This window comes from Acinetobacter guillouiae CIP 63.46, from assembly GCF_000368145.1.
GTDB lineage: Bacteria > Pseudomonadota > Gammaproteobacteria > Pseudomonadales > Moraxellaceae > Acinetobacter > Acinetobacter guillouiae.
In genome coordinates, this window is the sequence record NZ_KB849283.1 from 1,611,197 (window position 1) to 2,072,569 (window position 461,373).

Here is a 461,373-nt window from a genome sequence, read left to right on the forward strand (position 1 = left end):
GCCTTAAGTGTAGTGGATACATGACGATAGCCAGGATAATAAAGGCTAAGACCACGATACACTGGGCTAAAGTTTTCCAAAACAATACTTAATTGCTGATTTTCCACAGCATTTTCCACCAAATGATCAGGTACAAATGCGATACCAATACCATCTATTGCAGCGTCAACCATTAATGTTTGATCTGTAAGTGTTAATGGCCCTTTGACATCTATCTTTTCAATAATGCCATTCATATCAAATTCCCAGCGAAAAATTAAGCCACTATCAAAACGGAAACGAATGCAATCATGTTCATAAAGATCATGCGGAACAAGTGGTGTAGAATTTTTTAATAAATAGTCTGGGGATGCAACAGCAACAAAGCGTGCGGTTTCAGTCAAACGGATTGCTACCATTTCTTTAGGTATATCGTCTGCAAGGCGTATGCCTGCATCAAAATTTTCCTCAACGATATTGGTTAATTTACCATCACAAACAATATCTAAATGAACCAATGGATAGTGTTGTAAGAACTTTTTAAGAATGGGTTTTAAAACCAGTCTAACCGCCCCTTCACTGGCATTGATTCTAAGTACACCACTCGGCTGATCTCTAAAATCATCTAAATGATTTAGCGCATTTGAAATATTTTCCATGGATGGTCGAAGTGAATGAACCAATTGGATTCCGGCATCAGTCAAAGAAACACTGCGTGTGGTTCGATTAAAAAGCCGAACATTTAAGCGGCTTTCCAAACCTTTTATGGCATGACTAATTGCTGAAGGTGTGACGTTTAACTCAACCGAAGCTGCACGGAAGTTTCGATGAGAGGCCACAGATAAAAAAATTGTTAAAGCAAAGAGTTCACCGCTTTTCAATTGATGAGCCATTTTCACTATTCTATAAAGTTTTATGAGATTGTTCTCAATAATATATTTATATAGGCTGAATGGGTACTCAAAATTAATGACGATAAGGAAAATTACAATGCCCAAACATGGTAACTATGCTGTAGAAAAAATAGCATTTGATTCACATGGTGATGCAGTGGTTGGCGATTTATATAAGCCAAATACCGATGGAAAACTCCCCGCTGTTATTATTCTTGGGCCATATTCTTTTCAAAAAGAACAGGCACCCACTCAGTATGCGACACGTTTAGCAGATGAAGGCTTTATCACCCTCGCATTTGATCCAAGAACTGTTGGTGAGAGCCAAGGCATGCCACGTCGCCTTGAAAATCCCAAAATGAAAAACGAAGATGTCATTGCTGCAATTGATTACATCTTTACCCGTAACGATGTCGATACCGATAAAATATTTCTATTAGGGGTTTGCCAAGGTGGACCTGAAATGCTGGATATCGCGTCTTATGAAGCACGTGTCAAAGCCGTTGTTTCTGTTACTGGATATTATCGAGATAGAGAAACTGATTTATTTATGCTTGCAGCAGGTGTTACAGAAAATCCATTTGATATTGAATCAGCACCAACGATCGAAGAATTAGAAGCCTTATTAGCGATCCGTTTAAAGAAAGCACAGGATGCCAAAGTTCTTTACGAAACAACGGGGGAAGTTATCTACCAGCCACTCGTATCGCCAGACCTCGGTGATCGCGTCAAAGGCTCGAATGCTGGTTTACCTGGTCCAATTATATGGAGCTGGTATGGAGCATGGACGCTAAAAAACTGGGAGAATCGCTACGCAATTATGAGTGATCTTGATCATTTTTCTTATTCAACTGTAGCTGGCGTTGCAAAACTAAAGAAACCCGCGCTTATCATTCATTCGGATACCTGTATGAATCCAGCAGCGGCTCGACGTCATTTTGATTCAATTCCAACATCAGATAAAAAGCTTATCTGGGAAAATGGAACCAATCATTTCCAGTATTACGAGCAACCCGATATTGTAGATAGAACAGTTGCACATGCGGCAGATTGGTTTTATCAACATCAAAATTAAGATCAAATAGCTTTAGTCGGATATGAAAGATAATCCTTTTAATGCTGCATCGACAATCAACTAAGCGTGATTAAGTTTTGTATGGACAACTCCCTCCTTTCACAAAGGTGAGAAGTCGTCACTTTGCAAAGGGCAAGGATTTAAAAATTCTTTATCATTTCCTTGCCGGCCTAGACAGCATCTTTTCAGTGTCCGTTTCTACCTTAAGTTTTACGATTGCCGTATCCATATTAAAAAACCACCGAATCGGTGGTTTTTCATTAAAATTAATGTACTGCTTCTGCTGAAGACTCTTTATGATCATCATCTTTGGTTTTGGCTAAACTTTTACCCTTGGTTTTTTGAGGATTATTTTTATGTGACTGATAGTAGCAAGCAATTGCAATTCCAGTCCCTAATAATGCTACGGTCTTTAACATGATATACCTCATACTGAATTGAATAACGTCTATTAGGAATAACATTAAATTTCTAATAAAGTATTTCGATATGTGAGTTATGCAAGTTTATGTGAAGCTTTATTACATTTGATTTCAAAGATTCAGATAAATCATCTAAATTTCAGTGTTATGGCTGATTTAAAGTATTTCGGTATTTAACCAAACAGTCACATGGTAAGTTTTTATTATGAGATTTTAATTCCAGCTTAATCATTCTAAAACCATCTAATATTCATCAATCAACACTGATCAAAAATCCTTCCTTAATTTTCAATATCTTTTATATTCGTTCAGCCATATAAAAAGCCCATCTTACGATGAGCTTTTCTAAAACATTGATTACGATTTATATCGCAATACGATAAAGTTGATTTTGATTAAGATAGAAAGATGAACCATCAATATTAAATTGACGATCGTCACCAGATTCTAATTCAATCTTTTTCCCTACTTCGACCCAACTCATACCAGTACGGTTGCTTTGTTGTCTTTTTAAAGGAACGATCTTTACGCGAATTTCATCGCCATTTACTGCAGAGGCTATTGTCCAGCCATTTAAAATATTCATTTTTTCACTCAATTGTTTTGAGCTTTTGCAAACAGAGAAGTATTTAACTATTAAGACCAACAGATATATTTTTGGAACTAACGATAAGAAGGCATCTAACCTTAATTTAAACTTTTGATATTTACATCAGCTTGATATTGCAGAAGTCAGAGTTGAAGCCAACCTTCAAGTCTTGCTTATATATTAAGCACATCTGCTTTAGTATTTTTCATAGTACGCTAATTTAACAGATTATGCAACTTAAATAACATTTGATTATTTTAAATTAAAAGTTCCTATTTATAAAATCGATTTGTGATGTTTATGTACAGGCCTATATTTAGAGATTATTTATATCACCATTTAAAACAAGACAATACAAATATTTGATATTTTTATAAATATATTTTGTCGATATAAACTCAGTTTAGCCAACATATCTCCACATATGGCTTTCACAACTACCTTAGTGTAAGTGGATTAAAAGACTATTATCCAGACTCACTTAACAATTTGAGAAGATTATAATGTCATTTAAAAGTTTTTCACAAAATTCAGCTCAAGCAAATTCAGATACTAAAAACGTTGAGCAAACTCCGCCTAAAGATGCGCCACAAGCAACTCCTGGTGCTACACCGCCTAATCCAAATCAGGACAATAAAGAGGTTAAGCAACCTGATACAAATAAGCCTAAATAACACAAGGGTCTTTTGAAATTTCATAAATGGCTTACGTTGTAGGCTAAGAATGAACAGACCTTAAAGCTTAATCTATAAAAACTTACCGATGTTTGGTAAGTTTTTTCGTTGTTGGTTATATAAATTCAGACTGTATCAACTCAAAATATTCAGCTTTCTCCATGATGTAAAAAAAGCCCACAATAGTGCGGGCTTTTCAGATCGGCATGCTGCGATCTCATGCTCAGCGTTAACTGCTTAGGTTTTAAATCTATTTAGAGGGAATACGCAATTCCTGTAACAACCTAAACACTTCCGTTTCGCTTACGGATTCGATCAAAGCTAAGTTAACACAGATCAGCAGATGAAAGCGGATAAAATATATTTGATTACGCTTTATTTAATAAAGTTTCGCCACACTCAATTCAAATCGTGAGTTTGTATAAATATAAAGCCAAAGTTCTCAGTAAAACTTATAATACCATCACTCTTTCAAATCCAATAAATTATTTAATTAATTGATTTTAAATAACAATAAATTAATATTACCAACATTTACCCCCCTACTCTGCACTTTACAAAGAATCGTTTATTTTAATTTTAACCATCTACTGTAAAACCATCAAAAAACCAATGATCTCAAAGAAGATCAGCCATGCTTAGCCTACAAAGCGTAAGCCCACACCAGGTTCAGTCACAATATATTTGGGTTGTACCGCATTATCATTCAGTTTTCCACGCAATTTGGCCACCAGAATTCTTAGGTAGTGAGTATCTTCCTGATGAGTTGGTCCCCATAAATCACTGAGAATTTGTGGTTGAGTAATCAACTGCCCCTTATGTTGCGCCAATAAAGTCAGCAATTGATATTCCTTACGTGTCAGTGAAATCAGTTGTTGGTTAAGAAATACCTGTCTTTGGGCAAAATCAATTTTTAAAAAACCATCATCAAAAAAAGCGGATTCCACAGCAACGTTTTGAAATTGTCTGAGTAATACGCGGATCCGCGCCATAAGCTCCTGAACACTAAAAGGTTTCGTCACATAATCATTGGCGCCAGCATCCAGTAATTTGACCTTTTCCTCTTCATTGGAACGTACAGACAAAACAATCACAGGGACATGCGACCAAGCTCTCAACTCAGATAAAACTTCTAAACCATCTAAATCAGGCAGTCCTAAATCTAAAATAATTAAATCAGCGCCTTGCAAAGCCAAAAGCTCTAAGCCCTTTTGACCATTTTCAGCCAGTAGCGTTTTATAGCCCTGTGCTCTAAGTGCAATATCGAGAAACTTACGAATTTGAGTTTCATCATCAATAATCAATACATTGGTCATGGAACTTGTCGATACATTGTGTTCTGGCATGCTATTTCCTAAAATCAATATGTGCACTTATCCAATCTGCTGAATCGGCAATTGCATACGAATGCATGTGCCTTGATTATTCTTGGCTGAAGATGCCGAAATTTTACCCATATGTGCACCAATAATGGCTTTAACAATGGTTAAGCCCAACCCCGTACCATACTGTCCGCGATCGCCACGTTCCATAGTATAGAACATATCAAAAATTCGCTCTCGTTCATCTTCTGGGATACCCAAACCTTGATCGCTAATCGAAATTTCAATTTCGTTTTCATTGAGTTGTAAGACTTTAATCGTTACCGCTTTATTCTCTGGGGAAAACTTGGCTGCATTTTCCAATACATTAAAAATCGCTTGTTCGATCAAAGCAGCATGAACAAATAGGCTCAATGTTTGCTCTGGTAAATCAACCTCAACAAGACTATGCGGCATATAGCGTTTTAAACGGCGTACCGCTGAACCAATCAACTCATCGACACCAATCCAATCTCGTTTAAGACTTAAACCTTCATGCCCTAGCCGTGTCATATCCAATAAATTCTGAATATAACGATCCAGTCGTTCGCCTTCCAAATGAATGGCTTCCAATAAGCTGTCTTGATCTTGTTCATCCATCGAATGCCGATAATTACTCAAAGTATCAGCTGCACCAATCATAGAGGCTAAAGGTGAACGTAAATCATGAGAGACGGAGGATAACAAGGCCGAACGTAATCTCTCGGTTTCTGAACTGACATTGGCGATTTCCAATGCTTTAGTGAGTTGGGTTCGAGAAATTGCTTGAGCAATATATTCAACCATGGTTTCAGTCAGTTGCTTCTGTTCAGTATTTAAAACCGATACATTTTTAAGAAACTTAACCCCGACCACACCAAAACACTGTTTGGAAGCCAATAATGGTAAAAACCACCAATCATTTTCAGTTAATGTTTGGGTAAACCGTCCCGATGGTTGATGGTTCTTAAATGTCCAATCTGCTGAAATTTTTTCTTTATTGTTAATGACCTCAAGTGATGATATTGATGATTCTGGGAAATAAAACCAGATTTCGGCATTTAAATTTTTACTTAAACTGTTTTCTGCAATCTCCTGCACTTGCTTTAAATCGATCGCGGTAGACAGCTTTTGACCTAAATCCTGCATAATGCTGTTATAACTATTTGCAGTCTTTAAAGCCGTTACCTGTTCTCTCAGTCTCGATGCCAAACGGCTTGAAATCAGTGCAGCGCCAAGGAAAGCAACCACGGTAATAACACCCTGATGTGCAGAAATTTGTAAGGTAAATTTGGGTGAAATAAAGAAAAAGTTATAAGCAAAAAAGAACAACAGCGCTGAAAGCACAGCGGCCAGCATTCGTGTTTTAGATGCCACAAAAACCACAGCGGTGATAAAAATCACCGAAAGCTCTTCAATCCCTAAATACTTTTCACCTAAACTGGCAATCACAATACTGATCATAGTGGTGGATAACACATAAAACATTTCTCTTAAACTTAGAAATGAATGCGTATCTTGAAAAAATGATTGCTGACGATGTTCTGCAAGAATTGGGACGATACTCAATTCAAAACTTGGCTGGTATTTAAGTAATTGATCAACAAAATTTACAACACCGAATGTAAAGGCTTTACGATGTGATTGTGCCAATACCAAAGTTGAAATCCCTCGATCCATCACATAATCAAACAGCGTTTTTGCATGTTGCTGACCATATAGGATTTCAGTCATCCCACCCAATTGACGGGTGAGGTTTAAAGCACGTTCAATTTCTCGACTGGATAAATTGTCTTGTTTTTCGCTTATTTTTGAATCTTTAGAAAAGACCACCACCGTCCAATTTGCCTGACGATTTTCTGCAATACGACAACCTGCCCGAACCAAAGCCTCTGCCTGCCCATTGCCCTCAATCATAATTAAAATATGATTTTTTAGAGGAATTGGCACAAGCCCTTGTATAGCAAAATTTTCTCGAACATCGGTATCGACATGACTAGCAACCGTCTGCATTGCCAATTCACGCAATGCGGTCAGATTTGAACTGTTGAAGAATCTTTGCAAAGCTTGTTCAGCTTGCTCAGGTACATAGACTTTGCCCTGATTTAAACGCTCAAGTAATTCATTAACTGGTAAATCAATTAATCGAATATCACGGATCCGTTCAAAGACCCGATCAGGTACGGTTTCAGTCACCCGAATACCCGTAATTTGATAGACCACATCATTTAAACTTTCGAGATGCTGAATATTCATTGTGGTAAATACATCAATACCCGCATCCAGTAATTCATTAATATCTTGCCAACGTTTTTCATGACGACTATTTGGCATATTGCTATGCGCAAATTCATCTACTAAAACAATACTGGGTTTGCTTGCCAGCACAGCATCAAGGTCCATTTCTTCAAGAGAATGCCCTTGATACTCAATCGTCTTTCTTGGAATGATCACCAAACCTGAGATGAGGTTTTCAGTTTCAATGCGACCATGGGTTTCAACATAGCCAATCACAATATCGATCCCTTGCAAAGCCAGTTCGTGCGCACGCACTAACATTGCAAAAGTCTTCCCCACACCGGGTGCAGCACCTAAAAATATAGTGAGGCGCCCAGACTGATAACGCTGAGTGTGTTGCAGTAAAACATCTGCTTTATTATTTCTATAATCGCTCATCGCCGTCTGCTTGTTTAAAAATTACATCACTGTGCTGTTTCTTTGCGACCCTTCAATACAGCAAAAAACACAGGCCAACAAAGAAACACAGTCGTTTGATTCAAAATGAAATATCTACGATCTAAAGCAAAAGAGAGAATATTGTAAATTTATACGAAAATAAAATCCCAATAATGCCCGCTTTTCAACAATCATAGAGAATCAATTACATCAACACTGATTCATTTCGCGTTGATGATTGCAACCCATTTATTGAGTTCCAATTTGATCCAAAGCCAAATTTAATTCAAGTACATTGACTCTGGCTTGCCCTAAAATTCCAAATGTCGGTTGTATACTATTTTCTTGCAGCAACCTTAGCACATCCTGTTCTGGCAAATGTCTTGCTTTGGCAATCCGTTTTACTTGAATCATTGCAGATTGAACAGTGATTTCAGGATCAATTCCGCTGCCTGAAGCCGTGACCAAATCCGCAGGAATAGCATTTTTTTCAACGTGATCCTGTATCTCAATTTTACTTAAACGTTCCTCTACTGCTTTGTGTAAATCAGGATTGGTTCGTGCCATATTACTTCCTGCCATGGCCATTGGATCATAATTGGCAGCAGAAGGTCGTGGGTGGAAATATTGCGCTTGCACAAAAGGCTGTGCAACCAGTTTAGAACCGACAACGCGGTCATTTTCAACAATCAAACTGCCATTGGCTTGTTGATCAAAAAGAACTTGTCCCAGCCCTGTTGCCGCAGCACTGTAGACAAAACCACATAAACCCAACGCAACAATGGTTAATCCAAACGATGCTCGTGTTAATCCAGCGAATGATGACTCAAGCAATCGATTATTTTCAGTATTCATTTTTATCATCCTCAAAACTCTAAAGTGCCAATAAGGGACTGATCATCAGATCAATCAGCTTGATCGCAATAAATGGCAACAACACACCACCTACACCGTAGATCAGCATATTTCGACGTAATAATTGAGTTGATGTTGAAGGCTTAAACTTCACTCCACGTAAAGCAATTGGAATCAATAATGGAATAATGATGGCATTGAAAATCAGTGCAGAGAGAATTGCACTTTCTGAACTTCCCAAGCGCATCACATTTAAGGTTTGCATTTGAGGAATGGCTGCGACAAATAAAGCCGGTAAAATTGCAAAGTATTTGGAAACGTCATTGGCCAATGAAAAGGTGGTCAATGCACCACGCGTAATCAACTGCTGTTTACCAATCTCAACAACCGACAATAATTTGGTTGGATCTGAATCCAAGTCCACCATATTGCCCGCTTCTTTTGCAGCCTGTGTCCCTAAGTTCATCGCCAAACCAATATCCGCTTGTGCCAAAGCAGGTGCATCATTGGTACCATCGCCAACCATGGCAACCAAATGACCTTTATTCTGTTCATGACGAATACAATTTAACTTATCTTCAGGTTTCGCTTCCGCGATGTAATCATCGACACCTGCTTCAGCTGCAATAGCAGCAGCTGTTAAAGGGTTATCCCCTGTGACCATGACTGTTTTAATGCCCATTTCACGCAAACGAGCAAATTTTTCCTTGATGCCTTGTTTGATTACATCTGAAAGTTCAATCACCCCCAGAATATTTTGATCTTTTGCCACCACTAACGGCGTCGCGCCTTTTGAAGCAACCTGTTCTACCCGCGTTTTAAGCTCACTATGATGTTCAATATTCTGTGAAGCAAATTTAAGGATCGCATCTACTGCCCCTTTACGGATTTGCTGTCCATTTGATAAATTTATACCAGAGATCCGAGTTGCGGCATTAAAGGCAATAAACTCTACCTGTTCAGGTTCAACAATATGCTCCCCTTGCTCTTTTGCCAAAACCACAATGGATTTACCCTCTGGTGTTGGGTCAGCAAGTGAGGTCAATATCGCAGCTTGACGCAGTTCTGACTCAGTCACCCCAGTCAGTGGGAAAAATGCTGTTGCCTGACGGTCACCATAGGTGATGGTTCCTGTTTTATCGAGTAACAATACATCCACATCACCCGCCACTTCGACAGCTTTACCTGATTTGGCAATCACATTGGCTTTTAACGCCCGATTCATCCCAGCAATACCGATTGCAGGCAACAAGCCACCAATGGTGGTTGGAATTAAACACACCAATAAAGCCACCAAGAGAATCGGGTTAATTTCAATTTTTAAGAAATGCCCTATAAAAGGTAAACTCAGCACCACTGCGATAAAGGTCACAGTCATCACAGTCAGTAAAATACCCAGAGCGATTTCATTTGGTGTTTTTTGACGATTGGAACCCTCAACCAAAGCAATCATTCGGTCAAGAAAGCTATTACCCGCTTCAGCCGTCACTTGCACCACGATACGATCGGTTAAAACTTTAGTTCCCCCAATCACACCCGACTTATCGGTACCTGCCTCACGTAAAACTGGCGCTGACTCACCTGTTACCGCAGCTTCATTAATGGTCGCAAAACCATGAACAATTTCACCATCCGCAGGAACCAGTTCCCCAGCACGGACTTCAATCAGATCATTCATTTTTAATAAGGTTGCAGCGACTTGCACACCCTCTAGATCATCCTTAGAACTGAGTCGACGTGCGGTTAAATTTTGACGTGCTTGTCTTAAGGAAGAGGCTTGACCTCGACCTTTGGCTTCGGCAATGGCTTCGGCATAATTGGCAAATAATACGGTGATAAATAAAATCAACGTCACCGCTAAACCAAATACGGTATCTGCTTGACCCGTTAAAGTACTAACCAGTGTTATGATCGTGCCTAGCCATACAATCGCCATCACTGGATTTTTAATTGCATGTTGTGGCAACAATTTAATCAAGGCATTTTTCCAAGCTTCACCTTGGAATAAAGTTGATGATTTATTTTGAGTAGATTGTTTTGAATGATTCATGTTATTCACCCTAGCCTTGTACCAATAACAGCTGATCAGCGATCGGTCCTAAAACAAGGACTGGCATAAATTGTAATAAGGTCAACATCACCACAATAGCAATCAGAGTAAAAGCAAAGGTTGGCGTTTCCACTTTTAAACTACCACTGCTTTCAGGGGCTTGACGCTTTGCAGCTAAACGAGCAGCAATCATTAAAGGAATAATCAATGTTGGAAAACGTCCAAGCAGTAAAGCGATGACACAGCTCACGTTCCACCACACGGTATTGTCCGCTAAACCTTCAAAACCAGAACCATTATTGGCAAAGGCCGAAACATACTCATACAACACTTGTGAAATGGCATGATATTGCGGATTGCTATTGCCTGTAAGTTCAGGGAAAAACAAAGCGATTGAACTTAAACCGAGAATCGTAATGGGCTGAATCAGAATCACCACAGCAAGTAATTTGATTTCCCCTGCTTCAATTTTGCGGCCAAATAATTCAGGTGTACGACCTGTCATCAAACCTGCAATAAATACAGCCAAAAACAAATAGATCATAAATTGCTGTAAGCCACAGCCGATCCCGCCCCAAATCGCATTAATCAGCATATTCGCCAGCGCCACTAAACCTGTTAATGGTGATGCAGAGTCATGCATCATATTGACGGAACCATTGTTGACCTGTGTGGTTATGGCGGCCCACAATGCGGAAGATGCTTCACCAAAACGCACTTCCTTTCCTTCCATGGCATAAATTTGCATCGCGGAAGATGATAGGCTTTCAGACCAAATCGCCGCTGTAGCTGAAACAACCGACATCAGCAACATTGAGCCAAAAACAAAGCCAGCAAATTTTGCGCGTTTGGTTAAAAAACCCAACATAAAAATCACTGCGACAGGGATAAGTAGAATCGCGATCATTTCTAAGAAATTTGAAAATGGCGTTGGATTTTCCAATGGCACACTACTGTTAGGTCCATACCAACCCCCACCATTACTACCCAACTGCTTAATCGCAACCATGGGTGCAATAGGACCCAGTGGAATTTTTTGAGTTTTTAATTCAGTCGATTGGTCAATCACTTGAACTTCTGGGCCACCTTGAAAGGTTGATGGCACACCTTGGCTATTGAGTAATAATGACCAAATCATGCATAACGGAATTAAAAACCGAAAGGTTGGACGAATCACATCGGCCCAATAATTACCGACATTGATTTTTTCAACTTTATTTTGAAAGCTTAGGTTTTGATCTGCTTCAGACAAAGCATTGGATTGCGGATAAAATAAGGCACGGACGGTTGCGACCACCATTGCCAATCCCATCATTGGCGTAATGATTTGCAATCCAACAATACCAACCATCTGTGATAAATATGACAGTTGCGCTTGACCTGAATAGTGTTGTTGGTTGGTATTGGTCAGAAATGAAATCATGGTGTGTAATGCTAAATCCCATGACATATTCGGTGCATTGTTTGGATTGAGTGGCAAACTTGCTTGGCACATAAACAACAGCCAAGTTACCAATCCGATGACGATACAACTCGCGACAAAGCTGAGTGAATAGGTTTTTGCATTCATCCCTTGATCAGGATGTGTACCCAAAACACGATAAATCGGTTTTTCAATCCAGTTAAAAATTGGATCAATTTTCATCTCTCGGTTTTGCATAATACAGGCAAGATATTTCCCTAAAGGAAAAGCCAAAAGCACCACAATCACCAAGACTAAGATAAACTCTAACATGACATTCCCCCCCAACTTGATTGGCTCAAATTAAAAATGTCGATATTGCAATGATTTATATGTTTTTGAAGTACGCATAATTTTGGATGCTGTACTTGTTGATGCGCTATATATTTAGCACTCATCTTTTTCATCCTAAACGCTGGGATATTCCACAACTCAGTATCCGAAAATACTCCGTAAACTCTCTATTTACAGTCAGATCAGCCGCGTAAAAATTTCGTAAAATTTTGTCTTTTTTGATTTATAAACAGCGTTAAATACATTACAAAGGTTCAAATTTTAGAACGCTTGTTTATTTTATTTATGGAAAATTTTGAACTGCTTAAAGCATTGTTTTTGGGGTTAATCGAAGGTTTAACTGAGTTTTTACCGATTTCAAGCACAGGACATCTGATCTTATTTGGTCATCTCATTGATTTTCACTCAGATTCGGGACGTGTATTTGAAGTGGTGATCCAATTGGGTGCTATCTTGGCCGTATGTTGGCTGTATCGACAAAAAATCATCGAATTAATTCGCGGCTTTTTCTCAGGCGATGTTGCAGCCAGACGTTTTGCGATTAATGTTTTAGTTGCATTTATTCCTGCGGTGGTGATTGGGGTCTTAGCAGTAGATTTTATTAAACAAGTGCTGTTTAGTCCTTTGGTTGTGTCTTTTGCTTTAATTATCGGGGGCTTTATTATTTTTGCTGTAGAAGCCAGAAAGTTTGAACCTAAAACCATTGAAGCCACAGACATTACCTTAAAACAAGCAATTCTGGTTGGATTTGCCCAATGTCTTGCCATGATTCCGGGAACATCACGTTCAGGCGCCACCATTATTGGTGGGATGTTGTCTGGTTTATCACGTAAAGCGGCAACCGAATTTTCTTTTTTCCTTGCAATGCCAACCATGTTAGGTGCTGCAACCTATGATTTAATTCGAAATGCAGATGTTTTAACCTCAGATAACCTGATTAATATTTCAGTGGGGTTTGTTGCTGCATTTATTGCTGCGCTTTTGGTGGTAAAAGCTTTGGTCAAATTTGTTGAAAAACATACATTGAGAGTGTTTGCTTGGTACCGTGTGGTATTGGGTATTATTTTATTGTTTGTGTTTTTATAATCATGTGAATTGATGGCAGATAAATTTTAAGTTTGCTCTTTGTTATTTTTATCGTACTGACCCACTTATCTTGTGGGTCTTTTTTTATCTCTTAAATGTTTATATTTAGCTGTGATGGTTATTTAACAGACTTCTTTTATAAATCACTTTTAAAAGCATAAATCAACATAAAAGCGCCCTCATCCTAGCCTTCTCCCAACGGGCATAGGTATCTACACAATTAAATCTATTTAAGTTAAATTGGAGAGCATGCTCTCCAATTTAACATTCCACACTTAGATAACCGATTAGTTAAACGCTACGGACGTCTTGTAAAACTTAATATGAATCCACTTGCTTCATTAGCCCCAGCGCTTAAAGATATTGCCTCTACCCAAAAGACTAGCTTTGCTACCACCCAAGCAGTCTGGCGTTTCTTAAATAACGAAAACGTTTCATTTCAGCAACTCAATCAGCCTATTCAAAAACTTGAGCTTGAACAAATCGCTCTATCGAATCACCACTATGCCTTAGTTGCTCATGATTGGTCTCAACTACAATATTTAAAACATAACAACAAGTTAAGTAGATTCAAAAGAACACATGCAAGTGACAAAGGCTATGAATTACAAAGCAGTTTATTAATTGATGCTGAAACCGGTTTACCCATTGCACCATTAGATCAAACTTTATGTGATGCTACTGGACGTTATTCAACATTTACTGATGGGCATAAAATAAAAGAAACCCATTTAAACGCACTATGTGAACAAATCGAACATATTGAGTCTTTACCAATAGAAAAGAAACTCGTACATATTATTGATCGTGAAGGAGATTCAATTGCTCATCTTAGGTTATTGAATCAACAAGAACATTTATTTCTTATTCGAGGTAAAGAAGGAAATCGTGTTGAATATCAAGGAGAAGATGTTAAGTTAAGAGACGTATCAGACCAAATACCAACTACACAAACCCATACAATTCAATATAAAGGGAATTGCGAACAACTTTATATTGGTGAAACTCAAATCAGTATTACGCGTAATGCAAGACCAATGCAAAAAGACGAAACGGGAAAAAGAATTCCACCACAAAAGGGAAAGTCATTAACCGTTCGACTGATTGTAGTTGAAGTTAAAAATAAGCAAGGAAAATCACTTTCTCGTTGGAGCTTATTAAGTAATGTATCATCAGAAATACCAAGTATAGAATTGGCAACTTGGTATTACTGGCGTTGGAAAATAGAAAACTATTTTAAGTTGTTAAAACAGGCGGGCCATGACATTGAGTCATGGCTACAAACAACTCCGCAAGCGATATTAAGACGACTCTTAATTGCAAGTATGGCATGTGTATTAACTTGGCGAATACAGCGAGAAAATGATGAGAAAAATTCAAGAGTTAGAGTCTTTCTAACACGTTTATCAGGAAGGCAACAAAAAAGAGGAACAAGGGAAAGTGCTCCTGCAATTTTGGCTGGACTGTCAATATTACTGAATACACTACAATTATTATCTGAACATTCGGTTGATGACCTTAAGCTGATTGCTGAAATTGCATTAGAGTCTCTACAAAAAGATGTGTAGATACCAATGCCCAGAGGGAGAAGGAACTTTCAATACCGATATGATTCACTCCACATGATCATTTTTTGATTTATGAAAGATCTTTAATAGTAAATATTAAAAGGCTGAAAAACCAGACTAGAACCCTTAGACTATCTGTATAGGCAAATTATCAATTTAGATAAACAATAACGTAGGTCAAATTAAGAATCAGCTAAAACCATTAAATTCTTTAAATATTTCATCAAGCCTCTGATGAACTAATTTTTAGGTATTTTCATCTTCAGAAATATCTTCAAAGTGTTTATCATCATTAAAACCATTTTCATAACCAAAGTCATTTTGGCTATTAAATGAATATTCACGATCATTTTCAAAGGTATTGTAACTGTGTTGATGATCAAATTTTGCAAGAGAGGCTTTGATATTTGAACGTGGATGGCGTGTAGGCAGAACCGTAGAAATTGAATGTTTATAGATAATTTGCATTTGCCCTACACTGTTTCTCAATAACACAACGTATGAATCAAAAGATTCAATATGCCCCTGTAATTTAATCCCATTGGTCAGAAAAATAAAAACTGGAATATGTTTTTTTCGGAGAGAATTTAACAGTGGATCTTGTAAAGTTTGAATTTTAGACATATTACGCTCCCAAAACTTTTAAATACTTAAAAAATATCGTTTTTAAATAAAATTTATAATTAGACGCATCCTGCGAATTTTACTTTTCTTCCAAAATAGATGAATCAACGCTACCATCTATCCCCTAAGCTTTGAATTTCAACGTGAATATTTATATAGATTACTTACTCGGTGTAGCAGGCATCAGCATTTTTGAATGATCCATCTTCATCATCACATGTGCCATATCAACCCCACTCGATTGTGCGTTTTGCGCCATATCTGATGAATGTACATGCTGTTGTTCTGCATGATCATTATTGGGCTTTTGGGCTTCATTCTGTGCATTACAAGGCTTTAGAGAACATTGCATTTTTACTGCTGCTTGAGGATCAGTTTCATTTGGTGTTTTAGAAGCATCTGCCCAAGATTGAGTTGCAATCATTAGTGTACCCATACAGAACACTTTTATTAAACTTCGACGTAAAATCACTCGCATTTGTACCTCTCCAAGCTTGAGATTCTTACTCGTACAATAAAGCGCGCTATTGAACATTCAGATGACTTGAAAGTGACATTTATGTAATCTATATCTTTCTTAAGTTTTATCACGCTATTATATTTTAAAGAGTATTCTAGGAATCGAACATGAGAATATTATTAGTCGAAGATGAGCAAAAAACGGGTGACTACCTTAAACAAGGTTTATCTGAAGCAGGTTATATTACTGACTGGGTTACAGATGGACTCACAGGTAAACAATACGCACTTTCTGAAGATTATGATGTGATCATATTAGACGTCATGTTACCGGGGGTAGATGGCTGGCATATCATAGAAGCCGTTCGTAAGAACGGAAAAACCATGCCTATTTTATTCTTAACAGCGCGAGATCAAATTGAAGACCGCGTAAAAGGCTTAGAGTTGGGTGCAGATGATTATCTGGTAAAGCCTTTCGCTTTTGCTGAACTTCTCGCAAGAATAAAAAGTTTACTGCGTCGAGGACAGCAAAGAGAAGACAGTAACTTAATTAGTATTGCCAATCTTGAACTTGATATCAGAAAACGACGTGTAACGCGTGAAGGACAACGTATCGACCTGACTGCAAAAGAGTTTGCATTGATGGAACTATTTATGCGGAGACGTGGAGAAATTTTGCCTAGAGCACTGATTGCCTCTCAAGTCTGGGATATGAACTTTGACAGTGACACCAATGTTGTCGAAGTTGCGATTAAACGCTTAAGAAATAAAATTGACAGTAACTTTACGCCTAAACTGATTCAGAATATTCGAGGAATGGGGTATGTGCTAGAGGTAGAAGATGAGGCGTAAGCTGTTCAATGCGATCAGTTTTCGAATCGCGATTCTTTTTTCCCTCTCCACAGTAACGATTTTAATCCTCATGGGCTTTGTGATACAGCTAGGGGTTTCGCAGCACTTTGAAGATGAAGATCGGGTATTACTTGAGGGAAAAATTCAGCTGATACAAAATCTCTTACAACAAAATCCAACCAATACGCCTGAGCTTAATGTGGCATTAAAAGATTCACTGATTGGACATGATAATTTGATTGTGCAAGTTGAACGTCCGCTGAATCAAATGGTATTTAATTCCGCACAAATAGCCATCGCGCCACAAGTCATTGCGAATCCAGATCTGAATCAATGGATTAAATGGAAATTACAAGATAAAAGTTATCGTGGACTGGTCTATCAAAATATTTTTGAAGAAGATGAAGAAGCACAATCTACCCAAATTGTTGTTGCGATTGATACTTCAGAACACATGCTCTTTTTAAATGAATTTAAACATCAGCTATTTTATATTTGTTTAATTGGTGCACTATGTTTAATGTTTTTAGGATGGTTTGCTGTTTGGCGAGGATTGCGTCCGATCAAAAAAATAGCCGAAGTTGTAGAAGGTATTTCAGCGCAAAATTTGTCTGAGCGTTTAGAAATTGAGCATACTCCAACAGAATTAAAATCATTGACGATCGCCTTTAATGAAATGCTTGATCGTTTAGAGTCAGCTTTAGAAAAACTTTCAGACTTTTCATCGGATCTTGCACATGAAATTCGCACACCGATCAACAATTTAATGACGCAAACGCAAGTGTGTTTATCCCGCAGTCGAGATATAGATGCCTATAAAGAAGTCTTATTTTCGAACTTAGAAGAGTTTGAACATCTAGCAAGAATCGTTTCAGATATGTTGTTTTTGGCCAAAGCAGAAAATGGTCTTAACCTTAAAAACGTACAAACCATTCATTTATACGAAGAATTCAACACTTTGTTTGAGTTTTATGATGCTTTAGCAGCAGAAAAACATATGACATTTCATCTGGTCGGTACTGGAAAAGTCAATGCAAATATTGCGATGCTACGCCGTGCGCTGAGTAATTTAATCTCCAATGCAATTAAATATGGCAAGTCGAACTCTGTCATTCAAATTAAATGTCAACAAACAGCAGAGCACACCAGTTTTTCAGTTGAAAATGAAGGCCCTACCTTATCCCCTGAACAATTATCTCGACTGTTTGACCGTTTCTATCGAACAGATGCCTCTCGCCAACGTGTTGAAGATGGTACAGGTTTAGGACTTGCGATCACCAAGTCTATATTGGCCTTACATGGTGCAAGCATCCAAGCAGAATCACGAGATGGTTTAGTGATCTTCACGGTGATTTTTAAAAATGAATATCTTCCAACATGATATACAGAGCAAAAGTATCTTAAATAAAATCACATCGTCAAGCAGCTGTTGAAAATGCAGCTGTAAAAAGTTGAACTATAGCTCAATTATTAATAATAAATAAACCTTTTCGACTAATACGTGTTTAATTTGCCTTAAAAATCTTTTAAAATTCACTATTGTTTAGTTTTACTAAATAACAAAAGTGTAATTTTAAAGTCATTCTGATGTATATCGCCCTCTTTAATAATCAAGGTCTAAACACAACAGTAAAAGGAACATTCAATGAAATTCTCACAAAATAACATGACCAAACTGCGTAATGCCTTGTTTGGTGTAGTGATACTCATTAGCGCGACCAATGCTATGGCTCATGTTGATTTAACCAGCAGTACACCAGCAATGAATGCATCCATTACGACTGCACCTAAAAGTTTAGTGCTTAATTTTAGTGGAGAAGTCATGTTAATGAATATTAAGGTACTGGATGCACAAAGAACCAATATTCCACTTAACTATAAAGTGAATCATGATCTAAAAAAAATATTTAATGTTCCTGTTCCCGCACTTAAAAAAGGCAAATATTTTGTTGTTTGGACAACAATGGGCAAAGATGGGCATAACATGAACAATGAATATAGCTTCACAATTAAATAAAACCAAAGAAATTGAAGATTGACGAACAACATTTCAGCAAGCGACTGAACTGTTGTTCGGGTGTGTTGGCATTTTATCAATGATCTGAGTTGTCGCAAACTGAGACAAATTGTCAACAGACTCGAATAAAGGAAAAAAATAATGTTCGAATTCTGGATCTGGTCAACTTGGCTAACAAAAATTACCTTATATCTCAGTACTGCTTTTATGATTGGTGGTGCTTTTTGTTATTTTTTACTTTGGCGTTATACCAGCATAAAAGTGACACTACTCAAGTATATGCATTTAGGTGCGACATTAGGTCTGGTTGGAAGCACTTTAGGCTTTTTTATTTTGGTAGGTAGCTTTGCCAACGCGGGGCTTTCTGGCATTTTTGATCAAACCTATCTCAATATCCTTTTAAATACAGACACTGGGCAAATACACATTGTCAGAATCATCAGTTTTGCCTTAATTTTTCTGCTTTTAACGATCAAGTTGAGCAAAAAAACCACCCATATTGCCACTTTTGAAAAAATACTATTTGCGGTATTGCTTATCCCTATTCTTTATAGCTATTCCCAAATCGGGCATGTCACCAACTTAGCATTTTTTGCTCAAATTCTACTCAGCATTCATGTGTTTTTCATGTCGTTATGGATGGGCTCACTCTATCCGTTATGGAAAATGAGCCATAAAATCAGTGGCCGATCATTAAGAAAACTCATGGAGGCATTTGGGCGAATTGCAGCTTATGTTGTCGGAATATTAATTCTCTGTGGTATCACAATTGCATTATTTTTATTTAAAGATTTGAATACCTTAATCTATACCTCCTATGGTCATGGTTTTGTTCTTAAACTGGCATTTGTGGGGAGTATTTTATTACTTGCTGCTTTCAATAAATGGTTCCTTACTCCACGACTTGAAGAACCTTTATTTGCACAATATTTAAGTTGTGCCATTTTATTTGAAATGTATCTGGGTTTATTGATTCTACTCACCACCAGTTACATTACCACAGTGGTAGGGATTGATTAAAAAATACGGATATGAATCATTGAATTGAGAGCATTATCTTGCGCTATAAACAAAACAATGTATTGTTCTTTCCCAGATAAAAAATGATCATTTTGAATAAATTATCTGGGTATTGAAAGTCCCTTCTCCCTCTGGGAGAAGGCTAGGATGAGGGCGCTTTTATGTTGATTGATGCTTTAAAATTATTGATAAAAGAAGCCTTATATAAGCAATAATGAACTATGATTAAAACAAAGAGTATCAGCAAAACATCGTTCAAGAAAATATATTTTAGGGGCTGTTCATAAACTAAATTTATATTGACAACAAGGTGTTATAAAAACTTGAATTGTTTTACTTGACCTTACCATTATGTCAAAGTTTAGGATTTAGATCATGGAATAAGACTTATAGGTATGACTTATGGAAAATAGATCACATGATCGTGTTTCTGATTTGAAAAGCAGTTTACAAATCAAAGGTATGAGCTGTGCAAGTTGTGTTAGTCGAATAGAAACAGCGCTTAAAAAAGTCGATGGTGTAACTCAAGCATCTGTGAATTTAGCCACTGAACGTGCAGAAATTACATCTAACACTCCCATTGACCGAGAGGCATTGATCAAAGCTGTTGAACATGCGGGATATGAAGTTGCTGATGCAGCCACTGAATTATCAATTGATGGAATGACCTGTGCCTCATGTGTCAGTCGTGTTGAAAAAGCGCTAAAAGCCGTTCCCGGTGTTAAAGAGGCAAATGTAAATCTCGCAACTGAACGTGCAACAATCACTGGTACTGCCAATGTTGCGGCTTTAATCGCAGCGATTGATAAGGCGGGTTATGATGCCAAAGAAATTCAAACCGCTATCCCAGATCAAACAGAACACCTAGAGAAAAAAGATCAAGAACGCGCTGAACTAAAACGAGACCTTATACTTGCCACTATTTTTGCGTTACCTGTTTTTATTCTAGAAATGGGTTCGCATCTTATTCCAGGCATGCACCACCTGATTGCTCAGACCATCGGGATACAAAATAGCTGGTATTTACAGTTTATTCTGACCACACTAGTTTTGGTGATTCCGGGTCGAAGATTCTATATCCACGGCTTACCCGCTTTATTGCGTTTAGCGCCAGATATGAACTCGCTAGTTGCTGTAGGTACCTTGGCAGCTTATCTATTTTCCATCGTCGCGACATTTATACCCAGCATCCTACCTGCTGGAACAGTCAATGTTTACTATGAGGCAGCTGCGGTTATCGTTGCCTTAATTCTACTCGGTCGTTTTCTTGAGGCAAAAGCCAAAGGAAGAACCTCAGAGGCAATTCAGCGCTTAGTCAGTCTACAAGCCAAAGTGGCACATGTTTCTCGTAATAATCAAATCGTAGATATTCCAATCGATCAAGTTGTCGTAGGTGACTTTATCATTGTCAAACCGGGTGAACGTGTTCCTGTTGATGGAAAAGTCATTGAAGGCAAAAGCTTTGTAGATGAGTCAATGATTACCGGTGAACCGATCCCTGTCGAGAAAAAAATAGACAGTGAAGTGGTCGGTGGCACTATCAATCAAAATGGCACATTAAGCTTTAAAGCTGTCGCTGTAGGCGGCGAAACCATGCTTGCACAAATCATTCGTTTGGTTGAGCAGGCACAAGGCTCGAAAATGCCGATTCAAGCTGTAGTTGATAAAATCACCTTATGGTTTGTACCAGCTGTAATGGCTGCCGCTGTACTGACGTTCTTGATTTGGTTGATTTTCGGCCCTTCCCCTGCTTTAACATTCGCATTAGTCAATGCTGTTGCTGTACTGATTATTGCCTGCCCTTGTGCGATGGGTTTAGCAACGCCAACCTCAATTATGGTCGGAACAGGTCGTGGTGCTGAACTCGGTGTACTGTTCCGTAAAGGCGAAGCATTACAACTACTGAAAGATGCCAAAGTTGTTGCTGTAGATAAAACAGGTACATTAACCGAAGGCCATCCTGTACTAACAGATTTTGAAGTCACTGAATTTTTTCAACGTGATCATGTCTTAAGTATGGTGGCAGCCGTTGAATCACGTTCTGAGCATCCGATTGCTAAAGCCATCGTAGATGCTGCAATCAAAGAAAATCTGACCTTACCCAAAGTGAATCAATTTGATTCTGTGACCGGTATGGGGGTCTATGCAGCTATAGATGAAAATGGAGACATTCATATTGGTGCTGATCGTTATATGCTGCAACTTAATATTGATATTTCACCTTTTACAAGTGCAGCGCAACGTTTAGGTGACGAAGGTAAATCACCGCTTTATGTAGCAATTAATGGCAAGTTGGCAGGGATAATTGCAGTTGCAGATCCAATTAAATCAACCACGCCAAGTGCCATTAAAGCCTTACATCAACTCGATCTTAAAGTTGCGATGGTGACAGGTGATAACGCCCGTACAGCACAAGCCATTGCTCGCCAGCTCGGTATTGACGAAGTGATTGCGGAAGTTCTACCTGAAGGAAAAGTCAAAGCGGTACAAAGCCTAAAAGCAAAATATGGCAATATTGCATTTGTTGGTGATGGGATCAATGATGCGCCCGCTTTGGCTGAAGCCGATGTCGGTCTTGCGATTGGTACAGGTACGGATGTTGCGATAGAGTCGGCAGATGTTGTATTAATGTCAGGTAACTTGCAAGGTGTTGCCAATGCCATTGCACTATCAAAAGCCACCATCGGCAATATTCATCAGAATTTATTCTGGGCATTTGCTTACAATACCATGCTGATTCCAGTTGCGGCTGGGCTACTCTATCCTGCTTATGGCATCCTGCTTTCACCAATATTTGCAGCAGGTGCAATGGCTTTATCCAGTGTATTCGTGTTGGCCAATGCCTTACGTTTACGTCGTTTTCAACCCGCTTCTACTTTCGAGTAGAAGCTTGTAGAGAGAATCACCATGAATATTGGAAAACTGTCTCAAACTGTTGGAATATCTGCCAAAATGATTCGTTATTATGAACAGATTGGTCTGATTCCAGCCGTGGGTCGAAGTAATGCAGGCTATCGCTCCTATTCTGACCAAGATGCTGAACGGCTCAAGTTTATTCGAAGTTCAAGATCACTTGGATTTTCAGTTGCAGAGATCGCTGATCTTTTAGATTTGTGGAACAATAAAAATCGACACAGTGCAGATGTAAAGCAACTCGCACTCTCGCATATCGAAAAATTGGAAATCCGTATTACTGAACTACAGAAGATGACCAATACCTTGCAAAATTTAATCAATTGTTGTGCTGGTGATCATCGGCCGAATTGTCCAATTCTTGAGGGTTTGCAAAAGCAAGATATTGAACTTCAAGAAAGCTATCATCAAAATGATTCTCTCTCTGTTTCACCACTTGCACAGCAAAAAGCTAAATAGGATTTAAAAAATTTTAAATCCTCTGCTGATCGGTTTAGGATTATTTAATATTCTTTCTTGCAAAAATAATCCTCCCCCTTGCGAAGTAATACTTCTCACCTTTGTCAAAGGAGGGGGCTTTCCATTACTCAAATTAATTAAGTTTCACTTAACTCCTTCGCCCCAACGTCAACATCCATGTCGCCATGCGGTAGCTACGCCCTGTGTGATTCAATGATGTAAAAAGCAAAGCGACTTAATTTATACTCCTCTATTTAAATTTTAAACCCATAAAAAAACTGCAATCGATTAACGATTGCAGTTCCATTTTTTAAACAGTTCTAGCTTATTTCAGACTATAGGCAATCACATAGTCACCATGATCAGGAGATTGTCGAGCACCGCCCGCAGTCACCATCACATATTGCTTACCTGTTTTAGGTGAAACATAGCTGATAGGTGTTCCTTGGCTACCGACAGGTAAGCGTGATTTCCACAACTCTTTACCTGAGGAAGAATCCAAGGCTCGTAAGTAGTAATCTTGCGTTGCTGCAAAGAATACTAAGCCACCTTGTGTTGCCATTGGCCCACCAATGGTTGGCATACCAATCGGTGCTTTTAATCCCATTTTTATGCCCATAGGTCCAGTGTCTTCCACTGTTCCCATCGGCACTTGCCAAGCGATCTGACGTGTTTTCATATCAATCGCAGTCATGGTGCCATAAGGCGGTTTTTGACATGGGATATTCAACTTCGACCAGAAGCGATCTTTATTGACTTTATAGGGTGTACCTTTCATCGGTACAGCACCCATACCTGTATTGACCTTTTCACCACCATTTGCCTGAATTGCCAAATCTTCAGGTGTTTGTTCAATCAACTGAATCCATAAACCTAAACGCATGTCGTTGACAAACATATATTGATGGCTTGGATCAAAGGCAATACTGCCCCAGTTCATGCCACCCAAAGAGCCAGGGAAACTTAAAGATTTATCTTTACCCGGTGCAGTATATAAGCCTTCATAACGCATAGATTTAAAGCCGATACGACACATAAGCTGGTCAAACGGTGTTGCACCCCACATATCCGATTCAGTCAAAGTTTGATTACCAATTTGTGGCATTTCAACAGAACGTGGTTGAGTTGGGCTATATTGTTCACCCGGAATATCCGCAGCTTTCACTGGTTGTTCAATCACTTGGGTTAATGGTTTGCCTGTTAAGCGATCCAATACAAAGAATTGTCCCGATTTGGTTCCAATCACCACAGCAGGTTGATTCTTACCACCTTTCATTGGGAAATCAACCAAGCTTGGTTGCATCGGTAAATCAAAATCCCATAGGTCATTATGAACAGTTTGATAGACCCATTTTTCTTCGCCTGTTGTTGCATCTAATGCCAAGACAGATGAATTATATTTATGATCCAAGGGTTGACGGTTGCCTCCCCACACATCTACAGATGAGCTACCCATTGGTAAAAATACTGTGTTCATTTTTGGGTCATACGACATTGCTGCCCAAGAGTTTGCTGAACTGCGTTTATAGGTTTCACCTTCTTTTAACACATAGTTTGGATCAGGATTACGTGGATCAAATGCCCAACGCAATTGACCTGTGATCACATCATAAGCACGAATCACCCCACCCGGCATATCTGCGGCAAGGTTATCTGCAATACGACTACCAACCACAATCACTGTGCCCGCAATGGTCGGTGCAGAGGTCACTTCAAAACGTGGCGCGGTGGTTCCTTCACCCAAACCTTTGAGTAAATCAACCGTTCCATCAACACCAAAATCTTTACAACGCTCACCAGTATCAGCATTGACCGCAATTAAACGTCCATCAGGCGTGTTGGTATAAACACGGCGTAGACAAGCGGTATTATTAGCGACAGCTTGAACAGGGGTTGCACCAGCCAAAGTCGGTTGGGTTAGTGCTTGGGTTGAATCGAAGTAAGCCACACCACGACAACGTTCCCATGCATCCGATTTAGAGTTTACTTCGGCTTTCCAAAGCTGTTTACCTGAGTCAGCCTCTAAAGCAAAAATATTGTTATGTGGTGTACATAAGAAAATCTTGTTGCCCACCTGTAAAGGGGTCATTTGATCTTCTGCACCATTGCCTGAACCCGTGGTGAAATCACCTGTACGAAAACGCCATGCTTCTTTGAGTTGATGGACATTATCACGAGTAATTTGATCAAGTGCAGCAAAGCGACTGCCGCCTGCATCCTGACCATAATTCTGCCAGTTACTTTGTTTCAGGTCCGCTTGAACAGGGACCAATGGCAATTCCTGACCTGAAGCTGCAACCGTTGGATGTGGTTGGAACATTTGATAAAGCCCAATCAACATGCCTAAAACTGTGAGTGCACCTAAGCCAAAAGCTGGCAAGCTCGCACTCGGTTGAAACTGGTAACGACGAATCGCGGGTAAAGTAAACATCAATGCAGCAAATAAACCTGCTGGAAACATCAGTCTTGAAAATAAAGGCCAAAATTCCCAACCTGCATCTAGCAATGACCAAATAATTGTGCCCACAAAAACCAAACTAAATAACCAGACACCGAGCGTTTTTTTCTTAAATATAAATATCGCTGATGCCAGTGTGAATACACCAGAAATCACGAAATACCATGATCCTCCAAGTGTTACCAGCTTAGCACCACCAACGGTAAAGAATAGCCCTGTCACAAGTAAAGCCAAAGCTAATATAAAACACCATATTTTTAATACGGTATGTGTCCTTGTAGACTCAGTCATAGGTCATACTCCTAGATTAGAAATTCACACGCATACTCAAACCAGCAACCCATGCATCATCCACTTCTTTTACACCCGCAGGCTGATGGATATATTGTAGGTTGGGTCGTAGCATGACCGCAGGTGACCATTGGTAGGTATAGTTCAATTCAACATTGAGCTCATCACGTTGCACAGGCACATAATCTGTTGCAAACCTATCGTACTGGTCATAGCCACGGCTGTTGTTCGTTGCAATTTGGCGATCTTTATAACGATCATTGACCATATAATTTGCAATACCAAATCCGATTGAATCATTTGGGCGACTGTCAAAAGGTCCTTTGTACCAGAGTGCAAGTTGTTGGGTACTTTGTACTGCCGTGGTGGCTTTATCATTGACCACAGCATTAAAGCTTATGAACAAACCACGTTTAGGATCTTGGCCTTTTTGGCTCAATTGTTGTTGTGCATTGAGCCAAAAACTATGTTTGCTATCATGCACTTTGCCTGCGATCGCAATATCATTGGCTTCTGCTGTCGAGTACAGCGCGCCGACTTTATACTCGCCTGCTAAACCATCAAATGCTGCTAGTTTTGGACGCCATGCCAGTTCTACTGGAATAGTGGCGCCTTTAACATTTCGCATATCCAAGTTAAAACCATCGTTTTTGCCGGTTTTAATGTTGTCAGGATTGACTTCATAAACACCGACACCCAATGTCCACTCAGGTGCAAATTGGTACTTCACATTGGTTCCCCATAAACCTACGGGTAAGTTGTACCAAATTGAACCAATGGATTTACCCAGTTGTCCGCCACAAAGTAATAAGTTTTGGAATTCACATTGTGAACCATTAAAGTCATCCGACATGCCCATACGACCAATCTTGAATTGAACGGTATTGTCAGCAAAGCCTTTTTTGACCCATGCTTGGGTCAGGCGCCAGATTTTGCCTCGCCCATAGATTTCTTGTGAATTGCCCAAAGCACTGGAACGTGGGTCTTTAATGCTTTCTAAAGTTAAAGCATTACCATCACGCTTGGTGATTAAGATATTGGCTGTGGTATCTTTCCAGCCCGCGATTTTATTTAAATCAAAGTTTGCACCCAACGCCAATTGCGCTGCATTTTCAAAGCTGTTGTTGTCGTGATAACCACCGTCTAAATTGGTTGCAGCTTGGCTCATAATAGACGCAGTAAATTTATAGCCGTCTTTTTCCAGTTGTTGGCGTTGCCCATTCCAATCGCCCAATAACCATTGACGATCTTGTGACCAAGCTTGCTCAGCAAAACTACTCTGAGCCATACACACTGCAACTGCCAAACAACTCAGTTTGATCGATAATCCATTTGAACTCATATTAAGCATCCTTACTTTTATTTAAGTTTTACCGCTGAGCTAAGTTCAGATGTTGCACCTAGACGATCTGTGATATTTGCTGTAACAGATGCAACTTTCATTGTCGGTTTCCAAGTCACGCTTGCTGTGCCTTGGGCATTGGTTGCAACAGTGCTTGAGCCTAAATAAAACTCGGCTTCATTTGCGCTTGCTTGTGAGTTTCCAAAAAATTCAACTTGATAACGTTGATTTGGTTGTCCTTTTACTTCTACCGCAATTTGACCTTTTGCTAGGGTCAATTTAGGTGCTTGAATATTTTGATTTGGTTGTGGATTACAGCCTTGTTCATTGGGTTGCTGGCAGGTCTTTTGTAAGTTTGCTGGATCAATTTTTACGCCATGACCACGTGAACCGACAAAGTGTGCATGTTCTAATCCCGGAATATCAAAAATGATCGCACCTAAACGTTGATTGGGCACACAGCTTCCACCCGCTTCACAGCGTTTGATGTCTTTGCCATTATTCCAAATTTGATTTTTGGTTAATGTGATACGCGCATTAGCATCTTTTTCTGAACGAATCGCAACACCGACTCGATTGCCATGGACTTTATTGCTGTCAAAAATATTGCCATCACCTGTAAGGTTAAAGCCATTGGAGTTATTGGTGAGTTCGTTATAGGCAATATAATTGCGTTTGCCCCAGTTGATCTGTAAACCATCTGAATAGTTTTCAAACTTGTTGCCAATCACGGCATTGTCATTGCCCCATAAAATTTCAATGCCTTGTGATGGCTCTGGGTTTGCAGCAGTTGAAATAAAGTGATTATTGGCAACCAAGTTAAATGCAGCACCACGGGTTAGCTCAAGTCCATCACCATTGTCTTGGAAATAGTTATTCAGCACTTTGTTGTTATTGGTGGTGGTCGCAGTCGGATTACCTTTACCATCATCCCCTGTCAACATCACCCCTGCACCGCCATAGTTGTACATAATACGGTTATTTTGGATCAGGTTATTGCTGGCACGGTTCATCAATATCCCAATACAAAAACGACGAATCTCTAGTCCTTGAATGCTGACCCCGTTGATGTCACGTAACACAATCCCCGGTAAAGTTGTGGTACGAACATTGGTTCCGAACTGCCCTTCAACAGCTCCCGGACAAGCTTTAACCCCTGTGCCTTTAATATAATTTGAGCCATCAATCGCGATAAACTCACCTGTTTTTGCCCACTGTGTACCAATGATTTTTACGGGTGCTTTAATTTCTGGCAGTGGACTGTTGACCTTAATGGCATAGGGTGCTTGTCCAACCGCTTGAATCAAAATCTCACTGGCTTCACTCGGCTTGCTGTTGACTTGCTCAATCGCCCAACGTAGTGAACCTTTTTCACTATCATCCTGATAGCGATCCACCACATAGCTTTCCGCCATTGCCAAACCAGAAACCGCTAAGCCAAGTGCCAACGTTGTTAAACGTAATGAAATCATTTTCATGTCTAAAAATTCCTTTTAATTTATGGTGTAGGTTGAACGGTTTTTAATAACTGTTTCAGTTGGGTCACATCAATTTGACCGGGCGCAGAAGCTTCACCGATCATGCCAAAACTAAAGCTGCCGCCCATATTGGCTGTGGCAATTCGAGAAATGGTCCCGAGTTTGCCCATCGACATGGTGAGCAATGGTTTTTTAGATTGCTGACTGACTTTTAAGGTTGCATTCATCAAAGTAAATACATCTTGTTTGCTTTGTGGCATCACTGCAATTTTAAGAATATCTGCGCCAAGCTGATCTTGTTTAAGCAAGCGTTGAACGATTTCTGCTTCATCAGGGGTCTTTTTAAAATCGTGTTTGGACATCACAATCAATACTCTTTTCTCATGTGCCAATTTAACTGTGCTTTTCACCACTTGCGGATCTCGGAACATTTCAACATCCAACATGTCCATAAAGGGTTGGCGTAAATAAGCTTGATAGGTTTTGCCATAATCCGCATCACTGATGGTCAGTTGCCCGCCTTCGTTATGGGTACGAATGGTGGCAATCACGGGTTTAGCCCCTAAAATCTGTTTAAGCTCATGTCCTAAAGCGATGACTTGCTTAGTGTCACTGGCAAAATTGAGCAGATCTATGCGGAACTCGGCTAAATCTGCATCTGGATTGCTGGCAATGATTTTTGCTTGTGCTAAGGCTTGTTCTTTGGTTTTTGCTGTAATTGGGACGATGGTCTTTACTGGGAGTTTTGCCAGTTCTGCAAGTTCAACTGGGCTTGGTGAAACTGGTTGCGCCTGTGTCATTTGAAGGGGCAATATGGGGCTAAGTGCAAGCATCAATGCTGCAAGTTTTTGTAGTTTCATTTTTCATCTTCCTGAATAAATTATCCGTTTGTATATTGCGTTTTCATTTAAGTGCTTTCCGTCTATCTAAATCCCTCCTAATCCCTCCCTTGCGGAACTTCAATCGTTCCTCACCCTTTTTAAAAGGGAGGGGTATCGCGAATCTCAAGACTTCAATAACTTCATATCATGTCCACCTTTTAAAAAAGGAGGCGTGTCACAAATCTCAAGGCTTCAATAAGTTCGTGACAAGCCCCCTTTAAAAAGAGATTTAGGCGATTCCTAGATATCAAAAAATACGGTTTCGTCTTCACCTTGAATGCGAATATCAAAGCGATACACGATTTCACCGTCTACTTCACTGCGTTTTGCAATCAGGGTTTGGCGGCGGACTGCCCACTCAATACTGTTGAGTACCGGATCATTGGCGTTTGCTTCAACTTCATCGTCAAAATAAATACGGGTATGCAAACCAATGTTGATTCCACGAGCAAATAGCGCGACGGCAATATGTGGTGCTTGGGTTGAGCCTTTACGCCCTGCTACAGCCCCCGGTTTAATGGTGTCAAAACTCCAAAAACCTGTTTCAAAATTTGCGCCCGTACGCCCCCAGCCCTGAAAATGAGCATCGGCTGTTTTGTCTTGGGTATCGGCCTGACTTGGATAAACCCCATTGGCATCGGCTTGCCAGATTTCCAATAAGACATCTCGTAATGGCAAACCCAGCCCATCAAACACTTGACCTTCAATACGGATGCGTTGGCCTTGAGTATGCTGCTTCACCAATTGGTTATCGAAGCTATGTTCAAATACTTCAATATTGGCTTGTTGTGGCAATAAACCGATATGTACATAAGGACCACCTGTTTGTGATGGGGTTTCCTTAATTTCCTGAAAATTCCATGCATTCATTGTGTGAGTTCCTTAAGTCAAATCATTTTCAAAATAAGTCGCACGACGACCACGCAGGTGAATATCAAAGCGGTAACAACGACTATCTGATTCTATGAAATTGTTTTTATCTTCTAATGCGATCAAGGCACGACGCTGATCTTCAGATGGAATGGTTTTTAAAATCGGGCAAGTATCTATCAGGGTATCGCCCTCAAAATAGAACTGCGAAATCAAACGTTGTGCCCAACCATCGGCAATCAATGAAAAATGGATATGCGCTGGACGCCATTCATTGATTCGGTTACGCCACGGATATGGTCCCGGTTTAATGGTACGGAAAATATAAAAACCATTTTCATCGGTTAAGGTACGACCACAGCCACCAAAGTTAGGATCCATTGCGCCAATAAATTTGTCATTTGGATGGCGATAACGACCCGATGCGTTGGCTTGCCAAACTTCCAATAAGGCGTTTTTCACAGGGCGACCAAACTGGTCACGCACATAACCGTGCACAATAATTCGCTCACCGACTGGGAGCCCTTCTTTGGCATAGTTCAAAATCAAATCATTGTCTTTTGCACCAAAAATTTCAGGTGAAAAATGCGGTGAAGTGACTTCAGTTAATGTTTCATTAATCGAGATCAATGCATTTTTGGGCGAGCGTAATACACTGGTTTTATAGCCTGGTGTATATGCTGGCGGGTGATCTTCTGTATTCCGTTGCGGATATGCACCCAATGTATGACTTAACATGCCTATCTCCTTAATCCTGTTGTTGTGCAGCGACAGGTTGCACTTCTATTCCGAGTTCTTTAAAAACATCTTCAGCCATGTGCATTGCAGCATTTGCGGCTGGCAGTCCCGCATACAATGAGCTGTGTAAAATCAGTTCTTTGAGTTCGTCCTTGGTAACGCCATTGTTAAAGCAAGCACGTAGATGCATTCTGAGTTCATCTTCTCGTCCCAATGCCAACAAGATAGCAATGGTGACTAAACTGCGGGTGTGCCGTGGTAAACCTTCACGTGACCACACCTCACCCCAAGCGAAACGACTAATAAAGTTTTGAAAATCTTGGTTAAAGTCATTCAAGTTTTCTAAAGAACGACCGACATGTTTTTCACCCAATACTTCGGTGCGGACCTGTAGTCCTTGTTGGTAACGTTGTTCATCATTCATTGAAATTGTCCCTCTTTATGATCTTATGTCTGATCTTGAGAAAGTTAGCTTGCATCGGTATGCGCCACTAAGGATTTAACAAAAATTGCCACAGCCGCAGCGGTTGCAGGAATCATCAATAAGCTTAAAATTGCGGTAAAAGACCAATCATTGCCGAGTAAAACAGCACCAATCCAAGCCCCAAACACTGCACCAAAACGACCGATCCCTGTCATCCATGCCACACCAGTTGCACGACATTGAGTTGGGTAAAAACGGGCACTTAACGCTGGCATTGCAGATTGCGCACCATTGATTGCAACCCCTGCACATAACACCAAAATGGCCAATAATGTTGGGTTGCTGAGGCTTTGACCTACGGCAACAGCAAACAAGCCTGCGATAAAATAGAATGCTGAAATAATGCGGTTTGGGTTAAAACGATCCATTGCCCAACCAATAAATAACGCACTCAACACACCACCAAACTGGAATAGACCGCCAATAAATGCCGCGCGTTCCATGGTTGCGCCGGTTTCACGCATCAAGGTTGGTAACCAACTGGTCAGTAGATAAATCACCACCAAGCCCATAAAGTAGGTTGACCATAACAACACTGTGCCTTTGGCAAATTTTTGGGAAAACAACATGCCAAATACATTTTTCTTTTGTGCCACAGCAGACTGTTCTTCTGGGATATAAAAGCTGTCAGCAAGCTGTACTTTTTCAGGCGCAATATGGCTCAGGATTTTGCGAACTTTTGCAGCATCTCGACCTTTAACAATCAAGAAGCGATATGACTCAGGTAACAGCACAATCACCAATACCATCAGGATCAACGGTGAAATACCACCGAGCAAAAATAAGCTGTGCCAACCAAAGGCAGGAATCAGCCAACTACTGACAAAACCACCTGTGGCCATACCCAAGTTATAACCACAAAACATACAGGTCACGAGCAGTGAACGAACACGGTTCGGGCAGTATTCTGAAAACAATGTTGTGGCATTTGGCATTGCTGCGCCTAGACCAATACCGGTTAAAAAGCGCAGTACAACCAAACTGTCTAAGTTTGGCGCATATGCGGATGCCAAGGTAAAGCCGCCAAAAATCAACATTGAAATGGTTAATACAATCTTGCGTCCAAAACCATCCGCAGTAGGTCCTGAAACCAATGCACCAATGATCATTCCACCCAGTGCTGCACTCATTACAGGTCCAAGTTGAGAGCGATCAATCCCCCAATCTTGTGCCAAAGCAGGTGCAATAAAGCCCATCGCAGCCGTATCAATTCCATCAACAAATACAATGAGAAAACAAATAATTGCAATCATCCATTGATACTTGCTGATCGGTGCATCATTAATGAGTGCCTGAGCATCCATACTATTTTTTGGGGCAGCAAATTCCTGTGCCATAGTTGCCTCCTTGTAGGCGAATTCCTTTCTAACCCTAGACGGTTATATGTTCTGAATAAACTTGGACAATGCCTGATTGAACACTTGTGGTTGTTCAATATTGGACAAATGAGAAGCTGCCAAGATTTCAAGTTGACTGGTTGGAATGGATTGATGCATAAACTCTGCATCCTGAACCGTCGTTACAGGGTCATATTGACCTGCGATAATTAAAGTCGGGATTTGAATTTGATTGAGCTGATCTCGAACATCGGCATCCGCCAACGCTCGACACGCATTGGCATAGCCTTGTGCAGGCGTCACAGCTAAACTTTGAATGGTTTTTTGAGCAAGCACATCATGTGCATAATCAAAATGCTCACTAAACCAACGTGTATGTGTGGTTTTGACAATTTCAGCCAGTCCGTGTTGCTCAACGCTATCGGCACGGGTATTCCACGCTTCAGCTGTACCAATTTTCGCGGCTGAGTTTGCAACGGTGATGCTATAAAAACGCTCAGGGTATTCAATTGCCAATGTGAGTGCAGTGATGCCACCCATTGAAATTCCACAAAAATGTGCTTTTTCAATATGCCATGTATCTAAGATATCAATCACATCGTCTGCAAAGTTTTGCAGTGTACTGTTGGCAATCACATCACTCGCACCATGCCCGCGGGTATCATAAGTGATGATCTGATAGTGTTGCGCCAAAGCATCTACTTGCGCTTGCCACATACCATGATCCGTTCCGAGTGAGTTAGAAAATATAATCACTGGTGCATCTTTTACGCCTTGGATTTGAACCGCAAGTTGCTGTCCTTGACGATTGTTAATTTTCATACTGATTTTCATCATTTAGACACTCCTTGTGCTGCTTGTAGTACGGCATCAATTTGTGCCTGAATATTGCCCAAGTAAGCGGCTGGTTTGAAAATCTCATCTAATGCCTGTGCACTTAGATGGACATTCACCTCAGTCATTGCTGACAATACCGTTTTTAAATGTTGCTGTTGCGCGATGGCTTGCTGACAAGCTTGCTCAACCAAATGATGCGCATTTAAACGCCCAATTTTGGGTGCCAGTGCCATCATTGCCGCTTCTGCCATGATCAAGCCCTGAGTACACTCAAGGTTGCGCTGCATGGCTTGTGCATCGACTTGCATATGTTCAAGCACATCCGTAGTGCGTTCTAAAGCACCTGCACATAACTGGAAAATTTCAGGAATCACTAACCATTCTGCATGCCAAGTGCCTAAAGCACGTTCATGTTCTTGCAGCATATTTTGGTAGACACTTGCCATTAATGCAGGAACACGGTTGGCTGCTGCAAGTACGCAAGCGGCTGCAACTGGATTACGTTTATGTGGCATGGTGGATGAGCCACCACGACCTTTTGCAGTGGGTTCAAAGACTTCAGCAATTTCAGTTTGCATCAGCAAAGACCAGTCTTTTGCCATCTTGCCAACATTACCGACGATCAGGGCAAGTACACTGGCAATTTCAACGATGCGGTCACGCTCACCATGCCATGTACACTCAGGTGAGGTTAAATTCAACGCCGCAGCATAGGCTTTAACCACAGCTGAACCTTGATCTTGTAATGATGCCAATGAACCTACAGCCCCACCGAGTTGAGCAGTAAGAACGCGGCTTTTCATCTCGCTTAGACGATCAAGATCACGTTTAAATGCTGCAGCCCAACGTGCAAACTTATGTCCTAAGGTGATCGGTAAAGCTTGCTGTAACCAAGTGCGACCAATCATGACTTGGGCACGATACTGTTGTGCTTGGTCTAATGAAACTTGATAAGCCTGTTGTAATTGTTTTTCGATCAGCCCTAATGCATCACGGCATTGCAGAATCGTCGCTGTATCAATAATGTCTTGGCTGGTTGCGCCCCAATGTACATAACGCGCTGTGTCTTCATCATATTGTTTTACAATCGCAGTAAATTGCTTTACCAAAGGAATCGCAATATTTCCCGCAAGAGCCGTCGCGGTTGCCAATGCTTCAAAATCAATTTTTGCTAGGGCCTGTTGTCCAACTTGTTCAATGATGCTGGCAGCGGATGGTGGAATCACACCCACTTGTGCCTGTGCTTTTGCCAAAGCCACTTCGGCTTGGATCATATAACCCAATAAGGCATGATCGCTAAAGATTGCTGTGACATCAGGCTGATAAAATAAGCTGGCGTATAACTGGCTCATCAGGTACCTCACTCAACACGTTGAATAATTAATGCAATACCTTGACCTACCCCAATACACATTGAACATAAGGCATATTCACCTTTGATCTGTTCAAGTTGATTTAAGGCTGTGGTCACCAGTCTGGCACCTGATGCACCCAAAGGATGACCTAAAGCAATTGCACCACCATTGGGATTGACGCGTGCATCATCATCTGCCAAACCTAAATCACGGGTTACCGCCAAAGCTTGGGCAGCAAAGGCTTCATTCAGTTCAATCACATCCATTTGCGCTAAACTAAGATCAGCTTGTTTAAGCAGTTTCTTGATTGCAGGCGCGGGTGCAAAGCCCATAATTCTTGGTTCTACACCCACCGTGGTTGCTGCAATAATTTTGCCACGTGGTTTTAATTGGTATTTTTCTACAGCTTCATCTGAAGCAATCAATAACGCCGCTGCACCATCATTAATCCCAGAGGCATTGCCCGCCGTGACCGTACCATCAGCTTTGACCACACCTTTGAGTTTTGTCAGTGCGGCTAAAGTGGTTGATGCACGTGGATGTTCATCGGTATCCACAAGCACAGCATCGCCTTTACGCTGTGGAATAGTGACAGGCACAATCTCATTTTTGAAAAAGCCTTGAGCTTGTGCTGCCGCAGTACGTTGTTGGCTGTTTAGCGCAAACTGATCTTGATCCGCACGGTTAATATTGAATTGTTCTGCCACGTTTTCAGCGGTTTGTGGCATGCTGTCCACACCATACAATTCTTTAAGTTTTGGATTGATAAAACGCCAGCCCATGGTGGTGTCTTCAATCTTTTGACTGCGTCCAAAAGCACTGTCCGACTTACCCATCACATAGGGCGCACGGCTCATGCTTTCTACACCACCGGCAATGATTAAATCTGCTTCATTGGCTTTAATGGCACGAGCTGCCATGGCAATCGCATCCAGTGATGATCCACATAAACGGTTGACAGTGGTTGCTGGCACTTGGTATGGCACACCTGCTAATAATGCTGACATACGCCCGACATTACGGTTATCTTCCCCAGCCTGATTGGCACAGCCATAAATCACATCATCGACTTGCTGCCAATCTACTGTTGGATTACGTTGTATCAATGCTTGAATTGGAATTGCACCAAGATCATCTGCACGTATTGGCGCAAGACCACCGGCATAACGACCAAATGGAGTACGGATGGCATCTATGATGTAAGCGTTTTTCATGTTGTTTATATCCTTAAATAATCTCCCTTGCGCTGCTACAGCAGCAGCTCACCTCTTTTACAAAGAGGGGAACTCACTCCATTATTTATTTAGGTGAAGTCCCCCTTAACAAAGGGTGAGGAACGATTAAAGTTCCGCAAGGGGAGATTTAATCATTCCGCAAGGGAGGGATTTATTATCCCTGTGTCGCATCAATCAATTGAGCGCCCGTCAAAGCCTGTAATTCTTCAAAGCTCAGACCTGCAACTTTTTCAAGCACTTTTAAGCCATCTGTGGTCACATCAATCACGCATAAGTCAGTATAGATACGATCAACACAATGCTTACCTGTTACTGGATAGCTCAGCTCTTCTACAATCTTGGGTTCACCTTGCTTAGTCACATGGTCGGTGGTGATAAACACTTTCTTGGCCCCTACAGCCAAATCCATTGCACCACCCACCGCAGGAATTGCATCAGGCGCACCGGTATGCCAATTGGCAAGGTCGCCATTAGCCGCCACTTGGAATGCGCCCAATACAGCAATATCCAGATGTCCGCCACGCATCATGGCAAAAGAATCACCGTGATGGAAAAACGAGCCACCCGTTAGCATGGTGACATATTCTTTGCCTGCATTAATCAGCTCAGGATCTTCTTCACCTTTGGCAGGTGGAGGACCAAAAGCCAATAAACCATTTTCAGAATGCAGGAATACATCTTTGTCTGTTGGCAGATATTTTGAAATCTTGGTTGGTAAACCAATACCTAAATTGACATAAGCCCCATCGGGAATATCTTGGGCAACACGTTCAGCAATTTGGTCACGGCTTAGTTTTTGGTAGCTCATTGTTATTCTCCATTACCATTGGCTGTATCAACTGCAACCACATGCTGAACAAAAATCCCTGGGGTAATAATATGCTCAGGATCGAGTTGACCCAATTCAACCAGCTCTGAAACCTGCGCAATGGTGACATCTGCAGCCATCGCCATGATTGGACCAAAGTTACGTGCTGATTTGTTATAAACCAAGTTGCCCCAACGGTCGCCTTGATGTGCTTTAATCAGTGCGAAGTCTGCTTTAATCGGATATTCAAGCACGTAGTCTTTTCCATCGATATGACGGGTTTCTTTACCATCTGCCAATAAGGTGCCAAAACCTGTTGGGGTAAACACTGCACCTAAACCCATCCCAGCAGCTTGAATACGACACGCGAGATTACCTTGAGGAACCAGTTCCAGTTCGATCTTGCCCGCATGATAGAGTTCATCAAATACCCAAGAGTCAGACTGACGTGGGAAAGAACAAATGATTTTACGGACTGCACCCGATTTAAGCAGTTTAGCCAGACCGTAATCGCCATTACCTGCATTATTATTGACAATCACCAGATCTTTAACGCCAAGTTCAATCAGCCCATCGATCAGCTCTGCGGGTTGTCCTGCTGTTCCAAAGCCACCAATCATAATGGTTGCACCATCTTTGATTTGTGACAGAACCTCGGTCAATGAGGTGGCGTTTTTATCAATCATCTGACTACTTCCTGTACTATGAATCACTCATTTGTTTCATCCTAGAAACCGATGAAACATAAGTTGAGTGTTTTGTTCGGATTTCTTATCTTTATTCTTGATAAATTTTATATTTACTTCTAGGCTTAAAGACAGAATTTGTTCGATCATCATTTTTTATGTTCGATGATCGAACATTATCCCACTAAAACAGTCTGATTTTGATTGAGTATAATTTTAATGCAATTGGCTTTAAAATAAGGATCTGCGTTATGGATGATGAACACAACAAAACCACCCGATTAATCCATCATGCTGAAAATAAAAAGATCATTCGCCATGAAGATTTTATTGCAGGGATTGCAAAAGGCTTGGCAATTTTGGAATGTTTTGGGCCTGAACGACACCGCTTGAATATCAGCACTGCGGCTGAAAAAACCGGAATGACCCGTGCAGCAGCGCGTCGCCAGTTACTCACATTAGAATACTTAGGCTATTTAGACTTTGACGGACATTACTATTATTTAACCCCGAAAATCCTTAAATTCTCTGGTGCTTATTTAGATGGTTCCCCTTTACCTAAAATTTGCCAACCCTTATTAAATTTATTGACCAATCAAACCTCGCTGATTTATTCCGTCATGGTGCTAGATGGTTATGAAGCGATTACCATTGCACGTAGTGCTGCACACCAACAAACAGACCGTGTTAACCCGTATGGCTTACATTTAGGTAATCGCCTGCCAGCACATGCAACCTCTGCGGGGAAAATTTTATTGGCGCATTTAAATATCGAAGAACAAAAACAGTGGCTGACCCAGTATCCATTAAAGCGTCTTACTAAATATACCTATACTGACAGTGAAGCCTTTATAGAATTACTGCATGAGATTAAAGAACAAGACTGGTGTTATTCCTGTGAAGAACATGAATTGGGGGTGCATGCTGTGGCAGTGCCAATTTATGATTCGAATGCGGTTGTTGTTGCCGCACTCAATATTGTCTCTCCTACCATACGTACAACCAAAGATTATTTAATTACGCATATTTTACCGTTACTGCAAGAAACAGCGCGGGATTTACGTCAAGTGATTTAATGGCTATTGAGATAACAAATTTAGCAAATTAAGGATTTACGCCTCCTCAATCATGAGCCACAACAACCTGATTTATTGGTAGCCTCTTTATTGGTAGCCGCCAACATGTGGGATATTTTTTTGCACATCAAACAGATGGACCAAGGCTGGTAGAATCGCAATCAATGACTCTTTAGCGCCTTGGCGACTACCTGGCAAAGTAATCACCAAACTCGTGTCAATATAGCCTGCAATGCCTCGACTAAGTGCCGCATAAGGAGTACGTCTCTGACCAAAACTACGCGAAGCTTCCATTAAGCCGGGGATTTCGCGTTGGAGTAAAGGTTGAATGGTCTCCACCGTTAAGTCTTTTGGGCCTAGTCCTGTTCCACCAACCGTCAAAATCAGCGGATAATGATTTTTTTGTTGTTCAATTAACGCCAACAACTGTTCTGGAGAGTCAGCAATCACTTGATAGTTCACTTGACTAAAATTGGCTTGTTCAAGAATTTCTAAAACATTTTGCCCTGCTGTATCAGGTTTTTTCCCTGAAGCAACGGTATCTGATAAAACAATCACTGATGCAGATAAAGTCTGTTTGAGCGTTCGGGTAAAATGCGATTTACCACCTATTTTCAGTTGTAATTTACATTGGTCAAGGCATAAGTCTTCAGGTTCGCAATGTGGTTTAAGCATATCGTATAGAGTTAAACCTGCCAAACTGACTGCGGTAAGCGCTTCCATTTCTACGCCCGTAGGGCCAATGGTTTCAACCGTTGCAATAATTTCAACATGTTGTTCATGTAACTCATATTCAACATCTGCACGATATATCGGTAAAGGGTGACATAAAGGAATCAGTTCATCTGTGCGTTTTGCTGCCAAAATTCCAGCAATACGTGCCGTTTTTAGTGCATCACCCTTTTCGGTATTTCCTGTGCGTAACAGTTCTATGCAATGTGCAGACGCATATAAAATTCCTGTTGCTACTGCTGTCCGATAGCTATCTGCTTTCATCCCTACATTTTTCATTGCCTGTTCCTGATATGGCGGTATTTTTTACATGACAAAACATACTTTGTGAAGAACACACTTTGTGAAGTTTGCTCGATATGTTTTTACATATGCCATTGATAAATTGTCTGTTCATACTGTTTGCTTAACAACACTTGCTGTTCAGCTTCATGATCCTTTTGTTGACTACTGTATTCTGAATGCGTGTGCCCTAAATGTGTAGATTTGGAATGATGTGCAAAAGAATGATTGTGCTCAGAATGTCGATGCGCTGATTGCTGCGCTTGAGAATGATGATGCTGAGGTTGATTGTGCTGAGATAAATGGTCATCAGAAGCGACATGATCATGCTCACAGTCATGGTGGTGAAATGAATCCTTTTGTACTGAATGATCTTGTTCCACATCATCATTTCGAATACAACAACCCGCAACATATTGGCTCGTGCCATCCAGATAAAATTCTTCTTTCCATACGGGAACCTCATGTTTTACCCGTTCTACTGCTTCTTCACAGGCTGCAAATGCTTCACGGCGATGCGCTGCATAAGCAATCGCAATAATGGCTTTTTCACCGATGTTTAAAGCACCAATACGATGAATAACCCGTACATAAGCCACTGCAAATTTTTGTTGAATCTCTTGCTCAATTTGGCGAATCATTTTTTCTGAAACAGGCGCATAGGCGGTATATTTCAGTGCTTTGACCGCTTTGCCTTCATGATGATTACGTACTGTTCCAATAAAGATGCCAATGCCACCGCATTCAGGAAAGTCTTGAATCGGGTCAAAACTGTCTTGAGTTAAGGCTGTATCCTGAATTCTGTTGAATTGTTTAAGCGTTTGTTCAAATGTATGCATATCAACCTCCCGCAACAGGTGACAGTAAAACCACAGTACTATCCGATGTTAATAAGGTCTGACGTGGGATAATCTCTTCGCCTATTGCACATGCACAACGCTCAAGCATGTTTCCTGCATGGGGATAAGCGCGTACCACATAATTCAAAATATCCGAAATCCTCATTTCAGACTCACATTGCAGAGTTAAATCAGTCGGCAGTAAACGTTCAATTGCACCAAAGCATTCAATTTTTACGGTCATGTGCTGCTGGATATCTTTGAATTGATTGGCAATGTTTGCCGAGTCTGGTGTATTTGGAATAGTAAATTGATCTGACATATTAACCTCCAATCATATACATACTGATTTTTCGAGATGATGAATGTTTTGATTTTGGCTGTTGATAAATCTCATCAAAGCCTTGTTTTTTCTGCCAAATATAATCAGACAAAGTATCTTGTAATTGCCTATGCTGTGGCGAATCTAATGTTATTGGCGAATATACAGCTGCATTTGGTGAACTGGTTTGCGCTAATCGGAGAGGCTCTAAAACAGGTGAATCTTGATTCAGTGCCTTAATTTGTGCTTTTAGGCTGATCCCCTTTGGCGCAAATAGACAATTATAAAAATCACCTTGTGCGGTTAAACGCACACGGTCACATGTGCCACAAAATGAATTGGTAATGGTCGAAATGATGCCAATCGGATAACCATCAATAAAATACTGCCGTGCAGGCTCGGAAGACTGTCCTTGCTGTAAAGTGACAACAAAGTCATGCTGTAATTGAGCTAAAATTTCTTGCTCACTGACAATATTAGTTTGCGACCAAAGACCAGCACCATCCAAAGGCATAAATTCAATAAATCGCACGGTAAAATGGTGTTGAATCGACCAGTGTGCTAAGGGCAAAATCTGATCATCATTGATGCCTTTGATCAATACAGCATTGATCTTGATCTTAAAGCCTGCTTGTTGTGCTGCGACAATGCCCTCTAACACGGGATGTAGTTCTTTTTGAGTCAGTGCCTTAAATTGTGCTGGATCTAGACTATCCAGACTGATATTCAAGTCATCTAAACCCGCTTGTTTTAACTGGCTTGCGTATTGTTTAAGATAGTGTGCATTGCTGGTCATTGAAATACGTTTGAGCCCCAGCTTTCTTAATTTTTGTAGCTCATCAATAAAGTGCACCACACCTTGACGCATTAACGGCTCACCACCAGTGATCCGAATCTGTTCAATGCCATGTCGCACCATAAACTCACAAAACACATAAAGTTCTTCAAAACTGAGTAAATCGTGTTTTTTCATCCATTCAGGATGTTCGGGCATACAATAGACACACTTAAAATTACAGCGATCTGTCACTGAAATTCGGAGTTTACGCTTGCTACGACCATATTGATCGACAAAAGCCGTTCCCACTTCGTATTGTGTCATTGCATTCATTTACACATCCCAAGCACGATTTAAATTCAAGATTGTTTAAAACTTAAAATCTGCGCTATTTTATTGATCTTGAAATTGCAAAAAGTGTTCCAACTTTGATCATTCACCAATGTGTTTAAGCTAAAACCTGCTCGAATTCTCTCAAAAATAGAGATTTGCAAAAAACGAGTCCAAACCAAGCCAATCAATGTAAAAACTTGAGCTGTTGATATTGCTGTAATTCATCCAAAGAATTGATGCTGTGAAAAAACAGTGCATGATTTTCAAATAACGCTTCCTGAGCGTGCAAATCAGAAAAACATGCCTTTAAACTGCGTTGTCCTTGTTCAAGATGAGTGCAGATTTGATTTAAAGCACTGCGCTTTAACAAGCAAAATGGATATAAGGCTTTGCCATTGATATTGACATAAGCCACTTGTGCCAAAGGATGACCCACTAAAGCCATATGTAAGCTTTCAATAACATCAGGTGGAATAAATGTCACATCACAGGGCACAAAAAGTACATAGTCAGATGTCACATAAGACCAGGCACTTTTTATTCCCATCAACGGGCCATAAAAGCCTTTTTCATCATCCTGATAGCAATACAAACTGGGAATAAGTTTTTGATAAATTGAATAATCACGGTGGCTATTGACCCACACCTGCGCGACTCGATTTTTTAGTTGTTGATGAATCTTAATCAATTGGATTTGATCATCAAATTTCTGTAACAGTTTATTGATTCCATTCATACGCCTTGCCTGACCGCCCGCAAGAATGACTAGATCAGTTTGTGGATATTGCTTGGCTTTCTTGGGTTTTATAATTCTTTTCATTGTGTAAGCTCCGCTTGACAGGCTTTAATCAATCCGCGAATTTCAGGTAGACATGAACCACAATTACCGCCTGCTTTTAGACATGCAGTCACTTGTTTTTCATGATTAATATTGTTTTCTTTAATAGTTTGAATAATTCGATTTTTGCCCACCTTAAAGCAACTACATACCAATGGCCCTTCACTATTGCCCATCGACATGGCTTGTCCAGCAAGTAACGCTTTACGATGTATCGCACTTAAACGATCACGTTTAAATAAACTGGCAACCCAATCACGATCAGGCAACAAGGCTTTGGGTGCGATATATAAACTTGCAATAAGGCGACCTTCTTTTAACACCACACTATGGCTGATGTGTGCAGTTTGATCTTCCAAGTTCAACCACTCAAAACTTTCATCCTCAAAGGGTAAAAGTTGTTTGAGATGTTGGGTAGTTTGGGTAAAACGACGACGATCCGCCAACTCATAGCGTACTGCTTTGGCGGTCTGAATTTTTGTACACCACACCGTATTTTTGATGCTATTTTTAACAATGTGCTCATACCCTTCACGGACATAAAATACCCCTTGCCACTGGGTATAAAATGGCTGAATCATCACAGGGGTATGTTTGAATTCTGGCTCGCCTGAAATTGCATCTACCACTGGATTGACTACTTTGCCAATACGGGCATCCGAAGCAAATTGATCATTCCAATGAATCGGGGCGAAAATTTGTCCACGGCGGATATTGTCACTGAGCACAGTACGCAAGACACAATTGCCCCAAGCCGATTTGATTTCGACCAATTCGCCTTCTTTCAAGCCATATTTCAATGCATCATTGGGATGAATTTCACAAAAGGGTTCTGCTTTATGGGTGCTTAAATTGGCAGATAAACCTGTGCGGGTCATGGTGTGCCACTGATCTCGAATCCGTCCTGTATTGAGAATTAAAGGATATTCAGTATTGCTTTGATGGACTGGATTTATCGCCATCGTGGCAATAAATTTAGCTTTGCCATCTGCATGGCTAAACTGCCCCTGTGAAAACAATTGTGCGTATGCATGCTCAGCCTGATTGCGCATGATCACAGGCCATTGAATGGGCGCCAATTGATCATATTCATCCAATGTAAGATCAGTTAAACCTTGTAAATTGAAGTAACGAAAGCTTTGTGTATTTGATCGCGCATTAATCTCTGCGTTTTGATAGGCAGATAACTGTGCATGTTCTTTAAAAATCTCGTGACTATTTGCAAAATCAAAGCCAGTAAATCCAAGCTTTTTAGCCACTTGTGCCACAGCCCACCAATCTGCTTTGGCCTGCTCAGGCGGGTCTAAAAAAGCACGTTGTCGTGAAATACGGCGTTCTGAATTGGTGACCGTGCCATCCTTTTCCCCCCAGCCCAATGCAGGTAAGAGCACATCAGCAAACTGAGTGGTGTCGGTATCTTTGCAAATATCAGAGACCACAACAAACTCACAACTGTTTAAAGCACGTTTGACCTGATCGGCATTGGGTAGGCTGACCACCGGATTGGTCGCCATAATCCAAATGGCTTTAATCTTGCCACTTTCCACTGCTTCAAAAAGATCAACGGCTTTTAATCCAACCTGTTTGGCAATGCTTGGACTGTTCCAAAAACTTTGCACAAGCTGTTGATGTTGTTGATTGTCTAAGTCCATGTGTGCTGCCAGCATATTGGCAAGTCCACCCACTTCACGCCCGCCCATTGCATTGGGTTGTCCTGTCATTGAGAACGGTGCTGCGCCCAACTTTCCAATTTTACCCGTCAACAAATGACAATTAATGATGCTATTGGCTTTGTCCACACCACGTGAAGACTGGTTTACCCCCATTGAAAATAGGGTCATGACTTTTTCAGTTTGGGCAAACTTTTCAAAAAAGAGCTGGAGTTTTTCTAGCGAAATTCCTGTTTTCACTGCAACATCTTGGATATCTGTTTCAGCTTGCGAACTTTTTAGTGCCGTATCTAGCCCTTGGGTATGTGCCTCAACAAATGCGCTATCCGCGTAACCCTGTTGATATAAATATTGTAATAGCCCATTAAACAAGCAAACATCTTGACCAATCAGAATAGGCAAATGTAAATCAGCTGCTTCACATGTGGCAGTAAAGCGTGGATCTATCACCACCACAAATAAATCACTTTGCTTTTGTTGTCTTAATTCTTTGGCTTTCATGATGCGTTGATACATCACGGGATGACACCATGCTGTATTTGAACCGACCAAAATCACCATGTCAGTATGTTCAAAATCATCATAACTTGCAGGTACTAGATCCTCACCAAAAGCACGCTTATGTGCGGCAACCGCCGAAGACATACACAATCTTGAATTGGTATCGATATTGGCTGTGCCCAAATAGCCTTTAACGAATTTATTTACCACATAATAGTCTTCCGTCAACAACTGACCCGAAACATAAAATGCGACACTGTCAGGACCATATTGCTCGATATAGTGTTGGAATTTATTGGCAATTAAATCTGTTGCGCTATCCCAATCTGTGACTTGCTGATGGGGATGACGCCCAAGCATCGGATGTAAAACACGTGTGCCCAACCCCAGCGTATCGGCTAAATTACTGCCTTTAATACACAGTTTCCCGTAATTCGAGGGATGATTGACATCGCCAACCACAGACACTTTTTGTCCTAGCGTGGTGTCTTGCACTGTTGCTGTGACACCACAGCCTACGCCACAGTAAGGACAAGTGGTTTGTGTGCTTATGATCTTATGTTCTGTGGAGCTCGGCAGTTCCATTACAGGGATACTATTCATTGCTGCTGTGCTCCTCAATGCTATACATTCACTTGAATATGGCTTTCATTTTTAATCGCCCCCTCCTGTTAAGATGAAGGGGGTTAAGCGATATAAATCAGCCTGCTTTTTTTAATGCAAAATCCCGACCAAATAACAATTTATTGCGAATCGAAGAAATTGGGGTTTGATCAGCAATCAATTCAGCGTACCAAGTGCCATCCTCTGTATCACCAAACAGTACCGCACCAACGACTTTATCCTTTTGAATAATAATGCGTTTGTAGATTTGACGTTTTTCATCATTCAGAATAATGTCTTCGAAATCTTCTAGAGGTTGACTGTTTTCTAAATCAATGCGGCCTGCTGAAAAAACATCACAACCACTGACTTTTAACTGGGTTGGAACAGTCGGTGCTTTAAAGGTCAAACTGCCGTGTTCGGCCAAATGTGATGCACAAATAAAGGCTTGACCCCATAAAGGTTCGACCAAACCAAAAGTTTGGTTACGATGCTCAATACATTCACCCACTGCATAAATACTTGGATCATAGGTTTGCATGGTGTCATTGACCAACACACCGCGATTACAGCGTAAACCCGCACTTTGTGCCAAAGCCATATTTGGGCGAATACCCACGGCAAAAACCACCAGATCTGCATCTAAAAGGGTGCCATCTTTTAACCGAACCTGGGTAACATGACCATTTTCACCGAGTAATTCTTCTGTATTGGCTTCTGTGATGATCGGAATGCCCTTTTGCTCAATTGCTGTTTTCAACATTTGACTGGCTTTAGCATCAAGTTGGCGATCCATAATGCGATCCATCAAATGCAAAACCGTCACATTCATACCACGTTGCTTTAAACCATATGCGGCTTCTAGCCCCAATAGACCACCACCAATCACCACGGCATTGTTTTTAGATTTGCAGTAGTCGAGCATATTATTGACATCATAAATATCACGAAAGCTCAACACGCCATCCAAATCTGAGCCTTTGACTGGTGGAATAAATGGTTTTGAACCCGTTGCTAAAATCAAACGGTCATAGCTCACCACTAGACCTTTTTCGGTATAGACTTGCTTACGGGGACGGTCAATACGTACCGCAGCATCACCCGCAATAAAACGAATATTTTTATCGGCATACCATGAATGGGGATGTAGCATAATGTCGTCAATGGTTTTATCCCCTGATAAGACAGGCGACAGCATAATCCGGTTATAGTTACCCCAAGGCTCCTCACCAATCACCGTCACCTCATAACGATCAGGTGCCATATCAAGCAAATCTTCCAAGCAACGCATCCCTGCCAATCCGTTCCCCACCAGAACTAAATTGATTTTTTCCTGAGCCGTACCATTATTGGTGATATAAGTTTTTTGTGGCGTTGGACTGACCCAGACACGGCCATTTTCAATTTTGCTTGGAAAAACCAATAGTTTTTGATCTTTGTCTTCTAAACAACGGCCTGTTGCTAAACTAAAATGTTGCTTATAAATCGGTGATGCAACTACACGTTCACCTTGTAAATCACCAATAATTCCACGTGACATGACAAAGGCTTTGCTAAATGGGTCTTGGTTGCTCAGCGCATATACACGCTTTTCACTGCCTACCCGAAAAATAGCCACTTGTTGTTGTCCCAGTAATGCGCCTACACCTGTATTGGGCGTAATGTCTTGCAATGCACAAATATCCAGCCAATCGAGTTCATTCATATCTTTTAAAATGGTCATTGTATTTATCCTTTTAACAACGTTGATCAGATCTTCCACGAGACTTGTTTTTAAACTGTGGAATAAGGCCAATAAAGCAAGTGTTCATATGCTTATGCTTCAACTACAGGAATACGGCTCTGATCACGTTCTGATTCAGTTTTTGGGCGAATTTGCCCACGGACTTTGGCAAACTGAATATGTGGATCTTGCTGTTGCTCAGCTTTGGCATTAATAAAGGTCACAAAACGTTTACGTACTTCAGGATCTTCCACCGCAGTGCGCCATTCGTCTTGATAAGTGCCTACCACATGGCTCATTCGACGTTCAAGTTCAGCAGCAACCCCTAAGGAATCATGCACAACAACATCTTTAAGATAATCCAAACCACCTTCCATATTGTCACGCCATACTGAAGTCCGTTGTAAACGATCCGCTGTTTGGATATAGAACATAAAAAAGCGGTCGATATATTGAATTAAAGTTTGCGTATCTAGGTCAGAAGCTAAAAGTTCTGCATGGCGAGGTTTCATTCCCCCATTGCCACAAACATATAAGTTCCAGCCTTTTTCAGTGGCTATCACCCCAACATCTTTGCTTTGTGCTTCGGCACACTCACGGGTACAGCCCGAAACTGCCATTTTTAATTTATGTGGGGAACGCAAACCTTTGTAGCGATTTTCAAGGAAGATGGCTAAACCGACCGAATCATCGACACCATAACGACACCATGTGCTCCCAACACAAGATTTAACGGTACGTAATGACTTGCCATAGGCATGACCAGACTCAAAACCAGCATTGATCAGCTTTTCCCAAATTTCTGGCAATTGATGGACTTGTGCTCCAAATAAGTCTACCCGTTGCCCACCGGTTAGCTTGGTATATAAACCATATTCTTTGGCAATTTGACCGACTGCAATCAAACCATCTGGCGTCACTTCACCGCCTGCCATACGTGGTACAACAGAATAAGAACCATCTTTTTGAATATTGCCTAGATAGTAGTCATTACTGTCTTGTAACCCAGCATGATTTGAGGTGAGAACAAAGTCATTCCAGCAAGATGCCAAGATATTGGCCACTGTAGGTTTGCAAATATCACAACCTAAACCATGCCCATGTTGTTGAATCAAATCATCAAAGCTTTTAATTTCATTGACCCGTACCAAGTGATACAACTCTTGGCGTGAGTAAGCAAAGTGTTCACAAAGATGATTATTGACCGTTACCCCTTGGCGTTGTAATTCAGATTTTAAAACTTGGGTCACTAAGGGTGCACATCCACCACATGCGGTTGCGGCTTTGGTACATTTTTTTAAAGCACCTAATGAAGTCGAACCCTCTGCAATTGCACTACAAATATCTGCTTTAGAAACGTTATTACATGAACAAATCGTGGCACTGTCTGGCAATAAATCTACACCACTACCTCCCGCTTTTGCTGAAGATTGTGCATAGCCCGGCATGATTAAACTTTCTGGATTTTCAGGTACAGCCAATCCATTGAGCATCATTTGCAATAAGTCGTTATATTCTTTGGCGCAACCGACCAGTACCGCACCTAGTAATTGGGTTTTCTCTGCATTGACCACGATCTTTTTATAGACCATTGCATCCTCATCGGCATAGAAATAGCTCAATGCATTTGCAGTCATGGCATGAGCATCGCCTACCGATGCCACATCGACACCCATCAGTTTTAGCTTGGTGCTCATGTCTGCGCCAGCAAATGTAGGGCAACTTTGTTGCATCACATGTTTTGCCGCAATCCGTGCCATGTCATAACCGGGCGCCACTAAACCATAAATTTTATTGTTCCATAATGCACATTCACCAATTGCATAAATGTCTGCATCTGAGGTTTGGCAGTAATCGTTGATCACGATACCACCACGCTCACCTAAAGCTAAACCACTTTGGCGCGCCAATTCATCACGTGGGCGAATCCCTGCTGAAAATAGAATAATATCTGTTTCAAGTTCTGAACCATCTGCAAACTTCATCACATGGGTGCTATTCACACCCTCTTCTATAGATGAAGTGGCCTTTTGGGTATGGACTTTCACGCCTAAATTTTCAATCTTGGCGCGTAAAACTTTTCCGCCCAAATCATCAATTTGTACTGCCATTAAACGGGGTGCAAATTCAACAACATGGGTTTCCAAGTCTAAATCACGAAGCGCTTTGGCAGCTTCCAAACCCAACAAACCACCGCCAATGACCACACCAGATTTTGCCGATAAACTCGCTGCCCGAATCGCATCCAAGTCATCAATGGTACGGTAAACAAAACAGTTGTTACGGTCGTGACCTGAAATTGGTGGAACAAAAGCATAGGAACCCGTCGCAAGCACCAATTTGTCATAGCTAATCACATCGCCATGATTGGTGGTAATGCATTTATTGCAGGTATCTATATCAGTGGCTTTGGTGTTTAAGCGCAGGTCGATACCATAAGCATCGGCAAAGTCAGCACGACAGAGGGTTAAATCTTTTGCAGACTTCCCTGTAAAATATTCAGTCAAATGTACACGGTCATAAGCTAAACGGGGTTCTTCTGCCAAAATCGTGATTTCAACTTCATCACCTGCATGTTCCAGCACAGATTCAATAAATTTGTGCCCAACCATTCCATGACCAATCATCACTAATTTCATATCGATTCTCCTCGATTGTTTTTGCTCTTGTTATTCAATTAAGTCGCACTGTTTTGTTTAAGACTTACAGCATTTTGTTCCATGCTATTTCGCTCAAGTACCGCAGCTTCAAATAACTTTTGCTCTTTCTCTTTATGTTCAACCGAAAAACGGATCATCAATACACAACTTGCAGCAATCACCACCAAACCACCTAAAACCATCAGCGTCGTTTGAATATCCAACATGCCTTTTAATAAGAAACCAGCAGCAACAGCACCGACATTACCGCCTGCACCGATAATGCCAGCCACACCACCCAAAGCATCGCGATCAATAAATGGAACCAATGCATAGGTCGCACCGCAAGCCATATGGGTAAATAAAGCAAATACTGTCATGACCAAAATCGCCAGAATTGCGGTATTCATTTGAGAAAAGACAATCAGAAATACGCCTTCTAACAGGATCATGGCAAACAATACTTTAGTACGACCATCGAGACCTTTTTTAGTCGCCACCTTGTCTGAAACAATACCGCCAAGTGCACGGGCAAACAGTGCCAGTAAACCAAAAATCCCTGCGGCCATACCCGCTTCTTTTAAACCAAATTTGAAATGATCCACGTAGTACATTGCGACAATGTTGTGAATAAAAATTTCGATACCAAAACAAGCAGCATAAGCACCAAATAGAATCCAGACACGGTAGTTTTTTGCAGCATGTATTAAAATCGCCATACCACCTTTTTTATCACTGCCTACATGCAGACCTTGCGCACGAAGTTCTTTAAAATCACCTTGTGGGCAATCTTGAGTAAACTTCCAATACATTGCACCGACGATTAACATCATCACACCAGGTACAATCAGCGCAATTCTCCACCCCATGGCTTGTTCAACACCAAACATCACCAGTGCAGCAAGCATCAATGGCATCAAGGCTTGAGTTGCTCCACCACCCGCATTGCCCCAACCTGCGGTGGTTGCATTTGCAGTTCCCACCACATTTGGCGCAAACATAATACTGGTGTGATATTGCGTGATGACAAAGCTGGCACCAATTGCACCAATCAATAGACGGAAAAATAGAAAGGATTCATAACTATTGGCAGATGCCACACCAAATACAGGGATACTGCCGATAATCAGTAATGCGGTATAGGTTTTACGAGGACCGTATTTATCGCATAAGGGACCGACAATCAGACGTACTAAAATCGTGATGGCAACCGCGGCAATATTGATATTGGCAATTTGATCTTTAGTCAGATGGAATTCACCTGCAATAACAGGCATTAACGGCGCACAGGCAAACCATGCAAAGAAACAGACAAAAAAGGCGAGCCAACTCATATGGAAGGCCCGCATTGCTGCGCTGCTAAAATTGAAAAGATGAATTTTTGTCGCTTTTTTCGCATCTAAATTTGAAGACATAGCTTCGATCTCCTGAACTGAACGCATATAAGTTGCTGTTATGCACGAGGCATATCAGTAACGATCAGAACGGACGTCGTTGGCCGTCTTACAAATTTTGAAAGTCTTCTTTGACTTGGATTAAATCAATGCATAGTTCATGCCAGTTTTATATTTTGGCTATATATTTTTTTATTTTGCTTGAATACTCAGTACTTATGATTTAATGGTCGTGCATAAATAGCGCAATCAACCATCATGTTTTCTGTCTGTGCGGATAAAATGTAAATCATAAAACTGCATGTTTAGGAGGCAAATTGCGTCAATAAAGTGCATCACTTTTCTTTAACATCCTGCGACTATGATTTTAAACAGCAAATTTAATCCGAGATATTGGCATCTAAATTGCTTATATGCTGAAAGTTCATGTCAGGACAGATCTGAGTAGCGACATGCCAAAATTAAGAATTGCCCTGATCGATGATGATATAGAGCGGGCATCTTTTATCAAATCATCTTTGATCGAACATGGTTTCGAGGTGGTCGCATGCCTGATGATTGACCATTTAAACAGTACAGATCTTCAACACTTACATGCCGATGTGATTTTGCTGGATATGGACCATCCACATCGAGATATTATTGAAAGCTGCGTAAGTCAGTTTGATTTGCCCACTGTGCTTTTCACTAAAAACTCGCAAAAAGACACCATCAAAAGTGCCATTGAAGCAGGTGTAACTGCCTATATTGTCGATGGTATTGATCCTGAAAAACTGGAAAGTATTTTAGAAATTTCGATTGAGCAATTTAAAAAACATAAAAAACTGTTAAAAGATCTCAATGAAACCAAATGCAAACTAGCAGACCGAAAAGATATTGAAAAAGCCAAAGTGATGCTGATGCAGATGCATCAAATTGAAGAAGAACAAGCCTTCAGTTTGTTACGAAAAAATGCCATGAGTCACCGTATCACCATGGGGGAAATGGCAAGAAAGTTAATCGATGCTCAAGCCTTGCTACAAGCTAATTTCAAGGAATAAACAATGAACACACTTGAAACCACGGACATTCAATTAGGCTATATTCCTTTGCTGGATTGCACTGCAATACTTTGGGCACAACATCAAGGCTATTTTACCGAGCAAGGCCTCAATGTTACGTTGGTGAAAGAGCCTTCTTGGGCCAGTTTACGTGACCGTTTAGCTTTTGGTATTTTAGATGCCGCACATTGTCTTTCTGCCATGCTTCCCGCTGCTGCGACAGGCAATGATCAACTGGGTATTCCCTTACAAACCTCATTGGTGTTGAGTACCAATCGTGCATTTATCAGCTTGAGCCAAAAATTGTGTTATGAATTAAAAATTCACATGCAAGATACTGCGCAAGAGTCAGCAGCAAAAGTGGTTCAAGCCTTAAAACAAGGCGATAAAATACAACTGGCCCATGTGTTTAAACAGTCCATCCACCATTATTGTTTAAGAGAATGGTTGGCTTTGGCAGACCCAGATTTGGCCAAAAAATATCAACCCTCCACACTGCCCCCTTCCTATATGGTGGATGCGATTTCATCACAACTCATTGATGGATTCTGCGTCGGTGAACCGTGGAATATCCAAGCGCAGATCGAAGGTTATAGTTATGTGATTGCCGAGAGTAAACAGATTATTCCTGAAGTCGCGGATAAAGTTTTGGCGACCACCCATGAATGGGCAAACAAACATCCGAATACCTTAAATGCATTGCAGACGGCGATTCAGCAAGCACAGCATGATTTAAGCACCTTGCAATCACTACAACCCATATGGCACATGTTGGAAGACAGCGAGATTATCCGCTTCAACTGTTCACATTTGGTGCATACCTATGCGTTTCATAAAATACAAAATATTATTCGCTCTTTTGGTACACAGGACCGACCTAAATCAGATGATTTTGAATGGATTATTCAACAAATGTGTAAATGGGATAACTTAGAACTGGATACGGCACAAATCAAAAATATTTCGACACAATGCACTGGACATTTAATTGAATAGGCTAATGAAATTTTTAATCGTTAAATATTATTTTTTTAATAGATTCAAAAGTATGAGCCAATATCCATATCTTATTCTAAAAGATTACTAGACATTGGCACATGTTTACAGCTTAGAATTTAACGATATCGCCTTTTAAAGCCACACTCGCAAGTGCTGTACCTTTATAACATTGATATGTGGTGGTGTTTTTTGATTCATTTGCTTTGAAATAGCTCACAATATTGGTCACTGCATTAGCACCTTTATCTTTTGCTGCGCTTTGCAATTGGATTAATGCTGAACGTAATACATGATCACAAGCCTTTTCCGCAGACTTTCCAAAACCATTGGTTTTTTTATTGCTAACAACCGCTTTTTCTAAAACTTGACCGCCAGATTTAGTTCCAGCAAGATAAAATTTTACGGATCCATCTAAAAATCCATCAGCCACAGCTTGATCTACAGCTGCTTTAAAATTGAGATTATGAACAGTGTCCGCAGCCTGTGCAGAGACGATTCCACCAAAGCATAAAGTTGAAGCAACAACCAAGTGTTTAAATGACATCGTTTTTTTCCTCTTTTAAGTATGTTTTAAAATAATGGAGGTATTGATCCCTCCAAATGCAAAATTATTGGTCATGATGGTTTTTGCATTCATCTCTCGTGGCTCTCGCACGATATAATCCAAATCACCACATAATGGGTCAATTTCATCCAAATTTAAAGTATGGATAAACTGTTGGCGTTGCAGCATTTCTATACTCAGCCAAGCTTCGATTGCACCACATGCACCAAGAGTATGTCCAAAATAACTTTTTAATGAGCTGATCGGTTTTTTACCAAATATACGTGCAGTGGCTTGAGTTTCTGCAACATCGCCTTGATCTGTCGAAGTCCCATGTGCGTTAATATAATCAATCTCTTGCGCAGAAATTGCGGCATCTTTAAGTGCCATGCGCATACATCTTTCCATCATTTCTGAATTTGGACGAGTGACATGCTCACCATCCGTATTGCTGGCATAACCGATGACTTCTGCATAGATCGTTGCACCACGTGCCAGTGCATGTTCATATTCTTCTAGCACTAAACAGCCAGCACCTTCACCAATCACCAAACCATCACGATTTTTATCAAATGGACGTGGTGTTTTTTCAGGTGTATCGTTCATCCCACTGGTGGCTAACAACACATCAAATACTGCTGAACCTGTCGCGCTGAGTTCCTCAGCACCACCCGCAAGCATCAGCTTTTGTTTACCTAATTTAATCGCTTCAAATGCCTGTCCGATGGCCATTGAACCTGAAGTACAGGCACTTGATGTGGGTAAGGTTAAACCTTTTAAACCAAAATAAACCGTCATATTCACAGCGCTAGTATGTGACATCATTCGGATATACGTGGTCGCATTTAACTGACTCATGTCGTTGTCTATGAGCATTTTCCCAAACTCTTTGACTGCATCGACACTCCCCGCAGAGGAGCCAAAAGCAACCCCAGCATCGCCACTTTTCAAAATAGGATGATCGATTAAGCCTGCATCTGCCAATGCTTTTTCAGCACAAATCACCGACATCAATGCAACTCGTCCCATACCTCGTGTCACTTTACGATTAAAATGTTTAGGGATCTCAAAGTGCGCTACTGGGCCTGCAATTTTGCAACGTAGATCGGTATAAATATCCCAATCAGGCATCACACGAATGCCATTTTTTGACGCTTGGAATTGGGCAAAAACTTCATCTGCCGTTTCACCCAGTGAAGTGATTCCCGACATTCCCGTCACAACAACACGTTTCATTAAATCAGTCCCCCATTCACCGAAATCACTTGCCGAGTAATATAGCTTGCGTGATCAGAGCAAAGGAAGTTGACCGTATGCGCCACTTCATCGACCTGTCCCATACGTTGTAATGGAATCATTTTTAAAGCATGTTCTTTTACTTCTTCTGTGACCATTTCCGTTTCAATCAATCCCGGTGCAACGCAATTCACCGTAATTTTTCTTTTTGCCAGTTCTAAAGCCAAAGCTTTGGTCGCACCAATCAATCCCGCTTTTGCCGCACTATAATTGACTTGACCACGATTCCCCATAATGCCAGAAACAGAAGAAAGCGTCACAATACGCCCGCCTTGTTTTAGGCGAATCATCGGCATCACTAAAGGTTTTAATACATTATAAAAACCATCCAATGAGGTTGAAATTACTTCATCCCAGTCATTGTCGGTTAAAGCTGGAAATGCGCCATCATGGGTTAAACCTGCATTTAGCACCACACCATAAAATGCACCATAAAGCTCGATATCTTGTTCCAGTATCTGTCGGGTGTTTTCACGTTGTGTGACATCAAAAAGTAGCGCATAACTGTTTTGCCCCAAAGCTTGGATTTCAGCGACCACTTGCTCAGCATCAGCACGTCTAGAACGTGCATGCACAACCACATCAAAACCAGATTTTGCTAAAGCTAAAGCAATTGCTTTGCCAATCCCTCGACTAGATCCCGTCACTAATATTCTTCTCGACACACTTAATTCCTACTTATTGCTCAGCTTTCACAGGTGGTTCATAAACACTTAAAACTGCGCTAATTTTATGTTCTTCATAGCTTATTTCACAAGAGAATTGTGCCAAGCCTTCATGTAAATATTGTTGTTCAGCTCGAATGGTCAATGTTTTACCAAATTCAAAATAAGCCAAAGGTAAGTTTAATTTACGTGTTCCTAGCAAATAGCCGATTTGTGGCGCTTGCCCCGTTTTTTGTCCTTTTGCACCAGCAAAGGCACTAATCGTTTGTGCCATGAGTTCAATACTACTCCAAGTCGGCAAACCATGTTCATCACTAAACATCAATTCAGGTGTAATGGTTAGGTTGGCAAGTGCAAAATTCTCGCCTAACTCAAGCAGTTGATCAACAAAAACCATCGGTTTTTCATGCGGAATAAATTGAATAGCATCTAAACTCATCTGATTTCAGTTCCAAAAATAAGGCTGACATTACTACCGCCAAAGGCAAATGAATTACTCATCACAAAACGCACAGAATCAGATTGAGCAGTTTGAGTTGAATCATCCTGTTCAACGTAATGCTGATCATCCAATTCAGGATCAATCACGCCATTTTGATGAAGGGGTAACCAGTTTTGGTCTTTAAGCACTTGCGTACAAATATAGGCTTCCAACGCACCCGCAGCACCTAGACAGTGTCCAGTTTTATGCTTAGTGCTACTTAATGGAACAGCATAGTCCTGAAAGACCTGTCGGACTGCTTTAATTTCCATATCATCATTGTGCGTGGTTGCGGTGCCATGCAAATTAAGGTATTGAATATCTGAAGCTTTTAACTGTGCCTGATCCAGTGCTTTTTGCATTGCAGTTGCAGCACCTTTGCCTTCTGGATGCGGTGCAGAAATATGCCATGCGTCCATAGACTCCCCCGCAGAAATCAACATGACCGGTGCTCGTTCTTTACTGAGTAAAAACAAGCTTGCGGCCTCACCAATATTGATCCCATCACGCTGATATCCACATGGGCTACAGATACCTGCACTCAAATTTTCCAAGCTATTAAAACCATTTAAGGTCAGTTTAGCGAGGGTATCTACGCCACCCACCAATACAGCATCGGCAAGGTCTGCATTAAGCAAACGTTGCCCACTGGCAAAAGCTTTGGCACTTGAAGAACAGGCCGTAGAAATCGTATACGCAAGACCATCCCAGCCCAAATAAATTTGCAAAGCTTTGGCGAGATTACCCATTTCCTGTTTTTGCTGTTGAATCACGGTCTCAGTTTGGCCTTGAAAGTAGGCTTTTAATAAGGGTTCATTGTCCGAAATACCTGACGTTGAGGTCCCAACAATGATTGCAAGGCGCTTTTTATCAAACTTAGCCACATAGTCACGTAACTGAGATTCACATTGTGCAAGCGCAGTTAATGCAAAACGTAAATTACGCGAGTCATAGTTTTGCAGCGCAACTGGAATATCGCTACATAACGGATGTGCATAAGCACCCACCCATACAGGCTGATCAAAAATCAAAGATTTATTCAGGGTTAAACTGTTTTCCAATGAGGTCAATTGTGCCTTGACCTGTTCAGGATGATCACCTAAAGCAGATAAACTGGCTGAACAATGAATGCCTACAGCGGGATGGTTTAAATCAATATTTTTTGTCATTTTTTTTCTGATCTTCCACTTCATTTTGCTCTAATGAATTGTCTTTCAAAGTATTTTCCACAGGGCTAAAGATCATTTGATAAGGAACTTGCAGGTTATCCAGCTCAATATGATCAGCACGCGTTTTTATCGTTAAAACATTTTTTTGATCGATCTCAATTTCAGTCTGATCAACGCCCTGTTTCACTTTAACATTTTCTAAATGATTTTTTGCAAAATCAGGATAAGTTGCAAACAGAATATCTCGAACCACAAAATCAAAGGGTAACAAACGCATCGGTTTTATCCTTTCATGCACCTGCACTTTTTGACCATCGAAATCCAGTCTAAACAGTTGCTGTCCAGTTAAGCTTAATGCAAGCATTTGCAAGTTTTTTGCCTGTTGTTCTTGGTAGAGTAAAAAGCTAAAACTTTGATTTTTCCAGACGACTTCAACTTGATCTTGACGCTGATAATGCGCCAAGGCTGGATCAGCAGACCAAACCACAGGAACCAGACCTTGTGGCTGTGGATACATATTTTGACAGGCACCCAGCGCTAACAACAGACTGATGCTCATTGCTTTTAACCAAATTTGCATTATTCGCTCTCAAGTATTTTGCTCTGTTCCAGATCCTGACGACAATACTCAGCCAAGGTATTTAAGCGTTGTCGTGCATTGCGATAGATTGGATTAGTTTCATCCCAAGCATAACCCGCCAATAATGATGCAATCATACGACGGATTTTTTCATTTTGATTTTTTGAAAATACCACATCTTGAAACTCACCGTCGTACCATGCTTCTACATAAGCGCGAAATACTTTGATTCCTTTACGCAAAGGTTTTTCATATTCTTGCATCCAGTCTACTTGCCCACCTTGTAAGACTTGATCGACTAAAGGTACCGCCAAACTTGAAGACTTGAGTGCAATGGTCACCCCAGATGAAAATACAGGATCTAAAAATTCACCCGCATTGCCCAGCAAAGCAAAATTGCGCTGTGCTAAGGTTTTAACATTTGCTGAATAGCCCACCAAAGTACGGATTGGCGTATCAAACTTCATATTACGCAGAACATGCGACAAACTCGGTTCATCTGCAAGAATATCTTTAAATAAAGCCAATAAGGCTTCAGGCTCATCAGAGATATAACCATAATGATCAAAGAAATCCTGTTCAGCAACAATCCCAAATGAACAGCGACCATCCGCAAACGGAATTAACCAATACCATCCACGATGATCTTTTTCATGTACCGTAATCAGGATTTTATTTCGGTCGAATTCAGGATCATCCAAGATCCCATCTTCAATATGACTAAACACCGCACGGCGTACTGGGAAATTTGAAGGGCTTTCCAGATCTAGAAGTTTCGGTAAAATACGACCAAAGCCACTGGCATCCAGTAAAAATTTAGCCTGAATTTGATATATATTTTCCTGCTCATCTTTAACGGTTAATACAGGATGATCAAGCTCTACATCAACTGCAACAACCTCATGTCCAAAACGAATTTCAGCCCCATATTGTTCAGCTTGCTGTGCTAAAAGATGGTCGAAATTGGCACGTCTAATCTGCCATGTCGTTCCAGGACCTTCACTAAATTTTTGAGTAAAATCGTAGTAGCTGCGTTGATGACCACGTAAAAATGCTGCCCCATTTTTAAATTGAAATGCATATTCTTCAACATGTTCACGAACTGTGTCTAATAAGCCCGCCTCTTCTAAAAACACCATACATTGTGGCAAAAGTGATTCACCGATCGAAAAGCGAGGAAAATGCTGCTTTTCAATGATCACCACTTGATAACCTTTGTGTCGAAGCAGTGCTGCTGCGGAACTTCCCGATGGTCCTGCCCCGATGATCACCACATCTGTTTGTTGTAAATCTAAACCCTTCATGTATTCACCTTAATGTTCAGTTCTTTGACTGATTAATTGATTTTGATTTAATTTTGAGTCTGCCGGCGTAAACAGCGTGGCATAGATAAACGAAAAAATTACCCCAAAAAGGACCGTTAACCCAAAACAATGTATTGCATAGGTATGGCTTAACGCCAATAAACCGAATCCCAACAAAGTCGACATCATACAGAGAAATAATGCCATCCCGACCACATGCGGATGATCGTGCCCTTGACGGTAGAAAATGGCGTAATCCACACCAATCCCCAAGATGAGAAAAACCCCCATTACACTAAATAGATTAATCTCAACGCCCATCCATGCCTGTAATGCAAAAGTGCTCATCAACGCCAAAGTCACAGGCACCATCAAAGCGAACACCGATTTAATCCCATAGATCAGCATTAAACCGATCGCTAAGGCAATTAATGCATAGACAAAAAGATATTCAGCTTGGATACGATGGTCTTGGAATAAGCTCGATAAATTATGTACAGGGCGAACCAGCTTATTCTTCTGATCTTGCAAAGCCTCTACGGCTGTTACATCTTTTATGCCTTGAATCAAAATCAATCTTTGCTGCGGATTAACCTGTAAAAATGCCAAAGGGTGGGCAGCAAACTGATCTAAATTTAGCAATGTTTGTTGAGACAATCTTGCTTGCCAACTCAGGACATCTTTCGGATCAAGTTGCATCGCGCTTGCATATTCCACCAGTACTGATTTTGGAATTTTCTGTAGCGCTTCAACATTCTGCTGTTGCTGTTCCAGCGAAGGAATCGTTTGCCCGATTGCTTGAAACCCGTCAATTTCGCCCTGTTGTTTTAACTGAGAAAGCGCATGGATTAAGTGTTGTTCTTGCCTTGCAAGATCCTTTGCTGAATTTGCATAAATTGCAAAATAATCACTGCCCTGCGCTTGCCCAAAACGCGAACGAATATATTGATCTTCCTGCTTTAAATGTTGATCCATGCTTTGTAAATTACGTACATCATCATTACTTTTGATCAGCAGCAAACTTGATCCTGAAACCACAAAGATCACAAAAATCAACAGATAACGCTTTGTTGCGTGCGCTAAAAAATAATTACGCCATGTGCCAATAAAGCTTAATCTGCGTATTGCGGGTTCAGCATTTAAGGCAGGTAAACGCGGTAGTAATAATAGACTGGTGATCCCTGCAGCAGTTAAGCCCACCATTGAAAATACTGCAATCTGCTTAAAGCCCGGAAAAGGGGTAAAACTTAAAAATAAATAAGCCAGCAATGTGGTTGAAAGCCCGATCAACAAACTGGGTAAAATCGGCTTTAATACGGCAAATCCATTGAGATGTCGTTGCTGTGATTGCATCGCCATAAAGTAAAAGGAAAAATCGACACATACCCCAATCAGACTTGCACCAAAAACCAAAGTCATCAGATGTATTTCGGAAAATATCCAGTGGGTTACCGCAAAAGCCACCATTGAACCTGTGGCAACCGCAATAAACTCGGTCAACATCGGGCGAATAGAGCGGAAACCAAACCAGACCAAAAGCAAGACACCGATACTCGAACCCACGCCGATTGTAGAAATTTCATTCTTTGCAGATTGGGTACCAAAATGCGAAAAAACAATTGTTCCAGTCCAGTGCGGTTTCACCCCGATCTTGCTCAATTGCTGATTAACATTAGTCATCCATTGGGCAGTTTGTTCTTGATACTCAATATCATAAGGACTTTTTAAAAGTTCTAAATTAAATAGTCGAGAATAGCCTTGCTCATCAGAAATTGTGGCAAAACCATCTTGTATTTCGATATTTGAATGCTGTTGCAGGCTTGCAAGCCCCATGGCATAACGTGGAAATAATAACAATGGATCTTGTTGAAGCAAGCTTTCAGTGATTGGCATGCCCGGACTCATGATTTGCATCAAACTTTGTTCAGTCAGTGCCGCATAATCCTGTTGTTTTAAGATTGCTTGATCTTGCGAACTAATTAAGCCTGCATGATGTGCATATAAAGTCTTGGCAAAATCTTCAGTATCAACTTGCGCTTTTAATGGCTTAAACAAATTCGACTGTTGGACACCAGCCCTTAATATCTGTGTTGCTTGCTCAATTTGTTCAGATGATTTTGCATCAATCACCAAGAACACTTTATTGTTCAATTGCTCACTGACATAGTGTTCGGTTTGCTCAAGCTGTTTATCCTGCTTTACTTTTGGCAGTAAAGCAAAAATATTGGTCTGGATGTGAATGCCTTTTTGCATCCATGTAAATCCCAGCCCGATCGCAATGATGACTAAAAATATCAACCAAATTGCAGTGAGTTTATTTTGCCAATTGGAAAAGTGCATTCTCAGACGCCGATAAAGTTTGAGGTTGAGCCGTCTGCTGACTAAAATTAATAATCGTCATATTATTGGCTTGTTCAGTAATCACAATACGATTGACATAACGTCCACCTTGCGCATTCACTTTGACAAACATTTTTTTAAACAACGCGCTTTTCGGGGTCAATGTGACATCCCAAGCTGATGTTGTGTAATTGGCTGCAACCACATTAAAATTTTTGGCTAAGGCAGTTTCATTACCTGCCATTAACTGTAAAAACATAGTCGCCACTGAACCATATTGACTATTATCAATCTCAAGTTGACTCATTGTTCGCTGGGTTTTTTGTAGCAACTTCTTTGGGGTAACAATCAAATCTGCTTGAACAGGTTTTTGAATCTGCCAGATCACCCCTTGGCTTTTGGAAAATAAAACCTGCCCATTTGAGCTAAAAGTTTTATTTAACGAGGTAAGCTTTTTTTGCTGCTCAAAATGGGCGCGAACTACAGGTGTTTGGGAAAGCTGTTGAAAAATTTGCCCAACTTTAGAACTTTCTGCATAACTTGCCAATGGAAGTGCCGTCACAACCATAAACATCATACTGGTGATGATCAGTTTGATTTTATTTTTAAAATTCAACATTTTTTATGCCCCCCTATTGGGTCTTAAATTCAGACCATGCATACAGGCGGTCCAAAAATATTTGTGGTGACTGAAAGCACATTTCTCGAGTTTCTATCTCAACTGCCACCTGACTGGTAAAACCTTTGGTGAGGCGTTTACCTGATTCTGCATCAAAAATCTGGTACTCGATTTTCAAACGGTTTTCCCATTCTTTTAAAGTCGCACGTACTCGGATATGCTGCCCAAAAATAATACCTTGCGCATAACGGACATAACTTTCAATCACTGGCCACGCATAACCTGAATCTTTCATTTGATTATAGTTATAGTCAAATTGATCCAGCAATTTGCAACGTGCAATTTCAAAATATTTGAGATAATGCCCATGCCAAACGACATTCATGATATCGACATCATGAAATGGAACATCAATAATGACATCAGCATACATCAGCGTTCTCCTGCTTGTGCTGCAACAGATTGCAGTTTAACAGACTGAGATTTTCAAGATGATCGACTATCGCTTGCAGTTCTTTTTGCAATGGACGATCTTCTTCAACAAAATGAAATTCTTTCAGTACCCATTGTCTAAATAGACCCAACACTGGGCTTAATTGCTGTGCCAAACCTCTCAGTTCAATTGCTTGAACCGCAGCACAGCTCAATGCAGCAATCACTTGTTCAGTCAATAAAATCACCCGACTAGCATCACGTGCGGCAATCGTGCCCATACTGACTTTATCTTGATTATGGCATTCGGTTGAACGTGAAAAAATTGAAGCCGCAAGCGTCTGTTTAAGCGCTTCGGCAGTCCAAGCTGACACCCCTATCTGTACGGCTTTAAAGCCATGATTGAGTGGTAAGCGATCGGTTTTAGCACCAGTCAAATTACGTGGTAAGCCATGATTCATTTTATGATCGACCAACTGTGCAAGCTGACGATCCATCAAATCAGCAATATTGGCAATCATAATTTTTAAGCTATCCATAGCCTGTGCAATATGTCCACCATAGAAATGTCCACCATGTAACACGCGTAAATTGATCGGATCAATTAAGGGATTATCATTACTTGAGTTCAATTCATTTTCAATAAATTGTCTAAGCCAAGTTTTAGAATCTTCAAATATTCCAATAATATGTGGTGCACAACGCAGCGAATAACGATCTTGCAAACGTGGACTTTGATGCTCTGTTTGTACTTTATCGTTTAACCATTCCCGCAGTTGCTTGGCAATCTCCTGCTGACCTGCATGTGGTTTCTGAACAAATAACACCTCATCAAAATGGCTTGGATTGCCCTCTAATGCCAACACATTTAATGCTGTAATTAAAGTACTTGCCAAACTAATCTGCTCAGCTTTTTTATAATTTAAACAGGCCATTGCGGTCATTACCGCAGTACCATTCATAATGGCAAGTCCCTCTTTGGGTCTGAGTGCCAAAGGCTGTATCGCATATTCAGCATAAACATCCGCGACTGCCACGATATTACCTTGATAGTAAACATCCCGTTCACCGACCAATGCTCCTGCAATATAGGACAATGGGGTTAAATCACCACTGGCGCCGACTGAACCTTCTGAAGGAATCACTGGAATAATATTTTCATTGAGCATCCAAACCAAACGCTCAAGTAAAGCATGTGATACCCCTGAATAGCCACGTGCCAAAGAGCATAATCGAGTTACCATCACAGCACGAGCAGTGATCAAGTCCAGATTTTGCCCTAAACCACAACCGTGAAAACGAGATAAATGCAAAGGCAATTCATTGACCTGATGTGCAGGCACTTCAACCAAACAAGAATCACCATAACCTGTGGTTACCCCATAGATGACGCCTTCTTCTTGTAATAATTGATCGAGAAAATCAGCACCTCGTTGAATCAATGCCTGCCAACTTTCAGACTTAGGCAGCGCCACTTTGAGCTGTTGATTTGCGACAGCAACAACCTCTTCAATTGAAAGTGGTTTTTCTCCGATGACAAGTGTCTGCATTTTTATTTGTTCCAAAAATTATAAAAATTAAACCATTGATAAGGTGCATCTACGCAATGCTGTTCGACCAGTTGAACATAGCGTTGTATGACTTCAGCTATGGCTTGGTTGCGGGTTTGTCGCGGAAAATTAAGTTTTTGAGCGATTGAATGGATATGCACATGAAAGTTGTCTTGCTTGCGATAACAGAAAACCGCCAATATCGGCACTTTCAGCAAACTCGCTAAAATCCAAGGTCCTTGCGGCCAAGCGGACTCATCAGCTAAAAATTTAAGATTTTCGACACGTTGCGATTGAACTGGAACGCGATCTGCTGCCACGATGATCCACTCACCCTGATCCAGTTTCTCCTGCAAAAGAATCGCAGTATCAACGCCAAGTTCATCAACCGAAATCAGATGCACATCGGCTTTTTGATTGAGCTTTTTAAGAAATTCATTAAATTTACTGGCATGTTTTTGATAAACCAATACATTGATTTTTTGCTGATGATCAGATTTGATCGCACGTAGCAGTTCGATATTGCCAAAATGCGATACCACAATGATCGCACCTTTTTTATAATTTTCCCGAAAATGCGCATGCCCATGCAAGATCAGCTTTTCTTCTGCGACTTTTCCCAGCCAGCCTTCAATTTTATCCAAAATACACTCACCAAATGTCATCAAATGAATATACGAATGACTCATATTCGGTTGATGTGAAAATGGTGACTTTTCTTGAGCAAAATGATGCAACTTTTGTAAATAAAGTAATGAAGCCTGACGCGCTGTACGAGAAAAGATCCAGTACCACATGATGATGAAATACAACACCAGCTTACACAAAAAACGCCCACCAAAACGATAAAAGCAAAGCATTAACATCAAAGGTAACATTCCCCCCTTTTCTTTAAGCTCACTCCATCGTTTTGTATGTGATTCAGTCATGTGCTGAACCTTTGGTTTTTTGTGCCAACAGTTTAGGTAAGCGAATCAACATGCCTGCAAAAAGTCGCGCATGTGCTTTACTCAGTCCTAAATTATCTTTCCACAAATTAAAATGTGAAATACCTTGTTCTGGATAAATCACAGCAGTAGGCACATTGATAAACTGAACTTGTTCCCACTTTAGACGCACTAAAATTTCACTGTCAAAACCCATGCGTGGTTGAAATTTTGCTCGATTGAGGACTTGAATGGTTTGATCAAGTGGATAAATACGAAAACCGCACATACTATCTTTGATTTCAAGTGACAAGCTATTAATCCAAACCCAGACATGGGTGACATAACGACCATACAAACGCTTTTTCGGCACCGTTTCATCAAAGATCGGCTGTCCCAAAATCATTGCTTGAGGATGTTGTGCTGAGATGGTGATAAATTTTTCAATATCCTGCCAATCGTGCTGCCCATCTGCATCAATTTGTAAAACATGTGTCCAGCCGAGATCTTGTGCTTGATATAAACCTGTCATCACGGCCTGACCTTTGCCCTGATTGGTCGCATGCTCAACCAGATATACATTTTTATGCTGCTGCGCCAATTCTTGCAACAAGGTCGAACATTCAATATCACTACCATCATTGACCAAAACCACTGGCAAACCATAAGGGTGAATATAGTCCAGTAATGCTTTGATATAATGCGGATGGTTATACACAGGAATCACAAAACCCAATCGATATTGCTGCATCATCTGTCTCCTAAGCGTTAACCGTAGTAGCAAAAACCAAACGTCCTGATGCTAAAGACTGTTCAGCCTGCTGCAATTGAAAACTGATTTTATCTGCTTTACGCTCAAGTTTAAGCAAAACCACGGCATGCGGTTGGATCAATTCCTGAAACTTAATTTGTTCTAATGCTGTACACCAATCTAGATCAGCCCAGATCTCTTTAGCGAACTTTTGAATAAAAGCAATTTGCCCAACACCAGGATAAATCGGTTGACCAGGAAAATGCCCATTAAAAGCAGCCAGTTCAGGAATAAACTCTAATTTAAATTCTGCGCTATTGGCATCAATATGCGATGCTAAAACCACGGGTAAATTTAAGTTTTCAAATAATGATTTCATATAATTTTTATTGAGCTTTGATTGGGCGTTTTTCGGTAATTGGCTTAAAAAACGCCACTGCCTCGGTATCGCAATATATTCCAATTTATCTGCAAGTTGTTGTTTTATTTTTGCGACAAATGCACGCTTATGACTGTGTCTAAGTTCTAATTGAGCTTGTTCAGACAATACCGCCACACATGCCAAAATTTGTCGATGATCCTTTTCAAAGATCAATGTATGACATTCACTGACTTCTGGCAATTCAACAATACCACTTTCAATAGAATCAAGACTTAAACGCTTTTCTTCAAGCTTAACAATACGGTCTAAGCGACCTTGAAGCTGAAACTGACTTTTTCGATCATCAGGCACAGACACTTCGACTTTATCTGCGGTATAGATCCAATCATTGATATACGCATGTTGAGTCAAGACACCCAGTTCACCTGCATCTGTAACGCTAATTTCGACATCTGCAAACGGCGTCCAAAGCGCCTCATCTTGTGTGCGATAAGCAATGCCACCCGTTTCGGAACTACCAAAAATTTCGGTGATACTGGCATTGAGCAGTGGACGCACTCCAGCATCTAATTTACCACCTGAAGAATAAACCACTGAATGCTGTTCAAGTAATGCATCAGAGGTCCAACGTTTTAAAAGTGCTGGGCTGGAAACCACATAATGATTTGAACCAAAATGATCGTGACTTAAATGCTGTAACTTTTTTTGTGCTTCAACCACATCTTCAGGAAATGCCAATTGCGGATTATAAAAAGCTCTGCCACTGGCAAGTGGCCAAAGTAATTTAAACAATAGACCATAAATATGTTGATGACTGACTGTAGCAAGCGCCAGTGCATTTTCTGCTAGATCAAAACTTTGATCTAAACCTTGTACTTCATTAAGCAGCTGTTTTAGGGTGCGCGGAATCTTTTTAGGTTGCCCTGTAGAACCCGAAGTATAAAAAAACACTGCTGCACGATTTAAAAATGCATCATTTAGATCAATGTGTTGAGTATCTTCAACCACAGGATTAATCTGTTTATATTGTCGTTCAATAAAATAAATATTCTGAGCTGCTAAGCTTTTTTCCAAATCACGCACACGATTTGGCGGGAGAATAACCTGTTTATCCGCAAGCAAAACTGCAAAAAATAACACTAAAAAATCATAACTGTCATTTTGCCACAAGGCCCATGCACTTTCAGTGGATTGTTCAATGTGTGTTTTTTCACTCAACACTTCCTGCCAAAATTGGGAAAATGTTTTGACACTAAAATCAGAGGTGATACACAGACATTTTTCAGCATGAATGTGGCTTTGAAAATGACACAACATAAGCGTTTATTTTAACTCGTATGATTTTTAGCTTGATGAATTTTTCGCAGTACAAATTCACCTGCAAATAACAAACCCATCAAAAGATAAGAAATAAAACCATTATAAAGTACCCACATTTGGGTACTGCTAAATAACACTGTATAAAGCGCAATACAGGCATTTAAAATAAAAAAGCCACACCAAACAATCGTAACTTTTTTGGTCCAGATCACCCCAGACTCGGGTAAATCAGGTTCAACCAAACGTGCAAAACGCTCAATCATTGAGGGTGGTTTGATTAAAGTGGTCGCAAAAATTATCAACGCGCCCACACTCATCAATACTGGATACAGCTTTAACCAAGCATGATCTTTTAAAATCAAACTCAGCCCACCACAAATAATGGCAAACCAAGTCAATGGCCACATAAGATCACTTTTTTTAAAAAATAAGCGTGATCCACCGAGCAGAACCAACAAAGCACTCACCCAAATAAAATGACCATGCGCTAGGCTGTAGCCCACGATAAATGGGTAAAGTAGAAATAAGACGGTGACTCCACTGCGGATCAAATGCTTCATTCTGCAGACATATTTTGAATCACAACCACAACATCTTGCACTGTTCTGACATTTTTAAAATCTTCAGGTTTAACTTGCTTACCGGTTAATTCTTTAATTTTAACAACTAAATCAATAGCGTCGATGCTATCAACATCCAGATCAGAATACAGGTTTGACTCAAGCTGAATATCAGCAGGTTCAATTTCAAATAGTTCTTCCATCCACTCACGTAGATTTGTTAAGACGATTTCTTCAGATATCATAACGACCTCTTAAGCAGCGCGTTGCGCTTCAACCAAGTCCACTAAACTTTGCACAGAGGCGAAATGTTGCTTGGTTTCCTGTGATTCAGCATTTAAATAAATGTTATAGCGTTTTTTCAAAGCTAAACCTAATTCTAGGGCATCAATAGAATCCAGCCCTAATCCATCACCAAAGAGTGGTGCATTGGTATCAATATCTTCAATTGAAATATCTTCCAATGCCAGCACATCAATGATCATTTCTTTTAACTCATCAGCAAGATTGCTCATTTGTAGATAACTCTTGTTTAATTAACGCTTGATTAAATAAGTTGTGCAAAAAATGATTGAGCTGTTTCACCTGTTTTGAGTTAACAGCAGCATCATCCAATATATCGTGTACATGTACCGCATCTAACACTTTAATCTGAATGTGAAATGGTTCATTTGGAATGTGATACCACTTTTCATTTTTGGTCAGTGTCGAGGGCGTGCATTCTATCAAAATCGGACGAATTGGAACATTCGCTCGAATCGCAATATTTGATGCACCGCGTTGGAACTCATTCAGTGAGGCACCTCTTTCTGTTCGTGTCCCTTCTGGAAATATCAATAATGAGGCTGCATCTTTTTCTTGGAGTTTTTTAACGCAGTCCAAAATAAATTGCTCAGATCCCTCATTTAAAATATAACCTGCACTACGTACTGGCCCCAATGTAAATGGATTGCGCCAAAGTGCTTTTTTTACAATACAGTTGGCCTTTTCCATTAAGCCAATCAAAATCACCACATCAATCAAGGTTGGATGATTTGCAATGACTAACTCTTGACGGCTATGGGCCAGCTTTTCCAAGCCTTCGACCTCATAGGTCATGATGCCCAATTTAACCATCATTTCAGTAAAGCCTTTAAAGCTATATTTAATGGCTTTTTGCGCACGATCTTGTCTTTTTCTTGTATCAAATGTGCTCACTTTCACCAATGGTGCAACCACACCACCAATCACAATTCCGCCCAAGCCAAAACTTGCAAAACTAAAACCTGTAGCACCAACACGCCAAGCGTAATTTAACTTTTTCTTTACTTTATTGATATTTAGCATTTGACCCAAGCACCCTTTTCCTTCAGGTTTTGATTTTGCCAAAACGCATTAAAATCTTGAGCTTCTAAATATTTGCTTTGTTGCGGTTGCAGATTTTCTACAGCGATTTTTAAATTGGCATTTTCTAAACTGACCACTCCAGCCAATGAAAAAGCTTTAAAATTCTGATACTCATCGTATATTTCAGGCAATGCTTGGTCATAATAAATCACCAAGGCATTTTTAGCATTGTGGTGTGTTTTTAAATAAGCATAAGCTTCTATTAAAGCTTCAGACCATGATGCTGCCAAACTGGTCGCGAGCGTATCATCTTGACAAAATATAGAATACAAACCTGAAACTGCATTATGTACGGAAGTTGAAAAAAGTGTCGGAGATGGGGTCTGGTCTGAAAGGACATCTTTTAAAATTTTAAGTGTTTTTTCTTCATCGCCATATTGTGAGCTCCAAACAATATAGTCGACCTGAATCCCCTGCAAACTTTGAATTGCACTATTCAGTGCAATTTTAGCAATACTTGATAACCGTCTACGTTGCATCGCAGGAATTTTTTCAAGTGCTAAAAATGTATCACCATCTTCGCTCAAGGTGAGCCTAGAAATATTTAATTGAAGCATGTTTTATTCATCAACATCAGCTAATTTAATTGGCTTAAAAAGCCTTCTTTAGACAAATTATAACATTTGAATAACAATAAATACAAAAAATACAATTGAACTTTGTCTAATAATTAGTTCCTTAATTAAAAGATCCTCTTGCAACACTATTTTTTACTGCAACAGTTTATTCAATCCCATTTCATCAAGTGGCGTATTATACTTATAAAACTTATTTTAAAAGCTTGTTTACTGTTAATTATCGCTAAGTAATGCTATTTTTTTTAAATGTCTATGTTGATGGCATACTCAGGGTTTTATACAGAATATTAACTCGAAATAATACAGTATTTTGAACAGTCGATTGCTCTCTAAACAACATATCTTTGCTACAACAAACCTAAGCTTTGAACACAGCTATTTATACAACACTAGATTGTAATTTTACTGTAATTGCTGATTTTAAATCACAATCAATATTTTAAGCTGAACATTAAAGATCTTTCATAAATCAAAAAAATGATCATGTGGAGTAAAGCATTTTGGTATTGAAAATTCCTTCTCCCTCGGGAGAAGGCTAGGATGAGGGGGATTTTATGTTGATCTATGGTTTTAAAAAGGACTCATGGAACAAATTTATTGTTGGCATCCCTTTGCCATGGCTGATTGATTGCTACACGTCATGATCAGCCAAACATACATCTAACAAATCAGCCTGCTGCACTTTCCGCAACCCATTGTGAAAATTTACTTGGAACACCTTTGGTATTTTCATCAAAGCCAAAGAATTTAACACCATCTTCTGTATCTGAATAAGCCGCCATGACTTTACCTGTTTTGGTATTGATCGCAATGACGGCCTTACTCGAACCCGCCCCACGTGGGTCATAACCACTGCCTACCAGCCAATCACCCTGACGCTGCATTGCACTGGATACCACTAAAGCTGAAGTGAGATTTGCATATGATTTGCCAACTAATTGCTGAAAACGAGCTTTCCAAGGTGCTGCCTGTATAACGTCATGTGGGTGTTTACCATCTGGTTTCGCCATACCCGTTGTTGGAACAGGACGTGTACCGCACTTGCTTTTGATTTCTGACTCATAGCCGATATTACCAACTTCTTGCACATCGATAGTACGCCCAACCTTATCGGCACAGTCAGCCCATTGTTGTGGTGTTTTTGCCTGTGCAACAATTGGCGTAATCAGCATGCCCGCCAGTAAAAAACTAACAATTTTCATGATTTATTTCCTTTAAACTTTAAATATGTATTTAATTTAACATCGCGATAACAATGCGCTTTAATAACCTGAGCTTTTAACCAGTTTAGGGGTATCTGCTTTTTGGACTGATACCAATTTTGCCAAATCAGTACCATCACTTTCGCCCTTATAAACCGCATATTCTCCAACCGTTACAGTTGCATGTCCCGTATAGCCAATATAGCCTTCCTTGGGTCTTTTGTTGAGTTTTAATGCCTGAGCTGCCTGTTGAGTATCATTGAAACAAAACCAGCGTGAACGGCGATCATCCGGCTTACGCGGTATCAACTGATCTGAAGGCGCACTGGGATGAAAACAGATAACATCACCTGCCACTTCATCATCAAAATAATATGAATATTCTCCATTTACTGTAATTTGACCACGATATTGATCAAATTCCTGTGTGCTTTTTTGCAGTTTCAAGGCATCTGCATGTGCAAACAAGGGCAAAGCTAAAATACTGCCCAGTAAAAAATTAACCGCTTTCATCATTTTTATCCTTTAAAAAGATCCGATCTTTTATTTAAATATATTTTACTTCAAATACTTATCTCGGGTTTATCACAATAGGCGATGTGACTTAAAGCAGAACCCTATGTATTACCACCAATAAAATATACTGGCGCCCGGCTCGTAATAAGTACTACATGCTGAGTAAACCACTTTACACTCTTGCTTGTTTTTACTTTGACATTCATAAGCAGCTAATGCTTTGGCGCCTGCGGGCGTACGATCAATTCTAATCACAGACTCTTGACCACCTTGAGTCGGATCAGCCAAGGCAACACATTTATTGTTATAGGTAAAGATGACTTCACAATTTTTACCTCCCTTTTTTTGGCAATTTTCCAAGGCTATTTTTTTAGCCCCACGTTCGGTTCGTGTCGCTTGGGCATAACCTGTAGGTCGAGAAGGTGCTGCCTTATCTTCAGCAATCGCGCCCCAACGTTTTTCCCAAAGTGAGGGTTCCCATTTATATGTGCCACCACCGCCACCACCATTACTACCGCCACTTGGAATCGGTGCACACCCTTGCAGGCCTTGCCCACCAATTGGATAATAACCAGGAGGACAATTGCCCTCTGCGGCCACATGGCCTGACCACATCAAAACAACAAACGCCAACACAAGCGTGTTTGCAATCCCCATGAATTGTTTAAAATAGTGTTGCTCTGTGATCGTGAATGTTTTAAACATAATAAAAGCCCTCATGGCCAATAATCATTAACAAATTGAATGATTACTATCCAAAACAACAAACAATATATGATCAATTTTCTGATTGATGGAATGTTAATATTTTATCTAACGTTCAAACTTAGATTAAAACTTCTACAACTTTTTTCTGCAAGTCATTTTTATTCATTAAATTTTCTCTAAGCATTCCCATTAAGATTAAATGCAGAGCAGCTAAACACAAACAATTAAATCATGTGAAAAATCAATACAAAAACATGTTTTAAAACAGCAAAATACAGATAAACTTAACCACATCATCCTTAATTAAATCACCAGTAAACATGCAACACGATATGATGACCCGCCGAAGTTGTGAAAACAATTCAACTGAAGCATTCCATGTATTGGCTAAAAGCAGACTGACCGATTTGAATAAAGCGATAAAACAAAAATCGTAATGTATTTACATAGCAAGGAATAAAATGAAACTGACAAGGATATGTACTTTACTGATATTGTCCATCGTATTAACAGCATGCCAATCCAGCACGGTAAATAAGCTGATAAGAGATCTGCCCTCTCCTGATGGACGTTTTCATGTGGAAGTTCTTCAGTGCCGAGCCAATGATGTAATGTTTGGTGGCGCAACCCAAGTTCAGATTTCAGTTCTGAAAAAAGGTGAAACTGAAAAATGTCGTTCATTTATTCATGCTTTGGCGCAATTCGATGTAAGAACCATCGACTTTGGCGCAAATGATAATGCTTTGCATATAGCGTGGCTGTCAGACACTGAACTTAGTGCGTGGCATCGTAGTTTTGCAACATCTCAAGGCAAGAATTATATAGGGCCTGATGTACAGCAAAGTCAGGCTAACTCTCCAATTAAAGTGATTTTCTCGCCTTTGGCTGCGCAAATTGGAATACCATCTCAAATAAAAAAATAAAGCGCTATACACAATCAACCGTTGTATAAATCGTCTAGTTTTAATTGCTGTTGTGATAGCGCAAGGTTTGGCATCCCCTATACGAAAAGTGAAGCATTGCCTACGCAAAGGTATTTAAACTTTGAATGTAAGCTATGGCATCACAACCTCTTGATAATCAAACAATCTATTTCCCCTTGCGATTAATATTAAATAGAAAAATAATTCTAACTCAAAAGTGTATCTACAAATGCAATGAGCGTTTTTGATAAAAAAACCGTACCAATGTATATCAATAATAAGCAACAACACGCTACACAGCACAGCTAAAAACAAGTCCTCAGATTAATCACATTAATTCATATACTTTTCATAAAAAATGATAAGGGCGTCAAATACAAATTAATTATGCACAAAATACAAAGTTATCTATTGTGATGTACGTCACTATAACCCTGCATTTATTTAAGTACATTACTATTTTATTAAACAGTGCGACTAAGTGTAATTTATTGAAATCATAAAAAATGATTTTAAATAAATATTAAAAATCAACCTTCTAAAATGAATGGGTTTTACTATGAAATTAGCTCTATTAAGTACTGCAACTTTATCTGCTTTAACGCTTTCTGTTTCAGCTTTCGCTGCTGATCCTGTAACTGTTAACGGTGGAACAGTACATTTTACTGGTGAAATCGTAAATGCAGCATGTGCTGTAAGTACAGAATCTTCAAATCAAACTGTTGATTTAGGTCAATACCGTACTGCACGTTTAGCTGTTGCTGGCGATAAAACAACTCCAGTACCGTTCCAAATCAAACTTGTTGACTGTGATCCAACAGTTCAAGCAACTGCTGCTGTTGCATTTTATGGTCAGTCTGTAACGTCTAATGCAAACTTACTTTCAGTTGCTGCTGGTGGTACAAACTCTACTGCTGCAACAAATGTAGGGATTGAGATTGCTGATGACACTTCAAAAATCTTAGGTGTTACTGGTGCTAGTTTCTCTACACCTAAAACATTGATCACTGGTGATAACACACTTCAATTCAGCGCTCGTTATGTAGCGACTGGTGCATCTACACCAGGTCAAGCAAATGCTGATGCAACTTTTGTAGTGAAATATGAATAATTTATCTACTTAAGATAATTATTAAATATTTGATTACATGAGCTTATTTACCATGAAAAAGTATATAACCCTGATTGTTGGAATATTAGTAAGTACTCATATTTACGCAGAAAGTTATGTATTTGGTGGAAGAGCTCATTTTCAGGGAGTTTTGATAAATCAAGGCTGCTCAATCTTGATTGAGAATAATGCTGCTGTATCTATTAAAACTCCCAATTCTCCAATTCAAATCAATTTTTCATTATGCCCTGTAAGCATCTACGACAATCTCGCCATTGGTCTATCTGAACAAAATAAGCCAACCCATGAGATGTTTTATACAGATCCAAAAGCAAGAAATGATTTTGATATTAATAAAGAATTAAACATTCAAGATTTTGAACAGACCCGTCTGGATCAGAAATTTATTCGACAAATTGATCGACCTGAACGTTATGACAGTTTCGCTAAAAATAGGATTGGTATTCTCCTCAACCAAACCTCAGAAAAGCCATCCGCTCAAGCATCGAATATTTTAATTTCTGTTTTTTATCCATAAATGAATTCTAAGGACTTATATGAAACTGAACTTATTTAAAAATGGTGTTCTTAGTATAACCTTAGCCTGCTTAGCATCCACCAGCTTAGCCAATAACAATATTATTGGGGGTATATCACTTGGGGCAACTCGTGTTATTTACCCAACCGATGCCAAGCAAGTTTCATTAGCGATTGTCAACAGCAACAATAAAGAACGCTTTTTAATTAACTCGTGGATTGAAAATAATCTAGATGAAAAATCAAAAGATTTTCTGATTACTCCTCCCTTATTTGTCGCAGAAGCAAATAGCGAAAATACATTAAGAATTGTCAATGTTGCTACCAACTTACCCCAAGATAGAGAGTCGGTATTTTGGGTCAATGTCAAAGCAATTCCTTCGATTGATAAATCGACTTTGATTGACAAGAATATTTTACAACTTGCTGTTTTATCTCGAATCAAACTGTTTGTAAGACCGATAAATCTAAAAACTAAACCTGAAGCCGCATTAGAAACACTTAAGTTTTCAAAATCAGCAGAAGGAATCATGGTGAATAATCCATCTCCATATCATGTTTCTTTTGTGAACGTTTTTGTTGATAACCAAAAAGTGCCAAATGTGATGGCAAGTCCATTTGCCCAAACAAAAATTTCAGCGACTTCAGGCAATAAGCTGAGTTATCAAACGGTCAATGATTACGGTGGTTTAACGGCTAAAGTTGATTTAGAACTGAAGTAATAATTATGAATAGTCTATTTTCAATGCCATACAGTGTTGTATGCGTAAGGAGAAATATCAAGCGATATCCAGTGGGTATCGCAGTGACTATGCTGATTTCAATCGTAGTCCCAAGAACCAGTCATGCAGAACAGGTGTTTAACCCTGCATTTTTAACAGATAACTTATCCAATTCACAAATTTCTGATTTGAGCAGATTTGAGAAATCGACCCATCAATTGCCGGGCGTGTACCGGGTTGATGTGTATGTCAACGATCAATATGCGTTTACCCGCGACATCAATTTTATTGAAAAATCAGGCATTCAAGATACGACTGGTTTATTTCCGTGTTTAGACAGCAAAACATTGCAGGGATTTGGAGTCAATATTGCCCAATACGAGCAATTGTCTAGCTCCAACCCACAATGTGTAGATTTTATTTCAATTATTGACGGTGCAAACAGCCACTTTCAATTTGATAAACAAAAATTATTGATCAGCTTGCCGCAAGCGTCTTTACGCAACCAAATTCGCGGCTATATTCCACCCGATCAATGGGATGAAGGGATCAACGGCTTTTATACCAACTATAATATTTCGGGTTATGACAACTCTAAAACAGATACCAACAGTTTATTTTTACGTCTGGATAATGGACTCAATATTGGCTCATGGCAGTTCCGACATTCAGGCAGTTTTAACGCCAATTCACACAACGGTAAAACCACAAATCAATGGAATAATTTAAATACCTATGTACAAAAAACCATTATTCCTTTAAAAAGCCAGCTGGTAATTGGTGACGGTTCAACAAGTAGCGAAATTTTTGACAGCTTTGGTTTCCGTGGCGCACATTTGTCGACTTCTGAGGCAATGTATCCTGACAGTCAGCAAGGCTATGCACCTACTGTTCGTGGGGTTGCAAAAACCAATGCAAAAGTGGTGATCAAACAAAATGGTTTTGTGATTCATCAGGTAAATGTCGCACCCGGACCATTCCTTATCCAAGATTTAAATCCAACCTCAATCAGTGGTGACCTTTTGGTTACGATTGAAGAAAATGACGGTTCGATTCAAAGCTTTCAAGTGCCCTATTCAAGCCTTCCTGTTTTACAACGTGAAGGACGCACAAAATACAGTCTGGTGATTGGTGAGTACCGTAGTGGATTGGATTCTCAAGATAATCCATCATTGTTACAGGCAACTGCAATTCACGGTTTAAAAAATGGTATTTCCGTTTATGCTGGGACGCAATTGTCAGATAAATATAAGAGTGCATTGGTGGGTCTAGGCGCCAACCTAGGAGATTATGGGGCTTTGTCTTTTGACCTTACCCATGCGGACAGTGAGTTGGCAGATCAATCCTCGAGCAGTGGACAGTCTTTGCGCTTTTTATATTCAAAATCATTATTAAGCTCTGGAACAACTTTCCAGTTATTGGGCTATCGATATTCGACCAAAGGTTTCTATACCTTAAATGATGTTGCTTATAATCGTATGAGTGGTTATCACGTTTCCGAAACTCAAGACGGAAATCAAGCCAATACACCAATCATTACGGATTACTACAACTTATATAATTCTAAAAAAGGTCGCTTTGAAGTCAATATCTCGCATTCACTTGGAAACTATGGTTCTTTATTTGTCTCAGGCAATCAGCAAACCTATTGGGATACCAACAAAAAAAATGAATGGGTTCAAGCGGGTTATGCAAACTCATGGAAAGCACTGAATTATTCATTCTCAGTCAGTCGTAACAAATATTCTGAGATTAATCAAAGTGACACCATGTATGCCATGAATCTGTCCTTCCCATTGGACAAGCTATGGCCGAAAGCGAATTTCCGCAATCATCCAATCCAAAATGCATATAGCACTTTTTCGACCACACAAAATTCAAACGGTAATGAGTCCTATATGGCAGGTTTAAGTGGCACTTTACTGAAAGATCGTAATTTAAGTTATAGCATCAATCAGGGACAAGTCAGTAAGCAAGGTGATATTGGTTCAGTCAGCCTAAATTACAATGGTAGTTACGGTACGGTAGGTGCAGGTTATAGCTACGAAAAGAACTCAAATCAATTTACCTATAACGCATCTGGCGGTATTTTAGCGCACCGTGATGGTATTACCTTTGGTCAGCCTTTAGGTAGCACCTCAATTTTGGTTAAAGCACCCGGTGCCAAAGGTGTAAATATCGAAAACTATACCGGCGTTAAAACCGATTGGCGTGGATATGCCATCGTTCCTTATGCCACTGAGTATCGTGCCAATCGTGTTGCACTCAATTCAAATACTTTCAGTAATAATCTCGAAATCAGCAATAACGTTGAAAATGTCGTCCCAATCAAAGGGGCAATTGCCAGAGCAACGTTTAACACCAGTTTAGGTGTACGAGCACTCATCACCTTATCCCATAACGGCAAGTTTATACCGTATGCAAGTAGTGTGATCGAAAAGGAAAGTTCAGCCACCAGCATCGTTGCAGACGATGGCCGGGTTTATTTAACTGGGCTTCCGCTCAAAGGTACTCTGGAAGTGAATTGGGGCGAATCTGCTGAAGGAAAATGTTTGGCAAACTACGATATTTCAGACATGGACCTCAGCAAACCCGTTATTCAATTTGATCTTGAATGTCAATAAGGAGAGATCATATGAAATTTAAGCTTTTAATTTCCAGTATGTTGCTGCTTGCTTCAGCCCAATCTTTTGCAGTTGTCTGTTGGAACAGTAAAGGGAATGGTGTGGTGGATGACGTTTTTTATGATCTATCCAATAGTTTCAGCAGCTCGAATAATGCTGTAGGTAAAATTGTAGAGCTTAAAAAGAATTTTTCTTCGCAAGTTTATGGAACTTGCCCGGCTCATAATTCCAATATTAGTCGAAATAGAACCATGCGTAGTTATGTTTCCGACCTCTCTGTGATAGAAACGATTGATCGATATAAATACTTACCGATCAACGACTATCTGGTCGGTGCCATGAAAATTACCGATAGCTTTGCGGGGGATTTTTATCCTCCTGCAAATTATGTACAGATGGGTACAGATCCCAATGTAAGTAAAGGCCAACCCTTTGGTATTTGGGATTCAAACTTTACCTTCCGCCTCAAGGTGATTAAACCCTTTATTGATTTTGTGCCTATCCCGAAAAAAACCATGTTTACCGTTTATGTGACAACGGGTTCAGCAGATCCATTAAGTATCCCTGTTTATAAGATCAGTTACAGCGGTTCTATTTCGGTTCCACAAAGCTGCAAAATTGGCACAGGTGACTTTTTAGAAATTAAGTTTGGGGAAATCCCAGCCTATGCCTTTAGTCAGGCGGGTCCTGGCAATAAACCCAACAATGTCAATAAACAGAGTCATACCTTAGCGATTCAATGTACCAATATTGATGCCCAAGCAATGCTGACACTTCGGCTTGAGGCTGAAAAAGCCACTGGAGATATGATGATCTCAGATAATCCAGATATTGGCTTTAAGATGTCAGATCAAAATGACAATGTGTTGTTGCCCAATAATATCAATAGTGTGATTCCATTTAATCTTAAACAACAGCCAGCAAATGTGACCATCAAAGCTTGGCCCGTCAGTATCACTGGAAATAAACCAGAAATTGGTCCGTTTAAGTCTAGAGGATATCTCAGAGTGGATTTTGATTAGGAGACAACAATGAAAAATAGAGCAAGATATATGGCTGCTGCCACAATAATATGTTGTTTAAATATTCATCAGCTCTCTCATGCTCAAAATACCAATGTAGAGCTAGGTCGGGTGAATATTGAGCTTTCAGGAATCGTGACGACAGCAACCTGTGGCGTATTAAGTTCTGAACAAGATAAATATATTCAGCTTGGAAGCGTTGCAAGCAAAGACTTACCCAATATTGGTAGTCAATCAAAACCAACCCCGATTCATTTTGAGATGAGTAACTGTCCGCCGAATGGATCTGTGACCATCACTTTTGAAGGGCCTCGAAATAACGAAAATGCTGAACTTTTAGCGCTCGATGCCTTAGCCAATAAAGCTGAAAATATTGCCATAGAAATCCGAGATCAAGATAAAAAAAGATTGCCTTTAGGCAAGAAAAGCGAAGCCTTTAGCACAGACATCAATGGCAATGTTTCGGCACTCTTTTATGCAAATTATATCGTGACCAAAGCACAAGCCCTCGCAGGGATTGCAAATGCAAATGCTCAGTTTTCTATTCAATATGATTGAGCATATATCACGATTTATTATTAACGGTTAATACGATTGAGTATTCAAACTTTTTAAAGCACAGGGTTAGGAACTCATCCTTTTCATTTGAATGGCATAAAAAATAGCGGAGGACTTTATCTATTTTCATCATTCAAATTCCCACATTGCTTTAAAGAAAAATGAAGACCTCACACATAACGACAAATCTTTGATTACTTTAAATAAAAAATAAATACACAGAAACATCAAATGAATATTGGGAGAATTCATGAAAACTTTTTTTAAAATAAAAAGTGTTAATAAAGGAATGGCACTTTTATTAGACGATTTCTGTAAAAAAAAAGGCTTAGATGTTTCAAGCGATGCTGAATATCCACTCAATGATCACCTACCGTTTGGCGAATGGCTCAAAAGAATAAAACAAATCAACAAACAATATCCCCAAGTGGGTATTGGATTAGACATCGGTGCTTTGGTTCAGCCCAAACATATCGGCATCGTGGCTTATATGGCTCAGTCGAGTGATACATTATTTGATTATATTGAAATACTGTCTCAATACGAAAAGCTTTGGTTTAATTATATTCCCAAAAAAGTGCTTATTGAGGAAAACCACTTTTCAATCTCATGGGATAAACCTGCATATTTACAAGTGGGTTTATATCTAGAAGAAACCACCATCGTTGAAGAAATACAAGTGTCTAGCCTTTTTCACCACTTACAACAACTGACCGATTCAGATGCAAGTGTTTTTCATTGTCTAGAACTTGCCATACCCAAACCCAATGACACAAAAAAATACCAACAACTGTTCAATTGCCCGATTAAATTTAATACAAAGCAAACTCGGATTGTCATACCGAATTCTTTATTGGAAACTAAATTAAAATATTATGACCCTATTCTTTTAGAAATATTGTTGAATCATGCCAACATATTACTCAGTAAAATGCCTCAGGAGGATTCTTTCTTAGAATTGGTTAATCTGAGTATGCTACAAGCACTTGAAAATAATAATGTGCAAATTCACTCTATTGCCAAATCATTAAATATTTCTGCGAGAGCACTGCAAAAATATTTAAAAAATAAAGACCTTTCATTTAAAGAAATACTCAGTAATATTCGTCAAAATCTAGCCAAGAAATATCTGCAAAATCAAAACTTATCCATCACAAAAGTTGCCTTTTTACTTGCCTATAAGGACCAAACCTCATTTAATCGTGCTTTTAAAGCTTGGAATGGCGTTTCTCCTTCTACGTGGAGAAAGCAAAATATCAATAAAAAATTAGATGTAAATGAAAAGCATACTGTAAATGAAAGCTTTGAAACGGAGCTCAGTACACCTGATGTTCAACTCAGCTAAAATAAGCCAAATCTCGCTCAAATAACCTAGAACATCCAACTTAAGTTATTGTTTTCTTTTTATAGACTGGCATGATGAAAGCAAAAGTCCATACATAAAAAACAAACTTTGTAGTGTTGGTTTTCCCCTTAACCTACAAAGTTTGCTGCTTGTTCTGCGCTGTTTAATGATGATTTAATCCAAATGGACGGCCATACGCTTCGCGGTTTTATTCTTGCGTGTCACCATCAGACCACAAATCACCACAATGGAGGTTACCCCTAAAGACAAAGTCGTTTCATAACTATATTGAGGCGATAAAAACATATAGCCCAATACACTCATAATCACCACGATGACAAACCACGTCAGCCAAGGAAATAACCACATTTTAAAGGTCACTTGAGCGCCTATTTTTTCCAGTTTAGCTCTTGAGCGTAGTTGTGACACAGCAATGACTAAATAAACCACCAAGGCAATTGAACCCGTTGTTGAAAGTAAAAATCCAAAAACTTGCCCTGGGAACATATAATTCACGGCGCAACAAATCAGTCCAACAAAGGTTGAAGCAAACACTGCGATCGTTGGTACACCTGCATCATTAATTTTAGTCACAACTTTCGGTGCTTCTTGACGTGCACCCAATGCAAACAGCATCCGTGAAGAGGTATATACAGCCGCATTCATACAACTTGCCACCGCGATAAACACCACCATGTCCATAATCAATTTGGTTTGCGGCACATTGAGGCTGACCAAGACATACTGAAATGTCCCTAATTTTTGTAAATCAGGCGAATGCCAATCGACTAAAGCCACTGCTAGAAAAATCGAAACAACAAAGAATAAAATAATACGATACAGCACTAAATTGGTAGCACGTTTAATTTTCTCTTGTGGATTTTTAGACTCTGCCGCTGCAATCGACAGAATTTCAACACCAAAAAATGAAAACGCCGAAATTAAAATAGCCGAAAGAACGCCACCCATGCCATGCGGCATAAAACCGCCATTTGAAAATAAATGCCCCACACCACTAACATCACGAGCCAAAGGCCAAAGCCCAAATACAGCCGATGCACCAATCACAATAAACAGCAGTATCGCAACCACTTTAATTAAAGCAAACCAAAACTCAAACTCACCAAAACTTTTAGTACTAAAGAAATTGGCTAAACTGAGTAAAATAATAAAAGCAAAAGCATAAATAGCACTAGAAACTTGAGGAAACCACGCATGTAAAATTTCCGCACCAGCAATTGCTTCGATGGGAATCACTAAAACCCAAAACCACCAATACAACCAGCCCACAGTAAAGCCTGCCCAAGGCCCAATTGCTTTACGCGCATAAGTGGAAAATGAACCTGTATCTGGTTGTGCAACGGCCATTTCACCGAGCATACGCATCACCAGAAAAACGATAATACTGGTAATAATATAAGCCAGTACAGCCGCAGGACCTGCTTTGGCAATTGCAGCTGAAGAGCCGACAAATAAACCTGCACCAATAACGCCACCGATACTAATCATCGTGATATGTCGGTTGGAAAGTCCTTCACCTAATTTTGTTGTTTTAACACCATTCATATTTTATTCCTTAAAAATACTTTTAAAATCGTGATTTACATTATTAAATCCTTATTCAAAAGAGAGAAAATCGATGATCTTCCCTCTATACACAAAAAATTAATTTAAAGTAGGCATTGAAAACTGCTTGGCTTCACGAACGTGTGTAGATGGCCAACGTTGGGTAATGGTTTTACGGCGCGTATAAAAACGTACTCCATCTGGCCCATAAGCATACAAGTCACCAAATAACGAACGCTTCCAGCCACCAAAACTATGATATGCAACAGGTACGGGCAATGGCACATTTACACCGACCATTCCCACTTGGATATGATGGGTAAAATAGCGTGCGGCTTCCCCATCACGGGTATAAATACAGGTACCATTTCCATACTCATGATCATTGATTAACTGCATCGCTTGTTGCATGGTTTCTACACGAATCACCTGTAAAACAGGACCAAAAATTTCTTGCTGATAACTGGTCATGTCTGATGAAACCTGATCAATTAGCGTCGGGCCAACAAAAAATCCAGTTTCATAGCCGATAGGTTTGGCATCACGACCATCGACAACAATTTTAGCACCTTGCTGTTCAGCACTTTGGATAAAAGCTTGAACTTTATCTTTATGTGCTTGAGAAATGAGCGGTCCAAAGTCATTTTGTTGATTTGCATAATGACCAAACTTGAGTTGTTGCATTTCTTGGCTAAGTTTTTCAATCACCAGATCAGCAATTTCATCGCCAATTGCCACTGCAACAGACAAAGCCATACAGCGTTCACCAGATGAACCAAAAGCTGCACCTAATAATGAGTTCACCACATTATCGATATCTGCATCAGGCATAATAATGGCATGATTTTTTGCGCCACCTAAGGCCTGACAGCGTTTGCCTGCCGAGGTTGCTGTGCGATAAATATATTCAGCAATCGGGGTTGAACCAACAAAGCTAATCGCTTGAATATTTGGATGATGTAATAAGGCATCCACTGCTTGTTTATCACCATTGATGACGTTAAACACACCATCGGGTAAACCTGCCTGTTGAAGTAATTCTGCCAAATATAATGCTGCTGATGGGGTTTTTTCAGAGGGTTTTAAAATAAAGCAGTTCCCGCAAACAATCGCCATTGGAAACATCCACAATGGAACCATCGCTGGAAAATTAAATGGTGTAATCCCAGCAACCACGCCTAAAGGTTGAAATTCGCTCCATGAATCAATATCTGGGCCAACATTTTTTGAGTATTCACCTTTTAAAAACTCAGGTGCACCACATGCATACTCAACATTTTCAATTCCGCGTTGTAACTCGCCCTGTGCATCATGACAAATTTTTCCATGTTCTTGTCCAATCAACTCACAAAGTTTTTCAGCATTCTCTTCTAGCAGTTGTTTAAACTTAAACATCACTCGTGCACGTTTAATCACAGGGGTATCACGCCATGCTGGAAAAGCCTGTTGTGCAATATGAACCACCTGATTGACCAATGCAGTATCGGCAAGCGCAACTTCTTTGCTGATCTTGCCTGTTGCTGGATGGTATACAGCTAGTGTTCTTGAGGTCTTGGTTACAAGTCCCCCTTGAATAAAATGCCCAACCAGCGTGATCGCTTGTACTGCTTCAGCTGTCTCAGTATTAGACAACTCGCCACCACTAAAATTTTCTAAATTGTTCATTACCTTTCCTTGTCTATTTGTTCCGTGTTTATTTGATTAGGGACTCATCCTATTTATTTCACTTGATAAAGTGCCTCGCCTACAGCATTCATTAAACGGGTTAATTGTGCTTCTGTGGTGTTAAACATTGGGCCAAACTGAAGGGTATCGCCGCCAAAACGCACATAGAAACCTGCTTTCCACAGTTTCATTCCAATTTCAAAACCTCGAATCGTGGCATCACCATCACGCGGTGCCAATTGCAAGGCACCAATCAATCCGCAGTTACGAATGTCGACAATATGAGGTGAACCTTTTAATTCATGGACAAGCTTTTCAAAACTTGGTGCTAAGTCAGCAGATTGAGAAATTAAATTTTCTTGTTCAAGTACATTCAGCGTTGCTAGAGCAGCGGCACAGGCAACAGGATGGGCCGAATAGGTATAGCCATGGGTGAATTCAATCGCATGTTCAGGTAGATCTTGCTGCATAAATGCATTGTAAATTTCACGGCTTGCCACCACCCCACCTAACGGAATTGCGCCATTGCTAATCTGTTTAGCAAAGGTCAAAAGGTCTGGTGTAACCCCAAAATATTCTGCCGCAGTCCATTTACCGATACGCCCAAAGCCAGTAATCACCTCATCAAAAATCAGTAAAATATCGTGTTGGTCACAAATTTCTCTCAAGCGTTGTAAATAACCAACTGGTGGCACGATACAGCCTGCTGAACCTGAAATAGGCTCTACAATCACTGCTGCAATATTAGAAGCATCATGTAATTCAATCAGCTTGAGCATTTCATCTGCCAGCTCAACCCCACCCGTCTCTGCACAGCCTTTGCTAAAACTTAAATGCGCTTGCAAAGTATGAGGCAAATGATCCACATCCATCAATTGACCAAACATTTTACGATTTCCGCCAATACCGCCTAGACTGGTCCCTGCGACGTTTACACCATGATAGCCACGCGCTCGTCCAATCAATTTGGTTTTGCTTGGTTTACCTTGAATGCGCCAATATGCGCGTGCCATCTTGATCGCAGTGTCCGCAGATTCAGAACCTGAATCGGTAAAAAAGACATGTTGCAGTTTTTCCGGCATCAGCTGAACAATTTTTTCAGCCAATTGAAAAGATAAAGGATGTCCAAATTGGAATGCGGGTGAATAGTCCAGTTTTGCCAATTGCTTACTCACAGCCTGTTGGATTTCAGGTCGTGTATGCCCTGCACCACACGTCCATAGCCCTGACAATGAGTCATAAATCTCACGTCCAGTACTGTCAATTAAATACGATCCTTTTGCACCCACGATCATGCGTGGATCTTTATGGAAATTACGATTTGCAGAAAATGGCATCCAATGGGCTTGATAATTTAAATTCATCTGCTCATTTGACTGACTGGCTTCCAATGCGTCATCGCGGTCATTTGATGTATCGATATCAAACATAAGTACTCTTCTTGTTTTGTGGTTATCTCTTGAGTGTACAAAGCACAATAGTTTTGATAAATTCAAAATATCTTGAGTTTAGATATAAAAAAGCAAAACTAAATGAAACCTAAAAAATTAAACCAAGTCACTGATTTTGATATAAAATTACTTAAAATATTTAAAACAGTCTGTGATTGTCACAGCTTCACTGCTGCCGAAAGTATCCTAGGGATTAGTCGTTCTGCGATTAGTTTGCATATGAGTGATCTGGAAAATCGCTTAGGGATTCGGCTCTGTCAGCGCGGTCGAGCAGGCTTTTCCATCACCGATGAAGGTCGGGAAGTTTTAGAATATATTGAGGTACTGACTGCATCGATTGAGGACTTTCGTGCCAAAATCAATCAAATGCATAATCAGCTCAAAGGTGAATTTAATATTGGTATTATTAATAACTTAGTCACAATGCCCAGTGCTTATATCACCAACACATTGGCACAGCTTGCGGAAGAAAATACTGAGGTGGTTATTAATATTAGTATGAGCACACTGTCAGATATTGAGTGTCGTGTTTTGGACAATCGATTACACGCTGGCGCGATTCCTTTGGTGAGCCCATTATCAGGTCTAGATTATTTTCATTTATATAACGAAGAATCTTCACTCTATTGTGGGCAAAACCACCCACTCTTTCAGCATTTAGGTAAAATAAGTTTAGATGACTTAAAACAATGCAATACGGTTCTTCCGAATTATGCCATTACCCCCGATGCAATGAAGTTGCATCAACGATTGAACTGTTCAGCGACTGCAAGTGACAGAGAAGGTATCGCATTTCTGATTCTTTCAGGAAAATTTATGGGGTTTTTACCCGATCATTATGCGAAAAAATGGGTCCAAGATGGTTTGATGCAACCGATTTTACAAGAGAGAATGCATTATAGTACACCGATATGTCTGATTACACATAAAGGAAAAAACTATAATATTATCTTAAAAACCTTTATGGATATATTAAAGAAAACCGTTCAACCGATAAAATAATATACAAAAATTTAAAAACAGTTTAAAAATTCGATTATTTTTAATACGAATTAAAATATAATCCAACCAAAATAATCAGATTATATTTTAACTTATCACACAACATAACTTTTAATTTATGTTATTTATTTCACAAATTAATTGGCTTAATAATAATCTACCACCAATATTTTATGCTGATCACTTTCCAAATCTTGAATTTTTAAATGGGCCATGCTATTGGCTTTTTTATCAACTAAGCTATTGAAATTAAAGCTATCTATTGTGGTGGTTTTTCTCAACACATCAATCGTATTATCAATCGCTTTGCAATTAGAATTATTAGAATTCTTTTCACATGTAAATTCTACAATCTGCCCTTGAAAATGAATCTCCTCTGCATAAGTGGCTAAACTTAAACTCGATATCGTTGTAAATGTTATTAATAAAAAGGATAGTTTTTTATTTAACTCCATCTCATTCCCCTCTAAAGAAATGGTGTAGTTAATTAATTACATAACCTTATTATTAATACAAGATTTTCCAAGCAATAAATAAAAAAATAATTTTAAAAAATATGATTTACGTCAATTAATCATATTCAATTGTGACGGTTGCCATAGCTCGTACTTTTCCGGGCATCACTTTGGTTGCAGTCTGATAGTAACGCGCAGTCATTGGCACATTGTATTGAATATTATCATTTGACTTTAACGTGCCTAATTCAAGCTTGTCATTTTTAGCAATCACTTTATTCGAATTTTTATATTGTGAAAGCAATTGTACGCCAACACCTGATGCATTACTTCCCGCAGCAGCATTGTTGGTAATGACATTTGTAGTATTGGTCACAGCATCATAATCAAAGCTTAGGCTAATTTTATTGCTGTCTTCATAACCCGTTGGGTTTTTTCCACCATTACATAAGATGTTCAAATCAAATGCTTGCTCACCTTGAGTTGAGCCGACACCTTTAAAATCAACCTTGTTTACAGTTGGCAGTGTCACTGTTTTATTAATATTGCCTTGGATTTCACATGATGAAGACGCAATAGTAATCGCATTACCATATACTGTACTGGTTAAAAAAGGCTGATTTGGATAACCAATCACATTATAGCGACTATACTGTCCAGGAACCAATGCCCCTGATCCTGTGGAAGGCGCAGTTTTAACAATCTCTACAACAAAATATCCAGGCGATAAACGATAAGTCGTATTTCGAGATAAACTTCTGGTATAAGGGTAATAACCTGAAAAGTTAGAGTTATCTGCCGCTTCGCGGTATAAACGAATACCAATCCCTTCAATATTGGTACTATAGATAGAATTACCTGATGGGCTTATAGGGTATCTCTGCTGCAATACTGCCTCAATTGTGCCCGCTGAATAATCACAAGAATAAGTAGATCCATTCGATGAAATTGGAAATGTCGCTTTACGTAAAATAGTTCCAACAGCATCACTCGGTCTCACCACAACACGACCAACAGACATGCTTACATCTTGCGGGGTAAATCCACGCTGAGGTACACAAGCTGCGTATGCGCCCGAACTCACAGTCCCAGCAATGAGCAAGAGAATACGATTTAAAACTTTAACGTTCATTGACATACACCTTCCGCCATAATCATATTTTGCTTTTTGTCTGCTGCTTGTGCAGAAACATCATATTGAATTCGACATTGTTCGTTGGCATTTTCGCCCCATTTCACTGTAACCGAGTCTGCTGTAGTATTGGTTCTTAAATAAACCATACTACCTTGCGCAACCATTCCAATATTTTCACCTTTTGTATCAAATACTTCTGCTGCAAAAGGTAAAGTTTCACCATTTTGTTTTTTACTACGAATATAAATTGCTTTACCAATTTTCGTTGCAAAACTCACTTGTGAAATTGAACCTGCATAGGGTGCGATACGCTGACTTGTACCATCTAACTCTACATCTGTCGACATGCCTTGAGGGTCAAGGGTAATGTCATTTAAACGATATGGTGTTACATATGGAATCACCGCATAACCAGATTTATTAATACTTAAACCTGTCGCATTATTCACTTTAGCACCAGCAGCTTCAGGTGCATACACCAAGACCATGGTTTGCCCCTGATCTGGTCCAAACAAGACACCTTCAGGATGAGCAACAATATTACCACGTGCAGTCAACATTGCTTGCTGATAACCGTCAGCCGCACTGAATGATCCACCAACAGTCGCGTAGTTGGTGCGATACTGAGCATTTAAATTGGCACTCGGATTATCACCATAGCGCGTCGATACAGATGTACCATAGTTAAAACGATCACCAACCACACCGCTCACACCGACAGTCGCATTATCTTGCGTCATAATCGAGTTAAGGTTTGCTGAGCTTTTCTTAAATGAAAGTGGTAAAGACATGGTCAGCATATACTCAGTATCACTATTGCTGATACTTGTGGCATTGTTTTCAACAATACGTTTAATTGCCGACAAACCATAAGTCAAACCACGATAGCTGTTGCTATAACCGACTTGATATTGACGGGTTGTTTCCTGACGATTCCAGTAATCTACCCACGAACCTGTTGCATAAATGTTGCCAAAATCACGTGGTAAACCCTGATTCAGGGTGATCTGAAATTCACTGCGCTGTTTACCTACATGAACTGAACTAATACCTTTATTGTCGAGGTCTTGTACCAATATCGCATCACGTAACTTGTAAAAGTTTTCTGTAGAATAGCGATATGCAGCCAAAGTCAAATTGGTATCTGTTGGGGTAATTAATTTACTATAGCTAATTCGGAAACTTTGCCCACTTTCACTTTTACGACGTTCAAAATCTGCTTGTGAATGCGTCACATCGAGAGCAATTGCACCAATCGGTGTTGCAAAAGCACTGCCCAATGTCACTGCTGAATAGTCTTCTGAGAACTGCACACCACCATAAGCCGTGATCGAGTTATTAATACCGCGTTGATACTTCCCTTGTACAATAAAAGGATCTAGATCTATATCTTTATCGCGGAATTGACCCATTGACACAGAATAACGGCTCATTCCTGGACGTAGCATTTGTACAACAGAGGCGTAAGGAATTGAATAGCGTTGAATCTCACCATTGGCTTCTAAAATAGAAACTTCCAGTTCACCACCAAACCCTGTCGGATAAAGGTCATTGATTTCAAAACTCCCCGGTGCAACGGTTGTTTGATAAATCAATTGACCTTGCTGACGTACTTCAACCTTAGCATTGGTTTTTGCATTTCCGCGAATACGGGGTGCATAACCAATCATACTGTTGGGTAACATGCGGTCATCACTAGAAAAATCGAAACCACGATAGCCAAATGAATCAAAGATTTCACCATCGGTAAAGCTTTCACCTAAAGTCAACACGCCACGGTATTGCGGGAAAGCGCGTTGTACATAGGTGCTAATCGCATCATAACTCGATTTAGATTGATTATCTGTAGTCGTGCGGTCTTGCCATTGCCATTGACCATTATGGCGCAATTGCCAACCTGCCAAATTTGCACCAGCGGTTACCGAAGTAAACGCATTTGTGGTTTCTTCCCCACCTTGGATTTTATTAAATGTTTTATATGCACTGGCATTATAAGAAAGAAATGCAGCATTGATCCCACGATCCCAAACACTTGGGTCGACATAGCCTTGCGCATTTTTTTGCATCGCAACTTGCGGAATCGAAATATCGACACGTAAGCGTGAAGTATCAAATTCATAAAAAGAATCTTCAACCCACTGTTCGATTTTCTGACAACCTGTCAAAGCAAAGCTTTCGCCTTTTTTTAACACCTCTGCTTTAACGCCATATTCTAATAATTGGTTTGAGCTAAAGCAGGTAAAAGCATTTTGATTATTTTCAGTTGCTTTAAACACCATACGGTGTTTACCAAACCAGTTACCATTGACATAAATATCCACATTATAGTCACCTGGTAACACAGGATTGCCATATTTAAAGCGATTTACATCTATCTTTTTGGCATCGCCAATTAAAAAAGCCGAATCAAATTCTGCTTCTGCAGCAGTCGGAGACTTTTCAGCCTCTTTTAAGTCAGTTTCAGATGCATTAACTAAAGCAGGAATGCTGAGCGTAATAACCCCACAAGCCACATAGTAACTGATATGTCGCTTGATCCACTTGTAGCTTTGTTCATTTTTTTGCATAAAGAAGTCTGCCTATCAACAAATGAATAGGTTTTTTTACTCGCTTACTCTCAGATAAATGAAATGATTAAATCATCATTACGAAGGTGCTTTAAATTTCTTGTATTGAAGAAATTTAAAGACTTAATCAATCTATTAAAATTTAATATTTCGCTCTACACGACCACCATAATCATTGATTGTGGTAAAGGTCATCTTAGCGACATTGGAATTTTTTAAACTCACCGTTCCATCAGAAAATGGTTTCAACATTAAACCTTGTGAAATCAAATCAACGCGTTTGCCTGATTGATCTTGCATAATAGAAGTCAAGGTAATATGAAATGGTGTTGGGTTTTTTACGGTTAACTGAGTACCGTTATTGCTCCACTGTAATTTTTCAGGTGCCAAAGCGACATCTTCTTTAAGTCCAGCTGGGCGATAAAAAAACTTTATACGCGATCGAATCGCAAGTTGTAAAAAGTTATCTGGTACAACATTCTGATCTTTCGCAGAAGGCTTTGGTGGGATATCGAGAATATTTAACCAAAATAGCGTTTCTTGAGTTTTACTTAACTCATTTGCATTCGGCAAACTGGTAATACGTAAAGACTGCCCTTTTTTTGCTTCCACACGCGATATAGGCGGTGTAATCATAAAAGGCGCTTTAGATTGATCTGGAGTAGATTTTGCATCTCCCTCATCAATCCATGCTTGAACCAATGCAGGATTATTTCCGTTATTACTTACCTGTAAAGTAATTTCACGTGCATCAGATGGATAGATGACACGAGTACCATGAATGATGATTTCAGCATTCGCTGCACCAAACGGAATTAAAAATGCGAGTAAACCTTTTTTAAGAAAGGAATGATTCAAGAACATAACGATTATCTCTATATCTAAAATAAAGTAAAAGAGCTAGGTTGCTAGACAACCTAGCTCCGTACCATTCAATAAAAAATTATTGATAGATAATAGTATATTGAACAGACGTTGTTACTTTACCAGCAGCAGATGCATCAGTTGCATAATATTCAGCATAGTAATTAAGATCAGCTGCACCTTTGTCCGCAACATCTACCCATTGAGAGTTAGTTTGCGCGCCAGAAGCACCAGCAGCAAGTACAGGAATGAATTGGTTATTTGAACCTAACAATTGAACTTGAACGTTTTTCGCGCCAGTTGCATCTGTGTTGTTTAAACGACCAGTACCAAAATCAACTGTTGAACCTGGTTCAAAATAAGTTGCAACTTTGCCTTCAGAGCAGTTAGCCAAGTTGATTGTGAATGGCGTACGACCCGCGATATCACCAGTTTTAGCAAGAGTTTGCTTAGAAACTGTTGGAAGCGTTACTGTGAAATCTTTACCTTGTGGAGTCACGATATCACAAGTTTTGTCAGTTACTAAACCGTTGATTGTGATTGTACCATCTGCTGCGAAAGCGCTAGACATTGCTAAAATTGAAACTGATGTTGCTAAAAAAATATTTTTCATACCAAGTATCCTATACAGACAAAAAAAATGATTCGTTTTGGTCGATGGGTATTATGCACACTGAGACAAAAATGTAAACAAAGTCACACTTTCTATAATGAATAGATACAAGCGTATATAAATTCGTATTTTTTGAGAAAAATATTTTTATTATATATTTCAATATATTAAATATTTATTACATTCATATTTCAGTTTTATTTAAAGTATTTTTTTTTGTAAATTTTTTACATAAAAACAAAATTCACATTATTTCACCTTAAATTTTGAATTAGTCACGTGCAGATAAACCATCACTCTATGTCATTTGATCAGGAAATTTGCTGTGTGTTTTTGGAAATTTAGGCAAGAAAACGGCGATATCACAACTCACCTCCATCCCATTACAAAGTCCAAAGATCAAGGATTAGCCATGCTTTAGCTACTATTTTACTAACGGATATTTGGCTTAAATTTAGAATTTCCACTAACCAACATTTGCCAAAAGATACTCTCAAGACAATTAATAATTATATTTACATATGAGTTTAAGGAATAAATATTTTATTTTTCTTTACAATATTCAATTTTTTTAATGTTAAAAATCATATAAATATTTTTTCCAATTAAAATGTGAAATAGTTAACATATTAATATGTGTTGTGTTTGAACCTATTTCTGAACAATCTATTCAGGACTACACCTCTTCACCTGTATTGTCTTTCTCACTTTATCTAGATAATCACCTACATCTACCACTGCCCAGATCAAGCCTTTAAACTTTTCCTCATTCAGAAATGTACTTGCTTCTGATGCCAAAGGAATATTTTTGCCATCTTCTGCAAGAATCTCCAAATGATCTGCAATTGCTTCTTTCGCATTGCTTAATGCTTCTTCAAAAGTATCTCCCGCAGAGAAACATCCCTGAATATCAGGAACAATCACGCCATAGGCTTCATCGTTTGAACCTTTTTCTACTGCAACTGTATATAACATACTCACCTCTTTTGGAGAAAATAAAGTCTAACTGTAATACCGCATTCTAGACCGCATACTTCAACATGCTTTTTAAAATGATAATTGGTCAATTTTTTATAGATAAGATACTGTAACTCAGCTCCATGCTAGTCAGATTTCTAAAAAAATAAATATTACCCCCTGTTTAAATAATAACGAATTTTTCTTTCCCAAATAAACTCCATTTTATTTACTTACACTCCCGACCCAACCAATTTAAACAAATCATGCGTTATTTTAATACTTTACCAATGGCTCAACACCAACATCTTTAAAATGATTTTTATCACTTTTCAATAAAACACAGAATAAAAAAATCACTATAATTTAAAGTTAAGCACCTTTAGCGTTCTGATGTTTAAAATATCATTTAGATATAAATCCAATCTATTTTAACAATAATTTTTCCAATTGATTCTATTTACATTAAATTAAACCAATTTAAAATTTAAAAAAAACAACCATTTTATACAAAAAAATAAAAGATTTACATCTTAAATAACACTACAACTTAATTTTAAAAAGTTTTTATCAAAAACACAAATATCCTAAATTTAATTTAAAAATCCAAAATATTTATTAGCAAGTATTTTAAATATTATTGTCTTACTGTTATAAAAAATCAGAATAAATTTTAAAACAATTAACCACAACATCAAACTTAAAAGTGCTTAACTTTTCATATCTAAAAGATTAATTAAAAAATTAATTTTTTAAATCTATAACATATGGACTAGAACCATATAAAAAAATGATTTTCTTTTCCTCATGTTCGATTTTGTAAATTTCATAATCAATCAATCCGTTTACAGAGCTAATCTCAATTTCATTCGCGTCATCAATAACTCTCGACTTATTATTTAGATAATATTTGAGTTGAACAACGAATATCTTATCCAGATTGCTCATTTGTTTTGCAACAACCAATCTACTTGTTTTAGCTTTGTTATTCATTTTAACGTTCATATTCATTTAATCCTCACCAATAGCATGGTCTGATGATTTTGAAAGTAGTCTTTGAATGACTGTTCTTGTAACCGAATACTGCTTAGCTAAAGAATAGACACTTTGCCCGTTTTTAAACTTTTCTAAAACTTCATCTTTCTGGGCCTTATTCAAAATTTCTGGTCGACCTACTTTGTTTATATTTTTATTACCAATCTTTCTATTCGATTGAAGTTTTCCATCGAAATCAGAACAGATTTTTAGAAAATGAAAAAAAATCTTTTTTATGTCTCCTTTAATTTCTTTCTTTGAAAATTCCAAACAGACTAAGCGAATTCCTTTTTTAAAAATAAAATTGACACTCGAATATATTTCTTTGAAATCACTTCCCAAAGAATCTATTCCATCTATTAATAAAAGATCTCCGCTTTCCAATGTATAGTTAATTAAGTTAATAAGTTTATGCCTAAATTCTAGGGGTATACCTATTTTCACCTGTTCAAATACAAGCCTATTTTTCGGTATTTCATAACCATACCCAAGAATATAGTCAGCATAATTAAATTCATCCATTGAGAATCCATCAATCCTGAAGTATGCATAAGTCCGCACAATAAGCCCTCTTCAAATAATAACATTTATATTCAGTATTCTTTAGAAAAACAAATATGTATAAAACATATAAATGATTTAAAACATAGAGAAACAATTACCCACCCTTATAATAAATAATTATTAAAATCCATATTTTAATTGAAAATTAAAACACGAATTAAGACCATAAAAGAATAGTCAAAAAACAAAAAAAAACAAATATTATGCCAATGCCAACATCTTTAAACATCCATACAAACTATTTTAATCTTGAGATATTTCACATAAAAAATGTATAATAAATAATAAAATACACTTGTATATGTATAATAATGAATTTTAAGAATGGGTTTTAATAAGGCAAAAGGTTCGCATATTTTTATAAAAAAACATAATTAAAGAGAGTTTTTATTTAATATCGATAAAAAAATAAACTATAAAATTATCATTTAATAAAGCCATGATAAAATCATTATCATGGCTTTATATCGTTAAAACTCAACATTTACCGTTATTGTGTCTGAATAATTACCAGCAGGCAGACTTGGTGAATTCGTATCCAGAACTTTTGCAGTAAAGGCAAAACCCTGTTGATTGGTATTATGCTGACCCGGGTTCGTTGTTGCTTGGAGACTTGACCAACGTTCATTGCCGATACTGCCCCAACGTTCCGTCGTTGCATTTTTATAAATCTCATAACTCAAATAATTGTTACCCGTTTCAGATTTCATTGCACGTTGATTACCAGTTTGTGGATATAGACCATTATCTAAACTGACATGATAAGGTGTTAATGCTGAGCAACGTACGCCTAGAGATGTTTGAACTGGCGTAAAGACATCTGCAAAAGGCGATGTTCCAAAATTAACCGCATTGGTAGAAATACGGCAATCTGCTGAAACGTCAATATATAAGTTTAATGTTGCATCACTCCCTGTACCCCAATTTTGATCTGTAAATAAACCTGGACGTCTAAAACCTGGGCTTTCAAAAAAGCTCCCTATCCCCACAAATGCAAGCTCAGGTACAGAATAATACCATTTGACTTTAAAAGATTTGTCCGCTGTATATCTCCCTGGAGAAACATTTTGCCCTGGATTAATTTTGGCATAAAATGGTAATGCACCATTAGGCCCAGTAAAGAAGTTAAGAAGTGAAAAAGTACTCATATCAATTTCTTTACCAACACCAATTGCTTTATTATTGGTGTCTAGATAACTCACTGTGAGACTTTCATCAGTGACACTATTTGTATAGTTTACTGGTATCTGATCGACCCGATACATTAAATAAGTGGTATTTAAAGCAGCCAAACTAAACCCTTCACACCTTAAACCAGCACTAAACTGATTAGATTGCGTCCCTTGCTCCGCCAATGTCATAGACGAAATCGTACCCATCGTCACATTACCACTTGAGGTAATAACACAAGCAGCTTGACTTTGAGCTATAATCAATATTAATCCAGAGAATAATAGACCTGCGGGTATTATTTTTTTTAAAGTAATCATGGTTGAGCCACCTCGCGACAAACAACCGATTTAATCATAACAATCTGTTGTTGCGCTTGTTTTAAATCCAACGAAAAGTTTGCTTCACATATGCGCTGATCTGACAGTTGCACTCGAATGCTATTCTCTGCACCGAGATCTTCAAGATAAGTAATCCCGTCCATCCCCACATAACTCGATTCTTGATCCGCACGATGTACCACTGCACCCACTGGAATCGCTTGCCCATTGCTTTGCACTAAATACACATTCGCCGCATAAGACTGTTTGATTGGGAAGCCAATCACCACACCTGAACCTCGTTTTGCCGCAATCCGATTTTCAACTTGGGTTGCATTAAAGTTTGAAGGTAAATCGATCGGGTTAATACTGTATTTAGCCGCGTAATAAGGCGTCACTGACGGTACAAATACATAGCCCTTGGCGTTACTACGACCGACCAAGCTGTTTTCATAATGCACTGGAACATCTGCAATTTTGTTGGTATCAATCAAAGCAAATGACTCGCCCAATCGATTGGCAACGAAAACATTGCCTGACATCAACACCACCGAACCTGACAGTCCAAACCAATAGTTGTAGTCATTGGCACCCGACATGCCGACATCGGTATTAAAATATTGGTTACGGTAGCTGACACGTGCCTGATTGTAGTCATCGCTGTTTTCATTAAAACGTCGACTTAAATCAACACCAACACCACCTGCCAACGGTGCACTACGGTTATAGTTGATATAAGCATAATCACCACTGGATTGTTGGCTATAACCTAGACTAGCAGTGGATCTGCTTTTGGAAAATGGAACCGATAACTGAAATGCTGCATTCCACTCTTTTTCTACAAAATCCCGATTGGCACTTAATGACACCGTTGCACCACGCATATAAGACGGGAGTATCGGTGCCCACGACAGGTTCATCAGTTTATTTTTAATGTCGCGGTTCTTGGTCTGGATATATGCCACCCCAAAAGTCCCTGATTTATCTGTGGCAAAATACGTGTTGGCAACCGAACTTTTATGATTGTTGGCTGAGGCCAAATTGCTATATTGCAAGCGTGAAAGATCATAATAATCCTGATCACGTTGGGTATGATTGAGACTAAATCCAAAGCGTTGCTGGTTATAGCTATAGCCTAAAGTATATTGATTTCCCTTGAGATTTTGGCTATTGATCCGATTAAATTCACGGTCTGCCCAACTTTGAGTTGCCGAACCACTTAACACCCCAAACTGATTCAACTTAAGCACTGAACCTAGTCCAGCCAACTGAATTGAATCTGAGAGCTCAACCCGCCCTTCAGCCGTAAGCCAATCGTTAATCCCATAACGTGCATCCGCCGAACCAGCAAACGTACCATATGCAAAGTTCTTAATCCCATAGTCTTCGCGGATCTGCCCCATAGACACCGAATAATCCAATAATCCCGGTTTAAGCAAAGTATTCGAAATATAAAATGGTATAGAGGTTGCCACCTGACGGCCAACACTATCTGTGGTGACAATCACCGCCTCGCCTTTACCATTAACAAACGGAACATTATTCAAAATAAAAGGACCAGATTGCACATCGGTTGAATTGGCTTTCTGTCCATTAATCAACAAATCTACGGTGCTCGGTAAAGCCGCTTGTCCTTTAAACTGAGGTAAAGGATAAGTAATCAAATCTGGACGGGTACCAAAATTACGTTGCAACTGTAATCCACCTAAACGCACTGAGCTTCCCCAAGCGTTTTTACTTCCTGTAATCACATCGCCTGCTAAAAATGAAATCACACTGACCGGATCATCATATTGCCAAGTCGTATCATAGCGACGATAACCATCACTGTTCCGATTGGATGACTCAAAATTAGTTTTGCTATAAACCCCTGAATTTCTCAGTACCCCATAAGGGGAGAAAAAGCGTTGTTCTGTAAAGAGTGTACTGCTATAGCCACCATTCTCTGGGCGGTAGGTATAAAAGTCATAGTTATTTAATAAACCAATACCCGACTGCGCTGTTTCAGGTTGATACCAAGAATCCAAACCGCGTATCTGCACCGGCATCCAGCTGGCAGGAAGATCTAGACTAAAATACTGTTGCGCTGAATTGTACTCATACTTCAATTCGGGAATCTGATTGAGGCTGACCCAATCCAAGGCCTTGCCCAAAAAGCCTAAAGTAAATACATCCAGATCGGTCAGGTTTTTTTCTGACTGTTGCTGCAGTGCATCCGCAGGCAGCTTAATCTGTAACTCATCCAGTTTCGATTGCTGGATAAAGTAATGATCACCTTTGACAATGACCGGTATCACTTGTCGCGTCGAATATTGATTGATCACCAAGTCCAGATAGAGCTTAAATAAGCTATTCACTTCTGAAACATCTCGTGGTGGCGGTGGCAAACCATTTGCATAGACATTGCAGCTCAGCAATGGAATATTCGCAACCAATATCAATGTCAGGCTTTTGCATAAAAAAGAAGGGGTGTGTAACCCTGATAAATAACCCATTTACCCCCCTCCTTCTTTTTTAATCTCAACCAATTCTTGCTTCACCCCTGAACTGTCAACGCCATACAAACTGGTTTGACCACTCAGGCTGTTGAGTAGTTTGTTGTCTAAATCAAACTTCATGGTGCTGTTTGCCAACACATAACCAAAGGCAGTTTTGCCAAAAGCCATTTGCTCTGAAGTCGGGGTTAATTTAATTCCTGAAAGCCGTGAAAATTTTGAACCAGTATTTTTAATATAAAGTTCAGGTTTGCCCTGTTCATTATTCTTGACCCACCAACTTAATATCGGTTTAGCCAAAGGATTTTTCGCATTGGTTTTTTGTGAAACTTCAGTTAAACCACTACCAAGTCCTTTGCCATAGCTAAACAAGGGAATGGAATAACGCATCTGAAAGCTGACTGTCGATGCATCTTTTTCATCTTCTGGATTGAGCTTGATCGGCAGTTCATCAACAATAATTCGATAGGCAAGTTCTTTTGCATCAGGTACAGCAGCTGAGCGAGTCAAACGCAACATATGCTTTTCACCCGCCTTGATCTTCGCTACGGGCGGACTTGGAATAACCTCAGTTTGCTCCGCATAAGCATCTTGCTGATGATTCTGATCCCATTTAAATACCCGAATCTGTACCATGGCATCAGAGTTACCGGTATTTTGTAGCCATACCGCAGAGGCTTTTTCATTTTCTTCAATTTTTGGATAAATTGGCCAGATTAAAAATGTAGCCTGTGCGAATACCGGTGAAGTGATCATCAATATCGCGGCCGCAGAGAAAGTCCTGCCCGACCATATTTTCATTTTATTTAAGCTCATAGAATCACCATGTAATCGTAATTGCGACCGTATCTTTATACAGGCCAGCTGATCGTGGTTGATTGTTATTATTCAAGTCTGCAACAGCATAAACTGCAAAACCCAGTACGGTGTTCAAAGTAGTGGTTGGTGTCAGTGAGTAACTACTCCCACTGGCATATTCACCTTGCAAACTACTGTCCTGATAAAGCTGATAAGGTACAAATTCATTCTGCTGGGCATGTTTCATCCGTCGAAAGTTATTTGAAAAGTGATCACCACCATTCAACATCACCTTTACCGGTAGCCGTGCAGTACATTGGATATTCCAGCTTTGCGCAGTATTGATGACGGATCCTTTTAACTGCCCCTGCGCCACAACAGGATGACGACCAAAATCAAGTAACTGTTCGACATTGCTGAGTTTGCACCCATTTTCAATGGTCGCCTGAACTTTAAAACTTGCCGAAGTTACAGGATCAACAGCAAACCCACTTTGAACAATCGAAATCAGCAGAACACTTAAACCTATTTTTTTCATGATTTTGTTCTTTAAAATTCAATGGTAATTGGAATAGTGTCGGTATATTGTCCAAGTGAGACTGACCGACCATTATTAACAGTTTGCCCCATGAGATTAAGCGTTTGCGGCTGACCATTATTGGTCAAAGTAATGATTTGATTAGGCCTTAACGCTTCGCGAGCAGTTCCATATAAGATGTTGTAGGCAAGGAAATCTGTGCCATTACTGATCGCACGAAAATAATTTGCGCCAAAAGGTGCTGGTACCTTACTGTCATGTTGCCCCGCACCAAAGGTAACTTTTATTGGAGCATTGCCAGGGCATTGAATGGTCAAACCTGATGTAGAACCCTGACTTAAACTGGTCTCTATCACCTGATTAAATGCAGCTGTGGTTTCTCCAAAGTCTAGCTGCCCGAAATTCAAGCCATTGGTTCCGTTATTCACGGTCTCATTGTTGATCTTGCAGGATGGCTCTAATTCAAGTTGAACATTTAACTTAGCGGCCAATTGCCCAGCACTGGTGAGCGATGAAACAATGCTACAAAGTAGCAATCCGACGCATTGTTTAAGTAACAGGTGCATACGTTCCTCCCTAAAACAGGCTTGTTCAACAACAAACCTGTTTACTGTTACGTATACTGATTAGAAATTAACAGTCACCAATAAAGTGTCTGTATAATCACCCTGTGCTTTTGCAGTGCCAGTGTTCGCAGCAATTGCACCAAAAATTGGAACTTCTTGAGCTACACCTGCTGCAGCAGTGAAAGGCTGAGCTGTATTAATCACATATGGATTGGTACGTGCTGCATCACGGTAAACGTTATAGTTTACTAGGTCGGCAGCAGTTGTATGTTTAAGACTACGATCAGCGCGTTGACCGCCATCAATTGCAACCGTAAAGTCAACAGGGTTTGCACCATCACATTCTACAGCGAGATGACCACCTGTCGCTGTAGAAGCAACTTGTCCAGTCAAAACGTTGGTCCAAGTACCAGAAGTTTTACCGAAATCTAATGTACCAAATTGGTTCATATTTCCAGTAACAGTAGAACCTTCAACAGTACAACCTGTCGAAACATTCAGCTTGACATCAACCTGACCCGTCACTGCTGCTTGTGTAGTCGCGATATACCCTGTACCCAATAAAATAGTAAGGGTTAGTTTTGTAAAAATATTCATATTAAATCCCATGATATGTATTATTTATTAACTTTTACACAAGAAGTGTGAAAGCATCTACATAATTGCATGTGATAAATATGCGTTCAATAAATACACTAAAAAACACCATCAATTAAATATAAGTTTTTATATTTTAAAATAAATTTTCAAATCAATATGAATTAAATTACACCAAAGATTTAAACATATAAAAACACTAAAATAATTAAGATTATTATAGATATATGCTTGTATCTAATTAACTACAAAACCAAGATTTACAAAAATAATGAGCAAAAAAAACCCATTCAATTTTTAGGGGGAGAATGGGCGACGATATGGCATTATAAAATGCTGATCGAAAACTTTTAATTGACAAAAAAGATAAAATTCGTCAATTTAAATTTCAATAATTCAACTTAAATATAATTTTATAAAAAATCATCTCCTTCTTGTACTTCCAATACATTTTGTTCTTCCACTCTCAGCGAAATATGCAAACCTAATACAGCAACAGCATTATAAATAAAATCACTTTCCATAATATCTAAGTAAAAATGACTTTCCCTGCTCACTTCCTCATAAAGCCATGTGAGGTCATTTCGATTATCTTGCATACAACTCTGTTTAAAATCACCCAATTCACAATCAATCTCTTTCCTCAGCATTCGAATAAAATGCTGACGAGATGCCTGATTATTTACTGCATAAAAAAAATGAGAGTTTTCACCCATTCCTTTATGAAAAATCATTTCATAGATCTTTATCATACACACCCACTATTTATGAGTAGAGTTGTTTATCGCTCAATAGGTTGATGAAAAATTTTCCATTTCAAATTCGTGGGTATTATTTATCACCAAATTTATAATATTTCAAAGTTAAGCATTTAATTTCACTGAATTAAATACACAACAAACATAAATCAAGTGTATAATTATTATGAAATTATTTACTAGCAACAATCTATTGATCGTCGGTGTTTTGAGTCAATATCTATCCTATTCCATCAAAATAAAAATATGTTATTCCATGAAAAAAATTAAGACCAATTGTAAATTAAATAAAAGAAACCTTTGTTTATCTATATTCCAGATAAACCAAAATAAAAATACAAAACAATAGGTTAAATTTATATTTTTCGAGAACCCAATCATATAAAATAAAACACCATCATCCCATAAATAAAAAATCACTATAAATAATAAAAAATAATAATTATTATGTGATCTTTATTTTTCAATATGCTTAACAATAAAAACAAAAATATAAAACTCTTCAAAAATTATCATAAAAAATTCAAACAAACATTCACTAGATCAATCTTGTTTTTTAAAATAATAAATACTCACATAGAATAATTAACAAAAGCATAAAAAAATTCTTAATTTCATCTTTAAAAATCAAAAAATCAATATCGATTAGAATTCTATTTCCCTAAAAAAATTGATAAAATCAGGTTTTAAACCACCCACTTAAATATTTAACAATGAAATATAAGATTTAAAAATGGAACAATCGTACTGTTTTTATATCTAAAAACCACATAAAAACATTTTAATAATTCACCAAAATTATTGACAATTAAATACAACCAGATCATAAATCTGAAGTTGAGATAACAAATTGGACAGAAGATTTTATTTTAAAAAAAGATGAAATCGGAATTTATTTTCAAAATTTTTATGGCGATGATTCTTGGTTTTCATTTGAATTATATCCATTTGAGAAGCAAAATAAATCTGATTTAAAGAGATTAAAAAACTTAATGGATCAGTTAAGCGCATATTCTTTTTAAATCAAATCATGAGTCTGAAATATGTTTAAACGTAATCTCAGAGATATAAAAGATCAAATCATTTTACTAAGATTGTTAATCAGTCATCTGTAAGCTGCGTGTACATTATCCATCAATTTGATTTACAAATGTTCTCATGATGAAGTAGATCAAGCATTAAAATTGATAAGAATAAAATTTTTACCCATTCGTTCACGTCCATAGATGAAAAAATGAGCATGGAGAGTGAGTCAGATTGGTATTGGACGTTCCTCTCGCGTTGGGAAAAGACGAGGATGAGGGCGCTTTTGTGTTGATCTATACTTTTAAAAAGAACTCATAAAAGAAGCCTATTCAAAATATCACGTTAAAAATCTTATCTTAATTGTCTTTTCGATATTGGCGTAGCGTATAGCCTGTATGCTTTTTAAAATAACGACACATATAGGAAGCGTCATTAAAATGCATCTGGTCAGCAATCACTTGAATTGAGAGTGTATTCATTTTAAGTCGTTGTTTAAGATTAACAATCACCAGCCGATCTATCAGCGTTTTAGGGCTATCATTAAAAATTTGCTTACACAATTGCGATAAATAGTAGGGACTAATGTTTAAGGCTTGTGCATAAAACAAAACCTCCCGTTCAGCGTGACAGTGTATTGCGATCATTTCCCAAAACTTCCAACATAATCTTTCTTTTCTTGTGTACTCATTCTTGGCTAAGGTCTTTTTGTGATTGACGATTTCAGACAGTACCAGAAAAAAATTTTGCAAGTGATTGCATAATAATGTGCGCTGATACTGTTCTGTGGATTTAATAATAAAATCGGTTTGAGATTGCCATATCTTGATTAAACCTGCCTGTTCGGTATTGGGGGAAAAATGTGGCATTTGATTGAGATAAGCAAATAAAGCGTTTGGTAAAACAGCGGCAACTTCAGCAGCAAAATGACGATTGAATATACAATAATTACAAGAAAAATCAGCCGATTGATTTTTTATAATAGTCAATGAATCTTCTGCAAGAACCAAAAAATCACCTGCTTGCAAATGGTAACTTTTAAACTGAATGCTTAAATCAGCATGGCCTTGTGTAATAAAAATAAGTGAACAATATGCTAATAGCAAAGGCTGGTTTAACGAATCACTTAGATGACTTGTTCCCCATAAATAATCTTTTGCATTTTGACGAAGATAATTTAGATCACTTTGCATTTTGAATAAAATTTATTAAATATCTGCCTAATTATAATGATTTTGTTTTGAAAAGTACCGAAATTGCCAAAATATGCGCATAGGAAGCAGTCCCTAAAATACCTATAGTTCATTTTGAAATGAGATGAATTTTATAAGTGGCTTTAAAAATATGATTTTGACAACTGAACGCTTAGTTTTACGACCTTGGCAGGAAAATGATGCAGAGAGTTTATACGAATACGCAAAAGATGAACGCGTTGGGCCAATTGCGGGCTGGCCCGTACATGAAAGTCAGGCACAAAGTTTAGAATATATTCAGACAGTTTTTGCACATGATGAAGTCTATGCGCTTGCGAAAAAGCAAGACAATCGAGCCATTGGCATGGTCGGTCTACTGATTGGGCAAGACAGTAATTTTGATATCGCTGATAATGAAGCAGAAGTTGCTTATTGGATTGGTGTACCCTTTTGGGGAAATGGTTTTATACCTGAAGCGGTTAAAGCAGTCATGCAACATGCCTATGAAGATTTGCAATTACACGCTTTATGGTGTGGTTACTTTGCAGATAATGAACAGTCACATAAAGCACAAGCAAAGTGTGGCTTTAAGCATCATCACACTGAAACAGATAAATATAATCAGTTTCTAGCGGATTACCGTACAGAGCATATCAGCTATTTATCACGTGAAGAGTGGGTCAAATTGCCTGCACATTACAAAGTAAGCAAATACATGGATTAGAATCAATTAAAGTTAACAAACATCAGAGATATTAATAAATAAATTAAGATCATCTTCTGAACGATTCATATGAAGCGAGAAAGCTTATTGATCTCTCTGATACTGCTATGCAATTGATTTTTTACAAATTTAAAGAATGGGCGAATCTCGCCCTTACTTTAGTAATTCAAATTCACGACAAGTAACGCCAACGCTGCTGGAATCACTTGTATGTAAATAATTTTCTTACTTGCCGTTAAGCCGCCATAAATCCCAGCAATCAATACACAGCCTAAAAAGAAATTTGCCAGTGGTAAGGCATAAATTACAGGTGCACATAAAGCCCAAAATAAGCCTGCTGCTAAAAAGCCATTATATAAGCCTTGATTTTGTGCCATGACTTTAGTGAGCTGTGCTTTTTCAGGCGTATTCCCAAATGCTTTTAAACCGTATGGTTTATCCCATAAGAACATCTCTAAAACTAAAATATACACATGTAGCAGTGCAATTAAGGCAATTAAAATTTGTCCAATCATCGTTTTCTTCCTTATTTTAAAAACGCTGATAGATCAGTCTCGCAACTGATCTATGCCAAGTACATTTATGGTTTTAATAACACTTTGCCTTGGCGTGCACCTTCAGTTGCTCTGGCTGCTGCTTGTTGAATTTGATCGAAACTAAATACACCTTCAACAGGCAATACTAATTTTTTCTGAGCCGCTAAAGTCACCAATTCTACAATTAACTCTTTTTTTCGTTCTGCAGACAATTGTTTGTTGACCACACTTGCCCAGAAACCTTTGACTGTCGCTTGTTTGAAAATAAGATCACCTGATGAAATTTGCATCAGTTCACCCGTCATACTACCAAATGAAACCAATACACTATTTTCACTGAGTAAAGCCAACATTTCACCACTGGCTTTCCCACCAATCGAATCTACTCCAGCAATTAAAGGTTGATCTGCATGTATCGCTTTTACTTGATCTTTCCAATCCGCTTGATCAGTCGCCACTACATTTTGAATACCTAAACCATTCATTTCTGCAATCGCATCACTACGACGAACCAAATGAATGACTTTTTGACCGCGAGCGTGCGCAATCATCGCAACAGTTTTACCCACAGCGCCATTGGCTGTGTTTTGGATAAGCCACTGATCTTGTTTTAAATCAATAAAATCTAACAACATCAGTGCACTAATCGGCATACCAATCAATTGTGCAGCGGTTTCATCATCTATTGCATCAATTAAAGGTACAACACCATGCGCAGGCGCAATAAAGTATTCCGCCCAACTGCCGTGAACTGCGGCAACTGCAATACGTTGCCCGACAGACACTGCATCGACACCTTCACCGACGGCATCAATCACACCAACCGCTTCGCTTCCCCCAATTGCAGGAAGTGTCGGCTTATAGCCATAACTTCCTCTCACCGTCCAGACGTCATGGTTATGCATCGGAGATAAAATCATTTTAATACGAACTTCGCCCGCTTTAGGCTCTGGCTTTGGCATTTCTGCTGCTGCTAATACGTCGACAGGTTCGCCAAAAACTTGATGAATAATACTTTTCATTTGTTATTCCTATATAGGTTTTAGTAATTGCTGTGTGGTTTCTAAAGCCAAATAAAGTGGCTGTTTGTTCTGTGCTAGTTTCGCCAATAAAGCTGCGCCTAACCAGAGTTGATACATGGTTTGTGCCATTTTCTCAGGCTCAATATGTTGTGGAATTGAACCATCCTGTTGCCCCTCACTAAGTAAATTTGCAATGCGTTCAGTCAGCTTGCTTACACCAAAATTTAAAATCTGACGCATATCTTCGGATAAGTCAGAGACCTCTGCGGCAAGTTTTACAATCAGACAATTCTCAGCCCAGCCACCATCGTTATGACATGGATCATCAATCCATGCTTGCCAAAGCGCAACTAAACGCGCATAAGCACTCCGCTCTTCTTGTAGAATCAATTGATCAATTTTCACTTTATAATCAGCAAGATATTGCTGTAAAAGTGCACAACCAAATGCTTCTTTGGAAGAAAAGTAATAATAGAACGACCCTTTGGGTACACCACAAGTCGTTAAAATTTCCTGTAAGCCGACTCCAACAAAACCTTTATGTAATACCAGCTTAAAACTGGTATTTAAGATATGCTGGCGAGTCGCTTCACTTTTATCTGATCGTTTCATGTACACACTATAAATCAATAATAGACCAGTCGTCTATAAATTTATTGAAAATTACTCAAGAAATTTAGTTGAGGGTTTTGAGTGTATTTTAGGGTTGAATTAGGATTGTTCCCTTCACTTTCTAAAACACTTGAATATGTTGATTAGCTTTGTATGCACTAAAATTATTGGCAAGCGATATCAAAATTATCAATGAAAAGGATATGTTTTCAATTGCTAGTCGTGGCTCTTAGAATTAAATAAAGTTGTTCTTTTATTGAAGTCAACCCAGTTAAAATTTTCTGTTTCAATCGCAGTACTTATTATTCTAATGATCAGTGTTCAAGCATTTTATCATCAACAATCCTTCCATTATTCAAGATAATAATACGATCAACTGATGCAATTGTTTCTGGACGATGCGCAATAATGATTCGAGTAATATCTAATGATTTGATCATCTCATTAATTTCTTTTTCTTTTATGATATCCAAATGGCTCGTCGCTTCATCCAGAAATAAAATTTTAGGTTTCAGATACAGCGCTCTTGCTAAAAGGACTCGTTGTTTCTGTCCGCCAGAAAGTATATTTCCCATATCACCAACTAATGTTTGATATCCCATTGGCATTGCCATAATTTCATCATGTATAGCCGCCATCTTGGCACATTCTTCAACCCAACATTGCTTAACACTATGATCGAAGAAACTAATATTTTCTGATATCGAACCAGCAAATAAAACATCATCTTGAGCAACAGATGCAATTAAATGTCTTAACTTATTTTGACCAAGTTTTTTTATACTTTGACTACCAAATTTAATATTTCCGTATTCTAATTTTAAATTACCTAACAACAAATTCATCAGTGTAGTTTTTCCACACCCTGTAGCACCAACTATTGCTAAAGATTGCCCAGCTGAAACATTAAATGTGATTCCATTTACGATCCAAGGTTCATCCTCTGAATATCTAAACTTTAAAGACTTAACATCAATTTCTGTGTTTTCTATCTGTTCAGAAGAATCTAGATCTAATATATTGTTATCCACTCGCTCTTGGTCTGTTAAGACAATATCAGCTAAGCGTTCGCCATGTAGACTGAGCATTTTTACTTCAACAAATTTATCAATAAGAGAACTCACACGCCCACCAAATTGATTTTTATAGGCAATAAATGCCATTAAAATACCAACGGTGAATTCACCATCAATGACTAAACTCGCGCCCAACCAAACAATTACAATATTTTGTATGCCAAATAATAAGGTATTTACAAAGCCAAACATTAGGCCTAGTTTCTGTGTGGTTAATCCAGCATTGATCTGATCTACAAATAATGTAAGCCATGTGGCTTGCCGATGATCCTGTTTTTCAAACTGCTTAATCGTTTTTATTCCACGCATTGTTTCCATAAAATGCGTATTTTGCTTTGCAGCATGTACAATTTGATCTTCAGTCGCCCGTCTTAATGGTGCATACCAAATCCATCGAATGATGACGTATATCAGCATAGTAATGATGGCAATCCATGCCAACTTAGCACTATAGATAAACATGAGCGTTAATGTAAATACAGTCATTAAACCATCAAGAATGGCAGTGATGAATGATGTCGTTAGCGTCCTTTGAATTGCATCAATAGAGCCGAATCGAGAGATAATGTCACCAAGATGGCGTTTCTGAAAAAAGTTTGTAGGTAAATTCACCAAATGATGAAAAATATTAGCTTTCCATTGCACATTTAATGTTGTTGTCATGTGCATTACAACCCATGACTGCAGTAGACTGATCAAGCTACTTAATAGCATGAGCATACCAAAGCCAATCGCTAAGGTAGTCAAAAGGTTGAGATCCGCTGAAACAATCGCATGATCAATTACCCATTGCATAAAGAATGGACTGACGAGTGAGAATACTTCTAAAACTAGGGCCAAAATCAGAATCTGGCCCAGTGATTTCCATAACCCTCGAATCTCACCAAATAACTTAAAAATTCGAATACTGGTTTTTTCTTTTTTTTCTTCAAAATCAGAGTCTGGCCATAGCTCTAAAGCAATTCCAGTAAAATGTGATGATGCTTGATCATAATTAAGCTGCTTTTCGCCAAAAGCTGGATCAATAATCGTAATTTTTGTTGTTGAAACACTTTTTAATACGACAAAATGATTCAGATCCCAATGGAGGATACATGGCAGCCTGAGTTTATTTAATTCATCCAGTTCAAGCTTTAATGGTCGAGTGATTAAATGTAATTTATTTGCAATTTTGACTAAGGTAGTAAGTGTTACTCCTTTTTGTGATATCGGATACTTTTGCCTTAAGGTAAATAAATCTGAATCATAACCATAATAACCAGCGATCATTGCCAAACAGGCTAATCCACATTCAGATGATTCTGTCTGTAATATTACAGGTGTGTTTCTACCGAGTCCTAAAGACAAGCGATCAAGATAGCGCATAAATTATAACTTTCCTGTAATACTAAACAGTGGTTCAAGTACCCATTCATACAATTTGCGCGTTTCATGCATAATATCCCCTTCAAGTGTCATACCCACTTGTAATGGCATATCATGGCCATAAGCTTTCACTGTTTGCTGCTGTAGTTGAGCTCTAACTAGATATACAGGCTCATTATTTAGCTGTTCTTGTGGGGAAATAGTACCTATCGTTTTTAAATCTTGGCTGGCCAGTGCTGTTTTTGCAACGGAAAGAATTTTTGCCTTTGCATGTCCAAATTTTTGATATGGATATGCTTGATAACGTAATAAAACTTGATCCCCTTGTTTAACAAAACCGATTGCTCGACTAGGAACATAAAGCTGCGCGATGAGTGCTGTATTTTCAGGAAGAATCGTCATTAAAGGCTTAGATAAATCAACAAACTGTCCCACTTCTGCATTCACTGTACTGACTACCCCAGAAGTATGCGCTTGTATTGCGATTTGCTGTCTGGACTGCATTTCAATGAATTCTTGAGTATTGCTAGACAATAAACGTTCTAACTGTTCAATTTCATTACTTTGTTTATTCTGTAATCCATCTACATTAATTTTCTGCTCATTGAGCTGTTTCTCAAAAGTTATTCTTTCACGTTGTAATGATTCATATTGATCAAGTTGATTCAAAAAATCTGCTTTTTTTGCCTCAAACTCTTCATTTGATGTCGCGTTCTGTTTAAATGCTTGTTCATAACGTTCTTGATTTATTTTAGCCAAATTGACACGATGTTTTTGATTGAGAATTAAATTATCCATTTTTATTAAGTTTTCTTTTAATAAATTGATTTGGTTGAGCGTTGTCTCCCTTTCATTTTGATGAAGTAGGCGCAATCGTACAATTTCATTGCGAATAGACTGTTGTTTTAATTGAGTTTGTTTAGACAAGGCTGCTGCAATATCACCTTGTTCTCCATAGCTTGTTGTTGAAATGACAAAAAGAACGTCTCCCTGTTTAACCATTTGCCCTTCATATACATTCTTTTTAACGATGGTGCCTTGTTGAGTAGCGTAGACCTGAATCAGTCCTGATTGCGGAATCAATTGTCCCTGTACCGTACTGCGTTTGGTATAATTTCCCCATATTGCAAAAGCAACAATGACTAAAGCAATACACAGTGCACAAACTGTTAAAAAAGTAAAACTAAACGGACGAGAGAGGATAATACTTCCCGTCCATCGAGTTTGGTTTGCGTCGAGAACTTCTTTACGAAATAAGTTTGAACTCATCTGGAATTTACGTCACAAGCCCAATAATATTTTCCAAAGCCAATTGGAAAAGAAGTTTTTTTATTTTATCTGCTGGATAGCTATTGAATTTAAAAACGATATCCGCAACTGAAGAATATGGATGTTCAAACAAATGCTGAATCAGCTGTAAACTTATAGCATCAACATTAAGTTTATTTCCGTTAATGATGACGAAACCATCATCAAATAAATAAACTAAATTTGCGTTTAGGCAAAGCTTCTGGTCTTCATTTAACTGATCAATCTTACCATTACCGAGAACATTTAAAGACAACAGAGATGGTACCTGATAATTCCCCATATGATGCATCATAAAGTTTTCATAATATTTTTTATCTTTAATTATTTCGGCAACTTGGTAGCTGATATTCTGAATCATCGTTTCATCATGCTCAAAATCAGTAAAATTTTTACGGCAATCTAAAATACCTGGAATGATATTTTGTAACCATTGCATATATTCAAAACCTGTAGGTGCAAAAGTAGCAACAGCTAAGTGAAAAGTTTCTTCATCCAAAGGCAAGGGATCATGCCACCAACCACGGGGAATATATAAAATATCTCCAGCTTCCAGAGTGACATCCATATAAATTTCTTCTGGCTCTTTTATATCAGGGAAATCTTTAGTTTGCTGCATATATAAAGGAAATTCAAAGTTAGGTTTCCTTAGAATCCAACGTTTTCGGCCTAATAATTGTACTGCATAAACATCACGTGTATCCCAATGGCTCTTATAAGAAGACTTGGAACTAAATGCGGCATATCCACCAGTTATTGTATGAGCTTCAGCAAAATTCGCAATTTGTTTACTAATATGGTCTACAAAAGATTCATTTTTAATTCTATTGTAAACTAAAGTTGCACCATTTCGAAGATATTCATATAAAACAGCCGTTATAGGTCTGTATTCAATCACTCCTAAATTATCGTATGGTTCAATATATTCTTTTTTAGGAACTTCATAACCATTCATTAACTTAAAGTTAATATGAGAAATATCAGCACGGCTATAAAATTCATTTACATCATTCCATTTAAAACAAATTGGATCTAGTGATTTTTTAAATAAATATGGTTTTTGGTAAAGAAATTTTGTTTTAAATGTATCTTTATCTAGAGAAAAATTTAGCAGCATAACAACCTAGCTATAAAATAAATTTGGCTGAACTAAATCAGCCAAACAGAAATGAAAGGATTTTAATTTTTAGTAGTTACCACCATCTCTACAATAGTCGTTACCATCTCGAGTCAGACGATCTATACCACTTGAAATCCAACTTTGGATAGGCGTATTTTCATTAATCCACCCACCAATTTGCCAGCCCAACCAACCAGCAGTAGCAAGCCCACCACCAGCTACAGCACCTATGCCAGCTCTTGCTACAGTAACAGCAATAGCTTCACCCGTAGCTATGCCTGGTCCAGTGGCAGCACCAACAGCTCCGCCAAGTTTTGAACCAATATCAACAACTTCTCCATAACTTGCAGCACCAGAAACTAAAGCCATCTCATGAATCGTAATTTCACGCATAATATATTCTCCTTATTGAAATTAAGACTTATTATTAATAAAAACAATATCTTATAAAAATAAAAACTATAACCATCCTTTATTTCTCAAATAATTTTCTAAATCAAAAAAATAACGACATACTAAAATTACAAATACATTACCCAAAATTATGAGCCATTTAAAATCCTTATCATTAAAGTAATTATAAATTTGCATGCATAAATTTATAATAAGGAGTAAACTAAAAAAAAATATTCCTATTTTTTTTGACTTTTGTTTACCTATGGATATAGATGACATATTTTCTCTTCACCCACCATAAATAACATCTAACTCGTCTAGAGATAGTTCACTCATTGTTAATTTTTCCATATTAAATCATCCTATTTTTTTGATATTAAAAAATGAATATTCAAAATAATTGATATTAAAATCATACAACTCAATAAATTTTGAATAAAATCTAAATTATCGACATATGAATAAATAAAAACTTTAAAAATAAATATAATCACAATCAATAAATAAAAAAGTTATTAGAAACTAAATAGTGAATTTTTCATTTATATTTCTAAAATTAACTTTTAATTAAGAATAATTTATACCACATTAATTTAAATTAATCAAAATTACTTTAAAATTCAATATAATAATTTTAATTAAATTTACCACAATTCAATTTTTATATTTCTAAATAAATCTATTATTTATTGAACACTTACTATCAAAAAAACTTTATATTTAAATCATAATCTTATAATTCCAAACATATAATCCATATGTTTTTAATTTATTATAAATTATAATATTGTGGCACTGATTGATGTTTCTTTCTCTATATCAGTGTAGATAAAAAAAGAGAGGTGCTTAGCTAATGGCAAATAACATCAGTGACTCACAATCACACACAACGACTCTGCCAAGAAAAAATACGAAGCTTAGGAAAAATACAAAAAATAACTCGCTACTGTGAAATGAGTTGATTTGAACAGTTAAGTATTTGGACAAAACCATATGAAAACTAGGCAGGCTACTATCGTCAAAGTTCAGCCTTTTGAATTACCCGAAACCTAGCACCACCAATTAATCCACCATTAATATTTTAGCAATTTTCCATGGATGGCTGAAAATATCAGCCATCCTTCGATTAATTTAAAACTTTGCACGTAAGGTGAGCGTTGCATTTCGAGGATTACCGAAACGAATGTCGCCATAAGTATCAATTTGTGAATAATATTCTTTGTCAAAAATATTATTGATATTTAATGCAATATTCACTTTATCACTTAGTGGATAGCTCGCCACCAAGTTAGCAATCGTATATCCAGGCTGACGATAAGGATGTTCGCTATAACGACCCACTTTCCAAGTACTTTGATAATTTGCACCGCCGCCTAGGATTAAATTATTTGCAAACTTATAAGTCGCAAATAAACGTGCAATATGTTCAGGCGTATCCTCATTAAAAACCAAACCTTGATTTGTAGGATCGTTCGCATATTCCGTAGTATTGTATGTGTAGCCAAAACTTAGATTAAGATTGGGTATAATTTCACCACGAATCTCAGTTTCAATTCCTTTACTGATCACCTCACCCGATGCAACATTACAATAAGCCTCGCCACCATTAAATGGACATTGCCCTTTGGTGCTTTCATCTCGTATTGAGCGATTAATTTGGTTGGTTTTAAATCCTGCAACTGATGCAATTAAACGATCATCCCAAAGCCCTGCTTTTAACCCAATTTCATAAACATTCCCCTGTACTGGATCAAGTAATGTCTCATTACGATCTTTGACATTTTGCACAACAAAAGTATCGGTATAACTCGCATATGCAGTCAATGCATCATTGATAGCGTAAGTAAGCCCAAAGTATGGTGTTAAAATATTTGATTTCTTATATTCATTGACACTTTCATAATTGCTTTGACGCACACCTGCAATAACTTTGAGCGGATCAATAATATTTAAACGAGTGGTGAGGTAGTATCCTGTCTGACGTACCTGATCAACGCTGGTGTTTTGATAACGTGGTGCGATGTAAGGTAACTGATAAGGACTGTAATTTTTAATATTGACGTATAAATAGTCACGTGTCGGTGTTTCCCCTCCACCAACCAAACTATAATCTTCTAGCACTTGGTCCCAACTTGTCCATGCCCCTGTAATATTACTTTTACTGTGATTTGCACCAAATACCAAGTCATGCTCACGACCGAATAATTGATATGTCCCTTTTGCAAAAAAATCATAAATATCTAATTTTTGCTCATAGTTATATCCGTACTTATAAACAGTTGCTAAAGCATCATCAGCACTTGTGGTTTTTGGAGCCACGCTCAATGAAGTAAATGCCATATCCATGGCATAGTTTGCCTTCATATAGCTGGCTTTTACTTCCCATCCATTATTAAATTTATGGCTTATATCTAAGAAAGCTTGTCTATTGGTTTTATCCCAAAAATCTCTGTAATCACAACCACAGTTGGAATTATCGATACCTATTTTTTGACCATTGAAATAGTTAGGAATTGTATTTACGGGAACTGCATGTTCACCTTGACGTGAATATCCAATATTCAATAGCGTATTTTCAGTTAAATCACTGCTCACGATTCCATACAAAACATTAGAATCACGAGTAACAGATTTCATAAATGAATCACCATCTTGACCTGCCACCACTAAACGACCACGCACGCTTCCAGATTGATTCAATGGACCAGAAACATCCATTTCTCCACGTACTGTGTTCCATGAACCATAACTGACAGCACCACTCGCCTGAAAAACTTCTGTTGGTTTTTTACGAATAAGATTAATTGCACCAGACGGGTCTCCTGAACCTTGCATTAACCCAGCTGCCCCTCGTAATACTTCAATACTTTCAATGGTTGCCATATCTGGTTTAGATGAGGTGACATTACTTGCATTTACAGCAACACCATCATATTGCAATATATTTGAATTCCAACCATCTCCAACATTAAAGCCTCGGATAGAAAAGTTGGTCCTCTCCGTATTATCCCCTGTTAGTAAAATCCCTGTTGTATTTAATAGTGCATCACCCAAATTTGTCGCACCCATATCTTCGATTTGTTTGCGTGTAATCACTGAAACAGATTGAGGGGTTTCTTTTACACTCAAATCGAGTTTAGTCGATGTACTGGCATTCTTTTTAGTGTAGCTATTTTCTGTATTGTTTTCTGCTGTGACAACGATCATGGGTAAAGCATTTGTTTGTTCTGTTGTTGCTTCCGTCGCAGCATAAGCTGTCCCAATCCAACAACTATAAAGTGCAAGATAAATTGCACTTTTAGCAAAGATTCGATTTTGAGAAATCCATTTATTCACGAAATAAAACTCTTAATCTAAATAAAAATCATTATCGTTATATTTCACATAAAAACAACATATATCTCTATATTTCTCCATTATTTTACACTTCAAATTCGTTTTGTTAGACAAAGCTATAAAAGGAGCAGCCTCTCAATCTGAAAGGCTAAGACGAAGATTTTTCGATAACATTACTGAATAAACTTTGACATAGCCTGATGTGTATCCCTCACCTTAGCGTAAATCATGTCATTGTATTTATTTGATAATTACCTTAAAAAAATATAAAAAATAATTAATACTTTTCAAGCAAACCAATGATTCCAGTTGCGATCATATCAATCGCAATTGTGCCAATTAACAAGGCAGATAAACGTCCAACAATATCAAAATAGCGATCAATATATTTTGCATGGCTATAACGTAAGTGGTCATGCCCATACTTCATGATCATTAAAATGCCACAGCTAATAAATAAGGTAAAAGCGATCAACACAGCGGATTCGAGTAAAGACATACTCGCTCCTGTTACGACAGCTGCACTGATTGTGCCAGGACCAATCATAAATGGCATCGCCATGGTACTGGCCAAGTGTGCAGGTGTTCCTCTCATTTCTCCGATGGTATCCGCACCTTGAAATACAAACCGATAGCCAATCACTAAGAAAATTAATCCACCAAAAATCTGAAATGATTCAAAACGAACATTTAAATAAGTACTAAAAATGGCTTCACCACCCCATGCAAAAAGCATAAAAACCACATAAGCAATCAAGGCACCTTGGGCTAAACCTTTATTGAATACATGGGTTTCAGTATGCCGAATCATCCCGATCATATAGATACTCATTAAAAACGGATTGAGTAATGAGAAAAACAAAACAAATGGATGGATATAATTTGAAAACATAATGGCTTTCCATAAAACAAAATCAGGAAACAAAATCAAAAAAAGAGCTTACTTTGCTAAAATTGTACTTCTCCACAAGGGGATACTTTGTCTAACTAATCATTAAAATTGTAAATTTTATTAAGATTCAGCAACTTATTTTTACAAAAAATATTACATTTACTCAAAAAATGCATAACCTTATAAAATTGACTCATTTTTATCTATAAAAAATATTTATACAGTTTTTTAGCGCCCATTTAAGCTAGGCACTGGTTATAACTCATATTGCACCCATTAGCATTTGGATTGTTGATAAAATTATACTTAACGGCTGTTTATTGCTTTAGTCATCATCCAAATACCTATTTCTAGTCTCAACATTTTTTAGCATCAGTTTGGCGTTGCGCCCTGCTAAAATAATTCTAGCTAAGCTGACACAACTATTATTCACAGCCCTTTTGATTATTTTATATACGTTAAATTTATTACATAATTGCATCAGATCTCATACATTTTGTTCATGATTACCCAACACATAAAATTCACAAAAAAACTAAAATTATAATCAATTGATATTTATTAAAATTCTATGACATTGAAATCTTAAATGTAACCTAGCGTTATATTTTTTAATCATTTCTGCTCATGATGAATTTTATTTTTGATTGTGTTTTAACGCGTTTTTTAACACTGTCATTCATTAGGATTAAGCCATTTATGTATAAAAGAAAAATCAAACCACTTGAAATCGATGATGTCGAAATTATTGATTATGATAAGACTAAAAAAGCCATTAAAGCTGCAGCTTTAGGGAATGCCATAGAATGGTTTGATTTTGGTGTGTATGGCTATGTCGCTTATGTATTGGGTAAAGTCTTTTTCCCCAATTCATCACCCAGTATACAAATGATTGCGGCCCTTGCCACCTTTTCTATACCCTTTATATTTCGACCTTTGGGTGGATTATTTTTCGGGCATTTAGGTGATAAATACGGTCGTCAAAAAATTCTGGCAATCACCATTATTATCATGTCAGTCAGTACCTTTGGTATTGGCTTGATTCCATCTTATGAAAGTATCGGGATTTGGGCCCCTATTTTGCTGCTCATTGTAAAAATTGCTCAAGGCTTTTCAGTCGGAGGTGAATATGCTGGAGCAGCAATATTTGTAGCGGAATATTCTCCAGATCGAAAACGTGGTTTCATGGGAAGCTGGCTGGATTTTGGTTCTATTTTAGGTTTTGTTGTTGGAGCGGGCGTCGTTTCAATGATCAGCTTTTCCATGGGCGAAGCCGCCTTTGTCGATTGGGGCTGGCGTATTCCTTTTTATTTAGCGCTACCGCTGGGACTGATTGGCTTATATTTACGTCACTCTTTAGATGAGACACCAACCTTTCAGGCACATGCCGAAGAACAGTCACAATCGAAAAAACCGCAAAAAGTCGGTTTTAAACAAATTTTCCGAGAACATAAACGCAGTCTACTAGTCTGTGTTGGACTCGTACTGTGTACCAATGTCACCTACTACATGCTACTCACCTATTTACCAAGTTATTTCTCACATAACTTAGGCTATTCAGAAAATCACGGCGTTCTGATTATTATTGCAGTAATGGTTGGAATGCTCTTTGTACAGCCGTTTGTAGGCATGCTTAGCGACAAGATTGGTCGTCGCCCATTTGTCTTTGCAGGCAGCATTGCCCTAATTGTCTTGTCATACCCTGCCTTTATATTGCTTGCCACCAATAATGTTTACTTAATTTTCTTGGGTCTGTTGATGTTAGCACTTTCACTGAATATGTTGATTGGAATAATGGCTTCAACCCTACCCGCATTGTTTCCAACTGAAATTCGTTATAGTGCACTTGCAATCGCGTTTAATATTTCTGTGGTGATTGCTGGTTTAACCCCGACCATCACAGCAGCATTGGTTGAAACCACTCAAAATATTATGGTGCCTGCCTATTATTTGGTAATTTGTGGTTGCTTTGGGGTGATTACTGCGATTTATCTTAAAGAAACAGCCAACTTGCCGCTCAAAGGTGCAAAACCAATGGCCGTTGATACTGAAGAAGCTGAAGAACTTCTCGAACAATATCATGGAAATATTGAGCAAAAAATCGAAAAAATTGATCAAAAAATTGAAGAGTTGCAAGAAAAACGTGATCATCTCGCCAAGCAACATCCTGATATTGATTAATGGTCTTAAATGGGCTTATTCAATAGAATTGTGTTGGATAAGCCTCTAGCTTAGATTGATTATTCTTTGTAGCAAGTAAAACATAAGGATGCTGGAGTGGATGATATAAATGCCACGAAAATATTAAAGTGCCCAATGAAATTGATTGAGCGTTTTATGACATAAGTGTCGTTCTATTACAGGATAAGACAATATGGCAGAATTAAAGAAATCATCTTTTTTTCTTACGCTTTTTTATTTTGCTGTTTCTTTTTGAAGAAATAATTTTTCCAGTCCCCAATCCACGGAAAAAGTAATTGCCAAGATAAATGAATAAAAGAAAGAAATAAAAAATAGGAGAGATACTGAACAAGCTCATGATCAATTCCCAGAACAATACGCCTATTCGATAGTTGTAACTCCATTCTATGAGTGCACCTTTACGACTACCACTTTGGAATGAAATTTCATCATGAACAAAATGCCAAATACTACCAAGAAAACATAAAATAAAAATGCTCGAAACTAATGTTTTTTTGATTATTGGTTTTTCTAACCAAGGATATTTATATGAAGAAGAGAATTCGAATTGTACGAATAAACTGTAAATCTTTTTTTGGAAGTTTTCCTGAATGCCATACTTTTTTAAGAATAACCAGCAGACATAACAACTTAAGAAAAACATAATCACTGTAATGTATATACTAGAAAGAATAGTAAAAAATGGTAGTGGTCCTTTTGTACCCACTGTAATCAACAAATTCTGTGTGATGTACTTATAAATGGAATATTGCCAATCATTTCTTGGATATGCGGGAAATAACAATAAAGGCGGGATAAATAGAAGAATTGAAAGTTGCAAAAGTAATTTATTTTGTCTTTTTTGCTTTGCTTGATATTCTTGCATTTCTGGTGATAGATAAGGCTTTTTAGACATTTTTAACTTTAAAATTTAAAATCATTTTACATTTACTAAGATCTAACTCTACCCTAATCATTCAAGCAATCAATTGTTAATCAAAATACTTTAAACTTCTTGAGAAGCATTATTAACTTAAAAAAAGAGCTAATGAAACATTGTCGTTGACCTTCAATGCTCCAAAGCCTCTAATAAAACATTTATTTTTTATCCAAGGAGTATCGGCCTGGTCCTGTTAAACTTAACAAAAAGAATCCAGCAGCAATACTTATGTTTTTATAAAAATTGATCATATTCGACTGGACAAGTTCCGAGGGAACTTGCCAATAGGCATGACCTAATATTGCAGACCCAATCGTATAAAATGCAAAAATAATCGCAATAGGTCTAGTATAGTAGCCGATCAATATAAATATAGGAGCTACAACCTCCATTACAACTGCGATAAATGCAGCTAGAGTTGAAAATGGAATATTTAAAGATTGCATATACTGGATTGTTTGTTCAAAGTTAATAAGCTTGGGAATCCCTAGCTTTATAAACAATACTACAAGTAATACACGTGCTATCAATAAAATATAAAATTTTGAATTCACAAAATTGTAATATCGCAGCGTATTTAATTTCATGATATGTAAACCTTTTTTAAAAACTATTTCTCATATAGTTTCAAGAGTGACAGGGAGAATCTAAGCCTTAAATACATCATTTTGCTATTTAAAAATAATTAAATACTCCTTAGATACTGGGTAAATCATCAGTTATCGATATTTTGCTTGAATCACGAGTGTCATAATCACAAGCATTGATGGAACTGCAGCAGCAATAAAGAGATGCGTAATATCCATGTGTTTAGATAAATATCCGCCAAACAATGGTCCAATTACTGAACCTAAACGTGCTATTCCAATACTCCATCCCACCCCAGTAGTACGTAGTGAAATAGGATAATAACTAGCAGAAAACGCATTGATCGCTGGCTGACCACCAACAATTGCAAACCCTGCAATAAAAACAACCACATATAAAAGTAAAGGATTACTAATTGAATAACCAATCACGGCTACGCTCAATACGCCAGTAATAAATACTGGAATAAGTACCTTATAAAATCCGACTTTATCTATTTTCAAACCCATCAAAATACTGCCAAAGGCTCCTCCCAACTGTAGAATGGAACCAATCAGTAAGGCCTGGTTTAAATTTAAGCCTGATTCTTTGGCAAGCATCGGTAACCAGTTCGCTAAAAAATACAAACTAATCATATTCAAAATGCTTATTATCCAAATGGTGTAAGTAAAGAATGCACGGTTTTCTTTAAATAGTTCTAAAGGTGATTGTTTTGTTTTCAGGATCAGGGGATTTAAAATTTTAAGTTCTGAACTAAAATTTAGCTTTGGATAGAATTTTTTTAGCCATAATAGTGCTTTGTGATCATTATTCTTGCTTACCATAAATTGTAAGGATTCTGGCAACGTGAACAGCATAATAAAAAAAATGATCAGCGGAATAATTCCACCAAAATAAAAGATCGCATGCCATCCACCAATTGGCGTCAATAAAGCAGAAATTCCACCGCCTAGCATTGCTCCAACTGTATAACCGCATGAAATAACCATCATGGTCAAAATACGATACTTGCTTGGCACAATCTCGGAACTATATGCCATAACATTAGGCATAATTCCTCCTAAGAAAATCCCAGTCACAAAACGTATGATGGTCAATTGTTCTACACTACTAACACTTGGTGTGAGTAACATCAGCACAGAAAAAGCTAGAGTTGAAATAAGTAAAATGGGACGGCGACCAAAGCGGTCTGCTAAAGAACTTAAAAATAGTGAGCCTATAAATAAACCAAAAAGGCTGGCACTAAATACGACCCCCAACATGGTTTTATCAATTTTCCAATGTTCCATGATCAAAGGTGCAGCATATGCGATTGCTTGAATATCATAGCCATCCATAACCATCAGTAGCAAACAGGTCAATAAGATAAACTTCTGATACCTTCCTATTTTTTGTTGATCAATAAAATCATTTAATGCAACTTCTTTCATGGTAATTCCTTATACATCGCTGCAACAATAATTACTTATTTCATAATTCAATTATACTATTCGTAAATTAAAGAAAGTACAAGAATCAGATACAATCTATATCATTTTAAATTTCAAATAAAAAACAATAACTTAAATCAATAAATATTTATTTTTTTAAAATGGAGTTTTTTTACAAGATGTATTCATTATTTTTTTCCTTAGCTAATTCTCAAGTTAAAAATAGAAAAGCCACATCAAAAATGTGGCTAAAGGGAGTAAATTAGAGAGGATTTTGCTTAAGCTATATTGATCCAAAACAAAATCGGATGAAAACTACGCATGGTTTTCGATCTATAACTCTACATTCCGTGATAGGTTGGTAAATCAAATTGATTATTATTGTGGATTCTATGAACATGATCTAAAACATAAACTTTCATATAAAGTTGAAACTGCATATCTACATGAAAAAGATCTTAAAAACATAAAGCATTAACGAGAGCCTTAACCAAGTATATTCAGCTATAAAATTGAAGCAATAATTTACTTAAATTCTAAATTTATGCTTATGACTATAACCAACCTCAAATATGGCAACTTTTAAAATTTATATATTCATAATTTATCAATTACTTTTTATAAAATTTTCAGCTAAATAGTTATAGAGCAATTTAATTCGTTTTGGTGTTGGCCCCAATTGTGGGCGATATAAATACAATCCCCATGGAGATGACTTAACATTTTTCATGACTTCTATAGCAGTACCTTGCTGAATCATCGGTAATGCCAAAAATTCTGGAATATGAGCAAAACCAATACCATCAACTATTGCCTGACAATAAGCATCAAGGTCATTGGTTGAAAAAAATGGCGAGCTAGGTAAAAAAGTTTGATCATATTCAAACCCCCAAAACCAATATTGATTTAAAGATAAATTTTCAAAGGCAATAATAGGAAAATTATCTAAATCGCCAATCTGATAAGGCTGTCCAACTCTTTTTATGAGATCTGGTGAACCCACTACACGAAAACCGATATTCATAACTTTTCGAGACACAAAGCGATTGTCATTTAAAAAGCCAACACGAAGTCCAATATCTATTTGATTTTCAATTACATCACTGTGTTCATCAGTCAAAATACAACTGACCTTTATATTTGGATATTCAGTCTGAAACTTTGTAATTAAAGGTATAACTAAGTGTCGACCAAACGCAGTTGGCATCGTTAAACGAATATGACCAGAGATATTCTGATTAGATTCCTGAGTATTGTTTTTCACCAATTCATTAATTTGTTTCAGTAAAGGCTGAGCTTGTCTTAACAACTCTTCCCCTGCACGGGTAATTTTATGACCACGTGTGCTCCGATAAAAAAGAATTTCTCCTTTCTGATCCTCAAGTTCCTGTATGGCACGTGTAATTGACTGAGGTGATTTCCCCAACTTTACAGCAGCTTTTTTGAAATTTTCAGTATTCGCCACTGTACAGAAAATTTTAATCAGTTCGAAATAATTACTCATAACTTATTCCAAAATATGGAATTAAGAAATCCATATTGTATCATTTTTTTTGATTTATTATTTAAGTATATTTAATTTTTAACTTTGTTATTACAGGTATAGCAATGAAAGCACAAATCTTGAAAAGCTATGATATTAAGGAATTTAGTCTGGTTGAAATTCCAATTCCTGAGATTGATTCGCATGAAGTTTTGGTCAAAATTCATAGTAGTGGTGTTAACCCTATCGATTATAAAATCCGTGAAGGGGCAGCACCTTATGCAGATCCTATTCTCCCCGCCATACTCGGAACAGATCTTGCTGGTGAGGTTATAAAGGTAGGTGAAAATGTTAAAAACTTTATCGTTGGAGATGAAGTATATGGTTTGGCTGGTGGTGTCCGAGGATTACAAGGCACCTTAGCTGAATATATTGCTGTAGATGCAGATTTACTTGCAATTAAACCTAAAAATTTATCTATGCGTGAAGCTGCTGCTTTACCTTTGGTTTTTTTAACAGCGTGGGAAGGTCTAGTGGATAGAGCTCAAGTTAAAAAGGGGGATTCCGTCTTAGTTCAAGGTGGTGCTGGAGGTGTTGGTCATATGGTTGTGCAGCTTGCAAAAGCTAAAGGTGCGGAGGTATATGCAACAGGTAAAGCACACAGTCGTAAAGTGATTGAAGATCTCGGAGCAATAGCTATTGATTATGAGACACATAGTGTTGATGATTATGTTCAAAAACATACTGCGGGTCAGGGGTTTGATATTATTTATGACACTGTTGGTGGTAATACTCTTGCTACGTCCTTATCAGCAATTAAATCATATGGGCACATTTCGAGTTGCTACGCCTTTAGTGAAATAAACTTAGCCCCTTCATCTTTACGAGCTGCAACGCTTTCAGGTGTTTTCGTCCTCTTACCGCTACTCACTGTTCAAGGTCGAGCACACCATGGTGCTATTTTGCGACAACTGACTGAATATGTTGAGTCAGGGAAAATTCGCCCTATTGTTGATCATCATACTTTTAGTTTGGAAAATGCTCTTGAAGCGCATGATTTTTTAGAAAGTGGGGCAGCGTCAATCAAAGTAGTCATTGATATTATTTAACTAGCTCGGTTTAGGACTGAACATAGTCAAAAAAAGACCCTTGAAAATTTAAGGGTCTTTTTAAATATTTGGCGGAAGCAGCGACTGTCAAATTAAAACAATAATACAGTGATATAAAATATTTTTAATTTAATTTTCTATTAGCGGCTGTGGCATTTCATAAATAGCTTCCGTTGTAGGCTAAAATTGAGCATAAGACGTATACGTCGAAATGCATGAATAAGAATAGCGAGACTGTATACTCAACCTCCCTTTTCAAAAAGGGAGGTTGAGTTGTCTAGTTGAGTATAGGTTTCAGATGAGCAGTTTCCTCCCCACCTTCATTTACGACTTAATACTTATATTTCACACTAAGCATAAAATTACGTGGCTCACCATAGACCCCAGAGTTATAGAAGCCGATGTTGGTAAAGTAGTGTTGATCAAAAATATTATTTAAATTAATCGCAGTACTTAACTGTTCATTAAACTGGTAGTTGGCCATTAGATCGACCAATACAAAGGCTTTCTGATCAATCACTTCACTACGCTTTTTGACATTGTTATACACCGTTTGCCATCCGTGGTTCTGCCAACGAACATTCCCACCCACACTTAAACCATCGAGTTGCTGATCAAATTTATACTGGGTTGAGACATTAAATTGATGTTCTGGTTCCCATGTTGAAATCTTCTCACCATCATTGTCCTTAATTTGCTTGTAGGTATAACCACTTTGCACTTGGACATTGGGGAAGACCTCACCAGAAGCTTCAATCTCTACCCCCTTAGTTTTGGCTTTCGCACCAATCCATGCAAAATCAACAGCGGGATTACTTGGCGCACCATTATAAACAATGTCCTCAATGGCACGATTGGATTCATGGATTTCAAAATAAGCGATACTGGCATTTAACTTAGCATCATCAGATTGAAACTTAAAACCGCCTTCGTAGTTTTTACCTTCGTCTGGATCTAGGATTTTATTGGCTGAAGATTTATACCAGATATCATAAGGCATAAAGATATCGCTGAGACTGGCATAAGCACTTACTCGATCAGTGATGTCATAGACGACCCCAACATAGGGAATGAAGCGATTCTTTTCCTCGACTACACCTTGTAAACCTTTCATTTTATAGTTGATCATACGGGTACCTAAAAGCACCTTTAAATCATCTGCCAGATTTAAACGAGTACTGGCGTAGGCACCATATTGAGTAGTACGGTCATGGGTATAGGCATTTGGCTCACCCCAATTTGGCTGTGCAATATTGCCATCCCATTGGCTAAAATCGGGAATATGTGAATCATAACCCTGCATGCCACCATACCAATCTTTCCCCTTCCAACGTGAATAAGCCCCACTTGCGCCTAAGACCAAATCATGTTGCCGACCAAGCAGCGCAAACTTACCTGTGCTATACAACTCCAATGAATCACTGACGGTACGACCGATATATTGAGAAGGCCAAAGATTAGCAGAACCATCTAATTTAGGATAATAGCCTTGGATAGTGCCTAGTGTTGCATCATAGCCATTAATTTTATGGTCATATTGCAGAGTCAGTGCCCAATCATCATTAAATTTATGATGTACATTGGCAAAAATGGTACGGGTATATTGTTTCCATTCACTCCAATTGGCACCATTATTAAAGGAGCGATCTGGATCTGGATTACGTTCCCCAGCACCATTAAATAAAGGGAAAGAGCCTGACCATGTCGATGCTTTAGGGTCATTGTTCTGGTAATCTGCACCCAGTGTAACTAAAGTTTTATCGCCTAAATCTGCTTCGACAATGCCATAAAATACAGCACTTTTACGTTCATAACGATCCATAAAAGATTCTTTGTCTTGACCCGCAGCCACAAAACGTCCACGAATACTTTGCTCATCATTCAGTGAACCACTGACATCTGCCATAGCACGGTAATTATTCCAAGAACCAGCGCTTAAACTCAGCGATGCTTGAGTCTCTGCGGTTGGTTTTTTTCGTACTAAATTGATGGTTGCTCCCAAAGAACCTACCCCTGTAAGTAAGCCCGTTGCCCCTTTAAGGACTTCGATACGGTCATAAATAGCAGAGTCACTGAGCGTATTACCCGCGGCATAACCGACATTTCGAGTCGTTGAAGGAATGCCATCATATTGGAAATTATTAATGGCAAAACCGCGTGAGTAATAACTGGTCCGTTCACTGTCGTAAGCTGATACGGTAATCCCGGGTGTATGCGACATGACTTGATCAATATTATTTAACTGAAAATCATCCATCAACTGTCGCGTAATCACACTAATGGTTTGTGGTGTTTCTTTCGGTGTAAGCACTAAACGCGTGGCAGTGGCAATTTTACCTGGCGTATAAGAACCACTATTTTCAGTAATTTCCCCCAACTGATTGGCAGTCACGACAATGGTCTCAAGTTTCGCTGCTGGATTGTCCGCGTGAGAATTTGTTGCCACGGCTGAATCCGTTGCCGTGTTTGCAACTGTTGTGGTTTTCGACATCTGACGTCGTTCAATTCGCCACACCCGTGGACTTTGTTGAACAAGCTGTAGATCTGTGTCTTTTAATAACTGTTGAAAACCCTGAGCAATATCAAAACTGCCGCTTAAACCGTTGGTTTTATACCCCTGCGTCAGTTTCGGATCAAAAGACAATGCAATATTAGACTGTAGAGCAAAATTAGAAAGTGCTTGTCCCAAATCCCCTGAAGCCACTTGATAATGCTTTTGAGTTGCTGTTGTTTCAGCATGGCTAAATGCACTAACACCCAACATACTGCTCAGTACCAATAAATGCATGACCGAATAACGCATTTTTTTCTCGCGGCTTATTTTATATGGCTTCGGTTTTTTCAATTTTTTTGCGTGTTGCAATGCTAGAGACACCATAACCCCCTATTGAATACCAATGAGTTCTCTTATTAGCCTTGCCAGTTGAGTTTAAAAAAAGTGTCAACCTTAAATTATTTTTTTTCACCAATACTGACCCAATAGCCTTGTGCATAGCGATTGATGTCTAACTTATAGGTGACAGCCAACATGCTATATAGCGTTGGTAAATCATTGATTGGATAAGTCCCTGATATTTTAATCTGAGCAATATCATCATCTAAAGCAATATAACCCTTTTGATATTTTCCTATACGCTGTACGAATTCAGACAATGGCAGATCATTCACGATCATCCAGCCCTGCGTCCAACTGTTGCGTGTAAGATCAGCACTTATAACCTCCGCCACCTGCTCGCGATTCAAATGACTTAGCTGACCCGCCGCAACAATGACTGTCTGAGTTGGATGACGTTGTGGTTGTAATTTCACCGCACCTTGCTCGACGAACACCCAAGACTGCTTTGGATCAAGCTCTACTGAAAATTCAGTGCCCAAAGCCTGCATTTGCCCATGTTGAGTTTGCACAAAGAATGGGCGTTGTTGTTGATCTTTCGCAGTTTTAATCCATATCTGACCTTTTCTTAGCACGACATTACGTTGCTTAGCGCTATAGTCCAGATCAATTGCCGATGCACTGTCTAGATACAGCTCACCGCCATCGGGGAGTTTAATTTTTTCAATTTCACCTACTTTTGTTCGATAGTCTGCCGTCCATTGCTGCTGCTGATTTAAGCTATAGCCTAAATACAGTAACGATAGACACGCCAAAACCCACATGTAATGACGGTGTTTTTTCCATGAAAATGATGTACTTTGTTTTAAAATAGGTCGTGCCACTTCCGTTGGCAGTTGATCAAAAGTATGATGCAGTTGCTGCATTTTTTGCCAAACTTTGGCATGCACTGAACTTTGCTGCTGCCAGATCTGCAATTGCTGTAATTCTTGCGGACTCAACTCGCCTTGGCTTAAACGCATACACCAATCAGCCGCTTCATTTAAAATTTGTTGCGTCTGTTGTTGATCTTGTTTTGAGTCTGATTTTTGATTGTGTTGTTGTTCAGATTCATTCTGCTTTGACATTCGCTTAGTCGTCCAGCATGGCAGACAGACAATGTACATACGCTTTTTTCATATAGCGTTTGACTGAACTTAGGGAAATATCCAATTTGACTGCAATCTCATCGTATTTCAGCCCTTCAAGCTGTGCATAGAGAAAAGTATCGCGTACCACCGCAGGCAGTTGCTCTAGCAATTGTGTCACTTCAAGCAAACTTTCGATAATCAAACAGTGCTGTTCTGGAGAGATTTCTTCGAGTTCAGGTTGTAGCGCCAGCACGTCTAAATATGCTCGCTCAATATGCTTCCGTTGAATCCAATTGATCATCAAGCCTTTGGCTACAGTGGTCAAATAAGCACGTGGTTGCAATAATTCAATTTGCTGTCGTCGTGCCATCACTCTTAAGAAAGTATCTTGTGCCAAATCTGCTGCATCAGTGCTATTGCCTAACTTTTTATATAGCCATGCATATACCCAAGAATGATGTTCTTGATAAAGTTGAGCAATATCATGGTTGGGAAGCGACGCAGACATGGAAAAAGTTTATTTAAGCGAATGATAATTATTATCAGTAATTTAATCGCTAAATTCAATCATTATTTTCATCTAACCCACGTCCTCGCCCAACTCACTTTTTTTGCACAAACCAATCTGTAGCAGCTTATTTAGCTTTGCGGTTTAAATTGGACAGCCCTGAATGTCAATATATGCATACACTATTATTTGCTGACGGCAAAATCCTCAATCACCACGTGAAGTAGGCGAAGAAGTGATAAAAAAATTGGTGACTATACATTAAATGAAATTAGCTAGATTGGACATATTTTGTAAGTGAAAGCTTGCAAAATATCACTTCATCTTAAAGTACTTGTGTGACACCAATAAAAATTTTCAACGCTTAAAAAACAGACATAATCCTAATCAAATTAAAAGACATTTCATTAATTCACAATAAATATCAATATGCTAAACAGAAATATTATGTTGACTCAGTTTTTGTATTAGATTAGTATTTTTAATGTAAATAATTATCATTATCATATAGCCAACAAAGCATTGTCCTTTCTAGCCACGATGATTGTCCATTTTTTTATCAAGCAAAGGATAAAGCAATGTTGTTATCTAAAATGAAAATAGGTCATAAAACCCTGATTGCCAGTTCAATCTGTACCATTCTTACAGGTTGTGGTGGGGGTGGTAGTGGAGACAGCAAACCGAGCAATACTGCCCCAACAATTGATGCGATCAGCCCAGTGACCGTACAAACCCTAGACAGTAAAAAAATTAGCGTAACGGCAAAAGATGCTGAGAACAACGCGCTCACCTATAGCATCAAAACTGCGCCAAAATTAGGCACTGCCAGCATTGACAGTAAAACAGGTGTGATTACTTATATTGCAGGCAATGTGGTTGGCGCAGATACACTTGTGGTGAGTGTCAGTGATGGTTCACTGAGCACAGATCTGAGCATTACGATTAATACCCAAGTTGAGTCGGTGTTTGATTATCAATTCTACAAAGTCGCCAACCCTGAAACAGGTAATTCTCAAATTGTCCGTTATGACCCTAACAACGGCAAACAGGAGTATTACAGCAGTATCAGCAATGTGATTTTAGGCAATCGTGTCTTTGTGATGAGTGCGGCAAAAGATGGCGATAAAACAGTTTATAAAAAACGAGAATATGCGATTTTCCTTGACCCAAATGCATCTAAAGAAACGCGTAATTACACACCAGCTGGTGCAACAACAGCAACTGAATATACATTCTATACCGACAATATTCTAAAACGATTTGATGCAAGTAATCCAAACAGTCAAGCCACCATTTTTAGTAGTGCAGCATTACCAGCAGCATTAAAAACCGCAGAAATGAAAGTGATTGGCGATACACAAACCATGTATCTCAATGAAACAGATATTGATAATTCTTATGTGCAATTGCGTACTTTTGCCAAACTACCCGATATTTTTAGAGGCGAACTGTCTGACAATATTAAAAATGCCTATATCACTGTGCGTTTATCAGATGGCAAAGTGACACAAGGTCGAACCATTAAGCCAGTTGTCAATAACAGCACAGGTAAAACTGATTCGGTATTGGTCAACTATAGTGCTGCCTATGTCAAAGGAAGCTACCCAACCGCAAGTAATGAAGCTGCGCGTTTACAAAGCTGTACCGTTGATTTAATCACCTGTACTGATATTAGTGGCGGGACAGGTCAATACTACTTCTTAGCACAAAACGATACCCATATTTATTTGGCAAAAGAAGGTGTAAAAACACTTTATGCTTATGATAAAACTGCAAAAACCTTAACGAATGTAACAGGTGCAGAATATCCTGCGAATTATAACCCTGAACATCATCAAATTAAATTTGGTGGTGGGCATGGTGGTTCTGGTATCTTTAGTAATTTCTTTAACATGCCAAATGTAGTCGATAATTTGGCAGAAGGTAATACCGGTTATTTATTGATTAATTATAACCTTGATACACAAAATGCAGCGATCACCCATAGAATATTTGGCAAAGCCTATGTCTTTAAAAATGCCGAAATTCTGAAATTGACAGGCACCAGTGCAAGCAAAATTTATGATAATGGCACTGGTACTGATTTAGCCAATAATTCAAGCAATGTGGCTCTGTCATATAATCTCAACCTGACTGCGGTCAAAAATGGTTATTTATTTGTCGAAGCGGCCAAGTTATCTAAAGACAAGATGAATCTCAATTATCAACAAGGCTGGTTAAATACTGCAACCACAACCACAAAAACAGCGTTGGATAATGCTGTTATTGATCAGGATATTCCATACTTTACTTCAATGCGGGTACCTGCTGTGGCAGTAGGTGATTATGTCTATGTCAATGAGACCAATCCAACTGCCTCAGAAACCCGTGTTTATAACGTTTATAAATTACCACTCGATGCGCCAACAACCAGCAAAACCAGCGTCTCCCCAACGTTTGGCCGTATGTACTTTGAACGCACTGCATTCCGTGCCAATGGTGTTTATGAAGGTAATGTATTGTTATGGAACAAACGTGCCAATCAAGCAACAGATCCAACTGACACAGTCGGTAGTATTGTCAATGCCACCACGGGCAAACTCATGGGTAAAATCAAGGATTTAGAGGGTGGAGGTGGAATTACCAATGTCACTGCTGACGCTTCAGGTAATGTCACGTTGGCTGGGATTGGTGGTCTATTTGGCTTGCATATGACGGGTAGTCATGCTGGTGTTCCTATACTGACTAGTGGCTTCTCAGAAAAAGAAAAGTCATTGAAAAAAGTTAATCATATTAATGGTTCTTGGATCACTGACTAATCCATACATAGCTTATTCAATCGGGTTGCTGTTGCTATTCTTAAGATGGGGGCAGCAACCCTGCGTTTATTTTGACTGGATTTCTGTCATGAACACACCTCCCTTTCTCCCACGATATCTATTATTGACCCTGTGTATTGCTGGTGGATACTCTCCCTTCTATCATCTCTATGCAGCAGATAATAAGAAAGATACAGACATAAATGATGAACAACCTACTAAACTGCCTGTCATTGAAGTTACAGCAGAAAAAGTCCTCAAGGCAGAGCGACAAAATCAACAAGAAATGTTTAACAAACCCTATTCCAAACAGATCATCAGTCAGGAAAAAATTCAGCAGGAAGGCTTAACCGATGTCAAAGAAGCGATTCGGGATATTCCTGGTGTTTCCATTACCGAAACTGGGGCTTTCGGTAAAAATGTAAAAATTCGTGGTCTGACTGGGCAACGCGTGGTCAGTGTTGTTGATGGCATCAAAATCGCCAATCAAGGTTTAGACCATTCAGGTTCTGGTGAAATCAATCAGGTGGATATTAACAACGTTGAAATGATTGAAGTGGTAAAAGGTAGTCCTGCGGTGATTTACGACCCGGGTGCATCAGGTGGCGTCATTATCGTCAAGACCAAACCTGTACAAATGAGTCAAGGCATCGGGGTCAGTCAAAAATTCGCTTATGATGAGGGTTATGACAAAACCAGTTCCACCACCAGTCTAAATGCAGGCATGGATAATTTTGGTGCAAAGGTCACTTATACCAAAGAATCGTCCAATGACTATCGGGTCCGTGGTAATGCTGATAAAAAATATGCGATTAGTAAAACCAATGCATTAAATGCAGTGAATAGCACAGTAACCGTCAAAGATTTGGGTTATGACGCCGAATCACTGAGTGCCAAATTATCAGGAAAATTTGCTACAGATAGCCAAATTGATCTCGATTATGACCAATGGATCGGTAAAGATATTGCATCAGCACATGGGAGTACCATGCAAGATGCAATGGTGATGCTGTTGGCACGTAAAGAGCGTGAATCTAAATCCATCACTTATCGTAAAGACAATCTGGGTATTTTTAATAACTTCTCATTTAAATATAACAAACAGTCCTTATTAGAACGCCAACAAGAAGGCGGTTATACTGAAACCTTAGATAGTGATAATTTTAACGCCAATCTATTTTTAAACTGGCATCAATTACAAGCCAGTTTTGGTCTGGAAGCTGTTTTAGATAAAGCCGTCACTGCGGTGTATTCTGAACAAGATTATTATGCAGGTTTTACCAATTTAGAATATGACTTCGGCACATGGACAGGTTTTGCAGGAGTACGTGCCAATTATTGGGCAACCCGACAAAAATTACTGCCAGGTGCAAATGCTGAACTTGCCTCACAACTCATCGGTATTTCGGGAATTACCCCTGAAAAAACCATATTCGAACCAACATGGGCACTTGGAGCACAATATCACCTCACCGATACCCAGAATATTTCCGCCAATATCAGCCGCACTTTCCGAGCGCCTGATTTGTATGAACGCTATACCTTTGGTGGCTTTTTGGGTGGGGGGTTAGCTTTACAACCTGAAGAAGGCTACCATGCCGAAGTGGCTTGGAAATACCTCAATGATCATTGGGCCTTAAATACCAGTGTGTTTTATAGCGACTTTGACCAATATATTTGGACGAAAACCAATCGTAGAGTTATTGATCGGGCTGGTTTGGAAACCTGTATTCGCATTGGTAAATGCAATATAGCGACAGGCGATTTTAATGATCGTGAATCTGACTTTTTCCAAGACACCACCCGATATTATAATGCCGACCAAGTCAATAATTGGGGTATGGAATTCAGTGCCAATTATATGAATGAAGTCCATGACTTTGGTATTTCAGGCAGTTTTAATAAAATTGATTCTGAAGATGTTTTTGTGCAAGCTGCGGCACATCCAATTGATATTAACAGCCATTATAAATATACCTTTAGCCAATTGCCGTTACAGCCATGGGTGAAAGGCAAAATTCAGACTGTATTTGATGAACCTCAAGTCATACAAAAAGGCGGCTTTGATTCTTATACCATTGGTAGCCTATATGCAGGTTTTAATCATAAATATGTCAATTTAAGTGCAGGGATTCGTAACCTCGGCAATACTACCTATAGAGCTGCGTATAGTGGTTTAAATGGTCTGGAACGTACTTATTTTATCAATGCTGAATTTAAATGGAATAATTATAAATGAATGTAAATTTTTGGGTTGTTGCCCTCGCCTGTGAAAAGAGATTCAACATAATGATCATCTAAATCAATCTGATCTGTTCTATTTCAATCCAAAGTTTATACAAGGTCCGTTAAACAAAATCAAAGCAAAAAAAAGACCCTTAAAAATTTAAGGGTCTTTTAAATATTTGGCGGAAGCGGTGACAGTCAAATTTAAAATATAAAATATTGATTAATAACAATAAAAATATTTAAATTTAGTTTTTTACTGCTATTTTTACTACAAAAAAATCAACCAATAATTTTTGCGCTTAGTTATAAAAGATTCTTTAATTCATTGACTTGATGATTGTACCTCAACAATCATCACTTGCCGTAAAATACTTTTATATGTCTTTGACTACCCTGATCAAACGTATGTATGAATAGAAGTTTAAAGAAAATGGCTTAGGCTATATTGATCCTAAACAGAATCTAGTGATCACGACACATGGTTTTCGTTCTACATTCCGCGACTGGTCAGCCGATAAAACAGATTATCCACGGGAAGTTTGTGAGCATGTACTTGCCCATAAACTACCAGATGAAATTGAAGCTTATTACTTACGTGGAAGGTATCTTGAAAAACTAATGGCCGACTGGGCCATTTATATCATGCACAAACGGCCTGAAGCCATAAATTACAGCTAAAAAAAACTACGATACCAAATACAAAAGCAACTAATATAAAAATAAGAGATAAAGGAATTTTATCTCTTATAAATCTGAATTTTAATTGCTCATCTATCCAACTAATTTGATGTTCCCAGAAGAATTTGTAATGAGCATACCAATTACTAAAAAGTATCTGCTTACTGATACAAAGAGAAAAATATCTAGTTTCAATATCTTGTATCCTAACTTGATAGGCAGATACATCCGAATTTTCAGATAAACATTTGACATCAAAATATAACGATTTCAATTCATTAAAAAGTTTCGTTAATTCTTTGCCTGCATTCTCATATCTATTTTTGTCTTTATCATAAAAACTAATATACAGTCCACATATACCAATGATTACAAAAATAGCTGAGACTAATTTTGTTGACAGCGCATCAATTATTAGCCCAAGAATACCAACTGCCGTAGATATAAATCCAATCCATCCCGGCATCTTCTCAATGAGATCATATGTTGCAAAATTCTTTTTTGCTCCAAATCCGACGTTATATCCTGTTTCAGCAATGTATCTCAAAAGTTCCGCTTTATTCATCTTTAATCCTCAATGGGCACATGAATACGGTCACGAGCAACGACTACACCATTCTGAATGACATAACATTCAACTAAATGCTCACCATTGAAGCTTGAATATTCTTCAATCTGTTTATTTCCACTGTCCCAAATAATTTGCCCACGAATACAATTACGTCGTTTAGCCTCTTCACCTCTATTGAGAATTTTCCATTTAACTGAGTAATTTTGTAAATTTGTTGGCGTCGTATTTTCCTCAATATAGAAACTTAAGCTACGACCATGATTTAACTTTTTCCTTCTTCGTTTAAAGCCTCTTAAGAAGTCAATAAACTCCCCATCTTTGGTTACTCTAGACTCAATTTTGAGTTTGTAGCGAATATCTACAGGATATTGATCCTCAATAAATTGTTCCGTATGTTCATAGCGCATATCTTCGATACGAATAGACATACTCGCTTTTTGACTTGGTGCTTTAGGAAAATTACGACCATAAATCATTCTCCATTTAGAATAAGCTTTGTCATCCGTTCCTAATGAAATCGCTTCTAAACAAAGATCATAAGCATCTTGTGCAGCATTTTGGAATTTAGCCTTAACTTTTACATCTTGATTACTACCTAAAGCCTGATAATGATCACGGTCAGGTTGATCTACTAAAAATTTAAAAAAATCACGACTTAACCAATCGTAATATAGATAACTCTTATCATCATATTCAGTGGTAGATTTCATAAAATTATAAGCTAGTGTATCAATGAGCAATCCTCCCATTGATATACCATGCTTATTTTTCCATGCACGTACCATTTTGCATAAACGACGTAAATTTCGATTTTTAGCATCATTCATGACTTTCATTTCATCAATTTCAGCTTGTGGTTTTGTTATCTTCCAGCTTCCTCCATTATAAGTATCAGGATACTTATAAGACCCATCTTCCTGTTTAAAAACAGGTTGAACTTCAACATGAAAATTAGTGTATTGAACACATACGACTAAACGATCTACAAAAACTGTAGTACGAGGATAACGCTTTAAAATTGCATCTTTCGTATCTTTTAGGAGTCTAGACTGCCCACCATCCTCATACTCCTTCCATTTTGAAGAAGGCAGGATATACAGCATATCAAGATCAGAAATACCCTTAATTGCCGTCCAACGCCCATAAGACCCTACTTGTAGACAGTTATCTGTTTTAGATTCTGTGTTACGAAACTCTTGATTTAAAGCCTTTGTAATCTCTTGATATCTATTTGTAATTTGATCTTCATTATCAATTTTGAGATTACTCAAAAAATCTTGGAACATTTGTGAAACGGACATAATTTATCCTTTTAATTCAAGATAATTATTAATATAGTTTCACTTTAGCATAACCAAATAGGTTTAAAATATAACATACTAATTCATACGACAAATTATGACGCATAACTTAAATGTAAGACTTTAACTTTTATCACTTTAAAAACAACATTCACTATTTTGGTTTATCAAATGCTTGAAACCCAATTCTCTCTCAGCGATTACCTATCAACCGTACAGGAAGTCATTCGTCTGTCTTTTGATGAGCCTGTTTGGGTAAAAGCTGAGATACGTAACCTGAGTATCAAGGGTGGACACTACTATCTTGAATTAGCTGAAAAGGAAGAGGATACAGATAAAGTCATTGCAAGCTGCAAAGCAACAATTTGGAAATTCACCGCCGTAAAAATTGTGCTCAAGTTTGAGCGTGAAAGTGGCATTGAACTTTCAAAAGACTTAAATGTTCTCATTAAAATAAAAGCCCGTTTTGATCCTCAGTACGGGTTTTCCGTCAACATTGAAGACATCGACTCTAGCTTTACATTGGGTGACATTGCCAAACGCTACCAACAGATTATTGCCCGCCTAAGTACTGAGGGCTTGGTGAATCTGAATAAGTCACTTCCTGCTCCTTTTGATATTGAAAATGTTCTGGTGATTGCACCAGAAAATGCTGCTGGTCTGGGTGACTTCAGGAAAGATGCTAATGCTCTAAATAAAGCTGGTGTTTGCCATTTTGTTTACCATACGGCCACTTTTCAGGGTAATACTGCTGCAAATAGTATTATGGACTCCTTAAGCTTAGGGCTACGCCAGTGGGCCAAGGATTATGTTGTTCCACCTGACCTTATTGTAATTATTCGGGGTGGTGGTGCCGTAAATGATTTAGCCTATTTAAATGACTATTATCTTGCTGCCCTACTCTGCAAACGAAAAGTGCCAATTTGGGTGGGCATTGGTCATGAAAAGGATCGAACCATTCTGGATGAAATCGCCCATCGTTCTTTCGATACGCCAAGTAAAGTAATTGCGGGTATTCGGAATATCATTTTAGAACGGTCACAAGACGTGATGGATTATCTGCAAACTATCAAGCTACTGTCTCAACATCAAATAACAGCATATCAAGGCCAGAATGACCAGTTGATGAATACCATCAAGACTCATGCCCAGAATCAGATCAATACAGCTAATAGAAATCTTGATTTGGTTAAGTCAACAACACAATATTTTGCCCAGCAGCAAATTAAAATTGCCTCCACACAGATTGAATCCTTAATGCGTGAGACCCTATTACAGAATCCTAGGAATGTGCTTGCCAAGGGCTATGCTATTGTACGGAATCAAAACAAGGCTATCCGATCTGTACAACAGGTCAGTTCAACTGTTTCAATTGAGATGCAAGATGGCTATATTCATGCCAGTGTAAGTGAGGTGACAAATCATGAGTAAAAATGAATTAAGCTTTAAAAATGGCTATGAACTGCTGAAGAAGAATGCTGCCCTACTGGAATCACAGGAAGAGCCAGACATCGACAACCTGATGAAGATTGTTGAAGAATCCATGACAGCTTACAAAGCATGTAAATCTAGAGTTGATGCAGTACAACAAGCATTGAATGAAACTTTTAAAGAAAACTAACCTTCATTGTTATGATTCAAATATCCCAACTTACTACAGAACAATTACCTCATGCACTCATGCTAGCCATGCGGCATAAAACTACTCCCACTATTGATTGGGAGCTATGTGGCAATATTCTCGAACATGAAAAGATTAGTTTAGTATTCTTTGGAACACATTGGGTTGCAATGGAAATTAATCCGTTTGGTAACCATACTAAAGCAACTCAGAAATCTGTTTCTGCATTAGATGCAGTTATCAAATGTTATATACAGATTAAACTTGGTGACGTTATAGATCTAAAAATTAATAAATAGGTTACTTGTCAACCAAACCGCTCTTTTAAAATCTTTTCACAAAAAAATAAATCATTATTTTGCAATTAAAAATAGTAAAAAACCAACACCATTCCTAATGAACGATGTTGGTTTTTTACTTACAGACTAATCTATTAAATATATGAGGATAGTTAGCCTATTTCTTTGGCTTAATATTAGTAATGACTTGATTTCCACCTTCTGCTTTTAATTCAAAATCAACTTTTTGTCCTACTGCAAGCCCATTTAACAACTGAGGATCAGCAACCTTAAAACCCATTGTCATTGCCGGCCAATTAATCGCTGCAATTGCTTCATGGCTTATTGTCAATATGCTTCCTTTAGTATCAATTGCAGTAATCACGCCAACAGCTTGGACCATTTCTGCTTTCTCATGAGACATATGTTCCATTGGTGCAGCAGAAGTCTTTTGCTCTGCCGCTTCATTTTTACTGCATGCAGTCAATGTTGTCATAGTAGCAACTAGGATCATAACTATTCTTAATTTAAACATGATAAATAACCTCTTTAGACTAAATAAGAAAGCTATCAATTCTTTGATAGCTTTCTTCGGATTAACAGCTGATATGCAGCTGGAATAACAAACATTGATAAAAGTGGAGCTGAAATCATGCCCCCAACCATCGGTAAAGCAATACGGCTCATCAATTCAGAACCTGTCCCTGTTCCCCAAAGAATAGGAAGTAGCCCGACTAAAATTACAGCTACAGTCATCGCTTTTGGGCGAACACGTAGAACAGCCCCTGTACGAAGTGCGTCATTGAGCTGTTGTTCAGTTAAGGATTTTTCAGAAGACTGCGTTTGTTGTATGGCTTGCTTTAAATAAAACAACATGACCACACCAAACTCTGCGGCAACACCCGCAAGTGCAATAAAGCCTACTGCTATGGCAATTGAAAAGTTATAGCCACTGAAATACATTGCCCAAATACCACCGATTAAAGCGAATGGTAGAGTCAGCATAATCAGAGCGGCATCTTGTACTTGTCTAAAAATCAAATAGAGCAATAGAAAAATGATCATCAAAGTGATTGGTATCACCACCTTTAGACGAGCATTTGCTCTTTCCATAAACTCAAATTGACCTGAATAACTAATACTCATACCCGCAGAGCGTTTCACTTGTTCATCAATAGATCGTTTCAAATCCTGAACTACAGAAGCTAAATCACGCTCTTGTACATCAACATAGACCCAACCACTTGGGCGAGCATTCTCACTTTTTAGCATTGGGGGGCCATCAGTGATTTGAATATTGGCAATGCTACTCAAAACAATTTGCTGACCTGATTCAGTCAGAATTGGTAGATTCCTTAAGGCTTCAAGTGAATCTCGGATTTCTCGTGGATAACGTACATTAATAGGATACCTAGCTAATCCCTCAACAGTTTCCCCAATATTCTCCCCACCAATTGCTGATGACACAATTTGCTGTACATCATTGATATTAAGACCATAACGTGCAGCTTGCTTTCGATTAATATCGATATCAACATATCGCCCACCTGTGAGTCGTTCAGCTAAAGCTGAGCTAACACCGGGTATCTTTTTGGCAACCTGTTCAATTTGTTGTGCGACCCGATCAATATCTTGCAAATCATTTGCTGAAATCTTAATCCCGATTGGGCTTTTAACCCCAGTTGCCAACATATCAATTCGGTTACGAATAGGTGGCACCCAGATATTTGTTAAACCCGGTACTTGAACCGCTTTATCCAGTTCTTTTACTAACTTGTCGGGTGTCATACCTGAACGCCATTCAGATCGCGGTTTAAACTGAATCGTGGTTTCAAACATTTCTAAAGGTGCTGGATCTGTAGCTGACTCTGCTCGCCCAGCTTTACCAAATGCCGTGGCAACCTCTGGAACAGTTTTAATCATTCGATCAGTCTGTTGAAGTAACTCAGAAGCTTTTGCTGCGGACAATCCCGGTAAAGCCGAAGGCATATACAGTAAATCACCTTCATCCATATTGGGCAGGAACTCTCCACCTAAGCGAGTTAAAGGGAAAAGACTGAGAAGAAAAATGAATGATGCACCAAATAAAGTTGTCTTTGGATAAGCTAAGACCTTATCCAACATCGGACGGTATATTTTGATTAGAAAACGGTTTAATGGATTGCATTGTTCAGAGGGTAACTTCCCTCGAATCCAGTACCCCATCAAAATTGGAATCAGTGTAATTGATAACCCTGCGGCAGCGGCCATGGCATAAGTTTTAGTAAATGCCAATGGAGAAAACAGTCGTCCTTCTTGTGCTTGTAAAGTAAAAATAGGAATAAAGGATAAAGTAATGATGAGTAAACAGAAAAATAAAGCAGGTCCAACCTCACTAGCAGAATGCGTAATGATGTCCCAACGCTCTTGTGTTTTTAAAACTTGATCAGGATGTTCATGTTGCCAAGCTTCGATATGCTTATGTGCGTTTTCGACCATAACCACAGCGGCATCGACCATAGCGCCAATTGCAATGGCAATACCACCCAATGACATGATATTGGCATTTAGTCCCTGATAATACATCAATAAAAAAGCTGACAAGATTCCCAAGGGCAAAGAAACAATCGCAACCATTGCTGAACGTAAATGCCAGAGGAATAATCCACAAACCAAAGCCACCACAATAAATTCTTCAATCAATTTATGGCTTAAATTTTCTACAGCCCGATCAATCAATTGACTGCGATCATATACTGGAACAACTTGCACGCCTTTCGGTAGACTCTGTTGTAATTCGGCAAGTTTTTCTTTTACAGCAGTAATGGTTTCACGTGCATTTTTACCAGCACGTAAAATCACAACACCTCCAACGGTTTCTCCTTGTCCATTAAGTTCAGTAATTCCACGACGCATTTCAGGTCCGAGTTGAATCGTTGCAACCTCTCCAAGAGTGATTGGGATGCCTAAACCGTTCGTACGTAATGGGATCTGCCGAAAATCTTCTAATGTTTTTAAATAACCAGAAGCTCTTACCATATATTCAGTTTCAGCCATTTCTAGGACTGAACCGCCAGTTTCCTGATTTGCCTTTTGAATTGCCTCAATGATACTTCGTTGAGTTATACCGAATGCTGCCATCTTGGTAGGGTCTAAAACAATTTGATACTGCTTAACCATTCCCCCAATTGTGGCAACCTCAGCCACATTCGGTACTGTCTTTAGTTCATACTTCAAAAACCAGTCTTGTATGCTTCGCAGTTGTGAGAGATCATGTTGCCCTGTTGGATCAACCAAAGCATATTCGTAAATCCAACCAACACCTGTAGCATCTGGTCCTAATGAAGATTTTGCATTTGTAGGCATTCGCCCTTGTATTTGATTCAGATATTCCAACACGCGAGAACGTGCCCAGTAAAGATCAGTATGTTCATCAAAAATGATATAAACAAACGAATCACCAAAAAAAGAATAGCCCCGAACAGCTTTAACACCGGGCACTGATAACATGGTCGTTGTTAAAGGATACGTCACCTGATTTTCAACAATTTGTGGTGCTTGACCGGGAAAATTAGTTCGCACAATAACTTGTACATCAGACAGATCTGGCAAAGCATCAACCGGAGTATTTTTGACAGCCCAAGTTCCCCAAACGGCAAGAACTACAGCAGCTAATAAGACAAATACTCGATTTGCAATTGAAAAACGAATAATACGGGTGATCATGATGGTTCTCCCGTTTAGTTCTTCATAGATGTCATAGACATCTTGGAAATGTCAGAAATCACATAAGCATCCCCAACATGTGTAAAGCGGAAACTGACCTGATCTCCTTGCTGAATTTGGGTAAATGGTTGTACTGGTTGTTTAAAGCCCATGGTCATAGCCCCCCAACCCAACTCAGCAATTGCCTGATGTGAAATGGTAATGTCTTGAGCTGTAACTTTTTCCACTTTACCAATGCCTTGGTATATTGATGCCTTAGTTACTTGAGATGAAGTAATCGATTGTCCAGTGTTTAACTTATCCAGTACACCCTGTAAATTGGCCTCAGAATCAATTATGAATTGTCCCGAAACCACTACTTTCTGACCAGCGTTCAAACCCTGTAGAATTGCTATTTTATTTCCATCACTCTGCCCTAACTGTACAACAACAGGTTCAAAACGCCCTTGTTCATGTGCCACAATGACGATATTACGAGTACCGGTACGTATAACAGCTTGCTCTGGCACAACTAAACTGCTTTGAGGATTGTTGGAGAATTTGACAGAAGCAAACATTCCTGGCTTGAGTTGTCCCTCTCTATTGGGTAACTCAATACGAACTTTTATGGTTCTGCTTGTGGTATCTAGTGTTGGTAAAATATCAATGACTTTACCAGACACTTTTTGAGGATATGCAGCAAAAGTTGCTTCGACTTTAGCACCTCGTTTTATTCCAGCAATTTGCGTTTCAGGCACTGCTGCTTCTAACCAAATTGGATTAATTCCTTTAATTGAAGCAAGTGTTTGCCCCATAGTTAAAGTCATTCCACTATGAACTTCTAATGAGTCAATGAATCCACTTATAGGAGCACTCAAAGTCATATTAGATTGTACTTGATGTGTTTGTTCGACTTGATGGATCACATTTGGTGGGATTCCCAGAAGCCGTAGGCGTTGTCGACTTGCTTGAATAAGAGAACGGTCTCCTATTTTAAGTACTGCCAAAAACTCGGTCTGCTCCCCAGTCCATTCTGGTATTGAAATATCAGCAATCGGGCTCCCTTGAGTCACTATATCTCCGACTGCATGACCATAGACACGCTGAACAAAACCACTTGCCCGTGTTTGCAGAATCGCTATCTGTCGTTCATTCGCTTGTAATATGCCATTGGTTAACAAAGTATTACCCATTACAACTTGTTCGACTGTGGCATAACGAATGGCTAGATTTTGTTGAAGAGATGGATCAATCTTTACTCCTGCACTTTCAGTCATTCCAGAAGTACTTTCATCCGCATATTTAGGGACTAACTGCATATCCATAAAAGGAGATTTCCCCGGCTTATCAAAATGCTGTTCTGGTTTCATTGGATCGTACCAGTACAATACTTTAGCGGTTGCTTGATCACTTACAGTTTGCTTTTTATCATTTTGATGAGCGTACCAATATCCAGCACCACTACCAATTCCTAAGCTACCCACAATCAAGCCAGTCATTACGAATGCTAATTTATTTTTTAACATTATCGTGACTCCTCAGCATGGTTTAAGGTCGGTTCTACAAAAGAAAAATAGAGCTGGGCTTTGATAATTGCTTGCTGTTGTTGTAAATCGATGAGGCGTAATCGCTGATTTAGTAATGCTTGTCGTGTCTCAATGACATCTGACAAATTGGCTTTACCAGCCTGATAACTTGCTAGCTGTAAATTTACTTTTTGTTTAGTCAAAGGAAGTGTACTTTGAACTGTACGTTGGATTTGTTGATCAAGGGCTTTTAAGTCCGATAGCCCCTCATCTAACATGGTGAGATGCTCGCGGTATTTTATCTCCTGATCTACTGTAATCCTGTTTTGTTCCGCTAAAATGGCTTGAACCAATGAACTACTACGTTTTTTTGAAAATACTGGTAGTTCTGTTGTCAGTTGCACACCAATCATATCTCCAAATTCAGGAGCACGGTGCTGATAGGCAAACTCGATACTCCAATCTGATTTTTGTAGGGCTTGAGCTTGCTTAAGTTTGGCTTCAGCAGTTTGCCTTTCTGCTTGAAATGCTTTCAATTCAGGATGTTGATGCAGATGATGATATAAACGTGATGTATCAAAATTAATTACAGGTTCTTGGCTAGGCAAACTTTCTATTTCAGTTGTACGACTAGAATCCTCACTGATTAATCGGTGTAATTCTAGCTTTGCTTTATTTAAATCTCGAAGTAAATCATCTTTTTGATCAAGTAAAACCGTTTTATCCAGCTTAGGGGAAATCGCATTAGTAACCATAGTCCGACCAGATGTAACCTGTGTCTGCGTAATCTGGGATAACAATCCATTTTCTGAAAGAAGGTCATCATATAAGGCCAGTTTACGCTCAAGATAAAAACGCTTAAGCCATACCGATGCTACTTTTTGACGTAACTCAATACGAAGAATTTCTGTCTGAGCATTAGCTGAACCCAATTCAGCTTTTGCTAATTCTATTTCGGCCAATCTTTTGGCACGATTTGGAAAATCTTGCATGATGCCAATCTTTTGCATCGTCATGCCTTCTTGTGTGACTGACCATGCGGCATCGCCAGACACGGGGTAATTATCTAAGCCAACAAACAGTTTAGGATTGGGTAAGATACCGGAAGCTGAAACCATATTCTCAGCGCCTTCAATCTGAGCACTATTGGCCCTTAGAGTAGGTGCATATTGCTCAGCAAGCTTCAACGCTGTATCCAAAGTCAATGGCTGGGCATAAGCATGACCATAACTCAAGAAAAAACAGATCGTTGCAATTGAGCATCCACCCCATTTTAGGGACAGCTTTTCTTTATTAAAGTTCATATTTTTAGCTCTAAAATGATGTACACGCGCACGTGCAGAACATCCATAGAAAACTCTATGAATGATGATTAGTCATCAAATTAATTAGAGCGTGGGGGTTTCCATAAATTGGAAGGATCAGATGAGGTGAAATTTTGATTTAATGGAGAAAAAGTAGACTGTTCCACAGGGGAAGAAACCATAGATTGCAAAACACCTAGTGCTGTAGATGTATATGCAATTTTAGAAAATGACATAATACAATCTTGCTTAGACATACATGATGGATCATGTAATTGCTTCTTAATCTTTACTTCAGCTTTCATACAATCCATGTGCATAGTACTTGCTTTTTCATGATCTTCAGAATTCATCATTTGCATCGATTGCATATCTTGAGATGACATTAAACATGGACTATGTACAGATGCAGCTGCTGCTGCCGATCCTACGATAAGGATAGCAAATGATAAAAACAGCGAAAGGCATGTTTTTAACCAGTGCATAATGTCATGACCAAAATTTAAGCTTTTTTAGTTTTACAGATTCTTAGTAAAATAACAATCCTATAATTAATTTAAATAATTACTTAAACAAGAGCATGGTTGTTGATATGAATCAACAACCATGCTCTAGATTAAAAACGACTCACAACTTGATAAGTTATGAAAGAGAATAAGTAGGCCAACGAGAAAAGATAGATGGCCATTATGGTTGGCTGTTTCCAACTCCCTGTTTCTCTTCTGATAGTTGCCAATGTTGCTAAACAATGTGGAGCAAAGATAAACCAAACCAATAGTGACATCCCTGTCGCTAGTCCCCATCCATCAGGACCCGATATTTGAGATAATAAGGTTTGGGTAACTGCATTCTCATCACCAGACATTGCATAGATTACCCCTAATGCAGCAATAATCACTTCACGAGCTGCCATGGCAGGAATCAAAGCAATACAAATTTCCCACGTAAATCCAATCGGAGCAAATATTGGATGGATTAGATGTCCTAACTGTCCAGCAATACTATAATTGATTGGTGGCATTGTTGGGTTATCAGGTGGTAATGGGAACGTTACCAAGAACCATAATAAAATAGAAAGTGCGACAATAATTCCACCAACTCTTTTTAAGAATATAGTCGCTCTATCATAAAGCCCCAAAGCTACATTTCGAACATCTGGAATACGGTATGTAGGTAATTCAAAAATGAAAATACTTTCAGTTTTATCTTTTCTTACTAATTTCAGGAATAAAGAAACCAATAAAGCGGATACGATTCCTGACATGTAAAGCCCGAACAGAACTAGACCTTGTAAACTGAGCCAACCATAAACCAACTTGTTTGGAATGAATGCAGCGATCAGCAAAGCATATACAGGTAATCGTGCAGAACACGTCATCAAAGGTGCAATCATAATCGTTGCCAAACGATCTCTTTCAGAACTGATACTCCGTGTTGCCATAATTCCTGGGATGGCACAGGCAAAGCTTGAAAGCAACGGAATAAATGAACGCCCACTTAAGCCTGCTTTAGACATCAGTTTATCCAACAAAAAGGCAGCTCTAGGTAAGTAACCCGATTCCTCTAAAACTAAAATAAAGAAAAATAAAATAAGAATTTGAGGCATATAGGCAAGCACACTACCTGCACCCGCAATCACACCGTCAACAATCAAACTTCTTAGAAGTTGGTGCGAAATTAAAGGCCCAACAGCCCCACTAAACCATGTAATCGAATTTTCAATAAATGCAATGAAGGGTTGTGCCCAAATGAAAACCGCCTGAAACATTACAAACATGGTAAAGGTCAATATTAATAATCCAAAAAATGGATGTAAGAATATTTTGTCTAAGAAAGCCGTTCGTTTATCACCATTATCATTCTTCAATATGACCTGTTTTGTAATATCTTTGATTTGGTCGAAATGATTTAGATCAGAATGATAAGGGGAAATAAACAAATTTTTTTGGTCTAACTGCGTTAATAAACCCTGAATCCCTTTTGTCTTTACAGCTATCGATTCAACAACAGGAATACCTAAGAGCTGAGATAATTTTGATGTGTCAATCGAGATACCACGTTTTCTAACCTCATCCATCATGTTAAGAACAAGTAACATTGGTCTGTTTAAAGCTCTGACTTCAAGTACAAGACTTAAATGAAGATGAAGATTCGTAGCATCCACAACACATACAAAAATATCAGGTATAACTTCACCTTTTAACTCGCCAAAACAGACTGCTCTAGTTACTTCTTCATCTAAACTACTTGGCTTTAAACTGTAAGTCCCAGGTAAATCCAGTACTCGTACAGTATCGCCAGAAGGTAATTTAAAAAAACCCTCTTTCCGTTCTACCGTTACCCCAGCATAATTAGCAACTTTTTGACGAGTCCCTGTGAGGGTGTTAAAAAGTGATGTTTTACCGCAATTGGGATTACCAACGAGTGCAATATTTTTAGTGTTCATTGGTAATCTCTACAAAAATTCGTTCTGCTTCATTTTTTCTTAATGCGAAACGTGAGGTTTCAATTTGAACCAATACGGGGTCACCACCAAAAAGCCCTTTTGCAAGTACTTGTAAGGATTCACCTACTCTAAAGCCCAGCAGTTCTAAACGCTCTAGAACAGGATCATTTTTATCTTGATACTGATCACCCTTTTTAAGATCAATGATTTTTACAATTTGGTCTTGCTTTACTTGAAATAAATTCATTGTCTGCACCTTATTTCAACGCCAAAATTTTTCTAGCGCCGTTAAGCACGAACAATGAAACGAGGATACCAATAATCAAATCAGGGTAAGCTGAGCTAGTCCATGTCACAAGTACACCGGCAAAAATGACTCCCATATTAACGATTACATCATTTGCGGTGAATATCCAACTTGCTTTCATATGGGCACCTCCATTTTTGTGGCCTGTCAGTAAATAGAGACAGGCAACATTTGCAATAAGTGCACAGAAAGCAATAATAATCATTATGCTAGATTCAGGCTCACTACCTAGAATAAAGCGCCTAATCACATCAACAATAACAACAAGAGCTAATGACAATTGAATCCAACCAGCGAAATGAGCTGCTTTTACTTGATACTTAGCTGCTTTTCCTACTACATAAAGTGCTATACCATAAACAGCAGCATCAGCAAACATATCAAGAGAGTCGGCAATAAGACCTGTAGATTCGGCAATAATGCCACTTATGAATTCAATAAAAAAAAGAACACCATTAATCGCTAATAATAATTTTAGTACTTTCGCCTGCTTAGTTGGATCAGGTGCTTCAGGCAATTCCCCCGTAGCTTTTACCGTTTCCACAAGCTTTGCACCAAAGCCAAGGGCTTCAAGTTTTGTGGTAATTTCATTAATCCCATTGGTATGGAAAACAACTAACTGTCTTTGCGCCAAATCAAAAGATAAACCTTTAACTTCATGCAAGGGAGAAAGTGCCATTCTTACCATTTGCTCTTCTGCCGAACAATCCATCTTCGGAATCAGAAAAGTACTAGCTTCTTGTGCTTGTTCTTTATTTTCATAAGCTTCAGTTTTATTTAATTTTGCCCCAAATCCAAGAGCTTCAAGTTTTGCAGTGATTTCATTACTTTCACCATTATGCAGAACTTTTAGGTTTCGGTTCGGCAAATCAAAAACCAAGCTCTTAACATCTACCAATGAAGATAAAGTCATCCGAACCATTTGTTCCTCTGCGGAACAATCCATTTTCGGGATGCTATAGTCACTGATGAAAGTCGCTGTATCTTCACTCCCCCTAATCTTTTCAGGTGAAGTTATCGAATCCGAACCACAGCATGAATTCGACTGCTTACTACAGCAGGAATCTTTTTCATCAGGGGTAGGTTCTTGCTGTACCTCATTATCGCAACAAGAACTTTTACTTTCTTCTGTAGCTAAATCTTTAATTTTACAAGAATCTGTTTTTGATTCATTTTGTTTTTGCTTAGTGTCTTCACAAGAACTTTCTTGATTACAACCGCAACCACTCATTGATGTGCCTATAGTCATATCTTCACGTATTGCATATTAAAATCCCTATAGCTACTATAGAGTCAATAGATCAGGTGACTTGAAATGAACTTAAAAATTGGTGAATTATCTCAGCTATCCGGTTGCCCTGTTGTTACAATACGGTTTTATGAAAAAGAAGCTTTATTACTAGCCCCTAATCGTTCGGAAGCTAATTATCGACTTTATAACAAAGACCACTTAGAGCGACTTCTATTTATTCTTAATTGCCGAACTTTGAATATGAGCTTGGACGAAATAAAAATTTTATTAGCATACAAAGACAAACCTTGTGGAAACTGTAGTTCTATTAACATCTTAGTTGATAAACATATTCATCAATTAGAGCAGAATATCCAAAAACAGATTCAGCTTAAGCAACAACTTTCTGATTTAAGAAGTAAATGCTCTGGTTTTTTGGAAATTAACTCTTGTAAAGTACTTGAAGGGTTATCCGTAAGTTTAAAATAATTAAGAATGAATAATGGAATATCACCATTATTCATTCTTAATAAAATATTTAGAAAACTAATTCAATACCTGCCCCGTATAACCACCCCTTTTCAGAATTTGTAGCTTCTTGAAAAGTTGTTAATTTCTGTCCTTTTTCATATTGATAAGCGACATCAACAAATGGTCTTATACGCTTATTAATCTCGTAACGAGTTTTTAGACCTGTCTTTAACTCAGACAAACCTGACTTTGTAGCAAAATCAGAATTATCATTAAACACAATATCTGCTGCAATATATGGCTGAGTAATTAGCTTTTGAGTGAGTAATAGATCTCGATCAAACTCAAAACTGGCTCCCCAAAAATTATTTTCACCACCATAAAGGTAAGCTTTTGTCTCAAAGAAATAAGGAGCAAGACCTAATAATCCAATAACGCCATCAATGCGATTACTATTACGGTTATTTTTGTCCTCACTATACCTTACCCCAGCTTGTACATCCCAAAATGCTGCAACATTTCTACTGTAAAGAGCTGATACATCATATTTAGGGTCATTACTCTCCGCTTTATTCATATTAGCTTCAACAAACATTCGATTTTCATCTGTTCCAATCAATGCCTCGAAACTCGAACCTAAGCTGCCCTTTCCATCTTTATCAACTATCCACTCATTGGAAAATTTAGTTGTTTGATAGATTTGCCCACCATGCTCGTTCAAATGTTTTTTATGATTTTGGCTAAAAGCTAAAGTTTCAAGTTCTTTGCTGTTTGAAGACTTTTGATCAGTATTACGTTCAACATAGCCTAATCCGCCTGATTCTCTTAAAAGCACATTCATACTTGACGTACTCTTATTTAAATTTTCAGTCGAATTATCATTCGCAAATGCCATACCTGCTAAACTAAATAAAGCAACAGATAAAATTGTTTTTGAATATAACTGTTTAGTGATGTGCATGTTGATTCACTCCCTCATGGCTAGTTTGAGGTTGGGCAACGATACTTTTCGTATCATCATTGCTATCTACACTTGCCACAATGAGTTTGTTCATCATTCCAGCGGCCATGTGATATAACAAATGGCAGTGGATAGCCCATTCACCTAATTCATCAGCAGTAAGTAAAGTTGTAACTGTTTTCCCCGGTGGCACAATGATGGTATGTTTATTCGGCATATTACTTGGATCTTGACCATTTTCAAGCTGCATAAACATACCGTGCAAGTGCATTGGGTGAGCCATCATACTGTCATTCACAAATTTCAAGCGTATACGTTCCCCGTATTTCACTTTGAATGGTTCTGTTTCATTAAACTTCTTACCATTAATTGTCCAAATATAGCGCTCCATGTTCCCACCAAGACGGATTTCCATTTCACGTTCAGGGGCACGAGTATCTGGTTGAGGCTTTAAAGATTGTAAGTCACTATATTGAAGTGCTTTTTGACCAACAGGTGTTGAAGCATTTGCCCAGCCATATACAACATCACCATTCTTTTCTTGTGTAGGTGCATTAGATGTAGTCATTTGCATGCCATGGTTCATACCTGACATAGATTGATCTTTTGAGCTGTCTGTCATAGACGACATATCGTGATCCATGCCTTTCATTGAAGACATATCTTGATCCATGCCTTTCATTGAAGACATGTCATGATCCATACCTTTCATCGAAGACATGTCATGATCCATACCTTTCATCGAAGACATGTCGTGATTCATGCCCTTCATTGAAGACATATCGTGATCCATGCCCGCCATAGACGACATATCATGCCCCATCCCCATATCTTCCATAGTTAATAAAGAACGAGGACGTGACTTCGGCATTTTGATTTGATTTATTGGAGGAGTATTTTCATCATGTAATGAACCAACTGAAAAGCCACTCCTATCAATTGATTCTGCTTCAATTTGATAATTTGATTGTTTGGGTTCTACAATAACATCATACGTTTCAGCCGTTCCTATTCTGAATTCATCAACAGGAACAGGTTTCACTGGCTGCCCATCTGCACTGACTACCGTCATTTTCAAGTTAGGGATTCTGACGTCAAAGAATGACATTGCTGAGGCATTAATGAACCGAAGACGTACTTTTTCACCCGTCTTAAAATTACCAATCCAATTTTGTTCTGGAGTCTTACCATTCATCAAAAAAGTATATTTTGTCACATCAGACATATCAGTCTTGAGCATTCGCATCTGGTTCCACATCGAACGGTCTTGCCATGTTGCTTTTAAACCATCTTTTTTAATTTTTTTAAAAACATCAAAAACAGTTTCACGACGGTTCTGATAATAGTCAGCTTCTTTCTTTAGATTATTCATGATTTTATCACTAGTTGAATCATGAAAATCTGAGAGCAATACAACATAATCCTTATCTGTTTTCTCAGCTACAGTTAAAGGTGTCCTATTTTTTGGGTAAATGACTAACGGACCATACAAGCCCTCTTGCTCTTGACCTTTACTATGCGAATGATACCAATAGGTACCATTTTGGCGTACCTTAAACTTATATTCATAGGTCTTACTAGGGGCAATACCATCAAACTGATTAAATCCGGGTACGCCATCCATGATGCCCGGTAAAATTAAACCATGCCAATGAATAGAAGAATCTTGTTTTTTTAGCTTGTTATGGACACGAATAATAGCATCATCACCTTCCTCAAATTCAAGAAGAGGTGCAACAAATTTCCCGTTGACCGTAATTCGTTTTAAAGGCTTACCTGTGATATTCACCGTTTGCTCAGCGATTGTTAAATCATATTCTTTAACCGCTGCCACAACCCAAGTTGATGAAAATAAACCTACTCCTATTAAAAGGACATGACTTAATTTTTTAGACATTTATTTCACCTATCTAATATAAAGATGGGGAGCTCAAGCAAACCAATTATTCGCTTTAATCTCCCCAATCTTTCATTTATCGTATTTGTTATTTATTTGATGTATTTGACATGTTCATCTTTGAGTGGTCCATGTTCATCATATTTGAATGATCCATATTACCCATTTTAGACTGATCCATATTCATCATCTTAGAGTGATCCATCTGAGACATATCAGCCATATTGCCATGCTCATGCTGACTATGATCCTGTTGGGTTTTCTCATCATTCTTCATATTACAAGGTTTTTGGCATTTCTCTGACATTTTTGAGTCCGCTTTAGTTTCAGTGACTACAGTGGTTCCCTGTTTAGCATCGGCTGCCCAAGACTGAGTTCCTGCAATTAAAGTTCCAATACACATAAGTGTAGTTAAGCTACGACGGAATAGAGTTTTCATGTTTTGCTCCAAAAATTAACTTTATGTAAATACCTTAAAGGCCTTCACTAAACATCTATGTGACATGAAAATGACATTTTTGTAATCTACAACGAATCACGTATTTATAACGTTATTATGTTCTTAATGAGTGATATGGGATTTTTATCAATGAGAATCTTACTAGTTGAAGATGAACAAAAAACCGGTGACTACCTTAAACAAGGTCTATCTGAAGCTGGGTATATAACGGATTGGGTAACGGATGGATTATCTGGTAAACATCAAGCGCTTTCCGAAGAATATGACCTCATCATTTTAGATGTGATGCTTCCAAAGCTAGATGGTTGGGATATCATTTATGATATCCGAAAAAGTGGCAAAACTATGCCTATTCTTTTTCTTTCAGCACGTGATCAAATTGAAGATCGTGTGAAAGGCTTGGATTTAGGTGCTGATGATTATCTAGTCAAGCCTTTTGCTTTTGCTGAGTTATTAGCACGAATTAAAAGCTTACTCCGACGGGGACAACAAAAAGAAGATAGTAACCTTATTACAATTGCTGATCTTGAACTTGATCTTCGTAAACGCCGCGTCACTCGCGCTGGGCAACGTATTGACTTAACAGCTAAAGAATTCGCGCTGATGGAATTATTTATGCGTAGACGTGGTGAGATATTACCTCGTACGCTCATTGCCTCTCAAATATGGGACATGAATTTTGATAGTGATACCAACGTTGTAGAAGTCGCTATCAAACGTTTGCGCAGTAAAATTGACAGTAATTTTAGCCCAAAGCTGATACAGAACATACGTGGAATGGGGTATGTTTTAGAGGTAGAAGATGACTCGTAAATTGTTTAATGCAATCAGCTTTCGTATAGCAATCATCTTTTCTCTTTCTACTGTTATCATCTTAATGATTATGGGGTTGGTTATTCACAAGCTCGTAATGCATCATTTTGAAGCTCAAGACCGAACTCAATTAGAAGGCAAAATTCAACTTATAGAGAATCTACTTGAACAGAACCCATCTAACTCTCAAGAACTAAATTTATATTTAAAAGATGCCTTAATTGGACATCACGATCTGATTGTTCAGATTGAACGTCCAACAGGTCAAGTTATTTTTAGCTCAGCACCATCAGTAATTCATCCCCAAGCACTCAACAAATCAAAACAAGATCCATGGCTTGAATGGAAAATTAAAAATAAGACTTATCGTGGCTTAATTTATAAAAAGACTTTTGATCATAATGACTCGTTTATATCAGCTCAGATTATTGTTGGAATCGATACCTCTGAGCATCTACATTTCTTAAATGACTTTAGACGTCAACTTTTATACATTGGATTTGTGGGTACAATTTGTTTAATGTTCTTAGGGTGGTTCGCAGCATGGCGAGGGCTACGTCCAGTACAACAAATGGCAAAAGTAGCAGAGGGTATCTCAGTCCAACATCTTTCTGAACGTTTAGAAGTCGAAAATACTCCAACCGAACTTAAATCACTGGCTGTCGCTTTTAATGATATGTTAGATCGGCTAGAAGCCGCAGTAGAAAAACTTTCAGATTTTTCATCTGATCTTGCTCATGAAATAAGAACACCTATTAACAATTTGATGACTCAAACTCAAGTATGTTTATCTCGTAGTCGAAATATTAATACTTATCAGGAAGTTCTATTTTCAAATTTAGAAGAGTTTGAGCATTTAGCTCGCATGGTCTCTGATATGCTATTTTTGGCAAAAGCAGAACATGGTCTACATTTACCTAACCTACAACAGGTTAATTTAGTTAAAGAAGTTTCAGCATTATTTGATTTTTATGATGCTATCGCTGCTGAAAAGGGAATGTCACTCGAACAGAGTGGTTCAGGTAGTATAAAAGGTGATCCTTTAATGCTACGCCGCGCTTTAAGTAATTTGTTATCGAATGCAATTAAATATGGCAAATCAGATTCGGTCATCAAAATCACATGCCAACAAAACTTTGATACAACAACATTCATCATTGAAAATGAAAGCTCCCCACTATCATCAGAACAACTTAATCGGTTATTCGATCGTTTTTATCGAACAGATGTATCTAGACAGAGAGTTGAAGAAGGTACTGGCCTTGGTTTAGCAATTACCAAATCTATTCTTGATGTGCATGGAGCTTCCATTCAAGCGACTTATAACGAGGGACATATTTCTTTTAAAATTATCTTTAAAAATTAGTGATATCTCGGTTATTAAGCACTCATTCTAATGATGCTTACCACTCATTAACTTACGCTAATGAGTGGTAAGTCGTGATTATTTTTGATGACGTAATCGTAAGGCATTACCAATTACCGATGCTGAGCTTAGGCTCATTGCTAATGCAGCAATCATAGGCGAGAGTAACCAGCCAGTAAATGGATACAGTACACCAGCAGCCAAAGGGATACCTAATCCATTATAGAGGAAAGCAAACATCAAGTTTTGTTTCATATTTTTAACAGTTGCCTCTGATAAAGAACGAGCAATTTCAATACCACGTAAGTCACCTTTTACTAATGTAACTTGGGCACTATTCATTGCTACATCAGTACCCGTGCCCATTGCGATTCCAATATCAGCTTGAGCCAAGGCTGGTGCATCATTAATTCCATCACCAGCCATAGCAACAATTCTCCCTTCTTTTTGCAATTTTGTGACCAAATCTAATTTATCAGCAGGTTTAACCTCACCATAAACCTCACTAATTCCTAACTTAGCCCCAACTGATTTTGCTGTAGTTAGCCCATCACCTGTTGCCATGATGATTCTTAAACCTGAGTCTTCCAACGATAAAAGGGCCTCTGGAGTGCTTGCTTTGATTGGATCTGAAACTGCCAGAAGACCTAGCAGTTTTCCATCGGCTGCCAAATACATAACACTGGCACCTTCAGCTCTTAATACCTCTGCTTGTGGAATAAGAGTGTTAACAGATATCCCTAATTGCTTCATCAGTGCCGTATTACCTAGAGCTAATTTTTGTCCGTTTATCTCTCCATTAACACCAATACCTGAACCTGATTCAAATGAAGTAGGTTTACTTAAAGTAAGATTTCGCTCACGGGCGGCACGTACAATTGCATTTGCTAAAGGATGCTCACTGCCCTGATCTAAACTCGCAGCTAAACGGAGGACTTCATTCTTTTCATATCCTGAAGTGGCTACTACTTTATTGAATGATGGTTGTCCTTCTGTCAAAGTTCCTGTTTTATCAATAATCAATGTATCAATTTTACGTAGATTCTCTATTGCGGCAGCGTCTCGAAAAAGTACTCCATTTGATGCACCTCGCCCTGTTGCTACCATAATTGACATTGGCGTAGCTAATCCCAAAGCACATGGGCATGCGATGATTAAAACAGCTACTGCATTGATTAATCCATAAACCCAACTAGGTTCAGGTCCGAATAGCCCCCACCCCAAAAAAGTTAGAACAGCAATACCTATAACCCCCATAACAAATCGTCCTGCAACATGATCCGCCATCCGCTGCATAGGTGCTTTTGAACGTTGAGCCTGAGCAACCATTTGCACGATTTGAGAAAGTACGGTTGATGATCCAACTTTTTCTGATCGCATCACCAATGAACCATTCATGTTCATTGTTGCACCAATGACTTGATCACCCACACGTTTTGTAACTGGCACAGGTTCACCAGTTAACATCGATTCATCTACAGAGCTTGAACCTTCTGTAATGACTCCATCAACAGGAACTTTTTCACCGGGGCGTATCCGTAATAAATCGCCTACGTGTACATGAGATAGTGGAATATCTTCTTCTATACCATCAACACTGATTTTTCTTGCTGTTTTAGGTGCTAGCCCAAGTAGGGATTTAATTGCCGCTGAAGTTTGGGAACGTGCTTTTAACTCTAGCACTTGACCTAACAATGTGAGAGAAATAATCGCTGCGGTCGCCTCAAAATACACAGCAACACGCCCCATAGATACAAATGAGTCTGGAAATACTTGAGGTACTATTGTTCCAACAAGGCTGTATATAAAAGCAGCTCCTGTACCAATTCCAATCAAGGTCCACATATTTGGACTCCGATTAAGGATTGACTGCCAACATCTCACAAAAAATGGCATTCCTGCCCACAAAACAATTGGTAAAGTCAGTACCAGTTCAATCCAGCTTTGCACCTGCATTTCGAACCAGTTCAATTGATGACCAAACATTGCTAAGAAAACTACAATAATGGTTAGCGGTAAGGTCCACCAAAATCTATGCTTAAAATTCTTGAGTTCTGGGTTTTTATCAGCGTCATCTAAGTCAGGAAGTAAAGGCTCTAACGACATACCACAGATCGGACAATTTCCCGCATGGTTCTGTCTAATTTCAGGATGCATTGGACAAGTGTATATCGTGAAGGTATTAACATGAGCAGGCTGATTAACTTCATTTGAATCCTCACCATCCCTCTTTTGTGGTTCTTTTAACGTAACTACATTCTCAACTTTAGTAATATAAAAATGAGGATCACTTTTAAACTTTATGTGGCATTTCTCACTACAAAAGTAAAAAGTTCTATTTTTAACTTCTTCATAAAACTTGGATGCTTCTGTAACTGTCATACCACAGACAGGGTCAGTAAGTCTGTTATTGAGTACTTTGTTTTCATGATGATGGTCCATAAAAGCCTCCTTCATATTTAATTTTTAAATTAATAATTTCATTAAGATGGAAATAGACTCCCTCTTATTAGTTTGTTTAGTGATCATTGTTTTCTTTAAAGCCAGTGTACCACTTGTGGTTTTTTAATTTTTAAAATGACAAAAATGTAATTTTGAAGTCATCGGGATGTTTCTCTCATCCTTTAATAATAAGCATGAGAAAGGTGATGACCAAGCAACCAATTGATGCATTTCATTCGGTCATTACTGAGCCCAAGATTAGTTTAAAGAGGATGAAGAAATGAAAATTTTCAAAAATAAAATGTCAGCTCTACGTAACACTCTCGTAGGTGCAACACTGATTGTTACTGCTTCAAGTGCATTTGCACACGTGAAACTTGAAAGTGCAATTCCTGCGATCAATGCTTCTGTAGCAAGTCAACCAAAAAACATAACACTCAATTTTGGTGAAGAAGTCATGCTAATGAACGTTAAGTTACTTGATGCCCAACGTAAGGATATCCCTTTGAACTACCAAATAACTCATGATATGAAAAAATCATTTGACGTAGCGGTTCCAAAACTAAAAAAAGGAAAATATACGGTGGTTTGGACCACAATGGGTACCGATGGTCATAACATGAATGGTGAATATAATTTCACTATTAAATCGGCAAAATAACAATGAGTGAAAATAGTCAACATGCCAGCAGCTTGCTGGCATGTTGCTATAATAAAGGGAGAGAAATATGATTCCTGAGACTTGGATATACGCAACATGGTTGGTTAAAGTCATTCTATATTTAGGGATTGCATTTATTATAGGTGGTGCTTTCTGCTATTTCTTACTTGGACGTTATGTTGAAATAAAGGGAACTATTCTCAAATACATAACTATTGGTACAGGATTAGGTCTTTTTTCAAGTGTTCTCGGCTTCTTCATTCTTATAGGAAGTTTTGCCAACACTGGCCTTTCAGGTATGTGGGATAGCAACTATATAAATATACTAGTCAATACTCCTACTGGACATGTCTATATCATTCGATCAATCAGTTTTGCACTTTTACTCATATTTATGATAGTCAAACTTAGTAAAGGGACGATTGATATTTCCAAAACTGAAGGAGCAATCTTTACCATACTGCTCACACCAATCGTTTTAAGTTTTTCACAACTCGGACACGTCACGAATTTACCCTTATTCGCTCAAGCTTTGTTATCAATACATGTACTTGTAATGTCCTTATGGATGGGGTCGCTTTATCCATTATGGAAAACAAGCAAAAAAATTAATGGCTTACCACTTAAAGAACGTATGCATCTATTTGGGCAAATAGCAGCCTTTATTGTAGGAATACTCATCGCTTGTGGTCTTAGTATTGCTTTATTACTCTTTAAAGATTTTAATACTCTAATCAATACACCTTATGGGCATGGATTTATTATTAAAATATTATTTGTCCTAAGTATTTTATTGTTAGCAGCCTTTAACAAATGGTATTTCACACCTCGCTTACAAGACCCGAAATTTGCGAAACAATTGGGCTATGCCATTTTATTTGAGATGTCATTAGGTCTATCAATTCTTTTAGCCACTGGTTATATCACCACTGTAGTCGGTATTGAGTAAAAAAGGATCACGCTATGACTTCATGGATGAAGTACAATTTATTATTTTTCATTTTTTTGAATACGACATCATGGGCTGAACCTAGCACTTCAAAAACGATTCGCTCCTTAGATGATACCGAATTACGTAATATCACTGATCATAATCATGGCGACACCAAAGTCGAAGAGAATAAAGACCATCATTCTAAAGATAAACAACTACGTAATGAAGATAGTAGACAACAAAAAGTTATAAATGGATTAATGTTACAAAAGCCTAACGTACTACCGCCCTCCAAATAAACGATACTTAAGTAATGTTTATTGATTCAATAAGTAGCTCAAATTTTTTAATAAAAAATAGTAGCAATATTACTGTTGGGGGCTTCTTAGCCCCCAACAGTATTTAATTCAGAGCTTGAACCGACTGTTGCAACCCTTTCTGAATATTCTGCAAATGAGTTAAATCATGTATTTGCTGATGCTGTTCTGATTTAGGCTCATCCGTGTAAAACTCTTCAACAATATCTAGTCCCTCTTCTCCTCCCACCTCAAAACTGGCATTGCCGTAACCCTGCCGTGCCACATGATCTAACGCCTCCTGATAAAACCCTGCTGCCTTGCTCTGCTCATCCATCTGTTTGGCTGACGCAATCGCATCTTTTAGGCTTGTGCCATCACGTAAAGTTAAGTCCACGTAATAGATTGGAGTGCGGTAACTTTGCGTGGTGCTTTTACCTCTTAAAGTCAGTTGCAAAGGCAAACATGAAAGTAGATCACCTGATGCAGCATGGTAGTAACGCAGTCGTGCTGCCAAAGTGCGAATACTGTTAAAGCCCGTAGTTCTAAAGATGAATGTGCCAAACTCATCCGATTCATCTAGGTTGACGTAGAGTCTGCCATAGGGTTTACACAAACCACTTTGTGCCAATGGGCATAAATCAGGTGATGGGCATGGATGTTGCTCAATGCCATTTTGCCCCAGTCGCTGACAGGTTTCCCCATTGCCTGAGCAGATTAAACGTCCTGTTTGTCGGTCAAATAAGCTGTACTCTGCCCGTAAGTTCAATTCAGGATCATTGAAGATCATACGGACGGGAATGCTTCTGAGTTTTTGATTCGGTGCTTTGGCACGTAGTTGCTCATCCAATGGATGTTTCACCCAACCATCCTTATTCTGAATTTGACTGGTAATGGTAAATTGGTCGTCCTTTTCAGGGAGTCGTTTGCCATTCTTTTCGACAATTTTGCCAATACTGATACGACCTAAAACGGGTGGTGTGATTGCTAAACCTTTAATCATGTTGATGTCCTCTATAGTGATGTTTAAATTTGGGTAAATAAATTTTAGGCATAAAAAATCCCATACCTGTGGGGCATGGGATCGGTTGGTTTGGGTAGTGGATTTCGGTATCTCCGTCTTATCCACCATTGGGGTAAATCTGAAAGCGTCGTGTGCCTGCTTTGGTTTGTGGAAATTGCTGTAAGTATTCAGGATGCTGCTTAAGAAGTGCTTTACTGTCTAGGCTGATAGAGTCTTGCGCCTTTTTCCACGTCACCGCCCCACCTGTAAAGACCGCTCGCTCTGCATCTTTCATCAACATTTGTAATCGATGTTTGAGTTCATCAAAATACTGTTGGTGTTGTTCAACTTTATGTCGCTCCTCTAACATTTGATTAAATAGGTAGTTGGCTTGTTCATTTTGGGTCAGGTCTTCTACTGTTAGTGGGATCTGCTCTGGGTAAAGTTGCTGCAAGGCTTTGGCTGCTGAATCCGAAGCATCTACACTTGGCGGAATACCTGTTTCAACACATTGCCAGAAGTGACGTTCTGCATTAATGATGTGTTGAATGACAGTCTCGTTACGAGTCACCTTATAGATTTTGGTTTCATGTCCACAGATCAAGGCACAGATATGCGCTGCCTGTTTACCTGTCACAGCTAATTGATGCTGTACCTGACAGAGCACATATAAAGGCACACCATCTCGCCATAACTTAGAACCATATTCCCCTACAGTTTTACATTCCAAGATTTGAACCTCTTCACTACCCACCACGGTATAGTCCAAATTGGCGAGCATAAAGTGTTTGTCTTCATCAGGGTGTTGTAACACTGCATTGACCCGACGCACCTTATTGTTGGTGTGCATGCTGTAGTATTCAGCCACCAAAGGTTCAAGTTGCTTGCCCCAATACAAGGGTGCATAGCCTGCACTTTCATCTTCAATGTTTTGTTGCATCCGTCCTGTTTTGATCATCCATAATTCCAACATCGACATATAGGGATTGAGTCCACAAGCGGTAGCGGCATCACTGCTGCCAATGCCCTGTTTTCTGACTTCGAGCCATTGCTGGTAATTGAGCTGTTTAGTATTGGCAAGGCGTTTGGCTGTAGGTGCTTTGGTTTTTCGTGGCTGTTTATTTTGAGCGTCGGTTGTGTGACTCTGTGGATGACGTTTACTTCGAGTTCCCACTTCCACTTGCTGAGTGGGTTGATCTAAGTGTGGTGAATAAGGCTGTAGTGGTGGATGGTTTAAACTGTTTTGAATTTGGGTATGGCTATTCATATTGAATATTCCTGTATGAGTAAAATCGTAAAAGCTAAATTTCGGGCATAAAAAAAGCCACATTTGGGGAAATGTGGCAAAAAAGTGAATCTTGATTTTGAGGATGTCTTTATCCTAAATACATCCGCTCTCGGTTGAACATCTAACTTTTGGCGATGTTATTGAGCAACTCAGGTTCTAACATAAAAAAGTCTTTGCCAAAGTGCTCTAAAGCCAAATCGGATACATTGATCTGATATTCAATATCTCCATTTAAAAAGCTTTGTGACTTTTGGATGGAGCGTTCCCAACCAAAGGTCTTACCACACTGGGTGAGCAAGTATTGATAGACTTTTGCATCATTAATCCTTAATACGAATGCATCATCGGCTAACTGTTGAATTGAGACATTTTTAGAATATTGCACGTCAATCATGATCTACTCCCTAGAATAAATGACCAAGTGAATAACAGTTATCATTATAGAAAATTGATCCGATTTCAATCACAAATCTATATTTTTCTATAACTATGAAGAGCTTAGTACATATTTATGGCATAAAAAAACCACATCAGGGGAGATGTGGCGAAAAGTGTCACTGTGCTTCTACAGTGTTACCGTATGCTTAGGCTAAAGGAGCTGGCTTAACTGAAACTGAATGAATGGTATGCTTTTCTTAACTAACCATTCTCAATGCCTGTTCGAGACCACGTTGCTTGATCGCAGCTCCCGCTCCAAACCAAGCTGAATCGAGTCGGTGATCAGTACTCATCGCTCGACGTTCGTGGTCACAAAATTCGGTGATGCTGCACAGCAATCCATAAGCGGTATCCTTGGCTGAACTGAGTTCTGCCCCTCGTCCATGTCCGTTAAACATGGTCATAACTTTCGACATCGCTCGTCCATTCGGTTCAGTTTTATTGTCGGCTTTACTTACTGGGGTGACGCCTTGATTTGGCATGGCTGCATTACGATAGAACTGAATAATGCTTTCATCCTGTTCTGCTGTACTGAGACTGGTGTTATTAAACACCGCATCAAAGTAGGCTGCCGCTTCCTGCTGGGTCACTTTACGCTGACTCAATTGTTTCATCTCATACATGTGTTCATCCCATGCACGGACTGAAATCCCCAATTGCTGTTTGACTTTCTCCGCATCGAACTTGGTACTGTGCGGAACTTTAACCACACCTGAACTATTATTCTGTCCTTTGAGGGCAATCGCCAAAGTGTTATTACACACCACGCGGATCGAAGTGAATTGTGCTGTCGTTGCCAGTGTGCCATCACAAGCTGTCGCTAAAAGAATATAACCATTGCTGACATCTTTACCTTTTAAAGCTGAACTTTGTCCTGTTTTCGCCAGTGCCCAGAATTTCTTGCCACCTTTGAGTACGCCTGCGGTTTCCAATTCAAAACCTGATTGTTCGGTCAGGTCTTTATAGAAGTGTAGGATTTCCATCGGTTGCACTTCCTGAAAGCGTTGACTGACCACTGATAAAGGTGCATGAGTATCCGAGCGATATAAAACCCGTTGTTCTTCAAACGGCATAATGATGCTCTGCCCACGTTGGTTCTGTGCCATGTAACTAACATCGGAGGATTCGATGCGCCAGTCCATGCCTGCCTGCTGTGCCCAAACTTCAATCGGTTGGTTTTGGGTGAGTTGATTGCCTAGTCCATGCCAAGGGGTTTGACCGACATACGCCATTTGTTCAATTTGATGTGCCATAGTAAATCTTCCTAAAATAAGTGTGTGATATAAAGTTTTAAAGCATGTGTAAATTCAACGATGTAACCGTGCAAAGGCTCAGATGTGATTACTTCGCCCATGCAAAGGTGCGTTGACAATCCAAGCAGAGATAGTGCTCGGCATTGCTGTAATACTTTTCAAAGCAGTATTGACTGACCACAACGAGGACACCGCCGATGACCACGCCGATCGCCGCACCAATAAAAGGTGAAACGCCTGCTTTTTTAGCGACCTGCATACCGAACAACGCCATTTGTGTGGGGGAAATACAACGTTGTAGTTGTTCAAAATAATTAAAGTTGGGATTGCCTGTATCAGTCTGTTGAACATGGACAGACTGACAAAAGGGACAGCGAATAAGAGACATTGAATATTCCAAATAACGTGAGGGCATAAAAAAACCGCATCCCTTAAGGACGCGGTTTGGTGTACAGCTTAAATTGAGTGTTTTGGCTTAACGTTGAACGGGGTTATTGAAAGCTATAGCTTGCAGTGCCTTGGTCGGTTTCAACATCGACACGTACCACATTGTCATAGCCACAACCTGTTAATTTCAGGTTTAAACGCAGCCCCATTTTAAAATGTTGTGGGTATTCCAACGATCGACGATAGCCTTCATAACCGCATTCACCATTGTTGATCAGCACATTGGTCACATCGATCGGATCTGCACTGTTAGAACGGATCGTCAATACTGTAGCGGACTGATTTTGCGCATACCAATTACTGGTGTCTTTCACATCCAGTTCAACCGTAAAGGTATTCGGATCAAGGCCTGAGCTGCATCCAACGAACATCATGCTGATTGTCGCCGTCACTGCCACGAGGATGGGTTTTAAATATTGCTTCATCACATTCATCCTGAGCAGTAATTATAGCTGACCTTATAGTCGCCTTGATCCATGTCAGTGCTGACCATGTGAATTTCACAGTCTTTGCCGACCTTGAATTTGTAAACATAATAGCGATTACCGACTTGTTCCGACTCAAGCGCACCACGTGACAAGACTTGTATTTGTTGACTGGATTTCCCCGTATCTTTCGCAATTTTATCGACAACATATTGCTGATATCGACGAATATTTTTTTGTTCAAAATCAGGAAGCTCAGCATAAGCCATCATGTACTCGAGTGTTTCTGCTGCTTTTAAGTTCTGATCAAACTCAAAGCTGAGTAACTCAGGTTCATGTTTGGATGTACTTGGGTTCTGGGTTGCCTTAGTCAATTCTTTAACATCAATCCCATCCACTTCCGCTGCGGGGATCTCAGGTGATCCTGTCTCTGCTGAAGCTGCAACAGATGCAGCAACAGATGCAGCAACATCTGACGCTTGTATCGCACTGGCATTGTTATCGGCAATATTTGTTTGAACAGGTTTTTCTACAGCATGTTTAGGACTAAAGAAATAAAAGCCCGCGATACTGATCAGAGTCAATGCCAATATCGCAGCCAAGCCCAATATGGTTTTCTGGTTCATCTCACTGCTCCCCGTGTTTAGTTAGGCACTGAAACTTGACCATTCTTGGCATTGAAATAGACAAAGCGTGGACAACCACCTTGGAAGTTCACCGTGAAATTACGCCAGCCCCGATTACCCGGATTGGTTTTATACATACATTGATATGCCCCACCACCCAAGTTACGCGCTTGGACAAAATACGCTTCACTTTGTGTGGCAAACCAGCCTGCATGTGTCCATGAGGCTGTGGCAAATAGAGTTGAAATCAGAGTGGTTTTTAGGAATGTGTTGATCATCATCATTTTCTCTTTTTATAGGCATCACCTGTCTTGGTCTTGATCAGACGCGATGTTCCCCATGTCAGTTATGTTTGAATGAATTTCTCTGTTTTTTTGGAGTGTTATAGACGATAAAGCACACGAATCTACGACCCTCAAAACAGCATGAGAGATTCATCTTCATCTCGGTAATATGTACTTGAAAAAGTTTTATTCTTAGAAAGTCATCGACACAGCGATGCATGTACTACAAGCACAGCACGAGGTCTAATCACCGCTATGTTGTAGATAGGGTGCAAACATGAAAAAAGAGAAATGTAAAAGACGGTCTTGATGTAAGCGCATGGCGTACTCCTTGTGTGAAAGAGTTCTACCAAATTACTGCTAAATAATGGTGGCAGAACGAGAGAGGGTTAGCAGACTGACACACAAGAATCAGCACGCACAAGGCGTCCCTCCCTCGCCCTACCGCAACGGAGGAGGAACGAACGAGTTCGCCACCAAAAAATTACTTTTTTGATGTGCTTGTGTGTAAATGGGTCTGCTAAAACCCACTGACGATGTAGGTCAGCAGGCTAAGGATAATCTGCACGGGGTAGAGCGTCAAGCAAGTACAGGAATGTAATATGAATTTTTAGCGTCGTACGGGTGCACCGTGAAACCATTTAAAACCTTTAGGATAAACACATATCCTATTGGCTAAACCTTCGCTACTGGTTTCTCGATCAGGCATCTCGTCTAAAGCACTTAAAGGGTCTAAAGCTTGATCCAGAGCATTCCTTTGAATAATCAGTTGATATTCGTCTTCATGTTGATATTGCTGGAAATCTACCAGTGGACAAAACGAAATCCCCCTATATTGAGTTACCCTTTTCCAGCAAATATCTATTTCTCGACTATACACTGAAGGTTCGCCATACAATAAGGGATCGAGGGTCAGAAAGAATTTCACAACATAGCGTTGATCAACCCGAATAACCTGATAAAACGTAAATACGACTTGGGCGTTATACCAAGAGAGTTGTTTGAGCTGCTTTTGAAAATGATAAAACAGCTTATTCCAATCAGAGATATTAACGTATTGATTGTGGAGTCCTTCTAGATTTAATTCAAATTTCAAATCAACAGCATTGGGATATATTTTACTCACCGTACAATAGGATTCACGAATTTTGTCGATCTGCTTCGTGTAATACTGATTATACTGTTGGAGTTGTTCTAAAAAGCTTGCACTTTTAAACAGCTTATTTAGTCGCTTCAAAATTTTATCAATATGTGCCGATGCTTGATCATTATAATGAGCAGCTGTGGTAGCACTCTCCATTGTAAAATAGGGAACACCTGCTTCCAGTAATACACTGCTATAAGCACGATAAAAAGCATCCACCCAAAATGAAAACTTGTGCTGCCCTCCACAAGCCACCATCAGGATACGCCAATCATCAAAGTAGCTCATCAGTGCTTGTTTTAACTCCTGATTTAAAGCATTTTGATAATCGTTGAACTCCATACCTTCTGGAACCCGCTCAAACTTGAGTCGTTTGTAATGCTCAATCATGTTCTGTTCTAAGCGTACAGCTGTAAATTCTAATGCTAAATTACTCATGTGTTGTCCTATGAATGAATTGATTTCATAGAACTGGCACATTCATAATTTTTTAAACCAAACCTCCTCTTCCAGCTTTGCTAAAGCGGTCTGCGTATTCCATTCTTTGATTCTTCTATTTTCCTCAGTATCAGGTATAGGGCGACCGTGATGCTGATAATCTCCTTTATAAAAAGTTCTACGTCCTTGTGGTTTAACCAATAACGTCTGCCTGTATTTTTCAGGATCACTGAGATATGCAACGGTTCTTAAAGCATTATTGCCTTGATCAGGCTCTGTACGACGTATAATACCAATCCCCAAAGTACCTTGATCGAGATACTTCTTTTTGTTTTCTGTCGTGTTGTTATTCCATCCATAGCCTTTTCCAAGCGTGATCTCCTGCCACTTTTCAATCACCCATTTAGCAATGTTATAATCGTTGCGATATTTGGACTCATTAATAACCAATGCCAGATGCACATGAAAGCCTTTGGTTATTCCATGCTCTAGCGCAATCGCATAAGTCAAAAGTGCATCAAAATATCCATTCTTATCCGTAATCAAATCACGTAGTTTTTCGATATGCTGATAGAAGTCGTGTATCGTAATGTCTTTCAAACGATCTCTGGAATAGTATAAATCCACCCTGATCACCAATACTTCATGATAGGCTTTAATTGCACCTTCGAACTCCTCAAGTAACGCCACTCGATTCAATTCTTTCCGTCTTGTAAAGCTTTTGATCTCCTCATGTATCAGCCCTCGATGCGCATGCAGGATTCGTCTTAATGCCTTAATTTCGCCTATAGACAACCCTGATAGATATTCACCAAAGCTAAGTATTCCACGCTGACTATTGACGTACTCAGTGACTGCAATAAACGCCCTAATCGATGCTGCGTACCCAATCCCTTCTTGTTTAAACGCTTCAAATGCACACCATAAGTATTCTAGGTTGAAAATGAACGCTTCATTCGACATATCAAAATTAAGACATACATCCACAAAGGTATGAATGGCATACATCACCCCTGCCTGATCATCTAAATCGGATTGCAACACGTTGAACTTCCTTAACTATGATTAACGTCATAGTTAAGCAATCGACTTATTTTTTTAAATGGAGTCCTTATCTAGAGTAAGCTCGAGTCATCCAATATGCACATGTATCGAATAGTGATCTCATCCTGCATTGATTATTGATCAATCGCATCATGCATATTCGGATATCTGTTTAGGTATGTAAGACATATCTCATGGTTCTTGTTATGTGTATGAGTAATCATTATTGTATTGATATATCTCGTATTTATAGTTCTATTATCTATCTTAGTATCTATATTAATTATTAATTATCTATATTAATTATTAATAGTATATATTACCGTCTTAGTCCAAGAGCAATAACAATAGCCCAGCCGATCAGCGCGATTTCTAAATCTTCGACCAAGCTAGGCCTTTTATATATTTTAGCGTTACGATAGTTAAGTCAGAAAAATGGTTTTCGACTGAAATTTCATATCAGCTCAACGACTGTATTTTAAAAAGTTAAAGCTGTACAAGATTGATCCAACAAACCAAATAACTTTTGATTTTCTATGGTCATCTCAACCTCTTCTTGGACTTTCCTATACACCTTTCCATCAGATTCAAAGGTAACAATAAATAGCTGGTCTTGCTTTATAGAAGCCGAAATATAACCACTCATTTGCATCTTGTCAGTTAATGGAATAGGACTGATGTCACCAAATTGTTGCTGAACAGGGTCTATCAAATGAAGCGCTTCGTTTTTAAGTAAATATTGCGTGATAAAGCTGTAAATCTGTAATTGGTTGGTTTCTAAAATTTGTATAAGTTCATTCTTTGGAATTTGGTAAGTTGAGTTAGCATAAGAGTCAAAATCATTAAAACAAAGATATTTCTTGAATTCTGGAATCTTTTCATACAATGCTAAATCATCAAATAGATCTATTTTACTCGACCAATATAATTGACCAGCTGGCAAGTATTTAGTGACATACTTAAAAATAAATTCTAAGCGTTTTAAATTATCTATTTGGTTGTCAGCTTTTTTCAGTCTGATGCTTGACCTGAATTTAGAAATATTCATCTTTATAGCAAAGTTGTCACTAAGCCCTGAAGTAAAATCAAACATTTCAAAATACTTTACTAAAGCAGAAATATCATTTTCAAATTGGAAAGCATTTAAATCTTGAATATATTGTAACATCTGAATCTGTGATGATAAAAATAGCTCTGGCTTATCCAATTTATTCAAAACATCTAAGGCTTGTACTAACAAATTCTGAGTTGCTGGATTCTTTATCAAAAAATATTTTTTGTATCGGCAATATTCACCCCATATTGGATGTGATAAATTAATTAAATAAATCGCTGAAGTAAAATTGAGAAGCGCATTGTCTAATGTACCATTTATTTTAGACCTTAATATTCCAAACGAGAAAATTTTATCTAAAGAGCGTAAAATAGAATGCCTATTCATGCCTGTATAAAGACCTAACTCATGCATACCCACTCTAAGAACTACCCCATTCTCATCACTATTGACAACTAATGTAAATAATACAAGCCATGCCTTATAGTCAATTTTCAATAGTTTATCTATTTGGCTTTGCAGATGGCTAATTCTTACATCATAAATAATGGTCAAAAGTTTATAAATAAATCTGAATAAATGACTATTATGCTTCTGTACCTCTATCTGGCGTTTAATTAAATTTCTATATCTTAAGTCATTATCACCATTTAAAATATAACTTATCTTCACTCTATCATTTGAAATGGATTCGAACATCCCTGTATTAATAAGCGATTGAATTGAGCTTCTAAGCTTAACTGGATGGATGCCTATCTCTTTTGCAAGTGTAAGTGGCACACTCATATCTATTGCTTGATCAAAATACTTCAACCATAGTCTAAAAAAGACAAACCTATCTAAAGGTCCCAAGCTATAGTCTAACGCCCTAAAGAGGACAACAGCTACAGCCGTAGTTTGCGAAATATTCATAAAACGCACTATTATTTATAAGTTAACGTTAAGTTAACATATTTGTTAACGTTGTAGATAACACCGCATTATCATTTATGTTAACATTAGATATAACGTTTAATTTGTAAAAAAATATATGGTGATTTTATGACCCGACCTAAAATTAGGCTTCAAGAATGGCTAAACACAGAACAAAAAATAAAATTACAATTTATTCAGTATGAATCAAATCTATTAAACCCTTTTGGTTTATTGACAAGCCAAACAGGACATAATGGAGAAACTCATATTATTGATAGAATCCAAAGCAACCACCTTACTGAAAGATCAATGCTAAATGGTATGTCTATAGCAATATCAGAAGTTTGTTTTGAAAAATTAAAACAAAAATATCGTACTTTTAAAAACAAACAGAAAGATTCATTTTTAATTAAAAAGCAATATAAACTTTCTAAAGAAACAGTAAATTCAATTAAAAAAATTAAAGAAGAATTTAGCTTTCCTCGTGAAGAACATGTTATCGAGAATATTATAACCGGCCATATTAACGACAAAAATATAAAGCAAAAGATTGAAAAATTAAGACCAAAGGAAATAGACTTAGAAGCATTTAAATCTATAATTGATAATAATAAGAAAGAAATTTATAATTTGGATCTGAAAAACAAAAACCTTGAATACAAGATCAAACATATAACTCATTTGTTAGCAACATCTTATTTAAAGAATGAATATTTAGAAAGCATTCTTTTAAAAAATGAATTAACTTCAGAATATTCTATTCCACCTGAAGATGAAATTAAAAACAAAATTTTTGAAATTAATTGCTCACTAAATGAAAGTTTATAGCCTTGTTTTAATCTTAGATGACGTAAGAAAGTCACCAATTAATACAGCATAAAACAATGATGATATTGAGATAATGTCTCTAATGAAGCAGAAATACTGCATTTCAGACTGTTGCTGACTAAGAGCCAAAATCTCATTATATTCATGATGGTTCTCGAATGATTTTTCTCAATAAATCAGGACGACGTCTTAAGTGACTTACTAGCACTTCATCACAGTAAGCCGTATTAAATGGAAATTGCTTTTGCTGTGGAAAATGCCGCTCAGGATGCTGTAGAAATTGTTCCCATTTTTTATTTGCGTTTTGTAATTCTTTAATTTGATTTAAATAGGTGCGATCCTGAATTTTAAATGGTATGTCAAAATCATCGTCTTCACAGATTTCTTTCTTTTCATTGTTTTTTATGGCATCAGTTAAATCTAAAATTTTCTGTTTATTCACCTCTAATCTGCTTTGAACCCATTGCACATCAAACTCTCTAAACTTGATTTGCAGTGTGGGTAAAATCAGGTGTACCGCCTGCGAAGCATTTTTGAATCTTCCATTCTTCTGTGCGTATACAGTTAATTCTGAATAGAATATCTCAAGCTTTTTATTTAACAATGGTGTGTATCGTTTACGTACATTTAAAATCCCATTAATTCTACGCTTTAAACTCGGATTGTAGGCATATACCTTCCCTGTATCACTGGCAACCAAATCTATATATTTGTTTAATATTTCTGAGTATTTTTCATTAATGTGCTGCTGTCTATAGTCACTAATTTCGGTTGTCACAATACTAATTTGATCAATCAAATTCAATAAATCATGTACCGTATACATTGCCCCGTAAGACTGCATTTGGCTAAGTTCGACCATCAGTCCAATGAATGTCTGCTGTTCCGATTCTTCAAATTCATCTTTTATTTCAAGATCCACCAATAAATTATTTTCCCTTAAATAACGTCCAGCATGATCCAAAAAGCAATTCAGAATTTCATCCATAAGTTGCTTAAAATCAAGAAGTGTGCAATTTTTCATTATTTCAATCTAAATTCTATTTTTCAATACCTTATAATACTACTCTAGTAGTTTTTTAAAAGAAATTATTACTATTCTGTTTATTCATTTAGAGAAAAAATATGATTGTGGCATAGCGAGTCGGAACCGATTTTTAAATTCAATTAATGGCTCAAATAAAAATTTATTACTGGAGCATATGCCATGTTAGAACATCGTTATCGTGTTAAAGATTTAGTCAATTATCCTGAACGTCTAGCCAAGGATTATGTTGATCGTGGTGGCCGCCATCGTCGGTTATCACATAAACCAGCAACCAAAGGTTTGTTGAATATTGCGGAATCCACTTTTTGGAAAATGATCCGTCGCGGTGATTTTCCTGAACCAACCTATTTGACTGCTAGTATGCCAACTTGGGCGGAGAGTCAGATCGTTGAATGGCTAGAACTAAAAGAGCTAAAAGAGCTAAAAGAGCTAAAAGCTGCATAAACTAAAGCAGCCTGTCGATGACAGGCTGCTTTTTACATTATTCTTTATTTACATTTAATTCTTGATCAGCAAGTAATGATTCCAAATAATCAGCCCACTCCTGCATCATTTCACGACGGTTGTTTAAAAACTTAGTTCGATTATAAGCAGTGCCATTGTTGTCTTTTACCTTATGGGCTAACTGGTGTTCAATAAAGTCTACACGCTGTTCCAGAATTTCATCCAGCATGGTACGTGCAGTTGCCCTAAAGCCATGTGCTGTCTGTTCACCACCATAGCCCAAGCGTTTTAAAGCGGAGTTAATGGTATTGTCAGAAATAAAGGTTTTACCATCCCGCCCAACAAAAATGTATTCGCTGTATGGGTGCAGATCAATAATTGACTCAATCAAGTCAAAAGCTTGATCTGATAATGGCACAATATGCAGTTGCTTAGTTTTACTGGCTGTAAACTTAAAGCAACGCTCTTCACGATAGAAATACTCCTTTTTCAGCTTGCGGATCTCCCCAGGTCGCTGAAATGTCAGCACAGAGATTTTTAATGCTACCTGCGTGGTCAGTAGGCAACGTGTATAAAGTTTGGAGTAGTTCCAGATTTTATTCAGCATCGGAGCCAAGTCCTGCTCTTCTGTCACGGCTGCAAAGTTTCCACCCTGTGGTTTTGGTAATTCAATATCTTCAATGGGATTGTACTGGATCAGCTTTTTTTTACGCGCTGATTTAAAGATCTGGTTGAGGTCTGATTTAAGCCGTTTGGCAACAGACAGAGCCCCACGCTCGATAATGCGCTTAAAAACCTTAACCTCAAGGATTTCTAAGGTAAGCTGTGGAAAGGTTAAATCACCAACGTAGGGATAGACATCGTGCTTTAAACGACGGACTGTTTCCTCATCTTGCTTTTGCTCTAGCTCACGTTTATACAACCATGCTTCCGCAACGATACGAAAAGTATTTTCAGCTTCTTTCTGTTTCTGAGACTTGGTTTCAATCCGCTCCATTGCTGGATCAATGCCCTGCTTGATGAGTTTCTTATATTCATCACGAATCGTACGGGCATCATCCAGTGAAACTTCAGGGTAAGTCCCTAAAGATAAATCGTTACGCTTACCTAAGAATGGACGTGTGTAATTGAAGATCCAGTACTTGCTACCGCTTTGGTCTATACGCAGATACAGATTTCCCCCATCTGACAGCTTATACATCTTGTCAGGATCAGGTTTAGTTTTTTTAACTTGTAAAGCACTAAGCTTATTGATTCCACGAGTCGTCATAATTCAGACATAAAAAAATGCAGTAAGAAATTATCTTACTGCATTTTTTACTACTTTATAACCACCGATTGGCGTAGTGCGTCACGGCTTGTTATATCGTATATTTCCGACTTTAACCTTATAAATCATAAACTTATATAGTGTTAAACAGTGTCAGAAACTTGAATTTGGCGGAAGCGGTGAGATTCGAACTCACGGAGGACTCACACCCTCGTCGGTTTTCAAGACCGGTGCATTAAACCGCTCTGCCACGCTTCCAATGGCGGCTATCATATAAATAAAATTGCAACTTGGCAAATCTTTTTCAGTATTTCTTCAATCAAATGTACAAAATAAAGTCAAATCTCGCCAATTTGATGAATATTCAAGCTATTCATAACGAATTGAATTGATATACCAACGTTTTTTCCCTGATGGTGTATCCACTTCTGCCTCATCATCAACTTGTTTAGACAGTAAAGCTCTTGCCATCGGTGAATCAATTGAGACATGTTGCGGATGATGATCATAAATTTCATCTACCCCGACCAGACGTATGGTTTTTTGTTCACCTTCATCATTTTCTATTTCAACCCAAGCACCAAAATACACCTTGCCTGCTTGTTCTGGAGAAAAATCGATAATTCTTAATTCTTCTAAACGCTTCCCCAAATAACGTACACGACGATCGATTTTTCGAAGTAGCTGCTTATTATACTGGTAATCAGCATTTTCAGAACGGTCACCCAGACTGGCAGCCCATGTCACTTTTTTGGTAATTTCAGGTCGTTCTTCGCGCCAGAGATGTTGTAACTCTGCAACCAACAGATCATGCCCTGAACGGGTAATTAAATTAGATTTCATGATTTAAAACCATTTAAAATACATATGCACTTGATACTTATTTTTTAAAAAATGTTACTACAGTCTACAGCCAATAGCGTAAAAATGTCAGCTCAAAAATAGCGCATTTTAAGTTTTAAAAAGCAATAAAATCGTTTTTTTCCTATTTAAATTCAGACAGAAAATTCAATCAGAAAACCTTTTAAAAGTGGTAATTCTTAACTTACATTTGGAACATTTGCTTACAGTTTTTGGCAGCGTATTTCAGTTTTAAAATTTCTGCATTTTTTAAAAAAATATTCTGTTAAAAATCATTATCTTAAATATTTTAAATTGATCATTTTTCATACAAAGTTTGACAGATCTAAAAACCGCCTATATTATGCGCACATGTTTTATGAGTTTATTTTTTTAATTTTGTAGTTTTTCTGCAAAATCTTTCTATCCCACATGTCATTTTTTGAATGACGTTCATGACTGCCCACCCTTATTGAATTTACCAACTATAAGAAGTTTTTAAGCGTTTTTGTGCTTATTACTTTTTAGGGCAATAAATTACTTGTAGCGGAGACAACATGCACAGTAGTTCAACCTCTGGGTCGAGGCTTAGCCTTAACTCATTTTTTCGTGCGCTGCCAATCAAAACTTTAGTTTTATCCACTGCATTAATTCCTTTTAGTATTAATGCGAGTAAGAACAATCAATACAATGCTGTAGTTAATTCGAGTAAATTGACTGTAGTTGCGGTTTCCAATCCAAGCATCGTGTTTAAGGATGGAGACTACAAGCATGGCTTCGGCTATGACTTAGCCCATAACTATGCTGAAAGTTTAAACGTTAAACTTGAGCTTAAAACTGTTTCTGACAATGCAACAGCATTGAAAATGGTTGCTCAAGGTAAAGCGAATTTTGCGATTACCACCGCAAATATGCAAAGCATCGAAGCAGAACGCTTAACCTCATTTTCAGCAAGCTGTGGCGATTTCAACAGTTTAAAAAGTAATGGTTTAAACCCAGAATTAAATTGGGTATTTAAACAAGCTGAAGATCCATTAACAGCAACTGCAAGTGGTTTCATTTGCCAAAGCAAACAAAATGGTTCAACGCAGCAACTTGCCTCATTTTATAATCGTAATGTCGTCAAGAAAGACGATTGGAACGTGATTCAACGTGACTTAAGTTCTCGTCTACCGATTTATAAAGCCAGCTTTAAGCGCTCTGCACAGCAATATGGCTTAGATTGGCACCTACTTGCTGCAATTGGTTATCAAGAATCATATTTAAAACCAGACTCTGTTTCTCCCACAGGTGTCCGTGGTTTGATGATGTTGACCAATACCACAGCCAAAGAAATGGGTGTCAGTAATCGAAGTGACCCCGCTCAGAGTATCCAAGGCGGCGCAAAATATTTTGATATGATGTTGAGTCGTTATTCTTATATTCGTAATCCAGATCGTCATTGGTATGCTTTGGTTGCATACAATATGGGGCCTGGTGCAGTTGAAGGTATTCAAAAGCGCATCAAAGCACAAGGTAAAGATCCCAATGACTGGATGAATCTTTATAATTATTTGACACGTAATCAAGCAAGTAATGGTCGTTATAAACAAGCGGTACAGTATGTCACACGTATTCGGGCTTATTTAGAACACATTAAGACCACACCTCGATTACTAGAAATTTAATCTGTATTTTAAATCGATTGGATTTGTAAAAATCAGGCAATAAAAAAGCTTACTCTCGGGTAAGCTTTTTTATTGTAAAAAGATTAAGCAGTTTGCTCTAATACTTTCTTAAATAAATCTTTTTGCTCTTGGCTTGGCTTGGCTGTTTGTAAAGCCATCAATTGAGACATATCACCTTGAACTTTGATTTTGCCTGTCATAAATGCTTGCATAGCAGCAGCCATATCAAATTCTAAGAATACTTTACGAAGTGTTTCAGCATCCATGTTCAATGTTGTTTTCGCATTTGCAGAACTACCTTTGACGATTTTTCCGCCGTCTAAAGCAAGCTCTGTGTTGCCATCTGCATCTGCAACAACCAAATTAATTGCTAAACCTGAAAGTGCTGGTGGTAAGTTTAAATCACCTGCTTCAGCAGTTAATTTTTCAACATTTGCAAACCAATCATCAGTTAAAAATGCAGGCATGTTCATTCCTCAAATTATTTATTCAATTTATTGTGTTATCTATCCAGACAACATCAGGTTGAAGCAGTTTTGCTTGCCCAATGTTATAGCATGATAATTTCAATTTGGGCTAAAGTTTTTTGTACGGACTGTTCATGTTTTATCGGTTTTATCGTTTTATTTTTTTAAATCAGGCACTCATCTCAATATGAATGCCCGATTCGTTCATTTAATTGGCAAAAAAGATCAATCTGCTGCAAAACTAAGATTTACAACATCTAAACGTTTTTTCATTTCTTCCGTATCACATTTCATATCGAATTCACGTTCTTCATCCAATTTTTCAAAATCAAATAAATCACGGTCAGCCAATTGAGATGGTGAAACATTCTGCAATGCACCAAAAATGCTATGCAAACGTTTTGGATATTGTTTATCCCAACCACGTAGCATGTCATTTAACATGGCACGTTGTAAGTTTTCCTGAGAACCACATAAGTTACATGGAATAATCGGGAATTTACGAATTTCAGCATATTTGATGATGTCTTTTTCTTCGACATAAGCCAAAGGACGGATCAAAATGTTCTTTTTATCCGAAGACAATAATTTTGGCGGCATCGCTTTTAAGCTACCACCATGGAATAAATTCAAGAAGAACGTTGCAATGATATCATCGCGATGATGGCCCAATGCCACTTTGGTCGCACCAATCTCTTGCGCAAAACCGTAGAGTGAACCACGGCGTAAACGTGAACACACTGCACAGTAAGTTTTCCCTTCAGGTGTCAAACGCTTGGTGATGCTATAAGTATCTTTTTCCAAAATATAATAAGGAATATTGTTTTCTTCCAAATATTTCGGTAACACATCTTCAGGAAAACCAGGTTGCTTTTGATCCAAGTTCACTGCGACAACATCAAAGTTGATCGGTGCAATACGTTTAAATTGCAACAAAATATCAAGCAAGGTGTAACTGTCTTTCCCACCAGAAACACAGACCATTACCTTATCGCCTTCCTCAATCATTTTAAAGTCACGAATTGCATGGCCGACTTGACGACGAAGTTTTTTCAAAAGACGATAATAAGCTGAACTTGTTGGAAGCTCTGGTTTAAAATTAAATCCTTGTTCGGACTCAACTGGCGAGTACATAGACGAGATAAACCCATAAAAAAATACTGGGCAATTTTATCTGATTTGAACGTTAACCGCATCTAAAGATTTTTTTATTTTGCATCAATTTTTATCTGGTCATCTTCCTGTCGTATTTCCACATTTAAAATAGACGGCTCAGTTCATTTTTTAGCCGAAGTGCTTATCTTTTGGACTTTTCCACAGTTTTCCACAAAACCTGTGGATAAAATTGTGGATTGTTTGGGGCTTGACAAAGTTTTCTCACGCAATGATGGGCATTCTCTTTAGATTGATCATTTTTTAACCATTATATTTTATATATATTTTTCAATTGTTTAACATAGTCAATAAATATATTTTAAAAAAAATATAAAATTTTTTTTGATTAATATGCCAACAAATAGCACTTGCTTTTTCGCGATTGTATTGTTAAAACTCAATTCATAGTTTTTCTTGTTCAATAACTTTGTTAAACTCCCAAAAATTGGGGAAATATTTTAATTACTACAAAATGAAAAAATTAATTACGGGTTCGCTAGTGTCTATTTTAGGGTGTATGAGCTTTGCCTCATTTACATCGCAAACGTTTGCAGGTCAAATTTATTTCTACAAAGACCAAAATGGGACAACCTTACTGACCAATCGCAAAAATTCGGATCGTTCACTGCAAAAAGTCAAAGTGACTTATTATAAAGACAGTAATATTCATAGTTATAGCAATTGGGGCAGCTCAGAATCTGCAGTACTGCCGAGTTATAGTAAAAGTAAAAATTCCTTTGATAGTATTATCCGTCAAGCTGCGCAGACGCATGGTGTGTCTGAAGGCTTAATCAAAGCAGTGATGCATACCGAGTCTGGCTTTAATACCAATGCCCGTTCTCCTGTTGGTGCGCAAGGTTTAATGCAACTGATGCCTGCAACGGCTCGTCGCTTCAATGTGTCCAACTCTTATGATCCACAGCAGAATATTTTTGGTGGTGCCAAATATCTCAGTTGGTTAATGAAACGCTTTAATGGCAATACCAATTTAGCTTTAGCGGCTTATAATGCTGGTGAAGGGAATGTAGATAAATACGGCGGTATTCCCCCCTTCCGTGAAACCCAAGACTATGTCAAACGTGTCACCAGTCGTTTAAACAACCTCTATGCTGGTGGTTTAAATTTATCTGCAAATAATATTGGCACTTCAACCAGTACTGGACAGATCATTGCCCAATCAAATCAAAATGATTTCTCCAATCAAGTCGAGCCGACACCACAAATCAGCAACAGTTCAAATATTCAACCAGTAAAATATAGTTCTCGACCAATTATTATTGCTTCTGATGGGACTTACACAGATGCACCTGCGGGTTCTTATTCAACAGCACATGCCAGTGCGACAGCACAAATCACCATTGGCAACTAATGCTTATCTGCACTTAGAATCCAATAAAGAGCCCTATTGAAATAGAAAATAAAGCACGTAATTTGTGCAATTACATATTTTCAACAAATTGCTGAAAAAAATAATGTTTTCTCTAATACAGAGAATCTTTTTTTAACTTGCCTATTTTTTTAAATAAATTCTTTATCCACTATCCCTTTCAATTGAATTTATCATTTTTGCCAGCTAGATTTTTCCCTCTTATTCTTGAATTTTAATCATCTAAACCTCATATTGAATTTCATGATTTATTTTAATACATCATATTATTTATTATTTATAAGAGGATTCTCTCCATGATGCGGATTGGTTTGTTTTTGCTAACCAACCTCGCGGTACTGGTTGTAGCTGGCATTATCCTATCATTATTAGGTGTTGGTAGTTACTACGGCGCTGGCGGTCTTAAATTAGGCAACCTGATGGTCATCTGTTTAGTGTTTGGTATGGTAGGTTCTTTAATCTCCCTATTTATGTCCAAATGGATGGCGCTAAAAACCACAGGTACTGAATTAATTGACCCGAATGCTCCTCGTAACCAAGCCGAAGTTTGGTTATTACAAGAGGTTGCTCAACTTTCACAACGTGCTGGTATTCAAATGCCAGATGTTGGTATTTTCCCATCTTATCAGTCGAATGCGTTTGCCACAGGTTGGAATAAAAACGATGCACTTGTATCGGTTTCAACAGGTTTGCTTGAACGCATGAACAAAGATGAATTGCGTGCCGTGCTTGCGCATGAGATTGGTCACGTTGCCAATGGTGACATGGTCACATTATCCCTTATTCAAGGTGTAGTGAACGCCTTTGTAATGTTCTTTGCCCGTGTGGTTGGTGATTTTATTGACCGTAATATCTTTGGCCGTCAAGATGGTGAAGCGCCTGGACTTGCTTATTTTGCAATTACCATCGTGCTTGATATCGTCTTCGGTATATTGGCTTCGGCAATCGTAATGTGGTTCTCTCGCTATCGTGAATACCGTGCAGATGAAGCTGGAGCTCAACTTGCAGGTAAAGAAGCCATGATTTCCGCTTTATTGCGTCTACAGGCTGAATCTGAAATGCCAGATCAAATGCCGAAAGAAATGAAAGCTTTTGCGATCGCAGAAGGTAAAGAGCAAGGTTTTAGTTTGGCTGCTTTATTCCAAACTCACCCAAGCATCGAGCAACGTGTTGCCGCTTTACGCCAACTCAATTTACCTTAATCTATACACGCTCGCTCAATCGTAGTGATCTCATAGAAAAACAAAGCCTCCAATATGGAGGCTTTGTTTATGGGTACATCATATTTTAGTTTTTGCTTTATCCAATATTTACCGCGCAATTTCTATCTATCTTACTTTCTTACTTTCTTTCAATACCAATACCAATACCAATACCAATACCAATACCAATTTGAGGGATTAATCTAACTGGATACAACGAATTAAACTCCCATTTGGATCAATCACACAAAACATATCAATTTCTTCGAGATACTGAATTTCAGTTATTCGTGCTTCTGGGAATTGTGCCCAATCTAAACCTTGCCAAAAATGAAACAGATCTTTCAAGACATGTGTTCTTAAGCAAGCACTAAACCATGATTCTTTTGGATTTAAATTGGGGTGATGGAAAAACTCAACCAGCAAACTGTCTTTACTTAAGATCATCCATTCTGTGGACTGATAATCACACTGAAAACCTAAGAATGCATAAAATTTACGAGTATGATCAAAATCAATAGCAGGAAGGTTTGCCGAAATATAATCTTGCATGATCACCTCTGTATTTTAATATCTACATTTTCAAATCAATTCAATGTTGGAATTTAAGCACGATAGCTTTGATACCAATCCCACAACATATTTACGCCAAACCACATCGCAAGTCCAATCAGGATTAAAACAATCAAGCCTAAAATATCGGGAATATGAATCCAAATCCAAGCAATGACAGGATTACGCCAAAATGCGGAATGCTGTTGCTTTTGTTCTAGCTTCTCATGTAAAAATGGGTGAACCACATGATCATCGCTATAAATCTGATATTCTTCTTGAATATGGTCATGTACAACGTCTAAAGCTCTACGACTGGGCCGAATAAAAATATCAAATAAAGTTCCAGCGATCGGTATACACCCCACAACGCCGTCAATCACAGCCAGTTTTAATACCCCATTGAGTTTAGCTTGAGGCACGCCAATCTGTTTGGCTTTATAAACTGCATAGCAAGTCAGCACAAAACCCGCGACATCACCAGCAATCGGTATGGTACTGAGTGCAGCATCAGCCCCAACCCCTTGCTTGGTAAATGGAATACGTACCACCGAATCCATCATATTGGCAAATTTAGCCAAATCTCGTTCAAGTTTAATGACTTCTTGAGTAGATAATTTTTTTTCTGTACCCATAAAGATTTCAATTTTTTTGACATGGTTAAGTTAAATTGATCATACCCAATAAATTCAGTATGTTGTGTATAAGTTTAATATTTACAGTAGCAAAATTTTATCTACGCAATAAAAAAAGCTGAGCCCTCTTTTAAAGTACTCAGCCTTTTCGGATATACAACGGGATTAATCTAAGAACTTAACCACGGTCCCCGGTTGAACCTTGCGACCTAAATCATTGGCATCCCAATTGGTCAAACGAATACAACCATGAGAAGCGGTCTTTGAAATTAATGAAGGATTCGGTGTACCATGAATACCAAATGTCGGTTTACTTAAAGCAATCCACATATTACCAACAGGACCATTTGGGCCAGGCGGTAATGCCAGCTTTTGACGGTTGCTCCCTTGAACAAAGTTTTTCGGGTTATAACCATAGACAGGGTTTGGTGCAACTTTAATGACCTTATGCGTCCCTTTCGGGGATGGTGTACCAGAACCCCCAATTGTGGCAGGAAAAGATGCAATCATTTGATTTGTACTATTATATAAATAAAGTTGTCGAGCAGGCTTATGCGCAATAATTAAGGCCACACCTTCAGGCAAATCATTACGTACGATCGGTACATTGATAGTTTCGCCTACTTTTTTAAAGTTAGCTTTTGGATTGAGTTGTTTAAGAAAGTCTTCATCAATATGAAACTTTTCACCTAACATTTCACTCACACGGGTGTAATACAAACCCGGCATTTTTGCTTGTTGGGCATAATTTCGCGGAATTGCTTTGGCATAAGGTCCTTTAATATCCGCGGCAGTAATTTGATAAGTTCCAAACGCTGCAGTTTTTTGATTTTTTAACAAACTGTCCCAAGTCTGTTTATCCAGTTCACCACTAATTGGTAAACTTTTAATCTGTTGATACGCGGCAAGTGCTTTTAAAAAGTTCTTGCCACTTTTACCGTCGATTGGCCCAGGCGAAGCATGTAAATTATTGAGCATCACTTGTGCACGGGCATAAACGGGGAATTGTCCTCTGCCAATATTTTCTGACCAATTGGCTGTATTGATACTATTGACTGACCAATCTTGTTTTAAGTCCGCTTTTATCGCTTCTTGACTTTTATCAGCTTTAACATTTTGTTTGGCAAAAATTTGACTTTGAATATTTAAACCCACAAGACACATGATGCAAATCAGGTTTGGCAGAAACTTGCCCATATAAAGCTCTCTATTAACTCAATATTATAATTGATGTACTTATCTAATAAACTATTGTATTACAGATACATAGTATACTGATCTCGAACAATAAAAGCGACGTCACACACACCTTGAGCCGATTATTTATATTCTCAAGGCTTTAAACACAATTGTATAAGGTCAATAGCGTGTTTATTCATAAAATGAAAGTTATGTATGTTCGAAGTTTATCTTTGTATGACTTTATTATCATTTTTTAAGAAAAATATGCAATAGTACATTTTGACTATTTAATCATTTAAAAACGGTAATTTTAAAATAAATTCAAAATAAGCAATTGAAAATCATTACCATGTTATACAGTTGTAGATTTTCTACTCAGCATTAGCACCCAATCATGACACATACATGACCAATCCGAACAAAATATAAGCTTTAGATTTGTTTTTAATCATTTAATTTGAATTATTGATTAGAAATAGCTGTTATCATTTTAAAGTGTTATAGATTATCATCTCATTTATTTTGTCAGTAAGAATTGCCTTGAATACGATCACTTTGCTTCAGCCAGATGACTGGCATGCCCACCTGCGTGATGGTCTTGCCTTAAAACGTACAGTTCCAGATCTAGCCAAACAATTTGCCCGTGCGATTTGTATGCCGAACCTCGTTCCACCTGTGAAAACTGTAGATGAAGCGAATGCTTATCGTGACCGTATTATGGCACATGTCCCTGAAGGGGTTGATTTTGACCCACGTATGGTACTGTATTTTACCGACCATACTTCTCCAGATGAAGTTCGCAAAATCAAAGAGTCTCAATTCGTCAATGCAATTAAACTCTATCCTGCTGGTGCAACAACCAACTCGGATAATGGTGTCAGTGACATTCGTAAAGTCTATGCAGTGATTGAACAGCTTGAAGAACATCAAGTGCCATTACTATTACATGGTGAAGTTACCCATCAGCATGTGGATATTTTTGACCGTGAAAAACGCTTTTTAGACGAAGTACTTTCACCGTTACTGAAACAATTTCCGCAATTAAAATTGGTGTTAGAACATATTACCACCAGTGAAGCCGCGCATTTTGTGCTTGAACAAGATCGTAATGTTGCTGCGACGATCACACCACAACATTTAATGTTTAACCGTAATGATATGTTGGTCGGTGGTATAAAACCGCACTTTTATTGTTTACCGATTTTAAAGCGTCAAACTCATCAACAAACTTTACTTGAAGTTGCCACTAGCGGAAGTCCTAAGTTTTTCTTAGGTACTGATAGTGCGCCACATTCTAAAAATGCCAAAGAAAATGCATGTGGTTGTGCAGGTTGCTATAGTGCACCTACAGCAATTGAGCTTTATGCTCAGGCTTTTGATCAAGTCAACAAAATCGAACGCCTAGAAGGTTTTGCCAGTATGTTTGGTGCAGACTTCTATGGTTTGCCTCGCAACACAAATAAGATTACCCTTGTCAAAGAAGATCAGGTAATCCCTGAAAGTTTAGATTATTTGGATGGTGAACACATTATTCCACTTTATGCTGGAAAAACCATCCAATGGAGAAAGGTGTGACAACTGAAACATTACCTGTGATTGGACAACGCTTTCGTGGTTTTTTACCCGTTGTGGTTGACGTTGAAACAGCAGGTTTTAATGCAGATACCGATGCATTGCTTGAAATCGCATGCATCCCGATTGTGTATGATGCTGAAGGAAAATTTGTTCCAGGTGAAGCACATCATGCGCACATCAATCCTTTTGAAGGTGCAAATTTAGATCGTCGCTCTTTGGACTTTATTGGTGTAGATCCATTTAATCCAATGCGTATGGCAATGGCTGAAGACGAGAAAACCGCATTAAAGCGTATTTTTAAGGCGGTTAATGAAGTACGTCGTCAACAACATTGTACCCATGCGGTCTTGGTCGGACACAATGCCCATTTTGATTTAGGCTTTCTAAGAGCTGCAATTGCGCGAACTGGCAGTAAAAATCAAAACCCTTTTCATAGTTTTTCTGTATTTGATACTGTGACTTTAAGTGCGGTCATGTTTGGTCAAACTGTTTTGGCTAAATCATGTATTCAAGCTGGAATTGAGTTCGATGGTAAAGAGGCTCACTCGGCCTTGTACGATACTCAAAAGACGGCTGAACTGTTTTGCTATATTTTGAACAAACTCGCACCTCACTTACTTGACAATTTGGTGGCGGATCAATAAGATATCGCCATCTTCTAAACGACCCTATCGTCTAGAGGCCTAGGACATCGCCCTTTCACGGCGGTAACCGGGGTTCGAATCCCCGTAGGGTCGCCATCTAATTATTCTTATAATTCCTTTCTCTTTTTTTGATCTTCTTGATTCAATTATTTTATTTCATCCCTTTTCTTTAGACTTTAGAAGCTGATGGTTTATTTTATTTTGTCTATTTTGGCATTTTAATCTAAAATATCTCTTTAAAGTTCAATGACATCAAATATGCAATCACCTGATCAATCGAATCAGCACACTGTCGCTGATGGGCAAACTATTGTCTTAAAAAGATCCATGACCAAACGCCACCTGATCATGTTGTCATTAGGCGGTGCGATTGGTACAGGCTTATTTTTAAGTTCAGGTGAAGTGATTGCACAAGCTGGGCCGATTGGCGCTGTGATTGCCTATATTATCGGTGGTTTAATTGCCTATATGGTAATGCTGTGCTTAGGCGAACTTGCCGTCAATCAGCCTGTGACCGGATCTTTTGGTGCTTTTGCAGCTAAAAATATTGGACCGGGTACAGGCTACATGGTGTCATGGATGTACTGGCTTGGCTGGTCTGCCACCTTGGGGACTGAATTTACCGCAGCAGCCATGCTGATGCAGGAATGGTTTCCAACAACCTCCATCTGGTTATGGACCCTAGTCTTTATTGTTGCCGTCTTGATTTCCAATCTAACCTCAACACGCTTTTTTGCAGAGTCCGAGTTTTGGTTGTCTTTTGTTAAAGTTGCAACGGTACTAGTATTTATCTTACTCGGCCTAACCGCAATATTTGGATTAATTCCCTTCCATGGGCATGAAACTGCACCTTTATTCAGTAATTTAACCGCACATGGCTGGTTACCCAATGGTTTATTTCCTATTTTTGCCACCATGCTGATTGTAAATTTTGCCTTTAATGGTACTGAGATGATTGGGATTGCTGCTGGTGAAACTGAAAATCCTGAAAAAAATGTCCCGAAAGCAATTCATGCTGCGGTTTGGCGGTTAATGATTTTCTTTGTTGGTACCATTATTGTCATCAGTTCATTATTACCCTATCAAGATGCTGGCCTAGCCGCGCATGGTGAAGGGATCAGTAATAGTCCCTTTGTTTCTGTATTTAACTTGATTGGAATTCCTTACGCAGAAGACATCATGCGTTTTGTGATCATTACAGCGCTTTTGTCCACTGCTAATTCAGGACTATATGCGGCATCTCGTATGATGTGGGCGCTTTCAATTCAAAAACAATTACCTCGAGTTTTTTCCAAACTGACCAAATCAGGTACCCCTGTTGTTGCAATTTTTGTGACCATGATTGGGGGTTTACCCGGTTTACTGTCGGAGCAATTTGGCGCAGATGTGATCTTTAAAAACTTACTCGGTGTGGCAGCATTTACCATGGTTATCGTGTGGATGAGTATTTGCTGGAGTCAGTTTAATTTCCGTCGTAAATGGCTAGCCAGCGGTAAAACACTGGCTGATTTAAAATTTAAAACGCCGTGGTATCCCATTGTACCAATTCTTGGCTTTATCACTTGTACCGCAACCGGTTTAAGTATGGCAGCAGATCCGGAAATGCTTTCTGGCTTTATTGGTTGTTTAGTGTTTATGGCAGGATGTTATGCAACTTATTACTGGCTTTATCATCAGAAAAATTAAGTCGCATTGTAAATCACTGATCAGCCCGTATTCATACGGGCTTTTCTATTTTAGGCTTTTAATCCGCAGCATAATTTTTAAGTGATTCATATATAAATCAAGCCGTTTTTATTTGATTTGGATTCTTCTAAAAACAAAAAATAGCTTTCTGGCTAAATTAAAAACAAATACATGATGATTCGCTTATAGATTCATCAGTTAAACGCTTTTTCGATAAATCCATTTTGACAAAAATGTCTTTTATCCTTAATATACGCATCACCTCATTACGACCCTATCGTCTAGAGGCCTAGGACATCGCCCTTTCACGGCGGTAACCGGGGTTCGAATCCCCGTAGGGTCGCCATATTTGAGAAGGTTGTTAAAATAAAACTTTCTCGTAAAAAAGCCTGAGCAATACGACTCAGGCTTTTTTATATCTATCGTATTTTAAAGCAGTTAAAAACCACCATCCCTTCATATTTAAAAGGTTGTTTTTTCATCAATAATCTGGATTTTTAATTTAAAATAATCAGTGCAGAGTTAAATATAAATAATTGATTTAAATATTTATTTATAAAAACCATAAAATCGCGGTGATTTATAGTATTGCTTATTGAGCATTAGCAACACTCAATCATTGCACTATTTATGAATTGGGCTAAAATAGCGCGCTTCTTGTTTTATTTCCATCTGAAGCTTATGCAGTCATCACCAAATCAAAATGATGCTCAGGTATCATCTAATTCTTCACCACTCAAACGAGCAATGAGTACTCGTCACTTGGTGATGATTTCGCTTGGTGGTGCAATCGGTACAGGGCTTTTTTTAGGTTCTGGTGAGGTGATCTCACAAACCGGTCCGATTGGTGCCATTATCTCTTACATCCTCGGCGGTGTAATTGCCTATATGGTGATGCTGTGCTTAGGTGAACTTGCTGTTCATATGCCTGAGTCTGGTTCGTTTGGTACTTATGCGCAACGATACATTGGTCCAGGTACCGGATACACCGTTACTTGGCTGTATTGGCTAACATGGTCAGCAACACTAGGCACTGAATTTACTGCTGCGGCTTTGTTAATGCAAGAATGGTTTCCGCATATCTCGATGTGGTTATGGACGCTGATTTTTGCAGCAATCGTGTTTGGCTTAAATATGAGTTCAACCAAATGGTTTGCCGAATCTGAGTTCTGGCTCTCTTTGGTCAAAGTCATCACGGTAATCGCTTTTATTCTTTTTGGCCTTTTGGCAATTTTTGGTATTTTAAATTATCAGGGACATACTTCAGCACCGTTATTTAGTAATTTGACCGATGAAGGCTGGTTCCCACAAGGTCTATTCCCAATCTTCACCACCATGTTAATCGTGAACTTTGCCTTCTCTGGCACTGAGTTGATTGGCGTTGCTGCGGGTGAAACTGAAGATCCCGCGAAAAATGTGCCTAAAGCCATCAATACTGCTATTTGGCGTTTATTGATTTTCTTTGTTGGTACTATCATCGTAATTAGTGCATTGCTGCCTCACCAAATGGCAGGATTACATGCTGAAGGGGTCAGTAGCAGCCCATTTGTTACCGTATTTGATCATATTGGTATTCCATACGCAGAAGACATTATCCGTTTTGTGATCATCACTGCGTTGTTGTCTGCGGCCAACTCAGGGCTATTTGCGGCATCACGTATGATGTGGTCGCTCTCAGCCAAGAAACAGCTTCCAGCAATGTTTTCTAGAGTCAATGCACGCGGTATTCCATATATTGCTGTGATTGTCACCATGTTCGGTGCGTTACCTGGTCTGCTTTCAGAACAATTTGCACCTGAGACTATTTTTAAAAACTTGTTGGGTGTGGCTGCGTTTACCATGGTTGTGGTGTGGATGAGTATTTGTCTGAGCCAATTTAATTTTAGACGTCAATGGTACAAACAAGGTCATACCAAAGCTGAATTAGGCTTTGCTGCACCATTGTTTCCAATTGTGCCGATCTTAGGTTTTATCTTCTGTTTAATTACCTGTATCAGTATGGTATTTGACCCTGAGATGGTAGTTGGCTTTATTTGTTGTTTAATCTTTATTGCGATTTGCTATATCAGCTACGCATTCTTATATAAAGATCAATCACAATCCTAAACAAAATCTTACTGATCATGCCTAAGCAAAAAGTGTAGCCATTGGCTACACTTTTTGTACATTCATAGATAGTCAAAATCAGTTTAAGCTCGTAATTTAATAGTTAAACATAACAATCTATAAAAAACCCCAATGAAGATTATTTTTATTCATGGTATGAACCAGCAGAATTATAATGCTGAGAGTTTAAAGCAACATTGGATTGATATTCTTCAACAGGGAATCGATGAACTTAAACTGCCTATTTCAACAGCACAATTAGATATTCGCTTGGCTTTTTATGGCGATTTAATCAGTAAACACCAATTAAGCAATCGCTTTGACTTAGAAAGCTTTCTGCCTAAATCATGGGTAAACTTTCACTTTCATAAACATACAACAACGTCACCAACGACAACTTCAAATATCCCTCCCGCAATTCCAATACTGCCCTACTTCATGCCTGAACATGACTTAAAACTGTCCAACCGCTTGTATTTGGCTTCGCAATTGTTAAAAGATAAAGCGCTCAAAGAGTTCTCTTTAATTTTAAATAATTTTCCAAAACTTCATGAAAGTCTGATTCATAAATTCCTGATCGAAACTTATTTATACCTCGCCAATCCTCAGTTTATGGATGAAGTCCATCAACGGATACTCGCTAGCTTAGAACCCGATCAACCGCATATTATCGTTGCGCATTCATTAGGAACCGTGATTGCCTATAATCTTTTACAACAGCTGCAAACAAACTACCAGATACAACGCTTTATTACCTTAGGCTCACCACTCGCCTTTAAAGTGATTCAGTCTAAACTGGCACCACCAATCAAAAGACCAAATTGTCTAAATGGTGATTGGCATAATTTCTATTCACCAGATGATTTTTTAACTGCTTTTCCTTTGATCAACGCGCCCTTTGACTTTCAACCCGCGATTTTAAATACCGCGATTTCAACGTTTATTCATACTTCTCATCAAATCGCAGGCTACTTACAACATCCTGCGGTGATTAAAAATATTTTAGATCCCATTGTGTACCCCAAGCCGTAATAATGGTCTTAATTTTAACCACTTTGCTCATATTGCTTTGTTTTTATCCATATAAACGCAATTTCAGTTTTTATTGTGGAAAAAAGTTTGACACCTGCCAGTATTCACCCTAATATACGCCCACCTCTGAAACGACCCTATCGTCTAGAGGCCTAGGACATCGCCCTTTCACGGCGGTAACCGGGGTTCGAATCCCCGTAGGGTCGCCACATTCAAGAATGTATGTATATACCGCTTCTTATAAAAAGCCTGAGCATAATGACTCAGGTTTTTTTATGCCTGCTATATTTCCAATCAATTCAAGCCAGCAACCGAGTCAACCATTTTCAGTTTCTTTGAATTAAAAATTGCACTTGGCGCAATCACAGTTTCTTGCAATGGAATATGCTGTCCATAGCGTTGTCGCATAAGTGCTTTAACACTTCGATCTGTGAGATCAAAACTTTGTAATTTTTCCAAGGGCGCCAATTCTATTCCTAAAGCGTATTGATAAGCTTTCCATACAATTTCAGAGCAATAAATTGCGTCATCATTCCATTCAAAATAAACATCATAGGGTTTATTTAAATAAGTCTCGGCCTGTTTGACTAACTTGTGCTGTTGCTCTGCAGTTAATTGAGGTTGATAACGCTTTACGACATAGGCTTTATTTACACCGCGATTGATCCATTGTTGAAGCGGTGTATATTTCACAGGCTGAATCGCCTCCAAAACCAAAGCTTGACCTTGTTTCATCACGATCATTCCCATGTGGCTATATGGCGAATGGGTGGCTTTTTGAATCACAAGACTTTGTGCAGATTTAGAGCTATGAAAAATAATATCTCCTGTCTGATACTCTGCGGCATATACCGAATTAACGCAAAACAACACTTTCAGAAACAAGAGTTTGAATGGTTTTTTTAACATCGTTTAAATCTTAATTTTAATCTTCTTTAACTTGGATTTAATCTAACAGAGTAGTAAAGCATTGCCTAAACTTTGCGATAAAAAAGGAGCAAAATAAACTTTCATTTTGCTCCTTTAGCTTTTAATTCAAATCAAAAACATCAGCTGTTTGTGATTTTGCTTTTGACTTATATACCTCATCAAGACAAGAGCAAAACCCAATCATTCATCATTTAAAGCACATTCAAAACTACTTGGGGTTTGACCACATCGAACCTTTTTCAAAATTTTCATCATTGTTGGGTCATAGAAGCCTTCTTTGGTCATCTGAATACGTGCTTCACGCATAATCTTAATATAGCCCGGTTTATCCGCTTCACGAATATCAAACCAATATTTATCTGGAACTTCTCGCTCTAGTTTATCGACAAACTGAAATGCTGGGCTGAGTTGTTTAGAAATCATTTCCCGTGCGATTGGTCCCATACCTGCAGGGAACTTATTCCGATGCATGATTAATGTGCCTGTGACCTGTATCAAAGGAAAGCGAATAATACCACCGACCACATTACCATTTTTATCAGTCATACCCTTTTTCAATTCTAAAGGCTTAAATAACAAAGCAGGCCCCGCCATAATATCGACTTCTTTGTTATTAAACTTTCCACCCACAGTTAATAGATCAACTGAAACAGGTTGTGCACCAACATTTTGCACCAACTTCTTTTGAGTACCGTCAAAGTTCATGACTGCCACTTTTTTCCCTGCTGCTTTTGATAAGGTATCAATACGGCGATCATTGACCATGATATACGCAGCACCTAAAGGAACAATCCCCACCACTTCATAATCACGATTGACCATTTTTGCATCGTACTCAGGCCGTGCAAGTAACTGGATCACGGTGGTTAATTGCTTATAGTTTTGTACTGCCCCAATAGCATCAATACTGCCGACAAACGGATTAAACTGACGTGCACGAATGTTACTGATTCCAGCACCATCACAGCGTTTACTGCGGAAATCCTCAGTCAATACACGTTCATCGGTATAAACTCTTAAATTAATATCCGTAGAAGCGGTTTTCTTTAATTTTGGATAATTTAAATCAATATGCATCGACAATTTGGTTGGACGGGTAATTTTCATATCCACCCCAAATTCCTTAGCAATCTGTGTAATTCGTGGCAGTTCACTGATATAACTGGTCGCTTGTTCAAAAGCTTCACTATTGGCGCCATCAGGAGAATACACACACAGCGTGACTGTTTTGGGAATCTGTTGCCAAACTTTTGGATCATTCATTAAGGTTTTAATTTTATTCTTTGAATGTGCAGATAACTCAAGATCCAGTTTTGGCGCTGCTGGAGCGGCATAGCTCATCAGCGGTAAACTGCTTGCCAATGCAAGCATTGAGATAACAAACCGTCGTGACAAGGTATGAGATTGTTGTTTTAGCTGACTTTGCATGGTGTTTTCCTGTTTATTTTCGTGCTTATCCATAATTATCACTCACGTGAATTTCTTCTCAGCCTAATTGAAGTACTTTCATTTGCAATTGACTGAGCAAAATCCTACATTTGTCAGAATAGATACTCCGGACTTAAAATGTAGAACATCAATATTTAATCTTGTTTTATCAAACGATTAGCATAATAGCTTAAAACCGCCCATTTATCGCAAACTCTAGTGAATAAAAGATAATCAAAATAACATCTTGATCATTTCGTTATAAATGCTGTTTATCATTTCATTGTATACTGGCAACAGTTTAGTTTTAGCATTCAAAACATGGATCAAAATTCACAACTGCGTAGATCTTTAAGACAACAACGACAAAAGCTGACCCGCAATCAACAAATGGTCATTGAATTGCAATGCTTTAAACAGATGCTACGCCATCACCATTTTTTCAATGCGCAGAAAATCGGATTATATTTAGATGCTTTTGGTGAAATTCAAACCAAATTGCTTATCGAATATTGCTGTGCGATTGGAAAAACCGTGTATTTGCCCATGATCTGTAATATGAACAAAAAACTGGTTTGGGTCAAAATATCAAATCGGCAGTTTCGCAATCGACGCTTTTCTTTACATCGTCTTGGGATGTTAGAGCCCATGGCAAGTCGTGCTAAACATATTTCAATACTCGATCTGGTGGTTATGCCTTTATTGGCTTGTGATTTAAAAGGTAGCCGTATGGGCATGGGAGGCGGTTTCTATGATCGAACGCTTGCATCAGCTGCACACCGCCCACATCGACTCGGTTTAGCGCATAATTTTCAGTTACTCACCCACGAGTTAAAAAGAAACCCATGGGATCAGCCCTTAGATAGCTTAATTACCCCAGCAAAAACCTATTATTTTCGCCGTTAAATTGACCAATAAATGCAAATAGGTTTATTTGTTAATCAGATACTTGCGATTTTTTAAACTTTTTATTTGGCAAAGCCCTTGTAATTTTTGAAATACACATCACTATAAAAAACATGGCAACACCGTTGTCACTCATTAGGAGTGCCCATGTCTGAGATTATTATGAATCAAGAAAACTTAGAGCCACAGGTTCCAAGTGTATTACCGCTTTTAGCGTTGCGTGACGTGGTTGTGTACCCACATATGCAAATTGCGCTATTTGTGGGTCGTGAAAAATCGATCAATGCAGTTGATGTGGCTCGTAACAGTGACAATTTAGTATTTGTAGTTGCGCAAAAAGATTCGCTTACAGAAGAAATTGATCACGACAACTTATATCAATATGGTACCGTCGCGAAGATTGTACAAGTTGTGAATCATGAAAATGATGAAAACTGTATCAAGGTACTGATTGAAGGCTTACATCGTTCTAAGCTGGTTGAAATCATCGACAATGATGAATACTTATCGGCTGAACATGCATTAAGCCCAATGACGATATCTGTAGATAAAGATACTCAAGCAACACGTGTAGAAGAATTACGTGCACTGTTTTCACAGTATGCAGAAGCCAAATTACGTAATGCACGTGAATTGATTGCAGCAGCAAATAAAATCGACGATTTATTACAATTGTTGTTCTTTGTTGCAACCCGTGTACCTTTAAATATCGATGTAAAACAAAAATTCCTAGAGCACGATGAGTTTGAAGCACACTTACAAGAGCTAATGACTTATTTATTGCAACAATCTGAAGAACAACAGATTGAGCAAACATTGCATGACTCTGTAAAACGCCAAATGGAAAAGAACCAACGCGAATACTTCCTCAATGAAAAGATGAAAGTCATTCAGCGTGAACTTTCCGATATGAATGGTGGTGCGGAAGATGATGTTGCTGAAATTGAAAAACGTTTAGCGGAAGCTGATTTACCTGAACATGTGCGTAAAAAAGCTGAAAATGAATTCCGTAAACTCAAAGCAATGCAACCTGCGTCAAGTGAAGCTGCTGTTGTACGCAACTATATCGAGGCTATTTTAGATACGCCTTGGAATAAAGCCAGCAAAGTCAGCATTAACTTAGCAAAAGCTCAGGAAATTTTAGATACAGACCACTATGGTTTGGATGAAGTCAAAGAACGTATTGTTGAATACTTAGCAGTTCAATCACGCGTGAAAAAACTTCGAGGTCCAATCCTTTGTTTAGTTGGTCCTCCTGGTGTTGGTAAAACCTCACTCGGGGAATCAATTGCCAAAGCAACTGGTCGTGAATTCGTTCGTATGGCACTCGGTGGTGTCCGTGACGAAGCAGAAATTCGTGGTCATCGTCGTACCTATATTGGTGCGATGCCGGGTAAAATTGTGCAGTCATTGACCAAAGTTGGTGTTAAGAACCCTCTGTTCTTGCTCGACGAAGTTGACAAAATGGCACAGGATTATCGTGGTGATCCAGCTTCTGCCCTGCTTGAAGTACTTGATCCATCACAGAACAACAAGTTTAACGATCACTACTTAGATCTTGATCTTGATTTGTCTGAAGTAATGTTTATCTGTACTGCAAATAGCATGAATATTCCTGAGGCTTTATTAGACCGTATGGAAGTAATTCGTTTACCGGGTTATACCGAAGACGAAAAAGTCAATATTGCTGATCGTTACCTTGTTCCAAAAGCAATCAAGAACAATGGTTTGCGTGGCAAAGAATTGACTGTTCATGAAGAAGCGATTCGTGACATTGTGCGTCGTTATACCCGTGAAGCTGGTGTACGTAGCCTTGAACGTGAAGTATCGAAGATTGCACGTAAAGTGGTGAAAGAATCAGTCAGTAAGAAAGCGAAAAACTTACATATTGATGTCACTGCTGAAAACTTACCTGAATATTTAGGTGTGCATAAATTTGATTACGGTATGGCGGAAGAAGAAGCTCAAGTGGGTCGTGTAAATGGCTTGGCATGGACTTCTGTCGGTGGTGAGTTATTGACTATCGAAGTTGCAGCAGTAAAAGGTAAAGGTAAATTTATTACCACGGGTTCACTCGGCGATGTAATGAAAGAGTCGATTACTGCGGCAATGACTGTGGTTCGTACACGTGCTGATGAATTGGGTATTGAAGCTTCTCGTTTTGAAGAAACTGACGTACACGTTCACTTACCTGAAGGTGCGACACCGAAAGATGGACCATCTGCAGGTTTGGCATTAACCACTGCTCTGGTTTCGGCATTCACTGGGATTGCAATTCGTCCTGATATTGCAATGACAGGTGAAACCAGCTTAGGTGGCCGAGCAATGCGTATTGGTGGCTTAAAAGAGAAACTTTTAGCAGCACATCGTGGTGGCGTTAAACTGGTGTTTATCCCACAAGAAAACGTTCGTGACTTAGCTGAAATTCCTCAGAACGTGAAAGATGGTTTGGAAATTAAAGCTGTGAAAAGTATCGATGAGATTCTTCCACTTGCTTTGGTTGAGCAACCTACGCCATTGGTCAAAGCACCAATCGTTAAAGCGGTTGATGAAGGCAAAAAAGCTGCACGTCATTGATCCAATGATCGAAAAAGAGAACGCTTCGGCGTTCTTTTTTTATGTTTATAATCTATTGTTTCTTTAAGTTTACCTTAGAATATTGATTAAAAAATAAACTTATTTACAAAATACAGCTACGCTTGAGTTAAGTTTGTCATAAGCTAATCACAATAAAGTCTAAAAATAGAGTTTAAAGGCTCAACTGCCCTTAAGCTTATAAATACAGCCATGTATGGTTATAAAACCGATAACAGCAAAATAAAAGGACACGTTTATGTCAAATCCAGTGTGTTGGTTCGAAATCTATGTCAATGATATGGCACGGGCAAAATTATTTTATCAAACGGTGATTGGTTCTGAGCTGAGTTTACTTAGTGATCCAAACGATTCATCGGTGGAAATGTGGACATTTCCATCGGATATGAGCCAATACGGCGCAACAGGCTCATTGGTTAAAATGGAAGGCATTTCTGCTGGTGGAAACAGTACAATTGTCTATTTCAGTAGTGAAGATTGTGCCATTGAAGAAGCCCGAGTAGCAGCCGCTGGTGGTCAAGTTCATCAAACAAAAATGTCGATTGGGCCTCATGGGCATATTGTTTTAGCCATTGATACTGAAGGCAATATGTTTGGTATTCATTCAATGAATTAATGGTGAGTGAACATAACGACTGTTGCTAATTTAAAATTGGCAACTAGACTGGTTGAAAAATACACAAGTATCCTCATATATAAATTATACAAGTATGCGCGCTGTAAGTGTGGTTACTTAACGTTGATTTGGTCTCCAGACAGATCTACGTTAAAACACAGTCCTACCCATTTTGGACTGTGTTTTTTTATGGGTAAATTCGAGACTGATACAAAAGCTTATCTTAGAGAAAGTATTTATTGGCTTAAAGCGCATAGAGTTATGACCGGTTCTGCTGCCATTGTGCATATTTTTGACTAATCACGACTGCCATCAAATCATAATTGTCCCATGTATCATCCACAGCATAAGTATCTGTCAAACCTCTAGCATCAACTAAGATTTCATCATAATCTTTAAAATATTGATTGCTCTCATAATAGGCTTGGGTAAACTCAAAGCCTTGTTCATTTAAATCTTCTTCCCAAAATTTTTCATCACACATATTGATCAAAAACTGTCGTCCAGTCATTTGACGTGTGCGTACTTGTTCTAATTCATCGGCACTTTCTTCTTGGTGAAACTCACCTTCCAATTGGTTATTGATAATCCAGGCCAAATAAATTCAAATATGTGTTCCACCATTTTCATATGGAAAGCCTGCTTGCTCTGCGGATTCGCCATGCCAATCAATACGATCTATTGCCATTGTTTATTTTTCCTTGTGATTATTTATTTAGATCTCTAAACAGTATAAACATTTATCTGGTCTTTTTTAATCCAAAAACTAAGCAGTTAGGATAAAAAAGCCCTGAAATTAATTCAGGGCTTTGCTCTAAGCTGTAAAAAGAAAAGCAGATCAACCTTGGAAATAACGTAAATCTAAACGACCTTCATAAACGGTTGCCGTCGGCCCTGTCATCCAAACCACATCGCCTTCTTTCCATTCGATTTGTAATTTACCACCAGCCAACTCAATTTCGACATTATTGGCCAGTAAGCCACGACGCATTCCAGAGACTGCGGCTGCACAAGCGCCTGTACCACATGCCATCGTTTCGCCCACACCACGTTCAAACACACGTAAGCGCGCATGCTTTTCATCAACAATTTGCATAAAGCCTGCATTTACTCGTTGCGGAAAACGTGCATGTGCTTCCACTTGAGGACCAATTTTGGCAACATCTGCAGTTAAAACATCGGGAACGATTGTCACTGCATGTGGATTGCCCATATTGACCACATCAATAGTCAGCAATTCATTATCTTGCAATGCGATGTCATACAATGCATCTGGCTCTTCTGCAAGAAATGGAATCTCATTGGGTAAAAATTTTGGATAGCCCATGTTGACGCGCACCCAACCATTTTCACCCAACTCAGGTTCGACAATACCAGCGCTGGTTTGAACTTTAAAACGCTTTTTATTGGTCAACTGACGTTCATAAACAAACCGTGCAAAACAACGTACGCCATTGCCGCATTGCTCTACTTCTGAACCATCAGCATTGAAAATACGATATTTGAAATCAACATTGGGAAAATCTGGTGGTTCAACAATTAACAGTTGATCAAAACCAATCCCGAAATGGCGATCAGCCAAACGGCGAATGGTCATTGCATCAAAAAATGCACGCTGGCTGATTAAATCAACCACCATAAAGTCATTGCCCAGACCATGCATTTTGGTAAATTCTAATAACATTTAAAATGGCTCCTTAAGGCAATAAGCTTTCATTTTCCCAAAGTGATTCAATCGTTTCTCGCTTACGAATCACATACGATTGGTCAGCATCGACCATGACTTCAGCAGCACGACCACGGCTGTTATAATTTGAACTCATGACAAAACCATACGCACCTGCACCTAAAACAGCAAGATTGTCATTTTCCTGAATGGCAAGTTCACGTTCTTTCCCAAGGAAATCGCCCGTTTCACAAATGGCGCCCACGATATCCCAAGTCTTTGCTTCAACATCTATACGCGATACCACAGCTTGAATGTCCATCCACGCTTGGTAAAGCGATGGACGAATCAAGTCATTCATTGCAGCATCAATAATCGCGAAATTACGATAGTTGGTTGGTTTTAACAAATCAACTTTCGTCACCAATACCCCAGCATTTGCTGAAATACTCCGCCCCGGTTCCATATAGACTTTTAAGCCTAATTTCTCTAAAGCTGGACGCATTGCATTGGCATATTCAGCAACACTTGGCGGTGTTTCATCTTTATAGGTCACCCCTAAACCACCACCAATATCGATGTGTTTAAGCTGGATGCCCAATTCTTTCAATTTTGCAATCATCATAATGACGCGGTCAAGCGCATCTACGAAAGGTTGTGTTTCAGTTAATTGCGAACCAATGTGACAATCGATCCCAATCACATCAAGGTTGGGTAAAGACGCTGCATATTGATAGGTTTCAAAAACTGAATCTGATGGAATACCAAATTTATTTTCTTTTAAACCTGTCGAAATATAAGGATGTGTTTTTGCATCTACATCTGGGTTTACCCGTAACGAAATCGGAGCTTTTTTGCCTAAACTTGCCGCAACTTTCTGAATACGATCAAGCTCAGCATGGGATTCCACATTAAAGCACGCAATCCCGACTTCTAGGGCTTTTTGAATATCTGCTTCTTGTTTGCCTAAACCTGAGAATACGATTTTTGTAGCATCTCCACCTGCGGCAAGGACTCGCGCAAGCTCACCACCTGTGACAATATCAAAGCCTGAGCCTAATTTTGCCAATACATTCAATACCGCAAGATTTGAGTTTGACTTCACCGCAAAACAAATTTGATGATCGATAAAGCTAAATGCCTGATCCATATCCAAATAATGCTTTTCAAAAGTTGCTTTTGAATAAACATAAAGCGGTGTGCCATATTGCTGCGCGAGTTGATCTAAAGAACATTGCTCTGCATGCAATACCCCATGAATGCGGGAGAAACTCATGAATCTATCCTTTCAATGAAAGTGTAATTAGGTTTAGTTTGAAGTGGCTTGAGACGCTGGCACAGACTGATCTGCAACGGCTGTCTGATCTTGCACTTTTGCCTTGCTTTGGGCAGCTTTATTGGCATCTTTTGAATAAAGCAAATATTTGGCACGTTTGTCATAGTCTTGACTGTTTGCCAACTGCAAATTGCCTGATTGACCACAACCCACCAACACTGTACTTGCTAAAACTAAACCGATGCCACAAATTGCAAAACGCATTTGTTCACCTATTTCCAAAATTTTCGTCAGTATACCTTATACCTTGAATCTAAAATATAGACCAAAGCGGAAGCCTTAAAGCTTAAAATGAGAATAAAAAAAACGCCAGTAAATTACTGACGTTTTCTTATCAATATCATTGAAATCGTTAATGACTATTTTTTCTTATAAAAACAGAAATAACCAATTGCAAGGATAATGAGCCAGATCGGACTGACCATCAATGATTTCATTGTATCTGGTTCTAATGCAAGAATACCAATCGTACCAACAAAGAAAATGATCACGATATAACAAGTAATCGGTCCACCGGGTAATTTAAACACTGATTTTGCATGAAGTTCTGGGCGTGTTTTGTAGTACACCAAGTAACTCCACAAAATAATGATCCATACCAAGATAAACAAGATCGTGGATAGTGTGGTTGCTAAAGTAAATGCTTCGACTGTGTTTGGAACGAAATATTGTAATGCCGCACCACCCAATAGACATACACCAGAGAAATATAAAGCATTCGCTGGAACTGCGCGTTTATTTAACAGACCAAATGCTTTAGGACCTTGATCTTCACGCGAAAGACCAAACAGCATACGACTTGTTGAGAATACACCACTGTTCATTGAAGACATTACAGAAGAAAGGACCACCAAGTTCATAATGATTGCAGCCGCAGCAATTCCCGCTTGACTAAACAAGTTCACAAATGGGCTAACTTTAGGATCAATCATATTCCATGGTGTGACTGACATAACAATCACCAATGCCAATACATAGAAGAAAATAATACGGATTGGAATTGAGTTAACGGCTTTAGGTAAGTTCTTCTCTGGATCTTTGGTTTCTGCTGCTGTGGTACCAACAAGTTCAACACCGACAAAAGCAAAGATGGCAATTTGGAAGCCTGCTAAGAAGCCTTCAAAGCCTTTCGGGAACATTCCCCCATGATCCCAAAGATGAGTAAATGACGCCACTTGACCTGTTGCTGCTGAAGTAAAGCCGGTAAAAATCATCCAGAAACCCACCAAAATTAACACCACAATGGCAATAATTTTGATCAGCGCAAACCAGAATTCCAATTCACCAAACAGTTTTACTGTGACTAGGTTCAACCCTAAAATAAAGAAGATTGCGGCAACACTTATCATTGCCCCTTCACTTGGAGTAAATGGCAACCCATTATTAAAGAACTGTAAGTAATAGATAATTGCAGATAGATCTGCAATACCAATTGTGATCCAGCACAGCCAATAGGTCCATCCGACAAAATAGCCTGCCCATGGTCCGATCAAATCTGTAGAAAAATCAATAAATGACTTGTATTGCAAGTTCGAAAGTAACAGTTCACCAAGCGCACGCATGACGAAAAAAACCATCAAACCAATGATCATGTAAATAAATAATATGGATGGTCCCGCAAGACTGATCGTCTTCCCTGAACCCATAAATAAGCCTGTACCAATCGCACCACCAATTGCAATCAATTGTAGATGACGATTCGATAAACTTCTTGCTAGTTCACCTGTTTCCGCAGAAGAACTGAGGTTTTCATTTGACATTGTTATATTCTTCTCTCAGATTTCGTTGTACAAAAGTAGCTTAAAACAAAAAAAATAAAAAAGCCTTTTTCAATGAATACTTAAAATATCTAAGTTTTTTCATCTTTTAGCTTATTTAATAGTCAAACGACTATCCCTTACCTTTCTTATTTTTACCGTTCCTTCGATTTGCAGTTTACGTGCCAAAATAGTTTTTGGCGAGATGTTAAGCAAAAAATTGTATTTCAATGGCGCTATTGGTACATTCAGCACATCATTCAAAAGGTGAACGCACTCAAAATGGGCAAAGTCAAAACTGTTTATCGTTGTGAACAATGTGGTACAGACCATCCAAAATGGGCAGGTCAATGTTCAGACTGTGGTGAATGGAATTCTCTTACTGAAGTGCGAATTGAACCTGTCGTATCACATCGTGCCAAACCTATGGGCGGTGGGTATGCAGGACAAGCAGCCAATGTCACCTTGCTTAACCAGATTACCGTGTCCAATGAAACACGTTTAGCTACGGGTATTGGTGAATTTGACCGAGTACTTGGCGGTGGCTTAGTCACAGGTTCTGTCGTCCTGATCGGGGGTGACCCCGGTATTGGTAAATCAACGATTCTGTTGCAAACCGCAACACATATGGCTGCTGCGAAGAATTCAGCGCTCTATGTCACAGGGGAAGAATCACTTTCACAAGTGGCTTTACGTGCTAATCGCCTCGACTTAGCTACTGATAAATTACAAGTCATGGCAGAAACATGTGTAGAACGAATTTGTGATACCCTCGCACAATTACGCCCTGCCGTTGCCATCCTTGACTCAATCCAAACCTTATATACCGAAACCTTACAATCTGCTCCCGGCGGTGTTTCGCAAATTCGTGAGTCAGCGGCACTATTGACTCGATTTGCAAAAAATAGTGGTACAGCGTTATTTCTTGTTGGTCACGTCACCAAAGAAGGTGCCTTGGCAGGTCCGCGTGTGCTTGAGCATATGGTCGATTGCGTACTGTATTTTGAAGGGCAATCTGACTCCCGTTACCGTATGATTCGTGCTGTCAAAAACCGTTTTGGTGCAGTCAATGAACTTGGTGTATTTGGCATGACAGATAAAGGCTTAAAAGAAGTCGCCAATCCATCTGCTATCTTTTTAAGTCGTTATGATGAAGCGATTCCCGGTTCAGTGGTGATGATCAGTCGTGAAGGTACACGTCCGTTATTGGTTGAAGTTCAAGCGCTGGTTGATGACGCACATGGACAACCACGTCGGGTCGCACTCGGTTTAGAACAAAACCGCTTAAATATGTTGCTTGCAGTCATGCATCGTCATGGTGGTGTGCAGACCTCTGGACAAGACGTTTATGTCAATGTCGTGGGTGGCTTGAAAATTACCGAAACAGGTTCTGATCTTGCGGTACTTTTGGCCTGTGCTTCAAGTTTACGCTCTAAAGCTTTACCACAACAATTGGCTGTGTTTGGTGAAGTGGGTCTATCAGGTGAAATACGCCCTGTTCCCAATGGACAAGAACGCTTAAAAGAAGCCATAAAACATGGTTTTAAATACATCATCGTACCTAGAGGCAATGCCCCCCAAAAGCCTATTGCAGGTGTACAAATCATTGCAGTGGCTCGACTGCATGAGGCATTAACAGAAGCCATGCAATTGAGTGATGAAGTCTAAGCATCCCATTTATAAAATAGGACCAAGCCTTACAAGGAAGTAAGCTTGCTTTGATAGATAGCTTAAATAAAATTTGCTTCTTCTCCCTCATTAAATGAACCATCATAGATCCAATAAAAATTAAATCTCTGACTAAAGTTGAAACAACAGTTTTGCTTTAATCATTTTTATAACGGATTGATCGATCGATATTTATTCAAATAATTTAAAGGTAAAGGCTGGATACTACACGCTATAAATTATCCATTAAATCATGAGAATTTTTATCATAAATTGCTGCACTAAATTTGTATATCACAGCACAATTCCACCGATATGATAAAAGCCTTTTTAAATTGATAGTTTTAATTATTTCAATAGATTAGAAAATCCGTATTGGGCTTTAAAAGCCCAGCAATATATTCGTTATGTTTATGTGAATATATGTGCAAATAAATCTTAAAAACATTGAAATTCTCTTAAAAAGACTGCATAAAGAGAACTATGAAAAGCAATTACAGTAATGTGCTTGCACTCATATTCATCAACATATTTTTAATATAGGTAGATTCAATGGAAGTTCGACAGCGCGGCTTGGTCGCAGGTATTTTAATGGCAACTTTGGCTGTAGCACCTTTAGCTGAAGCAAAACGTGCAGGTGGTGGTAAAAGCCATGGCATGAGCCGTTCTTCGAGTTCAAGTCAGTCTTATTCTCAACCTCGACAAGTTACGCCTGCTCAACAACCAACGCCTGCTCAACCTGGTCAACAAAAATCAGGTTCTGGTGTAGGTAAAATGGTTGCTGCTGGTGTTGCAGGTGCAGCAGTAGGTGCGATTGCGGCAAATGCAATGGCTGATGATCATAATGGTAATGCCCAAGCACAGACCAATGATGCTGAATTAGCGAAACAACAAGCAGCTGCTCAACAAGAAGAGAAAAAAGGTGGAATTCCAAGCTGGATCTGGTTAATCCTGATCGCAGGTGCTGCATTCTTCTTGTTCCGTAAATTCGGCGCAAAAAAAAAATTAGCCAGCAATAATCCATATGCACCAAATAGCACAGGTCCAACATCTGCGCCATTTGGTCAAAACAATACGGCACGTAGTTCAAACGACACGACCAATATTTTTGGTCAGTCTGTCAATGGTGGTACTGCAACACAAGCACCGTTTGGCGCAGCCTCTATGCAAAGCGGCAATCAACTTCCGGATGGAACTGAACCTGCTGCTTTCTTACGTGTTGCTCGTCAACGCTTTAACCATATTCAGTCAATGAACTCAGTGAGCAATATTGCTGAAATTCAACGCTATTTAACAGCTGATCTTTATCAGTCAATGTACAGCGATATCATGGCAAACCAAGATCAAGATGTGGCTGAGTTTTCAAACTTAAATGCATTGGTATTGGATAGTGCAACAGAAAATGGACAATACGTGGTGAGTGTTCGTTTTACAGGAACTGTCAGCGAAGACTTAAATAGTCAACCTGTACCGTTCTCAGAAGTATGGCACTTTGTTAAACCAGCAGGGTCTACTCAAGATTGGTTAGTTGCTGGAATTCAACAAGAAAGTTAATTGAATAGCATTTTATTGCAATAAAAACAGTGCTTCGGCACTGTTTTTTTTTAAATACAGTAGATATTGATGATTTTCTATCGAATAGATTAAATCAAGACGGAAATAGTTTTGTTGAGATGCAGCCATTCGTTTAAAATCACTTTGTCTTTATAATCAAAGCTAATTAAAAAAATGGGATAAAACAAATGAATAAAATAATCTATAGTCTCATTCTCAGTTGTAGCGCACTTTCAAGCTTTAGCTTTGCCTGTGATCCGGCTTCTTTAGACTGGGAGAAGTTTCATAAGACCTATGATTTAAATAAGAATGATACCTTTGAACTCAATGAGTTCTTAAAAGTCAAAGACTTTGATCCACTACCGTGGCCAGATGACAGACAGTTTCAAGGCAAAGATAAAAAAATTAAATTATTTAAATTCTTAGATAAAAATAAAGATGCAAAGCTCTCAGATGAAGAAGTTGGTGCAATCCATAGCCTATTACCTAATCCCTGTGCCAATTGGCCTCACTAAATAGTCTTATGAGCTAAGGAAAATCTGCATCTCAGAAATAAAAAAGCCCTGATGAATCAGGGCTAAAATTTTTGCGATACTTAACGTCGTGGTAAAGGGATAAATTGTGAGTCAGCACTTTGAACTTTACGCTCACCCACTTTAACCGTGAGATTGACGGTTTGTTCGCCACGGATGACTTCAACTTGAATATCGGTATTCGGTGCTTGGAGTGCAACATAATTAATTAAATGTGAGGTTGAAGTAATATCTTCATTATTCACTTTAACAATACGATCGCCCACTTTAATACCCGCTTCCGCCGCAGGACCTTTTTTCAATACATCAGCAACCACAACACCTGGCTGACGCGGTTGTAAAACATCTGCTTGCGTTGGAGGAACTAAACTAATGCCCATCCATCCACGAATCACACGACCATCTTTTAAAATCGAATTTAAAATTTGCTGACAGATTTTGGCAGGAATGGCAAAGCCTATCCCCAACGAACCACCTGACTGTGAGAAGATTGCAGTATTGACCCCAATCAAATTCCCAGCCACATCAATCAATGCACCACCAGAATTACCTGGGTTAATGGCTGCATCGGTCTGAATAAAGTCTTCGTAAGTATTGATACCGAGATCAGAACGACCCGTCGCAGAGATAATCCCCTGCGTTACCGTTTGCCCGACACCAAATGGATTTCCTATTGCCAATACAACATCACCGACTTCATTGCCACTCAATTTAAATGGCAAGACAGGTAATTCTTTCAACTCTATTTTAATCACAGCCAAATCTGTATCAGGGTCTGTCCCGATTACAGTCGCTTCTGCACGGCGACCATCTTGCAAGGCAACAACGATTTGATCTGCTTGAGCAATCACATGATTATTTGTCAAAATATAACCATCTGGACGCACAATCACCCCTGAACCCAGACTATTTTCATTCTGGTTTTGATTTTGTTCAGGAATCTGATTTCCAAAGAACTCTCTAAACGCAGGATCATTGAGCAATGGATGATTTTGTTTTACTTTTTGAGTGGTAAAAATATTCACCACTGCTGGTGCGGCAACCTTAACGGCAGCACTATAGGACACCACACCACCCGTTCGAGATGTATTGACCAAAGGCTCAACTTTCTCAGCAGGCATCTTCACACCATCAGCAGCAATCGGTGCTTTGGGCTGTTGAAGTTTTTGCCAAACCACAAAACAAATAATAACCAGTATCAGTAAAACCCAAGGGAGCCAAGTAAATGAACGCCGCACGTTTTTATTCCTCTAAGAATTTTTTAATTCGTTGATGCAAAAGCAATTTGTATATTGTAAAGCAATTCAATCAAGAAACATAAAAAACACAAAGAGTTTTGTTCAGCTTTAGTTACAATTTAAAATATGTTTTGATGGTCTTAACACACTTCATTTAAATAAAGGTTATTCATGGCTTTACTCAAAGATATCATCCAGTGGTGTGATCAAACCTTAAAATCACATGAATTTAAAGATTACGCACCCAATGGATTACAAATCGAAGGACGATCTGAAGTAAAGAAAATCCTGTGTGCAGTCACGGCGTCACAGGATGCGATTGATGCAGCGATTGCACAACAAGCAGACCTGCTCTTGGTTCATCATGGCTATTTCTGGAAAGGCGAACCCTATCCAATCACAGGTATGCGTGGCAAACGAATCAAAGCATTAATCCAAAATGATATTTCACTTGTTGGATACCACCTCCCCTTAGATTCGCATCCAACACTGGGGAATAATGCAATGATTGCCAAAATCCTTGGACTGGAAAACATTGAAGCTTTAGACCCAAGCGAACGCAATCCGATTGGTAATATCGGTTATTTAAAAAACCCGATCTCACCAGAAGATTTTAAACACCTTCTCACTGAAAAATTAGGTTTCAACACCATCCATCTCAATGCAGAAAAATCATTGATTCAAAAAGTCGGCTTCTGTACAGGTGGAGCACAGGATTTTATTGGCAAAGCGGCAGCAATGAATTGTGATGCCTATATTTCAGGTGAAGTCAGCGAGCGTACTTTTTATGAAGCCAAAGAGTTAGATGTGCATTACTATGCATGTGGTCACCATGCAACAGAGCGCTATGGTGTTCAACAACTTGCTCAAGCGATCGCGGAACAGTTCAATATTGACGCTAGTTATTTCGAACTCAACAACCCGATTTAAGCGCTATCCTAAAAAATGTAGCGTATTTTTTGGCAAATAATGCTCTGCCGATTAGACACTTTTCCATAAAAATGCGATGTACTTTTTAGATTTTCTATATACGTATTAAATCGAAATAAATTGTGTATTGTTATTTAACATCTTGCACAATTGTTGAAAGAATCCATTACAATAAAGCCACTTAATGTTAAAACCCAGCTAAATGCAAGGAATTTAAAACATGACAACCATTACTTTACCTGCTTTACCATACGGCTATGAAGATCTTGCGCCGCACATCAGCAAAGAAACTTTAGAATTCCATCATGACAAGCACCACAATACTTATGTTGTAAATTTAAACAACTTAATCAAGGGTACTGATCTTGAAGGTAAAACTTTAGAAGAGATCATTGTTGCTGTTGCTGGCGATGCATCTAAAGCAGGTGTATTCAACAACGCTGCACAAGTTTGGAACCACACATTCTACTGGAACTGTATGGCTAAAAACGGTGGCGGTAAAGCAACTGGCGCTTTAGCTGCTAAAATTGATGAAGCTTTCGGTTCTTACGAAAAATTCGCTGAAGAATTCGCTGCTGCGGCAACAACTCAATTCGGTTCAGGTTGGGCTTGGTTAGTTGCTGATAAAGTGAATGGCGAACTTTCTATTCTTAAAACTTCAAATGCAGATACTCCACTTGCACATGGCAAAGTAGCGGTACTTACAATTGACGTTTGGGAGCATGCTTATTACATCGACTTCCGTAATGCTCGTCCTAAATACATTTCAACTTTCTTAGAAAGCCTTGTAAACTGGGACTATGCAAACGCGAAATATGCGGGCCAAGAAGCTGGTGTTGAAAAATAAGATCTCAGCATTTTATTTTTATATAAAGGCCATTCTGATTAGAATGGCCTTTTTATGCGATTCAATTTTTTCAATTCAAATATGATCAATCCTAATTACACGGTAAAAGCAGATCCAATAAAAATCTTTTATAGTTATGCAATGCTTAGCGCTATTCAGATCCCCTGTTATCTCTATATTACCGACACGGACGATATCAGCTTCACTTTTATTTTTGTGGTTCTATTTTGGCTGTTTATTGTGTTGTTTGAACTTATTTCATTGTCTTTGCTGATCAAACATGGACGACCACAGATATGTTTTCATTCCGAGTTTTGCCAAATTCAAATGTATGCAATAAAAATCACCATTAATTATGCACAAATTTCTGCTTTCAGTATGCGTAAAATACAGCAAGAACATCGAGGCTTTTCTTTTGGTATGTGTTACGAACTTGACTTAATGTTTATTGATCAAATTATGCAACAACATTTTTTGTGGAAAAAAGCCTATAGGGTTAAAAATATAGTGATTTCATCAAACTTGCTTTTTAAAAATATTCAAATCTTAGAAATCACGATTATTTTTAGTGCTTTAGTCCGAATGAAACCATCACAACGAATACCAACCCTTCTTCAGCTGCAACAAAATTTAATCACTTATGATCATTTAATCTCGAATAAAGAACTGGAAAACTTTAAAAATAATCAATATATATACAAACTCTTTAAATTCGGACAATAAAAAAACATTTAAGCCTTTTTTCTTATCATTTCACTTGACCACTTTGGCTTTCATCCATAAAATGCGCATCAGATTCTCCAATAGCTCAGTCGGTAGAGCGACGGACTGTTAATCCGCAGGTCCCTGGTTCGAGCCCAGGTTGGAGAGCCATCTATTCTTCCATAGCTCAGTCGGTAGAGCGACGGACTGTTAATCCGCAGGTCCCTGGTTCGAGCCCAGGTGGAAGAGCCAAATTCTAAAAAGCCCACTCATAATGAAGTGGGCTTTTTTATATCTTTATTTTCTATAGACAAAAGATTTAAACGTTTTTCGGCTTACGCCTAAATTTTAGAACGTTTAAAACAACTTTGCTTTTATTCAGATTTACTTTTATTCAGAATGATCAAATATTTAGCAAATAATGCTTTTTTATGATGAATTTAACAATTTTTCCTTGACCCATTCCCATTTCATCCCTAAAATGCGTTCCAGATTCTCCAATAGCTCAGTCGGTAGAGCGACGGACTGTTAATCCGCAGGTCCCTGGTTCGAGCCCAGGTTGGAGAGCCAGATTTTAAAAACCCACTCATGATTGAGTGGGTTTTTTCTTGTCTATACGATACCGATCCCTTATGTCTCTCTATTTACATCAAATTTTATTTTTATTGATTGGCAGTATCGCAACCTTTGCTTTATTGCTTGCCTGCTTTGGTCAGTATTTATTTCGAAATAAACATTATTATGCAAAACGTGTGATCACCCCTTTTGAACAGAAAATGTTTTTCCGTTTAAATGAAGCCTTTCCTCAATATCATGTACTTGCGCAAGTCGCGTTTAGCGCGTTAATTGATTGCAATCAATTTAAATTGCGTTCCAAATTCAATCGTAAAGTGACCGACTTTGTGCTACTCGACAAACAGCTTGAAGTGATTGCTATTATTGAACTTGATGATCCCAGTCACCTTGGCAAAGAACATATCGATGCACAACGTGACGAGATGTTAGAACAAGCAGGTTATCAGGTATATCGCTATACCGATATTCCCAGTTGTCGAGATTTAAGAAAAGACATTGCTGATTAAACATGATCAGTCAAGCATTTTTAAAGCTTACCATTCAGCCATGTCTTATAAAATAATCGATGCAATACATAAGTAAACAATGACACCTGTTGCATCACAAATCGAGGTGACCAAAGGTGCCGAAGCACTTGCTGGATCCAGCTTTAAACGATTCAATATAAATGGCAGACTCATCCCTATTAAGCAACCCATCAATACAATACCCATCATACTTAAAGCTAACACCAAAGCGACCATTGCATCGCCTCTAAAGTAACCAAGAATGGACACTGCAATTGCCATTGTTCCGCCCAAACATAGACCAACCAAGCTTTCACGCCCAATCAGATACATCCAATCTTTTAAATGTACATCACCCGTTGCCAATGCCCGTACCATTAACGTGGCCGATTGTGAGCCAGCATTCCCGCCACTCCCGACCAAAAGCGGCAAAAAGAATACCAGCACAATATTTTTTGCAATAATATCTTCAAAATGAGCAATCCCAAATCCAGACAATAAGCTGCCAAAAACCAAAATCACCAGCCAAAATACCCGTTTTTTATACAGGTAATGAATCGGCGCTGTCTTAATACTCATTTTAGGAGACGATGAGACTGCACTGGATTTTAAAAAATCTTCTGTAGCCTCTTCAGTGACGACATCCATGGCATCATCATAAGTAACAATACCTAAAAGACGTTGTTGCTCATCAACAATTGGCAGTGCAATAAAGTCATAATAATGCAGCTTCTCTGCAATGCTCTCTTGGTCTTCATTAACGTCCCCAACAATCAAATCAGTACTCATGACTTCGGCAATGGTTTGCTCAGGCTCAGCAAGAATAATTTCACGTAAGGACACAACCCCGAGTAACTTGCCTAGTGCATTGACCACATAAATCAAATAGACCGTTTCACGATCTGTGGCAATTGCCCTGATCTGCTTGATGGCTTGTGTCATGTTCAAATCAGGTGACAATGTCACATAATCCGAACTCATGATTGCACCAGCAGACTCTTCTGGATATCTGGCTAAATGTTGGATCTGCTGTTGTATTTCAGGGCTTAAATCAGCATAAACAGCTTGCTGTAATGCATAAGGCAAGTACTTAAATAAATCAGTACGATCGTCCGAGTGCATCTCAGAAATGATATTGACCAGTATCTGTTTTGGTAAATGTTCAGAAATTTTAAGTTGTTGTTCGAGTGATAAAAACTCAAGAATATAGGCAGCATTGGGCAAATACTCCACCAATGTCAGCTGTTCATTTAAAGATAAGTCTGCCAAAATTTTTGCGATATCGGCATCATTGATTTGTTCAAATTGTTTTTCAATGAGATCAAATTGATGGTTTTGAATGGCTTTTTCTATTTCTGAAACGAGTGCCAAAGAAAATTGCATAGGATGATCCAAATTCCATCAAACTTTTGCCACATGTTGGACTGCAATCCCACGAAAATAAAGATGTTTTTTGTTGTGAAACATATTTTAAAAATTCTGGATGATTTTAAGCTTGATCAATGATCATCAAAGAGCATTGATCAAGCTAAGGTCAATCAACACCCTTACTCAGAGGGTGCTTTTGATTTAAAAATTGAACGAACCAGCACATACATAAATGGGATAAACAGCAAAACTAAAACTGTTCCGAAGATCACCCCACCCAATACGCTTACCCCTATTTCTTGACGGCTGGCAGCACCCGCACCAAATGCAACAACCAAGGGGATAATCCCCGCACCAAAGGCCAAGGATGTCATCAGAATTGGACGTAACCGCAACCCTGCGCCTTCTAATGCAGCAGCAATCGCTGTTTTACCTTTTTCCTGTGATAGTGCCGCAAACTCAACAATCAAAATCGCATTTTTACACGACAAACCAATCGTGGTCAGCAATGCAATTTGAAAATAAATATCGTTTGGAAAACCTGCCAATTTACTAAAAATAATATTGCCCCCAATCCCCAAAGGAATTGCCGCAATCACAGCAGTTGGAATCGACCAGCTTTCATATAAGGCTGCGAGACAAAGGAAAATAAAGCCGATCGAAATCAAATACAGTAACCATGCTTGGCTACTTGATTTTTGTTCTTCAAATGACAAGCCACTCCACGCAACATCTATTCCATCTTGTTGACTAATCAAGGTCTGAATATCTTTCATGGCTTGACCCGAACTGGTATGCGCCGCTGCATTGGCTTCCATTTGTAAGGCGGTATAACCTTGGAAACGATTCACAACGTCGGGACCACCTTCCCAGCGCGTTGTTGCGAAATTGCTAAATGGCACCATTTGGTTTTGTGCATTACGCACTGTCCATACCTGTAGATCTTCAGGCTTAGAACGAAACTCTGCATCGCCCTGCATCATCACCCGTTTAATTCGTCCACGATCAATAAAGTCATTTACATAAGAGCCACCCCATGCTGCTGACAAAGTATTGTTAATCGCGGTTTGACTCAGCCCATTTGCCAATGCCAATTTTTGATTAACATCAACTTTTAACTTAGATTTATCTGGATTGGATTTTTTATCCAGATTCTCAAAGGATTGGAACTGTTTGGCTTGCGCCTGCAATATACTGAATTGTTGGTCTAAATATTTCCGTCCTTGACCGTTAATATCCTGAATCCAAAATTCTAAGCTATCACTATCCCCCAAGCCATTTACAGAAGCAGGCAAACTGACAGTAATCCGAGCATTGCGATCTTGACTAAAATACTTTGTCGCACGTTCACGAATCGCTTGCGCAGAATTTTGTGTACCTGAGCGATCATCCCAATGCTTTAAAGCCACAAAGCCGGTTCCTAAATTTTGTCCTGTACCTGAAAAATTACGCCCATAACGAATCAAGACAATATCAACATTCTGTTTTTCATGTTCAAGGAAATATTTTCGGATATTTTCCCCAACCACCTGACTACTCGACATCGGTGCACCATCAGCTAAGCGGAACTGCACACTCAACATGCCCTGATCTTCACTTGGAATAAAACTGGTGGGTAAAGTCCGATAAATCAGTGAAAAAACAGCAATCAAAGCCACAAAAATCGTCAAAATCACCCATTTCAAATTTAGGGTCTTTTGAATCAGGCGAATATAACCTTGTCTTAGATTTTCAAGTTTGCGATTAAACCATGTGGCCCAACGCATGGGTTTAGGATTGGGTTTTAAAATAATGGCACAGAGTGCTGGAGTTAGGATCAATGCAACCAACAATGACAAGGCCATTGCCGCCACTAAGGTGATGGAGAATTGACGATAAATTACACCTGTCGAACCTGTAAAGAACGCCATCGGAATAAATACCGCCGTCAAAACTACGGTAATCCCGATCAAAGCTCCTGTCATTTCCTGCATAGACTCGATAGATGCCTGTTTTGCAGTTAAGCCCTGCTCATGCATCAAACGTTCAACATTTTCCACCACCACAATGGCGTCATCGACCAACAGACCAATTGCCAACACTAAGGCAAATAAAGTCAATGTGTTAATACTCATGCCCAGCACATTAAGTACCGCAAAAGTACCTAAAATCACAATCGGTACAGTAATGGTTGGAACCAGCGTTGCACGCCAACTTTGTAGGAAAATAAACATGACCAGAACCACCAATACGATGGCTTCTAATAAGGTTTTGACCACTTCTTTAATTGATTCTTGCACAAACGGCGTGTTATCACGTGGATAAACAATCTTATAACCTTGAGGTAATTTTTCAGAAATCTTCGCCAATTCAGCTTTGATGAGTGCAGATGTTGCTAAAGCATTTGCACCAGAGGATAAAGAAATCCCCATGCCCGATGAAGGGTAACCATTAATGGTATTAAAAGACTGATAATTTTCTGCACCCAACTCAATACGCGCCACATCTTTTAAATAGATATAGCTACCATCTGTATTGGATTTAACAATAATATTTTTAAATTCGTCGACTGTTCTTAAACGTGAACCAGCCGTGACTTTTGCATTTAAATATTGGTCAGCAGTTACTGGTAAATCACCGACGCCACCAGCTGCAACCTGTGTATTCTGTGCTTCTATTGCTGTGCGAATATCACTCGGCATCAATTGATATTGACGCAGTAAATTCGGATTCAGCCAAATTCGCATGGCGTATTGAGAGCCGAAAACATCAACTTCACCAATCCCTTCAATCCGTGATAATTCTTGTTCTATATGATCAGATAAGTAGTCACCTAATTCGATATTGTTACTTTTACCTGTTTCATCATACAAGCCCACCACCATAAATGTATCGCCAAGTGATTTATTCACCGTTACACCTTGACGCTGTACATCATCTGGCAAGCGGTTCAGTACACCATTAATACTATTTTGTACTTGGACTTGTGCGGTATCTGGATCCGTTCCGTTTTCAAAACTGATACTAATTCTGGCACGACCAGATGAGTCACTACTCGAACTAAAATACAGCAGATTATCGATCCCTTTAATTTGCTGCTCTAAAACCTGAGTAACACTCTCTTCAACAGTTTCAGCATCTGCACCTGTATAGGTTGTAGAAACACTAATCCTTGGCGGAGCAATATCTGGATATCGCTCTATCGGTAAATTCAAGACTGAAAATACGCCTAAAGCCATGACAATAATTGCAAGTACACAGGCAAAAATAGGACGTTGAATAAAAAATTTTGAGAGCATCAGAGTAGGTTCTGCGTCAAAGGATTGAGGTAAAGTTGTTGTAGCAATTAAATCGACTTTATATGGATATTCTGTGACTTAAACTAAAAACTCAAGGAAAAATAACAGAAAAGCGAATGATAAGTTTAAATATGAAGAAACTATGAAGAATTTTTTTCTTCTAGACATAAATCAACCAAAAGCATTTCATCAATTTTTCATCTTGATGTCATCACAGTGTCAATTTAACCACTTAGACTACAGCCAGTTTCCATATAAGAATTTGAGAAAAATATGATTAAAAATACTGGGTTAATGATCAGTATTATGGCGTTATTAACCGCTTGTAATGATGACGATAAAAAATCAGAAAACGTCACACCAGAATACAAAGAACCTAAGATCATTATTGTTGGTCACCGAGGGGCCAGTGCTTTACGCCCTGAACATACCCTTGAAAGTTATCAAAAAGCCATTGATGATGGTGCTGATTTTATTGAGCCAGATTTGGTATCGACCAAAGATGGCGTATTGGTTGCACGCCATGAAAATGAAATTGGTGGTACAACCAATGTCAGCACATTCAGCCAATTTGCAGATCGTAAGAAAACAAAAATCATCGATGGGACATCATTAACGGGATGGTTTACAGAAGACTTTACTTTAAGTGAGTTAAATCAACTTAAAGCACGCGAGCGTATTCCAGCTTTACGCCCGAACAATACCCAATACAATGATCAGTTGAATATCCCTACCCTTGAGCAAATTATTGAACTGGCGGAAAAAAATTATAAAAAAACCGGTAAAGTGGTTGGGCTCTATATTGAAACCAAGCACCCAACATATTTTCAAAAATTAAATTTAGCCATGGAAGATCCATTGCTTAAAACTTTGGCAAAGTACCAATATAGCCGTGAAATTGCGCCAATTTATCTACAATCATTTGAAGTCAATAATTTAAAGTACTTTAAAGACCAATTGACAGCACATAAAAGCTTAAAGCATGCCAAAATTATTCAGCTTTATGATGATAAGAAAATCAGCCCAGCAGATTATGCCGCACAAGGGATTAAAACCACCTATGGCGATATGGCAACAGCACAAGGTTTAAAAGACGTCGCCAAATATGCTGATGGTGTAGGTCCATGGAAACCATATATTTTTAATGATAGCTATACTGCACCCTCTTCTTTCGTTACAGATGCACATGCTGTGAACTTAAAAGTCCATCCGTATACTTTCCGTCCTGAAAATAACTTCCTTGCCAACAATTTAAAATGTAGTACAGCTGAAGCAGATGCAGCCAAGCGTTGTGAAGCTGGAGCGAACAAAGAATATGAGATGTATTTTAAAGCTGGTGTGGATGGTGTATTTACCGATGATCCTGGTTTAGGTCGTAAAGCTTTAGATGCGTACTTAAAAGCCAATCCAAATATCAAGTAACAGCTGATTTATTCAAAAAAATTAAGCAAACGATTCAACTGTTTGCTTAATTTTTTCTAAACTTGGTGTTTTTTGTTTAAAATTAATCCCAATTTAAGTTTAGAATAATACACTTCTTAAAAACTTTAGCTGCTTTGATTTATGAGTGATTATTCTCCATTTAAGGGTACGACGGGTTTCAAACGCATTCTCAATGCAACAGGCTATTCTTTAGCAGGATTTAAAGCTGCATACCAAAATGAAGCGGCTTTCCGTCAAATTGTTTGGATTAATATCGTTTTAATTCCGATTACATTCTTTGTTGATGTCTCTTCTGTTGAACAAGCAGTGATGATAGGTGTCTGCTTATTGGCAATCATTGTAGAATTGTTTAATTCAGCATTAGAAGCTGTAGTTGATCGTGTTTCTTTAGAACGTCATCCACTCTCTAAAAATGCCAAAGATATGGGAAGTGCCGCACAGTTCGTAGCTCAGGCGATTATTTTCTTTACCTGGATCATTATTCTTTTTAGGTAAGTATTCTTTCTAGATCAAATAACCTTTTTATCTAAGTTATTCTTTTAAAAAAAATTAGAGAGCATAGTGACATTCCACCACAGGTAAAATGTCAATCCATAAAAATTTATAACAGCCTAATTTTGCTTTACTGCGCTACTCCAGTCTAAGCACCACGACATTTTAACTCGAACAGCGACTTTCAGTTTAAAGTTATCTCTATAAATAATTGATTAAAGTGATGGTTTTGGAATTGGGATATTCTTGTCAATTTTGCCAGGTCGATTGAGATGCATAGAACAATCGCTATATCCCCATTTGGTGACCTTGCCTTGTTCAAACATAAATTTCCTTGTACAAGCATTCCAGCCATCGTTATATGAAATAATTTTTGCATCATTTGGGAGTGCATAGCTTCTATACGGTGGGCCCCATTTACTGATCAGTTCTTCTTCTGTACTCCCCACCCAAGACTGCATCAAATCATTTCTTGTTTCGGGTCTTTGCCCCATGATACTTAAACATCCCGTTAGCATCTGGGTGATTGCAATAATGAAGATTAATCTTTTCATTTTAGTTCTCCTCAGTTTTCGTGTTGTATTTATATTTACCGAACAGTACAAAAGCATAATAAAAAATATACAAAAAGACAAGGATGAAACAACTTGCATAAAAAATCCCCGCATAAAGCGAGGATTTTTTTGATCTGGTTCGAAACGATATTACATCATTCCGCCCATACCACCCATGCCGCCCATATCAGGCATAGCAGGTTTGTCTTCTGGGATATCAGTAATCATACATTCCGTTGTTAACATTAAACCAGCAACAGATGCAGCGTGCTCAAGTGCAGAACGCGTTACTTTAGCAGGGTCAAGAATACCCATTTCTAACATATCGCCATATTGTGAAGTTGCAGCATTGTAACCAAAGTTACCTTCACCGCTCTTCACTGCATTGATCACAACTGATGGCTCATCACCAGCGTTAGATACGATTTGACGAAGTGGCGCTTCGATCGCACGACGAAGGATGTTCACACCTACAGTTTGGTCATCATTTGCACCAACAAGACCGTCAAGTACTTTAGCTGCACGTACCAACGCAACACCACCACCTGCAACAACACCTTCTTCAACCGCAGCACGCGTTGCATGAAGCGCATCGTCTACGCGGTCTTTCTTCTCTTTCATTTCAACTTCAGTTGCAGCACCAATTTTGATTACAGCAACACCGCCAGCGAGTTTAGCTACGCGCTCTTGAAGTTTTTCTTTATCGTATTCAGATGTTGATTCTTCGATTTGAGCACGAATTTGAGTTACACGTTCAGCAATTTGATTTGCATCACCAGCACCATCAACAATCACAGTATTTTCTTTAGAAATCGTGATTTTATGTGCAGTACCTAAATCTTGAAGCGTTGCTTGTTCTAAAGACATGCCCACTTCTTCAGAAATCACATTAGCACCTGTCAAGATCGCGATATCTTGAAGCATTGCTTTACGACGATCACCAAAACCAGGTGCTTTAACCGCACATACTTTGATAATACCGCGCATATTGTTTACAACCAGTGTTGCAAGTGCTTCACCCTCAACATCTTCAGCGATGATGAGTAATGGTTTACCTGTTTTTGCAACAGCTTCTAAAACAGTAATCAATTCACGGATATTACCAATTTTCTTATCAACAAGAAGAATGAATGGATTTTCAAGTTCAGCAGTCAAAGTATCTTGTTTGTTTGCAAAGTACGGGCTGATATAACCACGATCAAACTGCATACCTTCTACAACATCAAGCGCATCTTCAAAGCCTGAACCTTCTTCAACAGTAATCACGCCTTCTTTACCAACGCGTTCCATTGCTTGCGCAATCAACTTACCTACAGTTTCATCAGAGTTTGCAGAAATCGAACCGACTTGTTCAATTGCTTTAGTATCAGAAGCTGGTTTAGCAGTTGCTTTGATATTTTCAACAACAGCTCTAACCGCAAGGTCGATACCACGTTTCAAATCCATTGGGTTCATACCCGCAGTGACAGATTTGATCCCTTCATTTAAAATCGCTTGAGCAAGTACAGTTGCAGTTGTTGTACCGTCACCTGCGATATCATTGGTTTTTGAAGAAACTTCACGAACCAATTGCGCACCCATGTTTTCGAACTTGTCTTTTAAAGAAATTTCTTTAGCAACAGTTACACCATCTTTAGTGATGTGCGGTGCACCGAAAGAACGATCAATAACAACGTTACGACCTTTAGGGCCTAAAGTTACTTTTACTGCATCTGCAAGTACGTTTACACCCGCGATCATTTTTGAACGCGCTGAATCACCAAATTTTACGTCTTTAGCTGACATACTAAACTCCCGATATCTTTATAAATTTTAAATTTTGACCAATATTTTTGGATGAAAACCCATCTCGACAGCAGAAGATTAACCTTCCAATACCGCTAAAATGTCAGATTCTTTCATCACAAGAAGTTCTTCACCATCAACTTTAACTTTAGTACCTGCATAAGCACCAAACAGTACGTTATCGCCAACTTTAACGTCTAAAGCGCGTACACCGTTATCAGTGATTTTGCCATTACCTACAGCAAGAATTTCACCTTGAGCAGGCTGTTCAGCTGCAGAAGTACTTAAAATCAAACCACCTGCTGTTTTAGTTTCTTTTTCAACACGGCGGATCACAACGTTGTCATGTAAAGGACGAATCTTGCTCATTTCTAACTCCATAGACATTTTAAAATGTCATTGATTACTCAGCGAAGATGACTTCTTATTCCTAGGTCATCGACAAAATATTTGTATGTCACATTTGTGGGGATGGAAATAAACGCTTCAAGGGGAAAACGAAAAAAAATTTATTTAATTTGTATGTTTTTTCTTCTTTTGTATCAAATCATGTCTAATTCAGAATTTTTTACCGCAGTTTTGGCAATAAATTCCTGTAATTGTTCATCAAAAAAATAATGTTCAAAGCGCCCATCTTGATGAATCACATTAAAGCTATTGGGTATATTTTTATGCAAACGTCGAGAAACTGCTGTACCCGCATGAACCTCATAAACTGGTTGTTTTAAATTTAGCGCAAAGGCTTGATTCAGATCATAGACCGCAACTAAATGTAAATGACCATGCAATAAAGCATACAGTTGATGTTGTCCCCATTCTTTAATGGCAAACTGCCCTAAAGCTGGACAATCCTTTAAGTGATGGTCTTCATTAGAGGTATAAAAAGGTTGATGACTAACGATTATTTTTAATTTATTTTTCGGTGCATTAGCCAACAACTGATTTACATTTTGAATTTGCTCAAATGAAATATGTCCGCGTGTATGATAACGGCGACGAATACTGTTCATGCCAATTAAATAAAAATGCTCTGTAAATAAGGTGCGTTCTAAACTGCCAAAGAACAGTTGATATAAGCCAAATGGTCTAAAGGCACGATTCCAAACATGATACAAAGGAATATCATGGTTGCCAGGCACCACAAAATAAGGGATGTTTAGTGATTCTAAAAACTGCTTACATGCATAGAATTCTTTAAATTTAGCACGTTGAGTTAAATCACCGCTCACCACAACCACTTCTGGTTTATGCACAGCACAAAACTTTTGAATCGCCCGTATACACTCTGGACGCTCAGTACCAAAATGTAGATCAGACAGATGCAATAACATGCGGCACCATAATTTTTAAAGCATTTTTTTCTACGTGTAAGGTTAATGGGGTCGTCATTGAAACAATTTCTCCATCGACAGCAACGGTCAGTTTAGGCTTTTTTGAATAGACAATGACTTTTTGTGCACCAAAACTATACACATCGGAAGCGTTTTCCAATTTTCCACGAATGGTTTGAAACAAGGTTTTAAATAAAGTGGCTTTATCCCCTTTGGCGATCACTACACCGGCAATTTCCCCCACCTCTGCACATTTCGAAATTTTTAAATTCAATTCTTTTAATTGCAGTTGATTATTACCAAAAAAAATCAGTGGTGTTTTTACAGGATACTTTTGCCCATCTACTTCGATCTCTAATTTGAGTTCTTTACGATCACGAATCAGTACATCCAAACCAGACGTATACGCATTTAAAGGAAAGCGTCCAAACCGACGATTATATTCTTCGCGTTTTTTAATAAACAAAGGATATAAACCTAAACTGGCATTATTTAAATAAATTTGATCGTTGATACAGGCCACATGTGATGCACGCGGCTCCCCTGTGGCAATCACATTGGCTGCTTCTAAAATATTCAAGGGGATATGTAGAACACGCGCCACATAATTAAAAGTACCCAAAGGTAGTATTCCCATAGGAATTTTTTGCTTTAACATTTGCGAGGCGACTGCATTCAACGTACCATCACCACCAGCAGCGACAATGACACCACAATCTAAGTATTGTGCATGACGTTGAAAGATTTTTTGCATCAGGGTTTTTATATCAGGCTCTGAACCAATATCAAAAACTTGAATTTCAAAACCATGTGAGGTCCAGATGGTCATGAGTTTTTCATAAATATCATCTTTCTGATTGGCATGAAAACCTGACTTTTCATTGTAAATCATTGAAAGAGGCTTGAGTTCTGTGTCCATAAGCTTGATTATTTTGAAGTATTTGCACTAATTTCGTCGATTTTCTAAACAAATAAAAGCACCTTTATGTAAAATTCGAATTATGCCCATTTATTAAATCAATAATTAATTTAGTAAATCTTATAATTTCAACTTATTGTAAACTATTATTATTTACAATTAAAATACCCTACATTCTATTTAAAAATACCAATAAAAATCAAACAATAATCCATGTTAGACAATACAAATCAAGCACTTAGTGAAAATTCGAGCATTGCTATCTTTTAAGCCTTTAGTCTTATTTTTTTTATGAATATATGTTTTAATACCACCACTTTTTTTCATACTTAAATTTGAATGTAGTATCCCTTCATTCAGATTATTATTTGTACACAAAATTGTACATATTTTAGATAGGCCTCACCATGACCCAAGTGAACGCACCAGAATTCGTTCGTCATCCCAAGCTCATTGCATGGGTTGAAGAAATTGCTAAATTAACTAAACCTGCAAAAATTGAATGGTGTGACGGAAGCGAAGAAGAGAATCAACGTTATATCGACTTGATGATCGCTAACGGCACTATGCAAGCGTTGAACCAAGAAAAACATCCTGGTTCTTATTTAGCGAATTCTGATCCGTCTGACGTAGCGCGTGTTGAAGGTCGTACATACATCTGCTCTGAAAAACAAGAAGATGCTGGTGCGACAAACAACTGGGAAGCTCCTGCTGAGATGCGTACTCGCCTTAACGGTTTGTTTGATGGTGCAATGCAAGGACGTACCATGTACGTGGTTCCATTCTCTATGGGTCCATTAGGTTCTCACATTGCTCACATCGGTATCGAAATTACAGATTCTCCTTATGTTGCTGTAAGTATGCGTAAAATGGCTCGTATGGGTAAAGCTGTTTATGACGTACTGGGTACAGATGGCGACTATGTTCCTTGCGTACATACTGTTGGCGCTCCGCTGGCTGAAGGTCAAAAAGATGTTGCATGGCCTTGTAACCCAGAAAAATATATCGTGCATTATCCAGAAACGCGTGAGATCTGGTCTTACGGTTCAGGATACGGCGGTAACGCATTATTGGGTAAAAAATGCCTTGCTTTACGTATTGCATCATCTATGGGTCGTCAACAAGGCTGGTTAGCTGAACACATGTTGATCCTTGGTGTGACTAATCCACAAGGTGAGAAACACTATATTGCAGCAGCATTCCCATCTGCATGTGGTAAAACCAACTTTGCGATGTTGATTCCACCTGCAGGTTATGAAGGTTGGAAAATTGAAACTGTAGGTGACGATATTGCTTGGATCAAACCAGGTGAAGATGGTCGCTTATATGCAATCAACCCTGAAGCTGGTTTCTTTGGTGTCGCACCTGGTACAAACATCAAAACAAATCCAAACTGTATGGCGACACTTCACAAAGATGTCATCTATACAAACGTTGCTGTAACAGAAGATGGCGACGTATGGTGGGAAGGTTTAACCAAAGAAGCGCCTGCTAACTTGACCAACTGGAAAGGCCAACCGCATGTTGCTGGTGAAAAAGCAGCACATCCAAATGCGCGTTTCACCGTTGCAGCGGGTCAATGCCCTTCTATTGATGCTGACTGGGAAAATCCAGCTGGCGTACCAATTTCTGCGTTCATCTTCGGTGGTCGCCGTGCAGATACAGTACCTTTAATCTCAGAAGCTTTTGACTGGGTTGATGGTGTTTATAAAGCAGCAACGATGGGTTCTGAAACAACTGCAGCTGCAGTAGGTCAACAAGGTGTTGTACGCCGTGACCCATTTGCAATGCTTCCATTTGCTGGCTATAACATGGCTGACTATTTCTCTCATTGGTTAGAAATGGGTGAAGAAGTTGGTGCTAAAGCGAAAGCTGCAGGCAATAAACTTCCTGGCATTTATAACGTAAACTGGTTCCGTCGCGATGCTGAAGGCAACTTTGTATGGCCTGGTTTTGGTCAAAACATGCGTGTGCTTGAGTGGATCATTGACCGTTGTGAAGGTCGTGCTGAAGCAGTGGAAACACCAATTGGTTTTGTTCCAACCTATGAGCAATTGAACTGGACAGGTTCTGACTTCACTAAAGATCAATTTAATCTTGTGACTTCTCAAAACAAAGATCAATGGATCAAAGAGATTGAGAGCCACACTGAGTTATTTGATAAACTTGGTGAGCGCTTACCAGCTGCACTTAAAACTCGTCAAAATGAGCTTTTAGAGGCTGTTAAAAAATCTGCTTAATCGCTAAAAATTAAGTCATACAAAAAGACCGCTACATAGCGGTCTTTTTTGCTTAATGTGAACCAGTTCACTTTATCATTTAAGTATTTATTACAATTATGTAATAAAAATACAAATGATTACTGTTTCCATGTACAAAATTCATATTTTCTCTATAATTCAAACATTACTTTATTTTATTGATTTTTTTTAATCATGTTAGAAAATATTATTTATTCGGCAAAAGTTATTAGAGCCAAATTTGTCTCAGATAGACGTTATCTCACCAAAAGATTTATTGCTAAATTGGGTTATACTCCGAACTTTGATCAGCCTAAAAGTTTCAATGAAAAAGTCACCGCCAGAATGATCTATGAAAGAGCGCCCTTACATACGAAATTGGCGGATAAATTTGCTGTCCGCGAAATGCTTGCAGATAAAATTTGTTGTTCCCATTTTGTTCCATTAATTGGTGTATATAAGTGCTTTGAGGAAATTGACTTTAATCAACTTCCCAACAAGTTTGTTTTAAAATGCAATCATGACAGTGGCAGTGCGATTGTCTGTAATGATAAAGCGCAATTTGATATCAAAAAAGCGCAGCATAAACTCAATCACCACCTTAAACAAAATATGTATTTTAGAAAACGAGAATGGCATTACAAAGATATTGTTCCTCTAATTTTGGCCGAACAACATATTGATTTGTTTGTTGATCAAGACAATAAGCTGACCATTACAACATGCCGTGTTCATTGTTTTGAAGGTCAGCCTCGATATATTGAAGTCGATGTACAAGACAGCCAAGGCGTGGATTATTCAAATATGTATGACACATCTTGGGTGCTGCAACCCTTTACCGTTGATCTAAAAAGCAATACACCAAGCTGTTTAGCACGACCGCAAAAATTAAATAAAATGCTTCAGCTGTCAGAAGATCTTTGTTTTAAATATGGTTATAGCCGAATCGATTTCTTATTATCTCAAGACGATGTTTTCTTTAGTGAGATTACCTTAACCCCCAATGCAGGTCGTATGGTCATCACCCCAAGTGAGTGGGATGAAAAGTTAGGCGCTTTATGGCTGACTGACTAACTAAGCCAAGCAAAAAGATCGACGCGTTCGGTCTTTTTTGTGATTTAATGCAAACCATTCAATATCTAAAAATAAGTGCAATGACAGCAATTAAAAACATTACCACAGTTCAACCTTATCTAACCCTGTTACCTGACCACGAAGTCGTCTTCGCCCCTTCAAGTCTATTTCTAGCTCAGCATTTACTTCCACTTATTTCAATTGATTTATCTGCAATCAATCCAGCATGGCAAGGAAAAATTCATTTGCTCAATCCGATTGAACCTTATGAATGCTATATCGGAAGTGATACCACAGAATTTTCTGATGCATTTGCCAATGAAAATTGGTTTATTATGCAATTAAATCAACAAAATCAATATGAATGGTTAGCAAACAAAAGATATTTTGCTTTAGAGAATCCTGATTGCGAGGCCGATCTAAAAACCCATCATAAAGAAATGCATGAAGATTACTTGCAGCTTAAACAGCGCTTTGCTGAAACTGGAAAAGTCATTTCAACATCACGCATTGAATATCAAAATGATTCTGCAACAACCCTGCTTGACCAATTAGGGGGTGAATGTGGCGGTGGAAACTGGACTTATCCAATTGATGAACATTTTGATTTACGCTACATCAACGCAGACCGCGATGATCAAGAAGTTCATATTTATGACCGTGATGGCAAGCGTTATTATTTTATTGCAGCTGTTGCTGGCTGGGAATATTGTTCACATGGGGCAGATTGGATTTTAATGTACTACCAACCTGAAACCCGACGCGTTTTATATACCTTTGATTGGTCATAACGTACCTTGTGCAAAGCTATATATTTTCCACTTTTGCTTAGGCAACATCTTTCTGTAAGCGGCGTTCATGCAATTCAAGCAAATATTCATCCAATGCTTGAATTTCAGCTTCGGTAAATTTTAAATATAACTTGCTACGGCGCTTTAAAATATCCTGACTGGTGATCGCCCACTCTTGGTCAACCAAATAATCGACCTCTTGGGCATATAAACCATGGCCAAAATCTTGACCAAGTTCATGAACAGATGTCGAATGATTTAAAAATTTCCATGTATAAGTTCCATAGGCATGTGTCCAACGGCTTGCAGTTTCATGATCAAGCCCTTTGATTTTATTTTGAATTTCTAAAACCAATCCATCAACAGAAACCAAATTCTCAGCACCCGGCAGTAAGGATTTTTCAGTCCAAGCTTTCCCAGCGTTAGGGAAAAATTTCTGCAAATGCTCCATGGCAGACTCAGCCAAGCGTCGATAGGTGGTTAACTTCCCACCAAACACAGAAAGTAAGGGCGCATCATTCTCATGGTCTTGTGATAAAGCCAAAGTATAGTCACGGGTGATTGCGGCTGGATTATCAGACTCATCATCACACAATGGGCGCACCCCTGAGAATGTCTGAATAATATCAGCTTGAGTCAGTTGCACTTTAAAATGATCATTGGATACATCAAGCAGATAATCAATCTCTTGCTGACTAATTTCAACATTATTCGGATCTGCTAAATATTCACGGTCTGTTGTACCAATCATGGTGTATTGATTGAGATAAGGAATTGCAAACACGATACGTTGATCATCATTTTGCATAATAAAGGCTTTATCACCGTCATATATTTTCGGCACAATAATATGACTGCCCTGAATTAGACGAATCCCATATTGCGATTTTAACTGAAGCTCTTGTTTAATGAATTGTGCAACCCAAGGCCCCGCAGCATTGACCAAAGCCTTCGCTTGTATCTGATAAATACTCTGCTCATTTTCAAACTGGATATTCCATAAACCATGTTCACGCTGTGCTGAAATACAGCGTGTTTGCGTAACCACGGTGGCATTTTTTTCACGTGCTTGCATCGCATTTAGAATCACTAAGCGTGAATCATCTACAGCACAATCTGAGTATTCAAATCCGCGTGTGATCTCTGTTTTTAGTGGGCTAGTATAAGGATCAAATTCAACCAAATGTGAACCTGCAAGCTTCTCTCTTTTGCCCAAATGGTCATATAAAAACAGCCCCGTACGAATCAGCCAAGCAGGACGCAAATGAGGTTGATGTGGCATGATAAAACGCATAGGACGAATGATATGTGGTGCTTTTGCAAGTAATACTTCTCGCTCAGCTAAGGCTTCTCGCACTAAACGAAATTCTTTATGTTCCAAATAACGCAGACCACCATGGATCAACTTACTGCTTGCAGATGAGGTATGGCTGGCTAAATCATCTTTTTCACACAAGAACACTGATAAACCACGCCCAGCAGCATCATTGGCAATACCAACACCATTTATTCCACCACCAATTACAGCAATATCATAGTAAGTTTGTTGCTCATTGATTTGTGTCATAAACGCCACCACCTTTGATCATTTGCATATATTCACAATCATTTTTGAAAATATATTTTCGTTTGTTTTCATTTAAGAAAATAATAGATAGTTTTTTAATCAATGTCTATCAAAAAATGATCAATTTCACGTTTATCATATTTTCACTATGGGTTTTAAAATTAGCTTAAACCACAGTTAAAGCCACTTCTGCTGCATGAATTTGTTTTAAATAATTTTCAGTGGGCACTTTATTGGTAAAAAGCCGATCTATTTCAGAAAGATGGCCTAAGCGCATCATTGCATGACGACCAAACTTGCTCTCATCTGCTGCTAAAAATACCTGCCGAGCACCTAAAATAATTTCTTGTGAGACAGACACTTCTTGAAAATCGAAATCAAGCATCGTTCCATCTTCATCAATGCCACTGATACCAATCAGGGCATAATCAACTTTAAACTGTTTAAAAAATTCAGAAGTGGCTTGCCCAATCACACCACCATCAGGGCGCACTTTCCCGCTGGCAATCAATACTTCAAAATCATCATTCATACTTAAAATTTTCGCCACATTTAAGTTATTGGTGATCACTTTTAAACCGCGATGTTGTAATAAAGCATGGGCAATAGCTTCGGTTGTTGTACCAATATTGATAAACAAAGATGCATGGTCTGGAACTGCGTTTGCAACAGCTGTTGCAATGCGCTGTTTTGCCGCTAAATTATGGCTGATCCGTTGGCTATACGCGGTATTGGTGACGCTTGAGTCTGCCGCAGCGCCGCCATGATAACGACGTAATAGTCCGGCATCTGCCAATTGATTGATATCCCGCCGTACAGTTTGTGGGGTAACTGCAAAATGCTGTGCAATCTCATCAATACTGACATAGCCCCGAGCCTTAACCAATGCTAATGTTTGCTGTTGTCGAATCATCAAGTCCATAGATGTGAAACCTTATTGTTTTATTTTCAAAAATGAACATTTAGCGACTATAAATAGCATGACTGCTTACTGTACGACTAGATTAAATTTTTAAATTCATCCAATTCAGCTTATTAAATTGTGTACATTTCATACATTTAGATGCAAGAAAACATGCTTTAACTTTAAGCTAAATTCTTATAATTTATAAAATATTTCAAATTAAACGCCTGTTTTAAAAAAATTATTCATTTATTTCTAGCATTTCTCATTCTAGATCAACAATAAACCCTCAACACAGCTAAGACCAAAGTCTAATAAGGTCTGCTTTCATTCAAGCGTATAACGAGCATTGTAATTATTTGTATCTCCCTCGTCATACTGACTGAAATTCTCTCTGTTTGATTTTTCTGCTTTGATTTTCATCCAAAATGAAAGTTAAACAGGCTGTATTTTGCATATTCTTTTGGAGAATTGCCTTGTCCAATTCATCTCCTCAAGTTGCCACTTCGCAACTTGATAGAAAAACTCGTTTCAAATCTATACTTGGTGGTTCAGCTGGTAATTTAGTCGAATGGTATGATTGGTATGTCTATGCTGCATTTACCCTCTATTTTGCACCTGTGTTCTTTCCTGAAGGTAATGAAACGGTCAAACTTCTCCAAGCTGCTGCAGTTTTTGCTTTAGGCTTTTTAATGCGTCCAATCGGCGCATGGATCATGGGCGTTTATGCTGACCGTAAAGGCCGTAAAGCGGGTTTAACACTTTCTGTTTCATTGATGTGTGTTGGCTCATTAATCATTGCTTGTGCGCCATCTTATGATTCAGTCGGAATGTTTGCTCCTGCACTACTTTTATTTGCACGCTTATTACAAGGTTTAAGTGTTGGTGGTGAGTATGGCTCAAGTGCCACCTATTTAACTGAAATGGCGGGTAAAAATCACCGCGGCTTTTTCTCAAGTTTCCAATATGTCACCCTGATTTCAGGTCAATTACTTGCACTCTGTGTGCTGATTATCCTGCAACATAATCTTTCTGAAGAAGCCTTACATGCATGGGGATGGCGTGTTCCCTTCTTTATCGGTGCGTTGCTTGCAATTGTTGTGTTCTGGATTCGTCGTGGTCTCGTTGAAACAGAATCATCTAAACAAGCGCAACAACAAGCTAAAAATGGTGGTGAAACATCTGGTGCTTTGGCCTTATTCACCAAGTATCCTAAACAAGCATTTACAGTCATTATGCTGACTGCCGGCGGTACCTTAGCCTTCAATACATTTACGACTTATTTACAAAAATATTTAGTCAACACTTCGGGCTTTGAAAAAACCACCGCAACTGAAATTACCACAGCCGCAATCTTTATTTTTATGTTGATTCAACCTGCAGTCGGTGCACTTTCAGACAAAATTGGTCGTAAACCGATTATGATCACTTTTGGTGTACTCGGTGTGCTATTTACCATTCCTATTTTCAATGGTTTAGGCTCGACAACGGATCCTAAAACAGCTTTCTTCTTATGTATGAGTGGTATGGTCATTGTGACTGGATATACAGCCATTAACGCGGTTGTAAAAGCTGAATTATTTCCACCGCATATTCGCGCTTTAGGTGTTGCCTTACCTTATGCACTTGCCAACACTGTATTTGGTGGTACGGCTGAATTAGTTGCACTAAGCTTTAAAAATGCTGGGCATGAAAACTATTTCTTCTATTACATTACCTTCATGATCGGTTTATCTCTAATCACCTATGTATTTATGAAAGATACCAAAAAACATAGCCTGATTACAGATGATTAATTCACAATAAACTTTGCAATCTAATTCATTTAAAACAGCTTTTTTATTCACATGAAAAAGCTGTTTTATTTAAGCAATTCACTTATCGTGAAAATTGCAAAGCTATGGCATACTAAAAATAATTCAAAAAGCTAGGACTTTAAAAGATGAAAAAAATCACTTATGCAGGTTTAGGATTAATCGTTTTAGCTTTATCTGCATGTCAAACAACCCCTCGTCAATACAATGGCGTAACAGGTTATCAAATTGAAAATCAAACAGCAGATAGTGCAACCCTTGCGTATACCCTTTCAGGTCGTGCAGATCGCGATTTGGATGCGGATAAATTACAGCGCGCATGTCAAAAAGTGTTGGGTGCAAACAAAAACTATAAAATTTCTGTATTAAGTACCAATGAAATTATCAATCCGCAAACAGCAAAAGATCAGGCTGGCGTTCAACTTGGGCATAGCCGTACATCTTTTGGGCTTTCCAACACACCAAGTCTAAATAATAGTGAAGATTATGCAACACGCCAAGCCTTAGATACCCGTCCAAGCACTTTACATGTGGTACGTTATACCTGTTCTTGATTTAGCTATGTGTATCGCAGAATAAAATAAGACGCTGTCATAGCGTCTTATAAAAACTCACATTTCTAAACTCTTTAGCTTCATCTAAATCAGGCCAAGTGGTTGCACTTCGTTCATCCAATTTTTGGTAATTCGGATGACTAAAGTTTTTCACTCGGCTATCTGCCACCCATACTTCTGGTGCAAATTTTAAAAACTCATCCAAGAAGAACCGGTTAGATTGATCATATAAAACATCTGCAGCCAATAAGACATCAACCTGTTCTGCTTTATATAAATCATCAAGATATTCAAGCTCTACATCATTAAGCAAAGCATTTTCACGACAAGCATCCAAACTTATTGGGTCGATATCACAACAGATGACACGTTTTGCACCTGCCATTTTGGCTGCAATTGCAACGACGCCTGATCCCGCACCAAAATCCAGCACCACTTTATCTTTTACATGCTGTGGCTCTGCAATCAGCCATTGTGCCATTGCTAAACCTGAAGCCCAGCAAAAAATCCAATACGGTGTATCATTCCAAATACGGCGAATCACCTCATCATCCAAACGATCTGTTGGAAAAACAGGTGGAATCAACCATAACGAAATTGGGCTTTCAGGCAACTGCTGTGCCAATAATTCACATTGAGGAATCACTTCATGCAAAGCCTCAATTAAATGTTGTGGGGCTTTAGGAAATTGATAAGTACAGCTCATGCAAAATATGACCCAAATTATTATTTTGATATTGAGGAAATACAGCTTCTTCCTCATATTCGATAGACAGTAACATCATGTGCTAAGGTTCAAGACGATACTTCTTGTTAAGTCTCAGATACTGCTACTTAAAAGTAGATCTTAAACACGTTAAGCCAATGACCATTAAACTAATGACAATATTGCCTACTTTTACTGAAAAATAAACATTGCTGTGTAAATGTAGGCTGAATTTAAGCACAGTGAATGCATGGCTTTCACTGTGCCCAGAATAAAACAGGACTTAAACTAACGCTTTTTCAGCAGCTTCCACAGTTTGACGAATCAACGTTGTGATCGTCATCGGACCTACACCACCTGGAACTGGTGTATAAGCTGAAGCGACATCTTCAATACCGACCAATTGGATATCACCCACACCACCACCGTCACGAGGATGGAATCCAGCATCAACCACAACAGCACCTTGCTTAATCCAGTCTTTTTGGATTAATTCAGCTTTACCGACTGCACCAACAACAATATCAGCCTGTTTTACCAATTCAGCAAGATTTTGTGTACGAGAATGACAGATTGTCACTGTTGCATTGGCTTGAAGTAGCATCATTGCCATCGGCTTACCTAAAATAGCCGAACGCCCCACCACAACTGCATGCTTGCCAGCGATTTCAATCTTGTTTTCTTGAAGAATCGTCATGATACCTGCAGGTGTTGCCGAACCATAAGCAGCCTCACCCATTGCCATACGACCAAAACCCAAGCAAGTTACCCCATCTACATCTTTTTCAAGTGAAATGGCATCAAAGCAAGCACGTTCATCAATTTGTTCAGGCACAGGATGTTGGAGCAAAATACCGTGAACATCAGGATTGGCATTTAATTTTTCAATTTCAGCCAATAATTGTTCAGTTGTGGTTTCCTTACCTAACTCTACTTTTAAAGAATCCATACCAACACGACGGCAAGCATTTCCTTTCATGCGTACATACGTCGCAGATGCACCATCATCACCCACTAAAATAGTCGCTAAAATTGGGGTACGACCTGTTTTTGCTTTTATAGCTTCAACACGAGTCAACAAGTCTGCTTCAATTTGTTTCGCTAATGCGCGACCATCCAATACCAATGCCACGGCACATCTCCAAAGTAGATATGAATCAATTTTGCAAATAATACATGATTATTTAGACAATTTTCTTTCATATGCTGAATTTATGTGCATATGCATGAATTATAGTATTGTTTTTTTTTCAAAGATTGCTAATATGTGCATCACCAAGACATGGCGGGGTGGCAGAGTGGTCATGCAGCGGACTGCAACTCCGTGTACGCCGGTTCGATTCCGACCTCCGCCTCCAATCTTGTAAAGCCCGAGTGGTGAAATCGGTAGACACAGGGGATTTAAAATCCCCCGCCCACAAAGCGTGCCAGTTCGAGTCTGGCCTCGGGCACCATTTTAATTCTTGTTAAAATGGTGCAATAAAGAACCCAGCGATAAGCTGGTTTTTTTATGCCTAAAATTTTATATTGTTTTTTATGTTAATATCCAAAGTGAAATTTAGATAAGCGAAGCCTATATGATTCAAAACAAGCAAGTTTCCCTCTATTTAAATCAATTACAACAACAATACCCACAAGCATTTAAGCGCAACTTTCTATTTTATAGTCAAATTAAAACCAAAGGGCTTTTAGATGAAGCAAAGGAATTTATTCCTTGGATTTTGTCGATTATGATTTTTTGCAGCATCTATTTTAGTTTAGGTCAGTATATTGCAAATCATTTTCCTCAATTCGATAGCTTTCAAGCCAATGGCATTGCCGCTTTAGCGATTATGTTATTTTTTATGATTATTGTTCCGATCATTATCAAACAAATAAAACACAGTTCGACACATTTATACCAACAACTCAATAATATTCCGCTTAAGCTTGCGGTACTGATCGTCCTGCAAGCCCTCAATCTTTATTTTATAGAAAGCACCCTACTGCAAGGTCTGTTATTTTTCTTTGCAATGAGCTTTGGTTTTGTTAAATTTTATAAAGAAAATTTATTTAGAGATAGCACCAAAGACACTGAATATTACCAATTACAACAGATTCGAAAAAGCTGTTTATGGGCTTATAAACAAGCCAAGAAAGCCAAATTCAAAATGCGATTCTTAGCCAAAGATTCTGAGAAATATCAATTTTATCAAAAGCGCTTAGTCACCTTTTTAGAATTACATTTAGAACTATTAAAATATGAAAATGAAATGTGTAAAACCTATAAATATGAAGATTTAGATGCCTATATGGACAGTATGATGTAATCCATCTATAGCATTAAAAAAGCCGAGTGATCTAAACTCGGCTTTTTAGGCTTGAAAATTTATGCACTTTTCTGAACAGTCTTTACATCAACCAAATTGTTATTTAAAACCACTTGATGGGCACGAGCCGTATCCACCGTATAGGTTTTTTCCTTGATGCTATTTACGAAGACCCAATCCGCTTGTACCTGTTGTGCTGTAAAGCTCACTTTTAAGTACCCTCGCTGATTTAAATTGGTGTAATTCAATTCATCAATGAGTGTGGTGAAGGCCATTTCAAATTGTTGTAACTGTGCCAAAGGAATACTTAAATACTTTTCCATCCCTGGTGACGAGACCGAACTGGTTGCCAATTCCACCCCAACAAAATCACCCGCTTGAGTATGCAAGTCAGCAGACCATGCATTATGGGTATCCCCCGCCAACACCACAACTTTCTTATTTAATGTTTTAAGTGTGCCATATAAAATTTCACGTTCTGCATAGTAGCCATCCCAAGCATCTAAATTATAGGGTGCAACTGTGGTTACACGGGCTTTTTCTGCAGCGGTTAATGTTGGATCACCACTTTTCAAACGAACTTTTAAAGTAACTAACTCAATGATCTGCTGATTCATTTTTGCCAAAGTTTCGGCGGTAACATTTCCACTGGTAATTGCAGATAAAGACAATAGCAATTCAGCAGGGATTAACATTTTTGCCATCAACACTTGCTGTCCCAACACATTCCAAGTCGCTGTAGATTGTGCCAGCTTCTTTTGTAGCCACTCACGCTGGGTATAACCCATCAGTGTACGGGTAGTACTGGTTAAATCTGTCTGGAACTTAGCGATATCTAAACCAGAAGCCGTCATATAATTGGCATAATCAAGTTGCTTGTCACGTGCCAAAATACGGGTATCTAACATGGTCAATTGTACCAATGAACCAAAGTCAAATTGACGATAAATATTTAAGTGATCTGTTGCAGATACAGGACGAATCGGCATCCATTCAAAATAGGCCTGTAAAGCCGCCAATTTACGGTCTAAGAAATTGCCCTCATTGGCTTGATGGTTCTCTGCACCGTCTTTCCATGCGTCATTTGCCAGTTCATGGTCGTCCCAAATCACGATAAAAGGATGACGTGCATGTGCGGCCTGTAAATCGCTGTCAGTATGGTAAAGCGCATAACGCTTACGGTAATCATCCAACTTGATAATTTCTTTATCATTGTCAGCAGCGAGTGTACGACCCAGCTTTACCGCCTCTTCTGTGGCATATCCATCTTTACCATATTCATAGATGTAATCTCCCAAATGGATGATCGCATCGACCTCTTGTTTTGCCATTTCCTTATATACATAAAAATAGCCAGCAGGATAGTTTGAACATGAACACACCGCAAACTGCACCGAACTGGTGGTTTCAGGTAATGTTTTGGTACGCCCTACTGGCGAAATCACCGAACCAAATTTAAAACGATAATAATAAGTTTGCCCAGACTTAAGCTTGTCTGCATCAACTTTAACGGTAAAATCCTGAGCTGATGCTGTTTGTACTTTTCCAGTATTGATCACTTGAGTAAATTTATCGTCTGTGGCAATTTCCCAAACCACTTCTAAACGCAAAGACGTATCCTGCGGCGTAATACGTGTCCACAAAATCACACGGTCTTTTAATGGGTCGCCACTGGCAACACCATGTAAAAATTCAACTTTTGTAGTAGGAGATGTTGAGTCGTTGTTATCACTCCCACAAGCAGTCAACGACACTGGTATAGATAATGCCCCAAAACTGGCTAATGACTTTTGAATAAGTTCACGGCGTGAAATTGAGTTTGGCATTGAAGTTGGTTTCCTCTAAGTTTTTTTATCCAATCAATTTAAAGGCTTAATATTTCGCTTTAATCTCAAATTGATGAAAAAATCATGACAAAATACCCATTCAACAGCTTAAAATGCTTTATTTTCAAACATAAGCACATGAATTGATTGAAAAGAAAGCAAATCGACATAAATACGCTTGCCAAGAGAAAAACTGTCCTTTATTATTGCGCACATGCCCGAGTGGTGAAATCGGTAGACACAGGGGATTTAAAATCCCCCGCCCACAAAGCGTGCCAGTTCGAGTCTGGCCTCGGGCACCATTTTAAGCCTTATTAAAATGGTGCAATAAAGAACCCAGCGATAAGCTGGTTTTTTTATGCCTAAAATTTATAAATCATCCATAAATCGCCAATTTATAAATAACGCAAAGTTCAATACATCTTGCTAAAAAGCGTGATAGCTCAACTATATTTTTCTGGTCATTTTTCATTAAAAAACTTATAATATATTAAATTTACATTAATTATTAATATTTTCATAAACTTAATTAAACCAACACCATGTCTGAAATTACTACTGAAACTCAAAAAGCCGCCCCTATATTTCCCCGAATATTCGCATTTATCATCGACTGTATTACCGTCGGCGTAGCCTGTTTAGTGACGGGCAAAATACTCTACCCATATTTTGAAAGTTCTCCTTTTATTTTCCAATGTATAGGCACGCTCCTCTGTCTATTTTATTTTGCTGCTTTTAACAGCCAGATAGGTAATGGTAAAACCATTGGGAAAATCCTGGGTAAAATTAGAGTAAAAGACTTAAATGGTGCTTCAATTCCATTTATGCATTCTCTGGTTAGATCAAGTATCTTTATTATTCCATTTTGCTTTGCAGGTTATTTACAAACATATTCAACTCAGCATTTTTTACTCAGTCTGCTTGTGGCATTTTTTCAAAGTATCGTCTTTGCCTGTTTCTACTTGGCTATTTTTAATGGAAATAGCCAACAATCTCTGCACGATCTACTCAGTGAAACTCAAATCCTCAGAAACGCTCAATCCAATATTCCACGCCAATCTGTATGGAACATTCATTACTACATCATTGCGCTGTTAACCATTGTGATTTTTTCTGTCAATTTATGGAATTATTCCCAAAGCAAAACAATGTCAGCCAATAATTTTAGTTTGATCTCTGATGACATTAAAAATGCTCAAGTTGAAAGTCGCCATACCTTCATTGGAGAGGCTGAATCCACAAATCAGGTTTTAATTTTAAATGTGAATCAGCCAGATTATCTCGATGACCTTGATCGTGCTGAAACATTGCTAGAAAAGATTAATCAACAACACGCTGAGGTGTTAACGCAATACAACATCAATCAGGTGCAATTTAACTTTTCTTATCAATTTGGCTTGGCTAAATTATCAAAAACAACGCTTTATGATTATAAAAAGACGCCTAAAATTAGTTTAAGTTATATTGGGGATAGTACAGGGATGAACCTTGGTTTTTAAACAAGACCAAGTCTCGCTGTTAAAGTTTAAATCTTGTAGATAAAAAAAGACCACGTTTTTGGAAACGTGGTCTATAAAAATGGTGGCTATGACGGGACTTGAACCTGTGACCCCCGCATTATGAGTGCGGTGCTCTAACCAACTGAGCTACATAGCCTAAAACTGTGCGCGCATTATCTGCTGTAAACAATGTTACGTCAAGCACTAATTAAAATAAAATTCATCGAAGTGAGCCGATAAGCCGGGTTCTGTCTAGAACGATCATTCCTCTAGGCGCATGATCACTCATACGCTCAAGCGACCTACCCGGATCCAGCATGGGCCATGCCTATAGGATCCCTATTTGGTCTTGCTTCCGGTGGGGTTTACCATGCCATGAACTGTTACCAGCCATGCGGTGCGCTCTTACCGTACCCTTTCACCCTTACCTTCCATTTCTCCGAAAAGAAACGATATTGAAGGCGGTCTACTCTCTGCTGCACTTTCCGTCGGTTCACACCGCCCAGGCGTTACCTGGCACCTTGCCCTATGAAGCCCGGACTTTCCTCCCCTGCTTCAATCACGGAGATCTCCACAGCAGCGATCGTCTGGCTCTCTTCGGGGCGTATCCTAACAAATTTCTCGGCTAATTGCTTGCGCTTTTTTGAGCAATTAGTTTTTTATACTTTTCCATCAAGTCGTCTTGGCTCTCTACATGGTTCGGATCGAGCGGAATACAGTCGACAGGACAGAAAAGCGCACACTGTGGCTGATCAAAATGCCCGACGCATTCTGTACATAGGTTAGGATGGATTTCATAAATCTCCTCCCCCATAAAAATGGCATCATTTGGACATACAGGCTCGCATACATCACAATTGATACATTCATCAGTGATAATTAAAGACACGCTACCAACCTTGTTGATGTTTACGATGGAAGGCTTCGACAACGCATTGAGGAACAAACTTTGCCACATCGCCTTTCAATCGTGCTATTTCTCGAACCATCGTCGAAGAAATAAATGAAAATTGCTCTGATGGTGTTAAAAATACTGTTTCAAAATCATGATCAAGCTGACGATTCATATTCGCAAGCTGAAATTCATATTCAAAATCTGAAACAGCTCTTAAGCCACGTAACACTGCTGTAGCATGTTGTTCACGTGCAAAATTTACCAATAACCCATCAAAACCGACAAACTCAACATTGGGTAAATGTTTGAGTGATATCTTTGCTAACTCTACACGCTCTTCCAAACTAAAGACTGGATTTTTATGATGCCCAATTGCAATTGCGACCACAACTTCATCAAACATTCGTGAAGCACGTGCGACTAAATCAACATGGCCATTGGTAATTGGATCAAAAGTTCCTGGATAGATGACACGAGTTTTAGACATCCATTTGTACTCTAGTTTGTTATGTAGGGTTATAGTTTAACAAAAACTTAAATATTAGCGAATAACCTCTTTTGATTTAGCTTTGGCTTTAATTGTGAAATGACTTCACCTGAAGCCAAGTTTGAGGCAAAATAAGGCTATTCTTGGAATATTTGTATTATGTCGAAAAACATTGTCGTTAAAAAAAATAATAGTGGGACGATTGCACAAAATAAACGTGCACGCCACGATTATTTTATTGAAGAAAAATTTGAAGCTGGGCTTTCGTTACAAGGTTGGGAAGTCAAGTCATTACGTGCTGGGCGAATGACCATTACTGAAAGCTATATCACCTTTAAAAATAATGAAGCATTTCTCTTCGGTGCTCAAATTCAACCTTTACTTTCAGCATCTACTCACGTAGTCCCTGAAGCGACACGTACCCGTAAACTGTTGCTATCGCGCCGTGAGCTTGAAAAGTTACTTGGTGCTGTCAATCAAAAAGGCTATACCTGCGTACCTTTGGCGTGTTACTGGAAAGGTCATTTGGCTAAACTTGAGATTGCTTTGGTAAAAGGTAAACAGTTACATGACAAACGTGCCACTGAAAAAGATCGCGATTGGCAGCGTGATAAATCACGAATCATGCATAAATAATTTATTTGATATACGAAAAACCTCCGAAATGGAGGTTTTTTCTTTTAGACATCTTTTTAACAGAATTTTAACGATCCATAGCAGTTTGGAGCAAAGTCTTGATTTTTAAGTTGTAGATCTTTTAATGGGAAGTTTACTGATGTATTAGGTAAATTAATATTTCCAATTTCTAATGAACTACCAAATAGACAATCCAAAGCTTGACAAGATGGTACTGCGGTCGTTGACAAAGCCGTACTTAATGGACCGATCACTTGTCTTAATACATCATTAGTAATATCAATACGTTTTGATGGTGTAACATTCCCAATGTCGACAGGATCTTCAAATGCCATCCACCAGCCTCTTTGAGCAGTTACTTCTGCATTTGGCCACCATACATTTTGACTTTGTAGAGATAATGAAAAAGGATTATTTAATGGAATTTTATGGATATAACCTAGATTTTGACTAATAGACAAATTGGCCATCAGCCCAGTAATATTACCGTTTACTTGTTTTTCTAAGTTTAAAGTCCCGAGTAGAGGAACCCTCACCCCAGCCTTTAGACGTCCTCCAAAATTCAACCGATCAATATTAGCTTTACCTGTTAAATTGACATTCGTTTGTCGTTTACCATTTATAGTCGTAGCATCAATTTGAATTGGCGCTGTTGTACTCTCCAAATTTAAATTGTAATCATTTGAAGAAAGCGGTAATCGCCCACAAAATAGAAAAACACATATATCCACATTTCCAGTCACAGGCATTTGGGTATCTGCATAACTCATTCCACGACTATTTGTATATCCCATTCCTGTAGTTGCTTTCGTCTTTAAAAAGCCACTGAGAGAGTTAATACCGTTCGGTGTGTCTGAGTTTTCAGTACCTGCTGTCAACATTCCCAAAACTTTTTCAGCACTTAAACGTAGGCCAACAACCTCTCTTGTCGATGCAGAATTGGGATCCTTTATCGCAAACTCTACAAATGGATTGGTTAATTTTGCACTTGAACCCACACGCCCTTCACGCGTATCAGCCAAACCTGAAAGACTCAGATTATCAATATCAATGTCGCAACCGCCAGCCCCGTTTACCCCACCACAACCGAGCTGTAACTTTTTAATGTTGGCATTCAATTCAAGCTCGGCCTCTAGTCCAAGTTTATAAAAACCAACACCTTGCCCCTGCATCTTATTGACTGAGTCATTTGGCGCAATATAACCCAAGCTCATCAGTGCCTGACCATGAACATCGGAAAGCTCAGAGTCATTCAATTGAGTTAAACTCTCCAAGTATAGAGAATTTGCAAAACATTGCATTGAAGAAAACAATCCAGCATAAATTACGACATTTTTTATGACTTTAATGATTTTCTTATCAATCATCCTATTATAGTTGATATCCATATCAGCTTATCTCATTTTATTATGAATAAAAAATATACTAAAATACAAATAAAGCAAATAGAAAAGTGAATTAAATATCTCAATACTATAACAATTATGCAAACTAAGATTACTTTCTCAATGATTATAAAGACTTTTTATTTATATTTTCTTATGTAACTAATTTTAATTATTATATATTTATACTTAATAGTCATACAATCTACTTTTCAGTACCTCGTGTGCTTTTCAAGTCACTTGAGTGAGTTATTGCAAGTCGTGATGATTGGCACAGTGATAAAGCTCAATCCTATATAAGAAAAAAACCTCCATCAGGAGGCTTTCTTTTATCTCAAAGATCTAACAGAATTTTAGATTACCATAGCAGTTAGGCGCAAAATTTTGAGTTGCTAATGGTAAATCCTTAATTGGGAAATACAGTGGTTTTGCCGATGATAAATTAATTTCACCAATATTCAAACCAAGAGCTAGACATCCAATAACTAACTGACAAGTCGGTGGATTGTTTGTCAAATAATTGCTAATACTAGGTACAACTTGTTTAAGAATATCATTGGTTACATCAATCTGATTTTTTGGTACAACTTTACCAATATCAATTTCATCTTCTATAGCTAACCACCATCCGCGATCCGCAGTATATTCAGCTCCAGGCCAGTGAACCTGAGTCGACTGTAGTGATAAAGAGAAAGGGTTGTTTAAAGGGAATTTATGAATATACCCCAGATTTTCATCGATATCCAAATCAGCCCGTAAGCCTGAGATATATCCGTTTGAATTAATACTCAAAGGAATCAATGAAACAAATGGTAGATTTACCCTTGCATTAATATTTCCGCCAAAGTTTAAATTATCGATCAACGCAGTGCCTGTTAGTTTTGCAGAAGTTAAACGCGTTCCTGTTAAGGTTGTTGCATTAATCAATAAATTCGCCCTGGTTGATTGCAACTGTAAATTATAGTCATTTGTAGTAAAAGTTGGTGCAATAATAGCTATTCTAATTCGACCATTAATAGCCATTCCGGTATCGTTAATCCTCATCGCCCTTGGAGCAGTGAATCCCGTTCCTGTGGTCGCCTTAATTTTAATTGCACCACTTAAACTATTTATTCCATTGGGTAAATCAGAGTTCTCTATTCCTGTGGTTAATAAGCCTAAAACTTTTTCAGCACTTAAACGCAAACCAACCACTTCTCGTGTTGACGCAGAATTGGGGTTTTTTATCGCAAATTCTACAAAGGGATTGGTTAGTTTTGCACTTGAACCTACACGTCCTTCGCGGGTATCTGCTATACCTGAAAGACTCAGATTATCAATATCAATGTCGCAGCCGCCTGCCCCATTTACCCCACCACAACCCAGTTGTAATTTTTTAATATTGGCATTTAGGTCAAGCTCAGCTTCAAGTCCAAGTTTATAGAATCCAACATCTTGCCCTTGCATGTTATTGATTGAGTCATTTGGGGCAATATAACTCAAGCTCATCAGTGCCTGACCACTCACATCCGAAAGTTTAGAATCATTTAATTGAATTAAACTCTCAGAATGTAAAGTGCTTGCAAAACCATGGGTTGAAGAAAACAATCCAGTACAAATGAAAGCTAGTTTTGCAATTTTAATGATTTTCTTATTAATCTCTCGATTTTTTTTGATATCCATACCATCTTCTCAGATCTTATTATGAATAAAAAATATACTAAGTGTTAAGTAAAGAAAATAACACTTCGTCGTAAATATTTATATTTTATAATTTTTATAAAATTAATATCGTTCTTACAATGATTCTAAAGGATTTTTTTGCTTATATTACTTTATGTAACTAATTTTAACAATTGTATATTTTTACTTAACAATACCACAATAATCCGTCCAAAGCAGATCATAAGCCACCAGTGCATAATACCTTTTCATAAATGCAAAAAATGATCATATTGATTGAATCATATTGGTATTTAAAATTGCTTCTCCCGCTGGGAGAAGGCTAGGATAAGGGGCTTTTATATTGATCTATAGTTTAAAAATGGCTTATCAAAGAAGCCTATTATAAAAGTTTTTATTTATTCTATTTTCCATTCTTTTATAGAATACCACTGAACAACTACGGGGTAATTTTATTTAATAGTAACGCAATATACTCTCCAAACCATGTTGCGGTTTGCAAGTCACCAGAGGGTGGTGTAATTTCAACAGGTGCATTATCTGATTGTGTCATTAATCCCAAATAACCCGCCATACGGTTTAAATCTGTGGGTTTAACACCTGTAGGCATTAAAGGGAGTCCAGACCATAACATGCCATGCTGCATTGCAAAGATATTAATCTGTTGCAGTACAGATAACTTATCGCCACTTAAACCACCTGAGTTGGTAAATGCGGCAGCTAGTTTGCCCTGCCAATCACGATTTTTCCAACGTTTAGATGTAGAGTCCATAAACATTTTAAATGGACCTGTAACACTTCCCATATAGGTCGGTGAGCCAAAAATTATGGCATTCGCTTGATCTAAAATATCCCAATCAATATGCTCAATATCCATTTGATGAACAGTTACACCGATCTTCTCTGCACCTTGTGCAATATAATTCGCAACTTTTGCAGTATGACCAAATGGACTGTGGTAAACGATCGCGATAGATTTAGCAGATAAAGACATATCAATTGAAAACAAACAAATTTGGTCAAGTTTAACACCAATTCATTTTTAAACAATTCTTGTAATGTTTAGAAAACCTATGACATAACACTTAAAACAACGATAAATCTATTTAAAAATAAAGATTTAATTCCGAATAAATACAAAAGTAGCCATACGCCCTGTTTTTGCATGACGACGATAAGAATAGAAATCCTGATCTTGACGATAAGAACACTGATCTCCTCCTGTAATCGTATTCACTCCATGTTGTTTAAGAATATAACGTGCAATCGCATACAAATCCGCATAATGCTTACCTGCTTGCTCACTCTCTATAAATGCAGTGTCTAGTTCAGCATATTTAGAACAAAAAGCAGCTTTCACTTCCGTGCCAATTTCAAAACAAGGCTGGCTAATTGCTGCACCCAACCAAGCCCAAGTAGGTGGGGATTTCATATTGGCAATGGTACTTTCAATTATTCCCCCTGCTAAACCGCGCCAACCTGCATGTAGGTTGGCAACCTCAGTACCTGCGGCATTACCTAAAACAACGGGTAGGCAATCAGCGGTCATCATCATCAAGGCATGCCCCTGAGTCTGTGTGACCAAACCATCACCCTCCAATGCGCTAAAAGTCATTTCTTCATTGATGGTATGACATATTGTGCTGTGGGTTTGCGTCATCCATGTAATTTTACTGACACCCAATTCGGCAAATTCATCCAATAAAATCATACGGTGTTGTTGTACCCGTTGAGGATCGTCATTTACATGCAAAGCCAAATTAAAACCTTCAAGCTCAGGCTGTACAGATGGCAAAGCCTTTGGATGATATATATGAGTCTGACCTGCATATACACCTTGAGGTAATCCTTGAACAAATAGCATATGACTCATTTCCTCTTCAAATCATTTTCACGACTCAATAACTATAACAAATTTACTCAATCCAAAACCAATCTTCTCGTCCATTTTGTTGATTAACAAAACTAAACATTTCAACTTAATATAGTGTTGTTTTTTTAATCAAATTCATTAATATTAATTAAAACTTAAAAATAAGGATAAACCATGAAAAAATTAAAGCTTGCTGTTTTATTGAGTTTGAGTGTTATCAGCACGCAAGGATTTGCACTCTGTCGTTATGATTTGGAAGGATTCTTATCTGATCAATACAATCCTGTAGCACAAAAATTTCCTACGGTATCAGGTCAAAAAGTTTCATATAAAATTCTAAATACAACAAGTCCAATCACGTATTCTGCGAATCATAGTACATTGGAAATGACGAATAATACGATTACTGAAGGAGGATTAACATTACCTCAATCAGGCGTTATTGGCCTTGAATTCAATACAGAAATTATTCCAACTGAATTAACAAACGATAGAAAAGAAACTAAAAATTATGGAATATTTGTCCAAGACAAAGATAAGAATATGCATTCAATATTCATCACCTATGCCAATAACACAGCATTAAGCTCTCAAGAGAATAAAAAGAATGTAGTATTTATACTAATAGCTTCAACTCATCCAGACACTAAACAAACAGAAACTCTTTATGGTTATGGAATACCGATTGAGGGCATGCCACAACAAAATATTGGTGTTTACTTTAATCAAAATACCAATCAAATTGGACTGATTGTAAATAAAAACAACTTAGGTTATGTCGCAACTTTACTGTCGAAACCTAAAGATTTCACAGTAGCCCCACAAGTCAATTTTGAGGGTTTTGAAGCCAACTCTCCATACCTAAATAAAACCATGTCATTAGAATTAGTCACGGATAAATCAAAATTTACCAATACTTTCCCTACAGGAACAAAAGATGCTTGTGGTAACTAAATCATTGTATAAAACTGCTCTCATTGAGCAGTTTTATCATGTAAATCAATTAATAGGCTTTGTTTTCAGAGCGTAAAACTTCAACCAACTCAACGAAATCATCTGACCATGGTGCTTCAAACATCATTTCTTCTTGTGTACGTGGGTGAACTAGGCCTAATTTAGAGGCATGTAAAGCTTGGCGTTTAAAGTTACGCAATGCACTGCTCAACTTTTCAGAAGCACCTGCTGGCACTTTAACTCGGCTAACATAGACTGGATCACCCACCAATGGATAACCTATATAGGTGAAATGAATCCGGATTTGATGAGTACGCCCTGTTTCAAGTTGTGCCTGTACACGAGTGAAATGCTGAAAACGTTCTTTAACATTGTAATGCGTCACAGCATCACGACCACCCGGTAAAATAGCCATTTTTACACGATCTACAGGATGACGTTTAATCGGTTCATCAATCGTTCCACCCGCAATAATATGACCATAACAAATCAAGTCATATACACGGTAAACTGTTTTTTTAGCCAATTGTTTACTTAAAGAAAATTGCGCTTCTAAATTTTTAGCAACAACCAATAAACCGCTGGTATCTTTATCAATACGATGTACTAAACCTGCACGGGTTAATTCGGCAGATTTTGGATAATGATAAAGCAAGGCGTTCACCAAAGTACCATTTGGATTACCCGCACCAGGATGAACAACCATACCGACAGGTTTATTGATGACCATAATATCGTCATCTTCATAAACAATGTTTAAAGGGATATTTTCAGGTTGTGCAGACGTTTGTGCTTCCAATTCAACATCTAAACATAGAAGTTCATTGCCTTCGCATTTATACTTAGGCTTGACAATGTTACCATTTACCAACAAATGACCTTCTTTCATCCACTGCTTGAGTTTTTCACGAGAAAACTCGTTCCAAACCAGTGCTGCGACTTGGTCAATACGTTGCCCTAAATAGCTTTCATCCAGTTGAAATTGCAACGATAAACGTGTTGCAGTCGGCGCAGAATTATGATTATCTGCATCCTCAGAATCTTCAAGTAAATTGAAATCATTTTCTGGGAAATTAGAATTAGAAGAGTGTGCTGAAGTCATTTGCTCATTCGGACAAAAGTGGTTTAATAGCGCAATTGTAGCCTATTGCCCGTATAAACAGAGGAATTTTTATGTCGCTACCACGTTATAAAGTCACAATGCTTGCTTTAACTGTAGGCTTAGCAACTGCATTTGTCGGCTGTAGCAGCAATCCGAAGAAGGATGTTGTTGATACAGGCCCGAAATCAAATGAGCAGACTTATTACAATAATGCGATAAAATCATTAGACCGTGGGCAATATGGCGATGCTGCAAAAGCTTTAGAAGCAATGGATACTTATTTCCCGACTGGGCAATATGCACAACAAGCTCAGCTTGAATTGCTTTACACAAAATTTAAGCAAAAAGATTATGAAGGCACAATTGCACTGGCAGATCGTTTTATTCGTTTAAATCCTCAACATCCGAATTTAGATTATGCCTACTATGTCCGTGGTGTAGCCAATATGGAGCAAAATTATGACAGCTTGCTTCGCTATACCTCATTAAAACAAGCACATCGTGATGTAGGTTATTTAAAAATTGCCTATCAAAATTTTGTCGACTTAATTCGTCGCTATCCTTCAAGCCAATATTCAGTTGATGCTGCACAACGAATGAAATACATTGGCCAAGAATTGGCTGAAAGTGAAATGAATACTGCACGTTTCAATATTAAACGTAAAGCGTATTTGGCTGCGATTGAACGTTCACAATGGGTGATTGAACACTATCCTCAAACACCTCAAGTTCCTGAAGCCTTAGCAACAATGGCGTATGGTTATGACAAGTTGGGCGATAAAGAAACCTCACAACAGTACATTGGCGTGCTTAAGCAAAACTACCCGAACCTCGTTAAATCCAATGGCGAAGTGAATATACGCGCAGCACGTAAAGAAGCGAGCTGGTGGAACCGTGCAACATTAGGTATTTTAGGTCGTGGTGATAAAGCAGAAGTATCAAAAGATGCGGGTTCTGAAACGTCTGATCAAGCAGAACAAAAATCAAGCTTGTTAAATAAAGTGAGTTTTGGCTTACTTGATCGTCCAAATCGTGAAGTGTCTAAAGAGCCAGCACGTGCAGATGAAAGTTTGTATGATGGACAACGTAAATAAATATTGATTGCGACAAATCAAGACGGGTTTTTACCCGTCTTTTTTATTCATAGATATTTTTAGACTCAAAACTACGTTAAACTTTAAATTGGTTTAAACGATACATGACATTAAATTTATGGCTATTCCTCAACACACGATAGATCAAATTTTGGATCGCACAGATATTGTCGATCTGATTGGTCAACGTGTGAAATTGAAAAAAACTGGTCGCACCTATTCAGGTTGTTGCCCTTTTCATCAGGAAAAGTCACCCTCTTTTCATGTCTACCGTGATAAACAGTATTATCACTGCTTTGGCTGTCAGGCAAATGGCAATGCCATTCGCTTCTTAATGGATATTGACAATCGAAATTTTGTCGATGTCATGAAAGAACTCTCCAGCCATGCAGGTGTCGAACTTCCCAAAGACAATCATGACAATAAAAAACTGTCGTATAAACGCGAAGTATCTAAACCAAAACCAGCAGTGAAGGCTGTAGACGATAAAGTAGTAGATTCTAAACCTGCTGAGCAAAAAACAGATTCTGTTCAGCCACTTGAAATTGATCCTTTTGAAGCCTTTAGCCAATATCCAGATCCTGAGCATTTCGATCCAACCCAGTTTGACTCAGTGGGTTTTGATCAGATTCCACAAGATGGAAATCTTTATGATCTGTTAGAAAATATTGCGCAGTTTTATGAACGCCAATTACCAAACAGTAAAGTGGCACAGAATTATTTTAAACATCGTGGTTTAAGTACTGAAACAATCCAATATTGGCGCTTAGGCTATGCACCAGAAGATTGGCAACATTTAGAAAAAGCCTTCCCCCAAGATATTGAAGGTTTAAAACTGCTAGGTCTGATTCGTACCAGTGATAGTGGACGTGACTTCGATTTGTTGCGTGATCGGGTGATTTTCCCGATTCGAGACAACAAAGGTCGTGTCGTCGGTTTCGGTGGTCGCGCATTGAATGACGAAATCAAACCGAAATATATTAACTCACCTGATTCTGAAGTCTTTCATAAAAACCAGTTGCTTTACGGCTTGTATGAAGGTCGGAAAGACCGAGCGCAAAATTGGCTCATGGTTGAAGGTTATATGGATGTGATCGCCTTACAACAAAACGGGATTTCTGGTGCGACAGCAACATTAGGTACTGCCAGTAATGCAGATCATTTAAATATTTTATTTAAGCAGAACAATCAAATCACGATTGCGTTTGATGGTGATGCCGCTGGACAAAAAGCAGCACGTCGAACCTTAGAAATTGCCCTACCTTTATTGAACGATGGTCGTGAACTTAAATTCTTTGTTCTACCCAAAGAACATGACCCAGATTCGTTGATTCGTAAGGAAGGTTTTGAAACGTTTCAACGGATATGGCAACAATCCCCTTTATTATCGGATTTTGTCTTTGCTTTATTGAGTCAAAACTATGATGTTGCTACACCTGAAGGTAAAAGTCAGGTGATGGCTGAACTCAATCAACTGACTGAATTATTACCTAAACAAGGTTCTTACCGCTATTTATTAAGACAGTTTTTTAAAGAAAAGTTAGGTTTTAATCGAAAATGGCAACCTCAAGTCAGCTTAGATGCCTCGTTGTCATTTAATATTCGCACCAAAGATGAAGACTTTGCTGTGGCGATTTTGATGCAACATCCGTTTTTATATATTCACTTTGAAGTATTACGTGCATTGATTCATCCAGATGAATTATTGGCGCAAATCTTAGCTGTATTTGATCGTGTCTTTGACGATCTACCAGATGATCAGGAACTTGCAACCTATTATATTTTAGGTGCATGTGGTGCTTATCATTTGGAACTCTCTGAAATCATACAACGCACCAATATTCAGGCTTTGGCTGAGGCACCTGAAATGGCAGATAAATTGGCTTCAGATTACTCTTTGGCCTTACAAGAGAAATATTTAAAATTAAAGCTTAAAGCACCAACCTCATTGAGTGAATCACGTAATTTACGTAAACAACTCAATGAGCTGACTAAACAAATTAGTTTAAAGTTGGTACATCATTAATTTTCTATAACCGCTTCATTGAGCTTATCAAGTATTTTGTAATACAAAAAATTCATATGGCTATTGGCCTCTTCCATTGAGGAGCCATAAGGCTTATATAGGTTTATAAATATACGTTTTTGAAAGTTTTCATCACTAAAAAACGCGTTGGTAGGGTAATTAGAATCTGAGTGTGCATTTATACTCTCGACCATAAGTGCATCAAATATCCGCCCTGAGTAATCTAGATAAAAGCAATATAGTTTAGGTTTTTTGGGATTCTTATAGCATCGATCAACTGAATCAATTACCCCCATAATTCCACCCTGAGTAGAGAGGCTATGTAGATCCTTGATTGCTTGGTTCAATAATACATCACTGTCTTTTACAGGCTTTGCAAAGCATTCTACTGACAAACACAATGATATGAATATATATAAAGTTTTAAGCATTTTAATTGCCTTAATTTCATTATTCTAATTTGATCGCACTAGTATATACATCAATAATAGCTGGTGAAGCAAAAACATTAAATCACATTCGTTTTAAAAAATAATCACTTCGCTTTTGGTTTTCTTTCTTGTTCAAAAATATCCTGAATATTTTCTTTCATCCATTCAAAATGTGAAGGATCTTCATTCTGTGCTGCTTGGCGTAGCAAAATTGAAGATGGGTGCAATAACTTTTGCGTCAAACGATGTGCAAAATCCTCAAGTACATGTTGCGTATCCTCACCTGCCTGAATACGCTCTAAAGCATGCGACAACTCCATCTGACGTTGTTCTTCACCGTGCTCACGAAACTGTTGAATCGTCCCACCTGCTTCTTTTACTTTTTGCTGTGTCACCAACTGAGTCACCAGTTGATTGACCATAACCTCTGCTTCGACCGCAGCTTGACGTCGTTGTGCTAAATTTTCATCAATTACACTTTGTAGATCATCCACACCGTATAAATACACACCATCCAAACTTTCAACTTTTGGATCTATATCACGAGGTACAGCTAAATCGACCATAAGCATTTGTTGATAACGACGTTTTTTTAAAGCGAATTTCACATCTGCATAAGCAATCACTTGATGCAAACTGCCTGTACAACTGGAAATTACATCCGCACGATAAAGCTGAGTAGTGAGTTCATCAAATGGAATAATCTCCACTTCAACACGATGCGCTATTTCTTGTGCTAATTTCTCTGCCCGTTCACGGCTTCGATTACAAATCAGGATTTTTGCAACGCCCATTTCAGCCAAGTGTTTTGCAACCAAGCTGTTCATTTCACCTGCAGCAACCACCATGACTGTAAGCTGTTCAGGCTTACTAAACACTTGCAATGCGAGTTGGGCAACAGCATATCCCATCGAGACAGCATGACTGCCGACTGCTGTTTCAGAACGTACACGTTTGGCTGCATAAAAAGCATATTCAAATATTTGATTCAGATTTTGCGAAACGATTTCAGCATCTTTTGCGATTGATAGTGCTGTTTTAACCTGCCCAAGAATTTGCGGTTCACCCAACATCAACGAGTCTAAACCACTGGCAACCCGCATTAAGTGCGAAACTGCATCAGTATTTTCATAACGATATACATGATTTGACAATTGCTTTACATCAATACCATTGGTTTGGGCGAGCCAATTTAATACCATATCGGCATTTTCAGCCATGGCATAGACTTCAGTGCGGTTACATGTTGACACCACCACCATATCATTCAAATTTTGGCGAAGGCTTTCTACGGCAAATAAATCTTTTAATCGTTCTGGATTAAAAGCGATTTGCTCACGTAGCTCAACAGAAGCAGTTTGATGGTTGACACCCAATGCAAAGAAAGACATATCAGATCATCATTTCGCTAAATTTGTGCTATTGTGCAATAACGGTGTCATAAAAAGCATACTTGGATTCGGAAAAATTGCGTCAAATAAACAACCGCTTAAGCGGCATGACAATTAAGCAATATTCTACCACATTCTTACTGGTTGGTAGCATGGCTTCTAGTGCTCATATTAGAGCATCTGGAGAATTTTATCATGCTAAATATAATACTAATGCATTAAAACAAAGTATTATTGCTGAATTTTCATTAGCTTATAATGATACTGCAACTGCTTTACACAATTATACTGTGCTCGCAATTCGTAGTAATTCAACCACCATTAAGCAACGTGCCTTGAATGTTGCAATTGAACAAAACGATTTAAAAGCAGCTTTAGACATTGCCACCCATTGGGTTGTACAAGAACCTGAAGACGTTCCTGCAAAATTTTATTTGGCACATATCGCGCTCAAATCACATGAATATGAACTTGCAGCGGAGACTCTGGACAGTATTCTCAATATTGACCCCAACGCTGATTTAGAAAAGATTTTAGAAGGAATTGCACCAGAATCAGAAGTAGATCGTCAAAATCTGCTCAGTACACTGAGAGCAAGTAAAGAAAAAAATAATCCTTCTGTTTTAATTCTAATTGCGGGTTTGGAAGCACAAAACGATGAGATCGAACAAGCCTTAAAAACCGTCAATAAGGCGTTAAAAAAACGTTCAAAAGTGACTGGCTTTATTCTGATGAAAGCCAATTTATTAGAGGCTTTGGGTGACCAAGAAGCGACTTTAAATTGGTATGATCGAAGCAGTCGTAAAAACAAGTACAACTATGATATCCGTCTGGCAGAAGTCAAATATCTGATCAAGATTCATCAATCTGAATTGGCCTTAAGCAAATTAGAATCGATTATTCAAGCTTGGCCAGATGCTGAAGAAGCCCTATTTATTGCAGGTTTAACTGCGATTGATTTAAAAAAGCTGGATCAAGCTGAACAGTATTTAGTGGAGTTACGCTACTCGTCACGTTATCAAAACGAAGCATATTTTTATTTGGCAGTAAATGCTGAACGAAAGCAAAATGATGAAACAGCAAAAGCCTATTATCGTTTGGTTGATGGGAACTTATATACGGTTTCACGCCGTAATCTGGTCTCGATTTTTGAAAGACAAGACAAGATGAATGATGCTTTGCGGTTTTTAACCCAAGAACGTGTCAATTATCCACAACATGCAAGTTTCTTATATCAGGCTCAAGCCGAAATTTTAAAACGCATGGGCAATAAAAAAGCAGCGCTTAGATTACTCACTGAAGCAGTGAAGAACTTGCCTGATGATCCTGAAATTCTCTATTCAGAAATACTGCTTCTTGATCCATTTGAAGATCGTGATTTACTTGATAAAGCATTGAAACAACTCTTAACTTTAGAGCCAAATAATCCTGCTTATTTAAATGCTTATGCCTATACGCTTGCACTACAAAATAGACGTTTAGATGAAGCGCGAAAGTATGCTGAACATGCCTTAGATTCTGCACCAGATCAGGCCTCGATTTTAGATACGCTGGGATATATCACATTCTTGCAAAATGATTTTGATGCCGCCTCAAACATTTTATCGAAAGCTTATAATTTGAGTCATAGTGTAAACATTGGTATTCGGTATGCAAAATCTTTGTATATGCAAGGTGCCTTAGCTCAATTTAATGAAGTGTTACAACAACTCAAACAAAATCATCCAAATGATCCTCAATTAAATCAATTAGATTCATTAATATTACCGCAACATATTAAAAAGAGTTAATGACTTGTATGCGTCACATTCCACAGATCTTTTGCACCCTAACTGCTGTAACCGCTTTTACACTCACAGGTTGTCAACAAGTCGTCAAGCCAGCACAAACCACACCAACGCTTACAGCACCGACAGATGCCACAACGCCCCTGCAAAAACCGTCAAATCAATTTAATCTTGAAGGGAAAATTGGGGTGAAAACACCAAAACAGTCTGGCAGTGCGTTCTACACATGGACACAAGACCAACAAGATTTTAACATCCAGTTGAATGGGATCTTAGGTATTGGCAAAACTATTATTGAAGGAAAATCTGGAGAAGTTACCCTAAACAGCGCTAAAACAGGTTCGATTTCGGCTGAAACACCAGAAGAGCTGCTTGAAAAAGCCACAGGCTGGACTGCACCTATTACGCATATTGTCGATTGGGTTCAAGCTTACCCTGCCACTGAAAATGCACAAATCACCCGAGATAATACTCAACGTATTGCTCAAATCATTGAAGATGGCTGGACTGTAGATTTTAGTTATAACAATCAAGCGAGCTTGCCCAATAAGCTGATTTTAAAACAACAACTTGAATCTGGTCAGGAAAATCGTATTACAATGGTGATTCAAAACCGCTAAATCTAGACCTTAGACAATGAAATCTATGATTCGTGTTCCCTCTCCAGCAAAATTAAATTTGTTTTTGCATATCACAGGTCGTCGTGAAAATGGCTATCACGAGTTGCAAAGTATTTTTCAGCTGATTGATTTGTATGACTGGTTAGAATTCATCCAAACAGAACATTCTCAAGCAGAAATCAGTCTTGAAGGTTTGAGTAACGTCGATTTGGAACATAATCTGATCTATAAAGCGATTCAAATTTTAAAACCTTATGCTACACAGCCGACTGGTTTAAAAATTCGTATCGAAAAGAATATTCCAATGGGTGCAGGTCTAGGTGGTGGTTCTTCCAATGCTGCCACCACATTGATTGTGGTCAATCAACTTTGGCAGTGCGGTTTAAATACTGAACAACTGGCTGAGCTTGGGGTTAAATTGGGTGCAGATGTTCCAATCTTTGTTCATGGTCGTAATGCTTGGGCAGAAGGTATAGGTGAACACTTAACATTCATAGACTTAGATCAAAAACAATACATTGTGTTAAAACCTGATTGTTTTATCAGCACTCAACGACTTTTTTCGCAAAAAACATTGACAAGAGATACGAAGCCTACTAAATTTTGCGCCTATCAGCTAAAGCCATCCAATTTTAGAAATGATTTTGAGCCACTGGCAAGAAATTTATATCCTGAAGTTGATGAAGCAATGCAGTATTTAGATCAGTTCGGTACAGCAAAGCTTACAGGTACAGGTGCTTGTGTTTTTGTTGAAGTCACTGAACAAATGAAGATTGATGATGTTTTAAATCATTCACCCTGCAAAGCCTATTTGGTCAACAGTTTGAATGAATCACCACTCACTCATTTTACAGTGTAATGATAGGGGCGTCGCCAAGTGGTAAGGCACCGGGTTTTGATCTCGGCATCCGTTGGTTCGAATCCAGCCGCCCCTGCCATCATTTTTCATCTGTAGATCGTTGTATTTTAGGGGCGTCGCCAAGTGGTAAGGCACCGGGTTTTGATCTCGGCATCCGTTGGTTCGAATCCAGCCGCCCCTGCCATTTTCTCAAAAAAGACAGAACGTAGTAATTTGTATTTAATGTTGATTTACCTTGACAGAGACATGCAAAAACACTAAAATTCTGCCGCATTAGGGGCGTCGCCAAGTGGTAAGGCACCGGGTTTTGATCTCGGCATCCGTTGGTTCGAATCCAGCCGCCCCTGCCATCTAATTCAAATCTGCCAACCGCCAAGGGTGCTTCATGCCCAATCTTGTCGTTTTTAGTGGAACTGCGCATCCACAATTCGCCCAAAAAGTCGTTAGCCATTTGCACATCCCTCTGGGAGCTGCTGCTGTAGGTAAATTTTCTGATGGTGAAATCACTGTCGAAATTACTGAAAATGTGCGTGGTAAAGACGTGTTTATCGTACAGCCCACTTGTGCCCCTACGAATGATAACCTTATGGAAATCTTAGTAATGGCAGATGCTTTGCGTCGTGCAAGTGCTGGTCGTATTACTGCTGTAATTCCATACTTCGGTTATGCACGCCAAGACCGTCGTCCTCGTTCAACTCGTGTTCCAATTACTGCAAAAGTTGTAGCAGACATGCTCACCACTGTGGGTATTGACCGTGTTGTAATGATCGACTTGCATGCTGACCAAATCCAAGGTTTCTTTGATATTCCTGTAGATAACATCTACGGTACACCTGCTTTGCTTGCTGACTTACGTCAACAACAACATCATAACTTGATGGTGGTTTCACCTGACGTTGGTGGTGTAGTTCGTGCACGTGCTGTTGCAAAACAAATGGGTGATATCGACCTTGCAATCATTGATAAACGTCGTCAAAAAGCCAATGAATCACAAGTGATGCATTTGATTGGTGATGTACGTGATCGTGACTGTGTGATTGTTGATGACATGGTTGATACAGCTGGTACTTTGTGTAAAGCTGCCGATGCACTAAAAACTTTTGGTGCTCGTAAAGTGGTTGCTTATGCAACGCACCCTGTACTTTCAGGTAAAGCACTCGAAAATTTAAGTAAATCTGTAATTGATGAATTGGTTGTTACTGACACAATTCCACTTTCAGATGAAGCATTAAAACTTGGTAAGATTCGCCAAGTTTCAGTAGCAAGTATGGTTGCTGAAACAATTCGTCGTATTAACAACGAAGAATCTATTAGCGCAATGTTCGATTCTTATCTATAATAGCGCCAAATTTTCAAAGCCCTACTCTTTGGTAGGGCTTTATATCACTGGGCTGGTCGAAAGTTCAGTCAATTACACTCAATGAGGAAATGTCATCATGGCAAACTTCGTATTAAATGCAGTAGCACGTGAAGAAGCAGTTCAAGGGAAAGGTTCGAGCCGCCGCCTTCGTCTTCAAAATAAAGTTCCAGCAATCATCTATGGTGGTTCTGCTGAACCTGTAGCGGTTACTTTAGAACTTCGCGAGCTTGTTAAAGCTTTAGAAAATAACTCTTTCTTTGAAGAAGTTATTGATCTTAACATCGAAGGTAAAGTTGAAAGCGTTAAAATCCAAGCTTTACAACGTCACCCAGCTAAAAACACTCCAATGCACGCTGACTTTAAACGCGCATAAGTGTTAAATGGTGTAAATGAGTGAGTAAACTTTCACTGATTATTGGTTTGGGTAATCCAGGTTCTGAATATGCCCAAACCCGCCATAATGCAGGCTTTTGGTTCGTCGAACGCCTTGCAGAACAATATGGTATTACATTAAAAACTGATTCAAAATATAAAGGAATCAGTGGTCGTGGTAATATTGAAGGACAAGATGTTCGTCTACTATTGCCCACAACATTTATGAACCTTTCTGGTCAAAGTGTTGTTCCCTTTGCAAAATTCTACCAAATTAAACCAGAAGAAATTCTCATCGCTCATGATGAACTGGATATGAATCCGGGCGTCATTCGTTTAAAAACTGGCGGTGGACATGGTGGTCACAATGGTCTACGTGACATTGTTCCTCATATTGGTTCTAATTTTCATCGCTTACGTATTGGCATTGGTCATCCCGGCGCTAAAGAAAAAGTTTCAGGACATGTACTTGGTAAAGCACCAAGCAGTGAACAGACTTTAATGGATGATGCAATACACCATGCTTTAGGCAAAACAAAATTATTGGTTAATGGTGAGATTCAGCAAGCAATGAATCAAATCAATGCTTATAAAGCATAATTTAAACCTAAATTTTATGTTCTTTGTTCAACAATTTTTCTTGCCATGATTCATTTTTAAGAGCAAAATGCGCTTTCAAATGCATCCCCCCATTGAAAATTGTTGATTCAACACAAGATAACAATTGTAAGGGCTACTCTGGAGACGCAAATCATGCTATCTCGTTTATTAAAAGCAAAAATCCATCGTTGTGTTGTTACACAAGCAGAATTACATTATGAAGGTTCTTGTGCAATCGACGGTATTCTTTTGGATTTAGCTGGTATCCGTGAATATGAAGAAATTCATATGTGGAACGTGACTAATGGTAAGCGCTTTACAACCTATGCGATTCGTGGTGAAGAAGGTTCAGGCATCATTTCAGTCAATGGTGGCGCTGCACTTCAAGCTGATGTTGGTGATTTAATGATTATTGCCACATTTGGCGATTTTACCAATGCTGAAGCTGATGCGCATAAACCACGTCTTGTATATGCAAATCCAGACAATACAGTAAATCACACAGCAAACTGTATCCCTGTTCAAGTTGCATAATTGCACGCAGATGATTCAAGACCCGCAATGATGCGGGTTTTTTATGTCTATTTCACTTAATTCTTTTCAATAACAGCTATTTACACCATTATCATTATAATACAGACTAATAATCCATGAGTTAACCTTATCATTCTGAATAATTTCACCACTTCTCTTTTTCAAAGTGACAGGAGATCCAATATTTAATATTTGTGTCTTATTTAAACAATATTGAAAATACCTACCTTCATCCTTTATTCTTCTCCAGCCATCAGAAACAAGTTGTTGTTGTATCCGTGTCATTTCTTCACTAGACAAATTATCTCGATGTATCCGTATTGAAGCAGATGCGTTGCCAGGCCTAATCAGTGATGGAATAAATTCTGGAGAATATTGGATAAAATACTTATTTTTAATTCCTCTAAAATTGATTATTTCTGGACTATTTGAATATGACTTATTCAAGCGACCTGAATAAAATGTAGATAAAACAAAAATAAATAATATTAGAAAAATAATCATATGGGAAAATTTGATCTGGTTATCTTTCACAACGACTATCCATACATATTATGGCTATGAAAACCAATAAGACTAAATTCAAACTGACTTAATCCACCATTTATTCAAAACACTTATTTCATGCATATTATTCGATGTTGCCTTAGCAAGTATCCGTTATAGTGAATAATTTAGACTTCAATTATTCAGTTCTTTCAGAACTAAAACCGTCCAACCAACTCCGCTTTGCTTCACAGCCCAAATCTTGTAAATGCTCTCCTCGTAAAGATGCAAGAATCGCATTGCCCTGCTGATCCACCTTAAACTCAGCATACGTTGCTTGCTGATAACATTCAGCTAAGCCTTCTGCAAATAAAAAGCTATTGGATGCAGGATAAAGTGATCTATGCCGATTATCAGGGTTTTTCAAAATCAATTTAACAGTTTGCGCATCTTTAGGCTTTTCAAAATAAGTATGTGCCACCTTTTTATGTTGATCCAATTCAACATAAGCCGTAACCGAAGGCTTATTTTCAATCACTTGATCAAAATAATGCCCTGAAAAGATATGATTTTCATCATTATCACTTGGATCTACATTGTTCTGATCACCCTGATTTAGCTTTTGCGGTGCAAAGTAAAGTTGATAACTCAGCACCATATAATCACCTTGTATTAACGAACGTGGATCAACAGGTTGTAAGTGGACATATATACTCTGACTATTCTTCAGATGCTGTTCATTCTTAAAAATGATGCCTAGAAAAAGAACAATACAGCTTAAAGCAAGACAAAGAGGAATGATTTTTTTCATGTATTTACTCCCTCTTTTGATTGGAATTTATGCAGCACCCAAGTCAGTACCAATAAAATTAATCCTGAGCTAAAAATACTTAGACTTTTAACAAGGAAGCTGACATTCAACGCGTAGTAAATAAACCATAAGGTTAACGCCAAAGTCACTAAAGCAAAACCATAGACAATCTTATCGTGCTGTGGCAATGCCCATGAAAGTATGGCGATACAAATAAAAATTTCAAAATAGCCATAAAATATCAGGACTGCTGCAAAAGCCAATAAAATCAATTGAGCAATCAAGCTAAATTGATTGTGAATCCTCAACACCATAAACAAAGCCAACCATAAAATAGGCAGCCCCAAGCTGAGAATAGGAAGGTATCTAATTTTCTCTAATTCATATTGTCCAAATAGTGTATAGAAACCCAAGGATGAAAGAATAATCAATAAATTCGCCAATGCTAAACTGCGTTGATATTGACTGGGTTGAATACGATGCACCCAAATCATTACCAGATAAAATCCATAACTCAGCAAGAGCAGAAATGAAAAGTTTTCAACAAAACGATGTAATCCAAGCAGAACACTTAAATCCCAAATCAACGCAATACCTGATAAATACAAGGCAAATAGTTGAATTAAAATAAAGAACCAATGGCTGCGAATAAAATAACTAAGACACAGCATGGCAAATTGAATAAAGAAAATTGGAAAGAATTGATCTGTTAATTCAAACGTGTGGAAAATCACAGCATTTTGCCCTGCGACCCATATACAATAAGCAAACTGTCTTAAAAATAAAGCTTGTTTGCTTCTTAAAATAAAGGCAGCCAATACCACAAAAATAGCCCCCATGATCAAGGAAAAATTGCCCCAAAATGTCAGCATCAATGATGCCAATAAAACACCTGCAATCCATGCCCCCACTGCGATAGGAATATTATTAAATTTGTTTTGTGGGATAAACTTAATCAATAAAAAAGTAATCAATGCAAACCAAGCGAAAACCACCAGTGCAATTGAAAATAATCCGAGCACTTCGGATTCACGAAACAGACTATTCATCCATTTGAAAATCACCAGCGTAAATGTAATCCCTAAACCTACTGCTGAAAGCACACTGCATAATTGATCTCTTTTTCGATAAAAATAAAGTAGCGCAATCGAAAGTAGAAAAAATGAAGAAATTAAATAAGCGATCTTAAGGTTTATCCATGTAAAAACCATGGCTGTGGCTAATGCTAAATTACTGTCACCATATAAAAATAGCCCCATATGCCAAATTGAAAGAATGCCAAACCATAAGACAAAGAGATAACGCAGCTTTTGATAACAACGAAGACAAAAATAAAACTGAAATAGTGAAAGGAGATTTAAGCTAAATAAAAATGTGACAGGATATTCATCAGCCCAAAATGTTTGTTTAAAAAACAAAAATAAGGTGAGTTGGCTGACAATACAGAGCAATGTAAAAACACCAATATTTGGACGATACAACCACGGCAGTAATAAAATAGACCAGATTAAAAATAGTAAATAACTATCTGCCCCTGTTTGATAAATTTGACCAATGACAGCCAAACTTAAACCAATCATCAAGCCACTTATTGTATGCAAACACTGTACTAAATAATCATGCTGAACTAAAAAAATACTTGTTACAGCACTGAGTAACAAGAAGAGTTGTGGAATTGCTAATTGAAAAAACTGAGGCAACATAAACCAATTTGCAGCGGTCAGATATAAAATACTGACTGCAATTAGAGCAAATCCCAAAACCTGTAAGTGTTTAACAAAGTCATCATTACGCCATGAATAGACATCTTGCTGAATCGTGATCAAGCTGAGTCTCCTTATTTTATGCTTTGCTATTTGTTGATCACTATGACCACAAATATTCTTTTAAATGTATAAGTTTAATTATTTTCTATAGCAACTATTGTTCTATCTATAGTACTGATCATTCTAAAAAAAAGCATCCATTTAGTAAAAAAGTGTCTATAATAAATGCACATCGCTTCAGGGCGGGGTGTAATTCCCCACCGGTGGTAAATTGGACGGATTTTCAATCCTGAGCCAACAGCCCACGAGCTTATCACGCTTAATCGTGATTCGCAGATTTGGTGAAATGCCAAAGCCGACGGTATAGTCCGGATGAAAGAAGACGACGTCACAGCTTAAAAATTTCAATATTCGCTATTGGAAAAGGTTTTGTAACGCCACTATTTCAAATGTCCTGAAATGTTCAACCGTATTTTAACTTTACGAGAGCGTTTCAATGTCTAGTTTAATTCAACCCGAAATTTTCTTTTCTGCACTATCCCCTGCAGACCAACGTATCGAACAAGCAATCGAAGATATGCGCCAAGGCAAACCTGTTTTGGTCATGGACGATTTTGATCGTGAAAATGAAGCAGATTTAATTGTTGCAGCAGAAACCCTCAATATTGAAACCATGGCACGTATGATTCGTGATGGTTCTGGTATAGTCTGCTTAACCATTACCGATGATTTAGCAGATCACCTTGAACTCCCACCGATAGTTCAGGACAATTCAAGTCAATTTAAAACGGCTTTTACCATCACCATTGAAGCAGCACAAGGTGTAACAACAGGCGTTTCTGCAAAAGACCGTACCACTACTATTCATGCTGCAATTAAAACAGGTGCTGTCGCAAGCGATCTGAATCGCCCCGGTCATGTCTTTCCATTGCGTGGTCGTAATGGTGGTGTATTAACCCGTCGTGGACATACAGAAGGTTCTATTGATTTGGCACGTTTAGCTGGTTTAAAACCCGCTGGTGTATTATGCGAAGTGACCAATCCTGATGGAACAATGGCTTCAGGCATTCAAGTTTTAGCATATGCACAAACGCATCATTTAACGCTTATTACTATTGAAGAATTGGTTCAGTATCGTTTAAAACACAATGTCTAAGAAAATATTTTAAGTCATCACATTTAGACAGAGTAAAAAAGCCAGTTCAAATCTTTGGACTGGCTTTTTAATATTGATTAGGTATTCTTGGTTAAAGTGCGATGAAATAACAGCGCCAGTTTTTGTTTTAATTTTTTATAAGTGGCACTGATTAAAATTAAATAGCCAAAATATCAAGCTGATGAATAATAAATCATTGAAGAAATAAGTTTAAACATCTTCCAAATGTAAAATACTTTGACGAATACCGTCTGCACGTAACCATGCAAAATCATAACTTGCATTGGCCAATGCCAATACACGACGTTCAAACTCATCCCAAAGCGGTTTTACCTGTTTCGCTTGAATTCCCAAACCACTCTCTTCTGCGAGATGTTTATTTTTTTCACAAATTTTTAATGCATGATACAACTTGCGCCCTTTAGAAGCAGAATCCATCACTCGTATACGTTTACCCAAAATAAAACCTTCAATATGTCTTAAATCGGCAAAAGGTAGCATCGGAATTAAAATTTGATCGAGCTGTGCATCCAGCCTCTTCCAAACGGCTAAACGTTGCGCTGAATCATATGTATTCCATTGGATCACTTCATGATTAAAACGACGGCAACCACGACAAACAGAATCACCAAATACCGTTGAACAACGACCAGCGCATGGCGTTAAGGTGGGTATCCGACGTTCGTTACTCAAAATTTACTCCTTACATCAACGATGTGACACACTTTTTTGGCACGAAATAATCATTTCGCAATACTATATATGGTATATAAAATATTTTAAAGCACTATATTTAGTATAAAAACCCATATTTTTTTCAGGGAATAAAAAAACACTACAAAGACTAGGGTTTTCTCGCATATTCATGTAAATCACGCTAAAATATGCGCCTTAAATTTTATTCTATCTTAAATATTTGGAGTACTCCATGAACGCTACTGTAGAACAGCTTGCACCTGTAGAACAGCAAGCGACCTCTGGTTGGGTTGTTGCAGCACTTTATCAATTCAAAGAAGTTCAAGATCCTGCTGATCTTCAACAACGTCTTTTAGACTTGGTAAAAACCATCAACCTTTGCGGTACTCTTATTATTGCAGGTGAAGGAATTAACGGAACTGTTGCTGGCGATCGTCAAGCGATTGATGTCATTCATCAATTCTTATTGAATCAAGGCTTTAATAGCATGGAATATAAAGAATCACATAGTGATGAAAAGCCATTCCGTAAAATGAAGATTAAGCTAAAGAACGAAATCGTAACTTTAGGTGTAGAGGTAAAACCTCGTGATCTTGTTGGACATTATCTTGATCCAAAACAATGGAACGAACTGATTGCGCGTGATGACGTGATTTTGATTGATACACGTAATGATTATGAATATAAAGCGGGTACTTTTAAAGGCGCGATTGATCCTAAAACAGAAACCTTTCGTGAATTTCCAGAATACGTAAAAAAAGAACTTGAACAGCATAAAGATAAGAAAATTGCGATGTTCTGTACAGGCGGTATTCGTTGTGAAAAATCAACATCGCTACTGCTTCAAGAAGGTTTTAACGAGGTGTATCACCTTAAAGGCGGTATTTTAAAATACCTTGAAGAAACCCCTCCTGATGAAAGTATGTGGGAAGGTGAATGTTTCGTATTTGATGGTCGTACTGCGGTGACGCATGGTATGGAAGAAGGCGAAAATATTAAATGTCATGCATGTGGTTGGCCACTTGTTCCCGAAGAAGCTGATTTACCAAGTTATGAACATGGTGTTTCTTGCAAATATTGTATTGATAAAACATCTGAGAAACAAAAAGAAGGTTTCCGTATGCGTCAATCACAAATTACTGCTGCAAAACGCAAACGTCTTTAGGGGCTGTTAGCATTTCATAAATGGCTTACGTTGTAGGTTAAAATTGAGCATGAGACGTATACGTCGTAAAGCATGAATGGAGAATAGCGAGACTATTTTCGAGTTTCATAACGAATGCTGAGATAATTTTAACCACAACCCTGAGCAAGAACAAAGCACTGCGATGTTTGCAGCGCAAGGCGCAGCGGGGGACTAGCGTGTTTTTTGTCGCTTCGTCGTTACGAACTACTCATTTAGAATGACTAAATTTCATATTTCGTGCCTAGTATCGCCTAAAAAACACGTGTAGTCGCAAACATAGACGAATTGTCAACAGACCCTAACCTTTATCAATTTTAAAATGCTTCACTCAACCGCAGCTTATTGACTGCGGTTTTTATTTAGATATTTTAACAACACAACAAATTCTCACTATATTTTGATAAATGAAAACCATACCATGTTCATAACGCCCTATTTTTATATATAAAATGACTGATTGGATTATTTCGATCATGGAGCAACTTGGTTACTTCGGTATTGCTCTTTTGATGTTTTTAGACAATGTTTTCCCGCCGATTCCCTCAGAAGTGATTATGCCATCAGCTGGGTTTGCTGCATCTAAAGGTCAATTATTATTATCGGGTGTAATTATCGCAGGAAGCTTCGGTTCACTGCTTGCTGCCGCGTTGTTGTATTGGGTGGGTCGAAAAATCCCAAATCAAAGCATTTTTAATTGGGTTGACCGCTACGGTAAATACCTTTTTATCAAATCTGAAGATGTCAAAAAAGCTTTAGATTGGTTTGAAAAATATGGACATCGCGTGGTTTTCTTTGGGCGAATGGTTCCCGCAGTTCGTTCTTTGATTAGTATCCCTGCAGGCATGAGTCATATGCCCTTTTGGAAATTTATGCTCTATAGCAGCGTAGGGACAATCATCTGGACCACTTTTCTTGCATGTGTCGGTTATTATTTTGGAAACAATATAGAACTCATGCAACAAATTTTTAGTCGTGTGGGCTATGTGATCATTGTCATTGTATTAATTTTAGTTGCTTATTTTTTCTATAAAAAATCAAAAGCACGCTAAAAATTATTGTGCACCCAGTATTCAGTTAAAACACACTATTTGTGTGCATTGAGTCGAGCAGACAAATTTGTGTTTGCTTGGCCGAGCTCTGTGTTCTTAACATTAGCCCTTAAGATTAGCTGTCTGACAAATAATCAACGAATTCCAAGAATAACTACAAAGACATTAGAGCTTTCATAAATCAAAATAATCATGCGGAATGAATCATATTGCTATTAAAAGTTCCTTCTCCCTTTGGAAAAGACTAAGACGAGAGCGGCTATATGTTGATTTATGGGTTTTAATAGGATTTATAAAAAAGCCTATTGTTTATATTTTCTTATACTCCCCGTTTCACCAATGCCGACCAATTGAAACACGATCACCATATATAAATAGCATCACTGTATAAAAAACAGTCAATCGTAATCAATACACCACAGCGATCGTAAAAATTCACCACACATTCGATGTGACCAAAACTTCCGAGCGATTGAGAAATTTGAGTGAATTCAACGGCAAGCACCATACATTCCAAAAAATCATGCATTTCATCAAAATATTATCGCTTTAAACCAATACAAATATATGAAAAATATAAAAATAATTAAAACGGTGTAAAAAAGGATACATGAGTGAATGAAATGATTGCTGTGATTTTAATCACCTGCTTGGCAGTAATAAGTCCTGGCGCTGATTTTGCTATCGTGACACGAAACAGTTATTTATATGGTCGAAATATTGGATTAAGCACTGCTTTAGGTATTGCCTGTGGTGTTTGGGTACATGTGGGTTATAGCCTACTTGGCCTGGGTTTTTTAAAAAATCATATGCCCTATCTTTTACAAACAATTCAATATATTGGCGCTGCTTATTTAATTTATCTTGGCTATAAAACATTCACGCAGGCAAAAATAAAACTGGATGAAATTGGTGTTGGTATCAGTAGTTGGCAAGCGTTTAAACATGGTTTTTTAACCAATAGCCTAAATCCCAAAACAACTTTATTTGTAATCAGTTTATTCGCTCAGTTGATGACTTCTACAGGAAATTCGACCATTCAGCTTTTTGCTTATGGTGCGTTTATTTCGTTGAGTCATTTGGTTTGGTTTGGCTTGATTGCCTTATTTTGTGCACATCCCCGCATACGAAATAAAATTTTAGATCGCCAAGTGGTGATCAATCGTGTGATTGGCCTTTTACTGTTTATTTTAGGTTGTAGCCTATTATTTGCACGGTTTTAACTATTGGCGTAAATCACCAACAAAAAAAAGCATGCCACTTTTCAGTGAGCATGCTTTTTTTATACGCGCAAATTAATTTGGTGTGTGGTACATCAAATAAATTTCATTTAGATTTTCAGGAATTTCTTCAGCAATCTCGTCCATTAACTGGCCGTTGCGGCGGAAAGATTCCATTTGAGGATCTTCATCATCAATACCACTGAACACCATCATTGGTAGTGTGAGATCAACAACTTGATCTTCATATTCTGGTGCAAACCAAGCTTCTTCATTCAGGAACATTGCATCGACAAAGCCAACACTCCAGTCGCCTAAGCTTGATTCAACATCAGCTTCTTCAATTTCAAAAGGAAATGTAATTCCTTCTTCATTGGCTAAGTTTTGACGAATCGCTTCAAGCCATGCTTTGATTTGTACAATGATTTCTGCTGGAACTTTCTTTTGATTATTATCAAATAGCTCATCAAGCCATTTATCAAAAGTAGGACCAACCGCAATTGCGCATAAGAAACCATGAGTCGCTGCGAAATCTAGACCAAATTCATTTTGGTCACCATCTAGATAATCACTCAGTAGGTCTAAATCTAAAGCACTCATTTTGTTTCCAGTAAATTTGTATCAGATTTAAGCATAGCATTTTCCCACGCCATGCCCAATGAATTTTTAATCTTCGTCATCAAAATCATCGTCATCATCAATGTCATAATCAAAATCTTTTAAATCTTTTTCTAAACGACGTTGAGCAAGTAAATCATCGATCAAACGTCGCTTTTCTAAAGATTCTTTGGCGCTAATTTTGCTTGATGACTCATCGAAACTAACATCATCATCACCGTAGTTATCATCTAGTTCAAAATCTGTAGAAGACACTAAAACTACCTCATAATGAAAAAAAGTGAATGGGTCTAGGCGCTATTTATCTGTCTTCAGAAAACTTGTCAAGTTTTTTCCGTTTTTTTTACATTTAAATGCGAATTTGGGCTTTTTTCGAGCCCTATTTTATGTAATGATATAATCCACCCTGCGTCTTACTATTTTATGACATTTTCTGAATAGAAATCGCACGGGATGATCTTGAAAATAACAATTTCACCCCCACCTATTTGATTGAATTTAAATTCTGAATATTTTATCGGACAGTTTTATGCTGATTTCTTCCGATGGAATATGCGAGCTATTCAAAGATATATTTTATCAGATTGTGCGATTACGCACGGTTTTTCATTGCCACAGATTCAACGAGAAGAGAGTAAAGATGAGCGAAATGCATTCCCCTACTTCCCAAGTAGCGGCTCTTATTAGCCGAGGCAAAGAACAAGGTTACTTAACCTACGCTGAGGTTAACGATCATCTCCCAGACTCGATCACCGAAAGCGAACAGATTGAAGACATTATCCAAATGCTTCAAGACGTTGGTATTCCAGTTCATGAACGTGCACCTGAAACTGACGATGCAATGTTCGAAGGGAATAGCGAAGCTGGCGATGAAGTTGCAGAAGAAGAAGCTGCTGCAGTACTTGCCTCTGTAGAAAATGAGCCAGGTCGTACCACTGACCCAGTACGTATGTATATGCGTGAAATGGGTACCGTTGAACTTTTAACACGTGAAGGCGAAATTAGTATTGCCAAACGTATTGAAGAAGGTATTCGTGACGTTTTACATTCAATTGCTTACTGGCCAAATGCTGTAGAAGTTGTTTTACAAGAATATAAAGATTATGAAACTGGCGAACGTCGCCTTGCCGATATTTTATCAGGCTATTTAGATCCTGAATCTGACGAAGTGATTCCAGAAGTTTTAGAAGACGAAGCTGAAGTTATCGTTGAAGAAGAAGATACTTCTGCAAAACCGACTAAAGAAGTGAAGTTGGATGATGAAGACGAAGAAGAAGAGTCTGAAAGTGATGACGATTCTGAAGGTGAATCTGGTCCAGATCCTGAAATTGCGAAAGCGCGTTTTGAAGAGCTAGAAGCAGTTTGGAACAGTGCAAAAGTCGCAATTGCGCAACATGGCCGTAACAGTACTCAAGGTACTGAGGCAATGGAAGCACTGGCAACTGTGTTTATGATGTTTAAATTTACACCGCGTTTATTTGACATCATTTCAGAAATGATTCGTGGCACGCACGAACAAATTCGTACCTCTGAACGTGAAGTGATGCGTTATGCAGTTCGTCGTGGTCGTATGGATCGTACACAATTCCGTACATCATTCCCAGGTCAAGAATCAAATCCTGCTTGGTTAGATGAACAAATTGCAAAAGCACCTGCTGAACTAAAAGGCTATTTAGAAAAAGTTCGTCCAGATGTATTGGCATTCCAACAAAAGATTGCTGATATTGAAAAAGACCTAGATCTAAACGTAAAAGAAATTAAAGACATTTCTAAACGTATGGCGATTGGTGAAGCCAAAGCTCGTCGTGCCAAGAAAGAAATGGTTGAAGCCAACTTACGTTTGGTAATTTCAATTGCGAAAAAATACACAAACCGTGGTTTACAATTCTTGGATTTAATTCAAGAAGGTAACATTGGTTTGATGAAAGCGGTAGACAAGTTTGAATACCGTCGTGGTTATAAGTTCTCGACCTATGCAACATGGTGGATTCGTCAGGCGATTACGCGTTCAATCGCGGACCAAGCACGTACGATTCGTATCCCTGTACATATGATCGAAACGATTAACAAGATCAACCGTGTATCTCGCCAATTACTTCAAGAAATGGGTCGTGAACCGACTCCTGAAGAATTAGGTGAACGTCTAGAAATGGACGAAGTTAAAGTGCGTAAGGTGCTTAAGATTGCTAAAGAGCCAATTTCTATGGAAACGCCAATCGGTGATGATGAAGATTCTCATCTTGGTGATTTCATTGAAGATAGCAACATCACTTCTCCAGTAGATGCTGCGACTTCAGAAGGCTTAAAAGAAGCAACACGTGAAGTACTTGAAAACTTAACTGAACGTGAAGCGAAAGTCTTAAAAATGCGTTTTGGTATCGACATGCCGACTGACCACACTTTGGAAGAAGTAGGTAAACAGTTTGATGTAACCCGTGAACGTATTCGTCAGATTGAAGCCAAAGCTTTACGTAAACTTCGTCATCCTTCTCGTTCAGAACATTTACGTTCGTTCCTTGAAAATGACTAAGTTGAATTTGTTCAATCTATGAATACTTTCGGGACTTGAAAATCAATCGAGTAACCCCATTAAGTATTTAAGAGAAATACAATGCCTGCACTTATGCAGGCATTGTTGATAAATTAGAGGTGAAAAAATGTTAGACCGCACTCCATCTCGCGAATTACAAGAAGATCTTTGGGTTTTTCCAATGGATTACCCAATTAAATTGATTGGTAATGCGGGTGAAGAATTACGTGGTGCTGTAGTTGAAATTTTGGTAAAACATTTCCCTGAATTTAATGAAGCGACACTTGTTGTACAACCATCACGTACTGGTAAATATCATTCGATTACGGCTCAATTACGTTTTGAAGAGCTTGAGCAAGTGCATGCCTTGTATGCTGACCTTGCTGCTTGCGAACATATTCGTACTGCCTTGTAATGCTGAAATGAATTAAAAACACGCCACAATGGCGTGTTTTTTTGCACCCTGATTTTATCGGGGAATATGCCCTGCTGGCTTATTTGCAAATGATCAGCAATTGCTTTCACTTTTCCAAACTAAATTTCTTTATAATTAAAGCGATTTCTATATTTTAAGGGCACTTGTCTGTGAACGATGCTGTTCTAAAACCACATCTGATTATTCGTCAATATCAAGACTTAACGCCTTATGCCGAGCGTTTTCAGGAAATGAAATCTTTTACTGAACAACGTGATGAAAATTCTCCAGATCAACTTTGGATCTTGCAACATCCTGACGTACTAACTCAGGGGCAAGCCGGCAAACCTGAACATATTTTAATGCACAGTGATATCCCTGTTGTTCAATCAGATCGTGGTGGACAAGTTACCTGGCATGGTCCTGGTCAAATGGTGATTTATTTCATGTTTGATTTAAATCGCTTGAAATGGAATGTGCGTACATTGGTCACTTATGCAGAGAACTTAATGATCAATCTGCTCAAGAAATATGATGTCGATGCCTATGCCAAAGCTGATGCACCAGGTGTTTATGTCAACGAACGTAAAATTGGTTCACTGGGCTTTAAAATTCGCAGAGGTCGTAGTTATCACGGTTTAGCATTAAATGTTGATTGTAACTTAGATGGCTTCCATACCATTAACCCATGTGGTTATGCAGGTTTAGAAATGGTCCGTGTCTGTGATTTGATTAAAAATTATCCTGATTACAAGCAACTATCAAAAGATGTGATTGAGTATTTTCAACAGAGTGGTTACTTTAGTGATATTGAAGTCATCGACAAAAAATCAAATGACCATGAAGTCATTCACAAATAAATCGCTTTATTTTTATCTGAAAACAAATTAGAGTAATTACTCTAAAACAAAAGTACAATTTTATATAAGGGACTAACGAGTGATTTCAAGTAAATCTATCAAACCCGCTTTAGAACAAGCCTATGTCAAACTCATGATGGATGTGATTGGCAGAGGTTTGGTCATGGCGAGTCAAGTTGATGATGAAATTAAACATGAAGTATCTGTACTCCCTGTTGGTTTTACATTATCGATGAAAGTTTTTCCAAACGGCGCTTCATTTATTGCCAGAGTCAATCAGAACAAGCAGCTTGAACTGGTTAAATCTTTAGACGCTAAGCCTGATCTATCGATTATTTTCAAACATGTTCATCATGCTTTTTTAGTCTTTTCATTTCAGGAAAGTACAGCTCAAGCTTTTGCAAATGACCGTATGATCGCAGATGGAGATGTGGCACACGCCATCCGTTTAGTGCGTTGTCTGAATAAAATGGAAGCATTAATTTTACCTAAACTGGTTGCTGAACTCGCGGTAAAAGAATATCCATCAGAATTAAGCTTAAAAGAAAAATTAGCGGGCGCTGCAAATATCTACCTTAAAGTTGCCCAATCATATTTAAAAGGGAGTGCTTAACACATGGCTAAACCATATTACGAATTTTTCTGTCCTGTAAAAGTGATCGCTGGTCATGCTGCACTCGAACATATTCCTTTCGAACTTGCATCATTAGGCGCTAAACGCCCAATGATCATCACCGATAAAGGTGTGCGTGCCAATCACCTTTTAGCACCTATTGAAGCTGCATTTGAATCTACTGATATTGAAATTGGCATTATTTTCGATGATGTTCCACCTGATTCAAGCCTTGAAACAGTTCGTGCTGCAGCACAAGCGTATCGTGAAAATAACTGTGATGCGATTATTGCTGTGGGTGGTGGCTCAGTTATTGATACCTCTAAAACAGCCAATATTTTAGTCTCTGAGGGTGGCGATGATTTACTTAAGTATTCAGGTGCACACAACCTCCCTCGCCCACTTAAACCTTTTTTTGTGATTCCTACCACGTCTGGTACAGGCTCAGAAGTGACCTTGGCTGCGGTCGTATCTGACAATCAAAAAAATGTAAAAATGGCATTTGCCTCAAATTACTTAATGCCGCATGCGGCGATTCTCGATCCGCGTATGACCCAAACATTGCCACCACATCTGACAGCAATGACAGCGATGGATGCCATGACACATGCTGTAGAAGCCTATACCTGTATCGCAGCAAATCCAATTTCCGATGCTTATGCAACTGCTGCCATCAAAAAGATCAGTACAAGTTTATTTGATGTACTTGACCATCCTAGTGATGCAACAGGTCGCTTAGAACTTGCTCAAGCCTCAACAATGGCTGGTATTGCATTTTCTAACTCGATGGTTGGTATTGTACATTCTCTTGGTCATGCTTTAGGTGCAGTAGCGCATTTGCCTCATGGCTTATGTATGAATCTCTTTCTTCCTTATGTTTTGGAATACAACAAGGAAGTGAATGGTGACAAGATTGCCGATCTATTATTGCCACTTGCTGGTGCTGATATTTACGCACAGACCCCTGCAAACCAGCGTGCGGATAAGGCCATAGAGACGTTAAATACCATGCGTGATCGTGTCTATCATTTGACTAAGCTTCCACGTACCTTGAGTGAAACAGGTAAAGTTACTCAAGCACAGCTGGATGAAGTTGCCGAAAAAGCGCTCAATGACGGCTCAATCATTTTCAATCCGAAAGAAGCAACCTTTAAAGATTTAAAGTCAATCTTAGAAAAAGCTTGGTAATTGTCTAAAATTGCGACAATATAGAGGGAGCTATTGGCACTAAGTCTATGTTTGCAGTGATGTAGTCTACAGATGAAATGTTGACAGCCCCCGATAGTAAATAGCCTGATGTTTATCTAAACATCGGGCTTTTATCTTGCAGAATGGGCAGTCACTTATTTTTTGATCAAGATGGCACGTTTTCTGCTAAAAAAGCCAACAAAGTTACTGACAAATGTGACCTTTTAGAGTAGATTGGCGCACTTTTGTTTTATTCTTAGGGGGGATCGTTCGTCTCAAACGATCCTTATAAATATGACTGATCCTTGATCAACGATTAAGAGGATAACGCCGTTGACAGATATCTCTGGGACTCAATCCACAGCAAAACTGAAAAAAAATCTTGTGCTGTGGCATATTATCATTATTGGTCTAGCGTATATTCAGCCACTTACCTTATTTGATACCTTTGGTTTAGTGTCAGACGGAAGCCATGGACATGTTCCAACTTCTTATATTTTTGCGCTTGTTGCCATTCTCCTGACCTCTATCAGTTATGGTCATATGATCAAGCGCTACCCTTCGTCAGGGTCTGCTTATACCTATGCGCAAAAATCGATTCACCCGAATGTCGGCTTTATGGTTGGCTGGTCTTCTTGGTTAGATTATTTATTATCTCCACTCGTCAACATCATTTTGGCTGATATTTACTTAAGAGCCTTATTCCCAGATGTGAATAACTGGATCTGGGTCATTGCACTGACGGCAATTATGACTGTGATCAACTTGTTTGGTTCACGTTTTGTTGCTCGATTTAACAGTACCATTGTAGTGGTGCAACTTGCGATCATCTTCTACTTTGTTTATGAAGTTTACTTACTGTTAACTCAGGGTATTTACGCAGATGGCACCTTAAACCCAGATAAAGCTGAATTATGGTCACTTGCTCCATTCTGGAGTGAAATGACGGCAATTGGTGCGTTAATCGGTGGTGCAACGATTCTTTGTTTCTCTTTCACAGGTTTTGATGCGTTATCATCCCTTGCAGAAGAAACCAAAGATGCTGAAAAAACCTTACCAAAAGCAATTTTCTCTACAGCGTTGATCGCGGGTATTATCTTTATTTTTAGTACCTATTTTATTCAGCTATTTTTCCCAAGTAATGCCAATCTTTACTTTAATCCGCTGGATGAATCTCAACCTGTGATGCTTGAAGCACTTGGCAATGCAACCATTCTAACGGCAATTACAGGCATCGCATTTAAAAAGTTAGTATTGTATTTTGCGGTCATTGCTGTACTGGCTTCTGGTATTTCTGCACACGCTGGGGTATCCCGTTTGATGTATGTAATGGGTCGTGATGGCGTCATTAACAAAAAGATTTTTGGTCATATTAGTCCAAAATTACATACCCCGACTTATAATATTTTGATTGTCGGTGTTGTTGCGTTATCAGCAGGTTTTCTTGACCTTGAACATATTGTCAACTTAATTAGCTTTGGTGCTTTAACTGCCTTTAGTTTTGTGAATTTCTCCGTGATTTCACGTTACGCCTTACGCGATGGCAGAACAAAATCACTGAAAGAAATCATCAATTATGTGGTGATTCCATCTCTTGGTTTTGCCAGCGTGTTCTTGATGTGGTTAGAAATTGATGAAATGGCATTAAAACTCGGGCTTGCATGGGCTGTATTAGGTGTTGCCTATTTAGCCTATAAAACTCGTGGTTTCCGCTACCCTGCACCACAACATAATGAACATGAATAATTGATTATTGCATGTGTGATTAAATAAGAAAGGCGCTTTATGCGCCTTTCTTATTTTAGTCATATCAACTGCAATTATGCTGCAATAAATTTTTCCGTAATCACTTTGATTCGTTTTGCATATTGTTTTGCAGTCTCTAAATCACCGCTTGGAATCTCATCTGTACTGGCATCAGCAGGTGATTGAACCAATAAGCCGACAGAACCACCTAAGCTGTTCACATCCTGACGTGTGGCGCTTTTGGTGTTTGATGGTGCCAAACCAAGACTGACCCAAATACCACCATGTTGTGAAGCCAAGGTATGTAAAGAAATTAATGTGACTTGCTTATCACCATTTAAACTTGCACTGTTGGTAAAACCACCGAAAACCTTGTCTGCCCATGCACGAGTAAACCAACGCTTAGAAGATGCATCTGCAAATTTTTTAAATTGCCAAGGCACACCGCCCATGTAAGTTGGCGCACCAAATACGATTGCATCTGCGGCATCTAAAGTGTCCCAATCCTGATCTTGAATATTGCCCTCTTGATCCACTTCGATGAGCGTTGCCTGAATTTCATTGGCAAAAGTTTCTGCAATGACTTTGGTATGGCCATAACCTGAATGATAAACAACAGCGATTTTTGACATGATAAGTCCTCTGATCTAGATGATAGGTATATTAATGTTTGATATAACTTGGAGGGGTTGCAGTTAGACCTTGTTTGAGTTGTTGGGTAGATTCCCCAACCAACACTTCAAAGGCATTTTGTTGAATTCCATCAAATACGTGTTGCGCCACTGTATGTGGTGAAATTTTGGCAATATGGAGTGACTGGGTTAAATCTGTGTCGATAAAACCGACATGTACCCCCATCACATGAACATTGGCTTTAGCTAACCATTGCCGAGTTGAATTGGTAAATGACCATGCTGCCGCTTTAGAAATCGCATAACTGGCTAGCATCGTACTGGGTTCCCAAGACACATCCGATAAAATATTGACGATATAACTTTCAGCATGGCTTGCTAAAATTGGAGAGAATTGCTGAGTCGTATTGATCACACCATAAAGATTGGTGTCTAAAACCGTCCGTGTCACTGCTGCAATATTTGCGTCTACAGGACTTGCATTTAAGCGTGCAATACCTGCATTGTTGATTAATATATTGACATCACCACATTCTGCAACAGCTTTTTGAATAGATACGGGATCTGTAACATCTACAACAATCGGAATAATACCCTGTTGATTAAAATCTTGAAGATTACGCATTCCTGCATAAACTTTCTTGGCGCCACGTTGTATCGCTTGCTGGGCAAGTGCTAAACCTAGACCACGATTTGCACCCGTAATAAAAACGACCGCATCTGTTATTTTCATTAAAACCACGCTCATAAATATAAAAGGGTCGATCAATGCTATCAATCAGCATAAGTTGTGTTGACCTGATTAATTTATGATATACTTTTGAAATCTAGTATCAATTAGTTACTACATGGTAACTGGTCATTTCTTGGTTATAACTTTCCAAATTGAGGTATAGATTGATGACTAATGCATTCAATTTTAATATTTTTCATCCAAACTGCCCGGCAAGATCTTTTTTTGAAAAATTTGCAGATAAGTGGGTTTTGATGATTATTTATCGACTTCATCAGCACTCTCAACACTTCAATGAACTGAAAAAAAACTTAACAGGCATCTCACCTAAAGTGCTTTCTCAGAAATTAAAAATTCTGGAAAGAGATGGATTTATCACCCGTACAATTCATGAGAACAATGTGATTCGTGTTGAATATGCATTAACCTCTCTAGGCTTTGAGTTTGCTCAAACTGCTTTATCATTTAAGCTCTGGGCTGAAGGCAATGTGCAACATGTCATTCGTGCTCAAAAACAATTTGATGCCATTCAAGCAAAAAATGAGCCAGCACTGTTGCAGGAAGCCTAAACCTTAACACTCTAAATATGTCTTATACTCAGCTCGCTATGTTGTAAGCATGATATAAACTCAGCATCATTTGAATAAAACATTGCAAAGGGAAAAAATAATGAAAATTCCACTGCTCTTTATCCTAGCAATCCTCAGCCATAGTGCGTTTGCGTCCTATGAAAACTCTTGTGATTTAGAGGTTAAACTTTTAGAAAACACGTCTACACGTACGCTATATATCAATAAAGATGGCTTAGGTGAAATTGAGGAAACAACACTCAACATAAAAGGTGTTGTAAAAAAAGCGCAAGCCGCTGGCCGAGCAGATAGTGGTTGTCAACACTATATCGGCAAAGTCTTAGAAGAAAATTTAAGAGATTTCCCAAATCGCTCTGAATTTAAAAAAGGACAAAAAATTAAACTGAATATCTTAATCACAGATTATAAAGGTATACCAAAATCTGAAACGGTGACCTATTTAGGACCAGATAAATAATTAATCAGCTCTGCTATGAAATCAATCCAATACATGCTGTGATCCTTTGCACAAAGACACTTTGATACAATTTAAGCAGCAAAGAGTCATTACCTTTGCATGAATCATCAATTCCAATGCTATAAATACAATGTACACTCAACTAAAAATTTTACCTGATGCAATACACATAACATCTTATAAATAAAACATGTTAAATGGGAAAAAATAATGAAAATACCATTCCTCTTTATCCTAACCCTATACAGCCATCAAGCGTTTGCTTCTTATGAAAACTCTTGTGATTTGGTGGTGAAGCTTTTAGAGAATATGACTATAGAGACCTTAGCTGTTGCTAGAAGTGATGGACTCTCACACAAGGGTCATATCCATCTTATCTCTTTTAAAGGCCTTGTAAAAAAAGCACAGGTTTCTCATCGAGCTGATACAGGCTGTCAACACTATTTAGGAACAGTGTTAGAAGATAAGATCATCTCAGACATTCGCTACACAGCGAAGAAAGGACAAAAAATTAAAATAAATATTCGGATTAGGGATTTTAAAGGCAAATCCCAATCGGATGAAATCGTTTATTCAAGTCAAATTTCCTTGATCCGTCCAAAAAGGCAATCATAAATGAATATGAATAAAAACCCATCTATTACGATGGGTCATGATTTTTATTTTAATTCTTTAAACCCTTGCTGACGCCATGCTTCATATAGAATCACTGCAGTGGCATTCGATAAATTCAGACTACGTGAATTCGGTGCCATAGGTAAACGAATCCAATGCGCCTGAGGGAACATGATACGAACATCTTCTGGTAAACCACGTGTTTCTGGCCCCATCAATAAAACCACAGGTCGGTTTAAATCTGAGGTATGTGGTGTTTCAGTACCTTTGGTGGTTAAAGGATAAATCGCATCAAGATCAATTCCCTGACCTTTTAAATGAGCCAAACACTCAGCAAAGTTTTCCCAAACTTTCATATGTGCCCATTCATGATAATCCAATCCTGCACGACGCAACTTCTTATCATCCAGTTCAAAACCTAAAGGCTTGACTAAATGTAATTGTGCACCTGTATTGGCACATAAACGAATGATATTCCCTGTATTTGCAGGAATTTCAGGCTCGTATAAAACAACATGAATCACGGGAGATCTCTACTTATCAGAATACAACCTAAGTCCTTTAAAAAAGACCATGTCTGTTTTTTAAAGAAAAATTTAGGCAGATATTATTGCCACTGTAACTGTTCGCGTAAACTCACTACTTCACCAATAATAGTTAAAGTAGGCGCTTGAATATGGTTTTCTTCCACTTTTGATGCAATGTCTGCCAAAGTTCCAACCACCACCTTCTGATCCGGGGTTGTCCCTTTGGAAATCAAAGCCACTGGCATATTTGGACGTTGACCATGTGATATTAGATTTTCACAAATTTTTTCTAGCCCTACCAAGCCCATATATAAAACCAATGTCTGATTTTCATAAACCAGCTCATTCCAAGGTAGCTCTGGTGAACCTTCTTTTAAATGTCCCGTCAAAAAACGGACGCTTTGTGCATAATCACGATGTGTAAGCGGAATCCCAGCATAAGCTGAGCACCCTGATGCGGCGGTAATGCCCGGAACAACTTGGAACATAATATTGGCTGCAAAAAGCTCTTGAATTTCTTCACCACCGCGACCAAATATAAACGGATCACCACCTTTTAGACGGCAGACACGTTTGCCTTCGGTGGCATATTTGACCAGTAATGCATTAATCCCATCTTGTGGCACAGAATGATTTGAACGAGCTTTACCCACATAGATTTTTTCAGCATCACGACGACACAATTCTAAAATCGAGGGGGACACTAAGCGATCATAAATCACCACATCCGCTTGCTGCATCAATCTAAGTGCTTTTAAGGTTAACAGCTCTGGATCACCAGGCCCTGCACCAACCAAATAAACTTCACCTTTTGGTTTTTGCCATTTTGTCAAAGCTTGTTCAATTAGACGATCTGCCTCTATGAGATTGTCATTAAACACCTGCTCTTTTAAAGGGCTGGCATATAAATCTTCCCAAAAGATTCGACGTTCATCAGGATTAGTAATCTGTTCTTTAACTGCTTTACGCCATTTCCCAGAAAAATCAGCAAGTTTACCCATTCCATGTGGAATAGACGCTTCAAGCTGAGTACGAATCTGGCGAGATAAAACAGGAGAAGCACCATTGGTGGCAATTGAAACCACCAGTGGTGAACGATCAATGATCGCAGGCACCATAAAGCGACAATGTGGAGGATCATCAACACTGTTGACCAACACATTTAAATCTTCACAAGCTTCAAAAACAGCTTGATTGACCGCTTTATCATTGGTTGCAGCAATCACCAAACGATAGCTACTTAGGCTCATTTGAGGATCGAATTTATCTGCATGATATTGCCCATGAGTTGAATGGACAATATCTAAAAGGTTTTGCTCTATATCTGGTGCAACCACATGAATTACAGCACCTGCTTTTGCAAGTAATACTGCTTTGCGATAAGCAATATGCCCACCCCCCACAATCAGACAAGGTTGCCCTTGTAGTTTTAATGAAATTGGGAAAATTTCCACAGTGTTCCTCAAAAGTTCAAATCTGATTGTACTAAGCAATATTTATGCACAAAACTGAACCAAATATCGAGTTTTCGACATTTAATCGATAAATGTTGCACCAGCCATGTACGGGCGTAACACTTCTGGCACTTCAATAGAGCCATCGGCACGTTGGTAGTTTTCCATCACAGCCAATAAAGTACGACCTACAGCCAAGCCAGAACCATTCAAGGTATGTACCAGCTCAGTTTTCTTTTGGTCTGCACGATAACGCGCCATCATACGGCGTGCTTGGAAATCGCCCATATTTGAACAAGAAGAAATCTCACGATATGTATCTTGGCTTGGTACCCAAACTTCTAAATCATAAGTTTTACACGCACCAAAGCCCATATCGCCACCACATAAAACGATTTTACGATATGGTAAACCCAAAGCTTGTAAGATCCCTTCCGCATGACCTGTCAATGCTTCCAAAGCATCCATTGAATCTTCAGGCTTTACGATTTGAACCATTTCAACTTTGTCGAATTGGTGTTGACGGATTAAACCACGAGTGTCGCGACCATAAGAACCTGCCTCACTACGGAAACATGGCGTATGCGCAGCATATTTCAACGGTAAACGGTCAGCATCGATGATTTCATTACGGACAAAGTTCGTCACTGGAACTTCTGCAGTTGGAATCAAATAGTATTCTTTTTCGCCTTGTAATTTAAACAAATCTTCTTCAAATTTAGGCAGTTGACCTGTACCACGCAATGAGTCTGCATTGACAAGATAAGGTACATAAGCTTCGGTATAACCATTTTTCAAGGTATGGGTATCCAGCATAAATTGGGTCAATGCACGTTGTAAACGCGCCAATGGACCTTTCAATACACTGAAACGTGTACCCGTTAACTTGGTTGCCGTTTCAAACTCCAACCCACCCATCATTTCGCCAAGGTCAGTATGGTCTTTGATTTCGAAATCAAATTGGCGCGGTGTGCCCCATTTTAATACTTCAACATTATCACTTTCATCTTTCCCTTCTGGCACAGACTCATGTGGCATGTTTGGGATCGAGAGTAGTTTTGCTTCTAATTCAGCTTGAAGTTCATTCAATTCAACTTCAGCAGCTTTAATTTCATCACCAATCGCACCCATACGTGCCATGATTTCTGAAGCATCGCCACCAGATTTTTTGATTTGACCAACTTGTTTCGCACCCGAATTACGCTCTGCCTGTAAGTTTTCAGTTCTAGACTGAATTTCTTTACGGCGAGCTTCTAGTGATGCCCATTCTTCAACGTTGAGTTGTACACCACGTTTGGCTAAGGCTAAGTTTACAGCCTCGATATTATTTCTGATTAATTTCGGGTCGATCATAGTCAATCTAAAGGGTAAGAAAAAAACTGACTATAGTGTAAGCTCTTCACTGTAAAAAATACAGTGACAGAGCATTAGACATACATGAATTGTATGATTTGAAGACAATTAAGGTGTAACAGGTTTTTCTACAGTCGCTTCGACTTGAGGTAGACTTGGTAAATACTCAGCTTTAATCAAATCTTTTGCCACTTGATACGGCAGCTTTAACTCAGGCATACCTTCTGCATAAGAGGTAAGTTCATATAATGGATAAACAAAAACCAGACCATTTACACCATAATAGTAGTTATCACTTAACTGCAATTTATCACGCGTAATATCTTTTTGAATCAACCAATTCGCATTGGCATCATAAAGCTGTTCAGCAACTTTTGCTTCCACGTTTGGTTTAAGAATATCGGTCAAGGCTAAGCGCTTTTGCGTGCTTAAATCGAATGTCACATATTCATTGTGATACATCCCATGAGCTGCACCTGCTGCATAGGTATAAGTCTGGATCACAAAAGTGGCTAAATTATTTTGTTGTGAAATAAAACGAACATAAATTGAATTTTGATTTAAACCTTTAGGTGAAGATTGTGCTTCACTTTCAGTTTGGGCATGATTTTGATCTTTCTCAAATGCGCCAGGTACATCTTTTTTAATACGATTTAGAAAATACTCATCTAGCCAAGGCACATTACTTTTAACAGTTTGCAAATCATATTGCGTACAACCATCTTCATCACAAAACTGTTTTTTTACCACATTGACGCGTTCAACCTTGGCTTGAATCAGCGGTATTTGCGCGTGTTGAGTCGTACTTGCAGCTTGTTCTGCTTGAGGTGCTGGCTTTTCTTGGCATGCGCTAACCATGAGCATACTGGATAAAAGAGATAAAAAAATCAGACCACTTTTAAAATTTACTTTCATTTCTATATCTTTAAAGCATATTTAGTAATAGCCCTATCATAAAACCAGAACCTTTAAATTAATATTCATAATTGTTAATTATTGAAATTTTGTTGTTTATGCCGATGTGCTAACTCTTTTATTCAAATTAGCGCCAACTTTGTCATTTTGATTGAAATCTACATTTATATGGGTCTCAACCCAATTACAATGAAACCCCAGTGGTATATGTATGCCTAAATCAATTTCAGCTTGTGGCTGAATTTCCAATCCATTTACTTTTAAAATAACAGCTTTGGCTGCTGCTCCCTCCACATGATGCAAATAGGCCATCAAATAACCATGCCCTTCTGCACTGTGTTCATGCTCAGCCACAAAAGTGACTTCACCAATTGCCCACTGTATACCAAAATCATAACTCACAGATGTTTGCATTTCTAAATCATGAATATATAAACAATTGAACAATGCAGTTTCAGCAAAACCCAAAGTATATAAATAGCGATATGGGACCCCAGTAAAACGCGCATCAATTTTCGGAAACTCTTGAATCCGAGAGTCGAGTACAGCTCTATGTAGCGTTTGTGAGCTTAAATCAATACGCCAACGTTCTAGCTGTGCATGTTGCAATTCATAAGCTGCGTGTTGGGAATGTTCAAAATCATCCTGATGTACCAAAACATCTAAAATAATTCTATTTTCATGATCACGAAAAGCATTTGCTGCATGAAAAACAAAACATGGTTCAAGCTCAATCCACTGAATCTGTTCAGCATTTGCATATTTAGGCAATATCCCAATGCGTGCTGGATGTTGTTTATTCCATTGATAGGGAACACTTGCGCCACGCAATAATCGAGTCATTGAAAAAGTAAGTGGAAAGTCAAAAACCAAAACTTCTTGTTGTGTAATGAGACAATCATGAATCATGGGACCATGTTGTAATAAAATTTGCGTTACATGAATTAAATCGCCATGTTGATCAATCACTTGGTAATAGGCATTTTTACGATCCAAGGCATCATAACTAATCGCATGTAAATGCCCTGTTTTAATATCTTTACGAGGATGTGCGGTAAACGGTAAATCAGCATCACTATTAAACAACTGATAACGTTCTGCATTTAACTCATCATCTAGGCAGATCGGAAACGCGCCAGCTTCAATCACCGCCCAAAGCTTTCCCGCATGCTTAAAAATATTGGTATTTACAACATCATGTGCACCACGGCGAAAGCCGCCTATTGCTGGTTGTTGTTTATATTGCTGCACCGTATCTGTGGCCAGCATACTGCTTTTAAAGCAGATTGCTTTACCCGCTTGTAATTTAAGCGCGTGAATCATTCCATGACCAAGATACCACTCAAATAATGTAGGCTTTTCTACTCCAATCGGATTTGAGCCAATTCTTAACAATAAGCCATTTAAATGATATGGGATAATTCCTGATATTTTTAAAGTGGTTGTGATGATTTCTTCAACTGGCTGGTAAAGCTTTTTGTGATAAAGATTGACTTCTTTATCACGACGATGCTGTCTTAAAAATCGCCCAATCATGCAGATTAACTTTTGTCTCAAAACATTCAAAAATGACTTTTGCGCAGTCATCTTTGGGTAATGTTTGAGTTTCAATTGTGTTTTGCGATACATATAGCATCTCAGTTTTTATATTCAAACCCTTGTTTGAGCATAGAATAATCTTGTATTGAAAGCTACCGTATTCCTTGAAAGACATCCATCCTTCGCCTGATCAACATGACTGAGTCTATTGCTGTGTTCTGTTTAATCGGCATAAAAAAGCAACCTTAGGGTTGCTCTTCTATTCAATCAAAGTCGTTTATTGATCAATAATGTCTGTGCCTTTAGGCGGCACAAAATTAAAGGTAGACGCAGGGATAGCGGCATTGACCTGTACATTGTTAAAACGCACAGTGGTTGTTTGACCTAAAGAATCTTGCAAGATCATTAAAGTCGGTGCATTTTTCGCCCCAAAACTGATCGTCAAACTTTGGAAAGCACCATCTTTTTGTTTTGGATACAAGGTATAGTAAGTTTTACCTGCATTTGGCTGAGTAATACGATAAGCCTTTTGAATTTGTTCTGTATTACCACTGAGTAGTAATGCTGGTGTATTGGCAACCTGCTCATCTAAACTTTGGCGTACAGCCTGCTGTAAGTCAGGATCGTAAATCCACACTGTACGACCTGCGGTCACAATAGTCTGTTTTGCGGGTGTAGTGGTTTCCCAATAGAATTTACCAGGACGTTCAACCTTCATTGTACCTTTAAAGGTTTGATTCATATGCTGAGCGGTCAAACCCTTTTTCTGTGCAACTTTACCTGTTTGAGTCGCTTTTGTGGTTTGCTCAAAATTTGCAGTGAAGCTTTTTACACCACTGAGTTGTTTAACCAGATTGGCAGTTGCTTGTTGCTCCGAAGCAGCAGTTGCTGCAAAAACTGTTGTGCTCATTACAGGTGCAAACAGCGCTGCACTTATAGCCACTGCACCCATCGTTTTACGAAGCATATTCATATGTTCACCTTTTCTATGTCTGTACCTCAATTAAAATATTCAAATAATATTTGGCACAGAATGTAATTTATTAGATTGCTTATCTTAAACCAAATTGAGTCAGTAATAATTGAGAAAATAAGAAGTTTTGTATTGTTATTGGTGCAATATGTTGAAAATTATTCATCATGATGAAGATGGGTTTTTCTTTAATAATAAAAAAAAGTGATAAAAAACCCGCAATAAAGCGGGCTTTTTTGCACTCTTAAAGCTTACGCTTCAACAGATACATAGCGACGGCCAAATTGACCTTTCACTTCAAATTTGATTACGCCGTCAGCAGTAGCAAATAAAGTATGGTCACGACCCATACCAACATTTGTACCAGCGTGGAATTCTGTACCACGTTGACGAACGATAATGTTACCAGCAGTCACAGCTTGACCACCGTACATTTTAACACCTAACATTTTAGGATTCGAATCACGACCGTTTTTGGTCGAACCACCGGCTTTTTTAGTTGCCATGTCTATATACTCCTAGTGATTAACCTGCGATCGTAGTAATTTTCAACTCGGTAAACCATTGACGGTGACCTTGTTGTTTACGGTAGTGCTTACGACGACGCATTTTAACAATACGAATTTTGTCATGACGACCGTGACCAACCACTTCTGCAGTTACTTTTGCGCCAGCTACAACTGGAGCACCGATTTGAATGCTTTCGCCATTCACAACCATTAATACATCATCAAATGTAATAGTCGCGCCAGTTTCAGCTTTCAACAATTCTACTTTAAGGGTTTCACCCTCAACAACACGGTGCTGTTTACCACCGCTTTGGATTACTGCGTACATAATGTACTCCAACTTACCCGTGTCGTCGTGCCGATAAAGGAATATATCGATCTTAAGACGAACGCCACTGGGGGTTATTCAAGGGCAAAGATTTTAAGTGATAATGAATTAAACAACAAGTCATTTCCAGCAAATATTATCATTGTATAGAAAATAATCTACATAAAACGGTTTTTTTAAGATTTCCCCTTTGATAATATGAATTTTTTTTTAAGATACAGCTAAAATTGAAATAGATTTTTAAAACAAATCCGCTACTATGTAGCTCAAAAGAATGATCGATTGAATGTTCAATGCTTTATTCATCTTTGGACAAAGAAAGAACAAATCATTAAGATTCAGGCACGATGTCTGCTTGCAAAAGCAACATTCAGACATGTTAATTGTTACACTAGCAACTTATAACGCATTTGCATGAGGCTCCCACCCGATGACCATCGACTTTAAGCAAGATATTCTCGCTCCAGTTGCAACCGACTTTGCTGCAATGGACAAGTTTATTAATGAAGGGATTACCTCAAAAGTTGCTTTAGTGATGGCCGTCAGTAAACATGTTGTTGAAGCTGGCGGTAAACGCATGCGTCCAATCATGTGCCTACTTGCAGCAAAAGCATGTGGTGCAACAGATCTACAGATGGACCCTTATCGCAAACTGGCAGCAATCATTGAAATGCTGCATACCGCAACATTGGTACATGATGATGTTGTAGATGAATCTGGTTTACGTCGTGGCCGTCCAACTGCAAACGCAACTTGGAACAACCAAACTGCTGTGTTGGTGGGTGATTTTCTGATTTCTCGAGCTTTTGATCTTCTGGTTGATCTCGACAATATGATCTTGCTCAAAGACTTTTCAACTGGCACTTGTGAAATTGCCGAAGGTGAAGTGTTACAGCTTCAAGCACAGCATCAGCCAGAAACGACTGAACAAACTTATTTAGATATTATTCACGGTAAAACTTCTCGTTTATTTGAGCTTGCAACTGAAGGTGCTGCCATCATTGCAGGGAAACCTGAGTATCGTGAACCATTACGTTTATTTGCAGGCCATTTTGGCAATGCCTTTCAAATTATTGATGATATTTTAGACTATACCTCTGATGCTGAAACATTAGGTAAAAATATTGGTGATGATTTAATGGAAGGTAAACCCACTTTACCTTTAATCTCTGCCTTAGCAAATACCCAGGGTCAAGAGCACGAGATTATCCGTAAAAGTATCGCAACTGGTGGAACAAGCGATTTAGATCGTGTGATTGAAATTGTTCAGACTTCAGGTGCTTTAGATTATTGTAGTCGCCGTGCCACAGAAGAAACTCAAGCTGCGATTCAAGCTTTGAATCATTTGCCTGAATCTGAGTATCGCCAGGCATTGTATAATTTAGCGCAACTTGCCTTACATCGAATTCAATAAAATTTAACAAGGCTTATGCATATACAATTTAATGATCTTTTCCTCCTTATGCAGGAACAACTTGATAGCATAAAAGTTGTTCCCAATCCTGATATATTAATTGAGTTAATCAATCGTATCAGACCCAGTGACAGCCACAATTTAGAAGAAAGTCAAAATAAATTTGATGCTTTAATTCAAGCACTGCTCACTACACCCAATGCATCTTCTGCATTTCAAGGTTACTTACTCAAGCTGGTAAACCACTATAAACAAGCAGGATTGTATGCAGATAGTGGAATTTTATCTTTAGACGGCTTCTGGAATCAGCTTGGGCAACGGATCGGTGCACATTTTCTACCTTTATTGACAGACGAATCAGATCTCAAAGATTTGGTTGGCAAAGTGTTTCACCAACGTAGTGATAAATATTGGCTAGAAAATATCAGTGAAAAGAAATGGGAGCAATTGTTCCGATTATTGAATCAAGGTCATCGTTATAAAAACGATAAATTGGGAATTAAACGCGATATTGTCAAAGCCATCACTGTGCTTTCCTATCGAATCAGTGGTATTGGCTTATATCCTGAATTTATCAATGCCTACCCCGAACTTCAAGAATATGAATCACCTTTTTTAGTTCAAAACCGTGAAATTGTTGAGTTTATAGAAGCGTATAAAAAACAACATCGTGATGAAGATGAGTTTGCTGTGGGTATTCCTCCCGATGCAGACCAAGCGTTGGTCATGATTGAACAATGTCGTGATGTGGTACAGAAAATCCGTCGGGCAATCAAACGGATTGGGGTGAGCTTAAGCCTGACTTATTTACTCTCGCTACTAGAACAATGTATTGATCGAATTGAACTCTTACTCAACCTTCTTGTAGAAGATGATCAGATTCGTTATCAACTCTGTGGTGAATTGCTTACTGACTTAGTCAATGCACACTATAGTGAAACCAGTGTGCGCGACTTACTTAAAACCAACAGTGAATTGATTGCACTACAAGTCACTGAAAATGCCAGTAAGACGGGCGAACATTATGTAAGTACTGATAAGAAAGGTTTCTTTGGCATGTATAAAGCAGCTGCAGGTGCAGGTGTGATTATTGCAACCATGGCAACCCTGAAAATACTGACTGCACGTTTAGTCCTTGCGCCTTTTTTGCATGCTTTTCTCTATAGTATGAATTATTCATTAGGTTTTATCCTGATCCATGTTTTACACTTTACTGTAGCAACCAAACAGCCTGCGATGACGGCGGCCGCACTTGCATCAACAGTTCAGCACCAAAAAGGTTCAAAAACAGCGCAAATTGCTGAACTTGCCGGACTGATTATTAATATTATTCGGACCCAGTTTATTGCAATTCTGGGAAATATTTCGATTGCGATTCCTACTGCCGCATTAATTACCTATCTATGGCAGCTGTCAATGCATGAACCACTTTTGACGCATGCTAAAGCCACAACCTTACTCGCCAGTCTAAATCCATTTACCTCATTGGCAATTCCACATGCAGCAATTGCGGGTGTTTGTTTATTTTTATCAGGATTAATCGCTGGATATTTTGATAATATGTCAGTCTATCGAAAAGTCGGTCCCCGCTTAAAAGCCCACATAAAATTGAAAAAAATGATGGGACAAGCCAGACTGGACAAGTTTGCAGACTATATAGAGCGAAACTTAGGCGCTTTAGCGGGTAATTTTATTTTTGGTATTATGCTTGGAAGTATGGGAACCATTGGCTTTATCTTAGGTTTACCTTTAGATATCCGCCATATTGCGTTTGCTTCTGCAAACTTTATTCAAGGCTTAATGACCATCAATGGTTCACCTGATATTGGTCTCATTATTGTGTCGTTCCTGGGCGTGTTGTGTATTGGTTTGACCAACTTGTTTGTCAGCTTCACCCTCACCATTATTGTGGCACTTCGTGCAAGACAAGTTCGTTTTTCGCAATGGAAACCATTGGCAAAACTCATATTTACCCATTTTTCTACTCGTCCGCTAGATTTCTTCTGGCCGCCAAAACAACCATTACAACTTGAAGATGAGGCAAACTCACAAAGCAAACTAAATCACTAAGCTTTTTGTTATTTTTTGTGCAAATTGTTAAATATTTCACAAAAAGAAATTAGTATAAATTACCTAAATTTACTCACTTGAAAAAAAGTGTACTGACTAGTACACTTCGGTTGATTAAATAAACTTAACGTACGCAATTTATATACTCTAGGTTATCTTATGCCTTATGTATTGCTCCTTATTGGCTGTATAGGTTTACTTATTGGGAGTGTTGGTTTAAACATTAACCAGATACAACAGTTTGATTTTTCAAGCGTTGTATGGATGAGCTCACACCGTTTAGAGGTCTTAAATGGTCTAGCACTCACCCTATCCTATCTGGGCGGCTTACCGTCAATGATCGTGATTGCAGGGCTATGTAATTTATATTTCATACGCCTAAAACAATATGCAAATGTGCTGATGATCAGTATTGGACTGCTCGGTGCTGCGGCAATTGGTTGGATACTCAAATATCTGGTCAATCGTCCTAGACCCGATGAAATCTACCAAATGGTGCAAACCTATGGTGCTTCATTTCCTAGTGCTCACAGTATTTATGCAGCGATTGTATGCTGTTCGATTATGTTTATATTTCAAAAGCATCGCCAAGTTAAATGGATTAGCTTGGGGGGCTTTTTATGGTTTCTAAGCATGGGGGGCTCTAGAATTTATCTAGGGGCACATTTCCCAACTGATGTACTCACTGGATGGGGTATAGGTGTCATATGGGCTGCAATTTTATGGCTTATACTGTCACGAGAAACGTTAAGACAGAACAAATTATTTTTAGATAAGAATCTAAACGAGGTGGAATAATGATGTCGGCAAAGCTTTGGGCTCCTGCCCTTACTGCTTGTGCTCTCGCAACAAGTATTGCACTTGTAGGCTGCAGCAAAGATCCTAAATCAGCACAACAAGCTGGTGGTGCTGCCCAAAAAATGCCGCCGACTGAAGTTGGTGTCATTGTTGCTCAGCCACAAAGCGTAGAACAAAGTGTTGAACTTTCTGGTCGTACTTCAGCGTATCAAATCTCTGATGTTCGCCCACAAACAAATGGCGTGATTTTAAAACGTTTGTTTACTGAAGGTAGTTTTGTTCGTGAAGGTCAACCTCTTTATGAGATTGACTCGAGCATCAATCGTGCAAACTTAGACAGTGCAAAAGCAGCTTTAGTACGTCAGCAAGCAAACTTAAATGCCTTGCAGGTTAAAGCAAATCGTTATCGTCAACTTGTCGGCATCAATGCTGTTTCTAAGCAAGAGTTTGATGATTTGCTTGCACAAATCAAACTTGCTGAAGCAGATATTGCAGCGTCAAATGCGGCTGTTAAAAATGCGCAAATTGACTTAGGTTATTCGACTGTTCGTTCACCTATTTCAGGTCAATCTGTTCGTTCTTCAGTCACTGCTGGTGCTTTGGTGACTGCAAACCAAGCCAATGCATTGGTTACGATTCAGCAACTTGACCCAATTTATGTAGACATCAGCCAATCAAGTGCTGAGTTATTACGTCTACGTCAACAGTTAAGCCAAGGTAGTATTGATCGTAGCAACAACACCAAAGTTCGTTTAAAACTTGAAGATGGTAGCTACTACGGTGTGGAAGGAAACCTTGCATTTTCTGATGCTAGTGTAGATCCAAGCACAGGTTCTGTGACTTTACGTGCAGTCTTCTCAAATCCTAATCATTTATTATTGCCGGGTATGTTTGCCAATGCGCAGATCGTACAAGGCGTAATTCCAAATGCTTACTTAGTTCCACAAGCAGCAATTACACGCACACCAACTGGCCAAGCAATCGCAATGCTTGTAAATGCAAAAGGTGTAGTTGAAAGCCGTCCTGTAACAACTGTAGGTGTTCAAGGTAAAGATTGGATCGTCACTCAAGGCCTAAATACTGGCGATAAAGTGATTGTTGATGGTATTGCCAAAGTAAAACCAGAACAAGCTGTGGTTGCTAAACCTTATCAGCCTCAAGCGGCTGCACCACAAGCAGGTGCTAAACCAGGTACAGCAGCACAACCTGTTCAACAAAATAAATCCAGTGAACAAAAAGCTACTTCAAATGCATAAGGGGTAGACGAATATGGCTCAATTTTTTATTCATCGCCCCATTTTTGCGTGGGTGATTGCACTGGTAATTATGTTGGCGGGTATTCTGACGCTAACAAAAATGCCTGTTGCTCAGTATCCAACAATTGCTCCTCCTGTAGTGACAATTGCTGCGACTTATCCTGGTGCTTCTGCACAAACTGTTGAGAACACCGTAACTCAGATCATTGAACAACAAATGAATGGTCTAGATGGTTTACGTTATATCTCATCAAACAGTGCGGGTAATGGTCAGGCATCAATTAACCTGAATTTTGAACAAGGTATTGATCCAGACATTGCACAGGTTCAAGTACAGAACAAATTACAGTCAGCGACAGCACTTTTACCTGAAGATGTACAACGTCAAGGCGTAAAAGTGACCAAATCTGGCGCGAGCTTTATGCAAGTACTTGCATTTTATTCGCCAGATGGCAGCCTTTCTGGCGCTGACATTAAAGACTATGTAAACTCAAATATTTCTGAACCACTGAGTCGTGTTGCAGGCGTAGGTGAAATTCAAGTCTTTGGTGGTCAATATGCAATGCGTATCTGGCTAGACCCAGCTAAAATGACCAGTTTGCAAGTTACACCAAGTGATATTGCTGCTGCCATTCGTGCACAAAACTCACAAGTGGCTGTAGGTCAATTGGGTGGTGCTCCAGCTGTACAAGGTCAGATCCTCAATGCGACTGTCAATGCGCAAAGCATGTTGCAAACACCTGAACAATTTAAAAACATCTTCCTAAAAAACACGTCTTCTGGTGCTCAAGTTCGTTTGGGTGATGTTGCACGCGTAGAATTAGGTTCAGACAGTTATCAATTCGATTCTAAATTTAATGGTAACCCTGCGGGCGGTGTAGCAATTAAATTGGCAACAGGTGCCAATGCACTTGATACAGCCGCTGCTGTAGAAAAACGCCTCACTGAATTGCGTAAAAACTACCCTGAAGGCTTAAAAGATAAAATTGCTTATGACACCACACCGTTTATTAAGCTTTCAATTGAAAGTGTGGTACATACGTTAATTGAAGCAATCGTTCTTGTATTCTTCGTGATGTTCTTGTTCTTACAGAACTGGCGTGCAACGATTATCCCAACAATGGCAGTTCCTGTAGTTGTACTTGGAACATTTGCAGTTATTAATATTTTTGGCTTCTCGATCAATACCTTAACCATGTTCGCCATGGTACTGGCGATTGGTCTATTGGTCGATGATGCCATCGTTGTGGTTGAGAACGTCGAACGGGTAATGCAAGAAGAACATGCCGGTCCAGTTGAAGCCACTGAAAAATCGATGAAACAAATTTCAGGTGCTTTGGTCGGTATTACCAGCGTATTGACTGCTGTATTTGTGCCAATGGCATTCTTTGGTGGTACTACGGGGGTAATTTACCGTCAGTTCTCGATCACGCTCGTTACAGCAATGGTTTTGTCTTTAATCGTTGCTTTAACTTTTACCCCAGCTCTTTGTGCAACATTGTTAAAACAGCATGATCCAAATCAAGAACCAAGCAATAACATTTTTGCGCGTTTCTTCCGTTGGTTTAACCGCAGTTTTGAAAAAGTAGCAGAGAAATACCAAGGTGGTGTCAATCGTATGACCCATCATAAGATATTCTCTGGTGCGATCTATATTGCTGTGATTGTTGCCTTAGTTGGACTATACAAAATGCTCCCCTCTTCTTTCTTACCAGAAGAAGACCAAGGCGTAGTTATGACGTTAGTTCAGCTACCACCAAGTGCCAGCCTTGAACGAACAGATAAAGTCATCACAACCATGACCGATTACTTCTTAAATAAGGAAAAAGCACATGTAGATACTATTTTTACAGTTTCTGGTTTCTCATTTACAGGTGTCGGGCAAAATGCTGGTTTAGCTTTTATTAAATTGAAAGACTGGAGTGAACGTACCACACCTGAATCACAAATTGGCGCCATTATTCAACGCGGTATGGCACTGAATATGATTGTAAAAGATGCATCATACATCATGCCATTGCAATTACCTGCAATGCCTGAATTAGGTGTTTCATCAGGGTTTGACATCCAATTAAAAGATGCCAGTGGTCAAGGTCACGATAAACTCATTGCTGCACGTAATGCTATTTTAGGTATGGCTTCTCAAGACAAACGTCTTGCAGGTGTTCGTCCAAATGGTCAAGAAGATACCCCTCAATATCAAATCAACATTGATCAAGCGCAAGCTGGTGCAATGGGAGTCAGTATTGCGGATATTAATTCGACCATGAGCATGGCGTGGGGTGGTTCTTATATCAATGACTTCGTTGACCGTGGTCGTGTGAAAAAAGTTTATGTTCAAGGCGAATCAAACGCTCGTATGATGCCTGAAGACTTAAACAAATGGTATGTACGTAACAATAGCGGCACCATGGTTCCATTCTCTGCATTTGCAACAGGTCAATGGACCTATGGTTCACCTCGTCTTGAGCGTTATAACGGTGTAGCTTCTGCGAACATTCAAGGTACTCCAGCACCGGGTGTAAGTTCGGGAGATGCGATGCTTGCCATGGAAGAAATTATTGGTAAGTTACCGTCTATGGGCTTAACAGGTTTCGACTATGAATGGACGGGTCTGTCTTTAGAAGAACGTGAATCTGGTAGTCAAACTGTTCCGCTTTTGATTCTTTCTTTACTTATTGTATTCCTTTGCCTTTCAGCTTTATATGAAAGTTGGTCTATCCCTGTTTCAGTATTGCTAGTCGTACCTTTAGGTGTTATTGGTGCATTTACTTTAACCTGGTTGGGCATGGTCATCAAAGGTGATCCTAACTTATCATTTAACATCTACTTCCAAGTCGCGATCGTTGCAGTCATCGGTTTGTCTGCAAAAAATGCAATTTTGATTGTAGAGTTTGCAAAAGAGTTGCAAGAACAAGGTGAAGAATTGTTTGAAGCGACATTGCATGCTGCAAAAATGCGTTTACGTCCAATTATCATGACAACCTTAGCGTTCGGTTTCGGTGTATTACCACTTGCTTTATCAAGCGGTGCTGGTGCCGGTAGCCAACACTCAGTCGGTTATGGTGTATTGGGTGGTGTAATTAGCTCAACACTTTTAGGTATCTTCTTTATTCCTGTGTTCTTCGTATGGATTCGTAGTATCTTTAAGTACAAACCTAAAAATCAAAATATTCAGGAGCATAAATCGTGATGCAAAAAGTATGGTCTATTTCAGGTCGTAGCATTGCGGTATCTGCACTTGCGCTTGCTTTGACAGCTTGTCAAAGCATGCGTGGCCCAGAACCCGTAGCTCAAGCGAACATACCAACTGGTTATATTCAAAATAACGGTGGTACATCTATTGCTGAACAAGGTTATAAAGAGTTTTTTGCAGATCAACGCTTACTTCAAGTGCTTGATCTTGCTTTAGCCAATAACCGTGATTTACGTACAGCAACATTGAACATTCAACGTGCTCAACAAGCCTATCAAATCACTGAAAACAATCAGCTACCAACGATTGGTGCAAGTGGTGGTCTGTTACGTCAAGATCAAGGTGTAGGTGCTCAAACACGTTATAATGTGGGTCTTGGTGTAACTGCTTATGAGTTAGACTTCTGGGGTCGGGTAAAAAGTTTAAAAGACAATGCGCTTGATACTTATTTATCGACTGCAAGTGCGCGTGATGCAACGCAAATCAGCTTAATTAGTCAAGTTGCACAAGCTTGGTTAAATTACTCTTTTGCCAGCGCACAACTTAAGCTCGCTGACCAAACATTAAAAGCGCAGCTTGACTCTTATAACCTCAACAAAAAACGTTTTGATGTCGGTATCGACAGTGAAGTGCCTGTTCGTCAGGCTCAGATTTCTGTTGAAACCGCACGTAATGATGTTGCCAATTATAAGACTCAAATTGCACAAGCTCAGAACTTGCTAAATCTGCTTGTTGGACAATCAGTTCCAGACAACTTATTGCCAACACAACGTGTAACGCGTATTACCTCAAATGCTGCGTTCGCTTCTGGTTTACCAAGTGACTTGCTGAACAACCGTCCAGACGTCAAAGCGGCTGAATACCAACTTTCTGCTGCTGGTGCAAATATCGGTGCTGCGAAAGCACGCTTATTCCCAACCATCAGTTTGACGGGTACTGCAGGTTATGCATCTACTGATTTAAGTGATTTATTTAAATCAGGTGCTTTCGTTTGGTCTTTAGGTCCTAGTCTTGATATTCCGTTATGGGATTGGGGCACACGTAAAGCGAACATTAAGATTTCAGAAACAGATCAACAAATTGCGTTATCTGACTATGAAAAATCAATTCAATCTGCTTTCCGTGAAGTCAATGATGCATTAGCGACTCGCCAAAATATTGGTGATCGTCTTTCTGCTCAAAAACGTTTAGTTGATGCAACCAATACTACGTATAAACTTTCAAATGCCCGCTTCCGTGCAGGTATTGATAGTTACTTAACGGTTTTAGATGCTCAACGTACTTCTTACTCTGCTGAACAAGGTTTATTGCTATTAGAGCAAGCAAACTTAAACAATCAGGTAGAAGTTTATAAAACCCTTGGTGGTGGTCTAAAAGCCAACACTGCGGATCAAATTGCACAACCGGCCTCTTCATCTGAATTGAAATATCATTCAAAAGATAAAAAAGTCAGTTAATCTCAGTTTGATAATCAAAGCTCACTTCGGTGGGCTTTTTTTATTGCTTTTTGATGGATAATTTCCTATGTTTAAAGCAAGACATCATCAATGAATATTTAAAATGAAACTCAGTAATTTAGAAACTGTTCCAGCACATGTCATAAAGCAACAGCTTGATGTCGTTTATGGAAGCACGGTCCGCAGTAAACATGTCGGACGTGACTTTATGGCTGGTCTAAAAAATATTGTCGGTGGTGAACTCAAAGGCTATACCGAATTATTAGAAGAATCACGTCAAGAAGCCATGAATCGTATGATTGAAAAAGCACGTGTTTTAGGTGCCAATGCAATTGTCGGTATCCGTTTTTCTACGTCTAATATTGCGCAAGGTGCTTCAGAACTTTTTGTCTATGGTACTGCGGTCATTGTTGAACCGACCACAACACAACTTCCTGACCCATTTTCAAAATAGGCGAAACAGATGGATGGTTTAATTTTTAAAATTGGGCTCACACTGGTTCTGTTTTTTATTGGCTGGGGGTTTGGACGTTTTATCGAACAAAAGCATTTAAAAGAATTGGCCGACAATGAACAGCGGCTTGCTCATATTCGGATTGATACCAATAAGTTCAAAGTCTCTGAAAAGCATGGGCAACTCATCAGTAGTAATGTGGTGATTTCACATGATTATTTTAAATATATTATCGCGCAAATTCAGAACTTCTTTGGTGGTCGTTTAACCACCTATGAGAGTGTCGTAGATCGCGCACGTCGAGAAGCAATTGTTAGATTAAAACAGGAAGCTGAAAATATTGGAGCAACGCATATTATGGGCTTACGTTTAAGTACCACTGAACTCGGTATGCAAGGTGGAATGGTTGAAGTGTTTGCCTACGGAACAGCAACTTAATCTCACTCCTCTTTTTTAAATAATCATCATGATTTTTTCATCAGAATACATAATCGCTGTTGGACTGTCGGGTTTTGTATTCTGGTGATGTAAAGATCTGGGAATACCGTGACCATAACAAAAATGAAAGAATTTTAACTTCATGAACAGGTTAGACATCATGAAAGCTTTAGCACTTAAAATAAGTATCGGATTACTGTCTATGCTTCCATTCACAATAAATGCAGAATTGATTGTATTGGCTTCGCCACAAAGTCAGGATAAGTACTATGCAGAAAAAATCGATGATATCTTTGATTTCCACGTCGATTATGCAAAGAAAATTATTCAAAATGGTGACAATGTGATGATCTTAACCGATCAACAACTTTACCCTGATTATGTCAAAGCATTGGGTAAACAGCATGTCACCATCGCGCCTATGCAAGATATTTGGATGCGTGATTTTAGTAGTGCCAATCCCAATCAACCTGTTCTTTTTCGTTATACCGCAGCAGGACAAGGTGGAACCAAAAAAGCTCAAGCCATTTCTGATGATGTTCAAGCAGACTTTAAAGCCTATAGTCAAAAAGCTGGTTTAAAATTTACCCAGACTCAACTGCTCAATGATGGCGGTAATTGGGTTGAAGATGGTTATGGCAATGTTGTGTTAAGCACCAAGTTCTTAGCTGACAATCATTTAACCGAAAACCAAGCTAGAGCACAGCTGATCCGTTTAACGGGCGCTAAACATATTGCATTTATTGAAGCGGATGAACAAGGTGGTTTAGCACATGCGGATGGTGTCGTAAGCTTTATAGATCAGAATACTTTAGTGATTAACACCTATCCTGAAGACCCCGACTACGCCAAACAGTTAAAAATTGATTTAAAACGCGGTATTCCAGATATCAAAATTCATGAAATCACCACACCTTATGATGGTAGTGAAATTTATGATGAGAAATTTGGTTCAGCTTGTGGTTTATATACCAATATGCTGGTTACGCCTGAGCATATTTATTTTCCGCAATTTGGTATTAAACAAGATGCACTGGCATTACAGCAAATTCGTCGTCTAACCAAACGAACAGTCATTCCAATTCACTCTGCACAGGTGTGCCATATGGGTGGTGGAGTGCGCTGTATGTCATGGCAATTAAGAGGCAAAAATGCTGAATTATTATTAAACTACTTCAATAAAATACATTAAGCATTCGATTTTTACCCTTTCAAATATCCTGTTATTTTTAAAAGCATTCATCTTTTAGCTCACTGCTATTTTTTTCGCTAACGAGAAGATGAATGTTTAATATCCAGCATTACTATCCAACTGCTTATATTGCCTATCGGTACTGATATTCATCTTTAAATTTTTTAGGAAATTGATATTTTTTCCCATCAAATTTTAAAACAAACCGTTGTTGCGATGAGTGATGATTAACTTCTTGGCAATCCTCGCTTATCACTTGCATCTGGTAGCGTTTAATTTTGCTATTGACCAAAATATCCGTATATTTCTTGGTTTGGGTTGACTGCATGACTAAGGTAGAAGCGCGTTCCTCAATATCTGCATTACACTGCATATCTATTTCTGCCCGATTACGTATCACAATCAAGCTGTCCAGAATTTGTTGTTTATTTTTAAGGTCATATAAATTTAAAAGTTGCATAGAAAAAGGAAAGGGCTGTGAGTGACCTGAGTAATTTAATCTTAGACCCAAAGCTCGATTTGAATCAGTGACTTTATAATTTGCAGTATCCAGCTCAATAGAATTTAAGCTAATTGCGTCCGAAACCATGCGTTCTGCAACAGCATAGTGATAAATAAGCTTTAATTTTTTTGGATTAAACTTAAATAAGTCTAAAGCATAATCCCCTTCTTCTGGATGTCCTTTTACAGGAATCCATTGGGCATAGGCCATGATCATATTTGAATTATCGACCGGATCGAGTTTACAGTCGATTAAAGACTGTTCAAGCTTTACAATTTTAGCCTGCTTCAATATTTGCGCGACAACTTGAGTATCATCACAAATATTTGCATAAACAGCACTGATCAATAGGAATTGTAGACTGATGATTTTAAAAATTATTTTCATTAAATTTAACATCTTTTTTTGTGCTTATAGATAGAGACGGAAAATATTAAGAAAAAGCGCTTATACAATATATAAACGCCTTATCAATACATACAAAAGTTGTTAATTTTTAATCACTTTACTTTCATCTTGCGAATCATTTTATAAAGTGTCGATGGTGATAGACGAGAAACCAACACACCCAATTTTTCTTTGCGCCCACCCACGACAATATATTCTTGACCCTTTAATAAAGCGGAAACTGTTTTCTGCGCAAAATCATCAGCTTCTAATCCATTTTCAATGGCTTCATCCTGATGTGCCTGTGCTTTTCCTGCACCATTTAAGGCATTGAAAGATACATTGGTTTTTACAAAACCAGGGAAAATAACAGAAACATTAACACCATCTTGTGCCACTTCTGCGCGTAAACTGTTTGCCCACATATGAATCGCTGCTTTTGCTGCAGAGTAAGATGCCCGATATTGCGTCCCCAATAAGCCCGCAACGCTAGAAATATACGCAATTCGCCCAGATTTTTGAGCTAAAAAGGTTGGTAAAACCAATTTGGTCAAAAACACTTGAGAGAAGTAATCAATTTCCATAATCGCACGTTCAGTTTGCATTGTGGTATCAGCAATCAGTGCCCTTTGGCTTAAACCCGCATTGTTGATCAACCAATCAATACGCCCTTTCTCATCTAAGACCTGTTCATATGCATGGCGTACTTGTGCTTCATCGGTAATATCCATTGCCACAGAAATATGATGATCTGGGTTAAGAAGACTTATACGAACTTTTTCAAGTTCTTCTAAACGTCTTGCACTTAAAACCACTTGTGCACCTTGTAAAGCACATTCAGCAGCCAAGGCTTTACCAATCCCTGAAGATGCGCCTGTAATCCAAACCACCTTTCCTTCTAAGCTTTCCATTTTATTATGCTCTTGAATATGGTGAATAAATATTAGACCACGTGACCCACCAAATCAATCAAGTGATTTGCTTTTAAAAACTAACCTTCAACTAAAAACTTTTTAAAATGTTCTGCATAATGTTGCGCCTTTTCTACATTGCGAGGATTGTATTCATCGCCAACTTTTTCTAAGCGTTTATAGCCAGTACTGGTGATCATATTAATCACACCATTTAAGGTTTTATCGACCACAAAGTTAAATTTTAACAAAGTCTTAGGGTCACGGATAAATTCTGATACACCGAGGTCAATAATTTTAACCAAATTTTTTAGTGTCACAGGCAAAGCACTGGTATCCCCTTGAATGACCTTTTGAATATTGCTAGTCGCTTCTTGCCCTAAGCTACGGTCTAATTGGTAATACATCACCACTTCAGTTGCATCTGAATCTTCAAACTTTTTAAGAATATGGTTTGCCACAGGCTTTAGACGATCATTACTAAAAAAGGAAATTGACCACGGCATATATTTTTTTAATGCCCCTTCAATCTGATCAAAAATCTGTTCCGCTTCTTTGAGCTTTTTCTTCCCTGTCGCATCTAGTGCATCATTTTTACGTTGTTCATCAAGTAAGGTTCCAAAAACCTGATCCAGCACTTGGCATGACATTTCCGTAAAGACATTACCTAATTGTTTTGCCAGATCTCTTTTTTCGCCATGATTCAAACTTTGGGTAATGCTTTTTAACTCTTGGTAAGTCTGCTGTTTAATCAATAAATCGATTTTATACTGCATTGTTATGTGTCCTTTTGTTGTTTTGTCCTATTCAATTTTGATCTTAGCAAAACTTGAAATATCTTGCATTGTCTTTAACTACTGCTATTTGTTGAATATCAATCACAAATACTCTCAACAAATCAAATACCTAAAACACGCATTTGTAAATATGACTCAGTTAAAACCCCACAATATCCAACATTTGTCATATTTAAGATCGATAAAAACAACAAATGCATCTTGTATTCTCATGTTTTGATTGCTGCATTTAATTCAAGATAAATATGCCATAACAGGAATCAACATTCCTAATGAATATTTGCTACAATGAATGCAATTTTTTACTTACTTTTGATCTGTTTTTACTATGACTGATTCAGCGCAAAATATTGCTACAACCTACGATCCTACCGAGATCGAGAAAAAATGGTACAAGACTTGGGAAGAGAAAGGTTATTTCCAACCGTCTCGTAAAGGCGATTCATTCTGTATCATGATTCCGCCACCGAACGTCACAGGTAGCTTGCACATGGGTCATGGTTTTAACAATGCCATCATGGATGCCTTGACACGTTACAACCGTATGTCTGGTAAAAATACTTTATGGCAACCGGGTACTGACCATGCGGGTATTGCAACGCAAATGGTGGTTGAGCGTCAATTGGCAGCTCAAGACATTAGTCGTCATGATTTAGGGCGTGAAAAGTTCATCGACAAAATTTGGGAATGGAAAGAACAATCTGGCGGCACAATTACCCGTCAAATTCGTCGTCTTGGCTCATCTGTAGATTGGTCACGTGAACGTTTCACCATGGATGATGGCCTTTCAAATGCTGTTAAAGAAGTATTTGTAAAACTGCATGAACAAGGTTTGATTTACCGTGGCAAACGCTTGGTAAACTGGGACCCTAAACTACAAACTGCACTTTCAGACCTAGAAGTTGAATCAGATAAAGAAGAACAAGGTTCATTGTGGCACTTCAAATACTTCTTTGAAGATAAGTCTCTACGTACTCAAGACGGTCACGATTATTTAGTGGTTGCAACAACCCGTCCAGAAACATTACTGGGTGATACTGCTGTTGCAGTTGCTCCAGATGACGAACGTTATGCACACCTTGTTGGTAAAAATATTATCCTGCCGATTACAGGTCGTGCGGTTGCGATTGTTAAAGATGAATATGTCGATAAAGAATTCGGTACAGGTTGTGTAAAAATCACCCCTGCACACGACTTCAATGATTATGAAGTGGGCAAACGTTGTGAACTCGCAATCATCAACATTTTCAACAAAAATGCCGAAGTTTTAGCTGATTTTGAGTTTATCGCAAAAGCTGGCGAAGCGATTTCTAAAACCATCCCAGCACCAGCTGATTATATTGGTTTAGAGCGCTTTGTTGCACGTAAAAAATTGGTTGCACAAGCTGAAGCTGAAGGTTGGTTAGACCAAATTCAACCCTATACGCTGAAACCACCACGTGGTGACCGTTCAGGTGTGATCATTGAACCATTATTGACCGACCAATGGTATGTCAAGATTGCGCCTCTTGCAGAGCCTGCAATCAAAGCAGTAAAAGACGGCGATATTAAGTTTGTGCCTGAACAATACAGCAATATGTATATGGCTTGGATGAACAACATTCAAGATTGGTGTATTTCTCGTCAATTGTGGTGGGGTCACCGTATCCCAGCTTGGTACGATGCAGAAGGCAACATTTATGTTGGTCGTTCTGAAGAAGAAGTTCGTGAAAAAAATAATATCGCTGCTGATATTGAATTAAATCAAGATGAAGATGTACTGGATACATGGTTCTCTTCAGGTCTTTGGACATTCTCTACACTGGGTTGGACCGGTGATGAAGCAAAAGATAAAGAAAACTATTTCTTAAATACATTCCACCCAACGGATGTATTGGTTACTGGTTTTGACATCATTTTCTTCTGGGTTGCCCGAATGATCATGATGACCATGCACTTCATGAAAAATGAAGATGGCACACCGCAAGTTCCATTTAAAACTGTGTATGTACATGGTTTGGTTCGTGACGGTGAAGGTCAAAAAATGTCTAAATCTAAAGGCAACGTACTCGACCCATTAGATTTGATTGATGGTGTAGATCTTGAAACCTTAGTACAAAAACGTACCACGGGTTTAATGAACCCTAAAGATGCACCAAAAATTGAGAAATCTACGCGTAAAGAATTTCCTGAAGGTATTCAAGCTTACGGTACAGATGCGGTTCGTTTTACTTTCTGTGCACTTGCCAATACAGGCCGTGACATTAAGTTCGATATGAAACGTGTTGAAGGCTATCGTAACTTTGCCAACAAAATCTGGAACGCAACCCGTTTCGTGATGATGAACTGTGAACAACAGCCAATTGGTCAGGAAATCCGTCAAGATCTTTGGGAACTTCCTGAACAATGGATTGTCAGCCGTTTACAAAAAGCGGAAGCTGCGGTTCAACAAGCGTTTGCAACCTACCGTTTAGATTTGGCTGCTCAAGCGATTTATGAGTTCATCTGGAATGAATACTGTGACTGGTATGTTGAACTGACCAAACCAGTACTGAATGATGAAAACGTATCGGCTGAGCGTAAAGCAGAAGTTCGTCGTGTCCTTCTTTCTGTAATGGAAGCGTCTTTACGTCTTGCACATCCAATCATGCCATTCTTAACTGAAGAAATTTGGCAGACCCTTGCACCAATGATTGGTATTGGTGGTGAAACCATCATGCTTGCGCCATACCCTGTTCCAAATCCTGAACGTATCAATGATCAGGCTGAAGCGGATATGCTTGGGCTACAAGGCTTAATTGGCGCTGTACGTAATATTCGTGGCGAAATGGGCTTAGGTAATGCACGTTTATTACCTGTATTGCTTCAAAACGCGACTGATGCTGAAAAAGCACAAATTGCACGTATTGAACCACTGTTTAAAGCTTTGGCTAAAGTTGAAAGCATTACCTTCTTAACCGATGCTGAGCAACCACCATTATCTTCATCTTCTGTTGTTGGTCATGTGTCTGTATTTGTACCAATGAAAGGCTTGATTGATCCAAAAGCAGAACTTGCTCGCTTGCAAAAAGACTTAGACAAAGTTCAAAAACAGCATGACCAAATTGCTTCTAAACTTGCAAATGAGGGCTTTGTCGCTAAAGCACCTGCTGCTGTTGTTGAAGGTGAAAAAGTTAAACTTGCTGAGTTTGTAGATCAGTTAGCCAAGATTAAAGCCAATATGGAACAGATTGCAGCGCTTTAAGCTAAGCTTGCAATTTTGCCTCTAAAGAAGGAAGCTTAATTAAGCTTCCTTCTTTTTTTGAGTAAAATAATTATGGTTATTCAAAAATTAAAACAACATTTCATCAATCAAAATATACGTATCAATCAACCGACCACATTGTTAGAAACGTTAAAATTTTAACAAAAATAAGGAGTTAGACTTCCACAAATTTTTAAAGAATATTTAATTTTTTTCAATGGTACAGGTGAAGCCAATTTTGGTGATGAGGGCTATTCTTTCTTTTCTTTAGCTGAATTTAGACCTGTAAAAGATTTAAAAGGGATTGAAAACTTTCCTCATGCAAATTGTTTTGTATTCTCTGAATTCTTACTCTGGATGACTGCATATGCAGTAAAACTAGACGAACATGGCAATGAATTCGGCATTTATGAAATCTGTAATACGCATAATAAGGTTTGTAACAGTTTTGAAGAGTTTATCTCAATGATGATGACAAATGATTGTGATCATCTTTCATGATTCTGAACACTGAATTGAATAATTTCTTGATTTATATCGGGTCAATATAACTTTCATCAATTTCAAAACCATGTTGTCTCGCTTCTTGCTCTGCTTTGTAGCGAAGTAGTTTAGCCTTTACTTTGTAAGCTTCAATTTCATTCACATCATCAAGACCTTCTGGACAATAACTTTTATAAGATAACAAATTATTTGCCTTATTTATTTCGAACGAAACCGAAAATGCATCATCATAAAAAACACTCATATAGATCCCATCTAAATAAAGATTGAGATCAATTGCATGAAGTTCACCCTCTAGACAATTACAAAATTGTTCAAAAGATAAAATGGATTGATTAGGTAAAATTGTATGCTGTTGCTCTTTTAATAAACGTTCTTCGCATGAAACTGCATATCTAGCATCATGAGGTAAATAATAATTTTTCCATCCCTGTTTAAGTAAGATTGCTAACTTTTGAGTAAATTGCTTATAAGCTTGTTCCAAAGTTGCGTTTTCATCACTCCAGCGATCAGAAATATTGTATGAATAAATCTCTCGATCCGCCAAGTAAAAACAACAAAAAAAAGCCTGATCAAAATTTAATGTAACACTCTCTGTAGAAAGCTCTACAGGTACATATCGGACATCTTCGTCACCATCATGATCATAGACACACCCAAAATCTATAATCAATCGATTAAGCGACTTAGGAGCTTCTTGAATCAATATATCCATTTGTATATTTGAAAGATTGAGTTGATGCTTTAAATCAATTAAACCATCGTCTTTTAAACTCAGTTTTAAAAAGCCAATTTTTTCAGCATCAATCATGTCTTTACGCTTTTCATCTGATTGGACTTTGAAACTTTCAGTCCAATATGTTGATTGCGAATCATTCATTTCTTTTTGATGAGGATAAGACGTATCTTTTGAACTTTTATTATTTTTTATTACGATGACAACAAGAGTGATAAAAATCAACAAAGCCAAAATTATCAACAAATTTAAAATCATAGTACTCACTTTTTATTAAAAAATTTAAATTATCGCAAAATTATAATTTAAATTATTAAAAATAAATATTTGTTTTTTAAAAATATTAATTACCCTCACCCCACCCTTCTCCCATAGGGAGAGGGAGTATCATTTGATTTCATGAAAATCTGAATTCAAAAATGGAGTTCCCTCTCCTTCCAGGAGAGGGTTAGGGAGAGGTGTCTTTCAATTCAATACAGATATTCCACAAATCTTCCAATACCACCTCACTCCGATTCAACACATCATCATTCCAATAACGGATAACTTTAAGTCCCAAGGCCTCTAAAAACTGAGTTCTTTCATTATCATAAGCTACGACCACATCTGTATTATGTTGACCACCATCCAACTCAACCACTAAGTCCAATTCATGACAGTAAAAATCAACAATATAAGGCTCAATCACATGTTGACGACGAAACTTTAAATTCATAAATCGTTGAGCTCGTAAAAGTTGCCACATAAGATGTTCGGCATCTGTGGCATCGTGTCGCATAGATTTAGCGTATTCTAATAATTTGGGGTTTAGCTTCATTTTATTTTCCCTCTCCCTAACCCTCTCCCACGGGGAGAGGGGACTTCCGTTACTAATTTTATCTTTATTTGATACACAATAAATTTCTCTCCTTCCAGAAGAAGGCTAAAGAGAAGTAACTAAAATGTTTGTATAAATTCCACCACCTCAATCTCCATCAAACGTGGAAGGAACATTCTTTGAGAATTTAATAATTATTCGATACACAATGGAGTTCTCTCCTTTCAGAAAAAGGCTAAAGAGTGGTGGCTAAAAATATGTGCATAAAATTCCACAACCTTAATTTTCCCCAAAATGTGGCAGAAACACTCTTTGAGAGTTTAATAATCATTCGATACACAATAGGTTTCTCTCTCCTTTCAACAGAGGATTAAATAGAGAGGCAACTAAAATATTTGCATAAACTCCACCACCTCAATCTTCCCCAAAATGTGGAAGGAACATTCTTTGAGAATTTAATAGTTATTTAATACCCAATGAGGTTACCTCTCCTTCCAGGAGAGGGTTAGGGAGAGGTGTCTTTCAATTCAATACAGATATTCCACAAACCATCCAACACCGCCTCAGTCTGATTTAACACATCATCATTCCAATAACGAATAACTTTAGTGCAAAAAAAAATTAAAAGAATTTTTCTAAGCAAATCCCACAAAAGAATTAAAAAAGTAGATCCTCTGATCTACTTTTTACCCTGAATTACTCCAAAATCAACCGCGCGCCAATCGGTTGTATCGGACGATTATTTGGATGTCCCATTAACTCCATAAAAGACTCAATTTGCTCATTCGACGCCTGCTGAATTTCCTTAAACACCACCCATCGGACTCCTTCTGAACACGGCGGTGTTGTTAAAGACCCATTAAAACGGTAATACTCTAAGTTATTGGGTAAATAGCTGTCTGCTTTATTTTTTGAATATAGCTGATTACTTTCACCCACATTTTTAGGCAAGGAATTCCAGATATGTTTTAGTTTTTCATTCTCCAATCCATATTGAAACATTAATGCGACAACTGCCAATTCACCTTTGTCTGAAGCGTGCACTAAATTTAATTCCATGGGATAGCTTTGACCATTAATATTGTTTTCACTTGGACTATGTACATGAAATTGTTCCAGTAAAAAAGTCTGCCCATCTAAAACTAAACTTGCGCCTTGATTAAACTCAATCTGCATCGTATGACCAATATTTTGCACAGACTTTGCTGTAGTGTGATAATTAAATTCCAATGGTGGTAAATTCGCAGTCACCGTATCTCGAATATCAATTGGAGATTGATTTACTCCTGCACACGATTGAAATTTTTGATTCGCACTCGCCCAATCTTTGGGGTTTTGATAATCCCAATCTGATCCTGCCCAAAGTATTGTTGTAGCGAATAGACTAATTATTGTTAAACTGAATTTAATAAACATAAAAGCCCCTTAATTATTCAAATATTTTCAGCACTGAATGCTCTATTTATAAATGCTCTAGTCATATGAAATACTGTTGTACTCAAGAGCATGATGTGAATTTGGTAAATTTTTTATTAAGATTTTCTACCAAATCTTGTTAGATTATAAGAAATATATTCATTCAAGTTCAAGTCCTTTATTTTTTCCTAAAACAGATGCATGCACTACTCTGTATTTTATAAAATAAGTAGTGCTGGACTAAGCTTTTCCATTGTTATTTTTTAATCAAACTCCAAATTTAAATCACTATTCCTTCAGTTGATCCAAAGCTGTCCCCTGCACAGGATTTCTTTTCCAATAATAAGGTTGGAAAAATCGAATTACTAAACGCCATGGTGTCATCCAGACAATACGCACATTGCTGTTTTTATTCTTGCTGATGCGTTCCGCCAAATAACCACATGCTTGCTCAGGTGGATTAATCACAAACATAAATAACCATTTCATTTCATACCAGTTTTAACTTCACCTTGCTGCCAAGAAGAAATCAATAAATCCGTGGCCAACATTTCGGGACTTAATATTCCAATCAAAATATTGTTATTGAAATTAGTTCGTTATATTTTAAAGAATAATTCAAATTGTATTGCCACAAATATCAGTTGTACCTGTTGGATAAGACTGTGTCATTTTTGTAGCATCTGTAATTAATTCAATTGAAACCTCTTTTCCAATATTGGGGGAGTTGGGTGATATTCCATTTAAAGCAGCAGCAATCATAAAAAATGAATTAATTACAGGTAAAGTGTAATTTGATAAGTAACCTTTATTCACGCCATTCACAATAAATCCTGCTTGTTTTGAAATTGGGTTTATATAAATGCCTATGTATTGATAGTCATTACTGTTGTTTGAAATATTTAATTCGACTAAAGAAGTATTCGCATTAGGATCGCTTATAGTAAATTTATTTACAGCACTATTTTCTGTTGATGCATTGGTATACCCAACATTACTTAAAAAGGTTGATTGACCGCCATTTTTCCCGATATGGGCTACAGGAAAAAATAATAATTGTTCTGTACTTAATAACTGATTTTTAGGAACTTTAAATTTATATTCATAAGCATAAATAGAGCTTGATGGTACAGTGATGCCGCTAGAATTGAGAGTAACATTATTATTTGTCGCTAAAAAATATTTCAATGTAGAAGTTGAAAAAATATTAAAGCCAACTTTTTGACCTGATCTATTTGGAAAAATTAAAGAACCTGGTTCTTCAGAATTCAATGTAGCTTGAGTCACATCTAAATCATAAGTACAAGCACTCCATCCACTCATACTTAGAAATCCTGTCAGTAATCCTATTATTAACTTTTTCATTATTGTTTTCTCGCCATTATCAATCTCAAATATAATATAAAAAGATGAATTCGTGTACAAAAACGGATAGAGGTAACTAAAGAATCAAAAATTCCTATTCCTTAAGCTGATCTAAAGCCGTCCCCTGTACCGGATTTCTTTTCCAATAATAAGGTTGGAAAAACCGAAGCAACAAACGCCATGGTGTCATCCAAACAATACGCGTATTGCTCTTTTTATTCTTGCTGATGCGTTCTGCTAAATAACCACACACTCGCTCAGGCGGGTCAATTACAAACATAAACAACCATTTCATTTTATGCCAGTTTTTAACTTCACCCTGCTGCCAAGAAGAAATCAATAAATCCGTGGCCACCATTCCAGGGCTGAGCGTTCCAATCAAAATATCACTATTTTTGGTTTCTTTATTTAAAGCATGATTCAGATAAGCAACTGCTCGTTTACTGGTTGCATAAGGCGTCATCCCCGCACTCCACTCGCCACGACTGCCCCAACCTTCCATATTAAAAATTTGCCCAAAACCTTGCTGCATCATTCCTTTTAAAGCCACTTGCGAACCCAACATCGTACCAAGTACATTGGTTTTGATTACACTTTCCAAATCTGAGCTAGCAATCTCGGTAAATGCCCTTGCTGCATTACAGGTACCGGCATTGTTAATCCAAACATTGACCTGACCTAACTTTAAAACTGTTTCTTCCCATAAATTGTGTAAATCTTCATATTGAGCCACATCGCAGGTCACCCCATAAATTCTATTCGGCACATAGCGTTGCGCAAAGTCTGCAACAACTTGATTTAACTGCTCTACATTTCGTGCTGAAATCATTACAGACCAACCTAACTTTAAAAAAGCTTCTGCCAAAGCAAAACCAATTCCACGCGTACCTCCTGTAATCACGACAGACAAAGCTTGATCAGAATTTGATGTGTTCAAAATATTCCCCATTGTGGTGATGAATCAGTATGGACAGCAAACTGGCACGTGATAAAACCCACGACTATATCTCCAATTTAGGACATTGGGCATCAAAAAATCAATTTTTAAGATAGAATCTCCCGCATTCAAAATTATTGAATGATTCATATTCTATGAAAAACAAAATTTTATTATGCATCATCCTTATTTTTCTCCTTGGCTGTCATGAGAAACCCAGTACATCAACTGAAAGTGAGCCAACCAAACAAGAAACGCCTCAACATGTTCAAACCAAAGCAGAACCTATTGTGATTCCTGCTCAGCCAGAGCCAGACCACCTCGTCAATAATCCAACACAGCTCCCTCAAGGTTATTTAGTCGATACGACATATCTTAAAAAGCCATTGCCCATCGATTTTGATGGAGATGGAAAACTAGATGCTTTCCAAGTCTTAAAGAATCCCAATAAAAAAGGCATGAAATATCTGTTTGAATTCCGTATTTCGGACAGTGATAAAGTTTATTACTATCAAAATAATGAAGAAGATGATGATTTAGATATTTTTGCTAAGTTCGAAGTCGCACCTAAAACAAATATTTATGTTGATGAAGAATATCGCTTTGGAGAAAATGGCGATATTATTGCTAACGAACAGATTGATCCTAAACATTATTTAAAGTTTAACGGTGATGGTGTTTCAGTCAATGTCCTCGAAGAAACCTGTGCTGCATCTGCCTTTTTCTTAACAGATGACAAAATTAAACGGATTTATCTTTGTTAAATCTATTTTTCATCCGCAAAAATTGCATTTGCACCAATGACTTTAGAAATCTTCACTTGGTCTTGCTTTAATAAAGCATAGATTTTCGCTTTAAGTGTTTCACTGGTAAAAGTCCCGTTTAAATTCAGCAAAATGGGTTCATCACTCAATGAACCTTTGCCGTGATACTCTTGATTAATATCGTTGGTGGTTGCCTGATTGACCACCACAAAATGCCCCTCAATACCAGCCGCTTGACCACAAGCTAAACTCTGTGGCGACCAATCCCCTACTCTGATCTCAGGTTTTAAAGCATAGCCTTTGCTAGCTAATATTTTCTTCTGCTGTGTTGTTGCCATGGGAAAACTCAGTGTCTTTTGCTGACCTTTCCAGTTTACCGTTAATTGACTGGATAAACATGATGCTCGAAAAGAACCCGCACTACCTAACTCTGTATCCTCATTAGAATCATCACATTGTGAAATAACTTGAAAAGTTGCTTCTCCACACTGCAACAGTTTAGATTTATAGATTTTATATTGATTGGACTGAGCACTCACTGCTTCAGTAAAAAGACAGAAACCAAAGAACGCCATCAAATACACTAAAAAATTGGAATATGTTTTAGACACCATCATTTTTATACACTTCATTGATCGTTTAATCGCAAATTGATTTTATATTAAACATTTATTTACAACTCATTAAATCATACACTAATACACCAACCATTTGAAATTTATAATGATATAAGTTAAATAGCCCTAAGATACAGCTTAAACCAGAAGATGAATACAGTAGCATGACAACAAAAGCTTGATAAAAATACATATTTTTAAAATAATGTTAATTCAATCACAAAATAATCGATATGATGATGAAAAATATAATAATATTCAGCAGTGGTGTTTTATCACTATTTTTAGCTTCACATAATTATGCCGCGGCTCCGCAAGTCCCTGAGGAAACGGCAACACAAATTTTTAAAAGCGCAAAGTTTCAAAAAACCAATCTTGGCTGGGAAAGCCGCTGTAGCCTTGGCAATATCTCCTATTATGGTGATCTCAATAAAGATGGTCGTCCTGATGCCGTTGTAGTCGATGGTGGTGTCGGTTGCTACGCAAACACAGGAATTGGATTTTATATTGTTACCCAACAGACCAATAAACAATGGGTGAGAATATTTAACAGTCATGGGACGCCTGAATTTCTATCTACTTTAGGAAAACATGGTTGGCCAGATATTGCCATCAATGACTCAACTAAATGCTTTGCTGTGTATAGATGGAACGGTCAAAAATTTCAAAGAAACCGTTTCGAATACAAAAATCAAGTTTGCAGTCTGGGTGTTTCCAAAAATTGATCTCTAAGTTATTTTTTAATTTTAGTTAAAACATTTTATCGGTTTATTTTTAGATTAAAATTTGACTGCATGAGTTTAAGGTGAAACACAACAAATAAAAATCAATAATTATCAGTACCTTAAAAATAAGCCAGAATATCTTATTGCATCAAGTTAGTGCATAAATTCCAATATAGTGCATGCTTTTGCTTTATATCGAGTCTTAATAATATTTTGAAATTGTTGATCTATTTTTTCATACAGCCAAACGCTTCACGGATTCAAATCGTTGGTTATACTTGAACCAATTTGTGACAAATAGCACCAAAAAGAATCGTATATGCAAAACGTTGATCTACTCTTTCTCTTGCTTGGCGCAGTGCTTGTACTCGCTATGCATGCTGGCTTTGCTTTTTTAGAGCTGGGAACAGTTCGCCATAAAAATCAAGTCAATGCACTCAGTAAAATCATTACTGATTTTTCAATCTCAGCAATCGCCTACTTCTTTGTTGGCTATTATATTGCCTATGGACAACACTTTTTCCATACAGGCGCTACGCTTTCAACTGAGCATGGCTACAATTTGATGCGTTGTTTTTTCCTTTTGACCTTTGCTGCAGCAATTCCCGCTATTGTTTCTGGCGGCATTGCAGAACGTGCCAAAATGCGTTCTCAAGCCATTGCAACTCTATTTATAGTAGCGCTGGTTTATCCTTTTTTTGAAGGGATCGCGTGGAATGGTAATCTCGGCCTGCAAAAGTGGTTAGCGGATACATTTGGTGCAAGCTTCCATGATTTTGCTGGCTCTGTTGTTGTCCATGCGATGGGTGGCTGGATTGCGCTTGCAGCAGTGTTACTACTCGGTGCACGTCATGGGCGCTATAAAAAAGATGGTCGCGTTAGTGCGCATCCACCCTCTTCTATTCCTTTCTTAGCGCTCGGTTCTTGGATCTTAATTGTTGGCTGGTTTGGCTTTAATGTCATGAGTGCTCAACGCTTAGATGCAATCTCAGGTTTAGTTGCAATGAACTCACTCATGGCAATGGTAGGCGGCACGCTTTCTGCAAATTTCTTTGGAAAAGAAGATCCTGGCTTTTTACATAATGGCCCCTTAGCAGGCTTAGTGGCAATCTGTGCAGGTTCTGATGTTGTTCACCCAATTGGCGCTTTATTTATTGGTATCTGTGCAGGTTTCCTGTTTGTTAAACTGTTCACATACACACAAAATAAACTCAAGATTGATGATGTACTTGGGGTTTGGCCATTACATGGCGTTTGTGGTGCATTTGGTGGTATTGCTGTGGGCATATTTGGTCAGCAATGGTTGGGGGGAATCGGCGGAGTATCCTTGATGTCTCAGCTTATTGGTACCTCACTTGCCATTTTACTGGCTTTAGCAGGTGGGTTTGCCGTATACGGCATACTTAAAGCCACTATGGGTATTCGTTTAACACAAGAAGAAGAGTTTCGTGGTGCGGATTTATCCATTCATAAAATTTCTGCAAATTCTGAAGATGCAATGTTTTAATCGTTTCTAATACCATGTTTTAATTTTATACATTTTTACGCTATAAAAGAGCGGCTTTTCAGCCGCTTTTTTATTGTATCTAAATGACAATAAAATAATTTTCGCAATACAATTTTAAAATATAATAGTTAGCCCTTAAAATAAACATTCAAAACACTGATCTTGAAATAATCATAGATATTTTAATTTTTATATTGCCACTCAATAATAAGACTGCTCATTATTTAATAATTAAGTCTAATTTAAGTTTATTTTTTTCTAATAAGCGCAGATTAAAATGATTAAATTGAGTGACTCATCTCATGCCGTATTCCGACTCACATAAATTTTTTATAAAAAATAGTTTATTGCTAGGAATACTATTTTTAATACTGTTTCTGGTCTTTCCTGTTGGTGGTGCAATCGATATGTATTTTATCCAACCGTGGATAGATAGTACTGGTCATTTCCCACTCAAAGACAATTGGTTTCTCATTGAAATTAATCATAAGCTGCTTAAACATATCGTCATTGCCTTTTATATTGCGGTATTCATTTCATGGATTGCTTCTTTTAAAGTTGCGAAATTAAAAGCGTATCAATGGCAATTGAGCTATTTATTTATTGTTAGTGTTTTATCCACTGCACTGATTGGCATTTTAAAATCCCACTCAGCCCATGCCTGCCCTTGGTCTATGACTGAGCAAACTGCTCTAGGCTATGTTTGGGATTTTTCTGCAAGCAATGGACGTTGCTTTCCTGGTGGCCATGCCAGCACAGGTTTTTCACTGCTTACAGGTTTTTTTGTATTTAGACGATCAAATTCTAAAGTTGCTTATTTTTTCTTAGTCTTAGGCCTAGCACTTGGTTTGATTACAGGTTGGGGGCAAATCATGCGTGGTGCACATTTTCTTAGCCATAACCTTTGGACAGGCTGGATTATTTTTACATTTAATGTAATTGTGTATCGTATCTTTTATAAAAAATTTAGCAGATAACGATCCTAAACTCTAAACGATATATTGCACAACATTATTTTATTATAAATGCATCTCTAAAAATACATCAGATATTTAAAAACGAATTACTCATTATTCTCACTTATTTGATCGCTTATCTCTTTTCATTCCAATCTAAAAGCTAAATGAAGTGATGCATAGCTATATTTATCACTCAAAGAATTACATTTTTTTCATAATTTAAATATTAAATTATTAAATCAATCTTAATTTTTACAAATTATTATATTTTGTTTATACTTGAGCTAATTTAGTAATCTTATACGTGCAAAATATGAGTAATTTTTCTAAATTTCTCCGCAATTCACTTAAAATTCAAGACCAAAATATTCAGTCTTATCAATTAGATGATGGAAAAGTGTGGCTTAAAAAAGCCTCTGAACGCCATTCTGCTTGGATTTATGTCCCATTAAAATGGGTTGCACGTATACTCAATATTGAAGCGCTAACGCCTATTCCAAATTATGGTGGAAGTAAATCGATTTATTGTGAAGTTCATCGTCTGACAGAATTAAACTCATTAGGTATTCCAACGCCACAAATTTTAGCCAATTGTTCACAAGGACTATTGATTGAAGATGCTGCTGATCATGGTGAAGATGTTATGCAACTCGATCAAGCATTGGCACAAATGGAAGGAAATACGGCAAAAAAACTAGAGTTTTATCGTGAAGCAATCTTTGCAATTCAAGCTGTCCATCACAAAGACAGTTATTTGAGTGAAGCCTTTGCACGAAATATTTTAGTCAATAAGGACAAAGCATTTACTTTTATTGACTTTGAAACTGATCCTGGGGAAGTACTGGACTTAGAAACCTGTCAAATTAGAGATTGGTTATGTTTTATTTTCTCAACGTCATTCCGTTTTAATGATGATGAGCTTGCCCAAGCTTGCGATATTTTTATCGGAGAAATTTACCCAAGTAAATCAAAATACAACGAAATTTGCCGTATCGGAAATAAACTCAACTGGGTTGCAAACTTTAATTTGGGTAAACTTGGCAGTGATGGTCGTAGGATGCAAAAATGTTTAGAATTTTTCCAATATATGAAGAAAAATGAACCACTTCCATTAATGTAGAAATAGGATCATTTATTTTCCAATCATTTTACTTCTCAGTTTTGATATCACACTGAATCGGGATTTTGACCAAGACACTGAGTCCGCCCAACTCCTCACTACGGGATAAAGACAATTCACCACCTAAATGTTGAATGGCTTTATCCACGATTGACAATCCCAAACCACTGCCCACTTCCAAGTGATGATGTACACGATAAAAACGTTTTAAGACTTTATCGTACATCTCTGGATCAATTCCTAAACCACTGTCCTCAATCAAAACATACGCAGAATCATGAATATCTTCAAATACCGAGATATTAATCATGCCTGAGACAGGGGTATATTTTATTGCGTTATCAATCAAATTAAAAATGATTGAATGAAGACTATGTTCTACACTTTTTAAAATCACTGTTTCATTACGGACAAAGCCAAGATCGATATCTTTTTCCATTGCGAGATTCATCAACTGTTCTACACAATTGAGTGCCACATCATTTAGCTTAAATTGAGTCACTTGAACTTCATGACTCAATGAGGAATCTTGCTTTGCCAAAGCAAGCAGTTGCGTGACCAAATGCTGCATCCGAGCCAAGCCTTTGCTTAAATTTTTTAGATTTTCCTCTTCAGGAAACTGGCTCATCAAAATTTTCGTTTGTAGATTCAATGCGGTGATGGGTGTACGTAACTCATGTGCAGCGTCTGCCACAAATTGGCGCTGTTCTTGTTGAGCAACAGAAATTCGCTCAAACAAATGATTCATTTCATGGATCGTCGGCAGTAATTCTTCTGGATAGTGAGCATTTTGAATTGCCACCAATGAATTTGAATCACGTTTTGCCAGTTCGGATTTAAAGTCTTCAAGCGGTTTCAAACTGCGACGAATAATATAAACCAAGCCCAACAAAGCAAATGGAATGATGAGTAAATATGGAAGAAACATACTGCCTGCAAGCTCTAAAGCCAAATGCTCTCTGACTTTTTCTTGCTGGCTGATTTGAATCTGATAATTAGCTGTGGGTAAGATATAAGTAATCCAAGTGCCATGCGTTGTATCTTGGCTATAAAAACCAGCCTTTTGTTTAGGTTCAACAATGACATGATGTGGCGTATTTTGCGTTTGACTAGGATCAGCATATGCCCAAACATCTATAAATAAATCTTCTTCATGATAGCGTTTGTGTATATCAAAATGACTTTGAATGGGCCTTGGATTTAACTCCACACGCTCTGCAAGATAGACCATCTGAGCATCTAAAATTTCGTTGATCTCTTCTAAAGAAATTTTATAAGCGGAAAAAACCAACACGCAACCAAGTAAAATACTAAAAATAGAGGTATAACGAATTAAACGCTTTCTTAAGGAAAATGCTGTTTCCATATCATTCCGCTTTTTGTGGTTGCCCCAAACGATAACCTAACCCACGAATTGTACGAATAATATCTTTACCCAATTTCGATCGGATATGATGCACATAGACTTCAATTGTATTACTGTTGATTTCACTATCAAAAGCATACAATTTATCTTCTAAATTAGATTTAGAAAATATTTTATTGGGATGGGTCATTAACGGAATAAGAATCGCCCATTCACGATTTGAAAGCTCCACCGTTTCACCTTTTAGTGTTGCAATATGCTGTTCAACATCTAAAACAATTTCACCATTTTTTAGCAGATTTGAAGCACTTCCAGTTACGTCTTTCGCTGTATCACCTGTACGACGTAATAACGCATGGATACGAGCCACCAATTCATCGAACTCATAAGGCTTAATCAAATAATCATCTGCACCTTGATTTAAGCCTTCAACACGATTCTGTAATTGATCACGTGCTGAAATAATCAGTACAGGTAAACTAGAACGTTGACGGATTTGCTTTAAGACCTGCATCCCATCCATCATGGGCAAGCCTAAATCAAGTAAGACCAAATCAAATTGTTTCTCAGAAATAAGCTTGAGGCCATCTAAACCATTATTCACCCATTCCACATCAAAGCCTTGATATTTCAATAATGTTTTAGATGATTCTGCAATCATAAAATCATCTTCTATCATCAAAATTTTGGTCATGGTTTATATCCTTTCAATCAGCTTTGTACAGCACACTGGTGCAACATATTATTTTTTTGATCTATGACTTGAGTTTGGACATTTAACAAACTCAAAAGACTTGGAAATAAATTATCTTGACTCAATGTTGCCTGTTTTTGTTGATTTAAACAATTGATTTGTTTTGCTGCTACAGATTTCCATGCATCTGAAAACCACATCACCATAGGTACATGGGTTTGTTGAGTAGGTGCAATCGCATATGGTGCACCATGTAAATACATACCACGTTCACCTGTAGACTCGCCATGGTCAGATAAATACCAAAAACCTGTGCGATAATTTTCTTGCTGTTTTAAAGTTTCAATCAATTGATTTAGAATATGATCTGTATAGACAATCGAGTTATCATAAGTATTAATCAATTCAGTCGATGAACAACCTTGTATCGCATTGGTTTCACAAGTCGGTTTGAAATTTTTAAATTCATTTGGTGCACGTTTATAATAAGCAGGTCCATGACTTCCCATTTGATGTAATACAATCAAATGTGCTTGCTTGTCATCTTTTGGCAATTGACTTAAATATAGGTTTAAGCTGTCTACCAAAATACCATCTTGACATTCACCACCTTGACACCATTTTTTCTCTAAATCTTGAGGGATAACAAATTTCTCAACACGATCACAAGTACCCTTGCATCCTGAATTATTATCAATCCACGTCACCTTATAACCTGCACGTTGTGCAATATCCAATAAACCTTCTCGATGACTTGCAAGTTGCTCATCATAATCTTGACGCGGCATGCCTGAGAACATACAAGGCACTGAAACTGCGGTTGCTGTACCGCAAGAACTGACTTGAGAAAAATTAATTAGACCAGACTGTTTTGACAATTCAGGATTGGTATTTTTTGCATAACCATTTAAAGAAAAACTTTCTGCACGTGCAGTTTCACCGACCACCAAAACCATCAATTTAGGTTTATGCTGTAAAGCAACATCCTCGACTAAATGTGCATCTTCACCATAACGAATCAAAGGTAGATTTTTTTTCGGTGCTTTTTTATGAAAATAAGAAAGTGTTGAAGCCACTGCATTTTGCGGAGAAATCATGCCTTTTAAATCACGATGCTCACGAAATATAGCTGCATAATCCACATAAAAAACAAATAATAATGCAGCAATTACAGCGAAAGAGCCCGTAATATTTAGGCTTTTAAATAACAGTATTTTGCCAATTTTTTCTGGTTTAATCCTTACCCAAAGAATAATGATGATGGGTAAAACAACAAATCCCAGTGTCCAAATAAAAAATTGCAAAGAAAGTAAGTCTGACACTTCACTAGGATCTGTTTGTACCATATTTTGAATTTGATCAGGCGAAATCACCACGCCCAATGAATTGACAAAATAAGCACTAAATCCACCAATGAAGACCAAGACAATTGCAAAAAATTTTGCTGTCCATTTCCAGTCTAAAATTTGTAATAACAGGTTATATAAAGCAACCAGCACAAAACCTGTCGCGATCAGAAACAGCTGTGCTTTAACCCCCTGATAAGGCGTTAGAGACTGGACTTTATTTAAAAAACTAAAATTCAGACACAAGCCTAACCACACTGCGACAATAATATTAAAAGCAGTTAGGGAAATTGAGACTTCACGTCGTTTTATACGCTGTATTAAGTTAGACATTACTTTGGCAATACTCTTTTCAATAGTGTTAAGTTAAAAAATGAAGCTTAAACTGAACTTAAAAAGCACTTTCCCAAGCATATTGCGCCACTGATCCTATTTGTAATTACCTTAATATTTCTCATAATCTGAGAAATTTAAAATCAAATAAAAAAACTATAAAAAAGTTAGTATTATTTTATAGCTTGTAGATTTTAATCCTGCTTAATCGGATCCACAGCAATTTTTTGAGTTAATTATTGGGAACTGAAATTACTTTAAATCCAATAAATGGGATAATACACGAATTGATTTCTACACATTTAAAAATGACGAAAAAGTAATTTTTTATTTTCCACTCAATGCAAAACACATCAATATTTAATTAAAAAATAAAGGTAAAATCACATTAAATCAAAGATATTTATATATAAATTAAATTCCACCAACCACACAATTTATTTTACGTTTTTATAATATATTATTGACTTAATGATGCCTAAGAAAAATTATTTAATCTATTTAATTCAATCAAAAAACGACTAATCATAGCGTTATATACTAAATACTCACCTTGCATATTATAAAAATTTAAGTTCATAATATTATGAATAACGTATCTTTTTAATCCAATATATAATCGGGATGAGACAAAAAATGCCTATCACCAAAATCAAACTTAAGTAATTTAAATATCCCAATTGATCGCCAATCATGCCGCTTAATGTATATAACAACCCACTGACTGTTGCCATAATAGAGACCTGAAAAGTGAAATCTGTACCTGCATGTTCTTGACGACTATATTGCATCACTAAAGTTAAGATTATGACTAAAAGCATTGCAGCAAACAGATCTTCTAAAGCATTAATCAAATAAATTAACCACGGTGCTACAAAGTGCGATTGTTCATATTGAGCTGCTAACCACACGAACCCTGCTAAACTGATCAATTTCAAAATAGAAAACAGGATTAAGGCTTGGTGACGCTGTAGTTTTTTTAGCATTAAACTGGCCAAGCCTGCACCCAATAGTGCAGAAAATGCCCCCATCATAGTGATATAAATGCCGATTTGAGAAAGACTCAACTGTAGATCAACCAACAAAGGTTTGGTAATTGGACCTGTAAAGCCATCCGTTATTTTGATGGTACAAAGCACAAAGAACCATGCTCTTAGTTTTTTATTGACAAAGAAATAAGTTAAATAGGTTTTAAATTTTTCAATAAAATGCTGTGCAACGTCATCCTGTAAATGTGCTAACGCAGTCTTTTTTAAGTGCTTAGGTTCTTGATAAAACCAAATAGGAATTGTATTTAAAGCCACAATTCCTGCCAAAATCAAAAACGTACTTTGCCAGCTTAACCAGTCCATTACCCATAGGATTGCCCCGCCCCCAATAATAAATCCTAAACGAGAGCCAATGACTTGAATCATATTCCCAATATGTTGCTGATCCCCTTTTAAAATGCTAACGGCTAAGCCATCCGTTGCAATATCTTGGGTTGCACCAATACTGTTCATACAGAGCAAAGCCATAAAAAACAATAATAAATAGATCGGTTCATTCAGGGATTGAATTGGTAAAAAAGATAAAATGATCAGGATAGCAATGGTTAAAACTTGGGTTGGAATAATCCAACTTCGATAATGCCCTTTGGAACCATGTCCAAAACTGTCCACAAAAGGCGCCCATAAAATTTTAATTGCCCAAGGCGCCATGAGTAATCCAAAGCCGCCGATATGCGCCAAAGACACGCCTTGTGAGCGTAAAATCACTGGTAAGGCATGGGTCATAAAACCTACAGGTAAACCCTGCGCCCAATACAGTGAAAATAACAACAAATAAGTGTGTCGCATGCAATCTAAACTCGAACGATGTCAATATAAATGGGCCTAACTTGATCTTGTGTGTATTGCTTTAATCTACAAATTTTGTAATATTTACATTTTGCAGATAGTCACTATTAAGCAAAAAACTAAAATCAATACAAGAGCAGTCATATAAAAATACAATGTCACAAAACTTTCCGATCATACCAGATCAAGTACCCCAACGTGGTACCAGCACCAGCCGTAATATCTTTAAAAACCTTTACTTAGTTCAAGGCTGGGGATTTGATGGTGAATTTCCCAACTTACCCAAAGCAGTGGTATTTATTGCACCGCACACCTCGAATTATGATGGTTTTTATGCTTTCCTCGCCATGTTAGGTATTGGTATTAAAGTTACAATTTTTGGAAAAGATAGCCTGTTTAAACCGCCACTCAAAGCACTTTTTGAGTGGATTGGTGTGATTCCCGTACAGCGTGATTCACCGCATGGGCTCACCGAACAGATTGTTAAAGTTATACAACAACAAGATAAAATTTGGATTGCCATTGCACCTGAAGGTACACGAAAAAAAGCTGAAAAAATTAAAAGTGGTTTTTATCACATTGCAATGGGCGCCAATATACCGATTGCAATTTTTTCACTTGATTACGAGAAAAAGCGAATTCACTGTTTAGGTACATTGCAACCCACAGGAGATTATGAGCAAGATTTAGCAGAAATTTTATCGCGTTTTAAAGGTAACTTTTCACCTAAACGACCTAAATTATTATCGATTCCTTTACAAAAACTATTGAAAAATGGCTAGAAAAAATAGAGACAATCTGTTCAGATGTGCAACATATATTTTGATCAAAAGTAATACCCCATGCGTTTTAAACAACTTGGTTTTATAGGCTTATTGGGTCTAGCCCTTGTTGGCTGTGACAAAACAACCAAAACTCCAACTCAGACCACTGCGATTAAAGCACGTGAGCCTGTTATTGCCATTGCTTTAGGTGGCGGTGGTGCAAAAGGTTTCGCCCATATTGGTGTGCTCAAGGTTTTAGAATCTCATGGAATCAAACCTAAAATTGTGACTGGAACCAGTGCAGGAAGTTTTGTCGGCAGTATCTATGCCAGTGGTAAAACACCTTATCAAATGCAGCAGATCGCACAGCAATTGAAAGAATCTGATTTGCGTGATTTGACTTTAAATAGCCAAGGTATTGTTCTTGGTCAAAAACTACAAGATTATGTCAATCGCAATGTTGCGAATAAACCGATTGAGCAATTTCCAATCCGTTTTGCAGCAGTTGCCACACGTTTAGACAATGGTAAAAAAGCAGAATTTATTAAAGGTAATGCAGGGCAAGCAGTTCGCGCCTCTTGTAGTATCCCCAATGTTTTTGTGCCGGCAACCATTGGTAATACAAAATATGTTGATGGCGGTTTAGTTAGCCCAATTCCGGTTCAGACTGCACGTGATATGGGTGCAGATATCGTAATTGCGGTCGATATTTCTGCACGTCCAAGTGGTAGCCAACCTATGAATATGTGGGGCTTATTGGACCAAACCATTAACATCATGGGGCAACAAAGTATTAACAATGAGTTGGCTCAAGCCAATATCGTGATTCAACCTAAAGTTGGACACTTAGGTACGCTTGATCTTAAGTCCAGTAACCAAGCGATTTTAGAAGGTGAAAAAGCGGCCCAAGGCAAAATCATCGCCATTCAAACTGCAATCACTAACTTTAAAAAATCACCTGCTGCTTTAAAACCTGCGCCTCGGGGAAAATTCTAATATCGCAATAGCGTTCTGATAATCAATCCTAATTGAAAACAAGAATAATCACGTTTTTATATGCAGCACTAAAATGATCTGCTACATTGATATAGATGATCCGTCATCTATATCAATGATAATCACTAGAGTAGATGTATGAACTTTATTTTTGAACCGTGGCATTGGTTTGTACTTGGCATATTGCTGATCCTATCCGAACTTGTATTACCAGCGTTTGCTGCTTTATGGTTTGGTATTGCTGCAGTTGTGGTCAGTATTTTGTTGTGGTTATTCCCAAGTATGAGTTTCACCCTGCAAGTCGTATGCTGGATTATCTTATCCATCATTTGCACTGTGGCTTGGTTTAAATTCATTAAGCCTCTATCTGTAGATAAAACCAAAGCTGGGCTTTCTCGTGAAGCAACCATTGGTCAAACGGGTATGGTCATTCAAACTGGGCTTAGCCATGATCAAATTCGTGTTCGTTTTCCAATGCCTGTTTTGGGTTCTGATGAATGGAATTGCCGTACTTTATCGCCTGTACAAGTAGGTGACCGTGTACGGGTAACTGATATTTTAGGTAATGATTTAGTGGTAAAACTACATTCATCATCTTAATAATGAAGAATAAAGAGGAAAATTAAATGGGTTTTGGTTCTATTGTTGTTTTAGTCTTATTTCTATTTGTCGCTGTAACCATTTTCAAAGGCGTGCGTATTGTTCCTCAGGGTTATAAATGGATCGTACAACGCTTAGGTAAATATCACACCACACTTAGTCCGGGTTTAAACTTCGTCATTCCGTATGTGGATGAAGTGGCTTACAAAGTCACCACCAAAGATATTGTTCTAGATATCCCATCACAAGAAGTCATCACCCGTGATAACGCGGTATTAGTGATGAATGCTGTGGCTTATATCAATTTAACCACACCAGAAAAAGCCGTGTATGGTATTGAAAACTACACTTGGGCAATTCAAAACTTGGTGCAAACTTCACTCCGTTCAATCGTTGGTGAAATGGATCTAGATGATGCATTGTCATCACGTGATCATATCAAAGCAAAATTAAAAGCAGCGATCTCTGATGATATCTCAGACTGGGGTATCACACTAAAAACTGTGGAAATTCAAGATATTCAACCATCGCACACGATGCAATCAGCGATGGAAGCCCAAGCTGCTGCAGAACGTCAACGTCGTGCAACAGTGACCAAGGCAGATGGTGAAAAACAAGCGGCGATTTTAGAAGCAGATGGACGTTTAGAGGCCTCTCGCCGTGATGCGGAAGCTCAGGTTGTATTGGCTGAATCTTCACAGCGTGCCATTGAAATGGTGACCTCTGCTGTGGGTGATAAAGAAATCCCTGTTGCCTACTTACTCGGTGAGCAATATGTCAAAGCAATGCAAGACATGGCCAAATCGAATAATGCCAAAACTGTTGTACTCCCAGCAGATATTATGAATACTATTCGTGGTGTGATGGGTAGAAACTAATTTAGCGCGGTAAAAATCGTTAAAAAATAGGCAGCCGATGGGTTGCCTATTTTTTAACGTGAAAAATGTCGCTTAAGTTTTAAGGTTGAACAATTGATCCATATTTTTTCGTTATCTATAGTTAAATTTCGCGTTACTTAAAATCCTCTCTTTGCATCTGCATTCGAGATTTAAAGATCAATATTAAAAATGAAATTACATAAAATACAGATAGATGAAGACTTTGAAGATGATGGGCTTTGCTCTATTACGTTTTGGTTCGAGGATGCCCCGAGATATATAACCCTATCTCGGGATGAACTAGCGTGTCCAAGCAGTATTTACATTGAGTATACTGATCAAATATATGGATTTGAAACCAGAGACATCGAATATTCATTTGAGAACGGACGATTAACCCTAAAGCTGTTGGTTAATTCGTTCAGATGGAATAATTCCAGTGATGTTGAAATTTATATCCCTGAGGCAGAAATTGACTCAGTGACATCCATCATGGAAAAAATATTTGATCTCAATTAAATTAGCTTTTTCTTGCCAACAAAAATTGCGAAATTTGATTCAATTCCTGTGCATCCTCGCCAAAATACGCTAAAGCTTTAAATGCCTGGTCATGTAATTGTTGCGCATAAATTTTGGCATTTTCTAAGCCCATTAAGGCAGGATAGGTCGACTTATCTACTTGTTGATCTTTGCCCGCAGTTTTGCCCAAAGATTCAGTGTCAGACACCACATCTAAAATATCATCTTGTACTTGAAATGCTAAACCAATCGCTTGACCATATTGACGCAATTGTGGAATCGCTTGATCTGTACCGGCAAAAATTGTCACGGCAGACAGCATAATTGCAGCTTGGATTAAAGCCCCTGTTTTATTGCGATGGATATTTTCTAACTGTGCTTGATCGACATGTTTGCCTTCAGCCTGTAAATCCAAAACCTGACCACATACCATTTTTGAACTTGCTGTGGCTAAGATTTGCATTTGTTTAAGAATAATGCCCTGTTCAACAGCTTGACCTTGATCAAATAGACGGCTTCCTAATACCTCAAATGCCATCGATTGCAAAATATCACCAGCTAATAGCGCTGTATCTTCACCAAAAGCCACATGACAAGTTGGCTGTCCGCGACGTAACAAGTCATTGTCCATACATGGCAAGTCATCATGTGCCAATGAATAGCAATGAATAAACTCAATCGCAACCGCAGCTCTACGCACGGCTGCAAAATTCGGATTATTTTGTTTTAAATGTGCAGTTGCATAACTTAAAGCCGGTCTAACTCGTTTTCCACCTAACATCACCGTATGATGCACTGCAGATTTTAATGGTTCTGGCAATGAAAAAGCATCTAAAGCAGCTTGTAAATCTTGCTGAATTTGCACTTGCGCTCGTTTTAAAATTTCTGCATTTACATTGGGAATAGAAGTCACATCTGCCTCGGTTTGTACGAATCGCTAAAACTAAAATCAGCAGTTTTAGATAAATTGGTAAATTTGGTGAGTCAGAACATTCTACTATGAGTCACTATAATTCTCATCCTTTAATTCCAATCCAATCATTTGAATAAGTGCAAAGCATTTATAATTCGTTTTTTAATAGAAACAGTGAGTTTCGGCCCTTTTCTTTGGCAGAACGTACTGCAAACTCTAATTTTTGTAAGACATCCACCTCAGTCGGCTTATGGTGTGGATCTAAATGATAGATTCCTATAGATGCAGTAAGATATTCATTATTACTACCAAACAATATCTTTTCATTCGTGACTGCAAATTTAAGTCGTTCTGCAAGTGTCACCACTGCCCACTCAGTAAGATGTTCAATCACAATAACAAAACTTGCTGAATTTAAACGAAAAATTTCAGCTTCTTCAGTTTGCGCAATCGCTTCATTTAATACAGAACCGAGTTGTATTAAGACCTCATCACCTGCAGTATAGCTATTGAGTTGATTAAATCGCTTAAAGTTATCTAAATCAATTTTAAGAAATGACAAATGCGAGTCACAACTGTTTTGCCAGATTTTATTTAAATAATGCTCAAAAGCAAAAGCGTTCTGTAAACCTGTGACAAAATCTAAATAGAGATGGTCGTGCAATTTTTTATTATTTTGCAAAAGTACATTTTCACGGCGCTTCAAACGCGTTATATCTGAGCAAACAACTACAACTGTTTCAATCTCATCATATTGGTTACGTATTGCTTTAAAATATGAAAGATAAAATTTTCCTTTGACATAAAATTCTTGCTCAAAATAATTTTTATTTTTTGAGAAATAACGCATTGCTTCAGTGAAATGAGCATAAACAACGGTCGAAAATGTATTGAGTAACTTATCAAACAAGTAAAGCGCGTCACTTTCATAAATATCAGCAAATTTTTGATTTACCCCTAAAAACCGCGCTTCCTGATCAAATAAAGCGATGGGTAAAGGAATTTGTGAAATAAAAGAAACCAGATGCAATTTGTCAATATCTTTTAAATATTCAAAAACTTTGATGTCTTCAAGGCTATCTCGTAGTTTTTTAGACTCTTGTTCCATACGCCACCTCGAAGCCAATAAATTTTTAATCTATTGAAATCAGCATTTAATGTATTAATTTTTTACAACAGCAAATCATCAGAATTGCTATCACATAAAGTAAGTATGATAAAATACTGTAACTATTTTGCCATACACAATACAAAATTAGTACTTTTATTGATATAAATCACAAAAAAATAAACCTTGCGAATGCAAGGCTATTAAAATTTCAACGATCAAATCTCTCAAATGCTATTTGAAAGCACATCAAAAAGATTAAAAACTATCTGCTGGCACTCGAACCCAGCCCTCCATCAATACACGCGCACTACGACTCATGATGGCTTTCTTAACAACCCATTGTCCTGTTTCATTTAAAGCTTGTGCACCCACGCGAAGTGTTCCAGATGGATGACCAAAGCGTACCGCCTCACGTTCACCACCTCCAGCAGCCAAATTCACCAAGGTATTTGGAATTGCTGCCGCTGTACCAATCGCGACCGCAGCTGTTCCCATCATGGCATGATGTAATTTACCCATCGATAACGCGCGCACCAATAAATCTGTATCGGTTTCACCCACCTGTTTACCACTAGACGCGGTATAGCTTTTAGGTTGCGATACAAATGCCACTTTCGGAGTATGTTGACGATTAACCGCTTCACTAATGTCTTGGATTAAACCCATTTTTACCGCACCATAAGCACGGATTTTTTCAAAACGCGCTAATGCAGCTATATCACTGTTGATATCGTCTTGTAATTCAGTTCCGTTGTATCCAATCTCTTCGGCATTTAAGAAAATTGTAGGAATACCAGCATTGATCAAAGTTGCTTGAAATGTACCAATTTCAGGAACCTCTAAGCTGTCTACAACATTTCCTGTTGGGAACATTGCTCCACCATCTTCCCCATCATCGGCAGGATCTAAAAATTCAATTTGAACTTCTGCTGCTGGAAAAGTGACACCATCCAATTCAAAATCACCAGTTTCTTGAACTTGTCCCTGAGTAATAGGCACATGGGCAATAATTGTTTTATGAATATTGGCTTGCCAAATACGAACTGTACAAATACCATTTTCTGGAATCAGATCAGCTGCAACCAAACCATTACTGATTGCAAATGAACCGACAGCAGCTGTTAAATTACCGCAGTTGCCGCTCCAATCTACAAATGCTTTATCGATAGACACTTGCCCAAACAGATAGTCAACATCATGATTTGGTTGTGAACTCTTGGCTAAAATAACTGTTTTACTGGTACTTGAAGTCGCCCCGCCCATCCCATCAATCTGTTTTCCATACGGATCTGGACTACCAATCACACGGAGTAATAACTGATCACGTGATTGCCCCGCTATTTGTGCACGTTCAGGCAAATCATCGAGTTTAAAGAAGACACCTTTACTGGTACCACCACGCATATAGGTTGCTGGGATTTTGATTTGTGGTGCAGCGCTCATTTTATCGTATTCCTTTCAATTCTCTTTGTTGTCTAAAATAATGAATCTTCATTCAGTTTTATACTACCCTTTTTTTGAGTAAAATACTGACGGATTGACTTAAGTATTAAATAAATCTTGTCATAAAGCTTAAATATTAAACAGATTCAGTTTGCTTTGAAAATTTAAAATTAATCTTATTTCATTGAAAATGAATAAAAAAATTAAATATATTATTTTTTGACTTCACAGTTCCTTTCCATACATCTATCGCATACTAGGCTAAAAGTAACCAATCTATTACAATAATTAAATTCGCATAAATAGAGTTGTACACATTGAGCAACGAGTCTACACAATTACAGCGTGGGCTTAAGAATCGTCATATCCAATTGATTGCCATGGGCGGTGCAATTGGTACAGGATTATTCTTAGGTTCAGCACATGTGATCGAAAAAGCTGGGCCATCCATTATTTTGGGTTATGCCATTGGTGGTTTGATCGTTTTTTTAATTATGCGTCAGCTTGGGGAAATGATAGTACATGAACCCGTAGCTGGTTCTTTTAGCCATTTTGCCAATAAATATTGGGGTAAATTTCCTGGTTTTTTAACTGGTTGGAACTATTGGATGTTGTACATCCTAGTTGCAATGACAGAATTAACTGCGGTCGGCAAATACATCAATTATTGGTGGCCTGAAATTCCAAACTGGGTGTCTGTACTGTTTTTCTTCGTTGTGATTACACTGGTCAACTTAGGAAATGTGAAATTTTACGGTGAATCCGAATTTTGGTTATCCATCATTAAAGTCACTGCTATTGTTGCAATGATTGTATTTGGTATTTATTTGGTTCTGACCGCAGATGTAAGTTCAGGGATTGCTTTTTCAAACTTATGGTCTCATGGTGGCTTTTTCCCAAATGGATTTGACGGCTTATTTTATATGCTGGCTTTCCTTATGTTTGGTTTTGGCGGTATTGAATTAGTTGGTATGGCTGCGGCTGAAGCCAAAGACCCAGAAAAAACCATTCCTAAAGCGATTAATCAAGTTGTGCCACGTATCCTTATTTTTTACGTAGGTTCGATGATCATTCTGTTGTCTTTGGTGCCTTGGAACCAATTGAATTTTGGTGGTTTAGATAAAAGTCCATTCGTGATGGTCTTTAGTATGATTGGGATTGCATGGGCAGCTCATCTGGTTAACTTTATTATCTTAACTGCGGCATTATCTGTTTATAACAGTGGGATGTATGCCAATAGCCGTATGCTTTATGGTTTAGCAAAACAAGGCAATGCACCTAAAATTTTTACCAAAACCAATAAACATGGTGTACCAATTCCATCTGTGTTGCTTTCTGCATTTTTAATTTTGGGTTGCGTACCTTTAAATTATTATTTACCAGAAGATGCTTTAAGTCATTTGATGTATGTGGTGGTTGGCGCTTTAGTTTTAAACTGGTTAATGATTACACTCACTCATTTAAAGTTTAAGCGTGCTCTACGTTTGACCAATCAAACCAGTAAGTACCCTGCACTTTGGGCACCTGTTAGTAATTTCGTTGTAATTATTTTTATTGGTATCGTTTTATATATCATGTGGGATCAAGGATTTAAAGAATCCGTATTGATGATTCCTGTATGGATTACCCTGATGTTAGTCCTGTTTGATATTTTAAATCAAAATGAAATAAAGACTGAAGAAAAATAAACCTAACCCAAAGCTATTATTTCGATAATAGCTTTTTTTTCATATGCATATACGGTAAATTATTTACTTATTGTGCCCTTAGCTTAACTGGATAGAGCAGTTGCCTCCTAAGCGACAGACGTGGGTTCAAGTCCCGCAGGGCGCACAATTAAAGAAGAATAAAAAAAAATTCTCTTTACCAAAATTAAGACAATAAAATTAAGCCTTACAAAAGTTTTCGAACGGTAATTTTAATCATGTTTAAGGCTGATGATAAAAGCTAAAGATTAGATTACTTGCGCCCAAATATTAAAAAACCTAAATATACAAAATTATAGTTATGGATCTAAATCGATATAAGCGAGCTAATTAAACATCTTATTCAACTCATATTGTGAGCCGAATATATGCTATATTTAGCTCATCTTGGAAAAGTTCTAAGTGGAGATTTAAGATGCAAGAGTGGATTTGGCAAACCAACAACTGGACAAACTTTAGATGGGAAGATGAAATCATCTTACCCAAAACCAGACAGATTCATCAAAAAATTGGAATTCTACTTGGGCAAAGTCAACATGATTTAGCCAAAGAGCAATTCACCTTAAATATTCTACTTGCCAATCTTGTTGCATCATCCGCGATTGAAAATGAAACCTTAAATGTGTATTCATTACGTTCCTCACTTGCACGTCGTCTAGGCGTTACGCTTGACCAACCTTATCCAAGTTCGGACAGATCTGAAGGTTTGGCCAATATCATGCTTGATGCGCTGAACAATGTGAAACAACCACTTACTGTTGAACGTCTTATGCAATGGCATCAATGGCTTTTTAATGATCCCGATTGGACAATGCAGCGCTTACGCATTGGTCAACTCAGAGGTTCAGAACCAATGCAGGTTGTTTCTGGTCGATTGGATTATCCGACAGTTCACTTTGAAGTACCTCCTAGAGAAGGACTTGAAGAACGTTTAGAAGCCTTTATAAATTGGTTTAATCTTAGTCTAACCGATGCGTTGCTTGATCCCCTACTTCGTGCGGGTATTACTCACTTATGGTTTATCACACTGCATCCTTTTGATGATGGTAACGGGCGTATTACCCGTACACTGACAGACCTGGCCTTAGCACAAATGGATCAGCAGAGTATTCGCTTGTATGCGATGTCCCCTGTTATATTAAACAAACGTAAAAGTTACTATGAAATCTTAGAGCAAAGCCAAAAAAATGATTCCAATATCACTAATTGGCTTGTCTGGTTTTTAGACACCTTAAATGACAGCCTCGAAACGACGTTAAAACAAATTAATCGAACTGTATTTAAAAGTCAGTTTTGGTATAAATATTCAAATTTAGATCTCCATGAAGGACAACGCAGGGTATTGAATCGCTTATTAGATGGTGGAGAAAATGGCTTTGAACATGGTATTAGTGCCTCTCAATATCAAAAGGTTGCTAAAGTCAGTAAAGCAACAGCTACTCGGCATTTATCCGACCTGTTAGAAAAAGGATGTATAATCAAATTGGAAGATGGTGGACGCAATACTCGCTATCAAATCAATTCCCTATTATAAAAATAATACCCTTTTTAAAGCTGTTTTTTGCGATAAAGCCAATTTACTTAAAATATTTTTATCGGTTTTGAATAGATAAATCAAAAACTTGAATCCTATAAGGGCGCACAATTGAAGAAGAATAAAAAGTGACTTTCTGTCTTTACAAAGATTTAATATTGAGCCACTTATATTGCCAAATAAACTCAACGTTATTTTGACCATTTGGTTATATTTTATGCAATCCATCAATCACGAAATTATCTAAATTTTACTATTTTCACTTTGAATTTTTTTAATATCTCTATAAATAATCACATCTTTATATTTTTTTCTAAATCCTCGCCCACTAAACTAAACTACATAGTTCATTTTTTTTTCACTAATTCACCCTCTAGAGTATTTACTCTTATTTTTTATATGTTATTTTGTAAATAGAAGTAACTTTGAGTTGTATATTTAAGTATCAAAATTATTTCTCATTCAAAACTTAAGTACTTCAAAGTATTCATTTTATTATATTAGGGAAAAATTAAAATGAAATTAAAACATTTATCAATCGCGATAATTGCTGCAAGTTTGCCAATGACTGGTGTTTTTGCCGCAGCAATGGATCGTTCAGGCCAATCAATTTCGGCATTCCTTCAACCTAATAATTATTTTGAAGCTGGTATTTCAGTTTTAGATCCAACTGTTGAAGGTCGAGAAGCTGGAGATACGCCTAAACCATATCGTGAAATTAGTGATATGGGAGATGATTATTATTTTCCATCTGCTGCGATTAAATTACAACTGACTGATCAAGTTTCATTTGGTCTTTTATATGACAAACCATTTGGGGCAGATGCTGCATATTCAGGTGAAAATGCTTTCGTTTCGTCTGATCACGATACTGTATTACCTCAGGATAGATTAACAGCACTTCGTGCAACTACAATTACAAAGAATGTAAATGAGCAAGTTGTTGCCCGAGCTACACAACAAGCAATTGCTGCAACAGGTTCCCCAACCCCCCCTCAAGCGGTAATTGATCAGATTGCAACACAAATTAGAGGAAATGCTGGTGCAATGGCTTTGATCACAACTGGTGTAACACAAGCTGTGGATCAAGGTATTGCAGGAGCGAATAGTACACTAGGTAAGGGCAACACCAAAGTTAAAGTAGACACCCAAAATATTTCAATGATTTTTGGTTTTCAACCGATTGCAAACTTAAACTTCTATGGTGGTGGTGTTTACCAAACCATTAAAGGGAATGTTAGTCTACGTGGGCAAGCATATAGTTTATATAATGGCTATGACGCAAACATCAAAGAGACTGGCGGTGTGGGTTGGTTAGCAGGTGCTGCATATCAGATTCCAGATATCGCATTAAAAGCATCGGTAACTTATCGTTCTGAAATCGATCATGATGTGAATATCAATGAATCGATCCCTACGCTTGGTGCATTAGCTTTACTCGGTGATACTGGAACTGCTGCGGCAAAAGCAATTGCTGCTGCCAATGGTAAAACGACAATTACGACACCACAGTCTGTTAACATCGATTTACAAACAGGAATCATGGCAAATACCATTGCTTTCGCAAACCTTCGTTGGGTAAATTGGAAAGATTTTTCAATCCAACCGTTAAAATTTGGTAAAGTTTCTCAAGCAATCGGTGGTCTAGTTAACCGTCCAAATGGATTTAACTTGGTTGAATATTCTGATGATCAATATAGTGTGACTGCGGGTGTTGGTCGTAAAATTAATGACCTATGGTCAGGAACTGTTGCAGTAGGTTGGGACTCTGGCGCGGGTAACCCAGTTTCAACTTTAGGCCCTACAGAAGGTTATTGGAATCTAGGTTTAGGTGTTCAATATAGCCCTACGCCTGCAACGTTCATCGCTGGTGGTGTTAAATACTTCTGGTTAGGTGATGCAAAAGCACAAACAGGTGCTCAATCAGGTGGCGATACTTATGTTGCAGAGTTTAAAGATAACAATGCAATCGCTTATGGTTTAAAAATTGGTTATAGATTCTAAGAGTCTATACCGATAAAAAAATCCCACTTTAAGTGGGATTTTTTATGATGGCAATTTCAAACATTAAAAATCATAAAAAGAAACTTCGCCCGTTTCCAAAGAATATTCAGCACCAACGACTTTTAATTTACCTTTGGCAATTAAGTTTTCTAATACGGCTGAACCATGGCGTAATTGATTGACTGAAGCAAAAACATTTGATTTCACGGCATGCATTGATAGCTTTTCTAAGTCATCTTTCAATTCAGTTTGCATTAGAATTTCAACTGAGGGACGAACACGGTTTACAATTGACATAAGATTTGCAGAAGGTGGTGTATTTGGATTCTTCAGCGCTTCAATCGTTGAATGAATCGCACCACAATGGCTATGCCCTAAAACAACAACCAATGGACAGCCAAAACTATCTGCGGCAAATTCCACACTGCCCACTTGCGACGGCGCGACAATATTACCTGCAACACGAATCACAAATAAATCACCGAAGCCTTGGTCAAAAACCATTTCTGCTGGAACACGAGAGTCTGAACAACCTAAAATAATGGCAAATGGCTCTTGGCTGTCCATCATTTCAGATCGTTGCTGATGCGTCAAAAATTTAGTCAGATTGGTTTCACCATGTGCAAAACGTTCATTACCCTGTTTTAATCGTTCTAAAGCTTCTTGAGCAGTTAGCATGTCCTTTGTTCCATTGTGTGGAGAGTGTGATTATTTTAATGCCGCAAAATGTGAAAGTCACTGACTAAAAATAAACTCTGTTACAATTTTTGTTATGTAGGGGATATGGTGCTGAATTTCAAAAATACATAGACATAATTCACAGTTTAATTGAAATTATTTAACTAAAATACAAAATAATCTCTATATTAGTTGAGTTGGACACTGAAACTATGGCAAAAAACTTACAAATAAGACTTTCTCGGCAAATGTTGAAAAAATTATGATCATGAATAATATTTTTACTTTATATAATGCCTAGTCTTTTACTCGGAACCCTCTGCATGTCTGAACTGGCCCATAAAAAAATTCTTCATTTTTTAAACAGCATATTGTTAAGTTTGACTGCGATCGGTGTATTGTTTTTAGGTAGTCACAACAATGCAACTGCTGGCACACCAGAATATGTGGATTATTTAAAAATTGTACAAGAAGAACGTGCTTGGGCAGGATTAACGTCTAAAACATTGCGTGTGGGTGATGTTATCTGGTCTTATAGTGAAGGTGGTTCTAAAGATAAGCCAACAGTTTTACTGATTCATGGTTTAGCCAGCAGCCGTGATACATGGAATGATATTGCGCAGTCATTGACCCCATATTACCATGTGATTATTCCAGACTTGCCTTCAGCAGGAAGTACCCAAGTTCCAGCCAATTTTGATTTATCTGTACCGAATGTAACTGAGCAACTTAGACGCTTTATTGAAGCTGCACATTTACAGGATAATTTAAATATTGCTGGGCATTCATTGGGGGGAACCATTGCAATGTTTTATGCCTCACAGTATCCATTTGATACGAAAAGCTTATTCCTAATGAGTACTGGAGGTATTTTTAAATCAACAAATACCAATTATTTAAGAAATCCGATCTATCTCAAACAATTATTAATCACACAAAAAGGTGATTTGGATTTTGTTATGAAAAAGGTGATGTTTAATCCCCCTTTTACTGCCCGTGTGATTAAAGATGAACAAGAAAAATTATTCATTGCAAAATCTCAAGACACAGCCAAAATCATCAATCAAATTGACGCACTCAATCGACTCTACACCCCTTCAACCTTTACCACGATGTTAAAAAACATTGAAGCGCCCACCATGATTCTTTGGGGTGAACAAGATCAGATTGTAAATGCCGATGTTGCAAATGAATTAAAATCAGTATTAAAACGCCCTGAAACACCGATTATTCTACAACGTGTTGGGCACATGCCATTACTTGAAGCACCTGAACGTGTTGCAGACCACTATTTAAGCTTTTTAAATAAAGTACAGCCTTTGCAAAACCCATTGTCAGATCAAACACATGGACAAATTGAGTTCAAAAAATGAAAAATCAACTCATTGAACAATTGATCGAAGCCCAACTTGGCTTTTTAGATCAAGAATTTTCACAGGCTGATACGATTAAAATTGAGTTTACTGAATTTTATCATTGGTTTAGAAAACAGCCTTTAAAACAAATTTGGTCTTTTGCACAAATTCATGATTTATTGTCAAAGCAAATTTTAGCGACACCTGCAAACAACTTTCTCATTGAGCAAATCGCTGAGCATATTCGTTTTGCATTGATTCATCCAAGTAATGATGAAGCGTTAATTGAGGATATTATTCCAGTCACCACGATTGATAAAATCGCACAATATGTCGCAAGCAAATCAGGTCATCGCCAAGCCTTGATCAAACGTGTTGTCAATAATCCAGCCTTTTCAAGTATGTTAACCCAACTGATTCATCACTCTATTCAGGATTATATTGATAATTCGGTCATGAATAAAAAGGTCCCAGGTGTGGGACGTTTTATGAAGATGGGGAAATCAGTTTTAGAATCGGTTACCGACACTAATTTAGATGATACAGTTAAGCATTATCTGCAAAAAAATATTATTAAAATTAGTCAATTGAGTGAACAAGTCATTAACCAACAGTTTGATGACAATAAGCTTTATCATTTTCAAGCCAATTTGTGGCATAAAATTAAAAAAGTACCGATTGCTGTATTGCGTAATTATGTTGAAATTAACGACTTACCTAAAACTGTAGGTATGGGGCATGAAATATGGGAACATATTCGCCAAACAGATTATTTAAAGAAACAAGTGCATGATGGCGTACTGACTTGGTATGTACGTAATGCAGAACGCCCTTTTGATTTAATTTTAAGTGATATCAATATTGATGAAGCGTTGATTCAAAATCAATTACAACAGTTACTTGAACCTGTTATTCAACAAATGGTTGCTTCTCAACACTTAAAGAGTCGTGCACGGATCTATCTGGAAAAATTTTATTATTCAGATGAAACTTTAAAGATTCTCAATATTGAAAAAGGCGCATAAAGCGCCTTTTTCATGATTAAACAAATTTAATGCAATTTAATTGAGCTTTAGAACTTATAAATTAAACCCAAATTGTAACGGCGGCCATCCAGTACATAATTATAAGTCGCAGTATCTATGCTTTTATCAAATAAGTTATAAATACCAGCATTGAACTGCAACACATTGGAAGGTTTATAGTTTAGACCAACATCAATCATTGCATACGCTGGTCTACCTTTCCCCATCGATGTACGGCTTAAATAGTCAGAAGTTTTACTTCTTACATTTAATCGGCTCCACATTCCAACTTGATCATTTGTTTGCCAATCGAATGTGGTATTAAACATATGTTTCGGCATTTCATTTAATGGCTTACCTTTAAATGCACCACTCTTTTGTTCAGTATCCGTAAATGTATAATTTGTTGCCCAACGAACATCTGGCGTGATTGCCCAACCCAGAGTCGCCTCTATACCACGCATATTTGCTTTATCGACATTGATACGTTGACTGACAAAATCGAATTGTTGACCTAACCAAGAACATCCCATAGTTCCAGAGTCTCCTTGGCAGGTGCGAATTTCAGTAATTTTATCTTTAAATTCACTATTAAATACGGTAAAACCAGCATCTAAATTGTCATTATTATCCCAGTTAATCGATGCTTCATAATTGATACTGGTTTCTGGTTTTAAATCTGGATTACCCACAATCATACCACTTGACTGACCACCACCTGTTGCCTGTCCCCACCCTGCAACAGTGGCACGTAATGCCGGAGTTTTATAACCTGTTGATACCCCACCTTTAACAATCCAGTTATCATTCAAGGTCCAAACACCATAGACTTTCGGGCTAAAATGATCACCAAATTTTTCATCTTTGTCATAGCGTAATGAAGCAGTTACCGTGAATGGCTCTACAATATTCCACGCATCTTCAGCAAATAATGCCCAGCTATAGCGATCTAAGTTTGTTAATTTTGATCCACCAATAACTAACTGATTGCCAAAATCCTCAAGCTCTTCTTTTAAATAACTTCCCCCGAAGCTCAAAGCATGAGAACCTAAATTGATTTGGTTCAAAGTATTAAACGTTGTATTGATTGCTTCCATGCTACGGGATGGATTTTCATTTTCCTCACGTTGAATATAAGAATGTGTCTTTAAATCGCCAATTTCGCCACGATGAGTCAAACTATATTCAGTACGATAATAATCAGTATATGAATTGGTCGGGGGACTGCCATTTCGACCAGGTACATTGGCGATTGTTTTACCTACCGTCTGATCACGGTTTTGAATTGATCGCTGATATTCTAAATCAATGGTATGTTCAGAACTTGGCGTCAAGCTCAGTGTTGCGCCACCCGCACGTATACGTTGCTTATTATAGCCACCAATGATGTCATCTTCATTGCGTTGTGAGAATGTTCCATTCGCCTTTAAGCCAAGTAAATTACGGATTAGAGGACCTGAAACATATAGGTTTGCTTGGTGAATATCTCCAGAATCTCTATTTTCTTGTAGTGTCGTATCCAATTTAACCGAACTAGTCCAAGTATCTGCGACTTTTTTGGTAATAATATTAATCACACCGCCCATGGCATCTGAACCATATAAACCAGACATCGGGCCACGAATCACTTCTATACGTTCAATACTTTCAATACTTGGCATCCAACCTTGCTCGATACCCGAGTTATCACTATTTGGTCGAACTGAACGTGTATTGACCTTTTTACCATCAATCAAAAAAACCGTATAGGCACTACCCATACCACGGATACTAATATCACTTGAACTTCCACCACCTGTTACGACTACACCAGGAACATCTTTAAGTGCATCGGTTATATCTCTATACGCTTTTTTATTAATGTCTTCTTGCGTTAAAACTGAAATAGATGCTGCAGCTTGTTTCACCTCTTGCTCAAAACCACTTGCTGTCACAACAATCGTTTCTAATTTGGTTGACTCTGTAGACTGAGAATTAGTTTTATTAGAAGGTTCTTGTGATTCTGCGGCATAGGCAGTTCCCATCATAACGGTGATAATGGAGAGAGATAACGCAGATTGGATGATACGGTTAGTTGACATAAGGTATTCCAAAGAGGCTAAGAATGAATAGACAATGAAGGTTTAGATACAATGTGTAATAAAAACACCACAGCATTATAAACAATATTAATAACTATTCTCATTTTTATTAACCATTCGGTTAATATTTGGACATTTCTAGGCATATCTTTAAGTTTTTATTCTGTTTTTTAAGATTCATTTAAGCTTATTAAGATTTAAAAAATACAAAAGTTAAATTTAGCTATGCATTATCCATAAAAAAACCTCCGAAATTCGGAGGTTTTAAAGAACAGTCAAATATCTACATTGATATACAGATTATTTGAAATAAGCGCCTTCTGCTTGACTATGGTCAGTCTGATCGACCACACGCCCGAGTTCAGGAATATGCTCTTTAAGCGTAGTTTCTACACCTTGTTTTAACGTTACATCGATCGCAGAACAGCCTTGACAGCCACCACCGAATTTTAATACCGCAGTTAAACCATGTTCTTCATCTTCAACCACTTCTACCAGTGCACAGCTTCCGCCATGCCCTGCCAATCCAGGATTGATCTCTGCCTGAAGAATATAAGTAATTCGCTCTTCCATAGACGCATCTGGACCAACACGTGGTACTTTCGAGTTAGGTGCACGGAAAGTAAGCTGCCCACCAAAACGGTCTTTGTTGTAATCAATTACAGCATCTTTCAGATATGGAATCGACGGTGTATCAATAAATGCAGGAAAATCAGGATAATCTTGTTTGTAATCTGTTGGAGCAATTTCATCAGGTGCACTGTATGCCATACAACATTCAGCACGTGGAGTACCTGGATTTTCAACAAATACACGAACGCCAATTCCTGGAGTATTTTGCTTCTCCAAAAGATCTTTTAAATACTCTTGCGCATTGGGAGTAATCAATAAATTTGGAATTTCTTCTGCAACCGCAGTATTGGTGTTCTCAGTCGACATAACTCTATCCTCAAGCTGAAGTCGGTATTTTAACTGAAGATGAGGCTGAATGAGTGAAAATCAACTAAAATTGTCGGAATTAACTTAAAAAGATGTAAAAAATATAATCTACGCAAATTTCAACTTAAAATATTCGTGTAATAAGTGAATATAAATCATACACAAATAGATATTTACTGCATTTTAGCTTATCAACAAATCGCGCTTTAAAACGCATAAAATGACACTAATGAAAATTTTTATAAATGAAATACTAAGTTTAATTTAAGACATTTTTCGCACTGATTTATTCAATTTATACGACCAATTTATCTGAATTTTGTCAGAAAATGCCACCCAAATATTGAATATGGCATGGATAATGTATACATCTGTATATTAATGATGAAATAAAACGAGATATTTTGCATGTCCAGTTCAATTGATGGTTTACAGTTTCCAGTTCATCCAAAGACTCAAAAAAGTAGCAGCTCGCAAGTCGGTAAAGAAATCATTGCAGAAGCACTTTCCTTGGTTGATCATCTCAGCGCACAGCAAGCTTTAGATGAAAAAAACTGGCGTAAAAATTATCCAGTTTATTTTAAGGCATTGGTTGAACATGGCATTCGTTCAAGTCATAACGCCATCACTATTGCCAAACAAGGCTTACACAAAGCCCAACATAGCTTTGATTTCTTTAGAGATGGACAACGCTATTCTTTAAAAGATATTGGTACAGTTCCAGTACTAGACAAGATTCAAAGCGTTAGTTTTAAAGGTCATTCAGATGCTGAGGTGGAGTGGTTTGTACCCTATCACGGGCAAAAACTACAAGGCGAAGCGCTATATCAGCAAATTCAAAAGTGGCAAGACACTGGCATTATTGAAGCCAGCCATGCAGACGCCCTCAGAGAAGTGATTGCACATCCTGAATGGTTTGATTTATCGGATCGTACCTTAGTTTTATTTGGCGCAGCTTCAGAGGCAGGCCCATTAACATGGTTATCAAAATGGAAAGCCAATATTGTTGCCGTTGATCTACCCAATGAACGCGTTTGGGAGAGAATTCTTAAAACCATTGAAAATGGCAATGCTACACTGTACGCGCCTAGTTTTCAAAAAATCGTCAATAACCATGATATTGAAGAATTAAAAAGTAAACTTGGGGCAAATTTACTGACCCAAATTCCAGAAATTACGCAATGGCTTTGTGATAATCCACACAAGTTAGATTTGGCCTCTATTGCTTATTTGGATGGTGAGAAACATGTACGTGTGTCGATGGCAATGGACACGATTATGAGCCATGTTAGTGAACACAAGAATGATTCATCACTAATGTATATGTGTACGCCTACAGATGTTTATGCAGTACCTGAAGAAGTGATTGAAGGTTCAAACAAAAAGTTCAAATATAGATCAAAATTTGAAACTGTACTCAGCAAAGGGATTGCAACCCTTTCCTTAAAGCAATTCTTTAAGCACCATGATCAACAATTGATTCGCTCTGACAATGGTAAATTCTATGGGATTGCTGATTGTCTGGTGGTTGAACAAGGCCCTAATTATGCATTGGCAAAACGTATTCAACAGTGGCGTGCAACTTTAGCACGACATCAAGGGCAACATGTCAGTATCAATATTGCACCATCCACGACGACACATTCGGTCACCAAGAATCCGTTGCTTAAAGCTGCGTTCAACGGTGCGAGTTTGTTTGATGTAGAAGCGTTCCGTCCTGAAACAACCAATTCAATTATGGCAGCGCTTTGGATTCATGACCTAAGAAATCCTAAGTCTGTTGCAAATCCTGAAACAGAGATGGGGCATCCATTAGAATTGATGATGGAAGGCGCCAATCATGGTGGTTTATGGCGTGTCGCCTATCTTGCTCGCACAGCCTTACCTTTTGCTGCAATTTATGGGTATGCGAGTGATAAATTACCGATGCAAAAACTTTTAACCAAGTTTAAAAAGTAACTCTTCAGGTTTAAATCCCTTTAAATTAAATGCCCAGTGATAAATTTAGCTGGGCATTTAAGTGTATGAGCAGTTTTTTATGTCTTGTTAAATTTCTTATAAAAAGTATAGGCACTCCCCCAAAGCGCCAAATAACATACATAATGCAGCAATCCTTTAACGCCTTAAATATGCTATACCAATGTAAACGGTTCAGTCATTCTAAAATGATTGACAGTTTTCTAACGATCGTTTAAAAACTTATAAAACAACCAATGAGAGAACAACAAATGTCAAATCTACAAGGAAAAGTCAGTCGTGAAATCCGTGGTCATATTTTTTTAATTGGCTTAGATCGTGCAGATAAACGCAATGCTTTTGATAGTCATATGATTCACGACCTATCACTGGCTTTAACTGAATATGAAAATAATCCACAACTACGCTGTGCGGTGGTCTTTGCACATGGCGATCATTTTACCGCAGGATTGGACTTGGTTGAATTACAACCAAAACTAGCCGATGGGGTATTTAATTTTAGCGATGATATTGTGAATCCTTGGGGAACTGTTGGGCGTCAAAGAACAAAACCATTGGTAACCGCGGTACAAGGCTATTGTTATACCGCTGGTATTGAATTGATGTTGAATTCTGACATCGTTGTTGCCAATGAAAATACTCAATTTACCCAAATTGAAGTACAGCGCGGTATCTTACCTTTTGGTGGTGCAACAGTACGTTTCGTCCAAGCTGCTGGCTGGGCAAAAGCCATGAAATATGTGTTAACTGGTGATTTATTTTATGCACAAACAGCCTATGAAATGAACTTAGTCACTGAGGTTGTTGAGGATAACCAACAGTTAACGCGTGCCATAGAGCTGGCTGAACGTATTGCCAATGCTGCACCACTTGCCGTCCAAGCGGCACTCCATTCGGCACATCAAGCCTTTTTACAAAGTCCTGAAGTCGCATTTGCAAACCTACAAAATCTACTTAGCCCTTTACTCGCCTCTGAAGATGCGCAAGAAGGTGTGAGAGCAATGATCGAACGTCGAGCACCACAGTTTAAAGGCAAGTAAACCAATCATAGCGATATACGGCGATAACCTAATAACTGTGGGAACAATCATGCAAAATTTAAAGTATTCAACTGAAATCAAACACTTGAATGGCAATAGTTTTACCAGCCAAGCCATCAGCTTTAAGGCATTGGATGGTTATGTACTGGCTGGCGTACTTTACACCCCAGTCAATACAATCAAAGCAAATCTTGTTGTTTCCAGTGCAACAGGTGTCCCACAAGCATTTTATCGCCGCTTCTCTGAATATGCAGCACAATTGGGTTATCAGGTACTCACTTTTGATTATCGTGGCGTGGCCAAATCTGCGCCACGGCAATTAAAAGGTTTTAAAATGTCATATCTGGATTGGGGGAAATTAGATTTAGCAGGTGCAATTGACTACAGTTTTAAACAAGATACGCCCCTATTTTTAGTTGGACATTCTTACGGTGGACAAGCCTTAGGGTTAACACCGAATCACGACAAAGTAAGTGCAATGTATTGTTTTGGCACAGGTGCTGGCTGGCATGGCTATATGCCATTTAAAGAAAAAATTAAAGTTCAGGTAATTTGGAACATTATCTTTCCACCTATGGTGGCGATTACAGGTTACTTACCTTGGAGTAAACTCAATATGGGTGCAGATTTACCTAAAGGGGTCTACCAACAATGGCGTAGATGGTGCAAAAATCCCACTTACTTTTTTGCAGATCCTGAGCAACAAAATTTGCATGAACAATATGCCCAAATTAAAACGCCGATTTATGCAGTGGCCGCTTTAGATGATGATTGGGCATTGCCAAATTCTCGTTATGCTTTTATGCAACATTACAAAAATGCGCCCATGCACTTTATCAACATATCCGCAGACGAGTTTGGTTTAAAACAGATTGGACATATGGGCTATTTTCGTCAAGGTTCGGAGCCAATTTGGGATAAAATGTTAAATACTTTCGAAACATTCATCCACGATTAATTTTAACTCCATAAGCAGCAAGGTCATCTATGCGCCCACAAAAACTTAGGCCTGAACATATGTTAAATACCTGTGCTTTACAATTTAAAGCACATGGTTATGCTGGAACAAGTATGGAGATGTTGGCAAAAGCATGTGGACTCAGTAAAGCATCGTTTTATTATTATTATCCCAACAAACAAGCCTTATTGATGCAGATCTTAGCGCACACTCATCTTTATTTAAATCAATCGCTGTTTAAACTCGAAGATTTTGCTGTAGTGGATGCAAATCAACAATTTCAAATCATCCATGATAAAGCTGTTCATTTTTTTAGTTATGAAATAAAAGGCTGTTTAGTTGGGATACTGTCCTTAGAGGCAAGCCATATTTCTTTAGAAGTCTTGGAAAAAATCCGTGAAATTTTCCAAGATTGGCAAAATGCCTTGTATCAATTATTTCAACAAAAAATGGATCAAGCCGATGCACAAATTTTGGCAAAAATAAGTGTGGCCGATTATGAGGGTGCGATTTTAATGTATCGACTAAATAACGATCTGTTCTATTTAAATCAAGTCAAAGCGCGAATTTCTCAACAACTCTCCTTATAATACTCGACTGATTTGCAACTTCTTGGTGAAAATTAAATGATAAAAAAGATCAAATATAGTTTTTTAGCTTTGCTTTTTATGAGCCTATTCAATACAGCTTATGCACAATGCAATCAACAAGATCAACGACAAGCTTATCAATGTATGCAGCAGCAATTAAAAACAGATAAAGCGAAAATGAATAAGCTATATCAACGCATTTATCTGCAATACGATGATAACAACAAGTTATTACTAGAAAAATCACAAAAAGCTTGGCTCAATTATCGTGATGCTCAATGTAATGAACTCATGGGAAGTCTTACTTATGGTGCTTTGGGATTGGCATCAGGATTTGCACATTTAGATTGTGAAATCAATTCCACAACATTTCGACTAAAAGAATTAAGCAGTCTAATAGAAAATCAATAACGATCTTTAAATTCGGCTTTATGTTCTATGCCTTGATGATCAACATGCGCATAGAACACCCATAACGTCCGACATAGTATTCAAGTGATTGTTCATGATAGCTCCAAAAAATAGACCATTCGCCAAAATCAAAAGAACCGATCTGACTTTGTGTATTCATCGGCATCTTACTGAGTACGTCATGCTGAATATGCCCTGCTTGAGAAAAATCTTTGGTCTGTAAAGCTTGTTCAAAAAACAGTTGCGCCGCTGCATCAAATAACCGTTGGTCTTCATCAGTGATCGGCTTGGCGGGGGGATGTTGCTCCTCAAGTACGGTCGGCTGCTCTACTTGAACTGTAGAATTTAATGGTACTGTTGCTACTGTTGAACTCGCCTTTTGTCGCTCTTCTGCAATCATCTGTTTAATCAGCTTGGTTTTTTCGGGCAGTTCATGCTCTTCTTGAGGATTTTGAACCAATTGAGATAACGCTTGTCGTTGTTCTTCAAAAGCTGCATTAATTTTTTGTTTAGCAACCCATCGCCATAACACATATAGCGTGATCAAAAATAATAGGACAATGATAAATTTCAACATAGCGTAATCTCAAGCATATAATACGCCCCAGTTCAGACTCATGAGCTAAGTTTAAAGCTGAGTATTTTGATTGTTTTTTTAATAGTTTACCCAGTAAATTGTATAACTATCTCATTAGAGATACCCAGCTTAAACGTAACAATTGTTTTCTTTATACAGATAAACCAGATCTCTTATTTTAATTTTGTAATGCTTTTAGATCACCTGAAGCAAATACGATCCCTTTGCCTTGCACCTTTTTGAGTATTATCGGTTTTCCTATATTTTTATATATCGGCTGATCATCTTTAAGCGCTTTTAAAGCAATTTTTTGAATAAAAATCTGATCATTTTTACTATACAGCTTTACCCCACCTTCATCTGAGGCCATATAATGAACTTTCACATGATAGATATTTTGTAGATCTGGCATCCACACAATCACTAAATCACCGCCACGTTCATACATATTGTCAAACACAATCGTATCTGCATCCACTTGCTCAGATTTAACACCAACATAACCACTTGCATCCGCCAGTTGATCGACTAAATATAATGATTTTTTAGCACCCAACTGTATCCCATACGCTGAAAAATATTGCTCTCGATCTTGCTTTTTACGGATACAGGAATAGGTTTTTAATACGACTTTTGTCGAGCGTAATTGATAAGTTTGAGGTAAAAATATGTCTTCATCATCTTGATAACATTGTTTTGAAAGCTGCATTTGAATGTTCAATTGTTGAAATTCTTGTGCATATATAGATGAAGTGATCACGACACTACAAATGAATAATAACTGTTTGATATATTGTATTTTCATTTCAATTTTCTAAATTTTAGGATAAGCCGTTATCTGTTGTATATCATTTAAAAACAAATGATCAGTTTTATCTGAATTATAGCAATATTTAAAATAAAACACGCTATATAACGCATATAGCATGTTTTATTTTAAATTAATTATTGTAATGTTTTAAGCTGCGCTAAGCGTTGTTGCTGCTGTAATTGTTGTTCAAATTCAACTCTCCCCTTCGCTACATAATTTTGTAAACCCGTCTGATCAATAAATGCTTTTTTATCACCTGCATTCAATTTGGCTAATTTCTGCTTCATATGGAAACGATCCGCTTTATTGGCAAGAAAAATATCTGCATGGATTGCATCCAAAGTTTTAAATGTGTGACGTATGTCTGAAACTAGATTTGGATAATTATTATTGTTTAACAAATAATAACCGCCCGTAAATAAACTGTCAGCATAGATGAGTTTATAGTTTTTTAAGTGATAACGGATATCTGTCGTCCAAGAGGTTGCACCTGGCAAATGGCCTGGCGTCGCATGTGCTGTAAAGATTTGACGACCGAGCTTTAATTGTTGCCCATCTTTGATAATGATATCTACAGCTACAGATGGAAAAGGCAATTGCTTAGCTAAAGCAAAATCAGTCACGCCGCCATTTTCTAGCATTTCGGCATTGGCAGCACTTGCGACCAATTGAGCACCACTCCATTGTTTTAATTTGGCAAAACCACCAGCTTGATCTAGACGCGCATGACTATTAAGTAGATATTTTACATTTGTGATTTTAAAACCCAGTTTTTCAATATTGGCTTTAATCTGCACTGCCGACTGATCAATCCCACTATCAATTAAAACCAAACCATCACCTGTATCAAACAGCACCGAAGATAAATTTTCAGTACCGACATAATAGACATGATTAAAAATTTTAAACGGCTCAATGGGTGTATTCCACGATTCAAACAAACTCATCGGCGGTGCATCGGTCAATGCTTGCTGAGCATTTAATGGTGCTGCTTGAGTATATTGAACGCTCATTGCGATCAAGGAAATAACAATGGATTTGAACAGATGCATATAAGCGATCCATGCTAAAAATGAGTCGCCCATACTTGATTAAATCACGATATTTATCAATTTTTTAATGCCTAAAAAACAACTCAGTACATCTTAAATTGTAAACAATATTTGCAAGTTTTATTCGGGCCTTAAAGTACTAATTTAAAACCTTGTCGGCAATTTTATTACTGACCTTAATAGCCAACTGATCGACATAATCACTATAAAAATTCGCAGCAATCAGGGTGACAACAATCGCAGTTAACCCTGAGCAGATTACCGCGAGAGAATAGCTCCAATGCCAACTTAAAAATAAGTTAAACAACGGAATACAGATTAAATACAGCATCATTAGATGTAATAGATAAATGGAAAAAGATAACTTTCCTAACCAGACTAAAATCGGGTGATCTAAGCCTTTAGACAATAATGGACTCATCAAAACACTATAAACAATTAAAATCCCAGCGATGAAATTACTATAATCATAAGTATTCTCCCCTAAAATATGATGAACCCAGCTATAGGCTGCACTGGTATTATGTGCACCTGCTAAATATAGGCCAATCAATAACATAGGAATAGCTACAGCATTTGAAAGTGGTTTGGCATACAGATAAATATAGATACCAATAATAAAACTGGAAATTCCAAAACTAAAGCCTTGCCCTCGCCAAAGAAATGCAAGACAAGGAATTAAAAGTGAGCCTAGCCAAAAAGCAATATGTTTATAATGATACAAATAGAGTAGAAAAAATAATGCAAATGAGCCCATGAGCTCAATCGTCATCGTCCATAACACCCAGTTTATATCACTTTCTGAGAATAAAAATGCGCCTATAGTTCCTTCATATACTGCATGTTTAAAACTAAAATCTTGTATCGCAAATGCATGTAACCAAGCACCCACATGACTACTATCAATATGGATGACTTTAAAGACCAACCAAATGATAATGCATGAAGTCAGTGCTGGAATCATTAAACGCGGATAGCGTTTAATCATCATATTTTTAATCTTTGCATGAAATTGTTGAGGGCTTTTTAAGATCGCATAGCTGAGCACAAAGCCACTTAAGACAAAAAATACAAAAACAGCAGCATCACCTGAGTAGAGAAAGCCAAAAGGCAAATGATGTATGGCATACACCCAAGCCAAATCTGTTTTCTCATGGGGATCAAAATGATGTAAATATGGAAAAAAACTCATTGCAAGATGAGAAAATACGACAGCTAAACAAGCTAAACCTCGAATACTTTCTGCCGAGTTTATTTTTGCGGACATCTATGTTTCCCTGTGAAAACAAAAGCCCCAACCTGTGGAACTTTTGCTGACTAAGCCATTAGTCAATATATGTGATGCGACCATCAGCATCATGATGAACTGTAGCGATTTTTTGCTGACGAGAATGTAGAAGTTCATCCACATTCAAATTGAAATGGTCAGCATATTCTTGTGTAGATTTAGCTTCTGCTTCCTTTTTGGTCTTCGCTGGAACAAAGTTACTCCATAACCACAAAGAAATCGCACAAGCAATCAACGCAAATAATCCGCTTTCTAGGGCTTTTGCAAAAGCATTAAAGAAGTAATGTACCAGTTGTGGTTTCTCAAGTGAAAGATATCCCACCAAGATGACAATAGGTCTCCAAAGCAACAACCAAAATGCCCACAGCATTGCCGTCATTGTCGTGGAGAAATAACGACGATGCCACGGTAACTGCTTACGTACATCAATAATCAAAGAGTTTGTTTTCATATTCATATCTCAAAACTTATTCTGACTAAAATGTTAGTCATCATGTCGCATACCACGATCGGGGCTGACCCACCGTGCCCTTTTACTTTCTCCACGTAAAAGAACTTTTGGGAATGCAACAATACTTGCCGTTACTGTAATCAACCAAAATACAAAGGGATACCAAATCATCCAATAGTAGTTTTTCACTAAACTCGATTCGTAACGACTATCCATCCACTTACTGATTGCGAACTGCAGTAAACAAGTTGTACCGAGTAAAATACCTGTTCCCATCGGTAATAATGGGGAGCTCATTGCTGGGAAGCCTGCATACGGTAGCAGCAAGTGCAAGATCCAGAAAATCACCATAATCAGCATTAAATATGACCAGACTAAGGTGAGGATCAACTCAATAATCAAGGGCCATAGAAAATTCAGTTTCGGTTTAAATAATACATCAAAATTCTTAATTAAAACTTGCGCGCCACCCATGGCCCAACGTAAGCGTTGTTTCCATAGACCATCAAAGGTTTCTGGCATTAAAATCCAAACCAAGGCATTCGGTTCAAACTTTACATCCCAACCCGCACGATGCAATTTCCAAGTAATATCAATATCTTCAGTTAACATGTTTGGTGACCAATAGCCCACCTCATGTACAGCACTTTTACGAAAAGCAGTAATCACACCAGAAACTGTAAATAAACGACCAAAAGTACGTTGTGCACGTTTAATCATACCGACAATTGAAGAAAATTCACCAACTTGAATCCGTCCCAGTAAAGTCGAACGAGTACGAATACGTGGATTACCTGTCACAGCCGCAACTGTAGGATTATTGAGAAAATGACGAATCATCCACTGTGCAGCATATGGATCAAGTAACGCATCACCGTCAATACCAATTAAAAACTCAGCATCGGTAAGCAAACTACCCGCTTGTAATGCCATGGCTTTACCTTGGTTTTCAGCCAAATGTACGACGCGAAGCTTGTCATACTTCAATGCCAACGCATTTAAGATTTCTGCTGTATTGTCAGAACTCCCATCATTAATTGCAATGACTTCAAAGTTTGGATAATTCAACTTTAATGCATGACTAATGGTCTCATCCGCATTATCTTGCTCATTGAAACATGGCACAAGTACAGCAACTAAAGGATATTCTTCCAATGTTGGGGGTTGAGTATATGGCGGCTCTTTACGTTCTTTCCAATAGAAAATTAAAGCGCCTATCATCCATAGATACGACATAAATAATGGATAATAGAAGATAAAGTTTAATACGGATTGCCACAGGTGTTGAAATGCACTCATATCAGACCTTAAGGAACCAATCGTTGTGGTTTAGAATCAAATACTTTACGCATTTCTGCAGTATTTGGATGATCTTCAATTGGATCATCTGGGTAATAACCCACATGCATCACACCTTGTTGATACAAAGACTGAATCGTTTGAGCAATTTCCGAGGTTGGAATCTTTTGATTATTACGCCAGTTCACTGCTTGTAATTCAAAAATCGTCTTTTTAATCCCATTCGGTTGTTTCTTCACGTTTTGCACTAAATCTTTATAAAACTTAGTTGCATCTGGCGCCTGTTCCATATAAGGCATTGCCATAATTGCAGTAAAGTCATAATTTTTAATCGATTGTTCTAAAGACTGGGCATACCAGTTTTCCGAGTATGCTGAAAGTGCAACTTGAGCATATAAGTTACGTGCAGTCAGTAAGAACGGTTGGTAATAACGTGCCTTTTGCGCCAAATCCATTGCAAAGTTATCAATGGTCTTGGTTTTAAAATCAGTCCATTTTTGCAATTTTGCATCATCATTACGAATTTCTTCTAAATCGGCTGGTAAACCAATTTTTTGATAAGCTTTGATGGCTTCTGGACTGGCATCTTCATAATCTGAAAGTGTTGCATCATCATGGAACAAGATGCCATCAAATGTCGTGGATTTCGCTAAATCTTGATATAAGCCTTCAATTACTTTACGTGCTTCTGGTGAATATGGGCTTAAACGATGATATCCCATATTTAAATGATCACTGTCTTTGGCTTGCTGAGTCACCACCACATCTTTAGATGCAGGATTTGAAGCGGGTAAGTCCCAAGCCAATAACGGCATCCAGGCATATAAACGACTGACCTGAGTACGCGTTTGAATCTGCCATGCAACACGATTGAATAAATCTGCACGCATTGGAAGAGTACGATTTGGGAAATACACCATATCAGCAGAACCATTGGCATCAGGATCAGCAAATGCCTGTAGAAATACAGTGGTTACATTCATTTCACGAATACGGTCTAACAGATGACCTAAGTTTTTTTCTTGCTGTGCTTCATCTGGATCATAGATATAATCTAAGTCCACATGCATGACTTTTTGTGGGCGGTTGTTGTCAGTAAAATTCATCTGACGGCTTTGGATTTCTTGTGCCAAAGAATCCGTGGTCATATTACCTTCGACAAGAATACGATTCAAATGACCTAAAGATTTTTCAATATGGTCTGGACCATCATCTAAGCTAATAGTAATAGGCATACCCACTTTTTTAGCCAAAGCAACCGCTTCCATATTATAACGACCATATGGCCACACCATCACACGTGGTGCTTTTAAACCATGTGATTGCAATACTTTATTATTCTTTTTCAAATCACTAAAAATACGATCTGCATAGGCTTTGTCAGATTCATAGGTTTTACTTTTTGGATCGTATTGACGTGTGACAGCAGCTGGTTCAGAGTTGCCCTGCGGGTTGCCTAAAATACCACGATGTAAATTATAACTGTGGCTACCAATTTCAACATAGCCACTCTTTTGCATGGTTTTAAGTTCATCCCAAGTCAAAAGTTTTTTACGTGCTAATTTTTCATCCCCAAATTGAACCATTTCATTGGCTTTAGGTTCTAACCACGAGCCAACGACAGCGAGTACAACAGGAATTTTACGTTGTTTAATGACCGGATATGCATATTGATAAAAAGATTGATAACCATCATCTACAGTCAACAATACCGGTTTGGTAGGCAGTTTATATTTACCTTCATTGGCTTTAATAATTTGGTCTACATTGACAAAATTATAGCCATTTTTTTGTAGCCAATCTAAATGCAGCTCAAACTGTTTCGTGGTCACGGCATAATCTGGAATCACTGCATCATGATTAGGCGTAATTTCATGATAACCAATAATTGTCAGCGTATTTAAATCAATTTTAGGTAATTCGTGCTCTATTGGAGTTTCAGTAGCAACTTGGTCTACTTCTGCCATTGCACTATTATAAAAGGAAGAAAACAATAGTGTTACGCATATCATCGCTGAAGGAGAAAAGTAACGGCTTAGCATATATTTAAATACTCGATCATCATTGTTTTAAATCTGAATTCGTCCGTAGTACATCAATATTGAAATACTAAAATCCTTTTTCAAGACGAATTGAGCCAGAGGTTTTACAACGATGATTTAAAAGAATAAAACTGAAACGAACCTTAAAAATAACTCTGAGCAGAATTATTTATTTGTGACATTTAAACACTTTTAAGACAAAAGTATTGTAGATGATTGTTAAGTATTGAGCAAATAATAAACAAAAAATTAAATCTATTGTGTTTAAAATCACACTATTAGCTCAACAATAGCCATTTAAATTAAGATTTGGATTATATTTTTATCGCATTGAAATATACAGAAATGAAGAAAACTTACTCAACATTTTTAGCGCAACATAGTGTAGTCGTTAGATGATTCATCAAGCATAAAAAAATAGAGATCAATTGACCTCTATTTTTGCGTTCATGCTGAAGGCTAAATTAGCCCAAACATTTAGTGAATTTAATCACGTGTTTTGACATCAAAAAGTTCAATTTCAAAAATCAGATTAGAATTTGCTGGAATGATTTTGCCCATTTTACGCTCGCCATAAGCCAAGTGTGCAGGAACGATTAATTTACGTTTACCACCTACTTTCATCCCCATAATGCCTTGATCCCAACCTTTAATTACACGGCCTGTTCCAATCACTGTTTCAAAGTAATTGCCACGATCAATTGAAGAATCGAACTTGGTTCCATCTTCCAACCAGCCAGTATAATGAGTTGTAATCAAAGCACCTTTTACCGCTTCTTTACCTTCACCAACTTTTAAGTCGATAATTTCTAATTCATTTGACATACATTATTCCTATTCATCATTCAGGTTTGTGCAAAGCTGTACCTATCACTGTATTGTGTTCAGTATGATATTCAGCATAACTTTTACACAAATGTTGATAATCTTGCTCAAGCTGTTGGGCGTAATTATACGTGTATTTCAACAATTGCGTTTTCCAAAGTTCCGCTTGTTGTGCAAAATTGATTAATTCATCTACATTTAAAAAGCGTTTTTTATTTTAAAAACTTAACTCTTTAATCTCTTGATCTAAAAGCAAATAATTGATGAGTTTTTTATGATTTTGTGCAGACCCAATTAAAACCCAGCGCCCAACAATCTGTTTTTCAGTTTTATTTTGTACGCCACGTAAAATTTTCATATTGTATTGCTTAAACAATTCTTCGTATTTATCTAAGGTCTCTTGCTGATAATCACATAAAATCCTGTAATTACGAGCTTGATGAATCGCTTCAATTTTTTCTTGAAAATAGACGAGAAATACTAATACAACCAGTACCAGTATCGTTCCAACAAATGCTAAATATTCATAACCAGCACCAGCGGCCATACCTAATGCAGCCACCATCCAAATCGTTGTTGCAGTGGTAATACCTGAAATTCGGTTGTCATCTTTAAAAATAACCCCAGCACCTAAAAACCCCAAACCAGTCAGAATATTTGCTGCCAAACGATCAGGATTTTGTACCCCAATTTTGATCGAAAGTATGGTGAATAAGCAGGATGCTAAACTCACCATAATCATGGTGCGTAACCCTGCTGACTTACTGCGATACTCACGCTCTGCACCAATAATCGCACCAATCGCCAAAGCCATCAGTAAGTGGTAGATGTCATTATTCATTGATTTTCTACATAACTATTTTTATCACTCTAGGTATACGAAATTTAAGCAAAAAAAAGCAAGCGATTCGCTTGCTTTTCTTGTCAATTTTTATTGGACAACAATGCTTATTGTAACTGTGTCCATTCAATCACAGCTTGAGCATCATCACCAATTAAAGTCCACTCACCATCCATAACATTTAATTGCAATTGCATTGTGCGTTGACATAAAGCTTGAATTGCAGTTGTCGTCGCCTCAGACAACTGCCATACCTGAACATTTGATAATGTTTTGAGTTTAGAACTTCTTTTATACCATTCTGCAACGGCTGAACCATAGGCGATGACAGCCACTTCTTTACAACGCGCTGCCGCTTTTTTAACTTTGTCTTCGTCAGGCAAACCAACTTCAATCCATTTAATCAACTGTCCGGTTAAATCCTTTTCCCATAAAGCAGGTTCATCAGTTTCAAATAAATCTTTGGTAAATTCCAAACGTTCATCTGCAAAACGAGCATATGCCAATACACGCACCATTAAGCGTTCAATCGTTTCAGATGGATGTAATGCCATCGTGAATTGATAATCACCATATTGATGCACATCCATATTGGCAATATTGAGATCAGCCTTATAAATTGTTGCTTTTAATGCCATGAAAGTTCCAAAAAGTTCTTAAATATGGCGCACAGTCTATAAGATTTTCAAAAGGATTACTGCGTTTTTTCCGCCTGATCAATTCGACAATTCAACAAAGCTGTTTCTAAACTTTCCCAATCACGATTGTGCTGGCTAATGAGTTCAATCCGATTATCCAAGCTTTCTTCACCCGATTTATAATTCAAATTTTCTGGATTAAAATTAAATGTCATCCAACCTTGATTGGTATTGAATATCCCTTTGATCCGCAACCAGTCTTTTTGCTCACACAAGACATCTAACAAGTCATAAAAATCGAATTGCCAACGCTTTGAAAACTTCCAACCAGCAACAGTATATCCATTAGCCGTTTCAACATAGTGATAAGGCAATTGTTTAACCACAGGCAGTACTTCATCGGGGTTAAATTGCTTTTGCACTTGGATCAACGGTACAACTTTTCTCTCAATCCCTTGATGTGTTACATCCAGCTGTTGAATATCAAGATTGCCCTGCTCTGCCAATACCCAAGTTTGAATATAGGCAAAATAATCATTTTTAAACTGGTTTAATACCTCATGATCAGACGCAGACATACTATCTGCATGTGAAACCACAACAATTTGTGCAGCTTTTAATTGATCTTGATAAAGCTCTTGATTCACCCATTCAGAATCATGTAAGCGACTCCCATCGATTACTGTCACCAATGCACGCATATCAATTTGCGCTTGCCATTGCGGTTCAGTCAATTGTGCCAAAAGTTGAGCGGGATGACCTAAGCCTGTGGGTTCTATAAATAGTCGATCGGGTTGTTTATCATAAATCAATCGAGACAAGGCAATTTGCATAGGCAATTGTCCTGCACAACATAAACAACCACCGAGTAACTCTTTTACTTCATAGCCTGAGTCTTGTGGTAATAATTGTTGATCTACACCAATTTGTCCAAACTCATTCATCAGCACCGCCCAAGTTTCATTTTCTGGCTTCTGTTGAAGCAAATGCTGTAATAAGGTGGTCTTTCCAGCCCCTAAAAATCCAGAAATAATATGAGTTTTAACTGTTTTTTGGCTTAAAATCTTCAAAGGATCGACTCAGCATATTAAATAAAAGAAATTGATAGTTATCGCGACGCTTCTTATTATTACTGAAAATGTGCCACTAGTTTCAGGTTTTAAATCTATTTTTTAAATTAAAATTACAAAAGCAATCCAAAACTCCAATATAGCATTCATAAAGATTGCATACTGAATGTTAAGTCTAAGTAACAGCATAGTATGTTTTTTAATCAACTTTTCATATTTACATACATTTTTACCTATTGGTAAAAGTCAATGAGTCACAAAAAAGCAACATAATACAATGATTTGTTTTAAACATGTAAACCAGCCTGTTACGCTTTGTTGCTTAGGTTGCCCATTTTTTCATCTGCACTTAGCATGACACTACTCCCTGTGATCAGCAACGCATTTAACAACTGACGCTCTCACAGGTCGTTATACGATCAATTCAATGAATTAAGGATGCCAAAAATGAAACTCGTTAAAACTCTTTTAGCTACTACACTTGCTTTCACTGCTTTCTCAACATTTGCTGCTACTGATACAGCTGCAACTGAAGCTGAACAAGTTGTTGTATCAACTCAAGAACAACCAGCTGCAGCTGAAGATACTCAAGCTGCTGGTCAACCTACAGCTCAACCTGCGACTGAAAGCGCTGCTGAAGCTCCAGCGACTTCTGCTCCTCAAGCAGGTCAATAAGATTTAACACTCCTCCCGAGTTAGCAATTAGGTTGTCTGAAAAGACGATCTTAATAAAAAGACTAGATCATGCTGCGATTTAGTCTTTTTATTTTTTCTAGAACCATTAAAATTTTTTAAAATAGCTTGTGAGTTGTATATCTCAATAAAAAATATTCAGCAATTTTTAGCTTATTCATCATACTGATTAAAATGTTCATGCTCTAAATAAGCGCTCGAAAAACGACCAATAAATTTACCAGTTTTTTGTAGATCACTTTTCGGTTTCCAAAAACCATTTTCAATAACCCAATCATACACAGAAATATCAAGCGGATATTGCGTCAAAATACACTTAAGCTGATGATCAAAAATATATTTTTCAGCAGCTACTTTATGTTTAAAACAACCGATAATATTTCAATTTTCACTATTCTGAATCATCCAGATAAATTTAAAATCCAATTTTTAAACCATATTCATGATTGAACAAACTCCGCTAAACTGCCTGAATCCAGGCTACATCTTTTACGGTATCACGCTGTTTAATCAACTGTATAAATGGCTTAAATTCATCTAGATATGGCACAATTTTAAAAGAGATGGCGAAGATCAGCCAGTATGCTAAAAACAAATCTGCCGCAGAGATTTGATGCCCCAGCAAATAAGGATTTGCTTGCTTTAGCCCAATTTTAATAAAGTTATAAATTGTTTCTTCTGTACCAAAGCCTAGACTTCTTCTTCGTTCCTGAATTTGTTCTGTTGAAATACCTAAGCTTTTGATATCCATAAACTCAGTCAAAGGTCCGTGGCAAAAGAATAACCATTTTAAATATTCTCCACGCTTGGGATCATTCAATGCAGGTGCGAAACCTTTCTCAATATATTTGTCTGCTAAATACGCAAAGATTGCAGGCGTCTCAGAAATAACAGAACCTTGATCCACTAAAAAAGGAATCTTAGCCATCGGATTCAGTGCCAAATATTCAGGCTGATTCAAGTCTTTATAATCCACTTGAATAATTTCGACTTGATCTTCGATATCTAATTCTTTTAATAAAGGCAAAATGGTATTTCCACGAGAATGTGCATTGGTATAAAGTTTCATTGTTTTTTAAATCCATTTTTATCGTGCTTTGAGTATAATCAAAATATCGCTAAGAATGATTAATTTATATGCAAAAGCAAGTGCTTCCTTTCTAAAAAAATAAATAAAATAATTATCAATAGTTTATGAAAAAATAAATTCCATCCTTCCCTAAATATTCTAAATTACAGAAAAGATTAAATGTGATTAACCCACAGTATAGCGATTGATCCAAACCAATAATTTAGAACCTTTTCATATAAAATTGCACTTTTAAAAAATTTAAAATCATCACAACAACACCATTTTTTTAATCTTTAAGATAACTCACACACGCCAATTATAGCCCCCTAGAGTACTTTTCTAATTCGAATTATTGAATAATTCAGCTATACTATTTTGCACTTAAATCAGTTTGTAAAATTGATAAATTTATAACTAAAACCTGACATATCAAGACTAACGAGGAATTTAAAATGTTAAAAAAACTGATCGGTTTAGGCGCCATCAGCACCCTACTTATTGCATGTAGCAAACCGTTACCGACAGATAAGCAAAACTACTCAGGCACGTGGCAAAGTGAGGATGGCAGTGTAAATTTGATGATTACACCTGAAGGCCGTGTTGAATATAGCAATAAACAACCTAATTCAAGTTCATCTGTATCTGCACCAATTTCTAAATTTGAAGGCAATAACTTTAGTGCTGGCATTGGACCACTTTCAACTGAGTTTAAAGTTTCTCAAGCACCGCAACAAACTGCCAATGGGACGTGGAGCATGACTGTAGATGGACGTGTTCTTAACAAAGTCAATTAAAAGTACTGCTCTTTCTTTATCAAATTTTTATCGTTTGAATCTATGTTTAAGCGTCAATAGCTTAGTGTTGGCAAATATAGCGTATCACGCTAACCACATTTCATTTAAATTTTGAGACTCTCTAAAGCCCCCCTCATTGGCAATGAGGGGGAAACTAAATCAATTAACCATTTGAAGCTTTTTTATAGATACTGCAAGAAGGATGATGGTTTTCTTGTAAACGCGCCACTTTACGTTGCTCAGCCGCTTCAAAACGACAGCGTTTCCAATCATTATCCAGATTTAAAGCTGGAATTTGTTGTGGTTTACCATTTTCATCTACAGCCACCATGGTGAAATAGCAACTGTTGGTATGACGTACTGTACGTTTTTGAATATTTTGTGCTTCAACACGAATCCCGATTTCCATGGAGGTACGACCAACATGATTGACACTGGCAAGGAAGCTGACCATTTCACCCACATGAATTGGCTCTTTGAAATTCACTTTATCGACTGAAAGTGTCACAACATAACTTCCTGAATAACGACTTGCACATGCATAAGCAACTTGATCAAGTAGCTTAAGGATGGTTCCACCGTGTACATTACCTGAAAAGTTTGCCATATCTGGGGTCATCAAAACGGACATGGTTAATTCTGACTGGTCATCTGTAGCTGGGATCATTTGATCTAATGGAGACATCGTATTCTAGACTCTATTTTGGCAGGAGATTTAAGCCTATTATTATATATCTTTTCAGCTAAAAAACATGTTTAATTCGGCAATTGACCATTCTCTCAATTTATGATTATAAACCTAGTCATTTATTTGAGGTATATCTTATTGGTTTATCAATCATTTTCTATTTTTTACAATATTTCCGCTGCAATCTTGCCATATTTAAGCCGCTGTTGATCCGATAATTAGCATTAAATTTGATAACAATGTTCAGTGTTTACAGGAATGGTTTCTAAAATTATATTAGGCTGTATCACAATTTTCACTTTTTAGACTTAACAAATTTAATCATCATAGATTTTAATAAAGTGATTACTGAAATAGCACATCATCCTTATTCAAATAATCATACAGTGACAAAAGTATAATATTTTTAAATGGATCTATTACGATTGATCTTAGTTTTGAACTTGATATTGCTGCTGAGCAGTTTCAAGACTTTTCTTACTGGCAATAACCACATCTAGATCATGCATACGTTGATTGGCAGCATCGATTCCAGCTTGCATGGTATCCTGACGACCTTTTACATCAAAAATATGCGCTTTTTCGCGCAAATCTGGCTGAATCACAATATCTGCATTTTTTAATTCTTCTGCGGCTAATCGATTTTGCATGATATTGATATTTTGATTAAACAGTCCCCAGACATTCGTGGTTTCCGTGTTAACTGGTTGCGCCAATATATCCACCGCAATCACGATATCCGCACCTAATTCTTTGGCGATATTCACAGGTACTGGGCTAACTAAACCACCATCGACATATTCCTTACCTTTAATTTTGGTGGGAATAAACATACTTGGAATAGATACAGAAGCTCTCACAGCCTGCCCAGTATTGCCATAATTAAAAATTGTTTTTTCACCATTTTGTAATTCTGTAGCAACCACATACATCGGGATCTTCATTTTTTCCAAAGGCATTTGATCGATTTGCTTATTGACATAATCTTCAACTTTTTGCCCATCAAAAAAACCTTTCATCCCAATTTTGAAATCGCGCACATCGCCCACTTTCATATTGAGTGCAATTTGGCGTAATTGTTCAGGCGATTTTCCACTGGCATAAATTGAACCAACAATACTTCCCGCACTCGTTCCAACAATAAAATCAGGTTTAATACCATGTTGTTCCAGCACTTTGATTACACCAATGTGGGCGTAACCACGCGCGCCCCCACTGCCTAAAACCAAAGCAATCACAGGTTTTTTCTTTGATAACTGTTTGTACTGATAAAAAGTATTGTCCAATCGCGAAGAGGCTTCTAAAACTTGCTGTGGTGCTAATCTACTGGCTTGCGATTTTTTTTCGGGTGTGTGTGCACATGCAGTTAGTAACAAACCACAAAACAAAGCAGCTAAGGTTTTCTTTAACAATGACATATACTCTCAGATCATGGCACAATCTAAATTCGCATGTATATAAGCATAATTAGCAATGATTTGCTGTTGTATTTATTTATTCTGTCATGATTTTCGATTAGATTATAAAAATCAATGTCTAAAATAATCCTAAAAATATGCCCACACTTTTTGAAATTTTTTGGATTTTTTTAAAATTAGGCTGTAGTAGCTTTGGCGGTCCAGCCGCACATTTAGTGTTTTTTAAACAGACTTTTGTAGAGAAAAAGCATTGGCTAAATGAGCAGCAGTATGCTCAACTGCTTGCACTCACCCAACTACTGCCAGGCCCAAGTAGTAGTCAAATGGGCATGGCTATCGGCTATTTGCAACATCGATATTTAGGCGCAGTTGCTGCATGGATTGGGTTTACCCTCCCTTCAGCATTGCTAATGTTTGGCTTAGCACGATTCATTCAACATCATCCAATTTTTAATGTAACCTTATTTTCAACAATCCATTCGATCATCTTGGCAATTATCGTCTTTGCTTTTTTTCAGATGTTCAAAAGCTATTGTAGAACCAAAATACAAGTTGCCTTAATGCTTGTCAGTACTGTGCTACTGCTCCTATTTTCCAATGCATGGATACAACTTACGATTATCCTTGGTACTGGTTGTTTAGCCATTTTAATGACGCGATTTGCATATATTCAAAATGATTCAAATAATCTTGCTATGGCAAAGCAGCATATAAATTTTAAGGTCTTGCCAATCGCTCATCGTCACCATTCAATCTGGTTGATTGGCTTTATTTCAATTTTTTTAGCCTTGTGCTTAGCCATGCTTTTTTCCAACAAGCTACTATTTCAAGCCAGTTTTAGTTTTTATAAAACAGGCGCTCTGGTCTTTGGTGGTGGCCAAGTAGTTCTTCCCATGCTTCATCAAGATTTTGTCGATACAGGTCTAATCAGCAAACAAAACTTTGAATTAGGTTACGCACTTGCGCAATTTATGCCAGGGCCACTGTTTAGCTTTGCCAGTTATCTTGGTGCATATTTGCCCCTTACAACATTTCCCATTGTTAATGCTGCCATAACAACACTGTTGATCTTTCTACCGTCTTTTTTCTTTGTTTTTTTAGCTTTGCCTTACTGGTCTAAACAACTTGAGAATCGTTATATTGAAAATTCTGTAATGCTCATCAATGCCGCAGTTGTTGGATTTATCCTGTCTGTGATTGTCCCCATGCTACAAAAAACCATGGGCAATCCATTAGATATTCTCACAGCCTGTTTAATGCTGTTAAGTCTAAAACTTAAAATTTCAATTTTTATCAGTATTCCAGTTCTTATATTCAGTTCAATCATGTTAAAACACATATTTTTCAGTTATTTCTAATTATCAATGATATTCAAAGGGTTTAAAAAGCTCTGGAATGCCCAGAGCTTTTTGCAAAAATCAAAAATTAACCAAAAATTTTCAAAATACCTTGAATTACAACCACATTGACTAAGTCAATAAAGAAGGCACCGACCAATGGCACAATCAAGAATGCTTTATGCGATGGACCATACATATTGGTAATGGCTTGCATATTTGCAATCGCATTGGGTGTTGCCCCCATACCAAAACCACACAAACCTGCAGAAAGCACAGCTGAATCGTAGTTTTTCCCCATTACACGGAAAGAAACATACACGGCGAATACCCACATCGCGATAGATTGTGCAATCAGAAGAATGATCATTGGAATAGCAAGATCAGCTAACTGCCATAACTTCAATGAAACTAAGGCCATAGCCAAATAGAGCGCTAAAGCAGTATTCCCAAATACATCGATCGCGCGATCAAAGATTGGTTGCTTAAAGCCAGTTTCGATCACATTACGAAGTAAAATACCACCAGCTAAAGCCCATACAAATGTTGGCAGTTCAAATGCAGTACCTATGGTTAAGTTCTTCATAATCTCTGCAAAGGCCAAAGCAAAAGCAAACATTCCTAAAGTTACGATAGAGTTATCTGCTGTAATCAAGCGGACTTTATGTGGAGACTCAAATACATACTCTGAATCTGAAATTGGCTTTGAATCCATTTCTAAACGTGTATCTGGATTCATTGGAGAGGCCAATTGATGTTTTCTAATCAAGTAACGTGCGAGTGGTCCACCCATTAAACCACCGATCACCATACCAAATGTGGCACTGGCGATCCCCATCGGTAATGCACCTTCAACTGCATATTTCGACTCAAAAATCGGTCCCCACGCACCTGCTGTACCCAATCCACCGATTAAAGCAATTGAACCTGCAATTACACCCATAAGCGGATCTAAGCCCACTAGCTTAGCAACCGCCATACCCACTCCATTTTGTACTAAAACAAAGACTGAGATAGCGATAAGGAAGATAACTAAAGGCTTACCACCTTCTTTTAATTTTGCAAAATTTGCACTTAAACCAATCGAAGCAAAAAACATCAACATAAACGTATCTTGCATCGCTTTATTTACTGAAATGGTATAACCCAAAAATTGATGCAAGAGGTAAAAAATGATCGCACCAACTAAACCACCAGCCACAGGTTCAGGAATATTATATTTTGTTAAAAAGGGGATATAACGATTGAGAATTCGCCCTACATAAAGGACTAAAACCGCCAACATTAAACTAAATGTTGGGTTTAAAATATAATCCATAAAAATCATCCTAAATCATATGTGGTTTAATTTTTAAAGTGACAATGATTGATCCATTTTACTTCATTGATTGAATTAGAGATCTAGATCTAAAATATTTCTTATTCATTTGATTATGAACAAAAAACAATCAACAAGTATTAATGATTTGTAAACTTGCAAATATCAACCTTGTAAAACTTTGAACTGTAAAATTTGCAAAGCAAGAAAGTAAATTGAGAAAATAAAAAGTGAAGTTTATCTAAAGAAAATAATCTTTAAAATTAAATAACTTCGGCTTATTGGTGAGGGGGATGCTCATCTTCAGCTCCTAAAGCATGCTATTGCATCAATTCAAGAATAAATGAATGCGCAAAATTCAATTTGAACGCGCATTATTATCCAGTTTTTTTAATAAATGTCTTTGTTTTTTACAATTTTAGTTATCATTTTAAATGATATTTTTTGAGTATATATTTCTTCTATGAATACTTAAGCATTAAAAAACCGAGGATCATTCCTCGGCTTTTTGGATCAATAAATTTCTAAGTTGGAATTAGAAATTGTATTTCGCCATTAAACCCACACGGTTATCTTTATAAGATTGACCCGCGAAAGTTTCACGCTTACCGTTGATATACTCGATACCTAAATCAATCGGTTTCGCTGGAGAATAGATCACGTTTAACCAAGCTTGTTGAATTTTTTCATTTGCAGTTTGGTTTTGTTTTGCGAAATCAGTACCATTGTCAGCAAACAATGCACCATACGCTAAAGTTGAACGCAAGTTAGGTAAAATTTTATATGTTCCACCCACTTGAAGTGCAGTGAATTCATTCTGTTCAATATCACCATTTACAACAGAATACGCATTGTTACTTCCGTATAGGTAATTGCTATTACCAACCACATAAGATGCATCAGCAAAAAGTTTTAAAGGATCTGCAACTTTAAAGTCTGTACCAAGTGCAACACCCCAACCAGTCTTGTCTTTGCCTGCATTATTATCTTTATAATTTTCTACTAAGACACGTGCAGATGCATTACCGTTGCCATCAGCATATGATTGTGTAATTTTACCTGTTAACACAGGAAGACTATATTTAACTGCTGTACCTGTAGCCCCAGCACTATTACCTTCTTCAGCAGCAACCAATAATTTTGTAGTTGGTGCCAAATTGTATGCATAACGTACTTGTGGAATACGTGTAGTACCACCACCAGCGTTAGTTGCAAAGTCAATCATTTCTGGTGCGTGACTAGACAAGAAGTTAGATGTTGTTTGACCGAACAACCAGTTGTTATAGGTTAAATAAGCATGACGAATACGAAGGTTTTCATTTACACCATTACCTGCAAAGTCAACTTCAACTTTACCACCAACTTTAGCATCACCTACTGGCGTATTAAAATCTAAACCGATACGTGTTGTTTTTGCTGTAGCACGGAGTTTATCTTTCGCTTCGCCATTGGTTGAACTGATTTTGTTGAAATCGTCATCACCGCCTTCAATGATATAGTTCGCATCACCACGGACAAAACCATAAATGTTGATATCTGCACCAGACTTAGACTTTAAGCCAACTGAAGAAGAAGATGGCGCTGCTTGAACTTTAGATTCAACTAACCTTACTTGCTGCTGTTGCTGTTGAAGAAGTGCTTTTAATTCTTGAACTTCATTGCGTAATTGTTGAATCTCTTGACTGTCAGTAGCAGCTTGAGCTGTATTTACCATCAAAGCTGTTACTGTTAATGCTAAACTTTTGACGATCAATGACTTGCGATTTGTGAATAGACTCATGAAATACTCCTAGCCTTATTTATGATGTGCATCCGTACAATTTGATCTTTTAACCCCAATACTTTGCTAAAAAATCAATTTTTCTTGTTTTCTTCAGTAGTTTCTCAGACACCACATAAAAAAAACTTTGCACATATATGCTTGCTATTAAATTATGAAAGCGTTGAAACTAAGTTAAAACCCAAAAGTAACAATTTGTGTATAATTCTTACACCTTTGTAATATAGCGTAACTCAACCCCTTTATTAAATCAGTTTTATAGAATAAGACTTTAATTTCAATTCTTTTTTCAGATTAGTATTTCTATAATCATTATATAATCTAAGGCTTAGCTAAAATTTCAAAAAATGAATATAACGCTTCTACGACTATCGTATATAGTTTATTTGATGGAAAACTATACCATTAAAGGATTTTTATGTTTTTCGAACAGGTTCAAGTGATAGATCAAGTAATTACAAGCCGTCATTCAGTACGTGCTTTTTTGGATAAACCTATCGATTTAGCCATTATTAAAGATATTTTAAATGTTGCATGTCGTGCACCATCTGGAGCAAATACCCAACCGTGGAAAGTATATGTAGTCACAGGCAATAAACGCCAAGAAATGATTGACCGAGTTTGTGCTGCTCAAATCGAATTATTTACTCGACCAGAACTTGCTGATCAGCATATAGCGAGTTTTTCATACTACCCGACCACTTGGATTTCACCATTTATCGATCGTCGTCGTGAAAATGGTTGGGGGCTATATGGACTTTTAGCGATTCAAAAAAGTGAAAAAGAAAAAATGGCTGCACAACATTTAAGGAATTATCAGCTTTTTGATGCGCCTGTTGTGCTGTATTTTACTGTAAATAAAATTATGGGAATTGGCGCTAAAATGGACATTTCCATGATGGTGCAAAATGTCATGATTGCAGCCAAAGCTCGCGGTATAGACAGTTGCCCTCAAGCTGCATGGAATCATTTTCATCGTATCGTCTTAGAGGTACTCAATGCGCCTGATGATGAAGAGTTAGTCTGTGCTGTTGTGTTGGGTTATGCCGATCCAGATCATATGGTAAATACATTTATTACCCCGCGTGAACCTGTTGAAAACTTTACCGTGTTCTTGGATTAGAGCAGCTTTATTTAACTGCCTTCAATAATTTAAGTCATTTTAAAATATTTTTATTCGGCTTCTTTCAAAAGCGTTTTTAAATCTGAGTTCAACATAAACGTTCCTCATCCTAACCTTCTCCAAAGGTGGAGAAGGAATTTTCAATACCAATATGATTTACTTCACATAATCATTTTTTTAATTTTTAAAAAATCTATTCTTCTGTATCAGTTGATACAAGCATATTTCAACGAATGAATCATCCCACCTGGCTTGTTAAAGTACATGTTTTCTTATACTAAGGGCTTTTTATCGTAGCTGTCTTTATATAGCTATCGTCTTTTAGCGATCCCCTGCTTTTTCTTACATAATAAATGTCTAGGGATTAAAACCTGTTAAATCTCGAATAATAGACAGCATTAAAAATCAACATGTTCCCACCAATTTAAAATTACACAATAAAAACAAATACTTAATAAAATAAATTCATTTTAATGGTCTCTAAAACCGCAGTTTGTAATCTTTTGTAAAGTAATATTGATAATTAAATAGGCTTTATGACACTATATATGTATTGGCAATAAGCCACTTTATAGGTATAAATAACATGTCTATCCAAGTCAAAGATTCAAATAACAATATTATCCCTATTCAAAATATCCAGTTTGCGGGTGGCGAACGACATGTTCAAATTTCAGCAGATACATTAAAAACATTGAAAGGGCAAATTCAGATTCAAGCCAAAATCAGTAACACGCAAGATTTGATGGATTACTTGTTAATTGAAAATGTATTACTCAATCAAGGTTTAGAAATTGATTTGGAAATCCCCTATTTCCCATACGCACGCCAAGATCGAATCTGTGCGATGGGACAGGCATTCTCATTAGAACTGATGACAAAATTATTAAATATCAATACTGAGCAATTTCCACAACAGCGTAAATCAATCAAAGTTTGGGATGCACATAGTTGTGTTACTGAAAAACTTTTAAATGAAAACACCCATTTTTTTGAGATTGAGAATGTTCAACCAATTGAAATCATTCTACAAAATTCAAAGTTACAAGACATTTTAATTGCTCAAGACACCGTTTTAATCTGTCCAGATGCAGGTGCAAAACAACGGACTAAAACGATTGCCAAGGTCATCAATAGCTTAAGAGATCACGAAATCGAAATGGTCTACTGTGAAAAAAAACGTGATGCCGTCACAGGAAAAATTCAGAATGCTCAAGTCAATGCAACTGATTTAACGGGCAAAACAGCTGTGATCACGGACGATATTTGTGATGGTGGTGCAACTTTTATTGGTATTGCACAAGAGTTAAAAAAATTAAATTGCCAACATGTGATTTTGTATGTGACTCACGGGATCTTTAGTAAAGGTATGCACGTATTTGAAGGCTTGGTTGACCAAATTTTTACCACGACGAGCTTTCCACAAACTGAACACCCAAATCTAAACGTCATTTCATTTAGTCGTTTCAATTCATTTTAATTATTTTGGAGAATAAGAATGAGCTTAAAAATCAATCCACTGAATGCAATTGACTTTTATAAAGCAGATCACAGACGCCAGTACCCTGTTGGCACAGAATATGTTTATGCCAATTTCACGCCACGTTCTTCTCGTTTAGCAAAAATGTTGCCTGACTTCGACGATAAAATCGTGTTCTTTGGCTTACAAGGCTTTATCAAACACTTTTTGATTGAGACTTGGAATGAAGGTTTTTTCCAACAAGATAAAGCAAAAGTCATTGCTAGATATAAACGTAGAATGGATAACGCATTGGGTGACGGCGCAGTACCAGTCGATCATATCGAAGCTTTATATGACTTAGGCTATTTACCAATCCGAATCAAGGCGCTAGAAGAAGGCAGCCGTGTCAATATAAAAGTACCTGTACTCACTATTGTAAATACCCTGCCTGAGTTCTTTTGGTTAACCAACTACTTAGAAACAGTACTCAGTGCTGAATTATGGAAAAGTTGTACGACAGCAACGATTGCATTTGAATACAAACGCTTACTGACAGCATATGCGATTAAAACAGGTGCACCTTTAGACTTCGTTGCTGTACAAGGCCATGATTTTAGTAGTCGCGGCATGAGTGGGATTTATGATGCCACACAAAATGGTGTAGGACATTTAACCAGCTTTATCGGTACAGATGCGGTTTCAGCGATTGATTATGCAGAAGAATATTACGATGCGGAAGGCATTGTAGGTGTTTCGGTTCCAGCAACCGAACATAGTGTGATGTGTATGGGCAGTGAAGACAATGAAATTGAAACTTTTAGACGTTTAATCACAGAGCTTTATCCATCAGGTGTGGTCAGTATCGTATCGGATACTTGGGATTTTTGGCGAGTGATTACAGAATTTACTGTGGAGTTAAAAGACGAAATTCTAGCTCGCCAGCCAAATGCTTTAGGTTTGGCTAAATTGGTTTTTCGTCCTGACTCTGGTGATCCTGTAAAAATCATTTGCGGTGACCCTGAAGCTGAAATGGGCAGTCCAGCTTATAAAGGCGCTGTGCAATGTTTATGGGAAATCTTTGGCGGAACCGAAACAGATCAAGGCTACAAAGTTTTAAATGAGCGTGTTGGTTTGATTTATGGTGACTCGATTACTTTGGAACGTGCTTTAAATATTGTTCAAAGGCTGGAAGCTAAGGGCTTTGCTTCAAATAATCTGGTCTTTGGCATCGGTAGTTATACTTATAACTATTTAACGCGTGACACATTTGGTTTTGCAGTTAAAGCCACTTGGGGACAAGTCAACAGTGTTCCACGTGAATTGTTTAAAGATCCGATCACTGATTCTGGTGTAAAGAAATCTGCCAAAGGTTTACTTCGTGTAGAAAAAACTGAAGACGGATTTGTGTTATTTGATCAACAAACCATGGAACAAGAGCAACAAGGTGAGTTAAAAACGGTGTTTGAAGATGGGCAATTGATTCGAGCGTGTCGTTTGAATGAAATTCGGGAGCGATTGGCAAATCAGTTATAACAGCTATTTGCAGAAACCTTGCTTTTATCGCAAGGTTTCTGCGCTTAGACTGCGCCATGATCCATCTCATTTTTACTAAACATATTTTCTACTTGGCGAATCTCTCCTACCCTGTAATAATCCAAGACAATCCGTTACTTTAATAAAATTAAGCGAGCCTTATAGTGACCTTTAACTCTGAACAGGAATTTCTCTCAAACTATAATAAAAAGGATTATGAATCCCCTTTACTTACAGTTGATATGGCGATTTTTTCTGTTGATGCGGGTCAGCTACAAGTTTTATTGATTAAACGTTCTAATTTCCCACAAAAAGATAAATGGGCACTCCCAGGTGGTTTTGTCGATTTGTCTAAAGATCAAGATTTGATGGCAACAGCACATCGTAAATTGGTTGAAAAAACTGGGCTTCAATCACCGCATTTGGAACAAGTTGCGACGGTTGGCAATGCAACACGTGATCCTCGTGGATGGGCTGTAACAGCTTTATATTTTGCCCTGATTGATTTCAAAGCGTTTCAACAGATTGCCACTGAACAAAATGAATATAGCGAGTGGATTTCAATTGCTGAGGCAAAAAAATTAGACTTGGCTTTTGATCATTTACAGCTTTTAGATATGGCTGTTGACCGTTTAAGTAGTAAGGCACGTTATACAGCCTTACCCGTCAGTTTGATGCCTCAACTGTTTACTTTGACTGAGCTACAGCAGATTTATGAAATTATTTTAGGGCAAAGCCTAGAAAAGAAATCATTTAGACGGCGTATGATTGAAGCTGGCGCAGTTGAGGAAACAGACCAAACTAAAATTGCGGGCAAACGTCCTGCTCAATTATATAAGTTTGCACTACAAAGTTATGATTTCCATTTTCCTCGAATTTTGGAGTATCCGAGGGAAACCACTTAAGCTCATTGTATTATTTGGATAACAGCGAACAATGAAAACTTTAGAACAATTAATCAATATTGAAGATTCAGGCTGGATATTGGTACAAGAATGGATGACTCAAGCCACCAACCATATTGAAGTTTTACCCAAGAACAAATTAAGAGCTGAACAAGAGTTACTGAGCATTCAAGTCACAACACGTTCACCTATGGGTTCAATTATTTATGAAACAGGTGGAATACTGATTGATCATGGATGGTTGAGAATTTTAGCTTCAGGACATCCAAAATTAGATCGTGGTATTACTGAATGGAATCATCATAAAACGTTTCATCAATCTGATCTGGAGCTAACCTATCTACTGATTGCTGATGATGTTTTAGGGGGTTACTTTGCTATCAATAATGGAAAATTAGGTGAAGCAATTGGAAAGATTTACTATTTTGCCCCAGATACATTGGTATGGGAAAATCTTGATGTGAGCTATTCAGAATTTTTGACTTGGGCATTCAATGGAGATATTGCTCAGTTTTATCAAGTATTCCGTTGGCAAAACTGGCAGACAGATCTTCAAAGTCTCAATGGCAACCAAGTCTTTAGTTTTATGCCCATGTTATTTACCAAAGAAGGTAAGGATATCGAACAAGTGGATAAAAAAATTATTCCTATTTCTGAGAGTTATGATTTTCATTTTGCACCGACTTTAAAATAACTGAGAGCAGCAAATCCGTGAGCAATCATCTAAAGTTAATCCGAGCTTTTCCTAAAGCTCTATTAGATGATGTTTTAGTAATATCAAAATACTTAGAAAGTAAAAAAATAAAAATTCATGAAAGCTCTCAATGCGAAGTGTTGATTCATCACGAACATATCGTTGTACCATCAAGGATCTATATAACTCAGTTACAATGTATTGAGTTTCATAATTTTTCTTTAACACAACGTCAAATTCTATGGTGTATTCTTACTCGCCATCACAATGGTTTTGTTCGGCAAAGAGCGCTCGAAAGACTCATTAAAACTGACCTTACAAGTTTTATGATCCCTTTCATTTTTCAGTTATTGGGTGAATATATTCAAGAAATTTTAGAGGCCATTGAACCGATTCTAGATGCAAATAATCAAGGGCTTTTTGCAGCATTTATGCTGCAAAATCCAAAATATGACCAAACGACTCAAAGTAGAATTGTCAGCTATTGGAATGAGTATTATCGGATTAAATATCCAAATTTTAACGATTTTATTGGTTATAAAATTTTAAATAAGCTTAAGAATTTTGTTCAAAATAATCATCAGTAGAGTTACTCCCCCTTAGCCTGATGAGCTTAAAAATGACAAATCAGATTTAGGCTAATACATATTAGATAAACCAAAAGCTTTGATTAAAAAATGATTTGGATTTTGTTTTTCGGGATTTTTTGAACCAAGCTCTGGTTCAAAATATAAAACCACCTGACTTTTATTGATTTTCACAATTACATTATTCAGTTGTTGATTAAATTTAATGGAATAATCAGCTCTCTGCTTATTTAGAATTTTTAGAAATTTGTCCAAACTCAATTTTTTAAAATTTTGAATCACCCAAGGCTCAACTTTCAAAGTTTTACTCTTTTTTAATTGACGAAACTCATCACAAAAAATAGCGCAAAGTTGCTTTTCAAAAAAATGGAGTTCTATCGTACCTAAACGCCAAAGTTCGGTATAACAATCTATCGTTAAGTGATCATCCGGTTTGGAGAGTTCATTCTTCAAGCATTCTATGGTTTGCCCTAATTCTACAAAATCAAACTTTCCATTTAAAATAAAATCTTTTAAATCAATTTCTAACTTCCGCTTCAATTTCATTTATTGGTTTCCAAAAATAACGACATAAGTCCCTATTTGCATTTTTTCCTCTAAACAACAGACCAGTTTTTCTAAAAAATTCATCACTTTGCTATCGTTAAAATGCAGATCTCTAATTTTTAAGATAATGCCTTGTATGGTATTTTGATCAAAATAATTATCTGAACAAGGATCAAAACTACACTCAAATTCATTTCTCAGTGGGCTAAACAACGGAAATAAAGATCTAAATAGTTTAACGACATAAGCAAAATCATCTTGCGGAATAAAATAAGTTCTATTGTTTTTATCTTGTATCCTCTCTAAGTTTTCATCTTCAGCCCAAATAAAGAAACCCACTTTATCAACATATTTTAGATTTTCATCTATGCTCAATTTGATTGTGCGTTGATTAAATTCATTAATTTTTTGAATGATTTTTTCAAGATTGTGATGATATCTAGGATCATCATAATATTCTCGTGCAAGCTCCGCTTTACAATCTGTTGCTGCACAAATTTTTTCAATATTCTGCTGATGATAAGCTTGTATGCAATGTGCTATCTCATCATATTGTTTTAATAAAGCGCAAGCATCTGCGATTGAAATGATAATTTTTGCGCGTAATTCATGTAATTTTTCTTTATCCATAACACATCACTTTTAATTGCCTCATTCTTTCATTTTCAATATTTATACATCACAACTTTACAAACTCTATTATCTTAATCAAAACATTTAAAATTGGACAATAACAATGAATGCACTAAGCTACTTTGAAATTCAGTCTTCAAACCCTGAACGTGAAGTTAAATTTTATCATGAAGTTTTCGGTTGGAAATTTAGCAAAGTTGAAGGTCTACCCATTCAATATTTTCAAATTGAAACAGCCAACATACATGGTGGCTTATTGGAGCGTCCAGCTCAAACACCACCCACCCATTGTGGAACCAATGCCTTTACCTGTTCCTTTGAAGTTGAAGATTTTGATACAACTGCTGAAAAAATTTTAGCTTTGGGTGGGCAAGTAGCAATGGAGAAATTTGCTATTCCCAATAAATGTTGGCAAGGTTATTTTTTAGATGCAGATCATAATACCTTTGGACTCGTCCAAGTTGATCCCAATGCAAAATAAGCTTGATTGATTGAAAATCTAAATACATGTTCGAAAAAAACCTGTCTATATTCGGCTGTATCAAACAGATGAAATAAAAGATAGCGAATATTTTTAAGAATTTTTATAAAAAATACAGATCATATTAAGTGATTAAGGCCTTACAGCTGATTTAAGCATTCAATTTGTGCTACCTTAATTTTAAATTCTGTAAGGCTTATCCAACTAATGACTGTACGCTTTCTTCATACTTCAGACTGGCATCTGGGACAATTCTTCTATAACCATTCTCGCCAGTATGAACATGAGCAATTTTTAGCGTGGTTATTAGCTCAAATCAAAGAAAAACAGCCCCATGCCCTATTGATTGCAGGCGATATATTCGATGTCATCAATCCTGCATCTGCTGCGCAGAAACAGCTCTATCAATTCCTAGCCAATGCACATCAGCTTGCCCCACATATGCAAACCTTAATGATTGCAGGTAATCATGATTCAGGTTATCGGATTGAACAGGTTGAGCCCTTACTTGAAAAATATCACGCCAAAACAGTCGGTGTGATTCATAAAGACGAGCTTGGTCAAATTGATTTAGATCGTTTACTGATTCCAATTTATGATGAACAAAAAAATATTATTGCTTGGTGCCTAAGCTTACCGTTTCTACGCCCAGCCGAAATTACTGGCTTTAATGAACAAACCAATAACAGTCAAAATGCCATTGCCTATTTACATCAACAGGTGATTTCTGAAGCACGAAAAAGAAAGACGGATAATCAAGCACTCATTCTAATGTCACATGCCCATATGCAAGGTGGAGAAACCTCTGATTCTGAACGGCCTATTATCATTGGCAATGAGGAAGCACTGGCTACCACATTGTTTGAAGATAGCATTGATTATGTTGCGCTCGGACATTTACATAAACCACAAAAAGTTGGTCAGGAACATATCCGTTATAGTGGTTCGCCTATTCCCTTATCCTTTAGTGAAATCAATTATAAACACCAAATTGTCGACGTTAATATTGACCCGCTTAAAACAGATGAGTCACGGGTTTCATTTGAAAGTGTATTTATTCCCCGTAGTGTACAACTGCATAAAATTAAAGGGGAATTGAATGAAGTTTTAGCCAAATTAAAGGCATTAGTAAGCGGTGAAATTGAAAATATTGATCAGCGTGAATATGTCGATATTGAATACTATACCGATGTTCCACCTCCGCCCAATTTGCGCCAACAATTTGAAGATGCCTTGCCTAAAAGCCGTTACCGCTTAGTTCGCATCTCAAGACAATACTTCGCATCAGAAAAAAATAACGATGAAATTACTTCAATCAATTTGGAACCACCGACACCAGAAAAACTCTTTCAACAACTTTGGGAAAAAAATGGCTATACCAATGATGATGCAGTCTTGAAAGATTTTTTAAGCTTATTACAAGAAGCCGAAAAAACGCTTGAAAATCAACATGACGCATAGGAGTTTGCCGTGAAAATTTTATCTATACGACTCAAAAATCTCGCGTCTCTTTCGGGTGAACATTTTATAGATTTTGAATCTGAACCTTTAGCTTCAGCAGGTTTAGTGGCGATTGTTGGAAAAACAGGAGCAGGAAAATCAACCATTTTGGATGCCATGTGCCTTGCTCTGTTTAATAAAATCCCACGTTTAAAAGACAGTGATGGTAAATTACAGGATGTTGATGGCTCTGAACTTTTAACCAACTCGCCACTGACTGTACTACGGCGTGGTACCGCACACGGCTTTGCTGAATTATGTTTTGTGGCACAAGACCAAAAGCATTATTTGGCACACTGGGAACTTAAACGTTCCCGTGAAAAAGCAGATGGAAAACTACAAAGTGTCCAACGCTATTTAAAATGCTTAACCGATGGAACAGTAGTAGCAGATAAAGCCAAAGCCGTTGAATCAGCGATTTACAAAATTACCCAACTGAGTTTTGAGCAATTTACCCGTGCAGTTCTTTTGGCACAGTCCGAAGTTACAGCCTTCTTAAAAGCACGTGACAATGAACGTGGTGAATTACTTGAGTATTTAACCAATTCATCCATTTTTGGAAAAGTCGGCCAATTGGCCTATGAAAAAACCAAATTGGTAGCATCAAAACGTAAGGAATTGGAAAATCTTCTCGGTCATATTGAACTCCTCTCTGAGGAAGATGCCGCTGAATTACACATACAATTCCAACATATCAATCAAGACTATAAAAAACTTGAAGATGAAAAATCGCAACTTGAAAAACAGCAGCAATGGTTTGAGCGTAAACAAAAACTGAATGATGAAATTGTCGTTAAGCAACAGTTGCTTGATACACAATTACAGACGCAACAAGGCTTAATCCCTGAGCGTGAACGTTTAAATCGTTTAGAAATATTCTCAGAGATTCGCTCTAGTCTTTTTCAAAAGCAACAACTGATAAAAACCGAACAGCAACTCGCACCACAAATTCAAAAACAACAACAGCTTTTTGATGCATTACAAGTTCAATTTGACACTGAAAAGACCCGTTTTCTCCAAACTGAAAGCACTTTAACTGAACAACAAAATTTCGAAAATACCCATCGTGAGTCTTTGAGTGAAGTACGGAAATGTATTCAGGAGCGGGATTTTATTGGGGTCGAATTTAAGAAAATTCAGACCAGATTAAATGATTTAGAATCGTCTAAAACTCCACTACTCAATCAACAACAACAACTAGAACATCATATTCAGCAGATTACAGAAAAACGAAATATTTTAAATCAGCAACTTGCAGACACTCAACAGTTCTCAAGTTTGGATAAAGGTTTAACTGCACATGTGCAACAGTTAACTCAATTTATTCAGCACTATCAATCTATTGAAAATCAATTAGGGAATCTGTCTCAAGCTGAAACGAGATTAATTGAGCAAAAAACAAAATTACAAGATTCAATTCATCAATTTGGAACTGCGGAGCAACTTGAAACTCAGCTTGAACAAACACGCCAACAACGTGAATCGAAACTGAGCCAACTCAACCAATTGGCTACGTTACAACAAAAATTAGCCCAGTTTTTTGAATTAAAGATTGAATCCCAGCAACTCAATGACCAATTGAATCGTTGCTCAGCGCAATTTCAACAACTTGAAAAAACCACAATACAGGCTGAACAAGATTTCCAAACGGCGAAACAAGCCCGTTTAAAACTGCAAGAGGTTCTACAACAACAACGCTTATTACATACTGAAAATGTAGAACATTTAAGAGCTGAATTAGTAGATGGTCAAGCTTGTGTTGTCTGTGGAAGCATTTCTCATCCCTATCGTCTTGATGATTCTGCTGTATCTAAAGTACTGTTTGAGCTACAACAGCAACAGGAACAACAAGCCACGCTCAAAGAACAACAAACATTTAACCTTTGGCAAGCGGCTCAACAAAACTTGACCAAATTAAGTGTCGAACAGGAACAGTTCAAGTCATCTATCCGAAATGTGTCTGAAAAAATCACGATCACACAACACCAATGTATTGAACAAGGTCAATCTGCCCAAATCCCAGTGGACTTAACTCAGACACAATCTGAAATCAAGCAGCAATTGGAGCAACTTACCCAGCAATATCAGCTTGATATTCAACAGTTTGAAATGCAATCTAAGCAATGCGTTCAAAACATCAAAATTCAGCAGCAATTAAGTCAAAGCATTCAGCACACTGAACATCTATTGCAAAATGCCAATAACCTACACAATCAGGTTCAGCATATTGTCAATTGCTTAGCTGACCGTGAAAAAGATACCTGGCAACAGCACAGCGTACAGACTGCACAACATATCTTGAGTCAATTAAATACGCGTACACAACAACTTGAACAATTTGAGTTATTGTCGAAACAGCATGATCAATATCTACAGCAACTCAATACAGCTCAACTCAATATAGCGAATGCAACCAAACAGATTTCTGAAACTGCTCACAGCTTGAACGAGATAAAACTAAAAGGGCAACAAAATACAGAATTGGCAAATCGACTCATTCATAGCATGACAGGATTAACAGAGGTTAAGCCGAATGAATGGTTAACTCAGTATGAGCATGAATACCAGAAAACCCAGACGCTTTACCAACAACAAAAGCAAAGTTTTAACCAATTACGCAATCAATTTGAGCAGGAAAAAAGTCAGCTCGAACAACTTAAAGCCCAGCAACAACACAATCAGAATAGCCTCAATCAAGTGAATCAGGATATTCAGCAATGGCTCACTCAGCATCCAGCTTTTCAGCCTGATGATTTAGAGCACTTGGCTCAAATCACGGCGGTACAAGAACAACAGATTCGCCAACAACTGCAACATGCTGAACGAATGTTAAATGAGGCCAACTCAGCACTTAACACCATACAAGAGCAATTAATCGAACATAAGCTCCATCAACCCGAAATTGATTTTGAACAGCTACAACAATTGATTTTGGATAATGTGAATGCTTTAAAAACCCAATTTGAAATCCGCGATCAGTTAAAACTCAAACTTGAATTGCATCAGCAAAATCTTACTAAGCAAAAGCAATTTGCTGATCAGGTTCAACAAGTACAACAGGAAGAACATCGCTGGGGCAAAATTTCAGGCTTAATGGGAGATGCGACCGGTAAGAAATTCCGTGATTATGCACAACAGTATAATCTGGATATTTTACTCGAACACGCCAACCAACAATTGGCGATGTTGTCTCAACGTTATACCTTAAAGCGATTAGATAACTCACTTAGTCTTGCCATCATTGACCATGATATGGATGGTGAAACCCGTTCTGTTGCCTCACTTTCAGGGGGGGAGTCGTTCTTGACTGCCCTTGCCTTATCTTTGGCAATTGCCAATATGGCATCGGGTTCAATGAAAATTGAATCTCTCTTTATTGATGAAGGTTTTGGAACATTGGATGCATCTTCTTTACATATGGTCATGAATGCATTAGATCAATTGCAGAATCAAGGGCGTAAAGTTGTATTGATTTCACATATACAGGAAATGCATGAACGTATTCCTGTGCAAATTCAGGTACGTCCTTTAGGAGCGGGTGCAAGTACGATTGAAGTGGTGAGTTAGTGTTTAACTCACACTTCTTAATTTAAATTTTTATCGTATTCTGCTTGTATCTTATCGCAATAAGGTTTCATTGCAGTCACTGAATTTTTAAAACCATTCAAAGCTTCATCAAATGTACGCTGATCTTCAGCAAACTCTTGATCGAATTGCTCTTTATACTTTTGATTATTCAACAACATTTTAACGATTTGCTGTTGATGAACACATCTCCTATGCGCGCTCATTATATTATCATCTTGAGCCGTATTCGCAATTGAATCCATGAGAGATGCAACAAGGGATTCAAAAACCTCCTTAAACGCTTGATAAGTCTTTTGCTCTGAAACAATCGCTTTGTTCAGCTCAGGATTTACACTTGTATTTGCATGAATTAAAGATGTAACCAATAAACATAGAATTGATAGTAAATATTTAATATTTTTCATTATTCTTCCAAACAATTAAAAAAGAAGTGCTTATAAGCACTTCTTTACTTTATTCTTTATCGATCTGCGGGAAATGCATTTGGTGGAGGTGCATATTTATTCACGGGTTTAGCCTCATCTTCTGGTGCTTCCAACTCATATAAAACCGTACCAATTACACCAGCATTCTGAATGGAACCATTCTCTGAGTTCGCAGCATACGCATCTTTAGGCTTACTAAAAGTGAAAGAAGCAACAGCAGATTCACTCTTACGGAAACCTTCAATTTTCAATGAATCATGAGCATGTAAGACATAACCGGAATTGCTTCGGGACGCCTCACTGCCATCAATGACATCTACACCATCAACACTGGCAACCACTTCAAAGGTTTTAGCTGTGTTATTTTCATACTGAAGTTGATAGCTTTGCCCTTCACGCCCTGACAAATAGTAGCTTTGTCCAACACGATACATTGGAATTCGGTTTCCACGATCATCTACAACAGAAAAACTCACTTTTCCTGCAGCTATAGAAATTGCATTGACTGTTTTACCTTTGTAGTTCTTATCTGCATATTGCACGATAGTTTCAGCAAGAGGTGAATCAGATTTACGCTTTAACTGCACTTCAGTCACATGGGAGTCAATTTCATCACCCCACTTTGTGCCTAACTTTTCATCAGCTGCAACTTGATTGTTGGCTGCTTCAGCAGCAGCATCTGCACTGGTCGCTTCAGTTTGGGGTGGTGATGCGCTTTCATCTGTTTTTTTCGAACATGCAGCTAGAAAAATACACAACAAAAGACAGAGAAATATATTTATATTTTTCATTATAAAACCTATTTTAAAGTTTATAAGTTACGTAGATTATTATCAAAGTCATAATATCGTAGCTGTTTTGACTGCGCTATTTTTAAATTATTGCAATTGTGTAACATTATAACATCTCAAAAAAAGAGGGATAATATCCCCCTCTCTCGTTTTGATATTTTTAATTAATCCGCAGGAAAGGCATTTGGTGCGGGCGCATAAGTATCCTTAGATTTTTTGGGTAGATCGTATTTAGGTGCTTTTAACTCATACACCACTGTACCAATCACACCAGTATTTTGAATAGAACCACTGGCAGAGTTGGCAGCATAAGCATCATTTGGCTTACTAAAAATAAATGAAGCTACAGATGAGTTACTTTTTCTAAAACCTTCAATCGCAAATGAGCTATAAGGTCTTAACACATAACCACTATTTGAACGTGAAGCTTTACTTCCATTAAGAACATCTAGGCCATCGACACTTGCAACAACTTCAAAGGTTTGGCTACTGGTATTGGCATAACGCAATTGATAGCTTTGTCCATCACGGGCTGAGAGATAATAACGCTCACCATCGCGATACAGTGGTAAAATTCGCCCACGATCATCTACAACAGAAAAGCTAATTTTTCCAGCGGCTAAAGAAATGCTGTTAATACTGCGTCCTGAAAATTGCTTACTGGCATAACGAATTTGAGTTTCATCAATAGGATTACTACTTAAACGTTTTAAATCAACTTGAGTCACATACGAACTCACGTCATCTCCCCATTTCGTTCCCAAACGCTCTTCCGACTTTACTCGATTTTGGTTGGAAATTGGCGCTGGTGCAGCTTTAGCTGTTGCTGAGGTAGGTGAAGGTGCAGATTCGATTTCTTGTGAAGTAGCATCCTGAGTTGAAGAATATTTTGCAGTACTACAAGCACTGATTAAAGCACAAAGACATAACCATAATAATAGTTTGGATTTATACATATTCTATTCCAGTTTTTAAATTTTATTCAAATCAGTATAGTCAAATTGAGGATCATATTACATCTAGAATTGTTGAGTATATTTTAAAAAAGTTAACTGAATAGTTTGCCTTAAAGTAAATTCCAAATGCTTAAACGGATACTCATCAGCTTCATTTTACCAGTACATAGAATTGTTTTTTTATAGTGATTTATCTTAGCCAATGTAAAAATCTAATTACTATTCAAAAGAATAAATACCAACACAAATCAAAAACTGTATGTAGAAATACAGTTTTTGATTTCATTCATGCAACTACTCAGCTTGTATAGGTCTTAGAGTTAGAATCTGTTCACTACGTCCAAATGGCCCATAAATATCATGTAAGACAGAACTGGTTAAACCAATACCATCGTCACCATATTGTTGTACGGTTTCTAAACCTAACCATTGACCTTGAGGCAAACGATATAAATGAATTTGTAAATCTAAGTTTGGAAAGCCCCAATTAAAAGGGGGGGTTTGTCTCGCCACGACACCATTTGCAGTATCGATCATTCCCATTAACTTCACAAATGACGATGTCGGTCGACCTTCAACCATATCCAAAGTATTGCTAAGCCACACAATACCAGCTCCTTGTCGACGTTGCTCAGTCCTTGCTTCAATCGAATGAATATAGCCACCAGGCCATTGACGTATTTCATCCCAAATTGGTAACTGTTCAGGCGTACCAATAGATTGATCCTCTAAACCTGCAACAATTTGACTATTATTGGTCATCATGCGCCAAGTTCTCGCCACAATGCTTATTTTACCTTGTGTAACCATTTCGGATTCAATCAGTTCAATGGTCTTGCCAGCACGAATCACTTTTGTCCGAATATAAAATTCACCACCCGCAATTAATCCAAGAATATCTAAACTTATACGACCAATTCGAACATCATTTCGAGGTGAAAACTGCTCTAATTCAGCACAAATAACCCCTGTCGCTGGTGCCATATGTTGCTCATGCGCATTCCAAGCCCCTTGAGCATGATGTGTCGATTGATAATGTGCAGTCACTACACCCTGCTCATCGATATGACGCTGAATCAATTGATAATATGCAGACATAAACTTCCCTATCACTCTTAAAAATCATTCGCTATACATATAATTCCGCATTATTTTTGTACTCGACTTAAGCAAAGAAGTCTAATACTAATAGGAAAAATGACCCATAGCGTTCAATATTTTCACACTGGATTGAACGCTTAAATTTAAAGTGAGATATTAAAAAGAGTGACATATTGAAAAGTCAGTATTTGAAAGCCTATATTTAACCGATGAGTAAAACGACAGCTGAAAAAATCAGACAATAAATACCAAAGAAATGCCAGCGGCCATGTTCAAGCCAACTCGATAGCCATTTTAAAGCAACAAGACCTGCAATAAAGCTAAACAGCATCCCAAACATGCTGGGTAAAAGCAGTTGAGCTAAATGAATACTTTGAAAATTCTCGGCATGTAGCAATCGATAAAGCTCTTTTACAATCACCGCTGGGGTTAACACCACTGCCAAGGCAAAACTAAACTCTTCCGCTTTTTGGCGAGCGACACCTAAGAATAATCCTGTTGAAATTGTTGCACCTGAACGTGAAAAACCACGGAACGGCAAGCATAAAGCTTGAACTGCGCCAATCCATGCCGCACTTTTCATCGTCACATCACCAACCTGTCCACGATCTAATCGAGAGGATAAAATAATCAATACACCAGCAGAAGCTAAAGCAGCAGCCATTAATTTTGAGTTGCTAAACAATTGCTCAATTTCAAAGTGGTTTGCCCCAGCAAAAAAGACATGTTTGATCATCGATTGTAGTGCCAATCCGAGTACGCCCGTGATGCCTGTTGCAACAATCACAAACCATGCTTGTTTTTTAAAACGATCCCATGACGAAAAATAGGTTGTGCGCCAAGACTTCCAAAAATACACAATGACCGCAAACATGGTTCCTGTATGTAGCATCACCAATAAAAACGTCATATCAGGCGCTGATGGGTCAAAACCCATCAATTTTTCAGCCACAATCACATGCGCTGAACTGGATACAGGCAGCAGTTCTGCAAACCCTTGTATGATGGCAAGAATAAGTACATGAAAAATAGTCATCAACAATCTCAACGGATTAGAATTATTGATGCCTTATACGTTTACAGCATTAAATCTAAATTAAAATAAACTTAAACCCAGCGAAAATTAAGTCAGCCTCCAAGCCAGTTTTAGTCTGACCTTTAACGCTGACTTGAATAATCTCGTGCACCAAACAAAGCCGTCCCGATACGTACCATGGTTGACCCTGCGGCAATGGCTTCTACCATATCTCCAGACATCCCCATGCTCAACGTATCCCAATCTTCAGCATGCGCATGATGAACTTTAACCTGATCAAATAATTGCTTTGCATCACTAAATGCTTGCGGATGATCAGGTGCAGGAATCACCATTAAACCACGTAACTTTAAATTCTTTAATTGACTGATTTGTTTCACCAGATCTGCCACATCATCAGGCTGACAACCATCTTTACTATCTTGTGCATCAATATTGACTTGCAAGCAAATATTTAATGGTGTTTGAGTAGCTTCTCGTTGATTTGAGAGACGCTCTGCAATGATAAAACGATCAACTCCATGCACCCACGCAAACTTTTCAGCAAGATGCTTGGTTTTATTGCGCTGCACATGACCAATAAAGTGCCATTCGATCTCTAAATCTTTTAAATCTTCAATTTTTTCGAGCGCTTCTTGTAAATAATTCTCGCCAAAAGCACGCTGACCCGTAACATACATTTCTTTTAATAACGTACTTGGATGTGTCTTGGAAACTGCCAACAACTGTACCTGACTCACATCTCGATTTGCAGCCAAACAGGCCTGCTGAATTTGCGCGAGTACATGATTTCGAGCTTGATTTAGATCATTCATTGACAAGGTTCTCATTTCATAAAAATTTCAGCTTCCAAGCAATGAAATTGTTGGTTATGCTGAGTGAAAGGCCTTATTATTCTACAAAATAATTAAGCAAATAGGTTTTTATTCGGGGACATTATGGATATTACAGAATTATTGGCGTTTTCCGTCAAAAACGGTGCATCTGACTTACACCTTTCAGCAGGTATGCCACCGATGATTCGTGTCGATGGTGAGGTCCGTCGTATCAATTTACCAGCACTGGAACATAAAGAAGTTCACAGACTGGTTTATGACATCATGAATGATAAACAACGTCGTGATTTTGAAGAACAATTAGAAACTGACTTCTCATTTGAAGTTCCAGGTATTGCCCGTTTCCGTGTCAACGCATTCAACCAAAACCGTGGTGCGGGTGCTGTATTTCGTACCATTCCTTCCAAAGTATTGACCATGGAAGATTTAGGTTTAGGACAAATCTTTAAGGATCTTTGTGAGTTACCCCGTGGTTTGATCCTTGTAACAGGTCCAACAGGTTCCGGTAAATCAACCACATTGGCCTCTATGATTGACTTTATTAACGATAGTCGCTATGACCATATTTTAACGGTCGAAGACCCAATCGAATTTGTACACCAATCTAAAAAGTGCCTCATCAACCAACGTGAAGTGCATCGTGATACACATGGCTTTAATGAAGCACTGCGTTCTGCATTACGTGAAGACCCTGACATTATCTTGGTTGGTGAGATGCGTGACCTTGAAACCATTCGCCTGGCTTTAACTGCAGCAGAAACAGGTCACTTGGTTTTCGGTACACTACACACCACATCAGCGGCAAAAACCATTGACCGTGTGATTGACGTATTCCCTGCTGAAGAAAAAGACATGGTCCGTGCCATGTTATCAGAATCATTACAAGCGGTTATTTCACAGACCCTGCTGAAAAAGAATGGTGGCGGACGAGTTGCAGCACATGAAATCATGATTGGTATTCCTGCAATTCGTAACTTGATTCGTGAAAACAAAGTTGCACAGATGTATTCAGCAATTCAAACCGGTGCAAACTATGGTATGACCACATTGGATCAGAGTTTAAAAACACTGGTCGCCAAAGGTGTTATTAGTCCTCAAGTTGCAAGAAATGTAGCAAAACAACCAGAATCATTCTTATAAAATGGATTATTGAGGTTTAAAAAAGATGGACTTTAATGACTTGCTCAACATGATGATTGAGCAAAAAGCATCAGACTTATTTATTACCGCGGATGTTGAACCATCAATGAAAATTAATGGTCAAATTGTTCCTGTGGTAAAAACCAAGTTAAACGGCGAAATTATTATGCAATTGCTAAACTCTATTATGAGTGAAAAGCAGCGTAAAGAATTTGCTGAGACGCGTGAATGTAACTTTGCCATTACCAATCGCGATAAAACTGCGCGTTTCCGTGTCAGTGCTTTTCAACAACGTGATATGCCAGGAATGGTTTTGCGTCGTATTGAAACTCAAATTCCGACCATGGATGAGCTTAAATTACCACCTATCCTTAAAGATCTCGCAATGACCAAACGTGGGATCATCATCTTTGTTGGTGCAACAGGGACAGGTAAATCAACTTCGCTTGCGTCCATCATTGGTTATCGCAATCAAAATTCTAAAGGTCATATCATCACCATTGAAGACCCAATTGAATTTGTACACGAACATGCAGGATGTATTATTACCCAACGTGAAGTGGGAATTGATACAGATTCTTTTGAAATTGCACTTAAGAATACTTTGCGTCAAGCACCAGATGTGATCTTAATTGGTGAGATCCGCTCTCGTGAAACCATGGACTATGCCATCGCTTTTGCTGAAACAGGTCACTTAGTCTTTGCCACACTGCATGCCAACAACGCCAACCAAGCAATTGACCGGATTATTCACTTCTTTGAGTCTGACCGTCATAGCCAGTTGTTTATGGATTTATCACTTAACCTCAAAGCCATGGTTGCGCAACAATTGATTCCAACACCAGACGGTAATTCTCGTCGTGCTGCAATTGAAATTCTCATCAACTCACCGTTAGTTTCAGACTTAATCCGTAAAGGTGATGTACATGAAATTAAGGATTTGATGAAGCGCTCTCGTGAATTGGGTATGCAGACATTTGACCAAGCTTTATTTGACCTCTATAAAGCGGGACAAATTACCTATAAAGACGCACTTAAACATGCTGATTCTCCAAATGATTTACGTCTACAAATCAAATTGGATGAAGAAGGTGGTGCACAGCTACTCAATTCAAATAGCAAACTCACCTTTGATGGACAGTAGCTCAAAAGTAAAAAATAAGCTGATATAAAAAGAGGGGGCTTAGTTAAGCCCCCTCTTCATTTGTTGTATTTATGTGATTCTAGCGCTTACGATAAGCTTCCTGACATGCAGGTTCATCACAATAACCGTACAGATTCAAAGAATGTCCAGTCAATTGAAAGCCATGTTTCTCAGCTACCGAATGTTGCTCATGCTCGATGGTTTCATTAGTAAATTCAACGACTTTATTACAATTTTGACAAACCAAATGATCATGATGATCTTCTTGCATAATTTCAAAAACAGAATGATTGTTTTCGAAATGATGGCGCTGGATAATTCCAGCAGCTTCAAATTGTGTTAACACACGATATACGGTCGCTAGACCGACATCTTCACCTTGTTCGAGTAATGTTTTATAAATGTCTTCCGCGCTCAAGTGGTGTTGTCTTGAATTTTCTAATAATTCCAAAATCTTGATTCGTGGTAGGGTAACTTTAAGTCCAGCTTTGCGTAAATCTTGATTTGAAATAGGCATATAAAAAGGTCTCTCAACAAATTTTAAGTTGGAATATGCAACAGAGTTGAGATGCAGTATGATCTATCCTTGGATCAATTGCATCATAATTAATTTGGGATAGTGTAGCAAAATGCAAAAAATCATGCTGACGTTATTCGTCGCTTCTTTACTTGGTGGTTGTTCTGTATTTGGAGTATACAAAGTCGATATTCCTCAGGGAACACCGTTAACCCAAGCTCAAGCTTCAAAAATTCAAGTCGGTATGACCTACCAACAAGTACAGTTCTTGTTGGGTAGCCCAACAGTCTCAGATCCATTGAATCCAGGACGATGGGATTACATTTACAACTATATCCCAGGAACTTACGCGAAAAAAGCGAAGATTCCCGCAGCACATGGCCAACATTTAAAGGTTTATTTTGATCAATCAGGTGTCGTAAACAAAATTGAAGGTTTAGAAACCATTCCTGAGTCTCAACCTGGTTTACCTGCTTCTAAAGAAGCAATATTGAATGCGCCCCCACTATAGACACTTTGCGATAAAAAGAAACCCCTCAATGAGGGGTTTTTCATATGCATTCAATTGTTTAAAGCGATTATTGTAAATAACGCCTTATTTAAATAACAATTGTTGATAGCGATTGCCACGGCAGTAACGTCCGACAGGATTTGCTTTTGCGCGATTGCGACGAATATCTTTTGGATTAATCGTTAAAGCTCTATAAATTTCAACACGATCACCTGCTTGTAGCAAATGCGATTGCGCTTTTATTTTCACTCCGAAAATACCGAAACTAAAATTTTCAGGTAATTCTACTTGTTGCGCCAATCCACTTTGCGCAATTGCATCGGCAATCGTCATGCCTTGAGAAAATTGTAACTCAATGTGAAATTGTTGCTTTTCGGCAGCATATGCCACCCAAATCTTTGCCACGAGATTCACCTTGACCCTTAAATTAACTGTCCAATATAGGATACCAATGCCAACACAATACTCAAAGGTAAAACAATTCGTACCGCAATACGCCAAATATTATAAAACGCTTCTGAACTAAAATTGATTGCTTTACGTAGATGGCTGATTTTCATGATCCAACCCACAAAGATTGAATAAATCAAGCAAATGACCAAGCCCCAAATCATCAGCAATGGATTAAACAGCACTGCAATGTTTGGAATTGCCCAAATGAATAATGCCACTAACAACACTACAAATTGAATAAGTATTCCGACTTGGCGTTGAGCTAACTGTTCTTTGCCCAGTTGTAATAATAGCGCGGCTGAAATGACTGCAGTAAATAATAAAGTATAGGCAGGGATTTGTGCTGAAGCTGCAAAAAAACCAAAGGCAATCACAGCAACCAATTGCGCAATCCAAATAGGTAAAGCTGTTTTAGATGCCTCATTATTCTGTTGGACATTCAACAAGCTGGTTTGCCAATACAAGCCTAAACCGAGACCTGTAGCCACAAGGGCTAAAATTGTTGCATTGCCCCATTCCTTAAACTCTACAGGAGTAACATGCCAAGCGGGTAAGTGTGTACCGAAAACTTGTGCAAGGATTAAAGAAAGCAGCACGCCTATCGTGATCAAACCCACTAAAATTTGACGAGGCGCAAAAGACAAAGCAAAAGCCACTACAGCGGCACCTGCAAATAACAGATGACTTTCTATCGGTAAATTCGCAACCTGCACAGCACTTTGACTGATATTCGATAAAATCCCACCCGCTAAGAATGGAATAAAAATAACAGCCAGCCAACCCACAATACGCCACGATTGAGATGCGTCAGCATCACGAGTTAAGCTAGACAAGGCATTGAGTGCAGTTGTTTTAGAACGCTTTGCTAAAGCAACTTCTAAATAAGTAATCGGCAATGCCAACACCAGCATTGACACTAACCACAATATCCAAAAATCAATTTGTCGATCAGTTTGAATATCCAGACTTGGAGCTAAACCTGCGATAATCATAAATGATAAACAAAATGCCATGAGCGGCGATAACCATCGTGACATAGAATAATCCTGCATGAGGTGTTTCGTAAAAAGTTCTGCTATTTTGCCTTTGTCGATGCTGAAAATCAAAGCTTAAAAGAAAAAAGCAAATCACCCCTCGATGATTTGCTGCGCTAGATATTGTTATAATCTTTGTTATTTCTTTTTATCCCCTCTGAATTTTTTTAGTTAGAGAGCTGGTGATTCCCATAATTTCACAATCATAAAATGCCTGTAAATTATGAAAAAAATCTTGCAAACCAATTTTTGCCTTTTTTCTTTTCGTTTTCTTTAATGATTCCCATCATATTTAATTTTACAGCCCCCACATAATCTGCATCATCATGTTGAATATGATTAATTAACCATTTAGACAACACTTCATGCAATTCTTTTTCTATAGAATGCCCTTCTTCAAAACTGGTACGATAACTTTCAATACGTTTAATAAATAAGTCATGTACACGTTTATGAGGAACACGGTACTTATAACCCGCTTCTTCTTGTAAGCTTTCTTCAAAGGTAAAATGAGATTGTGTATAGTCAATAATATTATCAAGAATTTGCTTAATACGAACACGATCGGTTGCCATACCGATTTCATCAATTTCATTGATGTAATCCAAAATCCTTTTATGTTGATCGTCGATCACATCGATACCCGTATTATATTCTGGAATCCATCTCATCTTCATACGATCACCTTAAAATAATGTCTTGACCTTCAGCAACCATATTAACGGCTATCTCTCTAAATAAAAATGAACTGTATTAGTCGGGATTCATTAAAAAAACTATTAAATAAATTAAGTTATTGTTTATACTTAGATAATATTTTAATCCGTACTAAAAGAGTAAGATATTTTTTAACCAATTATTAAGTTTAAATAATTTTATTGATTGTCTATATTTATTATTTAGCATAAATAAATGATTATTAATGTGTAATCGAAAAATTTAAAACAACCACATCAAATAATATTTCAATTACTATTTTCAACACGATTTCTCGTGATAAAAGCGAACTAAGATCATTTTTGCAAAATAAGAAAAAATATTCTTTTGTGATTTTGTTATATTTTTAAATAATTTCTTTATTCAAGTGAAAAGTATTTTATACCTACTATTTTCATTCCACTTATTTCATGATTCACTTAAAAAAGAGTTAAAATATAGATTTTATCATGACAATTTTATGTCAAATTTAAATAATTAGAACAAGATTATTACTTAAAGTTTATCAAGAGAATATGACTAAACATTATTATTTTGATCGTCTTCTGTTTGTTGTAGTAGCATCAAAATACTCCGTTAAGTATCAAAGATGACCATCCTATACAATTTAATATGAGACTTTGATCATTCAAAATAATGCGATTTACAATAAATAATTCGAAGTAATTTTTACAGGATTTAGTGAAAAAAACCCTGTAACCGAATGATAAGGAAATTGCTATCGATCTAAGATAATTCTTGCATCTATAGCTAGTACAAAAGCACCTATAAAAACCTGAATGGGCTAGTTAAATTGAATTATTTTTTATTTTTACAATGATTTATACTTAAAAAAACATGGAGTTAGCGAATAACGCCTCCCCCCAATCATCATATGAATTCATTCAGATCAAACTAATATTGATCTGCCTTGGTGACTCTAACCAAACTTGGATCAGCAGCCTCACGAGCAAGTCTTTCAACATGTGTTGTTGCTGTTTTTATCACTTGACCATCTTTAAATAAAATCATCTCACCAGGTTGGTATGCGGTCCAAACTTCATTTTGAGTTAATGGCTCTGTGGTAATCACGGCAACACGATCTTCTTTTGTCGTAAATTGACTAAAATCAATATCGACATCAATATCGACCAAGCGTGCATATGTAAATGGATACTCGCGTACAATCCAATGCAGCTTCGTTGTCGCATAACTAAACAATGCTTGTCCATTGGAGAGGCAAAAATTAAAAGTGCCATATTCTGCAATTTTAGGTGAAATTTCTTCAAGCAAGGCAAATACATCATTTAAACTCGGTTCAAAATAACCAAATCTTAAAACCAGTTGTTCAAGCAAATAACAAAATGCCAGCTCACTGTCGGTACTGCCTACAGGGGTAAAACGCCCTGACAAATGTGGATGAAAGTTATGTAAATCACCATTGTGCGCAAAAATCCACTGTCTACCCCATAACTCACGAATAAAGGGGTGGGAGTTTTCTAAGGTGATTTTACCTTGAGTTGCTTTGCGAATATGCGCAATGACATTCCGTGATTTGATTGGATAGTTACGTACCAGTTCAGCAATCGGTGACAAGACTGCAGATTGATTGTCGACAAATAAACGACATGCTTTATCTTCAAAAAAGGCAATGCCAAACCCATCAGAATGATCAGAGGTTATTCCTGCACGTTGAGAAAACCCACGAAACGAAAAAGTAATATCAGTGGGAGCAGCGCAGTTCATTCCAAGCAATTGGCACATAGTGTATTCATACAACATTTTATTTATAAGAATATTGTGCATGACTACGCAGCTGCTTGCAAATCTCAATAACTGAAAATAACTGCAAACAGATGCATATTATACCCATGACTTAACACAGATCAGTAAAATGATTGGGGTACTTTTAGGATATCAAACTCTAAGTCCCCTTATTTTTCGGACACTCAGCGATTAACCATTTTGTTTAAAACAAAGTTTTTGGCAATTTCATTGACATCTAAAAAGACAAAATAATCTAAACAATTAAATGCTTCATCGTGATATGCCTGTTTCGATAAACGCGCATTCATTTTCAAATAGACATCAAACAACTTTGGAATTCGTTCATCTTGTGGAAAGCTATACTCTGGATGACTCGGTTCAAAAGCGGGATTTGCCTTTATATCAATCGACTGTTTAGCATTCATTTTCTTCAAATGCTGATGCGTATAGTAAGCACGTGCCTTATTGTCTTCTAAACGGATACTGACACAACCCATTAAGTGTTTTGCCTTCATTTTCCAAAGCACTGTCGGAACTAAGTTTAACCACAACATCGACAATGCACGTCCATTACGATAACGCGGATGTACACACGTACGGCCTATTTCCACAATATTGGATAGATGTGAAAGTTGAGAAACATCAAATTCTTGTGCGCTATAACTACGTGCAAGTTCATGCCCCTGAATCAACTTCAGACGTGTGTAGGCAACAATCTCATTGCTCCATTTATCACGTAATACCGCATGCTCACAATCAAGGTCATATAAATCTTGATCTAATCCATTTTCAAATGTAATGCCAAACTGATCTGCGAATTGTACTGCACGAAATTTTTGTACTTCTTTGAGTTGTTTCAGGTCTTCAACCCATTCAAATTTATATTGTGATTGTGCTTTTTTAGGTTTTGGTAACGGTAAATTTAAGTTCTGGAAGTTCTGGCGATACTGATTTAATTTTGCGAACATATTTTCGACTCCTTGAGCTTTTACTTACACTATGCAATCCTGATGACACTTATATGACGAAAAAATGAACGTTTAAAAACACGCTATGAATGGTGAATTTGAAATAAAATCGGCAAAATAAAAAAGCCAATGTTTTCACACTGGCATTTTAAAAAAATAATCTATAGATTAAAAATTATTTCTGAGGCTTGGCACGGTTGGTAATTAAGGTTCCTACACCATGATCGGTAAAGATTTCTAAGAGTGTTGCATGAGGTACCCGCCCATCTACAATGTGCGCACTCACAACCCCACCTTTAACCGCATCTAAGGCACAACCCACTTTAGGAATCATGCCCCCGTAAATCACCCCAGTTTCAATGAGACGATCGACTTCTTGAGTACTAAGACCAGTCAGGAGGTTTTTATTTTCATCTAAAACACCTGATATATTGGTCAATAGAATCAATTTTTCCGCGCCCAAAGCTTCTGCCACTTTACCTGCGACTAAGTCTGCATTGATATTATAAGTTTGACCGTCTTCATCTACACCTAAAGGCGCAATCACTGGAATAAAATCACTTTGGGTAAACATTTCTAAAACGTCAGTTTTAACCCCAGTCACTTCCCCAACTAGACCTAAGTCAATTTGCGTGACTGTACCATCAGCAAGTGTCTTTTCCATCAAGAGCTTTTGAGCACGCAATAAATTACCGTCTTTCCCCGTTAAACCAATGGCACGTCCACCATGCTGATTAATCAGATTAACGATAGATTTATTAACGCTGCCGCCTAAAACCATCTCAACCACTTCCATGGTTGCAGGATCCGTTACCCGCATTCCATCAATACGATCAGACTCACGGCCCAACTGTTTAAGCAATGAATCTACTTGTGGACCACCACCATGTACGACAATCGGATTTAAACCTACAGTTTTGAGTAAAACGATATCGCGAGCAAATGAGCTTTCCAACTCTGGATCAGTCATTGCATTGCCACCATATTTTACAACGAGTGTTTTACCTGAAAATCGTTGAATATATGGCAAAGCCTCTGTCAATATTTGCGCTTTGTCGATGCCAGTATGCTGATGTGGCATTCGCCTCTCCTTAGTGAGCTGTAGGAATTAGACTGATGAATATGGATGATGCAAGAAATCAGTGTGCCTGTAGAATATCTTGGGCGATCATAGGATAACGATCACTGAGCATAGACGCAAATGTCTGACGAATTTCATTTAAACAATTTGGACAATCTGCATCAAAACGTACGGTAAAATATTCACCTGTATTTGATGCCCGAATAATGCCAAAACCATGCTCAAAATCAAGGCGAACACCATCAATTTTACTCAGCTCGGCACCAAATTGTTGACTGAGCTGTTCGATCTCATTCAAAACAATTTTCGGATCAGTACGATGGGTACTGATATAAGTATCTTCAGTATAAAAACGGTCAGGATAACAGGCTAAGATTTCAGACAATGTTGCTTGAGGAAAACAACATAAGTATTCCATCACACGTAAAGCCGCATATAGACCATCGTCATAACCAAGTCCACGCCCATCATTAAATACATAATGACCTGCGTACTCACCACCAAAGACAGCTCGGCCTTTTGATTGCGACATGTATTTGCGTAAAAAACTACTACCAGTCCGAATCATCTTGGCTTGACCACCCAAACGTTCAACCACTTGACGCACCATAGATGAACATTTCACATCAAATACAATTTCATGCTGTGGGTGATCTTTTAAACACATTTGGGCAAACAATGCTAAAAGCCGATCCGCTGAAATAATATGGGCATTTTCATCCAATAAAACCACACGATCGCCATCACCATCTAAAGCAATACCAATGTCTGCCTGATGATTAAGTACATTTTGTCGTAATAATTCTAAGTGTGTGGCTTGTGAAGGATCTGGCGCATGGTCAGGGAAGTTTCCATCAGCATTACAGCGTAATGCAATCACCTCACAACCCAATTTTTTTAAAACAAGATTGGCACAATAGCCTGCTGAACCATTTAAGCCATCAATCACGACTTTGAGTGGTCGGGTTAACTGAATATCTTTTAATAACGCAGACTGATAGGACAGACAAAATTCAGATTTAATTTGATGAGTCGCGCTTGGAATCACAGATTCGGCATCAATCCATGACAACTGTTCACTTTGCAGATAATTTTTTGCTTGAATGCCTATGTTTTGAATCATTTCAGGAGACGGTGGCTCAAACTGCATAATCCATTTAATACCATTGTCGGTTTTTGGATTATGACTGGCTGTGACCATGATGCCATTGCCCTGCGTATTTCTTGCGGCAAAGTACAATTGTGGTGTAGCACAACAACCTATTTCAGTGACTTCAATGTCTTTATTTTGAAATACCTGTTTGATAATTTGAGCATACGCAGGACTGCTTAATCGAGCATCGTATCCCAAGGTAATTTTTGATTGACCCTTTTCAATCAGTTGATCAACTAAAGCATATGCGATTGCCTGAATCAATTCAGGTGGCATCATTTCAACTTTTCCACGAATATCATAAGCGCGGAAAATCTGAAAAGGAAAATCGTTCATCTTTTTCATAAGCAAAACTTCTATTTGCTTAACCCTTTATTTCGTCAGCTTTATCGCTCTAATGATAAGCAAGCAATTCATTTATATGAGAATATTTATATCGGGTCAAATGCAATATACTAAAAAACTCTTGATAATATATTCAATTTTATATACAGCGTTATACATACTTTTTGTTACAATTCAATATAACATTAAAAAAGCCTGATAAATCAGGCTTTAAAAATGATGAGAAAAACTTAGTTCTTCCCAGTGTGACCAAAACCACCAGCACCACGTTCAGTCGCTTCAAATTCACTTACAATATCAAATTGCGCTTGAACGACAGGCACTAAAACATACTGTGCTAAACGCTCACCTGGTTCTAAAGTAAAAGTGGTTTGACCACGATTCCAAACAGAAACCATCAATTCGCCTTGATAATCTGAATCAATTAAGCCAACCAAGTTGCCCAATACGATCCCATGCTTATGGCCCAAGCCCGAACGTGGTAAAACTAGACCAGCAAAATTAGTATCTTCAATATAAATGGCCATACCTGTTTTAACCAACACAGTTTGACCAGGTTCAATTTGAATCGCTTCTTCTACACATGCACGTAAGTCCAAACCCGCTGAACCTGTTGTTGCATATGTTGGCATTGGCCATTCTTGACCTAAACGTTGATCAAGTACTTTTACTTGAACTTTCATATTGAAATCCTTGATTAAATAAAGCTGTTAAAGGTTCTTCTATGTCTTTCGATCTGTTTAAAAGCAAATCGAAAGAAAAATAAAAGAACTGATTTAAAAAATTAACGTTTTAATAACGCTTTTAAGTTTTGTAAATATTGCTGTGCCTGTTGTTTAGGATCAACATTTTCAGCTAATTTTTTCTTACGCCCTAACCAATCCAACTCATCTTGTGGTAATTCATCCAAGAAGCGGCTTGGGGTCATTTGTTTCATTTGCCCACCATTTTTACGTTGCTCAGCCAAAGTTAAGGTTAAGCCTTGTTGTGCACGGGTAATACCCACATACATTAAACGGCGTTCTTCCTCGATCGTTTCAGCGGCAATGGAGTTCTTATGTGGCAGAAGTTCTTCTTCTAAGCCCATAATATAAACAAATGGAAATTCCAGACCTTTAGATGCATGTAATGTCAGCAGGTTGACCTTATCGGTGTCTTCATCTTCCTGTTGTTGCTCAAGCATATCCAGCAACACCATTTTACGAATCACACTTTCAATGTTCTTTTCATCTACATCTTCAGCACGATTGATTAAGCTTTGAATACTGGTATAGAGCATCTCCACATTATCAATCTTGGTTTTTTCTTGTGCAGGCGTTGCCGCAGTTTCACGTAAATAATCGATATAGCCTGCATCATTCATCATTTGACGAATTTTAGGAACAGGTTCATCGTCATCTAACAATTCACGAGTGAAATCATTGATAAAGCCAGCAAACTCAGCCAGTTGTGTAGTAGCCTTTTTCGGCATTACCATAGTTAAGCGTTGATCACTTGCCGCAGCCAACAGTGATAAATGATTTTCTTGGGCAAAAAGACCTAACTTTTCAAGTGTTACAGGGCCAATTGCACGTTTAGGCGTATTGATAATACGAAGAAAAGCACTGTCATCTTCAGGGTTGATGATGATACGTAAGTAGCTCATCACATCTTTAATTTCTGCACGACCAAAGAAAGATTGACCACCAGAGAGCTTGTATGGAATCTGCATTTGACGTAGCTGAGTTTCCAATACACGTGCTTGGAAATTTCCGCGATACAACACCGCATAATCTTTCCAGTTTTTGCCATTCATCAATTTATGCGTAAGTAGATCTTTTACTACACGTTCAGATTCATCATCATCATTACGACACGTAATGATTCGAATGACCTCACCATGACCTTTATCACTCCACAACTTTTTATCGAAGATATGTGGGTTATTTTCAATGACATGGTTCGCGGCTTTTAAAATACGACTGGTAGAGCGGTAGTTTTGCTCCAGCTTGATCACTTTTAAATTACGAAAATCTTCTTTGAGCAATGCCATATTTTCAGGCTTTGCACCACGCCATGCATAAATGGATTGGTCATCATCACCTACAGCGGTGAACTGCCCCATCACACCGACCAATAATTTTACCAAAATATATTGCGCGGTATTGGTATCTTGATACTCATCCACAAGTAGATAGCGAACCCGGTTTTGCCAACGATCACGAACTTCTGCATTGTCTTGTAAGAGACGTGTTGGCATTACGATCAGATCATCAAAATCTACAGCATTATAAGCCCGTAAATTTCGCTCATATAATTGATACAAGTGGGCAAACTGCACATCTTCTGGTGTTTCACAAGTCGTATGTGCTTGCTCAGGCACAATCAAATCATTTTTCCAATCTGAAATCTTTTTCATGGCTTTAGCAATCAATTCTTTGCTTTCAGCACCCGATAAATTATCACGATGCATCAAGTCCATAAGAATACGCTTACAGTCATCGGCATCAAGGATTGAGAAATTATTTTTAAGTGGAGTATTTTTCAGCTCAATTCTTAATAAATTTAAACCAAAGGTGTGGAAGGTTGAAACTGAAAGCCCTTTCCCTTCTTCTTTACCCAACAACTTACCCACACGTTCTTTCATTTCACGTGCAGCTTTATTGGTAAAAGTCATTGCGGTAATTCGATGCGCAGGAATCCCACACTGCTGGACCAAATACGCAATTTTTCTTGTAATTACTGAGGTTTTACCTGAACCCGCCCCTGCAAGTACTAACAAGGGTCCTTGAGTATATTTCATGGCTTCAAGTTGCTTGTCATTCAGTTGACTTGCTTTCGACATTGTTCATCCTCTAAAAACTTCGAGCTCGATTATAGTCATCTAAAGTAGAGTTGCAAAATGCTTAATTTGAATTTTTCCAATATAAAAACCAGATAAAAATAATTTCAGTTAAATTCTGCTTTAGTTTCAAACCTTATTATTTCAATACTCTATTTTGTTATGAGTTGTTGTTATTCAGTTGGCTGGTGATCAAGTGGCGAAAGCATAACCAAAAGCCATCATAACAGCTAGCAAATAGCAGCAAGAAGAGAGACCGTTATAGCATCAACGCTGGTTTTAATGATAAAAAATCTGAACCACAACCTTAAACAGATTGATGCGGTTTAAATAAAAATTTGGAGCATAAAAAAAGGAATCATAGCGAACCATGACTCCTTTTCAATGCTTTCAACTCAATGCCTTCAACTAAGAAATGCGTTACTGTTGTTACGATTTCTTAGTTTGTCGGATATTAGTTTGCTGCATAAATGCTGATTTCAACACGACGGTTCTGTTCACGACCCGCAGCAGTTGAGTTATCTGCGATTGGGTTTTGTGAGCCATAACCTTGAGTATCAATACGGCTCGCTACACCTTTACCTTTAAGGTAGTTTGCAACTGAATACGCACGGTTTTGAGACAATGGAATATTGATTGAATCATTACCCGTATTATCTGTATAACCCGTAACAAGAATTACACTCTTGTTATCTTCCATTAAAGTTTGAGCAACTTTATTTAAAGTACCGTAGAAGTTCGGCTTAATTGTTGATTTGTTGGTATCAAATGTGATGCTACCAGGCATAATTAAAGCAACAGAACCATCTGGATTACGGTTAACTTCTACACCAGTACCCTGCATTTGTTGGCGTAATTTCTTTTCTTTATTGTCTAAATAAAGACCAGTACCCGCTCCTAAAAGCGCACCAATTGCTGCTGCACGATTGTTTTGTGCAGATGAGTTTGCATTACCACGAGACAAACCATAGCCCGCTGCTGCACCGATCAAACCACCAATAGCAGATTTGTCGTACTCCATACCACCGATGTTATTACCAGTTGTTTGACAGCCAGAAAGTACTAAAGCCCCTGCTGTAAGTGTTGTAATTAATAGTGCACGCATTGCATGCCTCCAAGTTGTGTTTTTTGTTAGCTTAATTTTGGTATAAAAAACAAAGCACCACTATAGGCGTTTTGTTAACAATCACGTATTTTTTTACATTTTGTAATATTTACAATGAAATTTACAAAAGTGATCATCATAATTTATACATAGTCATTAAATGTGTCTTTTTAAATTGCATTGTAACGACTATATTTAGAGTCTGTGGACAATTCGTCTATGTTTACAACGATGTATATTTTGAGCGAATACGAGGCAGCAAATCCGAAATCTAGTTATGCTAAATCAAGACTAACATGATTTTCCAAGGCCGCAACGTGATAGTAAAAAATATCCTAGTCGCTTGAACTGGCACTCACAATAAATCATTAGGACTGTTCTATGTCATCTCAACAGCAGAAGCAACCTATTTTAAAAAAAATTACGAAAGGTTTAACCGTTGGCTCAGTGATTACTGGTAGTACTTTTTTTCACGGCCCGCCTGTTTTAGCTTTAGGCTTGACCAAATTATTTAAAAAGTCAAAAAAGGTGGATGAAACCAATATCAACATCACCAATAGTTGGTTAAGCGTCAATAATTGGTTGATTGATCATGTTCTTCCAGAAACACAATGGGACATTACCGTTGATGAAAACTTGGATTTAAATATGCAAGGTCGTTATTTAATGACCTGTAATCATCAAAGTTGGGTCGATACCACCGTAAACCAATATTTTGGTCTAACACGCATGCCACTCACCCGCTTTTTCACCAAATGGGAACTGATCTTTATACCGTTTGTCGGGCAAGCCTTTAAAATTCTGGGCTTTCCAATGATGAAACGCCATACAAAAGAGCAGATTGCAAAAAATCCTGAACTCAAAACACGTGATATGGAAGAAGCACGTAAAGCCTGTGAACAGTTATTAAGCCAGCCTTTTACGCTACTCAACTATCTTGAAGGAACACGCTTTACCCCAGAAAAACATGCTCAACAACAATCACCTTTTACCAATTTACTTAAACCTAAGGCTGGTGGACTCGCACTCGCTTTAAGTATCTTAGGTGATAAGATTGATGCACTGGTGGATATGACCATTGTGTATCCAGATGGTGCACCCGGTTATGGCGAGTTCTGGTTAGGCGAAGTCCCTCGAATTGCAGTCAATATGCGTAAAATTGAGATTCCTGAATGGGTATTGGGTGGCAATTATGAAGATGATGCAGAATATCGCGAACGCTTTCAAAACTGGGTTGATGATTTATGGACTGAAAAAGATCAACTGATTAGCACCATAAAACAAAAATATAACCACTAACGTTCAATTGAAGAAAAAACCACAGAATAGGATGGATATGACAGAGCAAGTTCCACCACTCGAAAACAGTACAGAAACGAAAAACGATATGTCACGAGGATGGTGGATCGCTTTTGGTTATGACATCTTTATGATGTTTATCATCGTCTTCAACCTATTCTGTTTATGTGCCAATGCTTTTTTAATGAGTAATTTTGGTGACTGGCTTTTCAATGAAATTCATTTACCGCAAGTTTTACAGTATTACAAAACAGATCTGCATCCATGGGTGATTAAAACGGAAAGCTGGTTTATTACCTTTTTGATTGTTGAATTAGGCATTCGCTGGCTGATCGCAATTATCAACAAACACCATGCGCGTTGGTTCTTCTTTCCATTTATTCATTGGTATGAGATTTTAGCGATTATTCCTTATTTACGTTTTTTACGTTTAATTCGCGTCGGTATTATTGCTTATCATTTTCATGAGTTAGGTTATAAGGTTATTCCCGATAACATTCTAAAACGTGTGCTGTTTTATTATCGAGTGCTGATGGAAGAATTATCTGATCGTGTTGTGATTACAGTCATTGATGGAATTAAACAAGAATTAGACACCAGCTCAAGTCATAAAAAAATCATTCATGATTTAATTGATCATCATAGAGATCGTTTTGCACAAACTTTAGCTGAAGTATTACAAGAGTCTTTGGCCACTGAACTAAAAGCACAAAGTCATGTGATTACCCATAATGTCGGACAGATTGTACGTCAAGCGATTGAGGACACCCCGCAATTGACCCAGTTATTGCGCATGATCCCAATTGCAGGCAGTATGATTGAAAATCAGATTCAAAATATTGGGCAACAGTTAGGTGAGAACATTACCCAAGGATTGGTTGAACCTTTTACAGAAGGCAATCTACACAATCCAAACGCGACCTATCAACTGATCTCAACCAAATTAAGCCAGTTAAATATTGAAAATCAGAAGCTTGAAGAACTGGTTGAATCTGTGGTCTATGAAAGTTTAGAATCGTTAAGGAAACAAGTGAAAGTAAAACAATGGCAGCTTGAATTAGAAAAAAATGATCAAGTAAAAGATTAAGTGATTCAAAGAATAAGCAATTCATTGAAAATATTTGTATCTTTGCTAGAGAAATCATTCAATATGTTCTAGCATTTGCCCTATTTCACAATTTTTGACGCTTAGATAGAAAATTTAGGTCACACGCCTTTTAAGGAATAATTATGGCTGATATACGGATTACAGGCAGAATGGTTAATTTTACCCGATTAACCTTCGATACTAATGATCATGATGCCATCCGCCAGCAATTAACTTCAATGATGAGTGAAACCTCTTATCAAGGGGCTTTAGTCATTATTGATAGCACAGTTGAACAAGAGCTTATTGCCCTGATTCAACTCATTATCAGTCTAGATTTACAGCCTATGGCTGTGATTGATGGTTTATTGGGTGATCAAGCACGTGCAATTCAATTTCCAGTCTTGCCTGCCGATCGTCCATTGCAACGGATTAAACCGACGAAAGAGCAAGTGGTTGAAACACCAGTAAAAGCTCCAACTGTGGCGACCCCAAATGCAAGCGTTGATACACCTAAAACATTGAGTCATATAACCTCATACCATGATGAAATTTTAAGAACTGGTCAATGCCTAGTTCAAGATCATGGGGACATCATACTGAATGCTGGTATTAACAGTGGTTCGGAAGTGATTGCTTCAGGAAATATACATATCTATGGCAGTGTTCGTGGTAGAGTCATTGCAGGCGCAGGTGGTAACACCATTGCAAGAATTTTTTGTCATTCACTAGAAGCCGAATTGGTTTCTATTGCAGGAACATATTGTGTGGCAGATGACATTCCTCAAGATGTCATTAAAAAGGCTGTACATATTTACTTGAATGACCAGCAAGAGCTAGTGTTTGAAGCTTTGCAATTTTAAGGTATAAATTAACACCATATAAAACTCGTTTAATCGGGTAAAATGACCATAACAGGAGTGGATTCGGTGGCCAAAATTGTTGTCGTTACATCAGGCAAAGGTGGCGTAGGTAAAACTACGACGAGTGCATCTTTTGCAACAGGATTAGCCCTACGTGGTCATAAAACTGTTGTGATTGATTTCGATGTGGGTTTGCGTAATTTAGATTTGATCATGGGCTGTGAACGCCGCGTGGTGTATGATTTTGTTAATGTCATCAATAACGAAGCACGCTTACAACAAGCATTGATTCGTGATAAAGATATTGAAAATCTATATATTTTACCTGCATCACAAACCCGTGATAAAGATGCGTTGAGCGATGATGGTGTTGCTCGTGTAATCGATGAGCTTTCGCAAGAGTTCGATTATATTATTTGTGACTCACCTGCGGGGATTGAGCGTGGCGCGATTTTAGCCATGTATCATGCAGATGAAGCAATTATTGTAACAAACCCAGAAATCTCTTCTGTTCGAGATTCAGACCGTATTATCGGTATGCTCGACAGTAAGACGAAAAAAGTAGAAAACAACGAAGGGCGTGTTCGTAAGCATTTATGTATTACGCGTTTTAACCCTGAGCGTGCCGATAAACAAGAAATGTTGACCATTGATGATATCTCAAAAGATATCTTACGTGTACCAACTTTAGGCGTCATTCCAGAGTGCCCTAGCGTGCTTCAGGCATCGAATGAAGGTAAACCTGTCATTCTTTACCAAGAAGCATCTGCTGGGCAAGCATATGATGATTTAGTTGCGCGTTTCTTGGGTGAGGAACGTCCTTATCGACATATTACAGTGAAACCTAAGGGTTGGTTAGCACGGTTATTTGGAGCGTAGAAATGGCAGGATTTTGGAGTAAACTTTTTAGCAATGATGACAAACCATCTAGCGCCCAAACTGCTAAAGACCGCTTAAAAGTTATTGTTGCTTCTGAAAACGGTTTGGGCAAACGTTTAAGCCAAGACAAGATTGACCAAATGAAGAAAGAAATCATGCAAGTGGTTAATCGTTATGTCCGTGGTGTGGATGAACAGCATATTCAAATGCAAGTTCGTTCTGAAGCCAACATTGAAATGTTGGAAATGAATATCAATTTACCTGAAGAACGATAATTTCATTATTGATTAGTCAAGTGAATTGATTCAGGGCAAAATATAGGGCAGAGTCAAAAAGCATTGCTTTTACTCATGCAATATATTTTGCCCTTTTTATTTTAGATTTTTTTCAGCTAAATATTGTATTTATCCTTATTAAACAAAAGCTCAATAAGGTTTATATAATGCTGCAAATCAATCATTTGATTTAGAATTATTTTATTTTGAGGAGATGCTGTTATGGCACTTTCACAGCCAGCAACGTTCAATGAAGAATGGTCAGACGAGCGTGTATTTGCCTATTTAGATCAACTTCCTCCTGAAGGTACTAATACAGATTTTCATGTACTTTATCACGCATTTAAACATATGCGCCCGTTTGACTATGAACGTTTGTTGACCAAATTTGTTGCTGATGGTCGAGACATCAATGCAACTAATCCTGAAGGTCAACGTATTCATGATGTGATCGCAGAATATCCGCGTCAAAAAGAAGGTTTCTTAGACGTATTGGCAAAGTTTGCTTAACAACTAAATACGCGAATAACACGATACAACTCAATATTGTTAATCAATAAATGCCTGATGAATTTCATTGGGCATTTTTATTTTATATAGCCCTCTTTTTCTCAATGTATATCTCAAAATTCTCAAACGTATCCTCATCACTATTGAATACAATGATTTAAATACTTATACACATCAACATGAATAAATAAACTTTTATAGAGCCACACTATTTCATTCAGTCTTTAACCATATTTTAATTTCACCCAATCTTGATTTACTTCAAATAGCAGTATGCTTACTTTTATAATTATTATTCAATATCCCCCCTATTTACCAGCTCAAGTGTACATCTTGTTGGTTGATATCATTTAAAGCTAGCAATCTCAAACCCTACAATTGCTTATCTTCTGCCATAAAAAAACCCAGCTTACACTGGGTTCTTCGAATCAAATCAGTGCTTAGTGAGCAGCGAATTGGTTCATTGTGTTTTTAGCATCGTCATGCGCTTTAAGTGCATTGTCACCAGAGAAGATTTCTTTGTGATCATCACCGATGTCAGAACCCGCCATTGCTTGGTGTTTAACACAAGCGATACCACCACGGATTTCTTTACGTTGTACGCCAGCAACATAAGCCAACATACCTTCAGTACCGAAGTAACCTTGTGCAAGCTCATGAGTAGAAAGCGCAGCAGTATGGTAAGTCGGAAGTGTAATCAAGTGATGGAATACACCAGCTTCACGAGAAGCATCTGCTTGGAATGTACGGATTTTCGAGTCAGCATCAGCAGCCAATTCAGAAGCATCGTACTCAGCGCTCATTAATTTAGCACGGTCATAAGCAGAAACGTCTTTACCTTCAGCAACCCAACGATCGTAAGCTTGTTGACGGAAGTTTAAAGTCCAGTTGAATGATGGGCTGTTGTTATAAACAAGCTTCGCATTTGGAACTGTTTCACGTACACGGTTAACCATGTGTGCAATTTCTTCAACGTTTGGAGTCGCAGTTTCGATCCAAAGAAGATCTGCACCGTTTTGTAAGCTAGACACACAGTCAAGTACAACACGGTCAATTTGAGTACCTTCACGGAACTGATATAAGCCAGAAGCTAAACGCTTAGGACGGTGTAATTTACCATCACGTTTAATCAAGATTTCATCTTCTTGAGCATCAGCAATGTCAATTTCAGTTGTGTCTAAGTAGCTGATATATTGAGAAGCAATATCACCTGGCTCTTTAACCACTGGGATTTTTTGAGTCAAGTCAGCGCCTTCAGAGTCAGTACGCGCAACGATGATACCGTCATCAAGACCCATTTCTAAGAATGCATAACGTAATGCATGGATTTTAGAGATAAAGTCTTCATGTGGAACAGTTACTTTACCAGCTTGGTGACCACATTGTTTAGCATCAGATACTTGGTTTTCGATTTGTAGTGCACAAGCACCAGCTTCAATCATCTTACGTGCAAGTAAATAAGTCGCTTCTTCGTTACCGAAACCAGCATCGATGTCCGCAATAATTGGCACAACGTGAGTTTGGAAACCGTCGATTTGAGCAGTGATTTCAGCAGCTTTAGCAGTATCACCAGCTTCGTTTGCTTTTTTAAGTGCACGGAATAAATCGTTAAGTTCTTTCGCATCAGCTTGACGTAAGAATGTATAGATTTCAGCGATTAAAGCAGGTACAGAAGTTTTTTCGTGCATAGATTGGTCAGGAAGTGGACCGAATTCTGAACGAAGAGCAGCAACCATCCAACCAGAAAGGTAGATATAACGTTTGCTTGTAGTACCGAAATATTTTTTATTCGCAATCATTTTTTGTTGTGCAATGAAACCATGCCAGCAACCTAAAGATTGAGTGTATTTGCTAGAGTCAGCATCATATTCAGCCATATCACGACGCATGATCGCAGCTGTATATTTAGCGATATCTAAACCAGTTTTGAATTGGTTTTGCATTTGCATACGCGCAGCATCTTCTGGGCTAATATCGCGCCATGTGCTTCCGAATTTTGCTTTTAATTCACGGATTGCATCAATCGCTGTTTGGTATGTAGTCATGATATGTTCCTGTAATAATATTAGGATTTCATCAATCGAAGAGCTAAATCCACTCGGTATTTGTTTGTACAGATTTAGAACACTTCGTTGTTATGGTCTTAGCTTAGATTGACTCCTCAAATTAATCCAATATTCTGAGTTAATTTTCAGTATTTATTTAAAAAATATGTAGATCAAAGTCGTATTATAATTATATAAGAAATCTCTAAACCTTTAATTTATAAAATCTTATACAAAACCCACTCATCTATTTTTTGCTTAAATAGCAGACAATTAACTGATTTTATCACTATTAGACTTAAGTCTGAGCTTGTAACAAAAAAAACAGGACTGGATTTTTTTGATATAAAAATACCCTGAATGATCAATAATTACACAAAGTATCATCGCCGAATTCATCCATTGAGAAACAATGCTGTTGCTCAAAAATCTGCTGGTCTTGAGGTATAATGAGGAGATTAGGATTTATTCAAGCATGCATCTCAATTTAAAACCAAGACAATAAATCTTGATCCTTCTATAACAATAAATCGCCTGCTGTTTTTTTATCTACTTTTTACACAAAAGCATTTCCTTATGGCATAATCCCCTGTGATTTCTAAATTTTATTTTCGGTATTTTTTTTATGAATCTGGAGCGGGTCGATCTCAACCTCTTAATTTACCTTGACGTTCTTTTACGTGAAAAAAATGTGACTCGTGCTGCTGAACAGCTTGGTGTTACCCAACCCGCAATGAGTAATATTTTACGTCGTCTTCGTAATTTATTTAATGACCCTCTTTTAATTCGTTCTTCTGAAGGTATGACACCAACAGAACGTGCTTTAGAATTACAACCCCGCATCCGTGACGCACTGTCTGATTTATCGATGATTTTGGAACCTCGTACTGAGTTCCGACCTTATACTTCAAACCGTGTATTCCGTATTATGACCTCTGATTATGCCGAAGCGACACTTGTTCCTCGTCTAGTCAAAGCGTTGCGCTCAGAAGCACCGAATGTTGTACTCGACTTTTTAACACCAAGTGACGTGTCATATCGTGACATGGAACAAGGTAAAGTTGATTTAGCCATCAACCGTTTTAATGAAATCCCACAAAGTTTTCACCAAGTTTTAGTATGGCGTGACAGTTTCTCTTGCTTACTCAATAACAAACATCCCGCTTCGAGTAATTTAAATCTTAAAAGTTATTTAGATGCACAACATATCTGGGTATCAAAAACAGGTATGGGGGTCGGTTTTGGTGTGAATCCTGAGAAACAAGCAGGATTGGGTTGGATTGATCAAGCTTTAGAGCGAATTGGTCAAAAGCGTAAAATTTCAGTCTTTACCCGTCATTATCAAATGCCAGCATTGTTGGCTTCAAATGTTGATTTGATTGCGACGTTACCAACCCGTATCGCACGTTTGCAGGCCAAAAGCCAAAATTTACTCATTAAAGATCCGCCTTTTTACATTCCTGAGTTTGAATTAAAAATGGCATGGTGCCCATTACTTCATCATCATCCTGCACATCGTTGGTTACGCCAATTGATTCTTTATGTTGCACGTCAAATGATTGAAGAAGAAAATCGTGAATTTATGCAAAATAATTCGCATTTTTCTCAATATTAATAGGAATTTTCTTAAATTCTTATCATTTCAAGCTTATACTAATTCCAGATCGGTAGTGTGTTACTCACTACCACCCCCTTTTATGTGTTAAAAATATCTCATAATAATGATGATCCATAGGTGGATTCGTGAGCCTGTTCCAGAATATCCTAATCATCGCTGTCCTCATCGCAGGAGCTGGTTTTTTATCTTTAACTGAAATCGCCCTTGCAGGTGCGCGTAAAGTTAAACTCAAAATTCTTGCCGAATCTGGCGATGAGCGAGCACAAAAAGTCCTAGACTTACAGCAAAACTCTGCCGATTTCTTTGCCGCATCCCAAATCGGTTTAAATGCTGTTGCTATTCTTGGCGGTATTTTAGGTGAAGGTGCCTTTCGCCCTTATTTTCTTGAATTTGTCTCGCGTTTCTATGTTGGAAATTGGACAGAAACCATTAGCTTTGTCCTCTCATTTACTTTAGTCACTTCACTGTTTATTCTTTTTGCCGATTTAATGCCAAAACGTATGGCAATGATTGCACCAGAAAAAATTGCGGTTTCAGTCATTAATCCCATCCAGATCTTTATCGTGGTCTGTAAACCCTTAGCATGGTTTATCAATGCGGTGGCTAATTTGTTGTTCCGCTTGTTTAAAGTCAATACAACACGTGAAGACAACATTACCTTTGATGATATTTCAGCGGTAATGGATGCTGGTGCTCAGGCAGGTGTTTTACAAAAGCAAGAACATCACTTTATTGAAAATGTATTTGAGCTTGAAGAACGTAATGTTCCATCCAGTATGACCCCACGTGAAAATGTGGTGTTTTTCACTTTAAAAGAGCCTGAAGAAAGTATCCGCCAAAAGCTGGCTGAATACCCTTATTCTAAGTTCTTGGTTTGTAACGAAACCATTGATCAAGTGATTGGCTATGTAGATGCCAAAGATATTTTGGTGCGTATTCTGAATAATCAAAAAATTAATCAGCTGCACGAATCAACTATTCGTACAGTATTAACCATTCCAGACTCATTGACCCTTTCTGAACTTCTTGACCGCTTCCGCTCAAGCAAAGAAAAATTTGCGGTGGTATTTAATGAATATGCGCTTGTGGTTGGTGTTATTACCCTGTCAGATATCATGATCACAGTGATGGGCGACTGGGTTACACCAATGGATGAAGAGCTACAAATCATTAAACGGGATAACAACTCATGGTTGATTGATGGGAGTACCCCAATTGAAGACATGAAGCATGCTTTAGCCATTGATGAGATGCCAGATGAAGAGAACTACGAAACACTGGCAGGCTTTATGATGTATCAGTTAAGAAAAATTCCTAAACCAGCTGACACAGTGATTTTTGGTGGTTATAAATTTGAAGTGGTCGATGTTGATCATTTTAAAATTGACCAGCTACTTGTCACACGATTACTTGAAAAAGCAGAACAATCAACATCAGAAGATTCTTCACAATAAGTTTCTTTAGCGTATTTAAAGCTTAGCAATTACCTTACTAAGCTTTTTTTATGAAAAGTGGTGCTTCAATATCGAGAGATTCACAAGGTCATTGATTAGATTATGGGCTTTTGATTTATAAATTTTAAAAATATGAAAATTAACATGAACACAATTTATAAAATCAAAAAAAATAATAAATTTAAAAATCAATAATTTAAATTTTATAACCATTTTGGTGCAAAAATAATATTCATTTTTAAATATCTGTTTTGAATACTCTATTTATTTAAAAAATAGTACTGAATTCAGTATTTCTACAAGGATATTTTAATTTAATCAAATAACTATTAGCATGCTTCTGCTTAAAAAACTAAAAGACTTCTGTTAAAAAAGTCTCATTCAAGGATCGAACTATGCTAACCGTATTAGGTTTGGGCATGATTTTGTGCTTTATGTACTTAATCATGTCTAGACGAATGACTGCACTTGCAGCACTCACACTTATTCCAATTTTATTTGCATTAATCGCTTACGGTCTTAGCTTCTATTTCGATAGCCTTGGGCATTTAGAAATCAAACAGCTCGGTGAAATGATGCTTGATGGTGTGAAAAAACTTGCACCAACAGGCGTAATGCTACTTTTTGCAATTCTCTATTTTGCCATCATGATTGACACGGGATTGTTTGATCCTTCTGTAAAATTTATCTTAAAGCTGGTCAAAGGTGATCCACTTAAAGTCGTAATTGGTACCATTACTCTGACACTCATCGTCTCTCTTGATGGTGATGGTTCAACCACCTACATGATTTGTGTGGCAGCGATGCTCCCACTCTATAAAAAATTAGGTATGAGTCCGTTGATCATGGCATGTTTAATGATGCTGGCAAGCGGAATCATGAACCTTACCCCGTGGGGTGGACCAACGGCACGTGCTGCAAGTGCGCTGCATGTAGAGGCAAGTGAAATCTTTGTGCCTATGGTTTTACCAATGCTGGCTGCTATTCTTTGGCTCTACTTTGTCGGTTTTATGTATGGCCGTATGGAACGTAAACGCTTAGGTATTATTGAACTTGATGTTAGTCATGGTGATGACATTCAAATTTCAAGTAACCCAGAAGCGAATCGTGCACATTTAAGATGGTTCAATGGTTTATTAACCGTTGTACTGATGATCTGTTTGGTGAAAGGTGTGTTGCCTTTACCGATCTTATTTATGATAGCGCTTTGTATAGCATTGGTGGTGAACTATAAAGACGTCGATATGCAAAAATCTTTGGTTGCTCATCATGCAGGTAGTGCCTTAAACGTTGTAGGTATTATTTTTGCTGCAGGGATTTTTACTGGGATTCTTTCAGGGACAGGCATGGTTGATGCGATGTCTAAAGAATTGGTGGCGATTATTCCACAAAGTATGGGGCCTTTCTTAGCACCAATTACTGCTGTGATTAGTATGCCTTTGACCTTCTTTATGTCGAATGATGCTTTCTATTATGGAGTGTTACCGATTCTTTCAGAAGCGGCAAGTCATTATGGTATTACACCTGTAGAAATGGCGCGTGCTTCAATTGTCGGCCAACCTGTACACTTACTCTCACCATTAGTTCCTTCTACCTATTTATTATGTGGATTGGCTGGTATCGAATTTGGACAGCATCAAAAGTTCACCATTAAATGGGCTATTCTGACCTGTTTAGTGATGCTGGTTGCAGCCATGTTGCTCGGTGTATTCCCACTCTATTCAACTCTACACTAATAGACAAAAGCCGATATTTATATCGGCTTTTTTTCATTTTAAATAGATTTTTTCATCATCATCTATTTAAAAGATGAGTTATTTAGAATCAAATCCAATTAAGGATGAATCAAGACATCGAGCAATGCTTGATAATGAATTGAAATGTCATCTTCTAAAATTTTATAGGCACTATCGAACTGCACCATTGGCCAGCCTTCTTTCCAGAAAGGGAAAATATTATGCAGGTCACGCGTCACGGTGGCATCTTCACGAATAATCGCTTGAGCAACTTGCGATAGCACTTGAGCGGTTTCTGCACCATCAATGGCTAAATAATCGATACCTTTTGCTTTTAAAATACGGACACGATCTTTCTTATAACGAATTTTTTTAGCTTGTGCTTCATTTAAATTTAAAGCCAAAGTCACAGCTTCAACAAGTTTGTCTTCAAAGCTTTGATGTAAAGCAACCAGTGCCTGTTTATGTGCTTCTTGACGCCCTGCTTTTCCGCCATCACGAATGATTTTTTGTGCTTCAACATCCAGTTCATCCGATTTCATCGACTGAAGAATGTCTAAAATTTCAATATCACTTAATGAAGCAGAAGAATCTGTCATGGGAGTCCTAAAACAAAAATAAATAGAAACTCTATTTTCGCACAATTTTAAAATTAAGTCAGAGATAATGTTAATCTGCTGCGATGTATCTCGACCTGATCAAATAACAATAAAGGATGATATTTTAATGTCTGTTTTAGCCCTACTCGCCTGTACCAGTTTTTATTCTGCCTTGTATCTTATCTATTTTTATTTTGCTCAACAACCACGACCTCTTTTCCTTATATTGGCAGTGACTTTACTCATATTTGCTTACCTAATTACTCCAGCGTCTTATCAAAAGGGACGACAACCATTTAACCGCACCTTGAATCATGAAAATTGGCTGACTTTGCCGCTTTACACATGCTGGCAATTGTTTATCTTACCTATACGCTTGTTGCTGTCCAAATTTTTTGATTAAGACCATTCGATAAAATGTTATCAATAAGTATAGACTGACAATTTTTTGCTTTCTTAATTGAGATTTTTTTGCTATTGATTTGATATGCCAATAAAAAGTGAAACCGTATGAAAGCTGTTGCTTATAAAAAACCATTCGCAATTTCAGAAACCGATGTTTTTTCCGAAATCGAAATCGAACAGCCAGTTGCAACAGGTCATGACTTACTGATTGAGGTTAAAGCTATTTCAATCAATCCAGTCGATGTCAAAATGCGACAGCGTACTTCGCCTGACAATGATACTTGGAAAATTTTGGGTCATGATGCGGTTGGGATCGTGAAAGCAATCGGAGAAAAAGTTCAGAATTTTAAAGTGGGTGATGAAGTTTTTTATGCAGGTTCAAACCAAAGACAAGGCTCTTATGCTGAATACCAATTGGTCGATGAACGTATCGTTGGACTAAAACCTAAATCATTAAGTGATGCTGAAGCCGCAGCCTTGCCTTTAACGTCACTCACAGCATATGAAATGTTATTTGACCGTTTAAAAATCCAAGACACCAAAGTTGAAAAACCTGTGATTTTAGTCATTGGCGCTGCAGGTGGTGTAGGGTCTATTACGGTTCAATTGTTAAAAGTACTGACTGGATTTACTGTTATTGCCACAGCCTCCCGCCCAGAATCTAAAGCATGGCTGACTGAAATTGGGGCTGATCATATTGTGGATCATAGCCAACCTTTAGAACAGCAAGTCCTAGACTTAAATATTGGGCTGCCCAACTATATTTTTTCAATTAATGGTACAGGGCGATATACACAAGCCATTGCCAATTTGATTGCGCCTCAAGGTCATTTTGGTTTAATTGATGATCCTGAAAACTTTATCATCAACCCGTTTAAAGTTAAGTCTGTTTCTGTTCATTGGGAATCGATGTTTACCCGCTCTACATTCCAAACCAAAGATCTCAGCCGACAAGGTGATATTTTAAATAAAGTTTCAAAATTAGTTGATGACCAAAGAATCAAAACCACTTTGGGACAAAACCTCGGTCAAATCAATGTTGAGCATATAACCCAAGCTCATACACTGATTGAGTCAGGTAAAAGCATTGGTAAGATCGTACTAGCAGGCTTTTAACCACTTGTTTTTAATGGCGACTTCACCTATATGAGTTAGATTGAAGTCGCACTACACATTCATAAACAATGGAAAAAGTTTAAAGCTTTTTATAACAATGTGATCTTAAATCACTTCCACCACAACTTTACCAATATGCTCACCTGTGTCCATACATGCATGTGCAGCTTGGATCTGATCAAACTTAAATGTTTTATAAATCATGGGTAAACATTCACCTTTTGCCCACAATGGAACGACATGTTCCATCAAACCTTTGGCAATTTCAGCTTTTTCAGCAGTTGTACGCGCACGCATGGTTGAGCCGGTAATAGTGAGGCGTTTCATCATAATCTGCCCTAATTTTACTTCTTTGGCCTTTGCACCACCCAAAAATGCAATATAGACCAAACGCCCATCTCTACGGAGTAGGTTTAGATTTTGATCTAGATAAGGCGCCCCAACCATGTCAAGAATAATATCGACACCCTCATTTTGGGTCTTTTCATGAATGACCTGTTCAAAGTCTTGAGTTTTATAATTAATCGCATCAGTCAAATGACGAATGGCTTGAATCTTCTCATCAGAACCTACAGTTGCAAAGCTTTTCAAACCAAGTGATTGCGCTAACATTAACGCGGTTGTACCAATACCACTTGTGCCACCATGTACCAATAGTGTTTCACCTGCTTTGGCATGTGCCATTTGGAAAACATTGGCCCATACGGTAAAGAAGGTTTCAGGTATAGCTGCAGCTTGAACAAAACTTACAGCTTCTGGAATATTAATGGTTTGAGATTCTGGCACGACACAATATTCTGCATAACCACCACCATTGGTCAGTCCACAAACCTTATCCCCGACAGTGAATAAAGTGACCTTTTCTCCTACTGCAATCACCTCTCCAGCAACTTCCAAACCAGGAACAGGTGTCACCCCTTTTGGCATAGGATATAAGCCTTGACGCTGTAAAATATCGGGCCGATTAATCCCAAATGCATGGACTTTAACCAAAACTTCATCTGCTTTGGGTTGAGGAATTTCTACCGTTTCATAAGCCAGTTTTTCTATACCACCGGGTTCTGTAATAATGACCTGTTGCATGTTATTTGTAGACATACTTTCTTTCCTATTCCATTCATTACTTTTCATGTTTTCTGTATTTGAACATAAACCAGTGCATGTGCAAATATTTCGCCACCAATGTCTACAAAATAGAGTGAGTATCCTTACAAAAATATAGTTTTCAATTGTTTATACAAATTGCACCAAACGGATAAAGACGTAAGAACAAATATCAAAAAACCAACTATTTGTTAATTACACATAACCATGCACTCGCTTATGGTTTAAAAATAGGTTATCGCCTTTAACTCATTATATTTTTTGCAAGTAAGCATTTAATTTTTAAAGATTTACATGCTTTTTTATTGCTATTTTTAAGCATCAAAGACCCTTTTGATCATTTTTTGTTTGCTAATCTAATTTTACCCTGATAATATTCAAACACAAATTAGTTTTACCCTGATAAAAATATTCAAAGGTTTTAAAATGAATACTGAAAACACCTACACTGCCTTTGTTGGCAATGAGCGTTTAATCACTGATTCTTTGTTAAACGTAGCATTAACCATTAAGACTCAACAAAACACCTCCACACCTGTGTTGGTTTTTAATGATCAAACGGGCCAAGCCATTGATATTAATACCATCGGATCTACAGCAGATATTCAACAACGTTATGCTGAACCTGCAGCGGTTAAAAAAGTTGGTCGCCCTAAATTAGGTGTGATTTCTCGTGAAATCACTTTGCAGCAAAAGCATTGGGATTGGTTAGATCAACAAAGTTCTAGTGCGTCTGCTGTGATTCGAAAATTGATTGACCAAGAGTTAAATAACCCCGATTCAGCAAGTAATAAAATGCTGGCAAAACAGGCAACTGATCGTTTTATGTCAGCAATGTCAGGCAATATGCCCAATTATGAGGAAGCCACTCGTGCTTTATATCAAGGTAATCAAGCGCTGTTTTTAGCACTAATTCAAGACTATCCAAAAGATTTACGAGCGTATTTGACTTTAAAAACGCAACATGCTTTTTAACTATAATATTCGCAACTATATAAAAATTAAATGCGCTAAACCCTTGGGATTAGCGCATTTTTTATAATGATCGGCACACGATTGATCATTAAATTATTTTTGTTGTTCGGACTCATCACAAGCTTGTTTTAAACGTTGCATTGCCATCGGATCCATAGGTGCCGTCATCATTGCATGATAGTTTCGGCATTCTTTGGTCGGCTCCTGTATTTTCGGTTGGTTTGAGGCACAGGCTGTCAATACGCTTGCAATACCAATCAGGAAAAATGTTTTCATTACATGACCTACCATTAAATCTCAACTTGAATTAAAACTGAATTTTATTGCTTGTACTGTTGCAAGTCTGTTTTGATCGCATTCCATCAATGTTAATTCTTCTTATTTTAAAGCTTGCACAGCCGTACCATTCATTGAAGCTCTAAATAGATTTAGCTGAGCACTACAAAAAGTTCTAGTTGACTCTTGCTGAGGATAAAAATTTTAAAATCCCTTTATTTATAGCAAGATATATGCTCTAAGTCTTAAACAATGCAAAATTAAAAATGCTTTAATCTATATAATGTTGATTAGTATTATCTTGTATATATTAAATTTTTTGCATCAAAAAACCCACCGTATGGTGGGCTTCTCTCAATCAATCCAATCTGTTAAAGACGAACCAATTCCACAATTTTTTCAGCCAATTCTTCAACTGCTTCTTGAGCAAATGCTACATCAGCACCCTGTTCAACATCCGTCACCACCACAACACCAGTTTGACGAAGTAATACAACTTGATCGCTTGATAAACCTGCTTTTGCAATCGCAACAACACCTTGTTGAATCAATAAGCTTTCAAGAGATTGTGCATGTTTAAGTACTTGAGCAGATACAGCAACCACAGCCGGTTTTTGACCTAAACGTGCAGCACGAGCTTCAGCAGTGACAGGTTCATTGTGTGCAGTCCATTCAACCGCAGCTTCAACCATACCCGCACCAACAGTCACATTACTTAAACGGTCAATGAAGATAAAAGAACCTGTATAACGACTGTCATGATAACGGTCAAATACCACTGGTGCATCAAACTCAATCGTTACATCTGCAATCGCATTTAAATCAAGCTGTTCAACTTGCATTTTTTCCAATGTGTTGACATTGGTACGATAGTTAATCTTCACTACCTTAGCCGGAATGGTTTGTGTACCAAACTTCACATTATAAAGTTTACCTAGCACTAAGGGCTGATCGTTCATCCATACCACAGAAGCACGAGCAGAACGGGAAATCAGTGGTTGTTCACCCGCTTTAACCAGCACGTTACCACGCGAAATATCGATTTCATCATTTAACGTTAGCGTTACAGCCTGACCTGCAATAGCATGCGCTAAATTACCATCAAAAGTGACAATTTCTTTAACTGTTGACTTCTTACCAGACGGTAAAGCCACAATTTCATCACCAACTTTGATTTCACCTAAAGCAATCGTTCCGCAGAAACCACGGAAATCAAGGTTAGGACGGTTCACATATTGTACTGGAAAACGGAACTCATGTTTGCTTACATCATGTGTAATTTCAACAGTTTCCAATGTTTCCATCAAGGTTTTACCTTGATACCACGGCGTATTTTCGGATTTATTTACAACGTTATCGCCATTCAATGCAGAAATTGGGGAGAAGATGATATTAGCAGGTTTACGCTCACCCAATTGATTGACAAAATTATTGTACTCAACTTGAATTTCATTGAAACGCGCTTCAGAGAATTCAACCAAGTCCATTTTGTTAATCGCAACTACGATATTACGAATACCCAATAGACTCGCAATAAAGGTATGACGACGAGTTTGTGTTTGTACGCCATAACGAGCATCAATCAAGATGATTGCAAGATCTGCGGTAGATGCACCTGTGGCCATGTTACGGGTATATTGCTCATGCCCTGGTGTATCGGCAATGATAAATTTACGCTTTTCAGTGGAGAAATAACGATAAGCCACATCAATGGTAATACCTTGCTCACGCTCAGCTTGTAAACCATCGACAAGTAAGGCCAAGTCAGGTGCATCGCCTGTGGTGCCCACTTTTTTAGAATCACGGGTTACTGCTTGTAATTGATCTTCATAAATCAATTTTGAATCATAAAGTAAACGACCAATTAACGTTGATTTACCATCATCCACATTACCGCAAGTCAAAAAACGTAACAGGTCTTTATTTTCGTGCTGTTTTAAATATGCCAAGATATCTTGGCTAATTAATTCTGATTGATGAGACATTGCTCAAAGCTCCACAATATTTTGAAATCGGTTGCTATATCTTTAAATCCTCCTAAATCCTGCTTTGATAAAGGAGGACTTTCCTCCGTTTTTTTGCTGGAGTTCCCCCTCTTTTATAAAGAGGGGTTAGGGGGAGATTCATATAAAAAATACTTAGAAATAGCCTTCTTGCTTTTTCTTTTCCATCGAACCTGCTTCATCATGGTCAATCATACGACCTTGACGTTCAGAACTTGTGGCTAAAAGCATTTCTTGGATAATTTCAGGCAGTGTTGTTGCCGTTGATTCAACAGCACCTGTTAACGGGTAACAGCCCAAAGTACGGAAACGTACCGATTTCATTTGTGGAACTTCACCTTCTTTTAAACGCATACGTTCATCATCCACCATGATCAACGTACCACTACGCTCAACAACTGGACGTTCAGCTGCTAAATACAAAGGTACCAAAGGAATACTTTCTTGGTAGATATATTGCCAAATGTCTAACTCAGTCCAGTTTGACAATGGGAATACACGGATACTCTCGCCTTTATTGACTTTACCGTTATAAAGATTCCAAAGCTCTGGACGTTGGTTTTTAGGATCCCAACGATGTTTAGCATCACGGAAAGAATAAACACGTTCTTTTGCACGTGACTTTTCTTCATCACGGCGTGCACCACCAAATGCAGCATCAAACTGATATTTATCCAATGCCTGTTTTAAGCCTTGGGTTTTCATAATATCGGTATATTTTGAGCTACCATAATCAAATGGATTTACACCAGCATCTTTACCTTCTTTGTTTTGATGCACGATCAGATCAAAACCGTGTTCTTTTGCCATGTTGTCACGGAATTTAATCATGTCCTTAAACTTCCAGCCTGTATCGACATGCAACAGTGGGAAAGGAAGTTTAGCAGGATAAAATGCTTTTAAAGCAAGATGCAGCATGACAGCTGAGTCTTTCCCGATTGAGTAAAGCATCACTGGATTTTCAAACTCAGCAGCAACTTCACGGATGATATGAATACTCTCAGCTTCAAGCTGTTTTAGATGAGTAAGTCTTTCCTCAGATATAGGCATTGACAGCACCAGCTCACAAAAACGTGTACTTATTACACATATTAAAATTTATATTCATTATAGTGATTTACACCTCAACCCTTTTGCTTGTTTTTTTATATTCATATATAAAAACATCATAAGCAAGAACAAGAGATCGGCATGACCACATAAATTATTGCACTAGAACAGATTGATTTTGAGCAATGGCTTCCACTTTGGCGCGGCTATTTAACATTTTATAAATCACAACTCAGTGATGAACAAATAAGATTATCTTGGAAGCGAATCATAAATCCTGAACAAGCTGATATGTTTGGTTTTGCCATCAAAGTAAATGGTCAAGTGGTTGGCTTTGTACATTTGATTGCACATATGAGCATGTGGACAGATTTACCCTATTGTTATCTACAAGATTTATTTGTGGATGAAGCTTTTAGGAATCGAGGTTTAGCACGACAATTAATTGAGCATTGTTATCAGGTCTGCGCAACAAAGTTTGACCGTGTTTATTGGCTCACTCAAGAATCCAATATTAATGCCCAACACCTTTATGATCGTATTGCGAGTAAAACAGGATTTATCCAATATAAAAAAGCATTAGCATAACTAGGGTCTGTTGACAATTCGTCTACGTTTACGACTACGAGTGATTTTTAGATGATACAAGGCACGAAATATGAAATTTAGTCATTCTAAATAAATAGTTCGTAACGATGTAGCAGCAAAAAACACTCTAGTCCCGAAGGGTTGTGGCTAAAATTATCTCAGTCTGCGTTATGAAACTCGAAAATAGTCTCGCTATTCTCTTCGTTTCATGCCTTGCCTGCTCAATTTTAGCCTACAACGCAAGCCATTTATGAAATGTCATCAGACCCTAATAGATGTAATTCATTTAATAATGACCGTCAAACGCTAGTGCTTGAAAAAGATCAAGCCTAAACATAAAAAAGGCTCACCGTTGCCAAGTCAGCCTTTAAAAATTGGAGATCTGCATATCAAATAATTCAACCAACAATCTAAAACTAAAATCGCTTCTTGAATTTAAAGAAGCGATTTTAGCTTAGTCCCAGCTCATCAAACTGTATATGCCTAAAATTAGATATATACAACCAATAACTCAGGGCTTAATGGCCGAACAATGCTTTATCTAAAGGAATTTCAATTCCTACAGAAGCACCTGCATCATTGCCATGTACATCAGAATCACTGACCCAGCCATTAATTTTTAATGGCATGGTCGGTTTAATATAATGTGTCCAAGTTAAATCTAATGCTTTAATTTTGTCTTTTTCTGGGAAGGCTAAATTAATTTCATGATCTCCAAATATTCCTGCCGATTGGTTGACTTTGGCATAGATTGCACGTCCAGATAAACGATTCATCACATCAAAGCGAATATTTCCGCCTACAGAAATCATTTCTCCATCACCACCCATTGCATGTCCCAATGGGAAACCATGCTGATAATAGCCATCTCCGTAAACACGGTGGCCATAAGAAATACCTAATGGATCACCATTTGTTGTTGTATCTGCCCATTCAACATAAAGCTGGTATGGCATGTTTTTAAAACTTGAGGAATAGTCAGTACCGGCTAAATACATTTTTTTTGAAGGTAGCATACCTGCTTCATCTTCTCCCACATACTGTCCATAGACACTGACGGGTACATTTAATAGCGTTTGTAAATTTAAACGGGCATCAAAACCTGCGATTTGGTTAGATTTGTCTTCATCACCATTTTCAAAGTTATCATTCCCTTTTATGGCATTCCATAATGAATCCCAATTCTCTGGACGTCCCTCACCACCCCATTGTAAAGTACGTGAAGCGCCTAATTCTAAATAGGGCAATGGTTGTGCTGTTAAACGAAATCCTAGCAGCTTGGCATCTGGAACGGCTTTATAATCATCTAACTGACCAGCAAATGCTTGATATTGCCAAGGACCAATCCAAGACAACCATTTAGATTCAAAAGCTTTTTGTTCAGCACGTTGCGCCGTAAAGCCATAAACTGGACGGCTGGCATCACCACGAATCAAACTACCATCATGACCAGGCCCCCAATATGTTGGGATTTGACCCGCAATAACCCATTGATTCCACAACTTCCCTGCAATGTATGAACCTTCCACATTGACATCTTGACCATTGTCAATGTGCGGATCTTTTTCACCATTAACACGAAGCTTTGCATCCCAGTTTTCGCCGCCCGCATTAAATTCTAATGAACCCACATATTGTGCTTTTGCACTATCCCCAAAAGCTTGAGGAATATTTTTTTGATCAGTTTCGGCAAATAAACCTAATTTTGCAGTTTGATTATCTGCTTTTAATGCATTTTGAATTGAATCAATAACTTTTTGTTGGGTGTTGTTTAATACTTTTGCTTGAGATAAGGCACGTTGAATTTCATCCCCACTCATTGGCCAAGTCGATGTACTGATTTGAATCACACCTTGCTGATTTAACCAGTTCAAATCTGTGCGAAGATCTTCATTATTTAATACAATTCCCTGTGCAAATACAGGTAAAGACATTCCAAGTAATACAGCAGCACAAAGTGATTTTCTTAAATACATGCTCATTTTTCTCAAGTTTGATTTACAACCACACCTTAATTTTTTTATAAGTTTTTTTCAATGGTGAAATTGTGTTATTCATATTTTAAAATTTCATTATCCAAATGAAAAAAGTGCACCGGAGTGCACTCATTTTCTTTTTAATTCAAGCAACAGCGATCATTCAACTTTTAAAACAATCGCCATCTCTAGCTTTTAAATTAAAATACTTTTAAAAATAACCAGAATAAACCACCTGATAAACAAATCGTTGCTGGTAAGGTAAAAATCCATGCGGAAAGAATCGTTTTGACTGTTGCAAAGTTCAATCCCGTTTTATTGGCAACCATGGTGCCTGCAACCGCACTATTGAGTACATGTGTGGTTGAAACAGGTAAACCAAAACCATCTGCGGCAGCAATTGTAGTCATCGCTACAAGTTCAGCCGACATCCCTTGACCATAGGTCATATGATGTTTACCAATACGCTCACCTACTGTCACGACAATACGTTTCCAGCCTACCATTGTTCCTAAGCCAAGTGCCAATGCCACAGCAACTTTTACCCAGTTTGGAATATATTGGAGGAAAGAATCTAAGTTTTTGCGATACTCTTTTACCACTTTGCCCTGAGCTTCATCCATTTTTGGAAGTTGATCCGCTTTATCCAAGCGTTTAAAAGCGGTGGTGCTTAAGTACATATCATTACGCAATGACGATACTTCTGCTTCTGGAATATCTTTTAGATCACCAAATTTTCCAACACGCTCGCCCAAATGATCAGTCAAACTGGCCAATGCAGGAACAACTTCTGGATTCATTTCTTTGGTTTGGATAAATTTAGTAATGGTTACACGCGCTTGTTCATCTGGAATATCGGCATGCTGTGCATAAATTGCCGTCGCAGTTTGACCAGACAATTGTGAGAATGACTGTAAATGCTGTTGGTCTAATCCTCTATTCAACGAATAAGCCAAAGGCACAATACCAATCAAAATCAGCATGATTAAGCCCATACCTTTTTGACCGTCATTTGAACCATGCGCAAAGCTTACACCGGTACAGGTGAAAATCAGAATCGCACGAATCAAAGGTGGTGGTGGTTTATTGCCTTCAGGGGGTTGGAACAACTCAAGTTGTTTCTTAAATATTTTTTTAACAATCAAAAATACAACTGCTGCAAATGCAAAACCAATCAAAGGAGAAAACAGTAATGCTTTACCCACTTTAAGCACTTGATCCATGTCTACACCACTTGCACCCGTTGAAGCGTGCAAAATGTAGTTCATGATGCCTACACCCAAAATTGAGCCAATCAAAGTGTGAGAGCTTGATGCCGGAATACCTAAGAACCACGTGCCTAAATTCCACAGAATCGCCGCAATCAGCATGGCAAAAACCATAGCAAAACCAGCGCCACTGCCTACATTCATGATCAATTCAACAGGAAGTAAGGCAATAATTCCATACGCAACTGCGCCACTGGCAACCATTACCCCAAGAAAGTTACAAAAGCCTGCCCACATGACTGCTACAGGTGCAGGCAATGCATTGGTATAGATCACAGTTGCTACAGCATTGGCTGTATCATGAAAACCATTTACAAACTCAAAACCCAAAGCGATAAATAACGCTGTCGCTAAAAGAATCACTGAATAAAGGCTTAAAGGTGGAACATGTGCTAAATCTGCACTAACTTGCACCCCAATATAAATCAAGGTAGCAATAATGATCGTCAGAAACACCGGCATAAAAAATTTCGGTGTAGGTACATGTACATTCGTCGATTTAGCAGCTTGAGACGATTGTGCAGAATCTGAGACGGGAGGTAAATTCGAATTCATGCAGAAAGTTAGCGAATATTAGAATGCGCTTATTGTTCAATTAAATTGTGACAATTATATGACAAATAGAGGTCATATGAAGTGAAATTTATAATTATTTCACTTCAGTATTTCGCTACACAAGCGACAAAATTAATATTTTTTTTATTTATAATTAGTATCTTACACCAATAAAATCAATACAACTTAAGCAAAATATTATATTTCAGGCTGAAATAATATTTGTAATATTTCAGACCGATTTGAACTATTTATCATTTGGCATTGCCATTTTTCCTGAAATTTATGACAAATTGATGAAAAAACAAACATGCTTTTAAGTTTATTTTTATATATGTTCCAATAAATTCCGTTTACCGAATCTATGCAAGTTTAAGGCCAACAATTTTCCTTTCACTAAAGTACTCTGCCTCATCAATAAATCGTCTTGAATTGCATATGTTAGACAAATAATGTGCAAAAAATAAAGAGATCATCCAAGCAATGTTTTACACGCTTTTTAAAGGCTTGCTCTAATAGATCAAGCAATCGTTTACTTTTCAATTTGTAATGTGCATAAAAAACTCAGCGTTCTGTAAACACTGAGTTTTTTGTTGAAGATCATCCTGAAAGTTGATCTTGAATATAAAGTTAATACTTATGTTTAATTAAAATTATTTCCACTGATAGCCCATAGACACTGCTCCACCAATATTGCTACGGCTGTCAGCAGAAGCACCCATTTTCCAAACGATCTTATTACTGTCCGTAATCGCACTCACCCCGATCGCCACAGCAGTTTCACCGCGATAACCAGAGACACCCGCACTGACCATACTCATACCCGCTTCAGTGGGTTGTGGTAAGTTACCTACCGCCATCGCACCTGCGATACCCGCATAAGTATCGTTACGCAAGTCATCCATGTTTTTATTGGTGTCATAGAAAGCTTGTTCCAGATTACTTACCCGAGTATCTATAGCACCCAAGGCATCCCCGACATTATGGAAAGTTCCCCCAGCGACATTATAGGTGGGTGCGCCAATCGAACCGTCTTTGTTCAGTGTGGAACCGCCACCTAAATGTTGCGCCACACTGCTATTGGTTTGGTGTAATTGTGAACCGTTAATGGCATCCGTAGAGCTTGAGGTAATTTCACCATTTGCTAAACCACTGACTTTATTTGTTGTCCCATCAATCGTGACTTTACCAACATCGACCTTATTCGCTGTAACTTGCTTTGCTGTGACTTGATTCGCAGTAACAGAATTTAACTGTATATCCTCTGCCAAAGCCACTTGATAGTTATTTGAACCATCCGTATTGGTACTACTGTTTACAACAGTGTTCTTACCAGCAGACACGCTGGTTTTAGCGCCAGCAACCTGTCCATGTATTGAAGCAATCGCATCATGTACATTGTCTTTACCTGTATTTCCAATATTACTGGTTTTGATCGTTCCATCTGGATTAACTTTTGCATTTCCACCCAATGCATTTGCAACACTTTCAGCGGTGTCATGCAATTGACTACCATTAACTGCTTGATCAGAATCAGCACTCACCTTACCGTCAGCCAAACCACTGATGGTATTGCTTTGTGAATCAGCTTTAATATTACCCACCGTTACAGACTCAAAACTTACATCATCTTTGGTTGCAACTTGATAATCAGTTGAGCCATCAGCCTTAGTGGTTTTTGTTACTTCAGTATTTTTACCTGCACTTACAGTTTCTGTAGATCCTTTAGCTTCATTGGTTTTAGATATTGCAGCCTTTAATTGTGCAACATTGACCGCATCTGTATCTGCTGTACCCGCTGCTACACCAGTAATTTGACGAGTGATACCCCTTGAGACATCTCCCACGGAAAATGCCGCTGCACTACTTCGCCATGTACTCCCAGTATTGCTAGAACCAAACCCTGTCAATGGATCAAAGCCTGCGATACCGGCCGCAGTATTAGCAACTGAGCCTTTACCAAGAGCAACACTACCTTCCAGTTCGGCACGTGTATCCGTTCCAAGCGCAACTGCATCTTTACTCTTGGCTGATGAATTAAGACCAAGCGCAGTAGCACCATCTCCTTTTGCACTCGCACCAACACCTACTGCTACAGCAAGCGCTCCACTTGCACCATCATTATTATAATTACCCGCTTTGTTACCAGCATCATTGATACTCACATAATGAGTCGTATCCCCTGCACCAGCATAAAGTTTTTCAACCGCTTGATTTGTGGCATATAATTGTGAACCATTAATAGCATCTGTACTGCTTGCACTAATTTCACCTGCAGCTACATTGATGATTTGTCTTTCACCACCGACTTTACCGACACTGACGACACCATTGGCAGCAGAACCCACACCTGCAAAGGCATAATCCTCGCCATTAATCGTCACTTTATCTATAGCAGTTGCTACACGATCTGTGGATGCGTTACCTAAGACCACACTGTTGGCTTGAGTTGTTGTGACATTATTACCCAGGACTTGAGTATTATCTTGAGCAACGTTATTACTTGCACCAATCGCTGTAGAGTTTTTACCAGTTACAGTATTCAAAAAGCCCACTGCGGTAGAAAAATCGGCTTTTGCAGATGCACCTTCACCAATAGCAACTGACGATTCACCACCCGCTAAAGCACGACCTACAGCTAAAGCATTTTTACCCGTCGCACCATCATTGTTATAATTGAGACCTTGAATACCCTCATCATTAACACTGAAATAATGTGTAGTTGTTGCGGCCTGAACGGCTTTAAGTTGTGATAAGTTTACTGCATCAGTATCTTGGCTCGCTGCTGCAACATTGGTAATACGGCGTTCTTTTCCAACCGTCCCCACTGACACTTCACCACCCGTCGCATTGGCTGCGACAATCGTTGTACCTAACGGTACATAAGCAACTTCACTGTTTACATCACGAATCGCCTCGCTATTTGCACCCAAAGCAACACTGTTGCTAACAGTAGCCTTAGCCCCACTGCCTAGACTGGTTGTATCATCTACATTGCTTAGCCCTTGACCCGCTGCTCGACCCAAGGCAACATTACGGTTACCTGTAACTCTTTGTCCAGCTGAATCACCCACTGCACTATTAGAATCACCTTTAACTTCGATACCCGCAGAACGACCTTCAGCGGTATTATTGTTACCTACAACTTCCTGACCTGCATAAGGACCCACTGCACTGTTGAAATTCCCTTTAGTAGAAATACCCGTCATATAGCCTAAAGAATTGTTATAACTGCCTTTTCCGCTGCCGCCTGTTGCATATCCCACTGAAGTATTGTAGCTTCCTGTAACACTTCGGCCGGATAGTAAACCCATTGCTGTATTCCCTTCACCAATGATATCAGTACCTGACCGTACACCAAAAGCTGAATTATTACGCCCATTAACATTACTACCTGATCCTTGTCCAGTCGCAGTATTTGCGGTACCAATCACGTTACTACCTGACATTTTACCCAAAGCAGTGTTACCGCTTCCTTCCACATTACCTCCAGCCGAGTCACCTACAGCAAGGTTACTATCACCAACAACGTTTACACCCGCATTCACTCCCAATCCTGTGTTGTTATTTCCCGTGACATCACGACCAGCGTCATCACCTAAAGCTGTATTTTTTTGGCCTTTGGTATTTTTTCCACTATTCGATCCAACACTGGTATTCCAGCCCCCATCATTGTTGGTACCTGCATTTAGACCAATAGCAATCGCACTCTCACCAGTTGCACTCGCACCTACACCTACTGCTACAGCATTTTTACCTGTTGCCCCATCATTGTTGTAATTATTGCCTTGAGTACCACCATCATTGATACTGACATAATGGGTCGTATCGCCAGCACCTGCATAAAGTTTTTCAACTGCTTGGTTTGTCGCATACAATTGTGAACCGTTAACAGCATCTGTACTGCTTGCACTAATTTCACCTGCAGCAACATTGATAATTTGACGTTCACCACCCACTTTACCCACACTGACGACGCCATTGGCTGCTGAACCCACACCTGCAAAGGCATAATCCTCGCCATTAATTGTCACTTTATCTACAACACTCGCTGCACGATCTGTGGATTCATTTCCTAAAACGACACTGTTGGCTTGAGTCGTTGTGACATTGTTACCGAGGACTTGAGTATTCTCCTGAGCAACCGTGTTTTTATTGCCTAATACAGTTGTATTCTTAGCATTATTCAGTGTATTTTCGTTCCCAAGAACACTATTTTTCTCACCGCCAATAACCGTATTACGAAAACCTGCAGTCAAAGACTTCGTGTTATCAGTGATTTTATTAAATGCCCCAACAGCTGAACTATATTCACTTGCACTTGAAATTTCGTTGGCGACACCCACACCTATAGCACGAGTACCCTGGATTGTATTATTGGCACCTAAAACTGTAGCTCGCTCTCCATCTGCGATATTCCAAACACCAAATGCAGAAGACCATTGACCTTTAGTTTTATTTTCCGCACCGACTGCAATAGAACGATATCCCTCGGCATTGTTATAACTGCCTACTGCAACACCAGAAAAATCTTTTACAGTATTGTTAGCACCTAAAGCTAAAGCGTCATTACCTGTAACATTGTTATTGTGCCCAATTGCAGTACTAGAACTTGCGCTATTACTTAGCGAATTATTGTTACCAATCGCAATACTATTTGCAGCATCGCTGGTGACATTACCAATAGCAATCGCACTCTCACCAGTTGCACTCGCACCCACACCTACAGCAATCGCATTTAGACCTGTTGCTCCATCATTATTATAATTCCCCCCTTGAGTACCACCATCATTGATACTGACATAGTGATCAGCCGCAGCAGCCATACTCGACATAGTCAATGCTGAAATTGCCAATAACGCACCTGCAACAGTTGTTTTAGCAGAAGATCGTTTACCCCGTGTCTTGGATACCTCAGAAATAGCACACCAAGTGCCTAAAGATTCATTCCAAACAATTTTATAGACCTTATTCATGACTTTACCTCACATTTATAATAAATTATGTGATTAAGTTAACACTTAAACTTAAAGTTTCAACATTTTTTTACGCTTGTGCAAAAAAATCATGTATTCCCCTAAATGCATGATTTTTTAGAATGAATTATTTGAATTTTTTTAAATTGTCTAGATCAAAAATCTGTCATCAGGAAGTGTGTCAAGATTGGTACCTTGAAAGTCTACATTCTGATAACATATCGGCTATTTTTAAAATCCGATTTTATTGAGAGTTTTAATGTCCACGCTTACCACGTTAAAAGAGCTTCTTGCCAAACGCATCCTAATTATTGATGGTGCAATGGGAACTATGATCCAACGCCATAAACTGGAAGAAGCTGATTACCGTGGTGAGCGTTTTGCTGACTGGGCATCTGATTTAAAAGGCAACAATGACCTTTTGGTGTTAACTCAGCCACAAATTATTCAAGGCATCCATGAAGCTTACCTAGATGCTGGTGCTGACATTATTGAAACCAATAGCTTTAATGGCACACGGGTTTCAATGTCTGACTATCACATGGAAGATTTAGTCCATGAGATTAACTTTGAAGCAGCCCGTCTTGCCAAAGCTGCTTGTGAAAAATACTCAACCCCTGACAAACCACGTTTTGTCGCCGGTGTATTGGGACCAACATCACGTACCTGCTCTATCTCACCAAATGTGAATGATCCCGCGTTTCGTAACATTACCTTTGATGAACTCAAAGAAAATTATATTGAAGCCACGCATGCTTTAATTGAAGGTGGTGCAGACATCCTTCTCATTGAAACAGTGTTTGATACATTAAACTGTAAAGCAGCAATTTTTGCGGTAAAAGAAGTCTTTAAACAGCTTGGTCGTGAATTACCACTGATGATTTCCGGCACAATTACTGATGCTTCTGGTCGTACCTTAACAGGACAAACTGCAGAAGCATTCTGGAACTCTGTGCGTCACGGCGATTTATTGTCGATTGGATTTAACTGCGCCTTGGGTGCAGATGCCATGCGTCCACATGTCAAAACTGTATCAGATGTTGCCGATGTTTTTGTTTCAGCGCATCCAAACGCTGGCTTACCGAACGCATTTGGTGGCTATGATGAAACACCAGAAGAAACAGCAGCCTTCTTAAAAGAATTTGCTGAAAGTGGTTTGATCAATATCACTGGTGGATGTTGTGGTACAACACCTGACCATATTCGTGCCATTTATAATGCGGTCAAAAACATACCACCGCGTAAAATTCCTGACATCAAGCCTGCATGTCGCCTCAGTGGTTTAGAGCCATTTAATATTTATGACGACTCATTGTTCGTCAATGTCGGTGAACGTACCAATGTCACGGGTTCTAAAAAATTCCTCCGTTTAATCCGTGAAGAAAACTTTGCCGAAGCACTCGATGTTGCATTACAGCAAGTGGTTTCAGGCGCGCAAATCATCGACATCAATATGGATGAAGGAATGCTCGATTCGCAAAATGCGATGGTACATTTCTTAAATCTGGTTGCATCTGAGCCTGAAATTTCTAAAGTGCCAATCATGATTGACTCCTCTAAATGGGAAATCATTGAAGCAGGTTTAAAATGTGTACAAGGTAAACCTGTCGTCAACTCGATTTCCTTAAAAGAAGGTTATGACGAGTTTGTCCATAAAGCACGTTTGTGTCGTCAATATGGTGCAGCTGTCATTGTGATGGCATTTGATGAAACCGGTCAGGCAGATACTGCCGCACGTAAACGTGAAATCTGTAAGCGCTCTTATGATGTGCTCGTGAATGAAATCGGTTTTCCTGCGGAAGACATTATTTTTGACCCGAACGTTTTTGCTGTCGCAACGGGGATTGAAGAACACAATAACTATGCTGTGGACTTTATTGAAGCAACAGGCTGGATTAAACAAAACTTACCACATGCCATGATTTCTGGTGGTGTTTCTAACGTATCATTCTCTTTCCGTGGCAATGAACCTGTTCGTGAAGCCATTCACTCTGTATTCCTTTACTATGCCATCAAACAAGGCATGACCATGGGGATTGTCAATGCGGGTCAGATGGCCATCTATGATGATATTCCTAAAGAACTAAAAGCCGCTGTTGAAGATGTCATTCTTAACCAAAACCAAGGCGAAAGTGGTCAAGATGCAACAGAAAAATTGCTTGAAGTTGCTGAACAGTACCGTGGTCAAAGTGCTGCCCAAAAACAGGTTGAAAACCTTGAATGGCGTAATGAACATGTTGAAAAGCGTCTTGAATATGCGCTAGTCAAAGGGATTACTAGCTTTATCGATGAAGATACTGAAGAAGCCCGTTTAAAGTCTAAACGTCCACTTGATGTGATTGAAGGTCCATTGATGGACGGTATGAATGTGGTCGGTGACTTATTCGGCTCAGGTAAAATGTTCTTACCTCAAGTGGTCAAATCTGCACGGGTGATGAAACAAGCCGTAGCATGGTTAAACCCGTACATTGAAGCTGAAAAATCAGGTAGCCAATCCAAAGGTAAAGTGTTGATGGCGACTGTAAAAGGCGATGTACACGACATTGGTAAAAACATTGTTGGTGTTGTACTTGGGTGTAATGGTTATGACATTGTTGACCTTGGTGTCATGGTGTCTTGTGAGAAAATTTTACAAACTGCGATTGATGAAAAAGTCGATATTATCGGCTTATCAGGTTTGATTACCCCATCGCTTGATGAAATGGTATTTGTTGCAAAAGAAATGCAACGCAAGGGTTTTAAAATCCCACTGTTGATTGGTGGCGCAACCACTTCGAAAGCACATACCGCAGTAAAAATTGATCCGCAATACTCAAATGATGCTGTGATCTATGTTGCCGATGCTTCTCGTGCAGTCGGTGTTGCAACCACCCTACTGTCTCCTGAAATGAAACCTAAATTTGTCGATGAACATCGTGCTGAATACGAAAAAGTACGTGAACGTATTGCCAATAAGCAACCCAAAGCAGCTAAATTGTCGTATACAGATTCCATTGAAAATGGTCTAAAAATTGACTTTGCCGCCAATCCACCCGTAAAACCTAACTTCATTGGTTTGCAAACCTTGACCCATTATCCACTTGATACATTGGTGGAATATTTTGACTGGACGCCATTCTTTATTTCTTGGAGTCTGGCAGGTAAATTCCCGAAAATTTTACAAGATGAGATTGTCGGTGAAGCTGCAACTGATTTATATAATCAAGCTCAGGCAATGCTAAAAGACATTATTGACAATAAACGTTTCGATGCGCGTGCCGTTTTTGGGATTTATCCTGCAAACCGTTCAGCCGCAGACTCTGTTGAGGTCTTTAGCGAAGATGGTCAATCTGTAACCCATACCTTCCAGCATATTCGTCAGCAATCGGATAAAGTCACAGGTAAACCGAATTTGTCTTTGGCTGATTTTGTTGCAACCAAAGCACAAGCCGAAGACTACTTGGGTGGTTTTACCGTTTCAATTTTTGGTGCGGAAGAAATGGCACATGAGTATAAAGCCAAAGGTGATGATTACTCGGCCATTCTTGCTCAGTCATTGGGTGATCGTTTTGCTGAAGCGTTTGCTGAACACTTGCATGAACGTATTCGTAAAGAGTTCTGGGGATATCAGTCAGATGAACAACTCTCTAATGAAGAATTAATCAAAGAGAAGTATGTCGGTATTCGTCCTGCACCGGGCTACCCAGCTTGTCCTGAGCATTCTGAAAAGGCGTCTTTGTTTGATTGGTTAGGCACCACGGATAAGATTGGTACCCAATTGACCAGCAGTTTTGCAATGTGGCCACCATCAAGTGTCAGTGGTTTCTACTATGCCAACCCACAATCTGAATATTTTAACGTAGGTAAAATCGCGTTAGATCAGCTAGAAGATTATGCAAAGCGTAAGAACTGGACTTTGGATGAAGCGAAGCGTTGGTTAGCTCCGAATTTGGATGATTCCGTTTCTTAATTCGAAACCCTTTTATAAAATAAGAGCAAGTCCCTTTTTATTAAAGAGGGACTTGTACATGAATTGGGAGGCTTGATAGATTCCTCCCTTCAAGAAAAAGTTGATTTTAAATCCTTAACAATTTATTAAAAATTTTTTAAGTAATTGAATTTTATAATTATTTAAGAACCCAAAGGATACTTTAATTAACGACTCTAATGCCTACAATAGATCTGCTCGCCATACAGTGAATGATAGAGGTAGCGGTTAGATTTTATTGCAATCATTTTTTCATGTATGATCATTTTATTTGGTCTGTAGAGATAAAACATGTTTGAGATCATTGATGATTTAAAAGCTAAATTAGATCAGCATCGACCTCTTTCATCTACAATTGTCAAAAATCTACACGAAGATCTCATATTACGTTGGACTTACCACTCCAATGCCATTGAAGGTAATACTTTAACCTTGTTAGAAACCAAGGTTGTCCTTGAAGGAATTACGATAGGTGGTAAGGCATTAAGAGAGCATTTTGAAGCGATCAATCATCGTGATGCAATTTTGTATGTTGAAGATATTATCAAAAGACAAGAACCCTTTTCAGAATGGCAAATTCGTAATATTCATCAATTCATCTTAAAAAATATTGATGATGAAAATGCTGGGCGATACCGTCAACAAAATGTCTTAATCTCAGGTGCTACGACTACCCCACCAGACCACACATTGCTCAATGATAAAATGGCTCAGTTTATTGATTGGTATAATCGTGATGCTCATAAATTACATCCGGTTGAACGAGCAGCCAAAGTTCATGCAGACTTTGTAGCGATCCATCCCTTTGTTGATGGAAATGGTCGCACATCTCGCTTATTGATGAACCTTGAATTGCTTAAAGCGGGGTATCCACCAAGTGTAATTACTGTAGAAAATCGATTAGCTTACTATGAAGCTTTAGATCAATGGATGGCGAATGATAATACTGGACCATTTATTCATTTGATTGCTGATGTCGTATTGGATGGGTTTAAACCCTATCAGATGATTTTAGGAATTTAAGAGGGAAACCTTATCCACTATAATCGCTAGGATCATTCAGGATGGAATGACCCAATTATTTACCCTGATCCTGTTCAGACACAAATGCCAATAGATAGATAGCAAGACATTAATTTTAATTGGTCTTTTAGAGATACAAGGCATTTAAATCAAATGCCCCTTGAATCCAAATACCTATTACTTTCTAAAATTAGACAACAAATTATTGGTAATCGACTTATTATTCTCAACAATTCTAGTCTTTTTGGCTTTTGCTGATTGATCTTCAACACGCTCAATTTTGGTTGCTTTTAACTTGCCGTTATTTTCAACAACGATAAATTTAACTCTTTCATTTCGCTTTGGCTCGCCATCTGCAAGCGGAAAATCAGAAATATGAAAGAAAATATCTTGCTCAAGTCCACCAATAAAGCCAAAGCCTCTATCGGCATCGTATTGTTTAATTTTTCCTTGCTGGAATTCAGGCTTCATACATATTACTCATCGCGGTACACAATCGCTGTATTATACCCTGATCTTGATCAATAGATAAAATAGCAAAAAATAGTCTTGCCTCATCTTAATTGCAGCGATAAAAAAGCCCACTTTTCAGTAGGCTTCTATACAACTTAAATTCTAATGTGCATGCCCTGCGCCGACATTACCTTTTGGTTTTGGACATAACCAAATAATCAATCCTGCGAAAATAAAGATCATCGCAAAGATCAAAAACACATGATTAACCGAAAGCGTTAAAGCCTCTTTATCCACCAAATTGGAAATGGTACCCAACGCCATTTCAGGACTAAAACCACTATTGACCAAATTACGCTGAGTTTCCTCAACATGCATAGTCGAGACGATTTCACTGCGTGCAAGCTTGGTATGATCATCCCAAATGGTCACTGCAATAGATGCGCCAATTGCCCCTGCCATGGTTCGCATAAAGTTCATCAAACCCGCAGCAGAAGCCACTTCATCTGGACGTACCACACCTAAAGCGATATTAGACAGTGGGATAAAGAAGAACGGTACCGCAAAACCTTGAATAATCTGTGGTAACGCCAGCGCCATAAAGTCAGCATCACTGGTCCAAAATGAACGCATTAATGTGACGCCACCCAAAATCATCAGCCCAAAACTGGACAAGGCTCTCGGGTCGTATTTAGTCGCAAGTTTGGCAACCACAGGCGACATCATCAAGCTACCAAAACCCATTGTCGCAGTCAGATAACCTGCCCAAGATGCGGTATAGCCCAAGTTAATCTGTAACCATTGTGGAATAAGCACAATACTGCCAAAGAATGCCGCAAAGGCAAAGGCCAATGAGATTGTTGCTATAGTAAAACCACGGTATCGGAAAATTTGTATATTGACGATAGGATGTTTTTCATAATATTCCCAGATGAAAAAGGCAATAAATCCAACCACCAAAATCACAGCCAAAATACAAATAAAGCTGTTATTAAACCAATCCCGCTCATGCCCCAAATCGAGCATTAACTGTAATGCGCCAATCCAAACAATCAGCAGCGTTAAGCCAATGGTATCAATCGGGAGTTTAGCAATCGGTGTTTCAGCAATTTTTAATAGACGCATCACCCCAACAGCACAGATCACACCCACTGGAATATTGATAAAGAAAATCCAATGCCATGACCAGTTATCACTGATCGTACCACCTAAAATAGGGCCTAGAATCGGTCCAACAACGGTCGTCATTGCCCACATCCCCATTGCTTGGGAATGCTTTTCGGGTGGGAAAATACGCATCAACAAAGTTTGACTGAGTGGCATGATTGGACCACCAAATAAACCTTGTCCAATACGACAGATCACTAACATCGCCAAACTATTGGATAAGCCACAAAGAATTGAAAATGTAGTAAAACCAATCAGACTGATGGTAAATACCCGAACAGCACCAAAACGTCCTGCAAGCCAACCGGTTAAAGGTACACAGATGGCTTCAGCAACGGCATAAGAGGTAATCACCCAAGTCCCTTGAGAACTTGATACTGCTAAACTTCCGGTAATATGGGGCACAGAAACATTGGCAATGGTCATATCCAATACGACCATAAAATTGGCAAGTGCTAAAAAGAAGGCGGCGAGAAGTAAGCGCCCACCTTTAAGCTCACTTTGAAACGTTGCTGTATTCATAAGTGATTACTTCGCTGAAGAGGTATCAACCTCAGCATTCATGGATAAACCCACACGTAATGGATGCTCAGCCAACTCTTTAGGATCGAGTTTGATACGTACAGGTAGACGTTGAACCACTTTAATCCAGTTACCTGTCGCATTTTGTGCAGGAATCAACGCAAATGCTGAACCTGTACCACCAGAAAAGCCGATCACCGTACCGTGATACTCTACTTTCTTGCCATAGAGGTCTGAAGTGAGGGTTGCCTTCTGACCAACTTTCACATTTTGCAACTGACTTTCTTTAAAGTTTGCATCCACATAAAGTTCAGCCAAAGGCACCACTTTCATCAAACTTGTCCCAGGTGCAATACGTTGCCCCACTTGAATACTACGACGGGCAATCACACCATCTAACGGCGCTTTAATTTCTGTACGTTGTAAATCTAAAAGTGCTTGATCAAGTTTGGCTTGAGCCACCAATACGTCAGGGGTTGAACTTTGTGAGGTCCCCCGAATTAAAGCTTCATTGGCATCTAAATTACTTTGTGCAGCTTTACGTTTAGATTCTGTTTGCGCCAATGCTGCTTTTGCCACATCGACATTTGCTTTAGCATTGTTTAAAGCACTTTGTGCTTTGCTAAATTCTTCTTTAGAGATTGCACCTGTCGCGCTTAACTGCTGACGGCGGGCAAACTCTTGCTGTGCTTGTTGATACGCCACATCGGCTTGCGCCACTTGTGCTTTGGCACTGTTAATATCATCTGCACTGACTAAAATCTGTGAAGACAATGAACTGCTATTTGCCGAGCTTTGTGTATATTGACGCTTGGCTTTGGTCAACGCCGCTTCAGCTTCTGCAACAGCGATTTTTGCATCACGATTATCAATAATCGCAAGTACATCGCCTTTTCTCACTTGTTGAGTATCACTGACCAAAACCTCAGCAACTTGTCCGCTGACCATTGATGTGATTTCAGCAGTTTCAGCACCGACATAGGCATTGTCCGTTTCAACAATGTTGCCAAAAATAAAAGCCCAAATTGCATATAGAATTGCAGCTACAACAACAATAATGGCAAAAATCTTCAGCATTTTTTTACGTTTTTGTTTGGCTTCCAAATCCGCTTGCGCTTGATTTTCATCATTTGGAGAGGCATTCGTCGTTTGCGCGTCAGTCATCGCATGTTCCTAGCTTACTTGGACTTGTCAAAACATCTTTGCATTTTGGAGATATAAACTGAAAAACTGCTTAATCATATCTATATGACGTTGCTTGATGGTTGAATAAGTCAACTTCTTAAAATTGTGGTGCCCAATTTTACAGGTAAAAATCATATTATGAGAATAAAAATATTACTCTATAGTTTATCTTTATAAAAGAGGTCAATCTTATTGATATTCATATTTTTTTAAAAAAAATAAGCCAGCAAAATATGTATTTTACTGGCTTATATTGACACAATGAATACAAAAGTGTACTGATTAGTACACTTAGTCAGCTTGATCAATAGGCATAAGAAGCAATGGCTGTCGCAATCGCCTTACCTTCATTATTGAACATGGTCATACGCATGGTGCAACCTTTACGCCCCATTCTCAAGGTTTCAGCTTTGGCAATAAAGTATTCACCGCGTCCAGGTGCAAGATAATCCACACGCATATCAACTGTCGCTAAACGAGAAACTTTCTTTAATGTGTCTGGCAACTGGTCTGGTTCTGCACGTTTATACAGCTCCCCCATTGCCACAATTCCACCAATACTATCCAACAATGTCGCGGCCACACCACCATGTAAAATTTGAAATGCGACATTGCCAATCAAATACGGTTTCATTTCGATATAGCCTTCAATCTCATCATTAACAACACGCATTTGCATATTGTTATGTGAAAAATAAGGCGAACCATTAAACGCTTTAGTGAGTTGGTTAAGCACCACATTTAGATCTGCTTTCGCACCTAAATGTAAATTACCAGTCCACTTTTTTTGCGATTCGCTAGGCGCAGAATCAGTTTTAGAAGAATCACTCATCATCATTTCGAAACCAATATTGAGAAAAATTTTCAGCTTTTTCCCAAAAAAAATATGAAAGGGCTACAATATATGCCTAGTTTAATACTGAACATCGAGATTGTTATGACTTATACGTTCAATCGTCCTGCTTTTCCAGCTACTCGTATGCGCCGTATCCGTAAAAACGATAAGCTTCGAGCAATGGTAAGAGAGACTCAACTCACAGCAGATCATCTCATTTATCCAGTATTTGTACTTCCGGGACAAAACCAAAGCCAAGATGTACCAAGTATGCCAAATGTTCAACGATTGTCAGCAGACTTATTGTTGAAAAAAGCAGAAACCCTATTAGAACTTGGTGTATCAAAACTTGCCTTATTCCCTGTTACACCACAACAAGACAAAAGTTTAACAGCTGAAGCTGCGTGGCATGAAGACGGTTTAGTTCAAAATACTTTACGTTTGTTAAAAAAAGAACTGCCTGAGATGGTACTCATCACGGATGGTGCATTAGATCCTTATACCACACATGGTCAGGACGGCATTATTGACGATACAGGTTATGTATTAAATGATGAAACGGTTCAATGCCTGATCAAACAAGCCTTAAGCCATGCTGAAGCAGGTGCAGATGTGATCGCACCAAGTGACATGATGGACGGCCGTATTGGTGCAATCCGCCAAGCTTTAGAAAGTAACGATTTTATTTATACCAGCATCATGGCGTACTCTGCAAAATACGCGTCTAGTTTCTACGGCCCTTTCCGCGATGCAGTTGGCTCATCATCCAACCTAAAAGGTGGTAATAAGTATAACTACCAAATGGATGTCGGTAATCGTGCTGAAGCACTGCATGAAATCGCCCTCGATATTCAAGAAGGCGCGGACATGGTGATTGTTAAACCGGGTATGCCATATTTGGATGTAGTACGTGAAGTTAAAGATACCTTTGGTGTCCCGACCTTTGTTTATCAAGTCAGTGGTGAATATGCCATGCTTGCAGCAGCCATTCAAAATGGCTGGTTATCTGAAAGCGTGATTATGGAATCCTTGATGTGCTTCCGTCGTGCAGGGGCAGATGGTATTTGGACCTATTATGCGGAAGATGCAGCACGTCAATTAAAAGAGATGAAGTAAATCATTCCTCCCTTATTGAACTCATGGTTCCTCACCTTTAAAAAAGGGAGCTGCCCATTACTGATTCAGTCGTGAATGGAAAGTCGCCTCTTTCAAAAGATAAGCAGTATTGCTTTTGTAGGTGGGGATTAAAATTCTAAATTGGTACAGAATACACAATGCATATCGCCATTATCGGTGCTGGAGTAAGTGGCTTACTCAGCGCGCTTGAACTTGTTGAACAAGGCTGCACCATCACCCTGTTCGATCAACAACATGCTGGACATGCCGCCTCATGGGCGGGTGGTGGTATTCTGTCACCCATGTATCCGTGGAGATATCCCAATGAAGTCAATCATCTGGCACAACACGGCAAACAACTTTACCAACAATGGAATGAGAAACTACAACCTAAAACAGGAATAGACTTTCAAATCCATGACACGGGAATGTTAATTTTTGATGAAGCCGATTTTGAGCTTGGACTGAATTATAAAGACCAACATCAAGAACCGATGCAGCATTGTGAATACCTGCAAAGAGAGCAGCTTGAAACCGTCAATCCCCATATTTCAGCACAGTTTCAACATGCAATTTATTTTCCACATTTAGCCAATGTTAGAAATCCACGACTTCTTAAATCACTAATCAGCTATCTCAAACAACACCCTCAAGTTGAAGTGTATGAAAATACATGGATCGAAAAATTTAATATTCAAAATCAAAAAATTCAGTCTGTTGAAAGTGCCAATGGACAAGGTTTTGTCGCAGACCAATTTGTGATTGCGACGGGTGCATGGTCACATTGCTGGGCAGATCAATTACAGCGTTCGATCCCAGTAGAGCCTGTTCAGGGACAAATGATGTTATTTAAAACCCCTGAAAACTGGTTACCCACCATGTGTATGAACAATGTGATGTATTTGATCCCACGCCGAGATGGTCATATCGTATGCGGTTCAAGCATGGACCATATCGGATTTGATAAGCGTCCAAATGTACAAACACAACAAAATATTTATAAAGCCTGTATCGAAATGGTCCCTGAATTGGCAAACTTCCCCATCGTCAAGCAATGGGCAGGATTACGTCCAAGTTCACCGACAGGCATTCCATATATTGGAAAAATGCCTGAACTGAATAATTTATGGGCAAATTTTGGACATTATCGTAATGGCTTATGTATGGGACCGGCTTCAGCACAGCTATTAAGACAATTGATGCTCAATCAAGATACACGTGTTGATGCAAAAGCTTATTCAACCGAGCGATTAACAGCATATACACCACTCACTCAGCAATCATCTTTTAGCTAAAAAGTGTTTGGTTCTGACATGAAAGAATTAAAGAGAAGACGCTTAGCCGCTTCTCTCATCTAAAACGATTGATACAATTGCTGATGCCGATCAAGCGATTTACCAATAATTCTCTACAGCAATATTGCCTTCACCGCGACGATTCATCGTTAAACCACGGGCTTTTAATGCGGCTTTGGTATCATCTACCATTTGTGGATTCCCACATAGCATGACATGGGTGGTATCTGCATTGAATTTTAAATCAGCGGCTTTTTCCAATTCACCATTTTCAATCAAAATCGGTAAACGATCATGTAAGGCTGCATTGGGATCACGCGTAACAATCGGGATAAATTTAAAACCTGTATGCCCCTCACCAAAAAGCTGGGCAATCTCTTCGATCCGATCGACATAAGCCAATTCAGATTCAGTTCTTACGCTATACACCAAATTGATTTTTTCGTACTTTGACCAAGTTTCAAAATCTTGTAGCATCGAAATAAAAGGCGCTAAACCTGTGCCCGTTGCCAATAACCACAAATCTTTAGGCAATGGCAATTGATAACGTGCTAAGGTTAAGAATCCATAGGGGATTTTTTCCAAATAAAGCGCATCACCGACTTGTAGATGCTGTAAATTGGAGGTAAATGCACCGTCAGGAACAACGATTGAAAAAAATTCGAGTGTTTCATCAAATGGGGATGAAACCACGGAATATGCTCTTACCACCAAATCATCACCCACTTTTAAACCAATGCGAGCAAATTGCCCTGCGGTAAACTTAAAATGGGCAGGTCGAGTCATGGTGAAACTGAAAAGTGTATTGGTCCAACGCTGAACAGACAAAACCTTTTCTATGCTAAATTTTTCAATTGACATGATTTCTTCGTGGCATGAAACATAGTCCTCATGGTAGCATGACTATATAATCTATGAATATTAAAATGTTAAGGCTCTACTTATGCGAATGACTTTACGCCAGTTGGCGGTTTTTGTTGCTGTCGCTCAAGAAGGTACCGTGACCAAAGCAAGTGATGCGGTTCGGTTGACTCAAAGTGCGGCAAGTATGGCTTTGGCAGATTTAGAAGATGGACTGGGTGCTCCGCTTTTCGATCGTCTTGGTAAGCGCTTACAGCTTAATGATCTTGGTCGTTTCTTACTTCCTCAAGCTTTAGAAATCTTAGGTCGCTGTGAAGCCTTTGAACAAGCAGCCAAAGGTGAACTACAAAGTATTGATTTACGGATTGGTGCAACACTGACCATCAGTGATTATTTAATGCCCGACTTAATGGCAAACTTTTTACAAGTTCAACCTCAAGCCCATTTACAGCTTCAAGTTGGTAATACCCGCCAAATGATTGAAGCGGTCAACCAATTCCAACTCGATTTGGCGTTGATTGAAGGTTCATGCTTCTTACCGCAACTTCAGTGTATTCACTGGCGCGATGACGAACTCGCAGTATGTTGTTCGCCTAATCATCCACTGGCAAATTTACATCGTGAATTAAAACAGTCTGACTTTCAGCATGTTGAATGGATTTTACGTGAAGAAGGTTCTGGAACACGTGAAGTCTTTGACAATGCCATTCTAAAAGATCTTGAAGATGCCAATATCCGCTTGACCCTAGGGCATAATGAAGCGATTTTAAAAATCGTTGCTGGAGGTCTAGGAATGTCATGTATTTCTAAATTGGCAATTCAGCCTTTGCTCGACAAAGGACAATTGGTGATTTTAAATACCCCATTCTGGCAACTTGCTCGCCCGCTATATATGCTGGTACATCGTCAAAAGTACCAAGGACCGGGCTTAAGAGCCTTCCTAAAATTTTGTGAAAATGGTTAAAACCAAAGCTCCTCTTGGAGCTTTTATAGGGTCTGCTGACATTTCATAAATCGTTTACGTTGTAGATTAAAATTAAGTAGGAGATGTATACGTCGTAATGCATGAATGAAAATAGTGAGGCTATTCTCGAGTTTCAATTTAGGCTGAGATAATTTTAGCCACAACCCTTCGGGACTAGCGTATTTTTTGCCGCTACGTTGTTGCGAACTATTCATTTAGAATGACTAAATTTCATACTTCGCGCCTAGTATCGCCTAAAAAACACACCCAGTCGCAAACGTATACGAATTATCATCAGACCCTCATTCTTAACTTAAAAGCTATTTACCAAATTGCCGTTCACATGGTCGACCATCATGGTTACCATCCATTTGTGTATTGGGGCAATTTCTAATAAAAAATACCGCCTCATCATAAGATGTCATTTGGCTGCAATGGGTACGACCATCGCATTGATAAGGTGATTTTGCCGTTGATGCTGTTGTCGATACAGTGGTGTTGCTTTGTACAGATTCTACTTCATTCTGTTTTTGCACTGAATGATGATGACTATTTAACGCATTTTGGGATTTTTCACTAAACTTTACCGGTTTGACATAACCAATCTCTTTGCGCTGTTGCTCAATGATTTGCTTCTGTTGTTGTTCTAACAGGGCAAATTTAGCATGTTGTTCTTCCTGATAGGTTTGGTATTGATTCCATGTGGCAAAGCTAAAATATACGAAACCAAAAACAATCACCAAAATCACCACAGACATAAAACCGAATTTCTGCCCTTCATTCTTGCTTCGTCTTAAAATATTTTTTTGCTTATCAATATTGATCTTTTTATTTTTTAAGTCATTACTCATCGCAACATCTAAACGAATCATTTGATGTGCTTTCAATGTTCCATGTGCATTGATGATTACATATTTTATGGTTTCGCCTTTTTTCGGTTGACCACCTTCTTTTGGAAAATCAGCGATATAAAATATTACAGATTGCGCTGAATTATGATCCAATAAAAGTCCGTAACCTTTATCATGATGATATTCAATGATTTGCCCCAAATAAAACATATAACTTCTCTTTTAAAATAAGTATGAATCGTAAAATATATTCAACTCGTTTCAGATGTTTAGTGTGAATATGCCTTTCGTTTCTGCTGTTTAATCTTGTCCTTTTGTTCTTGTTGATATTGTTGAAGTCTCATTTCAGCCTCAACTTTGTACTGCTTATAACGATCCATTGCATACATCACAGAACTTACCGCAATGAATATCACCACAGCGACGATCGCCACCCAAGGGTTCAAAGTCTTGCGTTTTTCAGATCGAATTTTCTTTACAGCTTGTTTGCGTTTGGAATATAAAAATTTAACTTTCAACTTTTGAATTAAACGTTGAAATGCAGTTAAATCCATATGCTTTTCAAGCAACTGCCGATCAATCTGGCTGTTAAAATATAAATTATCCCCTTTAAAATTTTGACCATTCTCCACCACATCTAGTGAGCTCAGCAACGCGGGGCTCTGATCCCCCTCCACAATTTCAATGTTTTGATTCGCCTCACCCACATCGACAACAGCAATTGCATGAATCTCTTCAACGGGTTTAATGTTATCAAATGTATGAGTTTCGTCTTTCAATTCAGTATTCTGGATAACTTTAACAGAAAGGTCAACTTGTGTTTGCGTTACAGGTTCAATCTCTTTGGCTTGATTTAAGTTTCCGCCCCATTCTTCGATTACAGGATCATTGATTATTGTTTGAATCGGTTCAATAACTGTTACTTGTTGATCTGCAACAACTAAGTCAATATCTAGAATAGTATCAGGTAAAATGGCTTGCTCAGCCTGAGTTTTTGTTTGGGGGTTCAATAAGCCTTCATCAGCCAGTATCCTTCTCTTTTTAAGCGCTTTGCGAACATTTCTAATATGTTCATAGGCATTTTCTGAATAAAGATGTGGGATAGAGGACTTGTTTTTATCATTCACATAATTTTTATGATCTAAACGCACGATAAATTTAGCAAATAAACCATCACTCTGCTCTAAAACGACACATTTAATCCGCTCACCAATTTGAGGAAGAAGCAATTGATTTGAGAAATCTTCTAATTTAAAAACAACTTGTTGATGATGATCACTTAATTCAATTAGACCTTGCCCTAAATCATTATCGAAAAAGGTAACAGTCCCTTTCCTAAACATTTTTTATTCTCTTATCATTAAAAAGGAGGCCCCCTATAGCCTCCTTTGATCATACTAAATTTTAATCTTTTTGCACACTACCAAAAATTTTATCTCCAGCATCACCTAAACCTGGCACGATATAACCTTGTTCATTTAAACCTTGATCAATTGAAGCGGTAAAAATCGTCACATCTGGATGTGCGGCTTCAACACGTTTAATCCCTTCAGGTGCTGCAACCAAAACCATAACACGGATATCTTTACATCCACTTGCTTTCAATACATCAATTGCAGCAACTAAAGAAGACCCTGTCGCCAACATCGGGTCAATAATCATGGCTAAACGATTTTGTACATCTGGAACCAATTTTTTATAATAGGTACGTGCTTCCAAGGTTTCTTCATCACGTTCTAAACCGAGAACTGAAACTTTAGCACTTGGGATGAGATTTAAAAAACCTTCTAACATGCCAATACCAGCACGTAAAATCGGCACTACAGTGATTTTTTTACCCGCAATTCTGTCTACTGTGACTTTACCGTTCCAGCCATCAATCTCATGATCACACACAGGTAAATCTTTGGTTGCTTCATAAGTTAAGAGCATGGTTACTTCTTGAGCGAGTTCACGGAAATTCTTAGTACTAATGTCAGCACGGCGTAATAAACCTAATTTATGACGAATAAGTGGATGACGAATTTCTTGAATAGACACGGGAGGACACCTAAAAGGATAAAAGTAAATTTCCATTATTATAAATGTTTTTTATATCAGAGATAAGAAAAGCCCTCAATGAATGAGGGCTTTTTTTGTTAATAGCAGGATTTTATTGCGATTAGTGTTGTTGGCTCATCAAGAAATGTAAAGGAGATAAAATTTCTGATTTTAACGCCAAGCTGATGATTGGATCTGGATAAACACCAATGATCAATACCAAAGCAGCAGCGCCGAGCACCATCAAACCACCCACTTTTTGTCCCCAATGATCAACTGCATCAATACGAGGATTATCTGGTGGAGTCATATACATCACGATCATCACACGTAAGTAGTAATACAAACCAATACCACTACCCACCACAACCATAGCCGCCAAGAACCAATGTTCTGTGGTTACAGCAGCAATCACCACCATAAACTTACCGATGAAACCAGCGGTCAATGGAATCCCTGCAAGAGAAAGCATCATCACTGTTAACGTCGCAGTCAGTACTGGACGACGCCAGAATAAACCACGGTAATCCGCAAGCGACTCGGCTTCATCAACATTGTTATATGGGCTTGACATTAACGCGACAGCACCAAAAGCACCAATCGTAGTTAAGGTATAAGTCACCACATACACACTTACACTACCTAAACTTGCATAACCTAGACTAATCAAAGCAATCAATAAATAACCAAAATGGGCGATTGATGAATAACCCAAAATTCGTTTTAAGTTGACTTGACGTAATGCAAGGAAGTTCCCGACTAAAATCGAAAGTACAGCGATCACAGTTAATACAGTCACGATAGACGGTACAAGAATGAAACCTGAACTTAAAATAAAGCGTACCAATAAACCAATGGTTGCAACTTTAGCAACAGTTGCAAGATAGGTCGCGATTGGCGCAGGCGCACCTTGATAAACATCTGGTGTCCATTTATGAAATGGCGCAAGCGATAATTTAAACGCAATCGCAATCACGATTAATCCTGAACCCAACAAAATCATCGGTTGAGCAAGGAAACCTTTTAACTGTTCAATAAAGTCAGCCAAAGACGCAATTTGTTGCGCTTGTGCTAACTGATTTCCATACAAACCTGGGAAGTCAGTAAATGACAATGTCCCTGTATAAGCATAGACGTATGCCATACCCATCAACAAGATTGCTGAAGCTGTTGCAGAAAGTACCAAATACTTTACGCCTGCTTCTAGCGATTTTCCACGCTGATGCGTATATGCCAATAAGCCATACACAGGAATTGACAAAAGCTCTAAGCTAATAAAGAACGATGCATAATGAGAACTTGCCACCATTAACATTGCCCCTGTTACAGAGATCAACATCAAGATATAAAGCTCTTCACGATTATCTTTATACGTTTCAATATAAGCGTGAGATAACGTACAGCATGCGAGTGCAGCAACTACTGCAATAAATTGATAAAACAATGTAAATGGATCAACCACAAACATGTTCATCACATTTGACGGTGCAAATGAACCACCAAACATCATGAATAAAATATCAATTGCAGCAAGGTTTAGACCCACCACCGATGCAGTCGCAATCAAATTATGATTACGCTTGATCGAGGTTAGGATCATCACCACTACAGCGGTTAAAGCAACAATAAAAACTGGTGCTAAAGGCATGAGACCCGAAAATGACATAGTGAAGTTCATGACTATTGGATCTCCACATTTTGTTGAGATACGACTTGTTGTGCCGCATCAACAACTTCTTGAACTGGAATATAGCTATTTGATAACCACGCCATACTTGAGTGAGAAATATCAAGGAAGCTTTGTGGATACACACCTAACCATAATAAGCCAAATGCACAGATCAATAGAATTACTGTTTCACGTACATTCAAGTCTTTTAATGGACTTTCATAATGCTTTTTCTGTTCTTCATTTGGCGTACCAAATAAAGCTTTGTGGATCAGAATCAGACCATAAAGACCAGCAAAAACCAAGCTAATCGCCGCAATGATGGTAAATGTTGGGAACTTAGCGAATGAGCCCATCAAGATCAGGAATTCACCAATAAAGTTACCTAGACCTGGAATACCCACAAGCGCAGAGACAAAGAACATCAAGAAGAATGGTAAATACTGGAATTGACCACGAATACCACCCATCAAACGTAAGTCACGGGTATGTAAGCGTTCATACACTTGACCACACATAATGAACAATGCAGCAGATGACAAGCCATGTGCCAACATCATGATCATTAAGCCTTGGAATGTCAGAATATTACCGGCATAAAGTGCAAGTAATACGAAACCCATATGCGAAATAGAAGTATAAGCAAGCAGGCGTTTCATATCTGTTTGCTGGAAAGCACACCAAGCGCCGTAGAAAATACCAATCAAACCTAAAATAATCGCAATATCAGCAAATTGTGCAGATGCTGCTGGGAAGAATGGCAATACAAAGCGCAGTAAACCGTACGCAGCAGTTTTAATCAAGATACCCGCTAAGTCTACAGAACCTGCTGTAGGTGCTTGTGCATGGGCATCTGGTAACCAACCGTGTAATGGAAATACTGGAAGCTTGACCGCAAAACCAATAAAGAAACAGATCATCAATGCATAGGCAATATGTGGTGCCTGAGCATCTAAAGTGTTTGCAACAGCAAGTAAGTAGTTATAGTCAAAGCTAATCGTACCTGACATCTGAGAACCGTAGACCACTAAGCCTAAGATCCCGATGAGCATGATCAAGCCTGCGACTTGGGTATAGATAAAGAACTTGGTTGCAGCATAAACACGTGATTTACCGTCTGCGCCTTTATGACCCCAAAGTGCGATCAAGAAGTAGATAGGGACTAACATCATCTCCCAGAAGAAGAAGAACAAGAACATATCAATTGCAAGGAAAACCCCGATTACCCCACCCAAAGACCATAACAGGTTTAAGTGGAAGAAGCCGACATTCTTTTGAATTTCACCCCATGAACAACCAACTGCAAGTACACCCAGTAATGCAGTCAATCCCACCATCAGCAATGAAAGACCATCTACAGCCAAATGAATGTTAATACCAAGTGATTTAATCCAAGGTAAATAAAATTCTGCTGCCCAAGTTGGAGTCTTCGCCCCCAACTCATAGCTAAAGCCACCTTGTTTCCACAAAATCAGTGTTAAGCCCAATGTAACGAGCATACCGACTAATGCGATATAACGTGGCAAATGTTTATCAAGTTTATCGACCAACCAACACGCGAAACCTGCAATAAAAGGTACAAGAATCAGTGCGGGTAAAATCCAATTGTTTGTGATTTCCATCTTATTTCCCCACTACCTGAATCACGATCAAGATCATCAGCAATACCACTACACCGAGTGACATACTTGATGCATATTCACGTAATGAACCTGTTTGACGGGTACTTGTAAATTTATTCCCACTATTTACGATCGCAGGTAATACCAGCCATAAACCATCAATTGGGTCACGACCTAAAATTTTCGCAATGAGTAAATAAGGTTGAACAAATACAAGGTTGTATAAAGAATCGAAACCAAATGCATTACGGCAGATATTTGCAAGTCCAGCACCAAATGAAGTGGCTGCAAAACCTTGCACCGCTTTATAAGCGAAAGCAAATAACACCACGCCTACAGCTAAACCGACCAATGCGATACCGACTGCAAGGTGTTCTGCACCATGCATCCCTTCTTCAATCGCTTGAGAAACTTCAAATGCAGGGATATGTGCTGCATTTAAAATGTTCATCACTGGCGCTTTTAAGAAGTAAGCCAAACCTGTTGAAAGAACAGCCAAGATACCTAAAGGCGCCCAATACGTTGCACCTTTGATTTCGTGATAATGTGTTTTTTCTTCACCGAAGAATACAACCCAAATTAAACGGAATGTATAAATCGAAGTTAAGAATGCACCCGCAACACCAACCCAATACAATGAGTTATACAATGCGACAGATTGACCTTGCGCCCAAACAGCACCCAAGATTGCATCTTTTGAGAAGAAGCCGATCGTGATAAATGGGATTGCAGCAAGTGCACCACCACCAATCGCGAAGCAAGCAAATAAGAATTTGTTTTTGTAGAACAAGCCACCCATTTTAAAGATGTTTTGTTCATGATGGTAAGCCAAGATCACCGCACCAGAAGACAAGAACAATAATGCCTTAAAGAATGCATGTGCAAGCATATGGAACAGACCTGCTTGATACGCTTCTGCACCCACAGCCATAAACATATAACCGAGCTGACTCATGGTAGAGTAAGCCAGAATACGTTTGATATCTGTTTGAACCAAAGCCGCAAAGCCAGCGACCAACAATGTCACAGCACCCGTAATCGAAATGAACTGCATCACTTCTGGTGTCATTTCAAACACAGAGAACATACGGCAACATAAGTAGATACCAGCGGTAACCATTGTTGCAGCATGGATCAATGCAGATACTGGTGTCGGACCAGCCATTGCATCTGCCAACCATGTTTGTAATGGGATTTGCGCAGATTTACCTGCTGCACCCAAGAACAACATCAATGACGTGATCAATGCCAAGTTATGATCAAGTGCGAGAACTTGTGAAGCATTGGCAACAATCGTGCCGATGTGTAAAGTACCAAATTGTTGGTAAAGCAAGAACAATGCGATCAGTAAGAATACATCACCAACACGCGTTACTGTAAATGCTTTAATTGCCGCAAAACCATTTGCAGGGTTTTGGTAGTAATAACCAATCAACAGGTAAGAACACAGACCTACGCCTTCCCAACCTAAGAATAACAATGCTAAGTTGTCACCCAATACAAGCACCAACATGCTTGCAACGAATAAGTTGAAGTATGAGAAGAAACGTGCGAAGTCTTCTTCACCACGCATGTACCAAGTTGCAAAGATGTGAATCAGGAAACCTACACCTGTCACCATACCCATCATTAACAATGACAAGCCATCAAGATGCAAACTTACACCCGGTGCAAAACCGCCTACATTGAACCAAGTCCATAAATGCTGTGCTTGCGCAACTGAACCCTGCTTAACAAAGTCCATGCCTGCAATCAATGCAAATAAAGCAGAAAGGCCAACAGAACCCGCACCAATAATTGCTGCTACATTTTCAGGAAGTTTATTACGTCCTGCCGCTAAAAGTACAAAGCCAATCAGCGGAAATAAAATCGTTAAATATAAATAACTCATCCGCGCATCTCACTAGCAGCATCTACATCCAGATGATGGAAGCGATGATAGAACTGGAGGACGATCGCTAGACCGATACAAGCCTCTGCCGCAGCAAGTGTGAGGATCAAAATAAACATAATTTGACCATCAGGTTGTGCCCATGCACTTCCTGCCACAACGAATGCCAATGCTGCTGCATTCATCATGATCTCAAGGCTCATTAACATAAATAATAGGTTGCGTCGCACCATTACACCGTAAAAACCCAGTGCAAAAAGGATAGTTGCGACGATCAAACCATGTTCTAAAGGAATGTTGCCCATTACTGTTTATCCTCTGCTGCACTCGGTTCACGTTTGCCTAAGTGGAATGCTGCAACCAATGCTGCAAGCAATAACATTGCGGCAACTTCAACCAATAATAAATAGTGGGTAAAGAGTGCTTGACCAATTGCTTTAGGTCCAATCACTTGAGTTCCAAGTACTGCACCATGTTGGGTATAGTCTGAACCTAATACCCAAACCAAACATAAGCCCACTAAGAAGCTCATGAGTGCTGGATAAGCCCAAGCATCTGAAGTCAACCATTTACGTTCTTGATCAACTGTATGTTGACCAAGGTTGAGCATCATGACCACGAATACGAACAACACCATGATCGCACCCGCATAAACAATCACTTCAAGCGCAGCTGCAAATGGTGCACCAATGATCAAGAAGATCCCTGCAACAGCAAGTAGAGAAACGATCAAACTTAATAAAGCATGTACTGGATTGGTGTTGGTCACAACACGAATCGTCGAAACAATGGCCACGAGAGCCATTAAATAAAATGGCCACATCATGGTAATAAGCTCCGTACATCTACAGGCGCACTTTCACGTTGCGCTTGACCTTTTTCTTTACCATCAATTGCCATACCACTTACACGGTAGAAATTGTAGTCTGGGTATTTACCCGGTCCTGAAATGAGTAAGTTTTCTTTCTCATAAACAAGATCCTGACGGACATATTCGCCTAACTCAAAATCTGGTGTTAACTGAATAGCAGTTGTTGGACATGCTTCTTCACACATACCGCAGAAAATGCAGCGTGAGAAGTTAATGCGGAAAAATTCTGGATACCAACGTCCATCATCTTTTTCAGCTTTCTGCAATGAAATACAACCAACAGGACATGCAACCGCACATAAGTTACACGCAACACAACGCTCTTCACCGTCTGGGTCACGTGTTAATACGATACGACCACGGTAGCGTGGAGGTACGATTTGTTCGGCTGGCACTTCTGGATATAAAATCGTATCGCGTTTGCGTGTGACATGGCTAAACACCATCCACAACGAACGAACAATTGATCCTACGCCAGCTAGAATTTTATACATTTTGTACTCCCTGCTGTCCTAGGCCTGATTCATCAGAATCACAGCACCAGTCACCAAAAGGTTGACCAATGCAAGTGGTAAACACACTTTCCAACCAAAATTCATAACTTGGTCATAACGTGGACGCATTAAAGAACCACGTGCCAAGACAAACATCATTACAAAGAATGCTGTTTTCGCAATGAACCAGAATGCATCTGGAATGAATGGAATATTTAAATTAAATGGTGCTAACCAACCGCCAAAGAATAAAGTCACGATCAGTGCTGAAATTAAAATGATGTTGACGTATTCAGCAACGAAGAACATCCCCCATTTCATACCACCATATTCGACATGGTAACCTTCTGCCAATTCTTGTTCAGCTTCTGGTTGGTCAAATGGATGACGATGCGTTACCGCAACACCCGCAACCACGAAGATCATGAAACCAATGAATTGCGGAATCACAAACCATACATCACGTTGTGCTTCTACGATGTCACGCAAGTTAAATGAACCTGCAATTGCCACCACACCCATCAATGAAATCCCTAAAAAGACTTCATAAGAAATGGTTTGTGCTGCTGAACGTAGACCACCCAATAACGCATATTTGTTGTTAGATGCCCAACCACCAAATAACACCGCATATACTGCAATACCTGCCATTGCCATAAAGAACAATAGACCGATACTCATGTCTGAAACACCTAAGTAAGGTGAAACAGGAATAACCATGAATGACAGTACTGCAGTCGCCATTGCCACTGCTGGTGCTAAACGGAAGGTTAACTTATCTACAAACTTTGGTGTCCAGTCTTCTTTGAACATGATTTTCAACATGTCGGCAACGATCTGGAACATCCCGCCAGGACCAACACGGTTTGGTCCATAACGGTCTTGCCATAAGCCCAGCAAACGACGTTCAATAAATGACATCAAAGCGGCCAGTAAAACCACAACCAACAAAATTACGATGGCTTGAATCACTGAATAAGCGATTGGCCAGTCTTGTACCCATGTCGGTAGTGCGCGTAAAGATTCATTCATGATTACACTCCTACCGTTACAGATACAGGTTCAGCAAGTGAAACTGTTGGTGCTTGGCCGACTGGATAACCGATATAACCTGTTGGTAAATATTCAATCACATGCACAGGAAGACTAATCGTCGTTTCGCCTGCTTTCACTGTCAGTTGTTGACCATCTTGAACATTTAAACGTGCTGCATCTTGCTCGCCCACGGCAAAAGTCGCTTCTGGAATACGCGATTCCATCACCGGTGTTTTAATCGTAAATTCACCTGAAGCGAAAATATGATGCATTGGAACCAGACGGAAACTCTCTGGATTTGCCACAACCGCAGTTGGCGCCACATAGCTACGTGCAGGACGTTTTACTAAGCGATCAAACAAACGAACGCCTGAATCACCACCTTTAAGGTGACCACCCACTTCATCTTGGTATTTGTTCCAAGCTTGTGGTGAGTTCCAACCCGGTGCCCATGCAAATGGAACCAATGACGATGCATTTTGCGGTCCAACATAACCTTCCATAGAGAATGTTAATGCGGAATCGACATCGACAGGTTGTTTTGGCTCATGTACGTTTAATGGTGCACGCATTGCAGTACGACCTGAGTAACGACGCGGTTCACGGGCAATTTTCAAGCCATGAACACGGTAGCCCGCATCAGGTGCAACATCTTGAATTGCTTCAAGAACTGGAACATTTTTGACTACAGACTCAATTACGTCATCCAACAATGTCCACGAGATCGCCTTGCCTTTCACACCCGTTTCAATGGCATGTAACCAGCGCCAAGATTCTTTGATGGCATATTCTGGTTTGTAATAGCTTGGGTCATAAACTTGATAGAAGCGTTGCGCACGACCTTCTTGGCTGACCACTGTCCCATCGCCTTCTGCAAAGCTTGCAGCAGACAAGACAACATCCGCCGCTTTTACGGTTTCAGTTTCAGAATGATCAAGCACAATCACGCTTTGCGCTTTGTCTAGAGCAGCCTGAACTTGTACAGCAGGTAAACGGCGGAACAAATCATTTTCAACGATAATGATTGACTCATAATCTTGAGCAAATGCTTGTTCTAGGCTTAAACCACCAAACAAAGCCATACCCATTGAGTTCACTTCTGGAACTGTCAATGTTAAGCCTGCATTTCCACCTAGGTTTTGTGCAACTTGTGCAGCAGCTTCCATGATGGCAGCATCTTGTAAGCTAGTACCCGAGATGATTAATGGTTTTTTCGCAGCTTTTAACGTATCCGCAATGGTTTGTGCAAATGCTTTAGCATCATCATCTAAACCAAGAATCGCATCACCGTTTACACCGGCAGCAATCGCAAAACCTAAACGTGCAATATCGTTTGGAGAAGCAACAACTTCACCCTCAGCAATATCAGCTAAACGTGTTTGTGTTGCAGCCAAGATATAGATTGGAGAATTTGCATCCTGACCAATACGTTTTACAGGTTCAGCTAACCAATCTTGGGTACGGCGGTCTGCAGCCATTTGTTTGGCTTTGTTTTTCGCAGCTTGGCGAACAGACAATGCCATACGTGGTGCAGTTTGTGTTAAGTCTTCACCCAAGATCAAGACTGCATCATAGCTTTCGATTTCACGCATACTTGGGTTATAAACACCCTCAGCTTGCATAACCGATGCAGCAAGTTCAACCAAGTTCTGTTCTTTTTGAGAAAGACCTGTTGAATAATTTTCTTGGCCAACCAACTCACGCAACGCATAGTTTGATTCTAATGATGCACGTGGAGAACCAATACCCAAGACTTTTTTGCCTTGAACATTTTCAATCACTGAATCCAGTGCCACATCAACAGAAACAGTTTTAACTTCTGTTGCAGCACGGAATTGCGGCTGACGTGGACGATCTTCACGGTTCACATAACCCGTACCAAAACGACCTTTATCGCAAAGGAAATATTGGTTAACGTCACCATTGAAACGGTTTTCTACACGACGTAATTCGCCATAACGCTCACCCGGAGAGATGTTACAACCAGAAGAACAGCCTTGGCATACGCTAGGCGCATACTGCATGTCCCACTTACGGTTATAACGTGCCGAATGGGTTTTATCTGTAAATACACCTGTTGGGCACACTTCAGTCAAGTTACCAGAGAACTCAGACTCTAAAGTGCCTGATTCTGGACGACCGAAGTAGACACGTGATGCATTGGCATAAACACCAAAGTCTGTACCACCGGCATAATCGTTGTAGTAACGAACACAACGGTAACATGCGATACAACGGTTCATCTCATGTGCAATGAAAGAACCCAACTCTTGGTTGTGATGCGTACGTTTGGTAAAACGATAACGACGACGATCATGTTGCGTCATTACCGTCATATCTTGTAAATGACAGTGACCACCCTCTTCACAGACTGGACAGTCGTGTGGGTGGTTGGTCATTAAGAATTCCACAATCGATTCACGGAAATCTTTTGCTTCTTTGTCTTCAATCGAAATAAAGGTATTGTCAGATGCAGGAGTCATACATGACATTACTAAGCGACCACGAGTATCTTCTGGATTCGCATATTGAGTAACAGCACATTGACGGCAAGAACCGACAGAACCTAAAGCTGGATGCCAACAAAAATATGGGATGTCGATGCCAAGACTCAAACATGCTTGTAGCAAGTTTTCCGAGCCATTGACTTCATACGATTTTCCATCGACATGAATTGTAGCCATAGTCGAATTCCTTAAACTTGTTCTACGTGGCTGGCTTGGGCTACAGGACGATCTGTCACTTTAGCTTCAAACTCGCTACGGAAATATTTGAGTGCACCCATCAATGGTTCCATCGCACCTGGTGCGTGAGCACAGAATGTTTTACCAATCCACAATTTGCGAGTCAGTTCTTGAAGATGTTGAATGTCTTCCATCTTCCCTTCACCTTTCTCAATTGCGACAAGTGCTTTGACCGCCCAAGGTAAACCATCACGGCATGGCGTACAGAATCCACATGATTCACGTGCAAAGAATTCTTCTAAGTTACGCGTTGCAGAAACCATACACTGGGTTTCATCAACGACCATTAACAAACATGTACCTAGACGAGAACCTGCTTTCATAATGCTTTCTGAATCCATTGGAAGATCAATGTGTTCAGCAGCCAAGAAGTCAGTCGATGCCCCACCCGGTAACCATGCTTTCAGTTTAAGACCATCGCGCATACCGCCGGCATAGTCTTCAATCACTTCACGTGCAGTCGTACCAAACGGTAGTTCCCAAAGACCTGGGAAAGTCACTTTACCTGATGCACCATAAATTTTAGTGCCTGGATCTTTAGATTTACCCGCAGACAAACCGATATACCACTCAGGGCCACGCAACATAATTGCTGGCAAGTTGTTATAGGTTTCTACGTTGTTTACGATGGTCGGACGGCCCCATGCACCTGCAACTTGCGGGAATGGCGGCTTAGTCCGTGGATTTGCACGACGACCTTCGAGTGAGTTAATCAATGCAGTTTCTTCACCACAGATATAACGCCCCGCACCGGTATGCACATGCAGGTCAAAATTCCAACCTGTGCCTAAGATGTTGTCACCCAAATAACCTTTAGCACGCACTTGTTCTAAAGCTTCATTTAAGTATTGTGCAGCTTCAATGTATTCACCGCGAATGAAGATATAACCCTGAGTTGCTTCGAGGGTATAACCTGCAATCAACATCCCTTCGATCAATTGATGTGGAAGTTTTTCCATCAACAAACGGTCTTTGAATGTTCCCGGTTCCATTTCATCGGCATTACAGATTAGGTAACGAGGACCACCATCATTGGGTGCCATCAATGACCATTTAATCCCTGCTGGGAAACCTGCACCACCACGACCTTTTACAGTCGCTGCTTTGATGACTTCAAGAACATCTTTAGGTGGCATAGAAAGCGCTTTTTTAAAGCCTGCATAGCCTTCTAAAGCTTCATAGTCATCAGCACTACGAACAAATTCCTGCTTACTCAAACGCCATGTTAATGGGTGAGTTTCAGGGTTTCCTTCGCCATAAATTGGTCTTGGTTCGGTATTCATACATACTTCTCCAATAACTGTTTCACAGAAGTCACTTCAACCAAACCGTGTGTATCTTCATCAATCATTAGGGTTGGACCTTTGTCACAGTTCCCTAAACAGCAGATCGGCAATAAAGTAAAACGACCATCAGCTGTCGTTTGACCAAATTGGATACCCAGTTCACGTTGGAAAGCTTCTGCTAAAGTTTCCGCACCCATCAAGAAACATGCAATCGAATCACATAATAAAATTACGTGACGACCTACAGGCTGACGGTATATACGGTTATAGAATGTTGCAACACCTTCTAAATCCGCAGTTGTAATTGTCAATAATTGAGCAATTGCATGTAACTGCGCGTCATCCACCCAACCATTACGGCGTTGTACACACTTTAAAGCATCCAAAGACGCTGCGCGTGGGTATGGGTAGTGACCCATGTGATGTTCAATTTCATGGATTTCTTCGCTGGTCAGAATCCCTTCAACATTCACACGTGGCTTTTTATCAGTCAAAATCATCATAATGCGTTTACCCCTTAGCGATCCACGTCAGCCATAACGACGTCAATTGTCGCTAAATAAATGATCAAGTCAGATACAAGACTGCCGTTAATCACGGAAGGAATTTGCTGCAAGTGGGTGAAAGTAGGCGTACGAATACGGGTACGGTAACTCATGGTTGACTTATCTGAAGTCAAGTAATAGTTAGACGCACCTTTCACCACTTCTGCCATTACAGAGGCTTCACCAGCTGGCATTACAGGACCCCATGACACGCTCAAGAAGTGCGTAATCAAAGTTTCAATATCTTGTAAAGTCTTATCTTTTGGTGGTGGAACTGCCAATGGATGATCCGCTTTATAAGGACCAGAAGGCATATTATCCAAACACTGTTTGACGATTTTTAACGACTCTTCGATTTCGCGATAGTGAACCATTACACGCGCGTAAGCATCGCCTTCATACTCTAACGGCACTTCAAAGTCGTAATTTTCATAACCACTGTATGGACGATATTTACGAACATCAAAATCAATACCTGTCGCGCGTAAACCTGTACCTGTTACACCCCAAGCCAATGCCGATTTAGCATCGTATTGCGCAACATTACGGGTACGACCCACAAATACTGAGTTTTTCAGTGCAGCAGTATGATATTCCTTCAAACGTTTTGGCATCCATTCGAGAATTTCACGAATCAGTTTTTGCCAGTTGTTTGGAAGGTCATGTGCTGTCCCGCCGATACGGAACCATGCTGGGTGCATACGGAAACCTGTGATCGCTTCAATTGCATCATAGATTTTTTGACGATCCGCAAACATATAGAATACTGGTGTCATACCACCGGCATCCTGAATCGCAGTACCGATATACAACAAGTGGTTATTGATACGGAATAATTCAGACATCATGACACGGATACATTGTGCACGATCAGGAACGGTAATCCCTGCAAGTTGCTCCACACCCATGACATAAGGCATGTTTTGCGCACAACCACCTAAGTAGTCAACACGGTCTGTATATGGAATAAATGAATGCCAAGTTTGACGTTCAGCCATCTTTTCCACACCACGGTGGTGATAGCCAATATCAGGCACACAATCTTTCACTTCTTCGCCATCCAGCTGCAAAATTACACGGAATGCACCATGCGCAGATGGGTGGTTAGGCCCTAAGTTCAAGAACATAAAGTCTTCATCGGCGTTACCGCGTGTTAGACCCCAATCTTCTGGAACAAAACGAAGATGTTCTTGTTCGAAATCTTGTTTAGCCTTGTCTTGCATGTACGGTGTATATTCAGTCGCACGTGCAGAATATTCTTTACGTAGTGGATGACCTTCCCAATAAGTTGGCAACAAAATACGACGAAGCATTGGATGCCCTTCGAAATTGATCCCAAACATATCGTAAGCTTCACGCTCGTACCAATTGGCATTTGGCCAAATATTGGTCGCTGTTGGAACGTTAATATCGTTCTCACTCAACGCCACTTTGATACGAATATCACTATTACGTTCTAATGAAAGTAAGTGATAGAACACTGTGAAATCAGATGCAGGTAAACCATCACGGTTGTTACGCAAACGTTCATCGACCGCAGATAAGTCAAACAGCATCACATAAGGACGTGGTACTGTACGCAAGTACATTAGAACTTCTTGTACACGTGCGCGCTCAACCCAGACCGTCGGAAAATCTTCAAACGTCGGTTGCACGTAAAAGTTCTCGCCAAATTTGGCTTTGAGATCTTCTACAATTGCAAATGCTGGGCGGGAATCAACTGGAGTCGATTCTGGCATAGCAATTTCAGTTTCAGCCATTGGCTTGGCTTCCTATTTAATACAAATTCTGTCAAATTCCCTGATGACCATATCCATCAGATATGTCAAATACTCATCAGAAAAAATTACTCAATTTCATCCATAGAGCGTAAGTTTTTCACTGCAATACGTTCAGCGTTCTTACGGTCGCGTTCTGGCATCATCTTTGGCTTATACACTGGCTGAAGATCATCACCGATTACCGCAGAGAGCGGACGACGTTCTAATTGAATTTGGTCTTGCAATAACATCAAGGCTTGAATCAATGCTTCTGGACGTGGTGGGCAACCTGGAACGTACACGTCAACAGGAATGATTTTATCCACACCTTGTACAACAGAATAGATGTCGTACATACCACCAGAGTTTGCACAAGCACCCATTGAAATCACCCATTTAGGCTCAAGCATTTGTTCATACAAACGTTGAATTACAGGTGCCATTTTAACAAAGCAAGTCCCTGCAACGATCATCAAATCTGCCTGACGTGGCGAAGCACGAATAACCTCGGCACCAAAGCGCGACAAATCATGCACACCGGTTAACGTGGTTGCATATTCAACGTAGCAGCAAGATGTACCAAAGTTAAAAGGCCATATTGAGTTTTTACGGCCCCAGTTTACAGCTGTGTGTACCACATCCTCTAAGCGAGTCATGAACACATTTTTATTCACTTCTTCTTCAAGTGGATCTGTCACAATTTGACGATCTTGAAGCGGATATTGTTCAGCTTCTGGATTCGCACGGGTTAAAGTATATTTCATTCCCGAGTTACTCCTTGTTCAGAGACATGGTCGGTGTTTTATCTTTCACACGACCAGAAGATTGAGCTGGAATAGTTCCAGTAGGATCCATCACCAACTCTTCAATTGAATTGAAGCGAGTAATTTCTGCAAGGTCCATATTTGGTGAACCAATTTTAGGTTTAATCCCTGCGATTTTACGTTTATCTGAAGGTGACCAGTTCAATGCACCTGTAGATAATTCATAAATCAAACCAACGAGTAAAACTAAAATAAATACAGCTGCAGCTGAAAACCCAACCCAACCTACTTCACGTACAGATGTCGCCCATGCATATAAATAGAGGGCTTCCAAATCGAATACAACAAAGAAGATTGCAACAAGGTAGAACTTCGCAGACAAGCGGATACGTGCACCACCAGCACTAACCACACCTGATTCAAATTGCTCTTGCTTCGCACGTCCCCATGATTTACCCCCAAGGAGCAAAGGAACGGTGAGCATAAAGACACATAAAAATGTCACGCCGATCACGAAGGCAATGATTGCCCAATCGTATGGAGTAATGGCACTCATGCGGGGATAACTCCTGGCAGGCCTATTATTTAACAAAGAATGTATGTATTGGCCTTGCAAATACACCAAACACAAAATAAATCTGGTCAATTGTACCCGATTGATGTCATCTGTTGCTAGTTAATAGCTCTAAGTCTTTCGGATGATTTTTTAGACAAAAGCCATAATTTTTCCTGATTCACAGCGATACAGCGCTGACTTATCGTTTTATCAAATTTCTATCCCTATTCTTATTAGTTTTTCCGAAGTTTATTTTTTAATCATGAATTAAAAATGACAAATCAGTAGCTTAATCCGATTCAGTCCAAGTAAAAGCTTCGATTTATCCATGCTTTTCTGCGATTTAATTGGCTAATTTCTACAAATATAAGGATTTACCATCTAAAATATTTTGTTACATTCTATGTGGTAAAATAGTCACATTAGATCAATCAAGTAATAAAAATTATCTTATTGTGATAATTTTTAAATATTACAAAGTTATTTATAATTTTTTATACTTTACTATTATCAAAACCAACTTGTTTCAGTGAAATAACCCGCTTTAAACCATCCAGCGCCAAATGCTCAATGCCTACTTTTGACCTACCTTGTGCCCTCTTATGATTTTCTGATTTGAATTTTCAAAATAGTCAGCACTGTCAATCATGTCATTTTTCGCACATACCACAGTCAAGCTCATCTAAACTAGTCCAAGCCAAAGCCATTTGAAAGGTGAGTAACTTATCGCCACTTAAATCAGCAAATTGTATATTTAACACCCAATTGCAGTAAAAGGTGTTCGTTGTCGCAAACTTAGACGAATTGTCTACAGAGCCTATACACATTGAACTACTTTTATGTATATGCTATTCAATATGAACAACTTTAAATCAATAATTTAGGGGTAAAACAAGATGGAATTCAGCAGCAAGCCAAACTATTTTTTATTTGCACAATTACTGATTCGTCATATTGAAAATTACGTCAAAAAACACGCTGATGCACAAAATGCAATTTTTGATCTAAGAGATGTTTATGAGCTTTTCCGCCAAGATCTTGCCGCAACCACGACAAATCTAGAAGGGATTTTAAATATCGCGGATGAATATCGTATTGATACCATTCAAGGTGACCAAAAAATCATTAGCAGTTATAAAATTGACGCTGAACAAAATAGCTTATTGATTGACTTTAATCATGATGCATTACAAGCTTTGCGAGACAGCAAGCCAATCATTGCGCCTGATGCAACGCTTCAACAATAAGATCTTGACTAAGCAACATCCAGACATAAAAAACCACCGAAAATTTTTCGGTGGTTTTTTATTTGAAACCAAGCCTTCAGTCCACAATAGCATTGTTCTTATTCATCCAGTATTCCTCACTACACGAAGTCCAACAGGATCGCTGCCCCATGGTGTCGTGCTCGAAGCTGATGACTTGAACCCAGTATCGCATGCTAGGTTGATGGCATGGATCAGTTCACTAGCGGCAGTATAGACCAACACTACCAATGACCGTTGAAAACGAAGACGCAAAAATAAACCTTGATCATTCGTAGTGACGTCAAAATCTTCTGAAAAACTTGATTTTATACAAGATCATTAATACCTGTGATAATGTCTGCAATTAAATCAATACTGATGGTTAATACGATATCCCAAGATTCACAATCCTCGCCGATCAAAATATAAATCTCGCCATCATCACCTTTTTTCCAATGAACTGGGCTGTTGGCAGATTCTCCTGCCTGTATATAAGCAACAGAATCAGTTGTTATTTTTTTCAATTCTTCCACTTGGTCAATTGAAATATAAATATTAATTTCAATAAATTGGTTGGCAATTTTTATTATAAATGCAGGATTCCCATTAAATGCATGATCAATAGTAATATCAAAATTAGCGTTCACCATTCAAATTCCCTTAATAAATATTATCAATATCAATGCTCAAACTATTCAGTTTGGTCTGCGTAATTATGCTTAGAAGGTCAATAAAGAGTACGTTTTGATGTTCCGATAGATATCGTTATTTTTACATAACGCGAATATCATACAAATGTAATAGTTTACCTGCATTCATTGGTGCACAAAAAACAGCATATAAATCTGATTTAGAATCATCAAACCATAATTGGACATCGATTATATGTTTATTAACACGATCTCCTTTGAGAGAAAAAACCTCTGTATCCCCCAGTACATCGTCAGGGATTTGTGTCATTTTCACAAATCCACTTAAATGCGCAAATTCATTTACAGCAACTCTATATTCATTTGCCGTTGATGGATAGGCCTGTTTATTTTTCACCAATTCCTCATAGTCATCAGAAATCATAAGATTCAATATTTTTATCATTGATTCTTTATATATTGGAAATTCTCTTAGAAAAATATTTTCATTTGTCATTTTCTGATCCCAACTTCTCGCATTGCAGTGGATGGAGTAATTCCAATCTTCTAAAAATATAGATCAAAAGGCATCCAACATTTTTGAGTGAATTTTTGTATTGAAAGTCCCTTCTCCCGTTGGGAGAAGGTTAGGATTAGGGTGGTTTTATCTTAAATAATGACTTTAAAGATGACTGATGAACCAAGTCAAATAGCGCTTAATTGATAATATTTAACAGCATGATTTAACAATTAAGCTTTTTTCTTTTTAAAACGCTCTACAGGCCAAGACATGGTAAATCTTGCACCACCCAAATCTGAGCTTTGATCGACTTCAATCGTCCCGCCAAACCAATACGCAATACGACTAACAATTGAAAGCCCTAAACCATAACCACCCGAAGCACGGGTACGGCTATCATCTAAACGTGCAAATGCCTCAAACACACGTTTACGGTCTTCCTCTGGAATTCCGGGGCCATCATCTTCTACACAGACATAAGCCATATTGGTCTGGTGATTGACACCACCGCTGATATTGACCTGATGATCACAGTAACGTATCGCATTCCCTACTAAGTTTTGTACAACACGATGTAAATAACGACGTTCTGCATCGACAATCACATCAGATGAAAGTGGGTTGAGATGGATAATCTTTTGCGTTTTTAATGCTTCGGTTTCTACCGCAACTTGCTTTAATACATCAATCAATACAATTTTTTCAAAATCTAATGAAGGTGTACCTTGCTCTAATTTCGCATAGGTCATGATTTCATCAATCAGCGTATTTAACGCTTCGATGTCTTTATCAATCATCTCGACTTGTTGCAAACGATATTCATGGTCATCTTCATCTGCCAGCATTTCCATACCAAAACGGATTCGCGCCACAGGTGTACGTAACTCATGTGATACCGCACGCATTAACTCACGTTGTGCTTCAATCAAACGCTGTATATGGTCAGACATGCTGTTATAACTGGTGGCTAGACTTGCCATTTCATCATAACCCTCAACAGGTACACGTTGCGACATATCCCCTGTTCTCATCACATCCAAAGCTTCATTCACCTGTTTCAACTTGCGTTGCATCGGCACAATCAAGCCATACACACCCAAACAGAGTAAGAACATACTCAGCAATGTAATTCCTGCTGCCAATTTGACGGGCATCCAGTTAAACATTGGAACGGGGCCAAGCACCAACACATCTGTAGGTGAGTTGGGTAAAGGTGAAACAATCGAAATGGTGGTACCACGTACAGTTGCACTGTCACGCCATAAAATCACACTTTGATCTGACCTTAAACGACCAATTTGCTCAGAATCGAGATTGAGCTGAGAAATCTTTTCCACACCAACATGATAAGAGAAATGTTGTTGAATTTTCTTAAGATATTCTTGTTCTTGACCGGGGTAATAGACCAAATAATCCAGAATAAATACCGGAAGTGCCTTCATTTGGCGTTCGCCAATTTGATCGACTTTGATATATAAATAGTGTTTAGGGTCATTTCTGATCCCTATAACCAGATAGGCAATCCCTTGTTCTGCATCATAACGCACTACCGCTTTTTGACTTTCTATACGTTTTTCTTCAGTACGAGATAAGTCAACTTTGCGTGCTTCAAGATAATAAATGGGAAGTTCTAATAGATCAGACGCATCTGAAATCCAATCTAGGCGCTGCTGTTCAGTTTGCTGACGTGCCACACCTTCACTGATCACAAATGAAATTCCATCTGTGAGAGACTCACGATATTCCTGCGCACGTTGATAATTAATTATTTGGACAAGTAAATATCCAAACAAGGCAACCAACACAACAAGAATGACTAATCCTGCATAGATGCGCAAAAATATACTGTGTTTAGACACGCAAACTAACCTTCTTTATGCCTGTCCTGTAATGGACAAGCATCTTAGATGACTGACCCATCGTTTATAGACCAGTCTCTTTAACAAACAAATAACCTTTACTACGTACAGTTTTAATACGTTTCGGATTTTCAGGATCATCACCAATTTTTGGACGAATACGTGAAATACGTACATCAATCGAACGGTCTTGACCGTCATATTCAATACCGCGGAGACGTTCAAAGATGTCTTCACGCGATAAGATACGGCCTGCATTCGATGCCAATAACCAGAGTAGATCATATTCAGCACTGGTGAAGTCAACCAACTCACCATTGAGTGTCACTGAACGACCGCCATTGTCGATCACAAGATCGTCAAATTCAATACGTTGTGCAACTTCATCTTCAGGCGCTTTGTCTGTACGACGTAATAATGCACGAATACGCGCAAGCAAGACACGCGGTTGAACAGGTTTAGCAACATAGTCGTCTGCACCCATTTCTAAACCAAGAACTTGGTCCATATCTTCAGTACGTGCAGTCAACATCAAAATCGGTTGATGATAATGTGGACGAACTTCACGACAAACGGTTAAACCATCTGCACCCGGCAACATCACATCCAACACAACCAAGTCTGGTTGTTCAGCAATGATGCGGCGAATCGCACGGTTACCATCTGGCTCTACCCCAACTTCCAATCCATTGCGAATTAAGTATTCCTGAGTTAAGCGAGCTAGGCGCTCGTCATCTTCAACAATCAGAATCTTTGGTAACTTTTCTTCTTGGCTCATCTATTTGCCCCTATATTTGATTTTGGAGTCTGCTACAAATCTCGCAGATTCAACACACTATGTTTTGCAATATACACACGTTTACAATGTAAACAAGACCTCATTCACCAAACTGATACATGAGCGTATCAATTTGTTATATTTTTATTAACTATTGAATTGTAGGCAGTTTTATAAAATCAATACACATCATTTTTAAATTTCTTCAAGACAATCAATAGCTGGACTAATTTTTATACAAAATATTTCATTGTTCATATTCTGTCTCATCAGTTTATCGTTTTTTGAGTTATCCACACACTTATCTATAAGCACTCTGCGGAGTCTTTGCTATGCTATGTGCTTGTCTCATAAGGCATATAACAAAAATGACGCTTTGAGGTAAAAAGATGCAAATAAAAATTTACTTTTCAGGGATAAAATATTCTTGAAATGTCAATATTGATCTACCCTTAAAATTACCGTATCTTGTGTTCTAAATTAAATTAAACCACTAAGTATTGTGTTTAGTCCTCAAACATCGTGACAACAAATTTTGCAGTTTGTCCGATTCAAATGGTCCATAAACATAACAATGATGACAATGGAGCTACGCTGACAATGAACGCCATTACAACCCCTGGTCAACTACAAGTGATTAAACGCACTGGTGATGTTGCCGCTTTTGATGCAGATAAAATCTCTGTAGCAATTGGTAAAGCTTTTTTGGCTGTAGAAGGTCAACAAAGTGCAGATTCAAGCCGTATTCATGATCGCATCACTCAGCTCACAGAGATGGTGATGAATACTTTTAATCGTCGTTTACCTTCTGGCGGAACAATTCACATTGAAGAAATTCAAGACCAAGTTGAATTGGCGCTTATGCGTACAGGCGAACAAAAAGTTGCACGTGCATATGTGATCTATCGTGAACAACGTTCTGATGCACGTAAACAAACCGGTGCTCATCATCACCCAACCTTACAAATCACAGATGCGAACGGTCAGCTTCAGCCTCTAGATT

Annotated in this window: 407 protein-coding genes, 15 tRNA genes, 1 other RNA gene, 4 pseudogenes and 1 riboswitch (2 of these 428 only partly in view); of the genes and pseudogenes, 167 read left to right on the top strand and 260 right to left on the bottom strand. The window is 38.3% G+C overall.

Features of this window, described 5'->3' with window-relative positions; genetic code table 11:
* Positions 1-872, bottom strand: the 5' portion of a protein-coding gene (locus tag F981_RS12610; protein WP_004722091.1) for a LysR family transcriptional regulator. 37 nt of this gene lie to the left of the window's left edge; the window shows 872 of its 909 coding nt (coding positions 1-872); its start codon is at positions 870-872; its stop codon lies off the left edge, out of view.
* Positions 873-969: 97 nt separating this feature from the next.
* Here F981_RS12610 and F981_RS12615 point away from each other — a divergent pair, with 97 nt between their 5' ends.
* Positions 970-1,947 (top strand): alpha/beta hydrolase, encoded by a 978-nt coding sequence (locus F981_RS12615; protein WP_004722093.1) that lies wholly within the window; start codon positions 970-972, stop codon positions 1,945-1,947.
* Positions 1,948-2,213: 266 nt separating this feature from the next.
* On the opposite strand, the gene F981_RS23935 is transcribed toward F981_RS12615, so the two are convergent.
* Together F981_RS23935 and F981_RS12620 are read right to left on the bottom strand one after the other, a co-directional pair.
* Positions 2,214-2,366 carry a hypothetical protein gene (locus F981_RS23935; protein WP_004722095.1) on the bottom strand — a complete coding sequence of 51 codons (153 nt, stop codon included), beginning with the start codon at positions 2,364-2,366 and terminating at the stop codon, positions 2,214-2,216.
* 367 nt (positions 2,367-2,733) lie between these two features.
* Positions 2,734-2,955, bottom strand: coding sequence for a hypothetical protein (locus tag F981_RS12620; protein WP_004722098.1), 222 nt, complete (start codon positions 2,953-2,955; stop codon positions 2,734-2,736).
* Positions 2,956-3,461: 506 nt separating this feature from the next.
* On the opposite strand from F981_RS12620, the gene F981_RS23940 reads away from it, so the two are divergent.
* Positions 3,462-3,632: a hypothetical protein gene (locus F981_RS23940; RefSeq protein WP_004722100.1), complete on the top strand. Its 171-nt coding sequence runs from the start codon at positions 3,462-3,464 to the stop codon at positions 3,630-3,632.
* 638 nt (positions 3,633-4,270) lie between these two features.
* Here F981_RS23940 and F981_RS12625 read toward each other — a convergent pair.
* The 5 genes from F981_RS12625 to kdpA form a co-directional block, all read right to left on the bottom strand.
* The gene (locus F981_RS12625) at positions 4,271-4,978 is read right to left on the bottom strand and encodes a response regulator (protein WP_004722101.1); all 708 of its coding nucleotides are present in this window, start codon (positions 4,976-4,978) and stop codon (positions 4,271-4,273) included.
* A 27-nt stretch (positions 4,979-5,005) separates the two neighbouring features.
* Positions 5,006-7,648, bottom strand: a complete 2,643-nt coding sequence (locus F981_RS12630; protein ID WP_004722102.1) for a sensor histidine kinase — start codon at positions 7,646-7,648, stop codon at positions 5,006-5,008.
* A 249-nt stretch (positions 7,649-7,897) separates the two neighbouring features.
* A complete protein-coding gene (gene kdpC, locus F981_RS12635; RefSeq protein ID WP_004722104.1) occupies positions 7,898-8,503 on the bottom strand; it encodes a potassium-transporting ATPase subunit KdpC in 606 nt (201 codons plus the stop codon).
* 19 nt (positions 8,504-8,522) lie between these two features.
* Positions 8,523-10,553, bottom strand: a complete 2,031-nt coding sequence (gene kdpB / locus F981_RS12640) for a potassium-transporting ATPase subunit KdpB (protein ID WP_004722105.1) — start codon at positions 10,551-10,553, stop codon at positions 8,523-8,525.
* Between the two features lie 10 nt (positions 10,554-10,563).
* The gene (gene kdpA / locus F981_RS12645; protein ID WP_004722108.1) at positions 10,564-12,288 is read right to left on the bottom strand and encodes a potassium-transporting ATPase subunit KdpA; all 1,725 of its coding nucleotides are present in this window, start codon (positions 12,286-12,288) and stop codon (positions 10,564-10,566) included.
* A gap of 306 nt (positions 12,289-12,594) precedes the next feature.
* Here kdpA and F981_RS12650 point away from each other — a divergent pair, with 306 nt between their 5' ends.
* Positions 12,595-13,395, top strand: coding sequence for an undecaprenyl-diphosphate phosphatase (locus F981_RS12650; protein WP_004722111.1), 801 nt, complete (start codon positions 12,595-12,597; stop codon positions 13,393-13,395).
* A 323-nt stretch (positions 13,396-13,718) separates the two neighbouring features.
* A complete protein-coding gene (locus F981_RS12655; protein ID WP_004722112.1) occupies positions 13,719-14,963 on the top strand; it encodes a transposase in 1,245 nt (414 codons plus the stop codon).
* A 246-nt stretch (positions 14,964-15,209) separates the two neighbouring features.
* On the opposite strand, the gene hfq is transcribed toward F981_RS12655, so the two are convergent.
* Together hfq and F981_RS12665 are read right to left on the bottom strand one after the other, a co-directional pair.
* Positions 15,210-15,587: an RNA chaperone Hfq gene (hfq, locus tag F981_RS12660; RefSeq protein WP_004722114.1), complete on the bottom strand. Its 378-nt coding sequence runs from the start codon at positions 15,585-15,587 to the stop codon at positions 15,210-15,212.
* Positions 15,588-15,747: 160 nt separating this feature from the next.
* Positions 15,748-16,065 carry a hypothetical protein gene (locus F981_RS12665; protein WP_004722115.1) on the bottom strand — a complete coding sequence of 106 codons (318 nt, stop codon included), beginning with the start codon at positions 16,063-16,065 and terminating at the stop codon, positions 15,748-15,750.
* A 149-nt stretch (positions 16,066-16,214) separates the two neighbouring features.
* On the opposite strand from F981_RS12665, the gene F981_RS12670 reads away from it, so the two are divergent.
* The 6 genes from F981_RS12670 (at position 16,215) to cueR (ending at position 23,307) form a co-directional block, all read left to right on the top strand.
* Positions 16,215-16,898: a heavy metal response regulator transcription factor gene (locus F981_RS12670; RefSeq protein ID WP_004722117.1), complete on the top strand. Its 684-nt coding sequence runs from the start codon at positions 16,215-16,217 to the stop codon at positions 16,896-16,898.
* Positions 16,888-18,279, top strand: coding sequence for a heavy metal sensor histidine kinase (locus tag F981_RS12675; RefSeq protein ID WP_004722121.1), 1,392 nt, complete (start codon positions 16,888-16,890; stop codon positions 18,277-18,279). The genes F981_RS12670 and F981_RS12675 overlap by 11 nt, the downstream gene beginning before the upstream one ends.
* Positions 18,280-18,543: 264 nt before the next feature.
* Positions 18,544-18,915, top strand: coding sequence for a copper resistance CopC family protein (locus F981_RS12680; RefSeq protein WP_004722122.1), 372 nt, complete (start codon positions 18,544-18,546; stop codon positions 18,913-18,915).
* Positions 18,916-19,053: 138 nt separating this feature from the next.
* On the top strand, positions 19,054-19,935 hold the full coding sequence (locus tag F981_RS12685; RefSeq protein WP_035372209.1) for a copper resistance D family protein: 882 nt from the start codon (positions 19,054-19,056) through the stop codon (positions 19,933-19,935).
* A gap of 402 nt (positions 19,936-20,337) precedes the next feature.
* Positions 20,338-22,821, top strand: a complete 2,484-nt coding sequence (locus tag F981_RS12690; protein WP_004722126.1) for a heavy metal translocating P-type ATPase — start codon at positions 20,338-20,340, stop codon at positions 22,819-22,821.
* A 21-nt stretch (positions 22,822-22,842) separates the two neighbouring features.
* Entirely contained in the window at positions 22,843-23,307 is a 465-nt protein-coding gene (gene cueR, locus F981_RS12695) for a Cu(I)-responsive transcriptional regulator (protein ID WP_004722127.1), read from the top strand.
* A 325-nt stretch (positions 23,308-23,632) separates the two neighbouring features.
* Here the strand turns inward: cueR and F981_RS12700 are convergent, their stop codons facing one another.
* The 13 genes from F981_RS12700 to F981_RS12760 form a co-directional block, all read right to left on the bottom strand.
* The gene (locus F981_RS12700; protein ID WP_004722129.1) at positions 23,633-26,056 is read right to left on the bottom strand and encodes a glucose/quinate/shikimate family membrane-bound PQQ-dependent dehydrogenase; all 2,424 of its coding nucleotides are present in this window, start codon (positions 26,054-26,056) and stop codon (positions 23,633-23,635) included.
* Positions 26,057-26,072: 16 nt separating this feature from the next.
* A complete protein-coding gene (locus tag F981_RS12705; RefSeq protein ID WP_004722131.1) occupies positions 26,073-27,398 on the bottom strand; it encodes a carbohydrate porin in 1,326 nt (441 codons plus the stop codon).
* A gap of 17 nt (positions 27,399-27,415) precedes the next feature.
* Positions 27,416-28,876 carry a NosD domain-containing protein gene (locus F981_RS12710; RefSeq protein WP_004722133.1) on the bottom strand — a complete coding sequence of 487 codons (1,461 nt, stop codon included), beginning with the start codon at positions 28,874-28,876 and terminating at the stop codon, positions 27,416-27,418.
* Between the two features lie 20 nt (positions 28,877-28,896).
* The gene (gene aroD / locus F981_RS12715; protein ID WP_004722136.1) at positions 28,897-29,736 is read right to left on the bottom strand and encodes a type I 3-dehydroquinate dehydratase; all 840 of its coding nucleotides are present in this window, start codon (positions 29,734-29,736) and stop codon (positions 28,897-28,899) included.
* 261 nt (positions 29,737-29,997) lie between these two features.
* Entirely contained in the window at positions 29,998-30,627 is a 630-nt protein-coding gene (gene pcaG, locus F981_RS12720) for a protocatechuate 3,4-dioxygenase subunit alpha (RefSeq protein ID WP_004722138.1), read from the bottom strand.
* A gap of 12 nt (positions 30,628-30,639) precedes the next feature.
* The gene (pcaH, locus tag F981_RS12725; protein ID WP_004722139.1) at positions 30,640-31,365 is read right to left on the bottom strand and encodes a protocatechuate 3,4-dioxygenase subunit beta; all 726 of its coding nucleotides are present in this window, start codon (positions 31,363-31,365) and stop codon (positions 30,640-30,642) included.
* A 10-nt stretch (positions 31,366-31,375) separates the two neighbouring features.
* Positions 31,376-31,789 carry a 4-carboxymuconolactone decarboxylase gene (pcaC, locus tag F981_RS12730; RefSeq protein ID WP_004722141.1) on the bottom strand — a complete coding sequence of 138 codons (414 nt, stop codon included), beginning with the start codon at positions 31,787-31,789 and terminating at the stop codon, positions 31,376-31,378.
* A gap of 44 nt (positions 31,790-31,833) precedes the next feature.
* Positions 31,834-33,186 (bottom strand): 4-hydroxybenzoate transporter PcaK, encoded by a 1,353-nt coding sequence (locus tag F981_RS12735; RefSeq protein ID WP_004722142.1) that lies wholly within the window; start codon positions 33,184-33,186, stop codon positions 31,834-31,836.
* 42 nt (positions 33,187-33,228) lie between these two features.
* Positions 33,229-34,014, bottom strand: a complete 786-nt coding sequence (gene pcaD / locus F981_RS12740) for a 3-oxoadipate enol-lactonase (protein WP_085944130.1) — start codon at positions 34,012-34,014, stop codon at positions 33,229-33,231.
* Positions 34,015-34,019: 5 nt separating this feature from the next.
* Positions 34,020-35,375, bottom strand: coding sequence for a 3-carboxy-cis,cis-muconate cycloisomerase (gene pcaB / locus F981_RS12745; protein ID WP_004722146.1), 1,356 nt, complete (start codon positions 35,373-35,375; stop codon positions 34,020-34,022).
* Between the two features lie 8 nt (positions 35,376-35,383).
* Positions 35,384-36,592 (bottom strand): 3-oxoadipyl-CoA thiolase, encoded by a 1,209-nt coding sequence (gene pcaF, locus F981_RS12750; protein WP_004722147.1) that lies wholly within the window; start codon positions 36,590-36,592, stop codon positions 35,384-35,386.
* A gap of 175 nt (positions 36,593-36,767) precedes the next feature.
* Positions 36,768-37,421, bottom strand: coding sequence for a 3-oxoacid CoA-transferase subunit B (locus F981_RS12755; protein WP_004722148.1), 654 nt, complete (start codon positions 37,419-37,421; stop codon positions 36,768-36,770).
* 2 nt (positions 37,422-37,423) lie between these two features.
* Positions 37,424-38,107, bottom strand: coding sequence for a 3-oxoacid CoA-transferase subunit A (locus F981_RS12760; protein WP_004722150.1), 684 nt, complete (start codon positions 38,105-38,107; stop codon positions 37,424-37,426).
* A 251-nt stretch (positions 38,108-38,358) separates the two neighbouring features.
* Here F981_RS12760 and pcaU point away from each other — a divergent pair, with 251 nt between their 5' ends.
* Positions 38,359-39,183 carry an IclR family transcriptional regulator PcaU gene (gene pcaU, locus F981_RS12765; protein WP_004722152.1) on the top strand — a complete coding sequence of 275 codons (825 nt, stop codon included), beginning with the start codon at positions 38,359-38,361 and terminating at the stop codon, positions 39,181-39,183.
* Positions 39,184-39,270: 87 nt separating this feature from the next.
* On the opposite strand, the gene moaCB is transcribed toward pcaU, so the two are convergent.
* The 9 genes and pseudogenes from moaCB to F981_RS12810 all read right to left on the bottom strand — a co-directional run bounded on the left by moaCB (position 39,271) and on the right by F981_RS12810 (position 51,858).
* Positions 39,271-40,194 (bottom strand): bifunctional molybdenum cofactor biosynthesis protein MoaC/MoaB, encoded by a 924-nt coding sequence (gene moaCB, locus F981_RS12770; RefSeq protein ID WP_004722154.1) that lies wholly within the window; start codon positions 40,192-40,194, stop codon positions 39,271-39,273.
* A 388-nt stretch (positions 40,195-40,582) separates the two neighbouring features.
* Positions 40,583-41,036, bottom strand: a pseudogene (locus F981_RS24225) (molybdenum cofactor biosynthesis protein MoaE); the annotation flags it as partial.
* Between the two features lies 1 nt (position 41,037).
* Positions 41,038-41,280, bottom strand: a complete 243-nt coding sequence (locus F981_RS12780) for a MoaD/ThiS family protein (RefSeq protein WP_035372134.1) — start codon at positions 41,278-41,280, stop codon at positions 41,038-41,040.
* Between the two features lie 79 nt (positions 41,281-41,359).
* On the bottom strand, positions 41,360-42,469 hold the full coding sequence (gene moaA, locus F981_RS12785) for a GTP 3',8-cyclase MoaA (RefSeq protein ID WP_004722158.1): 1,110 nt from the start codon (positions 42,467-42,469) through the stop codon (positions 41,360-41,362).
* 184 nt (positions 42,470-42,653) lie between these two features.
* The gene (gene mobA / locus F981_RS12790; RefSeq protein ID WP_004722161.1) at positions 42,654-43,289 is read right to left on the bottom strand and encodes a molybdenum cofactor guanylyltransferase; all 636 of its coding nucleotides are present in this window, start codon (positions 43,287-43,289) and stop codon (positions 42,654-42,656) included.
* Complete coding sequence (locus F981_RS12795; RefSeq protein ID WP_004722163.1) at positions 43,286-46,081, bottom strand: molybdopterin-dependent oxidoreductase; 2,796 nt, start codon at positions 46,079-46,081, stop codon at positions 43,286-43,288. The genes mobA and F981_RS12795 overlap by 4 nt, the downstream gene beginning before the upstream one ends.
* Positions 46,082-46,178: 97 nt before the next feature.
* The gene (gene nirD, locus F981_RS12800) at positions 46,179-47,804 is read right to left on the bottom strand and encodes a nitrite reductase small subunit NirD (RefSeq protein WP_004722164.1); all 1,626 of its coding nucleotides are present in this window, start codon (positions 47,802-47,804) and stop codon (positions 46,179-46,181) included.
* A 92-nt stretch (positions 47,805-47,896) separates the two neighbouring features.
* The gene (gene nirB / locus F981_RS12805) at positions 47,897-50,443 is read right to left on the bottom strand and encodes a nitrite reductase large subunit NirB (RefSeq protein ID WP_004722166.1); all 2,547 of its coding nucleotides are present in this window, start codon (positions 50,441-50,443) and stop codon (positions 47,897-47,899) included.
* Positions 50,444-50,481: 38 nt separating this feature from the next.
* Positions 50,482-51,858, bottom strand: coding sequence for an MFS transporter (locus F981_RS12810; protein ID WP_004722167.1), 1,377 nt, complete (start codon positions 51,856-51,858; stop codon positions 50,482-50,484).
* 431 nt (positions 51,859-52,289) lie between these two features.
* Between F981_RS12810 and F981_RS12815 the strand changes: the two genes are divergently transcribed.
* Positions 52,290-52,877, top strand: coding sequence for an ANTAR domain-containing response regulator (locus F981_RS12815; protein ID WP_004722169.1), 588 nt, complete (start codon positions 52,290-52,292; stop codon positions 52,875-52,877).
* Positions 52,878-52,880: 3 nt separating this feature from the next.
* Positions 52,881-53,873 (top strand): ABC transporter substrate-binding protein, encoded by a 993-nt coding sequence (locus tag F981_RS12820; protein WP_004722172.1) that lies wholly within the window; start codon positions 52,881-52,883, stop codon positions 53,871-53,873.
* A gap of 112 nt (positions 53,874-53,985) precedes the next feature.
* On the opposite strand, the gene F981_RS12825 is transcribed toward F981_RS12820, so the two are convergent.
* The 22 genes from F981_RS12825 to F981_RS12930 form a co-directional block, all read right to left on the bottom strand.
* Complete coding sequence (locus F981_RS12825; RefSeq protein WP_004722173.1) at positions 53,986-54,420, bottom strand: hypothetical protein; 435 nt, start codon at positions 54,418-54,420, stop codon at positions 53,986-53,988.
* A gap of 15 nt (positions 54,421-54,435) precedes the next feature.
* Positions 54,436-55,656 carry a beta-ketoacyl-ACP synthase gene (locus F981_RS12830; protein ID WP_004722176.1) on the bottom strand — a complete coding sequence of 407 codons (1,221 nt, stop codon included), beginning with the start codon at positions 55,654-55,656 and terminating at the stop codon, positions 54,436-54,438.
* Positions 55,656-56,381: a 3-ketoacyl-ACP reductase FabG2 gene (locus F981_RS12835; protein ID WP_004722179.1), complete on the bottom strand. Its 726-nt coding sequence runs from the start codon at positions 56,379-56,381 to the stop codon at positions 55,656-55,658. The genes F981_RS12830 and F981_RS12835 overlap by 1 nt, the downstream gene beginning before the upstream one ends.
* A gap of 13 nt (positions 56,382-56,394) precedes the next feature.
* Positions 56,395-56,820: a hotdog family protein gene (locus F981_RS12840; RefSeq protein WP_004722180.1), complete on the bottom strand. Its 426-nt coding sequence runs from the start codon at positions 56,818-56,820 to the stop codon at positions 56,395-56,397.
* The gene (locus F981_RS12845; protein WP_004722183.1) at positions 56,817-58,031 is read right to left on the bottom strand and encodes a beta-ketoacyl-[acyl-carrier-protein] synthase family protein; all 1,215 of its coding nucleotides are present in this window, start codon (positions 58,029-58,031) and stop codon (positions 56,817-56,819) included. Before F981_RS12845 ends, F981_RS12840 begins: the two co-directional genes overlap by 4 nt.
* Positions 58,015-58,611, bottom strand: a complete 597-nt coding sequence (locus tag F981_RS12850; RefSeq protein WP_004722184.1) for a DUF3261 domain-containing protein — start codon at positions 58,609-58,611, stop codon at positions 58,015-58,017. Before F981_RS12850 ends, F981_RS12845 begins: the two co-directional genes overlap by 17 nt.
* Positions 58,611-59,915 (bottom strand): NAD(P)/FAD-dependent oxidoreductase, encoded by a 1,305-nt coding sequence (locus tag F981_RS12855; protein ID WP_004722186.1) that lies wholly within the window; start codon positions 59,913-59,915, stop codon positions 58,611-58,613. The genes F981_RS12850 and F981_RS12855 overlap by 1 nt, the downstream gene beginning before the upstream one ends.
* A 9-nt stretch (positions 59,916-59,924) precedes the next feature.
* Positions 59,925-62,255 carry an MMPL family transporter gene (locus F981_RS12860; protein WP_035372126.1) on the bottom strand — a complete coding sequence of 777 codons (2,331 nt, stop codon included), beginning with the start codon at positions 62,253-62,255 and terminating at the stop codon, positions 59,925-59,927.
* Positions 62,230-62,829, bottom strand: coding sequence for a LolA family protein (locus F981_RS12865; protein ID WP_228129041.1), 600 nt, complete (start codon positions 62,827-62,829; stop codon positions 62,230-62,232). Before F981_RS12865 ends, F981_RS12860 begins: the two co-directional genes overlap by 26 nt.
* Positions 62,830-62,887: 58 nt before the next feature.
* Positions 62,888-63,307, bottom strand: coding sequence for an acyl-CoA thioesterase (locus F981_RS12870; protein WP_004722192.1), 420 nt, complete (start codon positions 63,305-63,307; stop codon positions 62,888-62,890).
* Positions 63,297-64,856, bottom strand: coding sequence for an HAL/PAL/TAL family ammonia-lyase (locus tag F981_RS12875; RefSeq protein WP_004722194.1), 1,560 nt, complete (start codon positions 64,854-64,856; stop codon positions 63,297-63,299). The genes F981_RS12870 and F981_RS12875 overlap by 11 nt, the downstream gene beginning before the upstream one ends.
* 2 nt (positions 64,857-64,858) lie before the next feature.
* The gene (locus F981_RS12880) at positions 64,859-65,785 is read right to left on the bottom strand and encodes an LpxL/LpxP family acyltransferase (protein WP_004722197.1); all 927 of its coding nucleotides are present in this window, start codon (positions 65,783-65,785) and stop codon (positions 64,859-64,861) included.
* Positions 65,778-66,533, bottom strand: a complete 756-nt coding sequence (locus F981_RS12885; RefSeq protein WP_004722199.1) for a glycosyltransferase family 2 protein — start codon at positions 66,531-66,533, stop codon at positions 65,778-65,780. Before F981_RS12885 ends, F981_RS12880 begins: the two co-directional genes overlap by 8 nt.
* A 10-nt stretch (positions 66,534-66,543) precedes the next feature.
* Positions 66,544-68,232 carry an ApeI family dehydratase gene (locus F981_RS12890; RefSeq protein WP_004722201.1) on the bottom strand — a complete coding sequence of 563 codons (1,689 nt, stop codon included), beginning with the start codon at positions 68,230-68,232 and terminating at the stop codon, positions 66,544-66,546.
* Positions 68,233-68,243: 11 nt separating this feature from the next.
* Positions 68,244-68,795 (bottom strand): COG4648 family protein, encoded by a 552-nt coding sequence (locus tag F981_RS12895; protein ID WP_004722203.1) that lies wholly within the window; start codon positions 68,793-68,795, stop codon positions 68,244-68,246.
* A complete protein-coding gene (locus F981_RS12900) occupies positions 68,792-69,040 on the bottom strand; it encodes an acyl carrier protein (RefSeq protein WP_004722205.1) in 249 nt (82 codons plus the stop codon). The genes F981_RS12895 and F981_RS12900 overlap by 4 nt, the downstream gene beginning before the upstream one ends.
* 9 nt (positions 69,041-69,049) lie before the next feature.
* Positions 69,050-69,310, bottom strand: a complete 261-nt coding sequence (locus F981_RS12905) for a phosphopantetheine-binding protein (protein ID WP_004722207.1) — start codon at positions 69,308-69,310, stop codon at positions 69,050-69,052.
* Positions 69,294-70,121, bottom strand: a complete 828-nt coding sequence (locus F981_RS12910; protein WP_004722208.1) for a lysophospholipid acyltransferase family protein — start codon at positions 70,119-70,121, stop codon at positions 69,294-69,296. Before F981_RS12910 ends, F981_RS12905 begins: the two co-directional genes overlap by 17 nt.
* Complete coding sequence (locus tag F981_RS12915; RefSeq protein WP_004722209.1) at positions 70,115-70,738, bottom strand: beta-ketoacyl synthase chain length factor; 624 nt, start codon at positions 70,736-70,738, stop codon at positions 70,115-70,117. The genes F981_RS12910 and F981_RS12915 overlap by 7 nt, the downstream gene beginning before the upstream one ends.
* 689 nt (positions 70,739-71,427) lie before the next feature.
* A complete protein-coding gene (locus F981_RS12920; protein WP_004722210.1) occupies positions 71,428-71,961 on the bottom strand; it encodes a hypothetical protein in 534 nt (177 codons plus the stop codon).
* 60 nt (positions 71,962-72,021) lie between these two features.
* Positions 72,022-72,474: a hypothetical protein gene (locus tag F981_RS12925; RefSeq protein WP_227515164.1), complete on the bottom strand. Its 453-nt coding sequence runs from the start codon at positions 72,472-72,474 to the stop codon at positions 72,022-72,024.
* 111 nt (positions 72,475-72,585) lie between these two features.
* Positions 72,586-73,182, bottom strand: coding sequence for a DUF4189 domain-containing protein (locus tag F981_RS12930; protein WP_004722212.1), 597 nt, complete (start codon positions 73,180-73,182; stop codon positions 72,586-72,588).
* Positions 73,183-73,763: 581 nt separating this feature from the next.
* On the opposite strand from F981_RS12930, the gene F981_RS12935 reads away from it, so the two are divergent.
* The 8 genes from F981_RS12935 to F981_RS12970 all read left to right on the top strand — a co-directional run bounded on the left by F981_RS12935 (position 73,764) and on the right by F981_RS12970 (position 82,027).
* Positions 73,764-74,108, top strand: coding sequence for a hypothetical protein (locus F981_RS12935; RefSeq protein ID WP_228129028.1), 345 nt, complete (start codon positions 73,764-73,766; stop codon positions 74,106-74,108).
* 559 nt (positions 74,109-74,667) lie between these two features.
* Positions 74,668-75,219, top strand: a complete 552-nt coding sequence (fimA, locus tag F981_RS12940) for a type 1 fimbrial major subunit FimA (protein ID WP_016539504.1) — start codon at positions 74,668-74,670, stop codon at positions 75,217-75,219.
* A 52-nt stretch (positions 75,220-75,271) separates the two neighbouring features.
* Complete coding sequence (locus tag F981_RS12945) at positions 75,272-75,757, top strand: hypothetical protein (RefSeq protein ID WP_004722215.1); 486 nt, start codon at positions 75,272-75,274, stop codon at positions 75,755-75,757.
* Positions 75,758-75,776: 19 nt separating this feature from the next.
* On the top strand, positions 75,777-76,478 hold the full coding sequence (locus F981_RS12950) for a fimbria/pilus periplasmic chaperone (protein ID WP_004722216.1): 702 nt from the start codon (positions 75,777-75,779) through the stop codon (positions 76,476-76,478).
* A gap of 5 nt (positions 76,479-76,483) precedes the next feature.
* Positions 76,484-79,102, top strand: coding sequence for an outer membrane usher protein FimD (gene fimD, locus F981_RS12955; RefSeq protein WP_004722218.1), 2,619 nt, complete (start codon positions 76,484-76,486; stop codon positions 79,100-79,102).
* An 11-nt stretch (positions 79,103-79,113) separates the two neighbouring features.
* The gene (locus F981_RS12960; protein WP_004722221.1) at positions 79,114-80,124 is read left to right on the top strand and encodes a fimbrial adhesin FimH; all 1,011 of its coding nucleotides are present in this window, start codon (positions 79,114-79,116) and stop codon (positions 80,122-80,124) included.
* Between the two features lie 9 nt (positions 80,125-80,133).
* Positions 80,134-80,682, top strand: a complete 549-nt coding sequence (locus F981_RS12965; RefSeq protein WP_004722223.1) for a fimbrial protein — start codon at positions 80,134-80,136, stop codon at positions 80,680-80,682.
* 250 nt (positions 80,683-80,932) lie between these two features.
* Entirely contained in the window at positions 80,933-82,027 is a 1,095-nt protein-coding gene (locus F981_RS12970) for an AraC family transcriptional regulator (protein ID WP_004722224.1), read from the top strand.
* Between the two features lie 174 nt (positions 82,028-82,201).
* Here F981_RS12970 and F981_RS12975 read toward each other — a convergent pair whose 3' ends face one another.
* The 3 genes from F981_RS12975 to F981_RS12985 all read right to left on the bottom strand — a co-directional run bounded on the left by F981_RS12975 (position 82,202) and on the right by F981_RS12985 (position 86,688).
* Complete coding sequence (locus F981_RS12975; RefSeq protein WP_004722226.1) at positions 82,202-83,593, bottom strand: amino acid permease; 1,392 nt, start codon at positions 83,591-83,593, stop codon at positions 82,202-82,204.
* Positions 83,594-83,692: 99 nt separating this feature from the next.
* Entirely contained in the window at positions 83,693-85,258 is a 1,566-nt protein-coding gene (locus F981_RS12980; RefSeq protein ID WP_004722228.1) for a CoA-acylating methylmalonate-semialdehyde dehydrogenase, read from the bottom strand.
* 53 nt (positions 85,259-85,311) lie between these two features.
* A complete protein-coding gene (locus tag F981_RS12985) occupies positions 85,312-86,688 on the bottom strand; it encodes an omega-aminotransferase AptA (protein ID WP_004722231.1) in 1,377 nt (458 codons plus the stop codon).
* 102 nt (positions 86,689-86,790) lie between these two features.
* Here F981_RS12985 and F981_RS12990 point away from each other — a divergent pair, with 102 nt between their 5' ends.
* On the top strand, positions 86,791-87,711 hold the full coding sequence (locus F981_RS12990) for a LysR family transcriptional regulator (protein WP_004722234.1): 921 nt from the start codon (positions 86,791-86,793) through the stop codon (positions 87,709-87,711).
* Positions 87,712-87,857: 146 nt separating this feature from the next.
* Here the strand turns inward: F981_RS12990 and F981_RS12995 are convergent, their stop codons facing one another.
* The 16 genes and pseudogenes from F981_RS12995 to F981_RS13070 all read right to left on the bottom strand — a co-directional run bounded on the left by F981_RS12995 (position 87,858) and on the right by F981_RS13070 (position 105,359).
* Positions 87,858-88,166, bottom strand: coding sequence for a hypothetical protein (locus F981_RS12995; RefSeq protein WP_004722235.1), 309 nt, complete (start codon positions 88,164-88,166; stop codon positions 87,858-87,860).
* Between the two features lie 115 nt (positions 88,167-88,281).
* Complete coding sequence (locus F981_RS13000; RefSeq protein WP_039910510.1) at positions 88,282-89,298, bottom strand: fimbrial protein; 1,017 nt, start codon at positions 89,296-89,298, stop codon at positions 88,282-88,284.
* Positions 89,295-91,868 carry a fimbria/pilus outer membrane usher protein gene (locus F981_RS13005; RefSeq protein WP_004722239.1) on the bottom strand — a complete coding sequence of 858 codons (2,574 nt, stop codon included), beginning with the start codon at positions 91,866-91,868 and terminating at the stop codon, positions 89,295-89,297. Before F981_RS13005 ends, F981_RS13000 begins: the two co-directional genes overlap by 4 nt.
* A 135-nt stretch (positions 91,869-92,003) precedes the next feature.
* Positions 92,004-92,732 carry a fimbrial biogenesis chaperone gene (locus tag F981_RS13010; RefSeq protein WP_004722241.1) on the bottom strand — a complete coding sequence of 243 codons (729 nt, stop codon included), beginning with the start codon at positions 92,730-92,732 and terminating at the stop codon, positions 92,004-92,006.
* A 79-nt stretch (positions 92,733-92,811) separates the two neighbouring features.
* Positions 92,812-93,345, bottom strand: a complete 534-nt coding sequence (locus F981_RS13015) for a fimbrial protein (RefSeq protein WP_004722242.1) — start codon at positions 93,343-93,345, stop codon at positions 92,812-92,814.
* Between the two features lie 699 nt (positions 93,346-94,044).
* Positions 94,045-94,320, bottom strand: a pseudogene (locus tag F981_RS13020) (type II toxin-antitoxin system HicB family antitoxin); the annotation flags it as partial.
* 726 nt (positions 94,321-95,046) lie between these two features.
* Positions 95,047-95,313, bottom strand: a complete 267-nt coding sequence (locus tag F981_RS13025) for a hypothetical protein (RefSeq protein WP_004722246.1) — start codon at positions 95,311-95,313, stop codon at positions 95,047-95,049.
* Positions 95,314-95,898, bottom strand: coding sequence for a recombinase family protein (locus F981_RS13030; RefSeq protein WP_035372130.1), 585 nt, complete (start codon positions 95,896-95,898; stop codon positions 95,314-95,316).
* Positions 95,899-96,371: 473 nt separating this feature from the next.
* A complete protein-coding gene (locus tag F981_RS13035; protein WP_004722250.1) occupies positions 96,372-97,391 on the bottom strand; it encodes a Csu type fimbrial protein in 1,020 nt (339 codons plus the stop codon).
* The gene (locus F981_RS13040) at positions 97,388-99,886 is read right to left on the bottom strand and encodes a fimbria/pilus outer membrane usher protein (protein WP_004722252.1); all 2,499 of its coding nucleotides are present in this window, start codon (positions 99,884-99,886) and stop codon (positions 97,388-97,390) included. The genes F981_RS13035 and F981_RS13040 overlap by 4 nt, the downstream gene beginning before the upstream one ends.
* The gene (locus F981_RS13045; protein WP_004722254.1) at positions 99,887-100,687 is read right to left on the bottom strand and encodes a fimbrial biogenesis chaperone; all 801 of its coding nucleotides are present in this window, start codon (positions 100,685-100,687) and stop codon (positions 99,887-99,889) included.
* A gap of 19 nt (positions 100,688-100,706) precedes the next feature.
* On the bottom strand, positions 100,707-101,222 hold the full coding sequence (locus F981_RS13050; RefSeq protein WP_004722255.1) for a Csu type fimbrial protein: 516 nt from the start codon (positions 101,220-101,222) through the stop codon (positions 100,707-100,709).
* Positions 101,223-101,233: 11 nt separating this feature from the next.
* Positions 101,234-101,788 (bottom strand): spore coat protein U domain-containing protein, encoded by a 555-nt coding sequence (locus F981_RS13055; RefSeq protein ID WP_004722258.1) that lies wholly within the window; start codon positions 101,786-101,788, stop codon positions 101,234-101,236.
* Positions 101,789-101,848: 60 nt separating this feature from the next.
* Positions 101,849-102,385, bottom strand: coding sequence for a Csu type fimbrial protein (locus F981_RS13060; protein ID WP_004722259.1), 537 nt, complete (start codon positions 102,383-102,385; stop codon positions 101,849-101,851).
* A 413-nt stretch (positions 102,386-102,798) separates the two neighbouring features.
* Positions 102,799-103,119, bottom strand: coding sequence for a hypothetical protein (locus F981_RS13065; protein ID WP_228129029.1), 321 nt, complete (start codon positions 103,117-103,119; stop codon positions 102,799-102,801).
* Positions 103,120-104,525: 1,406 nt separating this feature from the next.
* A complete protein-coding gene (locus F981_RS13070; RefSeq protein WP_004722263.1) occupies positions 104,526-105,359 on the bottom strand; it encodes a helix-turn-helix transcriptional regulator in 834 nt (277 codons plus the stop codon).
* 151 nt (positions 105,360-105,510) lie between these two features.
* On the opposite strand from F981_RS13070, the gene F981_RS13075 reads away from it, so the two are divergent.
* Entirely contained in the window at positions 105,511-106,083 is a 573-nt protein-coding gene (locus tag F981_RS13075; protein WP_004722266.1) for a GNAT family N-acetyltransferase, read from the top strand.
* 158 nt (positions 106,084-106,241) lie between these two features.
* Here F981_RS13075 and F981_RS13080 read toward each other — a convergent pair whose 3' ends face one another.
* The 9 genes from F981_RS13080 to F981_RS13125 all read right to left on the bottom strand — a co-directional run bounded on the left by F981_RS13080 (position 106,242) and on the right by F981_RS13125 (position 117,746).
* Positions 106,242-106,598: a DUF1304 domain-containing protein gene (locus F981_RS13080; protein WP_004722268.1), complete on the bottom strand. Its 357-nt coding sequence runs from the start codon at positions 106,596-106,598 to the stop codon at positions 106,242-106,244.
* A 65-nt stretch (positions 106,599-106,663) separates the two neighbouring features.
* Positions 106,664-107,641, bottom strand: a complete 978-nt coding sequence (locus F981_RS13085; protein WP_004722269.1) for a zinc-binding dehydrogenase — start codon at positions 107,639-107,641, stop codon at positions 106,664-106,666.
* Positions 107,642-107,650: 9 nt separating this feature from the next.
* Positions 107,651-108,253 carry a TetR/AcrR family transcriptional regulator gene (locus tag F981_RS13090; RefSeq protein ID WP_004722271.1) on the bottom strand — a complete coding sequence of 201 codons (603 nt, stop codon included), beginning with the start codon at positions 108,251-108,253 and terminating at the stop codon, positions 107,651-107,653.
* Between the two features lie 314 nt (positions 108,254-108,567).
* Positions 108,568-110,694 (bottom strand): peptidase domain-containing ABC transporter, encoded by a 2,127-nt coding sequence (locus F981_RS13095; protein WP_004722272.1) that lies wholly within the window; start codon positions 110,692-110,694, stop codon positions 108,568-108,570.
* Positions 110,695-110,697: 3 nt separating this feature from the next.
* Positions 110,698-111,963: an HlyD family secretion protein gene (locus tag F981_RS13100; RefSeq protein ID WP_004722273.1), complete on the bottom strand. Its 1,266-nt coding sequence runs from the start codon at positions 111,961-111,963 to the stop codon at positions 110,698-110,700.
* 7 nt (positions 111,964-111,970) lie between these two features.
* Entirely contained in the window at positions 111,971-113,119 is a 1,149-nt protein-coding gene (locus F981_RS13105; RefSeq protein ID WP_004722274.1) for a JmjC domain-containing protein, read from the bottom strand.
* Positions 113,120-113,188: 69 nt separating this feature from the next.
* The gene (locus F981_RS13110) at positions 113,189-113,515 is read right to left on the bottom strand and encodes a hypothetical protein (protein ID WP_004722275.1); all 327 of its coding nucleotides are present in this window, start codon (positions 113,513-113,515) and stop codon (positions 113,189-113,191) included.
* 1,134 nt (positions 113,516-114,649) lie between these two features.
* A complete protein-coding gene (locus tag F981_RS13120; RefSeq protein WP_004722277.1) occupies positions 114,650-116,854 on the bottom strand; it encodes a TonB-dependent siderophore receptor in 2,205 nt (734 codons plus the stop codon).
* 277 nt (positions 116,855-117,131) lie between these two features.
* Complete coding sequence (locus F981_RS13125) at positions 117,132-117,746, bottom strand: MarC family protein (protein WP_004722279.1); 615 nt, start codon at positions 117,744-117,746, stop codon at positions 117,132-117,134.
* A 699-nt stretch (positions 117,747-118,445) separates the two neighbouring features.
* Here F981_RS13125 and proP point away from each other — a divergent pair.
* Positions 118,446-119,927, top strand: coding sequence for a glycine betaine/L-proline transporter ProP (gene proP / locus F981_RS13130; protein ID WP_004722280.1), 1,482 nt, complete (start codon positions 118,446-118,448; stop codon positions 119,925-119,927).
* A gap of 211 nt (positions 119,928-120,138) precedes the next feature.
* Here proP and F981_RS13135 read toward each other — a convergent pair whose 3' ends face one another.
* The 4 genes from F981_RS13135 to F981_RS13150 form a co-directional block, all read right to left on the bottom strand.
* Positions 120,139-120,843, bottom strand: coding sequence for a hypothetical protein (locus F981_RS13135; protein ID WP_004722281.1), 705 nt, complete (start codon positions 120,841-120,843; stop codon positions 120,139-120,141).
* A 182-nt stretch (positions 120,844-121,025) separates the two neighbouring features.
* Positions 121,026-121,454 carry a DoxX family protein gene (locus F981_RS13140; RefSeq protein WP_004722283.1) on the bottom strand — a complete coding sequence of 143 codons (429 nt, stop codon included), beginning with the start codon at positions 121,452-121,454 and terminating at the stop codon, positions 121,026-121,028.
* Positions 121,455-121,586: 132 nt separating this feature from the next.
* A complete protein-coding gene (locus F981_RS13145; RefSeq protein WP_004722285.1) occupies positions 121,587-122,885 on the bottom strand; it encodes an MFS transporter in 1,299 nt (432 codons plus the stop codon).
* A gap of 607 nt (positions 122,886-123,492) precedes the next feature.
* Positions 123,493-124,389: a LysR family transcriptional regulator gene (locus F981_RS13150; protein WP_004722286.1), complete on the bottom strand. Its 897-nt coding sequence runs from the start codon at positions 124,387-124,389 to the stop codon at positions 123,493-123,495.
* A 104-nt stretch (positions 124,390-124,493) separates the two neighbouring features.
* Between F981_RS13150 and F981_RS13155 the strand changes: the two genes are divergently transcribed.
* Positions 124,494-125,477 carry a zinc-dependent alcohol dehydrogenase family protein gene (locus tag F981_RS13155; protein WP_004722288.1) on the top strand — a complete coding sequence of 328 codons (984 nt, stop codon included), beginning with the start codon at positions 124,494-124,496 and terminating at the stop codon, positions 125,475-125,477.
* Positions 125,478-125,808: 331 nt separating this feature from the next.
* Here the strand turns inward: F981_RS13155 and F981_RS13160 are convergent, their stop codons facing one another.
* The 3 genes from F981_RS13160 to F981_RS13170 all read right to left on the bottom strand — a co-directional run bounded on the left by F981_RS13160 (position 125,809) and on the right by F981_RS13170 (position 129,948).
* A complete protein-coding gene (locus F981_RS13160) occupies positions 125,809-128,355 on the bottom strand; it encodes a TonB-dependent siderophore receptor (RefSeq protein WP_004722291.1) in 2,547 nt (848 codons plus the stop codon).
* Positions 128,356-128,429: 74 nt separating this feature from the next.
* Complete coding sequence (locus F981_RS13165; protein WP_004722294.1) at positions 128,430-129,437, bottom strand: FecR domain-containing protein; 1,008 nt, start codon at positions 129,435-129,437, stop codon at positions 128,430-128,432.
* A 4-nt stretch (positions 129,438-129,441) separates the two neighbouring features.
* Positions 129,442-129,948, bottom strand: a complete 507-nt coding sequence (locus F981_RS13170) for a sigma-70 family RNA polymerase sigma factor (RefSeq protein ID WP_004722296.1) — start codon at positions 129,946-129,948, stop codon at positions 129,442-129,444.
* Positions 129,949-130,526: 578 nt separating this feature from the next.
* Here F981_RS13170 and F981_RS13175 point away from each other — a divergent pair.
* The 3 genes and pseudogenes from F981_RS13175 to F981_RS24235 form a co-directional block, all read left to right on the top strand.
* A complete protein-coding gene (locus F981_RS13175) occupies positions 130,527-132,746 on the top strand; it encodes an Ig-like domain-containing protein (protein ID WP_004722303.1) in 2,220 nt (739 codons plus the stop codon).
* A gap of 88 nt (positions 132,747-132,834) precedes the next feature.
* Positions 132,835-134,985 (top strand): TonB-dependent receptor plug domain-containing protein, encoded by a 2,151-nt coding sequence (locus tag F981_RS13180; RefSeq protein WP_004722305.1) that lies wholly within the window; start codon positions 132,835-132,837, stop codon positions 134,983-134,985.
* A gap of 368 nt (positions 134,986-135,353) precedes the next feature.
* Positions 135,354-135,653, top strand: a pseudogene (locus tag F981_RS24235) (tyrosine-type recombinase/integrase); the annotation flags it as partial.
* Here the strand turns inward: F981_RS24235 and F981_RS13185 are convergent.
* Entirely contained in the window at positions 135,616-136,218 is a 603-nt protein-coding gene (locus F981_RS13185; RefSeq protein WP_004722307.1) for an SLATT domain-containing protein, read from the bottom strand. The pseudogene F981_RS24235 and the gene F981_RS13185 overlap by 38 nt on opposite strands.
* Positions 136,219-136,220: 2 nt before the next feature.
* Complete coding sequence (locus F981_RS13190; protein ID WP_004722309.1) at positions 136,221-137,525, bottom strand: SMODS domain-containing nucleotidyltransferase; 1,305 nt, start codon at positions 137,523-137,525, stop codon at positions 136,221-136,223.
* 171 nt (positions 137,526-137,696) lie between these two features.
* Between F981_RS13190 and xseA the strand changes: the two genes are divergently transcribed.
* From xseA to F981_RS13205, 3 genes are all read left to right on the top strand, one after another.
* On the top strand, positions 137,697-138,956 hold the full coding sequence (gene xseA, locus F981_RS13195; RefSeq protein WP_004722311.1) for an exodeoxyribonuclease VII large subunit: 1,260 nt from the start codon (positions 137,697-137,699) through the stop codon (positions 138,954-138,956).
* Complete coding sequence (xseB, locus tag F981_RS13200) at positions 138,949-139,146, top strand: exodeoxyribonuclease VII small subunit (RefSeq protein ID WP_004722313.1); 198 nt, start codon at positions 138,949-138,951, stop codon at positions 139,144-139,146. Before xseA ends, xseB begins: the two co-directional genes overlap by 8 nt.
* Positions 139,147-139,214: 68 nt before the next feature.
* A complete protein-coding gene (locus tag F981_RS13205; protein WP_228128985.1) occupies positions 139,215-139,445 on the top strand; it encodes a phage protein NinX family protein in 231 nt (76 codons plus the stop codon).
* Between the two features lie 157 nt (positions 139,446-139,602).
* On the opposite strand, the gene F981_RS13210 is transcribed toward F981_RS13205, so the two are convergent.
* From F981_RS13210 to F981_RS13245, 8 genes are all read right to left on the bottom strand, one after another.
* Positions 139,603-139,959 (bottom strand): copper-binding protein, encoded by a 357-nt coding sequence (locus tag F981_RS13210; protein ID WP_004722317.1) that lies wholly within the window; start codon positions 139,957-139,959, stop codon positions 139,603-139,605.
* A 35-nt stretch (positions 139,960-139,994) separates the two neighbouring features.
* On the bottom strand, positions 139,995-143,129 hold the full coding sequence (locus F981_RS13215) for an efflux RND transporter permease subunit (protein WP_004722318.1): 3,135 nt from the start codon (positions 143,127-143,129) through the stop codon (positions 139,995-139,997).
* A 14-nt stretch (positions 143,130-143,143) separates the two neighbouring features.
* The gene (locus tag F981_RS13220; protein ID WP_004722319.1) at positions 143,144-144,634 is read right to left on the bottom strand and encodes an efflux RND transporter periplasmic adaptor subunit; all 1,491 of its coding nucleotides are present in this window, start codon (positions 144,632-144,634) and stop codon (positions 143,144-143,146) included.
* Positions 144,634-145,938 (bottom strand): TolC family protein, encoded by a 1,305-nt coding sequence (locus tag F981_RS13225; RefSeq protein ID WP_004722321.1) that lies wholly within the window; start codon positions 145,936-145,938, stop codon positions 144,634-144,636. The genes F981_RS13220 and F981_RS13225 overlap by 1 nt, the downstream gene beginning before the upstream one ends.
* Before the next feature lie 80 nt (positions 145,939-146,018).
* Positions 146,019-146,423 (bottom strand): hypothetical protein, encoded by a 405-nt coding sequence (locus tag F981_RS13230; protein WP_004722324.1) that lies wholly within the window; start codon positions 146,421-146,423, stop codon positions 146,019-146,021.
* 131 nt (positions 146,424-146,554) lie between these two features.
* On the bottom strand, positions 146,555-148,384 hold the full coding sequence (gene feoB / locus F981_RS13235) for a ferrous iron transporter B (RefSeq protein ID WP_004722327.1): 1,830 nt from the start codon (positions 148,382-148,384) through the stop codon (positions 146,555-146,557).
* Positions 148,374-148,631, bottom strand: a complete 258-nt coding sequence (locus F981_RS13240) for a FeoA family protein (protein ID WP_004722330.1) — start codon at positions 148,629-148,631, stop codon at positions 148,374-148,376. Before F981_RS13240 ends, feoB begins: the two co-directional genes overlap by 11 nt.
* A 10-nt stretch (positions 148,632-148,641) precedes the next feature.
* Complete coding sequence (locus F981_RS13245; protein ID WP_004722331.1) at positions 148,642-149,922, bottom strand: cation efflux transmembrane domain-containing protein; 1,281 nt, start codon at positions 149,920-149,922, stop codon at positions 148,642-148,644.
* Positions 149,923-150,006: 84 nt separating this feature from the next.
* Between F981_RS13245 and cadR the strand changes: the two genes are divergently transcribed.
* The gene (gene cadR / locus F981_RS13250; RefSeq protein WP_004699715.1) at positions 150,007-150,411 is read left to right on the top strand and encodes a Cd(II)/Pb(II)-responsive transcriptional regulator; all 405 of its coding nucleotides are present in this window, start codon (positions 150,007-150,009) and stop codon (positions 150,409-150,411) included.
* A 49-nt stretch (positions 150,412-150,460) separates the two neighbouring features.
* Here the strand turns inward: cadR and F981_RS13255 are convergent, their stop codons facing one another.
* The 3 genes from F981_RS13255 to F981_RS13265 all read right to left on the bottom strand — a co-directional run bounded on the left by F981_RS13255 (position 150,461) and on the right by F981_RS13265 (position 153,690).
* Positions 150,461-151,354: a copper resistance protein B gene (locus F981_RS13255; RefSeq protein WP_004722333.1), complete on the bottom strand. Its 894-nt coding sequence runs from the start codon at positions 151,352-151,354 to the stop codon at positions 150,461-150,463.
* Positions 151,341-153,251, bottom strand: a complete 1,911-nt coding sequence (locus tag F981_RS13260) for a copper resistance system multicopper oxidase (RefSeq protein ID WP_004722335.1) — start codon at positions 153,249-153,251, stop codon at positions 151,341-151,343. The genes F981_RS13255 and F981_RS13260 overlap by 14 nt, the downstream gene beginning before the upstream one ends.
* An 88-nt stretch (positions 153,252-153,339) precedes the next feature.
* Positions 153,340-153,690, bottom strand: a complete 351-nt coding sequence (locus F981_RS13265; protein ID WP_002058521.1) for a hypothetical protein — start codon at positions 153,688-153,690, stop codon at positions 153,340-153,342.
* Positions 153,691-153,840: 150 nt separating this feature from the next.
* On the opposite strand from F981_RS13265, the gene F981_RS13270 reads away from it, so the two are divergent.
* Positions 153,841-154,524: a heavy metal response regulator transcription factor gene (locus F981_RS13270; RefSeq protein WP_004722337.1), complete on the top strand. Its 684-nt coding sequence runs from the start codon at positions 153,841-153,843 to the stop codon at positions 154,522-154,524.
* The gene (locus F981_RS13275; protein WP_004722338.1) at positions 154,514-155,890 is read left to right on the top strand and encodes a heavy metal sensor histidine kinase; all 1,377 of its coding nucleotides are present in this window, start codon (positions 154,514-154,516) and stop codon (positions 155,888-155,890) included. The genes F981_RS13270 and F981_RS13275 overlap by 11 nt, the downstream gene beginning before the upstream one ends.
* A 78-nt stretch (positions 155,891-155,968) precedes the next feature.
* Here the strand turns inward: F981_RS13275 and F981_RS13280 are convergent, their stop codons facing one another.
* A complete protein-coding gene (locus F981_RS13280; RefSeq protein ID WP_004722339.1) occupies positions 155,969-158,332 on the bottom strand; it encodes a heavy metal translocating P-type ATPase in 2,364 nt (787 codons plus the stop codon).
* Positions 158,333-158,612: 280 nt separating this feature from the next.
* On the opposite strand from F981_RS13280, the gene F981_RS13285 reads away from it, so the two are divergent.
* From F981_RS13285 to F981_RS13295, 3 genes are all read left to right on the top strand, one after another.
* The gene (locus F981_RS13285; protein WP_004722340.1) at positions 158,613-158,993 is read left to right on the top strand and encodes a copper resistance CopC family protein; all 381 of its coding nucleotides are present in this window, start codon (positions 158,613-158,615) and stop codon (positions 158,991-158,993) included.
* Between the two features lie 67 nt (positions 158,994-159,060).
* Positions 159,061-159,942 (top strand): copper resistance D family protein, encoded by an 882-nt coding sequence (locus F981_RS13290; RefSeq protein ID WP_004722341.1) that lies wholly within the window; start codon positions 159,061-159,063, stop codon positions 159,940-159,942.
* Positions 159,943-159,956: 14 nt separating this feature from the next.
* A complete protein-coding gene (locus tag F981_RS13295) occupies positions 159,957-160,226 on the top strand; it encodes a hypothetical protein (protein ID WP_004722342.1) in 270 nt (89 codons plus the stop codon).
* Between the two features lie 103 nt (positions 160,227-160,329).
* Here the strand turns inward: F981_RS13295 and F981_RS13300 are convergent, their stop codons facing one another.
* The 11 genes from F981_RS13300 to F981_RS13350 all read right to left on the bottom strand — a co-directional run bounded on the left by F981_RS13300 (position 160,330) and on the right by F981_RS13350 (position 170,579).
* On the bottom strand, positions 160,330-161,226 hold the full coding sequence (locus F981_RS13300; protein WP_004722344.1) for a recombination directionality factor: 897 nt from the start codon (positions 161,224-161,226) through the stop codon (positions 160,330-160,332).
* A gap of 118 nt (positions 161,227-161,344) precedes the next feature.
* Entirely contained in the window at positions 161,345-162,493 is a 1,149-nt protein-coding gene (locus F981_RS13305; protein WP_004722345.1) for a YqaJ viral recombinase family nuclease, read from the bottom strand.
* A 142-nt stretch (positions 162,494-162,635) separates the two neighbouring features.
* A complete protein-coding gene (locus F981_RS13310) occupies positions 162,636-162,908 on the bottom strand; it encodes a hypothetical protein (protein WP_004722347.1) in 273 nt (90 codons plus the stop codon).
* A gap of 241 nt (positions 162,909-163,149) precedes the next feature.
* Positions 163,150-164,205 (bottom strand): DUF932 domain-containing protein, encoded by a 1,056-nt coding sequence (locus F981_RS13315; RefSeq protein WP_004722349.1) that lies wholly within the window; start codon positions 164,203-164,205, stop codon positions 163,150-163,152.
* An 88-nt stretch (positions 164,206-164,293) separates the two neighbouring features.
* Positions 164,294-164,593 carry a hypothetical protein gene (locus F981_RS13320; protein ID WP_004722351.1) on the bottom strand — a complete coding sequence of 100 codons (300 nt, stop codon included), beginning with the start codon at positions 164,591-164,593 and terminating at the stop codon, positions 164,294-164,296.
* A 103-nt stretch (positions 164,594-164,696) separates the two neighbouring features.
* Positions 164,697-165,077: a hypothetical protein gene (locus F981_RS13325; RefSeq protein ID WP_004722354.1), complete on the bottom strand. Its 381-nt coding sequence runs from the start codon at positions 165,075-165,077 to the stop codon at positions 164,697-164,699.
* 5 nt (positions 165,078-165,082) lie between these two features.
* On the bottom strand, positions 165,083-165,703 hold the full coding sequence (locus F981_RS13330) for a hypothetical protein (RefSeq protein ID WP_004722356.1): 621 nt from the start codon (positions 165,701-165,703) through the stop codon (positions 165,083-165,085).
* Positions 165,704-165,720: 17 nt separating this feature from the next.
* A complete protein-coding gene (locus F981_RS13335; RefSeq protein ID WP_004722358.1) occupies positions 165,721-165,981 on the bottom strand; it encodes a hypothetical protein in 261 nt (86 codons plus the stop codon).
* Positions 165,982-166,597: 616 nt separating this feature from the next.
* Complete coding sequence (locus F981_RS13340) at positions 166,598-167,569, bottom strand: hypothetical protein (protein ID WP_004722360.1); 972 nt, start codon at positions 167,567-167,569, stop codon at positions 166,598-166,600.
* A gap of 42 nt (positions 167,570-167,611) precedes the next feature.
* Complete coding sequence (locus F981_RS13345; protein ID WP_004722363.1) at positions 167,612-168,613, bottom strand: YagK/YfjJ domain-containing protein; 1,002 nt, start codon at positions 168,611-168,613, stop codon at positions 167,612-167,614.
* 478 nt (positions 168,614-169,091) lie between these two features.
* Positions 169,092-170,579 (bottom strand): hypothetical protein, encoded by a 1,488-nt coding sequence (locus F981_RS13350; RefSeq protein ID WP_004722365.1) that lies wholly within the window; start codon positions 170,577-170,579, stop codon positions 169,092-169,094.
* Positions 170,580-170,708: 129 nt separating this feature from the next.
* Here F981_RS13350 and F981_RS13355 point away from each other — a divergent pair, with 129 nt between their 5' ends.
* Complete coding sequence (locus F981_RS13355; RefSeq protein WP_004722367.1) at positions 170,709-171,410, top strand: hypothetical protein; 702 nt, start codon at positions 170,709-170,711, stop codon at positions 171,408-171,410.
* A 142-nt stretch (positions 171,411-171,552) separates the two neighbouring features.
* Here F981_RS13355 and F981_RS13360 read toward each other — a convergent pair whose 3' ends face one another.
* The gene (locus tag F981_RS13360) at positions 171,553-172,434 is read right to left on the bottom strand and encodes a hypothetical protein (protein WP_004722369.1); all 882 of its coding nucleotides are present in this window, start codon (positions 172,432-172,434) and stop codon (positions 171,553-171,555) included.
* 183 nt (positions 172,435-172,617) lie between these two features.
* On the opposite strand from F981_RS13360, the gene F981_RS13365 reads away from it, so the two are divergent.
* Entirely contained in the window at positions 172,618-172,902 is a 285-nt protein-coding gene (locus F981_RS13365) for a helix-turn-helix transcriptional regulator (RefSeq protein WP_004722371.1), read from the top strand.
* Positions 172,903-172,939: 37 nt separating this feature from the next.
* Here F981_RS13365 and F981_RS13370 read toward each other — a convergent pair whose 3' ends face one another.
* The 3 genes from F981_RS13370 to greB form a co-directional block, all read right to left on the bottom strand.
* Positions 172,940-174,172: a tyrosine-type recombinase/integrase gene (locus tag F981_RS13370; RefSeq protein WP_004722373.1), complete on the bottom strand. Its 1,233-nt coding sequence runs from the start codon at positions 174,170-174,172 to the stop codon at positions 172,940-172,942.
* Positions 174,173-174,340: 168 nt separating this feature from the next.
* A tRNA-Ser gene (locus F981_RS13375) sits at positions 174,341-174,430 on the bottom strand.
* A gap of 111 nt (positions 174,431-174,541) precedes the next feature.
* Positions 174,542-175,015, bottom strand: coding sequence for a transcription elongation factor GreB (gene greB, locus F981_RS13380; protein ID WP_004722375.1), 474 nt, complete (start codon positions 175,013-175,015; stop codon positions 174,542-174,544).
* A 554-nt stretch (positions 175,016-175,569) separates the two neighbouring features.
* On the opposite strand from greB, the gene F981_RS13385 reads away from it, so the two are divergent.
* Positions 175,570-176,679, top strand: a complete 1,110-nt coding sequence (locus F981_RS13385; protein WP_004722376.1) for an MltF family protein — start codon at positions 175,570-175,572, stop codon at positions 176,677-176,679.
* Positions 176,680-176,762: 83 nt separating this feature from the next.
* Here the strand turns inward: F981_RS13385 and F981_RS13390 are convergent, their stop codons facing one another.
* Both F981_RS13390 and ttcA read right to left on the bottom strand, forming a co-directional pair.
* Positions 176,763-177,146: an SCP2 sterol-binding domain-containing protein gene (locus tag F981_RS13390; protein WP_004722377.1), complete on the bottom strand. Its 384-nt coding sequence runs from the start codon at positions 177,144-177,146 to the stop codon at positions 176,763-176,765.
* Positions 177,147-177,371: 225 nt separating this feature from the next.
* Positions 177,372-178,280: a tRNA 2-thiocytidine(32) synthetase TtcA gene (gene ttcA, locus F981_RS13395; RefSeq protein ID WP_004722379.1), complete on the bottom strand. Its 909-nt coding sequence runs from the start codon at positions 178,278-178,280 to the stop codon at positions 177,372-177,374.
* Between the two features lie 538 nt (positions 178,281-178,818).
* On the opposite strand from ttcA, the gene F981_RS13400 reads away from it, so the two are divergent.
* Positions 178,819-179,670: a lytic transglycosylase domain-containing protein gene (locus F981_RS13400; protein WP_409360506.1), complete on the top strand. Its 852-nt coding sequence runs from the start codon at positions 178,819-178,821 to the stop codon at positions 179,668-179,670.
* A 314-nt stretch (positions 179,671-179,984) separates the two neighbouring features.
* Positions 179,985-180,890, top strand: coding sequence for a protease HtpX (htpX, locus tag F981_RS13405; RefSeq protein ID WP_004722383.1), 906 nt, complete (start codon positions 179,985-179,987; stop codon positions 180,888-180,890).
* 198 nt (positions 180,891-181,088) lie between these two features.
* Here htpX and F981_RS13410 read toward each other — a convergent pair whose 3' ends face one another.
* The 3 genes from F981_RS13410 to F981_RS13420 form a co-directional block, all read right to left on the bottom strand.
* Positions 181,089-181,442 (bottom strand): VOC family protein, encoded by a 354-nt coding sequence (locus F981_RS13410; protein WP_004722385.1) that lies wholly within the window; start codon positions 181,440-181,442, stop codon positions 181,089-181,091.
* Between the two features lie 53 nt (positions 181,443-181,495).
* Positions 181,496-182,077, bottom strand: coding sequence for a DUF4112 domain-containing protein (locus F981_RS13415; protein WP_004722387.1), 582 nt, complete (start codon positions 182,075-182,077; stop codon positions 181,496-181,498).
* 165 nt (positions 182,078-182,242) lie between these two features.
* Positions 182,243-183,274 (bottom strand): L,D-transpeptidase family protein, encoded by a 1,032-nt coding sequence (locus F981_RS13420; RefSeq protein WP_004722390.1) that lies wholly within the window; start codon positions 183,272-183,274, stop codon positions 182,243-182,245.
* 525 nt (positions 183,275-183,799) lie between these two features.
* Here F981_RS13420 and pyrC point away from each other — a divergent pair.
* From pyrC to F981_RS13460, 8 genes are all read left to right on the top strand, one after another.
* A complete protein-coding gene (pyrC, locus tag F981_RS13425; protein WP_016539179.1) occupies positions 183,800-184,834 on the top strand; it encodes a dihydroorotase in 1,035 nt (344 codons plus the stop codon).
* The gene (rnt, locus tag F981_RS13430) at positions 184,819-185,478 is read left to right on the top strand and encodes a ribonuclease T (protein ID WP_004722393.1); all 660 of its coding nucleotides are present in this window, start codon (positions 184,819-184,821) and stop codon (positions 185,476-185,478) included. Before pyrC ends, rnt begins: the two co-directional genes overlap by 16 nt.
* Positions 185,479-185,498: 20 nt before the next feature.
* Positions 185,499-185,574 (top strand) — tRNA-Glu (locus F981_RS13435).
* 162 nt (positions 185,575-185,736) lie between these two features.
* A complete protein-coding gene (locus F981_RS13440; RefSeq protein WP_004722395.1) occupies positions 185,737-187,164 on the top strand; it encodes an amino acid permease in 1,428 nt (475 codons plus the stop codon).
* A gap of 270 nt (positions 187,165-187,434) precedes the next feature.
* A tRNA-Glu gene (locus F981_RS13445) sits at positions 187,435-187,510 on the top strand.
* A gap of 335 nt (positions 187,511-187,845) precedes the next feature.
* A complete protein-coding gene (locus F981_RS13450; RefSeq protein ID WP_004722397.1) occupies positions 187,846-189,270 on the top strand; it encodes an amino acid permease in 1,425 nt (474 codons plus the stop codon).
* Positions 189,271-189,402: 132 nt separating this feature from the next.
* Positions 189,403-190,302 carry a lipase family protein gene (locus tag F981_RS13455; RefSeq protein WP_004722399.1) on the top strand — a complete coding sequence of 300 codons (900 nt, stop codon included), beginning with the start codon at positions 189,403-189,405 and terminating at the stop codon, positions 190,300-190,302.
* Between the two features lie 133 nt (positions 190,303-190,435).
* Positions 190,436-190,511: transfer RNA gene (locus tag F981_RS13460), tRNA-Glu, on the top strand.
* 85 nt (positions 190,512-190,596) lie between these two features.
* Here the strand turns inward: F981_RS13460 and F981_RS13465 are convergent.
* Both F981_RS13465 and F981_RS13470 read right to left on the bottom strand, forming a co-directional pair.
* On the bottom strand, positions 190,597-191,211 hold the full coding sequence (locus F981_RS13465; protein WP_004722402.1) for a YiiX family permuted papain-like enzyme: 615 nt from the start codon (positions 191,209-191,211) through the stop codon (positions 190,597-190,599).
* A gap of 201 nt (positions 191,212-191,412) precedes the next feature.
* Entirely contained in the window at positions 191,413-192,603 is a 1,191-nt protein-coding gene (locus tag F981_RS13470; protein ID WP_224965497.1) for a putative solute-binding protein, read from the bottom strand.
* A 378-nt stretch (positions 192,604-192,981) separates the two neighbouring features.
* Here F981_RS13470 and F981_RS13475 point away from each other — a divergent pair, with 378 nt between their 5' ends.
* From F981_RS13475 to F981_RS13485, 3 genes are all read left to right on the top strand, one after another.
* On the top strand, positions 192,982-193,566 hold the full coding sequence (locus tag F981_RS13475) for a 5-formyltetrahydrofolate cyclo-ligase (RefSeq protein ID WP_004722405.1): 585 nt from the start codon (positions 192,982-192,984) through the stop codon (positions 193,564-193,566).
* A gap of 147 nt (positions 193,567-193,713) precedes the next feature.
* Positions 193,714-196,143 carry an endopeptidase La gene (gene lon, locus F981_RS13480; RefSeq protein WP_004722406.1) on the top strand — a complete coding sequence of 810 codons (2,430 nt, stop codon included), beginning with the start codon at positions 193,714-193,716 and terminating at the stop codon, positions 196,141-196,143.
* A gap of 256 nt (positions 196,144-196,399) precedes the next feature.
* Positions 196,400-196,777: a VOC family protein gene (locus F981_RS13485; protein ID WP_004722409.1), complete on the top strand. Its 378-nt coding sequence runs from the start codon at positions 196,400-196,402 to the stop codon at positions 196,775-196,777.
* A gap of 259 nt (positions 196,778-197,036) precedes the next feature.
* Here the strand turns inward: F981_RS13485 and F981_RS13490 are convergent, their stop codons facing one another.
* The 5 genes from F981_RS13490 to F981_RS13510 form a co-directional block, all read right to left on the bottom strand.
* Positions 197,037-197,375, bottom strand: coding sequence for a DUF7832 domain-containing protein (locus tag F981_RS13490; RefSeq protein ID WP_004722411.1), 339 nt, complete (start codon positions 197,373-197,375; stop codon positions 197,037-197,039).
* A 240-nt stretch (positions 197,376-197,615) separates the two neighbouring features.
* Positions 197,616-198,461, bottom strand: a complete 846-nt coding sequence (gene dapF, locus F981_RS13495) for a diaminopimelate epimerase (protein ID WP_004722412.1) — start codon at positions 198,459-198,461, stop codon at positions 197,616-197,618.
* 13 nt (positions 198,462-198,474) lie between these two features.
* The gene (gene lysA, locus F981_RS13500; RefSeq protein WP_004722413.1) at positions 198,475-199,719 is read right to left on the bottom strand and encodes a diaminopimelate decarboxylase; all 1,245 of its coding nucleotides are present in this window, start codon (positions 199,717-199,719) and stop codon (positions 198,475-198,477) included.
* 33 nt (positions 199,720-199,752) lie between these two features.
* Positions 199,753-199,983, bottom strand: coding sequence for a hypothetical protein (locus F981_RS13505; protein ID WP_004722414.1), 231 nt, complete (start codon positions 199,981-199,983; stop codon positions 199,753-199,755).
* Positions 199,984-200,138: 155 nt separating this feature from the next.
* Positions 200,139-201,539, bottom strand: a complete 1,401-nt coding sequence (locus F981_RS13510) for an amino acid permease (protein ID WP_004722415.1) — start codon at positions 201,537-201,539, stop codon at positions 200,139-200,141.
* 279 nt (positions 201,540-201,818) lie between these two features.
* Here F981_RS13510 and radA point away from each other — a divergent pair, with 279 nt between their 5' ends.
* The 3 genes from radA (at position 201,819) to F981_RS13525 (ending at position 205,273) form a co-directional block, all read left to right on the top strand.
* Complete coding sequence (gene radA, locus F981_RS13515) at positions 201,819-203,204, top strand: DNA repair protein RadA (RefSeq protein WP_004722416.1); 1,386 nt, start codon at positions 201,819-201,821, stop codon at positions 203,202-203,204.
* A gap of 552 nt (positions 203,205-203,756) precedes the next feature.
* On the top strand, positions 203,757-204,758 hold the full coding sequence (locus tag F981_RS13520; RefSeq protein ID WP_004722417.1) for a Tim44 domain-containing protein: 1,002 nt from the start codon (positions 203,757-203,759) through the stop codon (positions 204,756-204,758).
* 188 nt (positions 204,759-204,946) lie between these two features.
* Positions 204,947-205,273, top strand: coding sequence for a hypothetical protein (locus F981_RS13525; RefSeq protein ID WP_004722418.1), 327 nt, complete (start codon positions 204,947-204,949; stop codon positions 205,271-205,273).
* An 80-nt stretch (positions 205,274-205,353) separates the two neighbouring features.
* Here F981_RS13525 and F981_RS13530 read toward each other — a convergent pair whose 3' ends face one another.
* Positions 205,354-206,529 (bottom strand): S1C family serine protease, encoded by a 1,176-nt coding sequence (locus F981_RS13530; protein WP_004722420.1) that lies wholly within the window; start codon positions 206,527-206,529, stop codon positions 205,354-205,356.
* A gap of 171 nt (positions 206,530-206,700) precedes the next feature.
* Here F981_RS13530 and F981_RS13535 point away from each other — a divergent pair, with 171 nt between their 5' ends.
* The 7 genes from F981_RS13535 (at position 206,701) to F981_RS13565 (ending at position 210,090) form a co-directional block, all read left to right on the top strand.
* Positions 206,701-207,459, top strand: coding sequence for a Nif3-like dinuclear metal center hexameric protein (locus F981_RS13535; RefSeq protein ID WP_004722423.1), 759 nt, complete (start codon positions 206,701-206,703; stop codon positions 207,457-207,459).
* Between the two features lie 220 nt (positions 207,460-207,679).
* Entirely contained in the window at positions 207,680-208,306 is a 627-nt protein-coding gene (locus tag F981_RS13540; protein ID WP_004722425.1) for a superoxide dismutase, read from the top strand.
* Between the two features lie 54 nt (positions 208,307-208,360).
* The gene (locus tag F981_RS13545; protein ID WP_016539183.1) at positions 208,361-209,029 is read left to right on the top strand and encodes a hypothetical protein; all 669 of its coding nucleotides are present in this window, start codon (positions 208,361-208,363) and stop codon (positions 209,027-209,029) included.
* Positions 209,030-209,103: 74 nt separating this feature from the next.
* Positions 209,104-209,179: transfer RNA gene (locus tag F981_RS13550), tRNA-Asn, on the top strand.
* Between the two features lie 5 nt (positions 209,180-209,184).
* A tRNA-Asn gene (locus F981_RS13555) sits at positions 209,185-209,260 on the top strand.
* 242 nt (positions 209,261-209,502) lie between these two features.
* Positions 209,503-209,578: transfer RNA gene (locus F981_RS13560), tRNA-Asn, on the top strand.
* Between the two features lie 62 nt (positions 209,579-209,640).
* Entirely contained in the window at positions 209,641-210,090 is a 450-nt protein-coding gene (locus tag F981_RS13565; RefSeq protein WP_004722429.1) for a DUF2726 domain-containing protein, read from the top strand.
* Between the two features lie 45 nt (positions 210,091-210,135).
* Here F981_RS13565 and mgtE read toward each other — a convergent pair whose 3' ends face one another.
* Positions 210,136-211,473, bottom strand: a complete 1,338-nt coding sequence (gene mgtE / locus F981_RS13570) for a magnesium transporter (RefSeq protein ID WP_004722431.1) — start codon at positions 211,471-211,473, stop codon at positions 210,136-210,138.
* Positions 211,474-211,637: 164 nt separating this feature from the next.
* Positions 211,638-214,736, bottom strand: a complete 3,099-nt coding sequence (locus F981_RS13575; RefSeq protein ID WP_004722432.1) for a multidrug efflux RND transporter permease subunit — start codon at positions 214,734-214,736, stop codon at positions 211,638-211,640.
* A 273-nt stretch (positions 214,737-215,009) separates the two neighbouring features.
* Between F981_RS13575 and F981_RS13580 the strand changes: the two genes are divergently transcribed.
* Together F981_RS13580 and F981_RS13585 are read left to right on the top strand one after the other, a co-directional pair.
* Positions 215,010-216,158, top strand: coding sequence for a glycerophosphodiester phosphodiesterase (locus F981_RS13580; protein ID WP_004722434.1), 1,149 nt, complete (start codon positions 215,010-215,012; stop codon positions 216,156-216,158).
* Between the two features lie 141 nt (positions 216,159-216,299).
* Complete coding sequence (locus F981_RS13585) at positions 216,300-216,674, top strand: diacylglycerol kinase (RefSeq protein ID WP_004722437.1); 375 nt, start codon at positions 216,300-216,302, stop codon at positions 216,672-216,674.
* Between the two features lie 212 nt (positions 216,675-216,886).
* Here F981_RS13585 and F981_RS13590 read toward each other — a convergent pair whose 3' ends face one another.
* The 5 genes from F981_RS13590 to F981_RS13610 form a co-directional block, all read right to left on the bottom strand.
* The gene (locus F981_RS13590; protein WP_004722439.1) at positions 216,887-217,225 is read right to left on the bottom strand and encodes a hypothetical protein; all 339 of its coding nucleotides are present in this window, start codon (positions 217,223-217,225) and stop codon (positions 216,887-216,889) included.
* A 150-nt stretch (positions 217,226-217,375) separates the two neighbouring features.
* The gene (gene groL, locus F981_RS13595; protein WP_004722441.1) at positions 217,376-219,010 is read right to left on the bottom strand and encodes a chaperonin GroEL; all 1,635 of its coding nucleotides are present in this window, start codon (positions 219,008-219,010) and stop codon (positions 217,376-217,378) included.
* A 78-nt stretch (positions 219,011-219,088) separates the two neighbouring features.
* Positions 219,089-219,379, bottom strand: a complete 291-nt coding sequence (locus F981_RS13600) for a co-chaperone GroES (protein WP_004722444.1) — start codon at positions 219,377-219,379, stop codon at positions 219,089-219,091.
* A 173-nt stretch (positions 219,380-219,552) separates the two neighbouring features.
* Positions 219,553-220,341 (bottom strand): metallophosphoesterase family protein, encoded by a 789-nt coding sequence (locus tag F981_RS13605; RefSeq protein WP_004722445.1) that lies wholly within the window; start codon positions 220,339-220,341, stop codon positions 219,553-219,555.
* Positions 220,322-221,260, bottom strand: coding sequence for a diacylglycerol/lipid kinase family protein (locus F981_RS13610; protein ID WP_004722448.1), 939 nt, complete (start codon positions 221,258-221,260; stop codon positions 220,322-220,324). The genes F981_RS13605 and F981_RS13610 overlap by 20 nt, the downstream gene beginning before the upstream one ends.
* Positions 221,261-221,667: 407 nt before the next feature.
* Between F981_RS13610 and F981_RS13615 the strand changes: the two genes are divergently transcribed.
* From F981_RS13615 to F981_RS13625, 3 genes are all read left to right on the top strand, one after another.
* The gene (locus tag F981_RS13615; protein WP_004722449.1) at positions 221,668-223,500 is read left to right on the top strand and encodes a phosphoenolpyruvate carboxykinase (GTP); all 1,833 of its coding nucleotides are present in this window, start codon (positions 221,668-221,670) and stop codon (positions 223,498-223,500) included.
* A gap of 195 nt (positions 223,501-223,695) precedes the next feature.
* On the top strand, positions 223,696-224,574 hold the full coding sequence (locus F981_RS13620; RefSeq protein ID WP_004722451.1) for an ATP-grasp fold amidoligase family protein: 879 nt from the start codon (positions 223,696-223,698) through the stop codon (positions 224,572-224,574).
* 47 nt (positions 224,575-224,621) lie between these two features.
* Positions 224,622-225,365: a hypothetical protein gene (locus F981_RS13625; protein ID WP_004722454.1), complete on the top strand. Its 744-nt coding sequence runs from the start codon at positions 224,622-224,624 to the stop codon at positions 225,363-225,365.
* Positions 225,366-225,402: 37 nt separating this feature from the next.
* Here F981_RS13625 and glpD read toward each other — a convergent pair whose 3' ends face one another.
* Both glpD and F981_RS13635 read right to left on the bottom strand, forming a co-directional pair.
* Entirely contained in the window at positions 225,403-226,932 is a 1,530-nt protein-coding gene (glpD, locus tag F981_RS13630; protein WP_004722455.1) for a glycerol-3-phosphate dehydrogenase, read from the bottom strand.
* A gap of 166 nt (positions 226,933-227,098) precedes the next feature.
* Positions 227,099-227,854 (bottom strand): DeoR/GlpR family DNA-binding transcription regulator, encoded by a 756-nt coding sequence (locus tag F981_RS13635; RefSeq protein WP_004722458.1) that lies wholly within the window; start codon positions 227,852-227,854, stop codon positions 227,099-227,101.
* Positions 227,855-228,312: 458 nt separating this feature from the next.
* On the opposite strand from F981_RS13635, the gene F981_RS13640 reads away from it, so the two are divergent.
* Both F981_RS13640 and F981_RS13645 read left to right on the top strand, forming a co-directional pair.
* Complete coding sequence (locus F981_RS13640; RefSeq protein ID WP_004722459.1) at positions 228,313-229,632, top strand: MFS transporter; 1,320 nt, start codon at positions 228,313-228,315, stop codon at positions 229,630-229,632.
* 146 nt (positions 229,633-229,778) lie between these two features.
* Positions 229,779-230,204 carry a hypothetical protein gene (locus tag F981_RS13645; protein WP_004722461.1) on the top strand — a complete coding sequence of 142 codons (426 nt, stop codon included), beginning with the start codon at positions 229,779-229,781 and terminating at the stop codon, positions 230,202-230,204.
* Positions 230,205-230,241: 37 nt separating this feature from the next.
* On the opposite strand, the gene F981_RS13650 is transcribed toward F981_RS13645, so the two are convergent.
* Both F981_RS13650 and folD read right to left on the bottom strand, forming a co-directional pair.
* Complete coding sequence (locus F981_RS13650) at positions 230,242-230,910, bottom strand: class I SAM-dependent methyltransferase (RefSeq protein ID WP_004722463.1); 669 nt, start codon at positions 230,908-230,910, stop codon at positions 230,242-230,244.
* Positions 230,911-231,193: 283 nt separating this feature from the next.
* The gene (folD, locus tag F981_RS13655) at positions 231,194-232,042 is read right to left on the bottom strand and encodes a bifunctional methylenetetrahydrofolate dehydrogenase/methenyltetrahydrofolate cyclohydrolase FolD (protein WP_004722464.1); all 849 of its coding nucleotides are present in this window, start codon (positions 232,040-232,042) and stop codon (positions 231,194-231,196) included.
* A gap of 152 nt (positions 232,043-232,194) precedes the next feature.
* On the opposite strand from folD, the gene F981_RS13660 reads away from it, so the two are divergent.
* From F981_RS13660 to F981_RS13670, 3 genes are all read left to right on the top strand, one after another.
* A tRNA-Cys gene (locus F981_RS13660) sits at positions 232,195-232,268 on the top strand.
* A 10-nt stretch (positions 232,269-232,278) separates the two neighbouring features.
* Positions 232,279-232,364: transfer RNA gene (locus F981_RS13665), tRNA-Leu, on the top strand.
* Between the two features lie 123 nt (positions 232,365-232,487).
* Positions 232,488-233,219: a hypothetical protein gene (locus tag F981_RS13670; RefSeq protein WP_004722467.1), complete on the top strand. Its 732-nt coding sequence runs from the start codon at positions 232,488-232,490 to the stop codon at positions 233,217-233,219.
* Between the two features lie 59 nt (positions 233,220-233,278).
* Here the strand turns inward: F981_RS13670 and F981_RS13675 are convergent, their stop codons facing one another.
* Positions 233,279-235,045 (bottom strand): alkaline phosphatase D family protein, encoded by a 1,767-nt coding sequence (locus F981_RS13675; protein ID WP_004722468.1) that lies wholly within the window; start codon positions 235,043-235,045, stop codon positions 233,279-233,281.
* A 216-nt stretch (positions 235,046-235,261) separates the two neighbouring features.
* On the opposite strand from F981_RS13675, the gene F981_RS13680 reads away from it, so the two are divergent.
* Both F981_RS13680 and F981_RS13685 read left to right on the top strand, forming a co-directional pair.
* Positions 235,262-235,347: transfer RNA gene (locus tag F981_RS13680), tRNA-Leu, on the top strand.
* Positions 235,348-235,587: 240 nt separating this feature from the next.
* Entirely contained in the window at positions 235,588-236,544 is a 957-nt protein-coding gene (locus F981_RS13685) for an RDD family protein (protein ID WP_004722471.1), read from the top strand.
* Positions 236,545-236,624: 80 nt separating this feature from the next.
* Here F981_RS13685 and F981_RS13690 read toward each other — a convergent pair.
* The 4 genes from F981_RS13690 to coaD all read right to left on the bottom strand — a co-directional run bounded on the left by F981_RS13690 (position 236,625) and on the right by coaD (position 237,926).
* Positions 236,625-236,701, bottom strand: a tRNA-Met gene (locus F981_RS13690).
* A gap of 64 nt (positions 236,702-236,765) precedes the next feature.
* Positions 236,766-237,143, bottom strand: an RNA gene (gene rnpB / locus F981_RS23120) — RNase P RNA component class A.
* Positions 237,144-237,169: 26 nt separating this feature from the next.
* On the bottom strand, positions 237,170-237,433 hold the full coding sequence (locus F981_RS13695; protein WP_004722473.1) for a YfhL family 4Fe-4S dicluster ferredoxin: 264 nt from the start codon (positions 237,431-237,433) through the stop codon (positions 237,170-237,172).
* A gap of 1 nt (position 237,434) precedes the next feature.
* Entirely contained in the window at positions 237,435-237,926 is a 492-nt protein-coding gene (gene coaD, locus F981_RS13700) for a pantetheine-phosphate adenylyltransferase (RefSeq protein WP_004722475.1), read from the bottom strand.
* Positions 237,927-238,085: 159 nt separating this feature from the next.
* Here coaD and smpB point away from each other — a divergent pair, with 159 nt between their 5' ends.
* Positions 238,086-238,562, top strand: a complete 477-nt coding sequence (gene smpB / locus F981_RS13705) for an SsrA-binding protein SmpB (RefSeq protein ID WP_004722477.1) — start codon at positions 238,086-238,088, stop codon at positions 238,560-238,562.
* Positions 238,563-238,618: 56 nt separating this feature from the next.
* Here the strand turns inward: smpB and F981_RS13710 are convergent, their stop codons facing one another.
* From F981_RS13710 to pgeF, 4 genes are all read right to left on the bottom strand, one after another.
* A complete protein-coding gene (locus tag F981_RS13710; protein ID WP_004722478.1) occupies positions 238,619-239,950 on the bottom strand; it encodes a hypothetical protein in 1,332 nt (443 codons plus the stop codon).
* 339 nt (positions 239,951-240,289) lie between these two features.
* On the bottom strand, positions 240,290-241,609 hold the full coding sequence (locus tag F981_RS13715; RefSeq protein ID WP_004722479.1) for a hypothetical protein: 1,320 nt from the start codon (positions 241,607-241,609) through the stop codon (positions 240,290-240,292).
* A 439-nt stretch (positions 241,610-242,048) separates the two neighbouring features.
* Entirely contained in the window at positions 242,049-242,603 is a 555-nt protein-coding gene (locus tag F981_RS13720) for a flavodoxin family protein (protein WP_004722480.1), read from the bottom strand.
* 126 nt (positions 242,604-242,729) lie between these two features.
* A complete protein-coding gene (gene pgeF / locus F981_RS13725) occupies positions 242,730-243,473 on the bottom strand; it encodes a peptidoglycan editing factor PgeF (RefSeq protein ID WP_004722481.1) in 744 nt (247 codons plus the stop codon).
* A gap of 183 nt (positions 243,474-243,656) precedes the next feature.
* Between pgeF and F981_RS13730 the strand changes: the two genes are divergently transcribed.
* Positions 243,657-244,436 (top strand): DUF4882 family protein, encoded by a 780-nt coding sequence (locus F981_RS13730; protein WP_004722482.1) that lies wholly within the window; start codon positions 243,657-243,659, stop codon positions 244,434-244,436.
* Between the two features lie 49 nt (positions 244,437-244,485).
* Here the strand turns inward: F981_RS13730 and rluD are convergent, their stop codons facing one another.
* Positions 244,486-245,538 carry a 23S rRNA pseudouridine(1911/1915/1917) synthase RluD gene (gene rluD / locus F981_RS13735; RefSeq protein WP_004722483.1) on the bottom strand — a complete coding sequence of 351 codons (1,053 nt, stop codon included), beginning with the start codon at positions 245,536-245,538 and terminating at the stop codon, positions 244,486-244,488.
* Between the two features lie 71 nt (positions 245,539-245,609).
* Here rluD and F981_RS13740 point away from each other — a divergent pair, with 71 nt between their 5' ends.
* Positions 245,610-246,632: an outer membrane protein assembly factor BamD gene (locus tag F981_RS13740; RefSeq protein WP_004722484.1), complete on the top strand. Its 1,023-nt coding sequence runs from the start codon at positions 245,610-245,612 to the stop codon at positions 246,630-246,632.
* A gap of 118 nt (positions 246,633-246,750) precedes the next feature.
* Complete coding sequence (locus F981_RS13745; protein ID WP_004722485.1) at positions 246,751-248,658, top strand: DNA primase; 1,908 nt, start codon at positions 246,751-246,753, stop codon at positions 248,656-248,658.
* Here F981_RS13745 and F981_RS13750 read toward each other — a convergent pair.
* Both F981_RS13750 and hemA read right to left on the bottom strand, forming a co-directional pair.
* Entirely contained in the window at positions 248,655-249,089 is a 435-nt protein-coding gene (locus tag F981_RS13750) for a hypothetical protein (RefSeq protein ID WP_004722486.1), read from the bottom strand. The genes F981_RS13745 and F981_RS13750 overlap by 4 nt on opposite strands.
* A 104-nt stretch (positions 249,090-249,193) precedes the next feature.
* Positions 249,194-250,480, bottom strand: coding sequence for a glutamyl-tRNA reductase (gene hemA / locus F981_RS13755; protein ID WP_004722487.1), 1,287 nt, complete (start codon positions 250,478-250,480; stop codon positions 249,194-249,196).
* A 107-nt stretch (positions 250,481-250,587) separates the two neighbouring features.
* Between hemA and F981_RS13760 the strand changes: the two genes are divergently transcribed.
* The 10 genes from F981_RS13760 (at position 250,588) to panD (ending at position 256,612) form a co-directional block, all read left to right on the top strand.
* Entirely contained in the window at positions 250,588-252,270 is a 1,683-nt protein-coding gene (locus F981_RS13760; RefSeq protein WP_004722489.1) for a tetratricopeptide repeat protein, read from the top strand.
* Positions 252,271-252,278: 8 nt separating this feature from the next.
* Positions 252,279-252,887 (top strand): lipoprotein insertase outer membrane protein LolB, encoded by a 609-nt coding sequence (gene lolB, locus F981_RS13765; RefSeq protein WP_004722492.1) that lies wholly within the window; start codon positions 252,279-252,281, stop codon positions 252,885-252,887.
* A 25-nt stretch (positions 252,888-252,912) separates the two neighbouring features.
* Positions 252,913-253,746 carry a 4-(cytidine 5'-diphospho)-2-C-methyl-D-erythritol kinase gene (gene ispE, locus F981_RS13770; protein ID WP_016539189.1) on the top strand — a complete coding sequence of 278 codons (834 nt, stop codon included), beginning with the start codon at positions 252,913-252,915 and terminating at the stop codon, positions 253,744-253,746.
* A gap of 4 nt (positions 253,747-253,750) precedes the next feature.
* A tRNA-Gln gene (locus F981_RS13775) sits at positions 253,751-253,825 on the top strand.
* A gap of 30 nt (positions 253,826-253,855) precedes the next feature.
* Positions 253,856-253,930, top strand: a tRNA-Gln gene (locus F981_RS13780).
* Positions 253,931-254,021: 91 nt separating this feature from the next.
* Positions 254,022-254,096, top strand: a tRNA-Gln gene (locus tag F981_RS13785).
* Between the two features lie 35 nt (positions 254,097-254,131).
* Positions 254,132-255,085 carry a ribose-phosphate pyrophosphokinase gene (locus F981_RS13790; RefSeq protein ID WP_004722497.1) on the top strand — a complete coding sequence of 318 codons (954 nt, stop codon included), beginning with the start codon at positions 254,132-254,134 and terminating at the stop codon, positions 255,083-255,085.
* Positions 255,086-255,182: 97 nt separating this feature from the next.
* The gene (rplY, locus tag F981_RS13795) at positions 255,183-255,479 is read left to right on the top strand and encodes a 50S ribosomal protein L25 (RefSeq protein ID WP_004722499.1); all 297 of its coding nucleotides are present in this window, start codon (positions 255,183-255,185) and stop codon (positions 255,477-255,479) included.
* A 20-nt stretch (positions 255,480-255,499) separates the two neighbouring features.
* Positions 255,500-256,078: an aminoacyl-tRNA hydrolase gene (gene pth, locus F981_RS13800; RefSeq protein ID WP_004722502.1), complete on the top strand. Its 579-nt coding sequence runs from the start codon at positions 255,500-255,502 to the stop codon at positions 256,076-256,078.
* A gap of 153 nt (positions 256,079-256,231) precedes the next feature.
* Positions 256,232-256,612, top strand: coding sequence for an aspartate 1-decarboxylase (panD, locus tag F981_RS13805; protein ID WP_004722504.1), 381 nt, complete (start codon positions 256,232-256,234; stop codon positions 256,610-256,612).
* 66 nt (positions 256,613-256,678) lie between these two features.
* Here panD and F981_RS13810 read toward each other — a convergent pair whose 3' ends face one another.
* The 3 genes from F981_RS13810 to F981_RS13820 all read right to left on the bottom strand — a co-directional run bounded on the left by F981_RS13810 (position 256,679) and on the right by F981_RS13820 (position 259,735).
* Positions 256,679-257,146, bottom strand: coding sequence for a hypothetical protein (locus tag F981_RS13810; protein ID WP_004722506.1), 468 nt, complete (start codon positions 257,144-257,146; stop codon positions 256,679-256,681).
* A gap of 151 nt (positions 257,147-257,297) precedes the next feature.
* Positions 257,298-257,909 carry a GDYXXLXY domain-containing protein gene (locus F981_RS13815; protein WP_004722508.1) on the bottom strand — a complete coding sequence of 204 codons (612 nt, stop codon included), beginning with the start codon at positions 257,907-257,909 and terminating at the stop codon, positions 257,298-257,300.
* Positions 257,906-259,735, bottom strand: a complete 1,830-nt coding sequence (locus F981_RS13820) for a DUF2157 domain-containing protein (RefSeq protein ID WP_004722510.1) — start codon at positions 259,733-259,735, stop codon at positions 257,906-257,908. The genes F981_RS13815 and F981_RS13820 overlap by 4 nt, the downstream gene beginning before the upstream one ends.
* A gap of 170 nt (positions 259,736-259,905) precedes the next feature.
* Positions 259,906-260,063: riboswitch (FMN riboswitch) on the top strand.
* Positions 260,064-260,171: 108 nt separating this feature from the next.
* On the opposite strand from F981_RS13820, the gene ribB reads away from it, so the two are divergent.
* Positions 260,172-260,831, top strand: a complete 660-nt coding sequence (ribB, locus tag F981_RS13825; protein WP_004722512.1) for a 3,4-dihydroxy-2-butanone-4-phosphate synthase — start codon at positions 260,172-260,174, stop codon at positions 260,829-260,831.
* A 210-nt stretch (positions 260,832-261,041) separates the two neighbouring features.
* Here the strand turns inward: ribB and F981_RS13830 are convergent, their stop codons facing one another.
* Complete coding sequence (locus tag F981_RS13830; protein ID WP_004722515.1) at positions 261,042-261,524, bottom strand: DUF1289 domain-containing protein; 483 nt, start codon at positions 261,522-261,524, stop codon at positions 261,042-261,044.
* Between the two features lie 235 nt (positions 261,525-261,759).
* Between F981_RS13830 and trhO the strand changes: the two genes are divergently transcribed.
* From trhO to F981_RS13845, 3 genes are all read left to right on the top strand, one after another.
* Positions 261,760-262,692 (top strand): oxygen-dependent tRNA uridine(34) hydroxylase TrhO, encoded by a 933-nt coding sequence (gene trhO / locus F981_RS13835; RefSeq protein ID WP_004722516.1) that lies wholly within the window; start codon positions 261,760-261,762, stop codon positions 262,690-262,692.
* Positions 262,693-263,186: 494 nt separating this feature from the next.
* Positions 263,187-263,762, top strand: a complete 576-nt coding sequence (locus tag F981_RS13840) for a DedA family protein (protein ID WP_004722518.1) — start codon at positions 263,187-263,189, stop codon at positions 263,760-263,762.
* A 614-nt stretch (positions 263,763-264,376) separates the two neighbouring features.
* On the top strand, positions 264,377-264,985 hold the full coding sequence (locus F981_RS13845) for a LysE family translocator (protein ID WP_016539193.1): 609 nt from the start codon (positions 264,377-264,379) through the stop codon (positions 264,983-264,985).
* 72 nt (positions 264,986-265,057) lie between these two features.
* Here the strand turns inward: F981_RS13845 and F981_RS13850 are convergent, their stop codons facing one another.
* Both F981_RS13850 and F981_RS13855 read right to left on the bottom strand, forming a co-directional pair.
* A complete protein-coding gene (locus tag F981_RS13850) occupies positions 265,058-265,582 on the bottom strand; it encodes a YecA/YgfB family protein (protein WP_004722523.1) in 525 nt (174 codons plus the stop codon).
* Positions 265,583-265,648: 66 nt separating this feature from the next.
* On the bottom strand, positions 265,649-265,855 hold the full coding sequence (locus tag F981_RS13855) for a PA3496 family putative envelope integrity protein (protein WP_004722524.1): 207 nt from the start codon (positions 265,853-265,855) through the stop codon (positions 265,649-265,651).
* Between the two features lie 274 nt (positions 265,856-266,129).
* Here F981_RS13855 and rpoD point away from each other — a divergent pair, with 274 nt between their 5' ends.
* The 6 genes from rpoD (at position 266,130) to F981_RS13885 (ending at position 272,952) form a co-directional block, all read left to right on the top strand.
* A complete protein-coding gene (rpoD, locus tag F981_RS13860; protein WP_265596999.1) occupies positions 266,130-268,130 on the top strand; it encodes an RNA polymerase sigma factor RpoD in 2,001 nt (666 codons plus the stop codon).
* Between the two features lie 127 nt (positions 268,131-268,257).
* Positions 268,258-268,545, top strand: a complete 288-nt coding sequence (locus F981_RS13865; protein ID WP_004722529.1) for a YbeD family protein — start codon at positions 268,258-268,260, stop codon at positions 268,543-268,545.
* A 170-nt stretch (positions 268,546-268,715) separates the two neighbouring features.
* On the top strand, positions 268,716-269,405 hold the full coding sequence (gene lipB / locus F981_RS13870; RefSeq protein WP_004722532.1) for a lipoyl(octanoyl) transferase LipB: 690 nt from the start codon (positions 268,716-268,718) through the stop codon (positions 269,403-269,405).
* 79 nt (positions 269,406-269,484) lie between these two features.
* On the top strand, positions 269,485-270,018 hold the full coding sequence (locus F981_RS13875) for a hypothetical protein (protein ID WP_004722534.1): 534 nt from the start codon (positions 269,485-269,487) through the stop codon (positions 270,016-270,018).
* 3 nt (positions 270,019-270,021) lie between these two features.
* Positions 270,022-271,206 carry an iron-containing alcohol dehydrogenase gene (locus tag F981_RS13880; protein ID WP_004722536.1) on the top strand — a complete coding sequence of 395 codons (1,185 nt, stop codon included), beginning with the start codon at positions 270,022-270,024 and terminating at the stop codon, positions 271,204-271,206.
* Positions 271,207-271,539: 333 nt separating this feature from the next.
* Entirely contained in the window at positions 271,540-272,952 is a 1,413-nt protein-coding gene (locus tag F981_RS13885) for an APC family permease (protein ID WP_004722537.1), read from the top strand.
* Between the two features lie 74 nt (positions 272,953-273,026).
* On the opposite strand, the gene F981_RS13890 is transcribed toward F981_RS13885, so the two are convergent.
* Positions 273,027-273,584: a flavodoxin family protein gene (locus F981_RS13890; RefSeq protein WP_004722538.1), complete on the bottom strand. Its 558-nt coding sequence runs from the start codon at positions 273,582-273,584 to the stop codon at positions 273,027-273,029.
* Between the two features lie 31 nt (positions 273,585-273,615).
* Positions 273,616-274,317 carry an SDR family NAD(P)-dependent oxidoreductase gene (locus F981_RS13895; protein WP_004722539.1) on the bottom strand — a complete coding sequence of 234 codons (702 nt, stop codon included), beginning with the start codon at positions 274,315-274,317 and terminating at the stop codon, positions 273,616-273,618.
* Positions 274,318-274,484: 167 nt separating this feature from the next.
* On the opposite strand from F981_RS13895, the gene F981_RS13900 reads away from it, so the two are divergent.
* The 3 genes from F981_RS13900 (at position 274,485) to F981_RS13910 (ending at position 275,979) form a co-directional block, all read left to right on the top strand.
* Positions 274,485-274,886 (top strand): winged helix-turn-helix transcriptional regulator, encoded by a 402-nt coding sequence (locus F981_RS13900; RefSeq protein ID WP_004722540.1) that lies wholly within the window; start codon positions 274,485-274,487, stop codon positions 274,884-274,886.
* A 100-nt stretch (positions 274,887-274,986) separates the two neighbouring features.
* Positions 274,987-275,364 (top strand): hypothetical protein, encoded by a 378-nt coding sequence (locus F981_RS13905; protein WP_004722542.1) that lies wholly within the window; start codon positions 274,987-274,989, stop codon positions 275,362-275,364.
* Between the two features lie 210 nt (positions 275,365-275,574).
* Positions 275,575-275,979 carry a hypothetical protein gene (locus F981_RS13910; protein WP_004722543.1) on the top strand — a complete coding sequence of 135 codons (405 nt, stop codon included), beginning with the start codon at positions 275,575-275,577 and terminating at the stop codon, positions 275,977-275,979.
* A 44-nt stretch (positions 275,980-276,023) separates the two neighbouring features.
* Here F981_RS13910 and F981_RS13915 read toward each other — a convergent pair whose 3' ends face one another.
* From F981_RS13915 to rplU, 8 genes are all read right to left on the bottom strand, one after another.
* A complete protein-coding gene (locus tag F981_RS13915; protein ID WP_004722545.1) occupies positions 276,024-276,503 on the bottom strand; it encodes a tRNA (cytidine(34)-2'-O)-methyltransferase in 480 nt (159 codons plus the stop codon).
* A gap of 83 nt (positions 276,504-276,586) precedes the next feature.
* On the bottom strand, positions 276,587-277,960 hold the full coding sequence (gene cysG, locus F981_RS13920; protein WP_004722547.1) for a siroheme synthase CysG: 1,374 nt from the start codon (positions 277,958-277,960) through the stop codon (positions 276,587-276,589).
* An 81-nt stretch (positions 277,961-278,041) separates the two neighbouring features.
* Positions 278,042-279,313, bottom strand: a complete 1,272-nt coding sequence (gene serS, locus F981_RS13925; RefSeq protein ID WP_004722550.1) for a serine--tRNA ligase — start codon at positions 279,311-279,313, stop codon at positions 278,042-278,044.
* Between the two features lie 108 nt (positions 279,314-279,421).
* A complete protein-coding gene (locus F981_RS13930; protein WP_004722552.1) occupies positions 279,422-280,228 on the bottom strand; it encodes an RsiV family protein in 807 nt (268 codons plus the stop codon).
* 96 nt (positions 280,229-280,324) lie between these two features.
* On the bottom strand, positions 280,325-281,857 hold the full coding sequence (locus F981_RS13935; RefSeq protein ID WP_004722555.1) for a carotenoid oxygenase family protein: 1,533 nt from the start codon (positions 281,855-281,857) through the stop codon (positions 280,325-280,327).
* A gap of 187 nt (positions 281,858-282,044) precedes the next feature.
* Positions 282,045-282,740, bottom strand: a complete 696-nt coding sequence (lolA, locus tag F981_RS13940) for an outer membrane lipoprotein periplasmic chaperone LolA (RefSeq protein ID WP_004722558.1) — start codon at positions 282,738-282,740, stop codon at positions 282,045-282,047.
* A 251-nt stretch (positions 282,741-282,991) separates the two neighbouring features.
* On the bottom strand, positions 282,992-283,246 hold the full coding sequence (rpmA, locus tag F981_RS13945; protein ID WP_004722560.1) for a 50S ribosomal protein L27: 255 nt from the start codon (positions 283,244-283,246) through the stop codon (positions 282,992-282,994).
* 19 nt (positions 283,247-283,265) lie between these two features.
* Positions 283,266-283,577, bottom strand: a complete 312-nt coding sequence (gene rplU / locus F981_RS13950) for a 50S ribosomal protein L21 (RefSeq protein ID WP_004722561.1) — start codon at positions 283,575-283,577, stop codon at positions 283,266-283,268.
* Positions 283,578-284,007: 430 nt separating this feature from the next.
* Between rplU and sdsA the strand changes: the two genes are divergently transcribed.
* From sdsA to F981_RS13995, 9 genes are all read left to right on the top strand, one after another.
* Positions 284,008-284,991, top strand: a complete 984-nt coding sequence (gene sdsA, locus F981_RS13955; RefSeq protein ID WP_004722563.1) for an All-trans-nonaprenyl-diphosphate synthase — start codon at positions 284,008-284,010, stop codon at positions 284,989-284,991.
* Between the two features lie 15 nt (positions 284,992-285,006).
* On the top strand, positions 285,007-287,061 hold the full coding sequence (locus F981_RS13960; RefSeq protein WP_035371660.1) for a site-specific recombinase: 2,055 nt from the start codon (positions 285,007-285,009) through the stop codon (positions 287,059-287,061).
* Positions 287,062-287,220: 159 nt separating this feature from the next.
* Positions 287,221-287,859: a phosphatase PAP2 family protein gene (locus tag F981_RS13965; protein ID WP_004722566.1), complete on the top strand. Its 639-nt coding sequence runs from the start codon at positions 287,221-287,223 to the stop codon at positions 287,857-287,859.
* Positions 287,859-289,115, top strand: a complete 1,257-nt coding sequence (locus tag F981_RS13970) for an efflux RND transporter periplasmic adaptor subunit (protein WP_004722569.1) — start codon at positions 287,859-287,861, stop codon at positions 289,113-289,115. Before F981_RS13965 ends, F981_RS13970 begins: the two co-directional genes overlap by 1 nt.
* Positions 289,116-289,128: 13 nt before the next feature.
* The gene (locus F981_RS13975; RefSeq protein ID WP_004722571.1) at positions 289,129-292,308 is read left to right on the top strand and encodes an efflux RND transporter permease subunit; all 3,180 of its coding nucleotides are present in this window, start codon (positions 289,129-289,131) and stop codon (positions 292,306-292,308) included.
* On the top strand, positions 292,308-293,768 hold the full coding sequence (adeK, locus tag F981_RS13980) for a multidrug efflux RND transporter AdeIJK outer membrane channel subunit AdeK (RefSeq protein ID WP_004722574.1): 1,461 nt from the start codon (positions 292,308-292,310) through the stop codon (positions 293,766-293,768). The genes F981_RS13975 and adeK overlap by 1 nt, the downstream gene beginning before the upstream one ends.
* A gap of 103 nt (positions 293,769-293,871) precedes the next feature.
* Complete coding sequence (locus F981_RS13985) at positions 293,872-294,222, top strand: YbjQ family protein (protein ID WP_004722575.1); 351 nt, start codon at positions 293,872-293,874, stop codon at positions 294,220-294,222.
* A gap of 9 nt (positions 294,223-294,231) precedes the next feature.
* Positions 294,232-294,660, top strand: coding sequence for a YbjQ family protein (locus F981_RS13990; RefSeq protein ID WP_004722578.1), 429 nt, complete (start codon positions 294,232-294,234; stop codon positions 294,658-294,660).
* 160 nt (positions 294,661-294,820) lie between these two features.
* Positions 294,821-295,852 (top strand): agmatine deiminase family protein, encoded by a 1,032-nt coding sequence (locus tag F981_RS13995; protein WP_004722580.1) that lies wholly within the window; start codon positions 294,821-294,823, stop codon positions 295,850-295,852.
* A 133-nt stretch (positions 295,853-295,985) separates the two neighbouring features.
* On the opposite strand, the gene F981_RS14000 is transcribed toward F981_RS13995, so the two are convergent.
* The 3 genes from F981_RS14000 to F981_RS14010 all read right to left on the bottom strand — a co-directional run bounded on the left by F981_RS14000 (position 295,986) and on the right by F981_RS14010 (position 298,428).
* A complete protein-coding gene (locus tag F981_RS14000) occupies positions 295,986-296,753 on the bottom strand; it encodes a PA3715 family protein (protein ID WP_004722583.1) in 768 nt (255 codons plus the stop codon).
* Between the two features lie 101 nt (positions 296,754-296,854).
* On the bottom strand, positions 296,855-297,652 hold the full coding sequence (locus F981_RS14005; protein WP_004722584.1) for an SDR family NAD(P)-dependent oxidoreductase: 798 nt from the start codon (positions 297,650-297,652) through the stop codon (positions 296,855-296,857).
* A gap of 80 nt (positions 297,653-297,732) precedes the next feature.
* Complete coding sequence (locus F981_RS14010) at positions 297,733-298,428, bottom strand: hypothetical protein (RefSeq protein WP_004722586.1); 696 nt, start codon at positions 298,426-298,428, stop codon at positions 297,733-297,735.
* A 349-nt stretch (positions 298,429-298,777) separates the two neighbouring features.
* Here F981_RS14010 and F981_RS14015 point away from each other — a divergent pair, with 349 nt between their 5' ends.
* On the top strand, positions 298,778-301,672 hold the full coding sequence (locus F981_RS14015; RefSeq protein ID WP_004722591.1) for a valine--tRNA ligase: 2,895 nt from the start codon (positions 298,778-298,780) through the stop codon (positions 301,670-301,672).
* 532 nt (positions 301,673-302,204) lie between these two features.
* Here the strand turns inward: F981_RS14015 and F981_RS14020 are convergent.
* From F981_RS14020 to F981_RS14045, 6 genes and pseudogenes are all read right to left on the bottom strand, one after another.
* Positions 302,205-303,170 carry a hypothetical protein gene (locus F981_RS14020; protein ID WP_004722594.1) on the bottom strand — a complete coding sequence of 322 codons (966 nt, stop codon included), beginning with the start codon at positions 303,168-303,170 and terminating at the stop codon, positions 302,205-302,207.
* A gap of 190 nt (positions 303,171-303,360) precedes the next feature.
* A complete protein-coding gene (locus tag F981_RS14025; protein WP_004722596.1) occupies positions 303,361-303,729 on the bottom strand; it encodes an endonuclease domain-containing protein in 369 nt (122 codons plus the stop codon).
* Between the two features lie 696 nt (positions 303,730-304,425).
* On the bottom strand, positions 304,426-305,145 hold the full coding sequence (locus F981_RS14030; protein ID WP_004722597.1) for a carbonic anhydrase: 720 nt from the start codon (positions 305,143-305,145) through the stop codon (positions 304,426-304,428).
* A 288-nt stretch (positions 305,146-305,433) separates the two neighbouring features.
* Positions 305,434-305,723: pseudogene (locus F981_RS14035) on the bottom strand (SDR family NAD(P)-dependent oxidoreductase); the annotation flags it as partial.
* A gap of 40 nt (positions 305,724-305,763) precedes the next feature.
* Positions 305,764-306,510 carry a DUF4882 family protein gene (locus F981_RS14040; RefSeq protein WP_212749877.1) on the bottom strand — a complete coding sequence of 249 codons (747 nt, stop codon included), beginning with the start codon at positions 306,508-306,510 and terminating at the stop codon, positions 305,764-305,766.
* Between the two features lie 94 nt (positions 306,511-306,604).
* Positions 306,605-307,447, bottom strand: coding sequence for an SDR family NAD(P)-dependent oxidoreductase (locus F981_RS14045; protein WP_016539200.1), 843 nt, complete (start codon positions 307,445-307,447; stop codon positions 306,605-306,607).
* A gap of 155 nt (positions 307,448-307,602) precedes the next feature.
* Here F981_RS14045 and F981_RS14050 point away from each other — a divergent pair, with 155 nt between their 5' ends.
* Entirely contained in the window at positions 307,603-308,211 is a 609-nt protein-coding gene (locus F981_RS14050) for a hypothetical protein (RefSeq protein ID WP_004722601.1), read from the top strand.
* Between the two features lie 2 nt (positions 308,212-308,213).
* Here the strand turns inward: F981_RS14050 and F981_RS14055 are convergent, their stop codons facing one another.
* Entirely contained in the window at positions 308,214-308,828 is a 615-nt protein-coding gene (locus tag F981_RS14055) for a hypothetical protein (protein WP_016539201.1), read from the bottom strand.
* 239 nt (positions 308,829-309,067) lie between these two features.
* On the opposite strand from F981_RS14055, the gene F981_RS14060 reads away from it, so the two are divergent.
* The 4 genes from F981_RS14060 to F981_RS14075 all read left to right on the top strand — a co-directional run bounded on the left by F981_RS14060 (position 309,068) and on the right by F981_RS14075 (position 313,139).
* On the top strand, positions 309,068-309,553 hold the full coding sequence (locus F981_RS14060; protein ID WP_035371666.1) for a hypothetical protein: 486 nt from the start codon (positions 309,068-309,070) through the stop codon (positions 309,551-309,553).
* 319 nt (positions 309,554-309,872) lie between these two features.
* Positions 309,873-311,060 (top strand): ammonium transporter, encoded by a 1,188-nt coding sequence (locus F981_RS14065; protein ID WP_004722606.1) that lies wholly within the window; start codon positions 309,873-309,875, stop codon positions 311,058-311,060.
* 302 nt (positions 311,061-311,362) lie between these two features.
* On the top strand, positions 311,363-312,037 hold the full coding sequence (locus F981_RS14070; RefSeq protein WP_004722608.1) for a phosphatase PAP2 family protein: 675 nt from the start codon (positions 311,363-311,365) through the stop codon (positions 312,035-312,037).
* 295 nt (positions 312,038-312,332) lie between these two features.
* Positions 312,333-313,139 (top strand): BUD32 family EKC/KEOPS complex subunit, encoded by an 807-nt coding sequence (locus tag F981_RS14075; RefSeq protein WP_004722609.1) that lies wholly within the window; start codon positions 312,333-312,335, stop codon positions 313,137-313,139.
* Between the two features lie 28 nt (positions 313,140-313,167).
* Here F981_RS14075 and F981_RS14080 read toward each other — a convergent pair whose 3' ends face one another.
* The 4 genes from F981_RS14080 to F981_RS14095 form a co-directional block, all read right to left on the bottom strand.
* On the bottom strand, positions 313,168-314,505 hold the full coding sequence (locus F981_RS14080; RefSeq protein WP_004722611.1) for an ATP-binding protein: 1,338 nt from the start codon (positions 314,503-314,505) through the stop codon (positions 313,168-313,170).
* A gap of 1 nt (position 314,506) precedes the next feature.
* Positions 314,507-315,199: a DNA-binding response regulator PmrA gene (locus F981_RS14085; RefSeq protein WP_004722612.1), complete on the bottom strand. Its 693-nt coding sequence runs from the start codon at positions 315,197-315,199 to the stop codon at positions 314,507-314,509.
* A 17-nt stretch (positions 315,200-315,216) separates the two neighbouring features.
* Positions 315,217-316,878, bottom strand: coding sequence for a phosphoethanolamine transferase (locus F981_RS14090; RefSeq protein ID WP_004722614.1), 1,662 nt, complete (start codon positions 316,876-316,878; stop codon positions 315,217-315,219).
* A 584-nt stretch (positions 316,879-317,462) separates the two neighbouring features.
* Complete coding sequence (locus tag F981_RS14095; protein WP_004722615.1) at positions 317,463-318,716, bottom strand: MFS transporter; 1,254 nt, start codon at positions 318,714-318,716, stop codon at positions 317,463-317,465.
* Positions 318,717-318,871: 155 nt separating this feature from the next.
* On the opposite strand from F981_RS14095, the gene F981_RS14100 reads away from it, so the two are divergent.
* From F981_RS14100 to F981_RS14115, 4 genes are all read left to right on the top strand, one after another.
* Positions 318,872-319,498 (top strand): lysophospholipid acyltransferase family protein, encoded by a 627-nt coding sequence (locus F981_RS14100; RefSeq protein WP_004722617.1) that lies wholly within the window; start codon positions 318,872-318,874, stop codon positions 319,496-319,498.
* A gap of 60 nt (positions 319,499-319,558) precedes the next feature.
* Positions 319,559-320,476: a patatin-like phospholipase family protein gene (locus tag F981_RS14105; protein ID WP_004722618.1), complete on the top strand. Its 918-nt coding sequence runs from the start codon at positions 319,559-319,561 to the stop codon at positions 320,474-320,476.
* 138 nt (positions 320,477-320,614) lie between these two features.
* Positions 320,615-321,076, top strand: coding sequence for an NfeD family protein (locus F981_RS14110; protein ID WP_004722621.1), 462 nt, complete (start codon positions 320,615-320,617; stop codon positions 321,074-321,076).
* Between the two features lie 26 nt (positions 321,077-321,102).
* The gene (locus F981_RS14115; RefSeq protein ID WP_004722624.1) at positions 321,103-321,954 is read left to right on the top strand and encodes an SPFH domain-containing protein; all 852 of its coding nucleotides are present in this window, start codon (positions 321,103-321,105) and stop codon (positions 321,952-321,954) included.
* A gap of 520 nt (positions 321,955-322,474) precedes the next feature.
* Here the strand turns inward: F981_RS14115 and F981_RS14125 are convergent.
* The 3 genes from F981_RS14125 to prpF all read right to left on the bottom strand — a co-directional run bounded on the left by F981_RS14125 (position 322,475) and on the right by prpF (position 325,940).
* Positions 322,475-323,386 (bottom strand): polyprenyl synthetase family protein, encoded by a 912-nt coding sequence (locus F981_RS14125; RefSeq protein WP_004722627.1) that lies wholly within the window; start codon positions 323,384-323,386, stop codon positions 322,475-322,477.
* A 148-nt stretch (positions 323,387-323,534) separates the two neighbouring features.
* Complete coding sequence (locus F981_RS14130; protein ID WP_004722628.1) at positions 323,535-324,494, bottom strand: sensor domain-containing diguanylate cyclase; 960 nt, start codon at positions 324,492-324,494, stop codon at positions 323,535-323,537.
* 258 nt (positions 324,495-324,752) lie between these two features.
* Positions 324,753-325,940 carry a 2-methylaconitate cis-trans isomerase PrpF gene (gene prpF / locus F981_RS14135; RefSeq protein WP_004722631.1) on the bottom strand — a complete coding sequence of 396 codons (1,188 nt, stop codon included), beginning with the start codon at positions 325,938-325,940 and terminating at the stop codon, positions 324,753-324,755.
* A gap of 317 nt (positions 325,941-326,257) precedes the next feature.
* On the opposite strand from prpF, the gene F981_RS14140 reads away from it, so the two are divergent.
* From F981_RS14140 to F981_RS14160, 4 genes are all read left to right on the top strand, one after another.
* Entirely contained in the window at positions 326,258-327,628 is a 1,371-nt protein-coding gene (locus F981_RS14140) for an amino acid permease (RefSeq protein WP_004722632.1), read from the top strand.
* 72 nt (positions 327,629-327,700) lie between these two features.
* Positions 327,701-327,773: transfer RNA gene (locus F981_RS14145), tRNA-Arg, on the top strand.
* Between the two features lie 288 nt (positions 327,774-328,061).
* The gene (locus tag F981_RS14150) at positions 328,062-329,180 is read left to right on the top strand and encodes a Fic family protein (protein ID WP_004722635.1); all 1,119 of its coding nucleotides are present in this window, start codon (positions 328,062-328,064) and stop codon (positions 329,178-329,180) included.
* Between the two features lie 516 nt (positions 329,181-329,696).
* The gene (locus F981_RS14160) at positions 329,697-331,184 is read left to right on the top strand and encodes a hypothetical protein (protein WP_004722636.1); all 1,488 of its coding nucleotides are present in this window, start codon (positions 329,697-329,699) and stop codon (positions 331,182-331,184) included.
* A gap of 63 nt (positions 331,185-331,247) precedes the next feature.
* On the opposite strand, the gene F981_RS14165 is transcribed toward F981_RS14160, so the two are convergent.
* Complete coding sequence (locus tag F981_RS14165; protein WP_004722639.1) at positions 331,248-331,862, bottom strand: carbonic anhydrase; 615 nt, start codon at positions 331,860-331,862, stop codon at positions 331,248-331,250.
* A 323-nt stretch (positions 331,863-332,185) separates the two neighbouring features.
* On the opposite strand from F981_RS14165, the gene F981_RS14170 reads away from it, so the two are divergent.
* Both F981_RS14170 and F981_RS14175 read left to right on the top strand, forming a co-directional pair.
* On the top strand, positions 332,186-333,235 hold the full coding sequence (locus F981_RS14170) for an alpha/beta fold hydrolase (RefSeq protein ID WP_004722640.1): 1,050 nt from the start codon (positions 332,186-332,188) through the stop codon (positions 333,233-333,235).
* On the top strand, positions 333,232-334,242 hold the full coding sequence (locus F981_RS14175; RefSeq protein ID WP_004722643.1) for a hypothetical protein: 1,011 nt from the start codon (positions 333,232-333,234) through the stop codon (positions 334,240-334,242). The genes F981_RS14170 and F981_RS14175 overlap by 4 nt, the downstream gene beginning before the upstream one ends.
* Positions 334,243-334,289: 47 nt before the next feature.
* Here the strand turns inward: F981_RS14175 and F981_RS14180 are convergent, their stop codons facing one another.
* Together F981_RS14180 and nfuA are read right to left on the bottom strand one after the other, a co-directional pair.
* Positions 334,290-336,323 carry a ligand-gated channel protein gene (locus F981_RS14180; protein WP_004722645.1) on the bottom strand — a complete coding sequence of 678 codons (2,034 nt, stop codon included), beginning with the start codon at positions 336,321-336,323 and terminating at the stop codon, positions 334,290-334,292.
* A gap of 300 nt (positions 336,324-336,623) precedes the next feature.
* A complete protein-coding gene (nfuA, locus tag F981_RS14185) occupies positions 336,624-337,262 on the bottom strand; it encodes a Fe-S biogenesis protein NfuA (protein WP_004722647.1) in 639 nt (212 codons plus the stop codon).
* Between the two features lie 408 nt (positions 337,263-337,670).
* On the opposite strand from nfuA, the gene F981_RS14190 reads away from it, so the two are divergent.
* From F981_RS14190 to F981_RS14210, 5 genes are all read left to right on the top strand, one after another.
* The gene (locus tag F981_RS14190; RefSeq protein WP_004722648.1) at positions 337,671-339,221 is read left to right on the top strand and encodes a hypothetical protein; all 1,551 of its coding nucleotides are present in this window, start codon (positions 337,671-337,673) and stop codon (positions 339,219-339,221) included.
* Positions 339,222-339,490: 269 nt separating this feature from the next.
* The gene (locus tag F981_RS14195) at positions 339,491-340,279 is read left to right on the top strand and encodes a crotonase/enoyl-CoA hydratase family protein (RefSeq protein ID WP_004722651.1); all 789 of its coding nucleotides are present in this window, start codon (positions 339,491-339,493) and stop codon (positions 340,277-340,279) included.
* Positions 340,280-340,328: 49 nt separating this feature from the next.
* On the top strand, positions 340,329-341,237 hold the full coding sequence (locus F981_RS14200) for an alpha/beta hydrolase family protein (protein WP_004722652.1): 909 nt from the start codon (positions 340,329-340,331) through the stop codon (positions 341,235-341,237).
* A 29-nt stretch (positions 341,238-341,266) separates the two neighbouring features.
* A complete protein-coding gene (locus F981_RS14205) occupies positions 341,267-341,827 on the top strand; it encodes a TetR/AcrR family transcriptional regulator (protein WP_004722653.1) in 561 nt (186 codons plus the stop codon).
* A gap of 36 nt (positions 341,828-341,863) precedes the next feature.
* Complete coding sequence (locus F981_RS14210) at positions 341,864-342,238, top strand: lysozyme inhibitor LprI family protein (RefSeq protein WP_016539205.1); 375 nt, start codon at positions 341,864-341,866, stop codon at positions 342,236-342,238.
* Positions 342,239-342,263: 25 nt separating this feature from the next.
* Here the strand turns inward: F981_RS14210 and F981_RS14215 are convergent, their stop codons facing one another.
* The 11 genes from F981_RS14215 to F981_RS14265 all read right to left on the bottom strand — a co-directional run bounded on the left by F981_RS14215 (position 342,264) and on the right by F981_RS14265 (position 353,132).
* Positions 342,264-342,815: a hypothetical protein gene (locus F981_RS14215; RefSeq protein WP_004722656.1), complete on the bottom strand. Its 552-nt coding sequence runs from the start codon at positions 342,813-342,815 to the stop codon at positions 342,264-342,266.
* 178 nt (positions 342,816-342,993) lie between these two features.
* Positions 342,994-343,620, bottom strand: a complete 627-nt coding sequence (locus F981_RS14220) for a hypothetical protein (RefSeq protein ID WP_004722661.1) — start codon at positions 343,618-343,620, stop codon at positions 342,994-342,996.
* A 140-nt stretch (positions 343,621-343,760) separates the two neighbouring features.
* Positions 343,761-344,678, bottom strand: coding sequence for an HARLDQ motif MBL-fold protein (locus tag F981_RS14225; protein WP_004722662.1), 918 nt, complete (start codon positions 344,676-344,678; stop codon positions 343,761-343,763).
* A gap of 139 nt (positions 344,679-344,817) precedes the next feature.
* On the bottom strand, positions 344,818-345,945 hold the full coding sequence (locus F981_RS14230; protein WP_004722665.1) for an acyltransferase family protein: 1,128 nt from the start codon (positions 345,943-345,945) through the stop codon (positions 344,818-344,820).
* Between the two features lie 58 nt (positions 345,946-346,003).
* On the bottom strand, positions 346,004-346,417 hold the full coding sequence (gene pgaD, locus F981_RS14235; protein WP_004722669.1) for a poly-beta-1,6-N-acetyl-D-glucosamine biosynthesis protein PgaD: 414 nt from the start codon (positions 346,415-346,417) through the stop codon (positions 346,004-346,006).
* A gap of 33 nt (positions 346,418-346,450) precedes the next feature.
* Positions 346,451-347,716, bottom strand: coding sequence for a poly-beta-1,6-N-acetyl-D-glucosamine synthase (gene pgaC / locus F981_RS14240; protein ID WP_004722670.1), 1,266 nt, complete (start codon positions 347,714-347,716; stop codon positions 346,451-346,453).
* Positions 347,717-347,724: 8 nt separating this feature from the next.
* The gene (pgaB, locus tag F981_RS14245; protein WP_004722672.1) at positions 347,725-349,758 is read right to left on the bottom strand and encodes a poly-beta-1,6-N-acetyl-D-glucosamine N-deacetylase PgaB; all 2,034 of its coding nucleotides are present in this window, start codon (positions 349,756-349,758) and stop codon (positions 347,725-347,727) included.
* 486 nt (positions 349,759-350,244) lie between these two features.
* On the bottom strand, positions 350,245-350,583 hold the full coding sequence (locus F981_RS14250; RefSeq protein ID WP_004722677.1) for an FKBP-type peptidyl-prolyl cis-trans isomerase: 339 nt from the start codon (positions 350,581-350,583) through the stop codon (positions 350,245-350,247).
* Positions 350,584-350,800: 217 nt separating this feature from the next.
* Positions 350,801-351,424 carry an MgtC/SapB family protein gene (locus F981_RS14255; RefSeq protein WP_004722679.1) on the bottom strand — a complete coding sequence of 208 codons (624 nt, stop codon included), beginning with the start codon at positions 351,422-351,424 and terminating at the stop codon, positions 350,801-350,803.
* Positions 351,425-351,531: 107 nt separating this feature from the next.
* Positions 351,532-352,062: a YaeQ family protein gene (locus tag F981_RS14260; protein ID WP_004722682.1), complete on the bottom strand. Its 531-nt coding sequence runs from the start codon at positions 352,060-352,062 to the stop codon at positions 351,532-351,534.
* A 56-nt stretch (positions 352,063-352,118) separates the two neighbouring features.
* Positions 352,119-353,132 carry a CobW family GTP-binding protein gene (locus tag F981_RS14265; RefSeq protein ID WP_004722683.1) on the bottom strand — a complete coding sequence of 338 codons (1,014 nt, stop codon included), beginning with the start codon at positions 353,130-353,132 and terminating at the stop codon, positions 352,119-352,121.
* A gap of 447 nt (positions 353,133-353,579) precedes the next feature.
* On the opposite strand from F981_RS14265, the gene F981_RS14270 reads away from it, so the two are divergent.
* Complete coding sequence (locus F981_RS14270; protein ID WP_004722685.1) at positions 353,580-353,807, top strand: hypothetical protein; 228 nt, start codon at positions 353,580-353,582, stop codon at positions 353,805-353,807.
* Positions 353,808-353,978: 171 nt separating this feature from the next.
* On the opposite strand, the gene F981_RS23735 is transcribed toward F981_RS14270, so the two are convergent.
* Both F981_RS23735 and F981_RS14280 read right to left on the bottom strand, forming a co-directional pair.
* Positions 353,979-354,203 (bottom strand): DUF7710 domain-containing protein, encoded by a 225-nt coding sequence (locus F981_RS23735; RefSeq protein ID WP_042140655.1) that lies wholly within the window; start codon positions 354,201-354,203, stop codon positions 353,979-353,981.
* 82 nt (positions 354,204-354,285) lie between these two features.
* Entirely contained in the window at positions 354,286-354,894 is a 609-nt protein-coding gene (locus F981_RS14280; protein WP_004722687.1) for a glutathione S-transferase family protein, read from the bottom strand.
* Positions 354,895-355,349: 455 nt separating this feature from the next.
* Here F981_RS14280 and F981_RS14285 point away from each other — a divergent pair, with 455 nt between their 5' ends.
* A complete protein-coding gene (locus F981_RS14285) occupies positions 355,350-355,691 on the top strand; it encodes a hypothetical protein (protein WP_004722688.1) in 342 nt (113 codons plus the stop codon).
* Positions 355,692-355,854: 163 nt separating this feature from the next.
* On the opposite strand, the gene F981_RS14290 is transcribed toward F981_RS14285, so the two are convergent.
* Positions 355,855-356,376 carry an acyl-CoA thioesterase gene (locus tag F981_RS14290; protein ID WP_004722691.1) on the bottom strand — a complete coding sequence of 174 codons (522 nt, stop codon included), beginning with the start codon at positions 356,374-356,376 and terminating at the stop codon, positions 355,855-355,857.
* A 434-nt stretch (positions 356,377-356,810) separates the two neighbouring features.
* Positions 356,811-357,797, bottom strand: a complete 987-nt coding sequence (locus tag F981_RS14295) for a patatin-like phospholipase family protein (protein ID WP_004722692.1) — start codon at positions 357,795-357,797, stop codon at positions 356,811-356,813.
* 137 nt (positions 357,798-357,934) lie between these two features.
* Here F981_RS14295 and chrA point away from each other — a divergent pair, with 137 nt between their 5' ends.
* A complete protein-coding gene (gene chrA, locus F981_RS14300; protein WP_004722693.1) occupies positions 357,935-359,155 on the top strand; it encodes a chromate efflux transporter in 1,221 nt (406 codons plus the stop codon).
* Positions 359,156-359,222: 67 nt separating this feature from the next.
* On the opposite strand, the gene gltS is transcribed toward chrA, so the two are convergent.
* Both gltS and F981_RS14310 read right to left on the bottom strand, forming a co-directional pair.
* On the bottom strand, positions 359,223-360,452 hold the full coding sequence (gltS, locus tag F981_RS14305) for a sodium/glutamate symporter (protein ID WP_004722694.1): 1,230 nt from the start codon (positions 360,450-360,452) through the stop codon (positions 359,223-359,225).
* Positions 360,453-360,987: 535 nt separating this feature from the next.
* Positions 360,988-362,232 (bottom strand): DcaP family trimeric outer membrane transporter, encoded by a 1,245-nt coding sequence (locus F981_RS14310; protein WP_004722695.1) that lies wholly within the window; start codon positions 362,230-362,232, stop codon positions 360,988-360,990.
* 418 nt (positions 362,233-362,650) lie between these two features.
* On the opposite strand from F981_RS14310, the gene F981_RS14315 reads away from it, so the two are divergent.
* The 6 genes from F981_RS14315 to F981_RS14340 all read left to right on the top strand — a co-directional run bounded on the left by F981_RS14315 (position 362,651) and on the right by F981_RS14340 (position 368,536).
* On the top strand, positions 362,651-363,355 hold the full coding sequence (locus tag F981_RS14315) for a nitroreductase (RefSeq protein ID WP_004722698.1): 705 nt from the start codon (positions 362,651-362,653) through the stop codon (positions 363,353-363,355).
* Positions 363,356-363,941: 586 nt separating this feature from the next.
* Positions 363,942-364,835: a phosphoribosyltransferase family protein gene (locus F981_RS14320; RefSeq protein ID WP_004722701.1), complete on the top strand. Its 894-nt coding sequence runs from the start codon at positions 363,942-363,944 to the stop codon at positions 364,833-364,835.
* 18 nt (positions 364,836-364,853) lie between these two features.
* Positions 364,854-366,350 carry a nicotinate phosphoribosyltransferase gene (locus F981_RS14325; protein WP_004722704.1) on the top strand — a complete coding sequence of 499 codons (1,497 nt, stop codon included), beginning with the start codon at positions 364,854-364,856 and terminating at the stop codon, positions 366,348-366,350.
* Between the two features lie 164 nt (positions 366,351-366,514).
* The gene (ntrR, locus tag F981_RS14330; RefSeq protein ID WP_004722705.1) at positions 366,515-367,255 is read left to right on the top strand and encodes an ADPR responsive transcriptional repressor NtrR; all 741 of its coding nucleotides are present in this window, start codon (positions 366,515-366,517) and stop codon (positions 367,253-367,255) included.
* Positions 367,256-367,286: 31 nt separating this feature from the next.
* Positions 367,287-367,949 (top strand): DUF2625 domain-containing protein, encoded by a 663-nt coding sequence (locus F981_RS14335; protein WP_004722708.1) that lies wholly within the window; start codon positions 367,287-367,289, stop codon positions 367,947-367,949.
* A 17-nt stretch (positions 367,950-367,966) separates the two neighbouring features.
* On the top strand, positions 367,967-368,536 hold the full coding sequence (locus tag F981_RS14340; RefSeq protein WP_004722709.1) for a hypothetical protein: 570 nt from the start codon (positions 367,967-367,969) through the stop codon (positions 368,534-368,536).
* A 51-nt stretch (positions 368,537-368,587) separates the two neighbouring features.
* Here F981_RS14340 and F981_RS14345 read toward each other — a convergent pair whose 3' ends face one another.
* Positions 368,588-369,082 (bottom strand): hypothetical protein, encoded by a 495-nt coding sequence (locus tag F981_RS14345; protein ID WP_004722712.1) that lies wholly within the window; start codon positions 369,080-369,082, stop codon positions 368,588-368,590.
* Positions 369,083-369,712, bottom strand: a complete 630-nt coding sequence (locus tag F981_RS14350; RefSeq protein WP_004722714.1) for a hypothetical protein — start codon at positions 369,710-369,712, stop codon at positions 369,083-369,085.
* 106 nt (positions 369,713-369,818) lie between these two features.
* Between F981_RS14350 and F981_RS14355 the strand changes: the two genes are divergently transcribed.
* The 3 genes from F981_RS14355 to F981_RS14365 all read left to right on the top strand — a co-directional run bounded on the left by F981_RS14355 (position 369,819) and on the right by F981_RS14365 (position 375,263).
* Complete coding sequence (locus tag F981_RS14355; protein ID WP_004722716.1) at positions 369,819-370,196, top strand: VOC family protein; 378 nt, start codon at positions 369,819-369,821, stop codon at positions 370,194-370,196.
* Between the two features lie 207 nt (positions 370,197-370,403).
* On the top strand, positions 370,404-371,657 hold the full coding sequence (locus F981_RS14360; RefSeq protein WP_004722719.1) for an exonuclease SbcCD subunit D: 1,254 nt from the start codon (positions 370,404-370,406) through the stop codon (positions 371,655-371,657).
* A 9-nt stretch (positions 371,658-371,666) separates the two neighbouring features.
* Positions 371,667-375,263 carry an SbcC/MukB-like Walker B domain-containing protein gene (locus tag F981_RS14365; protein WP_004722720.1) on the top strand — a complete coding sequence of 1,199 codons (3,597 nt, stop codon included), beginning with the start codon at positions 371,667-371,669 and terminating at the stop codon, positions 375,261-375,263.
* 17 nt (positions 375,264-375,280) lie between these two features.
* Here F981_RS14365 and F981_RS14370 read toward each other — a convergent pair whose 3' ends face one another.
* From F981_RS14370 to F981_RS14395, 6 genes are all read right to left on the bottom strand, one after another.
* The gene (locus F981_RS14370; protein WP_004722722.1) at positions 375,281-375,688 is read right to left on the bottom strand and encodes a hypothetical protein; all 408 of its coding nucleotides are present in this window, start codon (positions 375,686-375,688) and stop codon (positions 375,281-375,283) included.
* Between the two features lie 56 nt (positions 375,689-375,744).
* Entirely contained in the window at positions 375,745-376,500 is a 756-nt protein-coding gene (locus F981_RS14375) for a hypothetical protein (RefSeq protein WP_004722724.1), read from the bottom strand.
* Positions 376,501-376,664: 164 nt separating this feature from the next.
* On the bottom strand, positions 376,665-377,456 hold the full coding sequence (locus F981_RS14380; RefSeq protein ID WP_004722726.1) for a hypothetical protein: 792 nt from the start codon (positions 377,454-377,456) through the stop codon (positions 376,665-376,667).
* Between the two features lie 294 nt (positions 377,457-377,750).
* Positions 377,751-378,554 carry a thioesterase family protein gene (locus F981_RS14385; protein WP_004722728.1) on the bottom strand — a complete coding sequence of 268 codons (804 nt, stop codon included), beginning with the start codon at positions 378,552-378,554 and terminating at the stop codon, positions 377,751-377,753.
* Between the two features lie 205 nt (positions 378,555-378,759).
* On the bottom strand, positions 378,760-379,593 hold the full coding sequence (locus F981_RS14390) for an undecaprenyl-diphosphate phosphatase (protein WP_004722731.1): 834 nt from the start codon (positions 379,591-379,593) through the stop codon (positions 378,760-378,762).
* Positions 379,594-379,715: 122 nt separating this feature from the next.
* Complete coding sequence (locus F981_RS14395) at positions 379,716-380,408, bottom strand: YggS family pyridoxal phosphate-dependent enzyme (RefSeq protein ID WP_004722732.1); 693 nt, start codon at positions 380,406-380,408, stop codon at positions 379,716-379,718.
* A gap of 123 nt (positions 380,409-380,531) precedes the next feature.
* Here F981_RS14395 and F981_RS14400 point away from each other — a divergent pair, with 123 nt between their 5' ends.
* Both F981_RS14400 and F981_RS14405 read left to right on the top strand, forming a co-directional pair.
* Positions 380,532-381,569, top strand: a complete 1,038-nt coding sequence (locus F981_RS14400) for a type IV pilus twitching motility protein PilT (RefSeq protein ID WP_004722735.1) — start codon at positions 380,532-380,534, stop codon at positions 381,567-381,569.
* Between the two features lie 25 nt (positions 381,570-381,594).
* Positions 381,595-382,713 (top strand): PilT/PilU family type 4a pilus ATPase, encoded by a 1,119-nt coding sequence (locus F981_RS14405; protein WP_004722736.1) that lies wholly within the window; start codon positions 381,595-381,597, stop codon positions 382,711-382,713.
* A gap of 79 nt (positions 382,714-382,792) precedes the next feature.
* On the opposite strand, the gene fur is transcribed toward F981_RS14405, so the two are convergent.
* Positions 382,793-383,230, bottom strand: a complete 438-nt coding sequence (gene fur, locus F981_RS14410; RefSeq protein ID WP_004722737.1) for a ferric iron uptake transcriptional regulator — start codon at positions 383,228-383,230, stop codon at positions 382,793-382,795.
* A gap of 112 nt (positions 383,231-383,342) precedes the next feature.
* On the opposite strand from fur, the gene F981_RS14415 reads away from it, so the two are divergent.
* Positions 383,343-383,741: an outer membrane protein assembly factor BamE gene (locus F981_RS14415; protein WP_004722739.1), complete on the top strand. Its 399-nt coding sequence runs from the start codon at positions 383,343-383,345 to the stop codon at positions 383,739-383,741.
* A gap of 84 nt (positions 383,742-383,825) precedes the next feature.
* On the opposite strand, the gene F981_RS14420 is transcribed toward F981_RS14415, so the two are convergent.
* The 10 genes from F981_RS14420 to F981_RS14465 form a co-directional block, all read right to left on the bottom strand.
* The gene (locus F981_RS14420; RefSeq protein ID WP_035371671.1) at positions 383,826-384,155 is read right to left on the bottom strand and encodes an RnfH family protein; all 330 of its coding nucleotides are present in this window, start codon (positions 384,153-384,155) and stop codon (positions 383,826-383,828) included.
* An 8-nt stretch (positions 384,156-384,163) separates the two neighbouring features.
* On the bottom strand, positions 384,164-385,246 hold the full coding sequence (locus F981_RS14425) for a membrane protein (protein ID WP_035371674.1): 1,083 nt from the start codon (positions 385,244-385,246) through the stop codon (positions 384,164-384,166).
* A 203-nt stretch (positions 385,247-385,449) separates the two neighbouring features.
* Complete coding sequence (locus tag F981_RS14430; protein WP_004722743.1) at positions 385,450-385,905, bottom strand: bacteriohemerythrin; 456 nt, start codon at positions 385,903-385,905, stop codon at positions 385,450-385,452.
* A 934-nt stretch (positions 385,906-386,839) separates the two neighbouring features.
* Positions 386,840-387,688 (bottom strand): class II glutamine amidotransferase, encoded by an 849-nt coding sequence (locus tag F981_RS14435; RefSeq protein ID WP_016539214.1) that lies wholly within the window; start codon positions 387,686-387,688, stop codon positions 386,840-386,842.
* 185 nt (positions 387,689-387,873) lie between these two features.
* Positions 387,874-388,659, bottom strand: a complete 786-nt coding sequence (locus F981_RS14440; RefSeq protein ID WP_004722745.1) for a GNAT family N-acetyltransferase — start codon at positions 388,657-388,659, stop codon at positions 387,874-387,876.
* A gap of 175 nt (positions 388,660-388,834) precedes the next feature.
* A complete protein-coding gene (argB, locus tag F981_RS14445; RefSeq protein WP_004722746.1) occupies positions 388,835-389,740 on the bottom strand; it encodes an acetylglutamate kinase in 906 nt (301 codons plus the stop codon).
* Between the two features lie 58 nt (positions 389,741-389,798).
* Positions 389,799-391,238, bottom strand: coding sequence for a phosphomannomutase/phosphoglucomutase (locus tag F981_RS14450; protein WP_004722747.1), 1,440 nt, complete (start codon positions 391,236-391,238; stop codon positions 389,799-389,801).
* 230 nt (positions 391,239-391,468) lie between these two features.
* Positions 391,469-391,921, bottom strand: coding sequence for a dUTP diphosphatase (gene dut, locus F981_RS14455; RefSeq protein WP_004722748.1), 453 nt, complete (start codon positions 391,919-391,921; stop codon positions 391,469-391,471).
* A 101-nt stretch (positions 391,922-392,022) separates the two neighbouring features.
* Complete coding sequence (locus F981_RS14460) at positions 392,023-394,062, bottom strand: UvrD-helicase domain-containing protein (protein WP_004722749.1); 2,040 nt, start codon at positions 394,060-394,062, stop codon at positions 392,023-392,025.
* Positions 394,063-394,513: 451 nt separating this feature from the next.
* Entirely contained in the window at positions 394,514-395,164 is a 651-nt protein-coding gene (locus F981_RS14465) for a YiaD family glycine zipper/OmpA-like lipoprotein (protein ID WP_004722751.1), read from the bottom strand.
* A gap of 381 nt (positions 395,165-395,545) precedes the next feature.
* Here F981_RS14465 and F981_RS14470 point away from each other — a divergent pair, with 381 nt between their 5' ends.
* The 6 genes from F981_RS14470 (at position 395,546) to F981_RS14495 (ending at position 400,077) form a co-directional block, all read left to right on the top strand.
* Positions 395,546-396,463 carry an acyltransferase gene (locus F981_RS14470; RefSeq protein ID WP_004722754.1) on the top strand — a complete coding sequence of 306 codons (918 nt, stop codon included), beginning with the start codon at positions 395,546-395,548 and terminating at the stop codon, positions 396,461-396,463.
* Between the two features lie 37 nt (positions 396,464-396,500).
* Positions 396,501-397,550: a hypothetical protein gene (locus F981_RS14475; RefSeq protein WP_004722756.1), complete on the top strand. Its 1,050-nt coding sequence runs from the start codon at positions 396,501-396,503 to the stop codon at positions 397,548-397,550.
* A gap of 143 nt (positions 397,551-397,693) precedes the next feature.
* The gene (minC, locus tag F981_RS14480) at positions 397,694-398,413 is read left to right on the top strand and encodes a septum site-determining protein MinC (protein WP_004722759.1); all 720 of its coding nucleotides are present in this window, start codon (positions 397,694-397,696) and stop codon (positions 398,411-398,413) included.
* Positions 398,414-398,479: 66 nt separating this feature from the next.
* Entirely contained in the window at positions 398,480-399,292 is an 813-nt protein-coding gene (minD, locus tag F981_RS14485; protein ID WP_004722761.1) for a septum site-determining protein MinD, read from the top strand.
* 2 nt (positions 399,293-399,294) lie between these two features.
* A complete protein-coding gene (gene minE, locus F981_RS14490) occupies positions 399,295-399,567 on the top strand; it encodes a cell division topological specificity factor MinE (RefSeq protein WP_004722763.1) in 273 nt (90 codons plus the stop codon).
* Between the two features lie 222 nt (positions 399,568-399,789).
* Positions 399,790-400,077 (top strand): PA4642 family protein, encoded by a 288-nt coding sequence (locus F981_RS14495; RefSeq protein WP_004722766.1) that lies wholly within the window; start codon positions 399,790-399,792, stop codon positions 400,075-400,077.
* Between the two features lie 440 nt (positions 400,078-400,517).
* Here the strand turns inward: F981_RS14495 and F981_RS14500 are convergent, their stop codons facing one another.
* A complete protein-coding gene (locus F981_RS14500) occupies positions 400,518-402,122 on the bottom strand; it encodes an isocitrate lyase (RefSeq protein WP_004722767.1) in 1,605 nt (534 codons plus the stop codon).
* Between the two features lie 625 nt (positions 402,123-402,747).
* On the opposite strand from F981_RS14500, the gene F981_RS14505 reads away from it, so the two are divergent.
* The 3 genes from F981_RS14505 (at position 402,748) to F981_RS14515 (ending at position 406,930) form a co-directional block, all read left to right on the top strand.
* On the top strand, positions 402,748-403,737 hold the full coding sequence (locus F981_RS14505; RefSeq protein ID WP_004722769.1) for a LysR family transcriptional regulator: 990 nt from the start codon (positions 402,748-402,750) through the stop codon (positions 403,735-403,737).
* A gap of 128 nt (positions 403,738-403,865) precedes the next feature.
* Positions 403,866-405,194: a polyamine export protein PaeA gene (locus F981_RS14510; protein WP_004722771.1), complete on the top strand. Its 1,329-nt coding sequence runs from the start codon at positions 403,866-403,868 to the stop codon at positions 405,192-405,194.
* A gap of 395 nt (positions 405,195-405,589) precedes the next feature.
* Positions 405,590-406,930 carry a CitMHS family transporter gene (locus tag F981_RS14515; protein ID WP_004722773.1) on the top strand — a complete coding sequence of 447 codons (1,341 nt, stop codon included), beginning with the start codon at positions 405,590-405,592 and terminating at the stop codon, positions 406,928-406,930.
* Positions 406,931-407,028: 98 nt separating this feature from the next.
* Here F981_RS14515 and F981_RS14520 read toward each other — a convergent pair whose 3' ends face one another.
* Positions 407,029-407,529, bottom strand: coding sequence for a hypothetical protein (locus tag F981_RS14520; RefSeq protein WP_004722775.1), 501 nt, complete (start codon positions 407,527-407,529; stop codon positions 407,029-407,031).
* Positions 407,530-407,656: 127 nt separating this feature from the next.
* Here F981_RS14520 and F981_RS23360 point away from each other — a divergent pair, with 127 nt between their 5' ends.
* On the top strand, positions 407,657-407,932 hold the full coding sequence (locus F981_RS23360; RefSeq protein WP_004722778.1) for a hypothetical protein: 276 nt from the start codon (positions 407,657-407,659) through the stop codon (positions 407,930-407,932).
* Between the two features lie 107 nt (positions 407,933-408,039).
* On the top strand, positions 408,040-409,050 hold the full coding sequence (locus F981_RS14525; protein WP_004722780.1) for a zinc-binding alcohol dehydrogenase family protein: 1,011 nt from the start codon (positions 408,040-408,042) through the stop codon (positions 409,048-409,050).
* Between the two features lie 105 nt (positions 409,051-409,155).
* On the opposite strand, the gene F981_RS14530 is transcribed toward F981_RS14525, so the two are convergent.
* Entirely contained in the window at positions 409,156-410,148 is a 993-nt protein-coding gene (locus tag F981_RS14530) for an NAD(P)H-quinone oxidoreductase (RefSeq protein ID WP_004722782.1), read from the bottom strand.
* A gap of 432 nt (positions 410,149-410,580) precedes the next feature.
* Between F981_RS14530 and F981_RS14535 the strand changes: the two genes are divergently transcribed.
* A complete protein-coding gene (locus F981_RS14535) occupies positions 410,581-411,129 on the top strand; it encodes a DUF2239 family protein (RefSeq protein ID WP_004722784.1) in 549 nt (182 codons plus the stop codon).
* Positions 411,130-411,222: 93 nt separating this feature from the next.
* Here F981_RS14535 and F981_RS14540 read toward each other — a convergent pair whose 3' ends face one another.
* The 3 genes from F981_RS14540 to cysD all read right to left on the bottom strand — a co-directional run bounded on the left by F981_RS14540 (position 411,223) and on the right by cysD (position 414,452).
* The gene (locus tag F981_RS14540) at positions 411,223-411,405 is read right to left on the bottom strand and encodes a hypothetical protein (protein ID WP_016539216.1); all 183 of its coding nucleotides are present in this window, start codon (positions 411,403-411,405) and stop codon (positions 411,223-411,225) included.
* A 371-nt stretch (positions 411,406-411,776) separates the two neighbouring features.
* Positions 411,777-413,390 carry a sulfate adenylyltransferase subunit CysN gene (cysN, locus tag F981_RS14545; RefSeq protein ID WP_004722787.1) on the bottom strand — a complete coding sequence of 538 codons (1,614 nt, stop codon included), beginning with the start codon at positions 413,388-413,390 and terminating at the stop codon, positions 411,777-411,779.
* 153 nt (positions 413,391-413,543) lie between these two features.
* Complete coding sequence (gene cysD, locus F981_RS14550) at positions 413,544-414,452, bottom strand: sulfate adenylyltransferase subunit CysD (protein ID WP_171066897.1); 909 nt, start codon at positions 414,450-414,452, stop codon at positions 413,544-413,546.
* Between the two features lie 159 nt (positions 414,453-414,611).
* Here cysD and F981_RS14555 point away from each other — a divergent pair, with 159 nt between their 5' ends.
* Positions 414,612-415,046 carry a GNAT family N-acetyltransferase gene (locus F981_RS14555; RefSeq protein ID WP_035371677.1) on the top strand — a complete coding sequence of 145 codons (435 nt, stop codon included), beginning with the start codon at positions 414,612-414,614 and terminating at the stop codon, positions 415,044-415,046.
* A gap of 518 nt (positions 415,047-415,564) precedes the next feature.
* Here the strand turns inward: F981_RS14555 and F981_RS14560 are convergent.
* From F981_RS14560 to F981_RS14570, 3 genes are all read right to left on the bottom strand, one after another.
* Positions 415,565-417,022 (bottom strand): capsule assembly Wzi family protein, encoded by a 1,458-nt coding sequence (locus tag F981_RS14560; protein ID WP_004722793.1) that lies wholly within the window; start codon positions 417,020-417,022, stop codon positions 415,565-415,567.
* 200 nt (positions 417,023-417,222) lie between these two features.
* Positions 417,223-418,845 carry an inorganic phosphate transporter gene (locus F981_RS14565; protein ID WP_004722795.1) on the bottom strand — a complete coding sequence of 541 codons (1,623 nt, stop codon included), beginning with the start codon at positions 418,843-418,845 and terminating at the stop codon, positions 417,223-417,225.
* 653 nt (positions 418,846-419,498) lie between these two features.
* Positions 419,499-423,821: a YadA-like family protein gene (locus F981_RS14570; protein ID WP_004722797.1), complete on the bottom strand. Its 4,323-nt coding sequence runs from the start codon at positions 423,819-423,821 to the stop codon at positions 419,499-419,501.
* Positions 423,822-424,080: 259 nt separating this feature from the next.
* Between F981_RS14570 and metH the strand changes: the two genes are divergently transcribed.
* Both metH and F981_RS14580 read left to right on the top strand, forming a co-directional pair.
* Positions 424,081-427,770 carry a methionine synthase gene (gene metH / locus F981_RS14575; protein WP_004722800.1) on the top strand — a complete coding sequence of 1,230 codons (3,690 nt, stop codon included), beginning with the start codon at positions 424,081-424,083 and terminating at the stop codon, positions 427,768-427,770.
* A gap of 309 nt (positions 427,771-428,079) precedes the next feature.
* Positions 428,080-428,811, top strand: coding sequence for a Fic family protein (locus tag F981_RS14580; RefSeq protein ID WP_004722801.1), 732 nt, complete (start codon positions 428,080-428,082; stop codon positions 428,809-428,811).
* A 177-nt stretch (positions 428,812-428,988) separates the two neighbouring features.
* Here F981_RS14580 and F981_RS14585 read toward each other — a convergent pair whose 3' ends face one another.
* The 4 genes from F981_RS14585 to F981_RS14600 all read right to left on the bottom strand — a co-directional run bounded on the left by F981_RS14585 (position 428,989) and on the right by F981_RS14600 (position 432,976).
* Positions 428,989-429,282 carry a cold-shock protein gene (locus tag F981_RS14585; protein ID WP_004722802.1) on the bottom strand — a complete coding sequence of 98 codons (294 nt, stop codon included), beginning with the start codon at positions 429,280-429,282 and terminating at the stop codon, positions 428,989-428,991.
* Between the two features lie 144 nt (positions 429,283-429,426).
* Positions 429,427-430,953 carry a DHA2 family efflux MFS transporter permease subunit gene (locus F981_RS14590; protein WP_004722804.1) on the bottom strand — a complete coding sequence of 509 codons (1,527 nt, stop codon included), beginning with the start codon at positions 430,951-430,953 and terminating at the stop codon, positions 429,427-429,429.
* Positions 430,954-430,959: 6 nt separating this feature from the next.
* On the bottom strand, positions 430,960-432,117 hold the full coding sequence (locus F981_RS14595) for an HlyD family secretion protein (RefSeq protein ID WP_004722805.1): 1,158 nt from the start codon (positions 432,115-432,117) through the stop codon (positions 430,960-430,962).
* A 325-nt stretch (positions 432,118-432,442) separates the two neighbouring features.
* Complete coding sequence (locus F981_RS14600) at positions 432,443-432,976, bottom strand: thioesterase family protein (protein WP_004722808.1); 534 nt, start codon at positions 432,974-432,976, stop codon at positions 432,443-432,445.
* A gap of 99 nt (positions 432,977-433,075) precedes the next feature.
* Between F981_RS14600 and hemB the strand changes: the two genes are divergently transcribed.
* Together hemB and thiO are read left to right on the top strand one after the other, a co-directional pair.
* Positions 433,076-434,089 (top strand): porphobilinogen synthase, encoded by a 1,014-nt coding sequence (gene hemB / locus F981_RS14605; protein ID WP_016539219.1) that lies wholly within the window; start codon positions 433,076-433,078, stop codon positions 434,087-434,089.
* 158 nt (positions 434,090-434,247) lie between these two features.
* A complete protein-coding gene (thiO, locus tag F981_RS14610; protein ID WP_004722811.1) occupies positions 434,248-435,384 on the top strand; it encodes a glycine oxidase ThiO in 1,137 nt (378 codons plus the stop codon).
* A 99-nt stretch (positions 435,385-435,483) separates the two neighbouring features.
* Here thiO and F981_RS14615 read toward each other — a convergent pair whose 3' ends face one another.
* Positions 435,484-436,245, bottom strand: coding sequence for a ferredoxin--NADP reductase (locus F981_RS14615; protein WP_004722813.1), 762 nt, complete (start codon positions 436,243-436,245; stop codon positions 435,484-435,486).
* Positions 436,246-436,327: 82 nt separating this feature from the next.
* Here F981_RS14615 and gigC point away from each other — a divergent pair, with 82 nt between their 5' ends.
* Positions 436,328-437,209, top strand: a complete 882-nt coding sequence (gene gigC / locus F981_RS14620) for a LysR family transcriptional regulator GigC (protein WP_004722815.1) — start codon at positions 436,328-436,330, stop codon at positions 437,207-437,209.
* A gap of 320 nt (positions 437,210-437,529) precedes the next feature.
* Here gigC and F981_RS14625 read toward each other — a convergent pair whose 3' ends face one another.
* From F981_RS14625 to F981_RS14700, 16 genes are all read right to left on the bottom strand, one after another.
* Entirely contained in the window at positions 437,530-438,270 is a 741-nt protein-coding gene (locus F981_RS14625; protein ID WP_004722817.1) for an excalibur calcium-binding domain-containing protein, read from the bottom strand.
* Between the two features lie 59 nt (positions 438,271-438,329).
* Positions 438,330-439,403: a hypothetical protein gene (locus F981_RS14630; RefSeq protein WP_004722819.1), complete on the bottom strand. Its 1,074-nt coding sequence runs from the start codon at positions 439,401-439,403 to the stop codon at positions 438,330-438,332.
* A 61-nt stretch (positions 439,404-439,464) separates the two neighbouring features.
* On the bottom strand, positions 439,465-440,100 hold the full coding sequence (gene upp / locus F981_RS14635) for a uracil phosphoribosyltransferase (protein ID WP_004722821.1): 636 nt from the start codon (positions 440,098-440,100) through the stop codon (positions 439,465-439,467).
* Positions 440,101-440,221: 121 nt separating this feature from the next.
* Positions 440,222-441,778, bottom strand: coding sequence for an NADH-quinone oxidoreductase subunit NuoN (nuoN, locus tag F981_RS14640; RefSeq protein WP_004722824.1), 1,557 nt, complete (start codon positions 441,776-441,778; stop codon positions 440,222-440,224).
* 2 nt (positions 441,779-441,780) lie between these two features.
* Positions 441,781-443,385, bottom strand: coding sequence for an NADH-quinone oxidoreductase subunit M (gene nuoM / locus F981_RS14645; RefSeq protein ID WP_171066950.1), 1,605 nt, complete (start codon positions 443,383-443,385; stop codon positions 441,781-441,783).
* 7 nt (positions 443,386-443,392) lie between these two features.
* Positions 443,393-445,282, bottom strand: coding sequence for an NADH-quinone oxidoreductase subunit L (nuoL, locus tag F981_RS14650; RefSeq protein WP_004722828.1), 1,890 nt, complete (start codon positions 445,280-445,282; stop codon positions 443,393-443,395).
* Entirely contained in the window at positions 445,279-445,587 is a 309-nt protein-coding gene (nuoK, locus tag F981_RS14655) for an NADH-quinone oxidoreductase subunit NuoK (protein ID WP_004722831.1), read from the bottom strand. Before nuoK ends, nuoL begins: the two co-directional genes overlap by 4 nt.
* On the bottom strand, positions 445,587-446,105 hold the full coding sequence (nuoJ, locus tag F981_RS14660) for an NADH-quinone oxidoreductase subunit J (protein ID WP_171066894.1): 519 nt from the start codon (positions 446,103-446,105) through the stop codon (positions 445,587-445,589). The genes nuoK and nuoJ overlap by 1 nt, the downstream gene beginning before the upstream one ends.
* A complete protein-coding gene (gene nuoI / locus F981_RS14665) occupies positions 446,105-446,647 on the bottom strand; it encodes an NADH-quinone oxidoreductase subunit NuoI (protein WP_004722835.1) in 543 nt (180 codons plus the stop codon). Before nuoI ends, nuoJ begins: the two co-directional genes overlap by 1 nt.
* Positions 446,648-446,665: 18 nt before the next feature.
* Positions 446,666-447,679, bottom strand: a complete 1,014-nt coding sequence (gene nuoH, locus F981_RS14670) for an NADH-quinone oxidoreductase subunit NuoH (RefSeq protein ID WP_004722836.1) — start codon at positions 447,677-447,679, stop codon at positions 446,666-446,668.
* 2 nt (positions 447,680-447,681) lie between these two features.
* Positions 447,682-450,366 carry an NADH-quinone oxidoreductase subunit NuoG gene (gene nuoG / locus F981_RS14675; RefSeq protein WP_004722837.1) on the bottom strand — a complete coding sequence of 895 codons (2,685 nt, stop codon included), beginning with the start codon at positions 450,364-450,366 and terminating at the stop codon, positions 447,682-447,684.
* Between the two features lie 11 nt (positions 450,367-450,377).
* Complete coding sequence (gene nuoF, locus F981_RS14680) at positions 450,378-451,709, bottom strand: NADH-quinone oxidoreductase subunit NuoF (protein ID WP_004722838.1); 1,332 nt, start codon at positions 451,707-451,709, stop codon at positions 450,378-450,380.
* On the bottom strand, positions 451,706-452,215 hold the full coding sequence (nuoE, locus tag F981_RS14685) for an NADH-quinone oxidoreductase subunit NuoE (RefSeq protein WP_004722839.1): 510 nt from the start codon (positions 452,213-452,215) through the stop codon (positions 451,706-451,708). The genes nuoF and nuoE overlap by 4 nt, the downstream gene beginning before the upstream one ends.
* A 14-nt stretch (positions 452,216-452,229) precedes the next feature.
* A complete protein-coding gene (gene nuoC, locus F981_RS14690) occupies positions 452,230-454,017 on the bottom strand; it encodes an NADH-quinone oxidoreductase subunit C/D (protein ID WP_004722840.1) in 1,788 nt (595 codons plus the stop codon).
* A gap of 86 nt (positions 454,018-454,103) precedes the next feature.
* Positions 454,104-454,781, bottom strand: coding sequence for a NuoB/complex I 20 kDa subunit family protein (locus F981_RS14695; protein ID WP_004722842.1), 678 nt, complete (start codon positions 454,779-454,781; stop codon positions 454,104-454,106).
* A gap of 7 nt (positions 454,782-454,788) precedes the next feature.
* Positions 454,789-455,337 carry an NADH-quinone oxidoreductase subunit A gene (locus F981_RS14700; protein ID WP_004722844.1) on the bottom strand — a complete coding sequence of 183 codons (549 nt, stop codon included), beginning with the start codon at positions 455,335-455,337 and terminating at the stop codon, positions 454,789-454,791.
* An 896-nt stretch (positions 455,338-456,233) separates the two neighbouring features.
* Between F981_RS14700 and F981_RS14705 the strand changes: the two genes are divergently transcribed.
* Complete coding sequence (locus F981_RS14705; protein WP_004722847.1) at positions 456,234-456,584, top strand: hypothetical protein; 351 nt, start codon at positions 456,234-456,236, stop codon at positions 456,582-456,584.
* A 326-nt stretch (positions 456,585-456,910) separates the two neighbouring features.
* Here F981_RS14705 and F981_RS14715 read toward each other — a convergent pair whose 3' ends face one another.
* The 4 genes from F981_RS14715 to bfmR all read right to left on the bottom strand — a co-directional run bounded on the left by F981_RS14715 (position 456,911) and on the right by bfmR (position 460,370).
* Positions 456,911-457,234 (bottom strand): hypothetical protein, encoded by a 324-nt coding sequence (locus F981_RS14715; RefSeq protein ID WP_004722848.1) that lies wholly within the window; start codon positions 457,232-457,234, stop codon positions 456,911-456,913.
* A gap of 121 nt (positions 457,235-457,355) precedes the next feature.
* Positions 457,356-457,730, bottom strand: a complete 375-nt coding sequence (locus tag F981_RS14720; protein WP_004722850.1) for a hypothetical protein — start codon at positions 457,728-457,730, stop codon at positions 457,356-457,358.
* 233 nt (positions 457,731-457,963) lie between these two features.
* A complete protein-coding gene (gene bfmS, locus F981_RS14725; protein ID WP_004722852.1) occupies positions 457,964-459,592 on the bottom strand; it encodes a sensor histidine kinase BfmS in 1,629 nt (542 codons plus the stop codon).
* A gap of 64 nt (positions 459,593-459,656) precedes the next feature.
* A complete protein-coding gene (gene bfmR / locus F981_RS14730) occupies positions 459,657-460,370 on the bottom strand; it encodes a response regulator transcription factor BfmR (RefSeq protein ID WP_004722855.1) in 714 nt (237 codons plus the stop codon).
* A 555-nt stretch (positions 460,371-460,925) separates the two neighbouring features.
* On the opposite strand from bfmR, the gene F981_RS14735 reads away from it, so the two are divergent.
* Positions 460,926-461,373, top strand: partial view of a ribonucleoside-diphosphate reductase subunit alpha gene (locus F981_RS14735; protein WP_081401073.1) — the 5' end (the start) only. 2,423 nt of this gene lie beyond the right edge of the window; the window shows 448 of its 2,871 coding nt (coding positions 1-448); it begins with the start codon at positions 460,926-460,928; its stop codon lies off the right edge, out of view.

Coding starts and splice junctions, on each gene's coding strand:
- F981_RS12615 (WP_004722093.1), top strand. CDS start 970: ATGCCCAAACATGGTAACTATGCTGTAGAAAAAATAGCATTTGATTCA.
- F981_RS23935 (WP_004722095.1), bottom strand. CDS start 2,366: ATGTTAAAGACCGTAGCATTATTAGGGACTGGAATTGCAATTGCTTGC.
- F981_RS12620 (WP_004722098.1), bottom strand. CDS start 2,955: ATGAATATTTTAAATGGCTGGACAATAGCCTCTGCAGTAAATGGCGAT.
- F981_RS23940 (WP_004722100.1), top strand. CDS start 3,462: ATGTCATTTAAAAGTTTTTCACAAAATTCAGCTCAAGCAAATTCAGAT.
- F981_RS12625 (WP_004722101.1), bottom strand. CDS start 4,978: ATGCCAGAACACAATGTATCGACAAGTTCCATGACCAATGTATTGATT.
- F981_RS12630 (WP_004722102.1), bottom strand. CDS start 7,648: ATGAGCGATTATAGAAATAATAAAGCAGATGTTTTACTGCAACACACT.
- kdpC (WP_004722104.1), bottom strand. CDS start 8,503: ATGAATACTGAAAATAATCGATTGCTTGAGTCATCATTCGCTGGATTA.
- kdpB (WP_004722105.1), bottom strand. CDS start 10,553: ATGAATCATTCAAAACAATCTACTCAAAATAAATCATCAACTTTATTC.
- kdpA (WP_004722108.1), bottom strand. CDS start 12,288: ATGTTAGAGTTTATCTTAGTCTTGGTGATTGTGGTGCTTTTGGCTTTT.
- F981_RS12650 (WP_004722111.1), top strand. CDS start 12,595: ATGGAAAATTTTGAACTGCTTAAAGCATTGTTTTTGGGGTTAATCGAA.
- F981_RS12655 (WP_004722112.1), top strand. CDS start 13,719: ATGAATCCACTTGCTTCATTAGCCCCAGCGCTTAAAGATATTGCCTCT.
- hfq (WP_004722114.1), bottom strand. CDS start 15,587: ATGTCTAAAATTCAAACTTTACAAGATCCACTGTTAAATTCTCTCCGA.
- F981_RS12665 (WP_004722115.1), bottom strand. CDS start 16,065: ATGCGAGTGATTTTACGTCGAAGTTTAATAAAAGTGTTCTGTATGGGT.
- F981_RS12670 (WP_004722117.1), top strand. CDS start 16,215: ATGAGAATATTATTAGTCGAAGATGAGCAAAAAACGGGTGACTACCTT.
- F981_RS12675 (WP_004722121.1), top strand. CDS start 16,888: ATGAGGCGTAAGCTGTTCAATGCGATCAGTTTTCGAATCGCGATTCTT.
- F981_RS12680 (WP_004722122.1), top strand. CDS start 18,544: ATGAAATTCTCACAAAATAACATGACCAAACTGCGTAATGCCTTGTTT.
- F981_RS12690 (WP_004722126.1), top strand. CDS start 20,338: ATGGAAAATAGATCACATGATCGTGTTTCTGATTTGAAAAGCAGTTTA.
- cueR (WP_004722127.1), top strand. CDS start 22,843: ATGAATATTGGAAAACTGTCTCAAACTGTTGGAATATCTGCCAAAATG.
- F981_RS12700 (WP_004722129.1), bottom strand. CDS start 26,056: ATGACTGAGTCTACAAGGACACATACCGTATTAAAAATATGGTGTTTT.
- F981_RS12705 (WP_004722131.1), bottom strand. CDS start 27,398: ATGAGTTCAAATGGATTATCGATCAAACTGAGTTGTTTGGCAGTTGCA.
- F981_RS12710 (WP_004722133.1), bottom strand. CDS start 28,876: ATGAAAATGATTTCATTACGTTTAACAACGTTGGCACTTGGCTTAGCG.
- aroD (WP_004722136.1), bottom strand. CDS start 29,736: ATGAAACTACAAAAACTTGCAGCATTGATGCTTGCACTTAGCCCCATA.
- pcaG (WP_004722138.1), bottom strand. CDS start 30,627: ATGAATGCATGGAATTTTCAGGAAATTAAGGAAACCCCATCACAAACA.
- pcaH (WP_004722139.1), bottom strand. CDS start 31,365: ATGTTAAGTCATACATTGGGTGCATATCCGCAACGGAATACAGAAGAT.
- pcaC (WP_004722141.1), bottom strand. CDS start 31,789: ATGAATGATGAACAACGTTACCAACAAGGACTACAGGTCCGCACCGAA.
- F981_RS12735 (WP_004722142.1), bottom strand. CDS start 33,186: ATGGCACAGGAATTTGCTGCCCCAAAAAATAGTATGGATGCTCAGGCA.
- pcaB (WP_004722146.1), bottom strand. CDS start 35,375: ATGAGCCAGTTATACGCCAGCTTATTTTATCAGCCTGATGTCACAGCA.
- pcaF (WP_004722147.1), bottom strand. CDS start 36,592: ATGAAAAACGCTTACATCATAGATGCCATCCGTACTCCATTTGGTCGT.
- F981_RS12755 (WP_004722148.1), bottom strand. CDS start 37,421: ATGAGCTACCAAAAACTAAGCCGTGACCAAATTGCTGAACGTGTTGCC.
- F981_RS12760 (WP_004722150.1), bottom strand. CDS start 38,107: ATGATTGATAAAAACGCCACCTCATTGACCGAGGTTCTGTCACAAATC.
- pcaU (WP_004722152.1), top strand. CDS start 38,359: ATGGATGATGAACACAACAAAACCACCCGATTAATCCATCATGCTGAA.
- moaCB (WP_004722154.1), bottom strand. CDS start 40,194: ATGAAAAATGTAGGGATGAAAGCAGATAGCTATCGGACAGCAGTAGCA.
- F981_RS12780 (WP_035372134.1), bottom strand. CDS start 41,280: ATGACCGTAAAAATTGAATGCTTTGGTGCAATTGAACGTTTACTGCCG.
- moaA (WP_004722158.1), bottom strand. CDS start 42,469: ATGAATGCAATGACACAATACGAAGTGGGAACGGCTTTTGTCGATCAA.
- mobA (WP_004722161.1), bottom strand. CDS start 43,289: ATGAAAAGAATTATAAAACCCAAGAAAGCCAAGCAATATCCACAAACT.
- F981_RS12795 (WP_004722163.1), bottom strand. CDS start 46,081: ATGAATAGTATCCCTGTAATGGAACTGCCGAGCTCCACAGAACATAAG.
- nirD (WP_004722164.1), bottom strand. CDS start 47,804: ATGACCATTTTAAAAGATATGAATGAACTCGATTGGCTGGATATTTGT.
- nirB (WP_004722166.1), bottom strand. CDS start 50,443: ATGAAATTAGTGATGATTGGTCATGGAATGGTTGGGCACAAATTTATT.
- F981_RS12810 (WP_004722167.1), bottom strand. CDS start 51,858: ATGTCTTCAAATTTAGATGCGAAAAAAGCGACAAAAATTCATCTTTTC.
- F981_RS12815 (WP_004722169.1), top strand. CDS start 52,290: ATGCCAAAATTAAGAATTGCCCTGATCGATGATGATATAGAGCGGGCA.
- F981_RS12820 (WP_004722172.1), top strand. CDS start 52,881: ATGAACACACTTGAAACCACGGACATTCAATTAGGCTATATTCCTTTG.
- F981_RS12825 (WP_004722173.1), bottom strand. CDS start 54,420: ATGTCATTTAAACACTTGGTTGTTGCTTCAACTTTATGCTTTGGTGGA.
- F981_RS12830 (WP_004722176.1), bottom strand. CDS start 55,656: ATGAAACGTGTTGTTGTGACGGGAATGTCGGGAATCACTTCACTGGGT.
- F981_RS12840 (WP_004722180.1), bottom strand. CDS start 56,820: ATGAGTTTAGATGCTATTCAATTTATTCCGCATGAAAAACCGATGGTT.
- F981_RS12845 (WP_004722183.1), bottom strand. CDS start 58,031: ATGACAAAAAATATTGATTTAAACCATCCCGCTGTAGGCATTCATTGT.
- F981_RS12850 (WP_004722184.1), bottom strand. CDS start 58,611: ATGCAAATTTGGTTAAAAGCAATGAGCATCAGTCTGTTGTTAGCGCTG.
- F981_RS12855 (WP_004722186.1), bottom strand. CDS start 59,915: ATGAAGGGTTTAGATTTACAACAAACAGATGTGGTGATCATCGGGGCA.
- F981_RS12860 (WP_035372126.1), bottom strand. CDS start 62,255: ATGCACTTTTCCAATTGGCAAAATAAACTCACTGCAATTTGGTTGATA.
- F981_RS12865 (WP_228129041.1), bottom strand. CDS start 62,829: ATGTTTATGGTTGTGACGGCACTTCCATTGGCAAGTTATGCAGAAAGT.
- F981_RS12870 (WP_004722192.1), bottom strand. CDS start 63,307: ATGTATGCTGATGTCATTATTGATGTTCCATTTCATGATGTCGATATC.
- F981_RS12875 (WP_004722194.1), bottom strand. CDS start 64,856: ATGCAGACACTTGTCATCGGAGAAAAACCACTTTCAATTGAAGAGGTT.
- F981_RS12880 (WP_004722197.1), bottom strand. CDS start 65,785: ATGACTGAATCACATACAAAACGATGGAGTGAGCTTAAAGAAAAGGGG.
- F981_RS12885 (WP_004722199.1), bottom strand. CDS start 66,533: ATGCAGCAATATCGATTGGGTTTTGTGATTCCTGTGTATAACCATCCG.
- F981_RS12890 (WP_004722201.1), bottom strand. CDS start 68,232: ATGTTGTGTCATTTTCAAAGCCACATTCATGCTGAAAAATGTCTGTGT.
- F981_RS12895 (WP_004722203.1), bottom strand. CDS start 68,795: ATGAAGCATTTGATCCGCAGTGGAGTCACCGTCTTATTTCTACTTTAC.
- F981_RS12900 (WP_004722205.1), bottom strand. CDS start 69,040: ATGATATCTGAAGAAATCGTCTTAACAAATCTACGTGAGTGGATGGAA.
- F981_RS12905 (WP_004722207.1), bottom strand. CDS start 69,310: ATGAGCAATCTTGCTGATGAGTTAAAAGAAATGATCATTGATGTGCTG.
- F981_RS12910 (WP_004722208.1), bottom strand. CDS start 70,121: ATGCTAAATATCAATAAAGTAAAGAAAAAGTTAAATTACGCTTGGCGT.
- F981_RS12915 (WP_004722209.1), bottom strand. CDS start 70,738: ATGCTTCAATTAAATATTTCTAGGCTCACCTTGAGCGAAGATGGTGAT.
- F981_RS12920 (WP_004722210.1), bottom strand. CDS start 71,961: ATGAAAATTGTTAGTTTTTTACTGGCGGGCATGCTGATTACGCCAATT.
- F981_RS12925 (WP_227515164.1), bottom strand. CDS start 72,474: ATGAAAGCGGTTAATTTTTTACTGGGCAGTATTTTAGCTTTGCCCTTG.
- F981_RS12930 (WP_004722212.1), bottom strand. CDS start 73,182: ATGTTTAAAACATTCACGATCACAGAGCAACACTATTTTAAACAATTC.
- fimA (WP_016539504.1), top strand. CDS start 74,668: ATGAAATTAGCTCTATTAAGTACTGCAACTTTATCTGCTTTAACGCTT.
- F981_RS12945 (WP_004722215.1), top strand. CDS start 75,272: ATGAAAAAGTATATAACCCTGATTGTTGGAATATTAGTAAGTACTCAT.
- F981_RS12950 (WP_004722216.1), top strand. CDS start 75,777: ATGAAACTGAACTTATTTAAAAATGGTGTTCTTAGTATAACCTTAGCC.
- fimD (WP_004722218.1), top strand. CDS start 76,484: ATGAATAGTCTATTTTCAATGCCATACAGTGTTGTATGCGTAAGGAGA.
- F981_RS12960 (WP_004722221.1), top strand. CDS start 79,114: ATGAAATTTAAGCTTTTAATTTCCAGTATGTTGCTGCTTGCTTCAGCC.
- F981_RS12965 (WP_004722223.1), top strand. CDS start 80,134: ATGAAAAATAGAGCAAGATATATGGCTGCTGCCACAATAATATGTTGT.
- F981_RS12970 (WP_004722224.1), top strand. CDS start 80,933: ATGAAAACTTTTTTTAAAATAAAAAGTGTTAATAAAGGAATGGCACTT.
- F981_RS12975 (WP_004722226.1), bottom strand. CDS start 83,593: ATGAATGGTGTTAAAACAACAAAATTAGGTGAAGGACTTTCCAACCGA.
- F981_RS12980 (WP_004722228.1), bottom strand. CDS start 85,258: ATGAACAATTTAGAAAATTTTAGTGGTGGCGAGTTGTCTAATACTGAG.
- F981_RS12985 (WP_004722231.1), bottom strand. CDS start 86,688: ATGTTTGATATCGATACATCAAATGACCGCGATGACGCATTGGAAGCC.
- F981_RS12990 (WP_004722234.1), top strand. CDS start 86,791: ATGAAACCTAAAAAATTAAACCAAGTCACTGATTTTGATATAAAATTA.
- F981_RS12995 (WP_004722235.1), bottom strand. CDS start 88,166: ATGGAGTTAAATAAAAAACTATCCTTTTTATTAATAACATTTACAACG.
- F981_RS13000 (WP_039910510.1), bottom strand. CDS start 89,298: ATGAACGTTAAAGTTTTAAATCGTATTCTCTTGCTCATTGCTGGGACT.
- F981_RS13005 (WP_004722239.1), bottom strand. CDS start 91,868: ATGCAAAAAAATGAACAAAGCTACAAGTGGATCAAGCGACATATCAGT.
- F981_RS13010 (WP_004722241.1), bottom strand. CDS start 92,732: ATGTTCTTGAATCATTCCTTTCTTAAAAAAGGTTTACTCGCATTTTTA.
- F981_RS13015 (WP_004722242.1), bottom strand. CDS start 93,345: ATGAAAAATATTTTTTTAGCAACATCAGTTTCAATTTTAGCAATGTCT.
- F981_RS13025 (WP_004722246.1), bottom strand. CDS start 95,313: ATGAATATGAACGTTAAAATGAATAACAAAGCTAAAACAAGTAGATTG.
- F981_RS13035 (WP_004722250.1), bottom strand. CDS start 97,391: ATGATTACTTTAAAAAAAATAATACCCGCAGGTCTATTATTCTCTGGA.
- F981_RS13040 (WP_004722252.1), bottom strand. CDS start 99,886: ATGGGTTATTTATCAGGGTTACACACCCCTTCTTTTTTATGCAAAAGC.
- F981_RS13045 (WP_004722254.1), bottom strand. CDS start 100,687: ATGAAAATATGGTCGGGCAGGACTTTCTCTGCGGCCGCGATATTGATG.
- F981_RS13050 (WP_004722255.1), bottom strand. CDS start 101,222: ATGAAAAAAATAGGTTTAAGTGTTCTGCTGATTTCGATTGTTCAAAGT.
- F981_RS13055 (WP_004722258.1), bottom strand. CDS start 101,788: ATGCACCTGTTACTTAAACAATGCGTCGGATTGCTACTTTGTAGCATT.
- F981_RS13060 (WP_004722259.1), bottom strand. CDS start 102,385: ATGAATATTTTTACAAAACTAACCCTTACTATTTTATTGGGTACAGGG.
- F981_RS13065 (WP_228129029.1), bottom strand. CDS start 103,119: ATGATTTTTCATAAAGGAATGGGTGAAAACTCTCATTTTTTTTATGCA.
- F981_RS13070 (WP_004722263.1), bottom strand. CDS start 105,359: ATGCAAAGTGATCTAAATTATCTTCGTCAAAATGCAAAAGATTATTTA.
- F981_RS13075 (WP_004722266.1), top strand. CDS start 105,511: ATGATTTTGACAACTGAACGCTTAGTTTTACGACCTTGGCAGGAAAAT.
- F981_RS13080 (WP_004722268.1), bottom strand. CDS start 106,598: ATGATTGGACAAATTTTAATTGCCTTAATTGCACTGCTACATGTGTAT.
- F981_RS13085 (WP_004722269.1), bottom strand. CDS start 107,641: ATGAAAAGTATTATTCATCAAGTTTTTGGCGAACCTGTCGACGTATTA.
- F981_RS13090 (WP_004722271.1), bottom strand. CDS start 108,253: ATGAAACGATCAGATAAAAGTGAAGCGACTCGCCAGCATATCTTAAAT.
- F981_RS13095 (WP_004722272.1), bottom strand. CDS start 110,694: ATGCGCTATCTTGATCGCTTGTCTTTAGGACTCGGTAGAAACACACCT.
- F981_RS13100 (WP_004722273.1), bottom strand. CDS start 111,963: ATGAGTTCAAACTTATTTCGTAAAGAAGTTCTCGACGCAAACCAAACT.
- F981_RS13105 (WP_004722274.1), bottom strand. CDS start 113,119: ATGCTGCTAAATTTTTCTCTAGATAAAGATACATTTAAAACAAAATTT.
- F981_RS13110 (WP_004722275.1), bottom strand. CDS start 113,515: ATGCGTGAAATTACGATTCATGAGATGGCTTTAGTTTCTGGTGCTGCA.
- F981_RS13125 (WP_004722279.1), bottom strand. CDS start 117,746: ATGTTTTCAAATTATATCCATCCATTTGTTTTGTTTTTCTCATTACTC.
- proP (WP_004722280.1), top strand. CDS start 118,446: ATGTATAAAAGAAAAATCAAACCACTTGAAATCGATGATGTCGAAATT.
- F981_RS13135 (WP_004722281.1), bottom strand. CDS start 120,843: ATGTCTAAAAAGCCTTATCTATCACCAGAAATGCAAGAATATCAAGCA.
- F981_RS13140 (WP_004722283.1), bottom strand. CDS start 121,454: ATGAAATTAAATACGCTGCGATATTACAATTTTGTGAATTCAAAATTT.
- F981_RS13145 (WP_004722285.1), bottom strand. CDS start 122,885: ATGAAAGAAGTTGCATTAAATGATTTTATTGATCAACAAAAAATAGGA.
- F981_RS13150 (WP_004722286.1), bottom strand. CDS start 124,389: ATGAGTAATTATTTCGAACTGATTAAAATTTTCTGTACAGTGGCGAAT.
- F981_RS13155 (WP_004722288.1), top strand. CDS start 124,494: ATGAAAGCACAAATCTTGAAAAGCTATGATATTAAGGAATTTAGTCTG.
- F981_RS13160 (WP_004722291.1), bottom strand. CDS start 128,355: ATGGTGTCTCTAGCATTGCAACACGCAAAAAAATTGAAAAAACCGAAG.
- F981_RS13165 (WP_004722294.1), bottom strand. CDS start 129,437: ATGTCAAAGCAGAATGAATCTGAACAACAACACAATCAAAAATCAGAC.
- F981_RS13170 (WP_004722296.1), bottom strand. CDS start 129,948: ATGTCTGCGTCGCTTCCCAACCATGATATTGCTCAACTTTATCAAGAA.
- F981_RS13175 (WP_004722303.1), top strand. CDS start 130,527: ATGTTGTTATCTAAAATGAAAATAGGTCATAAAACCCTGATTGCCAGT.
- F981_RS13180 (WP_004722305.1), top strand. CDS start 132,835: ATGAACACACCTCCCTTTCTCCCACGATATCTATTATTGACCCTGTGT.
- F981_RS13185 (WP_004722307.1), bottom strand. CDS start 136,218: ATGAATAAAGCGGAACTTTTGAGATACATTGCTGAAACAGGATATAAC.
- F981_RS13190 (WP_004722309.1), bottom strand. CDS start 137,525: ATGTCCGTTTCACAAATGTTCCAAGATTTTTTGAGTAATCTCAAAATT.
- xseA (WP_004722311.1), top strand. CDS start 137,697: ATGCTTGAAACCCAATTCTCTCTCAGCGATTACCTATCAACCGTACAG.
- xseB (WP_004722313.1), top strand. CDS start 138,949: ATGAGTAAAAATGAATTAAGCTTTAAAAATGGCTATGAACTGCTGAAG.
- F981_RS13205 (WP_228128985.1), top strand. CDS start 139,215: ATGCGGCATAAAACTACTCCCACTATTGATTGGGAGCTATGTGGCAAT.
- F981_RS13210 (WP_004722317.1), bottom strand. CDS start 139,959: ATGTTTAAATTAAGAATAGTTATGATCCTAGTTGCTACTATGACAACA.
- F981_RS13215 (WP_004722318.1), bottom strand. CDS start 143,129: ATGATCACCCGTATTATTCGTTTTTCAATTGCAAATCGAGTATTTGTC.
- F981_RS13220 (WP_004722319.1), bottom strand. CDS start 144,634: ATGTTAAAAAATAAATTAGCATTCGTAATGACTGGCTTGATTGTGGGT.
- F981_RS13225 (WP_004722321.1), bottom strand. CDS start 145,938: ATGAACTTTAATAAAGAAAAGCTGTCCCTAAAATGGGGTGGATGCTCA.
- F981_RS13230 (WP_004722324.1), bottom strand. CDS start 146,423: ATGCACTGGTTAAAAACATGCCTTTCGCTGTTTTTATCATTTGCTATC.
- feoB (WP_004722327.1), bottom strand. CDS start 148,384: ATGAACACTAAAAATATTGCACTCGTTGGTAATCCCAATTGCGGTAAA.
- F981_RS13240 (WP_004722330.1), bottom strand. CDS start 148,631: ATGAATTTATTTCAAGTAAAGCAAGACCAAATTGTAAAAATCATTGAT.
- F981_RS13245 (WP_004722331.1), bottom strand. CDS start 149,922: ATGAGTGGTTGCGGTTGTAATCAAGAAAGTTCTTGTGAAGACACTAAG.
- cadR (WP_004699715.1), top strand. CDS start 150,007: ATGAACTTAAAAATTGGTGAATTATCTCAGCTATCCGGTTGCCCTGTT.
- F981_RS13255 (WP_004722333.1), bottom strand. CDS start 151,354: ATGCACATCACTAAACAGTTATATTCAAAAACAATTTTATCTGTTGCT.
- F981_RS13260 (WP_004722335.1), bottom strand. CDS start 153,251: ATGTCTAAAAAATTAAGTCATGTCCTTTTAATAGGAGTAGGTTTATTT.
- F981_RS13265 (WP_002058521.1), bottom strand. CDS start 153,690: ATGAAAACTCTATTCCGTCGTAGCTTAACTACACTTATGTGTATTGGA.
- F981_RS13270 (WP_004722337.1), top strand. CDS start 153,841: ATGAGAATCTTACTAGTTGAAGATGAACAAAAAACCGGTGACTACCTT.
- F981_RS13275 (WP_004722338.1), top strand. CDS start 154,514: ATGACTCGTAAATTGTTTAATGCAATCAGCTTTCGTATAGCAATCATC.
- F981_RS13280 (WP_004722339.1), bottom strand. CDS start 158,332: ATGGACCATCATCATGAAAACAAAGTACTCAATAACAGACTTACTGAC.
- F981_RS13285 (WP_004722340.1), top strand. CDS start 158,613: ATGAAAATTTTCAAAAATAAAATGTCAGCTCTACGTAACACTCTCGTA.
- F981_RS13290 (WP_004722341.1), top strand. CDS start 159,061: ATGATTCCTGAGACTTGGATATACGCAACATGGTTGGTTAAAGTCATT.
- F981_RS13295 (WP_004722342.1), top strand. CDS start 159,957: ATGACTTCATGGATGAAGTACAATTTATTATTTTTCATTTTTTTGAAT.
- F981_RS13300 (WP_004722344.1), bottom strand. CDS start 161,226: ATGATTAAAGGTTTAGCAATCACACCACCCGTTTTAGGTCGTATCAGT.
- F981_RS13305 (WP_004722345.1), bottom strand. CDS start 162,493: ATGAATAGCCATACCCAAATTCAAAACAGTTTAAACCATCCACCACTA.
- F981_RS13310 (WP_004722347.1), bottom strand. CDS start 162,908: ATGATTGACGTGCAATATTCTAAAAATGTCTCAATTCAACAGTTAGCC.
- F981_RS13315 (WP_004722349.1), bottom strand. CDS start 164,205: ATGGCACATCAAATTGAACAAATGGCGTATGTCGGTCAAACCCCTTGG.
- F981_RS13320 (WP_004722351.1), bottom strand. CDS start 164,593: ATGTCTCTTATTCGCTGTCCCTTTTGTCAGTCTGTCCATGTTCAACAG.
- F981_RS13325 (WP_004722354.1), bottom strand. CDS start 165,077: ATGAAGCAATATTTAAAACCCATCCTCGTGGCAGTGACGGCGACAATC.
- F981_RS13330 (WP_004722356.1), bottom strand. CDS start 165,703: ATGAACCAGAAAACCATATTGGGCTTGGCTGCGATATTGGCATTGACT.
- F981_RS13335 (WP_004722358.1), bottom strand. CDS start 165,981: ATGATCAACACATTCCTAAAAACCACTCTGATTTCAACTCTATTTGCC.
- F981_RS13340 (WP_004722360.1), bottom strand. CDS start 167,569: ATGAGTAATTTAGCATTAGAATTTACAGCTGTACGCTTAGAACAGAAC.
- F981_RS13350 (WP_004722365.1), bottom strand. CDS start 170,579: ATGAATATTTCGCAAACTACGGCTGTAGCTGTTGTCCTCTTTAGGGCG.
- F981_RS13355 (WP_004722367.1), top strand. CDS start 170,709: ATGACCCGACCTAAAATTAGGCTTCAAGAATGGCTAAACACAGAACAA.
- F981_RS13360 (WP_004722369.1), bottom strand. CDS start 172,434: ATGAAAAATTGCACACTTCTTGATTTTAAGCAACTTATGGATGAAATT.
- F981_RS13365 (WP_004722371.1), top strand. CDS start 172,618: ATGTTAGAACATCGTTATCGTGTTAAAGATTTAGTCAATTATCCTGAA.
- F981_RS13370 (WP_004722373.1), bottom strand. CDS start 174,172: ATGACGACTCGTGGAATCAATAAGCTTAGTGCTTTACAAGTTAAAAAA.
- greB (WP_004722375.1), bottom strand. CDS start 175,015: ATGAAATCTAATTTAATTACCCGTTCAGGGCATGATCTGTTGGTTGCA.
- F981_RS13385 (WP_004722376.1), top strand. CDS start 175,570: ATGCACAGTAGTTCAACCTCTGGGTCGAGGCTTAGCCTTAACTCATTT.
- F981_RS13390 (WP_004722377.1), bottom strand. CDS start 177,146: ATGCCTGCATTTTTAACTGATGATTGGTTTGCAAATGTTGAAAAATTA.
- ttcA (WP_004722379.1), bottom strand. CDS start 178,280: ATGTACTCGCCAGTTGAGTCCGAACAAGGATTTAATTTTAAACCAGAG.
- F981_RS13400 (WP_409360506.1), top strand. CDS start 178,819: ATGAGCTTTGCCTCATTTACATCGCAAACGTTTGCAGGTCAAATTTAT.
- htpX (WP_004722383.1), top strand. CDS start 179,985: ATGATGCGGATTGGTTTGTTTTTGCTAACCAACCTCGCGGTACTGGTT.
- F981_RS13410 (WP_004722385.1), bottom strand. CDS start 181,442: ATGCAAGATTATATTTCGGCAAACCTTCCTGCTATTGATTTTGATCAT.
- F981_RS13415 (WP_004722387.1), bottom strand. CDS start 182,077: ATGGGTACAGAAAAAAAATTATCTACTCAAGAAGTCATTAAACTTGAA.
- F981_RS13420 (WP_004722390.1), bottom strand. CDS start 183,274: ATGGGCAAGTTTCTGCCAAACCTGATTTGCATCATGTGTCTTGTGGGT.
- rnt (WP_004722393.1), top strand. CDS start 184,819: ATGGAGAAAGGTGTGACAACTGAAACATTACCTGTGATTGGACAACGC.
- F981_RS13440 (WP_004722395.1), top strand. CDS start 185,737: ATGCAATCACCTGATCAATCGAATCAGCACACTGTCGCTGATGGGCAA.
- F981_RS13450 (WP_004722397.1), top strand. CDS start 187,846: ATGCAGTCATCACCAAATCAAAATGATGCTCAGGTATCATCTAATTCT.
- F981_RS13455 (WP_004722399.1), top strand. CDS start 189,403: ATGAAGATTATTTTTATTCATGGTATGAACCAGCAGAATTATAATGCT.
- F981_RS13465 (WP_004722402.1), bottom strand. CDS start 191,211: ATGTTAAAAAAACCATTCAAACTCTTGTTTCTGAAAGTGTTGTTTTGC.
- F981_RS13470 (WP_224965497.1), bottom strand. CDS start 192,603: ATGCTTGCATTGGCAAGCAGTTTACCGCTGATGAGCTATGCCGCTCCA.
- F981_RS13475 (WP_004722405.1), top strand. CDS start 192,982: ATGGATCAAAATTCACAACTGCGTAGATCTTTAAGACAACAACGACAA.
- lon (WP_004722406.1), top strand. CDS start 193,714: ATGTCTGAGATTATTATGAATCAAGAAAACTTAGAGCCACAGGTTCCA.
- F981_RS13485 (WP_004722409.1), top strand. CDS start 196,400: ATGTCAAATCCAGTGTGTTGGTTCGAAATCTATGTCAATGATATGGCA.
- dapF (WP_004722412.1), bottom strand. CDS start 198,461: ATGTTATTAGAATTTACCAAAATGCATGGTCTGGGCAATGACTTTATG.
- lysA (WP_004722413.1), bottom strand. CDS start 199,719: ATGAGTTTCTCCCGCATTCATGGGGTATTGCATGCAGAGCAATGTTCT.
- F981_RS13505 (WP_004722414.1), bottom strand. CDS start 199,983: ATGCGTTTTGCAATTTGTGGCATCGGTTTAGTTTTAGCAAGTACAGTG.
- F981_RS13510 (WP_004722415.1), bottom strand. CDS start 201,539: ATGTCAAATGAAAACCTCAGTTCTTCTGCGGAAACAGGTGAACTAGCA.
- radA (WP_004722416.1), top strand. CDS start 201,819: ATGGGCAAAGTCAAAACTGTTTATCGTTGTGAACAATGTGGTACAGAC.
- F981_RS13520 (WP_004722417.1), top strand. CDS start 203,757: ATGGAAGTTCGACAGCGCGGCTTGGTCGCAGGTATTTTAATGGCAACT.
- F981_RS13525 (WP_004722418.1), top strand. CDS start 204,947: ATGAATAAAATAATCTATAGTCTCATTCTCAGTTGTAGCGCACTTTCA.
- F981_RS13535 (WP_004722423.1), top strand. CDS start 206,701: ATGGCTTTACTCAAAGATATCATCCAGTGGTGTGATCAAACCTTAAAA.
- F981_RS13540 (WP_004722425.1), top strand. CDS start 207,680: ATGACAACCATTACTTTACCTGCTTTACCATACGGCTATGAAGATCTT.
- F981_RS13545 (WP_016539183.1), top strand. CDS start 208,361: ATGCGATTCAATTTTTTCAATTCAAATATGATCAATCCTAATTACACG.
- F981_RS13565 (WP_004722429.1), top strand. CDS start 209,641: ATGTCTCTCTATTTACATCAAATTTTATTTTTATTGATTGGCAGTATC.
- mgtE (WP_004722431.1), bottom strand. CDS start 211,473: ATGCAATTTTCTTTGGCACTCGTTTCAGAAATAGAAAAAGCCATTCAA.
- F981_RS13575 (WP_004722432.1), bottom strand. CDS start 214,736: ATGCTCTCAAAATTTTTTATTCAACGTCCTATTTTTGCCTGTGTACTT.
- F981_RS13580 (WP_004722434.1), top strand. CDS start 215,010: ATGATTAAAAATACTGGGTTAATGATCAGTATTATGGCGTTATTAACC.
- F981_RS13585 (WP_004722437.1), top strand. CDS start 216,300: ATGAGTGATTATTCTCCATTTAAGGGTACGACGGGTTTCAAACGCATT.
- F981_RS13590 (WP_004722439.1), bottom strand. CDS start 217,225: ATGAAAAGATTAATCTTCATTATTGCAATCACCCAGATGCTAACGGGA.
- groL (WP_004722441.1), bottom strand. CDS start 219,010: ATGTCAGCTAAAGACGTAAAATTTGGTGATTCAGCGCGTTCAAAAATG.
- F981_RS13600 (WP_004722444.1), bottom strand. CDS start 219,379: ATGAGCAAGATTCGTCCTTTACATGACAACGTTGTGATCCGCCGTGTT.
- F981_RS13605 (WP_004722445.1), bottom strand. CDS start 220,341: ATGTTATTGCATCTGTCTGATCTACATTTTGGTACTGAGCGTCCAGAG.
- F981_RS13610 (WP_004722448.1), bottom strand. CDS start 221,260: ATGGACACAGAACTCAAGCCTCTTTCAATGATTTACAATGAAAAGTCA.
- F981_RS13615 (WP_004722449.1), top strand. CDS start 221,668: ATGACCCAAGTGAACGCACCAGAATTCGTTCGTCATCCCAAGCTCATT.
- F981_RS13620 (WP_004722451.1), top strand. CDS start 223,696: ATGTTAGAAAATATTATTTATTCGGCAAAAGTTATTAGAGCCAAATTT.
- F981_RS13625 (WP_004722454.1), top strand. CDS start 224,622: ATGCAAACCATTCAATATCTAAAAATAAGTGCAATGACAGCAATTAAA.
- glpD (WP_004722455.1), bottom strand. CDS start 226,932: ATGACACAAATCAATGAGCAACAAACTTACTATGATATTGCTGTAATT.
- F981_RS13635 (WP_004722458.1), bottom strand. CDS start 227,854: ATGGACTTGATGATTCGACAACAGCAAACATTAGCATTGGTTAAGGCT.
- F981_RS13645 (WP_004722461.1), top strand. CDS start 229,779: ATGAAAAAAATCACTTATGCAGGTTTAGGATTAATCGTTTTAGCTTTA.
- F981_RS13650 (WP_004722463.1), bottom strand. CDS start 230,910: ATGAGCTGTACTTATCAATTTCCTAAAGCCCCACAACATTTAATTGAG.
- F981_RS13670 (WP_004722467.1), top strand. CDS start 232,488: ATGATTCAAAACAAGCAAGTTTCCCTCTATTTAAATCAATTACAACAA.
- F981_RS13675 (WP_004722468.1), bottom strand. CDS start 235,045: ATGCCAAACTCAATTTCACGCCGTGAACTTATTCAAAAGTCATTAGCC.
- F981_RS13685 (WP_004722471.1), top strand. CDS start 235,588: ATGTCTGAAATTACTACTGAAACTCAAAAAGCCGCCCCTATATTTCCC.
- coaD (WP_004722475.1), bottom strand. CDS start 237,926: ATGTCTAAAACTCGTGTCATCTATCCAGGAACTTTTGATCCAATTACC.
- smpB (WP_004722477.1), top strand. CDS start 238,086: ATGTCGAAAAACATTGTCGTTAAAAAAAATAATAGTGGGACGATTGCA.
- F981_RS13710 (WP_004722478.1), bottom strand. CDS start 239,950: ATGGATATCAACTATAATAGGATGATTGATAAGAAAATCATTAAAGTC.
- F981_RS13715 (WP_004722479.1), bottom strand. CDS start 241,609: ATGGATATCAAAAAAAATCGAGAGATTAATAAGAAAATCATTAAAATT.
- F981_RS13720 (WP_004722480.1), bottom strand. CDS start 242,603: ATGTCTTTATCTGCTAAATCTATCGCGATCGTTTACCACAGTCCATTT.
- pgeF (WP_004722481.1), bottom strand. CDS start 243,473: ATGCTATTTGTTCAAGGATTACCTCAAGGTGTATATGCAGGTCAGACT.
- F981_RS13730 (WP_004722482.1), top strand. CDS start 243,657: ATGAAAAAATTAAAGCTTGCTGTTTTATTGAGTTTGAGTGTTATCAGC.
- rluD (WP_004722483.1), bottom strand. CDS start 245,538: ATGACTTCAGCACACTCTTCTAATTCTAATTTCCCAGAAAATGATTTC.
- F981_RS13740 (WP_004722484.1), top strand. CDS start 245,610: ATGTCGCTACCACGTTATAAAGTCACAATGCTTGCTTTAACTGTAGGC.
- F981_RS13745 (WP_004722485.1), top strand. CDS start 246,751: ATGGCTATTCCTCAACACACGATAGATCAAATTTTGGATCGCACAGAT.
- F981_RS13750 (WP_004722486.1), bottom strand. CDS start 249,089: ATGCTTAAAACTTTATATATATTCATATCATTGTGTTTGTCAGTAGAA.
- hemA (WP_004722487.1), bottom strand. CDS start 250,480: ATGTCTTTCTTTGCATTGGGTGTCAACCATCAAACTGCTTCTGTTGAG.
- F981_RS13760 (WP_004722489.1), top strand. CDS start 250,588: ATGACAATTAAGCAATATTCTACCACATTCTTACTGGTTGGTAGCATG.
- lolB (WP_004722492.1), top strand. CDS start 252,279: ATGCGTCACATTCCACAGATCTTTTGCACCCTAACTGCTGTAACCGCT.
- ispE (WP_016539189.1), top strand. CDS start 252,913: ATGATTCGTGTTCCCTCTCCAGCAAAATTAAATTTGTTTTTGCATATC.
- F981_RS13790 (WP_004722497.1), top strand. CDS start 254,132: ATGCCCAATCTTGTCGTTTTTAGTGGAACTGCGCATCCACAATTCGCC.
- rplY (WP_004722499.1), top strand. CDS start 255,183: ATGGCAAACTTCGTATTAAATGCAGTAGCACGTGAAGAAGCAGTTCAA.
- panD (WP_004722504.1), top strand. CDS start 256,232: ATGCTATCTCGTTTATTAAAAGCAAAAATCCATCGTTGTGTTGTTACA.
- F981_RS13815 (WP_004722508.1), bottom strand. CDS start 257,909: ATGAAAAAAATCATTCCTCTTTGTCTTGCTTTAAGCTGTATTGTTCTT.
- ribB (WP_004722512.1), top strand. CDS start 260,172: ATGTCTAGTTTAATTCAACCCGAAATTTTCTTTTCTGCACTATCCCCT.
- trhO (WP_004722516.1), top strand. CDS start 261,760: ATGAACGCTACTGTAGAACAGCTTGCACCTGTAGAACAGCAAGCGACC.
- F981_RS13840 (WP_004722518.1), top strand. CDS start 263,187: ATGGAGCAACTTGGTTACTTCGGTATTGCTCTTTTGATGTTTTTAGAC.
- F981_RS13850 (WP_004722523.1), bottom strand. CDS start 265,582: ATGAGTGCTTTAGATTTAGACCTACTGAGTGATTATCTAGATGGTGAC.
- rpoD (WP_265596999.1), top strand. CDS start 266,130: ATGCTGATTTCTTCCGATGGAATATGCGAGCTATTCAAAGATATATTT.
- F981_RS13865 (WP_004722529.1), top strand. CDS start 268,258: ATGTTAGACCGCACTCCATCTCGCGAATTACAAGAAGATCTTTGGGTT.
- F981_RS13880 (WP_004722536.1), top strand. CDS start 270,022: ATGGCTAAACCATATTACGAATTTTTCTGTCCTGTAAAAGTGATCGCT.
- F981_RS13890 (WP_004722538.1), bottom strand. CDS start 273,584: ATGTCAAAAATCGCTGTTGTTTATCATTCAGGTTATGGCCATACCAAA.
- F981_RS13895 (WP_004722539.1), bottom strand. CDS start 274,317: ATGAAAATAACAGATGCGGTCGTTTTTATTACGGGTGCAAATCGTGGT.
- F981_RS13900 (WP_004722540.1), top strand. CDS start 274,485: ATGACTAATGCATTCAATTTTAATATTTTTCATCCAAACTGCCCGGCA.
- F981_RS13905 (WP_004722542.1), top strand. CDS start 274,987: ATGAAAATTCCACTGCTCTTTATCCTAGCAATCCTCAGCCATAGTGCG.
- F981_RS13910 (WP_004722543.1), top strand. CDS start 275,575: ATGAAAATACCATTCCTCTTTATCCTAACCCTATACAGCCATCAAGCG.
- serS (WP_004722550.1), bottom strand. CDS start 279,313: ATGATCGACCCGAAATTAATCAGAAATAATATCGAGGCTGTAAACTTA.
- F981_RS13930 (WP_004722552.1), bottom strand. CDS start 280,228: ATGAAAGTAAATTTTAAAAGTGGTCTGATTTTTTTATCTCTTTTATCC.
- F981_RS13935 (WP_004722555.1), bottom strand. CDS start 281,857: ATGTATCGCAAAACACAATTGAAACTCAAACATTACCCAAAGATGACT.
- lolA (WP_004722558.1), bottom strand. CDS start 282,740: ATGAATATGCTTCGTAAAACGATGGGTGCAGTGGCTATAAGTGCAGCG.
- rpmA (WP_004722560.1), bottom strand. CDS start 283,246: ATGGCAACTAAAAAAGCCGGTGGTTCGACCAAAAACGGTCGTGATTCG.
- rplU (WP_004722561.1), bottom strand. CDS start 283,577: ATGTACGCAGTAATCCAAAGCGGTGGTAAACAGCACCGTGTTGTTGAG.
- sdsA (WP_004722563.1), top strand. CDS start 284,008: ATGACCATCGACTTTAAGCAAGATATTCTCGCTCCAGTTGCAACCGAC.
- F981_RS13960 (WP_035371660.1), top strand. CDS start 285,007: ATGCATATACAATTTAATGATCTTTTCCTCCTTATGCAGGAACAACTT.
- F981_RS13965 (WP_004722566.1), top strand. CDS start 287,221: ATGCCTTATGTATTGCTCCTTATTGGCTGTATAGGTTTACTTATTGGG.
- F981_RS13970 (WP_004722569.1), top strand. CDS start 287,859: ATGATGTCGGCAAAGCTTTGGGCTCCTGCCCTTACTGCTTGTGCTCTC.
- F981_RS13975 (WP_004722571.1), top strand. CDS start 289,129: ATGGCTCAATTTTTTATTCATCGCCCCATTTTTGCGTGGGTGATTGCA.
- adeK (WP_004722574.1), top strand. CDS start 292,308: ATGCAAAAAGTATGGTCTATTTCAGGTCGTAGCATTGCGGTATCTGCA.
- F981_RS13985 (WP_004722575.1), top strand. CDS start 293,872: ATGAAACTCAGTAATTTAGAAACTGTTCCAGCACATGTCATAAAGCAA.
- F981_RS13990 (WP_004722578.1), top strand. CDS start 294,232: ATGGATGGTTTAATTTTTAAAATTGGGCTCACACTGGTTCTGTTTTTT.
- F981_RS13995 (WP_004722580.1), top strand. CDS start 294,821: ATGAAAGCTTTAGCACTTAAAATAAGTATCGGATTACTGTCTATGCTT.
- F981_RS14000 (WP_004722583.1), bottom strand. CDS start 296,753: ATGTTAAATTTAATGAAAATAATTTTTAAAATCATCAGTCTACAATTC.
- F981_RS14005 (WP_004722584.1), bottom strand. CDS start 297,652: ATGGAAAGCTTAGAAGGAAAGGTGGTTTGGATTACAGGCGCATCTTCA.
- F981_RS14010 (WP_004722586.1), bottom strand. CDS start 298,428: ATGCAGTATAAAATCGATTTATTGATTAAACAGCAGACTTACCAAGAG.
- F981_RS14015 (WP_004722591.1), top strand. CDS start 298,778: ATGACTGATTCAGCGCAAAATATTGCTACAACCTACGATCCTACCGAG.
- F981_RS14020 (WP_004722594.1), bottom strand. CDS start 303,170: ATGATTTTAAATTTGTTGATAATTTTGGCTTTGTTGATTTTTATCACT.
- F981_RS14025 (WP_004722596.1), bottom strand. CDS start 303,729: ATGAAGCTAAACCCCAAATTATTAGAATACGCTAAATCTATGCGACAC.
- F981_RS14030 (WP_004722597.1), bottom strand. CDS start 305,145: ATGTTTATTAAATTCAGTTTAACAATAATTAGTCTATTCGCTACAACA.
- F981_RS14040 (WP_212749877.1), bottom strand. CDS start 306,510: ATGAAAAAGTTAATAATAGGATTACTGACAGGATTTCTAAGTATGAGT.
- F981_RS14050 (WP_004722601.1), top strand. CDS start 307,603: ATGAAAAACAAAATTTTATTATGCATCATCCTTATTTTTCTCCTTGGC.
- F981_RS14055 (WP_016539201.1), bottom strand. CDS start 308,828: ATGATGGTGTCTAAAACATATTCCAATTTTTTAGTGTATTTGATGGCG.
- F981_RS14060 (WP_035371666.1), top strand. CDS start 309,068: ATGAAAAATATAATAATATTCAGCAGTGGTGTTTTATCACTATTTTTA.
- F981_RS14065 (WP_004722606.1), top strand. CDS start 309,873: ATGCAAAACGTTGATCTACTCTTTCTCTTGCTTGGCGCAGTGCTTGTA.
- F981_RS14070 (WP_004722608.1), top strand. CDS start 311,363: ATGCCGTATTCCGACTCACATAAATTTTTTATAAAAAATAGTTTATTG.
- F981_RS14075 (WP_004722609.1), top strand. CDS start 312,333: ATGAGTAATTTTTCTAAATTTCTCCGCAATTCACTTAAAATTCAAGAC.
- F981_RS14080 (WP_004722611.1), bottom strand. CDS start 314,505: ATGGAAACAGCATTTTCCTTAAGAAAGCGTTTAATTCGTTATACCTCT.
- F981_RS14085 (WP_004722612.1), bottom strand. CDS start 315,199: ATGACCAAAATTTTGATGATAGAAGATGATTTTATGATTGCAGAATCA.
- F981_RS14090 (WP_004722614.1), bottom strand. CDS start 316,878: ATGTCTAACTTAATACAGCGTATAAAACGACGTGAAGTCTCAATTTCC.
- F981_RS14095 (WP_004722615.1), bottom strand. CDS start 318,716: ATGCGACACACTTATTTGTTGTTATTTTCACTGTATTGGGCGCAGGGT.
- F981_RS14100 (WP_004722617.1), top strand. CDS start 318,872: ATGTCACAAAACTTTCCGATCATACCAGATCAAGTACCCCAACGTGGT.
- F981_RS14105 (WP_004722618.1), top strand. CDS start 319,559: ATGCGTTTTAAACAACTTGGTTTTATAGGCTTATTGGGTCTAGCCCTT.
- F981_RS14110 (WP_004722621.1), top strand. CDS start 320,615: ATGAACTTTATTTTTGAACCGTGGCATTGGTTTGTACTTGGCATATTG.
- F981_RS14115 (WP_004722624.1), top strand. CDS start 321,103: ATGGGTTTTGGTTCTATTGTTGTTTTAGTCTTATTTCTATTTGTCGCT.
- F981_RS14130 (WP_004722628.1), bottom strand. CDS start 324,494: ATGGAACAAGAGTCTAAAAAACTACGAGATAGCCTTGAAGACATCAAA.
- prpF (WP_004722631.1), bottom strand. CDS start 325,940: ATGAGCGCTGCACCACAAATCAAAATCCCAGCAACCTATATGCGTGGT.
- F981_RS14150 (WP_004722635.1), top strand. CDS start 328,062: ATGCAAGAGTGGATTTGGCAAACCAACAACTGGACAAACTTTAGATGG.
- F981_RS14160 (WP_004722636.1), top strand. CDS start 329,697: ATGAAATTAAAACATTTATCAATCGCGATAATTGCTGCAAGTTTGCCA.
- F981_RS14165 (WP_004722639.1), bottom strand. CDS start 331,862: ATGCTAACTGCTCAAGAAGCTTTAGAACGATTAAAACAGGGTAATGAA.
- F981_RS14170 (WP_004722640.1), top strand. CDS start 332,186: ATGTCTGAACTGGCCCATAAAAAAATTCTTCATTTTTTAAACAGCATA.
- F981_RS14175 (WP_004722643.1), top strand. CDS start 333,232: ATGAAAAATCAACTCATTGAACAATTGATCGAAGCCCAACTTGGCTTT.
- F981_RS14180 (WP_004722645.1), bottom strand. CDS start 336,323: ATGTCAACTAACCGTATCATCCAATCTGCGTTATCTCTCTCCATTATC.
- nfuA (WP_004722647.1), bottom strand. CDS start 337,262: ATGTCGACTGAGAACACCAATACTGCGGTTGCAGAAGAAATTCCAAAT.
- F981_RS14190 (WP_004722648.1), top strand. CDS start 337,671: ATGTCCAGTTCAATTGATGGTTTACAGTTTCCAGTTCATCCAAAGACT.
- F981_RS14195 (WP_004722651.1), top strand. CDS start 339,491: ATGTCAAATCTACAAGGAAAAGTCAGTCGTGAAATCCGTGGTCATATT.
- F981_RS14200 (WP_004722652.1), top strand. CDS start 340,329: ATGCAAAATTTAAAGTATTCAACTGAAATCAAACACTTGAATGGCAAT.
- F981_RS14205 (WP_004722653.1), top strand. CDS start 341,267: ATGCGCCCACAAAAACTTAGGCCTGAACATATGTTAAATACCTGTGCT.
- F981_RS14210 (WP_016539205.1), top strand. CDS start 341,864: ATGATAAAAAAGATCAAATATAGTTTTTTAGCTTTGCTTTTTATGAGC.
- F981_RS14215 (WP_004722656.1), bottom strand. CDS start 342,815: ATGTTGAAATTTATCATTGTCCTATTATTTTTGATCACGCTATATGTG.
- F981_RS14220 (WP_004722661.1), bottom strand. CDS start 343,620: ATGAAAATACAATATATCAAACAGTTATTATTCATTTGTAGTGTCGTG.
- F981_RS14225 (WP_004722662.1), bottom strand. CDS start 344,678: ATGCATCTGTTCAAATCCATTGTTATTTCCTTGATCGCAATGAGCGTT.
- F981_RS14230 (WP_004722665.1), bottom strand. CDS start 345,945: ATGTCCGCAAAAATAAACTCGGCAGAAAGTATTCGAGGTTTAGCTTGT.
- pgaD (WP_004722669.1), bottom strand. CDS start 346,417: ATGAAAACAAACTCTTTGATTATTGATGTACGTAAGCAGTTACCGTGG.
- pgaC (WP_004722670.1), bottom strand. CDS start 347,716: ATGAGTGCATTTCAACACCTGTGGCAATCCGTATTAAACTTTATCTTC.
- pgaB (WP_004722672.1), bottom strand. CDS start 349,758: ATGCTAAGCCGTTACTTTTCTCCTTCAGCGATGATATGCGTAACACTA.
- F981_RS14250 (WP_004722677.1), bottom strand. CDS start 350,583: ATGTCAAATGAATTAGAAATTATCGACTTAAAAGTTGGTGAAGGTAAA.
- F981_RS14255 (WP_004722679.1), bottom strand. CDS start 351,424: ATGAATAATGACATCTACCACTTACTGATGGCTTTGGCGATTGGTGCG.
- F981_RS14260 (WP_004722682.1), bottom strand. CDS start 352,062: ATGGCATTAAAAGCAACAATTTATAAGGCTGATCTCAATATTGCCAAT.
- F981_RS14270 (WP_004722685.1), top strand. CDS start 353,580: ATGAAACTCGTTAAAACTCTTTTAGCTACTACACTTGCTTTCACTGCT.
- F981_RS14280 (WP_004722687.1), bottom strand. CDS start 354,894: ATGAAACTTTATACCAATGCACATTCTCGTGGAAATACCATTTTGCCT.
- F981_RS14285 (WP_004722688.1), top strand. CDS start 355,350: ATGTTAAAAAAACTGATCGGTTTAGGCGCCATCAGCACCCTACTTATT.
- F981_RS14290 (WP_004722691.1), bottom strand. CDS start 356,376: ATGTCTCCATTAGATCAAATGATCCCAGCTACAGATGACCAGTCAGAA.
- F981_RS14295 (WP_004722692.1), bottom strand. CDS start 357,797: ATGTCATTGTTAAAGAAAACCTTAGCTGCTTTGTTTTGTGGTTTGTTA.
- chrA (WP_004722693.1), top strand. CDS start 357,935: ATGCCCACACTTTTTGAAATTTTTTGGATTTTTTTAAAATTAGGCTGT.
- gltS (WP_004722694.1), bottom strand. CDS start 360,452: ATGGATTATATTTTAAACCCAACATTTAGTTTAATGTTGGCGGTTTTA.
- F981_RS14310 (WP_004722695.1), bottom strand. CDS start 362,232: ATGAGTCTATTCACAAATCGCAAGTCATTGATCGTCAAAAGTTTAGCA.
- F981_RS14315 (WP_004722698.1), top strand. CDS start 362,651: ATGTTTTTCGAACAGGTTCAAGTGATAGATCAAGTAATTACAAGCCGT.
- F981_RS14320 (WP_004722701.1), top strand. CDS start 363,942: ATGTCTATCCAAGTCAAAGATTCAAATAACAATATTATCCCTATTCAA.
- F981_RS14325 (WP_004722704.1), top strand. CDS start 364,854: ATGAGCTTAAAAATCAATCCACTGAATGCAATTGACTTTTATAAAGCA.
- F981_RS14335 (WP_004722708.1), top strand. CDS start 367,287: ATGAAAACTTTAGAACAATTAATCAATATTGAAGATTCAGGCTGGATA.
- F981_RS14345 (WP_004722712.1), bottom strand. CDS start 369,082: ATGAAATTGAAGCGGAAGTTAGAAATTGATTTAAAAGATTTTATTTTA.
- F981_RS14350 (WP_004722714.1), bottom strand. CDS start 369,712: ATGGATAAAGAAAAATTACATGAATTACGCGCAAAAATTATCATTTCA.
- F981_RS14355 (WP_004722716.1), top strand. CDS start 369,819: ATGAATGCACTAAGCTACTTTGAAATTCAGTCTTCAAACCCTGAACGT.
- F981_RS14360 (WP_004722719.1), top strand. CDS start 370,404: ATGACTGTACGCTTTCTTCATACTTCAGACTGGCATCTGGGACAATTC.
- F981_RS14370 (WP_004722722.1), bottom strand. CDS start 375,688: ATGAAAAATATTAAATATTTACTATCAATTCTATGTTTATTGGTTACA.
- F981_RS14375 (WP_004722724.1), bottom strand. CDS start 376,500: ATGAAAAATATAAATATATTTCTCTGTCTTTTGTTGTGTATTTTTCTA.
- F981_RS14380 (WP_004722726.1), bottom strand. CDS start 377,456: ATGTATAAATCCAAACTATTATTATGGTTATGTCTTTGTGCTTTAATC.
- F981_RS14385 (WP_004722728.1), bottom strand. CDS start 378,554: ATGTCTGCATATTATCAATTGATTCAGCGTCATATCGATGAGCAGGGT.
- F981_RS14390 (WP_004722731.1), bottom strand. CDS start 379,593: ATGACTATTTTTCATGTACTTATTCTTGCCATCATACAAGGGTTTGCA.
- F981_RS14395 (WP_004722732.1), bottom strand. CDS start 380,408: ATGAATGATCTAAATCAAGCTCGAAATCATGTACTCGCGCAAATTCAG.
- F981_RS14400 (WP_004722735.1), top strand. CDS start 380,532: ATGGATATTACAGAATTATTGGCGTTTTCCGTCAAAAACGGTGCATCT.
- F981_RS14405 (WP_004722736.1), top strand. CDS start 381,595: ATGGACTTTAATGACTTGCTCAACATGATGATTGAGCAAAAAGCATCA.
- fur (WP_004722737.1), bottom strand. CDS start 383,230: ATGCCTATTTCAAATCAAGATTTACGCAAAGCTGGACTTAAAGTTACC.
- F981_RS14415 (WP_004722739.1), top strand. CDS start 383,343: ATGCAAAAAATCATGCTGACGTTATTCGTCGCTTCTTTACTTGGTGGT.
- F981_RS14425 (WP_035371674.1), bottom strand. CDS start 385,246: ATGCAGGATTATTCTATGTCACGATGGTTATCGCCGCTCATGGCATTT.
- F981_RS14430 (WP_004722743.1), bottom strand. CDS start 385,905: ATGAAGATGAGATGGATTCCAGAATATAATACGGGTATCGATGTGATC.
- F981_RS14435 (WP_016539214.1), bottom strand. CDS start 387,688: ATGTGCCAATTGCTTGGAATGAACTGCGCTGCTCCCACTGATATTACT.
- F981_RS14440 (WP_004722745.1), bottom strand. CDS start 388,659: ATGTTCGCAAAATTAAATCAGTATCGCCAGAACTTCCAGAACTTAAAT.
- argB (WP_004722746.1), bottom strand. CDS start 389,740: ATGCCACATCAGCATACTGGCATCGACAAAGCGCAAATATTGACAGAG.
- F981_RS14450 (WP_004722747.1), bottom strand. CDS start 391,238: ATGAAAAAGATGAACGATTTTCCTTTTCAGATTTTCCGCGCTTATGAT.
- dut (WP_004722748.1), bottom strand. CDS start 391,921: ATGAAAGTTCAAGTAAAAGTACTTGATCAACGTTTAGGTCAAGAATGG.
- F981_RS14460 (WP_004722749.1), bottom strand. CDS start 394,062: ATGTCGAAAGCAAGTCAACTGAATGACAAGCAACTTGAAGCCATGAAA.
- F981_RS14465 (WP_004722751.1), bottom strand. CDS start 395,164: ATGCGTGCACTATTAATTACAACACTTACAGCAGGGGCTTTAGTACTT.
- F981_RS14470 (WP_004722754.1), top strand. CDS start 395,546: ATGTCATCTCAACAGCAGAAGCAACCTATTTTAAAAAAAATTACGAAA.
- F981_RS14475 (WP_004722756.1), top strand. CDS start 396,501: ATGACAGAGCAAGTTCCACCACTCGAAAACAGTACAGAAACGAAAAAC.
- minC (WP_004722759.1), top strand. CDS start 397,694: ATGGCTGATATACGGATTACAGGCAGAATGGTTAATTTTACCCGATTA.
- minE (WP_004722763.1), top strand. CDS start 399,295: ATGGCAGGATTTTGGAGTAAACTTTTTAGCAATGATGACAAACCATCT.
- F981_RS14495 (WP_004722766.1), top strand. CDS start 399,790: ATGGCACTTTCACAGCCAGCAACGTTCAATGAAGAATGGTCAGACGAG.
- F981_RS14500 (WP_004722767.1), bottom strand. CDS start 402,122: ATGACTACATACCAAACAGCGATTGATGCAATCCGTGAATTAAAAGCA.
- F981_RS14505 (WP_004722769.1), top strand. CDS start 402,748: ATGAATCTGGAGCGGGTCGATCTCAACCTCTTAATTTACCTTGACGTT.
- F981_RS14515 (WP_004722773.1), top strand. CDS start 405,590: ATGCTAACCGTATTAGGTTTGGGCATGATTTTGTGCTTTATGTACTTA.
- F981_RS14520 (WP_004722775.1), bottom strand. CDS start 407,529: ATGACAGATTCTTCTGCTTCATTAAGTGATATTGAAATTTTAGACATT.
- F981_RS23360 (WP_004722778.1), top strand. CDS start 407,657: ATGTCTGTTTTAGCCCTACTCGCCTGTACCAGTTTTTATTCTGCCTTG.
- F981_RS14525 (WP_004722780.1), top strand. CDS start 408,040: ATGAAAGCTGTTGCTTATAAAAAACCATTCGCAATTTCAGAAACCGAT.
- F981_RS14530 (WP_004722782.1), bottom strand. CDS start 410,148: ATGTCTACAAATAACATGCAACAGGTCATTATTACAGAACCCGGTGGT.
- F981_RS14535 (WP_004722784.1), top strand. CDS start 410,581: ATGAATACTGAAAACACCTACACTGCCTTTGTTGGCAATGAGCGTTTA.
- F981_RS14540 (WP_016539216.1), bottom strand. CDS start 411,405: ATGAAAACATTTTTCCTGATTGGTATTGCAAGCGTATTGACAGCCTGT.
- cysN (WP_004722787.1), bottom strand. CDS start 413,390: ATGTCTCATCAATCAGAATTAATTAGCCAAGATATCTTGGCATATTTA.
- F981_RS14560 (WP_004722793.1), bottom strand. CDS start 417,022: ATGTATTTAAGAAAATCACTTTGTGCTGCTGTATTACTTGGAATGTCT.
- F981_RS14565 (WP_004722795.1), bottom strand. CDS start 418,845: ATGAATTCGAATTTACCTCCCGTCTCAGATTCTGCACAATCGTCTCAA.
- F981_RS14570 (WP_004722797.1), bottom strand. CDS start 423,821: ATGAATAAGGTCTATAAAATTGTTTGGAATGAATCTTTAGGCACTTGG.
- metH (WP_004722800.1), top strand. CDS start 424,081: ATGTCCACGCTTACCACGTTAAAAGAGCTTCTTGCCAAACGCATCCTA.
- F981_RS14580 (WP_004722801.1), top strand. CDS start 428,080: ATGTTTGAGATCATTGATGATTTAAAAGCTAAATTAGATCAGCATCGA.
- F981_RS14585 (WP_004722802.1), bottom strand. CDS start 429,282: ATGAAGCCTGAATTCCAGCAAGGAAAAATTAAACAATACGATGCCGAT.
- F981_RS14590 (WP_004722804.1), bottom strand. CDS start 430,953: ATGAATACAGCAACGTTTCAAAGTGAGCTTAAAGGTGGGCGCTTACTT.
- F981_RS14595 (WP_004722805.1), bottom strand. CDS start 432,117: ATGACTGACGCGCAAACGACGAATGCCTCTCCAAATGATGAAAATCAA.
- F981_RS14600 (WP_004722808.1), bottom strand. CDS start 432,976: ATGATGATGAGTGATTCTTCTAAAACTGATTCTGCGCCTAGCGAATCG.
- hemB (WP_016539219.1), top strand. CDS start 433,076: ATGACTTATACGTTCAATCGTCCTGCTTTTCCAGCTACTCGTATGCGC.
- thiO (WP_004722811.1), top strand. CDS start 434,248: ATGCATATCGCCATTATCGGTGCTGGAGTAAGTGGCTTACTCAGCGCG.
- F981_RS14615 (WP_004722813.1), bottom strand. CDS start 436,245: ATGTCAATTGAAAAATTTAGCATAGAAAAGGTTTTGTCTGTTCAGCGT.
- gigC (WP_004722815.1), top strand. CDS start 436,328: ATGCGAATGACTTTACGCCAGTTGGCGGTTTTTGTTGCTGTCGCTCAA.
- F981_RS14625 (WP_004722817.1), bottom strand. CDS start 438,270: ATGTTTTATTTGGGGCAAATCATTGAATATCATCATGATAAAGGTTAC.
- F981_RS14630 (WP_004722819.1), bottom strand. CDS start 439,403: ATGTTTAGGAAAGGGACTGTTACCTTTTTCGATAATGATTTAGGGCAA.
- nuoN (WP_004722824.1), bottom strand. CDS start 441,778: ATGAACTTCACTATGTCATTTTCGGGTCTCATGCCTTTAGCACCAGTT.
- nuoL (WP_004722828.1), bottom strand. CDS start 445,282: ATGAGTTATTTATATTTAACGATTTTATTTCCGCTGATTGGCTTTGTA.
- nuoK (WP_004722831.1), bottom strand. CDS start 445,587: ATGGGCAACATTCCTTTAGAACATGGTTTGATCGTCGCAACTATCCTT.
- nuoJ (WP_171066894.1), bottom strand. CDS start 446,105: ATGTGGCCATTTTATTTAATGGCTCTCGTGGCCATTGTTTCGACGATT.
- nuoI (WP_004722835.1), bottom strand. CDS start 446,647: ATGTATAAAATTCTAGCTGGCGTAGGATCAATTGTTCGTTCGTTGTGG.
- nuoH (WP_004722836.1), bottom strand. CDS start 447,679: ATGAATGAATCTTTACGCGCACTACCGACATGGGTACAAGACTGGCCA.
- nuoG (WP_004722837.1), bottom strand. CDS start 450,366: ATGGCTACAATTCATGTCGATGGAAAATCGTATGAAGTCAATGGCTCG.
- nuoF (WP_004722838.1), bottom strand. CDS start 451,709: ATGAATACCGAACCAAGACCAATTTATGGCGAAGGAAACCCTGAAACT.
- nuoE (WP_004722839.1), bottom strand. CDS start 452,215: ATGATGATTTTGACTGATAAAAAGCCACGTGTGAATGTTGAAGGGATT.
- nuoC (WP_004722840.1), bottom strand. CDS start 454,017: ATGGCTGAAACTGAAATTGCTATGCCAGAATCGACTCCAGTTGATTCC.
- F981_RS14695 (WP_004722842.1), bottom strand. CDS start 454,781: ATGAAATATACTTTAACCCGTGCGAATCCAGAAGCTGAACAATATCCG.
- F981_RS14700 (WP_004722844.1), bottom strand. CDS start 455,337: ATGAGTGCCATTACTCCATACGATTGGGCAATCATTGCCTTCGTGATC.
- F981_RS14705 (WP_004722847.1), top strand. CDS start 456,234: ATGGAATTCAGCAGCAAGCCAAACTATTTTTTATTTGCACAATTACTG.
- F981_RS14715 (WP_004722848.1), bottom strand. CDS start 457,234: ATGGTGAACGCTAATTTTGATATTACTATTGATCATGCATTTAATGGG.
- F981_RS14720 (WP_004722850.1), bottom strand. CDS start 457,730: ATGACAAATGAAAATATTTTTCTAAGAGAATTTCCAATATATAAAGAA.
- bfmR (WP_004722855.1), bottom strand. CDS start 460,370: ATGAGCCAAGAAGAAAAGTTACCAAAGATTCTGATTGTTGAAGATGAC.